The sequence below is a fragment of the Mycobacterium sp. SMC-13 genome, assembly GCF_045311035.1.
Classification (GTDB): domain Bacteria; phylum Actinomycetota; class Actinomycetes; order Mycobacteriales; family Mycobacteriaceae; genus Mycobacterium.
Genome location: NZ_JBJIAI010000001.1, coordinates 112,993 through 568,776, shown reverse-complemented (window position 1 = coordinate 568,776; position 455,784 = coordinate 112,993). Strand labels below are relative to the sequence as shown.

The 455,784-nt window shown below is 67.7% G+C and carries 437 protein-coding genes, 4 tRNA genes and 5 pseudogenes (2 of these 446 cut by a window edge); 181 read left to right on the top strand and 265 right to left on the bottom strand.

What is annotated here, in order from left to right; all coding sequences use genetic code 11:
• On the bottom strand, positions 1-245 hold the 5' end (the start) of the coding sequence (locus ACJH6I_RS02790) for a carboxylesterase/lipase family protein (RefSeq protein WP_406783692.1). The gene continues 1,267 nt to the left of window position 1, outside the view; only the first 245 of its 1,512 coding nucleotides appear in the window; the start codon lies at positions 243-245; the stop codon falls past the left edge of the window.
• Between the two features lie 79 nt (positions 246-324).
• Here ACJH6I_RS02790 and ACJH6I_RS02785 point away from each other — a divergent pair, with 79 nt between their 5' ends.
• Both ACJH6I_RS02785 and ACJH6I_RS02780 read left to right on the top strand, forming a co-directional pair.
• Positions 325-1,023, top strand: a complete 699-nt coding sequence (locus tag ACJH6I_RS02785) for a hypothetical protein (RefSeq protein ID WP_212811475.1) — start codon at positions 325-327, stop codon at positions 1,021-1,023.
• A 199-nt stretch (positions 1,024-1,222) separates the two neighbouring features.
• Positions 1,223-2,056: a class I SAM-dependent methyltransferase gene (locus ACJH6I_RS02780; protein ID WP_406783691.1), complete on the top strand. Its 834-nt coding sequence runs from the start codon at positions 1,223-1,225 to the stop codon at positions 2,054-2,056.
• Positions 2,057-2,063: 7 nt separating this feature from the next.
• Here the strand turns inward: ACJH6I_RS02780 and dnaE are convergent, their stop codons facing one another.
• Both dnaE and ACJH6I_RS02770 read right to left on the bottom strand, forming a co-directional pair.
• Positions 2,064-5,597: a DNA polymerase III subunit alpha gene (gene dnaE, locus ACJH6I_RS02775; RefSeq protein ID WP_212811477.1), complete on the bottom strand. Its 3,534-nt coding sequence runs from the start codon at positions 5,595-5,597 to the stop codon at positions 2,064-2,066.
• 58 nt (positions 5,598-5,655) lie between these two features.
• The gene (locus ACJH6I_RS02770; protein WP_406783690.1) at positions 5,656-6,363 is read right to left on the bottom strand and encodes a TetR/AcrR family transcriptional regulator; all 708 of its coding nucleotides are present in this window, start codon (positions 6,361-6,363) and stop codon (positions 5,656-5,658) included.
• Positions 6,364-6,730: 367 nt separating this feature from the next.
• Here ACJH6I_RS02770 and ACJH6I_RS02765 point away from each other — a divergent pair, with 367 nt between their 5' ends.
• The 3 genes from ACJH6I_RS02765 to ACJH6I_RS02755 are packed head-to-tail and all read left to right on the top strand — an operon-like array spanning position 6,731 to position 9,188.
• Positions 6,731-7,663 (top strand): daunorubicin resistance protein DrrA family ABC transporter ATP-binding protein, encoded by a 933-nt coding sequence (locus ACJH6I_RS02765; RefSeq protein ID WP_029120693.1) that lies wholly within the window; start codon positions 6,731-6,733, stop codon positions 7,661-7,663.
• Positions 7,660-8,397, top strand: coding sequence for an ABC transporter permease (locus ACJH6I_RS02760; protein WP_212811479.1), 738 nt, complete (start codon positions 7,660-7,662; stop codon positions 8,395-8,397). The genes ACJH6I_RS02765 and ACJH6I_RS02760 overlap by 4 nt, the downstream gene beginning before the upstream one ends.
• Positions 8,394-9,188 (top strand): ABC transporter permease, encoded by a 795-nt coding sequence (locus tag ACJH6I_RS02755; RefSeq protein WP_212811480.1) that lies wholly within the window; start codon positions 8,394-8,396, stop codon positions 9,186-9,188. Before ACJH6I_RS02760 ends, ACJH6I_RS02755 begins: the two co-directional genes overlap by 4 nt.
• Before the next feature lie 23 nt (positions 9,189-9,211).
• On the opposite strand, the gene ACJH6I_RS02750 is transcribed toward ACJH6I_RS02755, so the two are convergent.
• Together ACJH6I_RS02750 and ACJH6I_RS02745 are read right to left on the bottom strand one after the other, a co-directional pair.
• Positions 9,212-10,138 carry a glycosyltransferase gene (locus ACJH6I_RS02750; protein WP_406783689.1) on the bottom strand — a complete coding sequence of 309 codons (927 nt, stop codon included), beginning with the start codon at positions 10,136-10,138 and terminating at the stop codon, positions 9,212-9,214.
• 50 nt (positions 10,139-10,188) lie between these two features.
• Positions 10,189-11,505 carry a UDP-glucose/GDP-mannose dehydrogenase family protein gene (locus ACJH6I_RS02745; RefSeq protein WP_212811482.1) on the bottom strand — a complete coding sequence of 439 codons (1,317 nt, stop codon included), beginning with the start codon at positions 11,503-11,505 and terminating at the stop codon, positions 10,189-10,191.
• Between the two features lie 882 nt (positions 11,506-12,387).
• Here ACJH6I_RS02745 and ACJH6I_RS02740 point away from each other — a divergent pair.
• Together ACJH6I_RS02740 and ACJH6I_RS02735 are read left to right on the top strand one after the other, a co-directional pair.
• Positions 12,388-13,242 (top strand): glycosyltransferase, encoded by an 855-nt coding sequence (locus tag ACJH6I_RS02740; protein WP_406783688.1) that lies wholly within the window; start codon positions 12,388-12,390, stop codon positions 13,240-13,242.
• 43 nt (positions 13,243-13,285) lie between these two features.
• On the top strand, positions 13,286-14,056 hold the full coding sequence (locus ACJH6I_RS02735; RefSeq protein WP_406783687.1) for an FkbM family methyltransferase: 771 nt from the start codon (positions 13,286-13,288) through the stop codon (positions 14,054-14,056).
• A gap of 179 nt (positions 14,057-14,235) precedes the next feature.
• Here the strand turns inward: ACJH6I_RS02735 and ACJH6I_RS02730 are convergent, their stop codons facing one another.
• Complete coding sequence (locus tag ACJH6I_RS02730) at positions 14,236-15,819, bottom strand: hypothetical protein (protein ID WP_406783686.1); 1,584 nt, start codon at positions 15,817-15,819, stop codon at positions 14,236-14,238.
• A gap of 256 nt (positions 15,820-16,075) precedes the next feature.
• Here ACJH6I_RS02730 and ACJH6I_RS02725 point away from each other — a divergent pair, with 256 nt between their 5' ends.
• Positions 16,076-17,224 (top strand): hypothetical protein, encoded by a 1,149-nt coding sequence (locus ACJH6I_RS02725; protein ID WP_406783685.1) that lies wholly within the window; start codon positions 16,076-16,078, stop codon positions 17,222-17,224.
• A gap of 6 nt (positions 17,225-17,230) precedes the next feature.
• Here the strand turns inward: ACJH6I_RS02725 and rarD are convergent, their stop codons facing one another.
• Genes rarD through lspA form a run of 3 tightly spaced genes read right to left on the bottom strand, consistent with a single transcriptional unit; the run spans position 17,231 to position 19,691 of the window.
• The gene (gene rarD / locus ACJH6I_RS02720) at positions 17,231-18,163 is read right to left on the bottom strand and encodes an EamA family transporter RarD (protein ID WP_406783684.1); all 933 of its coding nucleotides are present in this window, start codon (positions 18,161-18,163) and stop codon (positions 17,231-17,233) included.
• Positions 18,160-19,083, bottom strand: coding sequence for an RluA family pseudouridine synthase (locus tag ACJH6I_RS02715; RefSeq protein ID WP_406783683.1), 924 nt, complete (start codon positions 19,081-19,083; stop codon positions 18,160-18,162). The genes rarD and ACJH6I_RS02715 overlap by 4 nt, the downstream gene beginning before the upstream one ends.
• Positions 19,080-19,691: a signal peptidase II gene (gene lspA, locus ACJH6I_RS02710; RefSeq protein ID WP_244872941.1), complete on the bottom strand. Its 612-nt coding sequence runs from the start codon at positions 19,689-19,691 to the stop codon at positions 19,080-19,082. The genes ACJH6I_RS02715 and lspA overlap by 4 nt, the downstream gene beginning before the upstream one ends.
• A 141-nt stretch (positions 19,692-19,832) precedes the next feature.
• Between lspA and ACJH6I_RS02705 the strand changes: the two genes are divergently transcribed.
• Together ACJH6I_RS02705 and ACJH6I_RS02700 are read left to right on the top strand one after the other, a co-directional pair.
• Entirely contained in the window at positions 19,833-20,756 is a 924-nt protein-coding gene (locus ACJH6I_RS02705; RefSeq protein WP_406783682.1) for an asparaginase, read from the top strand.
• A gap of 159 nt (positions 20,757-20,915) precedes the next feature.
• Positions 20,916-22,961: an acyltransferase family protein gene (locus ACJH6I_RS02700; protein WP_406783681.1), complete on the top strand. Its 2,046-nt coding sequence runs from the start codon at positions 20,916-20,918 to the stop codon at positions 22,959-22,961.
• A gap of 3 nt (positions 22,962-22,964) precedes the next feature.
• Here ACJH6I_RS02700 and ACJH6I_RS02695 read toward each other — a convergent pair whose 3' ends face one another.
• The gene (locus ACJH6I_RS02695) at positions 22,965-24,302 is read right to left on the bottom strand and encodes a DNA polymerase IV (protein ID WP_406783711.1); all 1,338 of its coding nucleotides are present in this window, start codon (positions 24,300-24,302) and stop codon (positions 22,965-22,967) included.
• A 60-nt stretch (positions 24,303-24,362) separates the two neighbouring features.
• Between ACJH6I_RS02695 and ACJH6I_RS02690 the strand changes: the two genes are divergently transcribed.
• The gene (locus ACJH6I_RS02690; RefSeq protein WP_406783680.1) at positions 24,363-24,572 is read left to right on the top strand and encodes an RNA-binding S4 domain-containing protein; all 210 of its coding nucleotides are present in this window, start codon (positions 24,363-24,365) and stop codon (positions 24,570-24,572) included.
• A 16-nt stretch (positions 24,573-24,588) separates the two neighbouring features.
• On the opposite strand, the gene ileS is transcribed toward ACJH6I_RS02690, so the two are convergent.
• Both ileS and ACJH6I_RS02680 read right to left on the bottom strand, forming a co-directional pair.
• Positions 24,589-27,735, bottom strand: coding sequence for an isoleucine--tRNA ligase (gene ileS, locus ACJH6I_RS02685; RefSeq protein ID WP_406783679.1), 3,147 nt, complete (start codon positions 27,733-27,735; stop codon positions 24,589-24,591).
• A 277-nt stretch (positions 27,736-28,012) separates the two neighbouring features.
• On the bottom strand, positions 28,013-28,657 hold the full coding sequence (locus tag ACJH6I_RS02680; protein WP_406783678.1) for a hypothetical protein: 645 nt from the start codon (positions 28,655-28,657) through the stop codon (positions 28,013-28,015).
• 134 nt (positions 28,658-28,791) lie between these two features.
• On the opposite strand from ACJH6I_RS02680, the gene ACJH6I_RS02675 reads away from it, so the two are divergent.
• The 3 genes from ACJH6I_RS02675 (at position 28,792) to ACJH6I_RS02665 (ending at position 31,843) form a co-directional block, all read left to right on the top strand.
• Positions 28,792-29,145: a hypothetical protein gene (locus tag ACJH6I_RS02675; RefSeq protein ID WP_020100525.1), complete on the top strand. Its 354-nt coding sequence runs from the start codon at positions 28,792-28,794 to the stop codon at positions 29,143-29,145.
• Positions 29,146-29,202: 57 nt separating this feature from the next.
• Positions 29,203-29,937 carry a hypothetical protein gene (locus ACJH6I_RS02670; RefSeq protein WP_212811495.1) on the top strand — a complete coding sequence of 245 codons (735 nt, stop codon included), beginning with the start codon at positions 29,203-29,205 and terminating at the stop codon, positions 29,935-29,937.
• A gap of 166 nt (positions 29,938-30,103) precedes the next feature.
• Positions 30,104-31,843 (top strand): AMP-binding protein, encoded by a 1,740-nt coding sequence (locus tag ACJH6I_RS02665; RefSeq protein ID WP_305798685.1) that lies wholly within the window; start codon positions 30,104-30,106, stop codon positions 31,841-31,843.
• A 57-nt stretch (positions 31,844-31,900) separates the two neighbouring features.
• Here the strand turns inward: ACJH6I_RS02665 and ACJH6I_RS02660 are convergent, their stop codons facing one another.
• Positions 31,901-32,740, bottom strand: a complete 840-nt coding sequence (locus tag ACJH6I_RS02660) for an FkbM family methyltransferase (protein WP_406783677.1) — start codon at positions 32,738-32,740, stop codon at positions 31,901-31,903.
• A gap of 150 nt (positions 32,741-32,890) precedes the next feature.
• Complete coding sequence (locus ACJH6I_RS02655) at positions 32,891-36,088, bottom strand: RND family transporter (RefSeq protein ID WP_406783676.1); 3,198 nt, start codon at positions 36,086-36,088, stop codon at positions 32,891-32,893.
• Between the two features lie 219 nt (positions 36,089-36,307).
• Between ACJH6I_RS02655 and ACJH6I_RS02650 the strand changes: the two genes are divergently transcribed.
• Positions 36,308-37,549 (top strand): glycosyltransferase, encoded by a 1,242-nt coding sequence (locus ACJH6I_RS02650; RefSeq protein ID WP_406783675.1) that lies wholly within the window; start codon positions 36,308-36,310, stop codon positions 37,547-37,549.
• A gap of 21 nt (positions 37,550-37,570) precedes the next feature.
• Here ACJH6I_RS02650 and ACJH6I_RS02645 read toward each other — a convergent pair whose 3' ends face one another.
• The 8 genes from ACJH6I_RS02645 to mutA form a co-directional block, all read right to left on the bottom strand.
• Entirely contained in the window at positions 37,571-38,983 is a 1,413-nt protein-coding gene (locus tag ACJH6I_RS02645; RefSeq protein ID WP_318984605.1) for a hypothetical protein, read from the bottom strand.
• Positions 38,984-39,039: 56 nt separating this feature from the next.
• Positions 39,040-40,452, bottom strand: a complete 1,413-nt coding sequence (locus ACJH6I_RS02640; RefSeq protein ID WP_318984604.1) for a hypothetical protein — start codon at positions 40,450-40,452, stop codon at positions 39,040-39,042.
• Positions 40,453-40,455: 3 nt separating this feature from the next.
• On the bottom strand, positions 40,456-41,925 hold the full coding sequence (locus ACJH6I_RS02635) for a condensation domain-containing protein (protein ID WP_318984603.1): 1,470 nt from the start codon (positions 41,923-41,925) through the stop codon (positions 40,456-40,458).
• A 63-nt stretch (positions 41,926-41,988) separates the two neighbouring features.
• Positions 41,989-48,264 (bottom strand): sulfolipid-1 biosynthesis phthioceranic/hydroxyphthioceranic acid synthase, encoded by a 6,276-nt coding sequence (gene pks2 / locus ACJH6I_RS02630; protein WP_406783674.1) that lies wholly within the window; start codon positions 48,262-48,264, stop codon positions 41,989-41,991.
• Positions 48,265-48,887: 623 nt separating this feature from the next.
• Positions 48,888-50,180: a serine hydrolase domain-containing protein gene (locus ACJH6I_RS02625; protein WP_406783673.1), complete on the bottom strand. Its 1,293-nt coding sequence runs from the start codon at positions 50,178-50,180 to the stop codon at positions 48,888-48,890.
• A gap of 356 nt (positions 50,181-50,536) precedes the next feature.
• Positions 50,537-51,511 carry a methylmalonyl Co-A mutase-associated GTPase MeaB gene (gene meaB / locus ACJH6I_RS02620; protein ID WP_135355964.1) on the bottom strand — a complete coding sequence of 325 codons (975 nt, stop codon included), beginning with the start codon at positions 51,509-51,511 and terminating at the stop codon, positions 50,537-50,539.
• A 10-nt stretch (positions 51,512-51,521) separates the two neighbouring features.
• On the bottom strand, positions 51,522-53,771 hold the full coding sequence (gene scpA, locus ACJH6I_RS02615; protein WP_318984600.1) for a methylmalonyl-CoA mutase: 2,250 nt from the start codon (positions 53,769-53,771) through the stop codon (positions 51,522-51,524).
• Between the two features lie 2 nt (positions 53,772-53,773).
• Positions 53,774-55,612 carry a methylmalonyl-CoA mutase small subunit gene (mutA, locus tag ACJH6I_RS02610; RefSeq protein ID WP_318984599.1) on the bottom strand — a complete coding sequence of 613 codons (1,839 nt, stop codon included), beginning with the start codon at positions 55,610-55,612 and terminating at the stop codon, positions 53,774-53,776.
• A 223-nt stretch (positions 55,613-55,835) separates the two neighbouring features.
• Here mutA and ACJH6I_RS02605 point away from each other — a divergent pair, with 223 nt between their 5' ends.
• Positions 55,836-56,558 (top strand): TVP38/TMEM64 family protein, encoded by a 723-nt coding sequence (locus ACJH6I_RS02605; protein ID WP_212811505.1) that lies wholly within the window; start codon positions 55,836-55,838, stop codon positions 56,556-56,558.
• On the opposite strand, the gene ACJH6I_RS02600 is transcribed toward ACJH6I_RS02605, so the two are convergent.
• The 3 genes from ACJH6I_RS02600 to ACJH6I_RS02590 are packed head-to-tail and all read right to left on the bottom strand — an operon-like array spanning position 56,559 to position 58,579.
• Positions 56,559-56,921, bottom strand: coding sequence for a DoxX family protein (locus ACJH6I_RS02600; protein ID WP_318984597.1), 363 nt, complete (start codon positions 56,919-56,921; stop codon positions 56,559-56,561). It abuts the gene before it with no gap.
• 2 nt (positions 56,922-56,923) lie between these two features.
• A complete protein-coding gene (locus tag ACJH6I_RS02595) occupies positions 56,924-58,129 on the bottom strand; it encodes an SPFH domain-containing protein (protein WP_244872557.1) in 1,206 nt (401 codons plus the stop codon).
• A gap of 18 nt (positions 58,130-58,147) precedes the next feature.
• Positions 58,148-58,579, bottom strand: a complete 432-nt coding sequence (locus tag ACJH6I_RS02590) for an NfeD family protein (protein ID WP_020100542.1) — start codon at positions 58,577-58,579, stop codon at positions 58,148-58,150.
• Positions 58,580-58,638: 59 nt separating this feature from the next.
• On the opposite strand from ACJH6I_RS02590, the gene ACJH6I_RS02585 reads away from it, so the two are divergent.
• The gene (locus tag ACJH6I_RS02585; RefSeq protein ID WP_135355961.1) at positions 58,639-59,475 is read left to right on the top strand and encodes a hypothetical protein; all 837 of its coding nucleotides are present in this window, start codon (positions 58,639-58,641) and stop codon (positions 59,473-59,475) included.
• A 6-nt stretch (positions 59,476-59,481) separates the two neighbouring features.
• Here the strand turns inward: ACJH6I_RS02585 and ACJH6I_RS02580 are convergent, their stop codons facing one another.
• The 8 genes from ACJH6I_RS02580 to ACJH6I_RS02545 all read right to left on the bottom strand — a co-directional run bounded on the left by ACJH6I_RS02580 (position 59,482) and on the right by ACJH6I_RS02545 (position 67,586).
• A complete protein-coding gene (locus ACJH6I_RS02580) occupies positions 59,482-60,483 on the bottom strand; it encodes a ferrochelatase (protein WP_406783672.1) in 1,002 nt (333 codons plus the stop codon).
• 84 nt (positions 60,484-60,567) lie between these two features.
• A complete protein-coding gene (gene inhA, locus ACJH6I_RS02575; RefSeq protein WP_061000853.1) occupies positions 60,568-61,377 on the bottom strand; it encodes an NADH-dependent enoyl-ACP reductase InhA in 810 nt (269 codons plus the stop codon).
• Positions 61,378-61,425: 48 nt separating this feature from the next.
• Positions 61,426-62,190 (bottom strand): 3-oxoacyl-ACP reductase FabG1, encoded by a 765-nt coding sequence (gene fabG1 / locus ACJH6I_RS02570; RefSeq protein ID WP_135355959.1) that lies wholly within the window; start codon positions 62,188-62,190, stop codon positions 61,426-61,428.
• A gap of 87 nt (positions 62,191-62,277) precedes the next feature.
• On the bottom strand, positions 62,278-63,195 hold the full coding sequence (locus ACJH6I_RS02565; protein WP_346414904.1) for a DUF58 domain-containing protein: 918 nt from the start codon (positions 63,193-63,195) through the stop codon (positions 62,278-62,280).
• A gap of 53 nt (positions 63,196-63,248) precedes the next feature.
• Positions 63,249-64,397, bottom strand: a complete 1,149-nt coding sequence (locus tag ACJH6I_RS02560; protein ID WP_020100548.1) for a MoxR family ATPase — start codon at positions 64,395-64,397, stop codon at positions 63,249-63,251.
• 149 nt (positions 64,398-64,546) lie between these two features.
• Entirely contained in the window at positions 64,547-65,269 is a 723-nt protein-coding gene (ripB, locus tag ACJH6I_RS02555) for an NlpC/P60 family peptidoglycan endopeptidase RipB (RefSeq protein WP_135355957.1), read from the bottom strand.
• Between the two features lie 16 nt (positions 65,270-65,285).
• Positions 65,286-66,719 (bottom strand): NlpC/P60 family peptidoglycan endopeptidase RipA, encoded by a 1,434-nt coding sequence (ripA, locus tag ACJH6I_RS02550; RefSeq protein WP_406783671.1) that lies wholly within the window; start codon positions 66,717-66,719, stop codon positions 65,286-65,288.
• A 237-nt stretch (positions 66,720-66,956) separates the two neighbouring features.
• The gene (locus ACJH6I_RS02545; RefSeq protein WP_135355955.1) at positions 66,957-67,586 is read right to left on the bottom strand and encodes a DUF6676 family protein; all 630 of its coding nucleotides are present in this window, start codon (positions 67,584-67,586) and stop codon (positions 66,957-66,959) included.
• A gap of 161 nt (positions 67,587-67,747) precedes the next feature.
• Between ACJH6I_RS02545 and acnA the strand changes: the two genes are divergently transcribed.
• Both acnA and ACJH6I_RS02535 read left to right on the top strand, forming a co-directional pair.
• The gene (acnA, locus tag ACJH6I_RS02540) at positions 67,748-70,570 is read left to right on the top strand and encodes an aconitate hydratase AcnA (RefSeq protein ID WP_061000864.1); all 2,823 of its coding nucleotides are present in this window, start codon (positions 67,748-67,750) and stop codon (positions 70,568-70,570) included.
• A 62-nt stretch (positions 70,571-70,632) separates the two neighbouring features.
• Complete coding sequence (locus tag ACJH6I_RS02535; RefSeq protein WP_061000866.1) at positions 70,633-71,199, top strand: TetR/AcrR family transcriptional regulator; 567 nt, start codon at positions 70,633-70,635, stop codon at positions 71,197-71,199.
• Positions 71,200-71,212: 13 nt separating this feature from the next.
• Here ACJH6I_RS02535 and speB read toward each other — a convergent pair whose 3' ends face one another.
• A complete protein-coding gene (gene speB / locus ACJH6I_RS02530) occupies positions 71,213-72,193 on the bottom strand; it encodes an agmatinase (protein ID WP_064858074.1) in 981 nt (326 codons plus the stop codon).
• An 88-nt stretch (positions 72,194-72,281) separates the two neighbouring features.
• On the opposite strand from speB, the gene ACJH6I_RS02525 reads away from it, so the two are divergent.
• Positions 72,282-72,881 (top strand): helix-turn-helix domain-containing protein, encoded by a 600-nt coding sequence (locus ACJH6I_RS02525; RefSeq protein ID WP_133427683.1) that lies wholly within the window; start codon positions 72,282-72,284, stop codon positions 72,879-72,881.
• Here ACJH6I_RS02525 and ACJH6I_RS02520 read toward each other — a convergent pair whose 3' ends face one another.
• The gene (locus tag ACJH6I_RS02520; protein WP_133427682.1) at positions 72,882-74,285 is read right to left on the bottom strand and encodes a cytosine permease; all 1,404 of its coding nucleotides are present in this window, start codon (positions 74,283-74,285) and stop codon (positions 72,882-72,884) included.
• Positions 74,286-74,502: 217 nt separating this feature from the next.
• On the opposite strand from ACJH6I_RS02520, the gene ACJH6I_RS02515 reads away from it, so the two are divergent.
• The 3 genes from ACJH6I_RS02515 to ACJH6I_RS02505 are packed head-to-tail and all read left to right on the top strand — an operon-like array spanning position 74,503 to position 78,413.
• Positions 74,503-75,900 carry an amino acid permease gene (locus tag ACJH6I_RS02515; RefSeq protein WP_371824571.1) on the top strand — a complete coding sequence of 466 codons (1,398 nt, stop codon included), beginning with the start codon at positions 74,503-74,505 and terminating at the stop codon, positions 75,898-75,900.
• Complete coding sequence (locus ACJH6I_RS02510) at positions 75,901-76,695, top strand: carbon-nitrogen hydrolase family protein (protein ID WP_406783670.1); 795 nt, start codon at positions 75,901-75,903, stop codon at positions 76,693-76,695. It abuts the gene before it with no gap.
• Positions 76,692-78,413 (top strand): flavin monoamine oxidase family protein, encoded by a 1,722-nt coding sequence (locus tag ACJH6I_RS02505; protein WP_406783669.1) that lies wholly within the window; start codon positions 76,692-76,694, stop codon positions 78,411-78,413. Before ACJH6I_RS02510 ends, ACJH6I_RS02505 begins: the two co-directional genes overlap by 4 nt.
• Before the next feature lie 65 nt (positions 78,414-78,478).
• On the opposite strand, the gene ACJH6I_RS02500 is transcribed toward ACJH6I_RS02505, so the two are convergent.
• From ACJH6I_RS02500 to ACJH6I_RS02475, 6 genes are all read right to left on the bottom strand, one after another.
• Entirely contained in the window at positions 78,479-78,673 is a 195-nt protein-coding gene (locus tag ACJH6I_RS02500; RefSeq protein WP_029105025.1) for a helix-turn-helix domain-containing protein, read from the bottom strand.
• A 97-nt stretch (positions 78,674-78,770) separates the two neighbouring features.
• On the bottom strand, positions 78,771-80,396 hold the full coding sequence (locus ACJH6I_RS02495) for an ABC-F family ATP-binding cassette domain-containing protein (RefSeq protein WP_406783668.1): 1,626 nt from the start codon (positions 80,394-80,396) through the stop codon (positions 78,771-78,773).
• Positions 80,397-80,412: 16 nt separating this feature from the next.
• Positions 80,413-81,243 (bottom strand): enoyl-CoA hydratase, encoded by an 831-nt coding sequence (locus ACJH6I_RS02490; protein WP_061000878.1) that lies wholly within the window; start codon positions 81,241-81,243, stop codon positions 80,413-80,415.
• A 47-nt stretch (positions 81,244-81,290) separates the two neighbouring features.
• Positions 81,291-81,656, bottom strand: a complete 366-nt coding sequence (trxA, locus tag ACJH6I_RS02485; protein ID WP_061000880.1) for a thioredoxin — start codon at positions 81,654-81,656, stop codon at positions 81,291-81,293.
• Between the two features lie 45 nt (positions 81,657-81,701).
• Positions 81,702-82,802 carry an NADH:flavin oxidoreductase gene (locus tag ACJH6I_RS02480; protein ID WP_135355951.1) on the bottom strand — a complete coding sequence of 367 codons (1,101 nt, stop codon included), beginning with the start codon at positions 82,800-82,802 and terminating at the stop codon, positions 81,702-81,704.
• 69 nt (positions 82,803-82,871) lie between these two features.
• On the bottom strand, positions 82,872-83,558 hold the full coding sequence (locus tag ACJH6I_RS02475) for a hypothetical protein (RefSeq protein WP_064858080.1): 687 nt from the start codon (positions 83,556-83,558) through the stop codon (positions 82,872-82,874).
• A 206-nt stretch (positions 83,559-83,764) separates the two neighbouring features.
• On the opposite strand from ACJH6I_RS02475, the gene ACJH6I_RS02470 reads away from it, so the two are divergent.
• The gene (locus ACJH6I_RS02470; RefSeq protein WP_064858081.1) at positions 83,765-84,220 is read left to right on the top strand and encodes a hypothetical protein; all 456 of its coding nucleotides are present in this window, start codon (positions 83,765-83,767) and stop codon (positions 84,218-84,220) included.
• 6 nt (positions 84,221-84,226) lie between these two features.
• On the opposite strand, the gene ACJH6I_RS02465 is transcribed toward ACJH6I_RS02470, so the two are convergent.
• Genes ACJH6I_RS02465 through ACJH6I_RS02435 form a run of 7 tightly spaced genes read right to left on the bottom strand, consistent with a single transcriptional unit; the run spans position 84,227 to position 90,471 of the window.
• The gene (locus ACJH6I_RS02465) at positions 84,227-84,601 is read right to left on the bottom strand and encodes a metal-sulfur cluster assembly factor (RefSeq protein WP_061000889.1); all 375 of its coding nucleotides are present in this window, start codon (positions 84,599-84,601) and stop codon (positions 84,227-84,229) included.
• On the bottom strand, positions 84,598-85,116 hold the full coding sequence (gene sufU / locus ACJH6I_RS02460) for a Fe-S cluster assembly sulfur transfer protein SufU (RefSeq protein WP_082934583.1): 519 nt from the start codon (positions 85,114-85,116) through the stop codon (positions 84,598-84,600). The genes ACJH6I_RS02465 and sufU overlap by 4 nt, the downstream gene beginning before the upstream one ends.
• Positions 85,113-86,357 carry a cysteine desulfurase gene (locus ACJH6I_RS02455; protein ID WP_061000893.1) on the bottom strand — a complete coding sequence of 415 codons (1,245 nt, stop codon included), beginning with the start codon at positions 86,355-86,357 and terminating at the stop codon, positions 85,113-85,115. Before ACJH6I_RS02455 ends, sufU begins: the two co-directional genes overlap by 4 nt.
• Position 86,358: 1 nt before the next feature.
• Positions 86,359-87,129 (bottom strand): Fe-S cluster assembly ATPase SufC, encoded by a 771-nt coding sequence (gene sufC, locus ACJH6I_RS02450; protein WP_061000896.1) that lies wholly within the window; start codon positions 87,127-87,129, stop codon positions 86,359-86,361.
• Complete coding sequence (gene sufD, locus ACJH6I_RS02445) at positions 87,126-88,304, bottom strand: Fe-S cluster assembly protein SufD (RefSeq protein WP_061000898.1); 1,179 nt, start codon at positions 88,302-88,304, stop codon at positions 87,126-87,128. Before sufD ends, sufC begins: the two co-directional genes overlap by 4 nt.
• On the bottom strand, positions 88,304-89,731 hold the full coding sequence (sufB, locus tag ACJH6I_RS02440) for a Fe-S cluster assembly protein SufB (RefSeq protein WP_061000900.1): 1,428 nt from the start codon (positions 89,729-89,731) through the stop codon (positions 88,304-88,306). The genes sufD and sufB overlap by 1 nt, the downstream gene beginning before the upstream one ends.
• On the bottom strand, positions 89,728-90,471 hold the full coding sequence (locus ACJH6I_RS02435) for a metalloregulator ArsR/SmtB family transcription factor (protein ID WP_110767058.1): 744 nt from the start codon (positions 90,469-90,471) through the stop codon (positions 89,728-89,730). The genes sufB and ACJH6I_RS02435 overlap by 4 nt, the downstream gene beginning before the upstream one ends.
• Positions 90,472-90,574: 103 nt before the next feature.
• Here ACJH6I_RS02435 and mptB point away from each other — a divergent pair, with 103 nt between their 5' ends.
• Genes mptB through ACJH6I_RS02420 form a run of 3 tightly spaced genes read left to right on the top strand, consistent with a single transcriptional unit; the run spans position 90,575 to position 93,959 of the window.
• A complete protein-coding gene (gene mptB, locus ACJH6I_RS02430) occupies positions 90,575-92,254 on the top strand; it encodes a polyprenol phosphomannose-dependent alpha 1,6 mannosyltransferase MptB (RefSeq protein ID WP_267325414.1) in 1,680 nt (559 codons plus the stop codon).
• The gene (locus ACJH6I_RS02425; RefSeq protein ID WP_267325415.1) at positions 92,251-93,180 is read left to right on the top strand and encodes an ABC transporter ATP-binding protein; all 930 of its coding nucleotides are present in this window, start codon (positions 92,251-92,253) and stop codon (positions 93,178-93,180) included. Before mptB ends, ACJH6I_RS02425 begins: the two co-directional genes overlap by 4 nt.
• Complete coding sequence (locus ACJH6I_RS02420) at positions 93,177-93,959, top strand: ABC transporter permease (protein WP_406783667.1); 783 nt, start codon at positions 93,177-93,179, stop codon at positions 93,957-93,959. The genes ACJH6I_RS02425 and ACJH6I_RS02420 overlap by 4 nt, the downstream gene beginning before the upstream one ends.
• 7 nt (positions 93,960-93,966) lie before the next feature.
• On the opposite strand, the gene ACJH6I_RS02415 is transcribed toward ACJH6I_RS02420, so the two are convergent.
• Positions 93,967-94,575, bottom strand: a complete 609-nt coding sequence (locus ACJH6I_RS02415; protein ID WP_064858086.1) for a hypothetical protein — start codon at positions 94,573-94,575, stop codon at positions 93,967-93,969.
• A gap of 83 nt (positions 94,576-94,658) precedes the next feature.
• Between ACJH6I_RS02415 and ACJH6I_RS02410 the strand changes: the two genes are divergently transcribed.
• Both ACJH6I_RS02410 and ACJH6I_RS02405 read left to right on the top strand, forming a co-directional pair.
• On the top strand, positions 94,659-95,240 hold the full coding sequence (locus ACJH6I_RS02410) for a TetR/AcrR family transcriptional regulator (RefSeq protein WP_064858087.1): 582 nt from the start codon (positions 94,659-94,661) through the stop codon (positions 95,238-95,240).
• Positions 95,241-95,260: 20 nt separating this feature from the next.
• Positions 95,261-96,190 (top strand): heme A synthase, encoded by a 930-nt coding sequence (locus tag ACJH6I_RS02405; RefSeq protein ID WP_209840990.1) that lies wholly within the window; start codon positions 95,261-95,263, stop codon positions 96,188-96,190.
• Here the strand turns inward: ACJH6I_RS02405 and ACJH6I_RS02400 are convergent.
• The 4 genes from ACJH6I_RS02400 to ACJH6I_RS02385 all read right to left on the bottom strand — a co-directional run bounded on the left by ACJH6I_RS02400 (position 96,180) and on the right by ACJH6I_RS02385 (position 98,863).
• A complete protein-coding gene (locus tag ACJH6I_RS02400; RefSeq protein ID WP_064858089.1) occupies positions 96,180-96,722 on the bottom strand; it encodes a Uma2 family endonuclease in 543 nt (180 codons plus the stop codon). The two genes, ACJH6I_RS02405 and ACJH6I_RS02400, sit on opposite strands and share 11 nt — an antisense overlap.
• Before the next feature lie 142 nt (positions 96,723-96,864).
• Positions 96,865-97,500 carry a hypothetical protein gene (locus ACJH6I_RS02395; RefSeq protein WP_234789582.1) on the bottom strand — a complete coding sequence of 212 codons (636 nt, stop codon included), beginning with the start codon at positions 97,498-97,500 and terminating at the stop codon, positions 96,865-96,867.
• A gap of 161 nt (positions 97,501-97,661) precedes the next feature.
• Positions 97,662-98,375, bottom strand: a complete 714-nt coding sequence (locus ACJH6I_RS02390) for a hypothetical protein (protein WP_064858090.1) — start codon at positions 98,373-98,375, stop codon at positions 97,662-97,664.
• Positions 98,372-98,863: a hypothetical protein gene (locus ACJH6I_RS02385; RefSeq protein ID WP_064858091.1), complete on the bottom strand. Its 492-nt coding sequence runs from the start codon at positions 98,861-98,863 to the stop codon at positions 98,372-98,374. The genes ACJH6I_RS02390 and ACJH6I_RS02385 overlap by 4 nt, the downstream gene beginning before the upstream one ends.
• A gap of 79 nt (positions 98,864-98,942) precedes the next feature.
• Here ACJH6I_RS02385 and ACJH6I_RS02380 point away from each other — a divergent pair, with 79 nt between their 5' ends.
• Together ACJH6I_RS02380 and ACJH6I_RS02375 are read left to right on the top strand one after the other, a co-directional pair.
• Positions 98,943-99,194 carry a type II toxin-antitoxin system Phd/YefM family antitoxin gene (locus tag ACJH6I_RS02380; protein ID WP_064858092.1) on the top strand — a complete coding sequence of 84 codons (252 nt, stop codon included), beginning with the start codon at positions 98,943-98,945 and terminating at the stop codon, positions 99,192-99,194.
• A complete protein-coding gene (locus ACJH6I_RS02375) occupies positions 99,191-99,583 on the top strand; it encodes a type II toxin-antitoxin system VapC family toxin (protein WP_064858093.1) in 393 nt (130 codons plus the stop codon). The genes ACJH6I_RS02380 and ACJH6I_RS02375 overlap by 4 nt, the downstream gene beginning before the upstream one ends.
• Here ACJH6I_RS02375 and ACJH6I_RS02370 read toward each other — a convergent pair whose 3' ends face one another.
• Positions 99,584-100,513 carry a RimK family alpha-L-glutamate ligase gene (locus ACJH6I_RS02370; RefSeq protein WP_135355946.1) on the bottom strand — a complete coding sequence of 310 codons (930 nt, stop codon included), beginning with the start codon at positions 100,511-100,513 and terminating at the stop codon, positions 99,584-99,586.
• An 18-nt stretch (positions 100,514-100,531) separates the two neighbouring features.
• Between ACJH6I_RS02370 and ACJH6I_RS02365 the strand changes: the two genes are divergently transcribed.
• Entirely contained in the window at positions 100,532-101,506 is a 975-nt protein-coding gene (locus ACJH6I_RS02365) for a quinone oxidoreductase family protein (protein ID WP_406783666.1), read from the top strand.
• On the opposite strand, the pseudogene ACJH6I_RS02360 reads toward ACJH6I_RS02365, so the two are convergent.
• Positions 101,503-102,431: pseudogene (locus ACJH6I_RS02360) on the bottom strand (DUF1214 domain-containing protein). The gene ACJH6I_RS02365 and the pseudogene ACJH6I_RS02360 sit on opposite strands and share 4 nt — an antisense overlap.
• Before the next feature lie 38 nt (positions 102,432-102,469).
• Positions 102,470-103,474 carry a heme o synthase gene (locus ACJH6I_RS02355; protein ID WP_406783665.1) on the bottom strand — a complete coding sequence of 335 codons (1,005 nt, stop codon included), beginning with the start codon at positions 103,472-103,474 and terminating at the stop codon, positions 102,470-102,472.
• 238 nt (positions 103,475-103,712) lie between these two features.
• On the opposite strand from ACJH6I_RS02355, the gene tkt reads away from it, so the two are divergent.
• The 6 genes from tkt to ACJH6I_RS02325 are packed head-to-tail and all read left to right on the top strand — an operon-like array spanning position 103,713 to position 110,504.
• The gene (tkt, locus tag ACJH6I_RS02350; RefSeq protein ID WP_064858096.1) at positions 103,713-105,806 is read left to right on the top strand and encodes a transketolase; all 2,094 of its coding nucleotides are present in this window, start codon (positions 103,713-103,715) and stop codon (positions 105,804-105,806) included.
• 26 nt (positions 105,807-105,832) lie between these two features.
• Positions 105,833-106,942 carry a transaldolase gene (gene tal, locus ACJH6I_RS02345; protein ID WP_406783664.1) on the top strand — a complete coding sequence of 370 codons (1,110 nt, stop codon included), beginning with the start codon at positions 105,833-105,835 and terminating at the stop codon, positions 106,940-106,942.
• Positions 106,939-108,498, top strand: coding sequence for a glucose-6-phosphate dehydrogenase (gene zwf, locus ACJH6I_RS02340; protein ID WP_061000917.1), 1,560 nt, complete (start codon positions 106,939-106,941; stop codon positions 108,496-108,498). The genes tal and zwf (ACJH6I_RS02340) overlap by 4 nt, the downstream gene beginning before the upstream one ends.
• Positions 108,495-109,406 carry a glucose-6-phosphate dehydrogenase assembly protein OpcA gene (opcA, locus tag ACJH6I_RS02335; protein WP_064858113.1) on the top strand — a complete coding sequence of 304 codons (912 nt, stop codon included), beginning with the start codon at positions 108,495-108,497 and terminating at the stop codon, positions 109,404-109,406. Before zwf (ACJH6I_RS02340) ends, opcA begins: the two co-directional genes overlap by 4 nt.
• On the top strand, positions 109,399-110,133 hold the full coding sequence (pgl, locus tag ACJH6I_RS02330; RefSeq protein ID WP_064858097.1) for a 6-phosphogluconolactonase: 735 nt from the start codon (positions 109,399-109,401) through the stop codon (positions 110,131-110,133). The genes opcA and pgl overlap by 8 nt, the downstream gene beginning before the upstream one ends.
• Positions 110,134-110,135: 2 nt before the next feature.
• On the top strand, positions 110,136-110,504 hold the full coding sequence (locus ACJH6I_RS02325) for a hypothetical protein (protein WP_064858098.1): 369 nt from the start codon (positions 110,136-110,138) through the stop codon (positions 110,502-110,504).
• 3 nt (positions 110,505-110,507) lie between these two features.
• Here the strand turns inward: ACJH6I_RS02325 and ACJH6I_RS02320 are convergent, their stop codons facing one another.
• Complete coding sequence (locus tag ACJH6I_RS02320; RefSeq protein ID WP_406783663.1) at positions 110,508-110,921, bottom strand: MarR family winged helix-turn-helix transcriptional regulator; 414 nt, start codon at positions 110,919-110,921, stop codon at positions 110,508-110,510.
• A 103-nt stretch (positions 110,922-111,024) separates the two neighbouring features.
• Here ACJH6I_RS02320 and ACJH6I_RS02315 point away from each other — a divergent pair, with 103 nt between their 5' ends.
• The 3 genes and pseudogenes from ACJH6I_RS02315 (at position 111,025) to ACJH6I_RS02305 (ending at position 114,156) form a co-directional block, all read left to right on the top strand.
• The gene (locus ACJH6I_RS02315; RefSeq protein ID WP_406783662.1) at positions 111,025-112,098 is read left to right on the top strand and encodes a substrate-binding domain-containing protein; all 1,074 of its coding nucleotides are present in this window, start codon (positions 111,025-111,027) and stop codon (positions 112,096-112,098) included.
• Between the two features lie 185 nt (positions 112,099-112,283).
• Complete coding sequence (locus ACJH6I_RS02310; protein WP_064858099.1) at positions 112,284-113,321, top strand: aliphatic amidase; 1,038 nt, start codon at positions 112,284-112,286, stop codon at positions 113,319-113,321.
• Between the two features lie 9 nt (positions 113,322-113,330).
• A pseudogene (locus ACJH6I_RS02305) lies at positions 113,331-114,156 on the top strand (AAA family ATPase).
• Between the two features lie 5 nt (positions 114,157-114,161).
• On the opposite strand, the gene ppc reads toward ACJH6I_RS02305, so the two are convergent.
• The 4 genes from ppc to secG form a co-directional block, all read right to left on the bottom strand.
• Entirely contained in the window at positions 114,162-116,969 is a 2,808-nt protein-coding gene (gene ppc / locus ACJH6I_RS02300; protein WP_061000929.1) for a phosphoenolpyruvate carboxylase, read from the bottom strand.
• Positions 116,970-117,023: 54 nt separating this feature from the next.
• Entirely contained in the window at positions 117,024-117,365 is a 342-nt protein-coding gene (locus ACJH6I_RS02295; protein ID WP_082761709.1) for a hypothetical protein, read from the bottom strand.
• Positions 117,362-117,931 (bottom strand): MspA family porin, encoded by a 570-nt coding sequence (locus ACJH6I_RS02290; protein ID WP_406783710.1) that lies wholly within the window; start codon positions 117,929-117,931, stop codon positions 117,362-117,364. Before ACJH6I_RS02290 ends, ACJH6I_RS02295 begins: the two co-directional genes overlap by 4 nt.
• A gap of 209 nt (positions 117,932-118,140) precedes the next feature.
• Positions 118,141-118,377 (bottom strand): preprotein translocase subunit SecG, encoded by a 237-nt coding sequence (secG, locus tag ACJH6I_RS02285; protein WP_029105032.1) that lies wholly within the window; start codon positions 118,375-118,377, stop codon positions 118,141-118,143.
• 169 nt (positions 118,378-118,546) lie between these two features.
• On the opposite strand from secG, the gene ACJH6I_RS02280 reads away from it, so the two are divergent.
• Positions 118,547-118,855, top strand: coding sequence for a hypothetical protein (locus ACJH6I_RS02280; protein ID WP_138249162.1), 309 nt, complete (start codon positions 118,547-118,549; stop codon positions 118,853-118,855).
• A gap of 4 nt (positions 118,856-118,859) precedes the next feature.
• Here the strand turns inward: ACJH6I_RS02280 and tpiA are convergent, their stop codons facing one another.
• From tpiA to ACJH6I_RS02260, 4 genes are all read right to left on the bottom strand, one after another.
• Complete coding sequence (gene tpiA, locus ACJH6I_RS02275; protein WP_406783661.1) at positions 118,860-119,645, bottom strand: triose-phosphate isomerase; 786 nt, start codon at positions 119,643-119,645, stop codon at positions 118,860-118,862.
• Positions 119,646-119,648: 3 nt separating this feature from the next.
• Positions 119,649-120,875 (bottom strand): phosphoglycerate kinase, encoded by a 1,227-nt coding sequence (locus ACJH6I_RS02270; RefSeq protein WP_406783660.1) that lies wholly within the window; start codon positions 120,873-120,875, stop codon positions 119,649-119,651.
• Positions 120,876-120,899: 24 nt separating this feature from the next.
• Positions 120,900-121,919 carry a type I glyceraldehyde-3-phosphate dehydrogenase gene (gene gap, locus ACJH6I_RS02265; RefSeq protein ID WP_406783659.1) on the bottom strand — a complete coding sequence of 340 codons (1,020 nt, stop codon included), beginning with the start codon at positions 121,917-121,919 and terminating at the stop codon, positions 120,900-120,902.
• Positions 121,920-122,051: 132 nt separating this feature from the next.
• Complete coding sequence (locus ACJH6I_RS02260) at positions 122,052-123,014, bottom strand: NAD-dependent epimerase/dehydratase family protein (protein ID WP_406783658.1); 963 nt, start codon at positions 123,012-123,014, stop codon at positions 122,052-122,054.
• 59 nt (positions 123,015-123,073) lie between these two features.
• Here ACJH6I_RS02260 and ACJH6I_RS02255 point away from each other — a divergent pair, with 59 nt between their 5' ends.
• Positions 123,074-123,640 carry a TetR/AcrR family transcriptional regulator gene (locus ACJH6I_RS02255; protein WP_406783657.1) on the top strand — a complete coding sequence of 189 codons (567 nt, stop codon included), beginning with the start codon at positions 123,074-123,076 and terminating at the stop codon, positions 123,638-123,640.
• Positions 123,641-123,643: 3 nt separating this feature from the next.
• Here ACJH6I_RS02255 and whiA read toward each other — a convergent pair whose 3' ends face one another.
• The 7 genes from whiA to ACJH6I_RS02220 are packed head-to-tail and all read right to left on the bottom strand — an operon-like array spanning position 123,644 to position 132,019.
• A complete protein-coding gene (gene whiA / locus ACJH6I_RS02250) occupies positions 123,644-124,621 on the bottom strand; it encodes a DNA-binding protein WhiA (RefSeq protein ID WP_029105256.1) in 978 nt (325 codons plus the stop codon).
• Positions 124,618-125,688: a uridine diphosphate-N-acetylglucosamine-binding protein YvcK gene (gene yvcK, locus ACJH6I_RS02245; protein ID WP_406783656.1), complete on the bottom strand. Its 1,071-nt coding sequence runs from the start codon at positions 125,686-125,688 to the stop codon at positions 124,618-124,620. The genes whiA and yvcK overlap by 4 nt, the downstream gene beginning before the upstream one ends.
• A complete protein-coding gene (gene rapZ / locus ACJH6I_RS02240) occupies positions 125,685-126,590 on the bottom strand; it encodes an RNase adapter RapZ (RefSeq protein WP_064985626.1) in 906 nt (301 codons plus the stop codon). Before rapZ ends, yvcK begins: the two co-directional genes overlap by 4 nt.
• Positions 126,591-126,621: 31 nt before the next feature.
• Positions 126,622-128,628 carry an excinuclease ABC subunit UvrC gene (gene uvrC, locus ACJH6I_RS02235; RefSeq protein ID WP_267325430.1) on the bottom strand — a complete coding sequence of 669 codons (2,007 nt, stop codon included), beginning with the start codon at positions 128,626-128,628 and terminating at the stop codon, positions 126,622-126,624.
• A 9-nt stretch (positions 128,629-128,637) separates the two neighbouring features.
• A complete protein-coding gene (murD, locus tag ACJH6I_RS02230; protein ID WP_406783655.1) occupies positions 128,638-129,951 on the bottom strand; it encodes a UDP-N-acetylmuramoyl-L-alanine--D-glutamate ligase in 1,314 nt (437 codons plus the stop codon).
• A complete protein-coding gene (locus tag ACJH6I_RS02225; protein ID WP_406783654.1) occupies positions 129,948-131,279 on the bottom strand; it encodes a hypothetical protein in 1,332 nt (443 codons plus the stop codon). Before ACJH6I_RS02225 ends, murD begins: the two co-directional genes overlap by 4 nt.
• Positions 131,276-132,019 carry a hypothetical protein gene (locus tag ACJH6I_RS02220; RefSeq protein ID WP_406783653.1) on the bottom strand — a complete coding sequence of 248 codons (744 nt, stop codon included), beginning with the start codon at positions 132,017-132,019 and terminating at the stop codon, positions 131,276-131,278. Before ACJH6I_RS02220 ends, ACJH6I_RS02225 begins: the two co-directional genes overlap by 4 nt.
• A 19-nt stretch (positions 132,020-132,038) precedes the next feature.
• Between ACJH6I_RS02220 and ACJH6I_RS02215 the strand changes: the two genes are divergently transcribed.
• Entirely contained in the window at positions 132,039-132,533 is a 495-nt protein-coding gene (locus tag ACJH6I_RS02215; RefSeq protein WP_406783652.1) for an N-acetyltransferase family protein, read from the top strand.
• On the opposite strand, the gene ACJH6I_RS02210 is transcribed toward ACJH6I_RS02215, so the two are convergent.
• The 5 genes from ACJH6I_RS02210 to ACJH6I_RS02190 form a co-directional block, all read right to left on the bottom strand.
• Entirely contained in the window at positions 132,508-132,996 is a 489-nt protein-coding gene (locus ACJH6I_RS02210) for a PH domain-containing protein (protein WP_406783651.1), read from the bottom strand. The two genes, ACJH6I_RS02215 and ACJH6I_RS02210, sit on opposite strands and share 26 nt — an antisense overlap.
• Entirely contained in the window at positions 132,993-133,466 is a 474-nt protein-coding gene (gene ribH / locus ACJH6I_RS02205; RefSeq protein WP_061000957.1) for a 6,7-dimethyl-8-ribityllumazine synthase, read from the bottom strand. Before ribH ends, ACJH6I_RS02210 begins: the two co-directional genes overlap by 4 nt.
• Entirely contained in the window at positions 133,463-134,722 is a 1,260-nt protein-coding gene (locus tag ACJH6I_RS02200) for a bifunctional 3,4-dihydroxy-2-butanone-4-phosphate synthase/GTP cyclohydrolase II (protein WP_029105258.1), read from the bottom strand. The genes ribH and ACJH6I_RS02200 overlap by 4 nt, the downstream gene beginning before the upstream one ends.
• 117 nt (positions 134,723-134,839) lie before the next feature.
• Positions 134,840-135,448: a riboflavin synthase gene (locus tag ACJH6I_RS02195; RefSeq protein WP_061000959.1), complete on the bottom strand. Its 609-nt coding sequence runs from the start codon at positions 135,446-135,448 to the stop codon at positions 134,840-134,842.
• A 10-nt stretch (positions 135,449-135,458) separates the two neighbouring features.
• On the bottom strand, positions 135,459-135,941 hold the full coding sequence (locus ACJH6I_RS02190; protein ID WP_406783650.1) for a GNAT family N-acetyltransferase: 483 nt from the start codon (positions 135,939-135,941) through the stop codon (positions 135,459-135,461).
• Positions 135,942-136,006: 65 nt separating this feature from the next.
• Between ACJH6I_RS02190 and ACJH6I_RS02185 the strand changes: the two genes are divergently transcribed.
• Both ACJH6I_RS02185 and ACJH6I_RS02180 read left to right on the top strand, forming a co-directional pair.
• Positions 136,007-136,723 carry an LppX_LprAFG lipoprotein gene (locus tag ACJH6I_RS02185; protein WP_061010808.1) on the top strand — a complete coding sequence of 239 codons (717 nt, stop codon included), beginning with the start codon at positions 136,007-136,009 and terminating at the stop codon, positions 136,721-136,723.
• Positions 136,723-138,300, top strand: coding sequence for an MFS transporter (locus ACJH6I_RS02180; RefSeq protein ID WP_406783649.1), 1,578 nt, complete (start codon positions 136,723-136,725; stop codon positions 138,298-138,300). Before ACJH6I_RS02185 ends, ACJH6I_RS02180 begins: the two co-directional genes overlap by 1 nt.
• 76 nt (positions 138,301-138,376) lie before the next feature.
• Here the strand turns inward: ACJH6I_RS02180 and ACJH6I_RS02175 are convergent, their stop codons facing one another.
• From ACJH6I_RS02175 to ACJH6I_RS02145, 7 genes are all read right to left on the bottom strand, one after another.
• Positions 138,377-138,622 (bottom strand): hypothetical protein, encoded by a 246-nt coding sequence (locus ACJH6I_RS02175; protein ID WP_061000964.1) that lies wholly within the window; start codon positions 138,620-138,622, stop codon positions 138,377-138,379.
• Positions 138,623-138,949: 327 nt separating this feature from the next.
• On the bottom strand, positions 138,950-139,960 hold the full coding sequence (gene ribD / locus ACJH6I_RS02170; protein WP_406783648.1) for a bifunctional diaminohydroxyphosphoribosylaminopyrimidine deaminase/5-amino-6-(5-phosphoribosylamino)uracil reductase RibD: 1,011 nt from the start codon (positions 139,958-139,960) through the stop codon (positions 138,950-138,952).
• Positions 139,957-140,634, bottom strand: a complete 678-nt coding sequence (gene rpe, locus ACJH6I_RS02165) for a ribulose-phosphate 3-epimerase (RefSeq protein WP_061006056.1) — start codon at positions 140,632-140,634, stop codon at positions 139,957-139,959. Before rpe ends, ribD begins: the two co-directional genes overlap by 4 nt.
• Before the next feature lie 5 nt (positions 140,635-140,639).
• Positions 140,640-142,109 (bottom strand): RsmB/NOP family class I SAM-dependent RNA methyltransferase, encoded by a 1,470-nt coding sequence (locus tag ACJH6I_RS02160; protein ID WP_061006057.1) that lies wholly within the window; start codon positions 142,107-142,109, stop codon positions 140,640-140,642.
• The gene (gene fmt / locus ACJH6I_RS02155) at positions 142,106-143,032 is read right to left on the bottom strand and encodes a methionyl-tRNA formyltransferase (protein WP_061006058.1); all 927 of its coding nucleotides are present in this window, start codon (positions 143,030-143,032) and stop codon (positions 142,106-142,108) included. Before fmt ends, ACJH6I_RS02160 begins: the two co-directional genes overlap by 4 nt.
• Before the next feature lie 36 nt (positions 143,033-143,068).
• Positions 143,069-145,069: a primosomal protein N' gene (locus tag ACJH6I_RS02150; protein ID WP_064858810.1), complete on the bottom strand. Its 2,001-nt coding sequence runs from the start codon at positions 145,067-145,069 to the stop codon at positions 143,069-143,071.
• Complete coding sequence (locus ACJH6I_RS02145) at positions 145,066-145,794, bottom strand: lysoplasmalogenase (protein WP_207546807.1); 729 nt, start codon at positions 145,792-145,794, stop codon at positions 145,066-145,068. Before ACJH6I_RS02145 ends, ACJH6I_RS02150 begins: the two co-directional genes overlap by 4 nt.
• On the opposite strand from ACJH6I_RS02145, the gene ACJH6I_RS02140 reads away from it, so the two are divergent.
• The 6 genes from ACJH6I_RS02140 to ACJH6I_RS02115 all read left to right on the top strand — a co-directional run bounded on the left by ACJH6I_RS02140 (position 145,793) and on the right by ACJH6I_RS02115 (position 152,148).
• Positions 145,793-146,716, top strand: a complete 924-nt coding sequence (locus ACJH6I_RS02140) for an alpha/beta hydrolase (protein ID WP_064858809.1) — start codon at positions 145,793-145,795, stop codon at positions 146,714-146,716. The two genes, ACJH6I_RS02145 and ACJH6I_RS02140, sit on opposite strands and share 2 nt — an antisense overlap.
• Positions 146,717-146,719: 3 nt before the next feature.
• Positions 146,720-147,694 (top strand): alpha/beta hydrolase, encoded by a 975-nt coding sequence (locus ACJH6I_RS02135; RefSeq protein WP_064858808.1) that lies wholly within the window; start codon positions 146,720-146,722, stop codon positions 147,692-147,694.
• 20 nt (positions 147,695-147,714) lie between these two features.
• Complete coding sequence (locus tag ACJH6I_RS02130; RefSeq protein ID WP_135356407.1) at positions 147,715-149,193, top strand: NAD(P)/FAD-dependent oxidoreductase; 1,479 nt, start codon at positions 147,715-147,717, stop codon at positions 149,191-149,193.
• A gap of 106 nt (positions 149,194-149,299) precedes the next feature.
• Entirely contained in the window at positions 149,300-149,701 is a 402-nt protein-coding gene (locus ACJH6I_RS02125; RefSeq protein ID WP_406783647.1) for a hypothetical protein, read from the top strand.
• A gap of 189 nt (positions 149,702-149,890) precedes the next feature.
• Positions 149,891-150,916, top strand: coding sequence for a PLP-dependent cysteine synthase family protein (locus tag ACJH6I_RS02120; protein ID WP_406783709.1), 1,026 nt, complete (start codon positions 149,891-149,893; stop codon positions 150,914-150,916).
• The gene (locus ACJH6I_RS02115; RefSeq protein ID WP_406783708.1) at positions 150,916-152,148 is read left to right on the top strand and encodes an MFS transporter; all 1,233 of its coding nucleotides are present in this window, start codon (positions 150,916-150,918) and stop codon (positions 152,146-152,148) included. Before ACJH6I_RS02120 ends, ACJH6I_RS02115 begins: the two co-directional genes overlap by 1 nt.
• Positions 152,149-152,206: 58 nt before the next feature.
• Here the strand turns inward: ACJH6I_RS02115 and metK are convergent, their stop codons facing one another.
• The 5 genes from metK to mihF all read right to left on the bottom strand — a co-directional run bounded on the left by metK (position 152,207) and on the right by mihF (position 156,087).
• Positions 152,207-153,415 (bottom strand): methionine adenosyltransferase, encoded by a 1,209-nt coding sequence (metK, locus tag ACJH6I_RS02110; protein ID WP_061006655.1) that lies wholly within the window; start codon positions 153,413-153,415, stop codon positions 152,207-152,209.
• Positions 153,416-153,527: 112 nt separating this feature from the next.
• Positions 153,528-154,787 (bottom strand): bifunctional phosphopantothenoylcysteine decarboxylase/phosphopantothenate--cysteine ligase CoaBC, encoded by a 1,260-nt coding sequence (gene coaBC, locus ACJH6I_RS02105; protein ID WP_061006656.1) that lies wholly within the window; start codon positions 154,785-154,787, stop codon positions 153,528-153,530.
• 19 nt (positions 154,788-154,806) lie between these two features.
• The gene (gene rpoZ, locus ACJH6I_RS02100; protein ID WP_020101623.1) at positions 154,807-155,100 is read right to left on the bottom strand and encodes a DNA-directed RNA polymerase subunit omega; all 294 of its coding nucleotides are present in this window, start codon (positions 155,098-155,100) and stop codon (positions 154,807-154,809) included.
• A 75-nt stretch (positions 155,101-155,175) separates the two neighbouring features.
• Entirely contained in the window at positions 155,176-155,730 is a 555-nt protein-coding gene (gene gmk, locus ACJH6I_RS02095; protein ID WP_110767687.1) for a guanylate kinase, read from the bottom strand.
• A gap of 39 nt (positions 155,731-155,769) precedes the next feature.
• Positions 155,770-156,087 carry an integration host factor, actinobacterial type gene (mihF, locus tag ACJH6I_RS02090; RefSeq protein ID WP_011894593.1) on the bottom strand — a complete coding sequence of 106 codons (318 nt, stop codon included), beginning with the start codon at positions 156,085-156,087 and terminating at the stop codon, positions 155,770-155,772.
• A 757-nt stretch (positions 156,088-156,844) separates the two neighbouring features.
• On the opposite strand from mihF, the gene ACJH6I_RS02085 reads away from it, so the two are divergent.
• The 3 genes from ACJH6I_RS02085 to ACJH6I_RS02075 all read left to right on the top strand — a co-directional run bounded on the left by ACJH6I_RS02085 (position 156,845) and on the right by ACJH6I_RS02075 (position 158,342).
• Positions 156,845-157,222 carry a hypothetical protein gene (locus tag ACJH6I_RS02085; RefSeq protein ID WP_061006658.1) on the top strand — a complete coding sequence of 126 codons (378 nt, stop codon included), beginning with the start codon at positions 156,845-156,847 and terminating at the stop codon, positions 157,220-157,222.
• Positions 157,223-157,407: 185 nt separating this feature from the next.
• The gene (locus ACJH6I_RS02080) at positions 157,408-157,770 is read left to right on the top strand and encodes a hypothetical protein (protein ID WP_064860661.1); all 363 of its coding nucleotides are present in this window, start codon (positions 157,408-157,410) and stop codon (positions 157,768-157,770) included.
• Between the two features lie 116 nt (positions 157,771-157,886).
• Positions 157,887-158,342, top strand: a complete 456-nt coding sequence (locus ACJH6I_RS02075; RefSeq protein WP_064860662.1) for a hypothetical protein — start codon at positions 157,887-157,889, stop codon at positions 158,340-158,342.
• Positions 158,343-158,348: 6 nt separating this feature from the next.
• Here the strand turns inward: ACJH6I_RS02075 and pyrF are convergent, their stop codons facing one another.
• From pyrF to ACJH6I_RS02035, 8 genes are all read right to left on the bottom strand, one after another.
• Complete coding sequence (gene pyrF, locus ACJH6I_RS02070) at positions 158,349-159,158, bottom strand: orotidine-5'-phosphate decarboxylase (protein WP_406783646.1); 810 nt, start codon at positions 159,156-159,158, stop codon at positions 158,349-158,351.
• Positions 159,155-162,496, bottom strand: coding sequence for a carbamoyl-phosphate synthase large subunit (gene carB, locus ACJH6I_RS02065; protein ID WP_061006661.1), 3,342 nt, complete (start codon positions 162,494-162,496; stop codon positions 159,155-159,157). Before carB ends, pyrF begins: the two co-directional genes overlap by 4 nt.
• Entirely contained in the window at positions 162,496-163,626 is a 1,131-nt protein-coding gene (carA, locus tag ACJH6I_RS02060; protein ID WP_061006662.1) for a glutamine-hydrolyzing carbamoyl-phosphate synthase small subunit, read from the bottom strand. The genes carB and carA overlap by 1 nt, the downstream gene beginning before the upstream one ends.
• Entirely contained in the window at positions 163,623-164,126 is a 504-nt protein-coding gene (locus ACJH6I_RS02055; protein WP_061006663.1) for a hypothetical protein, read from the bottom strand. The genes carA and ACJH6I_RS02055 overlap by 4 nt, the downstream gene beginning before the upstream one ends.
• On the bottom strand, positions 164,123-165,406 hold the full coding sequence (locus ACJH6I_RS02050) for a dihydroorotase (RefSeq protein ID WP_406783645.1): 1,284 nt from the start codon (positions 165,404-165,406) through the stop codon (positions 164,123-164,125). Before ACJH6I_RS02050 ends, ACJH6I_RS02055 begins: the two co-directional genes overlap by 4 nt.
• Positions 165,403-166,347 carry an aspartate carbamoyltransferase catalytic subunit gene (locus tag ACJH6I_RS02045; protein WP_267325448.1) on the bottom strand — a complete coding sequence of 315 codons (945 nt, stop codon included), beginning with the start codon at positions 166,345-166,347 and terminating at the stop codon, positions 165,403-165,405. Before ACJH6I_RS02045 ends, ACJH6I_RS02050 begins: the two co-directional genes overlap by 4 nt.
• A complete protein-coding gene (gene pyrR, locus ACJH6I_RS02040; protein ID WP_406783644.1) occupies positions 166,344-166,916 on the bottom strand; it encodes a bifunctional pyr operon transcriptional regulator/uracil phosphoribosyltransferase PyrR in 573 nt (190 codons plus the stop codon). The genes ACJH6I_RS02045 and pyrR overlap by 4 nt, the downstream gene beginning before the upstream one ends.
• Before the next feature lie 68 nt (positions 166,917-166,984).
• Positions 166,985-168,289: an MFS transporter gene (locus ACJH6I_RS02035; protein ID WP_406783707.1), complete on the bottom strand. Its 1,305-nt coding sequence runs from the start codon at positions 168,287-168,289 to the stop codon at positions 166,985-166,987.
• Positions 168,290-168,346: 57 nt separating this feature from the next.
• On the opposite strand from ACJH6I_RS02035, the gene ACJH6I_RS02030 reads away from it, so the two are divergent.
• A complete protein-coding gene (locus ACJH6I_RS02030; RefSeq protein ID WP_406783706.1) occupies positions 168,347-169,561 on the top strand; it encodes a serine hydrolase domain-containing protein in 1,215 nt (404 codons plus the stop codon).
• Here the strand turns inward: ACJH6I_RS02030 and ACJH6I_RS02025 are convergent, their stop codons facing one another.
• Positions 169,562-171,232 carry a sulfatase-like hydrolase/transferase gene (locus tag ACJH6I_RS02025; protein ID WP_406783643.1) on the bottom strand — a complete coding sequence of 557 codons (1,671 nt, stop codon included), beginning with the start codon at positions 171,230-171,232 and terminating at the stop codon, positions 169,562-169,564.
• Between the two features lie 48 nt (positions 171,233-171,280).
• Between ACJH6I_RS02025 and ACJH6I_RS02020 the strand changes: the two genes are divergently transcribed.
• Positions 171,281-172,492: an FAD-dependent monooxygenase gene (locus ACJH6I_RS02020; protein ID WP_406783642.1), complete on the top strand. Its 1,212-nt coding sequence runs from the start codon at positions 171,281-171,283 to the stop codon at positions 172,490-172,492.
• On the opposite strand, the gene ACJH6I_RS02015 is transcribed toward ACJH6I_RS02020, so the two are convergent.
• Positions 172,489-173,493, bottom strand: coding sequence for an AraC family transcriptional regulator (locus ACJH6I_RS02015; protein ID WP_234789773.1), 1,005 nt, complete (start codon positions 173,491-173,493; stop codon positions 172,489-172,491). The genes ACJH6I_RS02020 and ACJH6I_RS02015 overlap by 4 nt on opposite strands.
• Positions 173,494-173,594: 101 nt before the next feature.
• Here ACJH6I_RS02015 and ACJH6I_RS02010 point away from each other — a divergent pair, with 101 nt between their 5' ends.
• From ACJH6I_RS02010 to ACJH6I_RS02000, 3 genes are read left to right on the top strand one after another with little or no spacing between them, the layout of a single operon-like run.
• Entirely contained in the window at positions 173,595-174,851 is a 1,257-nt protein-coding gene (locus ACJH6I_RS02010) for an amino acid deaminase/aldolase (protein ID WP_406783641.1), read from the top strand.
• Positions 174,848-176,146 (top strand): D-arabinono-1,4-lactone oxidase, encoded by a 1,299-nt coding sequence (locus ACJH6I_RS02005; RefSeq protein ID WP_406783640.1) that lies wholly within the window; start codon positions 174,848-174,850, stop codon positions 176,144-176,146. The genes ACJH6I_RS02010 and ACJH6I_RS02005 overlap by 4 nt, the downstream gene beginning before the upstream one ends.
• 7 nt (positions 176,147-176,153) lie before the next feature.
• A complete protein-coding gene (locus tag ACJH6I_RS02000; protein WP_406783639.1) occupies positions 176,154-177,566 on the top strand; it encodes an amidase in 1,413 nt (470 codons plus the stop codon).
• Here the strand turns inward: ACJH6I_RS02000 and ACJH6I_RS01995 are convergent.
• The 11 genes from ACJH6I_RS01995 to ACJH6I_RS01945 all read right to left on the bottom strand — a co-directional run bounded on the left by ACJH6I_RS01995 (position 177,536) and on the right by ACJH6I_RS01945 (position 189,658).
• On the bottom strand, positions 177,536-180,223 hold the full coding sequence (locus tag ACJH6I_RS01995; protein ID WP_406783638.1) for a fumarate reductase/succinate dehydrogenase flavoprotein subunit: 2,688 nt from the start codon (positions 180,221-180,223) through the stop codon (positions 177,536-177,538). The genes ACJH6I_RS02000 and ACJH6I_RS01995 overlap by 31 nt on opposite strands.
• Positions 180,220-180,963 (bottom strand): ABC transporter ATP-binding protein, encoded by a 744-nt coding sequence (locus tag ACJH6I_RS01990; protein WP_406783637.1) that lies wholly within the window; start codon positions 180,961-180,963, stop codon positions 180,220-180,222. The genes ACJH6I_RS01995 and ACJH6I_RS01990 overlap by 4 nt, the downstream gene beginning before the upstream one ends.
• Positions 180,960-181,814: an ABC transporter permease gene (locus tag ACJH6I_RS01985; RefSeq protein ID WP_061006673.1), complete on the bottom strand. Its 855-nt coding sequence runs from the start codon at positions 181,812-181,814 to the stop codon at positions 180,960-180,962. The genes ACJH6I_RS01990 and ACJH6I_RS01985 overlap by 4 nt, the downstream gene beginning before the upstream one ends.
• A complete protein-coding gene (locus tag ACJH6I_RS01980) occupies positions 181,811-183,223 on the bottom strand; it encodes an ABC transporter substrate-binding protein (RefSeq protein ID WP_406783636.1) in 1,413 nt (470 codons plus the stop codon). The genes ACJH6I_RS01985 and ACJH6I_RS01980 overlap by 4 nt, the downstream gene beginning before the upstream one ends.
• An 8-nt stretch (positions 183,224-183,231) precedes the next feature.
• Complete coding sequence (locus tag ACJH6I_RS01975) at positions 183,232-183,462, bottom strand: ferredoxin family protein (RefSeq protein ID WP_061006677.1); 231 nt, start codon at positions 183,460-183,462, stop codon at positions 183,232-183,234.
• Entirely contained in the window at positions 183,459-184,199 is a 741-nt protein-coding gene (locus ACJH6I_RS01970) for a GntR family transcriptional regulator (protein WP_061006679.1), read from the bottom strand. The genes ACJH6I_RS01975 and ACJH6I_RS01970 overlap by 4 nt, the downstream gene beginning before the upstream one ends.
• 449 nt (positions 184,200-184,648) lie before the next feature.
• Positions 184,649-186,895 (bottom strand): molybdopterin-dependent oxidoreductase, encoded by a 2,247-nt coding sequence (locus ACJH6I_RS01965; RefSeq protein WP_406783635.1) that lies wholly within the window; start codon positions 186,893-186,895, stop codon positions 184,649-184,651.
• A 65-nt stretch (positions 186,896-186,960) separates the two neighbouring features.
• On the bottom strand, positions 186,961-187,500 hold the full coding sequence (locus ACJH6I_RS01960; protein ID WP_064860678.1) for a hypothetical protein: 540 nt from the start codon (positions 187,498-187,500) through the stop codon (positions 186,961-186,963).
• A gap of 2 nt (positions 187,501-187,502) precedes the next feature.
• Positions 187,503-187,970: a transcription antitermination factor NusB gene (nusB, locus tag ACJH6I_RS01955; RefSeq protein ID WP_064860679.1), complete on the bottom strand. Its 468-nt coding sequence runs from the start codon at positions 187,968-187,970 to the stop codon at positions 187,503-187,505.
• On the bottom strand, positions 187,963-188,526 hold the full coding sequence (gene efp / locus ACJH6I_RS01950; RefSeq protein WP_064860680.1) for an elongation factor P: 564 nt from the start codon (positions 188,524-188,526) through the stop codon (positions 187,963-187,965). Before efp ends, nusB begins: the two co-directional genes overlap by 8 nt.
• A gap of 28 nt (positions 188,527-188,554) precedes the next feature.
• On the bottom strand, positions 188,555-189,658 hold the full coding sequence (locus tag ACJH6I_RS01945) for a Xaa-Pro peptidase family protein (protein ID WP_061006684.1): 1,104 nt from the start codon (positions 189,656-189,658) through the stop codon (positions 188,555-188,557).
• A 33-nt stretch (positions 189,659-189,691) separates the two neighbouring features.
• Here ACJH6I_RS01945 and ACJH6I_RS01940 point away from each other — a divergent pair, with 33 nt between their 5' ends.
• Both ACJH6I_RS01940 and ACJH6I_RS01935 read left to right on the top strand, forming a co-directional pair.
• A complete protein-coding gene (locus tag ACJH6I_RS01940) occupies positions 189,692-190,261 on the top strand; it encodes a B-4DMT family transporter (RefSeq protein ID WP_406783634.1) in 570 nt (189 codons plus the stop codon).
• 144 nt (positions 190,262-190,405) lie between these two features.
• Entirely contained in the window at positions 190,406-190,771 is a 366-nt protein-coding gene (locus tag ACJH6I_RS01935) for a hypothetical protein (RefSeq protein WP_406783633.1), read from the top strand.
• 7 nt (positions 190,772-190,778) lie between these two features.
• Here ACJH6I_RS01935 and aroB read toward each other — a convergent pair whose 3' ends face one another.
• The 9 genes from aroB to alaS all read right to left on the bottom strand — a co-directional run bounded on the left by aroB (position 190,779) and on the right by alaS (position 200,204).
• Positions 190,779-191,870 (bottom strand): 3-dehydroquinate synthase, encoded by a 1,092-nt coding sequence (aroB, locus tag ACJH6I_RS01930; RefSeq protein WP_406783632.1) that lies wholly within the window; start codon positions 191,868-191,870, stop codon positions 190,779-190,781.
• On the bottom strand, positions 191,863-192,504 hold the full coding sequence (locus ACJH6I_RS01925) for a shikimate kinase (RefSeq protein WP_061006688.1): 642 nt from the start codon (positions 192,502-192,504) through the stop codon (positions 191,863-191,865). The genes aroB and ACJH6I_RS01925 overlap by 8 nt, the downstream gene beginning before the upstream one ends.
• Before the next feature lie 4 nt (positions 192,505-192,508).
• Positions 192,509-193,705, bottom strand: a complete 1,197-nt coding sequence (gene aroC, locus ACJH6I_RS01920; protein ID WP_406783631.1) for a chorismate synthase — start codon at positions 193,703-193,705, stop codon at positions 192,509-192,511.
• Between the two features lie 42 nt (positions 193,706-193,747).
• Complete coding sequence (locus ACJH6I_RS01915) at positions 193,748-194,242, bottom strand: N-acetyltransferase family protein (protein ID WP_406783630.1); 495 nt, start codon at positions 194,240-194,242, stop codon at positions 193,748-193,750.
• Positions 194,239-194,670: an A24 family peptidase gene (locus ACJH6I_RS01910; protein ID WP_133426687.1), complete on the bottom strand. Its 432-nt coding sequence runs from the start codon at positions 194,668-194,670 to the stop codon at positions 194,239-194,241. The genes ACJH6I_RS01915 and ACJH6I_RS01910 overlap by 4 nt, the downstream gene beginning before the upstream one ends.
• Before the next feature lie 278 nt (positions 194,671-194,948).
• Positions 194,949-195,725, bottom strand: coding sequence for a shikimate dehydrogenase (locus ACJH6I_RS01905; protein WP_406783629.1), 777 nt, complete (start codon positions 195,723-195,725; stop codon positions 194,949-194,951).
• Positions 195,722-196,996 carry an endolytic transglycosylase MltG gene (gene mltG / locus ACJH6I_RS01900; protein ID WP_061006705.1) on the bottom strand — a complete coding sequence of 425 codons (1,275 nt, stop codon included), beginning with the start codon at positions 196,994-196,996 and terminating at the stop codon, positions 195,722-195,724. Before mltG ends, ACJH6I_RS01905 begins: the two co-directional genes overlap by 4 nt.
• A 14-nt stretch (positions 196,997-197,010) precedes the next feature.
• Positions 197,011-197,514, bottom strand: coding sequence for a Holliday junction resolvase RuvX (ruvX, locus tag ACJH6I_RS01895; RefSeq protein ID WP_061006692.1), 504 nt, complete (start codon positions 197,512-197,514; stop codon positions 197,011-197,013).
• A gap of 2 nt (positions 197,515-197,516) precedes the next feature.
• Positions 197,517-200,204, bottom strand: coding sequence for an alanine--tRNA ligase (gene alaS, locus ACJH6I_RS01890; protein ID WP_406783628.1), 2,688 nt, complete (start codon positions 200,202-200,204; stop codon positions 197,517-197,519).
• A 163-nt stretch (positions 200,205-200,367) separates the two neighbouring features.
• Between alaS and ACJH6I_RS01885 the strand changes: the two genes are divergently transcribed.
• Entirely contained in the window at positions 200,368-200,985 is a 618-nt protein-coding gene (locus ACJH6I_RS01885) for an antibiotic biosynthesis monooxygenase (RefSeq protein WP_064859527.1), read from the top strand.
• On the opposite strand, the gene ACJH6I_RS01880 is transcribed toward ACJH6I_RS01885, so the two are convergent.
• The 9 genes from ACJH6I_RS01880 to ACJH6I_RS01840 form a co-directional block, all read right to left on the bottom strand.
• Complete coding sequence (locus ACJH6I_RS01880; RefSeq protein ID WP_406783627.1) at positions 200,982-202,304, bottom strand: replication-associated recombination protein A; 1,323 nt, start codon at positions 202,302-202,304, stop codon at positions 200,982-200,984. The two genes, ACJH6I_RS01885 and ACJH6I_RS01880, sit on opposite strands and share 4 nt — an antisense overlap.
• A gap of 34 nt (positions 202,305-202,338) precedes the next feature.
• A complete protein-coding gene (locus ACJH6I_RS01875; RefSeq protein ID WP_406783626.1) occupies positions 202,339-203,175 on the bottom strand; it encodes a DUF3097 domain-containing protein in 837 nt (278 codons plus the stop codon).
• Positions 203,176-203,243: 68 nt separating this feature from the next.
• Positions 203,244-203,552 (bottom strand): DUF4333 domain-containing protein, encoded by a 309-nt coding sequence (locus ACJH6I_RS01870; RefSeq protein WP_234785318.1) that lies wholly within the window; start codon positions 203,550-203,552, stop codon positions 203,244-203,246.
• Between the two features lie 33 nt (positions 203,553-203,585).
• Complete coding sequence (locus tag ACJH6I_RS01865) at positions 203,586-204,611, bottom strand: putative zinc-binding metallopeptidase (protein ID WP_406783625.1); 1,026 nt, start codon at positions 204,609-204,611, stop codon at positions 203,586-203,588.
• A complete protein-coding gene (locus tag ACJH6I_RS01860) occupies positions 204,604-205,500 on the bottom strand; it encodes a transglutaminase N-terminal domain-containing protein (RefSeq protein WP_406783624.1) in 897 nt (298 codons plus the stop codon). The genes ACJH6I_RS01865 and ACJH6I_RS01860 overlap by 8 nt, the downstream gene beginning before the upstream one ends.
• Positions 205,497-208,181, bottom strand: coding sequence for a circularly permuted type 2 ATP-grasp protein (locus ACJH6I_RS01855; protein WP_318984522.1), 2,685 nt, complete (start codon positions 208,179-208,181; stop codon positions 205,497-205,499). Before ACJH6I_RS01855 ends, ACJH6I_RS01860 begins: the two co-directional genes overlap by 4 nt.
• On the bottom strand, positions 208,181-211,447 hold the full coding sequence (locus ACJH6I_RS01850) for a transglutaminase family protein (protein ID WP_318984521.1): 3,267 nt from the start codon (positions 211,445-211,447) through the stop codon (positions 208,181-208,183). The genes ACJH6I_RS01855 and ACJH6I_RS01850 overlap by 1 nt, the downstream gene beginning before the upstream one ends.
• A 48-nt stretch (positions 211,448-211,495) precedes the next feature.
• On the bottom strand, positions 211,496-212,407 hold the full coding sequence (locus tag ACJH6I_RS01845) for a DUF389 domain-containing protein (RefSeq protein WP_318984520.1): 912 nt from the start codon (positions 212,405-212,407) through the stop codon (positions 211,496-211,498).
• 9 nt (positions 212,408-212,416) lie between these two features.
• Positions 212,417-212,893, bottom strand: coding sequence for a helix-turn-helix domain-containing protein (locus ACJH6I_RS01840; RefSeq protein ID WP_212811586.1), 477 nt, complete (start codon positions 212,891-212,893; stop codon positions 212,417-212,419).
• Between the two features lie 96 nt (positions 212,894-212,989).
• Between ACJH6I_RS01840 and ACJH6I_RS01835 the strand changes: the two genes are divergently transcribed.
• Complete coding sequence (locus ACJH6I_RS01835) at positions 212,990-214,174, top strand: acetyl-CoA C-acyltransferase (RefSeq protein WP_318984519.1); 1,185 nt, start codon at positions 212,990-212,992, stop codon at positions 214,172-214,174.
• A gap of 3 nt (positions 214,175-214,177) precedes the next feature.
• Here ACJH6I_RS01835 and ACJH6I_RS01830 read toward each other — a convergent pair whose 3' ends face one another.
• Entirely contained in the window at positions 214,178-214,621 is a 444-nt protein-coding gene (locus ACJH6I_RS01830; protein WP_318984518.1) for a nitroreductase family deazaflavin-dependent oxidoreductase, read from the bottom strand.
• Positions 214,622-214,698: 77 nt separating this feature from the next.
• On the opposite strand from ACJH6I_RS01830, the gene ACJH6I_RS01825 reads away from it, so the two are divergent.
• A complete protein-coding gene (locus ACJH6I_RS01825) occupies positions 214,699-217,239 on the top strand; it encodes an alpha/beta hydrolase fold domain-containing protein (protein WP_318984517.1) in 2,541 nt (846 codons plus the stop codon).
• On the opposite strand, the gene aspS is transcribed toward ACJH6I_RS01825, so the two are convergent.
• The gene (gene aspS, locus ACJH6I_RS01820) at positions 217,204-218,979 is read right to left on the bottom strand and encodes an aspartate--tRNA ligase (RefSeq protein WP_346415695.1); all 1,776 of its coding nucleotides are present in this window, start codon (positions 218,977-218,979) and stop codon (positions 217,204-217,206) included. The genes ACJH6I_RS01825 and aspS overlap by 36 nt on opposite strands.
• Positions 218,980-219,042: 63 nt before the next feature.
• Here aspS and ACJH6I_RS01815 point away from each other — a divergent pair, with 63 nt between their 5' ends.
• On the top strand, positions 219,043-219,924 hold the full coding sequence (locus tag ACJH6I_RS01815) for an oxidoreductase (protein ID WP_318984515.1): 882 nt from the start codon (positions 219,043-219,045) through the stop codon (positions 219,922-219,924).
• Here the strand turns inward: ACJH6I_RS01815 and ACJH6I_RS01810 are convergent.
• Positions 219,921-222,545: a LuxR C-terminal-related transcriptional regulator gene (locus ACJH6I_RS01810; protein ID WP_318984514.1), complete on the bottom strand. Its 2,625-nt coding sequence runs from the start codon at positions 222,543-222,545 to the stop codon at positions 219,921-219,923. The two genes, ACJH6I_RS01815 and ACJH6I_RS01810, sit on opposite strands and share 4 nt — an antisense overlap.
• A 199-nt stretch (positions 222,546-222,744) precedes the next feature.
• On the opposite strand from ACJH6I_RS01810, the gene ACJH6I_RS01805 reads away from it, so the two are divergent.
• Entirely contained in the window at positions 222,745-223,968 is a 1,224-nt protein-coding gene (locus tag ACJH6I_RS01805; RefSeq protein ID WP_406783623.1) for a DUF3060 domain-containing protein, read from the top strand.
• On the opposite strand, the pseudogene ACJH6I_RS01800 reads toward ACJH6I_RS01805, so the two are convergent.
• Positions 223,968-224,621, bottom strand: a pseudogene (locus tag ACJH6I_RS01800) (phosphoribosyltransferase); the annotation flags it as partial. The gene ACJH6I_RS01805 and the pseudogene ACJH6I_RS01800 overlap by 1 nt on opposite strands.
• Before the next feature lie 76 nt (positions 224,622-224,697).
• On the opposite strand from ACJH6I_RS01800, the gene ACJH6I_RS01795 reads away from it, so the two are divergent.
• Together ACJH6I_RS01795 and ACJH6I_RS01790 are read left to right on the top strand one after the other, a co-directional pair.
• Positions 224,698-225,162, top strand: a complete 465-nt coding sequence (locus ACJH6I_RS01795) for an MPT63 family protein (RefSeq protein ID WP_406783622.1) — start codon at positions 224,698-224,700, stop codon at positions 225,160-225,162.
• A 33-nt stretch (positions 225,163-225,195) separates the two neighbouring features.
• On the top strand, positions 225,196-225,702 hold the full coding sequence (locus ACJH6I_RS01790; RefSeq protein ID WP_406783621.1) for an SRPBCC family protein: 507 nt from the start codon (positions 225,196-225,198) through the stop codon (positions 225,700-225,702).
• Here the strand turns inward: ACJH6I_RS01790 and ACJH6I_RS01785 are convergent.
• A complete protein-coding gene (locus tag ACJH6I_RS01785) occupies positions 225,699-227,219 on the bottom strand; it encodes a carboxylesterase/lipase family protein (RefSeq protein ID WP_406783620.1) in 1,521 nt (506 codons plus the stop codon). The genes ACJH6I_RS01790 and ACJH6I_RS01785 overlap by 4 nt on opposite strands.
• A gap of 32 nt (positions 227,220-227,251) precedes the next feature.
• Here ACJH6I_RS01785 and ACJH6I_RS01780 point away from each other — a divergent pair, with 32 nt between their 5' ends.
• Positions 227,252-228,142, top strand: coding sequence for a neutral zinc metallopeptidase (locus ACJH6I_RS01780; protein ID WP_406783619.1), 891 nt, complete (start codon positions 227,252-227,254; stop codon positions 228,140-228,142).
• Here the strand turns inward: ACJH6I_RS01780 and ACJH6I_RS01775 are convergent.
• A complete protein-coding gene (locus ACJH6I_RS01775) occupies positions 228,139-229,425 on the bottom strand; it encodes an HNH endonuclease (protein ID WP_406783618.1) in 1,287 nt (428 codons plus the stop codon). The two genes, ACJH6I_RS01780 and ACJH6I_RS01775, sit on opposite strands and share 4 nt — an antisense overlap.
• Before the next feature lie 97 nt (positions 229,426-229,522).
• On the opposite strand from ACJH6I_RS01775, the gene ACJH6I_RS01770 reads away from it, so the two are divergent.
• From ACJH6I_RS01770 to ACJH6I_RS01745, 6 genes are read left to right on the top strand one after another with little or no spacing between them, the layout of a single operon-like run.
• Positions 229,523-230,122 carry a TetR/AcrR family transcriptional regulator gene (locus ACJH6I_RS01770; protein ID WP_346415607.1) on the top strand — a complete coding sequence of 200 codons (600 nt, stop codon included), beginning with the start codon at positions 229,523-229,525 and terminating at the stop codon, positions 230,120-230,122.
• Entirely contained in the window at positions 230,119-231,681 is a 1,563-nt protein-coding gene (locus ACJH6I_RS01765; protein ID WP_406783617.1) for a flavin-containing monooxygenase, read from the top strand. The genes ACJH6I_RS01770 and ACJH6I_RS01765 overlap by 4 nt, the downstream gene beginning before the upstream one ends.
• The gene (locus ACJH6I_RS01760) at positions 231,678-232,499 is read left to right on the top strand and encodes a mycofactocin-coupled SDR family oxidoreductase (RefSeq protein ID WP_406783616.1); all 822 of its coding nucleotides are present in this window, start codon (positions 231,678-231,680) and stop codon (positions 232,497-232,499) included. Before ACJH6I_RS01765 ends, ACJH6I_RS01760 begins: the two co-directional genes overlap by 4 nt.
• 19 nt (positions 232,500-232,518) lie before the next feature.
• Complete coding sequence (locus ACJH6I_RS01755) at positions 232,519-233,136, top strand: TetR/AcrR family transcriptional regulator (protein ID WP_406783615.1); 618 nt, start codon at positions 232,519-232,521, stop codon at positions 233,134-233,136.
• 48 nt (positions 233,137-233,184) lie between these two features.
• Entirely contained in the window at positions 233,185-234,165 is a 981-nt protein-coding gene (locus ACJH6I_RS01750) for an Acg family FMN-binding oxidoreductase (RefSeq protein ID WP_406783614.1), read from the top strand.
• A 20-nt stretch (positions 234,166-234,185) separates the two neighbouring features.
• Complete coding sequence (locus ACJH6I_RS01745; protein WP_406783613.1) at positions 234,186-235,190, top strand: zinc-binding alcohol dehydrogenase family protein; 1,005 nt, start codon at positions 234,186-234,188, stop codon at positions 235,188-235,190.
• Position 235,191: 1 nt separating this feature from the next.
• On the opposite strand, the gene ACJH6I_RS01740 is transcribed toward ACJH6I_RS01745, so the two are convergent.
• Positions 235,192-236,217 (bottom strand): Rv2578c family radical SAM protein, encoded by a 1,026-nt coding sequence (locus ACJH6I_RS01740; protein WP_406783612.1) that lies wholly within the window; start codon positions 236,215-236,217, stop codon positions 235,192-235,194.
• 30 nt (positions 236,218-236,247) lie between these two features.
• Entirely contained in the window at positions 236,248-236,910 is a 663-nt protein-coding gene (locus ACJH6I_RS01735) for a PAS and ANTAR domain-containing protein (protein ID WP_406783611.1), read from the bottom strand.
• An 82-nt stretch (positions 236,911-236,992) separates the two neighbouring features.
• Between ACJH6I_RS01735 and ACJH6I_RS01730 the strand changes: the two genes are divergently transcribed.
• Positions 236,993-237,961: a TIGR03557 family F420-dependent LLM class oxidoreductase gene (locus ACJH6I_RS01730; protein ID WP_406783610.1), complete on the top strand. Its 969-nt coding sequence runs from the start codon at positions 236,993-236,995 to the stop codon at positions 237,959-237,961.
• Here ACJH6I_RS01730 and ACJH6I_RS01725 read toward each other — a convergent pair.
• Positions 237,952-238,488, bottom strand: coding sequence for a Dps family protein (locus tag ACJH6I_RS01725; protein ID WP_406783609.1), 537 nt, complete (start codon positions 238,486-238,488; stop codon positions 237,952-237,954). The genes ACJH6I_RS01730 and ACJH6I_RS01725 overlap by 10 nt on opposite strands.
• A gap of 73 nt (positions 238,489-238,561) precedes the next feature.
• On the opposite strand from ACJH6I_RS01725, the gene ctaD reads away from it, so the two are divergent.
• Positions 238,562-240,241, top strand: a complete 1,680-nt coding sequence (gene ctaD, locus ACJH6I_RS01720; protein ID WP_406783608.1) for a cytochrome c oxidase subunit I — start codon at positions 238,562-238,564, stop codon at positions 240,239-240,241.
• Between the two features lie 3 nt (positions 240,242-240,244).
• Here ctaD and ACJH6I_RS01715 read toward each other — a convergent pair whose 3' ends face one another.
• From ACJH6I_RS01715 to ACJH6I_RS01695, 5 genes are all read right to left on the bottom strand, one after another.
• Positions 240,245-240,592, bottom strand: coding sequence for a low affinity iron permease family protein (locus ACJH6I_RS01715; RefSeq protein WP_346415596.1), 348 nt, complete (start codon positions 240,590-240,592; stop codon positions 240,245-240,247).
• A gap of 2 nt (positions 240,593-240,594) precedes the next feature.
• Entirely contained in the window at positions 240,595-241,008 is a 414-nt protein-coding gene (locus tag ACJH6I_RS01710) for a low affinity iron permease family protein (RefSeq protein WP_406783607.1), read from the bottom strand.
• Positions 241,005-242,117, bottom strand: coding sequence for a M42 family metallopeptidase (locus ACJH6I_RS01705; protein WP_406783606.1), 1,113 nt, complete (start codon positions 242,115-242,117; stop codon positions 241,005-241,007). The genes ACJH6I_RS01710 and ACJH6I_RS01705 overlap by 4 nt, the downstream gene beginning before the upstream one ends.
• A gap of 5 nt (positions 242,118-242,122) precedes the next feature.
• Positions 242,123-242,683 carry a hemerythrin domain-containing protein gene (locus tag ACJH6I_RS01700; RefSeq protein ID WP_406783605.1) on the bottom strand — a complete coding sequence of 187 codons (561 nt, stop codon included), beginning with the start codon at positions 242,681-242,683 and terminating at the stop codon, positions 242,123-242,125.
• A gap of 75 nt (positions 242,684-242,758) precedes the next feature.
• Positions 242,759-243,778: an iron-containing redox enzyme family protein gene (locus tag ACJH6I_RS01695; protein ID WP_406783604.1), complete on the bottom strand. Its 1,020-nt coding sequence runs from the start codon at positions 243,776-243,778 to the stop codon at positions 242,759-242,761.
• 79 nt (positions 243,779-243,857) lie between these two features.
• On the opposite strand from ACJH6I_RS01695, the gene ACJH6I_RS01690 reads away from it, so the two are divergent.
• Both ACJH6I_RS01690 and ACJH6I_RS01685 read left to right on the top strand, forming a co-directional pair.
• Entirely contained in the window at positions 243,858-245,324 is a 1,467-nt protein-coding gene (locus ACJH6I_RS01690) for an ornithine decarboxylase (protein ID WP_318984501.1), read from the top strand.
• Between the two features lie 55 nt (positions 245,325-245,379).
• A complete protein-coding gene (locus tag ACJH6I_RS01685) occupies positions 245,380-245,679 on the top strand; it encodes a hypothetical protein (RefSeq protein WP_318984500.1) in 300 nt (99 codons plus the stop codon).
• Position 245,680: 1 nt separating this feature from the next.
• Here ACJH6I_RS01685 and ACJH6I_RS01680 read toward each other — a convergent pair whose 3' ends face one another.
• From ACJH6I_RS01680 to ACJH6I_RS01640, 9 genes are read right to left on the bottom strand one after another with little or no spacing between them, the layout of a single operon-like run.
• The gene (locus ACJH6I_RS01680; RefSeq protein ID WP_406783603.1) at positions 245,681-246,973 is read right to left on the bottom strand and encodes a UDP-glucose dehydrogenase family protein; all 1,293 of its coding nucleotides are present in this window, start codon (positions 246,971-246,973) and stop codon (positions 245,681-245,683) included.
• Positions 246,970-247,932, bottom strand: coding sequence for a glycosyltransferase family 9 protein (locus tag ACJH6I_RS01675; protein WP_406783602.1), 963 nt, complete (start codon positions 247,930-247,932; stop codon positions 246,970-246,972). Before ACJH6I_RS01675 ends, ACJH6I_RS01680 begins: the two co-directional genes overlap by 4 nt.
• Positions 247,923-248,606, bottom strand: coding sequence for an SDR family oxidoreductase (locus tag ACJH6I_RS01670; protein WP_406774726.1), 684 nt, complete (start codon positions 248,604-248,606; stop codon positions 247,923-247,925). The genes ACJH6I_RS01675 and ACJH6I_RS01670 overlap by 10 nt, the downstream gene beginning before the upstream one ends.
• A 16-nt stretch (positions 248,607-248,622) precedes the next feature.
• Positions 248,623-249,972 carry a PfkB family carbohydrate kinase gene (locus tag ACJH6I_RS01665; RefSeq protein ID WP_406783601.1) on the bottom strand — a complete coding sequence of 450 codons (1,350 nt, stop codon included), beginning with the start codon at positions 249,970-249,972 and terminating at the stop codon, positions 248,623-248,625.
• Positions 249,965-250,534 carry an SIS domain-containing protein gene (locus ACJH6I_RS01660; protein WP_318984495.1) on the bottom strand — a complete coding sequence of 190 codons (570 nt, stop codon included), beginning with the start codon at positions 250,532-250,534 and terminating at the stop codon, positions 249,965-249,967. The genes ACJH6I_RS01665 and ACJH6I_RS01660 overlap by 8 nt, the downstream gene beginning before the upstream one ends.
• Positions 250,494-251,543, bottom strand: coding sequence for a glycosyltransferase family 9 protein (locus ACJH6I_RS01655; RefSeq protein ID WP_406783600.1), 1,050 nt, complete (start codon positions 251,541-251,543; stop codon positions 250,494-250,496). Before ACJH6I_RS01655 ends, ACJH6I_RS01660 begins: the two co-directional genes overlap by 41 nt.
• Entirely contained in the window at positions 251,540-253,042 is a 1,503-nt protein-coding gene (locus tag ACJH6I_RS01650) for an HAD-IIIA family hydrolase (protein WP_406783599.1), read from the bottom strand. Before ACJH6I_RS01650 ends, ACJH6I_RS01655 begins: the two co-directional genes overlap by 4 nt.
• Positions 253,039-254,664 (bottom strand): carbamoyltransferase, encoded by a 1,626-nt coding sequence (locus tag ACJH6I_RS01645; protein WP_406783598.1) that lies wholly within the window; start codon positions 254,662-254,664, stop codon positions 253,039-253,041. Before ACJH6I_RS01645 ends, ACJH6I_RS01650 begins: the two co-directional genes overlap by 4 nt.
• Before the next feature lie 2 nt (positions 254,665-254,666).
• Positions 254,667-255,620: an NAD-dependent epimerase/dehydratase family protein gene (locus ACJH6I_RS01640; RefSeq protein WP_318984491.1), complete on the bottom strand. Its 954-nt coding sequence runs from the start codon at positions 255,618-255,620 to the stop codon at positions 254,667-254,669.
• A gap of 40 nt (positions 255,621-255,660) precedes the next feature.
• Here ACJH6I_RS01640 and ACJH6I_RS01635 point away from each other — a divergent pair, with 40 nt between their 5' ends.
• Positions 255,661-256,611 carry a glycosyltransferase family 2 protein gene (locus tag ACJH6I_RS01635; protein ID WP_406783597.1) on the top strand — a complete coding sequence of 317 codons (951 nt, stop codon included), beginning with the start codon at positions 255,661-255,663 and terminating at the stop codon, positions 256,609-256,611.
• Here the strand turns inward: ACJH6I_RS01635 and ACJH6I_RS01630 are convergent.
• Entirely contained in the window at positions 256,539-257,771 is a 1,233-nt protein-coding gene (locus ACJH6I_RS01630) for a glycosyltransferase (protein ID WP_318984489.1), read from the bottom strand. The genes ACJH6I_RS01635 and ACJH6I_RS01630 overlap by 73 nt on opposite strands.
• Positions 257,772-257,786: 15 nt before the next feature.
• The gene (locus tag ACJH6I_RS01625) at positions 257,787-258,767 is read right to left on the bottom strand and encodes a glycosyltransferase (protein WP_318984488.1); all 981 of its coding nucleotides are present in this window, start codon (positions 258,765-258,767) and stop codon (positions 257,787-257,789) included.
• A gap of 79 nt (positions 258,768-258,846) precedes the next feature.
• Between ACJH6I_RS01625 and ACJH6I_RS01620 the strand changes: the two genes are divergently transcribed.
• From ACJH6I_RS01620 to ACJH6I_RS01610, 3 genes are read left to right on the top strand one after another with little or no spacing between them, the layout of a single operon-like run.
• Positions 258,847-259,053, top strand: coding sequence for a hypothetical protein (locus ACJH6I_RS01620; RefSeq protein WP_318984487.1), 207 nt, complete (start codon positions 258,847-258,849; stop codon positions 259,051-259,053).
• Positions 259,053-259,889, top strand: a complete 837-nt coding sequence (locus ACJH6I_RS01615) for an SDR family oxidoreductase (RefSeq protein ID WP_318984486.1) — start codon at positions 259,053-259,055, stop codon at positions 259,887-259,889. Before ACJH6I_RS01620 ends, ACJH6I_RS01615 begins: the two co-directional genes overlap by 1 nt.
• Positions 259,890-259,925: 36 nt before the next feature.
• Positions 259,926-260,729 carry a DoxX family protein gene (locus ACJH6I_RS01610; protein WP_318984485.1) on the top strand — a complete coding sequence of 268 codons (804 nt, stop codon included), beginning with the start codon at positions 259,926-259,928 and terminating at the stop codon, positions 260,727-260,729.
• Between the two features lie 28 nt (positions 260,730-260,757).
• Here ACJH6I_RS01610 and ACJH6I_RS01605 read toward each other — a convergent pair whose 3' ends face one another.
• From ACJH6I_RS01605 to ACJH6I_RS01595, 3 genes are all read right to left on the bottom strand, one after another.
• A complete protein-coding gene (locus ACJH6I_RS01605) occupies positions 260,758-260,913 on the bottom strand; it encodes a DUF6131 family protein (RefSeq protein WP_165605920.1) in 156 nt (51 codons plus the stop codon).
• A 29-nt stretch (positions 260,914-260,942) separates the two neighbouring features.
• Entirely contained in the window at positions 260,943-261,155 is a 213-nt protein-coding gene (locus tag ACJH6I_RS01600) for a hypothetical protein (RefSeq protein WP_090562272.1), read from the bottom strand.
• A gap of 99 nt (positions 261,156-261,254) precedes the next feature.
• Complete coding sequence (locus tag ACJH6I_RS01595) at positions 261,255-261,803, bottom strand: hypothetical protein (RefSeq protein WP_318984484.1); 549 nt, start codon at positions 261,801-261,803, stop codon at positions 261,255-261,257.
• A gap of 55 nt (positions 261,804-261,858) precedes the next feature.
• Between ACJH6I_RS01595 and ACJH6I_RS01590 the strand changes: the two genes are divergently transcribed.
• The 3 genes from ACJH6I_RS01590 to ACJH6I_RS01580 all read left to right on the top strand — a co-directional run bounded on the left by ACJH6I_RS01590 (position 261,859) and on the right by ACJH6I_RS01580 (position 263,655).
• Positions 261,859-262,623, top strand: a complete 765-nt coding sequence (locus ACJH6I_RS01590) for an endonuclease/exonuclease/phosphatase family protein (RefSeq protein ID WP_318984623.1) — start codon at positions 261,859-261,861, stop codon at positions 262,621-262,623.
• A gap of 73 nt (positions 262,624-262,696) precedes the next feature.
• Positions 262,697-263,422, top strand: a complete 726-nt coding sequence (locus ACJH6I_RS01585) for a methyltransferase (RefSeq protein ID WP_406783596.1) — start codon at positions 262,697-262,699, stop codon at positions 263,420-263,422.
• The gene (locus tag ACJH6I_RS01580; RefSeq protein WP_318984482.1) at positions 263,419-263,655 is read left to right on the top strand and encodes a CDGSH iron-sulfur domain-containing protein; all 237 of its coding nucleotides are present in this window, start codon (positions 263,419-263,421) and stop codon (positions 263,653-263,655) included. The genes ACJH6I_RS01585 and ACJH6I_RS01580 overlap by 4 nt, the downstream gene beginning before the upstream one ends.
• On the opposite strand, the gene ACJH6I_RS01575 is transcribed toward ACJH6I_RS01580, so the two are convergent.
• Both ACJH6I_RS01575 and ACJH6I_RS01570 read right to left on the bottom strand, forming a co-directional pair.
• Entirely contained in the window at positions 263,637-264,368 is a 732-nt protein-coding gene (locus ACJH6I_RS01575) for a SigB/SigF/SigG family RNA polymerase sigma factor (RefSeq protein ID WP_318984622.1), read from the bottom strand. The two genes, ACJH6I_RS01580 and ACJH6I_RS01575, sit on opposite strands and share 19 nt — an antisense overlap.
• A 368-nt stretch (positions 264,369-264,736) precedes the next feature.
• Complete coding sequence (locus ACJH6I_RS01570) at positions 264,737-266,539, bottom strand: thiamine pyrophosphate-requiring protein (protein WP_318984481.1); 1,803 nt, start codon at positions 266,537-266,539, stop codon at positions 264,737-264,739.
• Between the two features lie 85 nt (positions 266,540-266,624).
• Between ACJH6I_RS01570 and ACJH6I_RS01565 the strand changes: the two genes are divergently transcribed.
• Genes ACJH6I_RS01565 through ACJH6I_RS01555 form a run of 3 tightly spaced genes read left to right on the top strand, consistent with a single transcriptional unit; the run spans position 266,625 to position 267,790 of the window.
• A complete protein-coding gene (locus ACJH6I_RS01565; RefSeq protein ID WP_318984480.1) occupies positions 266,625-267,026 on the top strand; it encodes a hypothetical protein in 402 nt (133 codons plus the stop codon).
• A 16-nt stretch (positions 267,027-267,042) separates the two neighbouring features.
• The gene (locus ACJH6I_RS01560; RefSeq protein WP_318984479.1) at positions 267,043-267,279 is read left to right on the top strand and encodes a hypothetical protein; all 237 of its coding nucleotides are present in this window, start codon (positions 267,043-267,045) and stop codon (positions 267,277-267,279) included.
• Positions 267,260-267,790 carry a DUF6328 family protein gene (locus ACJH6I_RS01555; RefSeq protein ID WP_318984478.1) on the top strand — a complete coding sequence of 177 codons (531 nt, stop codon included), beginning with the start codon at positions 267,260-267,262 and terminating at the stop codon, positions 267,788-267,790. The genes ACJH6I_RS01560 and ACJH6I_RS01555 overlap by 20 nt, the downstream gene beginning before the upstream one ends.
• 59 nt (positions 267,791-267,849) lie before the next feature.
• Here ACJH6I_RS01555 and ACJH6I_RS01550 read toward each other — a convergent pair whose 3' ends face one another.
• Both ACJH6I_RS01550 and ACJH6I_RS01545 read right to left on the bottom strand, forming a co-directional pair.
• On the bottom strand, positions 267,850-268,086 hold the full coding sequence (locus ACJH6I_RS01550) for a CsbD family protein (protein WP_318984477.1): 237 nt from the start codon (positions 268,084-268,086) through the stop codon (positions 267,850-267,852).
• Positions 268,087-268,134: 48 nt separating this feature from the next.
• Complete coding sequence (locus ACJH6I_RS01545; RefSeq protein ID WP_318984476.1) at positions 268,135-268,377, bottom strand: hypothetical protein; 243 nt, start codon at positions 268,375-268,377, stop codon at positions 268,135-268,137.
• Positions 268,378-268,608: 231 nt separating this feature from the next.
• Between ACJH6I_RS01545 and ACJH6I_RS01540 the strand changes: the two genes are divergently transcribed.
• From ACJH6I_RS01540 to ACJH6I_RS01525, 4 genes are read left to right on the top strand one after another with little or no spacing between them, the layout of a single operon-like run.
• Entirely contained in the window at positions 268,609-269,505 is an 897-nt protein-coding gene (locus ACJH6I_RS01540; RefSeq protein WP_318984475.1) for an alpha/beta hydrolase, read from the top strand.
• A gap of 25 nt (positions 269,506-269,530) precedes the next feature.
• On the top strand, positions 269,531-271,639 hold the full coding sequence (locus tag ACJH6I_RS01535) for a catalase (RefSeq protein WP_318984474.1): 2,109 nt from the start codon (positions 269,531-269,533) through the stop codon (positions 271,637-271,639).
• The gene (locus ACJH6I_RS01530) at positions 271,639-271,917 is read left to right on the top strand and encodes a hypothetical protein (RefSeq protein WP_318984473.1); all 279 of its coding nucleotides are present in this window, start codon (positions 271,639-271,641) and stop codon (positions 271,915-271,917) included. The genes ACJH6I_RS01535 and ACJH6I_RS01530 overlap by 1 nt, the downstream gene beginning before the upstream one ends.
• Before the next feature lie 11 nt (positions 271,918-271,928).
• Positions 271,929-272,342 carry a ChaB family protein gene (locus ACJH6I_RS01525; RefSeq protein WP_318984472.1) on the top strand — a complete coding sequence of 138 codons (414 nt, stop codon included), beginning with the start codon at positions 271,929-271,931 and terminating at the stop codon, positions 272,340-272,342.
• A 4-nt stretch (positions 272,343-272,346) separates the two neighbouring features.
• Here ACJH6I_RS01525 and ACJH6I_RS01520 read toward each other — a convergent pair whose 3' ends face one another.
• Together ACJH6I_RS01520 and dtd are read right to left on the bottom strand one after the other, a co-directional pair.
• The gene (locus ACJH6I_RS01520) at positions 272,347-272,778 is read right to left on the bottom strand and encodes a hypothetical protein (RefSeq protein WP_020101738.1); all 432 of its coding nucleotides are present in this window, start codon (positions 272,776-272,778) and stop codon (positions 272,347-272,349) included.
• 43 nt (positions 272,779-272,821) lie between these two features.
• Positions 272,822-273,262, bottom strand: a complete 441-nt coding sequence (gene dtd, locus ACJH6I_RS01515) for a D-aminoacyl-tRNA deacylase (protein ID WP_318984621.1) — start codon at positions 273,260-273,262, stop codon at positions 272,822-272,824.
• Positions 273,263-273,306: 44 nt separating this feature from the next.
• On the opposite strand from dtd, the gene ACJH6I_RS01510 reads away from it, so the two are divergent.
• Together ACJH6I_RS01510 and ACJH6I_RS01505 are read left to right on the top strand one after the other, a co-directional pair.
• Complete coding sequence (locus ACJH6I_RS01510; RefSeq protein ID WP_318984471.1) at positions 273,307-274,359, top strand: catalase family peroxidase; 1,053 nt, start codon at positions 273,307-273,309, stop codon at positions 274,357-274,359.
• A complete protein-coding gene (locus ACJH6I_RS01505; RefSeq protein ID WP_318984470.1) occupies positions 274,356-274,871 on the top strand; it encodes a cytochrome b/b6 domain-containing protein in 516 nt (171 codons plus the stop codon). Before ACJH6I_RS01510 ends, ACJH6I_RS01505 begins: the two co-directional genes overlap by 4 nt.
• Before the next feature lie 99 nt (positions 274,872-274,970).
• On the opposite strand, the gene hisS is transcribed toward ACJH6I_RS01505, so the two are convergent.
• Together hisS and ACJH6I_RS01495 are read right to left on the bottom strand one after the other, a co-directional pair.
• Positions 274,971-276,230 (bottom strand): histidine--tRNA ligase, encoded by a 1,260-nt coding sequence (gene hisS / locus ACJH6I_RS01500; RefSeq protein ID WP_064859004.1) that lies wholly within the window; start codon positions 276,228-276,230, stop codon positions 274,971-274,973.
• The gene (locus tag ACJH6I_RS01495; protein ID WP_318984469.1) at positions 276,227-276,892 is read right to left on the bottom strand and encodes an MBL fold metallo-hydrolase; all 666 of its coding nucleotides are present in this window, start codon (positions 276,890-276,892) and stop codon (positions 276,227-276,229) included. The genes hisS and ACJH6I_RS01495 overlap by 4 nt, the downstream gene beginning before the upstream one ends.
• A 32-nt stretch (positions 276,893-276,924) precedes the next feature.
• Between ACJH6I_RS01495 and ACJH6I_RS01490 the strand changes: the two genes are divergently transcribed.
• The 3 genes from ACJH6I_RS01490 (at position 276,925) to zwf (ACJH6I_RS01480) (ending at position 280,284) form a co-directional block, all read left to right on the top strand.
• The gene (locus ACJH6I_RS01490; RefSeq protein ID WP_318984468.1) at positions 276,925-277,731 is read left to right on the top strand and encodes a thioredoxin domain-containing protein; all 807 of its coding nucleotides are present in this window, start codon (positions 276,925-276,927) and stop codon (positions 277,729-277,731) included.
• A 72-nt stretch (positions 277,732-277,803) separates the two neighbouring features.
• Positions 277,804-278,685 (top strand): peptidylprolyl isomerase, encoded by an 882-nt coding sequence (locus ACJH6I_RS01485; RefSeq protein ID WP_318984467.1) that lies wholly within the window; start codon positions 277,804-277,806, stop codon positions 278,683-278,685.
• Positions 278,686-278,781: 96 nt separating this feature from the next.
• Positions 278,782-280,284, top strand: coding sequence for a glucose-6-phosphate dehydrogenase (zwf, locus tag ACJH6I_RS01480; RefSeq protein WP_318984620.1), 1,503 nt, complete (start codon positions 278,782-278,784; stop codon positions 280,282-280,284).
• A 3-nt stretch (positions 280,285-280,287) separates the two neighbouring features.
• On the opposite strand, the gene ACJH6I_RS01475 is transcribed toward zwf (ACJH6I_RS01480), so the two are convergent.
• Positions 280,288-280,914: a TetR/AcrR family transcriptional regulator gene (locus ACJH6I_RS01475; protein ID WP_318984466.1), complete on the bottom strand. Its 627-nt coding sequence runs from the start codon at positions 280,912-280,914 to the stop codon at positions 280,288-280,290.
• 93 nt (positions 280,915-281,007) lie between these two features.
• Between ACJH6I_RS01475 and ACJH6I_RS01470 the strand changes: the two genes are divergently transcribed.
• The 3 genes from ACJH6I_RS01470 to ACJH6I_RS01460 are packed head-to-tail and all read left to right on the top strand — an operon-like array spanning position 281,008 to position 285,109.
• Positions 281,008-281,439, top strand: coding sequence for an MmpS family transport accessory protein (locus ACJH6I_RS01470; RefSeq protein WP_318984465.1), 432 nt, complete (start codon positions 281,008-281,010; stop codon positions 281,437-281,439).
• Positions 281,436-284,285, top strand: coding sequence for an MMPL family transporter (locus ACJH6I_RS01465; RefSeq protein WP_318984464.1), 2,850 nt, complete (start codon positions 281,436-281,438; stop codon positions 284,283-284,285). The genes ACJH6I_RS01470 and ACJH6I_RS01465 overlap by 4 nt, the downstream gene beginning before the upstream one ends.
• On the top strand, positions 284,282-285,109 hold the full coding sequence (locus ACJH6I_RS01460) for a thioesterase family protein (RefSeq protein ID WP_318984463.1): 828 nt from the start codon (positions 284,282-284,284) through the stop codon (positions 285,107-285,109). The genes ACJH6I_RS01465 and ACJH6I_RS01460 overlap by 4 nt, the downstream gene beginning before the upstream one ends.
• Before the next feature lie 3 nt (positions 285,110-285,112).
• Here the strand turns inward: ACJH6I_RS01460 and ACJH6I_RS01455 are convergent, their stop codons facing one another.
• Both ACJH6I_RS01455 and ACJH6I_RS01450 read right to left on the bottom strand, forming a co-directional pair.
• Positions 285,113-285,538, bottom strand: coding sequence for a tautomerase family protein (locus ACJH6I_RS01455; protein ID WP_064858998.1), 426 nt, complete (start codon positions 285,536-285,538; stop codon positions 285,113-285,115).
• 4 nt (positions 285,539-285,542) lie between these two features.
• Entirely contained in the window at positions 285,543-286,244 is a 702-nt protein-coding gene (locus ACJH6I_RS01450; RefSeq protein ID WP_318984462.1) for an SDR family oxidoreductase, read from the bottom strand.
• Between the two features lie 90 nt (positions 286,245-286,334).
• Between ACJH6I_RS01450 and ACJH6I_RS01445 the strand changes: the two genes are divergently transcribed.
• Entirely contained in the window at positions 286,335-286,808 is a 474-nt protein-coding gene (locus tag ACJH6I_RS01445) for a helix-turn-helix domain-containing protein (RefSeq protein ID WP_064858996.1), read from the top strand.
• 50 nt (positions 286,809-286,858) lie between these two features.
• Positions 286,859-287,683 carry a thioesterase family protein gene (locus tag ACJH6I_RS01440; RefSeq protein ID WP_318984461.1) on the top strand — a complete coding sequence of 275 codons (825 nt, stop codon included), beginning with the start codon at positions 286,859-286,861 and terminating at the stop codon, positions 287,681-287,683.
• Here ACJH6I_RS01440 and ACJH6I_RS01435 read toward each other — a convergent pair.
• The 10 genes from ACJH6I_RS01435 to yajC form a co-directional block, all read right to left on the bottom strand.
• Positions 287,680-288,723, bottom strand: coding sequence for a secretion protein EccK (locus ACJH6I_RS01435; RefSeq protein WP_318984460.1), 1,044 nt, complete (start codon positions 288,721-288,723; stop codon positions 287,680-287,682). The two genes, ACJH6I_RS01440 and ACJH6I_RS01435, sit on opposite strands and share 4 nt — an antisense overlap.
• Positions 288,724-289,049: 326 nt before the next feature.
• Positions 289,050-289,271, bottom strand: a complete 222-nt coding sequence (locus tag ACJH6I_RS01430) for a hypothetical protein (RefSeq protein ID WP_318984459.1) — start codon at positions 289,269-289,271, stop codon at positions 289,050-289,052.
• Positions 289,272-290,205: 934 nt separating this feature from the next.
• Positions 290,206-291,324 carry a Vmc-like lipoprotein signal peptide domain-containing protein gene (locus tag ACJH6I_RS01425; RefSeq protein WP_318984458.1) on the bottom strand — a complete coding sequence of 373 codons (1,119 nt, stop codon included), beginning with the start codon at positions 291,322-291,324 and terminating at the stop codon, positions 290,206-290,208.
• 49 nt (positions 291,325-291,373) lie between these two features.
• Positions 291,374-292,120: a hypothetical protein gene (locus ACJH6I_RS01420; protein WP_318984457.1), complete on the bottom strand. Its 747-nt coding sequence runs from the start codon at positions 292,118-292,120 to the stop codon at positions 291,374-291,376.
• Between the two features lie 130 nt (positions 292,121-292,250).
• Positions 292,251-294,593, bottom strand: a complete 2,343-nt coding sequence (locus ACJH6I_RS01415) for a bifunctional (p)ppGpp synthetase/guanosine-3',5'-bis(diphosphate) 3'-pyrophosphohydrolase (protein ID WP_212811621.1) — start codon at positions 294,591-294,593, stop codon at positions 292,251-292,253.
• Positions 294,594-294,634: 41 nt separating this feature from the next.
• Positions 294,635-295,159: an adenine phosphoribosyltransferase gene (locus tag ACJH6I_RS01410; RefSeq protein WP_318984456.1), complete on the bottom strand. Its 525-nt coding sequence runs from the start codon at positions 295,157-295,159 to the stop codon at positions 294,635-294,637.
• Positions 295,156-296,802, bottom strand: coding sequence for an ABC transporter substrate-binding protein (locus ACJH6I_RS01405; protein WP_318984455.1), 1,647 nt, complete (start codon positions 296,800-296,802; stop codon positions 295,156-295,158). Before ACJH6I_RS01405 ends, ACJH6I_RS01410 begins: the two co-directional genes overlap by 4 nt.
• Before the next feature lie 6 nt (positions 296,803-296,808).
• On the bottom strand, positions 296,809-298,059 hold the full coding sequence (gene secF / locus ACJH6I_RS01400) for a protein translocase subunit SecF (protein ID WP_212811624.1): 1,251 nt from the start codon (positions 298,057-298,059) through the stop codon (positions 296,809-296,811).
• A gap of 7 nt (positions 298,060-298,066) precedes the next feature.
• Positions 298,067-299,944, bottom strand: a complete 1,878-nt coding sequence (gene secD, locus ACJH6I_RS01395) for a protein translocase subunit SecD (protein ID WP_212811625.1) — start codon at positions 299,942-299,944, stop codon at positions 298,067-298,069.
• 65 nt (positions 299,945-300,009) lie between these two features.
• A complete protein-coding gene (yajC, locus tag ACJH6I_RS01390) occupies positions 300,010-300,336 on the bottom strand; it encodes a preprotein translocase subunit YajC (protein ID WP_212811626.1) in 327 nt (108 codons plus the stop codon).
• Positions 300,337-300,609: 273 nt separating this feature from the next.
• Here yajC and ACJH6I_RS01385 point away from each other — a divergent pair, with 273 nt between their 5' ends.
• The gene (locus ACJH6I_RS01385) at positions 300,610-301,674 is read left to right on the top strand and encodes a GGDEF domain-containing protein (RefSeq protein ID WP_318984454.1); all 1,065 of its coding nucleotides are present in this window, start codon (positions 300,610-300,612) and stop codon (positions 301,672-301,674) included.
• A gap of 4 nt (positions 301,675-301,678) precedes the next feature.
• Here the strand turns inward: ACJH6I_RS01385 and ACJH6I_RS01380 are convergent, their stop codons facing one another.
• From ACJH6I_RS01380 to ACJH6I_RS01335, 10 genes are all read right to left on the bottom strand, one after another.
• The gene (locus tag ACJH6I_RS01380) at positions 301,679-302,428 is read right to left on the bottom strand and encodes a transglycosylase SLT domain-containing protein (protein WP_318984619.1); all 750 of its coding nucleotides are present in this window, start codon (positions 302,426-302,428) and stop codon (positions 301,679-301,681) included.
• A 32-nt stretch (positions 302,429-302,460) separates the two neighbouring features.
• Positions 302,461-302,847, bottom strand: coding sequence for a DUF1304 domain-containing protein (locus ACJH6I_RS01375; RefSeq protein WP_318984453.1), 387 nt, complete (start codon positions 302,845-302,847; stop codon positions 302,461-302,463).
• A 5-nt stretch (positions 302,848-302,852) separates the two neighbouring features.
• Complete coding sequence (gene ruvB, locus ACJH6I_RS01370; protein ID WP_212811629.1) at positions 302,853-303,911, bottom strand: Holliday junction branch migration DNA helicase RuvB; 1,059 nt, start codon at positions 303,909-303,911, stop codon at positions 302,853-302,855.
• A complete protein-coding gene (gene ruvA, locus ACJH6I_RS01365; protein ID WP_318984452.1) occupies positions 303,908-304,495 on the bottom strand; it encodes a Holliday junction branch migration protein RuvA in 588 nt (195 codons plus the stop codon). The genes ruvB and ruvA overlap by 4 nt, the downstream gene beginning before the upstream one ends.
• Positions 304,492-305,049 (bottom strand): crossover junction endodeoxyribonuclease RuvC, encoded by a 558-nt coding sequence (ruvC, locus tag ACJH6I_RS01360; protein ID WP_212811631.1) that lies wholly within the window; start codon positions 305,047-305,049, stop codon positions 304,492-304,494. The genes ruvA and ruvC overlap by 4 nt, the downstream gene beginning before the upstream one ends.
• Positions 305,050-305,126: 77 nt before the next feature.
• A complete protein-coding gene (locus ACJH6I_RS01355; RefSeq protein WP_318984451.1) occupies positions 305,127-305,444 on the bottom strand; it encodes a hypothetical protein in 318 nt (105 codons plus the stop codon).
• Between the two features lie 69 nt (positions 305,445-305,513).
• Positions 305,514-305,960, bottom strand: a complete 447-nt coding sequence (locus ACJH6I_RS01350; protein WP_318984450.1) for a hypothetical protein — start codon at positions 305,958-305,960, stop codon at positions 305,514-305,516.
• Positions 305,961-305,981: 21 nt separating this feature from the next.
• Positions 305,982-306,401 carry a MarR family winged helix-turn-helix transcriptional regulator gene (locus ACJH6I_RS01345; protein WP_318984449.1) on the bottom strand — a complete coding sequence of 140 codons (420 nt, stop codon included), beginning with the start codon at positions 306,399-306,401 and terminating at the stop codon, positions 305,982-305,984.
• A 25-nt stretch (positions 306,402-306,426) separates the two neighbouring features.
• Positions 306,427-307,182 carry a YebC/PmpR family DNA-binding transcriptional regulator gene (locus tag ACJH6I_RS01340; protein WP_212811635.1) on the bottom strand — a complete coding sequence of 252 codons (756 nt, stop codon included), beginning with the start codon at positions 307,180-307,182 and terminating at the stop codon, positions 306,427-306,429.
• An 83-nt stretch (positions 307,183-307,265) separates the two neighbouring features.
• On the bottom strand, positions 307,266-309,203 hold the full coding sequence (locus tag ACJH6I_RS01335; protein WP_406775779.1) for an ArnT family glycosyltransferase: 1,938 nt from the start codon (positions 309,201-309,203) through the stop codon (positions 307,266-307,268).
• Positions 309,204-309,341: 138 nt separating this feature from the next.
• On the opposite strand from ACJH6I_RS01335, the gene ACJH6I_RS01330 reads away from it, so the two are divergent.
• The gene (locus ACJH6I_RS01330) at positions 309,342-310,550 is read left to right on the top strand and encodes an alpha/beta hydrolase (protein WP_318984448.1); all 1,209 of its coding nucleotides are present in this window, start codon (positions 309,342-309,344) and stop codon (positions 310,548-310,550) included.
• A gap of 222 nt (positions 310,551-310,772) precedes the next feature.
• Positions 310,773-311,492 carry a hypothetical protein gene (locus ACJH6I_RS01325; RefSeq protein WP_318984447.1) on the top strand — a complete coding sequence of 240 codons (720 nt, stop codon included), beginning with the start codon at positions 310,773-310,775 and terminating at the stop codon, positions 311,490-311,492.
• Positions 311,493-311,507: 15 nt separating this feature from the next.
• On the opposite strand, the gene pdxT is transcribed toward ACJH6I_RS01325, so the two are convergent.
• The 10 genes from pdxT to ACJH6I_RS01275 all read right to left on the bottom strand — a co-directional run bounded on the left by pdxT (position 311,508) and on the right by ACJH6I_RS01275 (position 321,071).
• Complete coding sequence (gene pdxT, locus ACJH6I_RS01320; RefSeq protein WP_318984446.1) at positions 311,508-312,095, bottom strand: pyridoxal 5'-phosphate synthase glutaminase subunit PdxT; 588 nt, start codon at positions 312,093-312,095, stop codon at positions 311,508-311,510.
• Entirely contained in the window at positions 312,092-312,937 is an 846-nt protein-coding gene (tesB, locus tag ACJH6I_RS01315; protein WP_135356934.1) for an acyl-CoA thioesterase II, read from the bottom strand. The genes pdxT and tesB overlap by 4 nt, the downstream gene beginning before the upstream one ends.
• Before the next feature lie 9 nt (positions 312,938-312,946).
• Positions 312,947-313,852 carry a pyridoxal 5'-phosphate synthase lyase subunit PdxS gene (gene pdxS / locus ACJH6I_RS01310; protein WP_020101778.1) on the bottom strand — a complete coding sequence of 302 codons (906 nt, stop codon included), beginning with the start codon at positions 313,850-313,852 and terminating at the stop codon, positions 312,947-312,949.
• 69 nt (positions 313,853-313,921) lie between these two features.
• Entirely contained in the window at positions 313,922-314,956 is a 1,035-nt protein-coding gene (locus ACJH6I_RS01305; RefSeq protein ID WP_318984445.1) for an NUDIX domain-containing protein, read from the bottom strand.
• Entirely contained in the window at positions 314,956-316,086 is a 1,131-nt protein-coding gene (locus ACJH6I_RS01300; RefSeq protein ID WP_318984444.1) for a glycosyltransferase family 4 protein, read from the bottom strand. Before ACJH6I_RS01300 ends, ACJH6I_RS01305 begins: the two co-directional genes overlap by 1 nt.
• Positions 316,086-317,039: a phosphatidylinositol mannoside acyltransferase gene (locus ACJH6I_RS01295; RefSeq protein ID WP_135356931.1), complete on the bottom strand. Its 954-nt coding sequence runs from the start codon at positions 317,037-317,039 to the stop codon at positions 316,086-316,088. The genes ACJH6I_RS01300 and ACJH6I_RS01295 overlap by 1 nt, the downstream gene beginning before the upstream one ends.
• A complete protein-coding gene (gene pgsA / locus ACJH6I_RS01290) occupies positions 317,036-317,695 on the bottom strand; it encodes a phosphatidylinositol phosphate synthase (RefSeq protein WP_212811639.1) in 660 nt (219 codons plus the stop codon). The genes ACJH6I_RS01295 and pgsA (ACJH6I_RS01290) overlap by 4 nt, the downstream gene beginning before the upstream one ends.
• The gene (locus ACJH6I_RS01285; protein WP_244602313.1) at positions 317,692-318,324 is read right to left on the bottom strand and encodes an HIT domain-containing protein; all 633 of its coding nucleotides are present in this window, start codon (positions 318,322-318,324) and stop codon (positions 317,692-317,694) included. The genes pgsA (ACJH6I_RS01290) and ACJH6I_RS01285 overlap by 4 nt, the downstream gene beginning before the upstream one ends.
• Positions 318,321-320,381 carry a threonine--tRNA ligase gene (gene thrS / locus ACJH6I_RS01280; RefSeq protein WP_318984443.1) on the bottom strand — a complete coding sequence of 687 codons (2,061 nt, stop codon included), beginning with the start codon at positions 320,379-320,381 and terminating at the stop codon, positions 318,321-318,323. Before thrS ends, ACJH6I_RS01285 begins: the two co-directional genes overlap by 4 nt.
• A gap of 78 nt (positions 320,382-320,459) precedes the next feature.
• Complete coding sequence (locus ACJH6I_RS01275; RefSeq protein WP_318984442.1) at positions 320,460-321,071, bottom strand: PaaI family thioesterase; 612 nt, start codon at positions 321,069-321,071, stop codon at positions 320,460-320,462.
• A gap of 33 nt (positions 321,072-321,104) precedes the next feature.
• Here ACJH6I_RS01275 and ACJH6I_RS01270 point away from each other — a divergent pair, with 33 nt between their 5' ends.
• Positions 321,105-321,602 (top strand): DUF1990 domain-containing protein, encoded by a 498-nt coding sequence (locus ACJH6I_RS01270; RefSeq protein ID WP_318984441.1) that lies wholly within the window; start codon positions 321,105-321,107, stop codon positions 321,600-321,602.
• 109 nt (positions 321,603-321,711) lie between these two features.
• Here the strand turns inward: ACJH6I_RS01270 and ACJH6I_RS01265 are convergent, their stop codons facing one another.
• Positions 321,712-322,950, bottom strand: coding sequence for a DUF222 domain-containing protein (locus tag ACJH6I_RS01265; protein ID WP_318984440.1), 1,239 nt, complete (start codon positions 322,948-322,950; stop codon positions 321,712-321,714).
• Positions 322,951-323,188: 238 nt separating this feature from the next.
• On the opposite strand from ACJH6I_RS01265, the gene ACJH6I_RS01260 reads away from it, so the two are divergent.
• The gene (locus tag ACJH6I_RS01260; protein WP_318984439.1) at positions 323,189-324,958 is read left to right on the top strand and encodes a bifunctional serine/threonine-protein kinase/transporter substrate-binding domain-containing protein; all 1,770 of its coding nucleotides are present in this window, start codon (positions 323,189-323,191) and stop codon (positions 324,956-324,958) included.
• A 5-nt stretch (positions 324,959-324,963) separates the two neighbouring features.
• On the opposite strand, the gene ACJH6I_RS01255 is transcribed toward ACJH6I_RS01260, so the two are convergent.
• Positions 324,964-325,740: a transporter substrate-binding domain-containing protein gene (locus tag ACJH6I_RS01255; protein WP_318984438.1), complete on the bottom strand. Its 777-nt coding sequence runs from the start codon at positions 325,738-325,740 to the stop codon at positions 324,964-324,966.
• 45 nt (positions 325,741-325,785) lie between these two features.
• Between ACJH6I_RS01255 and ACJH6I_RS01250 the strand changes: the two genes are divergently transcribed.
• On the top strand, positions 325,786-326,229 hold the full coding sequence (locus ACJH6I_RS01250) for a hypothetical protein (protein ID WP_318984437.1): 444 nt from the start codon (positions 325,786-325,788) through the stop codon (positions 326,227-326,229).
• On the opposite strand, the gene ACJH6I_RS01245 is transcribed toward ACJH6I_RS01250, so the two are convergent.
• Positions 326,226-327,053 carry a methyltransferase domain-containing protein gene (locus ACJH6I_RS01245; RefSeq protein ID WP_318984436.1) on the bottom strand — a complete coding sequence of 276 codons (828 nt, stop codon included), beginning with the start codon at positions 327,051-327,053 and terminating at the stop codon, positions 326,226-326,228. The genes ACJH6I_RS01250 and ACJH6I_RS01245 overlap by 4 nt on opposite strands.
• A 148-nt stretch (positions 327,054-327,201) precedes the next feature.
• Between ACJH6I_RS01245 and ACJH6I_RS01240 the strand changes: the two genes are divergently transcribed.
• Positions 327,202-328,599 (top strand): NAD(P)/FAD-dependent oxidoreductase, encoded by a 1,398-nt coding sequence (locus ACJH6I_RS01240; RefSeq protein ID WP_135356921.1) that lies wholly within the window; start codon positions 327,202-327,204, stop codon positions 328,597-328,599.
• 6 nt (positions 328,600-328,605) lie between these two features.
• Positions 328,606-329,178 carry a hypothetical protein gene (locus ACJH6I_RS01235; RefSeq protein ID WP_318984435.1) on the top strand — a complete coding sequence of 191 codons (573 nt, stop codon included), beginning with the start codon at positions 328,606-328,608 and terminating at the stop codon, positions 329,176-329,178.
• 3 nt (positions 329,179-329,181) lie between these two features.
• On the opposite strand, the gene ACJH6I_RS01230 is transcribed toward ACJH6I_RS01235, so the two are convergent.
• Positions 329,182-330,636: a PPE family protein gene (locus ACJH6I_RS01230; protein ID WP_318984434.1), complete on the bottom strand. Its 1,455-nt coding sequence runs from the start codon at positions 330,634-330,636 to the stop codon at positions 329,182-329,184.
• Between the two features lie 154 nt (positions 330,637-330,790).
• On the opposite strand from ACJH6I_RS01230, the gene ACJH6I_RS01225 reads away from it, so the two are divergent.
• Positions 330,791-331,528, top strand: a complete 738-nt coding sequence (locus tag ACJH6I_RS01225; protein WP_318984433.1) for a GNAT family N-acetyltransferase — start codon at positions 330,791-330,793, stop codon at positions 331,526-331,528.
• A gap of 13 nt (positions 331,529-331,541) precedes the next feature.
• Here the strand turns inward: ACJH6I_RS01225 and ACJH6I_RS01220 are convergent.
• Positions 331,542-331,616: transfer RNA gene (locus tag ACJH6I_RS01220), tRNA-Val, on the bottom strand.
• A gap of 290 nt (positions 331,617-331,906) precedes the next feature.
• On the opposite strand from ACJH6I_RS01220, the gene ACJH6I_RS01215 reads away from it, so the two are divergent.
• The 4 genes from ACJH6I_RS01215 (at position 331,907) to ACJH6I_RS01200 (ending at position 332,548) form a co-directional block, all read left to right on the top strand.
• A tRNA-Gly gene (locus ACJH6I_RS01215) sits at positions 331,907-331,979 on the top strand.
• Positions 331,980-332,007: 28 nt separating this feature from the next.
• Positions 332,008-332,081: transfer RNA gene (locus tag ACJH6I_RS01210), tRNA-Cys, on the top strand.
• A 14-nt stretch (positions 332,082-332,095) separates the two neighbouring features.
• Positions 332,096-332,170 (top strand) — tRNA-Val (locus ACJH6I_RS01205).
• Positions 332,171-332,356: 186 nt separating this feature from the next.
• Positions 332,357-332,548, top strand: a complete 192-nt coding sequence (locus ACJH6I_RS01200) for an excalibur calcium-binding domain-containing protein (protein ID WP_318984432.1) — start codon at positions 332,357-332,359, stop codon at positions 332,546-332,548.
• A gap of 20 nt (positions 332,549-332,568) precedes the next feature.
• On the opposite strand, the gene ACJH6I_RS01195 is transcribed toward ACJH6I_RS01200, so the two are convergent.
• From ACJH6I_RS01195 to ACJH6I_RS01180, 4 genes are all read right to left on the bottom strand, one after another.
• On the bottom strand, positions 332,569-332,781 hold the full coding sequence (locus ACJH6I_RS01195; RefSeq protein WP_318984431.1) for a three-helix bundle dimerization domain-containing protein: 213 nt from the start codon (positions 332,779-332,781) through the stop codon (positions 332,569-332,571).
• Positions 332,782-332,840: 59 nt separating this feature from the next.
• A complete protein-coding gene (locus ACJH6I_RS01190; RefSeq protein WP_318984430.1) occupies positions 332,841-333,320 on the bottom strand; it encodes a DUF6653 family protein in 480 nt (159 codons plus the stop codon).
• Entirely contained in the window at positions 333,317-333,913 is a 597-nt protein-coding gene (locus ACJH6I_RS01185) for a TetR/AcrR family transcriptional regulator (protein WP_061001722.1), read from the bottom strand. Before ACJH6I_RS01185 ends, ACJH6I_RS01190 begins: the two co-directional genes overlap by 4 nt.
• A 294-nt stretch (positions 333,914-334,207) precedes the next feature.
• Positions 334,208-334,369: a hypothetical protein gene (locus ACJH6I_RS01180; protein ID WP_162563405.1), complete on the bottom strand. Its 162-nt coding sequence runs from the start codon at positions 334,367-334,369 to the stop codon at positions 334,208-334,210.
• Between the two features lie 75 nt (positions 334,370-334,444).
• On the opposite strand from ACJH6I_RS01180, the gene ACJH6I_RS01175 reads away from it, so the two are divergent.
• The 6 genes from ACJH6I_RS01175 to ACJH6I_RS01150 all read left to right on the top strand — a co-directional run bounded on the left by ACJH6I_RS01175 (position 334,445) and on the right by ACJH6I_RS01150 (position 338,176).
• Positions 334,445-334,777, top strand: a complete 333-nt coding sequence (locus ACJH6I_RS01175; protein ID WP_061001721.1) for a hypothetical protein — start codon at positions 334,445-334,447, stop codon at positions 334,775-334,777.
• Between the two features lie 111 nt (positions 334,778-334,888).
• Positions 334,889-335,413, top strand: coding sequence for a hypothetical protein (locus ACJH6I_RS01170; RefSeq protein WP_061001720.1), 525 nt, complete (start codon positions 334,889-334,891; stop codon positions 335,411-335,413).
• An 18-nt stretch (positions 335,414-335,431) separates the two neighbouring features.
• Positions 335,432-336,085, top strand: a complete 654-nt coding sequence (locus ACJH6I_RS01165; protein WP_061001719.1) for a DedA family protein — start codon at positions 335,432-335,434, stop codon at positions 336,083-336,085.
• Between the two features lie 51 nt (positions 336,086-336,136).
• Positions 336,137-336,916: a Clp protease N-terminal domain-containing protein gene (locus ACJH6I_RS01160; protein ID WP_064859581.1), complete on the top strand. Its 780-nt coding sequence runs from the start codon at positions 336,137-336,139 to the stop codon at positions 336,914-336,916.
• A gap of 102 nt (positions 336,917-337,018) precedes the next feature.
• Positions 337,019-337,567: a hypothetical protein gene (locus ACJH6I_RS01155; protein WP_061001717.1), complete on the top strand. Its 549-nt coding sequence runs from the start codon at positions 337,019-337,021 to the stop codon at positions 337,565-337,567.
• A gap of 78 nt (positions 337,568-337,645) precedes the next feature.
• Entirely contained in the window at positions 337,646-338,176 is a 531-nt protein-coding gene (locus ACJH6I_RS01150; RefSeq protein WP_064859613.1) for a GNAT family N-acetyltransferase, read from the top strand.
• A gap of 3 nt (positions 338,177-338,179) precedes the next feature.
• Here the strand turns inward: ACJH6I_RS01150 and zapE are convergent, their stop codons facing one another.
• Positions 338,180-339,223, bottom strand: coding sequence for a cell division protein ZapE (gene zapE / locus ACJH6I_RS01145; RefSeq protein ID WP_061001716.1), 1,044 nt, complete (start codon positions 339,221-339,223; stop codon positions 338,180-338,182).
• Between the two features lie 25 nt (positions 339,224-339,248).
• Here zapE and ACJH6I_RS01140 point away from each other — a divergent pair, with 25 nt between their 5' ends.
• From ACJH6I_RS01140 to ACJH6I_RS01120, 5 genes are read left to right on the top strand one after another with little or no spacing between them, the layout of a single operon-like run.
• A complete protein-coding gene (locus ACJH6I_RS01140) occupies positions 339,249-340,049 on the top strand; it encodes a pyrimidine reductase family protein (protein WP_406783595.1) in 801 nt (266 codons plus the stop codon).
• 36 nt (positions 340,050-340,085) lie between these two features.
• Entirely contained in the window at positions 340,086-341,657 is a 1,572-nt protein-coding gene (locus tag ACJH6I_RS01135) for an alpha/beta fold hydrolase (RefSeq protein ID WP_406783594.1), read from the top strand.
• A 35-nt stretch (positions 341,658-341,692) separates the two neighbouring features.
• On the top strand, positions 341,693-342,976 hold the full coding sequence (gene aftC, locus ACJH6I_RS01130) for an arabinofuranan 3-O-arabinosyltransferase (RefSeq protein ID WP_061001713.1): 1,284 nt from the start codon (positions 341,693-341,695) through the stop codon (positions 342,974-342,976).
• A gap of 2 nt (positions 342,977-342,978) precedes the next feature.
• Positions 342,979-343,389 carry a peptide-methionine (R)-S-oxide reductase MsrB gene (gene msrB, locus ACJH6I_RS01125; RefSeq protein WP_406783705.1) on the top strand — a complete coding sequence of 137 codons (411 nt, stop codon included), beginning with the start codon at positions 342,979-342,981 and terminating at the stop codon, positions 343,387-343,389.
• A 3-nt stretch (positions 343,390-343,392) separates the two neighbouring features.
• The gene (locus tag ACJH6I_RS01120; RefSeq protein ID WP_406783593.1) at positions 343,393-344,472 is read left to right on the top strand and encodes a VIT1/CCC1 family protein; all 1,080 of its coding nucleotides are present in this window, start codon (positions 343,393-343,395) and stop codon (positions 344,470-344,472) included.
• A 3-nt stretch (positions 344,473-344,475) separates the two neighbouring features.
• Here the strand turns inward: ACJH6I_RS01120 and hemQ are convergent, their stop codons facing one another.
• The 3 genes from hemQ to hemE are packed head-to-tail and all read right to left on the bottom strand — an operon-like array spanning position 344,476 to position 347,601.
• Positions 344,476-345,177, bottom strand: a complete 702-nt coding sequence (gene hemQ, locus ACJH6I_RS01115; protein ID WP_226521783.1) for a hydrogen peroxide-dependent heme synthase — start codon at positions 345,175-345,177, stop codon at positions 344,476-344,478.
• A 4-nt stretch (positions 345,178-345,181) separates the two neighbouring features.
• Positions 345,182-346,543 carry a protoporphyrinogen oxidase gene (locus ACJH6I_RS01110; protein WP_406783592.1) on the bottom strand — a complete coding sequence of 454 codons (1,362 nt, stop codon included), beginning with the start codon at positions 346,541-346,543 and terminating at the stop codon, positions 345,182-345,184.
• A gap of 8 nt (positions 346,544-346,551) precedes the next feature.
• The gene (hemE, locus tag ACJH6I_RS01105; RefSeq protein ID WP_267325530.1) at positions 346,552-347,601 is read right to left on the bottom strand and encodes a uroporphyrinogen decarboxylase; all 1,050 of its coding nucleotides are present in this window, start codon (positions 347,599-347,601) and stop codon (positions 346,552-346,554) included.
• Between the two features lie 161 nt (positions 347,602-347,762).
• On the opposite strand from hemE, the gene ACJH6I_RS01100 reads away from it, so the two are divergent.
• Positions 347,763-348,299, top strand: a complete 537-nt coding sequence (locus ACJH6I_RS01100) for a DUF3000 domain-containing protein (RefSeq protein ID WP_234785605.1) — start codon at positions 347,763-347,765, stop codon at positions 348,297-348,299.
• 4 nt (positions 348,300-348,303) lie between these two features.
• Positions 348,304-349,542 (top strand): HRDC domain-containing protein, encoded by a 1,239-nt coding sequence (locus ACJH6I_RS01095; RefSeq protein ID WP_406783591.1) that lies wholly within the window; start codon positions 348,304-348,306, stop codon positions 349,540-349,542.
• A gap of 83 nt (positions 349,543-349,625) precedes the next feature.
• Here the strand turns inward: ACJH6I_RS01095 and ACJH6I_RS01090 are convergent, their stop codons facing one another.
• Together ACJH6I_RS01090 and ACJH6I_RS01085 are read right to left on the bottom strand one after the other, a co-directional pair.
• Entirely contained in the window at positions 349,626-350,078 is a 453-nt protein-coding gene (locus ACJH6I_RS01090; RefSeq protein ID WP_318984424.1) for a lipoprotein LpqH, read from the bottom strand.
• Positions 350,079-350,129: 51 nt separating this feature from the next.
• Entirely contained in the window at positions 350,130-351,059 is a 930-nt protein-coding gene (locus ACJH6I_RS01085) for an alpha/beta hydrolase (protein ID WP_318984423.1), read from the bottom strand.
• A 108-nt stretch (positions 351,060-351,167) separates the two neighbouring features.
• Between ACJH6I_RS01085 and ACJH6I_RS01080 the strand changes: the two genes are divergently transcribed.
• A complete protein-coding gene (locus ACJH6I_RS01080; RefSeq protein WP_318984422.1) occupies positions 351,168-351,995 on the top strand; it encodes a hypothetical protein in 828 nt (275 codons plus the stop codon).
• A 242-nt stretch (positions 351,996-352,237) separates the two neighbouring features.
• Here the strand turns inward: ACJH6I_RS01080 and ACJH6I_RS01075 are convergent.
• Positions 352,238-352,582: pseudogene (locus ACJH6I_RS01075) on the bottom strand (TA system antitoxin ParD family protein); the annotation flags it as partial.
• Between the two features lie 179 nt (positions 352,583-352,761).
• Between ACJH6I_RS01075 and ACJH6I_RS01070 the strand changes: the two are divergent.
• The 5 genes from ACJH6I_RS01070 (at position 352,762) to ACJH6I_RS01050 (ending at position 357,864) form a co-directional block, all read left to right on the top strand.
• On the top strand, positions 352,762-354,219 hold the full coding sequence (locus tag ACJH6I_RS01070; protein WP_318984421.1) for a class I SAM-dependent DNA methyltransferase: 1,458 nt from the start codon (positions 352,762-352,764) through the stop codon (positions 354,217-354,219).
• Complete coding sequence (locus ACJH6I_RS01065; RefSeq protein ID WP_318984420.1) at positions 354,216-355,373, top strand: restriction endonuclease subunit S; 1,158 nt, start codon at positions 354,216-354,218, stop codon at positions 355,371-355,373. Before ACJH6I_RS01070 ends, ACJH6I_RS01065 begins: the two co-directional genes overlap by 4 nt.
• Positions 355,346-355,690, top strand: a complete 345-nt coding sequence (locus ACJH6I_RS01060; RefSeq protein WP_318984617.1) for a 3'-5' exonuclease — start codon at positions 355,346-355,348, stop codon at positions 355,688-355,690. Before ACJH6I_RS01065 ends, ACJH6I_RS01060 begins: the two co-directional genes overlap by 28 nt.
• A 544-nt stretch (positions 355,691-356,234) precedes the next feature.
• On the top strand, positions 356,235-356,924 hold the full coding sequence (locus ACJH6I_RS01055; protein WP_318984419.1) for a hypothetical protein: 690 nt from the start codon (positions 356,235-356,237) through the stop codon (positions 356,922-356,924).
• A 10-nt stretch (positions 356,925-356,934) separates the two neighbouring features.
• Complete coding sequence (locus ACJH6I_RS01050; RefSeq protein ID WP_318984418.1) at positions 356,935-357,864, top strand: hypothetical protein; 930 nt, start codon at positions 356,935-356,937, stop codon at positions 357,862-357,864.
• Between the two features lie 123 nt (positions 357,865-357,987).
• Here the strand turns inward: ACJH6I_RS01050 and ACJH6I_RS01045 are convergent, their stop codons facing one another.
• Together ACJH6I_RS01045 and ACJH6I_RS01040 are read right to left on the bottom strand one after the other, a co-directional pair.
• Positions 357,988-358,542, bottom strand: a complete 555-nt coding sequence (locus tag ACJH6I_RS01045; RefSeq protein ID WP_318984417.1) for an XRE family transcriptional regulator — start codon at positions 358,540-358,542, stop codon at positions 357,988-357,990.
• Between the two features lie 74 nt (positions 358,543-358,616).
• The gene (locus ACJH6I_RS01040) at positions 358,617-359,243 is read right to left on the bottom strand and encodes a hypothetical protein (protein WP_318984416.1); all 627 of its coding nucleotides are present in this window, start codon (positions 359,241-359,243) and stop codon (positions 358,617-358,619) included.
• Between the two features lie 145 nt (positions 359,244-359,388).
• Between ACJH6I_RS01040 and ACJH6I_RS01035 the strand changes: the two genes are divergently transcribed.
• The 8 genes from ACJH6I_RS01035 to ACJH6I_RS01000 all read left to right on the top strand — a co-directional run bounded on the left by ACJH6I_RS01035 (position 359,389) and on the right by ACJH6I_RS01000 (position 368,855).
• Positions 359,389-361,161: an ATP-binding protein gene (locus ACJH6I_RS01035; RefSeq protein WP_406783590.1), complete on the top strand. Its 1,773-nt coding sequence runs from the start codon at positions 359,389-359,391 to the stop codon at positions 361,159-361,161.
• Positions 361,158-362,015 carry a hypothetical protein gene (locus tag ACJH6I_RS01030; RefSeq protein ID WP_061001341.1) on the top strand — a complete coding sequence of 286 codons (858 nt, stop codon included), beginning with the start codon at positions 361,158-361,160 and terminating at the stop codon, positions 362,013-362,015. The genes ACJH6I_RS01035 and ACJH6I_RS01030 overlap by 4 nt, the downstream gene beginning before the upstream one ends.
• A complete protein-coding gene (locus tag ACJH6I_RS01025) occupies positions 361,997-362,386 on the top strand; it encodes a WXG100 family type VII secretion target (protein ID WP_234785293.1) in 390 nt (129 codons plus the stop codon). Before ACJH6I_RS01030 ends, ACJH6I_RS01025 begins: the two co-directional genes overlap by 19 nt.
• A gap of 6 nt (positions 362,387-362,392) precedes the next feature.
• On the top strand, positions 362,393-362,683 hold the full coding sequence (locus ACJH6I_RS01020; RefSeq protein ID WP_133426801.1) for a WXG100 family type VII secretion target: 291 nt from the start codon (positions 362,393-362,395) through the stop codon (positions 362,681-362,683).
• Positions 362,684-362,692: 9 nt separating this feature from the next.
• Positions 362,693-364,111 (top strand): hypothetical protein, encoded by a 1,419-nt coding sequence (locus ACJH6I_RS01015; protein ID WP_061002863.1) that lies wholly within the window; start codon positions 362,693-362,695, stop codon positions 364,109-364,111.
• A gap of 18 nt (positions 364,112-364,129) precedes the next feature.
• On the top strand, positions 364,130-364,675 hold the full coding sequence (locus tag ACJH6I_RS01010) for a hypothetical protein (RefSeq protein ID WP_061002862.1): 546 nt from the start codon (positions 364,130-364,132) through the stop codon (positions 364,673-364,675).
• A 23-nt stretch (positions 364,676-364,698) separates the two neighbouring features.
• On the top strand, positions 364,699-365,229 hold the full coding sequence (locus ACJH6I_RS01005; protein ID WP_267325541.1) for a hypothetical protein: 531 nt from the start codon (positions 364,699-364,701) through the stop codon (positions 365,227-365,229).
• A gap of 227 nt (positions 365,230-365,456) precedes the next feature.
• Positions 365,457-368,855, top strand: a complete 3,399-nt coding sequence (locus ACJH6I_RS01000) for a DEAD/DEAH box helicase family protein (protein ID WP_406783589.1) — start codon at positions 365,457-365,459, stop codon at positions 368,853-368,855.
• A gap of 170 nt (positions 368,856-369,025) precedes the next feature.
• On the opposite strand, the gene dxs is transcribed toward ACJH6I_RS01000, so the two are convergent.
• The 5 genes from dxs to ACJH6I_RS00975 form a co-directional block, all read right to left on the bottom strand.
• Positions 369,026-370,924 (bottom strand): 1-deoxy-D-xylulose-5-phosphate synthase, encoded by a 1,899-nt coding sequence (gene dxs, locus ACJH6I_RS00995; RefSeq protein ID WP_318984409.1) that lies wholly within the window; start codon positions 370,922-370,924, stop codon positions 369,026-369,028.
• A 36-nt stretch (positions 370,925-370,960) separates the two neighbouring features.
• Positions 370,961-372,238, bottom strand: coding sequence for a Na+/H+ antiporter NhaA (nhaA, locus tag ACJH6I_RS00990; protein WP_318984408.1), 1,278 nt, complete (start codon positions 372,236-372,238; stop codon positions 370,961-370,963).
• 108 nt (positions 372,239-372,346) lie between these two features.
• Positions 372,347-372,796, bottom strand: coding sequence for an SRPBCC family protein (locus ACJH6I_RS00985; RefSeq protein WP_318984407.1), 450 nt, complete (start codon positions 372,794-372,796; stop codon positions 372,347-372,349).
• A gap of 27 nt (positions 372,797-372,823) precedes the next feature.
• Complete coding sequence (locus ACJH6I_RS00980) at positions 372,824-374,023, bottom strand: TRAM domain-containing protein (RefSeq protein WP_318984406.1); 1,200 nt, start codon at positions 374,021-374,023, stop codon at positions 372,824-372,826.
• Positions 374,020-376,014: an APC family permease gene (locus ACJH6I_RS00975; protein ID WP_318984405.1), complete on the bottom strand. Its 1,995-nt coding sequence runs from the start codon at positions 376,012-376,014 to the stop codon at positions 374,020-374,022. The genes ACJH6I_RS00980 and ACJH6I_RS00975 overlap by 4 nt, the downstream gene beginning before the upstream one ends.
• A 104-nt stretch (positions 376,015-376,118) precedes the next feature.
• Between ACJH6I_RS00975 and ACJH6I_RS00970 the strand changes: the two genes are divergently transcribed.
• Positions 376,119-376,793, top strand: coding sequence for a TrkA family potassium uptake protein (locus tag ACJH6I_RS00970; RefSeq protein WP_081633431.1), 675 nt, complete (start codon positions 376,119-376,121; stop codon positions 376,791-376,793).
• A gap of 8 nt (positions 376,794-376,801) precedes the next feature.
• Positions 376,802-377,461, top strand: coding sequence for a TrkA family potassium uptake protein (locus ACJH6I_RS00965; RefSeq protein ID WP_020101827.1), 660 nt, complete (start codon positions 376,802-376,804; stop codon positions 377,459-377,461).
• Here ACJH6I_RS00965 and ACJH6I_RS00960 read toward each other — a convergent pair.
• Positions 377,458-378,051, bottom strand: a complete 594-nt coding sequence (locus ACJH6I_RS00960) for a DUF3159 domain-containing protein (protein WP_406775696.1) — start codon at positions 378,049-378,051, stop codon at positions 377,458-377,460. The genes ACJH6I_RS00965 and ACJH6I_RS00960 overlap by 4 nt on opposite strands.
• Positions 378,052-378,158: 107 nt before the next feature.
• Positions 378,159-378,530 carry an OB-fold nucleic acid binding domain-containing protein gene (locus ACJH6I_RS00955; RefSeq protein ID WP_020101829.1) on the bottom strand — a complete coding sequence of 124 codons (372 nt, stop codon included), beginning with the start codon at positions 378,528-378,530 and terminating at the stop codon, positions 378,159-378,161.
• A gap of 185 nt (positions 378,531-378,715) precedes the next feature.
• On the opposite strand from ACJH6I_RS00955, the gene ACJH6I_RS00950 reads away from it, so the two are divergent.
• Positions 378,716-379,426: an alpha/beta hydrolase gene (locus tag ACJH6I_RS00950; RefSeq protein WP_318984404.1), complete on the top strand. Its 711-nt coding sequence runs from the start codon at positions 378,716-378,718 to the stop codon at positions 379,424-379,426.
• On the opposite strand, the gene ACJH6I_RS00945 is transcribed toward ACJH6I_RS00950, so the two are convergent.
• Together ACJH6I_RS00945 and dut are read right to left on the bottom strand one after the other, a co-directional pair.
• Positions 379,413-380,159, bottom strand: a complete 747-nt coding sequence (locus tag ACJH6I_RS00945; RefSeq protein WP_318984403.1) for a DUF3710 domain-containing protein — start codon at positions 380,157-380,159, stop codon at positions 379,413-379,415. The genes ACJH6I_RS00950 and ACJH6I_RS00945 overlap by 14 nt on opposite strands.
• Positions 380,159-380,623, bottom strand: coding sequence for a dUTP diphosphatase (dut, locus tag ACJH6I_RS00940; RefSeq protein ID WP_061006033.1), 465 nt, complete (start codon positions 380,621-380,623; stop codon positions 380,159-380,161). The genes ACJH6I_RS00945 and dut overlap by 1 nt, the downstream gene beginning before the upstream one ends.
• A gap of 25 nt (positions 380,624-380,648) precedes the next feature.
• Between dut and ACJH6I_RS00935 the strand changes: the two genes are divergently transcribed.
• Positions 380,649-381,140, top strand: coding sequence for a DUF3093 domain-containing protein (locus tag ACJH6I_RS00935; protein WP_029105317.1), 492 nt, complete (start codon positions 380,649-380,651; stop codon positions 381,138-381,140).
• 76 nt (positions 381,141-381,216) lie between these two features.
• Here ACJH6I_RS00935 and ACJH6I_RS00930 read toward each other — a convergent pair whose 3' ends face one another.
• Positions 381,217-381,519: a DUF4193 domain-containing protein gene (locus ACJH6I_RS00930; RefSeq protein ID WP_029105318.1), complete on the bottom strand. Its 303-nt coding sequence runs from the start codon at positions 381,517-381,519 to the stop codon at positions 381,217-381,219.
• A 162-nt stretch (positions 381,520-381,681) separates the two neighbouring features.
• Between ACJH6I_RS00930 and cei the strand changes: the two genes are divergently transcribed.
• Positions 381,682-382,332, top strand: coding sequence for an envelope integrity protein Cei (gene cei / locus ACJH6I_RS00925; RefSeq protein ID WP_318984402.1), 651 nt, complete (start codon positions 381,682-381,684; stop codon positions 382,330-382,332).
• Here cei and ACJH6I_RS00920 read toward each other — a convergent pair.
• Positions 382,329-383,180 carry an inositol monophosphatase family protein gene (locus tag ACJH6I_RS00920; RefSeq protein WP_318984401.1) on the bottom strand — a complete coding sequence of 284 codons (852 nt, stop codon included), beginning with the start codon at positions 383,178-383,180 and terminating at the stop codon, positions 382,329-382,331. The two genes, cei and ACJH6I_RS00920, sit on opposite strands and share 4 nt — an antisense overlap.
• Before the next feature lie 71 nt (positions 383,181-383,251).
• Between ACJH6I_RS00920 and ppgK the strand changes: the two genes are divergently transcribed.
• From ppgK to ACJH6I_RS00905, 3 genes are all read left to right on the top strand, one after another.
• Positions 383,252-384,040 (top strand): polyphosphate--glucose phosphotransferase, encoded by a 789-nt coding sequence (gene ppgK, locus ACJH6I_RS00915; protein WP_064984481.1) that lies wholly within the window; start codon positions 383,252-383,254, stop codon positions 384,038-384,040.
• A gap of 201 nt (positions 384,041-384,241) precedes the next feature.
• Complete coding sequence (locus ACJH6I_RS00910) at positions 384,242-385,666, top strand: RNA polymerase sigma factor (protein WP_406783704.1); 1,425 nt, start codon at positions 384,242-384,244, stop codon at positions 385,664-385,666.
• A 138-nt stretch (positions 385,667-385,804) separates the two neighbouring features.
• The gene (locus ACJH6I_RS00905; RefSeq protein ID WP_318984399.1) at positions 385,805-386,308 is read left to right on the top strand and encodes a DUF664 domain-containing protein; all 504 of its coding nucleotides are present in this window, start codon (positions 385,805-385,807) and stop codon (positions 386,306-386,308) included.
• 55 nt (positions 386,309-386,363) lie between these two features.
• Here the strand turns inward: ACJH6I_RS00905 and ACJH6I_RS00900 are convergent, their stop codons facing one another.
• The 3 genes from ACJH6I_RS00900 to ACJH6I_RS00890 form a co-directional block, all read right to left on the bottom strand.
• Positions 386,364-387,809 (bottom strand): histidine phosphatase family protein, encoded by a 1,446-nt coding sequence (locus ACJH6I_RS00900; protein WP_318984398.1) that lies wholly within the window; start codon positions 387,807-387,809, stop codon positions 386,364-386,366.
• A gap of 276 nt (positions 387,810-388,085) precedes the next feature.
• Positions 388,086-389,672, bottom strand: a complete 1,587-nt coding sequence (locus tag ACJH6I_RS00895; protein ID WP_318984397.1) for a histidine phosphatase family protein — start codon at positions 389,670-389,672, stop codon at positions 388,086-388,088.
• A 113-nt stretch (positions 389,673-389,785) separates the two neighbouring features.
• Complete coding sequence (locus ACJH6I_RS00890) at positions 389,786-390,169, bottom strand: DUF952 domain-containing protein (protein ID WP_318984396.1); 384 nt, start codon at positions 390,167-390,169, stop codon at positions 389,786-389,788.
• A gap of 154 nt (positions 390,170-390,323) precedes the next feature.
• On the opposite strand from ACJH6I_RS00890, the gene ACJH6I_RS00885 reads away from it, so the two are divergent.
• Together ACJH6I_RS00885 and ACJH6I_RS00880 are read left to right on the top strand one after the other, a co-directional pair.
• The gene (locus tag ACJH6I_RS00885) at positions 390,324-390,515 is read left to right on the top strand and encodes a hypothetical protein (RefSeq protein ID WP_212811709.1); all 192 of its coding nucleotides are present in this window, start codon (positions 390,324-390,326) and stop codon (positions 390,513-390,515) included.
• A 59-nt stretch (positions 390,516-390,574) separates the two neighbouring features.
• On the top strand, positions 390,575-391,552 hold the full coding sequence (locus ACJH6I_RS00880; protein WP_212811710.1) for a YihY/virulence factor BrkB family protein: 978 nt from the start codon (positions 390,575-390,577) through the stop codon (positions 391,550-391,552).
• Between the two features lie 10 nt (positions 391,553-391,562).
• Here ACJH6I_RS00880 and ACJH6I_RS00875 read toward each other — a convergent pair whose 3' ends face one another.
• Positions 391,563-391,799: a DUF3039 domain-containing protein gene (locus tag ACJH6I_RS00875; RefSeq protein WP_029105322.1), complete on the bottom strand. Its 237-nt coding sequence runs from the start codon at positions 391,797-391,799 to the stop codon at positions 391,563-391,565.
• 50 nt (positions 391,800-391,849) lie between these two features.
• Between ACJH6I_RS00875 and ACJH6I_RS00870 the strand changes: the two genes are divergently transcribed.
• From ACJH6I_RS00870 to ACJH6I_RS00860, 3 genes are all read left to right on the top strand, one after another.
• Positions 391,850-392,245, top strand: coding sequence for a DUF3099 domain-containing protein (locus ACJH6I_RS00870; RefSeq protein WP_406783588.1), 396 nt, complete (start codon positions 391,850-391,852; stop codon positions 392,243-392,245).
• Positions 392,246-392,411: 166 nt separating this feature from the next.
• Positions 392,412-393,371 carry a sigma-70 family RNA polymerase sigma factor gene (locus ACJH6I_RS00865; protein ID WP_212811712.1) on the top strand — a complete coding sequence of 320 codons (960 nt, stop codon included), beginning with the start codon at positions 392,412-392,414 and terminating at the stop codon, positions 393,369-393,371.
• Positions 393,372-393,557: 186 nt separating this feature from the next.
• Positions 393,558-394,247, top strand: coding sequence for a metal-dependent transcriptional regulator (locus ACJH6I_RS00860; RefSeq protein ID WP_212811713.1), 690 nt, complete (start codon positions 393,558-393,560; stop codon positions 394,245-394,247).
• A gap of 15 nt (positions 394,248-394,262) precedes the next feature.
• On the opposite strand, the gene ACJH6I_RS00855 is transcribed toward ACJH6I_RS00860, so the two are convergent.
• Positions 394,263-395,327: a DUF4192 domain-containing protein gene (locus tag ACJH6I_RS00855; protein WP_318984395.1), complete on the bottom strand. Its 1,065-nt coding sequence runs from the start codon at positions 395,325-395,327 to the stop codon at positions 394,263-394,265.
• Between the two features lie 170 nt (positions 395,328-395,497).
• Between ACJH6I_RS00855 and sthA the strand changes: the two genes are divergently transcribed.
• Positions 395,498-396,913 carry a Si-specific NAD(P)(+) transhydrogenase gene (gene sthA, locus ACJH6I_RS00850; RefSeq protein ID WP_212811715.1) on the top strand — a complete coding sequence of 472 codons (1,416 nt, stop codon included), beginning with the start codon at positions 395,498-395,500 and terminating at the stop codon, positions 396,911-396,913.
• Here the strand turns inward: sthA and ACJH6I_RS00845 are convergent.
• Complete coding sequence (locus tag ACJH6I_RS00845) at positions 396,910-397,761, bottom strand: serine protease (protein WP_318984394.1); 852 nt, start codon at positions 397,759-397,761, stop codon at positions 396,910-396,912. The genes sthA and ACJH6I_RS00845 overlap by 4 nt on opposite strands.
• A 181-nt stretch (positions 397,762-397,942) precedes the next feature.
• Here ACJH6I_RS00845 and ACJH6I_RS00840 point away from each other — a divergent pair, with 181 nt between their 5' ends.
• Both ACJH6I_RS00840 and ACJH6I_RS00835 read left to right on the top strand, forming a co-directional pair.
• Positions 397,943-398,884, top strand: a complete 942-nt coding sequence (locus tag ACJH6I_RS00840) for a PAC2 family protein (RefSeq protein ID WP_318984616.1) — start codon at positions 397,943-397,945, stop codon at positions 398,882-398,884.
• Between the two features lie 44 nt (positions 398,885-398,928).
• A complete protein-coding gene (locus ACJH6I_RS00835) occupies positions 398,929-399,951 on the top strand; it encodes an alpha/beta hydrolase (protein WP_318984393.1) in 1,023 nt (340 codons plus the stop codon).
• A gap of 6 nt (positions 399,952-399,957) precedes the next feature.
• Here the strand turns inward: ACJH6I_RS00835 and nrdR are convergent, their stop codons facing one another.
• Together nrdR and ACJH6I_RS00825 are read right to left on the bottom strand one after the other, a co-directional pair.
• The gene (gene nrdR / locus ACJH6I_RS00830) at positions 399,958-400,422 is read right to left on the bottom strand and encodes a transcriptional regulator NrdR (RefSeq protein ID WP_138248984.1); all 465 of its coding nucleotides are present in this window, start codon (positions 400,420-400,422) and stop codon (positions 399,958-399,960) included.
• A gap of 111 nt (positions 400,423-400,533) precedes the next feature.
• Complete coding sequence (locus ACJH6I_RS00825) at positions 400,534-401,007, bottom strand: LysM peptidoglycan-binding domain-containing protein (protein ID WP_318984392.1); 474 nt, start codon at positions 401,005-401,007, stop codon at positions 400,534-400,536.
• Between the two features lie 251 nt (positions 401,008-401,258).
• Here ACJH6I_RS00825 and lexA point away from each other — a divergent pair, with 251 nt between their 5' ends.
• Positions 401,259-401,948: a transcriptional repressor LexA gene (lexA, locus tag ACJH6I_RS00820; RefSeq protein ID WP_212811719.1), complete on the top strand. Its 690-nt coding sequence runs from the start codon at positions 401,259-401,261 to the stop codon at positions 401,946-401,948.
• A 66-nt stretch (positions 401,949-402,014) separates the two neighbouring features.
• Here the strand turns inward: lexA and ACJH6I_RS00815 are convergent, their stop codons facing one another.
• The 3 genes from ACJH6I_RS00815 to ACJH6I_RS00805 form a co-directional block, all read right to left on the bottom strand.
• Positions 402,015-404,276, bottom strand: a complete 2,262-nt coding sequence (locus tag ACJH6I_RS00815) for a hypothetical protein (protein ID WP_318984391.1) — start codon at positions 404,274-404,276, stop codon at positions 402,015-402,017.
• Positions 404,277-404,450: 174 nt separating this feature from the next.
• Entirely contained in the window at positions 404,451-405,608 is a 1,158-nt protein-coding gene (locus ACJH6I_RS00810; protein WP_212811721.1) for an acyl-CoA dehydrogenase family protein, read from the bottom strand.
• A gap of 96 nt (positions 405,609-405,704) precedes the next feature.
• The gene (locus tag ACJH6I_RS00805; RefSeq protein WP_212811722.1) at positions 405,705-407,087 is read right to left on the bottom strand and encodes a DEAD/DEAH box helicase; all 1,383 of its coding nucleotides are present in this window, start codon (positions 407,085-407,087) and stop codon (positions 405,705-405,707) included.
• A gap of 409 nt (positions 407,088-407,496) precedes the next feature.
• Between ACJH6I_RS00805 and ACJH6I_RS00800 the strand changes: the two genes are divergently transcribed.
• Positions 407,497-409,047, top strand: coding sequence for a PE-PPE domain-containing protein (locus ACJH6I_RS00800; protein ID WP_406783587.1), 1,551 nt, complete (start codon positions 407,497-407,499; stop codon positions 409,045-409,047).
• On the opposite strand, the gene hflX is transcribed toward ACJH6I_RS00800, so the two are convergent.
• Genes hflX through ACJH6I_RS00780 form a run of 4 tightly spaced genes read right to left on the bottom strand, consistent with a single transcriptional unit; the run spans position 409,048 to position 412,989 of the window.
• Positions 409,048-410,460 carry a GTPase HflX gene (gene hflX, locus ACJH6I_RS00795; protein WP_061006451.1) on the bottom strand — a complete coding sequence of 471 codons (1,413 nt, stop codon included), beginning with the start codon at positions 410,458-410,460 and terminating at the stop codon, positions 409,048-409,050.
• Between the two features lie 27 nt (positions 410,461-410,487).
• Entirely contained in the window at positions 410,488-411,378 is an 891-nt protein-coding gene (dapF, locus tag ACJH6I_RS00790; RefSeq protein WP_406783586.1) for a diaminopimelate epimerase, read from the bottom strand.
• Between the two features lie 4 nt (positions 411,379-411,382).
• Entirely contained in the window at positions 411,383-412,297 is a 915-nt protein-coding gene (gene miaA, locus ACJH6I_RS00785; protein ID WP_406783585.1) for a tRNA (adenosine(37)-N6)-dimethylallyltransferase MiaA, read from the bottom strand.
• Positions 412,294-412,989 (bottom strand): hypothetical protein, encoded by a 696-nt coding sequence (locus tag ACJH6I_RS00780; protein WP_406783584.1) that lies wholly within the window; start codon positions 412,987-412,989, stop codon positions 412,294-412,296. The genes miaA and ACJH6I_RS00780 overlap by 4 nt, the downstream gene beginning before the upstream one ends.
• A gap of 141 nt (positions 412,990-413,130) precedes the next feature.
• Here ACJH6I_RS00780 and ACJH6I_RS00775 point away from each other — a divergent pair, with 141 nt between their 5' ends.
• Positions 413,131-414,459 carry a DUF349 domain-containing protein gene (locus ACJH6I_RS00775; RefSeq protein ID WP_406783583.1) on the top strand — a complete coding sequence of 443 codons (1,329 nt, stop codon included), beginning with the start codon at positions 413,131-413,133 and terminating at the stop codon, positions 414,457-414,459.
• Positions 414,460-414,474: 15 nt separating this feature from the next.
• Here ACJH6I_RS00775 and ACJH6I_RS00770 read toward each other — a convergent pair whose 3' ends face one another.
• Positions 414,475-415,083 carry a hypothetical protein gene (locus tag ACJH6I_RS00770; RefSeq protein ID WP_406783582.1) on the bottom strand — a complete coding sequence of 203 codons (609 nt, stop codon included), beginning with the start codon at positions 415,081-415,083 and terminating at the stop codon, positions 414,475-414,477.
• Positions 415,071-416,621, bottom strand: a complete 1,551-nt coding sequence (gene miaB / locus ACJH6I_RS00765) for a tRNA (N6-isopentenyl adenosine(37)-C2)-methylthiotransferase MiaB (protein ID WP_406783703.1) — start codon at positions 416,619-416,621, stop codon at positions 415,071-415,073. Before miaB ends, ACJH6I_RS00770 begins: the two co-directional genes overlap by 13 nt.
• A gap of 163 nt (positions 416,622-416,784) precedes the next feature.
• Here miaB and ACJH6I_RS00760 point away from each other — a divergent pair, with 163 nt between their 5' ends.
• The 4 genes and pseudogenes from ACJH6I_RS00760 to ACJH6I_RS00745 all read left to right on the top strand — a co-directional run bounded on the left by ACJH6I_RS00760 (position 416,785) and on the right by ACJH6I_RS00745 (position 419,994).
• On the top strand, positions 416,785-417,513 hold the full coding sequence (locus tag ACJH6I_RS00760) for an amino acid ABC transporter ATP-binding protein (protein WP_165605466.1): 729 nt from the start codon (positions 416,785-416,787) through the stop codon (positions 417,511-417,513).
• 65 nt (positions 417,514-417,578) lie between these two features.
• Positions 417,579-418,337: pseudogene (locus ACJH6I_RS00755) on the top strand (glutamate ABC transporter substrate-binding protein); the annotation flags it as partial.
• A 39-nt stretch (positions 418,338-418,376) separates the two neighbouring features.
• On the top strand, positions 418,377-419,051 hold the full coding sequence (locus tag ACJH6I_RS00750) for an amino acid ABC transporter permease (protein ID WP_237162797.1): 675 nt from the start codon (positions 418,377-418,379) through the stop codon (positions 419,049-419,051).
• A 61-nt stretch (positions 419,052-419,112) separates the two neighbouring features.
• Complete coding sequence (locus ACJH6I_RS00745) at positions 419,113-419,994, top strand: amino acid ABC transporter permease (protein ID WP_064857493.1); 882 nt, start codon at positions 419,113-419,115, stop codon at positions 419,992-419,994.
• Here the strand turns inward: ACJH6I_RS00745 and ACJH6I_RS00740 are convergent.
• Positions 419,961-420,581: a TetR/AcrR family transcriptional regulator gene (locus ACJH6I_RS00740; protein ID WP_133426066.1), complete on the bottom strand. Its 621-nt coding sequence runs from the start codon at positions 420,579-420,581 to the stop codon at positions 419,961-419,963. The genes ACJH6I_RS00745 and ACJH6I_RS00740 overlap by 34 nt on opposite strands.
• A 119-nt stretch (positions 420,582-420,700) precedes the next feature.
• Here ACJH6I_RS00740 and ACJH6I_RS00735 point away from each other — a divergent pair, with 119 nt between their 5' ends.
• Together ACJH6I_RS00735 and ACJH6I_RS00730 are read left to right on the top strand one after the other, a co-directional pair.
• Positions 420,701-421,456, top strand: a complete 756-nt coding sequence (locus tag ACJH6I_RS00735; RefSeq protein ID WP_061006857.1) for a 3-oxoacyl-ACP reductase family protein — start codon at positions 420,701-420,703, stop codon at positions 421,454-421,456.
• A 102-nt stretch (positions 421,457-421,558) separates the two neighbouring features.
• Positions 421,559-422,488, top strand: a complete 930-nt coding sequence (locus ACJH6I_RS00730; protein WP_406783581.1) for a hypothetical protein — start codon at positions 421,559-421,561, stop codon at positions 422,486-422,488.
• Here the strand turns inward: ACJH6I_RS00730 and recX are convergent.
• The 5 genes from recX to ACJH6I_RS00705 all read right to left on the bottom strand — a co-directional run bounded on the left by recX (position 422,485) and on the right by ACJH6I_RS00705 (position 426,525).
• A complete protein-coding gene (gene recX / locus ACJH6I_RS00725) occupies positions 422,485-423,018 on the bottom strand; it encodes a recombination regulator RecX (RefSeq protein ID WP_406783580.1) in 534 nt (177 codons plus the stop codon). The two genes, ACJH6I_RS00730 and recX, sit on opposite strands and share 4 nt — an antisense overlap.
• Positions 422,987-424,039 (bottom strand): recombinase RecA, encoded by a 1,053-nt coding sequence (gene recA / locus ACJH6I_RS00720; protein ID WP_020101876.1) that lies wholly within the window; start codon positions 424,037-424,039, stop codon positions 422,987-422,989. The genes recX and recA overlap by 32 nt, the downstream gene beginning before the upstream one ends.
• Positions 424,040-424,224: 185 nt before the next feature.
• Positions 424,225-425,019 carry an SDR family oxidoreductase gene (locus ACJH6I_RS00715; protein ID WP_133426063.1) on the bottom strand — a complete coding sequence of 265 codons (795 nt, stop codon included), beginning with the start codon at positions 425,017-425,019 and terminating at the stop codon, positions 424,225-424,227.
• 126 nt (positions 425,020-425,145) lie between these two features.
• On the bottom strand, positions 425,146-425,340 hold the full coding sequence (locus ACJH6I_RS00710; RefSeq protein WP_061006854.1) for a DUF3046 domain-containing protein: 195 nt from the start codon (positions 425,338-425,340) through the stop codon (positions 425,146-425,148).
• 9 nt (positions 425,341-425,349) lie between these two features.
• Positions 425,350-426,525 (bottom strand): glycosyltransferase, encoded by a 1,176-nt coding sequence (locus tag ACJH6I_RS00705; RefSeq protein WP_293021360.1) that lies wholly within the window; start codon positions 426,523-426,525, stop codon positions 425,350-425,352.
• A 60-nt stretch (positions 426,526-426,585) separates the two neighbouring features.
• Between ACJH6I_RS00705 and ACJH6I_RS00700 the strand changes: the two genes are divergently transcribed.
• Together ACJH6I_RS00700 and ACJH6I_RS00695 are read left to right on the top strand one after the other, a co-directional pair.
• Positions 426,586-427,023 (top strand): limonene-1,2-epoxide hydrolase family protein, encoded by a 438-nt coding sequence (locus ACJH6I_RS00700; protein WP_061006862.1) that lies wholly within the window; start codon positions 426,586-426,588, stop codon positions 427,021-427,023.
• A 21-nt stretch (positions 427,024-427,044) separates the two neighbouring features.
• Positions 427,045-427,485, top strand: coding sequence for a DUF5313 domain-containing protein (locus tag ACJH6I_RS00695; RefSeq protein WP_061006852.1), 441 nt, complete (start codon positions 427,045-427,047; stop codon positions 427,483-427,485).
• Positions 427,486-427,491: 6 nt separating this feature from the next.
• Here the strand turns inward: ACJH6I_RS00695 and pspM are convergent, their stop codons facing one another.
• The 4 genes from pspM to pgsA (ACJH6I_RS00675) form a co-directional block, all read right to left on the bottom strand.
• Positions 427,492-428,316 carry a phage shock envelope stress response protein PspM gene (gene pspM / locus ACJH6I_RS00690; RefSeq protein ID WP_293021358.1) on the bottom strand — a complete coding sequence of 275 codons (825 nt, stop codon included), beginning with the start codon at positions 428,314-428,316 and terminating at the stop codon, positions 427,492-427,494.
• Positions 428,317-428,340: 24 nt separating this feature from the next.
• Positions 428,341-429,150 (bottom strand): phage shock protein PspA, encoded by an 810-nt coding sequence (gene pspA / locus ACJH6I_RS00685; RefSeq protein WP_061006850.1) that lies wholly within the window; start codon positions 429,148-429,150, stop codon positions 428,341-428,343.
• A 181-nt stretch (positions 429,151-429,331) separates the two neighbouring features.
• Positions 429,332-429,655, bottom strand: a complete 324-nt coding sequence (clgR, locus tag ACJH6I_RS00680; RefSeq protein ID WP_406783579.1) for a transcriptional regulator ClgR — start codon at positions 429,653-429,655, stop codon at positions 429,332-429,334.
• A 131-nt stretch (positions 429,656-429,786) separates the two neighbouring features.
• Positions 429,787-430,371, bottom strand: a complete 585-nt coding sequence (gene pgsA / locus ACJH6I_RS00675; protein ID WP_406783578.1) for a CDP-diacylglycerol--glycerol-3-phosphate 3-phosphatidyltransferase — start codon at positions 430,369-430,371, stop codon at positions 429,787-429,789.
• 55 nt (positions 430,372-430,426) lie between these two features.
• On the opposite strand from pgsA (ACJH6I_RS00675), the gene ACJH6I_RS00670 reads away from it, so the two are divergent.
• Positions 430,427-430,948 carry an amino-acid N-acetyltransferase gene (locus ACJH6I_RS00670; protein WP_064859451.1) on the top strand — a complete coding sequence of 174 codons (522 nt, stop codon included), beginning with the start codon at positions 430,427-430,429 and terminating at the stop codon, positions 430,946-430,948.
• Here the strand turns inward: ACJH6I_RS00670 and ACJH6I_RS00665 are convergent, their stop codons facing one another.
• Both ACJH6I_RS00665 and ACJH6I_RS00660 read right to left on the bottom strand, forming a co-directional pair.
• On the bottom strand, positions 430,949-431,467 hold the full coding sequence (locus ACJH6I_RS00665; protein ID WP_064859450.1) for a DUF4282 domain-containing protein: 519 nt from the start codon (positions 431,465-431,467) through the stop codon (positions 430,949-430,951).
• Between the two features lie 109 nt (positions 431,468-431,576).
• Complete coding sequence (locus ACJH6I_RS00660) at positions 431,577-434,213, bottom strand: DNA translocase FtsK (protein WP_133426058.1); 2,637 nt, start codon at positions 434,211-434,213, stop codon at positions 431,577-431,579.
• A 180-nt stretch (positions 434,214-434,393) separates the two neighbouring features.
• Between ACJH6I_RS00660 and ACJH6I_RS00655 the strand changes: the two genes are divergently transcribed.
• The 3 genes from ACJH6I_RS00655 to ACJH6I_RS00645 are packed head-to-tail and all read left to right on the top strand — an operon-like array spanning position 434,394 to position 436,418.
• Complete coding sequence (locus tag ACJH6I_RS00655) at positions 434,394-434,714, top strand: putative quinol monooxygenase (RefSeq protein ID WP_406783577.1); 321 nt, start codon at positions 434,394-434,396, stop codon at positions 434,712-434,714.
• Positions 434,715-434,716: 2 nt separating this feature from the next.
• A complete protein-coding gene (locus tag ACJH6I_RS00650) occupies positions 434,717-435,544 on the top strand; it encodes a mycofactocin-coupled SDR family oxidoreductase (protein WP_060999744.1) in 828 nt (275 codons plus the stop codon).
• Between the two features lies 1 nt (position 435,545).
• Positions 435,546-436,418 carry an SAM-dependent methyltransferase gene (locus tag ACJH6I_RS00645; RefSeq protein ID WP_406783576.1) on the top strand — a complete coding sequence of 291 codons (873 nt, stop codon included), beginning with the start codon at positions 435,546-435,548 and terminating at the stop codon, positions 436,416-436,418.
• On the opposite strand, the gene ACJH6I_RS00640 is transcribed toward ACJH6I_RS00645, so the two are convergent.
• From ACJH6I_RS00640 to ACJH6I_RS00630, 3 genes are all read right to left on the bottom strand, one after another.
• Positions 436,415-438,094, bottom strand: coding sequence for a ribonuclease J (locus ACJH6I_RS00640; RefSeq protein WP_060999738.1), 1,680 nt, complete (start codon positions 438,092-438,094; stop codon positions 436,415-436,417). The genes ACJH6I_RS00645 and ACJH6I_RS00640 overlap by 4 nt on opposite strands.
• On the bottom strand, positions 438,091-438,993 hold the full coding sequence (gene dapA, locus ACJH6I_RS00635; protein ID WP_406783575.1) for a 4-hydroxy-tetrahydrodipicolinate synthase: 903 nt from the start codon (positions 438,991-438,993) through the stop codon (positions 438,091-438,093). Before dapA ends, ACJH6I_RS00640 begins: the two co-directional genes overlap by 4 nt.
• A gap of 81 nt (positions 438,994-439,074) precedes the next feature.
• A complete protein-coding gene (locus ACJH6I_RS00630) occupies positions 439,075-439,842 on the bottom strand; it encodes a FadR/GntR family transcriptional regulator (protein WP_406783574.1) in 768 nt (255 codons plus the stop codon).
• A gap of 88 nt (positions 439,843-439,930) precedes the next feature.
• Here ACJH6I_RS00630 and ACJH6I_RS00625 point away from each other — a divergent pair, with 88 nt between their 5' ends.
• From ACJH6I_RS00625 to ACJH6I_RS00610, 4 genes are all read left to right on the top strand, one after another.
• Complete coding sequence (locus ACJH6I_RS00625; protein WP_406783573.1) at positions 439,931-440,860, top strand: proline iminopeptidase-family hydrolase; 930 nt, start codon at positions 439,931-439,933, stop codon at positions 440,858-440,860.
• A gap of 29 nt (positions 440,861-440,889) precedes the next feature.
• Positions 440,890-442,296, top strand: coding sequence for an APC family permease (locus tag ACJH6I_RS00620; protein WP_406783572.1), 1,407 nt, complete (start codon positions 440,890-440,892; stop codon positions 442,294-442,296).
• 22 nt (positions 442,297-442,318) lie between these two features.
• Positions 442,319-442,717 carry a VOC family protein gene (locus ACJH6I_RS00615; protein ID WP_406783571.1) on the top strand — a complete coding sequence of 133 codons (399 nt, stop codon included), beginning with the start codon at positions 442,319-442,321 and terminating at the stop codon, positions 442,715-442,717.
• Positions 442,718-442,920: 203 nt separating this feature from the next.
• Positions 442,921-443,313: an Lsr2 family protein gene (locus tag ACJH6I_RS00610; RefSeq protein WP_406783570.1), complete on the top strand. Its 393-nt coding sequence runs from the start codon at positions 442,921-442,923 to the stop codon at positions 443,311-443,313.
• A 114-nt stretch (positions 443,314-443,427) separates the two neighbouring features.
• Here ACJH6I_RS00610 and ACJH6I_RS00605 read toward each other — a convergent pair whose 3' ends face one another.
• Genes ACJH6I_RS00605 through ACJH6I_RS00575 form a run of 7 tightly spaced genes read right to left on the bottom strand, consistent with a single transcriptional unit; the run spans position 443,428 to position 454,124 of the window.
• Positions 443,428-444,162, bottom strand: coding sequence for a hypothetical protein (locus tag ACJH6I_RS00605; RefSeq protein WP_406783569.1), 735 nt, complete (start codon positions 444,160-444,162; stop codon positions 443,428-443,430).
• A 17-nt stretch (positions 444,163-444,179) separates the two neighbouring features.
• The gene (locus tag ACJH6I_RS00600; protein WP_406783568.1) at positions 444,180-447,389 is read right to left on the bottom strand and encodes a type I restriction endonuclease subunit R; all 3,210 of its coding nucleotides are present in this window, start codon (positions 447,387-447,389) and stop codon (positions 444,180-444,182) included.
• Positions 447,386-448,438, bottom strand: coding sequence for a YhcG family protein (locus ACJH6I_RS00595; RefSeq protein ID WP_406783567.1), 1,053 nt, complete (start codon positions 448,436-448,438; stop codon positions 447,386-447,388). The genes ACJH6I_RS00600 and ACJH6I_RS00595 overlap by 4 nt, the downstream gene beginning before the upstream one ends.
• Entirely contained in the window at positions 448,425-449,432 is a 1,008-nt protein-coding gene (locus ACJH6I_RS00590) for a 5'-nucleotidase (protein WP_406783566.1), read from the bottom strand. The genes ACJH6I_RS00595 and ACJH6I_RS00590 overlap by 14 nt, the downstream gene beginning before the upstream one ends.
• Positions 449,433-450,644: a restriction endonuclease subunit S gene (locus tag ACJH6I_RS00585; protein ID WP_406783565.1), complete on the bottom strand. Its 1,212-nt coding sequence runs from the start codon at positions 450,642-450,644 to the stop codon at positions 449,433-449,435.
• Positions 450,637-452,247: a type I restriction-modification system subunit M gene (locus ACJH6I_RS00580; RefSeq protein WP_406783564.1), complete on the bottom strand. Its 1,611-nt coding sequence runs from the start codon at positions 452,245-452,247 to the stop codon at positions 450,637-450,639. The genes ACJH6I_RS00585 and ACJH6I_RS00580 overlap by 8 nt, the downstream gene beginning before the upstream one ends.
• Positions 452,247-454,124: a hypothetical protein gene (locus ACJH6I_RS00575; RefSeq protein ID WP_406783563.1), complete on the bottom strand. Its 1,878-nt coding sequence runs from the start codon at positions 454,122-454,124 to the stop codon at positions 452,247-452,249. The genes ACJH6I_RS00580 and ACJH6I_RS00575 overlap by 1 nt, the downstream gene beginning before the upstream one ends.
• A gap of 175 nt (positions 454,125-454,299) precedes the next feature.
• Here ACJH6I_RS00575 and ACJH6I_RS00570 point away from each other — a divergent pair, with 175 nt between their 5' ends.
• The gene (locus tag ACJH6I_RS00570; RefSeq protein WP_406783562.1) at positions 454,300-455,718 is read left to right on the top strand and encodes a Fis family transcriptional regulator; all 1,419 of its coding nucleotides are present in this window, start codon (positions 454,300-454,302) and stop codon (positions 455,716-455,718) included.
• A gap of 32 nt (positions 455,719-455,750) precedes the next feature.
• Positions 455,751-455,784 carry the 5' portion of a hypothetical protein gene (locus ACJH6I_RS00565; RefSeq protein WP_406783561.1) on the top strand. 407 nt of this gene lie beyond the right edge of the window, so the window shows 34 of its 441 coding nt (coding positions 1-34); its start codon is at positions 455,751-455,753; the stop codon falls past the right edge of the window.

Here is a 455,784-nt window from a genome sequence, read left to right as displayed (position 1 = left end):
TCACCCATCGGCTGGTACTTGCCCACGCCGAGCATGGTGAATTTGCGGTCCTGCGGCGCGCAGTACGTGAAGCCATGGCAGTACCGCACGCCGCGCCACGGCTGCACCGGTTGCGGGGCCCGGTAGCGCCACGGGCCCACCGGCGGCCGCGCGTAGGGCACGGAACGCCAACGGTGCACGCCGTCACGGGTGAAACCCTCGATCGTTCCGCTGTCGATGGTCACGCGGACGGTACGTTCGTGCATAAATGGACACTATCGAAAATCTGTAATCACCGGGGTGCCTGAGCCGCGTGTTGCGGTAGTGCCGGTTACCCTGGCGGGCATGCGACTTCCGGTGGTCCTCGCGGCATGTGCCCTGGTTGCGGGTTGTGCCGCCACGTCAGACCAGCACGGACGACCCGGCGTGGCGATCTCGGAGCCGTCGCTGTCGGCCACCGCACCATCGAGTCGGCCGCCGGCTCCGACGCCGAAAGCCGCACCCACGACGCCGCCGCCCGCGGGCGCCCCCGTCGCCGACGTGATCGCCTGGGTCGAGGCCGGTACCCCGGCCGACCCGGCGGGATTCCACACCGCGACACGCGACGGTACGCCCACCGATCTGGGTACCGACATCGCGTTCACCACCGCCTCCGGGGCGAACTGCATGACCGACAAGAGTTTCAACGGCACGCTGGCCTGCCTGACACACCTGAAGTCCCCGCCACCACAACCGGCCGATACCTATGGCCACTGGGTGGGCGGCTGGGTCGACTTCGAGGGGCCGACAGCGGAAGTCGGTTCCGTGCACGGAGATCCGGGACGATTCAACAAGGGCACCGGCCCCAAGCTCAAAGACGGCCAGAGCCTGCGGTTCGGCGACTATCAATGCCGCGCCGACGCCACCGGGCCGGTCTGCGTGAACTACGCGCGCCGCACCGCAGTCCGGTTCAGTGATGCCGGCATCCAGACCTTCGGCTGCCTGACGCCGGTGCTCCCGGCACCCGAGGGCGTTGGGCTGAAGTTCGCCTGCACCACGGCCTGAGGGTCAATTCGCCGCGGCGACAGTCGCTTTCGGTTCGTGGACCGTCGGACCCGGATCGGCTGCGTAGAGCGCCTCGATCCCGGCTGCGTACTTCTCGACGACAGGCCGCCAACTCAGGTACAGCGAGACGCGAAATCCACAGGGCGCTAAACGTTTTGGCCGAAACGTTCAGCTCGAATGATGGCGTATGGTCGGAACGATGGGAATAGCTGTCACGTCACTGACGCCTGTGGAACGGACCGCCCTGCTCACCGTGTACGCGAGGGCCCTCGACAGCCGGCGGCCCCACCCGATTCTCGGGGACACCTGGGCAGATGCCGCAGTAGCGGCCATCGACTACGACTTCGCCGCACTCGGCGTCCAGACCAGCGTGGTCTGCCAGACCGCGCTGCGCGCCAAGATGCTCGACGACCGCGTAGCTGCGTTCCTCGCATCCCATCCCGATGCGGTCGTGGTCGATCTGGGCGGGGGCCTCGACAGCGGCTTCTATCGGGTCGCACCGCCGCCGACGGTCGACTGGTACACCGTCGACCTGGCCGGCATCTCCGGGGTTCGCGACGAGCTGTTGCCGGCGAATCCGCACTGTCACACGGTGGTGGCATTGGTGACCGAAACAGACTGGGCCGCAGGGATTCCCGCAGACCGGCCCACCATGCTCGTGGCGGACGGGCTGTTCGCGTTCCTCACCGAGCCCGTCATAGCCGGTGCGTTCCGCAGCGTCACCGAACATTTCCACCACGGCGAGCTGGCGTTCAACGATTACGGACAGTTCGGGCCGATCAGCCTCGCGGCGTTCAAGTACCTGCCGCAGAAGATGTTCAAAGACGTCGGCAGCCAACTGGGTTACGCGGGTTTCAAAGACGCCCGGCACCCTTTGACCTGGAATCCCCGAATGCACCTCATCGAAGAAGCCAGCCTGGCCCATCAGCCCGAGGTCGACCTGTTTCCTTGGCTGCTGCGGATCGCCACCCGCCTGACGGGGCGCACCCGCGCCGGTGCCCGGAAAGCCCGGATCCTGCGTTACGGCTTCTGAGCAGCGACTACCCGCCCAGGCAGCCCGGACCCAGCAGCGCCTTAAGGTCGCCCATCAACGCCGACGACGGTGTCACGCGCAGCGTCTGGTCCAGTTCCAGGGTGGTGATCCGGTCGCCACTGATGAGCCGCAGATGCACCTGAGAGGTGCCCGGATGGTGGGCCAGCACCTGTTTGAGCGCGCTGACCTTCTCCGGGGTGCACTGCCGGGTCGGCAGGCTCACTGCGAGCGGGCGGTCGGCCTGTGCATTCGAAAAGTCCGGCACCACAAGGTCACTGGCGAAGATCGACACCCGCTCGTCCTCCACCCGGGCCTTGCCGCTCACCAGCACGATGGCGTCGTCCATGATGTCGGCGCCGAACACCGCGTAGGTCTTCGGGAAGAAGTTCACGGTGACCGAACCGTTGAGATCTTCCAATTGCGCTGAGGCCCAGGGCAATCCCTGCTTGTTGACCCGCCGCACCACGCCCGCCAGGATGCCGCCGATGCGGACCTGGGAGTCGTTGGCGACAGCGCCTTCAAGGATGGCCGGAATCTGGGTGTCCACCTGCGCATTGAGCAGGTGCGCGACACCGTTGAGCGGGTGGCCCGAAACGTACAGACCCAGCATCTCGCGTTCCAGGGCGAGCTTGTGCTTGTCGTCCCACTCGTCGTCGGGCACCTTGATGGTGAAGGCGGCATCGCCGGCATCCCCGGCGTCTCCGCCACCGAACAGATCGAACTGGCCCATGGCCTCGGCCTTCTTGGTGCCGAGCACCGAGTCGACCGCGTCGGCGTGCACCAGGAACAGGCCCTTGCGGGCATGGCCCAGCGAGTCGAAAGCGCCTGCCTTGACCAGAGATTCGGTGACCCGCTTGTTGCAGGCCGTGATGTCGATCTTGCTGAGGTAGTCGGAGAAGTCGGTGTATTTCCCCTTCTCGGTGCGGGCCGCGATGATCGACTGCACCACGTTGGCGCCGACGTTGCGCACACCGCCCAGCCCGTAGCGGATGTCCTTGCCGACCGAGGCGAAGTTGTGCACCGACTCGTTGACATCCGGCGGCAGCACCGTGATGCCCAGGCGGCGGCAATCCGCCAGGTATATCGCGGCCTTGTCCTTGTCGTCACCGACCGAGGTCAGCAGACCCGCCATGTACTCGGCCGGATAGTTGGCCTTGAGATACGCCGTCCAGAACGACACCAGGCCGTAGCCGGCCGCGTGCGACTTGTTGAACGCGTAGCCGGCGAACGGCAGGACCGTGTCCCACAGCGCGGTGATCGCGGCCTGCGAGAAGCCGTTCTGCTTCATGCCGTCGGCGAACCCGCCGTAGGCCTCGTCGAGGATTTCCTTCTTCTTCTTACCCATCGCGCGACGCAGCAGGTCTGCTTGGCCGAGCGAGTAGCCCGCGACCTTCTGCGCGATGTGCATGATCTGCTCTTGGTAGACGATCAAACCGTAAGTCTCGGAAAGGATGTCGCGCAGCGGCTCTTCGAGCTCCGGGTGGATGGGCTTGATCTCCTGCAGCCCGTTCTTACGCTTGGCGTAGTCGGTGTGCGCATCCACACCCATCGGACCCGGCCGGTACAGCGCCAGGACGGCCACGATGTCCTCGAAGCCGGTCGGCCGCATCAGTTTCAGCAGATCGCGCATCGCCGAACCGTCGAGCTGGAACACCCCGAGCGTGTCGCCGCGCGCCAGCAGCTCGTAGGTTTTCGGGTCATCCAGGCTCAGGTGGTCGAGATCCAGATCGATGCCACGGTTGGCCTTGATGTTCTCCAGCGCGTCACCGATGACGGTGAGGTTGCGCAGGCCCAGGAAGTCCATTTTCAGCAGGCCGATGGCCTCACACGACGGGTAGTCCCAGCCGGTGATGATGGCGCCGTCCTGGGCGCGCTTCCACATCGGGATGGCGTCGATGAGCGGCTCGGAGCTCATGATCACCGCGCAGGCGTGCACACCCGCGTTGCGGACCAGGCCCTCCAGGCCGCGCGCGGTCTCGTAGATGGTGCGGACGTCGGGGTCGGTGTCGATCAGCGCGCGGACCTCGGCGGCTTCCTTGTACCGCTCGTGGTTGGGGTCGGTGATGCCCGCCACCGAGATGTCCTTGGCCATGATCGGCGGTGGCAGGGCTTTGGTGATGCGGTCGGCGATCGCGAAGCCCGGCTGCCCGTAGTGGACTCGGGCCGAATCCTTCAGTGCGGCTTTGGTTTTGATGGTACCGAAGGTGATGACCTGGGCGACGCGGTCACTGCCCCACTTCTCGCTGGCGTAACGCACCATCTCGCCGCGGCGGCGGTCGTCGAAGTCGATGTCGATATCGGGCATCGACACGCGCTCGGGGTTGAGGAACCGCTCGAACAGCAGACCGTGCGGGATGGGGTCGATGTTGGTGATGCCCATCGCCCAGGCCACCAGCGAACCGGCGGCCGAACCGCGGCCCGGGCCGACCCAGATGCCGACCTCGCGCGCGTGGCTGATGAGGTCACCGACGACGAGGAAGTACGCCGGGAAGCCCATCTGCACGATGACGCTGATCTCGTACTCGGCGCGGTCGAGGTACTCCTGCGGCGGACCGCCCGGGAAGCGCCGGTCCAGGCCACGCAGCACCTCTTTGCGCAGCCAGGTGGCCTGTGTCTCGCCCTCGGGCACCGGGAAGATCGGCATCCGGTCGTGGAACTTCCAGACATCGGCGTAGGACTCGACGCGCTCGGCGATCAGCAACGTCGAATCGCAGGCACCGGGTACCTGGTGATCCCACATGGCCCGCATGTCCTCGGCCGACTTGAGGTAGTAGCCGTCACCGTCGAACTTGAACCGCGTCGGGTCCGACAGTGTCTTACCGGTCTGGATACACAGCAGCGCTTCGTGGTTGTGCGAGGCCTCGCGCGTGACGTAGTGGCAGTCGTTGGTGGCCAGCGGCGGGATGCCCAGCTTCTTGCCGATGTCCAGCAGGCCCTCGCGAACCCGGCGCTCGATCTCGATGCCGTGGTCCATGAGCTCGAGGAAGAAGTTCTCCTTGCCGAAGATCTCCTGCCACTTCGCGGCGGCCTCGATGGCCTCTTTCTCGTGGCCCAGCCGCAGCCGGGTCTGCACCTCACCCGACGGGCAGCCCGTGGTGGCGATGATGCCGGTGGAATGCTCGGCGATGATCTCCGCGTCCATCCGGGACCACTTGCCGAGCTGCCCTTCGAACGACGCCAGCGACGACAGCTTGAACAGGTTCCGCAGACCGGTCGCGTTCTCCGCGACCATCGTCATGTGGGTGTACGAACCGCTACCCGAGACGTCGTCGCTCTTCTGGCTCGGATCACCCCACGTGATGCGCTTGGTGTTGAAGCGCGACGCCGGCGCGATGTACGCCTCGATGCCGATGATCGGCTTGATGCCCTCTTTGGTGGCGACGTTGTAGAACTCGCTGGCGCCGAACATGTTTCCGTGGTCGGTCATGCCGATGGCAGGCATTCCCAACCGCAGCGCCTCGGCGATCATGGGCTTGACCTTCGCCGCACCGTCCAGCATCGAGTACTCGGTGTGATTGTGGAGGTGCACGAACTGGCTCATAGGGCTGCCAGTCTAAAACGGGCCACCGACACGTCTCGGCGTGTCGCGGGCTGTGTCGTCAGGCCGACTGCGACGAGCCCGTGGCGGCCGCGGGTGCAGCGCCGCCCGCCGCGCCGTCTGCTGTTGCGCCGGGACCCACCAGCAACCCCTTGTGCAACACCTGTTGCAGTTGCTTAGTTACCGCCTCGACGCGGTCTCGATCAGCCACCAGGCCGGCGTAGAACCCGAGCCCCCACACCATGGTGTACAGCAGATCGGCAACAGGGGCCACAGCCGTCCCGGCAGGCAACTCGCCGCGCGCCACGGCGTCGCGCACGGCCTGGTCCATGAATTTGCGGACGGCGGCCTTTGCGTCCCTGCGCGGTGCGGGCAGCCGGTCGGCCTCCAGATAGGAACTCACCAGCAGTGCCACACTGCCCGGTTCATGGACGCCGGCATTGCGGAATTCGGTGACGAGCACCGAAATCTGTGATGGAAGAGTGGATTCCGCGCCCGCGCGGGCGATGCAGAGGTCGATCGTCGTGGCGATCTCGTTCAGCAGGCAGTGGTAGATGTCCTCGCGCGTCTGGAAGTGGTAGTGCAGCGTGGGACGGCTCAACTCGGCGATCTCGGCGATGGCCTGGATGGTGGTGGCGTGGTAGCCACGGACCGCGATCACCTCGCGCGCGGCGCCCAGAATGCGCGCCCGTGTCTGTGCCGAATCGGTGCCTGCCGGCCGACCCCGGCGCCGTGTTGCCTTCACTGGGAGAACATCGAGATGCACCATGCCACGTCCTCGCACAGAAGGGGATATTTACGAATTCAGCAAACTCTAAGACATAGCTGATACGTGGTCAACCGCAACCGTGCCAATGGCCGGCCGACTTGCCCCCCGCGGCCCGGCCGTGCGGTCGATTCCGTCCGGTGACCGGCACAGACGGCGTCGTGTCCCGCGGTCGACGGGCGGTCCATTCGGTGACGGCGACGAGTCCCGCTACCTATTTGCCTGAAAATTTGTCGCCGACGTAGAGATCCGGCAACCGAATCGGGCGCCGGATGCGGCCCTCACCCGGCGCCGCATAGTGATGATGTCCACATCGCGGCGGGCGCTGTGCGAATTGAATGCACGGTCGCTCTCTGTATCGTATGAGTCCGTGATCGAGCTCATTAACGTCGCCAAGACTTTTGGCGGGTCCGTTCCCGCACTCCGCGACGTGAGCTTTTCCGTCCCCACGGGCTCTGTGTGTGCGTTGCTGGGACACAACGGCGCCGGCAAGACGACGACGGTCAAGATCCTGTCCACCTTGCTCAAGCCGAGCTCGGGCCAGGCGATCGTCGCCGGCTACGACGTGGCAAAGGAACCCGCGAAGGTCCGCCAGTCCATCGGCGTCACCGGACAGGACGCCGCCCTCGACCTCCGGCTGACCGGACGGGAGAACCTCGTCCTGTTCGGGCGCCTGCGCGGGCTGCGCCGCGGCGAAGCCCGCAGCCGGGCCGACGAACTGATCACCCAATTCGACATGGGGCACGCCGCGGACCGCCAGGTGAGCGGGTACTCCGGTGGCATGCGCCGGCGGATCGACATCGCGGTGTCCCTCGTCGTCCCGCCGAAGGTGCTGTTCCTCGACGAGCCGACCACCGGCCTGGACCCGCGCAGCCGCCGCGACGTGTGGAATCTGGTGTCCTCGATGAAGGCTCAGGGCATCACCGTCCTCCTGACGACGCAGTATCTGGAGGAAGCCGACATCCTCAGCGACTCCATCGTCATCCTCAACGGCGGTCAGATCGTCGCCCGCGGGACGGCCGATGAGCTCAAGCGCCAGACCGGCTCGAGCTACTGCGAGATGACGCCCCTCAACCCGGACGACCTGCCGCGCATCGCCACGGCCCTGGCGGATTTCGACGAGATCGAGGTCGACACCGACGCGACGACGGTGTCCGTCCCGGCGCCGGGCGGCGTCGCGACCCTGACCGAGGTCTTCCGCCGGATGGACGAGATCGGCGTCGAACTCATCGACATCTCGCTGCGCCGCCCCTCACTCGACGAGGTGTTCCTCCACCTCACCACCCCGGTCAAGTCGAAGTGACGGCGTTCGGACTCCTGACGGCCCGCATCCTCCGCAAGGGCTGGCTGGACCTCGTCTTCGCCGTACTCGTGCCGGTTTCCACGCTGATCGGCCTCACCTTCATGCTCGGTGACGTCATCGCCACCGGCGACATGAGCTACGTGCAGTACATCCTGCCCGCGGTCGTCGTCCAGGCGATGTTGTTCGGCGCCCTCACCACGACCGACCGGGCCGCCGGGGAGAAGGCCAGCGGGCTCGGCGCCCGCATGCGCACGCTCCCCATCTCTCCCTATGCGCCGTTCATGGCCCGCATGGCCTACTGCCTGATCCGCGGACTACTGGCATTGGTCGCGTCGGTGCTGGCCGCGTACCTGTTCGGATTCCGGCTGACCACAGGTTTCGGCTATGCGGCCGCCTTCGTCGTCCTGGCGCTGACCCTGACGCTGGCGGTGTCGTTCGGCGCCGACGCCACCGGCTCCAAGGCCGGACGTGCCGAGGTGGCCAGCCAGCTGCTGCTGATCCCCCAGCTGTTCCTGGTGATGCTGTCGACCGGGCTCGCGCCCGTCGAGGCGTTCCCCACGTGGCTGCATTCTTTCGTGCGCTACCAACCGGTTTCGCTGATCACCGACGCGCTGCGCGGATTCACCAGCGGTCACATCGACACGGGCATCCTCGGCGCCGGCATCGCGTGGACCGTCGGACTGTTGGTCGTCTTCGGCGCTGTCGCGGTTCGACTTCAGGAGCGCTCATCGTGAATCCGACCAAGCAGCACCAACATTCGCGCCTCACCGAGAGCTGGATCTTCGCGAGCCGGCTGTTCATCCAGTGGCGCCGGTACCCGATGGTGCCCGTGCAGGCCCTGGTGTTCCCGACCCTGCTGCTGCTCATCTACGGCATCCTGGTCGGCAAGTCGATGGTCCGCCTCACCGGCAACAGCGGACTGGACGTCCTGATCCCGGTGTGCACGCTGGCCGGTGCCATGTCGGGCGCCATCGGCGCCGGTCTGGCCGTCCCCCACGACCGCGACAGCGGTCTGCTGACGCGGCTGTGGATCATGCCGGTCCGGCGGACGTCTCCCCTGACCGGCGCGCTGCTCGCCGAGGCGCTGCGCACCTTTGCGGCCTCGGCGTTCGTGGTGGCGGCCGGTTACCTGATGGGCTTCCGGTTCTCCGGCGGCTGGATCGCGCTGCTGGTCTATCTGTTGATCCCCGTCGCCATCGTGGTGGTGTTCGCGACCATCGTGATCACCCTGGCCCTGCGACCCCAGGGCCGGATGATCCTCACCTGGACCAACACCGCGTGCATGGGCCTGGCGTTCGCGACGCTGATCCCGCCGGCGAAGATTCCGGCCGCGCTACGGCCGATCGCCGACTACCAGCCGATCGCACCCGCGGCCGCCGCCATGCGGGGCCTGTCCAACGGCGGTGCGTTCTGGCAGCCTCTCGCCGTGGCGGCGCTGTGGCTCGTGGTGATCGCGGCGGTCGTCGTGCCGCTGGCGGTGCGTTCGTACCGCGCGGCAGTCGAGGGCGGCAAGGTCGACGGCTGAGCCCGCCGAGACTCGGCCTAGGCCTAGTCGGAATCCCGGGACACGTCGAAGTGCACCGGCATCTCGAACTCCTTGCGCTTCAGCTGCGCCGCGAAATAGCCGTACTGGAAAGCGATTCCGAGGATGGCGGTCGCCGCCAGCTCTGACAGTGGACGGCGCAGCTCGGCACGCATCGTCGTCCACGCTTCCGCGGGTGAGACCCGCGCCGGCGCATGGGTGCCCTTGCTGACCGAGTCATTGCGGTGCGCCCAGCGGATGTACGCGTTGCTGTTGCCGTAGCGCTTCCACTGGCTGGCCAGATCGCGGATCGCGGTCCGCGGCTCCCACTCCATCAGCACCCGGGTGTCGGTGGCGATGGTGCCGAGCGACTGATCCTGGATCCGCCAGCAGATGTCGAGGTCGCCGCCGCCACGCATCGCCCGGAACCCGTCCACCTTCTCGAAGGCGATCCGGTCGATACCGAGATTGCAGGTCGGGTAGTAGTCGGGCCGCGGCGGCACCATCCCGACGACGGCCTTCATCGCCCCGCCGCCACGGGGCAGCATGAACGGCTGCATCTTGGCGGCCATGCGGGCCGCCACGGTCGGGCCCGACAAAGTGCGAACGTTGGTGCACGACAACGCAACTCCCGGTTGCGCCTGCAGGGCCCGGTGCGCGTCGAGCAGGCCGGGCAGCGGCCGGCAGCGCCCGTCGATGAAGAGCAGAATGTCGGCGTCCGACCGGCTCGCGGCGACCTGCCGCGCGTAGTACGGACCCCGGCTGTTCGTCAGCGTCACGACGCGGGCACCCAGTGCGCGCGCCACCGCCGCGGTGTCGTCGACCGATGCGTCGTCGACGACCGTGACCCGGTCACCGTCGGACAGCTGATCGAGCAAGGGCCGCAGCAGCCCCGGAAGGTGATCAGCCATGTCGCGGACCGGAATGATGACGTCGATCGTCTGACCCGCCATGGATCAATCTCCTCTATCGCAAGTTCGTCGAGCAGCGGCGCGGCCGCGGATCAGACGTGCAGTCCGCCGCGACCGAGCGAGTACACCTGCCACCCGGCACGCGACCAGCTCTCGCGGTCGATGACGTTCCGGGTGTCCAGCAGTCGTGGCTCCTTCACCACCGAGCGGAACGCCTCGGGGTCGATGTTGGTGTACTCGTCCCACTCCGTCGCCAGCACGATCAGATCCGCGTTGCGGCAGGCCGCCTCGGCGCTGTCGAAGTAGCCGAGCGTCGGGAACCGCGCCTTGGCGTTGTCGATCGCCTTCGGATCGTGGACGCGGACGTCGGCGCCCTTCAAGTGCATCGCGGCAGCCACGTTCAGTGCCGGCGAGTCACGGACGTCGTCGCTGTTGGGCTTGAACGCGGCACCCAGGACGGCGATGCTCTGGCCGAGGAACTCCCCGCCGACGACCGCACGCGCGACCGACACGGCCTTCTCCCGGCGGCGCAGGTTGATCTTGTCGACCTCGTGCAGGAACCGCAGCGCGTCCGAGGCGCCCAGCTCACCGGCCCTGGCGCTGAACGCCCGGATGTCCTTGGGCAGGCAGCCGCCGCCGAAACCCAGGCCGGCGTTGAGGAAGCGCTTGCCGATGCGATCGTCGTACCCGAGCGCGCGGCTGAGCACCGTCACGTCGGCGTCGACGATCTCGCACACCTCGGCCATGGCGTTGATGAACGAAATCTTGGTCGCCAGAAAGGCATTGGCGGCGACCTTCACCAATTCGGACGTCGGAAGGTCCGCCGTCAGATAGGGCGTGCCGCCGTCGAGCAGGGAGCCGTACACCTCCTGCAGCGTCTTCTCGGCGTACTCGGAGGTGACCCCGAACACCAGGCGGTCGGGCTGCAACGTGTCCTCGATGGCCTTGCCCTCGCGGAGGAACTCCGGGTTCCACGCGACCTCGAGATCCGTGGAGGTCTTCGCGACCTCGTCGGCGAGGCGCTGGGCGGTGCCGACCGGAACGGTCGACTTACCGACGACCAGCCCCGCACAGTCGGCGTTGGCGGCCACCGCACGGAAGGCGCTGTCGACGTACTCGATGTTCGCGGCGTCGGAGCCGGCCATCTGCGGGGTGCCGACACAGACGAAGTGCACCGCCGCACCGGACACCGCTTCCTGCACCGACTGCGTGAAGCGCAGCCGGCCGGTGGCCAGCACCGTGGCGAGCAGTTCGTCGAACCCGGGCTCGTAGAACGGCGAGGTGCCGGCCGACAAGGCGGCGATCTTCGACGCGTCGGTGTCGTACGCGACGACCTCGTGCCCGATATGCGCCATGCAAGCGGCGTGAACGGCACCCAGATAGCCCGTTCCAATCACGCTCAATCTCATATAGCCGAACTCCACGTCGTCGCAGTTACTTTCCGACCACCGAGGGGTCGCCGGTCGATCATCTCAGCGCGCTCAACGCTCGGTCGGGACGCACGGACCCGGGATTTATTCGAGAGCAGCAGCCGTCGCAGCTAAGTACACCACACTGCGCCGCCGGGGCTTCGGTGAGACGCCGCGAACTGAGGTTCGGCCATCCCGATGGCGGCACACACGGCTGCCGGCGTTGCGGCCGGCGCCGGGGCCCGGAATCCGGGCATGCGACAGCACGGTTTGCTCGATCGGCGCCGCGGGGCGTGTATCCGGTCGCCCCGACGTTGCTGTGACGGTGCCGCGAATGCGATTGCACCGATTGGCGCACCGAAATACACGATATTCAGCGGTACTGGATTGCCGGCCGGCGACATATCTGTCAATTGACTGAACGTGACGTTATTTGCCAGAGATATACGCGGCAACGCAATTGTTGCCCACGTCAGAATTGCGCGCAGAAAGGCCCTCTGACCACGCAATCCGCGGAAACCCCGGCGCCGTCGACAAGTCCGTTTGGTTTGTTAATCAAAGGAAATTGGCGCACATCCCGGTAATTCACAGATATGTGGCAGATTCGGGGCGGATAACTGTAGAGTCCGCCGCATGGCTCGTTCGCTCACCCGGCCTGCACAGCCAACTCTGGATGCACCAGCCGCCAAGGAAACAAAACCGATTCGGGTGGCGGTATGGCCACACTGGTTGGACAACCCCTATTTGCCCAACATGATCGATGGGTTACGCGCCGAAGGCCTGGAAGTTTCCGCGCCGCATATTCTGAGTATCGAATCGGCTCGGCTACACAGTGGCGATTGGCTGCATCTGCATTGGTCCACCGAAGCGCATACCAGCCACGTGCGGTGGATATACGAAGCCCGCGCCGCGGCATTCAACCGCCAATTGCAAGCACTGAAGCGGCGCGGCGTGCGCATCGCCTGGACGGCACACAATCTGGTGCCACACGATGATCCACATCCGGACCTGGGTCGTAGCATCCGCAAGGAACTGCTCGCGCTCGTCGACCACGTCTTCATCCACTTCCCCAGCGCCCAGGAAACGCTCGCAGCGGAGTTCGGATACACGGGGCCGTGCACCGTGGTTCGCCACCCGCACTACATCGACTCCCATCCGGCGCCGCCGTCGCAGCTCGAAGCGCGCGCCAAACTCGGCCTGCCCGCAGACGGCTTCGTCGCGCTGTCCTTCGGATTGCTGCGCCCCTACAAGGGCATCAGCGACATCATCCACGCCTTCCAGAAGGTCGCCAGAGACCAGGATCGCCTGATCCTGGCCGGCCATCCCCAGGGCGACGTGTCGGCCGATCTCGCGCTGGCCCGGGAAGACCCGCGAATCCTCGTGTGCGCCAAACGCATTCCGAAGTCGGAGGTCCCGCTGTACTTCGCCGCGGCAGACGGCGCCGTCATCGCCCACCGCGGCTTCTTCACCTCGGGCAGTGCGCTGCTGGCACTGAGCATGGGCTGCCCCGTGATCGGGCCCGAGGTCAACCACCTCGTCGACCTGGCCGGCGGGCAGCGCCTGTATCCGGTGGAACTCGGCGTCGACGGACTGGCCGCGGGCCTCGCCGAAGCACGTGACAAGGCCCGCAGCGTCGACCGCGAGTCGATGCGCAATTGGGCAGGCAACTACAGCAACTGGCGCGAGGCCGCCGCTCGCACCGCGGCAGTCTTCCGCGACCGCACCGGCAGCCACTGAAACACGTTCCGAATCCCGTCAAGGAATGCACCGAATAGCAAATATGTTCTCCGCATCAGCACTCCGCGCCCGCCAACTCGTCAACTGGGAGTTGCGCAAAGGTGAGCCCGAGCTCAGACTCCTTGCGGTACTAAAGGATTCAAGCCAGGATTTTCTCGATGTCGGCGCGAATGCGGGCGTCTATTCGTACTACGCACTGAACCGTTTCCGCAAAGTAATTGCGGTCGAAGCACATCCGGTCATGGCGTCCAGCTTGCGGCGGATCATCAAGCCGGAGAATCGGGTTCTGCCCGTGGCATTGTCCGACCGAATCGGTGAGACCACATTTCATATCCCCACCCGCCGTGGTCGCGATGTGCTCACCAGAAGTTCACTACAACAAGACGCCAATCCGGGTTTCGAGCTGCGCACCATCACCGTGCCGACGACGACCATCGACGAACTCGAGCTCAATCGACTCGGCGTGTTGAAGATCGATGTGGAAGGTCACGAGTCTGCCGTTCTCCGCGGTGGCGTACGAACTCTGGAAACCGCAAAACCGACGTGCATCGTCGAATGCGAGGAGCGGCATAACGCCGGGGGTGTCGCACAGACCTTCGCCTTTTTCGACACGATGGGATACCAGGGCTATTTCTTGCACCGGGGCGCGCTCCGGCACGTGGCCGAATTCGACATCCGGGCATTGCAGCGGCCCGAGGACGCCAAGTCGGTCGGCGGAAAGCGCTCACCCGACTATGTGAACAACTTCATCTTCGTTCACCCGGACAACGCGGCGCAGCTGGCGAGCATCCGTCAGGTGTTCAGCGGCCGCTGACCGGAGTTCGGCGGACTCTCACGCCCCGGCGTGGCAACGCTCCAGCCTCGGCCAAAATCGACGCTTTCGTCAATAGCGCCGATCTCGCGGGCGGAGATCCGGCTGCAACCAGCTAACCTCGACCGAACTTCCCGTCCCGGCGCTGAAGTGGCCGGCCAGCGACACCCCGAATCTCAGGTCTATCCGCGCACCAGTCGGTAGACCTCGGCGCCACCGAATTCCGGGTTGATCACGAAGTCCTGGGGAAGGTAACCCCGCTCAGCGAACTCCTTCAGGATTCGTTTGCGTTTGGCGATCGAATTTCCGTACGGGTCGGCGGGCAATACCCTGCTCACATAAAATACCGGTCGACCGGTGATGTCAGACAAATCTGGAAAGTGTTTCAGTAATTCGTCCTGACCGGCCACGTACGTCACCGCCCCAGGTGGAATCGACCATAATGCGGCCGGCACCACGCCACGCCGATCGGAATCGATGACGATCGCTGCGTCGGACCCGGGTATCAACGCCGATCTCTGCGCGTGGCGATAGCCGGAGAACACCGTCGCGGCCAGCACCCCACAGAGCTGGAAAACAAGAAGCACGGCCAACACCGCGACAACTGCGCGCGACTTCCGAGCCGCCACGGCAAGACCGACAAAGAGGAATGGGGTGATGAAATACAGATGCAGCGGACTCATCGAGTGCACGGGCATGATGAAAAAGAGGTACAGCACGACAATGCTCAGCCAACAGGTGAAGAACATCAACAATGGCACTGCCGGTGCGGTCGGAATGAATCGATGCCACCCGCCGCGGACACGTGCCAACCACTTGGCGGCCATCCACAGAATCGGTGTGACCACCGCCAACGTCAGCACACCACCGGCGATGGCGATGGCACTAACGCCGTACGACTGATAGTCGGGGCCGATCGGCAGAAACGTCTCGTACGCCGGGCGCAGCAGTGCCACCATTCGCAGCGCCAGCGTGGACCACGAAAACTGCTGCGCCTGCTCACCACCGCGGTGGAAAGACTCCCAAAATCCCGGGTTCCCCAGGCCGAACGCGCAGACGGCGACAATGCCGACGGCGACCAGGAGGGCAAACTCCCCATGCCGCCGGCGGGCCACGATCGCGACACCGAGGAACAACATCGTCGCCCCGGCGGGGATGACGAACAAGTACTGAGTGAGCAGTCCCAACGCGATGACAGGCGCGAGCGCTACCAGATATCCGCACCGGTGCCGCGTGAATGTGCTGGCTCGGGCTGCCATCGTGAGCGCCCATGTCAGCATGACCATGGCCCGTAAGTACGTCGGCACATCGAGCACTCCACACACCGCATAGAGCAGGTGCGCCGTCAGCAAGACAATCAGAATGTTCAACGCCACTGCAGCGGGTATCGAAACACCGAAAACCGATAACCACACATGCAAGAGCCAGAAATACAGGGGCGGATGGATGTCAGAATGCGCCAGATCGGTGCGAATCGTTTCGAAGCAACCCGGATTTCGCAGGCGCCAATAGTCCTGCCAGTCCTGAACCGGTACCCATTGCCCAGTGGGAATGGAATGCGCGTAGCGTCCCTGATTGCAGGTCGCAGACAATATGGTGATCCCGTCGTCATGCGATAGCGAAGTCGCCATCATCGCGGGTACCACGAAAAGAATGACCAATAATCCAATGAGTAGGCCCGTCACGGCGGGCGTCAGCCGATACCCCGCAAATTTGACGAACACCCGCTCATACCGTTGGTGTCCATGCTCGGCGACCGTGCTCAAATCGGCATCCCCCGATGGCCGTGGATTGGCGTGACCCGACTCCCAGGGTTGGAACGGTACCCCCGCTGACCTGGCACGGAAGCTGTTTTCGCAATGCGTGCGGCGAAGATTTCAGGCGGACGCACCGGGGCGCCGGGTGTGAAAGTTCGCAAGCCCCGGTCAATCCTGGTAGCTAACTGTTAGTGTGCTGAGCATCCACACAGCGAGGACAGCTTCTGGTGGTAGGCATGCCGAAGGGGGAAGTGGCTTGGCGCGCGTGTTTCTCTCCACCTGGGGACAGAGCGACAACATCGGCGACTCGATCCTCCGACGCGGCCTGCTCCGGACTTTTCACGGCATCGACGACGCTCGCGTGCACGTCCACGTCGGCCGGAAGTTGATGCCGGACGCGAACGACGAGCGGTATCTGACGGCCCTGAAGCTGCGCGGCGACGAAGTGGTGCACGACACGGCGATCGGCTGGATCAGCCGCTACGCCACGAGCGCCCTGACCGGCCGAACCCTCATGGTGATGCCGGCCGGTGAATTGGTCCTGCCCGAACGCGCCGGACGCTTCTGGGGCTGGTGGACGGCCATCTGTGCGCTGTTGTCGCGCCCCCGCGGCGGCACCACCGTCCAGGTCGGCGCCGGCGTCCGGATGTCGCCGGACACCACCATCGCCGCGCCGCACATGGAGCGCTACGCGCGGCGCAAGATGTCGCTCGTCGCCTGGCGGGATCCCCGGACCGCCGCCGCGTTCGGAGTCGGCGACGTCGCACCCGACTGGGCGTTCGGCGAAGGCCCCGATCCCCTGGTCGACGGCCTGGGGACCCCGGCCGGCGAACGCAAGATTCTCGCCGTCACCACGCGCGGGAACCGGGATCTGCTCGATGAGAACAAGATTCGTCTCCTGCGGGACATCGCCAAGTCGCGGGGCCTGCGGATACAGGTGTACAGCCAGGTGCGCCGCGATCGCGAGGCCATGGAGAAACTCGCCTGGGTGCTGCATCCGGGCACCGAGCCACTGCTGTTCGGCGAAGAGTCACACGCCGAGTGGGAGAAGAAGGTGCGCGCGCTGCACCGGGAATCGGCGATCGTCGCCAGCGACCGGATTCACGCGTTGATCGTTGGCGCGACCGAAGGCGCCGTCCCGCTGGCGGTTTCGAGCGGGTCGACCGAGAAGGCGCTCCGCACCCTCAAGCCCGGAGGCTTCGACCTGCCGGCGGACCAGCCCGCCGCCATCAACGAATATCTCGACGCCATGCTCGGCGACTCGACGTCCGTCAGTCGCCGCATCGTCACGGCGCGCGCCCACCTGGACGGGCTCCGCAACACGCTGCGCAGTTTCGTCGACGGCGGCCCGGTCGGCGACACCGGCACCGTCGAACCCCTGCCCTACGAATTCCGCCACGCAGCAGCGTCCTAGCGCCGCCTACGTCGCGACCGGATCCTTCTCCAGAGCAGCCGGCACCGCGGCACGACGGGCGCGCAACACCGCGTCACCGGTGAACACCGCCAGCGCCAGCCAGATCAGCACGAAGCCGGCCCACCGGCCCACCGGCATCGGCTCATGCCCGACGACGACACCCCACGCCATCTGCAGCGCCGGCGTCAGGTACTGCAGCAGGCCCATGGTGACCAGCGGAAGCCGTTGCGCCGCACCGGCGAACATCAGCAGCGGCAGCGCCGTCACCGGGCCGCACAACATCATCAGCAGTGTGTGGCCGGCGCCCAGCGTGGGAACCGTCGCCTGCCCGGCAACGGGGAGGACGACGAGATAGGCCACCGCGAACGGCGCGGCCACCCCGGCCTCCACTCCGACACTGACCCGCGGGTCGGCGCGCACCACCTTCTTGACCGCGCCGTACACACCGAACGACACCGCCACGCCGAGGCCGATCGCCGGGATTTCACCGGCCTGCACCGCCAGGACGACCACCGCGACCATGGCGATGGCCAGCGCCGCCGCCTGCGCGCGATTCAGCCGCTCACCGAAGAGCGCGACGCCCAGCGCCACACTCACCAGCGGATTGATGAAGTAACCCAGTGCCGCGTCGACCACATGGCCGTTGTTGACGGCATAGATGTAGATGCCCCAGTTCAGCGAGATCAGCGCCGATGCGCACACCAACAGGCCCCACGTGCGGCCCGACAGCCGGCGCAGGTCACCCAGGCGGCGGCCGACGGCCAGCACCACGAACATCAGCAGCACCGTCCACACGATGCGATGGGCCAGCACCTCGAAGGCACTCGCCGGCTTCAGCAGCGGGAAGAACGCGGGAAACAGACCCCACGACCCGTAGGCGCCGAGTCCGAGCAGCAATCCCCGGTTCTGGTTAGTAGTGGCCGTCGCGGTAGTGGTCACTGCCGATGCAACACATCCAGAGCGTGCTGCAATTCCGGCGGGTACTCACTCGTGATCTCGATCCACCTGCCGTCGGCCGGATGGGCGAACCCGAGTGAGCGCGCGTGCAGCCACTGCCGATCGAGTCCCAGCTTCTTCGCCAGCGTCGGATCGGCACCATAGGTCAGGTCACCGCAGCACGGGTGATGCAGCGCGGAGAAGTGCACCCGGATCTGGTGGGTGCGGCCGGTCTCCAAGTGCACGTCCAGCAGGCTGGCTGCCACGAACGCCTCGATGGTGTCGTAGTGCGTGATGCTGTGCCGGCCGCCTTCGGTGACGGCGAACTTCCAGTCGTTGCCCCGGGCCCTGCCGATCGGCGCGTCGATGGTGCCGCTCGACGGATCCGGGTGGCCCTGCACCAGCGCGTGGTAGCGCTTGTCGACAGTGCGGTGCTTGAACGCCCGCTTGAGCACGGTGTACGCCCGCTCTGACAACGCCACCACCATGACGCCGGACGTGCCGGCATCCAGCCGGTGCACGATGCCCTGTCGCTCGTGGATGCCCGACGTGCTGATCCGGAAGCCGGCCGCGGCCAGCCCGCCGAGGACCGTCGGGCCCGTCCAGCCCAACGACGCATGTGCCGCCACCCCGGCCGGCTTGTCGACGGCCACGATGTCATCGTCGGAGTAGAGGATCGCCATGCCCTCGATGTCCTGCGGCGTGTTCTCTAGCGGCGCCGGCGCCTCGGGCAGGCGGACCTCCAGCCAGGAGCCCGCCACCAGCTTGTCCGACTTCGCCGCCGGCGCGCCGTCGATATCGACGCCGCCGTCTTCGGCGATCGTGGCGACCGCGGTGCGCGACAACCCCAGCAGGCGTGCCAGACCCGCGTCCACCCGCATCCCGGCCAGTCCTTCGGGGACCGGCATCGAACGGCTGCTCATCGGTTGGTTTCAGCCTCGTCGGCGGCCGCAGCGGCCGGTTCCGGCTGTGCCGGCGAATCCTGTTGTGTATCAGTGGGTTCCGTGGAATCGGCGGCCGGTGCCTGCTTGCTCTCGGTATCGAAATCGATGCCGAACATCGACAGCCCGACCAGCAGCACCGCCCCGCACACCACCGCGGAGTCGGCGACGTTGAAGACCGGCCACCAGCCGACCGAGAGGAAGTCGACCACGTGCCCGCGCAGCGGCCCCGGCGACCGGAAGAACCGGTCCATCAGGTTGCCCACCGCGCCGCCGAGGATCATCCCCAGGCCCAGCGCCCACCACAGCGAGACCAGCCGCCGGCCCATCCAGATGATGCCCAGGACCACTCCGGTGGCGATCAACGTCAGCACCCAGGTGTAACCGGTCGCCATCGAGAAGGCCGCCCCGGAATTGCGGACCAGGGTCCAGGTGATGGTGTCACCGATGATCTCGACCGGCTGACCGGGCACCAACAGCTTCACCGCCAGCACCTTGGTCAGGACATCCAGCCCCAGCACCAGCGCCGCGACCATCAGCAACAGCCGCAACCGTCGCGCGACGGGCTGGGCCTGCGCCGGCTCGGTCACCGGCGATTCGGCGCTCTCACCCGTCTCCGGCCCGGCCTTGTCAGCCGTCTCCGGCCCGGTGCCCGAGGTCGCCTCCGGCTCCGTGGATTCATCAGTCACTCCCCCATCATCCCAAAGACCCCGTGAGGAACAATTTCGCCCATGACTCGCGTCGTCGTGATCGCCACCGGAGGCACCATCGCCACCAGCACCGACCAACACGGAATAGCCCGCCCGACACGTAGCGCCGGCGACCTGGTGCACGATCTGGGCGCCGGAGTCCAGGTCGACACCGTCGACCTCATGTCGGTCGACAGCTCCGAACTGACGCCGGCCGACTGGGACCGCATCGGGGCGGCCGTGCGGGCCGCCGGTGACGCCGACGGGATCGTCATCACGCACGGCACCGACACCATGGAAGAAACCTCGTTGTGGCTCGACATGACGTACGACGGCGCCGCACCGGTGGTCCTGACCGGCGCCATGCGCAGCAGCGACGCACCTGATGCCGACGGCCCGGCCAACCTGCGGGACGCGATCACTGTCGCCGCCAGTGGGTCGGCCCGCGACCTCGGCGTGCTGGTCAGCATGGCCGGGCAGGTGTGGCAGCCCCTTGGCCTGACCAAGACCGGGCACGGTTTGCTCGGTACGGCGGTCGGGTCGCTCGATGACGGCTCGTTCGTCGCCGGCGCGGTCAAAAAGCGGCCACGACTCGGCGCGTTGTCGGCGGCGTCCGCGCCGCGGGTGGACATCGTCGCCGCGTATGCCGGCTGTGACGCACTGGCGATGGACGCCTTTGCCGCGGCCGGCGCCGGCGGAATCGTCCTCGAATCGCTCGGCTCGGGCAATGCCGGGTCCAAGGTGCTCGCCGGGGTGCAGCGGCTGTGCGCCGCAGGCGTCGCGGTGGCGATTGCGACACGAGTGCCCGGTGCGCGCGTCACATCGGGCTACGGTCCCGGAAGGGCATTGCTGGACGCCGGGGCGGTGTCCGCGGGCGGGTTGCGCGCCGCTCAGGCCCGGGTGTTGCTGATGGCGGCACTCGCCGCCGAAATACCGGTCACAGACCTGTTCGCTGAGTGGGTTTAGCGAAACTGTCCCACTGGGTGGACGACTTGTCCGTCAACGTGCACTGAATTGACGACCCAATGATAATTTCCCCCACGCCCAACTCCCGGGGGGAAGACAGTGGAATCGACGGCGCTCGGTAGCCGACACCAACAGCAGAAACGTCTCGACATTCAGGGCATGCGCGCGATCGCGGTGGTCCTCGTCGTGCTGTTCCACGCGGAAATCCCCGGATTCGGCGGCGGTTACGTCGGCGTCGACGTCTTCTTCGTGATCTCCGGATTCCTGATCAGCACGCACCTGTTGAGCGAGCTGCACCAGCGCGGGCACATCCGGTACGGCGCGTTCTACGCCCGGCGGGTGCGCCGGCTGCTGCCGGCCGCCTTGACCGTCATCGTCGCCACGGTGGCCGCGGCGGCCTACTGGGTGTCTCCCCTGCAGTTCGGGTACGTGGTCAAGGACGCCATCGCCGCGACGTTCTACGTGCCGAACGTCCTGTTCGCCTACCGCGCGACCGACTACCTCGCCGACAAGACGCCGTCGCTGTTCATGCACTACTGGTCGCTCGGCGTGGAGGAACAGTTCTACCTGCTGTGGCCGGCGTTGCTCGTCGGGCTGTTCGGTCTGGTCAAGTTGCGCACCCGCCGGGTGGCGGCCATCGGCGCCGTCGTCGCGGCATCGTTCGCACTGTGCGTGTGGTTGACCGGTTTCTCACAGCCGAACGCCTTCTTCATCCTGTTCCCGCGGATCTGGGAGTTCGGCGTCGGCGGCCTCGTCGCGCTCGTCGTGCTGACCCGTGGCCGCGTCTTCGGCCCCCGGATCGGCGCCGTCGCCGGCTGGGCCGGGCTGGCCGCCATCGTGGGCAGCGGTGTCCTGTTCTCCACCGCCACCGAATACCCCGGCGACGCCGTGGCGCTGCCGGTGCTCGGCACCGCGCTGCTGATCGCCGCCGGCCCCGTGCGCTGGGGGCCCGCGGCGCTCCTGAGCCTGCGCCCGCTCACCTGGATCGGCGATGTCTCGTACTCGCTGTACCTCGTGCACTGGCCCCTGCTCGTCTTGCCCGTCGCCGCCACCGGATACATGCACACCTTGCCCATGTGGCTGCGCGTCGCGATCGTCGCGGCCTGTGTCCCGCTGGCGTGGCTGCTCTACCGCTACGTCGAACAACCGGGCCAGCACATGACATGGCTGAACGCGGCCCGCCCCCGCCGCACACTCGCCGCGACGGCAGGCGTGATGGCCGCCGTCTGTGCCGTGGTTCTCACGGTCGCCGTCGTGCAGTCCCCCCGGCGCGACGCCGGCCGCCCCGCGGTGCACGCGGCGCTGAGCGTGAAACCCGCCGGGACCCCGTATGTGCCGAGCAACCTCACCCCGGAGCTCTCCGACGGTGCCGGCGGTGAGCCGGTCATCTACGCGAACGGCTGCCACCGCGGCCAGTGGGCCACCGACCCGGCCGGCTGCACCGTCGGGGCCAACCCGCAGGCGCCGCTCGTCGTCCTGTTCGGCGATTCCCATGCGGCGCACTGGTATCCGGCACTTTCCGCCCTCGCCGACCAGGGCCTGATCCGGCTCGACAACCGCACCAAGAGTCACTGCCCGTCGGCCCATATTCATATCGCCACCTACCCGCGGTGTGCCGAATGGCGCGAAAACGTGCTCGACAGCCTCGCCGCAGCCAAACCGGCACTGATCCTTCTCGGCGCCTGGGGATCCAGCTATGTGCTGAACGATGCCGACCCGGCGGCGCACTGGCGAAAGGCGCTGACAGACACCAGCAGTGAGCTCCCGGCGCAATCGCGCGTCGCGGTGCTCGCCGATACCCCGTCGATCGGGGTGGCGCCCACCTTCTGCCTGGGGCTCTACCCCGACGACGCCCAGCGTTGCGCACTGCCTCGGGACCGGGCGCTGAACCAGGCCGTCCGCCGGGCCGAGACGGAGCTGGCCGCCGGCAGCACATTCGACTACCTGGATTACAGCGACTACCTGTGCAACGACGCCGTCTGCCCCAGCATCATCGGGGACACGCTGGTCTATCGCGACGGCCACCACCTCACGGTGAACATGAGCACCGCGCTCGCCCCGATCATCGGCGCCGACGTGCTGTCCCTTCTCGCACCGGAAGGGCAGCCCGCCACTGCGGACACGCCACAGGTCCGGGAAGCGTTGGTCGCCCGCAGCAGCGGAACGCCGAATCTCGCCCGCGGCCTTCATCCCCACCGGGACTAGGCGTCAGGCGGCGCCGTCGTCGGTCGTCAACTGCGCCAGGTAGTCCTGCCAGTCCAGGCTGTCGACGGGGTCGGCGCGGGTGATCTGCGGATCGTCGGCCGCGACGGTGCGGGCCACCCCGGGACCGCTGGCCCGGGTCTCGAACCGCACCGTCATGACACCGTGTCCGGCGCCCTGCACCCAGCCGTGGCCGTGGTCCGGATGCTGGACGTCGTCACCGACGCGCCACGGAGATTCGGCCGGGGCGGCACTCAGCGCGGCGGCCTGACCCGCCGAGGTCGCGACCTCGGCGTCGTCCGTCATCTCCAGCTCCGGGAACAACGACTCCTGCCGGGCGTCCGTCAGGCCCGAAAACCCTACGCCCACAAGGCGAATCGGGCCGATCTCGACCGGGTCGAGCAGCAGCCGGCGGGCCGTCGCGGCCAGGGTCGACGGGTCGGTGGTCGCGTACGGCAACGTCGCCGAACGCGTCAGCGTACTCATGTCGGACTTCTTCAGCTTCACCGTGACGGTGCGGGCACCGCGCCCGTCGCGCTGCAGCCGCCGGTGCGCGTGGTCGGTGATGGGCCCGATGCTGTCGCGCAGCTGATCCAGCGTCGTCAGGTCCACCTGGAATGTGGACTCGGCGCTGATCTGTTTGGCCTCGGCACGTTCGGCCACCGGTCGATCGTCGATGCCGCGGGCCAGCCGGTGCAGCGCCGGCCCGACCGTGCCGCCGAGCACGTCGGCGACCTCGGCATCGCTGAGCGCCGCCAGCGCCCCGATGGTCTCGATGCCCAGCCGGTGCAGCTTCTCCTCGGCGACCGGCCCGATCCCCCACAGCCGGCGCACCGGCAAGGCCTCCAGGAGCGACCCCTGCTCCTCGCCACTCACGATGCGCACCCCGTCGGGCTTGGCCAGCCCTGACGCGATCTTCGCGACCTGCTTGCCCGAACCCGCACCGACCGAGGCCACCAGCCCCGTCTCGGCACGCACCGCGGCCCGCAGGTCCTCGCAGAACTGCCGGACCTCGTCCGGCGCGGCGCCCACCAGCTCGGCAGGTTCACCGAAGGCCTCGTCGAACGACAGCTGCTCCAGGACCGGCACCACGGCACGTACCGCGTCGAGTGCCCGACGGCTGGCCACCGAATACACCGCGCCCCGCGGCGGCAGCACCACGGCGGACGCACCGACGAGCCGCCTGGCCTGATGCATGGGCATCGCCGAGCGGGCACCGAACCTGCGGGCCTGATAACTGGCGCCGGCCACCACGCCACGACCGCCGAGCCCGCCGACCAGCACCGGGCGGTCCCGCAAGGTAGGCCGGGTCAACTGTTCGACGGACGCAAAGAAGGCGTCCATGTCCAGGTGCAGGACCCAGCGATCCACAGTGGCCAATGCTAGGTGGATACCCTTCTCGACATGAACGACGTGCCGATCCGTGACGAATCGATCCGGCTGGGCCAGTTTCTCAAGCTGGCCGGACTGATCGACAGCGGAGCGGACGCCAAGGCGGTGATCGGCGACGGCATGGTGCGCGTCAACGGCGAGGTCGAGACGCGGCGCGGACGCCAGCTGCGTCCCGGTGACACCGTGACGTTCGAGGGACGGTCGGCGCGGGTCAGCGGCTGACCCGCGCCGAGACCGGTCAGGCCTTGGCGATCGCGGCCCGCACGCCGTCGCCGACGTCCGCACCGTCGGCTAGCTCGCCCGCGTCCACGACGGTGAACTCGGTGGCCAGGATCTCGCCGGCGATCAGGCCGGCGTGGGTGGCCGCCCACGCCTGCTTGTCGGCCGGCACGGCGAATGTGACGGTGATGCGGTCGGACACGTCCAGCCCCGTCGCCTTGCGCAGGTCCTGCAGTTCGCGGATGCGGTCCTTGACCCAACCTTCGGCTTCGAGTTCCTCGGTCACGGTGCCGTCCAGCACCACCAGCCCGGCGCCGTCCGGCAGGGCTGCGGTCCATTCCGCATCAGCGGCAACGAGTTTCGAGCTGTACTCCGCCGGCAGCAGCACGGCGGGCCCGGCGGTCAGCGTGCCGTCGGGGTTGACGACACCCTCCCCGGCCTTGACCGCCTTGATCGCGGCCTGCACGTCCTTGCCGATACGAGGGCCGGCAACGCGGGCGTTGACGGCCAACTCGAACTTGCCATAGGCGTCGATGTCGTCGGTCAGCTCGACCGCCTTGACGTTGAGCTCGTCGGCGATGAGATCCTTGAAAGGGGCGAGGGCGGACGGGTTATCCACCGCCACAATGAGTTTCGGCAGCGGCAGGCGCACGCGCAGCTTCTTGGCCTTGCGCAAGGAGGATCCGGTCGAGGCCACTTGCCGCACGCGGTCCATGGCCGCGACCAACTCCGGGTCGGCCGGGACCACGCCCGCCTCCGGCCAGTCGGTCAGGTGTACGGAGCGCTCGTCGGTCAGCCCCCGCCAGATCACCTCGGTGGCCAGTGGCAGCAGCGGCGCCGCCAGCCGGCACGTCACCTCCAACACGGTGTGCAGCGTGTCGATGGCGTCGGCGTCCTCTTCCCAGAACCGCGAACGCGACCGTCGCACATACCAATTGGTGAGCGCCTCGGCGAACTGGCGCAGCTGCTCGCAGGCACCGGAGATATCGCACGAATCGAGCGAATCGGTCAGGGTGTCGCGCAGGTCGGCGAGCTTGGCCAGGATGTAGCGGTCCAGCACGTTGGTCGAGTCGGTGCGCCAGGTGCCCTTCTTGGGCGCGTACAGCGCCAGGAACGAGTACGCGTTCCACACCGGCAGCAGCACCTGCCGGACGCCATCACGGATGCCCTGCTCGGTGACGATCAGATTGCCGCCGCGCAGGATCGGCGAGGCCATCAGGAACCAGCGCATGGCGTCCGAGCCGTCGCGGTCGAACACCTCCGACACGTCCGGGTAGTTGCGCAGCGACTTGCTCATCTTCTGGCCGTCATTGCCCAGCACGATGCCGTGTGCCACACAGGTTTTGAACGCCGGGCGGTCGAACAGCGCCGTCGCCAGCACATGCATGGTGTAGAACCAGCCGCGCGTCTGGCCGATGTACTCGACGATGAAATCGCCTGGGAAATGGGCCTCTTCGCTGGCCGAGCCGTCGAACCAGTCCTGATTCTCGAACGGGTAATGCACCTGCGCGTAGGGCATCGAGCCCGAGTCGAACCAGACGTCGAACACGTCCTCGATGCGGCGCATGGTCGACTTGCCGGTCGGGTCGTCGGGGTTGGGCCGCGTCAACTCGTCGATATACGGGCGGTGCAGATTGTCCGGACGGACGCCGAAGTCACGCTCGAGCTCGTCGAGGCTGCCGTAGACGTCGATGCGCGGATAGGCCGGATCATCCGACTTCCACACCGGAATCGGGCTGCCCCAGTAGCGGTTTCGCGAGATCGACCAGTCGCGGGCATTGGACAGCCACTTGCCGAACTGGCCGTCCTTGACGTGCTCGGGGTACCAGGTGATCTGCTGGTTGAGCTCGACCATCCGGTCCCGGAACTCGGTGACCTTGACGAACCACGACGACACCGCGCGGTAGATCAGCGGATTGCGGCACCGCCAGCAGTGCGGGTACGAGTGCTCGTAGGTCTCGTGGCGCAGCAGCACCGGGGCGTTCACCGCCGCCGGGCCGGTGCCGTTCTTCAGATCCTTGATGATCTGCGGGTTGGCCTCGAAGACCTGCTGCCCCTGGTAGTCGGGCACGGTCGAGTCGAACCGGCCGGTCGAATCCACCGGCGTGACCGCCACGATCCCGGCGGCGTCACACGTGGCCTTGTCGTCCTCGCCGTAGGCCGGCGCCATGTGCACGATGCCGGTGCCGTCCTCGGTGGTGACGAAATCGCCCTGCAGCACCTGAAAAGCGTTGTGCGCCTTGTCACTGTCGACGAAGAACGCGAACGGCGGCAGGTAGTGCGTGCCCAGCAGTTCGGCGCCGAGGTAGCTGCCGACGATCACCGGCTCCTCGCCGAACTCACGGGCGTAGGCGGCCAGCCGCGGCTCGGCCAGAACGTAGTTCTGCTCGTCGGGACCCACCACCTGTACGTAGGTCACGTCGGGGTTGACGGCGACGGCCTGGTTGGACGGCAGCGTCCAGGGCGTGGTGGTCCAGACCAGCAGGCGGGCGCCGGCGACCGGGCCGTCGGTCGCGACGAAGCCGACGGTCAGCGCCGGGTCCTGCCGGCTCTGGTAGACGTCGTCGTCCATGCGCAGCTCGTGGTTGGACAGCGGCGTCTCGTCGTTCCAGCAGTACGGCAGCACCCGGTTGCCCTCATAGGCCAGGCCCTTGTCCCACAGCTGCTTGAACGCCCAGATCACCGACTCCATGAAGGTCAGGTCCAGGGTCTTGTAGTCGTTGTCGAAGTCGACCCAGCGGGCCTGGCGGGTGACGTACGACTGCCACTCGTCCGCGTACTTCATGACCGAGGCGCGGCAGGCGTCGTTGAACGCGCCGATGCCCATGGCCTCGATCTGGGCCTTGTCGGAGATGCCGAGCTGGCGCTGCACCTCGAGCTCGGCGGGCAGGCCGTGGGTGTCCCAGCCGAACCGGCGCTCCACCTTGTAGCCGCGCATGGTGCGGTAGCGGGGAACGATGTCCTTGACGTAGCCGGTCAGCAGGTGGCCGTAGTGCGGCAGGCCGTTGGCGAACGGCGGTCCGTCATAGAAGACGTACTCGGGGGCGCCGTCGCGGCGCGCGATGCTGGCGCGGAAGGTGTCGTCGCGGGCCCAGAACTCCAGGACCTCGGTTTCGAGGTCGGGAAAATTCGGTGTGCCGCTTGCGGTCTTGGGGTACGCGCTCACGTCGGGTCTCCAGTGCCGTCAGCACCGATCAGGTGCTCAGTCCAGGCACGGGGACGACGATCTCGCGTCTGGACGCGAGTGCCGCGGTACCACCCCGCTTGCGCACAGCCGACCCCGGAAGGTCGCGCACGTGCGCCGCTCAACTACAGGCGATGACGGGCCCACCCGTTCGGTTCTACTGAGCCGCAGCCGTTCTTCCGAATGCTCCCCGGTGATGGCCGGATCGATGCGAATGCAGCGATTCTAACGGGCGCCGACCGCTCCGGATAACGCCGGACTACTCCGCGACCGGCATGGCCTCCGACGCGAGCTCGATGACGGCGTAGGAGAACTGCTCGGCGAGTTCTTCCACGGTGTAGGGCTCGAACTGATGCCGGGCATACCACCAGTCGACGTGCAGCGCGGCGTCGGCGTGGAAGGCGCGGACCTCGAGCGTGTGCGCCGGGCCCGGGTGCTCGCCGTCGATCGCGGCCATGCCGTAACTGAACAACACGTCGGCAACGTCCTTCGGGTCGGCGGTGGCGGCCGCCAGCGCGCCGCGCACCGTCTGCACCATCGCGGTGGCGTCCACGTCGGATGCCGAGACGGCGTCGACCTCGAGCCGGCGGATGACGGCCAGTCCGCCGCCGGCGCGTTCTTTTGCTGCGGCCACGTCGACCGCGGCTCGGCCGGGCCCGATCACCCGCTCGATCGCGCGGCCGAGTGCCGCGATCAGCAGCACCTCGGCATCGACACCCAGGTATTCGACCGCACCCTCGAGCTCGGCCGTGATCACCGGCGACAGCGGGGCCTCGAGGCGCCGCATGTCGACCGCAGTACCGGCGGTGTCATAACCGCCGAACTCGTAGTCGGCGACGTGCATCGTCGCCGCAGCAGCAGAAGGGAGAACGGCACCGATCTCACCGGCGTACGCAACAGTCATGTGATGCACACTACAACACGATTCCCAAATTTGGGACATAGCTCCCGAAACTGTGACGCCCATGTCAATTACGGCTTAGGTGTCGCAAAAACAGTTGCTAGCAACCAACGGGGGGAAGGGTCTATCGTGGCAGAGTGCCCCGAACAGACCAGAACGGCAGACAGCTCAAGGCGCTGCTCGACTACATCTTCGACGGCGACGTCGAAGCGAGGGAGATCTACGGTGCGCTCGGAACGTCGAGCAGTACGTACTACCGGCGGATCAAAGAGGCCGACTATCCCAACGCGGAAGAGCTCCGCCTGGTGGCCGATCACTTCCGGCTGAGCTATCCCGACCTGCAAGTTCGGTTCGGCCTGATGAGCCACGACGAGGTCATCAACTACATCCAGTCGGCACCCCTCGCGGTTGCCACGGCGGCGCCGGCGGTCCCCAAACGCGCCACGAAATTGTCGGAAATGACGCGACGTGCTGATGCACCGCCGCTCTGACAAGTAAAATCTGAGCAGTCACAAAGCGCTGACACGGGCTTCTAAAAGGCTTCCACCATGGCTCTCACATTTCTCATCACCATCACTCTCGCCTGCATGGCGTGGAGTCTCTGGATCCGTCGCGTCACCTGGTCCTGCCGCTGGGAAGTCGCGGCGACCCTCAACATCGCGCTGCAGGCCGCGGCCGTCGTCCTGATGTCCCCGATGGCCGCCGACACGCTCGGCCGCGCCATCCACTCGATGACCGGCGTCTGGAACCTGCCCGCCTACCTCGGCCACGACTGCTACATCGTGGCCGCCTCGGCCATCGTCTACAACGCCATCGGCCGCCTGGCCGACGATTCGGCCATGCAGAAGATGTTCACGCAGTACATCGAGCGGCCCGCCACCCTGTGCATCCCGATCCTGCTGGCCCTGTTCTCGATGAGCGTGGCCGGACGCGAGTACTCCCCCGACCTGTTCACCATGCCCACCGACGGCTGGCTGGCCGCCTACTGGCTCGTGCTGTGCGGGACGCTGACCTACCTGCTGGTCTTCGGTGCGCGCGCCCTGCTGGTGTTGCGCAAGAACGAGGACTCTCGGCGCATCGCCAACATCTACCTGTTCGCCACCGGCAGCGGCATCCTGGCGTGCGCCACCCGCATCCTGACATCGCTCGTACCGGAGCTGCAGCCGCTCGAGGACGGCAAGTTCGTGTGGGTCTTCGCCTGCATGTGCGGCGGCGTCTTCGCACTGGCGTCCGCGCACTCGTGGCTGATCAAGACCAAGTGGTTCTCGAAGGCCGCCCGCTGAGCCTCCGCCACCGACCGCCGGAGACTCGTCAGCAAAAAGCCTGATACGTCAAAATCTGCGCGTATGCCTTACTCTGCTATCCGGCACCCGGTGTCAGTTTGACTGTGTTTCACCGCCTTCGACGGCACCCGGCCCTCACCCCTGCCCGTATACCCCCGAGGAGGAAGTGTCCGTGATCGAGTCGTCTCTGCCGGCCGTCCTGCGCGAGCGCGCCAGCCTGCAACCCAACGACCTGGCTTTCACGTTCATGGACTACGACACCGACCCCGACGGTGTGGCGAAGACGCTCACCTGGGCTCAGCTGTACCAGCAGAGCGTCGCGGTGGCCCACGAACTGCGCCAGCACGGTGAGATCGGCGACCGTGTGGTCATCGTCGCCCCGCAGTGCCTCGAATACGTCGTCGGATTCCTCGGCGCCCTCGAGGCCGGCATGATCGCCGTCCCGCTGACCCAGCCGATCATGGGTCACCACGACGAGCGCGTCATCTCGGTCATGAAGGACGCACAACCGGTCGTCGCCCTGACCACCGCGGCCAGCAAGGACGCCGTCGCGCAGTACGCGACGCCCAACGACGACGGCCGCAGCCCCGTCGTCCTGGCCGTCGACGAACTGGACCTGGAGACCCGTCGTAAGCCGTTCTCCCGCCGCGAAGTTCGGCCCGAGACCGCGTACCTGCAGTACACCTCCGGCTCGACCCGCACGGCCGCCGGTGTGATGGTGTCGCACCGCAACGTCTCGGCCAACTACGAGCAGATGATCGCGGTCTTCTTCTCCGAGTGGGGCAAGGTCGCTCCTCCGGGAAGCACCGTCGTGACGTGGCTGCCGCTGTACCACGACATGGGCCTGCTGCTCGGCGTGTGCACGCCGATCCTCGGCGGCTGGCACACCGTGATGACCAGCCCCATCTCGTTCCTGGTCAAGCCCGCCCGCTGGATGCAGCTGATGGGCAGCCACAAGAACGTCATCACCGCCGCGCCGAACTTCGCCTTCGACCTGGCCGCCGCGCGGACCACCGACGAGGACATGGCCGGCAAGGACCTGAGCACCGTGCTGACGGTCTTCAGCGGCGCCGAGCGCGTGCAGCCGACCACCGTCAAGCGCTACATCCAGCGCTTCGCCAAGTTCGGCCTTCCGGGCAAGGCCGTCCGGCCGAGCTACGGCCTGGCCGAGGCCACCCTCTACGTGGCATCGCGGGAATCGGGCGAGCCGCCGACCGTCGTGGAATTCGACACCGAGAAGCTGGCCGACGGCATCGTCGAGCGCGTCGAGTCCGGCAGCCCGCTGGTGAGCTACGGCTTCTCGCCGTCGCCCCTGGTTCGCATCGTCGACCCGGAGACCCGCCGCGAAGCCCCCGAGGGCACCGTCGGCGAAATCTGGACGCACGGCGAGAACGTGTGTGCCGGGTACTGGAACAAGCCCGAAGAGACCGAGAAGACCTTCCGCGGCGTGCTCGAGGACGCCCCCGAGGGCACCCCGTCGGAGTACTGGCTGCGCACCGGCGACCTCGGCTTCATCTCCGAAGGCTCGCTGTTCATCATCGGCCGGATCAAGGACCTGCTGATCATCCGTGGCCGCAACCTGTACCCCGACGACATCGAGGCCACCGTCAGCGCCGTCTCGGGCGGCCGCACCGCCGCCGTCGGCTTCGAGGAGGACGGTGTCGAGCAGTTCGCCGTCGTCATCGAGATGAAGAAGCGCGGCGAGACCGAGGACGAGGTCCGCGAGAACCTGGCTCAGGTGAAGCACGACATCACCTCTGCCATCTCGCAGGTGCACGGCGTGAACGCCGCCGACCTCGTGCTGGTGGGCCGGGGTTCGATCCCGATCACCACGAGCGGCAAGATCCGCCGCCAGGCCTGCACCGAGCTGTACCGCAAGGGTGCCCTGGCGCGCCTGGACGCCTGATCCCCCGGGACCAGGCTGCGCACCGCGCGGCCTGGTCCGAGGTGGCGGCCGCCGGCGCTATGCGCGGGTCAGGAGAATATCGGTACGCCGCGTCGGTGCGGTGTGCAATTCATTGAGCGGACCGGCTTTCCATTTGAGATACCAGGCATTGCTGTAGCCGTTCTCCACTTCGTAGGCGGCGAAGTTTTGCTGAATGCGTTTGAACAGCACATCGAAAGCGGCCTGGTCGTCTTCGGGATTGGCTTCGAAGATGATGCTCATATTGTCGGGAAACGCGTCGATGTGATCGAAAATATCGCTGAGTATTGTTGTTTCAGCACCTTCGATATCCATCTTGATCAGGCGCACACGTGCCAATTCCTCCGGCGCGAGAATATCCAGCAACGGCGCGGCGGCGACCGTCGCGCATTTCTTTCCCTTCCGGGACGGCAACGTCGTGGTGGCCCCGATGTTGCGGGGACCGAAGTCGTACAGGTCCAGTTCGCCCGCATGGTCGGAAACCGCAACATTCACGGGCCGGACGTGGTCGGCGAGATCGGGGTTACTTTCCAGATTGCGCAACATCTTTCGGTAGATGTGGGGTGCCGCCTCGATGGCGACGACGTCGGCCCGCGTCGCCGCGAGCAGGGAGTCGTAGCCGATGTTCGCGCCGATGTCGACGAACAGATCTCCCGGCGTGAGGCTGCTTTCGATGATGCGCGAAATGGCGGGTTCCCACACGCCGTAGTAGATGATGCTCCGCTGAATTGAATCGACGGGGTCGCAATGAATGGTCGCCCCGTAATAGGTGGTCGCGTCGCGTGGTTTTCTGAGCCCGAGCTGGTACCAGTCGAGAATGCCACCCCCGATCCATCCCGGGAGTGGCCGCAATGAGTCAACGAATTTCCGGAGCTCCATGGCGATCGAATGTCCTGTTCTTCAGAGTCGCGGTGCGGGCGAATCTGGTCGCCGCACAGAACATCGACCCCGAACTCCCCCGCCGGACGTCAGGAATTCAATCAGGTTTATTGACGAGAAAGTTCAATTTCTCGGAAATTCGACAGCGGCTCAGCCGAAGAAGCCGCGGTGCTGTACCGCTCCGGCGGCCTCGAAGGCCGTCGTCATCTGGCAGGCGTCACAGGTGGCCGCGTAACCGCACTCCGGGCACGGTTCGACCTCGTCGGACTCCCGGCGGGCCTTGCGCTCGGCCAGCAGCCGTTCGGTGGCAGCCGCGGCCTCCGCTTCCTCGGCCTCTTCCCGCTTGCGCCGCGGCGACTTGGACGGCCACCAGTTGGCGTCACCGAGCAGCGCCGCGGTCGCCGGCACGGTCACCGTACGGACGATGAACGTGTCCAGCAGCAGGCCGACACCGATGATGAAGCCGAGCTGTACGGCGCCCAGGATGCTACTGACGGTCATCGCGAGCATCGACGCCGCGAAGATCAGGCCGGCAGAGGTGATGACGCCGCCGGTCGCGGCGACCGTTTTCACGATCGCCGAGCGCACGCCCCATTTCGCTTCGTCACGTATTCGGGATATCAGCAGCAGGTTGTAGTCGGCGCCGACCGCCACCAGCACCAGGAACGCGATACCCGGCACACTCCACGAGATGTCGTATCCCAATATGAACTGGAAGAACACCACCCCGATGCCCAGCGCCGAACCGTACGACAGCACCACCGACAGCACCAGGTAGAGCGGTGCCACGACGGACCGCAGCAGCTGCACCAGGATCAGGAACACCACGATCAGCGTCACGATGACGATGTACTGGATGTCGCTGTTGTAGTAGTCGCGGATGTCGCGGTTCACCGCGGACAGACCGACCATCGACACCTTGGCGTCGGACAGCGTCGTGTTGGGCAGTGCCGTCTGGGCCGCCTTCACGATCGCGTTGGTCTGGTCCATGGCTTCCGTGCCGAACGGGTTCAGCGCCGTCTGCACCAGGTAGCGCACCGTGTGGCCGTCCGGGGACACGAACAGCGTCGCGGCCTTCTCGAACTCGTTGCGGCTCAGGATCTCCGGTGGCACGTAGAAACCGGCCATCTGCGGGGTGTTGGCGTCGCGGCGCATACCGAGCAGGAACGACGAGGCCTGGTTCAGGCCACCGCCCATGCCACGGACCTGGTCGACCAGCAGCTTCACACCGTCGGCGAGCTGCTTGCTCGAGTCGGCCAGCAGGTTGACGCCGTCGACCGCCTGCTGCAGGCGCCGCTCCAGATCCGCGGTGTCGTACAGCCGCAGCTGCTTGAGCAGGCTGGTGATGCTCTCGATGTTGGTGCCCATCCCGCGCACCTTGTCGTCCATCCCGGGGTCACTCTTGTACTGCTGCAGCATGTGGCCGAGGTTGATGACCTTCTGCACGGTCTCGGGGTCGTTGCCCTCGTTGACGTTCTGCAGGCCGATCTTCAGGTCGTTGCACGCCGGGTAGTAGTTGCAGAACGGCGTCGCATTCAGCGTCTCGAGCGCTTTCCCGGACCACTTGTAGACGTCCCCGACGCGGACCAGCTGCCCACCGACAGCGTCGCCCAGCGACGTCATCTGGGACACCATCTTGGCCGACTTGTCGAGATCGTCCAGCGTCTTCGACCCGCCGTACTGCTTCTGCAGCGCCGACATCTGGGTCAGCATCTGCCGCACCGGGCCGATGCCACCGAGCACCTGCGTGCGGATCTGGTTGAGCGCGTCGGCGAGCTGGTACTCGCCGTCGACCAGCTTCTGCAGCAGCGCGTCATTGCCGTTGATGAGGTTCGAGGCGTCCTTGAGCTTGCTGCCGACCTCACCGGCCTGGTAGGTCGCCTTGGCCTGCTCCAGGACGTCACCGGTGGGACGCGTGATACCGCGGACGGCGTCGATGTGCGGCAGCTGCGCGACGCGCTGCGCCATCTGCTCCATGTCGGCGAGCGACTTCGGGGCACGCAGGTCACGCGGCGACTGGATCAGGATGAACTGCTGCATCGTCGTACTGATCGGGAAGTGCTTGTTCAGCGCCGTGTAGGCGACGTTGCTCGCCGCGTCCGGGTCGAGGTCTTTGCGGTTGTCGTAGTTGTAGCGGACCATCGTCGCGCAGCCGGCGAGCGCCAGCAGCACCGCGAGGCTGCCGGCCAGGTGGGTCACCGGGCGGCGCACGATGTTCACGCCGGACCGACGCCAGAACTTGCCCGTCATGTCCTTGCGCGGCTTGATCCAGCCGCGGCGCCCGACCAGGACGATCAGCGCCGGCAGCATCGTCACGGAGGCGAGGAAGCCGATCAGCACGGTCACGGCCAGCGCCGGCCCGATGGTGGCGAAGACCCCGAGCGTGGCGAACGAGAGCGCCAGGAACGTGATCGCGACGGTGCCGGCCGAGCCGGCGATGACTTCACCGATCGACGTGAGCGCCGATACCAGCGCCTGATCGGTGGCGACGCCTTGTCTGATGAACTCCTGATATCGACTGAACAGGAATATGGCGTAGTCGGTCCCGGCACCCATCATCATGCCGGTCATCAGCACCAGGGTCTGCGGTCCCACCGCGAGACCCAATAGTCCCAGTCCCGCCACCAATTGTTGCGCCACGATGAGCGAGACACCGATGGTGACGAGCGGCAGCAACATCGCGACCACGCTGCGGTACACGATGATCAGGATCGAGAAGACGAGGATGCCGGTGGCCGTCTCGATCATGTGCTGATCGCGGGCACCGATGTCGTTGATGTCCTGGAAGGTGGCCGACGCACCCACGATGTTCAGCGTCAGGTCGCTGCCCTTGACCACCTCTTCGATGGTCTTCTTGGCATTGCGGTACGCCAGCTGGCCGGGACCGGTGCCCATGCTGCCGACGAGGCTGACGGGCAGCTGCACCGCTTTGCCGTCCTTGCTGGCCATCACCTGGCGCAGCTCGGGGATGTGGATGAAGTCCTGCGTGGACCGGACGTTGGTCTTGTCGGCGTTGAGCTTGTCGACCAGGCGCCGGTAGACCTCTTCGTCTTCCTTGCTGAAGCCCTTGTCGTTCGTCAGCAGGACCACCGCGATGTTGCCGGCGTCCGCCTCGCGGAACGCGTTCTTCATCGCGTTGCTGGCGATCAGCGTCGACGAATCGGGCGGCAGGAACGGCGGCGGGCGGCGGCTGGCCACGTCGACCAACGTCGGAAGAGCGAGAAATAGAACGATCGCGATGCCGACCCAGGACGCCAAAACCACGACGGGACGCCGCACCACGAACTTGCCGAGTGCGGCGAAACCCGCATGTGCCAAAGCACCGCTTGGCCTGGCACGTTTCAGCATCCCCGACAGGCTACACGCCGCAAACGGATCTGATGCACCGACCGGCACCCCAATATCGACGCCGCCAAAGAGCCGCATTGCTGTCGCCATGCTGTAATCGGGTGTGCCACTGATGAAGTCACCCACCCCCCGCCGTGCCTACGGGCATCCGGCGCCCTCGTTGCCATTCATGCCCCAGCAATGCGGAGATCAGCGGCAGACCGATATGTGTGGCATTCTGTGAAGTTTGCTATCGCCATTCATGGCACGCGTGGAGACATCGAGCCCAGCGGCGCCGTGGCCAGAGAATTGCTGCGCCGCGGCCACGAAGTTCGCATGGCGGTGCCGCCGAATCTGGTTTCGTTCGTCGCGTCGGCGGGCCTTCCCGAGCCTGCCAGCTACGGCGTGGATTCTCAGCAGCAACTGGATGCCGACATCTTTCGTGACCACTTGAGCATCAAGAACCCCGTGAGTGTCGTCCGCGAACTCCGGGACTACATGACGCAGGGCTGGCAGGACATGAGTGCCACCCTCACGGAGGTCGCCGCGGACGCGGATCTGCTGCTCGCGGGGACCACCTATCAGGAGGTCGCCGCCAACGTCGCCGAGCATTTCGACATCCCGCTGGCCGCGCTGCACTACTTCCCGTTCCGCCCCAACAGCCAGGTGCTGCCGGTACCGCTGCCACTGCCGCTGATCCGCCGCGGCTTCGCCGTCGGCGAGTGGTTCCACTGGCGCATGCTCAAGGAGGCCGAGGACATCCAGCGGCGCACCCTGGGCCTGCCGCCGGCCACCGTGCGGGCGGTCCGGCGCATCGAGGACCGTGGGGCCCTGGAAATCCAGGCCTACGACGAGGTGCTGTTCCCCGGCCTGGCGGCCGAATACGGCGACGCCAAGCCCCTCGTCGGATCCATGTCGATGGAGCTGCAGACCGACACCGACGCCGACGTGATGGCGTGGATCGCAAATGGCAAGCCGCCCATCTATTTCGGCTTCGGCAGCATGCCGGTGGAATCCCCCGCCGAGGCCGTCGCGATGATCGACGCGGTGTGTGCCGAACTCGGCGAGCGGGCGCTGATCAGCTCGGGCGTCTGGGATCTGCCGGACACCACCACGCTGGGCGACCACGTGAAGCTGGTCGGTGCCGTCAACCACGCCGCGGTGTTCCCGCTGTGCCGGGCCCTGGTGCACCACGGCGGCGCCGGCACCACCGCGGCCGGGTTGCGTGCCGGGGTACCGACGGTGGTGCTGTGGGTCAGTGCCGATCAGCCGGTGTGGGCCGGGCAGGTCAAGAAGCTGCGGCTGGGCGCATCGCGCCGGTTCTCGAAGACCACGCCGGCGTCGCTGAAATCCGCGCTGCGCACCGCGCTGCAGCCGGAGTGCGCCGAGCGAGTGCGGGCTGCTGCCGCGCGCATGACGAAGCCCGCGGACAGCGTCGCACGCACCGCGGATCTGTTGGAAAAGGCCGCCCAGGCCCGTTAGGGGCCTGGGCGGGACCGCCCGTCAGTAGATGGTCAGCGGCGTGAGGTCGAATTCCTCGAGCGTCTCGCGGACGAGCTCGCGCAGCATGGCCCGGCTGTTCTCGGCCCCCACCTGGTAGCCGACGATGCCGAGGTTCACCCGGCCGTTGTAGCGGCCGGACGCGACCACCAGCAGGCCGCCGGGCCGCTCGATGTCGGCCCGCTTGACCTTCTGCTCGACGCCCCAGCAGTTCAGGAACGTCGCCTGGTTGACGCCGTCCGGGCGGCACATCAGGTCCGGCAGCTCGGCGAAGTTGGAGCACGTCACCGGCATGTCGCCGAGCACCAGGTCGGCCGTCTTGTTCACCGCGCGCAGCGGGATGAACGGCGTCAGCGGCAGCAGGATGAACGACTCGTCCGGCTGCTCCTTGGCCGTCGACAGGGACGTACGCAGCGCGCCCCGCAGATCCGTCAGGTCCTTGGCGACGTGCGTCGGGTCGACGGTGAGGTTGGCGAACGCCATGGCGTTGGCCCGGGTGTCCTCCATCGAGGTCCGGTCGTTGACGGCCACCATGAGCGCAATGTTGTTGTCGTGCTTGCGATGCCGTTCCATCCGCACACCGAGCCGGGCGGCGAACGCCGCCGCCAGGGAGTAGGTGTTGCCGCCGAGCGTGGCGCACTTGGCGTCCCACTGCTCGACGTCGATGTGGGTGCCGGCGAACGGCAGCAGCACGTACTCGTCGGGGTTGCCTGCCGTCACCGCGGGCCGGGTGTCACCGGACTTGGAGATTTCGTGACGCCGGCGGTGCAACATCTTGGCGGCGGCCACCACCGTGCGCCGGACCTCGGGCCAGTCCCGCCGCGCCTGACGCAGGTCGGCGCGCAGACCCTGCCAGCGGGTGCGGGAGCCCGGCTGGGCGTAACCCAGATCGCGGCCCTGCCCGAGCACCGACTCCATGATCGCGGCCACCGCACCGGTGCCGTCGATCAGGCAGTGCGACAGCGCCAGCGCGACACCCGTCGAACCGTCGCTGAACTTCTGGACGCCCAGGTGCCAGCCGGGACCGTGCTCCGGATCGATCGGGATCTGCGACCGCTCCTCCAGCCAGTCGGTCAGTTCCGAACGCGGGCGGGCGGTTTCGACGATGTCCAGCGGGCGCTCGACAGCCGGCGCGGCCACCCAGCGGGCCCGGCCGAACGGCAGCGGCGAGCGCTCGATGCGCCGGGCCGCCAGGCTCCGGCCGAAGTTCTCGTGGAAGCGGCGCAGGCCGTCGAGGTCGACGGGTCCTTCGTAGAACCACAGCGCCAGCATGACCTGGACCCGACCGCTGGCCCGGTACGACAGGAAGGTCGCCTCGTCCATGTAGTCCAGCCGGTCCTGCGGACGGTCCAGTTCCGGGGGCAGCTTGGCGAACCGGCCGCGGCCGGTTCCGTTCGACCGGGTATCAGTGGACAAAATAGACCTGGCCCTTCACTTCGGTTATTCGGTTGTCGAACTTGGGATTACGCGGATTATTCGTAGACCGCGGTGAGGCCGAACTCGGCCAGCGTCGCTTCCACGTGCGCACGCAACGTCGCCTTGGTGTTCTCGGCGCCCGGCTGGTAGCCGATGACCGCCATCGACACCCGGCCGATCAGCTGCATCGAGATGACGGTGAGGATGCCCTTGCGGTGCTCCATGACCGCACGCGGCACCTGACCGTCGACCCCGCGGGCCATGACGTACTCGGCGGGCGTCCCGTCGACACGCGCCAGATCGTCCGGCAGCACACCGAGGTTCGAGCAGAACACCGGGAGCTCACCGAACCCGACCGCGATGTCCGCGGCCTGGATGACGGCCCGCTTCGGGATGAACGGCGTCAGCGGCAGCAGCTCCAACTTCTCGTCGGGCTCCTCGCGCATCTTGCGCAGGGCTTCCTTGATGACCGCCCGCGTCTCCGTCAGATCGTCGGCGACGCCCTTCGGATTGACGCGGGCATCACCGATCAGCACCGCGTTGGCACGGGTGTCCTCGAGCGTGCGGTCGTTGATGGGCACCACCAGCGGCACCACGCCCTCGGCCTCGCTGAACCGGCCCATCCGCTCGGACAACCGCGCCGCGAACCCGGCGATCAGCGCGTAGCTGTTGCCGCCGAGCGCCTTGGCGCGCGCGTCGAACTCCGCGGCGTCGATGAACGCCCAGATCGCCGGCACCAGCAGGTTTTCCTTGGCGCTGGCCTCATCCAGGTGGGCTGCCGCCGACTTTCCGGAACGGCGCAGCTCGCTGCGCTTCTGGTAAGCCTGCTTGGCCGCCGATTTGATCGAGCGCCCGAGTTCGGGCAGGTCGCGGAAGGTCTGGCGGAAGTCGGCACGCAACGCCTGCCATGACGACCTGGTCCGCGGCTGCGGCAGACCGAGGTCGCGCAGCTGGCCCGTCACCGACTCGAACACCGTCAGCATGGCACCGCCGCCGTCGCCGATGCAGTGTGAACCGACGAGGCTGACGACCGTGGCGCCGTCGTCGAGCGGCTGCACACCCATGTGCCAGGCCGGGCCGAACTCCGGGTCGACGGGGATCTGCGCATGCTCGTCGAGGAAGTCGCCGAGCTCGGCCCGCGGACGCACGGTCTCGTACACCCGCAGCGGCGCCGGCGGCCCCAGCGATGACACCCACCGGTGCCGGCCGAACGGCAGGATCGACGGCTCGATGCGCCGACCGGCCAGGCCGTGACCGAAGTTGTAGTGGAACCGGCGCAGGCCCTCCATGTCGACGGGATGCTCGTAGACCCAGACGCACTGCATGACAGCGGCCTGGCCGGTGGCCCGCAGGCCGAGGAACATCGCCTGGTCGACGTAGTCGAGCACGCGGCTCTCATCACCGTCGTTGTTGTCTGCCAACCAGCGGCGCAACAAAGGCACGCGCGGCGGGCGCGTGGAGGTCGTCACAACTCAGCCCTTCACAGCTCGAATCAGTTCGCTGCGGCAACCGTTGTGGCGCAAGGCTTCCGAACGTCCCGCACCAGAACCGCCGTCGGCGACCCGCAGGTACACCGCGCGCATCGCGTGCAGGTACTTGTCCACCGATTCACGGGCGATGGGGTTGTCCGGGTAGGCGATGGTGACCGAGGTTTCCTTCTCGGAACGGTTCACCCAGATGCCGATCTGGTACGCCGAGCGCGCGTCGCTGTAGACGCGGCCGTTGAGCCGTTCCCACTCGTTCATGATCGCCGGCGACAGCGGCGGCAGGTTGGTGTCGAGGTACGACACCATCGGCACGCCCGGGTCGGCCTTGCGGATGCCCGGCACCTTGCCCTCGGCCAGTTCGAGCACGCGCTCGAACGGGACGTGTGCCAGGTCCATGCCGGCGTCGAACGCCTTCTGCATGGCGCGGGCGGTGTCGCCGAACGACTCCGGCACCACCGGGACGCTGATCGGCACGACGCCGGTGAACCAGCCCGTCGTCATGAACTCGGCCGGGGTGCGGCGCGTCGTGGTCGGGGTGATGACGTTGTAGATCGGCCGGCCGGTCAGCTCGTGCTCGGCGAGCGCCGCGCACGCGATGACGCCACCGATGACGCGGGCACCCGCGGACAGGCAGGCCGACTCGAACCGCTCCGACTGGTGCTTGTCCATCAGCCGAACCGTCAGCATCTCACCGCCGCAGGGCACCGACGGGTCGCCGAGGGGCAGCGGGAAGCACGGCAGGGTGCCGTCGTTGGCCTCGGCGAACTTGATCCAGTCCTTGACCTCCGGCGACTCGAGCGTCAGCGCCGACGTGAACTCCGCCTGCTTGATGCAGTAGTCGTCGTAGCTGCCGGCATCGGCCAGCGGGATCGGCGGGGCGCCACTGACGAGAGCCGCGTACATCAGGTGGATTTCGACGAGCACCAGTCCCATCAGCAGTGCATCGGTGTGCACGTGGTCGATGCTGAAGTAGAAGGTGAAGTGGTCGTCGCGCTGGATGATCCCGAAGTGGAAGCAGTCCCACTGCAGCGGATCGGGCGTCGCGAGGACGTGGTCGCGCCACTGCTGCGCGTTCATCTCGCCGTGCTCGGTGGCCACCAGCTTGATGTCGCGCGGGCTCTTCGCCGTCCGGCGGACGACGACGTCGTCTTCCGTCAACTCGAACCAGCTGTGGAACGTGTCATGCCGCCGCACGTAGGCGTTGATGACGTGCGTCATGGCCCGGACGTCGCACTTGCCCGGCATGTCCCATGCGGCGATGTTCAGCCGGGCCATGTCCGTGCCGTTGCGCTCGTGCGAACGGAACGCGCGGATGTGCTGGCTCTGCTGGTAGCTGACCGGCACCGGGCTGACCGGTGCGTTGCGCAGCTTGGCAAGCGATGCAGACGAAGGGTTCCAGGAAGTCAGAACACCCGAGGAACCCATCCAGTCATGGATGGTCCTAATCGCAACCATGTTCACTCTCCTGTGCTTCGGTGAATTCAGCGCGCGGCTTCTGTGACGCCCTACTCTGACCCGTCATGTCGAAATCGCCGTCGAAATCGCCTCCCCCAGGCGTTCTGCCAGTGCTCGGACATTCGTGATGTCCGACGAACCGATCCGGACTCCCGTCTCAGCTTCGATACGGGTCCGCAGTTCCAGCGCCCCGAGCGAATCGAGGCCGTACTCGGCCAACGGACGGTCGGGATCGACAGATCGCCTAAGTATCATAGACATAGCGTCGGTGATCAGGCGCCTCAGACGAGCCGGCCGCTCCTCCTCCGACAGGGCGTGGAACTCCGCGAGGAATTCGCTGGTGCCCGCCCCGCCCCGCCCGATGTTGGCGAATGACTCCGCAAACTTGCTGGCCTGAGCGAAAGCCACCAGCCAGTCGGCCCCGGCCACCGGCGCGTAGCCGGCGTAGGCGCGGTCGTGGCGGATGATCGCGTCGAACGCGTAGGCGCCGTCCTCCGGATCGATCGCCATGGCCTCGTCGGCCGCCATGCCCTGCCCGGCGCCGATCTTGGCCCAGGCACCCCAGGCGATGACCGTCGCCGCCAGCCCCTGCGCGCGGCGCCACTGGGTGAACGCGTCCAGCCAGCTGTTCGCCGCCGCGTACGCACCCTGTCCGGGCGAGCCCACCATGGCGGCAGCCGACGAGAACGAGCAGAACCAGTCCAGCTCGGACCCGGCCGTCGCCTCGTGCAGGTGCCACGCGCCGTACACCTTCGGCGCCCAGTCGCGTTCGATCAGCTCGTCGGTGATGTTCGGCAACGTCGCGTCCTCGACCACCGCGGCGCCGTGCAGCACGCCGCGCAGCGGCTTGCCGGTCGACTCGGCCGCGGCGACCAGACGCGCGGCGGTGTCGGCGGCTGCGATGTCACCCAGCACCACCTCGACCTCGGCGCCCTTGCTCCGGACGGCCTCGATGGCCTTCGCGGTCGCCGCACTCGGCTCCGAACGCGCGTTCAGCACGATGCGTCCGCAACCACCCGCGGCCAGTTTGTCGGCCAGGAACAGGCCCAGGCCACTCAGACCGCCGGTGACGATGTAGGAGCCGTCGGCCCGGTACACGGGAGCGTGCTCGGGCGACAGCACGGCCTCGAACTCCCCGGTGTGCGGGATGTCGAGCACGAGCTTGCCGGTGTGGCCCGCCGCGCCCATCACGCGGATGGCGGTGGCGGCCTCGGCCAGCGGGTAGTGCGTGGTGTCCGGCACCGGCAGCACACCGTCGGCGATCTGCCCGAAGATCGTCTCGAGCATGCCGCGCGTGATGTCGGGGTTGGTCAGCGTCAGCAGCGCCAGGTCGAGCGCGTAGAACGACAGGTTCCGGCGGAACGGGAACAGGCCCATCCGGGTGTCGCCGTAGATGTCGCGCTTACCGATCTCGACGAACCGGCCACCGAAGGTCAGCAGCTCGACACCGGCCTTCTGCGCCGCACCGGGCAGCGAGTTCAGCACGACGTCGACGCCGTAGCCGTCGGTGTCGCGACGAATCTCCTCGGCGAAGGCGGTGCTGCGCGAGTCGTAGACATGCTGGATTCCCCAGCTGCGCAACAGGTTTCGACGGTCTTCGCTACCGGCGGTGGCGTAGATGTCGGCGCCCGCGGCCCGCGCGATGGCGATGGCGGCCTGGCCCACACCACCGGTGGCGGAGTGGATCAGCACCTTGTCGCCGGCCTGGATACGGGCCAGGTTGTGCAGGCCGTACCACGCGGTGGCGTGCGCACTGGGCACCGCCGCCGCGCTGCCCTCGGGCAGGTCGTCCGGAATCTTCACGGCCAGGTTGGCGTCGCAGGTCACGAACGTCTTCCAGGCACCGGTCAGCGAGATGCCCGCGACCCGGTCGCCGATCTGATGATCGGTGACACCCGGGCCGACCGCGGTGACCACACCGGCGAAGTCCGCGCCCGGCTGCGGCAGCCGGCCCTCGAAGCTCGGGTACCGGCCGTAGGCGACCAGCACGTCGGCGAAGTTGAGGTTGGACGCCGCGACCGACACCTCGATCTGGCCCGGTCCCGGAGCGACGCGCTCGTACGCCGCCAGCTCCGCCGACGACAGGTCACCCGGGGTCCGGATCTGCAGCTGCACGCCGTCGGTCTCGGGCCGCACGACGGTGGTGCGACGTTCCTCGGGCTGCAGCTGGCTCAGGTTCAGGCGGCCGGTGTACCACTCGCCCGACCGCCAGGCCGTCTCGTCCTCTTCGGAGCCGGACAGCAGTTCGGCGGCGACGTGCGCCACGTCGGCCTGCACGTCGAGGTCGATCTGCGTCGGCCGCATCGCCGGGTACTCCATGCCGATGGCCCGGATGAAGCCGCGGATGCCGCCCTGCTCCAGGTTGGCCACGTCGCCCGGCGCCACGGTGCGGGCACCGCGGGTGAGCACGTACAGCCGCGCCGGCTGGCCCGGCACGTCCGGCAGACCCCGCACGATGTGCACGAGCTGCTCGACCTGCGCCACGCCACGCTGTGCGGTGGACAGGGACGCCGAGGCCGCCGGGCCGTCGGGGGCACCGGTGACGACGACGACGCCCTTGAACGGCTTGGCCGTCAGCGTCTCCTGCAGCGACTCCAGGTTGGACGCGTGGTCGGCGTCGGCCGGCCACGCCATGGTGGAGACGTCGGCCTCGTCGGACTGCAGCACCTCGGAGAGCTTCTCGGTCAGGCTGTCGGCGTCGGCGGCGGCCGAGATCAGCAGCCAGCGACCCGGATCGACCACGTTGGCGACGGGCGCGTCCTGGCTGCGCCACTCGATGTTCAGCAGTCGCTCGTTGAGCAGCCGCTCGCGCTGGCCCTCCTCGGACACGCCGGTGCCGAGCCGCAGGCCGCTCACGGCCAGCAGCACCGCGCCGTTCTCGTCGAGCACGTCGATGTCGGCTTCGACCGCGGTCGGCGAGAGGCTGACGAGCTTGACGTAGCAGTAGTGCGCGTTGCGGGTCGACTCGTAGGCCCGCAGCTTGCCGACGCCCAGCGGCAGCATCAGCGCGCCGGTGGTGTCGCCGTGCAGATCGGGATGCGCGGCCACCGCCTGGAAGCAGGCGTCGAGCAGTGCGGGGTGCACGGTGTAGGCGCTCTGCTGCGACCGGATGGCACCGGGCAGCGCGACGGCGGCGAGCACCGTGGTGCCCGCGGTCGTGTGCGCCGCGGTCAGACCGGAGAACGCCGGGCCGTACTGGATGCCCCGCTCGGCGAACCAGGCACGCAGGTCACCACCGTCGACGTCTTCGGTGTGGGCGGCGACCAGCTTGGCCAGGTTGTAGCTCGGCCGGGAGGCGTCGTCTTCGATGGCGTGCAGCGTCGCGGCCGCACGGCGCACCTGCTCGCCGTCCTGGTAGGTCTCGACCAGGAAGTCGATGTCGCCCGACGGGACGGCGGTGGCAACCGCCGACACGGCGGTCTCCTCCTCGAGCAGCAGCATGGCCTCGAACGACACGTTGCGGACCTCGGAGGCCTCGCCCAGCACCTCGCGGGCCGCGCCGAGCGCCATCTCGCAGTACGCCGCACCCGGGAGCGCCGCGACGTTGTGCACCTGGTGGTCACCCAGCCAGGGCTGCACGCCGGTACCCACGTCGGACTGCCAGACGTGCCGCTCGGGCTCCTCCGGCAGCCGCACGTGTGCGCCGAGCAGCGGGTGCACCGCCAGTGACGCACCGCCGGGGGCCTGCTCGTGCGGATCACGCGTGAGGATCAGGTGGTTGCGGGTCCAGGTCGGCAGCGGTACGTCGACCAGCACGCCGTCCGGGTAGATCACCGAGAAGTCGATGGCGGCACCGGCGGTGTGCAGATCGGCGACGACGTCGCGCAGACCGTTCGGCACGTCCTGTTCGCGACGCATCGCGGCGAGGGCGGCGATGCCGATGTCCTGGTGCGCGGCGTTCTGGTTGACCGCGTGCACCAGCAGCGGGTGCGGGGCCAGCTCGATGAACACCCGGAAGCCGTCGTCGAGCGCGGCCTGCACGGCCGCACCGAAGCGCACGGTGTGGCGCAGGTTGTCGACCCAGTAGTCCGCGTCGTAGTCCGCGGGGTCGCGCGGGTCGTACTGCGTGGCCGAGTAGTACGGCACCGCCGGCTCGTCGGGCTCGAGGTCCTCGAGGGCTTCGGCGAGCTCGTCGAGGATCGGGTCGACCTGCGGGGTGTGCGACGCGACGTCGACGGCGACCTCGCGGGCCATCACGCCACGCTCGTCCCATTCCTTGACCAAGGCGCGGATGGCGTCCTTGTCACCACCGACGACGGTCGACTGCGGCGAGGCGACGACGGCGAGCACGACGTCGCTGACGCCGCGGGCGCCCAGCTCGGAGAGCACCTGCTGGGCGGGCAGCTCCACCGAGGCCATGGCGCCGGAGCCCGACACCTTGAGCATCAGGTTCGACCGGCGGCAGATCACCTTCACGCCGTCTTCGAGCGACAGGGCGCCGGAGACGACGGCGGCTGCGGACTCACCCATCGAGTGGCCGATGACCGCGCCGGGCTGCACACCGTAGGACCGCAGCGTGGCGGCCAGCGCCACCTGGATCGCGAACACGGCGGGCTGGATACGGTCGATGCCGGTCACCGTCTCACCGGCGGTGATGGCCTCGGTGATCGAGAAGCCCGACTCCGCCTCGATGAGCGGTTCGATCTCGGCGATGGCGGCCGCGAATGCGGGCTCGGCCGCCAGCAGGCCGGCGCCCATGGCCGCCCACTGCGAACCCTGACCCGAGAACACCCACACCGGGCCGCGGTCACCCTTACCGGCCGCGGCCTGGTACGGGGTCTCGCTGTCGGCGACGTCGCGGAGCGCCTGGATCAGGCCGGCGGCGTCCTCGGCGAGGACGGCAGCGCGCACCGGCCGGTGGGCGCGGCGACGCGCGAGTGTGTAGGCGGTGTCGGCCAGGTCGAGGGCCTCGCCCTGGGCGGCGGCCCACTCGGCCAGTTTGCCGGCGGTGCGGCGCAGCTCCTCGGCCGAGGTGGACGACACGGGGAACAGCAGTTTGCCGCCGAGCCCCTGTCCTTCGGACCCGACGACGCGCGGCGACGACTCGGCCGGCGCCTGCTCGACGACGGCGTGCACGTTGGTGCCGGACAGGCCGTAGGCGGACACGGCGGCGCGGCGCGGGTGGTCGGCGGTAGCCGGCCACGGCACGAGGTCCGTCGGCACGAACAGCCCGGTGTCGATGGCCGCCATCTCGGCGGGCATCTCGTTGAAGTAGAGGTTCTTCGGCACCACGCCGTGCTGCAGGGCCAGGACGGTCTTCAACAGACCGACCGCACCCGACGCCGACTGCGCATGCCCGACGTTGGTCTTGACCGAGCCCAGCACGACGGGCCCCTGCTTGCCGTAAACCGTTGCCAGACTTGAGTATTCGATCGGGTCACCGACGGGAGTTCCGGTGCCGTGCGCCTCGATGTAGCCGACGGTGGCGGGATCGATGGCGGCGAGGTCCAGCGCGCGCCGGTAGACGGCGACCTGGGCGTCCGCGCCCGGGGTCGCGATGTTGACCGTGTGGCCGTCCTGGTTGCTCGCCGTGCCGCGGATGACCGCGAGGACGCGGTCGCCGTCGCGCTGGGCGTCGTCCAGGCGCTTCAGCATGAACATGACCGACGCCTCGGCGGAGACGAAGCCGTCGGCGGCGACGTCGAAGGCGTGGCAGTGGCCGGTCGGCGACAGCATGCCCTGGGCCGAACCCGAGGACATCTTGCGCGGCTCCAGCATGATCGACACACCGCCGGCGAGGGCGGCGTCGCTCTCGCCGTCGTGCAGGCTGCGGCACGCGTTGTGGATGGCGAGCAGGCTGGACGAACAGGCCGAGTCGACCGTGTACGACGGGCCGTGCGCGCCGAGGTGGTACGAGACGCGCCCCGAGGCCAGGCTGAAGTTGTTGCCGGTGAAGCCGTACGGGCCCTCGATGGCGTGGGCGTCGGCGGCCAGCAGCTGGTAGTCGCCGTGGGTCATGCCCACGAAGACGCCGGTGAGCGAGCCGGCCAGGGTGGCCGGATCGATGCCCGCGTGTTCCACGGCCTCCCAGGAGGTTTCGAGGATCAGGCGGTGCTGCGGGTCGATCGCGGTGGCTTCGCGGTCGCTGATGTTGAAGAAGTCGGCGTCGAAGCCGGCAACGTCGTCGAGGAAACCGCCCCACTTGGAGACCGACCGGCCGGGCACGCCGGGCTCCGGGTCGTAGTACTCCTCGGCGTCCCACCGTTCCAGCGGAACTTTGGTAACCAGGTCGTCACCGCGCAGCAGGGCTTCCCACAGCTCGTCCGGCGAGCTGATGCCGCCGGGAAGCCGGCATGCCATGCCGATGATCGCGACGGGTGTCGTCGGTGACCCACCCACTTAGCTACCGCCTCTCCGTGCAGTCCGGCCGGACTCCGACACACCGTGCCGGGTGGCTTTGCAGACCGCGCTCAAAATCTCTGCGAAATCGTCTTTGCCGCGTTAAACAAACTGGCTCGAAATCCTACCGGGTCAAATTAACTGATCCGCCGATTCGGGGCTACCCGTTTCGGTCGAATCGCTACCAGGCGACCGTCAGCAGCGGATATCCGCAGCACACTCGCTGCGGAAGGCCCAACCCGCCCGGCGCGCCGTTGCGCAGGGGTTTGGTTCGGAGCCATTTCGAACCAGCCACGGGGCGGAAGCATAGCGGTCCGTAGCGAACATCGTTCACCCCAGCACCGCGCCCGCACAGGACCTGCGGCAGCACAAATGTTTGCGCGGATATGGTTATTGAAATTCGAGCAACGCAGCGAAAATCGTAGAACTACAGGCTGCGGCCATAAAATCGTATTGTCGGCAATGGTCGATACGCATGGTACGAAATATCTACTGTGACGAACTCCGCTCGATACGGGCAAAAAATCAACATGCCGGACATCTGCGCGTATTCGAAAGTCCGGTGCACAGGGCGGTCCGCATCGCTTCCGATGCGGACGCATATCTCGCGCGCGCAAACTCCGTCAGCCCGCAACCGGAGCTGGATCGGCGTATGGCGCACCGAACTCCGTGACCCGGCAGAAGCCGTTGCTGCGCGCCTGCGCCGCGCCGTACCGCACCATTGCCGCGAGCGCCACGAAACCCGCCTGATCGGCCAGCATCAGCGGCGTCAGCAGGCGGTTGTGCACGAAGCCGAAAGCCAGACCGCGGTCCGGATCCGCCCATCCGAGCGACCCGCCGAGGCCGACGTGCCCGAACCCCGGCATGACACCCGGGAACGGCACGCCGTGATACCCGAGGTTGAAATCCATGGGCAGGCCGAGGCCCAGGTCGGGGAAAACGCTGCCGGTCCCCCGCAGCTGCGCCACCGTGCCCGCGGACAGGAACCGCAGCCCGTCGATCTGGCCGCCGTTGGCCATCGCGCCGTACACGCGTCCCAGTGATCGAGCCGTGGCCACGCCGTTGGCGCCCGGCATCTCGGCATCCAGCAAGGGTGTGTCGCCCTGCGCCATGGACCGCATGCCGGTGAAGTACATCGAGCCGAAGCCGCCCGAGAACGGCAACCTCGCCACGTGCGGCGCCACCGCGTCGAACAGCGGATTGCGGATGCGGAACTGCGGGCCGATGATCTGCGCGGGCTGCGTGGGCGCATCCGCGGCCGGGCGGCCGAGATGCAGACCGTCGGTGCCGAGCGGCTCCGCGAGCTCGGTGCGGAACAGCTCCCGCATGCTCTGACCGGTGACCGCGCGGGCCAGGCCGGACAACAGCCAGCCGTAGGTGATGGCGTGGTACGCCGGACGCCCCTTCATCCAGCTCATCGGAGCCGCGGCCAGCCGCGGCTCCATGAGGCGGTGGTCCATGAGCTCGTCGCGCGTGGCGCCGTTCAGCTGCGACAGCCCGGCGCGGTGCCGCATCAGCTCCCGCACCGTCACGCCGGCCTTGCCCTTGGCCCCGAAGGCCGGCCAGTACTCGGCGACGGGCGCGTCGTATTCGATCAGGCCCCGGTCGGCCAGTCGGTGGATGACGGTCGAGGCCAACCCCTTGGTCGCCGAGAACACCATGGCGCCGGTGTCGGCGTCCCACGGCCGGTGGCCCCACCGGTCGGCCCACCCCGTCCACACGTCGACGACGGGAACACCGTCGAGGTAGACCGAGAGGGCGCCGCCACCCAGATATCGGCTGGGGAACAGGGCGGAAAACGCCCGCACCACAGCTGCGAAGTTGGGGTCAGCGGCACCGTGGACGCCCTGCGGAAGAGGTCCGCCGGCGGACCGGAGAGGCGCGACGTTGCGCTCCCGGCGAATAGCGTTGGTCATTACCAAATGATGACGTGCGCCTGCCGCAGATCATCTCCGACGTTATCAATCTGTTAGCTAAATAGTCTGGATACACAGGTTCGGCGTGTCCGGTATACCCACTTCAAGATCGCACTTACGCCGGCGTAACCGCTTGCCGAGCAAGCGTTCTGATGGCGAACTCAGTGGTCAAAGTGCCTGCCTGGAGAAAAGTCAGGTAGCCGGAAACACCGGATCGCATTTTTGTCCGCATGTCGGGCCGGCCACGGCACCGCGCCGAAATTGGTTTCGCCAGCGGTCGGCCGGAATACCCGTGGGGCCGATTCCCCTATTACGCCGGCAAACCCTTCGGCAATCCCGGGCGGGCGCGGCCGGAGTCAATTCGCGAGGTCGATGATGCGCTGTGCCGCCAGCGCCGGCGTCAACTCACCCTCGCGCACCTGGCGTTCCACCTCGTCGCGATTGGCCTTGACGGCGGGATTCGACAGCACCCGGTCCAGCACCGTGTCACGCACCATGGTCCACGTCCAGTCGACCTGCTGGGCCCGACGCCGGGCCTCGAATTCGCCTGCCGCACTCAATGTTTCACGATGCTTGAGCACGGTGTCCCACATCGCCGCCAGACCGTCGCCGGTCAGTGCGCTCATGGTCAGCACCGGCGGCCGCCACAACGTGTCGCGCGGATAGATCAACCGGATCGCCCCGGACAGTTCCCGCGCCGCGGCCTTGGCCTCGACGGCGTGCTCGCCGTCGGCCTTGTTGACCACGATGACGTCGGCGAGCTCCAACACGCCCTTCTTGATGCCCTGCAACTGGTCACCGGTGCGGGCCAGCGTCAGGAAGACGAAGGTGTCGACCATGTTGGCCACCGTCACCTCCGACTGGCCGACGCCGACGGTCTCGACCAGGACCACGTCGTAGCCGGCCGCCTCCAGCAGCACGATGGTCTCGCGGGTGGCCTTGGCCACCCCGCCGAGCGTGCCCGACGTCGGCGACGGGCGGATGTAGGCCTCCGGCTGCACGGCCAGCTGCGCCATCCGGGTCTTGTCGCCGAGGATCGAACCGCCGGTGCGGGTCGACGACGGGTCGACGGCCAGCACCGCGACGCGGTGGCCCCGCTCGATGAGGTGCATGCCGAGCGCTTCGATCGTCGTCGACTTGCCGACGCCGGGGACGCCGGTGATGCCGACGTGCAGCGCACTGCCGGCCTCCGGGGTCAGTTCGAGCAGCAACTGCTGCGCGGCATCACGGTGGTCGGCCCGGGTGGACTCGACCAGCGTGATGGCACGCGACAGCGCCGCCCGGTCGCCGGCCCGGATCCTGGCAGCGAGTTCGGGCACCGGGGTCGTCATGCCCGCCACCTCAGAGCTTGTAACCCAGCCGCTCGGCGAGCTTGCCCAACAGGCCGATCGCGGCGTCGGCGATCACCGTCCCGGGCGGGAAGATCGCCGCGGCGCCCGCCTCGTACAGCTCGTCGAAGTCGCCCGGCGGGATCACGCCGCCGACCACGACCATGATGTCCGGACGCCCCACCTCGGCCAGTGCGTCGCGCAGCGCGGGCACCAGCGTGAGGTGACCCGCCGCCAGCGACGACACCCCGACCACGTGCACGTCGTTGTCCGCCGCCTGCCGCGCCACCTCGTCGGGCGTGGAGAACAGCGAGCCGACGTCCACGTCGAAGCCGATGTCGGCGAACGCGGTGGCGATGACCTTCTGGCCGCGGTCGTGGCCGTCCTGGCCCATCTTGGCCACCAGGATGCGGGGGCGGCGGCCGTCGGCCTCGGCGAACTTCTCGACCAATTCGGTTGCGGTGCTCACGTTTCCGGTCTTCCCCACCTCGTCGCGGTAGACGCCGGCGATGGTGCGGATCTCGGCCTGGTGCCGGCCGTACACCTTCTCCAGCGCGTCGGAGATCTCACCGACGGTGGCCTTGGCGCGGGCCGCGTTGATGGCCAGCGCCATCAGGTTGTTGCCCAGTCCGTCCTCGCCTGCCGAACCGGATTCGCCTGCGGCGCGGGTCAATTCGGCCAGTGCCGCCTGCGTCGCGGCCTCGTCGCGGTCGGCCCGCAGCTGCTCGAGCTTGGCCAGCTGTTCGGCCCGCACCCGGCTGTTCTCGACCTTGAGGACCTCGATCTCCTGGTCCTCGTCCACCTGGTACTTGTTGACGCCGATCACCGTCTGGGCGCCGGAGTCGATGCGGGCCTGGGTACGTGCGGCGGCCTCTTCGATGCGCAGCTTCGGGATGCCCTCGCCGATGGCCTGCGCCATGCCGCCGTGCTCGGCGACCTCCTTGATGTGCGCACGGGCCTTCTCGGCGAGCTGGTGGGTGAGCCACTCGACGTAGTACGAGCCGCCCCACGGGTCGATGGGCCGCGTGGTGCCCGACTCCTGCTGCAGCAGCAGCTGGGTGTTGCGCGCGATGCGGGCCGAGAAGTCGGTGGGCAGCGCCAGCGCCTCGTCGAGGGCGTTGGTGTGCAGCGACTGCGTGTGGCCCTGCGTGGCGGCCATGGCCTCGATACAGGTGCGCGCGACGTTGTTGAACGGGTCCTGCGCCGTCAGCGACCAGCCCGAGGTCTGCGAGTGCGTGCGCAGCGACAGCGACTTCTCGCTCTTGGGGCTGAACTCGGCGACCAACTCGCTCCACAGCAGACGGCCGGCGCGCAGCTTGGCCACCTCCATGAAGAAGTTCATGCCGATGCCCCAGAAGAAGGACAGCCGCGGCGCGAACTTGTCGATGTCCAGGCCCGCGTCGAGGCCGGCCTTGATGTACTCGACACCGTCGGCCAGCGTGTACGCCAGCTCCAAATCCGCTGTGGCCCCGGCCTCTTGGATGTGGTAGCCCGAGATGGAGATCGAGTTGAACTTCGGCATCTTGGTACTGGTGTAGCCGAAGATGTCCGAGATGATCCGCATCGACGCCTTCGGCGGATAGATGTAGGTGTTGCGGACCATGAACTCTTTGAGGATGTCGTTCTGGATGGTCCCGGCCAGCTTCTCCGGCGGCACACCCTGTTCCTCGGCGGCCACGACGTAGAGCGCGAGGATCGGCAGCACGGCACCGTTCATCGTCATCGAGACGCTGACGCTGCCCAGGTCGATACCGTCGAACAGCTGGCGCATGTCGAGGATCGAATCGATTGCCACACCGGCCATTCCGACGTCACCCTGGACGCGCGGGTGGTCCGAGTCGTAGCCACGGTGGGTGGCGAGGTCGAACGCGACCGACAGGCCCTTCTGGCCGGCGGCCAGGTTGCGGCGGTAGAACGCGTTCGACTCGGCGGCGGTGGAGAACCCGGCGTACTGACGGATGGTCCACGGCTGGTTCACGTACATGGTCGGGTACGGCCCGCGGATGAACGGCGGGGTGCCCGGGAAGCTGTCCAGCGGATAACCGGCCGCGGCGACGGCGTCACGGTCTTCGGCGATGTACATCGGCTTGACGTCGATGCCCTCGGGCGTCGACCAGGTGAGCTGCTCCGCGGTGTAGCCGTGCGCCTGCGCGGCGTCGGCGACGTGGGCGTCAACGGCGCTGGAGGACGGCGCTACCGGGCTTTCTCCGTGCAGCGGGACGTCGGCGAAACTACCGATGGTGGTCACGTCAGAAGCGGTCATTGTCATGCCCCCAATCGGGTGAGCAGGGTCGAAAGCGCTTCGACGGCATCGATTTTCATGGTCAGGTATTCGTCGGGCTTGTCGGTCGCGTCCGCGACGGCCTTCTCCGGCCCGGCCAGGTACACGTGCGCGACGCCGGCCGCGCGGGCGGCCTTGACGACATCGCTCGCCTCGTCGGCGTACCGGGCGTCGGTGCCGCAGACCACCGCGGCCACCTGGCCCGCGGCCGCCGCCGCGACACCCGCGGCGTCGACGGTGCCGGGGTTGACGGCCTCGATGCCGCCGGAAGCCAGCAGGTTCGCGGCGAACGTGGTGCGGATGTTGTGCTCGGCGAGCGGGCCGACCGGCAGCAGCACGGCCTGCGGTCGCTTGCCGGTCTTGGCCAGGTACGCATCGGAACGGTTGCGCAGCGCTTCGAAAGCCGCGGCGTAGCGCACCACGCCGGGGAACGAATCCGTCTGTGCGAGCGGGCTTTCCGCGAGGTTCGGGAATTCGTTGACGCCGGTGAGCGCCGTGCGCCGGTGTGCGATGTCGTCGGCGCGACGGGCCGCGACCTCGGCGATCTGGGCGCTCAACTGATCACGGGCCGCGACGAAACCGCCCAGCGACTCCAGCTCCTGGAACTTCGCCCAGGCCCGCTGCGCCAGCTGGTCGGTGAGGTCCTCGACGAACCACGAGCCGCCCGACGGGTCGACGACGCGACCCAGGTGCGACTCCTCGAGCAGCAGCAACTGGGTGTTGCGCGCCATGCGGCGGCTGAAAGTGACTGCCGTGCCGGGCAATCCACCGTCGATGGCGGCGTCGAACGTCTCGACCAGCACGGTGTCGGCGCCACCGACGCCGGCGGCGAACGCGGCGAGGGTGGTGCGCAGCATGTTCACCCACGGGTCACGCTGCGACATCATGGCCTTCGAGGTGACGGCGTGGATGGTCGCGGCGCCGGCGTCCGGTGCGCCGACGACCTCCGCCACGCGGGCCCAAAGCCGGCGCGCCGCACGGAGTTTGGCGATGGTGGCGAACTGGTCGTCGTCGGCGGCGAAGCGGAAGCTGAGCTGCCGCAGCGCGTCGGCGGCCGACAGTCCGCTCTCGGTGAGCAGACGCAGGTACGCCACACCGGCGGCGATGGCGCCCGCCAGCTCCAGCGAGGCACTCGCGCCGAGGTTGTGCAGCGCGGCGGCGTCGACCGTGACGGCGCGCACTCCCCCGTCGTACTCGGTCAGTTTCGCGGCGGTGGCGACGACGTCGGCGTCGGTCGCGGCAGCGCGGCCGGACAGCGGCGCGGTCAGCGGGTCGGCACCCAGGTCGATCGACAGCCGGGCACGCTGGTCGGCGTCGAACGGCTTGACCAGCGTGAGCAGCTGGTCAGCGGCGGCCGCCAGGTCGGCACCGGCATCCAGGAGCACCGGAACCAGATCCAGGAAGACGCCCTCGAATACGCGGTCGAGCTGGTCGACGGGCACGCCGCCCGAACCGACCCGGACCTCGAGGGCGCTCGTGCCGTCGGTCAGGGCGAGCAGGATGGCACCGTTGACCGTGGCGACGTCGGCATCGCTGGCGATCGGGAAGGATTCGGCCACCTTCCAGCCGGCGAGCACGTCGCGGTGGGCGTCACCGCCGCGGGTGAACGGCCAGTGTCCGGGCAGCGCGGGCTCGGCCAAGCCGTCCAGGCTGGTGTAGAGCGGACGGACCGGGAAACCGTCGTACGTGGGTGAATCGAGCAAACGCTCGGGTTCGGCAGGCAGATCCTCGACAGCCTTGCGCGTGCTCTTGGCGAGCACACCGGCGACGTTCTCTTGCCACCGCGCGTAGCGGTCCCGAACGGTGGACGCGTCGACAGTCACCGGCGACTCCCAATCTTTCGGCCATCAGACATCTGGCACTGCATGCAGAAATGCCTATCACACTTGATTTTCAGGCTAAATCACGCAGGTCGCTACTACCCAGTAGCTCCACCGCACACCGGTTGCGCATACCCCGGACAGCGACGGGTCAGGGCGCTCGAACGTCGCATGGGCCCGCTCCTGACAGCGATGATCGGGCGGTCAACCCGTACCCTTGGAACACGTGAACTCCGTTGTCAGCGCGCTGCGCACGGTCCTGTCCGCCGTGCAGGCCACTGCGGCACAGATGCCGCTGCGACGGGCCGTGGGCATCGGGGCGGCAATTGTGATTCTTGTCGCAATCGCCATCTGGGTGCCGTTGCCCAACGCGGTGCAGATGCGCGACTGGGCGGCCGCCGCCGGGCCGTGGTTCCCGCTGGCGTTCCTGCTCGCGCACACCGTCGTCACGGTGCTGCCGTTCCCGCGCACCGCGTTCACCCTCGCCGCAGGCCTGCTGTTCGGCTCCGCCCTCGGCGTCACACTGGCCGTCATTGCCAGCACGCTGAGCGCGTTGATCGCGCTCTGGCTGGTGCGCGTGCTCGGCTGGCAGTTGAGCAAGCTGTCGCACAAGCACATCGACAGCCTCGACGCGCGACTCAAGGAACGCGGCTGGGCGGCGATCCTGTCGATGCGCATGATCCCGGCGGTGCCGTTCTCGGTGCTCAACTACGCCGCCGGGGCCTCATCGGTCCGGGTGGTGCCGTACGCATTCGCGACGTTCTTCGGGCTGCTGCCCGGTACCGCGGCCGTCGTCATCCTGGGCGACGCCCTCACCGGACAGATCCGGCCGTCGCTGCTGGTCGTGTCGGCCTGCACCGCGACCATCGGGATCTGCGGGCTGATCTACGAGATCCGGCTGCACCGCCGCGCCCACGCCGCGCAGCACCCGGTCGACGCGCACAGCTGACTACGACTCGCGCTCGGGCAGACCCTTCGCCGTCATCGCGGTGAACAGCGCCAGGAACAGCACGGCCGGCGCCGCGTTCACCGGCTTGTCGTGGGCCCTGATGTGTGCGCCGACGGCCAGCGTGAAGTACAGCGCCAGCATCGCGGTGGTCAGCCGGGCCAGGGCCGAATTACGTTGTCCGGCAAGCAGGCCCACGGCAGCCGCCGCCTTGGAGCCGACGAGGATCCACCGGTACTCCAGCGGGAAGTGCACGCCGTTCAGGGCCTTCTCGATGGGTGCGACGGGCACGGCACACGCCGCCGCGTCGCCGGCCATCAGAAGCGCCAGCGCGGTGTAGGTGCGGCGGGACGTCAACAGGCTCATGGTCACCTCGAGTGCTGCCCGGCGGGCGGGTCGATTTCGGGGAACGGACGCGCCTCGAGCGGCTGCGTCGGCGGGGCCGGGGGCACCGGCACCGACGGGACGCCGTAGCCGGGCTGCTGCACCGGCGTGCGGGCCTCGGCTTCCGCCTTTGCCACCGCCTGCGCGATCGCCGGATCGGTCTGGGTGGAGAACCAGTCGGCGACCTCGTCGTCGTCATCCTTGGCGGGGGCCTCGTCGACCGGCGACGGCGTGTAGCGGAACACGCCGTCCTCCCCCGGGGCGCCGAGCAGCTTGGTGAAACCCTGTAGCGCCGAACCGAAGTCGCTGGGCACCACCCACACCTTGTTGGCCTCGCCCTTGGCCATCTGCGGCAGCGTCTGCAGGTACTGGTAGGCCAGCAGCTCGGGCGTCGGCCGGCCGGCCTTGATGGCCGCGAACGTCTTCTCGATGGCCTTGGCCTGGCCCTGCGCGTTCAGGTACTGGGCGGCCCGCTCACCCTGCGCGCGCAGGATGCGCGACTGCCGGTCTGCCTCGGCGGCCAGGATCGCCGCCTGCTTCGCACCCTCGGCCGCCAGAATCTGTGACTGCTTCTGCCCCTCCGCCTGCTTGATGGACGCCTCCCGGGCGCCCTCGGCGGTCAGGATCATGGCGCGCTTCTCGCGGTCGGCGCGCATCTGCTTCTCCATCGAGTCCTGGATCGACGGCGGCGGGTCGATGCTGCGCAGCTCGACGCGCGCGACGCGCAGACCCCACCGGCCGGTGGCCTCGTCGAGCACGCCGCGCAGCTGGGCGTTGATCTGGTCACGCGAGGTCAGCGTCTGCTCCAGCGTCATGCCGCCGACGACGTTGCGCAGCGTCGTGGTGGTCAGCTGCTCGACGCCGACGATGTAGTTGCTGATCTGGTACACCGCGGCCTGCGGGCTGGTCACCTGGAAGTAGACGACGGTGTCGATGTTGACCGTCAGGTTGTCCTCGGTGATCACCGGCTGCGGCGGGAACGACACGACGCGCTCACGCAGATCCACCCGGGCCCGGATCTTGTCGATGAACGGCAGCAACAGCGTCAGCTGGCCCGAGACGGTCTTGCTGTAGCGGCCCAGCCGCTCGATGACCGCTGCCTCGGCCTGCGGGATGAGCGCCACCGATTTGACCACCACCACGATGGCAAACGCCACCAGGATCAGCAGAAGGACAAGTGCACCAGTCAATTTCAGCTCCCCTTGCGTTCAGATGGCCCGGAAGACCACCGCGGTCGCGCCGTCGATCCGCATCACGGTGACGTGATCGCCGGGTTCGAAGACATCGTCGTCGGCCATCGGGCGCGCCGTCCAGATTTCGCCGTCGAGTTTTACCTGCCCTTCATGGCGGGTCACCCGTTCCAGCACCAGCGCCGACTTGCCTTCCAAGGCCTTCACCGGTTCGGGCAGGCCCGCGGCACCCAGCCGCTTGCGCAGCGCCGGCCGCACCAGGACCAGCAACAGCACCGACACGATGAGGAAGGAGAGACCGTCGGCCCAGATGGGCCAGTCGGTGGCCCAGCTCAGACCTGCCGTCGCGAGGGCACCGCCAGACAGCATGAGCAGGAACATGTCACCGGTCAGCGCTTCGGCACCGGCGAGCCCGATCGCCACGATGAGCCACAGCAACGGCACCGGCATGCGACCAGAGTAGCGCCTTGCAGGCTTAATCGGCCGGAGCGTTTTACACTGCGTGCATCATGTGGTGTCCAAGTGTTTCGCTGACGGTGTGGGCCAATGCCTGGCATGCCGGCCTGGCCGCACCCGACGATGTCCTCGATGCGCTATCGCCGTGGGCACCAAGGCATTCCATTGCCGCTTACGACGCCGTGGCGGCCAGCCGGACGGGGCTGCCGTGGCCCGACCTGACCAACTACGGCGGCGTCACGTTGCTGCAGACGCTGCGGCACGCGGCCGGCGCCGCGCGCTCGGAGCCGGCCCTGAACCTGGTACTGCCCGTACCCGGGGATGTCCGTGGACTGACCCCCGGCACCCAGTTCCAGCAGGACGCCGTCGACATGGGCGAAGCCGTCGTCGTCACCTCCAACTACGGCGAGGCCGTCGGGCTGGTCCCCGATTTCGAATACGAGGACGACACCGACGACGCCGAGGTCAAGGCCCTGTCCTGGACGGTGTACTCGCTGCCCAGCGCTCCCGTGGCCGGCCACTTCGACCTCGGCGAAGAGGAGTACCGCCTGCGCGACGCGGTCCGGTCGGCGGCCGACGCCCTCGGCCGCCTGCGGGCCGAACCCGGTTCGGACATCGAGGATCCGCGCGAGATGGTCGAGCAGCTGCTCGAGGCCGGACACCTGCACAAGCTGCCGGACCACGCCCCCACCCGCGCGGTGCGGGTGCTGGAGACCGCGGCCCACATCGACGCGATCATCACCGTCAGCGCCGGGCTGGCGCCCATCGGCCTGCAGAGCGCATCGGAGATGCAGATCGCCACCGAGGCCATGCGGCCTTTGACCGACATCGTGCGCTCGGCCCGGCTGGCCGCCGTGACGGCCATCCTGCACTCGGCCTGGGAGCGGTAGAACCGGTCAGTCGCCGCAGCACCCCGGCAGGCACGACGCGCCGTTGATGCTGCAGCCGTGCCCGGGCACCGGCTCCGGGCCCTCGACCCGCGCCGGCGCCGCACCCGTGCGCAGTTCGTCGACCAGCGCCGCGGCCAGCCGCGCGTACCGCGGGTCGGCATTGGGAGTTGTGGTGCGCACCAACGTGATTCCCGCCTCGGCCGCCTGCTCGGCGAGCTCGTTGTCGAGGTCCCACACCACCTCGATGTGGTCGGCGACGAATCCGATGGGACACACCACGACAGCTGTGGTGCCCGCGTCCCCGAGCGCGGCGAGATGGTCGGCGACGTCAGGTTCCAACCACGGCACCTGCGGCGGGCCGGACCGTGACTGCCACACCAGGTCGTAGTCGCCCACCCCGACGGCCTGAGCGACCAGACGCGCCGCGTACGCCACCTGCCGGCTGTACAGCCGCGGTCCGTACCGTTCGTCGGCGGCCACCGGTATGGAGTGCGCCGTGAACACCAGGCGCGCGCCCGCAGGCGCGGAATGCAATGCCTGCGAGACGAATTCGGAGTACATCTCGACGAAAAGCGGATGGTCGAAGTACTGCCTCAGCTTCACCAGCTCCGGCGCCTGCGGCCCCGCCGCAGCCCTGCCGCGCGCGATGTCCTCGACATACTGCCGGCAGCTCGAGTAGCCGCCCCACGCCGACGTGGTGAACACCGCTGCCCGGCGAACTCCGTTGTCCCGCATGGCGATGACGGTGTCCTCGACGTACGGCTCCCAGTTACGGTTGCCGAAATACACCGGCAGATCCGGCATCGCCGCCTCGAGCTCCGAGATCAAGGCGCGGTTGATGCCGTTGATCGGCGACACGCCACCGAAATGCAGGTAGTGCTCGGCCACTTCGTCGAGCCGCGCCGGCGGGATGTTGCGTCCGCGGGTGACGTTCTCCAGGAACGGGCGGACGTCGTCGGGACCCTCGGGTCCGCCGAACGACAACAGCAGCAGTGCGTCGAAATCCACGGGTTTGTCCCCTCCTCAGACGCGAAACGGCGTCCCGGCAGTCGAAACCTGCTGGAACGCCGTTTCGGCGGAAAACAAATCGAATCAGAGCAGCTGGGTGCTGGCGCCACCGTCGGCGTAGATGATCGAGCCGGTGGTCGCGGGCAGCCATTCGGACAGCAACGCACAGACGGTCTTGGCGACCGGCGTCGGGTCCTTCATGTTCCAGCCGATCGGCGCGCGCTGGTCCCAGCCCTCTTCGAGCAGCTGCATCTGCTGGCCGGCCTCGTCGCCGAGGGCACCGCCGACGATGGCGCTCATGGCCAGGGTCCGGATGGGGCCTGCCGCAACGAGATTGGAGCGCACGCCGTACTTGCCGGCCTCGCGCGCGACGAACCGGTTGACCGACTCGAGGGCGCTCTTGGCGACCGTCATCCAGTTGTAGGCGGGCATGGCGCGGGTCGGGTCGAAGTCCATGCCGACGATGCCGCCGCCTTCGTTCATGATCGGCAGCAGGGCCTTGGCCAGCGAGGCGTACGAGTAGGCCGAGATGTGGATGCCCTTGGCGACGTCCTCGTAGGGTGCGTCGAAGAACGGGTTGATGCCCATGCCGCTCTGCGGCATGAAGCCGATGGAGTGCACGACGCCGTCGAGCTTGTTGCCCGCGCCGATCACCTCGGTGACGCGCTCACCGAGCGAGGCCAGGTGCTCCTCGTTCTGCACGTCGAGCTCCAGCAGCGGCGCCGGGTTCGGCAGCCGGTCGGCGATGCGCTGGATGAGCTTCATCCGGTCGAAGCCGGTGAGCACCAGCTCGGCGCCCTGTTCCTGGGCGACCTTCGCGATGTGGAACGCGATGGACGAGTCGGTGATGATCCCGGTGACGAGGATCCGCTTGCCTTCGAGCAAACCTGCCATTGTGCTGACTCCTTTAAACGAAAGTTCTGCTAAGCCAAAGAATTCGGGTCAGTGACCCATGCCCATGCCGCCGTCGACCGGGATGACCGCACCGGCGATGTAGCCGGCGTCCTCGGACGCCAGGAAGCTGACGGCACCGGCGACCTCTTCGGCCGTGCCGACGCGCTTGGCCGGGATGAACTCCAGCGCACCTTCCTGGATGCGCTCATCGAGGGCACGCGTCATCTCGGTGTCGATGTAGCCGGGGGCGACGACGTTGGCGGTGACGCCGGCCTTGGAGAGCTCGCGCGAGATGGAGCGCGCCATACCGATCAGGCCGGCCTTGGCGGCGGCGTAGTTGGCCTGGTTGCCGATGCCCCACATGCCCGAGACCGAGCCGATGTAGATGATGCGGCCGAAACGCTTGCGCTGCATGCTGCGCGACGCGCGCTGGGTGACGCGGAACGCGCCGGTGAGGTTGGCGTCGATGACCTCGGTGAACCGCTCCTCGGTCATGCGCATCAGGAACGCGTCCTTGGAGATACCGGCGTTGGACACCAGCACCTCGACCGGGCCCTGGTGCTCTTCGACCTCTTTGAACGCCCGGTCGACGGCCTCGGCGTCGGTCACGTCACACACGACGCCGAACAGGCCCTCGGGCGCACCGGAACCGCGGTGGGTCACCGCGACCTTGTGGCCGTCGGCGGCCAGACGCTGCGCGATGGCCAGGCCGATACCCCGGTTACCACCGGTGACCAGCACGGAACGGGAAACGAAGGCCGGACGGCCGGCTGCGGGCGTGGCGGCACCCTCGGTGGCAACAGTGTCACTCATGCTGGTCAACTTATCGTCTCGGCCGGTGCACGCCTAAATCGGCACGCTGCGGCGAGCCGCACAACGGTCTGTGCACGCGTTGTCCGCTCAGCGCGCCGCCATGGCGCCGCGGCGACGGTTCGCCACGAACCGGACGACGTCGGCGATCCAGTCCCGGTCGGTGCGCAGCGTCAGCAGCGGGGCATCGCATCGGCGCAGTGTGCGAGCCACTTCGTCGCGGTGCGCCTGGGCGGCGCGGGCGAAGTCGTCCCGAAGTTGCTCATCGATGGTGAATTCCTTGGTGATGCCGGACTCGGCGTCCTGCAGCACCACGTCCCCGACGGCCGGCAGCTCCACGTCGCGCGGGTCGATGATCTCGATGCCCAGCACCTCGTGGCGCCCGGAGATGGCCCGCAGTGGGCGCATCCAGTTGATCGGGCCGAGGAAGTCACTGATGATCACGGCCATGCCGCGGCGGCGCTCCGGCCGGCGCAGCGCGTCGATGGCGGCGGCCAGGTCACCACGGACCCCGGCCGGGGCCTTGGGTGTGGTGGCGATGGCGCGCAGCAGCTCCTGCTCGTGCAACCGGCCGGACAGTGCGGGCACCCGGCGGACGGTGTCGCCGTTGGAGATGATCGCGCCGAGCCGGTTGCCACCACCGCTGTTGAGGAACGCGATGGAGGCCGCCGCGGCGACCGCCAGATCACGCTTCTCGCAGCCGGCGGTGCCGAAGTCCAGGCTCGCCGACATGTCGACGACCAGCCAGGTCTCCAGCTCCCGGTCGGCGATCATCTGCCGCACGTGCGGATGCGTCGTACGGGCCGTGACGGACCAGTCCATCCGGCGGACGTCGTCGCCGGGCTGGTAGAGCCGGGACTCCCCCGGCTCGGAACCCGGCCCGGGGATCAGACCCTGGTGGTCGCCGTGGAGGACACCGTCCAGCTTGCGCCGGACGGTGAGCTCCAGCTTGCGCAGGGCGGCCGACAGTTCGGGATCGCGAATCTGGCCGCGCTGCAGTGACGGCAGATCGACGGACCGGCCGGTCTGCGGCGAAGCCGAACGATCAGACCCGGGGGCGGTCACCGACCAGAGGCCCCAGCTGCGCCGGCCATCACGGGCGGAACCGAATGTCCTTGCTGCGGAATGGCATTCACCTGCGGCAGCGCGACCGTCTGCAGGATGCGGTTGACGACGGTCTCGGCGGAGATCTCGTCGGCGAGCGCGTCGTAGGTGAGCACGAGGCGGTGCCGCAGCACGTCCGGGATGACCTCGACGACGTCCTGCGGGATGACGTAGTCACGGCCACGCACCAGCGCCAGCGCACGGGAGGCACTGATGATGCCCAGCGAGGCGCGCGGCGAGGCGCCGTAGGCGATCCACGCCTTGGCGTCGGGCATACCGAACTTCTCCGGCTCGCGGGTGGCGGTCACGATGCGCACCACGTAGTCGACGAGCGCGTGGTGCACGAAGGTGTTGGCGGCCACGTCCTGCAGGCGCAGCAGGTCCTCGGTGGTGAGGATCTGCTTGGGCTCCGGCGGCTTGACGCCCATCCGGTAGATGATCTCGCGCTCTTCCTCGGGCGACGGGTAGCCGACGTTGAGCTTGAACAGGAAGCGGTCGCGCTGCGCCTCGGGCAGCTGGTAGACGCCCTCCTGCTCGATGGGGTTCTGGGTCGCCATGACCAGGAACGGGCTGGGCAGCGGGAACGTCTTGCCGCCGATGGAGATCTTGCGCTCGGCCATGACCTCCAGCAGCGCCGACTGCACCTTGGCGGGTGCGCGGTTGATCTCGTCGGCGAGCAGGAAGTTGACCATCACGGGGCCGAGCTCGATGTCGAACTCTTCCTTGCCGACGCGGTAGATGCGGGTACCGACGATGTCGGTGGGCACCAGGTCGGGGGTGAACTGGATGCGGGCGAACGAGCCGCCGACCACCTTGGCGAAGGTCTCCACGGCGAGGGTCTTGGCGACACCCGGGACACCTTCGAGGAGGACGTGGCCCTTGGCCAGCAGGCCGACCAGCATGCGCTCGACCAGCTGGTCCTGGCCGACGATGATGCGCTTGACCTCGAAGATGGCGCGCTCGAGGGTGTGCACCTCGGACTGCAACGAGCCGCTGACGGGCTGCTGCGCGGCGGGGGCGGCGTGCGCCCCGGGCGGGTAACCCTGTGTGGGTGCCGGGCCTGGGTAGCCTCCGGCGCCGTCGGGCGGCCCACTCGGTGACGTCATCTAGCTTCCTCCCACAATTGTTTCGGCCGGGTGTCCGGCGCAAAATCGCTGGTCTAGCGGGTAGCCGCCAATATAGCGGCGCGCCCGGAGTCAACTATTCCAGGCGGCTGCGTATCCGTCGACGTTGCCACGACGGACTTAGGTGATTATCAGGTCTCGATGATGCGGGACAGGTGCGGCGACATGCCGGCCGTCCGGACCGGACTGACCGTCACCTTGCCCGCGCTGCCGGACGCCTCCAGCATCTTCCCGTTGCCGAGGTAGATCGTGACGTGCTGGCTGCCGCCGGGGCCGTAGAAGATCAGGTCGCCGCGCTTGGCCTGCGACGGCGGGATGGCGCGCCCGGTGTTGTACTGGTCGCCCGAGTACTTGGGGATCTGCACGCCGACACCGGCGTAGGCGTAGCGGGTGAAACCCGAACAGTCGTAGCCGATCTTGCCGGCGTCGTAGTCCACGCCGGGGCCGGGACCGGTCAGGGTGCCGCCGCCCCACGAGTACGGGACGCCCATCTGGGAGCCGCCGCGCCGGATGACGTATTCGATGGCCTGCTTACCGCCGACGCGGCCGCCCGGCATCATCGTGGCGCTGCCGCCGCCACCGCCGCTGGGCTTGCCGCCCAGGCCCAGGCTCGACAGGAAGCTCTGGCCGAGGTTCTGGGTGGTCTGCAGGGCCAGCTGGCTGGCCTGGAACGTCGCGTTGGCGATGGCCACCGGGTCACCGGGCGCGCCGGAGCTGGGTTTCGCAGGCAAGGTCGGATCCCAGCCGCCGTCGGGGTCGGCAACCGCACTCGGCGCAGGCCCGAACGCGAGCGCCAGCGCCAGCGCGCCCACGCCCGCGAGGAGGTCTCTCCGGTGAAATTCCTTGCCCTGCAATGCAATAACCCCTGTATCAGTATTCGATGTAACGGATCACGTACGGCGTCATGCCGCTGGTTCGTACGGGCGACACCTTGACGTTGGAACCGGTGTAGGGCGCTTCGAGCATCTGCCCGTTGCCGAGGTACAGGGTCACGTGCTGGCTGCCACCCGGGCCGTAGAAGATGACGTCCCCGCGGCGGGCCTGCGATGTCGGGATCTTGCGGCCCGCCTCATATTGGTTGCCGGAGTAGTGCGGCAGTTTGATGCCGACGCCGGCGAAGGCGTAGAGGATCAGACCCGAGCAGTCGAAGCCGACGGTGCCGGCACCCGAGTCGATGCCCGTGCTGGGACCGGCGGCGGTGCCGCCGCCCCATGAGTACGGCACGCCGATCTGCGACATTGCGCGCTTGATGACGTATTCCGAGGCCTGTTTTCCGTACACGCGCGGGATGGCGCCGTTGGTGTATCCCGACTTGGTGACGGTGGCGGGCACCAGGCCGAGTTTCTGCAGGAAGCTGTGGCCCATCTGCTGGGTGACCTGAGCCGACGTCGCGGTCATGCCGAGCACGTTGTTGATGACGGCGATCGGGTCACCGGGGATGTTGGCGCTCGGAATCTTGGGCAGGGTCGGATCCCAGCCGCCGTCGTCCCACTTGCGGGGGCCGGCCGCGGCGGGCGCGCCGTCCCAGTTGTCGGCATACCGGCCGGGGTTGGCCGCCGGAGTTCCGGACGCCGGGGCACTCGCGGCCCACTGCGTACGCGCCGCGTTGAGCTTGGCCTGCGCCGCGTCGCGCTGGCTGACCAACTGGTCCAACTGGGTCTGCTGGTCGGCGAACGTGGTCCGGGCGTCGGTCAGGGCCTTGACCGCGTCGTCCTGTCTGGCCTGGGCATCTTTGACGGCCTGGTCGGCCTTCTGCTTGGCCAGTCGGGCGGCGGATTCGCGGTTGGCCAGTTCGGTCCGGCTGCGCTGCAGATCGGCGATGGCCTCCTGCGAGCTGATGGTCAGCGCCTGGCCGGTGGCGGCGGTGTTGATCATCTCGCCGGGATCGGTCGCGGTCAGGTAGGACGCGGACGGCCCGTTGATGTACGCCGCCTCGGCGTACTTGTCGAAGTGCGCCTGGGCGGCGGCGATGGCCGCGTTGGCGTCCTTCAGACCGGTCTGGCTGGTGTCGATGTCCTGCTGGGCGGTCGCGGCGTCGTCCCGGGCGGTCTGCACGTCGGCGATGGCCTTGTTGACCGATTCCTGCCGGGTCTGGATGGCGGCGCCGAGGTCCTGCAGTTTCTGGTTGGCATTGGCGAGTTCGGTGACCAGGGCGGCGATCTCGCTGCTGCCGGGTTGGGCCGACGCGATACCGGAGGCGAAGACGGACGCGGTCATCACACCGAATACGAGCGACCCGGTGCCGACGCGACTGCCCAACCGGGTGGCCAGCCCACCGGTGAAGGGCCGAATGCTGCGTCCCATTGACTCAGGTCTCCTAAGGCTCCAGCGCGCTGGTGCCCGCCTAAGGCAAAAGCGGGCTCGATCCGTTGGTCCCGTAAGTCGCAGAAATCACAAATCATCACAACTGCAACAAGCGGTACCAACTGCACCGTACGTCACAGGTTGCACAAATGAAACGTTAGTAACAAACCACACCGTTGTAATTGAAAAAGGTGTGACCGAATAGTGATATTCGAATTCGCGGCGCCCCGCGCGCAGCTACCGAGATGCGGGCGCGGCGGCGTCCTGCGGCGCCGCAGCCGCTGCCGCTTTCCGGGCCCGGACCTGCAGAAACCGGGTGCCCACGGCAGCCGCCACCACGCCGAGGATGACCACCACAGTGAACGACGTCCAGGGAAATATCGGGGTTTCCAGCTGGCTCACAAAATTCTTCGAGTTCTGCACAACGCTCGGCGTCTTCGCGAGATCCTGACCGGCCTCCAACAGCGACCTGTCATAGGTCGGGCTGACCGAGCCGGCGAAGCCGGGACTGAGGGTCAGCACCGTCGACTCGGGGTACACCCGGCCGACGTCCGCGGCGATGTCGCGCAGTGGGGTGTCGATGCCCGGACTCGTCGGCAGCACCACGATCTTGAGGTCGATGCCCTTGGCGTGGGCGTCGGCGACGACCTGACGCAGGGCGGCGGCCTCCTGCGCGGCCTCGGCCGCCTGCTTCGCCTCCTGCGGCGTGGCCGGCGTCTTGGCGGGCGCGATGCCCGGCGCACTGACCCCACCGTCACGCACCTGCGTGATCACCGTCGCCATACACACGTCGACAGGGGTCTTGGCCGGGTCCTGCCCGACCGTGGCACAGACGTCCGGCGGAATGAATGCCGCGAAAGTTGTCACGCGGCAAACGGTACTGGAATTTCCTCGAACTCCCTGACGGCGCACCCGGAACCCGACAAGACTGTAGCCACCCCCTGGGCGCTCATAGGACAAGCGTACTGTTAGGGTAGCAACGCGCCGCTGACACAGCCCGTCGCGGCGAGATCTAGCCGGGAGTTGATGTGAGCAGCAATTCATTTGGAGCCCGTGACACGCTCGTTGTCGGGGAAAACAGCTACGAGATTTTCCGCCTCGACGCGGTTCCGGGTACCGAGAAGCTTCCCTACAGCCTCAAGGTGCTTGCGGAGAACCTGCTGCGCACCGAAGACGGCGCCAACATCACCAAGGATCACATCCTGGCCCTGGCCAACTGGGATCCGTCGGCCGAGCCGAGCATCGAAATCCAGTTCACCCCGGCCCGCGTGATCATGCAGGACTTCACCGGCGTGCCTTGCGTCGTCGACCTGGCCACCATGCGTGAGGCCGTCACCGCCCTCGGCGGCGACCCCAACAAGGTCAATCCGCTCTCTCCCGCCGAGATGGTCATCGACCACTCCGTCATCCTCGATGTGTTCGGCACCGCCGACGCCTACGAGAAGAACGTCGCCCTCGAGTACGAGCGCAACGCCGAGCGCTACCAGTTCCTGCGCTGGGGCCAGGGCGCCTTCGACGACTTCAAGGTCGTCCCGCCGGGCACCGGCATCGTCCACCAGGTCAACATCGAGTACCTGGCCCGCACCGTGATGGTCCGTAACGGCCAGGCCTACCCCGACACCTGTGTGGGTACCGACAGCCACACCACCATGGAGAACGGCCTGGGCGTGCTGGGCTGGGGCGTCGGCGGTATCGAGGCCGAGGCCGCCATGCTGGGCCAGCCCGTCTCGATGCTGATCCCCCGCGTCGTCGGCTTCAAGCTGACCGGTGAAATCCAGCCGGGCGTGACCGCCACCGACGTGGTGCTGACCGTCACCGACATGCTGCGCAAGCACGGCGTCGTCGGCAAGTTCGTCGAGTTCTACGGCAAGGGCGTCGCCGAGGTGCCGCTGGCCAACCGCGCCACCCTGGGCAACATGAGCCCCGAGTTCGGCTCGACCTGTGCGATCTTCCCGATCGACGAAGAGACCATCAACTACCTGCGCCTGACCGGCCGCACCGACGAGCAGCTGGCGCTGGTCGAGGCCTACGCCAAGACCCAGGGCATGTGGCACGACGCCGACCGCGAGCCGGCCTTCTCGGAGTACCTCGAGCTGGACCTGTCGACGGTCGTGCCGTCGATCGCCGGCCCGAAGCGCCCGCAGGACCGAATCCTGTTGTCGGAGAGCAAGATCGCCTTCCGCAAGGACATCCACAACTACGTGGAGGAGCAGCACCCGGCCGACCACACCAAGCTCGACGAGGCCGTCGAGGAGTCGTTCCCGGCTTCCGACCCTGCCGCCCTGTCCTTCGCGGACGACGGCGCCGTCGACGTCCAGTCCGCCGCCAACGGCTCCGAGGGCCGCCCGAGCAAGCCCATCCGCGTCAAGGGCGAGCGCGGCGAGTTCATCCTCGACCACGGCGCCGTCGCGGTCGCGGGTATCACCTCCTGCACCAACACCTCCAACCCGTCGGTCATGATCGGTGCCGCCCTGCTGGCCCGCAACGCCGTCGAGAAGGGCCTGTCCAGCAAGCCGTGGGTCAAGACCAACATGGCCCCGGGCTCGCAGGTCGTCACCGACTACTACGAGAAGGCCGGCCTGTGGCCCTACCTGGAGAAGCTGGGCTTCTACCTGGGCGGCTACGGCTGCACCACGTGCATCGGTAACACCGGCCCGCTGCCGGAGGAGATCTCCAAGGCCGTCAACGAAGAGGACCTGACCGTCACCGCGGTGCTGTCGGGTAACCGCAACTTCGAGGGCCGCATCTCCCCCGACGTCAAGATGAACTACCTGGCCTCGCCGCCGCTGGTCATCGCCTACGCCCTCGCCGGCACCATGGACTTCGACTTCGAGACGGACTCCCTGGGCAAGGACACCGACGGCAACGACGTCTTCCTGCGCGACATCTGGCCGTCGGCCCAGGAGATCGACGACACCATCAAGAGCGCGATCAGCCAGGACATGTTCCGCAAGTCCTACGCCGACGTGTTCAAGGGCGACGACAACTGGCGCAACCTGCCGACCCCGGACGGCGACACCTTCGCCTGGGACGACGCCTCGACCTACGTCCGCAAGGCGCCGTACTTCGACGGCATGGAGATGGAGCCCGCGCCCGTCACGGACATCAAGGGCGCCCGCGTCATGGCGCTGCTGGGTGACTCGGTGACCACCGACCACATCAGCCCGGCCGGCCCGATCAAGCCGGGTACCCCGGCCGCGGACTACCTGGACGCGCACGGTGTGGCCCGCAAGGACTACAACTCGCTGGGCAGCCGTCGTGGCAACCACGAGGTCATGGTCCGCGGCACCTTCGCCAACATCCGCCTGCAGAACCGCATCCTGGACACCATCGGCCTCGAGGGCACGCAGGGTGGCTACACCCGCGACTTCACCCAGGAGGGTGGCCCGCAGGAGTTCATCTACAACGCGTGCATGAACTACCAGAAGGCCGGCATCCCGCTGGTCGTGCTGGGCGGCAAGGAATACGGTTCGGGCTCCTCGCGTGACTGGGCCGCCAAGGGCACCACACTGCTGGGCGTCAAGGCCGTCATCACCGAGTCGTTCGAGCGCATCCACCGGTCGAACCTGATCGGCATGGGCGTCATCCCGCTGCAGTTCCCGGCCGGCGAGAGCGCCAAGTCGCTGGGCCTGGACGGCACCGAGACCTTCGACATCACCGGCATCGAGGAGCTCAACGCCGGCAAGACGCCGAAGACCGTGCACGTCTCCGCCACCAAGGAGGACGGCACCAAGGTCGAGTTCGAGGCCGTGGTCCGGATCGACACCCCCGGTGAGGCCGACTACTACCGCAACGGCGGCATCCTGCAGTACGTGCTGCGCAACATGCTGCGGTCGGGTAGCGAGGCCTGACAGCTGGCTGATTCGGTTGGGCAGCCCCCGGGCTGCCCAACCGAACGCCGGTAGGAGTCCTGGTGCCCAAAGTCAGCGACGATCATCTCGCCGCCCGTCGAGCGCAGATCCTCGACGGCGCCCGACGCTGTTTTTCCGAGTTCGGGTACGAAGGTGCGACGGTGCGGCTTCTCGAAGAAGCCACCGCGATGTCGCGCGGCGCGATCTTCCACCATTTCCGCGACAAGGACGCGCTGTTCTTCGCGCTCGCCGAGGAAGACGGCGAGCGGATGGCCGAGACCGTCGAGAAGGACGGCCTCGTGCAGGTCATGCGGAACATGCTGGCCAAGCCGGAGAACTACCAGTGGCTGGGCACCCGGCTGGAGATCGCCCGCCGGCTGCGCACCGACGCCGAGTTCCGCGCCGAGTGGCAGCAGCGCTACGAGGAACTCAACCAGGCCACCATCGCGCGCCTGGAGCGCAAGAAGGCCGCCGGCACGCTGCGTGACGACGTGCCCACCGAAGTGCTGCACATCTATCTCGACCTGGTGCTCGACGGCCTCATCGCACGGCTGGCCTCAGGGCAGACCGGCGAGGATCTGGCGGCCGTCCTCGACATCGTCGAGGCATCGGTCCGCCGAAAGCCCTAGCGGCTCAACCCTTTCAGCGGTTCGCGCTCATCACCGACAGCAGCTCGTAGCCGACGTGTGCGGCGGCGATGCCCGTCAGCTCGGCGTGGTCGTACGCCGGGGACACCTCGACGATGTCGGCGCCCACCACGTTCAGACCGGTCAGCGAACGCAGCGAATGCAGCAGTTCGCGCGACGTCAGTCCCCCGGCCTCCGGCGTCCCGGTGCCGGGCGCGTGCGCCGGGTCCAGCACGTCGATGTCCACCGAGACGTAGACCGGACCGCCCGCCAGCCGCTTGACCATGCGCTCCCGCACGCTCGCGAGGCCGTCGACCTGGTAGTCGTCGGAGCGGATCACCTGGAAGCCCAGGATCGCGTCGTCCTCGAGGTCCTTCTTGCTGTACAGCGGGCCGCGGATACCCATGTGCAGCGAACGCTCCATGTCGATGAGGCCCTCTTCGCTGGCCCGGCGGAACGGCGTGCCGTGCGTGTAGGCGGCGCCGAAGTAGGTGTCCCAGGTGTCGAGGTGGGCGTCGAAATGCAGCACGGCGATGGGGCCGTGGTCGCGGTGCAGTGACCGCAGGATCGGCAGCGCGATGGTGTGGTCACCGCCGAGTGTGAGCACGGCGCTGCCGTCCTTGCGCAGCGCGGTCACCTCGGTGTCGATGGTCTCGATGGCCTCGTTGATGTTGAACGGGTTGACGCCGATGTCGCCGGCGTCGGCGACCTGCTGATTGGCGAACGGTGACACGTCGAGCGCCTGGTTGTAGGGCCGCAGCAGCTTGGACGCGGCACGGATGTGGCCCGGGCCGAAGCGCGCGCCCGGGCGGTAGGACACGCCGGTGTCGAACGGGACGCCGAGGATCGTGACGTCGGGTGCGGACACCTGGTCCAGGCGCGGCACCCGGGCGAACGTGGCCGGCTCGGCGTAGCGCGGGAACCGGCTCGCATCGACCTGGCCGATGATCTCGCGGCCGTCGGGCGCGGTGGTCGTGATGTACCGGTCGAAGCTCATCAGTTCTCCAAAGTCGTGGCGTGTGGCTTGGGTCTCATTGTTTCCGGCAGTAGAATTATTGTCAACCTTTGTTTCCTAGGAGGAAATCGTGGGCGGTTCGCCGGCAACGCAACTAACGATCGCCGCACGGTTGAAGGCCGCCCGCAGCGCCAAGCGCATGACCCTCGACGAGCTCGCCGCCGCCAGCGGCGTGACCAAGGGCTACCTGTCGAAGGTCGAACGCGGCCAGTCCAACGCGTCGGTCGCCGCCCTCATCCGCATCTGCGACGCACTCGAACTCCAGGTCGGTTCCCTGTTCGACGAGACCCCCGTCGGCGAGGTGGTCCGCGCCGGCGAATACCCGCCCATCGAGTTCGGCGGCACCCGGATGACCGAATTCCAGCTGACACCGACGGGCGAGCGCAGATTCCAGGTCCTGCTGAGCGACATCGCGCCCGGCGGCGGCAGCGGGAGCGACACCTACTCGCTGCCGGCCGAGGTGGAGTTCGCCATGGTCACCGAAGGCCGGCTGCACATCGACTTCGTCGAGGGCAACGGCAGCCGCATCACCCTCGAGGCGGGCGACACGCTGACCTTCGAGGCCGACCGCCCGCACGCCTTCCACGCCGACGCGCAGTCCGGCGCCAAGGTGTTGTGGGTGCTTACCCCGGCGCTGACGCAGCGGCGGCTGGCCGAGGCTGCCGAGTAGTCAGGCGGCCGTCAACTCCTGGCGGCTGCGTTCGACGGCGGCGTGCTCGTCACTCAGATCGACATCACGGGTCAGGACGTAGTACGCCACCCCGGACACCGCGAGGCCGACGAGGAAGGAGATGTCCACTCCCCCAAGCAACTTGGCGATAGGCCCCACGTAGAAGTGCAGTGAGATGAACGGCACCATCGCCGCCATGCCGAGGAAGTACGCCGCCAGCCCGCGCCAGGACCACCGGCCGTAAATGCCGTCGGGCCGGAAGATGTCGACTATCGAATAGTGGCCGCGCCGAACGAAATAGAAGTCGACCAGATTGACCGCCGTCCACGGGATGAGGAAGTACAGCATCAACAGCACGAACGTGTTGAACGACTCGAGGTAACCCTCCGGCAGCGACAGGGCGACGACGAACGCGACCAACGACGTCAGCGCGATGCCGAGCACCCGCAGGCGCACGGTGGGCGTGATCGGCCGGAAGGCGTCCAGTGCGCTCATGCTCGTCAGGCTCGCGCCGTAGGCGTTGACGGACATGATGGTCACCAGCGCGATCGACGCCACCACGACGGTGAAAGTGCCGAAGCCGGGCAGCAATTGATTGCCGACGGTCTGGATCGAGACGATCGCGTCCGGCGTCGGCAGCGCCGACGCCAGCACCGCACCCAGAGACATCAGCCATACCGACGAACCCGCGGCACCCAGATACGTCCACCAGATGACGTGCTTGGCCGAGGTGTTCTCCGGCAGGTAGCGCGAGTAGTCGGACACGTACACCGCATACGAGATCTGGTATCCGGCCGCCGCCGCGAACTGCATCAGGAACACCGTCAGCGAGAACTTGCCGCCGTCGGGGACCGCCGCATTCAGGTGCAGGGTCGACAACGCGTAGACGGTGAGCACGCCGAACACGACGATCAGCAGGTATGTCAGCCACCGCTGCACGACCATCATCAGGTCGAAGCCGACGACGGCGATGACGATGGCCGCCACCATCAGCCCGAGGTACCAGAGCCAGTTCGGGCCCGCGAAAACCGTCTTGAAGCCCGACGTGGCGAGGATGGTGTTGAAGACGTTGAAGCCGATGTACACGAAGATCACGGCGACGAACGGGACGAGCGCACCACGCGAGCCGAACTGCGCACGCGACTGGATCATCTGCGGCAGACCCATCGTGGGGCCCTGGTTGGCGTGGAAGCACATGAAGAGCGTCCCGAAGCAGGCGCCGGCGACCGCGGCCAGCACCGACCATCCCGCGGACAGGCCGTTGGCCGGCCCGAGGAAGCCCGTGACCATCGTGGTCAGCACGAAGTTCCCGGTGAACCAGAACGGCGCCTGGTGGTGCACCTTGCCCCTGCGTTCCCCGGTCGGGATCCAGTCGATGGACCGGGTCTCGATTGCACCTGCCATGGCATCCCCTTTGATGTGGCTCAGATCACTGGCCTCAGAGTAGGCATTCACTGTCGCCAAAGGCAACAATTGTTTCCTAGCTCACTCCACATGTTGACAGATGGGAGTGACGTACCGCACTCTGTTACGCGAGTCACAAATCTCGTGGCGCGCCCTCCTCTCCACGGAGCTCCCCTTGGCCATCACCGAGGCCCCACGGCCGGGCATCCTGCGCGCCATGAGCGCACAAAAATCCGTCGACGACATCGTCGCCGCCAACGAAACCCCGGACGGCCCCCACCTCAAGCGCTCGATGGGCTTCATCCATCTGACCGCCCTGTCCATCGGCGCGACGCTCGGCACCGGAATCTTCGTCATCCTCGGCGCCGCCGTGCCGAAAGCCGGTCCGGCAGTCCTGCTGTCGTTCATCCTCGCCGCCGTCACCGCGCTGTTCTCGGCGCTGTCCTACGCCGAACTGGCGGGCACCATCCCCGTCTCCGGCAGCTCCTACTCCTACGCGTACGCCACCCTGGGCGAGTTCTGGGCCTGGGTGTGCGGCTGGTGCCTCATGCTCGAATACGGAGTCTCGGTCGCCGCCGTCGCCGTCGGCTGGGGCGGCTACATCAACACGCTGCTCCACCAGCTGTTCGGCATCGAGCTGCCCGCCGCCGTCACCGGCGCACCCGGCGAAGGCGGCGTCATCAACCTGCCGGCCATCACGATCGTGGTCCTCGCCTCGATACTGCTGCTGCGGGGCGCCTCCGAGTCGGCCGTCGTCAATACCGCGATGGTCATCCTCAAATGCGTCGTGCTGGTGTTCTTCTGCGCCGTCGCGTTCACGGCGTTCAAGGCCGGCAACCTCACGCCGTTCATGCCGCTGGGCTTCCTCGGCGTCTCCGCCGCCGCCTCGCAGGTCTTCTTCTCGTACATCGGGTTCGACGCTGCATCCACCGCGGGCAACGAGGCCAAGGACCCGAAGCGGGACCTGCCGCGCGCCATCATGGCCTCGCTGCTGATCGTCACGGTGCTGTACCTCGCCGTGGCGCTGGCCGCCCTCGGCGCGATGAGCTGGACCAAGTTCAGCGCCGACGAAGGCGCCACCCTGGCCGTCGCCCTCAGCGGCATCACCAGCAGCAATGTGCCGGCCATCATCCTGTCGATCGGCGCCGTCATCGCCATCGCAAGCGTCGTCCTCGCCGTCCAGTACGGTCAGACCCGCATCCTGTACACCATGGCCGTCGACGGCCTGGTGCCCGCGCTGTTCGCCAAGATCAACCCGCGGACCTTCGTGCCGACCTGGAACATCGTCATCTGCGGCGTCGTCGTGTCACTGCTCGCCGGTTTCGTGTCGCTGGGTGAGCTGGCCAACGCCACCTCGATCGGCTGCCTCTTCGCCTTCGCGCTGGTCAATGTCGCCGTCATCATCCTGCGGCGCACGCGCCCCGACCTGCATCGCACGTTCCGCCTGCGGCTGTTCCCCGTCGCACCGGTGCTGGGTTTCCTGTTCTGCTGTTACCTGATGTGGGCCCTGCCCGTCGCGACGTGGATCGCGTTCGGCATCTGGGGTGCCCTCGGCCTGGCGGTGTACTTCGGCTACAGCATCCGCAAGTCCAAGCTGCGCGTGGACGTCGCGTAGATGATCACCGTCGGCATGTTCCAAGGCCCGCAGGAATCGGGGACCGTCGCCGAGAACCTCAAGGCCATCGCCGCGGCGGCGCGGCGGGCCGCCGATGCGGGCTGCCGGATTCTCGTCACGCCCGAGATGTCGGCGACCGGTTACAACATCAGCACCGAGATCGCCGCCCGCGCCGAGTCCGCAGACGGCCCGATCTTCCAGGCTGTCCGGAACATCGCGCGCGACAACGGGATCGCCGTCGTCTACGGGTATCCCGAGGTCGCAGAAGGCAAGCCGTACAACAGCGTCCAGGTCGTCGACCGGGACGGTGCAGCCCTGGCCAACTACCGCAAGACCCACCTGTATGGCTTCGACCGCGAGTTCTTCACCCCGGGCGCCGACTGGGTCGCGCAGTTCGAACTCGACGGCGTCACCTGCGGACTGCTGATCTGCTATGACATCGAATTCCCGGAGAACGCCCGCGCGCACGCCGACGCCGGCACCCAGTGGCTCGTCGTCCCCACCGGGCTCATGGAGCCGTGGAGTTTCGTTGCGACGCACATCGTTCCGGTGCGCGCCTACGAGAGCCAGCTGTTCCTGTCGTACGTCAACCGCACGGGCTTCGAGAACGGCCTCGAGTACTGCGGACTGAGCTGCACCATCGCGCCCGACACGACCGAACTGTGTCGCGCCGGCCGGACCGAGGACCTCCTCGTCACCCACATCGATCCCGACGCGGTGGCCATGTCCCGCGCCGTCAACACCCATCTCGGCGATCGCCGCCGAGATCTCTACCAGGAGAACCAGACCCGATGACCGTCCCCCAGCCCATCGAAGAGACGCAGCTGTCGGAGACCGGACCGCGGTCGTCCGACAAGCCGATAACGATGTTCGGTCCGGACTTCCCGTTCGCCTACGACGACTACGTGTCCTCCGCCGACGGCCTCGGCGAGATCCCCGCCGACCGCCACGGCACCGAGGTCGCGATCGTCGGCGCCGGCTGCGCGGGCCTCACCGCCGCCTACGAACTCATGAAGTTGGGCCTGAAACCCGTTGTGTACGAGGCGGATCAGATCGGCGGCCGGATGCGGTCCATCCCATTCGAGCACGCCCCGGACGCGGTCGCCGAAATGGGCGCCATGCGCTTCCCACCGACCTCCACGACGCTGTACCAGTACTTCGACAAGGTCGGCATCGAGACCATCGAATTCCCGAACCCGCTGGGCCCCGCGACGCCCAGCACCGTCGTCGACCTCAAAGGCCAGACGTACTACGCCGAGAAACTCGCCGATCTGCCGCAGGCCTTCACCGACGTCGCCGACGCCTGGCGCCAGACGCTCGAGGACGGCGCCGACCTGCACGCGATCCAGAACGCCATCCGCGAACGCGACAGCCAGGCCCTGAAGTCCGCGTGGGGCAAGCTCGTTCGCGAACTCGACGACGAGACGTTCTGGGGCTTTTTGACCAAGTCGCACCACTTCAAGTCGTTCGAGCTGCGCGAGATCTTCGGCAAGGTCGGCTTCGGCACGGGCGGCTGGGACACCGATTACCCGAGCTCGATGCTCGAAATCCTGCGGGTGGTACTCACCGAGGCCGACGACAACCACCGCGGCGTGGTCGGCGGTTCACAGCAACTGCCGCTGCGGTTGTGGAAGCGCTCCCCGCAGCGCCTCGCCCACTGGCCCGCCGGTACCTCGCTCGAATCGCTGCACGGCGGCCGGACCCGCGGCGCCGTCACCGACATCCGGCGCACGCACCCCAACCGCTACACCATCACCGACGCCGACGGCGAGACGCGCACCTACGACGCCGTCATCGTCACCGCCCAATCGTGGATGCTGCTCAACAACATTCGCTGCGACGACGACCTGTTCCCGTCCAACGTGTGGTCGGCCATCGAGCAGACGCACTACATGGGTTCGTCGAAGGTTTTCGTGTTGGTCGACCGGCCGTTCTGGAAGGACAAGGACGCCCAGGGCCGCGACGTCATGTCGATGACGCTGACCGACCGGATGAGCCGCGGCACCTATCTGCTCGACCAGGGGCTCGACGCCGACGGCAACGAGAAGCCCGGCGTCATCTGCCTGTCGTACACCTGGGAGGACGACTCCCGGAAGATCGTGCCGCTGGGCGCCACCGAGCGCATGGATCTGATGCTCAAGTCACTGCAGGCGATCTACCCGAACGTGGACATCCGCAGCCACATCATCGAGACGCCCAAGACGGTCTCATGGGAGACCGAGCGCAACTTCATGGGCGCGTTCAAGGCGAACCTTCCGGGCCACTACCGCTACCAGGAGCTGTTGTACACGCACTTCATGCAGCGTGACCTCGACGCGCGGCATCGTGGCATCTACCTGGCGGGCGACGACATCTCGTGGACGGCGGGCTGGGCGGAGGGTGCGATCACCACCGCACTCAACGCGGTGTGGGCCGTGATGGACCAGTTCGGCGGGTCGACCTCGCCCACCAACCCCGGCCCGGGCGACCTCTTCGACATGATCGCCCCGGTCCGGCTGACCGACGAGATCTAAGGCGCACCAACGGGTTACGCCGCGACTATCCGTTCACGGCGAAAGCGGCTGGGCCGCAGGGTCGTTCAGGCGATCTTGCGGCTGCGGTGATTCGGACCGCCGCGGCTGCGCATCACCGCGCCGGACTGCACCAGCATGCTGTGCACCGACCCATAGGATTTTCCGGACGTGGCCACCAATGACCTGATACTGGCGCCGCTCTCGTAGGCGTTACGCAGCTGGGTCATCATCTGGTCGCGAGATGCCTTGGATTGCCTCATCGCCGGTCCCCTGACTCTCCCCCCGGCGGTATGCCGGGCTGACGGAAATCAGCGTAAGAACAGCGCTCGCTCGGCGCGGGCGATTCGGTGAATCAGGTCACGCCAATTCGATGAGATCGCGGTAGGTGTCCGACCAGAAGTCCTCGGTGGCGTCCGGCAGCAACAGCACCCGCTGCGGATTGAGCGCCTCGGCCGCGCCCGGATCGTGCGTCACGAGCACCACCGAACCCGCGTAACTGCGCAGCGCGTCGAGCACCTGCTCGCGCGACGCCGGGTCCAGGTTGTTGGTCGGCTCGTCGAGCAGCAGCACATTGGCGGTCGAGGCGACCAGGCCGGCCAGCGCCAACCGGGTCTTCTCACCGCCGGACAGCGTGCCGGCGGGCTGATCCAGCTGCGGGCCCGTGAACATGAACGCACCCAGCAGGCCACGCAGATCCTGTTCCCCGGTGTCGGGGGCGGCGTGCCGGATGTTCTCCCACACGGTCGCGGCGTTGTCGAGGGTGTCGTGCTCCTGCGCGAAGTAACCGATCTTGAGGCCGTAGCCCGGTTCGATGCCGCCGGCGTCGGCGGTCTCCACGCCCGCCAGCAGGCGCAACAGCGTCGTCTTACCGGCGCCGTTGAGGCCAAGGACGACGACCCGCGAACCCCGGTCGATCGCGAGGTCCACGCCGGTGAAGATCTCCAGCGAGCCGTACGTCTTGGTCAGGCCCTTGACGATCAGCGGGGTCTTGCCGCACGGCGCCGGCGTCGGGAACTTGATCTTGGCGACCTTGTCGGCCACCCGCTCAGCATCGAGTTCGGCGATCATGCGCTCGGCACGGCGCAGCATGTTCTGCGCGGCAACAGCTTTGGTGGCCTTGGCGCCCATCTTCGCGGCCTGCGCCCGCAGCGCACCCGCCTTCTTCTCAGCGTTCGCGCGCTCACGGCGGCGGCGCTGCTCGTCGGTGGCGCGGGCGTCGAGGTACTTCTGCCAGCCCATGTTGTAGACGTCGGCCTCGCCGCGCACGGCGTCGAGGAACCACACCCGGTTCACCACATCGGCGAGCAGTTCGACGTCGTGACTGATCACCACGAGACCGCCGGTATGGCTCTGCAGGAACGTGCGCAGCCAACCGATGGAGTCGGCGTCGAGGTGGTTGGTCGGCTCGTCCAGCAGCAGCGTGGTGTTGGAGCCGGAGCCCTCCGAGGCCGCGAACAGGATGCGGGCCAGTTCGATACGACGACGCTGACCACCCGACAGGGTCCGCAGCGGCTGCGTAAGCACCCGGTCCGGCAGGCCGAGGCTGGCGCAGATGCGGCCGGCGTCGCTCTCGGCGGCGTATCCACCGAGGGCCGAAAACCGTTCCTCCAGAACGCCGTACCGGCGCACCGCCTTGTCGCGGGCGGCCTCGTCGACCACCTCGGCCATGATGGCCTGCTGCTTCTCCAGGTCGGCCAGCAGCGTGTCCAGGCCGCGGGCCGAGAGCACTCGGTCGCGGGCCAGGACGTCCAGATCGCCTTCCTTCGGATCCTGCGGCAGGTAACCGGCCTCGCCGATGCGCTCGACCGTCCCGGCATACGGCTGGCCTTCACCGGCCAGGATGCGCAGCGTCGTGGTCTTGCCGGCACCGTTGCGGCCGACCAGACCGATCCGGTCGCCCGGCTGGATCCGCAGCGCGGAACCCTCGAAGGCCAGCAGCGTGCGCGCTCCGGCGCGGACCTCCAGGTCCGTTGCGGTGATCACGCAGCTGCCTCCTAGCTCATTTGTCGTCTGTGAAGACCGCGGGTCGTTTCTCGGCGCGCGCGGCAACCGCCTCTTCGAAGTTGGCGGTGAGCAGTCGGATGAAGAGCTGACCCAGGCCTTCGGCCTGCATATGGCTCTCCAGACTACCGGCGTCCAGTCCACTCCAGAGAGTCCGCTTGGTCAATTCAATTCCCGGGCGGGAGAACGAGCCGATGCGCTCGGCCATGTCGAAGCAGGTTTGCAGGAGCTGATCGTCGGCGACGGTCCGCGACACCAGACCGATCCGCTCGGCCTCGGCCGAGTCGATGTCCCGGCCGGTGAGCATCACCTCGAACGCCCGTGACGTGCCGATGGCCCGCGGCAGGAGATAGGACAGGCCCAATTCGCTGGCCGTCAGACCGTTGTTGATGCCGGCGGCCCGGAAGTAGGCGCCCTCGCCGGCGACGCGAATGTCGCACGCCAGGGCGAGGCACAGACCACCGCCGATCGCGGCCCCGTTGACCGCCGCGATCACCGGTTGATGCAGCTTGCGCAGGGCGAGGATGACGTCGTCGAGCACTTCCATGGAGCGCAGCGCGAACGTCGGCCGGGTCAGCCCCGCGACGTGTGGCACCGAGCCGGCCGACTTGTGGTCGGCACCCGAGGAGAACCCGCGCCCCGCGCCGGTCAGGACGACCGCGCGGACATCGTTGTCGTTGGTGATGTCATCGAGCGCCGCCTTGAGCGGAACCATGACGTCGAACGCCATCGAGTTCATCCGCTCGGGGCGGTTCAGGGTGACCAGGGCCACGCCAGGGCGCGGGCGGTCGACGAGTACCAGTGGGTTCTGTTCGGTCACGCCCTGCACGCTAGCGGGTGCGCAATGTCACACCCGCCGGCAGTGCTCGGCCGCGCTCAGACGTCGGTGCCGTCGCCCTTTTCGGCCATCGCGGCGTCGATGTCGAATTCCTTGATCTGGCTGATGACCTCGTCGAGCTGATTGGCCGCCAGCATGCCCGAGTGCCGGAACACCAGCTGGCCCTTCTTGAACGCCATCAGGGTCGGGATGGCCTGGATCTCGGCCGCGGAGGCCAGCGCCTGCTCGGCCTCGGTGTCGACCTTGGCGTGGAAGACGTCGGGGTGCTTCTCGGACGATGCGGTGAACGTCGGAGCGAACGCCCGGCACGGCCCGCACCATGACGCCCAGAAGTCCACCAGCACGATGTCGTTGTCGCTGATGATGCCGTTGAATTCGGCGGCGGTGATGTCCTTGGTGCTCACGCTTCTCCCAACATTGCGGTGTACCTGCTTGTTCCCAGTATCTGGTCAGCTCAATCGTGCCAGCGCACTGGCCGCGTCGTAGCCATTGAACCCGTCCAGGGTGCCGCTGCGCAGGCGGTTCACCCAACCGGGATCGGCCAGCAGCGCCCGCCCGATCGCGACCATGTCGAACTCGCCGGCGTCGAACTGCTCCACCAACTGGTCCACCGGTCCCGGCTCGATGACCTGGCCGGGCTTCTCGGACCGGAACGCGGTCTGCAGGCCCACCGAACCGACGGCGATGACGGGCGTCCCGGTGACCTTCTTGGTCCAGCCGGCCAGCGTCAGGGCCGGGTCGGCGTCGGGGAACGCCGGCACATAGTGGCGACGGGTCGAGGGATGCAGCGCATCGACACCGGCGTCGACCAACGGCGCCAGCAGTTCCTGCAGCTGCATCGGGTCGTCGACCAGCGTGGCGTTGTAGTCGGTGCCCTTCCACTGCGAGAAGCGGTAGATGATCGGGTAGTCCGGGCCGACCGCCGCACGCACCGCCGCGACGACCTCGGCCGGGAAGCGGGTGCGATTCTGCACCGAACCCCCGTATTCGTCGGTACGCAGATTCGTTCTCGTCCACAGGAATTGGTCGAGCAGGTAGCCGTGGGCGCCGTGCAGTTCGACGGCGTCGAAGCCGACCTCCTTGGCGTTGCGTGCCGCCTCGGCGTACCACTGCGCGACGGCGGGCAGCTCGTCGGCCGCCAGGGCACGGCCGATCTGCTCGCCCAGTCCGTTCACTCCCGACGGACTGACCGGCGCCACCCCGTCGCGGTCACCACGCTCGGCGCCCTGGTGCCACAATTGGGCGGCGATGGTCGCACCGTGGCGGTGCACCGCGCTGGTGACGTTGCGCCAGCCGTCGAGCGCCGCCGCGCCCACGAGCGTCGGGATGTCCGGCGAGCCGGCGGCCGACGGGTCACCCACCCGCACGCCTTCGGTGATGATCAGGCCGACGCCGCCGGCAGCCCGACGCGCGTAGTACTCCGCCACGTCGGGCCCCGGCACGCCTCCGGGCGACGCCTGCCTGGTCATGGGCGCCATCGCGAACCGGTTGGGTACGGTCAGGTTCCGCAGGGCCAGTGGGGCGAAGAGTCCAGATGCATCGACGGTCATGAGCCTATGCAACACCGTGGCGGCTCAACCGATTCCGCCGGTGCCCGGCTGCCGGTCAGTTGTCTGCTGTCATGCCGATGACGGCAGCTCGTGTGCGCGGCGTGCTTCGAACCGCCAGATCGCCTGGTGCAGCGCATCGGCGTGCCAGCCGGCCGCATCCGCGACGGCGGCGAGCAGGCCCGCGGTGTCGATCGGGCCGTCGCGACCGATTTCGCGCGCGACGTATCCCGCGACGCTCGGATCCGTGCCGGGCAGTTCCGCCAGCATCAGCAGGAAGCGCCAGGTGAAGCCCGAGCGCTGACCGGGTATCGCGCACCACGCCCGTTTGGCCTCCTTCGCCAGCTCGGGGTCCGCGGCGATCACCCGCAGGTCTTCGGTGGTGCTGATCCCCAGTGCGACAAAGGCTTGCGCGACCTCCGTCAGCGCCACCGAGCGCAGTGGTGCGTCTTTCCTGGTGGATGTCGGCCGCCGATTACCGATCTGGGCGGCCCACTGCTCCGAACCACCCAGTGCCTCGACGTTCGCGAGCAGTTCGGGTGCGCCGTCGGTGTCGGCGTCACCGCCTTGCCCGGCCCGGTAGCTGCGGTACCGCTCGACGATCTTGTCGACGGTGAGGTGCCGGGCGCCTGTGGCGTAGATGGCATCAATGATGCAGAGCGCCAGGGAATTCGGATAGCCGACGGGCGCCGGCCAGCCGGCCGGATCGTCGAGGTCACGTTCGCACGCGGCCCGCAGCCGTTCGATGTCAGCGTTCATGGTGTTTGCCTTCCGGTCGCAGCGGACCTGATTGGTCCTGTTGCGCTGGAAGCTAGAGAAGGCATCCGACAAGAAACGCCTGGCGCGGGTCCGGAACCCGGAGTTATCCACAGCCGCCGGTTTCCGAAATGTAGGGAATTCCCTTATATGCCCGGCGGTCTCGCCGCCTTAGCGTCGAGTTCATCAGCCGGCAGAGAGGGACCGACATGTTCGTATCCACCCGGCGCTGCGGCGGCGTCGCCATGGCGTTGATCGGCAGCATCGGCACCGCGGGCATCGCGCTGGCACCAGCTGCGGCGGCCGACGTGGTCGAGGAATACGTCCGGGGCTACTGTTCGCCGCCGAACGGTCAGGACTGCAACGCCAGGCCGTCGATCCACTTCGATGCCCACATCGCCGAGAAGGTGCTGGCATCGTTCACCAATGACGCCAACGGGTGCTCGGACATCGTCGTGCGCTTCTACCTCGATGGCCGCCAGATCGCCGCACCCGCGATCGCGCGACCCGGCAGCACAGTCACCGCCCCGCCGGCCTACACCAAGACAGCGGGCGGCCACGACTTGAGCGTCGGAGCCACCGGGGTGAAGGGCGGCTGCAACGTCGGCACGCTCGAAGCGTTCGGCGGCACCTTGTCTGCCAACGTGATCGAACTACGTCAGTAGCGGGAATCAGACGGTGAAGCCGAGCGCCCGCAGCTGCTCGCGGCCGTCGTCGGTGATCTTGTCCGGGCCCCACGGCGGGTTCCACACCCAGTTCAGCTTGAGGTCGCTGACGAGGCCGGCACCGACCAGGGCGGTCCGGGACTGGTCCTCGATCACGTCGGTCAGCGGACAGGCCGCCGATGTCAGCGTCATGTCCAGCTTCACCACGGTGCCTTCGTCGCCCTCTTCGAGCGTCATGCCGTAGACGAGCCCCAGGTCGACGACGTTGATGCCGAGCTCGGGGTCGACGACGTCGCGCATGGCCTCCTCGACGGCGTCGAGCAGTTCGGGATCGTCGACCACGTTTGCCGCGGTGGTGGCCTCGGGGGTGCCTTCAGTCATCGCTTGTCCTCCGCAGTTGTGCCGGCCGTTGCCAGCGCCGTGTCCGATGCACTCGCCAACGCGAGCGCCGTGTCTTTGGCGCTCGCCTCGGCGAGCGCGGCCTTGAATGCAGTCCAGCCCAGCAGCGCGCATTTCACCCGTGCCGGGTACTTGGCGACACCGGCGAACGCGATGCCGTCACCCACCACATCTTCGTCCCCCTCGACGTTGCCGCGGGAGGAAATCATCTCGGTGAACGCGCCGACGGTCTTGAGCGCCTCGTCGACGCTCTGGCCGATCACCTGGTCGGTGAGCACCGACGTCGACGCCTGGCTGATCGAGCAGCCCTGCCCGTCGTACGAGATGTCGGCGATGGTCTCGCCGTCGTCGGACAGCGTCACCCGCAACGTCACCTCGTCACCGCACGTCGGGTTGACGTGGTGCACCTGCGCGCCGAACGGTTCACGCAGCCCGCGGTGATGCGGGTGCTTGTAGTGGTCCAGGATCACTTCCTGGTACATCTGTTCCATTCTCATGAGAAGAACTCCACAGCGCGTTTGACGCCCGCGACCAATCGGTCCACTTCGTCGAGCGTGTTGTAGACCGCGAACGACGCGCGCGCCGTCGCGGCGATGCCGAACCGCCGGTGCAACGGCGCCGCGCAGTGATGCCCGACCCGGACCGCGATGCCTTCGTCGTCGAGGATCTGGCCGACATCGTGCGCATGCACGCCGTCCAACACGAAGCTCACGGGCGAGCCGCGGTGCTCGGTCGTGGTCGGCCCGATGATCCGCACCTGCGGAATCTGGGTCAGCCCGGCCAGCGTCGCGGCCACCAACTCGGCCTCGTGCGCCTCGACGGCAGCCATCCCGATGGCGTCGAGATACCGTGCGGCAGCGGCCAATCCGACAACCTGGGAGGTCATCGGGGTGCCGGCCTCGAAGCGCTGCGGCGCGGCCGCGTAGGTCGCCGACTCCATGGTGACGGTCTCGATCATGGACCCGCCGGTGAGGAACGGCGGCAGCGCGTTGAGCAGTGCCCGGCGTCCGTACAACACACCGATGCCGGTGGGGCCCAGCATCTTGTGGCCCGAGAACGCCGCGAAATCGACGTCGAGAGCGTGGAAGTCGATGGGCTGGTGCGGCACCGACTGGCAGGCGTCCAGCACGGTCAGCGCGCCGACAGCCTTGGCCCGACGCACGATCTCCGCGACCGGCGCGATGGCACCCGTGACGTTCGAATGATGGGTGAAAGCAACCACTTGCACCCGGTCGTCGAGCTGCAGCGAATCCAGGTCGATGCGGCCGTCGTCGGTCACGGAGTACCAGCGCAGTTCGGCACCGGTGCGGCGGGCCAGTTCCTGCCACGGGATCAGGTTTGCGTGATGCTCCAGCTCCGTGGTGACGATGACGTCGCCGGGACCGATGGCGCGGTCGAACCGGTTGTCCCCCACCGCATACGACACCAGGTTCAGCGCCTCGGTGGCGTTCTTGGTGAACACCAGCTCGTCGTCGTCGGCACCGACGAACGCCGCGATGTCGGCACGGCCCTGCTCGTAGGCGTCGGTCGACTCCTCCATCAGCTGGTGCGCACCACGGTGCACGGCGCCGTTGGACGTCGTCAGGAACTCCCGCTCGGCATCGAGAACCTGCAGCGGCTTCTGCGACGTGGCCCCGGAATCCAGGTACGCCAACTGATTCCCGCCGCGCATGACGCGGCCGAGAATCGGGAAGTCGGCCCTGATTCGCGTCAGGTCGAGATCAACTGACGCCGTCATCTCACGCCTCGGCAGCAGCCGCGGTGGTGTAGCGCTCGTAGCCGTTCTCTTCGAGCTCGTCGGCCAGCTCCGGACCACCGGAGGTGATGATGCGGCCGTCGAAGAAGACGTGCACGAACTGCGGACGGATGTAGCGCAGGATGCGGGTGTAGTGCGTGATCAGCAGGACGCCGCCGTGCTCGGCCTCGGCGTACCGGTTGACGCCCTCGGACACGACGCGCAGCGCGTCGACGTCGAGGCCCGAGTCGGTCTCGTCGAGGATGGCGATCTTCGGCTTCAGCAGACCCAGCTGCAGGATTTCGTGGCGCTTCTTCTCACCACCGGAGAAACCTTCGTTGACGCTGCGCTCGCCGAACGCCGGGTCGATGTCCAGCTCCGACATCGCGGTCTTGACCTCTTTGACCCAGTGGCGCAGCTTCGGTGCCTCGCCGCGGACCGCGGTCGCCGCGGTACGCAGGAAGTTCGACATCGAGACGCCGGGCACCTCGACGGGGTATTGCATGGCCAGGAAGAGGCCCGCGCGGGCGCGCTCGTCGACGCTCATCTCCAGCACGTCCTCGCCGTCCAGGGTGATGGAGCCGGAGGTGACGGTGTACTTGGGGTGGCCGGCGATGGCGTACGACAGCGTCGACTTGCCAGAACCGTTGGGGCCCATGACCGCGTGGGTCTCGCCCGACTTCACGGTCAGGTTGACGCCCTTGAGGATCGGGACGTCGGCGCCGTCGGGCGCGGTGACCGAGACGTGCAGGTCCTTGATTTCCAGTGTGGTCATGAGTTGTTGCGTCCTTCAGTCAGTTCAAGTTCGTGTTCGATGGCGGCGGTGAGGCGTTCGCGGACTTCCGGCACGGCGATCTTCTGGATGATCTCGCCGAAGAAGCCGCGGACAACCAGGCGGCGGGCCTGGTCCTCGGGGATGCCGCGGGCCTGCAGGTAGAACAGCTGCTCGTCGTCGAAACGTCCGGTGGCACTGGCGTGTCCGGCGCCGACGATCTCGCCGGTCTCGATCTCCAGGTTGGGCACCGAGTCGGCGCGGGCGCCGTCGGTGAGCACCAGGTTGCGGTTCACCTCGAAGGTGTCGGTACCGGTGGCGGCGGCGCGGATCAGCACGTCGCCGATCCACACGGTGTGGGCGTCGGCCTTCTTCGAATCCGGATCCCCTTGCAGCGCACCCTTGTACAGCACGTTGGAGCGGCAGTTGGGCACCGCGTGGTCGACCAGCAGGCGCGACTCGAAGTGCTGCCCCTCGTCGGCGAAGTACAGACCCAGCATCTCGGCGTCGCCGCCGGGACCCAGGTAGCGGGTCCGCGAGGTCAGCCGCACGACGTCGCCGCCGAGAGTGACCGCGACGTGCCGCAGCACGGCGTCCTTGCCCAGCGTGGCGTGGTGGGTGCTGATGTTCACCGCGTCGTCGGCCCAGTCGGCGATCGACACGACGGTCAACCGGGCCGCGTCACCGACGACGAATTCGATGTTGTCGGCGTAGGTTCCGCTGCCGCTCTGGTCGATGACCACGACGGCCTCGCCCAGCTCGGCGACCCGCAGCTGCAGATGGCCGTACGCGGTCTTGCCCTCACCCGGTCCGGCGATGGCGATCTCGATGGGCTCGGCGACCTGGACGTCGCGACCGACCGACACGATCGTGGCTTCGTCGAACGACGAATACGCCTGTGCGGCAACGCGGTCCGCGGGCACGCCGCCCTGACCGAGCCGCTCGTCGTCGCGGCCGACGGTCTCGACCGTGACGCCGTCACGCTCGGAAACCTCGACGCGCGCGGCGCCGGTGGCCTCGGCCGACCCGTCGTGCAGCCCGTGCAGACGCTTCAGCGGGGTGAACCGCCACAGCTCGTCACGGCCGCCGGGAACCTCGAAAGCGTTGACGTCGTAGGACGTGAACAGCTCACCCTTGTTGGCGACGATGCCTTCCGTCGCCTCAGTCAAATTACTCACTAACCGACAGCGCCTTCCATCTGCAGCTCGATCAGCCGGTTCAGCTCGAGCGCGTATTCCATTGGCAGTTCCTTGGCGATGGGCTCGACGAAGCCGCGCACCACCATCGCCATGGCCTCGTCCTCGGTCAGGCCGCGGCTCATCAGATAGAACATCTGATCCTCGCTGACCTTCGAGACCGTGGCCTCGTGACCCATCGTGACGTCGTCCTCACGAATGTCGACGTACGGGTAGGTGTCGGAGCGGCTCACGTTGTCGACAAGCAGCGCATCGCATTTCACGCTCGACTTGGAGCCGTGCGCGCCCTTGTTGACCTGGATCAGACCGCGGTACGACGACCGGCCACCACCGCGCGCCACCGACTTCGAGACGATGTTGCTCGACGTGTTCGGCGCCAGGTGCACCATCTTGGCACCGGTGTCCTGGTGCTGGCCTTCGCCCGCGAACGCCACCGAGAGCACCTCACCCTTGGCGTGCTCGCCGGTCATCCAGACCGCCGGGTACTTCATGGTGACCTTGGAACCGATGTTGCCGTCGATCCACTCCATGGTCGCGCCGGCCTCGGCGCGGGCCCGCTTGGTGACCAGGTTGTAGACGTTGTTCGACCAGTTCTGGATGGTCGTGTACCGAACGCGCGCACCGGGTTTCACCACGATCTCGACGACGGCCGAGTGCAGTGAGTCCGACTTGTAGATCGGCGCGGTACAACCCTCCACGTAGTGCACGTAGGAGCCCTCGTCGGCGATGATCAGCGTCCGCTCGAACTGGCCCATGTTCTCGGTGTTGATCCGGAAGTAGGCCTGCAGCGGGATGTCGACGTGCACGCCCGGCGGCACGTAGATGAACGAGCCGCCCGACCACACCGCGGAGTTCAGCGCGGAAAACTTGTTGTCACCGGACGGGATCACGGTGCCGAAGTACTGCTTGAACAGCTCCGGGTGCTCGCGCAGGCCCGAGTCGGTGTCCAGGAAGATGACGCCCAGCGCCTCGAGGTCCTCGCGGATCTGGTGGTACACGACCTCGGACTCGTACTGCGCGGCGACACCGGCGACCAGGCGCTGCTTCTCGGCCTCCGGGATACCCAGGCGGTCGTAGGTGTTCTTGATGTCCTCGGGCAGTTCCTCCCAGGACGTGGCCTGCTTCTCGGTGGACCGCACGAAGTACTTGATGTTGTCGAAGTCGATGCCCTCGAGGTCGCTGCCCCACCGCGGCATGGGCTTCTTGTCGAAGATGCGCAGCGCCTTGAGCCGGAAGTCGAGCATCCACTCGGGTTCGTTCTTCTTCGACGAGATGTCGCGCACGACAGCCTCGTTCAACCCACGGGTCGCCGCGGCTCCTGCGACATCGCTGTCAGCCCAGCCGTAGCCGTACGTGCCCAGGGAGGCAATGGTCTCCTCCTGGGTCAACTGTTCCGGGGTGGTCGTCATTGCGACACTCCTTCTTCTTGGGTCGCGGGGTGGATCGAGTGGACTGCGTGCTCGGGGATGACGGGAACGTGCGTCGTACAGGCGCAATCCCCGTTGACGATGGTGGCCAGGCGCTGCACGTGCGTACCGAGCACCTCGGCGAACGCTTCGCGCTCGGCGTCGCACAGCTCGGGGAACTCTTCGGCGACGTGCGAGACCGGACAGTGGTGCTGGCAGATCTGCACCCCGCCGATGGGGCCCGTCACCGGCGTCGTCGTGGTGGCGTAGCCGGCCTTCGTCAGCGCCGTTGCCACCTGATCCGCGGTATCGGTGATGTCGTCGGTGGCGGTGACGCCGGACAGGATCGAGTCGATGCGACGACGCGCGAACGTCCGGATGGCGTCGTCACCGCCGATCTCGCGCAGCTGACGCATGGCGGCCGCGGCGAGGTCGTCGTAGGTGTGGCCGAGCTTGGCGCGCCCGGCGGCGGTGAGGCGGTAGCGCTTGGCGGGGCGGCCACGGCCGTTGTGCTGCCACGCGGCGGCGGCACTGGATTCGGCGTCGCCGGCCTCGATGAGCGCGTCGAGATGACGCCGCACGCCGGCCGCGGAGATGCCGAGCTGCTCGCCGATCTGGCTCGCGGTCACGGCGCCTTCCAGCAGCAACTGCACGATCGCCGAGCGGGTGTGACCATCAGAAACAGCCGTTGCCGACGCCACCGCGGTCGCGGTGCCGACAGCTTCGGGAGCTCCGGACGGCAATTTCACAACACCATTGTGACGGAATTCAGAAACCGAATCTAGGAAGGTAACCCTTATCACCGAGTTGGCGGGGGCCAAACAGGCCTACGGCTAATCTGCTCTGATGCCCGACCGCCTTCAGCACCTGAGCACGGCCGTCGCGCACTGGCATGCCGACGAGCCGTCCGTCGGCTCCCCGCTCAACGCGTCCGAGATCGCCTCCCTGCGCCGGACCCGCCGGTTCGGGGCAACCGGAACGGTACTGATGGCCATCGGCGCGCTCGGCGCCGGCGCCCGGCCCGTCGTGCAGGACCCGACGTTCGGGGTGCGCCTGCTGAACCTGCCGTCCCGCATCCAGACCGTCTCGCTGACCATGACCACGACCGGCGCCGTCATGATGGCGCTGGCCTGGCTGATGCTGGGCCGCTACACGCTGGGCAAACGCCGCATGTCGCGCAGTCAGCTGGACCAGACGCTGCTGCTCTGGGCGCTGCCGCTGCTGATCGCGCCGCCGATGTACAGCAAGGACGTCTACTCATATCTGGCGCAGAGCCAGATCGCGAGCATCGGGCTGGACCCCTACCGCGTCGGCCCGGCGACCGGTCTCGGGCTCGGCCACGTCTTCACCCTGACGGTGCCCAGCCTGTGGCGGGAAACGCCGGCGCCCTACGGACCGCTGTTCCTGTGGATCGGGCGCGGTATCTCGGAGCTCACCGGCGACAACATCGTCGCCGGCGTGCTCTCGCACCGGCTGGTCGTGCTGCTCGGGGTCGCGGCCACGGTGTGGGCAACGCCACGGCTGGCGCGCCGCTGCGGTGTCGCCGAAGTCAGCGCACTCTGGCTGGGACCGTGTAATCCCCTGCTCTTCATGCACCTCATCGCGGGCATCCACAACGAAGCGCCGATGCTCGGACTGATGCTCGCCGGCACCGAATTCGCCATGCGCGGCATCGATTCCGCCCACCCCTTCCTCCCGCGGCCCTTGGGCTGGCCACGGCACCGTGCCGACTGGGCCGCGTGGTATCCGCTGGCGATGCTGCTCACCGGCACGGTGCTCATCGCCATGTCGTCGCAGATCAAGCTGCCGTCGCTGCTCGCTCTGGGTTTCGTGGCGATGGCCCTCGCGCGCCGGCTGGGCGGGACGGTCAAGGCCTTCTTCCAGGCCTGTGTGCCGCTGGGCACCGTCGCACTCGCAGTCATGGCGCTCATCGGCTGGGCCAGCGGCCTGGGCTTCGGCTGGCTGTTCACGCTCGGCACCGCCAACGTGGTGCGGTCGTGGATGTCGCCGCCGACACTGGTCGCGCTCGGTACCGGACAGGTCGGCATCCTGCTGGGCCTGGGCGATCACACGACCGCGGTCCTCGGGCTGACCCGTGGGATCGGCGTCTTCGTCATCGGCGTGCTGGTGAGCTGGCTGTTGCTGTCGGTGCTGCGGGGGCGGCTCCACCCACTGGGCGGCCTCGGCGTCGCCATGGGCGCGACGGTGCTGCTGTTCCCCGTCGTGCAGCCCTGGTACCTGCTGTGGGCGATCATCCCGCTGGCCTGCTGGGCCACCCGGCCGGGCTTCCGCGGCACGACCATCGTGGTGACGTTCGTCGTCGGCGTCTTCGGCCCGACGGCCAACGGCGACCGGTTCGCGCTCTTCCAGATCCTCGACGCCACCCTGGCCAGTACCGTCATCGTGCTGCTGCTGATCGCCGCGACGCGGGGTCGCCTACCCTGGCGCGGATTGCCGGAATCCGACAACGGTGACGCCCCTGGTAGCGCCGCTGCCAGGTCCGACGCTTACGCTGAATCCCCGTGAGTTCCGGTGAGACGCCCGTATTGCTGCGCGGCGTCAGCAAGCGCTACGGCGATATCCAGGCCGTGAACAATCTGGATCTGGAGGTGCAGCGCGCCGAGGTGCTGGCCCTGCTCGGACCCAACGGGGCCGGTAAGACCACCACCGTCGAGATGTGCGAGGGCTTCAACAAACCCGACTCGGGCAGCATCTCGATCCTGGGCCTGGACCCGACGGCCGACAACGCCAAGCTGCGCGCCCGCATCGGTGTGATGCTGCAGGGCGGCGGCGGCTACCCGGCCGCGAAGGCCGGCGAGATGCTGAACCTCGTCGCGGCATATTCGGCCAATCCGCTCGACCCGCAGTGGCTGATGGACACCCTCGGCCTGACCGAAGCCGCGCGCACCACCTACCGCCGGCTGTCCGGCGGGCAGCAGCAGCGCCTGGCGCTGGCGTGCGCCATCGTCGGACGCCCTGAGCTGGTATTCCTCGACGAGCCCACCGCCGGTATGGACGCCCACGCCCGAATCGTGGTGTGGGAGTTGATCGAAGGCCTGCGCCGCGACGGCGTCACCGTCGTGCTCACCACACATCAGCTCACCGAGGCCGAGGAACTGGCCGACCGCATCGTGATCATCGACCACGGCGCCGCGGTCGCCGCCGGTACACCCGCCGACCTGATGCGGGGCGGCGCCGAGAACCAGTTGCGTTTCTCGGCCCCGCCCAAACTGGACCTGTCGCTGTTGATCTCCGCGCTGCCGGAGGACTACCGCGCCACCGAAGCCGCCGCCGGCGAGTACCTGGTGGAAGGCCACATCGACCCGCAGGTGCTGGCCACCGTCACCGCGTGGGCCGCGCGCCTGAACGTACTGGCCACCGACATGCGCGTCGAGCAGCGCAGCCTCGAGGACGTCTTCCTCGATCTGACCGGACGGGAGCTGCGGTCGTGAGCACCGAGACGAATCGGTTCGCCCCGGGGACGTTCACCCCCGACCCACGGCCGGCGGGCGTCCCGGCGATGCTGGCGGCGCAGTACGGCCTGGAGCTCAAGCTGCTGCTGCGCAACGGCGAGCAACTGCTGCTGACGATGTTCATCCCGATCACGCTGCTGGTCGGCCTCACGCTGCTGCCCATCGGCTCGCTGGGCGACCACCGGCCGGGGACATTCACCCCGCCGATCATGGCGCTGGCGGTGATCTCGACGGCGTTCACCGGGCAGGCCATCGCCGTCGCCTTCGACCGGCGCTACGGCGCGCTCAAGCGCCTCGGCGCCACCGCGCTGCCGGTGTGGGGCATCATCGCCGGCAAATCGCTGGCGGTCGTCACCACGGTGTTCCTGCAGTCAATCCTGTTGGGCGGCATCGGTATTGCGCTGGGCTGGCGGCCGAGCCCGCTGAGCCTGCTGCTCGGCGCGCTGGTCATCGCGCTCGGCACCGCGTCGTTCGCGGCACTTGGTCTGCTGCTCGGCGGGACACTGAAGGCCGAGATCGTGCTGGCCCTGGCGAACCTGCTGTGGTTCATCCTGGCCGGCCTCGGCGCCCTGACCATCGAGCACCGCGTCGTGCCCGAGGCGCTGCGCTGGGTGGCCCGGCTGACGCCGTCGGGTGCGCTCACCGAATCACTGACCCAGGCGATGACGCTGTCGGTCGACTGGTTCGGCATTGCGGTGCTGGCCGCGTGGGGCGTGCTCGCCGGACTGGCCGCGCTGCGCTGGTTCCGGTTCAGCTGACCGCTGTTCAGACCACCGCGGCCAACTCCGGCAGCAGGAATTCCAGCTGACCGACCTCTTCGATGTTGTGCTTCACCCAGGCACGCACCATGTCGTCGGGGAACCGCCGGAGCAGCAGCCGGTTGACCGGCGCCATGAGCGCCGACCGCGCACCGACGTCGAGAACGCTGACATAGTGCGCCCCTTCGGTGCCCGCTGACCAGGTGTGTTCAAGGCTGAACACGATGACGCCGGCCACCCGCTGTACCAACCGGATGCCGGTCTCGTCGAGCTTTTCCACCGTGTCCACCACGTCGACGCGGTACTCCGGCCGGCCGCCGAACGCCTCGACGATGCGAAACCGGGCACCTTCGGCCGCGCCACCAGTTCTGGCCGGGCGGGCCAGTTCCCACCGGATGTGGTCGACGGGATGCCACGCCAGGTACCGGTCGATGATCTGGTCGCCGTAGCGCATGGTGCCGCCGAGGTGCGTGAACCAATCGAGGAGCATCGGCGGCGTCACCCCAGGTAGCGGCCGATGTTCGATGGTCACCCGCCGCCGGCCGTGGGGTGCGCCGAAGTAGCGGACGGTCGCGGTGTCGACGGACCGCAGCGGATACAGGATCGGTCGGCTCATAGCTCCTCCAAGATACGGTTCCGTTTCTTGATCACTACGCTAAACTGGCCAGTTAAGATACGCAAGCGTTTCTTCGAGGAGGTCTGATGCGACGACGCGGCGACGAGCTCGATGCGGCGATCCGCGCCGCGGTCATGACACTGCTCACCGAGCAGGGACCGGCCGGCGTGACGATGGAGGCTGTCGCCACCGCGGCCCGGACCAGCAAGCCCGTGCTGTACCGGCGCTGGCCCGACGGCGCCGCACTGCTGCGAGACACCTTGCTGCGCAACGCAAAAGCTGCGATACCGCACACCGACACCGGCAGCTACCGCGGTGACATGCTGGCGGTACTGCGCGGCTGGGCCGCGGTGTTCACCGGACCTCAGGCCGCCACCATGCGCGCGGTGGTCGCGGCCATGACACGGGACGACGAACTCGCCGCCGCGTTCCGGGCCGACGTGATTGGCTGGCGCAAGGAAGAGATGGCCGATCTCCTGGCGCGCGGAGTCGCCCGCGGCGACGTCCGGGCCGACGTACCCGTGGAGATCGCCCGCGAACTCGGCCAGAGCGTCCTGTGGCACCGACTCCTGATCACCGGCGACCCCATCACCGACGACCTCGTCGTCGACCTCGTCGATCAGGTGCTGGTGCCGTTCGTCGCCCCTACTACGCCACGTAGTTAACGCTGATCTACCATCAGCCTGTGCTCGACAAGCTGCCCATCCCCTCGCTTCGGGTCCAGCGGCTCATCGCGTTCCTGGTCATCCTGACCCAGGGCGGCATCGCCGTCACCGGGGCCATCGTCCGCGTGACGGCATCCGGACTGGGCTGCCCGACCTGGCCACAGTGCTTCCCCGGCAGCTTCGTGCCGGTGCCCCACGCCGAGGTACCCGTCGTGCACCAGGCGGTCGAGTTCACCAATCGGATGTTCACGTTCGGTGTGGTGTTGACCGCCGCGCTGGCGGTGCTGGCCGTCATCCGCGCCGGCCGCCGCCGCGAGGTCAAGTTCTACGCCTGGCTGATGCCCGCATCGACGGTGGTGCAGGCAATCATCGGCGGCATCACGGTCCGTACCGGGCTGCTGTGGTGGACCGTCGCCGTCCACCTCCTGGTGTCCATGGTGATGGTCTGGCTGGCGGTGCTGCTCTACGTCAAGATCGGCGAACCCGATTCGGGCACCGACCAACTCGTCGTACCGCGGCCGCTGCGCTGGTTCACGGCCCTGACCGCCGTCACGTTGTCCGCGGTGTTGGTGACCGGCACGCTGGTGACCGGCGCCGGACCCCATGCCGGCGACAAGAGCGCCCTTCAACCGGTCAAGCGCCTGCAGGTCGAGATCACCGATCTGGCGCACCTTCACTCGTCGCTGCTGGTGGCCTACCTGAGCTTCGTCATCGGGCTGGGCTTCGCCCTGCTGGCGGTGCGCGCCCCCAAACCCGTCCTGCTGCGGCTGGCGGTCCTGGCCGGGCTGGTGCTCGCGCAGGGCGCGGTCGGCGCGGTCCAGTTCTACACCGGCGTACCCGCGGTTCTCGTCGCCATCCACGTCGCGGGCGCCGGCGCCTGCACCGCGGCTACTGCGGCGCTATGGGCGTCGATGCGGTCGCGTTGCGCCCCAAGCTCCGCTAATCAGTGAGATTCGCGGGGTCGAATTCCACACTGAAGGGCTCGGCAAGGTGTGCCGGTTCCCCGGGCGCAATCGTGCCCTTCATGACGTACTGACCGTCGGTGAGCGCGCGAACTTCGACCGTTCCGTCGCCCTCAATCCGCCAGTAGTTTGGGATTCCCGCTTCGGCGTACTTGATGACCTTCAGACTCCGGTCGACGAGTTCAGTTGAGCGCGAAGCAATCTCGACCACCAGTGCAACGTCGGACGACTCGCGCCATTCGACTCCGCGGGCGGCATCAGGCTTGAGGACAACCAGATCTGGGATGAAATTTCCACCCGGGACGCGGACACCGACTTCGTACAGCACCCGCCAGCCGACCGGAGCCGCACTCCGCAGGATGAAGTACAAATTGCCACCTATCCCCTGGTGACTGTCCAACGGCGGCGGCGTCACGAGCAGGCTCCCATCGACGATCTCGTAGCGGTGCCCGTCCGCAGGTAGATCGTTGAGATCGGATTCGGACCAGTAGTCGGGGAACTTCAGAATCGGCTGCGCCATGGCACCCCCTTTCGATCGCGACGGTAAACCTGACCACTGACAACTTTAGGCGTAGCCCCGACTTGCAGGCGCTAGCACTGGCAACTCCGGACAGTAGGCAACGACAGTGCATCACCGGTGTGCCCCGATTCAGAACAGTGGGCTAGGCCGATACAGCTTCCAGCGCCTGTCGGTACTTGCGTTCAAGGCGTTCACGAGTCGCCGAATCCAAGCCAGCTAGACGGACAGGGTCAGAGTTGTCGGCGATGTCGGCGAGCTTTACACGGCGTGCCAGGTCATTACCGCGGACCCGTCGGTAGTAGTCGGCTGGGGCTTCGCCTACGCGGCGGGTGATCGCATCGACAGCTGCGACGATGTGCGGCGCGAATTCGTCGCCTAGATCGGACAGTTCGATGCTGGTGTCCTCGACGACGTCGTGCAGCCATGCCACTGTCTCAGCGTCGTGGTCGTCGGACACTTGTGCGGCGACACGGGACACGTGCCCGATGTACGGCTGCCCGGCCTTGTCAGATTGGTGGGAGTGTTCGCGGTGAGCGATCGCTTTCGCCGCTTCGAGTGCGGTCATGCGGATGCGGTTCGCAGCTACGCGTCGCCTCAGCGCGTCGCACACCTGCATTGCCTCAGCCTCGGAAACAGGCTGTGCATCACCGGCCTGCCGAGGAAGGTCCGCGGCGATCCAGCCTCTGATCGGGTTGAACGTCTCGATCCACGGGGCGACAGGGCCATCACCCAATCGCCACACCGCGTAATCACCGTCAGCCAAGTACTTGTAGGCCATCGTGCCTCCGTTCTCCAAGGGGTGGGGAGGAACATCGCAGGCAGTCCTCGTGGGTGCAGTCCGGTCGGATGCTGCGGCCCTCCAGTCTCGCTCGCTTCACACAGTCGCGGGTGTACCGGGCATACCCATCAAACCACGCTGCGAGTTCTTCGGACGCGTAGTTACGGACCTGCAGCTCCGTCATTCGCAGAACTCTTCCGAGGATTCGAATGCCCGGGGGTGACAGTTCCGTCCGCGGGTTCGGCGTCGCAGATCGCGGCGGTGCCGGCGGCGGTCGTCGTCGCAGTGTAGGTGTCGAACCCGGGACGGGCGGGTCGACGTTCTGGCAATGAGTGCTCGCGGTTGGCCAAAGCCTTCTCACGAATGACATCCCCCAGCGTGTCCCACGCGCACTGTTGTGCACCGAGGGCGATGAGCGGTCCGAGCCGAATCGTCTTCTGTGTCACTGCTTTTTGATTGAGGATGCTCGTCGCCAGGACATGGAACGCCCATTGTGTGACATCGAGCGGATTGATGTCGTCGCGCTTCGTGCCGTTGAGCAAGCAGAAGACATACACGTCGGCGCTTCGCTCCGCGTTAGCGGCATAGGTGTTGGTACGGGCGTCCCACCACTTCGCGGGGCCGATGTTGAACGAGATCATCGAAGACAGGTCTTGATCTTGATGCCACGATTGGACGTAGGCAGCCGATTTCACCTCCACGCCAATACCGTCGACTTCGAGGTCGTGCTTATCCCATTCGACACGCGTGATTTTCTTGGTGTCGATGCCGAGCGCTCTCGCAACGATGTACTCGGCCAGGACGCCGCGGGTCGTGTTTGCCAGCAGGTCGTGGTAAGCCCACGCGTAAAATTCCTGTTTGTCCAGGTGCGTCATCGTCGCCCTTTCAGTGCATGATCCGTTCCCTTGCCCAGCACCGTCGTCACCTTGTGCCGGTCGATGTCATCCAGGGTCAGCACTGCCTCGGGTCGAGTGATTCGCTTCAAATCGTCGGCTGACGGCTCCGGCACCAACAGCGCTGTTTCGCGCGCCTCATAAATGTCGATGTTCGTGTGTACCCACCGAACCTCGGTGAGCTGGTGGTCGACGCTGACGAACCAGTTGGCGATGAAAACCTGCAGACGCGGGATCAATGTCCACACCTTGCGCCGGGCCAACGCCGAGCCATTCGGCCGAGTGAACGCCAGCCACGCGAGCGCACCACTGTCGGCGTCGGTGAGCTTCCAGAACGCGCGGCCGTTGGGAGCGATGATGTTCGGCCCGTTGGCGGCAAGTCTGTGCCCAATGTGGGAGGCCAGGCCTCGGTAGTCCGGAATGCCGCGGTCATGGTCGTCACGCGGCTCGTCATACGGCACAGACCACATCTAAATGAATACCGCATGGTGCTACAGCGATGACACGCTAACCTAGATGATTGTAGATATGATATCTACAATCATCGTCATGAAGTCGATCACCGTCGCCGAGCTGCGGCAGAACCCGACCGCGGCGCTCGAAGACGTTGCCGCCGGCGAAACCTACGTGGTCACTCGGCACCGGCACCCCGTCGCCCGCCTGGTTCCGGTGGATTCGGAGTCGTCGGGAATCATTCCGCCGCGCAATCCGGCCGCTCCGCGTCTCGCCGAGCGACATCTGCCCCGAAAGTCCGCCAAGCAGATCGACGCGCTCCTTGCCGAAATGGCATCGGATCGTTGACGCGCTACTACCTCGACACGTCCGTCGCCGTCTACGCGATCGAAGGTCACCGACGTGCGGTGGCTTGGTTCGACGCGGCCACCGAACAGCACGAGGTGGTGTCGTCGCGCATCCTGCAAACCGAGCTCACGCGAGTCCTGCGTCGGCAGCAGCGCCCAGTGCTCGAGCGTGACTACCTGTTGGACAAGATCGCCACCGCGCCGCTGAGTGAGTCCGTCCTCACGACAGCCGAATCGATCACTGAGCACGTCAAGACCCTCGATGCGATTCACCTGGCCACCGCCCTGAGCCTGGGCAGTGGCACGGTCATGGTCAGTCATGACGCCGGCGTGCTGCGGGTGGCTGCTGCCCTGGGACTGCGCACAGTCGATCCCGTCGCCGAGACGTAACTACGGCGACAGCGGACCGAGCCCCAGCCGCTCCAGAGCCGACTCGACACCGAGAGCGAATTGCCGTTGCGCCAGAGCACGTTCGGGCTCGGCCAGCTGTCGCCAACCCAGCCCCGGTTCGACGAGTTCGAGTTCCAGTAGCTGCGAATCCCGGCGGTCCCCGATGACGTCCACCCGGGCGTACAGGAACTCCGTCGGCTCGATGCCGAGATGCGCTGCCGCCGCAGCCAGCGTGGCGTAACCGACATCCCACAGTTCGAAGTCCGGGTCGGCCGGCTGCAGCTGCTCCTCGGCGTACGTGCCGGATTCGTGCATCTCCAGACTGCCGCCGGCGGGCGGCAACATCGGCCCCTTGACGAAGGCGTGCGACTGCTTGCCGGCCAGGAACACCAGCGCGGTCTCCCCCGCCTCGATGCGCTCGTCGTAGGGCTGGATGAGCGCCGTGCGGCCATCGGCCTGCAACGCAGCAGCGTGCGCAGCGGCCGCATGCGCATCCGTGAAACGTTGCGCGCCAACCGAACCCGCACCCACCGCGGGCTTGACCACGACCTCACCGCGGGGCACCGACACCGACTCCCCCGGCGCGAAGAAACCACTGGGGACGGTCGGCACCCCGGCCGCAGCCAGATCGGCCAGATACCGCTTGTCGGAGTTCCACGCCACCACGGCAGGCGCGTTCAGCAGATTGCGCACCTGCTTGGTCCACGCCAGAAACTCGTCGTGCCGCTCGGTGTAGTCCCACGTGGCCCGCAGGATCACCAGATCGGCCCGCAGCGTGGCCGGGTCGTCCCACGCCAGCCAGTGGGCGTGCAGACCGCGGTCTCGCAGCGCGCCGACCAGACCGTCGTCGTCCCCGTCGCCTTCGACGAGGGCCTCACACCCTGCCAAGACGACACGGGGATGCCGGATGTCGGGCCTCGCGAGCTTCACGTTGGAATGATAGGTGCCATGCACGCCATCGAAGTCGCCGAACTCGGCGGTCCGGAAGTCCTGTCCCTCGTCGAACGTCCCGAGCCCACCCCGGGGCCGGGTGAGGTCCTGATCAAGGCCGAGGCCATCGGCGTCAACTTCATCGACACGTATTTCCGCTCCGGGCTGTACCAGCGTGAGGTCCCCTACATCCCGGGCGACGAGGTCTGCGGCACCATCACCGCGGTCGGTGACGACGTGGCAGCGCTGGCTGTCGGCGACCGGGTCGTCACGGCCGCCGCGCACGGGACCTACTCCGAATACTGCGTCGCACCAGCCGATTACGTGGCGTACGTGCCCGAGGGCGTGGAGCCCGACGTCGCCGCCGCGTCTCTGCTCAAGGGTATGACGGCGCACTACCTCATCAAGTCGACCTATCCGGTGCAGCAGGGCGACACCGTGCTGCTGCACGCCGGCGCCGGCGGCGTCGGACTGATCCTGACGCAGTGGGCCACCAGCATGGCGGTGCGCGTCATCACCACCGTCTCCAACAACGACAAGGCCGAGTTGTCCCGGCAGGCGGGCGCCGTCGAGGTGCTGGACTATCCCGACGATCCCGCCGAGTTCGGTGCCAAGATCCGCGAGCTCACCGGAGGCGAGGGCGTCGCCGCCGTGTACGACGGGGTCGGCGCCGCCACGTTCGACGCCAGCCTGGCCAGCCTCGCGGTGCGCGGCACCCTGGCCTTGTTCGGCGCCTCCAGCGGGCCGGTGCCGCCGTTCGATCTGCAACAACTCAACCGCGGGGGCTCGCTTTTCGTCACCCGGCCGAGCCTGACGCACTACACCCGCACCGCCGACGAGTTCTCTTGGCGGGCAGGTGAACTGCTACAGGCCATCGCCGACGGCACCATCAACGTGACGGTGAGTCAGCGCTACCCCCTGGCTGACGCCGCCCGCGCACACGCCGACCTGCAGTCCCGCCTGACCGTCGGCTCGGTGGTGCTGGTGCCTTAAACCGGCTCCGCCGCCGGGAACGTCCAACTGCCGTCGAGAATCTCGGGGCGGGGCCGGTACAGCCGCACGGTGTAGTTCCAGCCCGGGGTGATCGGCAGCAGATTGTCGGCTCCCGTGCCACCGAACTGGATAGTCGTCGAACCGTCGGGGTCTTTGGTCGCGGTGATGTTGTTCAGCGAGTAGGCGTTCTGCTCATTGGCGGTGAAGTAGCCGTCCTTGTTGTAGACCGTCACCGACCAGAAGCCGTCCACCGGAACGTCTTTGACGGTGAGCCGGTGCACAGTGGTGCCGTCGTTCTGCGACGGCACCACGGTCAGGTAGAACGCGTCGCGCTCCGGATTGCCGCCCCAGGCGTTCGCCGACCCGATCAGGTGCCGCACGGGATCCGTCTCAGCGGCGGTGCCGAACATGTTCTTGGTGTCGGGCAGCGTGGTGGCAAGGGTGACCAGCGCGTCGCGCACGGTCTTCTGGCTGACAGCATCCCAGTCCGGCGCCGAGAAGTATCCTGGCGCATACTGCGTCACCGTGACGGCGTCCTGCAGCACGTGCACGGCCGCCAGGTCCGCGGCGTCGTTGGGATCGACCAGCGTCCGGATCGCGGCCATGACGTAGCGCGTCCCCACCTGGTCGCGGCTCAGGGTCACCGTCGCCGGCGCGTAGGCGACCTCGGTGGTGTAGTGGTCCTCGCTGATGACCTGGAGCGACATGAACCGGCCCGCGCTGTCCGGCAGAGTGACAGTGACGGCCCGGCGTCGAGGTCGAACACCGCGGCCGAGTAGAGGGTGTCGCGGTTCTGCCGGATGACGATCTGGCGGTCGATCGCGCTCAGTTCGCGGTTGTGGAAGAAGGCGCCGAAGCCGTTGTCGCGGACGATGCCGCCGAAGTACAGATCCGATTCGGCGCGGGCGAAGTTGTCAGGGCTCACCAGTTGGGGCATGACCCCAAGCTAGCGGCCGGCGCGGCTCAGTGGCCGAAGACCATCGGCAGCGCGAGGGCCGAGTCGACCGCCAGTGCGCAGAACACCACAGCCAGGTAATTGTTCGACTGCAGGAACAAGCGCAGCGGCTTCACCGGCTCGCCGCGCTTCACGCCGGAGTACAGCTGGTGCGCCATCACCAGGAACCACACGCCGGCGACGAGCGCCACGGCCGCGTACAGCCAGCCGGTGGCCAGCGCCAGCGCCAGCGTCGTCACAACGGTCGCCCAGGTGTAGATGAGGATCTGCTTGGTGACCTCGCGCTCGGTGGCAACCACAGGCAGCATCGGAACCCCGGCCGCCTCGTAGTCCTCCTTGTAGCGCATGGCCAGCGCCCAGGTGTGCGGCGGCGTCCAGAAGAAGATGATCAGGAACATCACCAGCGCCGGCCACTGAATGGTGCCGGTCACCGCCGACCAGCCGATCATCACCGGCATGCAGCCGGCAGCGCCGCCCCACACCACGTTCTGGGAGGTGCGGCGCTTCAGCAGCAGCGTGTAGACGAAGACGTAGAAGGCGATGGTCGCCAGCGCCAGAAGGCCGGAGAGCAGGTTCGAGGAACGCCACAGCCACAGGAACGACGTGACGGTCAGCACCAGGCCGAAGATCAGCGCGTTCCGGGTGGGGACCGTCGCCCGGGCCAGCGGCCGGCGGGCGGTGCGCTTCATCACCTTGTCGATATCGGCGTCGGCGACACAGTTCAGGGTGTTGGCACCGGCCGCGGCGAGCAAGCCGCCGACCAGGGTGTTCAGGATCAGCAGCGGTTTGATCGGGCCCTGGCTGGCCACCACGTCGAAGCGGTGGGCAAGCAGCATCGCCGGAATGGTGGTCACCAGCAGCAGCTCGATGACGCGCGGCTTGGTGAGGGCGATGTAGGCCAGCAACGTGTCCCGAACCCGGTTCGGGGACTTGGTGACGGACTCGTCAGACGCCGCAGCTCCGGGACCGAAACCGTGCGCCCCGTGGACAGAACGGCGCTCGCGAATGCTCACGCAGATATCTCCTCGGAAGTCACGGCCGCGCAGCCTCTACTACAGACGATGGTAGACCGCGCACCTGAGTGCTCGACACCGCAGGGTGGTTTCAGGTGAACAGAAACCCAATCGCGGACAGGCCAAAGGTGAAGCGGTCTGCACCGCGCGAGCGGCGCGCATTAGGGTAGTCATGCAGCTCGCTTGCAATTTGCCGCGACCCAGTCTTTCCCGAAGTACCCGAAGCAGGAGTGCGCCCGTGACCACAGTCGAAGAGATTTCCGAACTCACCCGCCCGCACCACCCGGACGACTGGACCGAGCTGGACTCGGCCGCCGTCGACACCGTACGAGTGCTGGCCGCGGATGCGGTTCAGAAGGTCGGTAACGGCCATCCCGGAACCGCCATGAGTCTCGCCCCGCTGGCCTACACCCTGTTCCAGCGCCAGATGCGTCATGACCCGTCCGACACCCACTGGATCGGCCGTGACCGCTTCGTGCTGTCGTGTGGGCACTCCAGCCTGACGCTGTACCTGCAGCTGTACATGGGCGGCTTCGGCCTCGAGCTGGCCGACATCGAGGCACTGCGCACCTGGGGCTCGCTGACCCCGGGCCACCCCGAGTACGGCCACACCAAGGGCGTCGAGATCACCACCGGCCCCCTGGGCCAGGGCCTGGCCTCATCGGTCGGCATGGCGATGGCGGCGCGCTACGAGCGCGGACTCTTCGATCCCGACGCCGCGCCCGGTGAGAGCCCGTTCGACCACTTCATCTACGTCATCGCATCGGACGGTGACATCGAAGAGGGCGTGACCAGCGAGGCGTCGTCGCTCGCCGGTACCCAGCAGCTCGGCAACCTGATCGTGCTGTGGGACAACAACAAGATCTCCATCGAGCACGACACCAACATCGCGCTGTCCGAGGACACCTGCGCGCGCTACCGCGCCTACGGCTGGCACGTCCAGGAGGTCGACGGCGGTGAGAACGTGGTCGCGATCGAGGAGGCTCTGGCCGCCGCACGCGCGGTGACCGACCGGCCGTCGTTCATCTCGGTGCGCACCATCATCGGCTACCCGGCGCCCACCAAGATGAACACCGGTGGGGTGCACGGTTCGGCACTGGGCGCCGACGAGGTCGCCGCCACCAAGAAGGTGCTGGGATTCGACCCGGACAAGAGCTTCGAGGTGAAGCCCGAGGTCATCGACCACACCCGTGAGCTGGTCGCCCGCGGCAAGAAGGCGCACGACGAGTGGCAGGTCGCGTTCGACGCCTGGGCTGCCAAGGAGCCCGAGCGCAAGAAGCTGCTGGACCGCCTGGAGGCCGGCGAACTGCCCGAGGGCTGGGACGCCGACCTGACGTACTGGGAGCCGGGCAGCAAGGCCGTCGCGACGCGTGCCGCGTTCGGCAAGGTGCTCAACGACGTGGCCGGCAAGCTGCCCGAATTGTGGGGTGGCTCAGCCGATCTCGCGGGCAGCAACAACACCACCATCAACGGGGTGAAGTCGTTCGGCCCGCCGTCGATCTCCACCGAGGACTACACCGCCGACTGGTACGGCCGCGTGCTGCACTTCGGCATCCGCGAACACGCCATGGGCTCGATCCTCAACGGCATCGTGCTGCACGGCCCGACGCGTCCGTTCGCGGGCACCTTCCTGCAGTTCGCCGACTACATGCGTCCGGCGGTGCGGTTGGCCGCGCTGATGAACATCGACCCGATCTACATCTGGACCCACGACTCCATCGGTCTTGGTGAGGACGGTCCGACGCACCAGCCGATCGAGCACCTGGCCGCGCTGCGCGCGATCCCGAACCTGTCGGTGGTTCGTCCCGCCGACCCGAACGAGACCGCGTACACCTGGCGCACCATCCTGCAGCGCACCCACGGCAACAACCCGACCGGTTTCATCCTGACGCGCCAGGGGGTACCTGTCCTCGAGGGCACCGACGCCGAGGGCGCTGCCCGTGGTGGCTACGTGCTCGGCGGCGGTAACCCGGCCGACGACGCCGACGTCATCATCATCGCGACCGGCTCCGAGGTGCAGCTGGCCGTCGAGGCACAGAAGCTGTTGGCGGACAAGGACATCGTCGCCTACGTGGTGTCGATGCCGTGTCTGGAATGGTTCGAGGCGCAGCCCAAGGAGTACCGCGACGCGGTGCTGCCGCCCGACGTCTCGGCACGTGTTGCGGTCGAGGCCGGCATCGCGCAGCCTTGGCACAAGCTGGTCGGTGACACCGGCGAGATCATCTCGATCGAGCACTACGGCGCATCGGCCGACGACAAGACCCTGTTCCGGGAGTTCGGCTTCACCGCTGAGGCCGTCGTCGCCGCCGCAGAACGCTCGTTGGACAACTGACAACCAATTTCAGAAAGAGCACCCTCATGACTCAGAACCCGAACCTCGCGGCGCTGAGCGCCGCCGGTGTCTCCGTGTGGCTCGACGACCTGTCGCGTGAGCGGCTGCAGTCGGGGAACCTCACCGAGCTGATCAACACCCGCAGCGTCGTGGGCGTCACCACCAACCCGTCGATCTTCCAGGCCGCGCTGTCGAAGGGCACGGCCTACGACGAGCAGGTGCACGAGCTGGCGTCGCGTGGCGCCGACGTGGACGCCACCATCCGCACCGTCACCACCGACGACGTCCGCAACGCGTGCGACGTGCTGGCCAAGGTGTACGAGGCCTCCGGCGGCGTCGACGGCCGGGTCTCGATCGAGGTCGACCCGCGGCTGGCGCACGACACCGACAAGACGATCCTGCAGGCCATCGAGCTGTGGAAGATCGTCGACCGGCCGAACCTGCTGATCAAGATTCCGGCGACGCTGGCGGGCCTGCCGGCGATCACCGCGGTGATCGCCGAGGGCATCTCGGTCAACGTCACCCTGATCTTCTCGGTGGAGCGGCACCGCGCCGTGATGGACGCCTACCTGACCGGGCTCGAGAAGGCCCGTGAAGCCGGCCACGACCTGTCCAAGATCCATTCTGTCGCTTCGTTCTTCGTCTCCCGCGTGGACACCGAGATTGACGCGCGACTGGAGAAGATCGGTGGCTCGGCGCTCGGTCTGCGCGGCAAGGCCGGCGTCGCCAACGCGCGGCTGGCGTACGCGGCCTACGAGCAGGTCTTCGGCGGCCCGCAGTTCGCGAACCTCAAGGCCGAGGGTGCCCGCGTGCAGCGCCCGCTGTGGGCATCGACCGGCGTGAAGAACCCGGACTACCCGGACACGCTGTACGTCACCGAGCTGGTGGCCGCCAACACGGTCAACACCATGCCGGAGAAGACCCTGGAAGCCGTCGCCGACCACGGCCAGATCACCGGGGACACCATCTCCGGGACGGCTGCCGCGGCGCAGGCCGTGTTCGACGAGCTGTCGGCCGTCGGGATCGACTTGGACGACGTCTTCAACCTCCTCGAGGTCGAGGGCGTGGAGAAGTTCGGGAAGTCCTGGGGCGAGCTGCTCGAGGCCACGCAGGGTCAACTCGACGCGCTGAAATGAGTGACTGCAGCGGGCGGCCGGCGGATTGGGTGAACCCCCTGCGGGACAAGCGCGACAAGCGCATGCCCCGCATCGCCGGCCCGTGCGCGGTGGTGATCTTCGGCGTCACGGGCGATCTGGCCCGAAAGAAGCTGATGCCGGCGATCTACGACCTCGCCAACCGGGGGCTCCTGCCGCCGTCGTTCGCGTTGGTCGGCTTCGCACGTCGCGACTGGGCCGACGAGGATTTCGGCCAGGTTGTCCACGACGCCGTCAAGCAGCATGCGCGGACCCCGTTCCGGCAGGAAGTCTGGGACCGCCTGGCCGAGGGCTTCCGTTTCGTGCAGGGCACGTTCGACGACGACGCTGCCTTCGAGCGGCTGCGTGAGACGTTGCACAAGCTCGACGAGGAACGCGGCACGGGCGGCAATCACGCGTTCTACCTGTCGATTCCGCCGAACGCGTTCCCGCAGGTATGCGAGCAGTTGTCGCGGTCCGGGCTGGCCGACAAGCCCGACGGCTGCTGGTCGCGGGTGGTCATCGAGAAGCCGTTCGGGCACGACCTGGCCAGCGCCGAGGCGCTCAACGGCGTCGTCAACAGTGTGTTCCCGGAGTCGTCGGTGTTCCGCATCGACCACTACCTGGGCAAGGAAACCGTCCAGAACATCCTGGCGCTGCGGTTCGCCAACGAGTTGTTCGAACCGGTGTGGAACGCCCATTACGTCGACAGCGTGCAGATCACGATGGCCGAGGACATCGGACTCGGTGGACGCGGCGGTTATTACGACGGCGTGGGCGCCGCCCGCGACGTCATTCAGAACCACCTCCTGCAGCTGCTCGCGCTGACGGCGCTGGAGGAGCCGGTCAACTTCTCGCCGCACGAACTGCAGGCCGAGAAGATCAAGGTGCTGTCGGCGACGCACCTGGCCGAGCCTCTGGACGAGACCACGGCACGCGGTCAGTACGCCGCCGGCTGGCAGGGCGGCGAGAAGGTTGTCGGCCTGCTCGACGAGGAAGGCTTCTCGTCGACGTCGACCACCGAGACCTTCGCGGCCATCACGGTCGAGGTCGACACCCGGCGCTGGGCCGGCGTGCCGTTCTACCTGCGCACCGGAAAACGGTTGGGGCGCAGGGTCACCGAGATCGCGTTGCTGTTCAAGCGGGCGCCGCATCTGCCGTTCGATGCCACGATGACCGACGAACTCGGACAGAACGCCCTGGTGATCCGGGTGCAACCCGACGAAGGCATCACCCTGCGGTTCGGCTCCAAGGTGCCGGGACACCTCATGGAGGTCCGCGACGTCAGCATGGACTTCTCGTACGGTTCCGCGTTCGCCGAGGACTCCCCCGAAGCCTACGAACGACTGATCCTCGACGTCCTGCTCGGCGAGCCGTCACTGTTCCCGGTCAACGCCGAAGTCGAATTGTCCTGGAAGATACTGGATCCCGCGCTCGAACACTGGGCAGAGCAGGACAAGTCCGGCGGCCGGCCCGAGCCCTACGAGTCGGGTACCTGGGGTCCGGAGTCGGCATTCGAAATGCTGCGGCGCAGCGGCCGCGATTGGAGGCGACCGTGATTCTCGATCTGCCCGACACCAATACCGGTGCGATCAACAAGAAGATCGTCTCCCTCCGCGAAGAGGGCGGTGCCATCACCCTCGGGCGGGTACTGACCCTGGTGGTGGCGCCCGACACCGAGGCCATCCTCGAAGAGGCCATCGACGCCGCCAATACCGCCAGCCGCGAACATCCGTGCCGCGTCATCGTGGTGATCCCGGGTGACCGGTTGGCCACCGAGGCCCGCCTGGACGCCCAGCTCCGGGTGGGCCGCGACGCCGGCGCCAATGAGGTTGTGGTGCTTCGCCTCTCGGGTCCACTGGCCGGCCATGCCAGCAGTGTGGTGACGCCCTTCCTGCTGCCGGATACCCCGGTGGTCACGTGGTGGCCCGACGTGGCGCCCGCGGTGCCGGCGGCCGATCCGCTGGGCAAGCTGGCGATCCGCCGGATCACCGACGCCACCAACGGCGAAGACCCCTTGACGTGCATCAAGAGCCGGCTGGCCGGATATACGTCCGGGGACACCGATCTGGCCTGGAGCCGGGTGACGTACTGGCGGGCGTTGCTCGCCGCGGCGCTGGACCAGGCCCCGTACGAACCGATCACCGAAGCGCTGGTGTCGGGACTGAAAGACGAACCGGCCCTGGACATCCTGGCCGGCTGGCTGGCGGCCTGCATCGACGGACCGGTGACGCGCGCGGTCGGCGACCTCAAAGTCGTGCTGACCCGGCCGACCGAGACCATCACGCTGAGCCGCCCGCAGACCGGCGTCACCGCATCGCTCACCCGCACCGACCGACCGGAGGCCCGCATTCCGTTGGCGCGCAGGGAAGCCCGCGACTGCCTCGCCGAAGAGATGCGCCGGCTCGATGCCGACGAGATTTACCATCGCGCCCTGGTGGGCCTGGACAAGGTTGTGTATGTCTGAGCAGATCATCGAGAAGTATTCCGACGCAGATGCTTTGGTGAGCGCGGTGGGCGACCGCCTCGTGGCGGCCATCAACGGCGCCATCGAGGCCCGCGGCATCGCGTACATCGTGCTGACCGGCGGCGGTACCGGCATCAAGCTGCTCAAGCACGTCGGCGGGCATCCGATCGACTGGGCCAAGGTGCACCTGTTCTGGGGTGACGACCGCTACGTCCCGGCCGACGACGCCGACCGGAACATCAAGCAGGCACGCGAGGCGCTGCTGGATTCCGTTGCCATTCCGGCCGACAACGTGCACGCGATGGCCGCGAGCGACGGCGAGTTCGGTGACGACATCGACGCCGGCGCGGCCACCTACGCGCGCGAACTGGCTGAGGTGGCCGGAAATGGTTCGCCGACACCGGAATTCGACGTGCATCTGCTGGGCATGGGCGGCGAGGGGCACGTCAACTCGCTGTTCCCGCACACCGACGCCGTCCGCGAGACCGAGCGGTACGTCGTCGCCGTCACCGACTCCCCCAAGCCTCCACCTCGGCGGATCACCCTGACGTTGCCCGCAGTCCGCCGCGCGCGTCAGGTGTGGCTGGTCGTGGCCGGCGCCGAGAAGGCCGACGCCGTCGCGGCCGCGATCGGTGGCGCTGCGGCAGAAGACATTCCAGCGGCCGGCGCGATCGGCACCGAGGCGACGGTGTGGTTGCTCGACGCGGCCGCGGCGGCGAAACTGTAGTCATGGTCGACAAAGGCGATGGCCGCACGCGCCCGGTCGGCGGCCGGATCCGGACGCTGACGCAGGCTGCACTCAACGCCGACGTCACGGTGTCCCAGGTCGATGCGCTACTGGTCGACATGGAGGGCACCCTCGCGACCCTCAGCACGCTGACCGACAACCTCGACACCACGATGTCGCGGTTCAACGAGACCATCACCCAGATCGACGAACTCGCGCCGCGCATTTTCGGCGTCGTCGACCGGATGGAGGCGATCGTGACGCGTGTCGAGGCCATCGTCGGGGTCGCCGAGACGGTGCTGTCGCCCATCACGGTCACGGAGAGTGCGTTGCGGGGTGTGCTGAAGTCAGTTCGCAGCTGGGCCCCGTAGCGATTACGGCGACGCGAGTCGGTCAGACAGCTGCCGGCGATTGGACGCCGCCCATTGCGCCTCGACGGGCTCGATCCGGCTACGCAAACTGTCGTGAAGCAGGGTGCCGCGTTCGCTGAGGAAGACGCGAACCTTACGGCGGTCGAATTGATCGACCTCCCGGTACGCGAGTGCCTGGACGACCAGCCGGTGGACCACCCGGGTCAGCGTGGGTCCAGGGGTCGGCGTCAGCGCCTGCAGTTCTGCCATCGTGAGTCCGGCGGCGGCGGCCAGGGCGTCGAGCGCCAGCCAGTGCTCGACGCCGAGCCCCGTGTCCTGAAGTTCGGCATCCAGGCAGGCGGTCAAATTGCGGGCTGCGCGCAGCAGCGTGGCGGTGATCGAGGTCGTCATGTCGTGTTGGGACACCGTGCTCGCCATGACGAACTCCTACGTGTTGCCCGCTGGGCCGGGTAGCGCAATACTTTCAATTGAAAATGATGATAGCCGGTCCGCGGACGGTGCGGCAAAGGACGTAATGGTCATGAGCTCGCAGGCCACCAGCACTGTCGGCGAGGCATGGCGGGTGGCCATGGTGGTACCCCTGCAGGGTCCGGGCGGCGTTTTCGGGCCGGCATGTGAAGCCGTCAGCGAGCTGGCGGCCCACGACCTCAACGTCGATGGCGGAGTCCTCGGACGCGAAGTGCAGATCGAAGTGGTCGACGGCGGGGCCGACCCGCAGCTGGTTGCCCGGCGCATCGATCAACTCATCACAACGGGCACGATCCACGCAGTCAGCGGATGGCACATCTCCTCCGTACGCAATGCGCTCGCTCCGGTGATCGCGGGCCGGGTGCCCTACGTGTACCCCGCCCTCTACGAAGGCGGCGAGCGTCGCCGCGACATCTATTGCTGCGGCGAGACTCCGGACCGCCAGATCGCGCCGGCGTTGCGCTGGTTGCGGGAGAACGCCGGGGTGCGGCGCTGGTTCATCGTCGGCGACGACTATGTGTGGCCGCGATCGTCGGTGGCCGCGGTCCGGGAGTATGCGCGCGATCTCGGTCTCGACCTCGTCGGGCACCGGTTCGTGGACCTGGGCCGCGCCGACATGTCGGAGGCCGTCAGAGCGGCCATGGCGTCGGAATGCGATGCGGTGTTGATGCTGCTTGTGGGGCAGGACGCGGTCGAATTCAACCGCGCCTGCGCCGCACACGGTGCCGCCGACGCGTTCCTTCGGTTCAGCCCGTTGATGGACGAGAGCATGTTGCTGGGCAGCGGGGCGGACGGCACCCGAGGATTGTTCGTCGCCGCCTCCTTCTTTTCCTCGCTGGTGGGCGCCAACGCAATGGAGTTGACGGGCCGCTACCACGACCTGCACGGCCCCACCGCTCCACCGCTGAGCGGTATCGCCGAATCCTGTTACGAGGGACTGCAACTGCTGTCCCGGCTCATTCATCGATCCGGGCAGTTGACCGACATAGCGACCAGCGATCGCGTCTCGTACGACGGCCCGAGGGGCACCGTGCACTATCGGGCGGACGCGACCGTGCAGCCGGTGCACCTGGCCGTGGCCGACGGATACGACTTCGATGTGCTCACCACCCTGACCGCATTTTGACGGCCGACGGCGTGGCCGGCTCGGGTTGACACCGTGCCAACGGGCATTTAATTTCAATTGAAGATATTTCATCTGAATCTTTTTGAGGTGACAACCGTGCCCGATATCGAACGTGGTCCCGGCATCGCCACAGTTGTGTTCCGTCCGTATTCCGTTCGAGCCCTTACCTTTTGAGGAGAACCGCCATGCGCCATGGTGACATTTCGTCGAGCCCGGACACCGTCGGCGTAGCCGTCGTCAACTACAAGATGCCCCGGCTGCACACCAGGGCAGAAGTCCTCGACAACGCCCGCAAGATCGCGGACATGGTGGTGGGAATGAAGTCCGGACTGCCGGGCATGGATCTCGTGGTGTTCCCCGAGTACTCCACGCAGGGCATCATGTACGACCCCGAGGAGATGTACGCCACCGCGGCCTCCATCCCCGGCGACGAAACCGACATCTTCGCCGCGGCGTGCCGGAAGGCCAAGACGTGGGGCGTCTTCTCCATCACCGGTGAGCGCCACGAAGACCATCCGAACAAGCCGCCGTACAACACCCTCGTCCTCATCGATGACACCGGTGAGATCGTGCAGAAGTACCGAAAGATCCTGCCCTGGTGTCCCATCGAGGGCTGGTACCCCGGAGACACCACCTATGTCTCCCGGGGGCCGAAGGGGATGAAGGTCTCGCTGATCATCTGCGACGACGGCAACTACCCCGAAATCTGGCGGGACTGCGCCATGAAGGGTGCGGAGCTCATCGTGCGCTGCCAGGGGTACATGTATCCCGCCAAGGAGCAGCAGGTGCTCATGGCCAAGGCGATGGCGTGGGCGAACAACACCTACGTCGCCGTGGCCAATGCGGCCGGCTTCGATGGGGTGTACTCCTACTTCGGGCACTCGGCCATCGTCGGGTTCGACGGCCGCACCCTGGGCGAAACCGGCGAGGAAGAGTACGGAATCCAGTTCGCGCAGCTGTCGCTGTCGGCGATTCGAGACGCCCGTCAGAACGACCAGTCGCAGAACCACCTGTTCAAACTGCTGCACCGCGGCTACTCCGGCGTCCACGCGGCCGGTGACGGCGACAAGGGTGTCGCCGATTGCCCGTTCGAGTTCTACAAGCTGTGGGTGACCGACGCGCAGAAGGCTCAGGAAGTCGTCGAATCGATCACCCGGGACACCGTCGGTGTGGCGGACTGCCGCGTGGGAGACCTGCCCGTCGAGCGGACCGTCGAGGCGTAAGAGAGCGACGTGCCCTACCTCACCGACATGTTTCACGATCAGAACGCGACGCGGCAGCGCGCCAACGACGTCGCCGTGAAATCGGTCGCCGGGTTCGATCCCGACGCCTTCGCCGACCGACTCGGGCAGCGGATACTGGGGCAACCGGAGGCCGTCGGCGCCGTCGCCCGGGCATTGTCGATCGCACATGCCGGTATCGCAGATCCCGGCCGCCCGCTGGCCAGCGTGCTGCTGGTCGGGCCGACCGGGATCGGCAAGACCGAACTGGTCCGCCAGGTCGCCGCCGAGATCCGCACCGGGCCCGACGACCTCTGCCGAATCGACATGGCCGCCCTGGCCCAGGAGCACTACGCCGCGTCGTTCTCCGGGGCACCACCGGGATACGCCGGAAGCAAGGAATCCTTCACCCTGTTCGACAAGAACAAGATCGAAGGCGATCCGTACACACCCGGCATAGTGCTCTTCGACGAGGTCGAGAAAGCGGACCCCACGGTGATCCGTGCACTGCTGCACGTACTCGACAGCGGCCAGCTGAGGCAGCACCTCGACGGCCCGGCAGGTCACCCGGCGCGAAGTGGAGTTGTTCACCGCGCGGCTGGCCCGCGAATCTGTCGAACTCCATGTCGACGAAACCGTGGTGCAGTTCTTGCAAGACTGTGGGTTCGACCCGATCTACGGTGCCCGTGGGTTGCGCAGAACCATCCGATCCCACCTCATCGCACCGGCAGCCGAGTGTGTACTCCGCGGCCGCACGACGCCGACCGCGCGCATCGTGATCAAGGCGAGAATGGTCGGCGGATCCGTCGCGGTGACACTGGCCGACCGCGCAGCCTGAGTCGGCTACCCGCTGTTTCGCAGCGCGGTGGCCAAGCCACTCATGGTCAGGAGGATGCCGCGCTGCACGAGTTCATCCTCGTCGCCCGAGCGGTGGCGGCGCAGCAGTTCGACCTGGAGGTGGTTCAGCGGCTCGAGGTACGGGAACCGGTTGAACACCGACCGCGCGAGGGCGGGGTTGTCGGCGAGCAGGTCGTCGTGTCCGGTGATCAGGGCATGCATCCGGATGGTGCGCTCATGTTCGGCGGCGATCTTGTCGAACACCCGGTGGCGCAGGGCCTCGTCGTCCACGAGCTCCGAATACCGTGCTGCCAGGCCGAGATCCGACTTCGCGAGCACCTGCGCCATGTTGGACAGCACGGTCCGGAAGAACGGCCATCTCGCATACAGATCCTGCAGCACCTCGAGGCCACCGTCGGTGTTTTCGATGAACTCCTCGAACGCCGTTCCCGTGCCGTACCAGCCGGGCAGCATGACACGCGACTGGCTCCAGGCCAGCACCCACGGGATGGCCCGCAGATCGGCGATCGAAGTGGTCGGCTTGCGGGACGTCGGGCGGCTGCCGATGTTGAGCGCACCGATCTCGCTGACGGGTGTCGACGCCTTGAAGTACTCGACGAATCCCGGTGTCTCGTGCACCAATTCGCTGTAGGCCCGTTGCGCGCGGGCGGCGAGGTCGTCGAGCACGTCGTAGGCGGGTGCCGCGGCGTCGCCGAGCCCTTCGACGTCGAGCAGCGTCGACTCCAGGGTCGCCGCGAGCAGGGTCTCCAGATTGCGATGTGCGGCATGCGGTTCGGCGTACTTGGCGGCGATCACCTCACCCTGCTCGGTGATGCGCAGCGAGCCCCGGACCGCACCGGGCGGCTGGGCGAGGATCGCGTCGTAGCTCGGGCCGCCGCCGCGGCCGACGGTGCCACCCCGGCCATGGAACAGCCGCAGCCGGATTCCGGTCTTGCGGGCCGATTCCACGAGATCGAGCTCGGCCCGGTACAGCGCCCAGTTGGCTGCCAGGTAGCCGCCGTCCTTGTTGGAGTCGGAGTAGCCGAGCATGACCTCCTGGTGGTCGCCGCGGGCGGTGACGATCGATCGGTACAACGGAATCGCAAGGGCCGCTTCCAGAATGGCCGATCCGCGTTGCAGGTCGTCGATGGTCTCGAACAGCGGCACGATGCCGACCGGGCTGTACGGCTCGGACCCCGCGGCATCGAGCAGGCCGGCCTCTTTGAGCAGTATCCCGGCCTCGAGGAGATCCGACACCGACTGACACATCGAGATGATGTAGTTGGGGACGGCCTCGGGCCCGAAGACCTCGACGGCCCGCGCAGCCGCCGCGACGATGTCCAGTTCCTTGCGAGCCAGTTCCGACAGCCGGGCGTCGCGCCCCACCAACGGCCGGCGCGTGGACAGCTCCGACACCAGGACGGCGACCCGCTCATCTTCCGGCAATGATGCGTAGTCGGGGTGTACCCCGGCCCACGCCAGCAGCTCGGCCACCACCTGCTCGTGCACTTCGGAGTTCTGCCGAAGGTCCAGCCCACAGAGGTGGAAACCGAAGACCCGCACCGACTCTCGCAACCGGGCCAGCCGGTCGTCGGCCAGCACGCTGGTGCCACCGGCGCGCAACGACGCGTCGATGACGTCCAGGTCGGCGAGCAACTCGGCCGGCGCGGTGTACTCCGGCAGGCCGAGGTCCAGCTCGTGCTCGGGTTGCCGGTCGAGGATCTCGGCGGCGGTGGCCGTCAGGCGCGCGCGGATCACGTGCAGCGCCTGGCGGTACGGTTCGTCGGCGTGCGTCGGCTCGGGATGCTGGTCGGCCAGCGCCTGCAGCGCATCGCTGACCCGCACCAGCCGCGCCGACATCGACAATTCGTGTTCCAGCGCAAGGAGTTCGGCGAAGTACCGGTCGAACGCGGTGTAGGCCGCGCTGCCGGTCGCCAGGCGCACCACGTCGGCGGTGACGTTGGGGTTGCCGTCGCGGTCACCGCCGATCCACGAGCCGGGCCGCAGGATCGGCGTCTCCAGCAGTGGCTCACCCGGCCAGCGGGCCTGCAGCGCGCCGCGCACCTCCGCGTTGACGCGCGGGATGACGTCGAAGAACGCGGCCGGGTAATAGCGCAGCCCGGTGGCGATCTCGTCTTGAATCTTCAACCGCGACAGGCGGATCAGCGCGGTCTGCCACAGGGTGAGGATGTGCCGGCGCAGTTCGGTCTCGAGGTCGCGGCCCTCACGCGTCAGGTTGTGCCCGTGCAACCGCAGTCGCATCAGTTCGGTGATCCGGTTCTGGGTGTCGAAGATGGTGCGCCGCCGGGTTTCGGTGGGATGGGCGGTGATCACCGGCGAGACCAGCGCACCGCGCAGCGCGTCGGCGACCGCCGCCCCGTCCAATCCCCCGGCTTCGTCCAGCTTGCGGTACGTCGCGGCCAGGCTGCTGTCCTGCGGCGGCTCGCCCGCCGCGACGTGGACGGCACGCCGCCGTTCCCGGTGGATGTCCTCGGCGACGTTGGCCAGCAGTGCGAAATGCGTGAACGCCCGGATCACCGGGATGGCCTGATGAATGTCGATGCCGGAGAACAACGCCGCCAGCTCTGCCCGGTCGATCTCGGAGCGTCGCACCCGGAACGATTCCACCCGCGCCCGTTCCACCAGATCGAAGACCGCGTCACCGTTCTGCTCGCGCACCGTGTCGCCGAGAATGGCGCCGAGCAACCGGATGTCTTCGCGCATCGGTTCGGTGGCCTCACGGCCCAGTTCGGTGCGCTGAACCGATCCGATCGGCAGCAGCGTGGTGTCAGGAGCGTTCGGAACGTCTGCCATCACCCAAGTATCGACGGCCGACGCCGCTCGCGCAGGGCAGGCGGTTCGGCACGATCACGGCGGGCCGACCGGGACGATCGGCGGCGACGACGTGGTGGGCGTGGCAGGCGCGCTCGCACGCGGCGTCGTGGTCGATGGTTTCTGTCCGTCGGGCAACACAATTGGCTTCGAATCGCCGGCGTCGCCGCTACCGCCGGGGCTGTCGGCATCCACGTTCGGCGGCCAATCCACCGACGTCGGCGGCCACGCCTTCGCCGACGAGCTGCCGCCACCCGGGGGCGCGCATCCCGACCCGGCGCCGAAGTCCCCCGCGCCGGTGCAGTCGGCCCGGGCAGCCGGCGCACAAACCAAGAACCAGGCCGATGCCGCGACGCCGACCATTCGTACGGCACTCATAGCTGCAGGATGTCCCCGTAGGCATTCACGCTGTCGTCGTTCTGATCGGTGTCGATGGTCACCGTCGAGAAGAACCGGATGGCCACCGCCCCGCCGCAGGCGTCGACCTTGACGTGGGCGTCGTGCACGGTGATGCCGCCGGTGCGGCCTTTCAGCGCTTTCTTGCCCAGCACCACGTTGGTGATCGTGCCCGGCAGCAGGTTCACCGAGACGTTGCCTCCCAGATCGGCATACGGGCCGATGGCATTCAGCACGTTTCCGCTGAAACCCGGGTTGATGCCGATGTCGGCGTCCCCGCCGACACTGGCGCCCTCGCTGAGGTCGACCTCGCAACCGAGCTGCAGACCGACGATCAGCGTCCCGTTGTTGACCGCCGACGAGCCGCTGCCGTCGATGGACGCCTCGGCCCGGCCGGTGACGAAACCTTCTCGCGTGAAAGCCGTCGCAGCCATGTTCGGGACCGAGTTGACGGTCATCTGGGTGAGCGAAACCCCAAGGCGCCAACCGTCTTCGGTGTTGACGGCCTGCCGGACGTCGGCGACCGGGAGTGGATCGGCCGCCGCCATACCCGGGGCCACGCCACCGGCCGCGCAGAGCAGCACCACCGCGCCTGCGCCGATACGAAGAAGATGCACCACGCGGCGAGCGTAGGTGCCGGCGCTAAGTGCGCCCTGTCATCGACATAAGCGCCGGCCCAGCGAACGCTGGGTACTTGCTGTCAGACAAACAGAACCGGCCACGCCTGACAGGCGTGGCCGGTTCGTGAAGTCCGAGGCTAGGCGCCGTACTTGATCTGCAGCGCGATGCCGATGATCGACACCAGCCAGATGCCGGTGATGAAGTAGGTCAGCCGGTCGAGGTTCTTCTCGACCACGGTGGAGCCCGACAGGCTGGACTGCACACCGCCGCCGAACAGCGTCGACAGACCGCCACCCTTGGCCCGGTGGAGCAACACCAGCAACACAACCAACACACTGGTGATGATCAACGTGATCTGCAGGGCCAAAATCATGAGCCACAGCTTACCGGGTGGAGCGCCGTCACCCGGCCGCGGTCCGCCGTCGCGTCGTCGCCGTCACCACAATTGCGTTGCTGATTCGGCCGCAGCGGGCGCGGCGACGGCGCACCATGGACAGATCAACATCCACTACTCGGCCTGTTTGGAGGCCAACATGTCCGTCGTGAAACTTGCTTCAGCCACTTTGCTGGCTGCCGCATTGGCCGTCACCACGGCCCCGGTGTCGATCGCCGCGCCCAGCGACGACACCTGGGACATCGAGGCGTACGACAACTGCATGAAGAAGACCGTCCGGAATGCCGATCTGTGCTGCATCGAGTCCGGCGGCATCCCTGGCATGGATCCGGAGACAGGCTGCCACGCACCGCCCGCCAAGGCGGCGGACGCCCCGTTGACCACCACGAGCCGACCACTGCCCGGAGGAATCAACAGGGGCAACCTGCCCACCATGGTGCTGGAGCCGGCGAACTAGCCCGTCAGGGCAGCGGACCGCCTGCGGCGATCGCCGACAGCGTCGCGAACTGCTCGCCGTCGAGTGACGCACCCCCGACGAGTGCGCCGTCGATGTCGGGCTTCGCCACCAGCTCGCCGACGTTCTTGGCGTTGACGGAGCCGCCGTAGAGCACACGCACGGTCGCGGCGATCTCGGGCGAGGCCAGCTCGGCCAGCGTCGAGCGGACCGCGGCGCACACCTCCTGCGCGTCGGCGGCGCTGGCGACCCGGCCGGTGCCGATGGCCCAGACGGGTTCGTAGGCGATCACGACCTGGCTGATCTGCTCGGACGACAGCCCGGCCAGCGAGCCCTGCAGCTGAGCGGTGCAGTGCTCGACGTGATTACCGGCCTCGCGGATGTCGAGCCCCTCACCGATACACACGATCGGGCTCAGGCCGTGCTTGAGCGCGGCCTTGGCCTTGGCGGCCACCAGGGCATCGTCCTCGTGGTGGTAGATCCGGCGCTCGGAGTGCCCGACGACGACGAACGTGCAGCCCAGCTTGGCCAGGAACGCGCCACTGATCTCACCGGTGTAGGCACCGGAGTCGTGTTGGGACACGTCCTGCGCACCGTAGGTGAGCAGGAGCTTGTCGCCGTCGACCAGCGTCTGCACACTGCGCAGATCGGTGAACGGCGGCAGGACGGTGACGTCGACCTTGGCGAAGTACTTGTCCGGCAAGGCGAATGCGATCTTCTGCACCAGCGCGATGGCCTCGAAGTGGTTGAGGTTCATCTTCCAGTTGCCGGCGATGAGCGGCTTGCGTGCCATGTTCTACGACCCCAGCACTTCGATGCCCGGGAGGGTCTTGCCCTCGAGGTACTCCAGCGACGCGCCGCCACCGGTCGAGATGTGCGAGAAGCCGTCCTCGGCCAGTTCGAGCTGGCGCACCGCGGCAGCCGAATCGCCGCCGCCGACGACGCTGAACGCGCCCTTGGACGTTGCGGTGATGATGGCCTCGGCGACGCCCCGGGTGCCGTCGGCGAAGGCCGGGAACTCGAAGACGCCCATCGGGCCGTTCCAGAACACGGTCTTGGCGTTGGACAGCAGCGCGGTGAAGCGCTTGACCGACTCCGGGCCGATGTCCAGGCCCATCTTGCCGTCCGGGATGCGGTCCGAAGCCACGGTCTCCGGTTCGGCGTCGGCGGCGAACTTGTCGGCCACCACGATGTCGACGGGGAGGTGGATGACGTCGGCGTAGGTGTCCAGCAGCCGCTTACAGGTGTCGATCATCTCCTCCTGCAGCAGCGAGGTACCGACCGAAAGCCCTTGGGCTGCAAGGAAGGTGAAGCACATGCCGCCGCCGATGACGATGCTGTCGGCCTTGGTGGCGAGGTTCTCGATGACGGCGAGCTTGTCGGACACCTTGGAGCCGCCGAGCACGACGGCATAGGGCCGTTCGGTCGAGCTGGTCAGCTGCTCGAGCACCTTGACCTCGGTGGCCACCAGCGTGCCGGCGTAGTGCGGCAGGATGTTCGCGACGTCGTACACCGAGGCCTGCTTGCGGTGCACGACGCCGAAGCCGTCGGAGACGAATGCGCCGGGCGAGCCGTCGGGACCCTCGACCAGAGCCGCCAGCTCGCGGGCCAGGGCCGCGCGCTCGGCATCGTCCTTGCTGGTCTCGCGCGGGTCGAACCGGATGTTCTCCAGTAGCAGCACGTCGCCGTCGGTCAGACCCTCGGCGCGGGCGAGCGCATCGGTGCCGACAACGTCACCGGCGAGCTGGACGTGCCGGCCCAGCTTCTCCCCCAGCGCGGCGGCGACCGGCGCGAGCGAGAACTTGGCGTCCGGTCCGCCCTTGGGCCGGCCCAGGTGCGCGGTGATGACGACCTTGGCGCCGGCATCGGCCAGCGCGGCCAGCGTCGGGACCGACGCGATGATCCGGCCCGGGTCGGTGATGTTGCCGTTCTCGTCGAGCGGGACGTTCAGGTCGGAGCGGACCAGGACGCCCCGCCCCTCTACGCCTTCGGCCAACAGCTCATCGAGGGTCTTGATGCTCATACCTGTCTTTCTCTTACGTGCCGTCTACAGCGACTTGCCGACCAGCGCGGCCAGATCGGCGATGCGGTTGGAGTAGCCCCATTCGTTGTCATACCAGGACACGACCTTGGCTTGGTTGTCGATGACCTTGGTCAGTCCCGCATCGAACAGCGAACTGTGCGGGTCGGTGACGATATCGGACGACACGATCGGCGCGTCGTAGTACTTCAAAATCCCCTTGAGCGGCCCCTCGGCCGCGGCCGCCATCGCGGCGTTGATCTCCGCCGCCGACGCGGACTTGCCGAGCTCGGCGGTCAGGTCGGTGACCGAGCCGGTGGGCACCGGCACCCGCAGCGCATACCCGTCGAGCTTGCCCTTGAGTTCGGGCAGCACCAGGCCGATGGCCTTGGCCGCGCCGGTGGAGGTCGGCACGATGTTGATCGCCGCCGCGCGGGCCCGGCGCAGATCCTTGTGCGGCCCGTCCTGCAGGTTCTGATCCTGGGTGTAGGCGTGGATCGTGGTCATCAGGCCGCGCACGATCCCGAACTCGTCGTTCAAGACCTTGGCGATCGGGCCCAGACAGTTCGTGGTGCACGAGGCATTCGAGATGATGTCCTGACTGCCGTCGTACTTGTCGTCGTTGACCCCCATCACGATGGTGATGTCCTCACCGGTCGCCGGCGCGGAGATGATGACCTTCTTGGCCCCCGCCTCCAGGTGGCCGCGGGCCTTGGCGGCGTCGGTGAAGATACCGGTGGACTCGACCACGATGTCCACACCCAGATCGCCCCACGGCAACGCCGCCGGGCCGTCCTTGACCGCCAGGGCCTTGATCTTGGTCTCACCCACGATCAGCGTGTCGCCATCAGCGCGGACGTCATAGGGCAACCGGCCCAGGATCGAATCGAACTTCAACAGATGCGCCAACGCATCGGTCGAGGTCAGGTCATTGACCGCCACGATCTCCAGATCGGCGTTCTTACCCCCCGCTTTTTGCGCATCCAGGGCCCGGAAAAAGTTACGCCCGATACGCCCGAAACCATTGACGCCGATCCGAATAGTCACTGCTGTGCTCCCTCGCCGGTACTCCTGGACAGGTCATGCGGTGAATCCTCAGCCAGCCTAGTGCGGTGAGGAACCTCACGTGCGGTACCGGACCCGCGCCCAGCGAGTCGGAGATGTCCTACCGTCCCGAGCTCAGTTGAGCCTTCGCGGAAGCAGCCGGTACCGGGTCCGTTCCGGATCGGCCTGGAACCAGTCGAGTGTCCCGCGGATGCCGTCGTCCCAGCCTGTGGCCGTCAGGCCGGTGAGTTCACGAAACTTGCTGTCGTCCAAGACAAATGGCCGTTCGAATTGGTAGAGCAACTCGCCGCCTTCGCGGACCAGCGGAACGAAGGGACTCAGTAGTCGAACCGTTCTCGCCGTCATGCGCCCGACACCGGGCGTGGTACCGGCCTGCCGCCCGGCGATGGCAATCAAGGCGCGTCCGGTGGTCGGCGCGGCGACCGGAACGTGGAACACCTCGCCCCCGACACCGGCTCGCTGCCCGAGATCGGCCAGCGCCCTGCCGAAATCGCCGATGTAGGTCGGGGTTATCGGCATGTCCGGGTCCCCCGGCCACACGGCACGCCGCCCTGTGAGTGCGGCGGCGAAGACGTTGGACGCAACGAGCGACACCACCCGCGGACCGTAGAGCTCACCGGCGCGACCGATGACCGTCTCGGTCTGCCCCCGCATGTGCGCCGCGGAAATCATTTCGGCGACCAGCGCGCGCAGGGCCCCCTTGTAGGCCACCGGGCGGATCGGCGAGTCTTCCCGCATCGGGCCGTCGACCTTGCCGTACATCCAGGTGTCGTCCGCGTACACCAACCGGGCCCCGACGTAACCGGCCGCACTGATGAGCGACGTCGCCATGTCCACATATGTGGGCAGCCACGCGTCCATGGGCGGCAGCGCGCAGTGGTAAATGGCGTCGGCGCCACCGCAGACCTCGATCATCTGCCCGGTGTCCGTCGCGTCGGCCGCGATCGCTTGGACTCCCGGCGGCGCGCCGCGCCCACTCCGGCTGACGGCCCGCACGGTGTGGCCCGCCGCCGATAGTTCGGTGCACACCACCGAGCCGGCGGCTCCATTTGCTCCTACGACAACGTGAATACCCATGTCCTCATCCTCTACTTTTGTAGAGGATAGTACTCTACAAAAGTAGAGAGGAGACGCGCGTGATTGAAGATCGTCGTACGGTCGTGGCTGAGGCCGCCATCGCCGCGCTCGCGACCAGGGGTGCGCGCGGCCTGACGCATCGGGCGGTTGATCAGCTGGCCGGCCTGCCCGAAGGCTCGACGTCGTACTACTTCCGCACCCGCTCCGCCCTGCTCCAGGCGTGCGCGGAGCACCTCGTCGCCCGGACGCAGCGCGAGCTGGGACCGGCGCTCGAAGAACGTGCCCAGCTCACCCTTCAGGAACTCGCCGCGCTCGCCGCGCAAGCCGTCTGCGCCTGGACGGCGGAGGGTGGGCTGCTTGTGCTCGCCCGTCACGAGTTGCTCCTGGAATCCGCCAGGCAGCCCGAAATACACCAGACGTTGACTGCAGCCAGCGGCTATCTACAGAAGTGGCTGGAGGACCGGATCGCCGAACTCGGCCTACCGGCGGCGCCCGCGCGTGCCGCCGAACTCATCGCCTGCCTCGACGGCATAGCCCTGGCGGCCGCGGTGGCGGGGCAACCAGACGGGGACGCTGTGGGCCGCAGCGTCACTCGAGTGGTGAACGGGCTACTGACCGAACCGTAGCGGCTAGGCGTCGTCGAGCAGGTCCGGGGTGACGGCCGACTCGGTGTCCGGAATACCTTCCAGCTTGGCCTTCCGGTCGGCCATCGACAGCAGGCGCCGAATCCGGCCTGCGACAGCATCTTTCGTCATCGGCGGGTCGGCCAGCCGGCCCAGCTCCTCGAGCGACGCCTGCCGGTGCTCGACACGCAACCGACCCGCGGCCGAAAGGTGGTCGGGCACCGTATCGCCGAGGATGTCGAGCGCCCGCTCGACGCGTGCCGCGGCCGCGACGGCCGCCCGCGCCGACCGACGCAGGTTCGCGTCGTCGAAGTTGGCCAGCCGGTTGGCGGTGGCGCGCACCTCGCGGCGCATCCGCCGCTCTTCCCAATTGAGCCGGGTGTCCTGGGCGCCCATCCGGGTCAGCAACGCACCGATGGCCTCGCCGTCGCGCACCACCACGCGGTCGCTGCCGCGGACCTCGCGTGCCTTGGCGCTGACCCCGAGCCGGCGGGCCGCACCGACCAACGCCAGCGCCGCCTCCGGTCCGGGGCAACTGACCTCCAGCGCCGACGACCGTCCGGGCTCGGTCAGCGAACCGTGCGCGAGGAACGCGCCGCGCCACGCCGCCTCGGCGTCGCCGACGCTGCCGCCGACCACCTGGGCCGGCAGGCCACGCACGGGCCGGCCGCGCAGATCGAGCAGGCCGGTCTGACGCGCCAGTGCCTCACCGTCCTGCGCGACGCGCACCACGTACCGCGTGCTCTTGCGGATGCCGCTGGCCGACAGCACGTGCACGACGGCGTTGTATCCGTACAGGTCGTAGATGTCCTTGCGCAGGCGCCGGGCGATGCTGCCCAGGTCGACCTCGGCCTCGACGACGACGCGTCCGGCCACGATGTGCAGGCCGCCGGCGAAGCGCAGCAGCGACGCCACCTCGGCCCGGCGTGCGGTCACCGAGTTGACGACCAGCCGGCTCAGCTCGTCCTTCACTTCCGACGTCATCGCCACGAATCGTCACCTCTTGGTCCTTCAGGGGCCGGCTGCTGACGGAATCCGTCGGCCGACCGAGCGGCGGGAGTGGGTGGCTCGTATGCGGGCCGGGCCGGTGCGCTGCCATTGAGACGCACCCGCTCGAGCGCTGCCGCAAGCCGTGCCGGGTCATGCAAAGGTGTACCAGGTCGGGATACGTCAGCAAACTCGACCTGAGCCTCGAGAAACGAGGCCGCCCGGCGCAGTTGGTCGCGTTCCCGTTCACTGGGGACACTCGCCGCGTCGACGATGATGTCGTGCACCGTCAGGCCCGGGGCGTGCTGCGACAGCACGTGCACGTGCCGTTCGGCGGAGAACCCGGCGGTCTCCCCCGGTTCGGCGGCGAGGTTGAGCACCAGGGCCCGGCGCGCCGACGTCGCCTGCAGGGCAGCCAGCAGCTGGGGCACCAGCACATGCGGGATCACACTGCTGAACCACGAGCCCGGACCGAGCACCACCAGGTCGGCCGACATGATGGCGTCGACGGCCTGCCGGGTGGCCGGCGGATCGCCGGGCAGCAGCCGGACCCGCCGCACCTTGCCCGGTGTGGTGGCGACCGCGACCTGACCGCGGATCACGCGGCTCATCCGCGGATCGGCCTCGAGCCCGGACACGTCGGCCTCGATCTGCAACGCGACGGGACACATCGGCAGCACGCGGCCCTTGACCCCCAGGATCCGGCCCAGCTCGTCGAGCGCCGCGACCGGGTCGGCGAGCACCTCGTTGAGGCCGGCGAGCAGGAGGTTGCCGATCGGGTGACCGGCCAGCGCGCCGCTGCCGTTGAAGCGGTGCTGGATGATGGTGGCCCACAACTGCCCGTGCGGACTGTCAGATGCCAAGGCCGCCAACGCCATTCGCAGGTCACCCGGGGGCACGATGTCCAGTTCGGAACGCAGCCGGCCCGACGACCCGCCGTCATCGGCGACGGTGACGACGGCGGTGACGTGCGGCGTCAGCCGACGGGCCGCGGACAGCGTCGCGTACAGGCCGTGCCCGCCGCCGAGCGCGACGATGCGCGCGGGAGCCCGATCCTCCGTCATTCGCGCCCCAGATCCCGGTGCAGCACGCGCACGGTCAGGTGGTCACCGCCACGTAGCCGGTTGGCCAGCGCCTCGGCGATCGCCACACTGCGATGCTTGCCGCCGGTGCAGCCGATGGCCACGGTCATGTAGCGCTTCCCCTCCCTGCGATAGCCGTCGATCACAACCCCCAGCAGCCGATGGTAGGTGTCCAGGAACTCGGCGGCGCCCTCTTGTCCCAGCACGTAGTCCCGAACCGCCGGATGCTGCCCGGTATGGGGCCGCAACTCGTCGACCCAATGCGGATTCGGCAGGAACCGGACATCCATCACGGTGTCGGCGTCCATCGGCAGACCATATTTATAGCCGAAACTCTCGACGGTCACGCTCGTCCCGGCGACGGCCTCCCCGCTGAAGGCGCGTTCGATGCTGGCCCGCAGCGCCGGCACCGGCAGTGTCGAGGTGTCGATGATCAGATCGGCGGTGGCGCGCACCGACTCCAGCAATCTCCGTTCGGCGGCAATGCCTTCCGCGAGGGTCTGGTTGCCCTGCAGGGGGTGACTGCGCCGGTTCTGCTCGTAGCGGCGCACCAGGATGTCGTCCGACGCCTCCAGGAACAGCACCCGCGGGAAGACGCTGCGAGTCGCCAATTCACGGCGCACAAAATCGAGGTCGCCCGTGAAGCCGCGGGACCGGACGTCCATCACCACGGCCAGCTTGGTGATGCGCGATCCGGCAGCCAGACCCAGCTCGACCATCCGGGTGATCAGCTCCGGGGGCAGGTTGTCGGCGACGTACCAGCCGAGGTCCTCGAGCACCTTGGCGGCGGTGCCGCGCCCGGCGCCGGACAGACCCGTGACCAGAACCACGTCGATCTCACCGGCAGCACCGTCCATCTGATCGTCCGTCACGACTTCGTCCATCCCCCGCTGCTCATCGACTGGTGCTGCGCGCTCACTGCTCTGTCCGATCATTGCCGATAACCGTCGGCGCCGCCCCAGAATCCGGCTGGGAATCGGACCGCAGCGCATCCACCACCGCCTGCGCCGTCGCCGCCCCGATGCCCGGCACCGCGGTCAGTTCGTCGACGCCGGCCTCCTTCAACCGTGCCACCGAACCGAAGTGGGTGACCAATGCCTTGCGCCGATGTTCACCCAGGCCGGGGATCGCGTCGAGCACCGACGCCGTCATCCGCTTCGACCGTTTGCTGCGGTGATAGCTGATGGCGAACCGGTGGGCTTCGTCACGCACGCGCTGCAGCAGATACAGGCCCTCGCTGTTGCGCGGCATGATCAGCGGGTCCGGCTGCTCGGGAACCCACACCTCTTCCAGGCGTTTGGCCAGCCCGATGACCGCCACATCGGTGACGCCCAATTCGTCGAGCACCGCGGCCGCCGCGTTCACCTGCGGCGCACCGCCGTCGACCACGAACAGGTTGGGTGGATACGCGAATCGCTTTGGCCGTACCGGGGTTTCGGTGGCGTCGGTCACGTCTGCGTTCTCCAGCACCTGGGTGTCGGCGACGTGGCGCGCGAAGCGCCGGCGAGTGACCTCGGCGATGGACGCGACGTCGTCGGACCGGCCGCCACCCGCGGCCTCACGAATCGCGTAGTGCCGGTAGTCGGACTTGCGCGGCAGGCCATCCTCGAACACCACCAGCGAGGCCACCACATCGGTGCCCTGCACGTGACTGATGTCGACGCACTCGATGCGCAGTGGCGCATCGTCGAGCTCCAGCGAATCCTGGATGCTCTGCAGCGCTTCGGATCTGGCGTTGAAGTCGCCGGCCCGCTTGAGCTTGTGCTGCGCCAGCGCGTCCTTCGCGTTGCGCTGCACCGTGTCCGCCAGCGCACGCTTGTCGCCGCGCTGCGCCACCCGCAGCTGCACGCGCGAACCCCGCAGCCCGGACAACCAGACGGCGAGTTCGTCGGCGTTGTCCGGAAGTACCGGCACCAGAACCTCTTTGGGCACCGGATTGGTGGTCTCATCGGCCGGCCCGGCGCCGCGCAGTTCGGCCTGATCGCCGTAGAACTGCGTGAGGAACTGGCTCACCAGATAGTCCTCGCCGGACTCCCCCGGTTCGCCGGACTTCTCGATGACCCAGCCACGCTGACCCCGGACCCGGCCACCGCGGACGTGGAACACCTGCACGGCGGCTTCCAGGTCGTCATCGGCGAAGGCCACCACGTCGGCGTCGGTGCCGTCACCGAGCACCACGGCCTGCTTCTCCAGCGCCCGCTTGAGTGCCGAGATGTTGTCCCGCAGCCGCGCCGCCCGCTCGAACTCCAGTTCCTCGGCGGCCTCGGCCATCTGCTGTTCCATGTCCCGCGCCAGTCGGTCGGTCTTACCGGCCAGGAAGTCGCAGAAGTCGTCGACGATCTTGCGGTGCTCGGCGGCGGTCACCCGCCCGACGCACGGCGCCGAGCACTTGTCGATGTAGCCCAGCAGACAGGGCCGACCGATCTGGTTGTGCCGCTTGAACACTCCGTTCGAGCAGGTGCGCGCCGGGAACACCCGGGTGAGCAGATCCAGCGTCTCGCGGATGGCCCAGGCGTGCGAGTACGGGCCGAAGTACCGCACGCCCTTGCGCCGCGGGCCGCGGTAGACGAACAGCCGCGGATACTCCTCGTTGAGGGTCACCGCCAGCACGGGGTACGACTTGTCGTCGCGGTAGCGGATGTTGAATCGCGGATCGAATTCCTTGATCCAGTTGTACTCCAGTTGCAGCGCTTCGACTTCGGTCGTGACGACCGTCCACTCGACGCTGCCGGCCGTGGTGACCATCTGCCGGGTTCGCGGCGCGAGTGCCGACAGGTCGGCGAAATACGAGTTCAGCCGGCTGCGCAGGCTCTTGGCCTTGCCGACATAGATGACCCGACCGTGCGGATCCCGGAACCGGTACACCCCCGGTTCCAACGGGATGGTTCCCGGCGCAGGCCGGTACGTCGATGGATCAGGCACTGTTACAGGTTAGTTCGACGGGCTGACAGCATCGATGAGCTCGCAGAACGCCGCGGCCTTGGCCACGTAGTTCGCGTACAGGTCGTAGCTCGCCGCGCCCGGCGACAGCAGCACGGCCGTCACCCCCGGCACGGCGGCCGCGACCTGCACCGCCGCCTGCAGACTGTCCACCGGGTGCACCGACGCGGGCTGCGCCGCGGCGAAGCGGCGACCGATCGCGGTGCCGTTGGTCGGTCCCTGGATGAGGTGAACGTCACGTGCGCCCGAGAGCAGATAGTCGTCGATCTGGTCGTAGTCGAGCTGACGGTCCATGCCGCCGACGATGAGCGCCACCCGGTCGTCGGGCCGCATCGAGCGCAGCGCGGCGACGACGCTCTCCCCGGTGGTGGCCAGGGTGTCGTCGATCCAGCGCACTCCCCCGGTGCGGCGCACGACCTGCAGCCGGTGCGGCAGCGCCTCGAATGTCGTTACCGCGCCGAGGAATTCGTCCTCGGTGACCGGCCGGCCGAGCACCTCGGCGGCCGCGACGGCCGCCAGTGCGCCGTTGACGACGTTGTGTTCGTAGGCCATGACGTAATCCCCCTCGGGACGCGTCACGTCCGCCGCGTCGACGGTGCGCACCACCGGTGGCGGCGCGATACCCAGTCGCTCGAGAGCCGCCAGCACCTGCGGCGTGGTGATCAGCACCTCGCCGCCGTGGCTGAAGATGTTGGCCTTCGCGCCGTGGTAGGCGTCGATGTCGCCGTGCCAGTCCAGGTGGTCCTCGAAGAGGTTGGTGATCACCGAGATCCGCGGTGACGCAGTCACCAGCGCGCACTGCTGGCTGGACAGCTCGGCGACGACGACGGCGTCCGGCGCCGGCGCCAGGTCCGACAGCGGGGTGCCGATGTTTCCCGCCACCACGGCATCGGCGCCGAGCCGCCGCAGCAGGTGCGACAGGAACGACGCCGTCGTGCTCTTGCCCTTGGTCCCGGTGACGCCGACGGTCTGTGCCGCGTAGCGGTGCAGGTACCAGTCGGCGGCGCTCGACAAGGTGGCGCCTGCGGCGCGCAGCTCGGCGAAAAACGGCTGATGCCAGGGTATCCCGGGGCTGAGGAACACCACGTCACAGTCCGCCAGTCGGGTCAGGTGTTCGGCGCCGCGCCACAGGCTCAGGTTGGCGATGTCGGTCGGCGCGTCCAGGGTGCCGCGGCCGGCGTCGTCGACGGCGTCGATCCGCGCCGCGCCCTCGGCCGCCGCGGTCCGGGCCAGCGACTGGCCCTCCTTGCCGAAGCCCCAGATGCCGACGGCGACACCGGCGAGCTGCGGACGTTGTGACGTCACGGCCGGTCGTCCAGGGCGGCGCGGTAGCGCTCGGGTACGTACTGCACTGCCGGGCTGTCGTCGTGGTCGGCGGCGACGCGCTCCAGATCGGCTCGCGCACTGCGGAACTGCTCGACCAGCGGCAGGCCGGCCCAGGCCTCGTCGTCGAGGATGGTCAGCATCGACTCGGCGGCCTCGTAGTACTCACCGACGCACTCGAACGGCTTGTGCGCGCCGACCCCGAGGATGTCCTCGAACTCGGCCCGGCTGTCGGTGTCCTCGAACAGGTTTCGCCCGAAGATCGCCTCGACCTCGTCGCGGCCCAGCCGCGGCGCCATCAGCACGAAGACGAACTGACACTTCGGGCAATGCCCGCACCAGGTGGCGCCGCGGCGGCCGGCATCGAGCGCGAACGGCCGGTTACAGCTGATGAACGCGCGGAAGTACTGCGGACTGGCCGCGAACCGGTCGGCGATCTGCGACTCCGAGAGGCCACGCAACAGCGAGAAATACCGGTCGGGGTTCAGCCCGTACGCGGCGAGGGTGTCGCGCAACAGCGTCTCGTAGGTGACGCTCTTGGACCACTGGTGGTTGATGTCCTGGCCCATCCACTCGACGTTGCCGACGTTGGACGAGCGCTCGTTGGACAGCACCACCGGACCGAGGCCCCTGGCGTCGGCCACGATCAAGCCGATGATGCTGTTGATCGCGGTGACCGGGATGTGCCCGTTGTAGGCGCCGGCCGCGTTGACGTCGATGAGGGTGCGGTCGATGGTCCGCATCACGCGCACGTGCGGCAGCCCGCTGATCTCGACGCACCGGTCGATCGGGTCGAACCTGTTGACGTTGAACAACACCGGCTGCAGCGGGGCGAGGGCCTCGATGGTCACCACCGAGTCCTTGCCGCCGCCGACCGGCACCAGCGGCGGCGCGTCGGCGTTCCAGGTGTCCGGCTGCTGTTCAGCGATCTCGGCGCGGTCGCCGGTGAGTTCCGGGCTCAACGCACCCGGCAGGTTGTTGCGGTAGGCGTACTCGCCGAGCCCGCCGGCGAGTACCTGACGCAGATACTCCCGCTCGAAATCGTAAGTCGGGAAAGCGATTTCGATCTGCGGTGGCGCGGCCGCCTTGTAGTAGCTCAGCGCGCAGGTCAGCGTCAGCAGCCGCAGCAGCCGATCGTCGGGCCGGCCACCGCCCAGGGTGTCGCCGAAGTCGACGGTCTCGGCGAAGCTGACGTCATCGGCGGAGTCGGCCCCGCACATGGTGTAGCGCCCGTGGAACACGCCGTCCTCGATGTCGTAGCCGTCGATGCGGAACGACTTGTAGGACTGTGGGACAAAGGGTTTGGTCACAGCTGCTCCAGGAACGGCGGGTAGGAGGAATCAATTCCGGCGGCATGGTCGCCGAGTTGTGCGACGGGGTGCGTGCGGTACTGCGGTGAGATCCACCAGGCGCGCAGCACCTGGTCGGCGGGCACGGCGGCGCGCCGCACGACGGGTCGCACCACACCGCAGGCCTGCAATTGCTCGAGGATCGAGACGGGTTCGGTGTTCTCGACGCCCACCAGTTCGGCGCCGATGTCGAGGACCAGCGCGCCGGCCACGGCGGGCGTGACGTCGGGGCCGGGCCCGATGCCGTCCACGCAGCCCTGGTCGGCCAACCGGCGCAGCAACAGGTCCACGGTGCCCAGACTGGTGGTCCGGGCCGCCATCTGCAGCCACTGCGCGTCGGTCGCCGCCGGTGGGGTCCAGTCGCTGTCGCGCCGGCCGATCCGGACCGGCTCGGGTTCGTACAGCTGCGAGGGTGTGCCGGTCACCGCGCACCGGCCACCGTCGGTGATCGTGACGGTCACGGCCACCAGCTGCCCCTCGAACCGGGCCACCGCGGCACCCAGATCGGCCTCGGACGGCATGGTCAGCCCGAAATAGTCCGCGGGCTCGGCGAGGTGGTGCCACAGCCACGCGGTGTCGACGGTCCGGCCCTGGTAGATCGGCACGGTCACCGTCGGGTACGCACCAAGGCGGCCGACCAGTTCGGCGGGTGCGATCGCCACGACGTCAGGCGGCGGCGAAGGCATGCGAAAATCGGTCACTATCAGCAAATTCTATCCCATGGGAGGGAGCACCCAGGTGGGGGTGATCCGGCTCACCGAAGCCGACTGGCGGGTGTTCGCGGCGCTGCGGCTGCGCGCGCTGGCCGATTCCGCGGGAACCGACGATGCCGAATACCGCACCGAGATGAGCTTCACCGGGACACAGTGGCGGCGCCGGCTGCGCGCGCATGCCCAGTTCGCCGTGGCGCACGAGGACCGGCTGGTAGGCCTGATCGCGGCGCATCGATCCAGCCCGAGCTCGGTGTACCTCTACTCGCTGTGGACCGATCCGGTCGCGCGCGGCCACGGGGTGGCGCGCACGCTGCTGACCGCGGCCATCGACTGGGGCCGCGGCCTGGGCGCCCACACCGTGACACTGCGGGTACACCGCGACAACACCGCCGCGCTCGGCGTCTACCGCGCCTTCGGCTTCGTCGCCACGGCCGACCCGGCCGAGGGATCCGAAAACCCCGGCCCGGCAGACGAACTCACGATGTCTTTGACGCTGAGCTGAGATCGGGCCGGTATTTCGCGACCAGCTCCCGAAGGCGGTCCATCGCGTCGACGGCCCGGGCCTTGTCGACGGTCTGGATGGCCATGATCGGGACGTACTCATCGTCGGGCAGATCAACCCGGGCCCAGCGGGCGCCCAGCGGGAACGACACCCCGACGATGTCGGACCAGGCAATGGTCTTGTCGCTCAGGACGTTACGGACGACGATGCCGGCCGGTCCGACCCGCAGCCGGGACCGCGTGGGCAGCAGCACCGCACCGGCCAGGATGATGCCGAGCAGCGCCATCGACACCTGGTCGGCGGTCTGGAAGATCACCCCGGTGGCACCGATTTTCAGCAGCGCACCGACCGTGACGTGCACGGCGATGATGACGGCCGCCGCGGCGTAGGCAACGTACTTCACGCGATGCGGCCGGACCTCGAGGTCCCAGCTGCCGGTTTCCCTGGTCATCGGCACGGTCATCGACGCAGATCGCGCAGGGTGATCGCGGTGGCGAGCGCGGCCGAGGCGGCCTGCTCGCCCTTGTCCTCCGCCGAACCCGGCAGACCGGCACGGTCGATGGCCTGCTCCTCGGTGTTGACCGTCAGCACGCCGTTGGCGACCGGTGTCGACTCGTCTAGCGACACCCGGGTCAGACCCTGCGTGACAGCGTCACACACGTAGTCGAAATGCGGTGTGCCGCCCCGGATCACCACGCCCAGCGCGATGACGGCGTCGTGGTTCTTGGCCAATTCCTGTGCCACGACCGGGATTTCGATGGCACCGAGCACCCGGACCACGGTCGGTTCGGCGATCCCCGATGCGGTGGCCACCCGGCGGGCGCCGTCGAGCAACGCGTCACAGATGGTGGTGTGCCAGGTGCTGGCGACGATGGCGAGTTTGATCCCGGACGCGTCGAGCTCCGGCATGTCCGGAACACCGACACCACTCATTTACCTTCTCCGTCTGTTGCGTCACCGGCGAAATCGTCGAGGCCGATGAGGTCGTGGCCCATCCGGTCCCGCTTGGTCATCAGGTACCGGATGTTGTCGGCGTTGGGGCCGATGGGCAGCGGGACGCGCTCGATGATGTGCAGTCCGTAGCCGTCGAGGCCGACGCGCTTGGCCGGGTTGTTGGTCAGCAGCCGCATGGAGCGGATACCGAGGTCGACCAGGATCTGTGCCCCGATGCCGTAGTCGCGGGCATCGGCGGGCAGGCCGAGCTCGAGGTTGGCGTCGACGGTGTCGGCGCCGGCGTCCTGCAGCTGGTAGGCCTGCAGCTTGTGCAACAGCCCGATACCGCGGCCCTCATGTCCGCGCATGTACAGCACCACGCCTCGGCCCTCGTTGGCCACCATCTCCATGGCAGCGTCGAGCTGGGGCCCGCAATCGCAGCGCCGCGAGCCGAACACGTCACCGGTGAGGCACTCGGAGTGCACCCGCACCAGTACGTCGTCACCGTTTTCCGGGGACACGTCGCCGCGCACCAGCGCCACGTGCTCGACATCTTCGTACATGCTGGTGTAGCCGACGGCCCGGAACTCACCGTGCCGGGTCGGAATCCGGGCCTCGGCGACGCGCTCGATGTGCTTCTCGTGCTTACGGCGCCACTCGATCAGATCGGCGATCGAGATCAGCGCCAGATCGTGGTCATCGGCGAAGACGCGCAGCTCGTCGGTCTGGGCCATGGAGCCCTCGTCCTTCTGGCTGACGATCTCGCAGATCGCGCCGGCGGGCTGCAATCCGGCCAGCCGGGCCAGATCGACGGCGGCCTCGGTGTGACCGGGACGGCGGAGCACGCCGCCGTCCTTGGCGCGCAACGGAACTACGTGCCCGGGTTTGGTGAAATCATCGGCGACGGCATCCGGATCAGCCAGGGCCTGCATGGTCTTGGCCCGGTCGGAAGCCGAAATGCCGGTTCCCACACCCTTTTTCGCGTCCACCGTGACGGTGTAGGCGGTGCCGTGCTTGTCCTGGTTCACCGCGTACATCGGCAGCAGGCCCAGCTTGTCGCAGATCGCGCCGTCGAGCGGCACACACAGGTAGCCGGAGGTGTAGCGGACCATGAAGGCCACCAGTTCCGGCGTCGCCTTCTCCGCGGCGAAGATCAGATCGCCCTCGTTCTCGCGATCTTCGTCGTCAATGACGACGACAGCCTTGCCCGCCGCGATATCGGCAATCGCCCGCTCGACGGAATCAAGCCTCGTCATCTCCACCACCCTTGCCGTGGCCACATCAGGGCCATGTTGATCACCTACCAGTATGAACCACTGGTACAGGCCGACTTACTCCCGCTCGTCCGCTCAGCGGACGCAGCGTGACCGGGACTACTGCGCCGGGGTGAGCAGCCGCTCGACGTATTTGGCGATGACGTCGACTTCCAGGTTCACCGTGGTGCCGACCGGGGCGCGGCCCAGCGTCGTCAGCTGCAACGTCGTTGGAATCAGAGAGATCTCGAACCAGTCGCCCTGCTCGTCACGGCCCAGGCCGGACACCGTCAGCGATACCCCGTCGACGGTGATCGAGCCCTTCTCGACCACGTACCGGGCCAGCTGCGGCGGCAGCGCGATGCGCACGACCTCCCAGTGTTCGGACGGTGTGCGCGACAACACAGTGCCGGTGCCGTCCACATGGCCCTGCACGATGTGCCCGCCCAGCCGGCTGTTGAGCGCCGCGGCGCGCTCCAGATTGACCCGGCCGCCGACCTCGACGCCGGCGAGGCTGGACCGGTTGAGGGTCTCGGCCATCACGTCGGCGGAGAACGCGCCGTCGGGCAGCACGTCGACGACCGTCAGGCAGACTCCGTTCACCGCGATCGAGTCACCGTGCCCGGCATCGGTGGTGACCAACGGGCCGCGGATGACGAACCGCGCCGCGTCGGCCAGTTGGTCCTTGCTGACGATCTCGCCGAGCTCTTCGACAATGCCGGTGAACATGGGGCCAAGCTTAAAGCTGCTTCTCGCCGAAGTAATGAGCCACCGGGTTGCCGTTGAAATTGGCGATCGGCCGGTATCCGTCGGACTCGTACAACCGCTGGGCATACGGCTGCCGGGCCCCGGTGTCGAGCCTGGCAACCGCGTATCCGAGCCCGCGGGCGGCGTCCTCCAAGGCCCGCAACAGGATTCGGGCCAGGCCGTGCCCGCGCGCCTCGGGCGCGACGTACATCCGCTTGATCTCGCAGGCACCTTCGGGCAGCCGCTTGAGACCGCCGCCGCAGACGGGCCGGCCGTCGCGGTATCCGGCCAGGTAGACGCCGTGCGGCGGGCCGAGTTCGGCCGGGCCGGCCTTCGGCATGTCGGGTGCGTTCAGATCGAGTCCGCCGCGCACGTCGGCATACAGCTCGGCCATCTCGGCCTCCATCGCGCTGACCAGTGCCGCACCGTCCCCGACATCGATCGGAACCGCCCGAAATTCGAGTTCAGCAACCATGGTTGTGGTTCTACCGGCCGATCGAGGCAACTTGTTAGTCGGGCGCACCTATTACGATGCAGGACATGCAGACGCGCAAACGCTCCGCCATGCTTGTTTCCCTACTCTCCACCGTGATGGCCGGGGTGCTCCTGGTCTCCGGATGCTCGAAGTCCGAGGCCCCCTCGGCGCCGCTGCCGGACGCCGCGGCGCTGCTCAAGCAGTCCGCCGACACCACCCGCGGCCAGCAGAGCGTGCACCTGGTCCTGACCGTCAACGGCAAGATCGCCAAGCTGACGGTCACCAAGCTGACCGGCGACATGACGCTGACCCCGGCCGTCGCCGGCCAGGGCAAGGCCAACCTGTCGGTGGGCGGCATGGGCGTCCAGGACGCGCCGTTCGTCGTCTACGACAACCACCTGTACGCATCGCTGTCGTCCGGTGGCCCGCTGTCCGACTTCGGCCCCGCCGACGCCATCTACGACATCTCGGCGATCTTGCGCCCGGAGACCGGCCTGGCCAACATCCTGGACAACTTCACCGATGCCAAGGCCGTGGGCCGCGAGGACATCAACGGTGTGAAGACCGTCAAGGTCACCGGTACCGTCAGCGCCGAGGCCGTCAACAAGATCGCCCCGCAGCTGAAGGTCACGTCCGCGCTGCCGGGCACCGCCTGGATCGAAGAGGGCGGCAACCACCAGCTGGCACAGGCGCAGCTGGAGACCAGCCCGGGCAACAACCTGCAGATGACGCTGACCGACTGGGGTAAGCCGGTCACCGTCAACAAGCCCGACGTTCAGTAATGGCCGGGGGTAGCAACCGCCACGTCGCCATAGCCGCAGGCAGTCTCGCGGTCCTGCTCGGCGCGCTCGACACTTATGTCGTCGTGACGATCATGACCGACATGATGAAGGACCCGCCGGACGGGATCGGCATCCCGATCAACAAGATCCAGCAGGTCACGCCCGTGGTCACGTGGTACCTGCTGGGCTACATCGCGGCGATGCCACTGCTGGGCCGGGCCTCCGACCGCTTCGGCCGCAAGCTGGTGCTCCAGGCGAGCCTGGCGCTGTTCGCCGTCGGCTCGATCGTCACCGCGATGGCCGGCATGTTCGCCCCGGCGAACGAGATGGTCGAGCCGCTGATCCAGCTGATCGTCGGCCGGACCATTCAGGGCGTCGCCAGTGGCGCGCTGCTGCCGGTGACGCTCGCCCTGGCCGCCGATCTGTGGGCCGCACGCAACCGCGCCGGCGTGCTGGGCGGTATCGGCGCCGCGCAGGAGCTGGGCAGCGTGCTCGGCCCGCTGTACGGCGTGGCCGTGGTCTGGGTGCTGCACGACTGGCGCGACGTCTTCTGGATCAACGTGCCACTGACGCTCGCGGCCATGGTGATGATCCACCTCAGCCTGCCGTCGCGCGCCGAGACCGAGACGCCGGAGAAGATCGACGTCCTCGGCGGCGTCCTGCTGGCCGTCGCGCTGGGACTGGCGACGTGGGGTCTGTACAACCCCAACCCGGACGGCAAGCAGGTGCTCCCGGAAAACGGCCCGCCGTTGCTGATCGCTGCCGCGGTCGTCGCGGTCGCGTTCTTCGCGTGGGAGAAGTTCGCCCGCACCAAGCTGATCGATCCGGTGGGCGTGCACTTCCGGCCGTTCCTGGCGGGCCTGGCGTCGTCGCTGTGCGCTGGCGCGGCGCTGATGGTCACGCTGGTGAACGTCGAGCTGTTCAGCCGCGGTGTGCTCGGCATCGACCAGGCCCACGCGATCTTCAAGCTGGCATGGTTCCTGGGCGCGCTGCCCGTGGGCGCCCTGATCGGCGGCTGGGTCGCGACGCGCGTCGGCGACCGGATCGTCGCCTTCGTCGGTCTGCTCATCGCGGCGGGCGCGTACCTGCTGGTGTCGCACTGGGACATGGATGTGCTCTCGGCCAGCCACGACCTCGTGGTGGTCTCGCTGCCGACGCTGCCGACCGACCTGATCATCGCGGGCCTGGGCCTCGGTCTGGTCATCGGACCGCTGACGTCGGCCACGCTGCGGGTGGTCCCGACGGCCCAGCACGGCATCGCCTCGGCCGCGGTCGTCGTGTCCCGCATGATCGGCATGCTCATCGGTATGGCGGCACTGACCGCGTACGGCCTGTACAAGGTGCAGCAGGCGCTGGCCTCGATGCCGCCGGTGAAGGGCGGCAGCCTTGCCGAGGCCGCAGAGCAGATCACGCGGAATACCAGGACCGCTTACACCATGCAGTACAGCTCGATCTTCCTGATCACCGCCATCGTGTGTGTGGTGGGCGCGCTGGCCGGTCTGCTGATCGCCGGCCGCCACGAGCAGGCCGAGGAGCCCGAAAACGCTCCCGAGGTTGATCCCGCGCCGGTGGCATAGGCCGTAACGACAACGGAGCCGCAAAGTCGATCGACTCTGCGGCTCCGTTGTTTCTGGCCTCGTCAGCGGTAGCGGTTCAGCACCGCTCGATGCCCGGGCGCATCAGCACCACATTGGCCGGGATGTACGCCGGGGTCGGCGCGGGCGCGGGCTCCGGGTGGGACCCGTTCGCGTGGGCCGCGAGGCGCACCAGCGCCACGTCCACGGCCTCGTCGAACTCTTCGACGACACTCAGCACCGCCCGTAGGGGCCGGCGGAACATCATGTCCTTGATGCCATCGTCACCCGGACGGAAGCTGAGCCAGTCCTGCAGTGCAGTCATGCTCGTATCCTTTGCTCGTGATCACCTTCGCTCTAACAACATCGGTGAGCGCGATATTTCAGCCGGATCCAGGTGATCCGGTGTCTGTCCTCAATTTTACGGATGCGCAATCGGGGCTTCCTGCACGAATGCGGCGGCGTTGATCTCGAACTGATAACGATTAGCAAAACTAAAGATGGGCCGCGGTGAGCCCAATCACATTGGGCGCCACGCTGAATCGCACATCTCAGCCGCTCGCGGGAATCAGATCGGGTGTATCGGCCGGCCACTTTCGCAGCCGAACCGCCTCGGGCCGCTGCAAAAAGTTCGCTGGAAGCTCCCGAGCAATCAGTTCGGCACCAGACTGAGCCGGACATCGGCACCGACGGTCACGACGCCGTCGAACCGCCAGCGCCGGGCCTGCGAGATGGTCGCCACCCCGGCGTCGTCGATCGCCGTGATCGGTCCGCCCAGTAGCGTCGGCGCCAGATAAGCCAGAATCCGGTCGACGAGTCCCGCCCGGACGAACGCCCCGGCCAGGGTCGGACCGCCTTCGAGGATCACATCGGTGCGGTCCGCCAGCGCCTGGAGCACCTCGAGCGGATCGTGGGTCCGGATCACCATGGTGCGGGAATCGTCGTTCAGGACGTTGGCCTCCGACGAGATTTCGCGCTCCCCGACCACCACGCGCAGCGGCTGACGGGCCGCCGGGCTGCCGTCCGACAGGCGCGCGGTCAGCGTCGGATCGTCGGCCAGCACCGTGCCCGTGCCGACGACGATGGCGTCGGCCACCGCACGGTGCCGGTGCACGTCGGCCCGGGCCGCCGGGCCCGTGATCCACTGGCTGGTGCCGTCGGCGGCGGCGCTGCGCCCGTCGACGCTCGCCGCGAATTTCCACGTCACATGGGGTCGGCCGGTGCGCTGGCGGTGCAGCCATTCACGCAGCGGCCCACCGCCGACCTCATCGGCCAGGACGCCCGACGACACCGTCACGCCGGCATCGGTCAGCCGCTGGGCACCGCCCGCCGCCACCGGATTGGGGTCGGCCACGGCGAACACCACGGCCGCGACCCCGGCGTCCAACAGTGCGTCCACGCACGGGCCCGTGCGGCCCTGGTGGTTGCACGGTTCGAGCGTCACCACCGCGGTGCCGCCCGCAGCGCGGGTACCGGCGCGCCGCAGCGCCATCACCTCGGCGTGCGCCTCCCCCGGCGGCTGGGTCCCGCCGACGCCGGCCACTTCGCCGTCGCGGTCCAGGATCACCGCGCCGACCGGCGGGTTCGGGTACGTCGTGCCTTTGACCGCATCGGCCTGGTCGATGGCCATCCGCATGGCCGACTCGATGGCCTCCGGCGTCACAGCACCAGGTGCGGTGACGCGGCCGCGGCCTGACGCCGCAGCGATTCCACCGCGGCACCCGGATCCGCCGCGTTGTACACCGCGGAGCCCGCGACGAAGCAGTCCACACCGGCCGCGGCCGCGGCTTCGATGGTGTCGTCGTTGATGCCGCCGTCGATCTCGACGACCAGGGTCAGCTCACCGGAGTCGACCAGCCGGCGTACCGCGGTGACCTTGGGCAGTACCTCGGCGATGAACTTCTGGCCGCCGAAGCCCGGCTCGACCGACATCACCAGCAGGGTGTCGAAGTCGCGCAGGATGTCGAGGTAGGGCTCGATCGGGGTACCGGGTTTGACGGACAGGCCGGCCTTGGCGCCGGCCGCGCGGATGTCGCGGGCGACCGAGATCGGGTCGTCGGTGGCCTCGGCGTGGAACGTCACGTTGTAGGCGCCGGCCTCGGCGTAGGCGGGGGCCCAGCGCTTGGGGTCCTCGATCATCAGATGGCAGTCCATCGGGATGTCGGTGACCTTCAGCAGGCTCTCGACGACCGGCAGCCCCAGCGTCAGGTTGGGGACGAAGTGGTTGTCCATGACGTCGACATGCAGCCAGTCGGCGCCCTCGACCGCCGCGGTCTCGTCGGCGAGCCGGGCGAAGTCGGCGGAGAGGATGGACGGGGCGATCATTGGTCCTGCCATGGCGGTCAGACTACTTTGAGCGCGGCCGCGAACATCGCATCGGTGCCATGCCGATGTGGCCATAACTGCACGTGTGGTCCGGGACCCAGCCGATCGGCCGGGGCGAACAGCGGGCGGGTGTCGATCTGTTCGACCGGTTGACGGCGCACGGCGTCGGCGATCACTCCGACGGTCTCGGCCAGGTGCGGCGAACACGTCGCGTACAGGACCACCCCACCGGGCCGGGTGAGTTTGATTGCCGCAGCGAGCAATTCGCGCTGCAGCCGGGCCAGGCCGGGCACATCGGACGGCTGCCGGCGCCACCGCGCCTCGGGCCGGCGACGCAGCGCGCCCAGGCCCGTGCAGGGGGCGTCGACCAGGACCCGGTCGAAGGATCCGGGCTCGAGACCGGACTCACGGCCGTCGACCCGCAGGACCTCGACACCCATGCCGGCGGTGTTGCGCTCGACCAGGTCGGCGCGGTGCTCCGTCGGTTCGACCGCGGTCACCGTGGCGCCGCTCTGCGCGGCGATGGCCGCCAGCATCGCGGTCTTGCCGCCGGGACCCGAGCACAGATCCAGCCAGCGGGTGTCGTTGCCCTCCAGCGGCACCTCGGTCAGGGCGCGGGCCACCAGCTGGCTGCCCTCGTCCTGCACCTGCGCCAGACCGTCCCGGATCGGGTCCAGCTGGCCGGGGTCGCCGCCGGGCAGGTATACCGCGTACGGCGAGAACCGGCCGACGTCGCCGCCGATCGCCGCGGCGAGCTCCTCGGCACTGATCTCCCCGGGGCGGGCCGCGAGGTGCACGACGGGGCGTTCGTCGTCGCTGGTGAGCATCGCGTCGAGCTCCCCCGCGTCGGCGCCGAGTGCGTCGGCGAAGGACTGCGCCACCCACCGCGGGTGCGCGTGCGTGAACGCGGTGTGGCCGATCGGGTCGGCGGCGGCCGACGGCGCGAGCTCGGCCACCCAGGCGGCCTCATCCTTGCCGGCGATGGTGCGCAGCACGCCGTTGACGAAACCCGCACGCACCGAATCGAATTCGATGCCGGCCTGCTCGACGGTCGTGTCCACGGCGGCGTGGGCATCGACGCGGGTACGGAGCAACTGGTAGGCGCCGAGCCGCAGCAGATCGAGCAGGACGGCGTCGATCCGGTCGGTGGGCCGCCCGGCGGCACTCTCGATCACCGCGTCGAGCAGCCCGATGCAGCGGCAGGTGCCGTAGGTCAGTTCGGTGGCGAAGGCCGCATCGCGGCCGGTGATGTCGCGCTCGCGCAGGATGGCCGGCAGCGCGAGGTTGGCGTAGGCATCGCGCTGCGACACCGCGCGCAGCACGTCGAACGCGGCCTGGCGGGCCGGATCGAGCGGCTTGCGGCGTGGGCCGCGTGGCCCCTGCGACCGGCCCGGCTGGCGGTCCTGACGGTCCCGGCCACCCGCGCGCCCCTGGTTGTGGGGACGGCCCTGCCGGCCCCCGCGCCCACTGTTACCGCGTTCAGTCACCGGGCCACCACACCTTCGTCCAGCCGGGCGCCGCGCGCCCAGTCCGCCGCATTCATCAGCTTCTTCCCCGGCGGTTGCACCATGCCCAGGCGCACCGGTGTGCTCCCGGTGCCGACCAGCACGCCGGATTTCTGCACGCGAATTGCACCGGGCGCCAACGCTTCTCCCTCGATCGGTACCACCGGACCGAGCTTGACCCGCAGGTCGCCGATCTCGGTCCAGGCGCCCGGGTTCGGCGTGACCGCGCGAACGCGGCGATCGACGACGTGCGCCGGCAGGTCCCAGCGCACGCGCGCGTCTTCGACGGTGACCTTGGGCGCGATCGTCACACCGTCTGTGGGTTGCGGCACCGCGGTCAGCGCGCCGTCCTCGACACCGTCGAGCGTCGTCTCCAGCAGCCCGGCACCGGCGTCGGCCAGTCGGGCCAGCAGGTCACCCGCGGTGTCGATGGGCCGCACCGTCTCGGTCAGCACGCCGTACACCGGACCGGAGTCGAGAGCCCGTTCGATCTGGAACGTGGTGGCGCCCGTCACCTCGTCGCCCGCGGCGATCGCGGCCTGCACCGGGGCGGCACCGCGCCACGCCGGCAGCACCGAGAAGTGCAGGTTGATCCAGCCCAGGCGGGGCACCGCCAGCAACTCGTCACGCAGCAGCGCACCGTAGGCGACGACGGCGCAGCAGTCGGGGGCCAGCGCGGCGAGTTCGGCAACGAACTCGGGTTCATTGGGCTTGGCCGGCCGCAGCACCGGAATGCCTTCGGCCAGAGCGAGTTCCGCTACCGGGGACGGCGCCGGCTTGCCGCGGCGACCGGAGGCCGCGTCCGGACGGGTCAGCACCGCCACCACCTCGTGGCGGGGCGACGCGATGAGCCGACGCAATGACGGCAGCGCGGGTTCCGGGGTTCCGGCGAAGACGATACGCACGATCCACCAGGCTACTTGTGCAGCGGCCGAACCTACTCATCCGATATGCAGCGGATCGATCTGCACCCGCACCGGCGTCTGATCGTGGCGGGCGCTGAGCACTCCGGTCGCCCGGCGCAGGGCCGCCGCGAGCACCAGCCCGCGATCGCGCGAGACCCGCACCAGCATGCGGTGCACGGGAACGCCCGGGTCCACACCGGGCGGACGGCGGGCACCGAACGGCAGATCGACCGGGCCCAGCACCTCGGCATCGGGCGGCAGGGCGGCGGCCTCCAGCAGCGCGTCTGCCGCCTCGGGGACGCCGTCGACGGCCGCGAGATGCACGGCGGGCGGCAGCCCGACCTCGGCACGGCCGTCGAGCTCGGCCTCGGCATGCCCGACCGGATCCCAGCGCACCAGCGCCTGCACCGTCGGGATCGACGATTCGGCCACCACTGCGACCGTGCCGCCGGCCGCGCGATCGACCACCATGGCCGCTGCCGACATCCAGCGGCGCAACGTGTCCTCGGCCGCGCGCAGATCCTGGCGGCCCAGCAACGCCCAGCCGTCGAGCAACAGCGCCGCGCCGTAACCGCCGTCGGCACGCGGTTCGGCGCCCGGCGTCGCCACCACCACCGCGGGGCGGGCGGGTACCTCGGTCACCACGGCGTCACCACCGGAGGTGACGACGGGCACGCCCGGGAAGGCCCGGCCCAGCTCCTCGGCGGTGCGCCGGGCCCCGACCACGACAGCACGTACCGCGTCCGAGCCGCACCGGCCGCAACGCAGCGCGATGTCCTGGCGGCCGCACCACCGGCACACCGCGCCGACGGTGTCGCGGTCGGGCAGCGACAGCGGCCCCGTGCAGTGCCGGCACCGGGCGATGGTCCGGCATTTGCCGCAGGCCAGCGCGGGAACGTAGCCGCGGCGTGGCACCTGGACCAGCACCGGCCGCCCGGCGCTCAGCGCGGCCCGGGCCGCGCCCAGGGCCATCGACGGCAGCCGCGCGGTGCGGGCGGCGGCGTCGCGCTCGTGGGTGTGGGCGTCGTCGTCGAGCGCGACGACGCGCGGGGCCCTCGCTCGCACCACGCTGCGGCCGGCCACCAGATCGTGCGCCCACTTGCTGCGCACCAGCGCCTGCGCTTCGGCGGTGCGCGCGAAGCCCCCGATGACTGCGCCGCAACGCAATTGGTGCGCCCGCAGCATCGCGACCTCACGGGCGTGCGGATACGGCGCGCGTGGCTCGGCCAGCGAGTCGTCCCCGTCGTCCCACACGACGATGAGGCCGAGGTCGGCGACGGGTGCGAAAACCGCGCTGCGGGTACCGATCACGAGGCGCGCCTGGCCGCGCAGTACCGACAGCCAGCGCCGGTAGCGCTGGGACGGGCCGAGACCCGCCGACAGCGCCACCACCCGGGACTCGTCGACGAGCCCCAGCGCGGCGGCGTGGACGGCATCGACGTCGCGCTGGTCCGGCACGATCAGCAGTGCCCCACGGCCGGCGTTGACGACGACGGCCGCCGCCTCGGAGAGCCGCCGCGCCCAGTCCTCCCCCGGCAGCGCCTGCCACACCGCGCGCGCGGCCCGGCCTTCGGCGAGCGCCTCGAGGAACTGCTCGCCACGGCCGTACTGCTGCCAGGCACCGGCGTCGACGTCCCGCGGGACGAACGGCGGGAGTTCCGGCGGCGCCTGTTTCTCCACGGTCGCGTGCCGGGGCGGAATCGCCAGCCGCAACACGTCGGGCCGGCTGCCGGCGTACCGGGCGGCCACCGCCTCGGCGAGCCGCTGCACGTCGGGGGTCAGGACCCGCTCGGCCGACACCACGCGGTCCAACCAGCCGAGCTTGCCGGAATGGTCGGTGTCCGAACGTCTTTCGAGGATGAACGCGTCGACCAGCCGGCCGTTGAACCGTACCTTGGCGCGGACGCCCGGCTGGGCGTCGTCGGACAGCTCGGCCGGCACCAGGTAGTCGAACTCACGGTCCAGGTGCGGCACCGACAGCATGGGCAGCACCCGAGCCACGGGCTCGTGCTCGGCCTGCTGTCTGGTGACGGTCACGCAGTCGGTGTAGCAGACACGGCCGACACCGTCGACACCGTCCGGCCCGCGAAGAAGCCGGCGGTGATCAGGAGCAACGAGGCGGCGTAGGCCCACCAGATCGGGACCGCCAGCCTCTCGTCACCGAGCACGAACTTGCTGATGCCGATCATGCCGTCGCTCACCGCGAAACACAGCGCACCGAGGGCCGTCGCGCGGGTCGGCAGCTCGGCGAACAGTGCGGTGCACACCATCGCGACCAGGACGGCCATGTACACCGTGACGGGGATGGTCATCTGCTGCGCCACCAGGCTCGGCCAGAACCAGACGATAAGCCCGATGCAGACGACCACCAGGACCGCGGCGCCGGCGGTGGCGGCCGGGGTGCGCCGGGCCAGCGGCAGCAGGGCGGCCAGGAAGCACAGGTGCGCGATCAGGAACGAGCCGAGCCCGAACACGAATCCGATGGGCCAGCCCGGCACGGCCAGCAGGAAGTCGCCGCCCGCCGAGAACACCAGTGCGGCGACCAGCCAGTTGCGTTCGCGGATGATGGGATGGCCGGCGGCCATGGCCGCCAGCAGCAGCGCGGGTAGTGCCTTGACCTCCGGCTGCAGGGCGAACTGGCCGGTCAGATCGGCGCCCGAGGGCAACCGCAGCGCCGTCACGATGAGGAAGACGCCGTAGGCCGCGGCCACCACCGCGGCCGCCAGCCACAGCCGCCGGCGCAGTGCGTACGGTGAACTCATGTCGGACACTGCGCGTCCCCCGCTCGATCCCATTCTGCAAAAGGTACTGGAAGCCGTTCCGTTCCAATTGACCATGGACGGCGGCGTCGAAGCCGCCCGGGCCCGGTTCCGGGAGCTGCCCCGCAAGCCGGTGTTCCCCGAGGTCCGCGCCGAGGACCGCGTGATCGACGGCGTGCCGGTCCGCATCTACTGGCCCGCCGATGTCGAACCGTCGGCGCCGGTCGTGTTGTTCTTCCACGGCGGCGGCTGGGTGGTCGGCGATCTGGACACCTATGACGGCACCGCCCGCCTGCATGCCGCCGGGACCGGCGCCGTGGTGGTGTCGGTGGATTACCGGCTCGCCCCTGAGCACCCGTTCCCCGCCGCGGTCGACGACGTGTGGGCCGTCACGCAGTGGCTGGCCGCACACGCCGACGAGATCGGCGGCGACCCGAATCGCCTTGCGGTGGCCGGCGATTCGGCCGGCGGCAATCTGGCCGCGGTGGTCGCCCAACTGGCCCGCGACGCCGGCATCACGCTGCGCGCCCAGCTGCTGTGGTACCCCGCGACCACGTGGGACACGTCGTTGCCGTCGTTCACGGAGAACGCCGACGCCCCGGTTCTGGGCCGCGACGCCGTCGGCGGTTTCTCGTTGCTGTACGCCACGGGCGTCGACCTGCGGAACCCGCCGGCCGCGCTGGTCCCGGCGCGCGCCGAGTCCCTCGCCGGGCTGGCACCGGCCTACATCGCCGTCGCCGGATACGACCCGCTGCGCGATGATGGCATCCGTTACGGCGAGATGCTCACCGCGGCAGGGGTTTCCGTCGAGGTGCACAACGCCGAGACCCTGGTGCACGGTTACCTCGGTTACTACGGCGTGGTGCCGGCGACGACCGAAGCAGCCGACAAGGCGCTGGCCGCGCTTCGAGCCGCGTTAGCCTGAGGCATGACTTCAGATGTGACGCCGGACACCCGGCCTGCCATCGACCCGATCCTCAAAGCCCTCCTGGACGCCGTGCCGCTGGAGTTCACGATCGACGACGGTGTCGAGGTGGCGCGGGCCAAGCTCGCCGCGGTGCGACCGCCGGCCGCGATGCTGCCGGATCTGCGGATCGAGAACCGCGTGCTCGATTGCGGTGCGGCAGGCCAGATTCCGGCCCGCATCTACTGGCCGCCCATCGACGGCGAGACCCGTCCGCTGCCGGTCGTGGTCTTCTACCACGGCGGCGGCTGGGCCATCGGTGACCTGGATTCGCACGACCATGTGGCCCGCGCCCACGCCGTCGGCGCCCGCGCCATCGTGGTGTCGGTCGAGTACCGGCTGGCGCCCGAGCACCCGTTCCCGGCCGCCATCGAGGATTCCTGGGCCGCGCTGCAGTGGGTCGGTGCGCACGCCACCGAGCTCGGCGGCGACCCGACGCGCCTCGCGGTCGCGGGTGACTCCGCCGGCGGCAACATCTCCGCCGTGATGGCGCTGCGGGCGCGCGACGCCGGTGGCCCCGCACTGAAGTTCCAGCTGCTCTGGTACCCCGTCGCCACCGGTGACATCACGCTGCCGTCGTTCACCGAGAACGCCGACGCGCCCATGCTCAACAGCAACGTGACCGCGGCCTTCCTGTCCTGGTACCTGCCCGGCATGGATCTCAGCGACGCCTCGACGCTGCCGACCGACCTGGCCCCGGCGAATGCCGAGTCCCTGGAAGGTCTGCCGCCGGCGTACATCGGGACCGCCGAGCACGACCCGCTACGCGACGACGGCGCGCACTACGCCAAACTGCTTGCCGCGGCCGGTGTTCCGGTCGAACTGAGCAACGAGCCGACCATGGTGCACGGCTTCGTCAGCCTGGCCCTGGCGTCGCCGGTGGCGACCGAGGCCACCAATCGCGGACTCGCGGCCCTGAAAGCCGCCCTCTACGCCTGAGTTTCCGCGAGTATGGACCCATGACAACGCCTGATGTCCAAACGGTGATCGTCGGCGCCGGCTTCTCCGGGATCGGGGCCGGCATCCTGCTGGACCGGGCCGGGCTCGGTGACTACCAAATTCTCGAGGCCGGCTCGGGTCCCGGCGGTACCTGGTTCTGGAACACCTATCCCGGTGTCGCCGTGGATATCCCGTCGTTCTCGTACCAGTTCTCGTTCGAGCAGAGCGCCGATTGGTCGCGCACCTACGCCAAGGGCCACGAGCTCAAGGCCTACGCCGAGCACTGCGTCGACAAGTACGGGCTGCGGGACCGGATCCGGTTCGGCACCGAGGTCACCGGTGCCGAGTACGACGATGCCGCCGACCTGTGGCGCGTGCACACCAGCGGCGGCACCATCACCGCGCGGTTCCTGATCAACGGCAGCGGTGTCCTGACGGTGCCCAAGCCGCCGGACATCGACGGTGTCAACGACTTCGCGGGCATCACGCTGCACACCGCGCGCTGGGACAGCAGCATCGACCTGCGCGGCAAGCGGGTCGCGATCATCGGCACCGGGGCCTCGGCCGTCCAGGTGATCCCCGAGATCGCACCGGTCGTGGAGCACCTCACGGTATTTCAGCGGACGCCGATCTGGTGTTTCCCCAAGCTGGACCTACCGCTGCCCGCGGCCGCCCGGTGGGCGATGCGCGTCCCCGGCGGCAAGACCCTGCAGCGGCTGGCCAGCCAGGCCTACGTCGAGCTCACCTTCCCGCTGTCGGCGCAGTACTACAGCGTGTTCCCGTTGGCCGACGGTGCGGCCCGGATGGGCCGGTCGTTCCTGCGCCGCGAGGTGCACGACCCCGTGGTGCGCGACAAGCTCACGCCGCGCTACGCCGTCGGCTGTAAACGACCGGGGTTCCACAACACCTACCTCGCGACCTACAACCGCGAAAACGTAAGCCTGGTAACCGAATCCATCGAACGCATCACGCCCACGGGAGTACGCACCGCCGACGGGCCGGAGCACGAGGTGGACGTGCTGATCCTGGCCACCGGATTCAAGGTGATGGACGTCGACAGCGTGCCGACGTTCCCCGTCACCGGCGCCGGCGGTCATACCCTCGGCGAGTTCTGGGAGACGCAGCGGCTGCAGGCCTACGAGGGCGTCAGCATCCCCGGCTTCCCGAACTTCTTCACGGTGATGGGCCCGTACGGCTACGTGGGTTCGTCGTATTTCGCGCTGATCGAAGCCCAGACCCACCACATCGTGCGGTGTCTGCAGCGGGCGGAAAAGCTCGGCGCCCACCGCGTGGAGGTCTCGCAGGAAGCCAATGACCGGTACTTCGACGAGATGATGCGCAAGCGTCACCGCCAGGTGTTCTGGCAGGACAGCTGCCAGACGGCCAACAGCTACTACTTCGACAAGAACGGTGACGTGCCGCTGCGGCCCGCCACCACGGTGGAGGCCTACGTCCGCAGCCGCCGCTTCGACCTCGACGACTACGAGTTCAGCGCCTGAGGTCCGCGCCGGCACTCATATGAAAGTTCTTTGAACCCGGTAACTTTTCCGCATGCGTTCGCAGCGGCACGGCTATAGGCGCTGAATCGTCGGTACAGTCGCGGAGGTGACGACCCGGCCGATGCGATGGCGGACAGCGGCAGTGCTGCTCGTCGCGCTGCTCGGTCTCGGCCTGGGAATCCAGCTGGGTGCCAAGCCCGTTGCCACAGCGCACGCGCACGCCGCCCCCATGCTCGTCGCCCCCGGACACACGCTGCCGTCGGTGACCGCCGAACACCCGCACGCGCGGGACGGCTCGATCCTGCCGGCTCCGGAACTGTTCGCCACCGCGGGTCTCCCCCGGTCCGCCACCACCCTCCTGGCTCTCGGCCTGGTGGTGGCGCTGTGTGTCGCCACGGTGTGCTGGTGCGCGTCGAGGACGCTCACGAGCCGGGGCCCGCCCCGGCAGGTGGCTGTGCTCCACACCGGCCGGGCGGTCCTGACCCGGCTCTGCATCTCCCGACGCTGATCGGTCAGCGCAGGTCGGCCACTGTTCGTGGCTGATCGGTGTTCGCTGCCCGATCCCGCTACCGCACCGCGGCCTCAAGCGAAAAGTGATGCACCCATGAACAATTCGTCCAACCTCACCCTGCCCAGAAAACCCTCTCGACCGGCGTCGGGACCGTGCCGACTGGCCCGCTACGACCGGCCGGGCACCATGGTCGGCGGCACCCCGGTGCTGCGGATCGCCGCGCCCTTCACCACCGACGACCGCGGCTTCTGGGCCAAGCTCGAAGGCGTGAACCCCGGCGGTATGAAAGACCGGCCCGCCATGTACATGGTCGAACGCGGCCGGGCCCGCGGCGACCTGTTGCCCGGCGCCCGGATCGTCGAATCCACCAGCGGCACACTCGGACTCGGTCTGGCCCTGGCCGGCACCGTGTACGGGCACCCGGTCACGCTGGTGACCGATCCCGGCATGGAACCGATGATGCTGCGCATGCTGGCCGCGTACGGCGCCGACATCGACCTGGTCACCGAGCCCCACCCGACCGGCGGCTGGCAGCAGGCCCGCCGCGACCGGGTCGCGGAGATCCTGGCCGGTGACCCCACCGCGTGGTACCCCGACCAGTACAACAACCCCGACAACGTCGACGCGTACCGCGACCTCGCGCTCGAACTGCAGTCGCAGCTGGGCATCGTCGACATCCTGGTGTGCTCGGTGGGCACCGGCGGGCATTCGGCCGGGGTGGCAAAAGTGTTGCGGGAGTTCAATCCCGACCTGAAACTGATCGGCGTCGACACCATCGGGTCGACGATCTTCGGCCAGCCCGCGCAGAGCCGGCTGATGCGTGGCCTGGGGTCGAGCATCTACCCCGACAACGTCGACTACGCCGCGTTCTCGGAAGTGCACTGGGTGGCACCCGCCGAGGCGGTGTGGGCGTGCCGGGCCCTGGCCTCGACCAGCTACGCCAGCAGCGGCTGGAGCGGCGGCGCAGTCGCTCTGGTCGCCGGTTGGGCGGCGCGTCACCACGACGCGGACACCACCATCGCCGCGATCTTTCCCGATGGGCCGCAACGGTATTTCGACACCGTCTACAACGACGACTACTGCCGACAGCACAATCTGCTCGGCATCGAGCCGCCCGCCGAGCCCGCGGTGATCGCGGACCACGCTGAGCGCGTGGTGGATTCGTGGACCCGCTGCACGACGGTGCGCAGGCCCGAGGCTGCGACGCTCTGATGGAGGTGCTCACGCAGTTCCGCAGCTTCGGCTGGCCCAGCCGGGTGCTGATGCTCAACCAGTTCGGCATCAACCTCGGCTTCTACATGCTGATGCCGTACCTGGCCGGATATCTGGCCGGACCGCTCGGCCTGGCCGGCTGGGCCGTCGGCCTGGTGCTCGGGGTCCGGAACTTCTCGCAGCAGGGCATGTTCATCGTCGGTGGGACGTTGGCCGACCGGCTGGGCTACAAGCCGCTGATCGTGGCGGGCTGTCTGCTGCGCACGGCCGCGTTCGGCCTGCTCGCGGTCGCACAGTCGCTCCCGGCGTTGCTGATCGCCTCGGCGGCAACCGGTTTCGCGGGGGCACTTTTCAACCCGGCGGTGCGGGCCTACCTGGCCGCGGACTCCGGCGAGCGCCGGGTGGCGGCGTTCACGGTGTTCAACGTCTTCTATCAGGGCGGCATCCTCGCCGGTCCGCTGGTGGGACTGGCCCTGATGGGACTGGACTTCCGGGTGACGGCGGGCATGGCGGCGGTGGTGTTCGCGGTGCTGACCATCGCGCAGCTGTTCGCACTACCGAAGGACCACGCCGATCATGCTGTCGCCGAGCGCGTCTCGGTCCTGCACGACTGGCGCACCGTGCTGGCCAACCGTCCGTTCCTGTTGTTCGCGGCGTCCATGGTCGGCACCTATGTGGTGACGTTCCAGGTGTACCTCGCGTTGCCACTGCACGCCGGAGTGCTGTCGCCGCGCCACGAATCAGCCATCGTGGCGGCGGTTTTCGCCGTGTCGGGACTGGTCGCCATCGGCGGCCAGATCCGCATCACGGCCTGGTTCACGGCGCGCTACGGCCGCGCCCAGTCGCTGACCATCGGCGTGCTGGTGCTCGCAGCGGCGTTCGTCCCGCTCATCGTGGTGCCCGACGACCGCTGGGGGCAACCGGCCGCGGTTGCCGCGCTGTTGCTGACGGCCGCGCTGCTGGCCGTCGGCTCGGCCGCGATCTATCCGTTCGAGATGGACACCGTGGTGTCACTGGCCGGCGACCGGCTGGTCGCGACGTATTACGGCTTCTACAACACCATCGTCGGCGTCGGCATCCTGGTGGGAAATCTCGCCACGGGCGCGCTGATGGAGACGGCGCGTCACGCCGGCCGGCCGGCACTGGTCTGGGTGTCGCTCACGGCGATCAGCCTGCTGGTCGCGCTCGCCCTGTACCGAAGCCGCCGGCTGGAGCCGCAGCCGGTCGGCTGACCGAACGCAAAACTGCCCCTCGTCCAGCGACGAGGGGCAGTTTTGTGTGGTGCAGGTGCTAGACGGAAGCCTTCAGGTCGTCGACCTTGTCCAGCTGCTCCCAGGGGAGCTCGATGTCGGTGCGGCCGAAGTGGCCGTACGCGGCGGTCGGCGCGTAGATCGGGCGCAGCAGATCCAGGTCGCGGATGATGGCGCCGGGACGCAGGTCGAAGACCGAGGTGATGGCCTTCTCGATGCGGGCAGGGTCGAAGTGCTCGGTGCCGAAGGTCTCGACGAACAGACCCACCGGGGCGGCCTTGCCGATGGCGTAGGCGACCTGGACCTCGACGCGGTCGGCGAGGCCGGCGGCGACGACGTTCTTGGCCACCCAGCGCATCGCGTACGCGGCAGAGCGGTCCACCTTTGACGGGTCCTTGCCGGAGAAGGCGCCGCCGCCGTGGCGGGCCCAGCCACCGTAGGTGTCGACGATGATCTTGCGGCCGGTCAGGCCGGCGTCACCCATCGGGCCACCGACGACGAAGTTGCCGGTCGGGTTGACCAGCAGCCGGAAGTCGGAGGTGTCCATGGTGTCGTGGCCCAGGTCGGCCAGCACGGTCTCGACGACGTGGCGGCGGATGTCCGGGGCCAGAGTCTTGTCGAGGTCGACGCCCTCGGCATGCTGGGTGGACAGGACCACGGTGTCCAGCCGGACCGGAACGTTGTCGCGGTACTCGATGGTGACCTGGGTCTTGCCGTCGGGCCGCAGGTAGTCGACGGTGTTGTTCTTGCGGACCTCGGTGAGGCGCCGCGACAGCCGGTGCGCCAGCGCGATCGGCAGCGGCATCAGCTCCGGGGTGTCGTTGATGGCGTAACCGAACATCAGGCCCTGGTCGCCGGCGCCCTGGGCGTCCAGCGGGTCGCCCGCGCCCTCGACACGCGCCTCGTGCGCGGTGTCGACGCCCGCGGCGATGTCCGGGGACTGCGCGCCGATGCCGATGTTGACGCCGCAGGTGGCGTAGTCGAAGCCCTTGTCGGAGTGGTCGTAACCGATCTGGCGGATCCGGTCACGGACGATCAGCGGGATGTCGGCAAACGCTTCCTTGGCGCTGGTGGTCACCTCGCCCACGACATGGACCTGACCCGTCGTCACGAGCGTCTCCACCGCGACCCGCGACTTGGGATCCTGCGCGAGGAGCGCGTCCAGCACCGAATCGCTGATGGCGTCGCAGATCTTGTCCGGATGTCCTTCGGTCACTGACTCGCTGGTAAACAGCCGACCTTCACTCACGTCGCAAATCCCTTCCAAAACTTTAGTCCGGCGCATAATATCCGCGCCCGGCTACCGACTGTCGTGTACCCCTGCGCAGCAAACCCGTTCCGCGGCGCGGTTCAGGCTATGTTCATTCGTCCTTGCCACGCAGGAAGGCCGCGGTCGCATCGGCGATGCGACTGGCCATCAAGGTCTTGGACCCGTGCTCCAGCGCTGACTCGGTGCCGTCGGCGGCCAGCAGCCAGCCGTCGTTGACGTCGACCTCGAAGGCCCTGCCGTTGCCCACCGCGTTGACAACCAGCAGGTCACAGCCCTTGCGCTGCAGCTTGGCCCGGGCGTGGAACAGCACGTCGCCGTTCGCATCGCCGGTCTCGGCGGCGAATCCGACGATGGCACGAAGGTTCGGCAGCTGGCCGTCGGTGCGCGCCCGCACCGCGCCGGCGAGGATGTCGTCGGTCCGCGTCAGTTCGATGACGGGCGCTCCGTCGGCGTCGCCGGGGCCGTGCGTCTTTTTGATCTTGGTGGTCGCTACCTCGGTGGGACGGAAATCGGCGACCGCGGCGGCCATCACGAGGACGTGCGCGTCGGACACGTACTTGAACACCGCATCGCGCAGCTGCGCCGCCGAACCGATGTGCACGACGTCCACACCCGCCGGGTCGGCCAGGCCCACGGTGTTGCCGGCGATCAGGGTGACCTCGGCGCCGCGCTGGGCCATCACGCGCGCCACGGCGTAGCCCTGCTTGCCGGAACTGCGGTTGCCGATGAAGCGGACCGGATCGATGGCCTCGCGGGTTCCGCCGGCGGTGACGACGACCTTGACCCCGGCCAGATCGCGGGGCAGCGCGTCGCCGCGCTCCAGGAGCAGCTGGGCGAACGTGGTGATCTCTTCGGCCTCAGGCAGCCGTCCGGCACCGCTGTCGGCGCCGGTGAGGCGCCCGGAGGCCGGGTCCAGCACGACGACACCCCGACGCCGCAATGTCGCGACGTTGTCGACGGTGGCCGGGTGCATCCACATCTCGGTGTGCATCGCCGGGGCGAACAGCACCGGACAGCGCGCGGTGAGCAGCGTGGCGGTCAGTAGATCGTCGCCGCGCCCCGCCACCGCCCGGGCCATCAGGTCGGCGGTGGCCGGTGCGACCACGACCAGGTCGGCCTGCTGACCGAACCGGACGTGGGGCACCTCGGAGACGTCCTCGAACACGCCCGTGTGGACGGGATTGCCGGACAGTGCTTCAAAAGTGGCGGCGCCGACGAACTTGAGCGCCGACTCGGTCGGCACCACGCGGACCGAATGCCCGGCCTCGCTCAGCTGACGAACCAGGGTGCACGCCTTGTAGGCGGCGATACCTCCGGCGACTCCGACGACGATGCGTTTGCGGTCGGCCATGTTCGGCGCCTACGCGGCCTTACTCGCCCTCGGTGTGCTCGAGCAGGTCGCCGTGGATCTCGCGCATGGCGATCGACAGCGGCTTCTCCTGCAGGCCCGGCTCCACCAGGGGGCCGACGTACTCGAGGATGCCGTCACCGAGCTGGTTGTAGTAGTCGTTGATCTGGCGCGCCCGCTTCGCGGCGTAGATGACCAGCGCGTACTTGCTCGACACGCGATCGAGCAGCTCGTCGATCGGCGGGTTGGTGATACCCAGCGGCGTGTCGTAGGCGATGGCGGCGTCGGAGTCGATGCTCTCGACAGTGGTGCTCACGAAGGATTCTCCCGGCGTTTGGTGTGAAGATTGGCGTCGCTATCAGCGATATCTGTGCGGTTCTGCGCAGACCGCTCAGCGGCCCACCAGCAAGGATACCAATTCTGCACAGGCGGATTCCAACTGACTGTTGACAACAGTCACATCGAAACTGTCTTGAGCGGCCAGTTCGGCCCGCGCGGTAGCCAGGCGGCGGGCCTGCACCTCGGCGCTCTCGGTGCCGCGGCCGATGAGACGGCTCTCGAGCGCCTCCCAGCTGGGCGGCGCGAGGAAGACCGTCAGCACCTCGGGCATGGCCTCTTTGACGGCCCGGGCGCCGGCCAGATCGACTTCGATGAGGACGGGCCGACCAGCGGCGATGGCTTCCCGGACCGGGCGCGCGGGGGTGCCGGAGCGCTGCAGTCCCCCGTGGATTTCGGCCCATTCGAGCAGCTCGCCGTCATCGATGAGGCGCTGGAACTCGTCGGCCGAGACGAATGTGTAGTCGACACCGTCGACCTCGCCGGGACGCGGCGCGCGCGTCGTGGCGGAGACACTGAAATGCAGGTCGGGCACCCGCTCACGCAGGCAGCGCACGACCGTGGATTTGCCCACGGCAGAGGGGCCGGACAGCACAACAACACGGTTCATTGCCGTCCGGCCCCTACTGCTCGTCAGTCTTGCGTCAGATCAGGAAAAGTCGAACTTTTCCAGCAGGGCCTTGCGCTGACGGTCGCCCAGGCCGCGCAGACGGCGGGTCGGAGCGATCTCCAGCTCGGTCATGATCTCCTGCGCCTTGACCTTGCCGACCTTGGGCAGGGCTTCCAGCAGAGCGGAAACCTTCATCTTGCCGAGGACCTCGTCGGTCTCGGCGTCCGTCAGGACCTGCTTGAGGTTGGTGCCGCCGCGCTTGAGCCGGTCTTTCAACTCGGCACGTGCTCGACGTGCGGCAGCAGCCTTCTCCAACGCTGCCGCGCGCTGTTCGTCGGTCAACTGGGGAAGGGCCACGGGGTTCCTCCGTATCTCCGTCAAATAATTTCTGTCACGGCTGGGGTGAACCAGCCAGCGACGACGACCGTACCCACGCTTCCCGACAAGCGCTAACCCCACCCCCCGGGTAACGAAGCTAAAAGCCCAGCGTGTAGTGCGAACGGCGGCTCCGGGTGGCCGCGAAGTGCAAGCTCACCAAGGCCCCTTTCGAGGCGCTGCAGCCACAGATCTGCCTGCGTATCAAGGGTTTTGAGCACTCAGTGGGAGGACGGCCGATCCGCCGCGGCGCGGCCGGGCGCATTTTCGGGCCGCCGGCCGGGGTTCGTCAGGAAAATTTTCGCAGGTCACGGCGTGTCGGGCGTGTCGGTGCGGGGCCGAACGGGTCGGTGCACTGCCGGCGCGTCTGTCGGCCGATTTGGGCGGTCGGACCACCTAAATCGACGGGTTTTTGCCGGTTCGGAGACCGGTTCAGCACCCCACGACGCGGCCGACGCGCCGTCGCTGCGCGCCGTCACGCAGACTCCGCAAACACCGGCCTGCGTCCATGCGCCGACCTGGCCGAGCCTCCGCGCATCGCCCCGACGACCGCTTCGTCATGAAACCGTCTCCCGGCCAATGCCTTCCATCCGGGCCAGGTTTCCCACAGGCAACAGTCAGCGCCCGGTGACCGAACCGTTGCGACACGCACAGCACACACCTAACGACACCAAAGTGCGCGCACATTAGGCGGTCCTAACTTCAATGTCGTACCCATCACGAGGAGGACTGTGCAGCGATGAACTTCAAGCGAGCGTTGACCGCATCCACCCTGGCAGCCGGCATCGGCGTCGCCGGGCTGTTCGGCGTCGGCCTGGCCGGCGCCAATGCCGACCCGGGCTGCCCGCCGAACGCGCAGTGCGGCCAGCACGACGACCATGGCCGCGGCCCGGGTGACAACCGCGGTCCAGGTGACAACCGCGGCCCGGCGGCCCCCGTCGGCCGCGACGACAACTGGCACGACAACCAGGGCCGCGACTGGCAGCACCGCGGCATCGATGATGCCCGCTTCGATCACCAGCCGTTCGACTACAACGGCCAGTGGGTGAACCCGGTCTGGGACAACGGCCACAACGCCTGGGGCTTCTGGCTCGGCCCGATCTGGATTCCGCTGTGATCGACGCCCGCTGATCGGTCCCGCAACGAGACGGCCCGCCACGATGTGGCGGGCCGTCTCGTCATCTGCGGGACTGTGTTCCAAACAGGCTGCCGCACAACATGTTCCTGGCTGCACCGCCACGCACAGCAAACACCTAAGTACAGCTAAGTGCACGCCCATCGAACCGCAATAGCGTCAGCGGCATGAAGATCAAGCAGGCATTGACCGCATCCACCCTGGCGGCCGGTATCGGCGCCGCCGGACTGTTCGGCATCGGGCTGGCGACGGCTGGTGCCGACCCGTGGTGCGGGCCGGGCGCCCCGTGCTGGGGGCCGCACAACGATCACCGCGACGACCGCGGCGGCTGGCAGCGCGGCGTCGACTGGCATCAGGACCGCGACGGCTGGCGCGATGACCGTGGTCGCGATTGGTACCACCGCGGTATCGATGACGGCCGCTTCGACCACCAGCCGTTCGACTACAACGGTCAGTGGGTGAACCCGGTGTTCGAGCCCCGCTTCAGCGCGTGGGGCTTCTGGCTGGGCCCCATCTGGATTCCGCTGTGATGACCGCCGGCGCACCACGTCGGCAGTGCGAAAACTAGGGAAATGCCTGATTCGCGGGGCCCGGCGGCCCCGTAGCGTCCACCTCCATCGGCAGGATCGATTCGGAGGTGGGACACATGCGGTACAAGACCGAGCACCGATGTCTGCTGTCGCTGCCCGTGGTGTGGGCAGCGACGGTGGGCGTGGCCGGAGTGGTGCCGGCGCAGGCGGACCCCTTGCCCTACGGACCCGACACGTGTGTGTCGGGCTACGTGTGGCGGGAGGCGGGGCCCGGCGACCATGTCTGCGTGAAACCGGGTGTCCGCGACAGCACGGCACAGGAGAACGCCAACCCGGATCTGCACCGTCAGCCCGGCGGCGGCGCATACGGCCCGGATACATGCGCCAGCGGCTACGTGTGGCGGGAAGCGTTCGGCGGCGACCATGTCTGCGTATCGCCCGCCGTCCGTCAGCAGGCCTCGAACGACAACGCCAAGGCCGAGAGCCGCTACCAGCGCAACGTGGTCGACCCGTTCGGCCCGGGCGGCCCGTTCGCGGGCTCCCAGGACCGCGTCGAGGCCCACCAGAACTAGTCGGCGCTATTCCGCGAGGTACGCCACGGTGTCGCGGAGCTTCTCCCCCGCGGCGCGCACGGCCGCGACGTCCGGCCCGGCCCGCAGCACCTCCCGCGACACCGCGGGCAGCAGGGTGCCCGGCCGTGCGCCGCCGAGCCCGGCAAGTGCGTCCGGGCGGCCGCCTTGCGCGCCGACACCGGGCAGCAGCACCGGCCCGCCGAGCTGCGACAGATCGGGCACCTCGGACAGCGTGGCGCCGACGACGACACCCACCGAGCCGTCGCCCGCGGCGTTCACCGCGGCGACCTCGTCGACGATCGTCTGCGCCACGGTCCGCTCGCCGGCCAGCGCGCGCTGCACCGACGCGCCCTCCGGATTGGACGTGGCGGCCAGGACGAACACGCCGCGGCCATGGGCGGCCGCGACGTCGAGCAGTGGCTGTAGCGAGCCGAAGCCGAGGTACGGCGACGCCGTCACCGCATCGGCGGCCAGCGGTGAATCCCCCGCCCAGGCCTGCGCGTAGGCGGCCATGGTCGAGCCGATGTCACCGCGCTTGGCATCGGCCAGCACGAGCACGCCGGCCTCCTGCAACCCGACGATGGTCCGCTCCAGCACGGCGAAGCCCGCCGACCCGTAGGCCTCGAAGAACGCCACCTGCGGCTTGACGATCGCGAAGCCCGCGAACGCCTCGACGCAGATGTCGCTGAACTTCGCCACGCCGTCGGCCGACACGGGCAGGCCCCAGGCGCTCAGCAGCTCCGGGTGCGGGTCGATGCCCAGGCACAGCGGACCCCGCTGTGCCATGGCAGCCCGCAGTTTGGGCCCGAAGGTCACTTGGCGCCCAACTGGCTGTGCAGCTCCTGCAGCGACCGCACCCCGATGTCTCCGCGGATACCGGCCTCGATGCCCTGCACCGCGGCCGAGGCGCCCTGCACCGTCGTCACGCACGGGATGCTGGCCGACACCGCGGCCGAACGAATCTCGTAGCCGTCGATGCGCGGACCCGAGTTGCCGTACGGCGTGTTGATCACCATGTCGACCTCGCCGGCCTTGATGGCGTCGACCGCGGACATCGCCGGGCGGTCCGGGCTGGGCTCCTCGAAGTTCTTGCGGACGACCTCGCACGGAATGCCGTTGCGGCGCAACATCTCCGCGGTGCCCTCGGTGGCCAGCACCCGGAAGCCGAGATCGGCCAGACGCTTGACCGGGAACACCAGCGAACGCTTGTCGCGGTTCGCCACCGACACGAACACCGTGCCGCCCGAGGGCAGCGAGCCGTAGGCCGCGGTCTGGCTCTTGGCGAAGGCGGTACCGAAATCGCTGTCGATGCCCATGACCTCACCGGTCGACTTCATCTCCGGCCCGAGCAGCGAATCCACCTGCGAGCCATCGGCTTTGCGGAACCGGTGGAACGGCAGGACGGCTTCCTTCACCGCGATCGGCGCGTTGGACGCGACGCTCGCGCCGTCGCCCTCGGCGGCCAGGATGCCCTCGGCCCGCAGCTCGGCGATGGTGGCGCCCAGCATGACCCGGGCGCACGCCTTGGCCAGCGGTACCGCGGTGGCCTTCGAGACGAAGGGCACCGTGCGGCTGGCGCGCGGGTTGGCCTCCAGCACGTAGAGCACGTCGTCCTTGAGCGCGTACTGCACGTTGAGCAGACCGACCACGCCGATGCCGTGGGCGATGGCCTCGGTGGCCTTGCGCACGGCGGCGATGTCGGTGCGGCCCAACGTGACCGGCGGCAGCGCACAGGCCGAGTCGCCGGAGTGGATGCCGGCCTCCTCGATGTGCTCCATCACGCCGCCGATGTACACCTCGGTACCGTCGCACAGCGCGTCGACGTCGATCTCGATGGCGTCTTCCAGGAACCGGTCGACCAGCACGGGGTGTTCGGGCGAGAGCTCGGTGGCCCGCTCGATGTAGCCCTGCAGGGTCTGCTCGTCGTAGACGATCTCCATGCCGCGGCCGCCCAGGACGTACGACGGGCGCACCAGCACCGGGTAGCCGATGTCGGAGGCGATCCGGCGGGCCTGCTCGAAACTCGTTGCGGTGCCGAAGCGCGGCGCCGGCAGGCCGGCGGCGCGCAGCACCTCACCGAATTCGCCACGGTCCTCGGCGAGGTCGATGGCCTTGGGGCTGGTGCCGACGACGGGCACCCCGGCCTTCTCGAGCCGGTCCGCCAGACCCAGCGGGGTCTGGCCACCGAGCTGCACGATCACGCCGACCACGCCCGGACCACCGGCCCCGGACGCCTGCTCGGCGTGGTACACCTCGAGCACGTCCTCGAAGGTGAGCGGCTCGAAGTACAGCCGGTCGGCGGTGTCGTAGTCGGTCGAGACCGTCTCTGGGTTGCAGTTGACCATGACGGTCTCGAAACCGGCCTGGCTCAACGTGGTTGCCGCGTGCACACAGCTGTAGTCGAACTCGATGCCCTGCCCGATGCGGTTCGGGCCCGAGCCCAGGATCAGCACCTTGGGCTTCTCGGTCTGCGGCGCCACCTCGGTCTCGGCCGCTGGGTCCAGCTCGTAGCTGCTGTAGTGGTACGGCGTCTTGGCGTCGAACTCGGCCGCGCAGGTGTCGACGGTCTTGTACACCGGACGGATGCCGAGCCGCTCGCGCAGTGCGCGCACCCCGACCTCGCCCGCCAGTTCCGGCCGCAGCGCGGCGATCTGCCGGTCGGACAGACCGCTGTGCTTGGCCCGGCGCAGCAGGCGCTCGTCGAGCACGGGGGCGTCGACGAGTTCGCCGCGCAGGGCCACCAGGGTGGCGATCTGGTCGACGAACCACGGGTCCACACCGGACGCCTCGGCCACGGCCTCGACCGAACCACCAAGGCGCAGTGCCTGTTCGATGTCGTAGAGCCGGCCGTCGGTCGCGGTACGCAGCCCGGTCAGCAGCTCATCGAGCGTCTTGTCGGGATCGTCTCCGGTCCAGAATCCGGTGCGCTTGGTCTCGAGCGACCGCATCACCTTGCCGAGCGCCTCGATGAAGTTGCGGCCCAACGACATCGCCTCGCCCACCGACTTCATGGTGGTGGTCAGCGTCTGGTCGGCGCCGGGGAACTTCTCGAACGCGAACCGCGGCGCCTTGACGACGACGTAGTCCAGGGTCGGCTCGAAACAGGCCGGGGTCTCCTTGGTGATGTCGTTGACGATCTCGTCGAGCGTGTAGCCGATGGCCAGCTTGGCGGCGATCTTGGCGATCGGGAAACCCGTTGCCTTGGAAGCCAATGCGCTCGAGCGGGACACGCGCGGGTTCATCTCGATGACGATGAGGCGACCGTCGGCCGGGTTGATGGCGAACTGGATGTTGCAACCACCGGTGTCGACGCCGACCTCGCGCAGAATCGCGATGCCCAGGTCACGCAGCTTCTGGTATTCGCGGTCGGTCAGGGTCATCGCGGGCGCGACGGTCACCGAGTCGCCGGTGTGCACACCCATCGGGTCGAAGTTCTCGATCGAGCAGACCACCACGACGTTGTCGCGGTGGTCGCGCATCAGCTCGAGCTCATATTCCTTCCAGCCGTAGATCGATTCCTCGATCAGCACGTTGGCCGTCGGCGATGCGGACAGGCCGTCGCCGGCCATCCGCTCGACGTCTTCCTTCGTGTACGCCATGCCCGAGCCCAGGCCGCCCATCGTGAAAGAGGGGCGGACGACGACAGGCAGTCCCAGCTCTGCGACGGTGTCGCGCACCTCGTCCATGGTGTGGCAGACGCGGGACCGCGCCGACTCACCACCGACCTTGGCGACGATGTCCTTGAACTTCTGCCGGTCCTCGCCGCGCTGGATGGCGTCGAAATCGGCGCCGATCATCTCGACGTCGTACTTCTCGAGGACGCCGTTCTCGTGCAGCGCAACGGCGGTGTTCAGCGCCGTCTGCCCGCCCAGGGTGGCCAGCACGGCGTCGATCTTGTTGCCGCGCTCGGCTTGTTGCGCGATCACCTTCTCGACGAACGCCGGGGTGATCGGCTCGACATAGGTGTTGTCGGCGTACTCCGGGTCGGTCATGATCGTGGCCGGGTTCGAGTTGACCAGGCTGACCTGCAGGCCCTCGGCGCGCAGCACGCGGCAGGCCTGGGTACCCGAGTAGTCGAATTCGCAGGCCTGGCCGATGACGATCGGGCCGGAGCCGATCACCAGGACGTGATTGAGGTCTGTGCGGCGTGGCATTACTTGCCCTCCCCTGCCATCAGGTTGGCGAACTTGTCGAACAGGTACTCGGCGTCGTGCGGACCGGCCGCGGCCTCCGGGTGGTACTGCACCGAGAAGGCGCGCCCGTCGAGCAGCGAAACACCTTCCACCACACCGTCGTTGGCGCAGGTGTGGCTGACCACGGCGCGGCCGAACGGGGTGTCGAACTCTTCCCCGGCTTCGCCTTCCAGCGCGAAACCGTGGTTCTGTGCGGTGATCGCGATGCGGCCGGTTGCCTGCTCAACGACCGGGATGTTGATGCCGCGGTGCCCGAAGGTCATCTTGTAGGTCGAGCGACCGAGCGCGCGGCCCAGAATCTGGTTGCCGAAGCAGATGCCGAACAACGGGATTCCGGCCGCGAGCACCTGCTGGGTGACCTCGACCATGTGGTCGGCGGTGGCCGGGTCGCCCGGGCCGTTTGACAGGAACACCCCGTCGACCTTGAGGGCGGCGATCTCGTCGAAGGTCACCGCCGACGGCAGCACGTGGCTGCGGATGCCGCGTGCGGCGAAGTTGCGCGGGGTGTTGGTCTTGATCCCGAGGTCGATGGCCGCGATGGAGAAGCGCTCGGCACCAACGGGTTCGACGACGTACCGGTCGCCGGTGCTGACCTCACCGGCCAGGTCGGCGCCCAGCATCGACGGCTGGTTGCGGACGCGGTCCACGAGGGTGTCGGTGTCGGCCAGAGCCGGACCGGAGAAGACGCCGGCCTTCATCGACCCGAAGTTGCGCAGGTGCCGCACGATGGCACGGGTGTCGACACCCGCGACACCGACGATGCCCTGGCGCACCAGTTCGTCGTCGAGGGTGCCGGTGGCGCGCCAGTTGGAAGCGCGCGGCGACGGGTCGCGGACGACGTAGCCGGCGACCCAGATTTTGTCGTCGCGGCTCTCGTTGTCCTCGCCGTTCCAGCCGGTGTTGCCGATCTGCGGGGCGGTGGCCACCACGATCTGCCGGTGGTAGCTCGGGTCGGTCAGCGTCTCCTGGTAACCGGACATGCCGGTGGAGAACACTGCCTCACCCAGCGTCTCGCCCACGGCGCCGAACGGCGTGCCGGTGAACACCCGGCCGTCCTCCAGCACCAGCACGGCGGTCTGATCGCTCGTCACTTACTGTCCTCCTCAACCCATTTGGCCAGTTCGCGACGGTCGTCGCTGCGGAATCCGGTATCGATCTCGGTGCCCGACGGCAGCCGCCACCGGATGGCGAGAATCCCGTCGTACGTGAGCACCTTGCCGGCGATGGCCCGCTCGGTGCGGATCGCGGTGATGGATTCGTCGGGAATCCAGATCGGGCTGCCGCCCGTGAGCTGCAGCATGATGCCCTCGGGATACCGCGTCATCACGGCCTTGCTGCGAAATCCGAGGGAGCCCACCGCAATTCGGTCCTGCCAGCTCGGCGCCAGGGTGCTGCCGACGTACAAGCCCTTTGTGGCCGAGACGATCGCCGGCCCCACGGTGTCGGGCAGCGCCGGGAGCAGTCCGACGGCGCCGGCCTGCCGCTGCACCCGGTGCATCCAGCCCTTGAGCATCTGCCGGATCGCGAACCCGGCCAGCACCACCACGACCGCGGCCAGTACCAGGTAGGTGATCAGCGTCCCGGTGTTCATGCGGGGCTGACTCCGTCCCGCGCGGTGACCTTGCCGCGCAGCATCGTCAGGGTGACGGTGGCGGGCAGCGTCATCGACTCGTACGGCGTGTTGTCCGAGCGGCTGGCCAGGCCGGTGCCCTGCACCGTCCAGGTGGCGTCGGGGTCGACCACGGTCAGGTTAGCGGGTTCGCCGACCGCGAGCGGACGGCCCTGGTCGGGCAGGCCGACGATGGCGGCCGGCGCCTCGCTCATCACGCGGGCGACGTCGCGCCAGCTGAGCAGGCCGGGCGCCACCATCGTCTCGACCACCACCGACAGCGCGGTCTGCAGGCCCAGCATGCCGGGCCGGGCGTGGGCGAATTCGCACATCTTCTCGTGCTCGGCGTGCGGGGCGTGATCGGTGGCGACGCAGTCGATCACCCCGTCGGCGAGGGCCTGCCGCAGCGCCTCGGCGTCGCTGGCTTCGCGCAGCGGCGGGTTGACGCGGTTGCGGCCGTCGTAGTCCGCGAGCCGGCTGTCGTCGAGCAGCAGGTGGTGCGGCGTGACCTCGGCGGTGATCGAGATGCCCTGGGCCTTGGCCCATTTGATCAATTCGACGGTGCCCGCCGTGGAGGCGTGGCAGATGTGCACGCGGGCACCGGCGTCGCGGGCCAGGATCGCATCGCGGGCGACGATCGACTCTTCCGCCGAGCGCGGCCAGCCGGCCAGTCCCAGCCGGGCGGCGTTCGGGCCCTCATGCGCGACGGCACCCACGGTCAGGCGCGGTTCCTCGGCATGCTGGGCGATCAGAACACCAAGTCCCGCAGCGTATTCCAGCGCCCGGCGCATCACCAGCGGATCGTCGACGCAGATGCCGTCGTCGGAGAACATCCGGACCTGACCGGCACCGGCGGCCATCAGGCCCATCTCGGTGAGCTGCTTGCCGTCGAGCCCGACGGTGACGGCGCCGACCGGGTGCACGTCGACCAGGCCGACCTGCTGTCCGCGGTGCCAGACGTGGTCGGTGACCACCACGGTGTCGGCGACCGGATCGGTGTTGGCCATCGCGAACACCGCGGTGTAACCACCGAGTGCGGCTGCTGCCGAACCCGTTTCGATGTCCTCGGCGTACTCGCGGCCCGGCTCGCGCAGGTGCGTGTGCAGGTCGACGAAACCGGGCAGCATGATCTGGCCGGCGGCGTCGATGACCTCGTCGGCCGTCAGACCGCTACCGATTTCGGCGATCTGCCCGTCGGCGATCAACACATCGACCGGATCACCCTCGCCGTACAGCCGGACGCCGCGAATGAGCGTGCTCACGCGATCACCTCCCGGCCCGCGCCGACGAGAAGCTGGAACAGCACTGCCATACGAACATGCACCCCATTCGAAACCTGTTGCAGTACAGCTGATTGCGACGAATCGGCGACCGACGAGGCGATCTCCATGCCGCGCAGCATCGGACCGGGGTGCAGCACCACCGTGTCCTCGCTCAAGCCGGCCAGGCGCTTCTCGGACAGTCCGTAGCGCACCGAGTACTCGCGCGCCGACGGGAAGAAGGCGCCGTTCATCCGCTCGGCCTGCACCCGCAGCATCAGTACCGCGTCGGCGGCCGGCAGTTCGGCGTCCAGGTCGTGCGAGACGGTCACCGGCCAGTCCCCGACCCCGACCGGCAGCAGTGTCGGCGGCGCCACCAGCACGACCTCGGCGCCCAGCGTCGACAGCAGCGAGACGTTGGAGCGCGCCACCCGGCTGTGCAGGATGTCGCCGACGATCACCACGCGCCGGCCCTCGAGACCGCCCAGGCGCTGGCGGATGGTCAACGCGTCGAGCAGCGCCTGCGTCGGGTGCTCGTGGGTGCCGTCACCCGCGTTGATCACCGACGGCCCGCCGTGTTCGTCGCGGGTCCATGCCGCAAGTTGTTGTGCCGCACCGGAAGCCGGGTGCCGGATGATCAGCGCATCGGCACCCGCGGCGCGCAGGGTCAGCGCGGTGTCCCGCAGCGACTCGCCCTTGGCCACCGACGAACCGGAGGCGCTGACGTTGATGACGTCGGCGCTCATCCACTTGCCGGCCACCTCGAACGACACCCGCGTGCGGGTGGAGTTCTCGTAGAACATCGTGATGACGGTGCGGCCACGCAGCGTCGGGAGCTTCTTGACGTCGCGGCCCAGCAGCGCTTCGCGGAACTTGTCGGCGTCATCGAGAATGGCCGTCGCCGCGTCGCGGCTCAGGTCCGAGGCGGACAACAGGTGTTTCACCGGGTGGGTCCTCCATAGGGCGCAATGGAGACGTGATCGTCTCCGCCGTCGGTCTCTGACAGCCGCACCTTGACGTTCTCGGTGCGCGACGTCGGAACGTTCTTGCCGACGTAGTCGGCGCGGATGGGCAGTTCGCGGTGACCGCGGTCGACGAGGACGGCCAGCTGCACCATGCGGGGGCGGCCGATGTCGCGCAGCGCGTCGAGGGCCGAGCGCACGGAGCGGCCCGAGTACAGGACGTCGTCGACGAGGATCACCGTCGCGTTGTCGATGCCGCCCTCCGGAATCGAGGTCGAGGCGAGCGCCCGCGGCGGTTTGAAGTTCAGGTCGTCGCGGTAGAGCGTGATGTCGAGGGCGCCGGCCGGCAGCTCGACGCCGGAGAATTCCTTGACCTTTTCGGCGATCCGGGTGGCCAGGGTGACGCCGCGGGTCGGGATGCCGAGCAGCACCACGCGCGGGGCGTCGGCCGCGTCGAGCGCGGTCTTCTCGATGATCTGATGCGCGATGCGCGAGATGGTCCGGCCCACGTCGGCAGCGGACAGCAATTCCCGGTCGGTGGAGTCACCCACGAGACACCGGACCTCCTTCTCCGCCTCTCTGGACGGGTCGTTAAAGGACGTCTAACTAGCCGCGTAGCTTAGCAGGCCGCCAGGGCGTCCTCGTCGGGCATGTCGCCGGCCGTATCGTCGAGCTCCGTCCCCCGGGTTTCGGGCAACACCAGGGTGCACACGATGCTGACCAGCACGAAGACGGCGATCATCAGCCCAACGGCCCAGCTCCCGAGGGCGGCGACGAGCGGGCCGGCGACCAGCGGCGGCAACGCGCCGCCGACGATTCCGGCGAGATTGAAGGCCATGCCGGCCCCGGTGTAGCGGTACCGCGTGGCGAACGTCTCAGGCAGGAACGCGCCGATGGGTCCGTAGGCGAGCCCGAAGATGCAGAAGATGCCGGCGATCGCCACCGCGAACCCGACCGGCGAGCCGGAGTCGATGAGCGGCATGACAAGGAATGCCCACGGCAGCGCCAACCCGAACCCGACCAGGATGACGCGCCGTCGCCCGTACCGGTCGCACAGCACCGCCGAGATCGCCGAGAACACCATGAGCGACACCCCGGCCAGGACGCCGACCGACAGGATCAGCGTCCGCGGATGGTGGATGCGGGTGCTGGCGTAACTCATCAGATAGGTGCCGCCGAGGAAGCTCATGGTGAAGATGCCGACCATGCAGCCGGCCCCGAGCAACACCTGCTTGCCCTGCCGTCGCACCAGCTCCGAGAACGGCGCGCGGGGCACCGTGCCCCGCTTCTGCTCGGCGACGAAGACGGGAGTCTCGTCGATGGTCAGCCGCACGTACAGCGCCACGGCCAGCAGCACCGCGCTGAACAGGAACGGCAGCCGCCAGCCCCAGTCCAGGAACACCGGGCTCTTCTCCCCGATCGTCACGTTGGCGATCAGCACCACCAGGTTGCTGACGGCCAGACCGGCCCCGGCGCCCAACTGGGTGAACATGCCGTACATGCCGCGTTTTCCGGCCGGGGCGTACTCGGCGCTCAGCAGTGCCGAACCCGCCCATTCCCCGCCGACGGCGAAGCCCTGGAACACCCGCAGGATCAACAGGATGATCGGCGCCGCCAGGCCGATCGTGGCCGAGCTGGGCACCAGGCCGACGCCGACGGTGGACAGCCCCATGATCAGCAGCGTCGCGACCAGAGTCTTCTTGCGGCCCAGCCGATCTCCGAAATGCCCGAAGACCGCCGCGCCGATCGGTCGGGCCAGGAACGCGACCGCGAACGTGGCCAGCGACGAGATGGTCGCCATGGCGGGCGGCAGGTTCGGGAAGAACACCTGCGGGAAGATCAGCGCCGCGGCCGTCCCGTAGATGTAGAAGTCGTAGAACTCGATCGCGGTGCCGATGAAACTGGCGAACGCCACCTTGTTCATCGGTGTGCTCGGGGTCGACGGGTCTGCAGCCACGTTAGGCAGGCTAACGTGACCGGGGTGAATCTCGACGCGAACACCGAATCGGTCAGCGCGGCGATCGACACCGGCCTGCTGGCCGGCGCGGTCACGCTGGTGTGGCAGGACGGCGCGGTGCGGCAGGTCAACACGCTCGGCCACCGCGACGTGGAAGCGAAGCTGCCGATGGAGCGCGACACCGTCTTCCGCATCGCGTCGATGTCCAAGCCGATCACGGTCGCGGCAGCCATGACACTGATCGACGAAGGCCGGCTGGCCTTGAGCGATCCCATCGCGAACTGGATTCCCGAGCTGGCCAACCCGCGCGTGATGACGAGCCTCGAGGGGCCGTTGGACCGGTCCGTGCCCGCGCGGCGGCCCATCACCGTCGAGGACCTGATGACGCATCGCGGCGGCCTTGCCTACGGGTTCACGGTGCCGCCGCCACTGGGCAAGGCCTACAACAAGCTGCAGTCGCTGCAGGATCCGGATCGCTGGCTGGCCGAGCTGGGACAGCTCCCGCTGGCGCACCAGCCCGGTGACGCGCTGACCTACAGCCAGTCGACCGACGTGCTGGGCTTCCTGCTGGCCCGCGTCGAGGGCAAGCCGCTGCCAGATGTATTGGCGGAACGCATCTTCAAACCGCTGAACATGGTGGACACCGGATTCGCGGTGACGCACTCCGGCCGGCGCCGCGCGGCGACCATGTACCAGCTGGCCGCCGACGGCGATGCCCTGCGCCTGCAGCCCGGGAAGATGGGCCCGCCGCAGGTGATGCCGCCGACCTTCTGCGCCGGCGGCGGCGGACTCTGGTCGACCGTCGACGACTATCTGACGTTCGCGCGGATGCTGCTGGCCGGCGGCGAGGTCGACGGCGTACGGGTGCTGTCGGAGGAATCGGCACGGGCCATGCGCACCGACCGGTTGACAGCCGAGCAGAAGTCACAGAACTTCCTGGGCGCGCCGTTCTGGATCGGCCGCGGCTTCGGGCTGAACCTGTCGCTCGTCACCGACGAGGCGAAGGCCACGCCGTTCTTCGGCCCGGGCGGCCCCGGCACGTTCAGTTGGCCGGGGGCCTTCGGCACGTGGTGGCAGGCCGACCCGAACGCGAACCTGATCCTGATCTACCTGATCCAGAATCAGCCGGAGCTCAGCGTGGATGCCGCGGCGGCCGTCGCAGGCAACGCCTCGCAGGCCAAACTCCGTTCGGCGCGACCGAAATTCGCGAAGCGGACGTACCAGGCGCTGGGCTTGTAGCTAACCGGCCCGGGCGGCGGTGAGCCGCTGCATGTCGGCCATCCCCTGTTCCTGGGCATCGTGCATCCAGGCCGGCAGTGGTGCCCGCAACTCGGGCAGCACCTCACCCTCGAGCAATCCCTGTAGCGTGGCCTGCTTGCCGCTGCGGCCCGCCTGGTTGTCGAGTTCGTGTGCGCCCGCGGGCGATTCGTAGTCGTAGAGCTCGTAGTCGATCCGGCGGGTGCGGTCGGCCGCCATGCCGCCGGGCTGCCAGTACGAGTAGCGGCCGAGCTTCGCGTCGGGTGTCCGCACGGCGACGATGTGGCTGGGCGCCGACGTCGGGATTTCGGTGGGCACCGCGCCACCGCCGAACATCTTCTGCACCGCAGGCGATTTCATCAGCGTCGCCATCTCTTCGACGGACATGTCGTCGGTCGCGTGGGCCACCCACGGGCGGCCCACCGCACCGGGGTCGGCCGCGATGGCGGCGATGTCGCCGCGCGCCTGTAGGTAGTTGTAGCGGCTGTCCGATCGCCAGCCGTTGCCGCCCGCGGCGATGGTGAGCAGCAGCGGTGCGATGTCGACGCTGGAGGTGAGCTGACGCCGGCGCTCGCCGGGTTTGGGGGTCAGGTGACCGGCCGGGTCGTGGATGTACAGCGGCACCCGGATGGACTCTTCATAGATCGCCGCACCCTTGCCGCGCAGGCCGTGCGATCCGGCGTACTCGCCGTGGTCGGAGGTGAACACGACGATGGTGTCGCGCTCGATGTCGGGACGGGAGGCCAGGGTGTCGAGGACGCGGCCGATCTGGACGTCCACCTGCTGGTGCAGCCACAGGTAGTTGTCGAGGCACCGGGCCCATTGCGCTGCCATGTCGGGACCCGAATACGGCACCGGGCCGGTCATCAGCGGCGACATGAAGTTCATGTAGTCGATCTGCAGTTGCGGCTTGCCGCGCCGTCGGAGGTCGTCGGCGTTCTCGAAGTTGACGGGCGTCCCGGAGAATACGTGCGGAACGTCGTCCGGCAGTGGGTTTCTCGGCCACCAGCAGATGTCGTGCGGGTTCACCAGGGACACCGTGGTGCACCACGGGCCGCTGCCGGCGTGGTCGGCGAACCAGCCGTCGAACTGGTCGGCGATGCTGTGGTCGACCTTGAGCCCCTGGTTGGGGCCACCGTTGGGTGACGGGTACGTACCGCCGGAAAAGCCATGGGCGTCAAGGCCGTCCGGGTTGGTGTCGGCGATGTGACCCAGGTGCCACTTCCCCCACCACCAGGTCCGGTAGCCCTGGTCGCGCAGCATGGTGCCCCACGTCGGAAACCGGGGCGCCAGTGTGGATTCGGTGGGTCCTTCCCCGGTGTACAGGCACCCCGTCTGGTGCGAGTACAGCCCGGTGGTGAGGACGCCGCGCGACGGCGTGCACATGTTGGATGCCGAGTAGTGCGAGTCGAAAGACACGCTGCGCTGCCGCAGCCGGTCCAGGTTGGGCAGCAGTTCGCCGAGCTGTTTGGCATCGGGAAACCATTGGGGCGACCGCATCTGGTCGACGATGATCACCAGGATGTTGGGTCTGCCTGCCGACTGGCCCCGGCCCGCCCGCGACAGGAACTGGTAACCACCGATCCCCGCCGCCGCCACCCCTGCTGCCGCCGCCGTGCCTTTGAGGACTGTGCGCCGGTCGATGTCCGCCATGGGGCCAGCCTAGGAGCCAATGCTGTCAGTGCGCATAGGCTTTCGCACATGGGGCAACCAACGGTGTTGATCAGCGGCGCCGGAGTAGCCGGACCGGCCCTGGCCCACTGGCTGGCCGGCAACGGCTACCGGGTGGTCATCGTCGAAGCGGCGCCGGGTATCCGCCCCGGCGGGCAGACCGTCGACCTGCGGGGCGCGGGCCGTGAGGTGGTCACCCGGATGGGCCTGTTGCCGGCGATGACCGAGCGTTGTCTGTTTCAGCGCGGCATCGCCTGGGTGCGCGCCGATGGCACCCGGCGTGCGGAGATGCCGGTCGAGGCGTTCGACGGCAATGGGATCGTCTCGGCACTCGAGATCCTGCGCGGCGACCTGACCGAGGTGCTCTACCAGGCGACCCGCGACGTGGCCGAGTACCGCTTCGGCACGCGGATTTCCGCGCTCGAGGAGGACGAGTCCGGCGTGCGGGCCACGCTGACCGACGGCTGTGTGGTGGAGGCCGACCTGGTCGTCGGCGCCGACGGCCCGCATTCGGCGGTACGGCAGTTGGCATTCGGCGCCGAGGAACAGTTCATCCACCGTCTCGGCGGCTACAACGCCTGGTTCACCGCACCCGACATGATCGGGCTCGATGGCTGGTTCCTGATGTTCCAGGCCGCCGGCGGGCTCAACGCCTCACTGCGGCCGTCCCATGACGCCGCGACGGCCAAGGCGGGACTGGCTTTCCGGTCCGAGCCGCTCGAGTACGACCGCCGGGACCCGGACGCGCAGCGTGCGCTCCTGGCCGAACGCTTCCACGGCGCGGGCTGGTACTGCAACAAATTACTCAGTGCCGCAGCGCAATCCGATGATTTCTATTTCGATGATTTCGTCCAGGTACACATGGACACCTGGTCGGCGGGCCGCGTCACGCTGTGCGGTGATGCCGGGTACTGCGCATCGCCGCTGTCCGGGATGGGCACCAGCCTGGCCCTGGTCGGGGCATATGTGCTGGCCGGAGAACTCGGGCCCGCCGCGGCGCTCGACGCGGCCGGCATCGCACCCGCGTTACGGCGCTACGAGACGGTCATGCGGCCGTACGTCGACCGCTGCCAGGACCTGCCCGGCGGCCTCGACGGGTATGCGCCGATGTCCGAACGCCAGATCGCGGGCGCAGCGTCCGCCATGAAGTGGGTGCAGCGCTGGCCGCTGCGGCGGTACGCCGGCCGTAAGTGGTTCTCCACGGCCGAGTCGATCGACCTGCCGGACTACCAGCCGGCCTAACGGTCGTGCGTGGGCGGATGACCGGTCCATTTGATGTACGCCCGGCGGAATTCCCGCGGATCGGTGAATCCGACCTCAGCGGCGATGGCGTGGATCGGCATCGCGGTCTCGCGGACCAGGTACCGCGCGCGTTCGCTGCGCACCTTGTCGCGCAATGCGATGAACTGCTGGCCACCAGCACTGAGGCGCCGCCGCAACGTGCGTTCGGTGATGTTGAGCCGCTTGGCGACCTGGGCCATGGTCAGCGGATCGCGCACGCTCTCCCGCAGCATCGTCTCGACCGTCTGCACCACGTCGGTCGGCTGCTCACCCTGCGTCACCATGTCGCGGCAGGCGGCGACGGCGACGGCGTGCGTCGCCGGATCGGCGCGCGGTAGCGGCAGTGACCACAGCTGGCCCGGGAACGTCAAGCGGTTGGCGTCGGCGTTGAACAGGACCGGGCAGCCGAAGAATTCGTGATACCGCTGCGCGTAGACCGGCGGCGGGTAACTGACCTGGACGTACTCGGGTGTCTGCTGCGGCAGCTCCAGTACGGTCCGGACGGTGACCAGGACACTGCAGAACAGCTCCTCGCACAGGAACGGCAGCAGTTCCGGTTCCGGGCGGCGCTCGTAGGCACGCAGCGCGACCGTGCCACCGATCAGCTCGCCGCCGACGTCCATCAGGCTGCCGGCGCTCTGGTGCAGTTCCAGACCGACTGCCATTGCCGCGCCCAGGTTTTCGGCGGAACGGATGGCCAGGCCGAGCACGCCGAACGACACGAACATGTCACGGGCCCCGACGTCGATGCCCAGGCCGCGGTCGGGCATGGCACGCACGGCGCGCCGCAGCACGATCGCCGCCTGCCGGAACGACACCCGCGTCTCGGGCGAATTGAGTGTCGCGGCCGTCAGGCCCGCCGCCGCCAGCCACCGTTCCGTGGGCAGGCCGGCACGGTCGGCGACGTCGATGACGTTGACGAGCACCGACGTCGGGATGAGCGCCGCGCTTTCCCTGTCCACCCCACCTCCAACACGTGTCCGGTTTTCCCCCCATTGTGGTCACCGATGCCCTCGTGCGCACCCACCGACATGCGGTTAGCTCCCGAACCATGGTGTCGTCAATGCCGGTCGATCTGTCGGAATCGCTTTCCGCTGAGGGGTCGTGGGCGCTTCCGGAGACGTATTGGCCGGCATTGACCGACGCGACCGCGCATCTGGAAACGCCGCTGGCCGCGATCGACCTCGGCGCATTGCGCCGCAATGCGCACGATATGCGCCGCCGCGCGGCCGGGACACCGATCCGGGTGGCAGCCAAATCCGTCCGGTCGCGGACCATCCTGGACGCCGTCACGGCTCTCGACGGTTACGCGGGCGTACTGGCGTTCACGTTGCCCGAAGCACTGTGGCTGGCCACCGGCGACGAGGCGCACCCGCCGCAGCACGACGTCGTCGTCGGCTACCCGACGGCCGACCGCACCGCGATCGCCGAGCTGGCGTCGTCCCCGGCGTTGGCGGCCCGCGTGACGCTCATGGTCGACGACGTGGCGCAGCTCGATCTGGTGGACAGCGTCGCCGCGCCGTCGACGCGACCGCCGCTGCGGGTCTGCCTCGACCTCGACGCGTCCTGGCAGGCGCCGGTACTGGGACACCTCGGGGTGCGCCGCTCCCCCGTCCACACCGCGGCGCAGGCCGGTGCCCTGGCCAGGACCGTCGCCGCCCGCAGTGGTTTCACGCTGGTGGGCCTCATGTCCTACGAGGCCCAGATCGCCGGCGTCGGTGACGATGTCCGGGGTCAGGCCGCACGGTCGCAACTGATCCGGTGGATGCAACGACGATCCAAGGACGAGCTGCTCGAACGCCGCGGTCTCGCGGTGTCCGCGGTACGGCAGGTGGCCGACCTCGAATTCGTCAACGGGGGCGGCACCGGATCGCTCGAATACACCGCCTCGGACCCGGCGGTCACCGAGATCGCCGCCGGCAGTGGACTTTTCGGTCCGCACCTGTTCGACACTTATCGCGGCTTCACGCCGGCGCCGGCCGCCGCGTTCGCGCTGTCGGTCGTGCGCAAGCCGGCCCCGCAGATCGCGACGGTACTGGGCGGCGGCTGGATCGCCTCCGGACCGCCCGCCCGGGACCGCGTGCCACTGCCGGTCTGGCCGCCGGGGCTGAGTCTGCTGCCCGCCGAGATGGCAGGCGAGGTGCAGACCCCGGTCACCGGAAAAGCCGCTGGGGCACTGAAAGTCGGCGACCGCGTGTGGTTCCGGCATTGCAAGGCCGGTGAGCTCAGCGAGCACGTCGACGCGTTCGCCATGGTCGACGACGGCACGACCGTCGGCACGGCGCCCACCTACCGAGGCGAGGGGAAGACGTTCCTGTGACCTGGACCAACTGGGGGCGCTGCGAGACCGCGCACCCGACGGAAGTGTTGCGGCCCAAGACCGTTCAGGCAGTGTGTGACGCCGTCATCCGCGCGACGGCGACCGGCAGGCTGATCAAGGTCGTCGGGTCCGGGCACAGCTTCACCGGCATCGCCGTCGCGCCCGACATCCAGTTGGACCTGGGTGCCCTGGCCGGGGTGCTCGACGTCGACCGCGAGCGCAAGCGGGTCACCGTCGGCGGCGGAACGCCGCTGTGGCAACTGACGCGGCTACTGGCACGGCACGGACTCGCGCTCGAGAACATGGGCGACATCGACCGCCAGACCATCTCCGGCGCCATCTCGACCGGCACCCACGGCACGGGGCTGGCCTTCGAGGGTCTGGCGACCCAGGTCGTCGGGCTGACCCTGGTCTCGGGCACCGGCGAGCTGGTCCGCATCGACGAGGAGCAGAGCAGCGAGTGGCTGCCCGCGGCGCGCGTCGGCCTGGGCGCGCTGGGGATCATCGTCGAGGTGACGCTGCAGTGCGTGCCCGGTTTCGCGATCCACGCTATCGAACGCGTCGAGCCGGTCGACGACGTCGTCGCGACGTTCGACGAACGCTGCACGCACACAGACCATTTCGAATTCTACTGGTTCCCGCACACCGACACCGCGTTCACCAAGGCCAACATCCGGCTGCCCGCCTACACCCCGCTCGAGTCCACCAACCGGGTGTCGCAGTGGATCGAGGAGGAACTGCTCGAGAACGGTGTGCTGGGCGCGATCTGTGCTGCCGGAAGCGCGCTGCCGGCTGCGGTGCCCACCCTGAACCGCACCGTCACCCGGTTCCTGTCCGACCGTGAACACACCCAGCGCTCCGACCGGGTGTTCACCTCGCCCCGCCGCGTGCGGTTCCGCGAGATGGAGTACGCCGTTCCCTACGAGTCGATGGGCGCCGCCTTCGACGAGGTCCGCAGCCTCATCGCCGAACGCGGTTGGCGTATCAGCTTTCCCATCGAGGTCCGCGCCGCCGCCGACGACGAGAACTGGTTGTCCACCGCGTACGGGCGCCGCAGCGCGTACATCGCGGTGCACCGCTACGTGCGTGACGATCCGACCGAGTACTTCGCCGCGGTCGAGCAGATCATGCGCCGCCACGACGGGCGTCCGCACTGGGGCAAGATGCACAACCGCACGGCGGCCGATCTGCGGGACAGCTATCCGCGATTCGACGACTTCCTCGCCGTCCGCGAAAAGCTTGACCCCAGAAGAACATTCGCCAACGACTACCTACACCGAGTACTCGGAGAATGAGGCGCCCATGACCACGATCCACGCCTTCGGTGACGACGCGCTCGGTGACCACGACGCCGTCGGGCTGGCCCGCCTGGTGCGCGACATGAAGGTCAGCCCGGATGAACTGGCCGCCGCCGCGATCGCCCGCGCACAACTCGTCGACCCCGAACTGCGGGCGGTGGCATGCGATCTGCCACCGCGGCACGGCACCGACCCGAACGCCGAGTTCTTCGGCGTCCCGACCTTCATCAAGGACAACACCGACGTCGCCGGCCTGCCGACCACGCACGGTTCGGAGGCGTTCACGGCCCGGCCCGCGAAGCAGGACGGCACCTATGCGACGCAGCTGCTCAGCACGGGCCTGACGCTGCTCGGCAAGAGCCGGATGCCTGAATTCGGTTTCAACGCCACCACGGAGTACATGACCGAGCCTCCGGTCCGGAACCCTTGGCACACAGAGTTTTCCGTCGGTGCCTCGTCGGGCGGATCGGCCGCCCTGGTCGCCGCGGGCGTCGTGCCGATCGCGCACGCCAACGACGGCGGCGGCTCCATCCGCATCCCCGCCGCCTGCGCGGGCCTGGTCGGGCTGAAGCCGAGCCGGGGCCGGCACCGCGACGGCGAGCAGGCCGGTCATCTGCCGATCAACATGATCTCCGAGGGCGTCCTGACCCGCAGTGTCCGCGACACGGCCGCGTTCATCGCCGCGTGCGAGAACCAGTGGCGCAATCCGAAACTCGCGCCCATCGGCCGGGTGAGCGGGCCGGCCCAACGGATCCTCCGCGTCGGCGTGCTGTTCGACAGCGTCACGGGCGAACCGGTCGACGACGCCACCCGCGCCGCCGTCGAAGACACCGCGGCGGTGCTCGAGGCCGCGGGCCACCTCGTCGAGCCGATCACGCTGCCGGTCACCGCCCAGTTCGCCGACGACTTCGTCCAATACTGGGCGCTGCTGGCCGATCTCGCGGTCGGCACCGGCCGGTTGATCCTGGACCGGTCGTTCGACGCCGCCAAGGCCGATGGCCTGAGCCTCGGACTGCGGGCACACCACCGGCGAAACCTGCACCGCACGCCCGGTGCGCTGCTACGTCTGCGGCGCATCGCCGATCAGTACGCGCAGATGTTCGCCCGGCACGAAGTCGTGCTGTCACCGGTGCTGTCGCACACCACTCCGCGTCTCGGCTACCTGGCGCCGACGGTCGACTTCGCCGATCTCATCGACCGCCTGCGCCGGTATGTCGCCTACACCCCGCTCAACAACATCGCGGGCACCCCGGCGATCTCGCTGCCGCTGCACCGGTCACCCGACGGCCTACCGGTCGGCATCCAGCTGTCGGCCGCCTACGGGGACGAGCGCACGCTGCTCGAGCTGGCCTTCCTGTTGGAGGCCGAGCGGCCTTTCGCCCGGATTCAGGAGGTCGTCAGCGCGTGCCGCGCGTAGGCCCGCACGTCGGCGTCACCGTCTTCCAGCGCGATACCTAGCGCCGACCGCGCGGCTTCCTCGGAATCGGCCCACCGGGTCAGGCTGAGCACCGCGGCCTTGCGCACATCCAGATGCGGGTCGTGCAGCGCCTGCGACAACGGTTCGACGGCGACCGCCGGGGCCGCGCCGGACAAGGCCCGCACCGCCCCCTGGCGGATCTGCCACGCTGATTCCCGAAGCGCGCGTTGCACTTCCGGCACGTCCTGCTCGGCGCAGCCCACAGCGGCGAGTGCAGCGAGGGCGGCCGCACGCACCAGCGGGTCACGGTCGGCCAGCAACTGCCGCACGGTGTCGGCACCCGACCGGAGGGTGGCCAGTCCGTTGCCCGCGGCGATCCGCACCTCGCGGTTGTCGTCGGTCGCGGCCGCGGCCACCCCGTCGACGTCATCGACGGAGACCAGTGCGCGTACCGCCTCGATCCGCACGCGGTGATCGGAATCGGTCACCGCGGCACGGTAATCGAGGCCCGCACCGACCCGGCGCGAGCTCAGGACGTACAGCGTCACGGCCCGCACGACCGGGTCGACTGACGTCAGGTACGGAGCGACCGCCGCCGGATCGGGCAGCACCTCGACCAGCTCCCGCAAGGCGTCGGCACTCTCCGCACGCACCGCGCCGTCCGCGTCACCGAGCGCGGCGACCAGGTCCGGCTGGTAGCCGTCCGGCAGGTTCTCGACCAGCACGGCGACAGCGGCGCGCCGAACTCCCGCGTCGGTGTCCCGAAGGTATTCGGTCAGATCGGCGAGCGTCGGCTCCTCCAGCGCCACCACGGCAGCGATGCGGGGCGACGGCGGCGTCGCCGCCTCGGTCGGGCGCAGCCGCGAGGCCGCGGTCGCCGGCGCCTTGCCGCCGACCAGGTCCGGCTGGTGCACATGCTGCACAGCGTGGTCCGACGGCAGGTGGTCCAGGTCGGGCACCGGCACGAAATACGGTGCCACCGGGCGCTTGAGGAACTCCATCTCACCGTCAGAGCCCTTGCGCAGGTTCAGGTGATAACGCCACTCCTCGTCGTCGCGCTCGGGGATGTCGGCGCGATCGTGGTACAGCCCCCACCGTGATTCGGTCCGCGTGAGCGACGACCGGGCCGCCATCTCGGCACAGTCGCGGATGAACGACACCTCGACGGTGCGCATCAGCTCGTGCGGCGTGCGGGCGCCCATCTGCTCGATCTCCTCGGCCATCCGCTCGAACGTGCGGACCGCGATCGACAACTTGGTCGCCGTCTTGGGCGGGGCCACATAGTCGTTCACGAAGCGGCGCAGCTTGTACTCGACCTGCGGCTGCGGTGGGCCGTCCGGATGCCGCAGCGGGCGGTAGATCAGCTCGTGCGCCTCGGCCAACTGATCCTCCGGAAGGTTCACGGGCGCTTCGACATCCGCCAGGGTCGACGCGGCGTGTTCACCGGCCAGGTCACCGTAAACGAACGCCCCGATCATGTAGTTGTGCGGGACGCACGCCATGTCGCCGGCCGCGTACAGGCCGGGCACGGTGGTGCGGGCGTGCTCGTCGACCCACACCCCGGATGCGGAATGCCCACTGCACAAACCGATCTCGGAGATGTGCATCTCGATGTCGTGGGTGCGGTAGTCGTGGCCGCGGTTGGCGTGGAAGGTACCGCGGGTCGGCCGCTCGGTGGTGTGCAGGATGTTCTCCATCGCGGTGATGGTCTCGTCCGGCAGGTGGGTGACCTTGAGATAGATCGGGCCGCGCGCCGATTCGATCTCGCTCTTGACCTCGGCCATCATCTGGCCCGACCAGTAGTCCGAGTCGACGAACCGCTCCCCCAGCGCGTTCACCTGGTAGCCGCCGAAAGGATTGGCGACGTAGGCGCACGCGGGCCCGTTGTAGTCCTTGATCAACGGATTCACCTGGAAGCACTCGATGCCCGAGAGCTCGGCCCCCGCGTGGTACGCCATCGAGTAGCCGTCACCGGCGTTGGTCGGGTTCTCGTACGTGCCGTACAGGTACCCCGAGGCCGGCAGCCCGAGCCGGCCGCTGGCCCCGGTCGCCAGGATGACGGCCTTGGCCCCCACCGTGACGAATTCGCCTGTGCGCGTGTTGAATGCGGCCGCGCCCACGGCGCGCCCGTTCTCGGTGAGAACGCGAACCGGCATCAGCCGGTTCTCGATGCGCAGCTTCTCCCGGATGGCCTTCTGCCGCATGACGCGGTACAGCGCCTTCTTGACGTCCTTGCCCTCGGGCATCGGCAGCACGTACGAGCCGGAGCGGTGCACGCGGCGCACCGCGTATTCGCCGTGTTCGTCCTTCTCGAACTTCACGCCGTAGCGCTCGAGCCGCTGCACCATGGCGAAACCGCGCGTCGCGGTCTGATAGATGGTGCGCTGGTTGACGATTCCGTCGTTGGCGCGGGTGATCTCGGCGACGTAGTCCTCCGGGGTGGCCTTACCGGGGACGACGGCGTTGTTGACGCCGTCCATGCCCATGGCCAGGGCTCCGGAGTGCCGCACGTGCGCCTTCTCCAGCAGCAGCACCTGGGCGCCGTTCTCGGCGGCGGTCAGGGCCGCCATGGTGCCGGCGGTGCCGCCGCCGATCACCAGGACGTCACAGTCGAGACGGACGGGATTGTCGAGGTCTGGAATGTCCAGAGTGCTCATTGGTGCAGTGCTCCAAGGATTTCGGCCCGCAGCTCGGTGCGGGGAACATCGGCATCGCGAGGACTCGGGACGTCCAGCAGCGCGCGCAGCGGCTGGCCGGCGCGGCCGAGGACCGCCACCCGGTCGCCCAGGGCGAGGGCCTCGTCGACGTCGTGCGTGACGAACACGATGGTGGTGGGATGGGCCTGCCAGGTGTCGATCAGCAGGTGCTGCATGGCATTCCGGGTTTTGGCGTCCAAGGCGCCGAACGGCTCGTCCATCAGGACGGCCCGCGGCGCCCCGGCCAGGCCGCGTGCCAGCTGGACGCGCTGGCGCATGCCGCCGGACAGGCTCTTCGGCAGGAAGTCGGCGAACCCGGTGAGCCCGACCTCGTCGATCCAGCGGTCGGCGCGCTCGCGCCGGCCGGCCCGCGGCACGCCGCGCAGCTGCAGTGCCAGTTCGATGTTGGATCGCACTGTGCGCCAGGGCAACAGCGCGCTGTCCTGGAACACCATGCCGCGGTCACGCGACGTGGTGATCACCGGTTCGCCGTCCGCCAGGACCCGCCCGGCGTCGGGCTTCAGCAGCCCGGCCAGCGCCCGCAGCACCGTCGACTTGCCGCAACCCGACGGGCCGGTCAGCACCAGGATTTCCCCCGGCTGCACCGTCAGGCTCAGCCCGTCCACGACCGGCTCGCCGGTGTAGGACAACCGGATGCGGTCGAGTTCGAGGCGCAGGCCAGTCGTCAGCAGGCTCGTCATCGCCCGTTCTCCTCACCGCGCGGCAGCCAGCGGGTCAGCCGCCGGCCGATCAGTTCCACCGCGGCCGAGGTGCCGAACCCCAGCGCGCCGATGGTGATGATGCCGACGAAGACGCTCGGGTAGTCGAGCACCGTGTAGGCCTGCCAGGTGCGGTAGCCGACGCCGAGCCGGCCGGAGATCATCTCCGCCGACACCACGCAGATCCACGCCACACCCATACCGACAGACAGGCCGCCGAACAGCCCGGGCAGGACACCCGGAAACACGACCTGCCGCAACACATCCCAGCGGCTGCCGCCGAGGGTCCGCACCGAGTCCTCCCACAGCGTCGGCAGGGCCCGCACGGCGTGCCGGGTGCTGACCATGATCGGGAAGAACGCCGCCAGGAACGTGATGAACACGATGCCGGCCTCGTCGGTCGGGAACAGCAGGATGGCGACGGGCACCAGGGCGATGGCCGGGATCGGCCGCGCCAACTCTGTCAGGGGGCCGACGATGTCGGCGAACAGCCGCGACCGGCCCAGCGCAATACCGACGGCAGCGCCGATCGCCGCCGCCAGCCCGAAGCCACTGACGATCCGGATCACCGACTGCGTCAGGTCGAGCCAGTACTGCGTGGCGCCCAGTCGCTCGATGAACTTCGCGGCGATCTGGGTCACCGTCGGCAGGTTGTCGAACCGCAACCAGAACCGGACGTGGCCCGCCGTCAGCAGCTGCCAGATGCCCACGGCCGCAATGACCGACAGTGTCTTGACGGCGTAGCCGCGCCATTTCGCCGGTCCCTGCCGCCGCGACACCTCGGTCTCGGCGGGCCGCGCCGGTGCTGCGGTCACCGCGGCGATGGCTGTCATGCGACGCCCACCAGTGCCTGTTGGTAGGTCACCACCGACGATCCGGGATGGGCCGCCTGGTAGCGGCGGGCGCCGGCGTCGGTGTCGAAGGGCACGAAGTCCGCACCCTGCTGCACCCACACGGATTTGTCTGCAAGCCAACGGGTTCCGAGCTCGGCGTCCGGCACGTAGGCGGCGCGGACCTTGGCGCCCTTGGCCTCGGCGGCCCGGATCGCCTTCAGCAGGCAGGTCGGGTTGGCCGCCGGCTGCGTGGTGTCCGAACCGTCCAGCCACAGCTCACCGGCCAGCGCGGGGTTGTCTGCCGGGATGTTGCACACCGGGTCGGTACCGTGCACGACGGACGGGTTCGCGGTGCGGGCGACCTCGGCGTTGTAGTCGCGGCCGCGCTCCGACAACGCCTTGCGCAGCGGTCCGTCCTCGACGAACTTGGCGACGTCCAGGTCGGCGAAGTCACCGATCGACTTCAGGTAGGGCACATCACCTTTCAGCGCGTCCACGAGCGACGGCTTCAGCGTGGTGTCGAACCGGGTGCCGCCGGGGCCGTTGTACAGGTAGACGACTTCCGGCGGCAGACCGCTGCCCTGCGCGACGATCTTTGCCGCCTCCAGCGGTTTGGTGTTGAGGAAGTCGGTGGCATCGAGCTGTGCCTGCAGGAACGCGTCGAGCACCTCGGGATGCGCCGCGGCGTAGGCCCGCCGCGCGACCACGCCGTGCCAGGTCGGGTAATTCAGCTCGGCGCCGTCGTACAGCAGCCGGGCCTTGTTCTGGAAGACCAGCAGCCCGGGCCAGGCGACGAACTGCGAAAGCGCCTTGACCTGACCCGATTCGAGCGCCGACGCGCCGATCTGCGGCTGCTGGTTGAGCACCTCGACGCCGGAGATCCCCTCCTTGCCCAGCGCCCGAACGAGCGTCCCGTGACCGGCCGACCCGACGCTGGCCGACACCTTCTGTCCGGCCAGCTCGCTGAGCGACTGCACCGGTGAATCCGGGCTCACCACAACCATGTTCAGCGACCCGGTCGGGCTGGAGCCCGTGGCCGCCACCAGTTCGGTCTTGGCGCGCTCGTTGCTCTGGGTCTTCGATCCGTTGATCAGCATCGGGTAGTCGCCCATCGAACCGATGTCGATCTTCTCGGCGACCATCTGCGCGGTGATCGGTGCACCGGTGTCGTAGTCCTGCCATTCGACGTGGTACTTCCTGCCGGTCTTGGCGCCGATGTCGTCGAGGCGATGCTCCAGGTAGCCCTGGGCGCGCAACAACGTTCCGGCGGTGACGGTGTTGATGGTCTTGGACTGGTAGCCGATGACCACGTTGACGGCATTGTCGTCCTTGCCGGCCGAATCGACCGAGCAACCGGTGGCGGCAAGGACGACGGTCGCGGCCAGGGCAGCGAGGCGAGTGGGGTTCATTGGGGTCCTTAGCGGATGAGGTAGGGCATGTTGACGGAGACGGCACCGGTTGGGCAGCGCGCGGCGCACGGCCCGCAGTACCAACATTCGTCGACGTGCATGTAGGCCTTGCCGTTGTCGGGGTTGATGGCCAGCGAGTCCAGCGGGCAGACATCGACGCACAGCGTGCAGCCCTCGATACACAGCGACTCGTCGATGGTGACCGGGACATCGGCTCGTTGGTTGTTGACCAGCGTCATGATTCACTCCGTAACAGGTTGCCGCGCATGGTGATTCGGTCACCACGCAGTCGGATGTATTCGAGGTCGACGGGACGCCCATCGTCGAGAGTCGTGAGCCGTTCGAGCATCAGGATCGCGCCGCCGGCCGGGATGTCCAGCGTGGCCGCGGTGTGCGGATCGGCCGAAACCGCTTCCAGCGCAATGTCCGCCGAGCCCAGCCGGTGCCCGGTGACCTGCTCGATCAACGCGAACACGTCGTTGCTCTCCAGCGAGTGTTCGAGCACCGCGGCACCGATGTCGGGCGCCAGGTACGTCAGATCCAGGCTCAGTGGCAGGTCGCCCAGGTAGCGCAGCCGCTCGATGAAGACGACGGGCTCGCCGGGGGTCAGCTGCAGCCGGCGCGCCACGGCCGCGGGAGCCGGCAGCTGGGTGACCGCGCGCACTTCGTTGCGGACGTCACCGTAATCCTTGAAGGTCTCCTTGAGCCCGACAAGCGCGTGCAGGCCGTGATCGTATTTGCGCTGCGCAACGTGGGTGCCGACGCGCGGTCCCCGGTCGATCAGCCCCTCGGCCTTGAGGATCGCCAGGGCCTCGCGCACGGTGTTGCGGGATACCGAGAACTCGGCGACCAGCTCGGCCTCACCGGGCAGGCCCGCCGCGTAGACCCCGTCGCGCACCTGGTGGCGCAGCACGTCGGCCACCTGGCGGGCGCGGTCGGCGCGCCGGCGCAGCGGCGTCGGGGAGGACTCGGGCATGCGGTTGAACCTAGGGACCTGCGCCCCTCAGGTCTGCACCCCCAAATCGGGTGGTTCGAAAGTACCCGCATTACGCCGCCTCGACATGGCCGTGAACAGGGGAAATGCCGAAATCAACCACCATTACGCCACCTCGGGAACGCGTGGCAGTTCGAATCTCGATGAATCCAAAAGGGGCGGGCCCGACTCTGCGCGGCGCTACGCCGAGCGTGGCGGATACCGGTGGCGACACGCCGCAATCATCACGCCAGGCCACACGCTCGCCGTAGGGCCGGAGAATTACGTAGCTTCAACTACGAGGCACAGGCAGCCACTGTGATTGAAGACAGGTACTTTTTCGGGCCGTTGGCGTTCCCTGAGTTCAATCATCAGGGCAGATCACGGTCGCGATTGAACTCCTGCACTTCGTCGTCTGCATTGCTCCCGCGTGGATTCGAGAGAAACCGCGACTAGCTCCCCGCCGCAGACACCGTCACCGGAATCCCGTTGAGCGCACCGTTACCGGACGGCTCGTCGAGGAAATCCGGTAGCGACAGGATGTTGGTGTTCACCCCGGGCGCGGAGTTGGCGACGCCCAGGCGGGTGCCGGGTTGGCCGTGCCCCCAGCCGTGCGGCATGGACACCACGCCCGGCTTGATGGCGTCGGTCACCTCGACGGGGACGACGATCTTCCCGGCACCCGAGGCGACTTCGGCGTCGTCACCGTCCGCGATGCCCCGCGCGGCGGCGTCGCGGCTGTGCATCAGCAGCGTGCAGCGGTCGCGGCCCTTCATCAGCGCGCCGACGTTGTGCAGCCAGGAGTTGTTGGACCGCAGATGCCGACGGCTGACCAGCACGAGCTCGTCGGCCGGACGCTCGAGCCGCGCAGCCAGGCGCGGCAGGTCGTCGAGCAGGTACTGCGGGGCCACGCGGATCTTCTTGTCGGCGGTACCGAGAATCTCGGGCACGCGCGGCACCATCGGGCCGTAGTTGATGCCGTCCGGATGGGCCTTGAGCTTCGCGAGTGTCAGCCCGTCGGGCTTCTCGCCGTACCGGTCGCCGAATGCCGCGGTCCGGAGCGTCAGGTCGAGCATGCGCTCGGGGCCGCCGTGGTCGTACTTCGCCCGGATTTCGGCACCGTCGAGCCCCTGCGTGAAGCACAGGTAGTCGAACCAGCCGTCATCGAGCGCGGCGACGTCGACGTCCTCGGCCGGGGTGCCGGTACACAGCCCGGTGAGCCGGATCAGGATCTCCCACTCCTCCGGCGCGTCGGGGTCCTCGCGGCGGAACACGGCTGGCGAGTACCGCGCGAAGCTGTTGATCGCCGCACCCAGCAGCAGGTCCGCGGAGTGCGCCTGCTCGAGAGGCGAGGCGCCGGGCAGGATGACGTCGGCATGCCGGGTGGTCTCGTTGAGCCACAGGTCCACCGCGATCATCGCGTCCAGCTGCGGCAACGCCTCGTCGAGTTTGTCGCCGCCCGGCGTCGACAGCACGGGGTTGCCCGCGACGGTGATGAGGGCTCTGAGCTGGCCCTCGCCCGGGGTGGTGATCTCCTCGAGCATGCACGAGATCGGGGCCTGGCCGAGCACTTCCTTGGCCCCGCGGACCCGGGTCTGGTAGCGGCCGAAGTTGGGCGCCCCGTCTTCCAGTCCCGGGATGGTCTGGCTGGTGACGGTCCATGCGGTCGGGGTGGCGAACATCGTGCCGCCGGGGACGTCGAAGTGTCCGGTGACGATGTTGACGACATCGATGAGCCAACTCGCGAGGCTGCCGAATTCCTGGTTGCAGGTACCGATCCGGCCGTAGACGACGGCGCGGGGCGTGCCGGCCAGCTCACGCGCCAGCGCCCTGATCCGTTCCGCATCGATACCCGTTGCGGCGCAGACTCTTTCGGGCGACCAGTCGGCGACGGCCCGGCACAGCTCGCCCACCCCGTCGAGGTGCTGCTCCAGTTGGCCGAGGTTGACCAGCCCTTCGTCGAACACCGCGTGGATGACGCCGAGCAGCAGCGCCGCATCGGTGCCGGGCGTGATCGGCAGCCACTCGTCGGCCTTGGCGGCGGTCTGGGTGCGCACCGGGTCGATGACGATCACCTTGCCGCGCTTACGGATTCCGCCGATGATGCCCATGATGTCGGGGGCAGCCAGCAACGAGCCCTGCGACGCCGCGGGGTTGGCGCCCATCACCACCAGCAGGTCGGTGCGCTGCACGTCCGGTGTCGGGAACGCCCACCAGCTGCCGTACATCAGGTGCGACGACAGGTTTTTCGGCCACTGATCGATGGTGCCCGGCGAATAGGTGATCGGCATACCAGACAGACCCAGCAGGATCGCGGCATACCGCGACAGCGAAAACGAATGCGCCAGTGGGTTTCCCGTGTACGCCGCGACCGCGCCGATGCCGTGCTCTGCGATGATCGGAGCGAGCAGCTCGGTGCAGCGGCGGAATGCGGTGTCCCAGTCGACCTCGTGCCATTGCCCGTCGATCTTGATCATCGGCCGGCGGATGCGGTCGGGGTCTTCGTGCAGCGCGCCGAGGGACGCGCCCTTCGGACAGATGTGGCCCGCGCTCCAGGCGTCGGCCCTGTTGGGCCGGATGCCGGCGACCTTGCCGCCGGACACCTGAATCTCCAAGCCGCACATGGCTTCCCACAGGCTACAGGCGTGCAGGTGCAGGCCGTCTTCGCCGACCTCGGCGATCACTCGCTCGGTTCCCATCATCCGACTGTAACGGCGTTACTGAGACGTGGGTCACGATTGCTCCCGATGTCCGGGACGACGGGCTACAAGGCGTGCGAAAGTTCGCGGCCGAATTGCAGCAGCCGCTGCATCTGGGCCAGGCCACCGTCGTCGACGGATTTGGTGTACCGGAACGACTCGCAGAAGAAATCGGTATCGATGGCCGACTTCTGCCGGCTACGGGTGATCAGCTGGGTGTACATCCGCAGCCGCACCTCGGCCAGGCGCCGGGTGCCGTCGGCCAGTACCTCGAACTGGGTCGTCAGGATGTGGTCGGTGATGGTGGACAACAGGATGGTCCGCACCGAGGTGTCCAACGTCCGGCGCGGGTGCTCGTCGTCACCGTTGGCGTCGTCGTCGGCCCGCCACATGATGAGCCGCTCGCCGTCGGTGAGGACGACCTCCTGCCACACGGCGTCGCCCCAGGACTCCTCGGACGCGCCGCGCGACATGATGAAGGACTTGATGGACCGGAAGTCGACAACCGACCGCAACTGCTCGAGCGCCAGCTCCGGATCGCGCAGGTAGACCTTCGCCGCATCCTCGACACTCGAGTACGGCGCCCAGTCCTGCGGCTCGTCCACGGCTATTCGCCCCGGACCGCCGCCGCAGCCGCCCGGATCTGCGGCGTCACCAGCATCACCTGGCCGAGGACGCCGTTGACGAAGCCGGGCGATTCATCGGTGGACAGGCTCTTCGCCAGCTCGACCGCCTCGTCGACGGCCACCGGTTCCGGCACGTCCGTCGCGTGCAGCAGCTCCCACACCGCGACGCGCAGGATCGCCCGGTCCACCGCGGGCAGGCGATCGAGCGTCCACCCCTGCAGGTGCGCCGAGATCAGGTCGTCGATGTGCGCCGCGTGCTCGGTGACGCCGTTGGCGACCGTCACCGTGTACGGGTTCAGGACCGAGACCTCGGGGTCGCTGTCGGCGATCGCGTTGCGCAGCTTCGCGCCCTCGGCAGCGGTGATCCCGCGGGCCTCGGCCTCGAACAGCAGGTCGACGGCGCGCTTGCGCGCCTGGTGCCGACCCTTGTCGGAGCGACGGTCAGGCATTGACCCGACTGATGTAGCTGCTGTCGCGGGTGTCCACCTTGAGCTTGTCGCCGATGTTGATGAACAGCGGGACCTGGATCTCGGCGCCGGTCTCGAGGGTGGCGGGCTTGGTGCCGGCGTTCGAGCGGTCGCCCTGCAGGCCCGGCTCGGTGTGCGCGACGACGATGTCGATGCTGACGGGCAGTTCCAGGTACAGCGGTGCGCCGTTGTGGAACGCGATCTGCACCTGCAGGTTCTCCAGCAGGAAGCCGGCGGCGTTGCCGACGAGGGATTCGGGCAGCGGGTGCTGCTCGAAGTCCTCGGCGTCCATGAATACGAAGTCACTGCCGTCGCGGTACAGGTAGGTGGCGTCCCGACGGTCGACGGTCGCGGTCTCCACCTTCACACCGGCGTTGAAGGTCTTGTCGACGACCTTGCCCGACAGCACGTTCTTGAGCTTGGTGCGCACGAAGGCCGGGCCCTTGCCGGGCTTGACGTGCTGGAACTCGGTGATCTGCCACAGCTGGCCCTCGATGTTGAGGACGAGACCATTCTTGAAGTCGGCGGTAGATGCCACGGTCGGTACTGCTCCTAGCTCTCTGTCATCAGAGGATGGCCAGTTCCTTGGGGAACCGGGTAAGTAACTCAGGTGTGGGTGTCTTGTCGCTGCCCACGACCAGCGTGTCCTCGATTCGGACGCCGCCCCGGCCGGGCAGGTAGACACCGGGCTCCACGGTGACCACAGAGCCAGCAAGCAGTGTACCGGCGGCGGCGGAGTTGATTCCCGGCGCTTCGTGAATCTGCAACCCGACGCCGTGCCCGAGCCCGTGAGAGAACTGTTCGCCATAGCCCGCATCGGCGATGACCTGGCGCGATGCCCGGTCCACCGCCGACAGCGTCGTGCCCGGCACCAGGGCTTCCCGGCCCGCCCGCTGCGACGTCGCGACCAGGTCGTAGATGTCGCGCTGCCACTGCGCCACGGGCGACAGCACGAACGTCCGGGTCATATCGGAGTGGTAGCCCGCGACCAGTGCGCCGAAGTCGATCTTGACGAAGTCACCGGCCGCCAGCACCGCGTCCGTCGGCCGGTGGTGCGGTATCGCCGAGTTGGCGCCCGTCGCGACGATGGTCTCGAACGACGGGCCGTCGGCACCGTGGTCCAGCATCCGCGCCTCCAGTTCGCGGCCGACCTCCTTCTCGGTGCGGCCGGCCCGCAGCCCGCCCGATTCGATCAGGTCTTTGAGCGCGGCATCGGCGGCCTCGCAGGCCAGCCGCAGGATCGCGATCTCGCCCGCGTCCTTGACCTCACGCAGCACCTCGACCATGCCTGGCGCCCGGACCAGTTCGACGTCGCCGCCGACCCGCTGCAGCGCCGCATGGGCGTCGACGGTCATGACGTGACTTTCGAAGCCCAGCCGCTTGACCCCGGCGGATTCTGCCGCGCGCACCAGCTGCGGCGCGCACGCCCGCTCGATGACGATCTGCGCGTCAGGGGCCTGCTGTGCCGCCTGCGTCCGATACCGCCCGTCGGTGGCGAGAAGAAACGTCTCCCCGTCCCCGTCCTGCTCACTGGGAATCAGCAATGCCGCGTTGGATCCGGTGAAGCCGGACAGATAACGGACGTTGACCAGGTCGGTTACCAGGATCGCATCCAGCTCGGCGGCCGCCAGATGGCGACGCAGAATGTGGCGCCGGTGGGAAATTGTCACGATATGTGACGCTACTCGCTACGCTGTCTGCTCATGAGTATGTGGTTGCTGCGCGGAATCGTCTTTGCGGCGTTGATGGTGATCGTCCGACTGCTGCAGGGCGCGATGATCGGGGCCTGGGAAAAACAGTCACTGATCATCAGCGTCACGCTCGTCGTGCTGTACATCGTCGCGGCCTTCGTCTGGGGCGTTCTCGACGGCCAGAGCGACGCGAAGGCGCAGCCCGACCCCGACCGCCGCGAGGACCTGGCCATGGCGTGGCTGGTCGGCGGTCTGTTCGCCGGCGTCGTCAGCGGCTTCTTCGCGTGGCTGATCGGCCAGTTCTACGACAACATCTACGTCGACGCACTGGCCGCCGAGCTCACCACGTTCGCCGCGTTCACCGCCCTGATCGTCTTCGTGGGCGGCGTCTGCGGTGTCTCTCTCGGCCGTTGGCTGATCGACCGTAAGGCCCCGCCGGCCCCGAAGCACGACCACGCCGGTGAGGGCGCGCGCGCCGACACCGATGTGTTCGCTGCCGTCGCCGTTGCGGTCCCCACCGAAGGTGCCGAAGGCGAAACCGAGATCATCGAGACCCGCCCCAAGACCAACCCCGAGTCCTGAGACTCGGACACAAGAATCGCGGCCAGTCCTCGGACCGGCCGCGATTTTTTTCTGTCGAAAAAGTTGTAAGACTCGCGCGTCCTCACTGCTCCTACCTGTGAGAGCGGCTCAACCGGAGCCGCAAACCCGACAGAGGAGCACCCCATGAACCGCAAGAAGTCCGTCACCGCCGCCCTCGGCACGGCAGCCGCCGCCCTGGCCACCCCGGCAGTCCTGTTCCTCGGAACCGGAACCGCGCAGGCCGCGTCATCGCTCGATACGGCAAGCGACGCGGCGGGCGTCACGGTCCACATCACCTCCACCGGAAGCGAAGGCCTGTGCTTCTACTCCGCCGAGCCGTGGTTCGGCTGGCAGACCGTCAAGCCCCTGCCGGTGTACAAGGTGCCGTTCCAGCTGCAGGCGAACCAGAGCCACAACCTGTGGTTCCCGGGCATTCAGACCGGGACGACGTGGAAAGCCAAGGTCGAATGCCCCGTCGGCGGCACCGACTTTTTCAATCCCGTCTACTGAGCGCGGCTCAGTCCTTCGCCACCACCGAGTAGGCGGCCGCCAGCAGCGAGGGGTCCGGGCCTTCGAGTCGGCCCGGCTTGGCGAGCCCGTCGAGCACCACGAAGCGCAGCACGCCCGAACGGGTCTTCTTGTCCCCCGCCATCGACTCCAGCAGTTGCGGGAAGGCATCTGCGTCGTAGCTGACCGGCAGACCCAGGGCGGTGAGCACGCGACGGTGGCGGTCAGCGGTGTCGTCGTCGAGACGTCCGGCAAGCCGGCCGAGCTCGGCGGCGAACACCAGGCCCACCGAGACGGCGGCGCCGTGCCGCCACTGGTAGCGCTCGCGCCGCTCGATGGCGTGCGCCAAAGTGTGTCCGTAGTTGAGGATTTCGCGCAGCGCCGACTCCTTCTCGTCGGCGGCGACCACCTCGGCCTTGACTGCGATGGCGCGGCGGATGAGTTCGGGCAACACGGTGCCGGCGGGGTCCAGCGCGGCCTCCGGGTCGGCCTCGATCAGGTCCAGGATCACCGGGTCGGCGATGAAGCCGGCCTTCACGATCTCGGCCATGCCGGCGATGATCTCGTTGCGCGGCAACGAGTCCAGCGTAGCGAGGTCGACCAGCACGGCCAGCGGCTGGTGGAAGGCGCCGACGAGGTTCTTGCCGGCGTCGGTGTTGATGCCGGTCTTGCCGCCGACGGCGGCGTCGACCATGCCGAGCAGCGTCGTGGGCACGTGCACGATGTCCACACCGCGCAGCCAGGTGGCGGCGGCGAACCCGGCGACGTCGGTCGCCGCACCGCCGCCGAGGCTGACGATGGCGTCCTTGCGGTCGATCCCGATGCGCCCCAACACTTTCCAGATGAACCCGACGACGGGCAGTTCCTTGCCCGCCTCGGCGTCCGGGATTTCGATGCGGTGCGCGTCGATTCCGTTGTCCGCCAGGTAACTACGGATCGCTTCGGCCGTCTGCGTCAGTACCGGCTGGTGCAGGATCGCCACGCGGTGCCGACCCTGCAGGACACGGCCGAGGTCGCCGAGCAGCCCCGTCCCGATGATCACCGGGTAGGGCCGGTCGACGTTCACATTCACAACTACGGGGTCGACGACAGCGTCAGTCACACTGCGAGCCTTTCAATCGTTTTGCCAGTGCCGCAGGGCTCGGCGGGGCCTCGGTGGTCGGTCCGGGGTTCAGGACCGTGGGCAGCCGGCGCCATGCCGAGCGGCGGCGGCGCCGGGAGTGCTCGTCACAGCGCGGCTGCTCGAGCCGGTGCACGATGTGGCGGACCACGGCGCCGGGATTGCGTCGGTTGGTGTTGACGCGCAGCGTGGCGACCTGCCGGAACAGCGGCACGCGCTGCGCCATCAGCTCGCGGTACTTGGCGCCCGGGTCGTCGCCGGCCAGTAGCGGACGCCCGCCGCCCGCGGTGCGCCGAACACCTTCTGCCGCACTGATTTCCAGGTAGACGACGGTGTGGCCGACGAGCGCTTCGCGCACCTCCGGAGTGGTCACCGCACCGCCGCCGAGCGACACGACGCCGTCGTGTTCGGCCAGCGCGTCACGGATCACGTCGGCCTCTATCTTGCGGAACACCGGTTCACCTTCGGCGAAGATGTCGGCGATGCTGCGACCGGTGGTCTCGACGATCTTGGCGTCGGTGTCGAGCATCGGCACCTGCAGCGCCTTCGCCAACCGTCGACCGATCGTCGACTTGCCCGAACCGGGCATGCCGACCAGTACAGCCTTGGGCGCCATCGAGCTATCCGGACATCTGCGGTTCGCGCTCATGCACCGCACGCAGGTAGTTCTCGACGTTGGCGCGGGTCTCGGCCAGCGAGTCGCCGCCGAACTTGTCCAGCGCGGCCCGGGCCAGCACCAGCGCCACCATGGCCTCGACGACCACGCCGGCCGCGGGCACAGCGCACACGTCGGAGCGCTGGTGGATGGCGACGGCCTCTTCGCCGGTGGCCATGTCGACGGTCGCCAGCGCGCGCGGCACCGTCGAGATCGGCTTCATCGCGGCGCGGACGCGCAGCGGCTGGCCGTTGGTCATGCCGCCTTCCAGACCGCCGGCCCGGTTGGTGGAGCGGGTGATGCCGTCGGCGCCCGGGTAGATCTCGTCGTGCGCGACGCTGCCGCGGCGCCGTGCGGTCTCGAAGCCGTCACCGATCTCGACGCCCTTGATGGCCTGGATGCCCATGACGGCGGCGGCCAGTTGGCTGTCCAGCCGGTTGTCGCCACTGATGAACGAGCCGAGGCCGACGGGCAGTCCACTGACCACCACTTCGACGACACCGCCCAGGGTGTCGCCGTCCTTCTTGGCAGCCTCGATCTCGGTGATCATCGATTCTTCGGCGGCCTTGTCGAAGGCACGCACCGGGCTGTCGTCGATGGCCGCCAGATCCCCGGGCTGCGGGACGGGGCCGTCGTAAGGCTTCGATGCGCCGATGGAGATGACGTGCGAGACGACCTCGACGCCGAGGGCCTGCTTCAGGAACGCGCGGGCGACGGTGCCGGCCGCGACGCGGGCCGCGGTCTCGCGGGCGCTGGCGCGCTCGAGCACCGGGCGGGCGTCGTCGAAGCCGTACTTGAGCATGCCGGCGTAGTCGGCGTGCCCGGGCCGGGGCCGGGTCAGCGGTTCGTTGCGCGCGGTGTTGGCCAGCGCCTCCGGGTCGACCGGGTCGGAGGCCATGACGGTCTCCCACTTGGGCCATTCGGTGTTGCCGATCTGGATGGCGATCGGGCCACCCAGCGTCTGACCGTGCCGAACGCCGCCGAGCAGCGTGACTTCGTCCTTTTCGAACTTCATCCGGGCACCGCGGCCGTAGCCGAGACGACGCCGCTGCAACTGCGTGGCGATGTCGTCCGAGGTCACCGAGAGACCGGCCACCATGCCTTCGAGCATGGCCACCAGGGCGCGGCCGTGGGATTCACCTGCTGTGGTCCATCGCAACACGTGTCCCATTGTCCCATGAGGGCCTTTACCGGCTGAAATCCGTCAGCCCAGGCTGCATTGCAGCAGCACGGTGTCGATGTCGCGGCCGTGTTTGTGACCGACCTGCCGCAGTCGTCCGGCCTCGTCGAAACCCAGCTTCTTGTGCAGCGCGATGGACGAGGGGTCGCCACTGTCGGCGATCACCGCGATCACCTGACGCACGCCCGAGGCGCGGGCGCCATCCAGCAGCGCGCCCAGCAGTTCTCGGCCCGCGCCCTGTCCGGTGGCCCACGGCGCCAGGTAGATCGAGTCCTCCACCGTGCCCTGATAGGCCGGCCGGGATTTCCAGGGCAGGCAGTACGCGTACCCCGCGACCTTGCCCTCGCGCTCGACGACCAGGAACGGCAGGCCCGCGGCGGTGACCTTGGCGAACCGCGCCTGCCATTCGTCGGCCGCGGGCGGCTCGAGCTCGAAAGACGCCACGCTGTTCAGGACGTAGTGCGCGTAGATGTCGGCGATCGCGGGCAGGTCAGCGGTGGTGGCGGCGCGGGTGGTCATGGTGAGGCAAAGGTACCGAGCGCGACGGCCGCGGCGCTCGCCAGGCACATCGACGGGCCGTGCGGGACGGTCCGGTCATGCCGCCGCAGTAGGACGACCACCGCGCAGACCGCGGTCAGCAGCGGCGCCCCGATCGCCGCGAGCACCCAGACATCGGCGCCGCACATCCCGGTCAGCGCACCGAGACCGAGCGCGAGTTTGACGTCGCCGCCGCCCATGGACTTGGGGCTCAGTAGATGGATCAGAAGGTAGAGCGCGCACAGCGCTGCGGCGCCGGCCAACGCGGCGAGGCCCCGGCCGAGGACGACAGCCGCCAGCAGAATCACCGCCGCGCCGGGCAAGGTTAGCGAGTTCGGCAGCCGGCGTTCTCGGAGGTCGTAAACGCACAGCGCGGTCATCCACGTCCCAATGACCAACGCCGCCCCCATGTTTCGAGGCTAAATGCGTCGCGTGGGGCAGCCCGACACGAATGTTCCACGTGCTGCCGCGATTATTGAAGCGAGGTACCTTTCCAGGCTCGCTGACGTCCCTGAGTTCAATCACGACTGACGGAGCACCACGTCGACTGCACTCACGTACTTCTTGGCCCAAATTTTCGGCCCTTCCAGCAGCCGGCGGCTCGCGACTGTGCAGTCAGAGCGCCGCGCACGCGGATCTGACGATCTGTACGCACGCTCGACGCGAACCAATGGCCGCGCCCCTACGCTCAGCTCGCAGCCAGCGCCGCCGCCATCGCCGCGCGCGGCGCAGGCATCCCGGTGAACTGCTCCACCTGGGCGTAGGCCTGGTTCAGCAGCATCTGCAGGCCACTGACCACCCGGCCGCCGGCCGCGGCAACCGCGGCGGCAAGCGGCGTCGGCCACGGGTCGTAGATGGCGTCGAGCAGCACCGCCGTGTCGGCCACGGTCCCGGCGAACTCGTCGGCCACCGCGGCGGGAAGCGTATTGACCACCACGCCAAGGGAATTCAGCGGTTCACCCAGCGTCACCCACCGGGCCTCGACGCCGACCTTCTCCCCCAGCGCCACCAACGACGCCGCCTTGTCGGCATTGCGCGCGACCACCGCGATGTCCGTGATCCCCAAAGAAGCCAAGGCCACGACGGCCGCGGGCGCGGTGCCACCGGAGCCCAGTACCGCCGCCGCACCGGACACCTCACCCAGCGCGCCGACGACCCCGTCGACGTCGGTGTTGTCGGCGCGCCAGCCACCTTCGACGCGCACCAGGGTGTTGGCCGAGCCGACGAGCTCAGCGCGCTGCGTGCGTTCGGCGGCGAACCGCAGCGCCGCGAACTTGCCGGGCATCGTGACCGAGACGCCGACCCATTCCGGGCCGAACCCGCCCACCAGGCCCGGCAACTGCTCCCCGGTGCACTCGATGCGGTCGTAGGTCCAGTCGGTGAGCCCGAGCTCCCGGTAGGCCGCCAGATGCAGCTGCGGGGACCGCGAATGGGCGATGGGCGAGCCCAGGACCGCGGCCCTCATCGGGCACTGTCGAGCACGCCGTTGCGTTTGGCGAGCTCGATGCTGGCGAGGTGCTGCTGGTAGTCGCGGGTGAAGACCGTCGTGCCCTGCAGGTCGATGGTCACGAAGTACAGCCAGTCCCCCGGCGCCGGATCCTGCGCCGCGACGACGGCGGGCGCCCCGGGCGAACAGATCGGCGTGACCGGAAGTCCTTCGCGCGCATAGGTGTTCCACGGCGTCGGCTGCTCGCGGTCGGCGTCGGTGGTGGCCACTTCCTGCCGGTCCAGCGGGTAGTTCACCGTCGAGTCGAACTGCAGCCTGCGATGGTCCGGCGTCGCCAGCCGGTTGTAGATGACGCGGGCCACCTTGGCGAAGTCCTGCGGGTTGGACTCGCGCTGCACCAGCGATGCCACGATCAGAATCTGGTACGGCGTCATGCCCGCGGTCGCCCCGGCGTCGAGCAGGCCACCCTGCTCGTACTGGCGACTGCTCGAGCTGATCAGGCCCGACAGGATCGACGTCGGTGTGCCGGCCGGATCGACGTTCCACGTGCCGGGTGCGATGAGGCCCTCGAGCCTGCGGTGGTCGGCGCCCAGCGACTTCACCGGCCCCGCCGCCCAGCTCGGTACCAGCAACGCCGAGACGTCGGCGGCACCGGCGGCCTTCTTCAGCTCCTCGGCGGACACGCACTTGCGCTTGCCGTCCAGGTCGACGCAGGAGGCCGCCGAGATCAGGCTGAAGATGCCCTGGTTGATCTTGTTGGTCTTGACGTCGGTGGTGTCGTCGAGCTGGCGGCCCTCCGGGATCACCAGGCGGCCCACCCGGTTGTTCTTCTCGGTGAGCCGGGAAACCGCGTTGGCGGCCGAGATCTCGGTCCGCAGCTTGTAGAAGCCCGGCTGAATCTCGGTCATCGCCTTGTTGCCCTCGGCGGCCTGGACGAACGTCTTCACGTTCGCGACGACGCCGTGGTCGAACAGGGTCTGCCCGATCGCGGTGGTCGAGTCGCCGTTGTGCACCTCGACGACGAGGTCGCTGACACCGTCGCCCGAGTAGTCGTTGCCCGACCCGAAGATGCCGTGCCACAGCCGCGAACCGAGAAACACCGCGGCGACCACGACGACGATGAACACCGTCAGTGCCACGACGCTGCGGCGCCGGCGACGCTTGCGGTTGCGCTCGGCGCGGACCCGCTCGGCCCGGCTCATGCCACGGCGAGGGCGGCCCACCGATTCGGGCTTGATGCGGGTGCTGCTGCCCCACTCGTCGTCATCGCCCGGCGCGTCGGGGCGCATGTCCTCGGCCGGGGTCACTCGCCGACCTCGCGCTCCGCGGCGGCCAGCACCGACCGGCGCATGTCCAGCCAGTTCTGGAGGATGCCGACGGCTGCCACCTGATCGATCATCTGCCGCTGGCCTTTCGCACGTACTCCGGCTTCCCGCAACGAACGCTGCGCGGTGACCGTCGTCAACCGTTCGTCTGCCATCCGCACCGGGATCGGGGCCACCCGAACCGCCAGCGCGTCGGCCACCTCGATCGCATCCCGCGCCGAGGCGCTCGACTTGTCCTTCAGTGTGCGCGGCAATCCGACGACGATCTCGACCGCCTCCTGCTCACCGGCCAGCTTCACCAGCCGGCCCAGGTGCTTGTCCGTCTTGTCGCGACGCACGGTCTCCAACGGAGTCGCCAGGATGCCGTCGGGGTCGCACACCGCGACACCGATCCGCACCGTGCCGACGTCGATGCCGAGCCGTCTTCCGCGACCGGGGTCACCGGTCCCGGGACGGTCGGGCATGCGGTCGGTATCGGCCAAAGCTAGCTCCGGCCCAGTTCAGCGCGTAGCGCGGCCAGACCCGCGTCGATACCCGCTGCCCCCTTACCGGAACCCTGTGCCAGATCGGCCTTTCCACCACCACGACCACCGACGGCGGTGCCCAGCTGCTGCACCAGTTCGTTGGCCTTCAATCCGAGGTCCTGCGCGGCGGGGTTGACGGCCACCACGTACGGCACCGAGTCGCCCGCGTCGGCGATGAGTGCGATCACCGCCGGCTCCGAGCCGAGCTTGCCCTTGATGTCGCCGACCAGCGTGCGCAGGTCGCCACCGGAGAAGCCGCCGGCCATCCGCTGCGCGACGACGCGCACCTTGCCGATCAGCTCGGCACCCGCCGCGGCGTTCGCGGCGGCGGCCTTGGCACCGGCCAGGCGAACCTTGTCGAGTTCCTTCTCGGCGGCCTTGAGCTTCTCGACCAGCGTGGCCACGCGGGCGGGCACCTCTTCCGAGGGCACCTTCAGCGACGAGGCCAGCCCGGCCATCAGCGCGCGCTCCTTGGCCAGGTGGCGGAACGAGTCCAGACCGACGTAGGCCTCGACGCGACGCACACCCGAACCCACCGAGGACTCGCCGAGGATGGTGACGGGGCCGATCTGCGCAGAGCGCTGCACGTGGGTACCACCGCACAGCTCCATGGAGAACGGTCCGCCGATCTCGACGACGCGGACCTCGTCCGGGTAGGACTCGCCGAACATGGCCATGGCGCCCATCGCCTTGGCCTTCTCCAGCTTCTCGTTGAAGGTGTGCACCTCGAAGTCGGCCTGCACCGCTTCGTTGGTGACCTCCTCGACCGCGGTGCGCTGCTCGTCGCTGAGCGCGCCCTGGTAGTTGAAGTCGAACCGCAGGTAGCCCGGACGGTTCAGCGAACCGGCCTGAACGGCGTTGGGGCCCAACACCTGTCGCAGCGCCGCGTGCACCATGTGCGTGCCGGAGTGGCCCTGCGTGGCGCCGCGGCGCCACGTCGGGTCGACGGCAGCGGTCACGGTGTCGCCTTCGACGAACTCACCGGACTCGACGTTGATGGTGTGCACCCACAGCGACTTGGCGATCTTCTGCACATCGGTGACGGCGGCCTTGGCGGTGGCCGACGAGCCGGTGCCGGTGATGGAGCCGGTGTCGGCGATCTGGCCACCCGACTCGGCGTACAGCGGCGTCCGATCGAGGACGAGCTCGACACGGTCGGAGCCCTCGGTGCCGTGCGTCACCACGGGAACCCGTTTGCCGTCGACGAAGATGCCGAGAATCCTTGCCTCGGAAGTCAATTCGTCGAAGCCGGTGAACTCGGTGGGGCCGGCGTCGACGAGGTCTCGGAAGGCGGACAGATCGGCGTGCGCGTGCTTGCGGGCGGCGGCGTCGGCCTTGGCCCGGGCGCGCTGCTCGGCCATCAGGCCGCGGAAGCCCTCTTCGTCGACCGACAGGCCGGCTTCGGCCGCCATCTCGAGCGTCAGCTCGACGGGGAAGCCGTAGGTGTCGTGCAGCGTGAAGGCGTCGCTACCGGAGACGACGGTCTTGCCTGCGGCTTTGGTGGCTGCCGCGGCGTCCTCGAACAGCCGCGAGCCCGCCGCGAGCGTGCGGTTGAAGGCAGCCTCCTCGGCGACGGCGATGCGGTTGATGCGCTCGAAGTCGGTGACCAGTTCCGGGTACGACGGACCCATCGTGTCGCGCACGGTGGCCATCAGGTCGGACATGATCGGCTGCTCGACGCCGAGCAGCTTGGCGGCCCGGATGATGCGGCGCAGCAGGCGGCGCAGCACGTAGCCGCGGCCCTCGTTACCCGGGGTGACGCCGTCGCCGATGATGATCGCGGCGGTGCGGCTGTGGTCGGCGATGACGCGGTAGCGCACGTCGTCCGCGTGGTTGCCGGCGCCGTAGTGCCGGGGCGCCACCGAGGCGACCTTGTCGATGACGGGACGGACCAGGTCGGTCTCGTAGACGTTGTCGACGCCCTGCAGCAGGCACGCGATGCGCTCGACACCCATGCCGGTGTCGATGTTCTGGCGCGGCAGCGGGCCGAGGATTTCGAAGTCGGTCTTGCTGGTGCCCTCGCCCCGCTCGTTCTCCATGAACACGAGGTTCCAGATTTCGATGTAGCGGTCCTCGTTGGCCTCGGGGCCACCGTCGATGCCGTATTCGGGGCCGCGGTCGTAGTAGATTTCCGAACACGGGCCGCAGGGGCCGGGAATGCCCATGGACCAGTAGTTGTCGGCCTTGCCGCGGCGCTGGATGCGCTCGGGCGGCAGCCCGGCGATCTCCTCCCAGAGCCCGATGGCCTCGTCGTCATCGAGATAGACGGTGGCCCAGAGCTTTTCGGGGTCGAAGCCGTAGCCGCCCTCGGAGACCGGGTTGGTCAGCAGATCCCAGGCGAGCGCGATGGCGCCGCGCTTGAAGTAGTCGCCGAACGAGAAGTTGCCGGCCATCTGGAAGAAGGTGTTGTGCCGGGTGGTGATTCCGACCTCGTCGATGTCCGGCGTCCGGATGCACTTCTGGACGCTGGTCGCCTTGTCGTGCGGCGGGGTGCGGTCGCCCAGGAAGTAAGGCACGAACTGCACCATGCCGGCGTTGACGAACAACAGGTTCGGATCGTCCAGGATCACCGATGCGCTCGGCACCTCGGTGTGGCCCGCTTTCACGAAATGATCGAGGAATCGTTTCCTGATCTCGTGTGTCTGCACGTGCTGCTGTCCTTCATCGACCGGGTAGTTGCCCGCATAACAGTACCGGGTGCGGTTTTCGCCCCGGCCCAAGAACCATTGTGCGTCGCGGCGCCGCGGAGGACAGTTGTCTCTATCCGGTGGCGCCACCGGAGCGCCGCCCTGAATAACGAGGGGGTGGACCGTGTTCGCACGTTCTACCACGATGATGGCGCGCCCTGATCAGATCGATGCCGGCACTGCCTACATCCGCGACGAGGTCATGCCTACGCTGCAGGAACTTCCCGGGTCGATCGGCCTGTCTCTGATGGTCGACCGGGAATCCGGCCGGTGTATCGCCACCAGCGCGTGGGAGTCCGAGGACGCCCTGCATTACAGCGCCGGCGAGGGCCGCCGGCTCCGCAATCTGGCCGCCGAACGCTTCGGTGGCGGCGCCCCGCTGGTCGAGGAGTGGGAGATCGCCGTGCTGCACCGCGAACGCGGCAACGGCGCGTGTGTGCGCGCGACGTGGCTCACTGTGCCGCCGGATCTCATGGAGGCCGGCATCGACTACTACCGCGACACGGTGCTGCGCCAGATCGAGCATCTGCCCGGGTTCTGCAGCGCCAGCCTGCTGGTCGACCGCGGCTCGGGCCGTGCGGTGTCGTCGGCATCGTTCCGCACCCGCGAGTTGATGGAGGACTACTGGCCGCAGGCCACCGCACTGAAGGTCGAATCGGTGCGGACCGCCGGCGCGACGGAGATCGACGACTGCGCCTTCGATCTGGTCATCGCGCACTTGCGGGTGCCGGAGCTGGTCTAGCGCTTGCGCCGGATGATGGCGCGCAGCTTCTCCAGGCGGCCCGCGATCTCGCGTTCCGCTCCGTACGGGGTGGGCCGGTAGTAGTCGATCCCGACCAGCTCATCGGGTGGATACTGTTGCGCCGCAACACCACCCGGGTGGTCGTGCGCGTACTTGTAGCCCTGGGCGTGCCCGAGGGCGGCGGCACCCGCGTAGTGCCCGTCCCGCAGATGCGCGGGCACCATGCCGGCCTTGCCGGCCCTGATGTCGGCCATCGCCGCGCCGAGGGCGACGGTCACGGCGTTGGATTTCGGCGCCGTCGCCAGGTGCACCGTCGCGTGGGCCAGCGTCAGCTGGGCTTCCGGTAGCCCGATGAGCTGCACGGTCTGCGCGGCGGCCACCGCCGTCGGCAGTGCGGTCGGGTCGGCGATGCCGATGTCCTCGCTGGCGAGGATCATCAGCCGGCGGGCGATGAACCGCGGGTCCTCCCCCGCGGTCAGCATCCGGGCCAGGTAGTGCAGCGCGGCGTCGACGTCCGAGCCGCGCACCGATTTGATGAAGGCGCTGACGACGTCGTAGTGCTGGTCGCCGTCACGGTCGTAGCGCACGGCAGCCTTGTCGAGGGACTGCTCGATGACGTCGACGGTGACGCGTTCGCCCGCTTCGGCCGCGACCTCCAGTGCCGTCAGCGCCCGCCGGGCGTCGCCCGCCGACAGTGTCACCAGCAGCGCGACGGCGTCGTCGTCGACCTCGACGGCACCGCCCAGGCCGCGCGGATCGGCGATCGCCCGCTGCACGACGGTCCGCACGGCGTCGGCGTTCAGGGGTTGCAGCTGCAGGATCAGCGACCGCGACAGCAGCGGCGCCACCACCGAGAACGACGGATTCTCCGTGGTCGCCGCCACCAGCAGCACCACGCGGTTCTCGACCGCGGCGAGCAGGGCGTCCTGCTGGGTCTTGGAGAAGCGGTGCACCTCGTCGATGAACAGCACGGTCTGACGGCCGTGAATGGCGCTGCGGCGGGCCTCGTCGATCACCGCGCGCACGTCCTTGACGCCGGCCGACAGCGCCGACAGCGCCTCGAAGCGGCGGCCGGTGGCCCCGGAGATCAGCGACGCCAGGGTGGTCTTGCCGGTGCCGGGCGGCCCGTACAGGATGACGCTCGCCGCACCCGAGCCCTCGACCAGGCGGCGCAGCGGCGACCCGGATTTGAGCAGGTGATCCTGGCCGACGACCTCGTCGAGGCCGGCCGGCCGCATCCGTACCGCCAACGGCGCCTGCACGACGGAGCCGGATGCCGGCTCGGCATCGCCTCCTACGTCGAACAGGCCATCAGACACGGTTCAGGCTTACCACGCCGCACCGACCGGCGGTTCATTCGGCAGGTGCGGTCACGAAGTCGATCAGTTCCTCGACGCGTCCGATCAGCGCGGGTTCGAGGTCGTTCCAGTCCCGCACGCGGCCGCGGATGCGCTGCCACGCCTGGGCGATGTCGGCCTGGTCGGCGTGCGGCCAGCCGAGCGCCTCACAGACGCCGTGCTTCCACTCGATGCCGCGCGGAATGACCGGCCACGCCTCGCGCCCGATCCGGGCGGGTTTGACGGCCTCCCAGATGTCGATGAACGGGTGACCCACGACCAGCGTGTGCTCACCACCCGCGCCGCGCCGCACCTGCTCGGCGATGCGCGCCTCCTTCGAGCCCGACACCAGGTGGTCGACGAGGACGCCGAGCCGGCGCCCGGGCCCCGGCTGGAACTCGCGCACGATGGCGGCCAGATCGTCGACACCGCCGAGGTACTCGACGACGACGCCCTCGACCCGCAGATCGTGTCCCCACACCTGCTCGACCAGTTCGGCGTCGTGGCGGCCTTCCACGTAGATGCGGCTCGCCAGTGCGGTGCGGGCCCGATGTCCTTGCACGGCAACAGAACCCGACGCCGTGCGGGTGGGCGCGGCCGGCACGGTGCGCTTGGGTGCGGTGAGGATGACGGGCTTGCCGTCGACCAGATAGCCCGGGCCGATGGGGAACGGTTTGCGGCAACCGTCGAAGTCTTCGAGGACCATCCGGCCGTACTCGACGGAGATCACGGCGCCCACGAAGCCGGTCGTGGCGCACTCGACCACGAGCCCCTTCTCGGCGGGCTGCTCGGTCGAACGCTTCCTGGCGTTCGGGTTGCGGGACAGCACATCGGATCCGTATCGGTCACTCACGGCACCGATCCTAGGAACGATCGCGGGCCAGATCCGGTTGCGCCACCCGTGTTTTCGTCACAGACCGGTTACGGGGCCTTCTCGACCTTGATGTCACAGGTGATGCGCTCACCGTCGACTTTCACGATCTTCATGTGCGCGACGTACTGGACCTTGCGCGGACCGGTGAAGTGACAGTCGAACTGGGCGCCCTTGGTGGCCTCCACGTCGGACGGACACTTCACATCGGTGGGGGTGAACTTGTTCTGATCCGACACCAGCTTGACGACCTGCTTGGCGGCGTCGTCCGACTTGACCGTGGTCTTTGAGCTACACGCAGCCGGCGACAGGGCCACCAGACCCATTAGCACCGCTGCCCCCACCCGTACGCGCATCATGGGCGCGATCGTGTCCTATCGCCGTGGGCCGAGTCAACGCGCCGCGCGGGAGGCACCGGCCTCGTCGACCGCCGTGTGGATGAACCGCATCTTCTCGAGCACCGCGGCCGGCAGCACGAACGGGTACAGGTCGTCCTTGCCCATCGACCGGTTGACCATGTTCAACGCCCAGGCCAGCGGTAGCCAGAGCTCGATGAGGGTGTCAAATCCGCTGGGACCCAGCACCCGCCGTTCGAAGGTGGCACCGGCGGGCGCGAAGCCGAAGGCCGCCGCGGTGTCGAGTGCGTCCCGGATGTGCAGATAGTGCGCGAACGTCTCGGCCCAGTCCTCGGCCGGGTGCATCGTCGCGTAGGAGGACACGTACTGCTCCTCCCACCCGGCGGGCGCACCGTCGCGGTAGTGCCGGTCCAGCGCCGCCTGGTAGTCGGCGTCGGGGTCCCCGAACAGTTCCGTGAACCGCGCGACGGCATCGGGCGACGGCTGCACCAGCCGGTAGAAGTAGTAGTGCCCGATCTCGTGGCGGAAATGGCCCAGCAGGGTTCGGTACGGCTCGGCCATGGCGATGCGCAGTTGTTCGCGGTGCACGTCGTCGCCCTCGGCGAGGTCCAGGGTGATGACCCCGTCCTGGTGGCCGGTGAACACCTGGTGCTGCTCGCTGGACAGCAGGTCGAAGGACAGTCCCTCCGTCGGCAGGCCCAGTTCCGACAGTTCGGCGATCAGCCGGCGCTTGGCCTGCTCGGCGACCGCGAAGGCCGCCATGGCCTTGGTGTCATCGTCGGCGGGCCGGGTCCGGGTCAACGCGCACGATGGGCACAGTTGCCGCACCGGCTCGATCGGGACCAGCCAATTGCATTGCGCCAGATGCAGATTCGCGCACAGCTGGTAGTCGGTCGAGGCCACCGCACCGGCATGGTCATTGTCTCCGGTGCCGTCCGGCGGCGCGATCACCAGCAGCGCCATGTCCCCCAGCGAGAAGCCGAGCGCGCTGCCGCAACCCAGGCACAGCGAGTTCTCGAAGGCCAGTCGCTGGCCGCAGTTGGGGCAGTTGAAGTCACGCACGCAGTTGTCCTCCCACAATTGGTGCGACGTCGACGGAGACGTCGATGATGCTGCTCTCGGAGTCGGTGTAGATGATGCCGCGCAGCGGCGGCACATCGGCGTAGTCCCGGCCGAACCCGACCACGATGTAGCGCTCGTCGACCATCTGGTCGTTGGTCGGGTCCAGCCCCAGCCACTGGTTCTGCGGCGTCCACACCGACGCCCAGGCATGGGTGGCGTCGATACCCACCATCCGTTCCTTCCCCGGCGGCGGGTCGGTCGCCAGATATCCCGAGACATAGCTCGCCGCAAGACCGTTCGACCGCAGGCACGCGATGGCCAGGCGGGCGAAGTCCTGACATACCCCTTCGCGGGCGGCCAAAACCTCCGCGACCCGGGTGGACACCGTCGTCGACCCGGACCGGTAGGTGAAGTCGGCGAAGATGCGCGAGTTCAGCTCGCGCAGCACCTCGATCAGCGGCCGGCCGGGCGCGAAACTCGGTGCGGCGTAATCCCGTACCTCGTCGGTGATCTCCGCGGGCTGCAGATCCAGCACGAATTCGGTGGCCAGCGCACCGTCCGGCCCGGATGGCCGGGAGTCCTCCCACGGCGCCACGGCGGCTCCCGCCGCATACCACTCGGCGGGCGGCGGGTCGACCTCGACGATGCTGCGCCCGGTCACGACGAGTTCCTGATGTGGTTGTGTCACATGGAAATACGAGCTGATGTTGCCGTAGGCGTCCCGGCTAATGGAACGGTCGGCCGGTTCGGGATCGATGTTGAGCCGATACGACTGGCAGCGCTGCTGACCGCTGTCGCGCGGCGTGAGGAATCCGCGGCCGTACGAGCTGGTGACGACGTCCGAGTAGCGATAGCGCGTGCGGTGGGTGATCTGGTATTCGCGGCTCATGGCATCTGCCGCCGTTCGTCGGGACCCCACAGCGGTTGCATGCCACTCGGCAGGGCCAGGTGGGCGGCGCGGATCAGCTCGGACAGCTCCCGCAGATCGGTGTGCATACCGTCGAGCAGCTCGGCGAGTTCAGCGCGCCGCCCGTCGTCGGTGACGTGCTCGAGATCGGCCGGATCCTGGCGTCGCAGGCGGGCGGCGATCTCGTCGATCATCCGTTCCGGGCGGGTCGATCCTGTGGAGGACGGCAGTGCCCGCAGGTCGGCGCGCAGGCGCTCGAACTGGAAGGCCAGCGACCGCGGGTTCTCCTCGTCGAACAGCACCAGGTCGGCGATGGCTGCCACGCTCACCTGTCCCAGCATGCGCCTGCGGTACATCACCGCCGATTCACACACCACGAGCACGGACTCGCTGACGGTCCGTTCGGTCTCGGCGCCGTGGGTGGTGGTGAGGGTGGCCCGCAGCAGCGCGGTCAGGCCGAGACCGCGCTCGATGCGCTTGCCGATGTCCATCATCGTCCAGCCCACGTCACGCACCATGGATTCGGCCGCCACGCCGGACAGCGCCAGCATCCCCGCCAGGGTCTGGCTGGGCGCGGTCGAAAGGTACGCCTCCCCCTTGGTCTTCGAATCCGGCGGCGGCAGTGCTGCGCCCTGGCGCTGCCGAGCGCGGTCGGACGGCTGCAGCACCGCGCGTTCGACGGCGGCGAGCACCATCCAGGTGTCGTTCGACATCTGGTCGCGGACGGCGCGCGCGGCCAGGCCCAGCCGTTCGACGGATTGCGCCAGCGAGCCCGGACGGTGCCGGTCGGCGGTGAGTGCCCACAGCGTGGTCGGCGTGATGGCCAGTTGTTCGGCGTAGTCGCCGTCGGCGCCGGTGTCGGTGCCGGTGATCTGGCCCAGTGCGGTCAGTAGTACCGGCACGCAGTCGCTGCCGCCGAGGTCCCGCCGGTAGCGGAATTCGTGGTAGCGCTCACGGGTGACGGTGAGCAGCCGGGCGGTGAACTCGGCACGTTCGGCGTACCGGCCCAGCCAGAACAGGTCGGAGAGCACACGCGGCGAGCTCACCGCGCGGGTCGGGCTCGCCGTCATGGCCGGCAGCTCGACGGCCTGCGTCTGCACCACCGCGGCCCGGTCGGGCGATCGCACCCAGACATCCTTGGCCGCAACGGTTTCCATGCCGTAGGCGGCGTGCCCGCGGGCCAGCACGTAACCCAGCCCACCGATCATCGGCGCGTATCCCCCGCGCTGGGCGACGGTGAACAGCCGCATCCCGACGCTGTCGGCGGACAGTCCGCTGGGCAGCAGATCCACGGGGGCCGTAGAGAACTCGGGCAGTTCCTGGCCCATCCATTGCCACGGGGCGGCGGAGATCCGGGCCGCCAGCGCGGCCCGCTTGGCGCTGGACAGGGCGGGGCCGACGATCGCCGGTCCGCCGGTCACCGGCCTGATCAACAGGGTGGACAGTTTGCTCAACAGGTGCGAATGTTCGGCGTCGATGCCGCCCCAGAAACATCGGGCGCTCGGCAGTTCCGGGGTCTCCCCGGTGAGCAGTTCGGCCAGCTCCGGCAGGAAGCGGGCGATACCCGGGCTTTCCAGGATGCCGCTGCCGAGGGTGTTCACCACCGTCACCGCCCCGCGGCGCAGCACCTCGACGAGACCGACGACGCCGAGCCGGGAATCCGGACGCAGGTCCAAGGGATCGACGTACTCGGCGTCCACCCGGCGCAGTACGACGTCGACCCGCTTGAGGGTGCCGAGCGAGCGCATCCAGAGATTGCCGTCACGCACCACGAGGTCGGCGCTCTCGACCAACGGGAAGCCCAACACGCCGGCCAGGTAGGCCTGGTCGAAGGCGGTCTCGGAGTGGCTGCCGGGGCTGAGGACGACGACCACCGGCTCCCGCGCGGCTTCTGGTGCCGCATCGATCAGTGCCAGCCGCAAGGCCTGTGCCCAGGGCGACGCCGGGCGCGGCGCCATCTTCTCGTACAGCTCGGGCACCGCGTGCGCGACGACCCGCCGGTCGGCGAGCGCATACCCGGCGCCCGACGGCGCCTGCGTCCAGTCCGCGTTCACCGCGAAGCCACCGTCGCGGTGGCGGCTGACGTCGCAGCCGTGCAGGAACAGCTGGTGGCGTCCCGGCACCGTGATGCCGCGGGCCGCCCGCACGTAACCGGGATGGGCGTACAACAACTCCGGCGGCAGCACGCCGGAGGTGATGGCGCGGCGCGCGCCGTACAGGTCGGTGAGCACCGCGTCGAGCAGCCGGGAACGTTGCACCAATCCGGATTCGAGGGTGCGCCAGTCCGCCGCGGACAACACCAGGGGCAGGGCGTCGAGCTGCCAGGTGTCCACCACCGGCGTGCCGTCGATGTCGGTGACGGTCTCGCCGTCCCGGTCGACCTGCACATAGCTGATGCCATCGTTGTCGACGAGTTCCCGGACGACGCCACGCAGCTGGTCCAGGCCGGCCCGACCGCGGTCGCGGACGCAGTCGGTCAGCTCCTGCCAGGCCGGCCGGATCGCGCCCGACTCATCGACCAGCTCGTCGTAACCGACACCGGCCACGTCGCGGACGTCGAACAACGGCTCCTGGGCCCGGTCGGCCCGATATCCGGCCAGTGGGTCGCCGACGGGCGCCGCCTCCTCGGCCAGCTCTGCGGATGTGTGTGTACGGAGAACCATTACCGCAGAACGGTACGCACCCGGCGCAGATCGAGGATGCCCGACGCTCCGCCATCGGTGGATTGACGGGCCCGCTTCTCCCGGAGATCGGCCAGATCGACGGCGCCCGGGGTGAATCCGATGGCCTCGAAACGGCGGCCCCGTCGTGACTCGGCCTCGACGGCGTTGACCGGCGGGGTGTCGTAAGCGCGGCCTCCCGGATGCGAGACGTGGTAGGTACAGCCGCCTTTGGAGAATCCGGTGAACCCATCCACGAGTTCGAACCGCAGCGGTCCGTCGACGGTGATGGTTGGGTGCAGCGCGCTCGGTGGTTGCCAGGCCCGGTACCGGACGCCGCCGACCTGCACGTCGGGCGAGTCGGTGGCCAGCAGCGGGATCGGGTGACCGTTCACCGTGACGAGGCACCGGTTCCGGTCGGCGCCGATGAGCCGGACCTGCAGCCGCTCCACCGAGGAGTCGACGTAGCGGGCGGTGCCGGTGCCGGTGGATTCCTCGCCGAGGGTGTTCCACGGCTCGATGGCGCCGCGCAGCTCCAATTCGGCACCGTCCAGAATGACGCTGCCGATCCGGGGGAAGCGGAACTCGGTGAACGGATCCAGCCAGCTGGTGTCGAACGGGATGCCGTGCGCCCGCAGGTCGGCGGCGACCTCGGCGATGTCTTGTATGACGAAGTGCGGCAACAGGTACCGGCCGTGCAGGTTCTCACCGTGCCGGATCAGCGGGGCTCGCAGCGGTTCATCCCAGAACCACGCGACCAGCGACCGCACCAGTAGCGACTGCACCATGGCCATCTGGAAATGCGGCGGCATCTCGAAGCCGCGCAGTTCCAGCAGGCCGAGCCGGCCGCGGGCACTGTCGGGGCTGTAGAGCTTGTCGATGCAGAACTCGGCGCGGTGCGTATTGCCGGTGATGTCGGTGAGGAGGTGCCGCAGGGCGCGGTCGACGGCCCACGGAGCGCCCTCGGCCACGCGCTCGATCTCGGCGAACGCGATCTCCAGCTCGTACAGCGCCTCGAGGCGGCCTTCGTCGACGCGTGGGGCCTGCGACGTGGTGCCGACGAACCGGCCGGAGAACAGGTACGACAGCGCCGGATGCCGTTGCCAGTACGTCAGCATCGACACCAGCAGGTCGGGCCGGCGCAGCAGCGGTGAGTCGGCAGGGGTGACGCCGCCGAGGGTGATGTGGTTGCCACCGCCCGTGCCGCCGTGGGTGCCGTCGACGTCGAAGGACTCCGTGCCGAGCCGGGCCTGCCGGGCGGCTTCGTACAGGGTCTCCAGTTGTGCGGCCTGCTCGGCGAAGCCGGCGGTGGGCGCCACGTTGACCTCGATGACGCCCGGGTCGGGAGTGACGGTCATCTGCTGGAGCCTGGGGTCCGGCGGCGGCCCGTAGCCCTCGATCACGACGGCGACGCCGAGATTGGCAGTGGCTTTCTCGATCCGGCCGACCAGATCGGCGAAATCGTCGAATGCCGTTGTGGGCGGCAAGAATACGTACAGCAGACCGTCGCGGACCTCGGCGACCAGGGCGGTGGGAGGTGCGCCGTCGGCGCTGACGACGGTCGCGGGCCTGGCGGAGGTGTCGACGCGCGCGGGCGCCAGCGGGTCGGCGTCGGGCACCGATCGCGGCGGCTGCCAGCTGATCGAGTCGAGCGGCAATCGCAGGCCCGCAGGTGAATCGCCGCCGATGAGCACCAATCGCCCGCGGCGCAGTTTCCAGTCGGCGGAGACCCATCCGGTGTCGTCATCACGGCGATGCAGGGGCAACACGTGGGCCGCGGGTTCGGTCACCGCGGCATCGAGCTTGTCCGCCAAGGCTTTCCGCTGGGCGGCTCCGTCGTCCGTCAGGTCGTCGGTGACCGGATCCCCATCCGGCCGCCGGACGGCAGCGGCCAGCCGGGCGAGGGCGTCCTCGTACGCCGGACGCACCTGACTGTCCGGCAGCCCGAGCCCGTCGGCGATCTCGGTGAGCAACCGCCGTGCCGCGTCCGGTGCGACCGCAGGCGATTCCCCGGACCACGGATCGGCCAGCAGCGCCGCATCGGTCCACAGCGGCGTCCCGTCGGTGCGCCACATCAACCCGATCTGCCAGCGCGGCAACGGCTCCCCCGGATACCACTTGCCCTGGCTGCGCTGTACCAGCCCGTCCGGGGCCCAGGCGGCTTTCAACTGGGCGGTGAGTGCCGAGGCGAGCACGCGCTTGTGCGGGCCGTCGGCGGCCGTGGTCCATTCCTCGTCGGTCTGGTTGTCGATCGAGACGAAGGTGGGTTCGCCGCCGACGGTCAGCCGCACGTCGCGCTCGGCCATCCGTTCATCGATGACGGCGCCGAGGGCCCGGATCGACTCCCATGCCTGTTCGGTGTACGGCAGGGTGACGCGCGGGTCTTCGTGCACCCGCGTCACCACGTTGACGAAGTCGAGCGTGGATTCGCAGGGCTCGACGGCGCCGGTGATCGGGGCGGCCGATTCCGGGTGCGGCGTCGCCGACAGCGGGATGTGGCCCTCCCCGGCCAGCAGACCCGAGGTCGCGTCGAGGCCGACCCAGCCGGCGCCCGGGATGTACACCTCGGCCCAGGCGTGCAGGTCGGTGAAGTCGGCGGCGGGGCCCGACGGTCCGTCGAGCGCCTCGATGTCGGCGGCCAGCTGCACCAGGTAGCCGGACACGAAGCGGGCGGCGAAGCCCATCTTCCGCAGGATCGCGACCAGCAGCCAGGCGGAGTCCCGGCACGAGCCGATGCCGGTGCGCAGGGTGTGATCCGGTGTCTGGACACCGGGTTCGAGGCGGACGCTGTAGCCGACGTCGGCATTGACCGCCCGGTTCAGCGACACCAGGAAGTCGATGGTGCCGGTGCCGGGCACCACGTCGAAGTTCCGGACCCAGGCCGCCGTCACATCGTCGGCGTCGTCGACGGGGCGCAGGTAGGGCTTGAGGTCGTCGAGCAGGTTGTCCGGGTAGGCGAACGGGACGGTTTCGGCCCATTCCTCGATGAAGAAGTCGAACGGGTTGATGACCTTGAGGTCGGCGATCAGTCCGACGGTGATGCTCAACTTGGTGGCGCGGTTCGGAAAGACCAAGCGCCCCACGAAGTTACCGAAGGCGTCCTGTTGCCAGTTGATGAAGTGGTCGGCGGGCTCGACCTGCAGCGAATAGGCCTCGATCGGCGTCCGCGAGTGCGGTGCGGGGCGCAACCGAACCACGTGCGGGTACACCTTGACCAGCCGGTCGAACGTGTAGCTGGTGCGGTGCTCCAGCGCCACCTTGATTGCCATAGCGATCGATCCCACCACAAGAACGGGCAGGTCGCAGGGCGGAGAAAACTAGCGGCGGCGGGCCCGGTTGTACCCGGCCAGGACCAGCACCCCCGCCGCCACGATGCCGACCATGTTGACGGCCAGCTGCCCCGCCGACGCCAGGGCCACGTCCCAGTCGCGCGTGGTGGCCGCAACCACCGACATCCCGGCCGCGGGGACCGTCGTCACCGAGATGAAGACCCCAACCAGCGCAGCCGATTTCGACGTCACCAGCGACAGCATCCCGGCCGCACCGGCCAGCAGCGCCACCACGAACGAGAACGGCCCGACCTGGAAGATGAAGTCGACGTTCTGCAGCTCGTGGATACTGCGCAACGTCACCCAGCCCAGCGCCTCGAAGCCGAGCGTGGCCACCGCTGTGACGAGCATCGCCGCCGGGAATCCGAAGAGCAGGGCCAGCGCCGCGCGCTTCGCGAGATAGCCCTTGCGTCGCACCACCGCCACCGCCAGGGCGGCCAGCGGCCCGAATTCGGGGCCCACGACCATCGCGCCGACGACGGTGATCGCCGAATCGGTCAGCACGCCGACCGCGGCCAGCAGACACGCGATGCACAGGAACGCCATGTAGGAGATGCCGAGGCTGCTCTGCTCGCGGGTGCGCAGCACCAGCTCGTCCCAGACCACCGCGTCTTCGCCGTCGCCGTCGATCTCGTCCTCGGCGCGGTAGGCGGCCGTCGACAGCACGGTGTCGAGCACCTCCATCGTGATGGCGCCGTCCTGATCGATGCCGAGCGCCCGCAGCCCGCTGATCAGCCCGTCGGCGGCGTCACGGGCGATGTCGGCGGTGATGACGTCACCGCGCGGATCGATCGCCGCGCCCGGGTGGGCCACCACGTTGGCGATGCCGCCGTGGTGCCGGTAGAGCTCGAGCACCGAATCGGCGAGTTCCGGCGGGGTGATCACGCGTAGATGCAGCACGGCCGAAGATTACCGACCGCGGCGGCGCGCCAGCTTCATCCCGAGTTCCTCGGGCGGGACCTCGTGTCCGTCCGCACACCGGATCTCGACAGTGGCATCGGCGCCGCAGCCCAGGTGGGTCAACCGCAGGCCGGTGTCGCCCAGGTGTTTGCGGCCCCACTCGAACATGGCCCACACCACCGGCATGAAGTCGGTGCCGGCCTGTGTCAGCACGTATTCGTCGCGGCTGCGCTGACCCGGCTCCTGGTACGGCCGTTTGGTCAGCAGGCCGGCCGCCACCAGTTCGGCGAGCCGCGCCGAGGTGGCCGCCTTGGTGATGCCGACCCGCTTGGCGAAGTCGTCGAAACGCGTTGTGCCGTAGTAGGCCTCACGCATGAGCAGCATGGCGGATTTGGTGCCGACCAGCGACATGGTCTTCTCGATGGCGCACTGGCCGACCGCCGACCACTTGTCGCGTTCGGCGAGCACACCCTGTAGCGCTGTCATGCGAATCACTCTACCGCTGGGTTGTTCTTGCCATACTCAGGTGTTAGATCTGGGTATAGGAAGCAGTACTCAGCGTGGAGTTACAGGAGGATTCTCATGTCGGGATACACAGACCGCGATGCCGTGATCGTCGCGGCGGTACGCACGCCGGTCGGCAAGGGCAAGGCGAACGGCGCGCTGCACGACGTACTTCCCGCCGACCTGCTCGTCCACAGCCTGCGGTCCGTGGTGGAACGCACGGGCGTCGACCCGGTTCTGGTGGACGACGTCATCGCCGGCGCCGTCACGCAAGCCGGTGACCAGGCCGCCAACATCGCCCGGAATGCCTTGCTGGGCGCCGGTTTTCCCGAGAGCGTGCCCGGCACCACCGTCGACCGCCAGTGCGGCAGTTCGCAGCAGGCCATCTCGTTCGCCGCGCAGGGTGTGCTGGCCGGGTCGTACGACGCCGTGATCGCCGCGGGCGTCGAGTCCATGTCCCGCGTGCCGATGGGTGCCGCGGTCCTGCCGGGCAGCAATCCGTTCGGCGTGGGCCTGGCCGAGCGGTATCCCGACGGCCTTGTCCCCCAGGGCATCAGCGCCGAACTGATCGCGGCGCGGTGGAACTTCTCCCGCACCCAACTCGACGAGTTCTCCGCCGCCAGCCACGAGAAGGCCGCCCGCGCCGCCAAGGACGGACTGTTCGACAACGAACTCGTGCCGGTGGCGGGCCTGACCGCCGACGAGATCATCCGGCCGGGCACCTCCGTGGAGACCCTGGCCGGGCTGAAGCCCGCGTTCTACAGCGACGCCTACGCCGCGCGCTTTCCCCAGATCCGTTGGGAGATCACGCCCGGCAACTCGTCACCGTTGTCCGACGGCAGCGCGGCGGTCATGATCACCAGCGGCGCCTTCGCCCGTAGCCATGGGCTCACGCCGCTGGCCCGCATCCACACCATGACCGCGGTCGGCTCGGATCCGCTGTACATGCTGACCGGTGTCATCCCCGCGACCGAGAAGGTGCTGGCCCGCTCCGGTCTGTCACTGTCGGACATCGACCTGTTCGAGGTGAACGAGGCCTTCGCACCCGTCGTGCTGGCCTGGGCGGCCGACACCGGAGCCGACCTGGCGAAGACCAACGTCAACGGCGGCGCCATCGCCATCGGCCACCCGCTCGGCGCCAGCGGTGCCCGCATCATGAGCACGCTGGTCAATGCCCTCGACCAGCGCGGCGGCCGCTACGGCCTGCAGGTGATGTGCGAAGGCGGCGGCATGGCGAACGCCACCATCATCGAGCGGCTGTAGCGCTCAGGCGCGCACGAGCTCGAACAGCGGGATGACGCGCGACGTCTTCGCCTGGTAGTCGGCGAAGACGGGGGCCACGGCCGTGATCAGCGGATACGTGGCCTCGCGCTCGTCATCGGGCAGTTCGCGGGCGACGACGTCGTACTCCTCCAGGCCGGCGTCGGTCCCGATCTCGATATGCGCATTCGGGTTGGCACGCAGGTTGTGCACCCAGTCCGGATGGGTCGGAGCGCCGGCCTTCGAGCCGACGATGAGGATCTTGCCGTCGACCGGCAGGTACGCCAGCGGCGACATGCGCGGCTGACCCGACTTGGCGCCCGTGGTGTGCAACAGCAGCAGATTGCCGCCCTCGAACTGGCCGCCCACCTTGCCGCCGTTGGCGCGGAACTCGTCGACGATGGCGGCATTGAAGGCATGGAAGGACGCGGCGTCCGTGAATTCGGTCATGCCTGACCCAACCTCGCGAACCGGCCCAAATGTTCCCGTCACGGCGCGATACTTGCCTGATATTGACGGAGGTGCCGATGACGCCAGACGCGGACGCAGTTGTGGTGGGAGCCGGGTTCGCCGGCCTGTATCTGGTGCACCGGCTGCGGCAGCAGGGTTTCTCGGTCCGCGTCTTCGAAGCCGCCGACGACGTCGGCGGCACCTGGTACTGGAACCGGTATCCCGGCGCGCGCGTCGACATACCCAGCCTCGACTACATGTTCAGCTTCGACCCGGACTGGCATCGCGACTGGCAATGGTCGGAGAAGTACGCCACCCAGCCGGAAATCCTGCGGTACCTGAACCACGTCGCCGACAAGTTCGATCTGCGCCGCGACATCACCTTCGACACCCGGGTCACCAGCGCGCACTGGGCCGACGACGCGTGGCGCGTGCGCACCGACAACGGTGACGTCGTCACCTGCCGTCATCTGGTGATGGCCACCGGCTGTCTGTCGATCCCCAAAGAACCCGACATCAAGGGCATCGAAACCTTCACGGGTGAAACGTTTTACACCAACCGCTGGCCGCACGAACCGGTCGACTTCACCGGCAAGCGCGTCGGGGTGATCGGCACCGGGTCGTCGGGCATCCAGTCGATTCCACTGATCGCCGCGCAGGCCGCGCAGCTGACCGTCTTCCAGCGCACACCGTGCTTCTCCATCCCGGCACACAACGGGCCGGTGTCACCGGAGAAGCAGGCGGCGCTGGCAGACGAACGCGCATACCGGGCCGCGGCGCGGGCGTCGTTCGGCGGGGTGCCGCAGGAGCGCACGCTGATCCCGACGTTCGCGGTGCCCGAGGCATACCGCCAACAGCGGTACGAACGCGCCTGGCAGATCGGCGAACTCCTCGAAACCCTCAACATGTTCTCCGACCTGATGAGCAACCCGGCCGCCAACGCGTCGTTTGCCGACTTCGTCCGCGACAAGATCCGCGCGGCGGTCCATGACCCGCAGACCGCGGAACTGTTGTGTCCCAATGATTATCCCGTCGGCGCGAAACGACTGTGCCTCGACACCGACTACTACGCCACGTTCAACCAGCCCCACGTGCGCCTCGTCGACCTCCGCACCCAGCCGCTGGTCGGCCTCACCGAAAACGGCGTGCAGACCGTGGGCGAATCCTTCGACCTCGACGCGCTGGTGTTCGCGACGGGGTTCGACGCCATCACCGGTGCGGTGACGGCCGTCGACATCGTCGGGCGCGACGGCCTCGCACTGAAAGACAAATGGGCACAAGGGCCGTCGACCTATCTGGGCCTCACCACCACCGGATTTCCGAACCTGTTCCTCATCACCGGACCGGGCAGTCCGTCGGTGCTGTCCAACATGGCGGTATCCATCGAACAACACGTCGAACTCGTCGCCGACACCCTGGCATATCTGCGCGCACACGGCTTCGACACCATCGAACCGACGCCGACCGCCGAGGCCGGCTGGATGCAGCACGTCGCCGACGCCGGCGCCATCACCATGTTCCCGCAAGCCAATTCGTGGTACGTCGGCGCCAACATCCCCGGTAAGCCCCGGGTGTTCATGCCGTACGCGGCAGGCGTCGACTTCTATGCCGCCGCCTGCGCCGACGTGGTGAGCCAGGACTATCTCGGATTCGAGCTGACGGGGCCGAACGGTGCGCAGTGCCACGACGGCGTGGTCAGGCGCCTGCAACCGGACGTGCAGATGGTGCTGGAGATGGTGGCGGCCATGAATCCGCCTCCGCTGGAATCACTTCCCGTCGAGGTGGCCCGCGCCGCCATGGTCGAGGCCAATGCCGCCCGACCCCCGGGTCCGGACGTCGGCGAGATCGTCGACGGTGTATTCGCGGGCGAACTCGAGTACCGGCTGTACCGGCCGGCGACGCCGCGGCCACACCCGGTGATCGTCTACTTCCACGGCGGCGGCTGGGTGCTGGGCGACGCGACGTCGGACGATCCGCTGTGTCGCGATCTGTGCGTGCGGGCCGACGCGTTGGTCTTCTCGATGAATTACCGGCACGCGCCGGAACATCCGTTCCCCGCGGCCATCGACGACGGCGTCGCCGCGCTGCGGTGGGTGGCCGACAACGCCGCGGCACTGGGCGGGCTCCCCGACCGGCTGGCGGTCGCCGGTTGGAGCGCGGGCGGCAACATCGCCGCGGCCGTGTGCCAGTGGGCCCGCGACCACGGCGGCCCGCACATCCGCGGGCAACTCCTGCTGACCCCGGTGACCGACGCGCAGCCGTACCCGTCGTATCAGGAGAACGCCGACGGCTACGGACTGACCACGCCGCTCATGCAGTGGTTCACCGAGTTGTACGACGGCCCCGCCGACGACCCGCGGCGGTCACCGTTGCGTGGCAACCTCGCGGGTCTACCCCCAGCAATGGTGGTGACCTGCGAGTTCGACCCACTGCGCGACGAAGGCAACGCCTACGCCGCCGCACTGGCCGCGGCCGGCGTGCCCACCGAGCACGTTCAGGCCCGCGGCCACACGCACCTGTCGATCACGATGGTCGACCTCGTCGTGTCCGGGGCGCCGATCCGGGCGCAGATGGCCGAAGTCTTACGCGCTTTTCTCAGGCTTGAAGTCGATCCCTGACTCCTTGCGCTGCTGCGCGGTGATCGGTGCCGGGGCGTCGGTCAGCGGGTCGACGCCGCCGCCGGACTTCGGGAACGCGATGACGTCGCGGATGGAGTCCACCCCGGCCAGCAGCGCGGTGATGCGGTCCCAGCCGAAGGCCAGGCCGCCGTGGGGCGGCGCGCCAAAGGTGAAGGCGTCCAACAGGAATCCGAACTTGTCCTGTGCCTCGGCCTCGTCGATGCCCATCATCGCGAACACCCGCTCCTGGACATCGCGGCGGTGGATACGGATCGAGCCGCCGCCGATCTCGTTGCCGTTGCAGACGATGTCGTAGGCATCGGCCATCGCGGCACCCGGGTCGGTGTCGAACGTCGCGATGGAGTCGGGCTGCGGCGCGGTGAACGCGTGATGCACCGCGGTCCATGCGCCGGACCCGACGGCGACGTCGCCCGATGCGGTGGCCGCGTCCGCGGATTCGAACAGCGGCCAGTCGACCACCCAGGTGAACGCCCAGGCGTTCGGATCGATCAGGTCGAGGCGCTTGGCGATCTCGATGCGCGTCGCACCCAGCAGGGCACGGGCGCCCTTGGCCGGACCGGCCGCGAAGAAGATGCAGTCCCCCACCTTCGCGCCGACGTGCGCGGCCAGACCGGCCCGTTCGTCGTCGGTGAGGTTCTTGGCCACCGGGCCGCCCAGCTCGCCGTCCTCGCCGACGAGCACGTAGGCCAGCCCCTTGTGACCGCGCTGCTTGGCGAACTCCTGCCAGCCGTCCAGCGTGCGGCGCGGCTGTGAGGCCCCGCCCGGCATGACGACCGCGCCCACGTACGGCGCCTGGAACACCCGGAACGGGGTGTTCTTGAAGTAGTCGGTGCACTCGACGAGCTCGACGGCGAAGCGCAGGTCCGGTTTGTCCGAACCGAAGCGGCGCATGGCCTCCTCGTAGCTGATGCGCGGCAGCGGCAGCGTCAGCTCGACGCCGATGAGCTGCCACAGCGCGGCCAGCACCTCTTCGGCGACGCCCATGACGTCGTCGGCGTTGACGAAGCTCATCTCCAGGTCCAGCTGGGTGAACTCGGGCTGGCGGTCGGCGCGGAAATCCTCGTCGCGGTAGCAGCGCGCGATCTGGTAGTAGCGCTCCATGCCCGCCACCATGAGCAGCTGCTTGAACAGCTGCGGGCTCTGCGGCAGCGCGTAGAACGAGCCCGGCTGCAGGCGCGCGGGAATCACGAAGTCGCGGGCACCTTCGGGGGTCGACCGGGTCATGGTCGGCGTCTCGACCTCGACGAAGTCGTGCTTCTCGAGCACGGCGCGCGCGGCGGCGTTGACCTTGGAGCGCAACCGGAGCGCGTTGCCCGGGCCTTCCCGGCGCAGGTCCAGGTAGCGGTACTTCAGGCGCGCTTCCTCGCCCGGGGTCTCGTCGAGCTGGAACGGCAGCGGCGCGCTCTCGGACAGCACCTCGAGCGTCGTCGCGTTGACCTCGATATCGCCGGTGGCGATGTCCTTGTTGGCGTTGCCCTCCGGCCGCACCTCGACGGTGCCGGTGACCAGGACGCAGAATTCGGCGCGCAGCCGGTGGGCCTGCTCCAGCACGGCGGCGTCCCGGAACACCACCTGGGAGACTCCGGAGGCGTCACGCAGATCGATGAAGATGACGCCGCCGTGGTCGCGCCGACGCGCCACCCATCCGGCGAGGGTCACCGTCTGACCGGCATCGGTGGACCGCAACGAACCGGCGGCGTGGCTGCGCAACACGAATATCTCCTCTGACGTCTGAATCGACCGCTAAGTCTAAGGGGCGCCTCGACCGGTATTTTGGCGACAGTGAGCTTTGCCCTCGTGGGACCCGGTGCCATCGGATCAACGATCGCTGCGCTGCTGTACGCCGCGGGTCATGAAGTCCTGCTGTGTGGACGGACGCCGCGCGAGGCGATCGAGGTGCGGATGGACGGCAGCGCGCCCATCGTCGTACCCGGCCCGGTGCACACCGATCCCGACGCTGTCGCCGGTCCGGTCGACGTGGTGCTGCTGGCGGTCAAGGACACCCAGTACGCCGCCTCCGCGCCGTGGCTGGCCCGGTTGTGCGGACCGGACACCGTGGTCTGCGCACTGCAGAACGGTGTCGAACAGGCCGACCGGCTACGGCCCTACTGCCCCGACTCCGCCGTCGTACCTGCGGCGATCTGGATTGCCGCGGAGACCCGGCCAGAGGGCTGGGTGCAGGTGCTGAGCGCCCCGCGGCTGGTGCTGCCCGACGACGCGGCCGCGGGCCGCCTGGCGGCGGACCTGGCGGACAGCGGGATCGCAGTCGAGCTCGACCCGGATTTCCTCAGCGCGGCGTGGCGCAAACTGTTGGTCAACGCCGTGGTCGGGTTCATGGTGCTGTCCGGCCGGCGCTCCGGGATGTTCCGGCGCGACGACGTCGCGGCGGTGGCCCGCAGGTACCTGAGCGAGTGCCTCGCGGTCGCCCGGGCCGAGGGCGCGACGCTGCCCGACGGTGTCGTCGACGAGATCGCCGACATGCTCGCGCAGGCACCGACGGACATGGCGACCTCGATGCTGATCGACCGGGAAGCGCACCGTCCGTTGGAGTGGGACATCCGCAACGGCGTCATCCAGCGCAAGGGCGCCGCCCACGGCATCCCCACGCCGATCAGTGACGTGCTGGTGCCGCTGCTCGCCGCGGCCAGTGACGGACCGGGTTAGCGGCGGCCGAAGACGAGCTCGACCAACTGGTCGCGGCTGTTGACGCCGACGCGCTGGCACGCCCGGAAGATGTGGCCCTCCACGGAGCGACGGGACATCCCGAGCCGCTCCGCGATGGCGGTGTTGCTCAGCCCCTTGGCCGCCAACCCGACGATCTCGCGTTGCCGGGCGGTGATGGCCAACGGAGTCGCCGCGGCCCGCAGCGCCGGGGTGTCGGCGCCGCCGCATTCGGCCGCCAGCCGCGCCGCGGTGCTGGCCGCGCCGAGGCCCGATCCGCGCAGCCCCGCCTGTTGGTAGACGGCCGCGGCCTGCGCGGCCGCATCGGCGGCCGCCACCCGGTCGCCGAAGTATTCGTACTGCTTGGCCGCCGCCACCAGGCCGTCGCCGTCGGCCGCGGCCAGCGCGACGGCGTGCGCGGCGGCGGCCGCCGCGCGCGGCCCGCGTACCGTCAGCGCGAGCTCGGCGAGCCTGGCCGCGGTGGTGCGGTCGCCGAACTGCGTCGCGGTCTGCAGCAGCATGACCTCCCAGCCCAGCCGGCCGAGCTGACGCTCCCGCGCCGCAGCCGCCCGGGCTATCGAAATCGCTTCGGACACAGCGCCTTCGGCCGCACAGACCCAGGCATGGGCCAGCGTGCGGTCAGGATCGCGGGCGCAGGCGTCCGGGTCGGCCTGCCACCACGGCGTCGCGGCGAACTCGCGGCGCGCATCCTCGGCGCGGCCCGCCATGGCGTCGGCAGTGACGAGCCACAAGCGAGCCAGCATCTTGCGCATGCTGCCGCTGTCCCGGGCACTGAAATCGGCGAGCGATTCCGGGCACAACCGGTGTGCGTCGACCAAGGCGCCCCGGCTGACGGCCGACAGGCCCGCAACGAAGGCGTGCCACGATTCGGCGACCTGCCAAGAGCCCTCGATCGGGACGTCGACGGTGTCGCGGCGGATGCGTGCGATGGTGACATCGGCCTGGTCGAGGGTCCCGGCCAGCCGATGCATGTGCAGGTGCAGAAACGCCAGCGGCAGGCGCAGGTGCGACACCTCGGCACTGGTGTCGGCCAGCCGGTAGCCGGCCTCCGCGACCGTCTCGACCTCGTCGATGCGGCCCAGCTCCCCCAGGCTGCTCACCAGCGCCCACGTCGAGAGCATCTGCGCGACGGGTTCGGCAGCCGGGTCGTCGACAACCCGCCGCGCCTGCTCGATGGCGGCCGTGGACCGGCCGCGCGCCACGTCGATCGACGCGCGCAACGCCAGGGCCGTCGCCGCGACCGTGGCGTCGCCTGCCGGTATCTCGCTGTCCAGTTCGGCCTCGGCGCGGGCCGTGTGACCGAGGATCACGGCGAAGTTCAGGGCGCGCAGGAGGGCGACCTGCACCCGCAGCGGGCCGGAGGTGTCGGCGGCGAGGCGGGCGAAGATGACCTCGGCCTCCTCGCCACGCTCCTGCCAGATCAAGGCCAGCGACAGGGCGATGTCGGCTTCCAGGCCGCCACCCGCCGCCACCGCCCGCTCGGCCAGTGACTCCGCGAGCCGCATGTCGGTCAGTTGGATCGCCGCCGACGTCGCCGCGTTCAGGATCGCCGGGTCGGGGGCCAGGTCGGAGTTCAGTGTCAGCACCGCGCGGCGGACCAGATCACGCGGATCGGTGGCGGGGCGAGCGATCAGCGCGGCGGCGATCTGACCGTGCAGGCGGCGCATCCGCAGTGAGTCGGTGCGGCGCACCTCGCCGAGCATCGGATGGGCCAGCCGCACCGACGCGGGCGTCGCGCTGCCGTCGATGCGGATCAGTCCGAGCGCTTCCGTCTCGGCGATGGCATCGGAATCCGTCACCGCCGCAAGGGTTTCGATGTCGAGTGGTTCCGTGACGGCGAGGGCGTCCAGCACATTGCGTGCGGCCGCCGGAATCTGGCCGATCCGGGTGGTGAGCAGTTCGGCGAGCGTGGGTGTCAGTCGTGGCTGCCCCTGCCACATCCACACCCCGGATTGCTGCGTCAGCCGGCCGGCGCTGACCTCGGTGTCCAACAGGTGGCGCAGATACAGGACGTTGCCCTGCGTGTACTGCCACAGCTGTTGCACACACCGTGAATGCACCGGCCCACCCAGGATGCGCTCGACCAGCTTCGCGATGGCTGCCGAGGAAAGTGGTTGCAGTTCAATGCGTTCCAGTATGTCGTCTTTCCAGATCGCGGTGATGGCGTCCGGAGCCGGTTCGCCCGATCGCAGAGTCAGCACGACGGTGGCCAGCTTCCGTGCGACGAGTTGATGCACGGCAAAGGCCGACAGATCGTCGAGCAGGTGCGCGTCATCGACACCGACGACCACCGCGCCCGTCGGCGCGGCGCCGATCACGCCGTCGATCACCTCCCGCACGCGGCGCAACGGATCGGGGCCGAAGTCGCTGGCGATGTCGGCGAACGCGCCCAACGGGATGCTGCGGGCCGACGCCGTGCCGGCGATCCATCGCGAGCGCCCCGGCGGCCGGCAGGCGGTGACGACTTCACGCGCGAGGCGCGTCTTGCCGACACCGGCAGCGCCCGACAAGACGATGCCGCGAGCCCGGTCCGGGCGACGGATAGCCGTCTCGATCGCCCGCAGTTCCTCGGCTCGTCCATGCAGGGGCCACTCGTGGATCACTATGGATCACCTCCGGCGCGTCCCAGCCCCAGCAAACTCACACCATTTGCACCAGATGCTGCCAGGTTCGCCGGGGGCAAACAATAGCTGCGCTACATGATTGGGGTAGGGCCTTACCTCAGTCCCGGGCGGTCGGCCGCCTTACCGTCCAATCACCGGCGCGATCGCCGGCGCTGGGCGGAGGCGGAAGGGGCGAATCATGGGTCATGCCAATCACATCGGGCGCATCGGGGCGCTAGCGGTGGCATTGGGCGTAGGACTGGTCGTCGCACCCGGCGTGGCCTCGGCCAAGCCGGCTCCGTCTTCGCCGACATCGGATTCGCCGACGTCAGATTCCCCTGCTCACACCCCACCCGGCCAGAACATGGCCGTCGCCACCAACGGCGTCACGCGGGTGCAGAAGGGCGACGCGGTCGCGATCTCCGACGGCAAGGGATCGAAAGCCATCGCCCGCGGTGTGGACGCGACAGCGGTCGCATCGAACGGCTCCACCGCGATCGCACGCGGCGACGGCGCCACCGCCATCATCAACACGCGCGCATGCGAAACCTGCCTGGCCGGCTCGGGCAACAAGGTCACTGCCAGCGGCACCGGAGCCACGGCCACCGCAAGCGGATCGGGGAACCGAGTCCTTGCCTCCGGCGCCGGCAGTACGGCCACCGTCACCGGAGTCGACAACACGGTCACGGCCTCCGGTTCCGGCAGCGAGGCCACCGTCAGCGGGTCCGACAACACCGTGCGCGCCTCCGGTATCGACAGCGAGGCGACCGTCACCGGCTCCCGCAACACCGTCGATGCCACGGGCCTGGACAGCACCGTCTCGTTGATCGGATCCGACAACACCGTGGCCGCGACCGGGGCCCGCAATGTCGTCGTCGTGCGGGGCTCGGACAACGACGTCACCAGCAGCGGCAGTACGAACACCGACACCGTCACCGTGCGAGTCACCGGCGACCACAACGACGTATCCACCGACGGCGTCGACAGTGGCGCCTCGGTCAGCGGCAACAGCAACGATGTGGCGACGGTTGGCCCCCACAGCTCTGCCTACGTGGTCGGCGACAGCAACACGGCAAGCGCCATCGGCGACCACACCACCGCCTGGATCGAGGGAGATCACAGCACGGCCGACGCCCTCGGCGACTTCAGCAGCGCGCAGGTCTACGGCGACGGCAGCTCCGCCAAGGCCGGCTTGGCATCGACAGATTCCGGAAACAGCGTGCAGGTGAACGGGAACAACAGCGCGGCAGAGGCCGGAAACGGTTCGTACAACGATGTCGAAGTGAACGGGAACGACAGCACCGCCGCGGCGTTCGGCACGTCCAACACGGTGAGTGCCGAAGGTCCGGACAGCCACGCCGTCGCCATCGGCTTTGGCAAAACCGTCGAGTCCGGGCCTGGCGAAACCGTCGTCAATCCTTAGCTCAGCAGTCGGCGCACCTCGTCGTCGCCGACCTGGCCGAAATCGCGGTACGACTCCCCCACCGCCGCAAAGGGCGTCGGCATATCGGCACACACCACGTCGTCCGCGATTCCCATGAGCTGACGGCACGCCGCTTCCGTACCGACGGGCACCGCGACCACCAGGGTCCGCGGCCCGCTCTCCCGCACCACTTCGGCGGCGACGCGCATGCTGGCGCCGGTGGCCATGCCGTCGTCGGCGAGGATCACGGTGCGCCCCTTGACGTTCGGCGGTGGCCGCCCCTGGCGGTAATCGGTTTCCCGCCGCTGCAGCTCGCGCCCCTCGGCTTCCGCGACCTCGGACAGCGTCTGCTGTGAAATCTGCAGCGGCCCAACCACATCCTCATTGACGACGACGTGACCGCCGACGCCGATCGCGCCCATCGCATACTCCTCATGACCGGGGACGCCCAGCTTGCGGATGATGAGCGCGTCGAGCGGCGCGTCGAGAGCACGGGCGATTTCCCGAGCGACAGGAACACCGCCGCGGGCCAGACCGAGCACGACGACATCGCGCCTGCCGCGGTACGCCGTCAGCAGACCGGCCAATGCGCGCCCCGCTTCTGAACGATCACGAAAGACGCGCCTCGATGCCTGGTTTCGCGTAGCTCCCATCCTATTCCCATCAGCACTTTTCAGTGGTAATCCGTAATTGACAGGGCCAGATAAAAACCGTTTCGAGGAGGCAGAAGTGAAGGTCACCGGAACAGCTGTTGCGGTTCTCTCGGTCATCGGTATCGCCACCGCGCCGATCGCGTCGGCCGGTTACCCGCTGGTCGGCAAGCTGGGTAGCGCCATGACGATGACGGACAGCGTCGGTCAGGTCCAGCTGAGTTGGCAGGTCTCGGACCTCAAGCCGAGCTCCGATGTCATGCCGGGCTACCGGGTCGCCGGAAAGCTGTGGGAGGCCACGGCCACCGTCCGCGCCCTGAGCGGCCCGGTGACCCCGGCCATCTCGCAGTTCAACGCCGTTGCACCGAACCAGGCGGCGTACCGGGTGCTGTGGATGGTGGCCAGCCCGGTCAACATCAGCGGCGCCACCATTCCGCAGGGCGGGCAGTCGACCGGAAAGATCCACTTCGACGTCACCGGCCCGGCCCCCACGACGGTGACGATGAACAACGGCATGGAAGACCTGATGGTCTGGACTCCGTGAACCAGTAGACACCCTGTTCTATGGTGTCTACTCATGAAGACCTACCAGTGCGAGCGCGTCGGCGTCGACTTCATCGACAGCGCACCGTTCCGCTTCGTCAGCAAGGTCGATCTGGCGGTCAAGCCGGAGCAGTTGTTCGAGGTCTTCTCGGATGAGACGTCCTGGCCGCGCTGGGCGACGCTGATCACCAACGTCGAGTGGACCAGCCCGAAACCGTACGGCGTGGGCACCACGCGCACGGTGACCATGCGCGGCCACATCGTCGGCGACGAGGAGTTCATCGCCTGGGAACCGTTCTCCTACATGGCGTTCCGGTTCAACACCAGCACCTCGAACATGCTGTCGGCGTTCGCCGAGGGTTACACCGTCGAGGAAACCGCCGATGGCTGTCACCTGACGTGGGTCATGGCGATGAAGCCCAAGGGCCTCGCCGGCGAGCTGGGCATGCGGGCCGGCGGCCCCATGATGGGCTGGCTGTTCCAGCGGTTCCTGCACAACCTGCGCCGCTACACCGACGAGCGCTACGGGGACGCGAGCTAGGGCGCGTAGAGCCCTTCCCACACTTCGCGGCGCGCCTGGTCCGGGTCATCGATGGTCTCGTCGCGCATCGAGCCGATGACCCGCGTGGCCCGACGGTCGGTGTCGTAGGTCGGCCAATTGGCCAGCGCCGCCGTCGCGAAATCCAGCCAGGTGCGCTGCATGCGCCGGCCGACCGACGGCTGCACCTGACGCCCGAGCGGATGCAGCATCCGGCCGAGGTACGAGCCGTAGCTGTGCTGGATGTGCACGATCTCGCTGCCGTGCGTCGCGCCGAGCCCCAGCACCTTCAGCGTCCAGGTGGTGTGGTCGAACCGGTAGACGTGCGTCGGCGCGTGCCCGCTGTAGGCGTCCGCGAAGGCCCATGTCGGGGCGCCGAACATGACGTCGGAGCCGATCGCGATGAGCGCCCGGCGCCGCGGATAGCTCGGATAGGCCTGCAGCACAGCATCTTTGGCGTCCGGGGCGACACGTGCGAAATAGTCGTCGACCATCGGCACGGTGGTGGGCAGCATGGGTGGCCGGCCCCAGGCGAACATCGATGCCTCGCGGCTGTTGGTGCCGACGATCAGCGGAATCTTGGTGACAGCCCCGGCCCGGGCGGCAAGCACCGGATGCTCGGGCAGCAGGTCGACGCCGTAGGTCAGTCCGTAGGCCAGCTTGGGGCTGTTGGCCGCACTCTCCCCCTGCAGCTGGCCGGCGGCGCGGCGCAGCTGGCGCTGCGGCAGCGCGACGATCTCGTCGACGGGGACGTCCAACCGGCGGACGAACTCGTGCGCCTGGCGGGCCCGGGTCTCACGGTCGGCGATGAGCGGTAGCGCCGGGCTCTGCGCGATGGCCCGGCCGAACAGACCGTCGGCCGCGGGGCTGGCCAGCAGCGCCAGCACCGACGTCGCCCCCGCGGATTCGCCGAAGACGGTGACCTGGTCGGGGTCGCCGCCGAACGCGGCGATGTTGTCGCGCACCCATTGCAGTGCCGCGATCTGGTCCCGCAGACACAGGTTGTCGTCGAACCCGGGACCCAGATCGCCGAGTTCGAAGCCGCCGAACACGCCGAGCCGATACGTGACGTTGACGACCACCACATTGCCGTTGGCCGCCAACCGGGACCCGTTGTACAGCTGCAACTGGCCGGCCCCGAACACGAACGCACCGCCGGGAATCCACACCATCACCGGCAGCGCAGCCGTCACGTCGGGTGACCAGACAGTGACGGTCAGGCAGGCCTCGTCACGCATCTTGGGGTCGTCGCGGCCGCCGCCGACGAACGACTTGCCCTGCGGCGGGATGGGTCCGTGATCGATGGCGTCGCGAACGCCGGACCACGGGATCAGCGGTTGCGGAGCGCGGAAACGCAACGGCCCGACGGGCTGCTCGGCGTAGCCGACGCCCCGCCAGACGTAGACACCGCCTTCCGTGGTGCCCCTGAGGGCGCCCGCGACGGTGTGAACGATGGTCGAACGGTCGATGGTTTCGGGCTGGACGGCCACGTCATGAATCCTAGTGTGGAAAGCTGACATCCAGTCGTATTCGAGGCCCGGACGGAGCGGTGATGTCCTTCAACGAAGGTATGCAGATCGACACGAGCAACACGTCGACCAGCGGGGGCGGTGGCTTCGGCGGCCGGGGTCTGGCGATCGGCGGCGGCATGGGCGGCTTGGTTATCGTGGTCGTCGCCATGTTCCTCGGCGTGGATCCCAGTTCGATTCTCGGCCACCAGAGCCAGGCGCCGCAGTCCAGCCAGGGATCGCGCGCCTACGACCTGAGCAAGTGCAAGACCGGCGCGGACGCCAACAAGTACCTGGAGTGCCGCATCGTGGCCACCGGCAACTCGGTGGACGGCGTGTGGTCGCAGCTACTGAAGGGCTACACACCGCCGAAGATCCGGCTGTTCCGGGGACAGGTCAACACCGCGTGCGGCCCGGCCGATACCTCTGTGGGCCCCTTCTACTGCCCCGGCGACAAGGTCGCCTACTTCGACACCAGCTTCTTCCAGACCCTGGTCGACGAATTCGGTTCCAGCGGTGGACCTTTGGCACAGGAATACGTGGTGGCGCACGAGTTCGGCCACCATGTGCAGAACCTGCTCGGCGACATCGGCAAGGCCCAGCGCGGGCCGAAGGGCGCCGAGGGCAACAGCGTGCGCACCGAGCTGCAGGCCGACTGCTACGCCGGCGTGTGGGCGCACTACGCGTCGACGGTCAAGCAGAAGAGCACGGGTGTGCCGTTCCTGCAGCCGTTGAGCGACAAGGACATTGCCGACGCGCTGTCGGCGGCCTCGTCGGTCGGTGACGATCACATCCAGAAGCAGGCCACCGGACGCGTCAACCCGGAGTCCTGGACGCACGGGTCGTCCGCCGAACGGCAGAAGTGGTTCACCACCGGTTACCAGACCGGTGACCCCAAGCAGTGCGACACGTACAACGCGCAGGATCTGGGCTAGTCACGCAGCACGCGGGGCCGCGATCCCTTGTCGATGATCGCGAGATGGACCCTGCGGGTGAGGACCTGTAGTCCGGTCGGCATTGGCGGTGCGGTGGAGGTGTAGACCGCTCCCGATGGGGTGGTCAGCGCGATGGTGTGCCGCCCGAACCGGTCATAGGTCGCCGCGGCCTGCCAGCCAGGTTCCTCTTTGACGTAATTGCAGTGCTCACACAGACCATCCCCGTTATGCGCGCTGGTGGGCCCGTGGTGCACGTGCGGCCGGACGTGGTCGGTGTGCCGAATCCGGGCGTTGCAATACGGCGTCCGGCACAGCTGATCGCGCAACCCGATGAACGTCGCCAGGCCCTTCGGGAATGTTCGGGAGGTGGATTCCATCGCCACCAGCTTGTTCGTGCCCGGCTGGGCATACAGGCGCCGCAACGCCGCCGTGCCCTCGGCCGCCGCGGCCAGCACCATGTCGCGAGCCAGGGCCGCCGGAATGGGCCCGTACCCGTCCAACTGCGCGGGCTGCTCACCCCCGGTCAGCAGCGTCTCATCCGAAAGCACCAGATTCACCGCCACCGGCACCGGCGACCGCACCGGATCGCGCCCCGCGACCCGCTCCACCACGACATCAGCCATCACCTGCCCACGGCCACGCTCCGAGCCCGCCGCCACCACCGACGCCGCCTCCCGGACGAGCGTCTGGCGCACCAACTGCCCCTGAGCCGCGGGCAGCAGCACCGTCATCGTCATCATCCCGTCACCGGCCACCCGGAACCGCACATGCCGCGACGCCCGCGCCTGCCGCATCTTGTCCAGCACGCTCTGCTGATCCAACTCATAGGCGATCCGCGCGGCCTCCGCCGACACCTCGGCGTTCCCCAAACCAACCAACGGCGCCGGGTCCCCACACAACTCGACATCGAGCAGCTGACGATCCAACGCCGACAGGCACGCCGCTTCCTTGGTGATCAACTCGGCCCGATGCTCCGACAGCACCCCGCATTCCAACGCGGCCAGCGTGCACGGCATATCCGCGGTCAGAATGCGGGCCATCACCATCAACCGCTCACCCCGATGCGGCGACTCCCGCCGCGCCAGCCCCACCTCCGAACCCAACGCCGCCCGCGACACCCGCGGCCCACCCGCCCGCGCCGCCGCGATCCGGCGGGCCTCCAACGCCGCCGCCAGCCGCGCCTGCTCCGCCGCCGCGGCCGACTTCACCCGCTCGAGCTCAGTCATACGACGCGACAACGCCGCCTCATCGGCGTCAGGGTCCACCACCAGCCTTTCGCTCATACGTTCGAATCTACACTCCGCCCCCGACAAGTCCCACCGCCAAGATCGGTTTCCCGAATCGTTGACCACTTTGAACAAATTTCGTTAATGTGTGCAAATGCCCGCCAAGCCGCCGACGCCGCGCACCATCTCGCCGGCACTACTCGAAGCCACCGCGGAGACCCTCCACCGTTTGGGCCCAAGGCAATTCAGCCTCACGGCCGTCGCCGAAACCGCCGGCGTCTCGCGAGGCACGCTGTACAACGCGCTCGGCGGCCGCGACCACGCCATCAGCGTCGCGTTGGATCACCTGGCCTCCAAGTTCGTCGACGGCATGGCCGCCGAGATCGACAAGCAGTCCACGCTGGCCGACCAGGTCGCCGCTGCCGCGGTCCTGATCTGCGCGCACCGGCAGAGCTCGCCCTCTGCGCCGCAGAAGGGCATCAACGAGGGCATCGTCGTCCTGCTGTTGCGCAACATCGGCGAGGACCTCATGAAGCGCGCCGTCGAGCTCTGGAAGCCACGCGTCAAAGCCGCGCAACGCGATGGCGAGATCGGCGCGGGCGTCGACCCGGCCCGCGCCGGCGAATGGATCGTCCGGGTGCTGCTGAGCTTCGAACTGCTCCCACCCATCGGGGTCAACCTCGACAACCCCCGCGCCATCCGGCGCTTCGTCACCGACCACATCATCAATGGACTCAACGGAGAGGCACCATGACCACACCCGACCACGAAGTGGTCATCATCGGCGCTGGGCCCGGCGGTATCGCCTCCGCGCACCTGTTGCAGCAGAAAGGGATTCACGACTTCGTCATCGTCGACCGGGGCGACGACTTCGGTGGCACCTGGCGCGACAATCACTATCCGGGGCTCGCCGTCGACATCCCGTCACCGTGGTACCAGCTGTCCTTCGCGCCGAACCCCGACTGGAGCCGGTTCTTCGCGCCGGGTCCCGAAATCTACGCCTACCTGCGTGACACCGCCGACAAGCTCGGCCTGCGACCACACCTGCGGGCGAACTCGGAGGTGCTGCGCCAGCAGTGGGACGACGACGCCGGGATGTGGCGGCTGTCCATCCGCAACCAGCCGGAGTTGACGGCGCGGTTCCTGATCAGCTCGGTCGGCGGTTACGTCAACGCCAAGAACGTCGTCGACATCGACGGCATCGAGGATTTCGAGGGCACCATCCTGCGCCCGAACGCCTGGGACGACGACTATGACGTGCGCGGCAAACGCGTCGCGGTGATCGGCACCGGCTCCAGCGGCGTGCAGATCACCGCAGCGTTGTCCGGCGTCGCCGCGAATCTCGATGTCTACCAACGCACTCCGGCGTGGGTACTGCCCAAGATCGACTTCGACATCCCGCCGTGGCTGCGGCGCCTGTTCAGAGTGCCTGGCTTCGTCAGCGCGATCAACACCTTCGGCCGGCTGTTGATGGACGTCACGATGGTGGTGCCGATCGTCCACGTTTTCTCCCGGCTGCCCCGCACGGTGCTGACCAAGCTCATGCCCCTGTACGACGGCAACAGCCGCAATCTGTACCGGTTGCTGCTGCGGTCGACCGTGCAGGACCCGGCAACCCGCAAGGCACTGCTCCCCCGGTACGGCATCATGGCCAAACGCCCGGTGATCTCCAGCTCGTTCCTGCCGGCGCTCAACCATCCGGATACCCACCTGATCACCACGCCCATCGAGCGGATCACCCGCGACGGTGTCCGCACGGTGGACGGCGTGGTCCACCCGGCCGACCTTCTGGTCACCGCCACGGGCTACGAACTGTGGACCGACCCGGAGACGTACCGCCCCGGAACCATCCTGGGCGCAGGCGGTTTCGACCTCGCCGAGTACTACCGCGCCCACGGACTGCACGCCTATGCCGGCACTGCGCACCCGCGGCTGCCCAACCGCTGGGAGATCGTCGGCCCGCTCGGCTTCGTCGGGTTCGCCTGGATGGACTGGGTAGAAACCGTTGCCGCCCACGCGGTTCGGATGATCGACGCGGCCCGCGGCCGGGCCGAGGCACCTGTCGTCGCGGTGAGCAATGACGCGTTCCACAGGTGGAACGCCCTGATGGACCGGCGTGGGCGCACCGCGCACACGTACTACACCCGTGCGACCGAACTGAACACCTACTTCGTCAACTCGCAGCACGAAACCCCCTACTACCGACCGCAAACCATCACCGGCTCAAGGATTTTCGCGCGGCGGTCACCGCTGACGGACTACGAGTTCAGCGACGTCCGGACCGCCGCGAGGAGTGAGGAGCTCAGCGCATGACCGATCAACCGTTGGCCGGCAAGGTCGCTTTCGTCACCGGAGCGGCGCGCGGACAGGGCCGTTCGCACTGTGTGCGGCTGGCGCGCGCCGGTGCCGACATCGTCGCCATCGACGCCTGCGCGCCCGTGGCGGAGGCCAACGGCTACGAGCCCGCGACTCCCGCGGACCTGGCCGAGACGGTGAACCTCGTCGAAGGTGAAGGCCGCAAGATCTACGCCAAGCAGGTCGACGTCCGGGACGCCGAAGGACAGCAGCGCGTGGTCGCCGAGACCCTCGAGCAGTTCGGCCGGCTGGACATCGTGGTGGCCAATGCGGGCGTGCTGAACTGGGGGCGGCTCTGGGAGATTTCCCCGCAGCAGTGGCAGGACACCCTGGACATCAACCTGACCGGCGTGTGGAACACCATCCGGGCGGTGGTGCCGGCGATGATCGCGGCCGGCAACGGTGGGTCGATCATCGCCACCAGTTCCGCGGCCGGCATCAAGGCGGTGCCGGGTTGCGGGCACTACTGCGCCAGCAAGTTCGGCGTCGTGGGCATGATCAACGCGCTGGCCGTCGAACTGGGTGAGTACGGCATCCGCGTGAATTCGGTACACCCGTACGGCACCGACACCCCGATGGGCAACGACGTGTCGATGTACCAGGTCCTGCAGGACCATCCGCAGTACATCCACAGCTTCTCCCCCGGCGCGCTGCCGACGGATTCACTCATCAAGCCGGACCAGATCTCCGACATCGTGGTGTGGCTGGCGAGCGACGCGTCGTCGTTGGTGACGGCGGCGCAAATCCCGGCAGACAAGGGTTATCTCAAGATCTGACCGGGTAACCTCAGTCGCCATGGCGAAGTCGAACGCCGAGGTGGCAAACAACAGTCTCGACGCGCAGGCGCGCGCGACACAGTTCATGCGCTCGGCCCTCGACATCCTCGGCGAGACCGGCCGCACGGAGTTCACGGTGCTGCAGGTCGTGGAGCGTTCTAAGACGTCGTTGCGCGCCTTCTATCAGCACTTCGCCACCAAGGACGAGCTGGTGCTGGCGCTGATCGACGCGATGTTGACCGAGTTCACTACCACATGGCACGCCGAGGCGGCCGAGCTGAGCCCCGCGGACGCGCTGCGTGAGCTGGTCGACCGCATCTGCGTGCCGCCCGCGTCGAGCACCCAGGACCGCATCAATCGCGGGCTCACCTTCTACCACGATCGCCTGGCCGAAACGATGCCGGACGACTACGGCCGGGTGCTGACACCGTTGCACGCGCTCATCGTCGACATCGTCGAACGCGGAATGGCCGACGGCACCTTTGCCCCCGGCCTCGACGTCGAGGCCACGGCGGCTCTGGTCATGCAGACCATCTTCGGCGCCCTGCGACTGCGCGCACTGGGACCGGGCCTCGAGCTCACCCCGATCGGTAGCGAGCGCATCTATGCGTTCTGTCTGCGCGCGTTGGAGAATTGATGACTTCTGGCCCTGTCTGAGCCCTTCCGCGGTGGGCAATGTGGACTCATGATGAAAACCGCCGTCGCACTCGGGGAAATCGAGGACGCAGTTCATTCGGCCTGCCGCGCACCGTCGTTCCACAACAGCCAGCCGTGGGCCTGGGTGCTGGAATCGACCACTTTGCGGCTGTTTGTCGATCCCGACCAGCTGGTGGACACCGACAGCTCGGGCCGGCAGGCAATACTGAGCTGCGGCGCGGCCCTGGACCATCTGCGCGTGGTCATGGCGGCCCGCGGGTGGGAGACCCTGGTCGACCGCTTTCCCAATCCGAACAACCGGCACCACCTGGCCGACATCGAGTTCCGGCCGGCGGCCGGCATCACGACTGCCCAGCGCAGGGACGCCGACGCCGTCGCGCGCCGGCGCACCGACCGGCTGCCCTATGGCCCCGTCGAGAATTTGGCGGCGTTCGAGATGCTGCTGCGGCCGGCAGTCCAGGACCGCCCCACCCACGTCGACCTCATCACGCCGCAGCAGCGCGACAAAGTCGCCGAAGCCTCCCATCTCGCCGAGTCGCTGCGCATGTACGACACCTCGTATCACGCTGAATTGGCCTGGTGGACAGCTCCTTTCGGGGCCACCACCGGAATTCCGCACAGCGCACTGGTGTCGGCCGCGGAATCCGACCGCGTCGAGGTCGGACGCACCTTCCCGGTGACGCATATCAGGGAACGGCGGCAGGACATCGGAGACGACCAGGCCACCATCGTGGTGATCTCGGCGCTCGACGACACCCCGCGCGGCATCCTGGCATGCGGCGAGACGTTGTCGGCGGTGCTCGTCGAGGCCACCGGCGCCGGGCTGGCGAGTTGCACCCTCACGCACGTGACCGAACACCCCGCCACCCGCGACATCATCAGTGGACTCACGGGCCACGCGCTACCGCAGGTTCTGGTGCGGATCGGTGTCGCACCCGAATTCGACGACGTGCCGCCGCCGACACCGCGCCGTCCGTTGTCGGATGTCTTTCAGGTCCGGGCCGGTTGACCTCGACGTAGCCTGGCCCCATGCGTGCATGGCGAGTGCGTGAGCCCGGGCCGATCGAACGCGGTCCGCTCGAATTCGGCTCCGTCGATGTCCCGGCGCCCGGTGACGGTGAAGTGCTCATCGCCGTGCGGGCGTGCGGCGTGTGCCGCACGGACCTGCACGTCGCCGAGGGCGACCTGCCGGTGCACCGACCGTTCGTCATCCCGGGCCACGAAGTGGTCGGTGAAGTGGTGGCCGTCGGCGAACACACCGACGCGCAGCTCGCCGTCGGCGATCGCGTCGGTGTGGCCTGGCTCCGGCACACCTGCGGCAGCTGCCGATTCTGCCTCCGCGGCGCGGAGAACCTGTGCCCGCATTCCCGCTACACCGGCTGGGACGCCGACGGCGGCTACGCCGAATTCGTCACGGCACCAGCCGATTACGTGCACCCGCTGCCCGCGGGATACACCGATGCCGAACTCGCCCCGCTGCTGTGCGCCGGCATCATCGGCTATCGGTCGTTGCTGCGGGCCGACCCACCCGCCGGTGGCCGGCTCGGAATCTACGGCTTCGGCGGCAGTGCCCACATCACCGCGCAGGTGGCACTCGCCCGGGGCGCCGAGGTGCATGTCATGACCCGCGGCGAGGCTGCCCGGCGACTCGCACTCGACCTCGGTGCCGCCTCGGCTCAGGACGCCGCGGCCCGGCCACCGGTCGCCTTGGACGCCGCGATCCTGTTCGCGCCCGTGGGTGATCTGGTGCTCCCGGCGCTCGAAGCCCTCGACCGTGGCGGCACCCTGGCGATCGCCGGCATTCATCTCAGTGACATCCCCGAACTGAACTATCAGCGCCACCTGTTCCAGGAACGCCAGGTGCGGTCGGTGGCATCGAATACCCGCACCGATGCCCGGGAGTTCCTCGCCTTCGCCGACACCCACCACATCGATGTCACGGCCCCGATCTATCCCCTCGACCACGCGGACCGGGCCCTCGGGGATCTGGCCGCCGGACGAATCTCGGGCGCCGCGGTCCTGCAGATTGCCTGAGTCAGAACAACGCAGGCTGCACCGCCCCGGCGGACACTGCCGCCGGGGCGGTACGCATGGTGTCAAGTCTGTTCGACCCGTTGCCGAGGCCGTATCGGGCAACCAGCGGCGCGACCCGGTTGCGCAGCTGTTCGCGGTACTGCGGACCGAGATACGCACCGCGCCCGTACAATTCGCGGTACCTGGGCAGCAGTTCGGGATACGTCGAGCCCAGCCACGCCAGGAACCAGCCACGCGTCGCGCCGCGCAGGTGCAGTCCGAAGACCGTCACACCCGTGGCGCCGGCCGCCGCGATCCGCGACAGCAGCGCCTCCAGATGCGCCTGCGAGTCGGTCAGGTACGGCAGCACCGGCGCCACCATCACATGGCAATCGAGCCCGGCCGCCGCGATCGCCGAGATGAGCTCCAACCGCGCGGCCGGCGTGGGGGTCCCCGGTTCGACCGACCGATGCAGATCGGGGTCCAGCATCGCCAACGACACCGCGACGCTGACCCCGACCCGGGTGCCCGCGTCGACGATCATTGGCAGGTCACGGCGCAGCAGCGTGCCCTTTGTCAGGATCGAGAACGGCGTCCCGGAATCGGCCAGCGCCGCGATGATTCCCGGCATCAGCGCGTACCGGCCCTCGGCCCGTTGATAGGGATCGGTATTGGTGCCCAGCGCGACCGCATCGCGCGTCCAGGAACGCCGAAAGAGCTCCCGCCGCAACACTTCCGCGACATTCGTCTTCACCACGAGTTCACGGTCGAAATCATTTCCGGAGTCGAAGTCCAGATACTCGTGCGTGGGCCGGGCGAAACAGTATCGGCACGCGTGCGAGCAGCCGCGGTAGGCGTTGACGGTGTACCGGAACGGCAGATTCGAAGCTCCCGGCACCTTGTTCAGCGCCGACTTGCAGAGCACCTCATGAAACGTGATGCCGTCGAACTTGGGGACCCGGATGCTGCGTACCAACCCGAGCCGTTCCAGGCCCGGTAGAGCGCCGTCCGCTTCGGCCCGCGCCACCGCCTGCCCGTCCCACCGCACACTTCATTCGAACAATTGTTCGACGTTTTGTCAAGCCTCGCCGGGTTCGTCGACGAGCAACAGGTGGTCGATCGCGGTGACGGTCTCGGGGGCCAGCCCCTCGCGAATCACGGCATCCAGCAAGCGTGCTGCGACGGTCCTGAGCTTCATCTGGGTGGCTTGCGACCGCCACTTCAGAATCTCGAAGGCCCGGTCGGCGTCGATGCCGTAGGCGGCCATGAGGATGCCCTTGGCCTGGTCGATCACGGCGCGCGATTCCACCACCGAGGCCATGGCCACGGTGAGATCGGACTGGATGCCGGCGGTGACGTCGATGTAGTAGCCGTGGGTGCCGGTGAGCTCGCCGTCTTCGTCGGTCATCCGGTCGCTGACCACCACGACCCAGTGGACCTTGCCGTCGGCATCGACGATGCGGTGCCGGCTGCTGAACAACCCACCCGTCTGCACCCGCTCGAGAATCTCGGCGACCTTGGCCCGGTCGTCAGGATGCTTGTGACTCAGCAGCAATTCGGTGGTGGGCTCCACTTCCCCCAGCGCGTAGCCGTGCATGCGGGCCACCTCTTCAGACCACACCCACCGTTGTTCGGCGAGGTGGAACTGGAAGCTGCCGACATGTTGCGCAGCGCCGCCGCTGAACACGGCAGCGACGTCCCAGGATTCGGAGTCGGCGATTTCGCCGTCAGTTTCGCTCATGTCGTTGTTGGTGGCAGGGAGCCGCAGTCATCGTAACTCGCTACCGGGATTGTCCGCCCGGCTTGCCGGGTACGTGGCCCACATGACGCATATCGGTTACTTCCTCAGCTGTGAACAGTTCGATCCGCACAACCTGATCGCTCAGGCCAGACGAGCCGAGGAAGCCGGTTTTCACGCACTGTGGGTGTCCGATCATTTCCACCCGTGGACCGACGCACAGGGCCAAAGCCCGTTCGTCTGGGGCGTTCTGGGCGCGCTGTCCGAGGTGACGGCGCTGCCTGTCACCACCGCCGTCACCTGCCCGACGTTCCGGATGCATCCCGCGATCATCGCGCAGGCCGCCGCCACCGCCGCCGTTCAGCTGCGCGGCGGCTTCCGGCTGGGCATCGGCAGCGGCGAGGCGCTGAACGAGCACATCCTCGGGGACCCCTGGCCCTCTGCCGGCGAACGACTGGACCGGCTCGCGGAGGCGGTGTCGCTCATCAGGACGCTGCACCGCGGCGAAGTGGTGAACCATGACGGGCGCTACTACCGCGTCCAGGACGCGCGCATCTACACCCTCCCGGAGCACCGGATACCGATCTACATATCGGGGTTCGGCCCGCAGGCAACCCGGCTGGCCGGGCGGATCGGCGACGGGTACTGCATCACCATGCCCGACGCCGACCTGGTGGCGCTCTTCCGCGAGGCCGGCGGTGGGCGCCGGCCCGTGCAGGCCGGGATGAAGGTCTGTTGGGACCTGGACCCGGAATTCGCGGCCGAGACCGCGCACCGCCTGTGGGCCACCGACCAGCTACCCGGGCAGCTCAATCAGATCCTGCCGCTGCCAACGGATTTCGCGTCCGCCGCGAGCCTGGTGACGCGCGAGGCCGTGACGGACGCGATCGTGTGCGGACCCGACATCGACGCCCACGTCGCACAGGTGCGCAAGTACGTCGATGCCGGTGTCGACGAGATCTACGTCCAGCAGATCGGCCCGGACATGGACGGCTTCTTCGACGCCTGGGAGCGGGACGTCCTACCGGAATTCCAGGAGTCGGCCTACGCCTGAGCCGCGGCCTGACGCTCGGTGTGCGCGCCGCCGGAGGCCAGCTTGCCGCCGGCGGACTCCAGGTGAGCACGCACGAACCACTGGAACTTCTCCAGTTCGGCGACCTGGCCGATCAGCATGTCCTGGGTGACCAGATCGAGTTCGTCGAGTTCGCCGATGGCCTTGCGCGCGTCCTTGATGACGCCGTCGTAGACCAGGTCGAGTGCGGCGAGGTGCGCCTGCGCGGTGTCGCGGCCGATCGAGTAGTCGTCCCAGGTGCGGTGCTTGAGAATCGCCCCCGGCGTACCGTCGGGTGACGCGCCGAGCGCCGCGATGCGCTCGGCCGTTTGATCCGCATAACCCCGCACCAGCTCGACCTGTGGATCGATCATCTCGTGCACGCCGATGAAGTTGGGGCCCACGACATTCCAATGCACGTGCTTGAGCGTCAGATGCAGGTCGTTGTACGTGCTCAGCTGGATTTGCAGCAGGTCCCGGATCCGGCTGCTCTGCTCTTCGGACAGGCCTGGAATGGTGAATTCGCTCATGGCCTGCCTCTACCCGTACGGGGTCCGGGGCAAACACCGTTTAGTACCGGTGCGCCCCGGGTACCGCCCCGGGGTGACCGCTGTCGAAGTGCCGTTGACGCCTGGGCGGCCGTTCCCGACGCGCCGAAAGCGTCTGGGCGCTGTCCTGTACGGACTCGTCAGCACGACCGACCACAAGCTGATCGGCCAGATGTACCTGGCCGCGTCGTTCGCGTTCTTCTTCAGTGGCGGGATCATGGCCCTGCTGATGCGCACCGAACTCGCCATGCCCGGTCTGCAGTTCTTGTCCAACGAGCAGTACAACCAGCTGTTCACGGTGCACGGCACCTTGATGCTGCTGTTGTACGCGACCCCTGTGGTGTTCGGTTTCGCGAATCTGGTGCTGCCCTTGCAGATCGGCGCACCCGACGTCGCCTTCCCCCGGCTCAACGCGCTGTCGTTCTGGCTGTTCCTGTTCGGCGGACTGCTCGTGCTGGCCGGATTCGTCGTGCCCGGCGGTGCGGCGGATTTCGGGTGGACGGGCTACACGCCGTTGTCCGACGTCGTCCGCTCACCCGGGTCCGGCGGCGACCTGTGGGCCGTGGGCCTGATCGTCTCGGGCCTCGGCACGATCCTCGGTGCGGTCAACATGATCACCACCGTGGTCTGCATGCGCTGCCCCGGAATGACCATGTTTCGCATGCCCATCTTCACCTGGAACATCGTCGCCACCGGCGTGCTGATCCTCCTCGCCTTCCCGATCCTGACCGCGGCTTTGTTCGGCCTGCTCGCGCAGCGTCACCTCGGGGCGCACATCTACGACCCCGCAAACGGCGGCGCGATCCTGTGGCAACACCTCTTCTGGTTCTTCGGGCACCCCGAGGTCTATATCGTGGCGCTGCCGTTCTTCGGCATCGTCACCGAGATCATCCCGGTGTTCTCCCGCAAGCCGATATTCGGTTACACCACACTGGTTTACGCCACGTGGGCCATCACCGTGCTGTCGGTCGCGGTATGGGCCCACCACATGTTCGCCACGGGTGCGGTGCTGCTGCCGTTCTTCTCGTTCATGACCTTCCTGATCGCGGTGCCCACCGGCATCAAATTCTGGAACTGGATCGGCACCATGTGGAAGGGACAACTGACCTTCGAGACGCCGATGCTGTTCTCGGTGGGCTTCCTCGTCACCTTCCTGTTGGGCGGGCTCTCCGGCGTCCTGCTGGCCAGCCCGCCCCTCGACTTCCACGTCACGGACTCGTATTTCGTTGTGGCGCATTTCCATTACGTGCTGTTCGGCACCATCGTGTTCGCCACCTACGCCGGCATCTACTTCTGGTTCCCGAAGATGTGCGGACGGCTGCTCGACGAGCGCCTCGGCAAGCTGCACTTCTGGCTGACCTTCATCGGCTTCCACACCACGTTCCTCGTGCAGCACTGGCTGGGCGATGAGGGCATGCCCCGCCGCTACGCGGACTACCTGCCCGGCGACGGCTTCGACACGCTCAATCTGGTCTCCACCATCGGGTCCTTCATCCTCGGCGTTTCGGTGCTCCCGTTCGTCTGGAACGTATTCAAGAGCTGGCGTTACGGCGAACCCGTCGTCGTCGACGACCCGTGGGGTTACGGCAACTCGCTCGAGTGGGCGACGACCTGCCCGCCGCCGCGGCACAACTTCACCGAGCTGCCCCGAATCCGTTCGGAGCGGCCGGCTTTCGAGCTGCACTACCCGCACATGACCGAACGGATGCGCACCGAGTCGCATGTTGGCCGATGACGATCAGTGGTGCAGGCGGTCGTGCAGTTTCTCCTGCTCGGCGGTGTCCCGGCGTTCGGCGTCGATGACGTCGTCCCGGGCTGTCGATGACGTGAGAATCAGTTCATCGAGTTTGAGCAGTATCGCGCCGGTCTGCCGGTTGGTGGTGTGCTGAATGACGAAGAGCATCACCAGTGCCACCAGCGCATTGGTGGCGTACACGGCGGTCTGCCACCACGACGGGAAGCCGGCGATGATGCCGGTCAGCAATGCCGCGGCGACCACGGCGAACACAGCGACGCCGGTACGCAGGGAACCGGCCCAATCGGTGACGGTGTCCAGAGCGCGGGCACCGGACTTGACCGCAGTCATCGTCAGCCGGTGCTTTCGCGTTCTTCGAGACCGACGGCCTCCCGCAGTTCCTTCTCGTCGTCGCGGAGGCCCTCGTTCTCGTTGCCCATGTGGTGCATCACATCCGCCAGCGCGTCGGCGATGGCATTGAGCTTGTGCTGAAGCGCGTCACCGGCGCGTCGTTCGGTGTTCTGCAGCAGGGCCACCAGCAGGAACGTGATGATCGTCGTGATCGTGTTGATGACCAATTGCCACGTGTCGACGGTCATGAAGGCGAATGTCGGCGCCCAGAGGACCACGAGCAGAACGCACGCCAGGAAGAACCAAGCGCGCGAAACGATTTCGGCCGTGTTGGTGGCGAATCGGTCGAACATGGACACTTTGCCGGTGACGCCCGACGGCATCACGTCGGCGTCGGCATTGTCGGAGGCAGTCATGACGCGTCCTTTCCCGAGGTAGCCCTGATTACCCGCGACGAGTCCGCGCCAAACGGGACCGGATTCGCCAGAAACTCCACCAACACGGCGGAGAGCGTGTCGATGCCGGCGCGCGGCACCACCTCGTAGCCGTGGGTGCTCAGTGTGGGCAGGCACAGCAGCCCGGCTGCGGCCGCGTGCCCGTTCGACTTGGCGTGCGAAGCATCGGATTCGAACGCACCCAGCACCGCCGGTTGCGGATCGGCGCCCAACGCGGTCGCCACGTCCACCAGCCGGTCGGCGACCGCCTTGTCGTAGACGCACTGCGCGTCGCTGTAACCGACGATGGGTCCGCGCGTGACGGTGGTGCCGTATTCGCCTTCGGTCGGGCCGACCTCCAGCGCCAGGGTCAATTCACCGGGCAGGGCCCGGCTGGCGTACGAGCCGCCGAGGCCACCGACCTCCTCACTGACCGTGCACACGAAATACACGTCCTGGGGCGGTCGTTCCGCCCGCTGCCGCAACTCGCGAGCCGCCGACAGCAGAACCACCAGCAGCGCTCTGTCGTCCATGAAATAGGAGCCGAGATAGTCGTCGATCTCGACGAGTTCCCGTTTGCTTCGGTGGACGCACACGCGGGTGCCGGGGCGGATGCCGGCCTCGGTCAGCTGCTCCGGCGTGCGGCCCGTGAACACGTACACGTCCGACCAGTTCAGAGCCCGGTCACCACCGTCGGGTTTGGTCTGCCAGATCTGCGGGCTTTCCTGCGTGGTGTGTTCGGAACCCACTGTGAGAACACCGCATACGTGCTCACGGTCACCGAGCATCAGCACCGGCCCGAGGCCGAAGTTCGCCGGGTACATCGTGCCCAGCGGCGTCAATCGCACTCTGCCGTCGGGCTGCACCCGCTTCACGAGCATGGACAGTTCGTCCATGTGCGCCATCACGCGGATGGGCGGGTGCTCCTCATCACTCTGCGACGAGGACACCCGCCCCACCACGTTGCCCGCCCGGTCGATCCAGGCGCTGTCGACCAGGGGTGCCAGCTCCCGCAGGCAGATATCGCGGACGGCGTCTTCCTGGCCACAGGGCCCGTACGCCAGTAACAGTTCCTGCAGCAGCTGGATCATCGGTCTCAGCGGGCGCTCGAGATCACGTCCCGGACCCGGTCGAGCATGGCGGCGAACGGCCCGACGATGAAGTTCGCGGCCGGGGACTCCACGCCGGGGTGCGGCCGGGTCGGCGCAACTGCTTCGGCGAGCTTGGCGATCTCGCCCATGCGCTCGAGCTCCTTCTGCGAAAGCTCCGTTCCGAGCTTGGCGAACTCTTCCGCCTCCTCATGCTCGGCGTGCGCGATCACCGCGTCGCGGAGTTTCGTCAGCTTGGCGGTGAATTCCTTGCTGTCCACATCGAGCGACTCCAGTTCGGAGAGCAGCTTTTTCGCCTCGTGCTCCTCTTCCAGTCGGGCATCGACGACCTTCTCGCCGCCGGGCAGCTTCTGCTTCGCCCGCGGATGGACGATCTCTTCCTCTGCGGTTTCGTGCACCGCGAGGAGTCTGCGCAGATCCTGGAACGACCTCGCTCTCTCGTCGCCGGCCAGCACCAGGGTTTCGGTGAACAGTGACTTGATCTGCTCGTGCTGATCAGTGAGGAGATCGATCACGTCTGACGGGGATTTGAGGGCATGAGAAGCCATATTTCCTCCTGTGAGAACGTCTGACGCGCCCGGGCTGTGAGCGCGTCCCCCACCGATTACCCGGTGCGCCGACGGTCAAACGGGCCAGTGCTGCAGCGAGGTGCACCCGGCCGCCCAGCTGGACAACATGTGATCGGCCAGCCGCCCCTCGACCGCGTCGAAGGCCCGAATGCCGAACACGACGTCCAGTTCCAGGCCCGGCTCGCGCGACAACAGGTCCGCCACGACGTCCTTGCGGACCACCTGTTCATGAACGGCGTCGGCCTCGACGTGCTCGCGGTAGAAGTCGACACACGGTCGCGGAGCACCAAGCCTCTTGAGGCCCTTGACAATTCGCTGCGACGCCGGCGACGAGGTCAGTTCGGTCGCGGCGAAGTGGCCGACGGCCGCGCCGCGCAGGTGGCGGTGCAGACCGAACATCGACATGAGGTTCACCGCAGCCAGCGTGCTGCCCGTTGCATTGCCGAGGTAGTGCAGGTAGTCGTTGCGCAGCCCCGCGGCGTCGAGCAGATCGGCGAACAGCCGCTGGTGCATGGTCGCGTAGCCGCCACGACCGCCGTATTCGTCGTATTCCACTGCCACGAACGCGGCTTTCGCACGACCGGTCAACCGCGGAATGACCCACGACTGCGGATCGGCTTCCTTCAGGTGGTACAGCGAGCGGTGGACGAAGTACTCCTGCATCTGCGGCCACGTCGCCCGATCCTGGATATAGACGGACAGACTCGAGTCATCAACAGGGTCGGCGTCGCAGCGGGCGAGCTCGGCGTGCGCCGTACTGTCCGGGCTGATCTCGCCGACGAGTTCCCGGACCGCTGCCAGGAACCGCTCCTCGATGCGATGGCGAACATCGAGCAGGGCGGGATTCCATTCCCACTTTTCGTCGGTGTCCGTAAAACCCCGGTAATGCAGTTCATAGCAGACATACAGCGCCAGCTGCAGGTCGAGTCCGAAGGGATCCGCGTTCCCGAGCGGTAGCTGTATCCGCGTCAGGTACTGCGTGGGCAACCGCTCACCGAGCAGTCCTATCACCACATCGGACACGGGACCACGGGGGTCCGGTAGCAAAGGCTGAACCAGTTCTTCTGTGCACATGAGACCTCCCCGATACCCGCAGGTGTGGGAAGCTAAACCCGGGTGTAGACGCCGGCACTACGGGTATCCCCGAGACATCATGAATCAGTCTGAGACACCCCTGCTCGATGCGCTTGTCCGCTATCGCTCGATCGGCGAGTACGGCTTCACCCCTCCCGGCCATCGGCAGGGGCGTGGCACCGATGCCCGCGTACTGGATGCCCTGGGCGCGCAGCCGTTTTGGAATGACGTGCTGGCCAGCGGCGGCTTGGACGATCACCGCAACTCGAATGGGTATCTGCGGCACGCCGAGGACCTGATGGCGGCCGCCGTGGGCGCCGACATGGCGTGGTTCTCGACATGCGGCAGCTCGTTGTCCGTGAAGGCCGCCATGATGGCGGTGGCCGGCGGCGACGGCAGCCTGCTGGTGGGCCGCGACAGCCACAAATCGATCGTTGCGGGCCTGGTGTTCTCCGGGGTGCTCCCCCGCTGGATCAGCCCGCGCTGGGATGCCGAACGGCACCTGTCCCACCCGCCGTCGCCGCAGGACGTCGCCGACGGCTGGAAGCGGTACCCCGACGCCGCCGGCGCACTGATCGTCAGCCCGTCCCCGTACGGCACCTGTGCCGACCTCGCGGGCATCGCAGAGGTCTGTCACGCGGAGGGCAAACCGCTGATCGTCGACGAAGCCTGGGGCGCGCACCTGCCGTTCCACGAGGACCTGCCCACATGGGCAATGGATGCCGGCGCCGACATCTGTGTGGTCAGCGTGCACAAGATGGGTGCCGGATTCGAGCAGGGCTCGGTGTTTCACGTGCAGGGCGACCTGATCGACGACCGCAGGCTTGCCGCCTGCGCCGACCTGCTGACGACCACCAGTCCCAGCGTGCCCATGTACGCGGCGATGGACGGCTGGCGGCGACAGATGGTCGAGGACGGGCATCGACTGCTCAGTGCCGCGCTCCGGCTGTCCGACGAGCTACGCCGCGATCTCGAACACATCGACGGCCTGCATGTTCTCGAGGACGAACTGCTCGGCGTCGAGGCGTCCCATGACCTGGACCGGCTCCAGGTTCTGGTCGACGTATCGGCCACCGGCATGTCGGGTTACCAGGCCCAGCAGTGGTTGCGGAAACAACACCACATCGACGTCGGCTTGGCGGATCACCGCCGAATCCTGATCACGCTGTCGATGGCCGACGACCGTGAGACGATCCGGCCACTGGTCGTGGCGCTGCGCCAGTTGCCCACGGCCGCTGCGGATTTCGAACCACCGCCGCACGTCAACCTGCCGGCGCCCGAAGACCTGCAGCTGGAGACGATCCAGTCACCGAGGGACGCGTTCTTCGGCCCGGTGGAGACGGTGCCCGTCGAGATGGCGGCCGGACGCGTCTCGGCCGAACAGATCACGCCCTATCCGCCCGGTATACCGGCCGTCGTCCCCGGCGAACTGATCAACGCCGAGGTCCTGGACTACCTGCGGACCGGCATCGCCGCGGGCATGTACCTGCCGGACCCCGCCGATCCCGAGCTCAAATCGGTGCGGGTCACCGCACCGCGGGTGTAGAACCGCCCGGCACCGGGCATTAGAACGTCGAGGACTGATCCCCAGGAGGCATCCCATGAAAGACCCCGTCGACCATGCTCGCACCACCCGGCCGCATGCCGGCGAAACCTTCAAGGACGGCACGAACGCCCCGGGCCTGGTGGCGGTCGGCCTGGCGGTGGCGACCTTGGTCGTGAGCTTGTACTTCTTCGCCGACGGCCGAGCGGACACCGGTGGAGTGGCCCTGGCGATCGCGGCAGTGCTGGCCGTGGGGGGCGGCGCCTGGCTCTACGCGCGGCACCGCCGCATCCGGCGCCGTGAACTCGACTACCTCGAAACGCACCCCGGTGCGCCGCGGACGCCGCCGACGAGCTGACTCAGAAACCCGGGCTCCTCCCGTTGCCCAGGTAGCGCAGACCGGCGGCGGTCACCGTCCGCGAGTCGAGCACGTTCCGGGTGTCGATCACGACAGCGTCAGGTGCATGTTGCGCGATGCGCGGCCAGTCCAGGTCCCCGAACACCGGCCATTCCGTCAGTACGACGAGCGCGTCGGCCCCCTTGGCCGCGGTGTAGACATCGTCGACCGCGGTGACCCCGTTGTCGCGCAATACTTTCGGGTCGATCACCGCCAGCTGCGGATCGTATCCCCGGACCTCCGCGCCCTGCCGGGCCAGCGCTGCCGCGATGGTCAGCGCCGGCGAATCCCGGACGTCGGGGGTACCGGCCTTGAAGGTCAGGCCCAGCGCCGTGATGCGCGCCGATGCGACGGGTTCGGCCATGGCCGCCGACAACGCCCGCACTACCCGCGGGGCCTGCGCCGCGTTGGTGTCGCGCGAGGCGGCCACCTCGCGCAGCGCCACGCCGTGCAGCCGCGACGTATACAACAGCGCCGCACTGTCTTTGGGCAGGCAGGAACCGCCCCAGCCGGGTCCGGGCTGCAGGAACTGCCCACCGATGCGGGCATCGGCGCCCATGCAGCGGGTGACGTCGGCGATGTCCGCGCCGACCTCGGCGCACAGCGCAGCCAGCGAGTTGACGTACGAGAGCTTCACCGCCAGAAAGGCATTGCTGGCGTACTTGGCCAGCTCTGCGCTTTCCGGCGCCATCCGGAGCACCGAATCGGCAGTCGCCCCGTACAGGGCACCGACCCGGTCGGCGGCGGTGTCATCCATGGCGCCGATGAGGACCCGGTCCGGCTCGCGGGCATCGGCCACGGCATGGCTCTCACGCAGGAACTCCGGGTTGGATACCACGTGGATCCCCTTGTCGCGCACCGCGGTGGCGATGTCTCGGGTGGTACCGACCGGCACCGTGGATTTGACCGCGATCACGCTGCCCGGCGACAGGACCTGCCGCAGTTCGGTGACGGCCGACCACACCGCGCTCAGATCGGCGGCGCCGTCGGCACCGCTCGGTGTCGGCACGCACACGAACACCACGTCGCAATCCGACAATGCGCCGAAATCGGCACTGAAGCACAGGGTTCGGTCAGAAAGACCTGAGGTCAGGAGCTCGGCCAGGCCGGGTTCGTCGAGCGTGGCGATACCCTGGCGCAGCTGCGCCACCCGGGCGGTGTCGGTGTCGACGCACACAGTCCGATGTCCCCGCTCGGCCAGGCACACCGCAGTGGTGAGGCCGACGTAGCCCGCACCGACCGTGCCCGCCGTCATACGCGTTCCTTCAGTACGCCTTCTGTCGCCGCGATCACCCGTTCGACGGTGATGAGCAGCAATCCCCGATCTGGCCGGTCGGCGTGCGGGTCGCCCTGATCACCGGCCCACAACACGATGTGGGGGCCGGTGCCGGGCGGTCCCCACCGAGCCGGCGGCGTCGGGCCGAACAGCAGCACCGACGGCGTCCCCGTCGCCGTGGCGATGTGGCCGATGCCGGTGTCCCCACAGATGACCAATCGGCTGTCACTGATCAATGCCACCGTGCCCATGAGCCCGAGGCGGCCGGCCAGCACCGCGCTGTCGGGCAATCCGGCGCCCGCGGCGACCGCTCGGGCCAGGTCGAGTTCAGCGCTCGACCCGGTGATGACGACGCGCTCGCCGGCCCGGTGCAGCGCCGCGGCGACGGCTGCGAAGCGCTCGGCCGGCCATCGCCGGGCCGGCGCCGAGGCCCCGGGATGGATCACCACCGAGCCGGAGCGGTCCGGATATCCACGCGGTCGGCTGATGGCGAGATCGCCTGGGTCACAGGCGATGCCGGCCCATTCCAGCAACCCGCACCAGCGCGCCACGTCGTGCACGTCCTCACGCCACGGTGGTCCCGCGTATTGGGGAAAGGCATCATGCCGGTGAGTCAGCAGCGCTCCCGGGCGTATTGCGGCCAGATCAGCGATGCTCTCCGGGCCGCTGCCGTGCAGATTGACGGCCAGATCGGGCGGGCGGCGCCGCGGGTGCAGCCGCCCGAGCTCCGGTGTCGCGTCGACTTCGTCGACCGCACCGGACAGCAACGCCAGGCAGACATAGGGTTCGGGCGTGGCCAGCACGATCCGTGCATCCGGGTAGGCCCGGCGCAGTCCGCGCAGGGCCGGAAAGCTGGTCAGCAGGTCACCGAGACCGAGCGCACGCAACACCAGGATGTCGCGCGGTGCACCGATGGTGTCGGCCCACCTCACGGCCACGAGGGCTCCGTCGATTGGCACACGACCAACTCCCGAATCTCGCATCCGGCCGGCTGCGACAACGCGAATATCACGGTGTCGGCGACGTGTTCGGGGTCGTTCAGTTTGGCGTCGGGCGGCGGCTTGTACTGCTCGTCGCGGTCGTCGAAGAACGCGGTCCGCATACCGCCGGGGATCAGCGTCGTGACGCCGACCTCTCCGGCCAGCTCGGCGGCGAGCGCACGGCTGAAGCCGATGACGCCGAATTTCGACGCGCAGTACGCCGTGGCGTCGCTGACCGCCTTGAGGCCCAGCGTCGACGCGCAGGTGACGATGCGTCCATGTGCCGCTTTGAGATACGGCAATGCCGACCGCACCGCCGCCGCGGTTCCCAGCAGGTTGACGTGCACGACCCGCTCCCAGTCCTTGACCGGTACGTCCGCCAGCTTGCCGCACGAATCGATGCCGGCCGCGGTGAACAGTCCGTCCACCTGCCCGCCGCACTCGTCCGCCAGCAGGGCCACCGCGGCCTCGACCGCATCGGCGTCGGCAAGGTCCGCGCACTGGAACGGCACCGGCACCGACGGGATGTCGCGATCGATCACCATGGGCCGACCACCCTGCGCGGCAATCCTTTTCACGGTCGCGGCGCCGAGCCCCGAGGACCCGCCGGTGATGATGACGTTACCGATCATGGCTTGTTCCCTTCGTTCACGATCGCGCTGCGGCGATCAGATTGGATGACGAGTAACCGGCGACGGTCGGCAGCAGGACCACCTCACCGCCGTACCGGCGGACGACCTCGGCCTCGGGCAGTGGCGCGTCGGCGTAGTCGCCGCCTTTCACCCACACATCGGGGCGCAGCCGGGCCAGTGCCTGCGCGGGCGAGTCTTCGTCGAACACCAGCACCGCGTCGACGCAGGCCAATGCCGACAGCACGCGGGCGCGGTCGGCCGCTGCCATCACCGGCCGGCCCGCGCCTTTGAGGGCACGCACCGAACGGTCCGAGTTGATCAGGACCACGAGCGCGTCGCCCAACAGCCGGGCCTGGCGCAGCAACCGGACATGGCCGGTGTGCAGCAGGTCGAAGCAACCGCCCGCGGCCACCACCGTCGTCGCACGTGCCCGCAGCCGCTGCCGCACGGTTTCGATGTCACCGGTCAGCGCTTCGAACTCACCGCCGTCATCCGGCACATCGGTCACCGGCGTCGACACCGCGCCGGCGCCACCGGCCGCGACGAACTGCCCGGCCACACCGACCGCGGTGGTGACGGCCGAGCGCACGTCCTGCCCGTTACCCAGTTCAGTTGCCACCGACACCGCGAACCGGTCGCCGGCACCACAGGAATCACCTCCGGACACCCGGCCGACGAGCGATGGAATCTGCACGGTGCCAAGTGGTTCCGTATCGAGTACCGCACCTTGTGCGCCACACGTGACGCAGACCGCGGCGGCCTGCCAGTCCTTGCGCAGGGACGCCGCCGAGCGGCCGACCGCTTCGGCCTGGTTGGGCGTGACCAGTCGGCACCCGCGAACCGGGTCGCTTCCCCGGGGATGCGGATCCCACACGACCGGCACCCGCTGTGCCGCCGCCGACAACAGCGCCCGCAGCCCGGGATGCGCGGTGACGCCGCGCCCGTAATCGGCCACGCAGATCACCGCGGCATGCGCGATCGCATCCGCTGCCTCGGCGGGAACCTCGTCAGGAGCGGCGGTACCCGAACCCCGGTCGATCCGCAGCACGCACTGGCCGCGGGCCCGCACCCGGGTCTTGCATACGGTGCCGCCGAGCATCGGCAGCGGCACCACCCGGACACCCGCGCTGGACAACAGCCCGGTCAGCTGACGACCGTCGCGGTCGTCGGCGACAGCGGTCACCAACGTCACGTCGTCGGCCGACCGGGCGGCCAGCAGCGCCGCGAGACCGGCGCCACCGGGACGATGCCAGACCCGCTCGGTGTCGATCACGGGCACCGGGGCGTCCGGACTCAGCCGCTCGGCCGCCCCGTCGATATCGACGTCCAGCAGTGAATCGCCGACGATCACAATCGAATCAGCCACGCGGCACCACCTGGAGCCGCTCGTCGACCTCGATGCACAGCGCGTGAACCAGGAACAGATGCAGTTCCTGGACGGTGGCCGTCGAGGGCGCCTCCACGCAGATGGCGTCTTCGCAGATGGCGGCCAACGGATTCGGCGCCGGGCCGGTCAGGGCCCAGGTGGTCATCCCGATCTCGTGGGCTGCCTTCACCGCCGCCAGGACGTTGGGACTCGAACCGCTGGTGGACAAGGCGACCAGCACATCTCCCGGTCGGCCGTGCGCACGTACCCCGCGGGCGAACATCTCCTCGACCCCGTAGTCGTTGACGATCGCGGTGAGTGCGGACGTATCCGCGTGTAAGGCGATGGCCGACAACGGGTTCCGCTCGTCACGGAAGCGGCCCACCAACTCGGCGGTGAGATGCTGGGCCTCGGCCGCGCTACCACCGTTGCCGCAGGCGAGCAGCCGCCCTCCGCCGTCGAGCAGGTCCGCGAGTCGGCAGCCCCATCGGCTCAACCGTGGCGCCTCGATGCCGATCCGGTCAACGGCCTGCGCCAACGCCGAGATGTGCGCTGTGATCATGGCATTCTCCCAACTGAGTGACTGCCGCCAGCACCTCCGCGTCGGAGATGCCGTCCAGGCAGGGATGGCCGCGCACCGGGCACGTGCGGGCCCGGGTGCCCCGGCACGGTGCGGACTGATCACCGAGCCGAATGACGTTGCGCGTGTATGGACTCCATTGACTGGCGGGGACCACGGGGGCGAACAGCGACACCACTGGCGCACCGACCGCCGCGGCCAGGTGCGCGGGTCCGGTATTGGGTACGACGACCGCGTTGGCGTGCCGGAACACCGCGGACAATTCGCCGAGAGTGGTCCGGCCGCCCAAATCCAGTGCCGCCGTTCCCGCGACCTGCGCGGTGAGCCGACGTTCGCCCGGACTCCCGGTGACCAGTACGCGATGCCCCGCGCCCACCAGGGCCCGCACCATCGCCGCGCTGCGCGCCGCGCTGGGCCGGCGGGCCGGAACCGCCGCACCCGGGTGGAACACCACGTATCCCCCGCCACCGAGTTCACCCTCCAGCTGCTCCGGCAGCTCCCGGTGTCGCACCCGCAGCGCGCCGTCGTCGCTGTCGGGTAGCTGACAGCCACCGGCACATACCAGCGAAAGGGCCCGCAACGGCTCGGGAACGTCGGGCGTCACATGGTGACGGAGATCGAGCAGGGTCCCGGGATAGTCGTCGCAGATGGCGCCGATCCAGGGCACCTCCGCCATCCGGCACAGCAGTGCCAGCGGCAGCGGCGACTGGTGGAACGAGGTGGAGATGTACACCCGCTGCGGCGCGATGGCCCGCAGCGCCGCGATCAGCCGGAAGGCGTGCTCGCTCGTGAGATCCGGTGAGTCGAAGTCGACCCACGGTGCCTGCCACTCGACGATGTCGTCAACTCCGGGGAGCAGCTCGGCGGCGGCGCGGCCGCGGGGACCCACCAGCATGGTCACATTGCTGTGGGCGGCGACGGCGCGGACGGCCGGCCCGGTGATCAACACATCGCCCGCGCTGTCCAGCCTGGCGAACACCGTCGTGCTCATCGGCACTCCCGCAGTACGAGATTGACCGCGTCGGTGAGCGTCGACGCCACTCGCGCTCGGCGGCAAGCAGATTCGATCTCCTGCGGCAACGTGCGGGCCGTGGGGACCAAGATGGCCTCGGCGTCCGCGGCCAGCGCTGCGTCGACATCGCTGCCGGTGTCCCCGATCAGGACGCAGCGCGACGCGGGTACACCGAGCGCTTCGGCGGCTGCGTGCACCATGCCGGGCGACGGTTTGCGGCAGAAGCAGCCGTCGTCGGAGGCGTGCGGGCACACCTGCCAGGAATCGAACGGCCCCAACAGCGAATTGACCATCGCGTTGACGCTCTCCAGCTGATCCGGACTGATCAGTCCGCTGGCGACACCGGACTGATTGGTCACGACGCCGAGCAGCAGTCCCTGTTCGCGCAGCCGATTCAGCGCCATCGCGGCGCCGGGCACCGGCACCACCCCGGCCGGGTCGTTGAGGTAAGGGCCGTCCTCGATGATGGTGTCGTCGCGGTCGAACAGCACTGCCAGCGGCGGCTCCTTGCGGGCACGGCAGAACATCCACGTGCCGCGGAGCCGGTGGCGCACCGCCACCGGCGGAATGACGACGCTGGTGATCAGCAGGCGGGCCGCCCAGAACAGCCCGCGCGGCCCGGAAAGGTAACGGCGCAGCCAGAATTCGGTGGTCAGCGCGGCCCAGACCGCAGCACCCACCCGCACCGGCTGGCGGCGCCGGGCCAGGACGCCCAGCACGGTGGTCAGGGCAGCCGCCGTGGTGACGGTGTGCGCTGCGATACGGCCACGGCCCTCCCCGATCGCGGTTCTCCAGCCGCGACCATGTTTGCGGCGCATCAACGCGTCGTCGGTGTTGCCGACCTGTGCGCGGACCGCACTCAGCATGGTCGACTGAGCCACCGGGTGGATGGATCGTCTTGTGCCCCAGTCGATCCTGCCGCCGGCCCGGGTGATGCGCAGCGCCAGGTCGGAGTCTTCGCGGTAGGCCCGCGGAAACCGCTCGTCGAATCCGCCGACCTGGACCAGAGCCGAGCGGCGATAGGCCAGGTCCGCGGTGATCCACTGGGCGCCCGCCAATCTCTCGGTGCGGCGCTCGTCGTCGGTGAGCCGGCGCTGCGTCGGCACCGGAACCGCGATCCGCCCCTGAGAGCCGACGGCACCATCGGCGTCGGCGGCCGGCAGGTCACCCTTCAACGCGGCCAGCCACCCGTCGGCGGGCACCACATCGTCATCGAGAAAACAGATCCACCGCGCCGTCGCACTGCGCCAACCGACGTTGCGCGCGGCCGCTGGACCGCGTCCGCCGCTGCGCAGCACCGTGAGCGGCACCCTCGACACCGGCAGCAGCAGTGCCGGCACGGAACTGGGGCGATCGTCGACGATGATCACCTCCGCCGGGCTGATGCCTGGCGAATCATCCAGTGCGGCAATGAGGTCATGCAGGGATGCTCGGCCAATGGTCGGGATCACGATGGCGGCGTCCAGGTGTGGGTTCATCGCAGCCCCTGTGCGCGGCGCACCACGTAGGGACCGATGACGAGCATGTCGATCGGTGCGCTGCCGAAGCATTCGAGGGCGTCGCGTGGACTGTCGACCATGGGCCGGCCGGCGGTGTTGAAGCTGGTGTTCACCACCACCGGGACTCCGGACAGCTCGGCGAATTGCGCGATGGTCGCGTGCAGCAACGGCTGCGCGGTGGCGTCGACGGTCTGGATTCGCGCGGTACCGTCCACGTGGGTGACGGCGGGGATGCGCGGGCGCCAGTCCGGCGCGACGTCGTGCACGAACAGCATGTAGGGGCTCGGTATCGGGCCACCGCTGAAGATCTCGTCGGCCCGCTCGGCGAGCACCATGGGCGCGACGGGCCGGAACTGCTCGCGGCCCTTCACATCGTTCAGGCGCTCCAGGTTCTCCGAGCGTCGCGGATCGGCGAGCAGGGACCGGCAGCCGAGGGCCCGCGGGCCGTACTCCGACCGTCCCTGGAACCAGCCGATGAGATTGTTGTCGGCAAGCGCTCGGGCGACGGTGCCGGCCAGATCGGCCGGGCGCTCGAACGGAACCGCTGCGGTGGTGAGGGTTTCGGCGATCTGCTCGTCGGACCAGTCCCGGCCGAGGGCCGCCGACGCCATCGGGACGATCGGTTCGCCGGCTTCGGCGGCCAGCGCCAGCGCCGCACCGAGGGCCGTCCCGGCATCACCGGCGGCGGGCTGCACCCACACGCGACGGAACCCGCCGCGGCGGTGGATCTCGGTGTTGGCGACACAATTGAGTGCGACACCGCCGGCCAGGCAGAGGTTCTCGTGATCGGTCGCGTCGCGCAGCCAGTGCACCAGTTCGAGCAGCACGTCTTCGACGACCCGCTGCACGCTGCACGCGAGATCGACCCTGTCGTCCCAATCGGTGCCGAACGACGCCCAGTCGACCGGCCAGGTGCAGAAGCCGCCATCGCCGGTGGCGTATACGGATTCCCGCAGCTGATCGGCGAATCGCGGTTTGCCGTAGGACGACATCGCCATCACCTTGTACTCGTCGGACGACCGCTTGAACCCGAGGTGTTCGGTGAGCTCCTCGTACAGCAGTCCCAATGAATGCGGAAGGTCCTGGGCGGCAAGGATGTCGAGCTTGTGGTCGGTGCAGCTGCCCGCGAGCATCGACGTGCTTTCGCCGCGACCGTCGACGACCAGGACAGCACAATCCGGGTCGGGCGCCGCCAGGGCGCTGGACGCCGCGTGCGCGACATGGTGCCGCACAAACCGCACCTTGGCCGGATCCAGCCTGGGCAGTGCGGTTTTGAGGAAATGTGGGGCACGTTCGGCATACAGCGTGCGGAGGTATTCCCAGTCCCGGTCGAGGCCGCCGCGGTCGGCAGGGATGTCGCGCATCAACCGGGGGTCGTACGAGTATCCGACCGCGTCCAGGTCGGACGGCGCCAGCCCCGCGCGCTCCAGGCACCATCGGGCCGCCTGTACCGGGACCTCCCACGTCGCGAAGGGCACCGCGGACTTGCCGTGCTTGCGACGGCTGAACCGTTCTTCCTCCGCCGCGGCGATGATCTGGCCGTCCACCACGACGGCAGCGGCCGGATCGTGGAAGACCGCATTGATTCCGAGTATTCGCACTGCTAAACCCCCTGCCCGGCAAACCATTTGATGGTCTCCGACAACCCGTCGCGATAGCTGACCCGAGGCCTCCAGCCCAGCAGCGCCATCGCGGTGCTGATGTCCGGACAGCGCCGGTGCGGGTCGTCGGCGTCGGCCGGTTCGAACTCGATGGGCGAGGAACTGCCGGCGAGCTCCCGGATCAGCTCGGCGATCTGCAGGACCGTGAGCTCGTCGGGGTTGCCGATGTTCACCGGTCCGGCACAATCGGATTCGCCGAGCGCGACCAGCGCGTCGACCGTGTCGTCCACATGGCACAGCGACCGCGTCTGCTGACCCGTGCCGTGCACCGTCAAGGGTGTACCCGCCAAGGCTTGCCGGCAAAACGTCGGGACGACACGTCCGTCGTCACCGCGCATGCCGGGTCCATAGGTGTTGAAGATGCGCGCCACACCCACGTCCGCCGAGTACGTCCGCCGATGTGTGAACACCAGCGCCTCCGCGAACCGCTTCGCCTCGTCATACATGCTGCGAGGGCCGATGGGATTGACGTTGCCCCAATAGGATTCGCGTTGTGGATGCTCGAGCGGGTCACCGTAGACCTCGCTCGTCGAGGCCAGCACCAGCCGCGCGCCGGTTTGGGCTGCCAGGCCCAGCGCGTTGGACGTCCCGGCCGAACCGACACGTAGCGTCTGCTCGGGCATCCGTTGGTAGTCGATGGGTGACGCCGGGGACGCAAGGTGGAACACCACGTCCAGTGGCCCGCCCGCGACGCTCGGATCCAGCTTGTCGGCGATGTCGAGCTGGACGAACCGGTAGCCCGGATACTGTGCGGCCAGGCCGATTCCGGCATCACCTGCGGTGCTGAGGTCGTCCACGCACGTCACCTCGTAGCCGTCGCTGAGCAGTCGCCGGCAGAGATGCGTGCCGAGGAAGCCGGCGCCTCCGGTCACGAGTGCGCGTCGTCGATCAGCCATGAGCGTTTGCCGTTCTGCTGGGCGGGTAGTGGGAGCCGTTGTGAACCAGGGCACCGAAGAAAAACTCACGTTCGTGATCGCGACACGTGATCGCGAGAGCGAACTGGCTGCCGTCGTCGAGCGACTGCTGCAGACGACGGGCTGTCCGATCATCGTGGTCGACAACCATTCTCGTGACGGTTCGGTTGCCCGAATGCGTCAGCTCGAGCAGACCACCGACCGGCTCCGTGTGCTTCCGCTCGGCTCGAACCTCGGTGCCGTGGCCCGAAATATCGGCGTCGCCGCCTGCCGAACTCCGTATGTCGCGCTCTGCGATGATGATTCGTGGTGGGCCGCTGACGCGGTACCGCGGGCCACCGAAATCTTCGATACGCAACCGAACATCGGCCTGATCGCCGCCCGGACCGTGGTCTGGCCCGGTGATCGCGAGGACCCGGTGTCGAGCATGCTGGCCGCCAGCCCGCTGCCGCGCCGTTCCGGTCTGCCCGGGCCGCCGGTGCTCGGATTCCTGTCGTGTTCGGCGATGGTGCGCAAATGCGCCTTCCAGGCCGCGGGTGGCTTCAGCCCGATCCTGCACTTCCGAGGTGAAGAACAGCTGCTGGCAATGGATCTCGCCGCCCTGGGCTGGGAGTTGTGCTACTGCGCCGAGCTGACCGCGATACACCGCCCGTCCACGGTCCGGCCGCCGACGGCCGCGCAGGATGCCCGTGCGCTGCGTAACGCCACACTGACCACCTGGTTGCGCCGCCCGGCCAAGCAGTGTGCCGAGGCCACGGCCACGCTGCTCCGGGCGGCCATGAACGACCGGGAGTACGCGCGGGCCGCCCTGGAGGCGCTGTTGCGGGTGCCGGCCGTGCTGAGCGGGCGCCGGCTGCTGCCCGCGGAGGTCGAGGCGGCCGTCCGTCTGCTGGAGGCCCCTCATCCCGACAACGCCCGCGGCCGAGAGGGACGAGCATCGAACCAGAAGCCCGACGCCGCCAACCGGTCATAGATTCTCAGCGTCTCCGCCGCCACGCGGTCCCAGGAGTACCGGGCCTGCGCGCGATGACAGCCGGCCTCCCCCATGGCCCGGCGGCGCGAGTCGTCCGCCAGGAGTTCGTTGAGGACATCGGCGAGCAGATCAGGACGCCGCGGCGGCACCAGGCGGCCGGTGACACCATCCACGACGGTGTCGAGCATGCCACCGACCGCGGACGCCACCACCGGCACGCCACAGGCCATCGCCTCCAGCGGGACGATCCCGAACGGCTCGTACCACGGGGTGCACGCGACAACATCCGCCGAACGCAGCACCGCGGGCATATCAGCACGCTCCACCGACCCGTACAGCCGCACCCGCTTCGCGACGCCGAGCTCGCGGGCCAGCGCCAGTAGCCGCTGTGCCTCGCTGTCGGCACGCAACGCGGCCTTGTCGGGACCACCGACGATGACGAGTTCGGCGTCAGGTATCCACTGCAGCGCACGGATCATGACATCGAATCCCTTGCGCTGCACGAATCTGCCGACGCTGACGATGCGTGGGCGCGCCTTACGGGCGGCGGCCCGCCCGTCGGGACGGAACAACTTGAGGTCGACGCCGCACGGCACGACCGAGATCCGGGACCGCTCGCGGCCCAGACGCATCAGCTCGAAAACTTCATCGGTGCATGTCGCCGCCACCCAGGTGGCTTCCCTTGCCACCAGCTTCTCCAAGGTGAGCCGCTCCCGCGGACTGGTGTCCTGGTCCTTCTGGTACCTCCGCTTGACCACACCCAGCGCGTGGAACGTCTGCAGGGCAGGCAAATTCAGTTTCTTCGCCGCCAACTGCGTGGCAACGCCGGACATCCAGAAGTGGGCGTGCGTGACGTCGGGACGGGTCTGTGCCCACTCATCGTGGAGAAACCCGCCGAACTGCCCCATGTACGGCAACAGGTCGTCCTTGGGAACCGGGCGCGGCGGGCCGGCGGGCACATGCACCACCGTGTACCCCTCCGGCGCGATGACGCGCTCCGGCACGTCGGGATCGTCCCGACGGGTGTACACGTCGACCCGGTGCCCATGTCGACTGAGCGCCGCCGACAACGCCGCCACGTGGACGTTCTGCCCGCCCGCGTCGGCCCCGCCAAGTGCCGCAAGCGGATTGGCGTGCTCGGAGACCATGGCAATTCTCATCGTTCCCTCTTCCGGTCAGTGGCAGACGTCATCGATCACGCGGTTCCAGTCGGCCAGGAACCGGTCAAGTGCGAAGTGCTCGGCAGCGAACTCGCGGGCCGCCTTGCCCGCCAGCGCTGCCGCGGCGGGATCGTTCACGAAGTCCAGCAGGCCTCGCGACAGGACCTTCACGTCGGCGCCGACGACACCCGCGCGGGACGGCACCACCAGCGGCGCCATCGTCGAGGCGACCGCCACGATCGGCATGCCGAGGTACATCGCCTCGACCAACGACAGTCCCAGGGATGTCCATCGCGCGGTATGCAGATACACGCGGCGGCGTGCGACTCGACGCCACAGCTCGGGCGCGGGGATATCGCCCTTGCCCCGCAATCGATCTCGCGGGTCGGCCTGACGGCGGTTGAGTTCCTTGGTGTCGATCCCCCACACCTCGATCGGGACAGCTCGCGACAGCTCGCCGAGCAGGTCGGCGCCCACCGTGCGCCATCTGCGTAGCGGCTCGTTGATCATGGCCGCGGCCCCGGCGATGTCACCGGTGTAGAGCGGGCCGGGATCGGCGATGCCGTGATCGATGACCTTGGTCGGTGCAATTCCGTTGTCCCACATCAGCCTGTTGAATTCGGTGACATGGATCAGCGGGATGTCCCGCCGGTCGGCGAGCGGATGCACACTGTCCACCGCGTTCGGGCGCGGCGCGTTGTGCTCGACGTAGACGGCCGGCACGTCGACTCCGGGACGCCGCCGCAGCCACCGTTGTGCTTCGTCCAGTTCCCCGGGCCGCTGCAACACCACCAGGTCGACATCGGCAGCAGCCAGTTCCGAGAGCGGAATCTCTTGTGCTCGTGGCCAACTCCGGCCACACAAGCCACGCGCGTCACGATCGGGTGCCGCAGCCCCAACAGGCACGAGGTAGCGGTGCGGGCCGGCCACGAACGACTCCATCCAGGCGCCGTGCACATGCCACACCAGCACCGATTGCTCGCGGTCTGCTGTCATGCGGGCCGAGGTACCCGAGGGTTCGGCACTTAAACACCCGAAGTGTTTTCCGGCGCGTGGGACGGGTATCCGCTCTGACATGACACCAGAACAGTTCCCGGACGCAGTCCCCGACGCAGACGCCGTCGAGCAGTCGCGTGACGTCCAAGAACCGGTCCTCGATGACGAGGCCGCGGTCACCGGCCGCGACAACCCGCCGCCGGAGGCCGCCGCACACGATTGGTTGGAGCAGACCGCGGATGTCGAAATTGATGCCGACGAGGACGATTTCGGACGCGATGCCTGATGGAAACACCGATCCCCTATCCCGGGCACACCGCCGACATGGCAGAACAGCCGCATGATGAGATGCGCCAGTACGTCGGCCGCGGGCTGCTGAAAGGTCGCCGGGCCCTCATCACCGGCGGCGACTCCGGCATCGGGCGCGCGGTGGCGGCGGCGTTCGCCAAGGAAGGTGCGGACATCGCCATCGCCTACCTCGAAGAGCACGACGACGCGACGCACACCGCGAGCATCGTGGGCGCGGCCGGACGGACGTGCGCCCTGTTCCCCGGTGATCTCGGCGAGGCCGCCCATTGCCGAGAGGTGGTGGCGCGCACCCTCGCCGAGCTCGGCGGGCTGGACATCGTCGTCAACAATGCCGCATATCAGGCGCCTACAGACGATCTCACCGACATCACCGATGAGCAGTGGCGGCGGACGTTCGCCGTGAACATCGACAGTTACTTCCAGGTGACCAAGTCCGCCCTGGCGCATCTCCCGGACGGCGCCGCGATCATCAACACCGCGTCGGTGAACGGGCTACGCGGCAATGCGTCGCTGATCGACTACTCGGCCACCAAGGGAGCCGTCATCGCGTTCACCTACGCGCTGGCCCAATCACTGGCCAAACGCCGCATCCGCGTGAACTGTGTCGCCCCCGGGCCGGTCTGGACGCCGCTCATCCCGGCCACCATGCCGCAGGAGAAGGTCGAGTCATTCGGCGCCCACGCACCGTTGGGGCGGCCGGCCCAGCCGGACGAGATCGCGCCGTCGTACGTCTTCTTCGCCGCCGACCAACTGTCGTCGTACTACAGCGGTGAAGTGCTGGCGCCCCTCGGCGGCGAGACGATGCCGGGATGATGTTTGGGCCGGTCCCGCACGGGAAATCCCTGCCCCATGATCATTCGTAGGATCGCCCGTCCACTTCTGGCCACCGCGTTCATCGGACAGGGCGTCGAAACCCTGTTGAACACCGACTCCGGCGCCCAGGCCGTACAGCCGGCGCTCGACGGACTGAAGGACATGCCGGAACCCGTCGCACGCAATGTGCCCTCCAACGCCGTCGCCGTGGCGCAGGCGACCGCGGCCGCTCAGGTCGCCGGCGGGCTGTTGCTGGCCACCGGACGCATTCCGCGCGTGGCCTCGGCAGTTCTCGCGGCCACGGTGATTCCCGCAAACCTCGGTAACCACATGTTCTGGGCCGAGGACGATCCCGAGGCGAAAGCCGCCAAACGCCGGGGCTTCCTGGCCGACCTGAGCCTGCTCGGCGGTCTGATCCTCGCCTCCGCGGATACCGCCGGAAAGCCGTCGCTGGGATGGCGGGGTCGGCGCGCCGCGAAACGGGCGGCCGAGGCCCTCTCATCGACGGTGCCGTCCAGGACGGAAGTTGCGCTCGCCCGCATGCCGGAAGTGGGCGAAAAGCTGGGCCACGGAGTCCAAACCGGCTTCGAGCACGGCCGTGAGCTCGCCGGCGTCGCGCTCGAGAAGCTGGAAGGCGGGCTCGAGAAGGCTGCCCCGTATGCGGAATCTGCCTACCGGAAAGCCAGCGCCCGCGCCTCGGAGTTGGCCGACACCGTGGGAGACGGCTTGGAAAAGGCCGCTCCCTACGCGGAATCCGCGTACCGGAAAACCAGTGCGCGTGCGTCTGAATTGGCCGACACCGCAGTCACTACCGCAAAGAAGGCGAAAGCCCGGGCCTGAGGCCCGGGCTTTCGCCCCTCTTGTCACGTCAATACCAGTACCGGCGTCCGGCGACGGCATGACCGGCTGCCCCGAGGAGCCAGAAGATCGCGCCCACCACGACGAGCACGATGCCCAGGACCCACAGCAGATACACGTTGAAGACGAAGCCCAGGATGAGCAGGACTACTCCCAAAGCAATCATGATGATCGATTCCTTTTCTCAGATGCGGTTCACCGCATGGCACTCGGTTGCGGCAGTCGGCAATCGACCACCTTCGGATTGACCCCGGCGTAGTTCAACGGCCCGGCGACCACGGTCAGCGCGATACGCCCTGCCGAGCCGCAGCTCGTGTCGCCGCCGCGGAAATAGTCGCGTTGCCAGGCCGCCAGCACCCCGATCAACAGCCAGACCACCACGATGACGCCCACGCTTCCTCGCAACATGGCTCCTCCTAGACAGACCTCTCTGGTCTCATGGAAAGAAGTACCCATGGGTGCGTGACGGCAAACTAACGCGCAAGAAAAAGAACCCGCGACCGGTGCTTACCCGTCCAGCCCAAGTCGGGCCGCCAGCTCGAGAAAGGCCATGGCGAAGTCGTTTCCGGCCGCCAGTTCCCGGATTCGCGGCCAGTCGAGTTGCTCACGGACCGCGCGCACCGCCGGCAGCAGCGGAGCGAAGTCACAGTGATGTTCGTTGAGCGTCAGCAGCTTCTGGGTGATCACCGCATCGGGGGTCAAGACCGGCATCGAGATGGCCAGTACCTCGCGATCCACGGCCCCGGCGAGAAGAGCGGAGTCCACAGGCACGCCGTTGAGTCGGTGCAGAACATCGACGAGCACGCCCTCGAAGTACGCTTTGAACAGCCAGTCTTCTGGTGGTCGCTCGATGTCGAATCCGTTCTGGCCCAATATCTTCACCGCCGCCTCGGTGTCCGGCTCGGGCACGACGAAGTCGACATCGTGGTCGGGTTCCGGCGCGCCGTGGACCCACAGCGCGTAGCTGCCGGCAAGGGCGAAACTCTGGCCGTTCGCCTTGAAGGCACTTGCCGCGGCGCGCAGTGCGTTTCTCAGCTGGGTGCGCTCAGGACACATGACGCACCGCGCAATCAAAGTCGGCGTTCGGGGGTACCGAGTCATCATGACTTCGATGCGCCTCGCGACCTTCAACATCCTGCACGGCCGCACCGTCGGCGACGGAGTCCATCTCGACCGGCTTCGTCGCAGCATCAGCATCCTCGACCCGGACATCCTGGCGCTGCAGGAGGTGGATTTCGACCAAACACGTTCCGGCCGGGCGGATCTGACCGCCATCGCAGCTGAGGTCATGAATGCCGTCTCCCACCGGTTCGTCGCCGCCATCACGGGAACGCCGGGCGCCACCTGGATCGCCGCCACCGGTGAGGAACAACCCGAATCGGCGGCGTACGGCATCTCTCTGCTCTCGCGGTATCCGGCGACCAGCTGGCAGGTGCTGCGGCTGCCCCGGATACCGACCCGCTTTCCGATGTACCTTCCGGTGCCCGGCAGGGTCATGATCGTGCACGAGGAGCCCCGCGCCGCCGTGCTCGCCCGGCTCGAGACGCCGTTGGGCGCCATGACGATCGCCGGGACCCACTTGTCGTTCGTACCCGGCTGGAATCGGCATCAACTGCGGCAGCTGGCCCGCACAGTCCGCGCGCTGCCCGGACCACACATCATCGCCGGCGACCTGAACATGGCGGCGGAACCAGCCGAGCGCTGGTCGGGCATGCGTTCGCTGGCCTGTGCCAACACGTTTCCGGCTGAGGCACCGGCCCAGCAGCTCGACCACCTTCTCACCGACGACCGGCAGCTGGCCGTGCTCCGACATGCCACCCCGGAGGTGGAACTCTCGGATCACCGCCCGCTGGCTGTCACCGTGACCCGGCATTGACGGGTGTTACCCGTTTCCGCCCGCATCAAAACCGCCCAGGTCATGCGGCGTTACCGAATTGACGCGTTTGCCCATGCCGCATCCCGGTTATATCGGAGAGGTTGGATCCAGAGAGGAAGCCCGAATGCTGAGCTCCGAAATCTCGCCTGAGTGCGCAAACGTCTATCTGCCGCAACACGATTCGCGATTGTTGATCGAAACCATGCACCGCTGCTGCCACCCGGCGGGCATGCGCGTCGCGGACCTGTGTACCGGCAGCGGGGTGGCAGCGATTGCTGCCTCCGGCGCCGGAGCGGACAGCGTCGTTGCCCTCGATACGTCGCAAGCCGCCATCGCGGCAGCCCGCGCCAACGCACGGCTCGCCGGTTGCCGCATCGATGCGCGGCTCGGTTCCTGGTCGGCGGCACTGGGGCTCGAGCCATTCGACCTGGTGCTGTGCAACCCGCCATATGTGCCCGAGCCTGCGAGCGAACCGGTGATCGTCGGCGCCGGTGGTCCGCCCACGTCTTTCAATGCCGGCCCCGACGGCCGGCTCATCCTCGATCCGCTCTGCGCCGCGGCGCCCGCGCTGCTCAGGCGCGGCGGCGCAGCGCTCATCGTCCACTCCGAGTTCGCCGATGTCGCGAGCAGCGTCGCCGCCTTGCGAGGCGGCGGCCTTCAGGTTGACGTGGTGGCGCGCCGGACCATCCCATTCGGGCCGGTGATGACCGCTCGCGCACGGTGGTTGGAGGACTGCGGTCGACTGACACCCGGGCGGCGTACCGAGGAACTGGTTGTGATCAAGGCGGTGAAGCCATGAGTCCCGCGCGCAGAACCGTGCGCATCGTGCCCCGCGGCCCGATGCTGATCCAGGGGCCGGTCCAGGTCGAACTCGAAGACGGGACCCGCGTCTGCTCTGACAGATTCATGGTCGCGATCTGTTGCTGTCAACGCAGCAAGACCTATCCGTGGTGCGACACCAGCCATCGGCGGCAGAACCGGTCTGCCGCCGATGGCCGAAAGGCCGGCGTCGATCAGGCGCAACCCACTTGAGCGCGCAGATCGCGCAGGGTGCGGTCCAGTATCCGTGACACATGCATCTGGGAAACGCCGATCGAGTCGGCGATCTGCCGCTGCGTCATGGCACCGAAGTACCGGAGATACAGCACTTTCTGCTCGCGTCGAGGCAGCGCCGCCAGCAGGGACCGTACCGATTCACGATCCGTCACTCGGTCGAATCCGGCATCCATCTCACCAAGGGAGTCACCGAGCGCCTGCGCCCGCGAGTCGTCGTCGACGACGTTGACGTCCAGCGACTGGGGTTGATACGCCTTGGCTGCCACGATGCTCTCGACGACCTGGTCACGGTCGATCTCCAGCTCCTCGGCGAGCTCCTCGATGCTCGGCGCTCGCCTCAGATCGTTGGTCAAATACGCAGTGACACAGGCAATATCGTGCTGCCGATCTCGAATTCTCCTGGGTACGTGGACTTTCCAGCCATAGTCCCGGAAATACCGGCGCAGCTCTCCCATCATCGTGGGCAGGGCAAACGCCACGAATCGTGATCCGCGCGCGGGATCGAACCGGTTGACGGCCTGCAGCAGCCCCACCCGCGCCACCTGCATCAGGTCTTCGAGGTTCTCGCCGCGGCGGTCGAAGTGGCGTGCCACCCGGTCGGCCAGCGGGCAGCACCGCAGCACGATGCGTTCGAGTTGACGGGCATAGGCGGCCGAGTCGGGCGGTAATTGACGGAGCATCACGACCATCGCGACGACATCCGCGTATTCGTCAGGACTTTGATCGGGCTCTGCGCCGGCTTCTACCGGCTCACTCACTTCACGAAAGTCATTTTCCAACACAGAAACTGACATGCAGCACCCCTTCCAGGGTGTGACAGCACGCACGACACCACCGATTGACGGCATAGATAATTGGTCCGCGACGTGCTGGCTTCCGCCTTGACGGCGGAACGGCAATCTGCCGAAGTCGAGCCCGCCCGCAGTCGGCGAATCCTGAGAATGGAGGCCCCGCTCTGGACCGGATTCACGCGCCGAGCTGCAGTACCCTCGACCATCGCCGCTTTTGGCTAAGCGGCCACGCTGTAACAGCGTCGTGCTTCTCACAGTACACGGGGCTACCCGGCGCCACCACCGGAACGGGCGATGTACTCCTGCGCTTTGGTCTTCATCCCCTGATACACCAGGTGCCAGCCGTTGGGGTCACCCTTGAGCACCGCGGCGGTCAGGTCTTTGATCTGTTCGTAAGTCGCGTGCGGAGGGATCGGCGGCACTTCCGGGTCGCACCTGACGTCCAGCACGACGGGGCGATCGGCACCCAGCGCCCGATCCCAGGCCTCGCCCAGCCGGTCGGGGTCGTCGACCGCGATGCCATCCAGCCCCATGGCACAGGCGATCTCGGCATACGAAACGTCCGGTAGCGATTGTGACGGCACGAACTTGGGCGCTCCGCCCATTGCCCGCAGCTCCCAGGTGACCTGATTGAGGTCGCCATTGTGGAAGACACACACCACCAGGCGCGGGTCGGACCATTGCTCCGCGTAGCGCTTGATGGTCAACAGCTCGGCCATGCCGTTCATCTGCATCGCGCCGTCGCCGACGAGCGCGACGGCGGGACGGTCCGGATGCGCGAACTTCGCACCGATCGCGTACGGCACCCCGCATCCCATGGTGGCGAGCGTGCCCGACAGCGAACCTCGCATCTCCCCGCGCAGCTTCAGGCACCGCGCATACCAGTTGGTGGACGAACCGGAGTCTGCCGTCACGATGGCGTCGTCCGGTATCCGCTGCGAAAGCTCCCACGCGATCCGCATCGGATTCACCGGGCGGGCCGACAACATGCACTGGCGCTCCACGGTGTCCCACCAGCGAGACACGTTGTGCTCGATGGTGTCTCGCCATTTCCGGTCGGTCTTCGGCTCCACCAGCGGCAGGAGCGCACCGAGCGCGGCACTCGCGTCGGCGACGATGTTCACCTCCGTCGGGTAGCGCATGCCGATGGCGGTTCCGTCGATGTCGATCTGAATCGCCCGGGCCTGACCGAATTTCGGCAGGAACTGGCTGTAGGGAAAATTCGATCCGACGATCAGCAGGGTGTCGCAGTCGCGCATCATCTCGTAGCTCGGTCGCGACCCGAGCAACCCGATGGACCCGGTGACATACGGCAGATCGTCGGACAGCACATCCTTTCCCAACAGCGCCTTGGCGACCCCGGCGCCCGTCTTGTCCGCAAGTTCGCGCACCTCGTCGGCGGCGCGACGGGCACCCTGGCCGACCAGAATCGCCACGCGCTCACCGGCATTGAGCACATCGGCAGCCTTGCGGACCTGTTCGTTCTGTGGATACTCCGCCGGCGGCACATACTCCGGGTCACTCGACGGCACCTGTTTGAACTCGTGTTGCGGAGGCTCGTACGGCTGCTCCTGTAAATCCGACGGGATCACCAGGGCCGTCGGCGCCCGCCGGGCCAGCGCGATGCGGATCGCCCGGTCGAGCGCGTTGGGCAGTTGGTTGGCGACATTCACCTCGACCAGGTAGTCACTGGCGACATCCTTGAAGAGACTGTGCAGGTCGACTTCCTGCTGATAACTACCACCCATCGCGCTGCGCGCCGTCTGGCCCACGATCGCCACCACCGGAACGCGGTCGAGCTTGGCGTCGTACAGCCCGTTCAACAGGTGGATGGCGCCCGGTCCCGATGTCGCCATACAGACACCGAGCCCACCACCGAATTTGGCGTATCCGGTGGCACAGAACGCCGCCATCTCTTCGTGGCGGGTCTGAATGAATTGCGGCGCATCGTCACTGCGGCCGAATGCGGTGACGATGCCGTTGATGCCGTCGCCCGGATAGGCGAATACATGACGGACATGCCACTGCCGCAACCGCTCGAGCAGGTAGTCCCCAACCGTTGTCGTCATCCAGCCGAGGTACCCCCACGACACCGGACGAAACCGGCGTTTGGCAGTTCGGCCGCCCGGGTACGTCCACCACAGGACAGTCCGAATGGAACCCGCAACCACCCGGGAGGTGTCGATGTCCGAGGTCCAGACCGGGGCGATCGCGCAACACGATGTAGACGCACAGGACGCCGGGCACCGGCGACGCACCATCATCAACTGGGTACTGGCCGGCCTCACCGTGCCAGGTGCCCTCGCCATCATCCTGTATCAATACGCCCAGGTCCTGGCGACCGCGGGTTGTTCCGAACGCACCTGCGCCAAGCTGGGCCCGAGCCCGTTCGTGTTCGGACTGATCGAGTACGGCGCACCGGTGGTCGCCGTACTGGCCATCGCGATCTCATTCGTGACAGCACGTACCCGGCGCGGCATCGTCGTACCGCTCATCGCGTGGGCCCTGTTGATCGCCGGGTTCGCCGTGCTCACGTTGACCTTCGAAACTCCTTGACAGGAAAGGGGTTCCGATGGCCACTGAAACGAAGGTCGAGGCCGTCCGGCCCGCGGACGTGACGAAGGGGGACGTCATCGAGGATCCCGCCGGTGGCCGCTGGCTCACCGTCCGTGAGATCCAGGTGGACTCCTCGCCCGGCAAAGACATCTTCAGCTTCTACGGTTCAGGGCCTGACGACCGCATCATCGTCGTCGACAAGGAAACAGTTCGGCGCAAGAGCGATGTGTCTGATGACGGGCGAGCACGGTGACGAGGGACCATCCGACCAGCGCTGGGACCGGATGGCCCGTCACGAGACGGAAATCGAACGGCTGGACCGCAATTGGTCGAGTTTGTTGCAGGAACTCCGCGTCACGCAGACCGGAGTACAGCTGCTCACCGGTTTTCTGCTGACCCTACCGTTCCAACAGCGGTTCTCCACGCTGGATGACCAGAGCCAGGCGGTCTACCTGGCGACCGTCGGCTTCTCGGTCGCGTCGACGATTCTGTTGATCGCCCCGGTCGGCATGCACCGCATACTGTTTCGGCAACGACGCATGTCGTTGATCGTCGCCGCGGCACACCGCTGCGCCTTCTACGGTCTGCTGCTGCTCGGGATCGCCCTGACCGGCGTGACCGAGTTGATCTTCGGCACCGTCGCGGGCCAGGTGGCCGGCTGGGTCGCCGGCGGCATCGGCCTGGCCGGCTTCTGCACGTTCTGGGTGCTGGTGCCATTGGCGATGCAGAACAGCGGACGCAACGATACCGCTCGCGCACAATAGTTTTCACGCAAGAAGCGGCCCGGCCTCCCCACGGTTGAAGGAAGCCGGGCCGTTCTGGCTCACTGGTTCTGCTGCTGGCGCTTCTCAGCGGCCGCCGCGCCGGAGCGGGCCGACTCGGCTTCCGCCTCATGCTTGGCCGCATCGCGTTCGGCGTCGGCCTTGTCCTGCTGGGCCTGTCCCTCACGGACCAGATCGTCCCGGCCCACGACGCTGCCTGCGGCTTCCTTCAGCTTGCCCTTGACACCCTCGACGGTGCCCTTGATGCCCTCTTCGGGGCCACTCTTGTTCTCTCCCACGGTATTTCCTCCTTGTGTTGCGGTGTTGTCAGGTGTGATCGAAGTCCGTCACACCAGGCGATTCGCGAGCAGCGCCTTGCCTTGTTCGGCGCCCTTGCGGCTTTCCTTCTGCGCCCGCTTGAACAGGTCGATGAGTTCGGTATCGCCCTGGCGCTCCGCGTCGGCACAGTAGCGTTCCATGCGCAGCGCGTTGCTCAGGCAGCTCTCCACGAACCAGATGAGGTTGTAGTCCTTGTCAGCGGTTCCGGTGAAGACGCCGGTGTCGGAGCCGGTATCGATGTGCGTGGTCATACGCCATTCCTCCAAACATGGTTGATTCCGTTGAACAATCCGGCACTACCGACATACCTGGTCTGCGCGCATCGGAAACCTTCTCTGGCGCAACGTTTCACCAAAATCTGGCATGGGTACCCGAGTGCTCAGGAGTTGATCACAATGCGAAATACCCGGCATGACCAGGGAGTACGGCACCATCACCGCCGCCGCAGCCCACAATCCCAGGCAATCGGCGCCGTCTGCCGGGTGTTCGTCAAGAACATCGTGCGGATGTGGGCTCTGCAACCAAACCTGCGCTGGCCCTTCAGCTCCATCGATCAGGTCGCCGCACTGGCACCGCTGCCGAGCTCGGCGACCGTGCAGCCCGTCCGCCTGCCCTCCTGTCCGGCCGAACTGATCGGCACCGCCGGCGCGTCGGCCCGACGCGCCATCCTCTACCTGCACGGCGGCGCGTTCCTCACCTGCGGTCTCAACACACACCGCGCCCTTGCCGCCCGGCTTGCCCGCAGCGCCGAGGCCGAGGTACTCAACGTCGGGTACCGCATGTTGCCCAACCACGGACTGTCGGCGGCATTGGCCGACGCAGCCGACGGGCTCCGCTGGCTGCTGCGCCGCGGCTACCGCTGGTCCGACATCGTGGTGGCAGGAGATTCGGCGGGCGGATATCTGGCCCTGCAGACGGCCGCCGATCTGCTTCGGGACGGTAACCCGCCCACTGCCGGCGTGGCCGCCATCTCCCCTCTGACGACGCTGAACCCGCGCGACAAATCCCCCAGCGGCAAGGACCGGTGCGCCATGTTCACGGCACGCGCCATGACGTCGTTCATGCGCTACGTCGCCGCGCACGGTGAGAAGAATCCGTCCGGGCAGCCGATCGCCTCGCCCGTCGACGCCGACCTGCGCCGGATGCCGCCGGTGTTGATCCACGTCAGCAGCGACGAGTTTCTCCGGCCTGACGCGGAACTGATGTACGAGCGGTTGACCGCCGCGGGGGCACAGTGCGAACTTCACATGTGGGACGGGCAGATTCACGACTTTCCGCTTGCCGCTCCCGTCCTGCCCGAAGGGCGGCGGGCGATCCATTACATCGGCGAATTCGTCAAGCAGGTCACGCCCGCGGCGAACCACCGCCGCGTTTGTTGACCATCGCGCTGGGTAACCAGACACGGTGGACGAAACATCGAATGCAAAGCAAGAGCAACTCGAGGCCACGCGGGTCGACAACAACGCGGGGTACCTGACCACCCAACAGGGAGTGCGGGTTCCGCACACCGACGACGCCCTCACCGCAGGTGAGCGCGGCCCGACCCTGATGGAGGATTTCCACGCGCGGGAGAAGATCACCCACTTCGACCACGAACGCATTCCCGAGCGGGTCGTGCACGCGCGCGGCGCGGGGGCCTACGGGTACTTCGAACCGTACGACGATTCGCTGGCCGACTTCACCACGGCGAAATTCCTGACCACGCCGGGCCTGCGCACTCCGGTGTTCGTGCGCTTCTCCACCGTCGCGGGGTCCCGCGGCTCCGCCGACACCGTACGCGACGTCCGCGGCTTCGCCACCAAGTTCTACACCGAGCAGGGCAACTACGACCTCGTCGGCAACAACTTCCCCGTCTTCTTCATCCAGGACGGCATCAAGTTCCCCGACTTCGTCCATGCGGTGAAGCCGGAGCCGCACAACGAGATTCCGCAAGCCGCGTCTGCCCACAACACGCTGTGGGACTTCGTGTCGCTGCAGCCGGAAACGCTTCACACCATCATGTGGCTGATGTCCGACCGCGCCCTGCCGCGCAGCTACCGAATGATGCAGGGCTTCGGCGTGCACACCTTCCGCTTGGTGAACGCGGCCGGCGAGGGCGTCTTCGTGAAATTCCACTGGACGCCGAAACTCGGTGTGCACTCACTGCTCTGGGAGGAATGCCAGCAGATCGCCGGTAAGGATCCGGACTTCAATCGCCGCGACCTGTGGGACGCCATCGAGGCCGGCCAATACCCCGAGTGGGAGCTGGGCGTTCAGCTGATCCCCGAGTCCGACGAGTTCGCCTTCCCGTTCGATCTGCTCGACGCGACCAAACTTGTTCCAGAGGAACGGGTCCCGGTGATACCCGTCGGCCGGATGGTACTCGACCGCAACCCGGACAACTTCTTCGCCGAGACCGAACAGGTCGCGTTTCACACCGCCAATCTGGTGCCGGGTATCGACTTCACCAACGATCCCCTGCTGCAGCTCCGCAATTTCTCATACCTGGACACGCAGCTGATCCGCTTGGGCGGGCCGAATTTCGCGCAGTTGCCGGTCAACCGGCCCATCGCAGCGGTGACCAACAATCAGCGTGACGGCTACGGCCAGCACACCATCCCCAAGGGGACCACGAGTTACCTCAAGAACAACCTCGGCGGTGGCTGTCCTGCGCTGGCCGACGAAGACGCCTACCGGCATTACACCGAACGCGTCGACGGTCGCAAGATCCGCAGCCGCGCAGAGAGTTTCAAGGACCACTACAGCCAGGCCCGGATGTTCTGGCTGAGCATGTCGACCGTCGAGAAGGACCACATCGTCGCCGCATTCTCGTTCGAACTGGGCAAGGTCGGCCCCGAGACCGGCATCCGTGAACGAGTCATCGCACAGCTCAACATGATCGACCACGAGCTGGCCGAGCGGGTCGCCGCCAAGCTCGGACTGCTGGCACCGGACGAGGTCGCCGTCCCCGATCATGTGACGCCGTCGCCGGCGCTGTCGCAGATGAACACCGCGACCGATTCCATCGTCAGCCGCCGGATCGCCGTCCTGGCCGCCGACGGCGTGGACCTGCGCGGCACCGAGCGGACCGCCGCCGCGCTCAGGGAGTTGGGCGCCACCGTCGACATCATCGGCCTCATCGGTGGCGGCACCATCGCGACCGACACCGGCCAGGAACTCGGCGTGGATCTCGGGCTCAACACCACGTCGTCGACGCTCTACGACGCGGTGCTGGTTCCCGGACCGCAGAACTCCGTGGAGCTGCTCGCACAGGACGGTTCGGCGATCCATTTCGTCGCCGAGGCCTACAAGCACCTGAAGCCCATCGCCGCGTTCGGTGCTGGTGTCGGCTTGCTGCGCGCCGCAGGAATCAATCCCGAATCCGCCGGACTGACCGAAACCCACACGGACAGAGGCGTTGTCACGACGACATCGCACGGCGGCTCGCTCGACGAACTGTTCATCGAGGCGTTCGTCGACACGATCCGGCGGCACCGGACCTGGAACCGGGCGACGGAAGCGGTGCCTGCCTGATGTCTGACGACAACATGCTCACCCCGAGCGAGTCCACCGACTCCGACGAATTGCACAACCGCGATGGCGACCAAACCGTCGAGCCACCTGAAGGCTGGCATGGAGCCGATCAATTCGGTCTGCTCGAAGACGAAGCCGAGCAGGGCGAATCACTCGACGACAAGCTCGCCGCCGAGGAGCCCGATGTGCTCGACGGTCCGGTCCGGCCGGAAACCGAGGAGGACGCCTCGTTCTTCCCCGTCGTGGACGACGATTCGGACACCAATCAAACACCGTGAGGAGGAGTGTCATGCCGAAAACCACGAAGACAGGGCAAGCCAAGAAGAGTGAGCTGCCCAGCACACTGCAGAAGTCGAGTCCCAAGGCGCAACGCACGTTTGCGAAAGCACACGACTCGGCGGCCGAGGAATACGGCGAAGGTGAACGCGCCCACCGCGTCGCGTACTCAGCTCTGAAGCACAGCTACGAGAAGGTCGGCGACCACTGGGAGAAGAAGGACCACAAGGGCCCGTCGGACGAGCGGGCGCGCAGCGGCGGGCCCAACGCCCGCGGCAAGACCGCCGAGGGCGTTGACACCCAGGCCACCAAGAAACATCTCATGGACGTCGCGCGCCGGCTCGACATCCGGGGCCGGTCGACGATGAACAAGGACGAATTGGTCGACGCGATCGAGAAGGCCAACCGGCGGGCCAGCCGCCGCTAGCGAACTACCACTGACCGAGCTGGCACTGCACGTTGTACGGCGCGGTCTGGTGCGCTGCCGACTGCCCGTCGACCGCGATGTCGCACGTCGAGTCCGGGGCGGCCTGGCCACCGTGCGTGGTGCTGCTGACGGTGAAGATGGCCCACTGCGGGTCGGCGAGCGTCGTGGTGAACACCCACGGGGCGTCCGGACCGACGGTCACCGTCTCACGCTTGAGGTAGGCGTAGGCGTCGGCGTTGTACGCGGCCTTGTTCGCCGGCTGATTGACCAGATAGAGCAGGTCGAAGGTGGCCGGGCCGCCCACCGACAGCGTGTACCGGACCTCGTGGCCGGCCGGGGCGGCAGACGCCACCGGCGCCATCAGCCCAGCGGCCGCCACTGCTGCCGCGCCACACACCACTGACAACTTGACTGTCGCTTTACGCATGCCGGTCATATCGACTGACCGTACCGGACTGTTACACCCTGCATCAGACGTATCACCCCGCCTGCAGCTCCAGCAGCACCGTCACCGGGCCGTCGTTGACGAGCTCGACGTGCATGTGGGCGCCGAACCGCCCGGTCGCGACCTCGGCGCCCAGCGCCCGCAGCGCCGCCGCGAACTCGTCGACGAGCGGCTCGGCGACCGGCCCGGGAGCCGCCGCGTTCCAGGACGGGCGGCGTCCCTTGGCGGTGTCGGCATACAGGGTGAACTGACTGACCACGAGGATCGGGGCGCCGGCGTCAGCGGCGCTGAGCTCGCCGTCGAGGATGCGCAGCCGCCACAGTTTGTCGGCCATCTTGCGCACCACCGCGAAGTCGTCGGTGTGCGTCAGACCGACGAGCGCCACCAGGCCCTGAGGGTTCGGGGTGATCTCACCGACGGTCTGCCCGTCGACAGTCACCCGCGCCGACGTCACCCGCTGCACCAGTACCCGCACGTTCGCAGATGTTGCCACAGCAGTTTGTGGTACCTGTGGTGGTCATGGACGGCCCATCCTGGCGCGGTACTCCCCTGACCCGGCGTTCGGTCCTGGTCGGCCTCGGCGCCGTCGGGGCGTTCCTCGCCGTCGACCTCGGACTCGTCGCCTACACCAGCCGCGCCGGCACGTTGACCCGCCAGACGTTCCTGGACGGTTTCCGGAGCGCCTTCGGCGCTCACCCCGGCTTCCGGAAGAACCACGCCAAGGGCGTCTCGGTGGTCGGCCATTTCATGAGCAACGGCAACGCCGCCGCCCTGTCCCGCGCCGCGGTCTTCGGTCCGGGTGAGATGCCCGTCGCCGGTCGGTTCTCGCTGGCCGGCGGCAACCCGACCGTCGCCGATACTCCCGGCGCGGCACGGGGGCTCGGCCTGGCCATCGGCTTCCCCGGGCCCGGCCAGTGGCGGACCGCGATGCTCAACATCCCGGTGTTCCTCGACAATTCACCGCAGGGCTTCTACGACCGGCTGCTGGCCTCCAAACCGGTCGCCGACGGCAAGCCCGACCCGAAGGTCATGGCCGACTTCCTCGGCCGGCACCCCGAGACCGCGGCCGCGATGGCATTGGTCAAGAAGAGCGCGCCCACACCGGGTTTCGCCGACAGCACATTCGCGGGTCTGCACAAGTTCTATCTGGTGAGCCAGGCCGGCGTCCGCACGCCGGTCCGCTGGTCGTTCGTACCGCAGCAGACGGCGCTGCCACCGAAGTCCGACGATCCCAACGCGTTGTTCGACGCGCTGATCCTGCAGTTGAAAAAGGCTCCGCTGCAGTGGAATCTGCGACTGACGGTCGGACGGGACGGCGATCCGACCGACCCGACGCTGCCGTGGCCGGCCGACCGGCAGGTCATCGACGCGGGCGTCCTGACGCTCACCGAAGCCCAGACCGATGCCGCCGGCAACGCCCGCGACATCAACTTCGATCCGCTGGTCCTGCCCGACGGCATCGAACCGTCCGACGACCCGCTGCTCAGCGCGCGGTCGGCGGTGTACGCCGGGTCGTACCGGGCGCGGACCATCGAGCCGAAAACCGCTCCGGCCGTTCAGGTTGTGCCATGACCGGCCGCTTCCCCGTCCGCACCCGCGTGTTGCACTGGCTGACCGCGGTCGCCGTGTTCGCCGCTTTGTTGATCGGCTTCACCATGACCAACCGGATCGGTTCCCACGGGGCCCTGGTCGCCGTCCACATGACGCTGGGCATCAGCATCCTGGTCATCGTGATCGTCCGGGCGGCAAACAGATTCACCCACAAGCCGCCGAAGTGGCCCGACACGGTGGGACCGCTGGAAGGCAAGTTGATCGCCGGGTCCGAGCTGGCGATGTACGCCATGCTGCTGGCGCAGCCACTGGTCGGCTGGGCCATGGTGTCGGCTTCGGGCACCCCGGTGCGGGCCTTCGGGCTGACGCTACCCGGCCTCGTCCCCTTCGACGGCGACCTGTACGGCGTTCTGCGGCAGGCACATTCAGTGGTGGCCTACCTGCTGGTGGCCGCCATCGCGGCACACGTCGGCGCCATCCTGCTCCACACCCTGACATTGCGCGACGGCATGCTCCGCCGTATGACCCACTGAGCCTTCTCCCGCGAGCGGCCGTGTTTGTACACCGACACGCCGTGTCGGGCGTGCATTTTGGGGACGCTCAGCGCTGACGAGCGGCCCCAAAATACGCAGCTAAGGAAGCAGTGCGGCCACTCGGGCGGCGACGTCGGCGATGGGCACATCGACCTGCTCGCCGTTCGACAGATTCTTGACGCCCACGGTGCCGGCCTCGATGTCGCGGTCACCGGCGACAAGGGCCACCTTGGCGCCGGAGCGGTCGGCGGCCTTCATCGCACCCTTGAGGCCGCGGTCGCCGTAGCACATGTCGGTGCGGATACCCGAACCACGCAGGGCCGCAACGATCTTCGCCAATTCCAGCTTGGCCGGGGCACCCAGCGGCACGGCGTACACATCGACAGCCGCCGGTGACGCCACCGTCTTGCCCTCGGCCTTGAGCGCCAGCACCGTGCGGTCCACACCGAGTCCGAAGCCGATGCCGGACAGGTCCTGCCCGCCCAGCTGCTTCATGAGGCCGTCGTAGCGGCCACCGCCACCGATGCCGGACTGCGCGCCGAGGCCGTCGTGCACGAACTCGAACGTGGTCTTGGTGTAGTAGTCCAGGCCGCGGACCATGCGCGGGTTGATGACGTACGGCACGCCGAGAGCGTCCAGGTGCGCCAGCACGGTGTCGAAGTGCTCCTTGGCCGCCTCCGACAGGTGATCGAGCATCACCGGGGCGTCGGCCGTCATCTCCTTGACGTGCGGGCGCTTGTCGTCGAGCACCCGCAGCGGGTTGATCTCCGCGCGGCGCCGCGTGTCCTCGTCGAGGTCGAGCTTGAACAGGAAGTCCTGCAACAGCTTCCGGTACTGCGGCCGGCAGGTGTCGTCACCCAGCGACGTGATCTCCAAACGGAAGCCGTCGAGACCCAGCGAGCGGAAGCCGGCGTCGGCGACGGCGATCACCTCGGCGTCGAGCGCCGGGTCGTCGATGCCGATGGCCTCGACACCCACCTGCTGCAGCTGGCGGTACCGGCCGGCCTGCGGCCGCTCGTACCGGAAGAACGGTCCGGAGTACCGCAGCTTGGCCGGCAGCGCGCCGCGGTCCAGCCCGTGTTCGATGACGGCGCGCATGACGCCGGCGGTGCCTTCGGGCCGCAGCGTGACGGAGCGGTCGCCGCGGTCGGCGAAGGTGTACATCTCCTTCGACACCACGTCGGTGGACTCACCCACACCGCGGGCGAACAGCGCGGTGTCCTCGAAGACCGGCAGCTCGATGTGGCCGTACCCGGCCAACCGCGCGACGTTCAGCAGTCCGTCACGTACCGCGACGAATTCCGCCGAGTCCGGGGGCAGGTAATCCGGGACGCCCTTGGGCGCCTGAAAATCGCTCAACTTGATAAGCCTTCGAGGAATGGGTTGGTACGGCGTTCGGCGCCGATCGTGGTCTGTGGGCCGTGCCCAGGTAGTACCACGGTGTCGTCGTCGAGCACCAACAGTTTTGTCACGATCGAGTTCAGCAGGTCCCGGCCGCTGCCGCCCGGGAGATCGGTGCGGCCCACCGACTGCTTGAACAAGGTGTCGCCGGTGAATGCCAGTTCGGCGGGACCGTCGGTCACGCGGAACACCACCGAGCCCCGGGTGTGCCCCGGCGTGTGGTCCACCGTCACGGTGATGCCGCCCAGGTAGAGCTTGTCACCGTCGCGGTCGAGTTCGACGACCTGCTTGGGCTCGGAGAACAGCACCCCGAACGCCAGCTGCGCCAGCCGCGGACCGAACCCCTTGATGGGATCGGTCAGCATGAACCGGTCCTCGGGGTGGATGTACACCGGGCAGCAGTAGGTGTCCGCCACCTTCTGCGCCGACCAGATGTGGTCGACGTGGCCGTGGGTGAGCAGCACCGCCGACGGGGTGAGCCGGTTCTCATCCAGGATTTCGCGGATGCGGCCCATGGCCCGCTGGCCCGGGTCGACGATGATGGCGTCCGACCCGGCGCGCGCCGCGAGGATGTAGCAGTTGCACTGCAACATCCCGGCCGGAAACCCCGTCAACAACACGCAGCCATTTTCCCACGTGGGAAACTGCCTCCATGACGCAGCCAGGACCGTGGGGACCCCCGCCGCCCGACCAGCCCCAGTACTACGGTGCGCCGCAATACGTTCCGGGCTTTCCGCCACCGAAGAAGTCCCGTGCCGGCTGGGTGATGTTCGCCGTGATCGCCGTCATCGCGCTGGTCGCGGCCGGCGTCGCCGCCGTCATCGTGCTTCGGCACAAGAACGCGCCCGTCGGGGGTGCTGCCGAGACATCGTCCGCTGATTCCGGTCCGACGCCGCTGCGCTCGATCCGCCTCGCGGCGCCCAACGTCGCCACCAAGCCGGGCACCTCCGAGCCGAAGGCCACGCTCACGGTCTACGAGGACTTCCTGTGCCCGTTCTGCGGCCGGTTCGAGCAGGTCTACGGCCCGACCATCGGCAAGCTGATCACCGACGGCCGCGTCGCCGTGGACTACACCATGGTGTCGATCCTGGGCCGCGGCGACCTGACGTCGTACTCGGTGCGGGCCGGCGCGGCGGCGTACTGCGTGGCCGACGCCGACACCGCGGCGTTCCAGCGATTCCATGCCGCGCTGTTCGCGCATCAACCCGACGAGTCGGCGCAGACGTTCCCGGCCGACGACGAGCTGGTCGAACAGGCGAGGAAGGCCGGCGCCCCGGATTCGGTCGCCGATTGCATCACCGGCGGCAAGTACCGCGACATGGTCAACAGCGCGGTGAAGAGCTCGGGCATCAACTCGACGCCGACGGTTCTGCTCAACGGCACCGATATCGGGGACGCCGTGCTGCTGCATCCCGATCCGCAGGCGCTGCTGGACCAGCTCAAGAACGTCTCAGGGTGACCTGGCACACTCGGTGCCGACCAGCTGTACGTCGGGGCAATTCCCCCGACCGTGACGAGGAGGGCTTCGGCGGTGCCGACGAATGAACAACGGCGGGAGACCGCCAAGCGCAAGCTGGAACGGCAGTTGGAGCGCCGGGCCGAGAAGGCCCGCAAGCAGCGCATCATCACCATCGCCGCGTCGGTGGTCGCGGTGCTCGCGGTGATCGGCGGCGCCGTCTTTGGTGTCATCTATCTCAACAAGGACTCCGACTCCTCGTCGGCGACGGCCTCGGCATCGACCGGGAGCTCGACCGCCCCGGCGCAGAACCCGCCCGCCGACGGCAAGCTGCCGCCGTTCGTGGCGCCCGCCGGACTCGGTGAGAACTGCCAGTACCCGGCGTCGTCGGAGCAGGCCAGCAAGAAGGTCAACCCGCCGCGCACCGGCAAGATCCCGACCACCCCGCCGACGGTGACGGCCAGCATGAGCACCAATCAGGGCAACCTGGGCCTGACGCTGGACAACGCCAAGGCGCCGTGCACCGTCAACAGCTTCGCCAGCCTGGCGCAGCAGGGCTACTTCAACGACACCCCCTGCCACCGGCTCACCAAGGGCGGCCTGGCCGTCCTGCAGTGCGGTGACCCGACGGGCTCCGGTATGGGCGGCCCCGGCTACCAGTTCGCCAACGAGTACCCGACCAACCAGTACCAGCCCGACAGCCCCGCGCTGAGCCAGCCGGTCGTCTACCCGCGCGGCACGCTCGCGATGGCCAACGCCGGCCCGAACACCAACGGCAGCCAGTTCTTCTTGGTCTACCAGGACTCGCAGCTGCCTCCGGGCTACACCGCGTTCGGCACCGTCGACGCCACCGGCCTGGCCACCCTGGACAAGATCGCCCAGAACGGCATCGAGGGCGGCGGCGGCGACGGCAAGCCCGCGCAGCCGGTCACGGTGAAGTACATCCAGCTGGACTGACAGTTCGCGAAGAAGGCCCGGTCACCGCTCACGGTGACCGGGCCTTCTTCGTGTTAGGCCCTGCGCGGACCCGGCAGCGGTGGAATCATGCGGATCGTGGCGAACACCAAACCGCAGACCATCTCGTACCCGGCGCCCGGCTCGCGGCCGAACCGCCACGACGATGTCGCCGTCGATCCACACGTGATCGTGCTGTTCGGCGCGACCGGCGACCTCGCCAAACGCAAACTGCTGCCAGGTCTGGCCTATCTGGACCAGTCCGAACTGGCACCCGACATCCAGATCGTCGGCACCTCGTTGGAGGACCTGACGATCGACGAGTTCCGCGAGCTGGCCAAGGCCGCGATCGACGAATTCGGCAGCCACCATCTGACCGACGAACAGTGGGAACGGTTCGCCGCGACGCTCACCTACGTCCCGCAGAGCGCCGGGCCGTCGGGTCTGGCGGCGGCGGTGGCCGCGGCGGAGAAGAAGCTGGGCCCGAATGTGCGCCGCCTGCACTATCTTTCGGTGCCGCCCAAAGCTGCGCGCGCCGTCATCGCGACGCTGGACGAGGCCGGCTTGGTCGAGCGCTCCCGCGTCGTCATGGAGAAGCCGTTCGGGACCGACCTGGCCAGCGCTGTCGAACTCAACAACTTCGTCCACGAAACGTTCGACGAGGCACAGATTTTCCGGATCGACCACTTTCTGGGCAAGGAAGCCGCGCAGAACATCCTGGCGTTCCGGTTCGCCAACGGCCTGTTCGAGCCGATCTGGAATCGCAACTTCATCGACCACATCCAGATCGACATTCCCGAGATGCTCGGCCTGGACGCCCGCGCCAACTTCTACGAGAGCACCGGCGCTTACAAGGACATGGTGGTCACCCACCTGTTCCAGGTGATGGCCTTCGTGGTGATGGAGCCGCCGACGGCGCTGGAACCGCGCGCCATCAGCGAGGAGAAGAACAAGGTCTTCCGGTCGATGCTGCCGGTGAAGGTGTCCGACGTCGTCCGTGGGCAGTTCACCGGCTACCGCGAACTCGAAGGCGTGGCAAGGGATTCCGATACGGAGACGTTCATCGCCTTGAAGGTCGGCATCGACAACTGGCGCTGGGCCGGCGTACCGATCTACCTGCGCACCGGCAAGAAGATGGCCGAGGGCATGCGCATCATCTCGATCGCCTTCAAGGAGGCGCCGCGCACCATGTTCCCGTCGGGCTCGGGCGTCGGGTCACAGGGACCCGACCACCTGACCTTCGACCTGGCCGACAACTCGAAGGTGTCACTGTCGTTCTACGGCAAGCGGCCCGGGCCGGGCATGAAGCTCGAGAAGCTCTCGATGCAGTTCTCGGCCACCGAGGCCGACGGCGCCGACCAGGTACTGGAGGCCTACGAGCGATTGATCCTCGACGCCATGCGCGGCGACCACACGCTGTTCACCACTGCCGAGGGCATCGAGTCCCTGTGGGCGAATTCGGCTGCGCTGCTGGCGGATCCGCCGCCGGTCAAGAACTACCAGCCCGGCACCTGGGGCCCCAACGCCATTCACCAACTGATTGCGCCCAACGCCTGGCGGCTGCCGTTCGAACGGGGTTGGCGCGAAGCCAAGAAGAAGTAGCTGCTACGGCCGCGGCGCCGCGGCCGCCTGCTCGAGCTGCAGGATGGCCGCGTCGACCATGGTCTGGATGATTTCGCAGGTGCTGAAATCGCTCATCCACAGATGCGGCGTGTCGGTGCGGTGCAGCATCGCGACGCCGTGCAGCGCGACCGACAGCGCCGCGGCCACCCGCTTCGCGTCGGGCCCCGGCTCGGAGTCGGGGTCCATGCCGCCGGCGGCCAGCAACCCGCGCGTCACCACCTCGAGCGCCTGGCGCGCCGACGGGGTGATCTCGTCGACTTTGACCATCAGGACGTATCGCAACGGAAAGCGTTGGGCGAACGCGACATACGCACGGCAGCCGAGCAGTAGGCGCTCTCGCCGCGTCTTGCCGCTCTGCACCTGATCGGCGATGTCCTGGTTCACCTGATCCCAGCTCAGCTCCGCCACGGCGGCCAGCACGTCCTCGCGACTGTCGAAATGGGCGTACACCGACATGTTCGAGATGCCGGCTTCACGCGCGATGCTGCGTAACGACACCTCGTTCGTGGACTCCGACGAGTCGACGACCCGGATCGCGGCGGCCAGGATTTCGTCACGCAGCAGCGCGCCCTGCCCTCGCACATTCCGCTGCCGTGTCGAGCCCGCCATGCCTTCACCCTAATCGTCGTCGTGACGAGGTGTGATGGTCGCCACCGCTCCGTAACTATACATGCGTATATATACAGTCGTATGGTGCTGGTCATGAACTGGTTGCTCAAGACCGCGCGACGCGGCTGGGTGCTGCTGACGGTTGTCGGGGTCGTCACGGTCGGCGGTTTCGTCATCGACCGCTTCCACGGCGTGTTCGGCAGCCAGCATTCCGCCGAAACCCGCACGGACAACATCGTTTCGACCATCCCGAAGTACGTGACGTACGAAGTGGACGGACCCTCCGACACCACCGGGATGATCAGCTACGTCGACGAGCGGGCCCAGCCGCAACGCGAGCGCTTCACCTCACTGCCCTGGTCGAAAACCCTGACCACCACGGTGCCGAGCGTGTTCGCCAACCTCGTCGCCCAGGGCGACAGCAGCCGGCTGACCTGCCGCATCACGGTCAATGGCGAGCTGCGCGACCACCAGTCGTCCGACGGCGCTGCGGCGACCACGTTCTGCCTGGTGAAGGCAGCATGAGCGGCCAGCACAGCAGCCGGGGCCGCTATCCCCGGCTGATCCGCATCCTGTCGGTGCCGATCATCCTGATCTGGCTGGCAGCCACTGCGGCCACCAACCTGCTGGTGCCCAAACTCGAGGTCGTCGGCGCGAACAACGCCGTGTCGCTCTCCCCGCAGGACGCGCCATCGGTCATCGCGACCAAACACATCGGCACGACGTTCGGCGAATTCGATTCCGACAGTGTGCTGATGATCATCATCGAGTCGGACCAGGCACTCGGCGACACCGCACGGCAGTACTACGGCGACCTGGTGCACCAACTCGAGCAGGACACCGCACACATCGAGCACGTGCAGGACTTCTGGGGCGACCGCATCACCTCGGCCGGCTCCGAGAGCGAGGACCACAAGGCGGCCTACGTCCAGGTGAACCTGCGCGGTGACCAAGGGTCCACCGAGGGTGTCGAATCCGTGGATGCGGTGCGGCACATCGTCGACCGCAGCCATCCGCCGGCCGGGGTCAAGGCGTTCGTCACCGGCCAGGCCGCCCTGGTCGCCGACACCAACGAGGCCGGCGACAAGAGCATGGTCAAGATGACGGTCGTGACGCTCGTCGTCATCGCGTTGATGCTGCTGGTCGTATACCGCTCCATCGCAACGACATTCATCGCGCTCCTGGTCGTACTGACCGAGATGAGCATGGCCCGCGGGCTGGTCGCCGTCCTCGGTAATGCCCAGTTGATCAGTCTGTCGACCTTCGCCGTCAGCGTGCTGACCGCGCTCGCGATCGCCGCCGGCACCGACTACTGGATATTCCTGGTCGGCCGCTATCACGAGGCCCGCAATGCCGGCGAGGACCGGGAAACCGCCTACTACTCAACGTTTTCCAGCGTCTACCACGTGATCCTCGGCTCCGGCCTGACCATCGCCGGCGCCATGATGTGCCTGCTGTTCACCCGGCTGAACTACTTCAACACCCTCGCGCTGCCGTGTGCGACGGCGATGACCGTCATCCTGGTCATGGCCCTGACCTTCGCACCCGCGGTGATGGTCGTCAGCACCCACTTCGGGCTGCTGGACCCCAAGCGTGCCAACAAGACCCGCGGCTGGCGCCGGGTCGGCACCGCCGTGGTCCGGTGGCCCGGGCCCATCCTGGTCGCGGCCACCGCCGCCGCGCTGGTCGGCGTGCTGGCGCTGCCCGGATACCGCACCAACTACGACAATCGCTTCTACGTACCGAAAGACGTGCCGTCCAACATCGGTTATGCCACGGCCGAAGAGCATTTCACCTCCGCGCGGATGAACCCCGACATGTTGATGGTCGAGGCCGATCACGACCTGCGGAACTCCCGGGACATGCTGGTGCTGGACCGGATCGCCAAGAACATCTTCCGGGTGCCGGGTATCGCCCGGGTGCAGAGCATCACGCGGCCGCTCGGCCCGCCGATGGAACACGGCTCGGTGCCGTTCCAGATCAGCGCGCAGGCCGTCTCGATGAACGAGAACCTGCAGTTCCTGAAGGCCCGCCTCGGCGACGTGCAGACCATGACCGACCACCTCACCTCGATGATCGGCATCATGCGGCACATGCACGACCTCAGCGTGCAGCTGGCCGATGCCACGCACGCCGGAGATGTTGCCGCGCAGGACATGTCGGCGACCACCGCCGAGTTGCGGGACCAGATCGCCGATTTCGACGACTTCTTCCGGCCGCTGCGGAACTACTTCTACTGGGAGCCGCACTGCTTCGACATTCCGGTCTGTCACGCCATGCGCTCGGTGTTCGACGCCACCGACGGCTTCGACCGGCTGGCCGACAACACCAAGGCGCTGTCCGACGCCATGGGCAAGCTCGACGTGGTGACGCCGCAGATCGCCGCCCAACTGCCACCGCTGATCAGCCTGTCCACGGACGTCCGCAACCTGATGCAGACCATGCGCAGCACTTTCGACGGCATGGTCACCCAGATGGAACGCATGACCGACACCGCCGCGGCCATGGGTCAGACGTTCGACGACGCAAAGAACGACGACATGTTCTACCTGCCGCCAGAAGCGTTCAGCAGCCCCGACTTTCAGCGCGGCATGGAACTGATGCTCTCCCCCGACGGCAAGGCGGCCCGCTTCATCGTCACTCATGACGTTGATCCCGCCACCCTGGAAGGCATTTCGCACGTCGACGCCGAACTGCAGGCCGCCAAGGAGGCCGTCAAGGGCACGCCGCTGGCCGGCGCGAAGTTCTATCTGGGCGGTACCGCCGCGACCTACAAGGACATCCAGCAGGGCGCGCACTACGACCTGCTGATCGCCGCCCTCGCCGCCATCATCCTGATCTTCGTGGTGATGCTGCTGATCACCAGGGCCCTGGTCGCATCGATCGTCATCGTCGGCACCGTGGTGCTGTCCCTTGCCGCGTCGTTCGGCCTGTCGGTGCTGATCTGGCAGTACTTCCTGGGCATCGAGTTGCAGTGGCTGGTGATCGCCATGTCGGTCATCGTCCTGCTGGCCGTCGGCTCCGACTACAACCTGCTGGTGGTGTCCCGCTTCAAGGAGGAAATCGGCGCCGGCCTGCGCACCGGACTGATCCGTGCCACCGGCGCCACCGGCGGCGTGGTCACCGCCGCCGGCCTGGTGTTCGCGTTCACCATGATCTCGATGATCGCGAGCGATCTCCGGTCGGTCGGCCAGATCGGCACCACGATCGGACTCGGCCTGCTGTTCGACACCTTCGTGGTGCGCTCCCTGATCACCCCGTCGATCGCGGCACTGCTCGGACGCTGGTTCTGGTGGCCGCTGAAGGTCCGGAGCCGTCCCGCCCGTGCCGCTGAAACCACAAGCACAACACCGGAATTGGAGATGGCATGACGCTGCGTCCCTTCACCGATCTGACCACTGTCACCGCGATCGACTCCGGTGTGTTCACCGCCAACATCGACGGCAGGTGGACCATCGGCCCCAAGGTGCACGGGGGCTGCATGATGGCGCTGTGCGCCGCCGCCGCTCGCCAGAGTGTTCCCGACGCCGCCGACCTGGCCCCGATTGCGTTGAGCGCCAACTACCTCAACGCGCCCGATTCGGGCGAGGTCCGGCTCAGCACCACGATCCGCAAACGCGGCCGACAGGTGAACCTGGTCGAGGTCGAGCTGTCACAACGCGGCCGGGTCGCCGTCACGTGCTCGGTCACCCTGGGACAACTGGATGCGAAGCCGCCGCGCCATCAGGTGCCGCTGGAAGTCTGCTCCATGACCGTCGAGCCGCCGGCTGGTGCGGTACCGGTGACCGCTGACCATCCGCTGGGTCACGTCGTCCACGTCGCGCAGGGCTGCGACATGCGCCTGGACGCGGCAACGCCGTTCCTGACCGGCGCCGAAGGCGAGCCCGTCACCCGGATATGGTTGCGCCCCTTTGCCTCCGACGAAGCCGATCCGGACGCTGCCTTGCTCTTCGCGCTGATGGCCGGTGACATCACACCGCCGGTCACGATGAACCGCGGACACTTCGGATGGACGCCGACGGTCCAGCTGACCACCTACCTGCGGCGCCGGCCCGCACCCGGGTGGCTGCGAGTCATGGCCAGCTCCACCGTCATCGGCGACACCTGGTTCGAAGAGGACCACCTCATCGTCGATGCCAACGGCCAGGTGGTCGTACAGAGTCGCCAAATGGCGATGCTGCCGCTGGGGTCCTGACGGTCAGTACGCGGACACCGCGTTGTCTGCGACCCAACGCTTTTCGGCGTCAGAGCCCATGGGCGGCGGGATCAAGCCGTTGATCATCCAGAGGTCCTCACTGGTCTCATCGACGTGAAACTCCCAGTGCGGGTTGTCCTGCGCTTCCAAATACGGATTGAGGATCGACTTGATCCAGTGGGCAATACGGTGCCGATGGTCCTTGTCCGCGGCGCGGCGGGCGATGTGGTCGATGACCACCCGCAGCCCGACGTCGGTCTGCTCACCACCGACATACAGGTCACCCGAACGGGTTTCGTTGAAGATGACCACGACGTAGAACCGCGGCAGCCCCGCCTTCTCGTAATGATCGGTGATGCTGCGCGCCAGCGCACGCTTGTCCTCGGCGGTGAAGAAGTCCGGCGTGTGGTGAATGGTCCACAGCGGCATGCCGTCAGACCGCCATCGCGAAGGTCAGGTTCTCCACCGGACCCGACAACGCCGACTTGACACCCACCGACACCTCATCGGCCAGGACCTCGACCGCACCCGCTTCCAGTCCGTCGATGATGCGGGTCGCGATGTCCACCGCCGTCGTCTTCGGACCCGGGATATCGGCGACCATGTCGGTCTCGATCAGCCCGGCGTGCACCCCGACCACCTGCGTGCCTTGTGCCGCCAGCTCGCCGCGCAGCGAGTTGGTGACCGACCAGATCGCGGCCTTCGAGGCGCCGTACGCCGCGCTGCCGGCGACCCAGGACAGCACCGAGTGCATGTTGACCAGGGCGCCGCCGCCGTTGGCCGCCAGAATCGGGGCGAAGGCCCGAGCCACTCGCAGCGGCCCGAAGACGTTGATGTCGAAGGTCGCCTCGATATCGTCGAAACCGCCGGTCAGCAGCGAACCGGGCAGCAGGATGCCCGCGTTGTTGAAGATGATCTCGGCATCCGGTGCGAGCTCGGCGAACGCGGAAACCGATGCCTCCGAACGTACTTCGAGTTCGACCGGGATCACTTCGGGGCGCTCATCGGTGAACGACGACCGGCCCGTCGAATAGACCTTGCGCGCTCCCCGGGCCAGAAGTTCGTCGACGAGTGCGGCGCCCAGACCCCGCCGTCCGCCGGTCACCACGACCACCTTGCCTGCCACTGCGACCATCTGAAGCTCCCTTGCTGAATAACGATGACGTTACTAAGATGGAAGCACGGATATCTGAGTAACGCAAGCGTTATCCAAAAAGAGGGTGTGATGGAGTTCGAGGAAAGACTGCGCGACCGCCAGTGGTCGATCAAGGACGGCTGCTCGGTGGCCAAGCTGCTGGACCTGCTCAGCACCAAGACCGTTTTTCTCGCTGTCCGCGAAAGCCTTTTCGGTACAACGCGATTCGAAGACTTCGTCGAGCGGATCGGAACGTCCGCACCCGCGGTGTCACGCGCGCTCAAACAACTCGAGGCCGCACAACTGATGGTGCGGGTGCCCTATCAGGAGCCCGGCAAGCGGGCGCGGGACGAATACCGGCTGACCGAGGCCGGCGAAGACCTCCTGCCGGTGTACCTGGCGATGAGTCAGTGGGGCGACAAGCATCTACAGAAGGGCGGACGCGGTCCACTGTGCTTCGTCGACCGGGAGTCGGGCAACCGGGTTGGCGTGATCGTCACTGATGATCCAAATGCTGCCACCGTTTCCGCAGGTGACATCGAGATCCGGCTGAACCGGTCATGAGCTTTGCCCATTCCGGAATCAGCAACCATCGCGCCACCGTTGGAGATGAAATGACAGCGCACCCCTTCACGGACCTCACCACCGTCACCGCGGTCGGTGACGGCACCTTCACCGCCACCATCGACCCGGTGTGGACGATCGGCCCGAAGGTACACGGGGGCTGCATGATGGCAGTGTGTGCCGCGGCCGCGCAGCAGGCCATCGGTGCAGAATCCGACCTGGCACCTGTCGCCGTGAGCGCCAACTACCTGAATGCGCCGGACCCCGGCGAGGTGCAGCTGACGACAACGATCCGCAAGCATGGGCGCCAGGTCGCCCTGGTCGATGTCCAGCTGTCGCAGAACGGTCGCGCGGCAGTCAGTTGCGCGGTGACGCTCGGGCCGCTGGACGCCAAGCCGCCGCGCCACCAGGAATCGCTCGAGGTGTCCTACCTGCCGGTGGAACCACCCGCGGATGCCGTACCGGTGACCGGTGGCCACGCGGTCGGCGCGATCGTCCACGTGGCACAGGGGTGCGAGTTCCTGCTCGACGCAGCGACACCGTTCCTGTCCGGCGAGGAGGGCGACCCCGTCAACCGGATGTGGTTGCGGCCCTTCGCCGATGACGAGGCCAACCCCGACACCGCCCTGCTGTTCGCACTGATGGCAGGCGACATCACTCCCCCGGTCACCATGAATCAGGGACACTTCGGCTGGACACCCACCGTGCAGCTCACCACGTACGTGCGACGGCGGCCGGCGCCGGGATGGCTGCGGGTGCAGGCCAGCTCGACGGTGGTCGGCGAGACGTGGTTCGAGGAGGACCACGTCATCCTGGACTCCACCGGCCAGGTGGTCGTCCAGAGCCGGCAGCTCGCGATGCTGCCGCGCGGTTAGGCGCCCAGCTCCACCAGCTGGGCGTCACCCTGGATCGTCGAGAACTGTTGCCACCACACCCAATCGGTGATCGCTGCCCGCAGGTCGGCCGCGTACGGCGCGGTGTAGGCGCGGTACAGCGCCGCCGACTCCTGCAGGCGTCCGTAGACAGCCAGCTTCTCGAGGTGTGCCGTCCGATACGTCTCGCCCGTCGTCTGCATCAGCGGGCGGATCGATTCCATCCATGCCTTGCCGATGGCCGCGGGGTCGGGCGGGACCAGCTGAACCGGCTGCGGCGGCAACGCTTCATGCAACTGCGCATCCGGCCACTCGGCGAGCTTCGCGGCGGCTTCCGGAGCGATGACCTCCAAGCGGGTGCGACCCTTCATCAGGCCGTCCGTCGGAATGTCCTCGGGCGGAATGATTCTCGTCTGCAGGCTGCCGGCGAACGGCTGCACTTCCTGTTCGGTGCCGATGATCACCTTGAGCGTCTTCTCGTGGAAGGTGCACCACGCCTGCAGGGCGACGAACGGCTCGCGGACCCACCGGCCGCGCTGGCCGGCCGGGATTCGCTCGTCAGCGCTGACGAAGATCACCTGCGAGGGTAGGCACATGCCGTCCGGAATGAACGACACCCCATAGGAATTCGCGGCGATGATCTCGCCATCGGTCGTCACGCCGACCGCCCACACGAAGTTCCACGCCATCGCCGGGATCGACGGCGGCGCGTGCAACGCCGCCGCGATTCGCTCGGCAAACTGCACATCGGCGTCACCCGCGGACTTGCGCACCAGACCGGCCCGCGCCGCGGCAGCCATCGCGTCGCGTTCGGCGCGCGCCGCCGTCACCGGGATCGGCGCCGCAGCAGCGGCGTTCTGCTGCTGGTTGGTCGACATCGGCGCGACGCCCGGACCACCCGGACCACCGGCACCTGCGCCGGGTTGCGCGACCGGCGCGGCCGGCGACGGCGTCGGTGCCGGCCCCAGCGGCGCGGCCGGTGCGGCGCCGGCGGGTGTGCCGGTTGGGGCAGCGGCACTTGCCGCGCCCGCTGCCTGGGTCACCGGCGCTGCACCCGCGCCGCCGGCGCCTGTCGCCGCCCCACTTGCAGCAGCCGGAGTGCCCGACCCTGCGCCCGTCTGGGTGGCGGGTTCGGGCGTCGTGAGTGGAACCGCATTCGCCGCCGCGGACAACGGCTGCGTCGGCAGTTGTCCGAATGGGTTCTTTGGAGTCTGCGGGCCTTGGGCTTGCTGACCGGTTGGCTGGCCTGTGCCTTGGCCAGCGCCTTGTCCAGTTCCTTGGCCTGTGCCCTGGCCGGTCGGGGCGCTTGACGACGGGCTGCCAGACGTCGACGTACCAACCGACGAAGTTGATGGCGCGCCGGTCGGAGTTACACCGGGCGGCGTCGGACGCGATCCTGGTGACCCCATTGCCGCATTGATGCCACCAGCAGGTGTAGACGCAGCGGCCGGGGCACCACCGGGAGCCGCAGGTGCAGCGGCATGCGGATCGCCGGCAGGAGGTGCTCCACCAGACCCAACCTTGGTCTCCGACACACCGCCGCGCGATCCAGGCCCACCTGCCACCGGATCTCCAGCAGACGGTGCTCCACCAGACCCAACCTTGGTCTCCGACACACCGCCGCGCGGCCCAGGCCCACCTGCCACCGGATCCCCAGTAGACGGTGCTCCACCAGACCCAACCTTGGTCTCCGACACACCGCCCCGACCCCCGCCGGGCGCGGGCACGCCCCCTGGCACGCCAGGTGTCGGTTGAATACCCGTCCCATCGGGAGTCTGTATTGGTGGCGGCGCTGTGAGCAATTTGCCGTCTGCACCCGGTGTGCCCGGCGGAACACCGAGATCCTGAGCCAGGGCAGTCGCGCACGCCGATACGGCCCGTGTGTTCTCCGCCAAACCGGTCGACACGGTCATCTCGATCAGCTTTTGAAACAATCTGGCGGAATTGAAAAAAGCATTGGCAGCATCCATCTCGCCAGATTGCGCCGCTGCGTAGCCGGCCGCCATCATTGTTTGGGCCGCTTGTTCGTACCCCAGGCACGTCTGCTCAACAATCTCGGCGGTCTTGTTCACCGCATTCTTCGTCTGCACTACCGCAGATTCGGCGCGGAACACCTTTCTCGCCGCGTCATACACAGCCTTACACGCCTGCCCGTACGAACCAAGAACGCCTGTGGCAGTAGCTGCAGCAAGCCGACCTGCCTCCCCTTCCCAGTCGGACAGCTGCATCCGCTGGTGAGCGTGGTGCGGAATCACGTCGCCATCAATTCGATCACCCAACGCCATCAGCCCATTACCGAGATCGTTGAGTCGATCCTCGTCGACATCGGGAAAGGCAGCACCGACGACCGTCCGCTTCCCGTATCTGCCTTTCTTTGGGTCGCGTTCACCCTCACCGTAGCGCGGAATGGTCGCCATGACGCATCACCTTTCGGTTGGAGCTGGCGCAGGTCGCCGGATTATGTAGCGCCCAGCTACGAAAGCCGTGAACCACGGGATCGATGTCGAACATGCCAAAGCTATCTCTCAACGAGCAACGTAGCCGCAAGCCCCCGATACGACGCCAGGCGCGTATTGACCAGCCAAGTAGATGTATTGGTCGTTCGCCTGATATGTCGGTAGCGCCTGAACAAAGGTGCGTCGGTATTGGACACCCAGAAGCATAAAGTCCTGAACCAGCGGATTGGAGCTTTTGAGCGCCAATTTACTTAGCCCATCGGCCGTCGAAAACATCACCGGGACTACAGCATCGGTGAGCGACTGTAATTCCGGAGACCACTTACTCGCGGGAATTTGAGGATCAGTCGCCGCCCAGCTCTTGAATGTCGGGTCCAACAACAATTGATTCAGGGTCGGACCCAATTCCGCGCATACGGCATCGGGAGCATCAAACATCCGCTGTGGATTGGACAGATTTCCAATGGGCGCGATCGACGCGGGTGGTTCGGCAGGTGGAATCAACGACGCACGGGCCGCAGCTGAGCCGAAGGAAATAGCAGCGCAGATGTTCGTGATTACATCTCCAGCGGTCGAACCCGCACGCGCTAGATTGTCGTCGATAGGTCTGTAATTAGGAATACTGTCCGCGTATGCGCGCAGATACACGGTGAATTGACCGTACAATTCGCGCATCACCCGGTGTGTGGTCATTCTCGCTAGCGGCACAGCTTGATCGGCGGCCTTTCGCATCGCCTTCCCCACCGATTCATACAGCGCCCGAAGCTCGGGAGTCCAAGCGCTAGGTGAGATCGACGGGTCGTGCGTTGTCCAGGCTTGGCCCTCCACATCAGACAGGGTGTTAATGACGGGCGTCCACGGCGCGCACGACGGATCCTCGGTGATGACTCCAACCGGCCCAGTGTCGTTAGCACTTGCGACATCCGACGGCGCAGCCGAAGTCTCGGTGCCACTGCCTTTGCTGTCACCGCTGTTCTTCGTGCACGACACTGCAACGACGGCCGTCACCGCGATCACCGCAACCAACGAAACCGCCCCAATGGCCCACTTGGCAGCGCCACTCTTCTTCGGCGGAACCGGAGCAGGCCACGGCTGCTGCGGGCCCCACTGCCCACCCGGTCCCGGCTGGCCCGGCCAGCCACCCGGCTGCTGCGGCGGGGGCGCACCCCACGTCGGCGGTTGCGTCACAGATCGCCCTCCCTCAGAAACTCACAACGCAAACAGTCAAGACCGAAAATTACACATCGACCGCAGGATTTGCGGCGTGGCGCCCCGACCGCGGCGCAGGCGCGGAAGGCGGTACCGGTGCGGACGGGCCGCTGCTGGGCCCGGCAGCCGCGTGCTTCTTGTCGGCCTCAGGGTCCTTCTTTTCCTCGGGCTTCTCGTCCCGCTTCTCCTCGCGGGCCTTCTCGTCGCCCGGCTTGCGCTCCTCCGGCTTGAGCTGTTGACCGGCAGCACCACCGACTCCCCCGGTACCTGCGTCTGCCGGCTTGGCCCCGTCTTTACCGGCCTGTCCGGCGAGCTGCTGGACCTGCTGTCCGATCTGCTGGGCCGCCTGCATCGCGGTCTGCGGAACCGAGCCGAGTGCCTGCATGGCCTGCGCGGGCGCCTGGAAGGCCTGCATCGCCATGCCCATCATCTGGCCGAACTGGCCCATTCCACCGTCGGCACCGCCGCCAACTTTGCCCGCGGCGGACGCGGGATTGAGGCTGTCGCCGGCGGCCTTCTGGATCGTCTGCCCGCCGGCATCGTCAGCGTTCTGATAAGCGCTCTTGGCCGACGAGACCTTGCCCGCAAAGGCCTGATCTTCCGCCTGCGCAGCGGCGACCTTCTCGTTGGCGCCGTCGACCAATCCTGGGATATACGACGAGAGCATCAAGCTGACCGGATCACCGTGCGCAGGAAGATGCACCCAACCCAGGGGCGGCACCGAAGCCGCCGACCACGACAAGGTCTCCAGGTCGATCTTCAACTCACCGCTCAACGCGTCCACCCCCACATCTGGACAGTCCCGCATCTGAGATTACCCGCACCACCAACCCCAGTCCTGCACCAATCTTGCGCAGCGCTGGGTACGAGTTTGCTCAAGTCACGAGCGACAGCGGAAAAGCGCGCTAGGCGGCCGAAGTCACGCGGTAGACGTCGTACACGCCTTCGACGTTGCGCACCACGTTCAGCACGTGGCCCAGGTGCTTCGGGTCGCCCATTTCAAAAGTGAAGCGGCTGATCGCAACTCGATCGTTGGACGTGGTGACCGACGCCGACAGGATGTTGACCTTCTCGTCGGCCAGCACCCGGGTGACGTCGGACAGCAGACGGTGCCGGTCCAGCGCCTCGACCTGAATGGCCACCAGGAACACCGACGACGGCGACGGCGCCCACTTCACGTCGATGATGCGCTCGGCCTGCTGCTGCAGCGACGCGGCATTGGTGCAGTCGGTCCGGTGCACGCTGACGCCACCGCCGCGGGTCACGAACCCCATAATGTTGTCGCCGGGCACCGGCGTGCAGCACTTGGCGAGCTTGCAGAGCACCCCGGGTGCACCCGGAACCGCTACGCCCACATCGTCATTCGTGCGGCGCCGCACCGGCATGGTGGCCGGCGTCGACCGTTCGGCGATCTCGTCGGCCGCGTCGTCGTCACCACCGAGCGTGGCCACCAACCGCTGCACGACGTGCCGGGCCGAGACATGTCCCTCACCGACGGCGGTGTACAACGCCGAGACGTCCGCGTAGCGAAGTTCGCGCGCGAGCGCGGCCATCAGTTCGGCGTTCATCAACCGCTGCAACGGCATTCCGCCGCGGCGCACCTCGCGGGCGATGGCGTCCTTGCCGGTCTCCAGCGCCTCTTCACGCCGCTCTTTGGCGAACCACTGCCGAATCTTGGCCTTGGCCCGCGGCGACACCACGAACGTCTGCCAGTCACGCGACGGGCCGGCGTTCTGGGCCTTGGAGGTGAAAACCTCGACCACTTCACCGTTTTCGAGCTTGCGCTCCAGCGCCACCAGGCGGCCGTTGACGCGGGCGCCGATACAGCGGTGCCCGACCTCGGTGTGCACCGCGTACGCGAAGTCGACGGGTGTGGAACCGGCCGGCAGCGTGATCACGTCACCCTTGGGCGTGAACACGAAGATCTCCTGCACGGCAAGGTCGTAACGCAGCGACTCGAGGAACTCGCCCGGGTCGGCCGCCTCACGCTGCCAGTCGAGCAGCTGGCGCATCCATGCCATGTCGTCGATCTCGGTGGCGTGTCCGCCCGCGGGTAACCCGTTGCGGCCCTTGGCTTCCTTGTACCGCCAGTGTGCGGCGATGCCGTACTCGGCGGTGCGGTGCATGTCGATGGTGCGGATCTGCACCTCCAGTGGCTTGCCCTCCGGGCCGACGACCGTCGTGTGCAACGACTGGTAGACACCGAAGCGCGGCTGCGCGATGTAGTCCTTGAACCGCCCGGCCATCGGCTGCCACAGCGAGTGCACGACGCCGACCGCGGCGTAACAGTCGCGGATCTCGTCGCAGAGAATGCGGACACCGACCAGGTCGTGGATGTCGTCGAAGTCGCGGCCCTTGACGATCATCTTCTGGTAGATGGACCAGTAGTGCTTCGGCCGGCCTTCAACGGTCGCGTTGATCTTCATGGCCTGCAGCGAATTGGCGATCTCGGCACGCACCTTGGCCAGGTAGGTGTCACGCGACGGCGCCCGGTCGGCGACCAGCCGCACGATCTCCTCGTACCGCTTGGGGTGCAGGATCGCGAAGGACAGGTCCTCAAGCTCCCACTTGACGGTCGCCATACCGAGCCGATGGGCAAGCGGCGCAATCACTTCGAGCGTCTCGCGCGCCTTGCGGGCCTGCTTCTCCGGCGGCAGGAACCGCATGGTGCGCATGTTGTGCAGCCGGTCGGCGACCTTGATCACCAGCACGCGGGGATCGCGCGCCATGGCGATGATCATCTTGCGGATGGTCTCGGCCTCTGCCGCCGAGCCCAGCACCACTTTGTCCAGCTTGGTGACGCCGTCGACCAGATGACCGACCTCGGTGCCGAACTCGGCGGTGAGCGCCTCGAGCGTGTAGCCGGTGTCCTCGACGGTGTCGTGCAGCAGCGCGGCGACGAGCGTCGTGGTGTCCATGCCGAGCTCGGCCAGGATGTTGGCGACAGCCAGCGGATGGGTGATGTACGGATCACCGGACTTGCGCAACTGCGGCGCGTGCCGCTCCTCGGCAATCTCGTAAGCGCGCTGCAGGATCGCCAGATCGGCCTTGGGGTAGTACTCGCGGTGCACCGCGACGAGCGGCTCGAGGACGGGATTGACCAGGCTGCGCTGGGCGGTCATACGGCGGGCGAGCCGGGCACGGACACGGCGGGACGCGCTGACGGTGCCCTTGGCCGCTTCCAGTGACGCCGCCTGCGGCGGCTCGGGCGGCGCCGACTGGACCTGCGTCACCTTGTCGTCAGCCAACGCCGCACACCTCCTACACCTGGTTTGTCGAGGATAGCCCCTCAGACGACGTACAGGCTCGTGACCGGCAGCGGTTCCAGCACAGCGCGTCCACCGAGGCCGTTCAGTTCGAGTACGACCGCGGCCGCGGTCACCGTCGCACCTGCCGCCTGCAGCAGCCGGACCGTCGCAGCAACCGTTCCGCCGGTGGCGAGCACGTCGTCTATCACGACAACGCGCCGGCCGGTCAGATCGATCCCATCGGCGGGAATCTCCAGCGTGGCGGTGCCGTACTCCAGCGCGTAGGACTGGCTGTGCACCGGCGGCGGCAACTTCCCGCCCTTGCGGACCGCGAGAACTCCGGTACCCAACCGGGTCGCGACGGCGGCACCCAGCAGGAACCCGCGTGCATCGATACCGGCAACCAGATCCACACCGTCGGCGGCCTCAGCCAGTGCGGCCGTCACCGCGGCAAGCCCGCGGCCGTCGGCGAGCAACGGCGTCAGATCCTTGAACTGGATGCCCGGCTCCGGAAAGTCCGGCACCTCACGGACCAGCTCGGTGAAGAGTGCGTTGAGATCGGTCACTTGCTCCCCCAGCGGTCCATGTTCCAGCCGGCGCCCCACCGCGTGGGGTTGGCGCGCACGAGCGTCAGGTCTTTCGCCACCAGCAGGGTCCGCTGCTGGCGGTACAGCGGCAGCGTCGGCAGGTCGCCCCACAGCACCCCGGCTCCCTCACCGAGCAGGCGCGCCTGTTCCTTGGGGTCGGTGGTCACGGCCAGGGCGGCGATGACGCCGTCGACGCGTTCGTTGGCGTAACCCGACAGGTCGTTGCCGTTGCCGCTGTGCAGGGCGTACGAATCCACCACCGACGAACCGCTGGAACCACTGCCCGCGGCTCCCCCGCCACCGGACAGGAGCACGTCGATGTCGTTGGCGCGCAAGCTTTGTGCACCGACCGCCGGCGACGCGACCTCCTGCACGGTGATGCCCGCGGCGGCGCACGACTTGGTGATCGCGGCGACCACCGAGGCCAGCCGGGCATCCGGCCCGCGATACCCCATCCGCACGGTCAGGGGCTGGCCGCCCGCCGCGGCGCGCGCCCCATCCACGTCGGCGGCGGCGAACTGCCCACTGGCGTCGACGTTTTCGGCCACCGCGAGGGAATCATCCGACGCCGTATTCAGCCGGGCATTGCTGACGTAGACGCCGACCGCGGCGGCGATCGCGTCCCGCGGCGTACACAGCGCGACGGCGCGGCGCGCGGCCGGATCGGCCAGCACACCCTGGGCCGCGAAGATCAGCTGCTGAATGTCATCGGACGCGCTGTCCCTGCGCACGTAGCTCGACGGCACATCGTCCTTGCCGACCACGCCGGCGGCGATGTCGACGACCTCGGCCTTGCCGGACTTGATCCGGCTCGCGATGTCGGCGCCCCGCGGCGCCACCGTGATCTTGCCGATCACCGGCTTGGCGCCCCACCATTTGTCGTTGGCCGCCAACGTGATCGAGCCGTCCTTGGCCACCGACGCGAGCTTGTAGGGGCCGGCCGAGGGGAACTTCTTGAGGTCCGTGTCGGGCTTCAGATCCCAGGTGGTGTTCCAGGCGTCGGCGATCTTGTCGATGGTCGGCGCGTCACCGCTCTGCAGCGCCTTCGTCACGCCGCCGTCGCCGAGACCGAGCGCGTCGTCCAGGACGTGCGCCGGCAGCATCGACGTCGCCGCGAACAGCTGGCCGTAGTCGGTGATGTCGCGGTCGCGGACGAACGTCACCCTGGCGCGCTTCTGCCCCGGGGTGCAGTCGACGACCGCGATGTCGCTGTAGCCGGCGCGGCTGGCCGCGTCGAACGCCGGGAACTGCCCCGACTGCGCCGCCCAGGCCAGCACCATGTCGTCACACGTGACCGGCTTGCCGTCGGAGTAGACGGCGCTGTCGTTGATCTTGTAGTCGAGCGTCAGTGGCGCCCGGCCCATCACCGAAACGGTGCCGAAGTCACGATCGGCGACCACCTGCCCGTCGGGCCCGCGATAGTTGAACCCCGTCTGTACCCGCGAAAATGCTTGCGGCGCACCGGAAGCCGCGCCGACGACCGACGCGGTGTTGTAGGTGGGCAGCGCGCCGTCGACGATGTAGTCGACGGCGTCAGCCGAACTGTCACAACCGGACAGGCCGAAACCGGCCACCAACATCACCGCACCGGCCAAGGCGGTTCGGCGGAACCGGGCGGGCATCGAGGGCTAGCCCCGGGTGCGCTTACCCGACGGCTTACCGGTGGGCCGCAACGGCTTGGCCCCCGGCGCCGGCTTTTCCGGTGCGTTCACCGCACCGACGGTGACCTCGTCGCCACCGGTGACGCCGCGCTCGATCGACGACTTGCGGCGGTTGAGCACCCGGCGGGTGTGGTTCTTCACCAGGTCGGTGCGCTCGCGCATCGACACCAGCAGCGGGGTGGCGAAGAAGATCGACGAGTAGGTACCGACGATGACACCGACCAGCTGGACCAGCGCCAGGTCCTTGAGCGTGCCCACGCCCAGCAGCCACACCGCGACCACCATCAGCGAGATGATCGGCAGCGCCGAGATGAGGCTGGTGTTGATGGACCGCATGAAGGTCTGGTTGACCGCCAGGTTGGCCTGCTCGGCGAACGTCCGGCGGGTGGTGTGCTCGAAGCCGTGGGTGTTCTCCTCGACCTTGTCGAACACGATCACGGTGTCGTAGAGCGAGAAGCCGAGGATGGTCAACAGACCGATCACGGTGGCCGGCGTGACCTCGAACCCGACGAGCGAGTACACACCCGCCGTGCTGAGCAGGTCGAAGGCCAGCGAGGCCAGCGCTGCCAGCGCCATGTAGCGCTCGTAGCGGATGGTGATGTAGATCGAGACGATGACGATGAACACCACCAGCGCGATCAGCGCCTTCTTGGTGATCTGATCACCCCAGGTCGACGACACCGCCGAATCGCTGATGACGGCCTTGGACGCCTTGCCGTCCTCGCCCTTCGGCTGGAATGCGTCGAAGAGGGCGTTGCGCACCTTCTCGGTGTCCGCCGTCGACAGGGTCTCCGTGCGGATTTGCAGGGTGGCCGAGTCGCCGTTGCCGACGCGCACCACCGACTCGGGGGCATGGCCGAGCGTCTTGTTGAAGACGTCCTCGACAGCCTGCGGAGTGGCAGTGGTGGACACACCCGCCACCGGCATCGCGATCTTGGTTCCGCCCTCGAAATCGATACCGAAGTTGAAACCGCGGATCAGGATGCTGGCGATCATGACCAGCATGATCACGCCGCTGATCGCGTACCACATACGACGCTTGCCGATGACCTCGAATGCACCGGTACCGGTGTAGAGGCGGACGAAGAATCCGTGCTGCGGCAGGCTGCCGCCCGGCTCGGTGGCGGTGGTTTCCTCGATCTCGGTGGCCGAATCCTCTTCGGCCGCAGCCGATTCGGTCAGCTCCAGGTCGGTGTCGTCAGTTGAGTGCTTCGACATGTCGGTGTTACCCCTGTCCCGTCAGGCTGGCCGCTCGCCGCTCGCGCGCAATCTGCTGCACGGCGCCGAGACCGTTGTACGCAGGCTTGGCCATCCGCGCCGACTTCGACGCCAGGAAGACCAGCGGCCACGTCACCAGGAACACCACCACGATGTCGAGGATCGTGGTCAGGCCCAGGGTGAACGCGAAGCCCTTCACCTGTCCGACAGCCAGGATGTACAGCACCAGGGCAGCCAGGAAGGTGACCGCGTTACCCGAGACGATGGTCTTGCGGGCGCGTGCCCAACCACGTGGCACGGCCGAGCGGAAACTGCGTCCCTCTCGGATCTCGTCCTTGATGCGTTCGAAGAACACCACGAACGAGTCGGCGGTCGTACCGATACCGATGATCAGACCCGCGATACCCGCCAGGTCCAGCGTGTAGTTGATGTACCGGCCCAGGAGCACCAGGATCGCGAACACCATGGCGCCCGACGCGACCAGCGACAGCGCGGTGAGCAGGCCGAGGACCCGGTAGTAGGCCAGCGAGTAGAGCAGCACCAGACCGAGACCGATCAGACCGGCCCACAAGCCGGCGCGCAGCGACGTCAGGCCCAGCGTGGCCGACACCGTCTCCGCCTCCGACGACTCGAACGACAGCGGCAGCGAGCCGTACTTCAGCACGTTGGCCAGGTCTTTCGCCGTCGAGGCGTTGAAGTGGCCGGTGATCTGCGTGCGGCCGCCCGGGATCGCCTCCTGGATGGCCGGCGCGCTGACGACCTGGGAGTCGAGCACGAACGCGGTCTGGGTGCCGATGTTCTTGGCAGTGAAGTCGGCCCACACCTCGGCGGCCTTCTCCTTGAACGTGACGTCGACGACGTACTCGCCCTGCTGCTGGTTCAGACCGGACGACGCGTCCTTGATCTCGTCACCGCTGATGATCGACTTGTCCAGCAGGTAGACCTCTTTGTGGTCCTTGGAGCAGGTCACCAGCGGCAGGTTCGGGTCGTCGTTGCCGGCCAGCACGTCCTGCTGGTCGCAGCGGGTGGCCTGGAACTGCAGAGCCAGCAGCTGGATCTGCGGCTGCGTGCTCTGACGCAGGGCCTTCTCGTCGGCGATGCGCTGGGCCAGTTCGGCCTTGGGGCCGTGCGCTCCCGGCGCGGGCGCGGGGGCACCCGGTGCGGGGACGCCCGGTGCGCCCGGGGCCGGAGCGGCGGGGGCACCCGGTTCAGGTGCACCCGGAGCGGCAGGTGCCGGCGGGGCAGGCGTGGCCGAGGTGTCCGACGGCGCCGGGGTCGGCTCCTCCGGGAAGGGCCGCGGCTGCGGGGCCGGGGCGGGTGCCGGCTCGGTCGAGGCCGGGTGCGCGGGCATGCCCGGCGTCGGCGGGACGACCGGGGCCTCCGGCTCGGCGGGCGCGATCAGCGGCGGCATACCGGGCATGCCGGGCAGACCACCGGGCCCGCCGGGGATGCCACCGGGAGCCGGAGCAGCCGGCGCGGCGGGCTTCGCGGGCTGCGCGCCCTGCGCCGGGATGACGTGCACGACGGGCCGGATGTACAGCCGCGCGGTCTGGCCCAGGTTGCGGGCCTCGCTGCCGTCCTGGCCGGGCACCGTGATGATCAGGTTCGAACCGTCGATCACAACCTCGGAACCCGAGACACCGAGGCCGTTCACACGGGCGCCGATGATCTCCTGGGCCTGGATCAGCGCCTCGCGGGTCGGCGTCGAGCCGTCAGGGGTACGTGCAGTCAGGGTGACCCGGGTACCGCCCTGCAGGTCGATGCCCAGCTTGGGCTTGGCCTGCTTGTCGCCGGTGAGAAACACCAGAAGGTAGGCGCCGATCAGCAGCGCCAGGAACAACGACAAATAGCGGTATGGGTGCACCGGCGCCGAAGACGATGCCACGGTTCTAGGGTCTCCTTGAGATCGGTACGTCAGCCCCGCAAAGGGTACGTGTTGGAGCGGGAATGTCAGCCTTCGGTCTTCGGCGCGCCCTCTTCGACGGCAGCCGAGGTCACGTCCTCAGCGGCGGCCTCGGTCTCGGGCTCGATGCGGTCGCGCACGGCGAGCTTCATCCAGGTGGTGACGACGCCGGGAGCGATCTCCAGATCCACGTTGTCGTCGTCGATCCGGGCGATGGTGCCTTGCAGACCGGACGTGGTGTGCACGCGGTCGCCCACCTTCAGCGAGTTGTGCAGGTCGATCGTGGCCTGCATCTGCTTCCGCTGCCGCCGCGACGCGAAGAACATGAAGGCACCCATGACCAGGAGCAGCGGCAGGAAGACGACCAAATCCATGACAGCGAAAATCTTTCGTTCTGTTGAGTCTGTGAACAGGCAAGCGGGCCGGACCAGCCGTACGCCGTGCCGCGGTAGAGACCAGTGTGCCATCAAGGGCGTCAACGCCGACCACCACACCGCGTGCGATTCCACGACCCATCAAGCGGGACATCGCACTAGCAATTATTTTCGCGAAAGTAAGATGGGAATTTCGTGCGGATAAGCCTCTACGCCGTGCAATCCAGTTAACAATGCGCTAGCTTTTCCCGGGTGTGAGGGAGGTTCGGGACGTTGGCCTGGCAGCGAATTCGGCAATGGTGGCACCGGCCCGACCACTATGAATGGCTGTCCGCGTACATCGAGAACCGTGGCCTGCAGCCCTACACCCGCATCATCGTCGGACTGATCGTCCTCAGTGGCGGCGCGGTCGGCCTCGCGACGATCTGGAGTCCGTCCGGCCCGGCGACCGTCTTCTCCGTCGCGGTGCCGGTCGTCGCCGGTGTCGTCGCCATCGGGTGCTCGATCGTGTGGCTGACGCGCTGGCCGCGCCGGCGCCAGTCCACCGTGATCGTGATCCTGCTGCAGTTCTGTATCGCCGGCGTGTGTCTGGTGCAGCGCGACCCCAAGGCGGCGGCTCTGGGCGGCTTTGTGTTCGCGCTGCTCGCCGCGTACGTGGCGTCCTTCCACACGTCCAAATACCTGGCGTCGGTGGCCGTGACCGCCATCCTGACCGCCGCGACCTGCGGGGTCCGACTGGCGGAGCAAGGCGATCCGCAGCTGGCTGCCGCAGTGTTCGTCGGGCTCGTCGCCAACACGCTGCTGCTCCCGCTCGCCGTGCATGTGCTGGTGATGCTGCTGGGCGACGACTCCGCCGTGGCCCACCTGGACCCACTGACGCAATTGCCCAATCGCCGCGGTTTCGAACAGGCCATCCGCCCGCTGCTCGCCGGTCCCCACGCCGAATCCGAGATCAGCGTCATCCTCCTGGACCTGGACGACTTCAAACGCATCAACGACACGCTCGGGCACGCCGTCGGCGACCGGGTTCTGATGGACGTCGCCGGGGCCATCATGAACGCCCTGCCCAAAGGTGCGGTCGCGGCTCGGATCGGCGGCGAGGAGTTCGTCATCGCCATCCGTGGCAATCAGGCCACTGCCCTGCGCTTCACCGAGCGGCTACGCCGGAGCATCGCCACGAAGCCGTGGTACATGACGGCGAGCTTCGGGATCGCCCACGCGCCGGCCGGCAGCCGGCCGGTCATGGACCAGCTCCTGGCGTCGGCCGACCACGCCATGTATGTCGCCAAACGCGCCGGCGGCGATCAGGTGAGCACGCACCTGCTGTCACATCACTGACGGCTCAGGCCGAATAGCCGACCGGCAGCAACACGTCGCCCGATGTGGTCCGGAAGTAGACCTGCCATTGGTAGTAGCCCGCGAACGCGGCGGGATCGGCAGCCAGCACTGCCGCATAGTCGTTGACGGCACGGACATACGCGCCGGAATGGTTGTAGTGGTGCAGGGCGCCGTCATGGTCGGTGGCGAAACCGTTGGCCGCCAGATAGCGGCCCGCCGCGAGAATCGAATCGCGCGGCGAACGGATGTCACCGGAGCCGTACGCGGCGAACGTCGACGGCAGGAACTGCATGGGCCCCTGTGCCCCGGCCGTGCTGTCGCCGTTGATCCGGCCGAACCGCGACTCGATCAGGTTGATCGCCGCCAGGTACGTCCAGTCGACCCCGGATGCCGCCTGCGCCTCGCGGTAGTAGCCGAGCAGTTCGTCGGCGGGCGCCGGCGGCTGGATGGTCCACGGCGGGAGGTTGTCGCGCGGAGGTGTCATCCCGGCCAGCTGCCGGCCGGCGTCGACGTTGCGGCCGTACGCCGCGGCCAGTGCCGGCGGGATGCGCGGCGCGATGACCGCATCCCACTCCGGATGCCTGGCGATCTCGCGATAGGCGACCTGCTGCCGGTGCGCAGCGTCGATCAACGCGGGCTCCGGCGTCGCCGGATCCCGCACGGCCTGCTCGTCGGCGACGAGCGTGTCGGCCAGCTGCACCGGGTCGGGAGGCGGATCCGCGGCGGACGTGCCGCCACCGGTGAAGGCCAACACGACGGCGGCAGCGACGGTCGCGCAGCGACGAATCACCCCAGCGATCCGATCAACAACGCGACGATGCCGAGCACCGGGAAGATGCCCTGCGTGATGGCGGCCCGCGCTTTCTCCGGGGACGACAGCAACAGCACCAGCGCTGCGGCGGCCATCGACCCGATGCCGGCGAAGATCAGCGCCAGCCCGACCGCGTTACATCCCAAGATGATCGCCGCGATACCGACGGCGGTGACGATCGCCAGGAACAGGTTGTAGAACCCCTGGTTGAACGCCAGCTCCTTGGTGTCCACCGCCTGTTGCTCGGTGAGCCCGAAGGTGGCTCGGGTCCGCGGCGAAGTCCAGGTGAGCGACTCCATCACGAAGATGTACACGTGCAGCAGCGCGGCGAGGCCGGCAACGATCAACCCTGCGGTCAGCATGGGTCCTATTCAAACAGCCCGGCCTGTCCAAGTCCGTTTATCGGCGGTTGCAGGCCCAGGTGCGTCCACGCCTGCGGCGTCGCCACGCGCCCCCGCGGCGTCCGGGCGATCATCCCGGCCCGCACCAGGAACGGCTCGCACACCTCCTCGACGGTGGTGGCCTCCTCCCCGACCGCGACCGCCAGCGTCGAGACCCCGACCGGGCCGCCCCCGAAACTCTTTGTCAGCGCGGTCAATACGGCCCGGTCCAGCCGGTCCAGGCCGAGCTCGTCGACGTCATAGACGGCGAGTGCGGCCTTGGCCACGTCGCGGGTGATGACGCCGTCGGCACGGACCTCGGCATAGTCCCGGACCCGGCGCAGCAGCCGGTTCGCGATACGGGGCGTGCCGCGGGACCGCCGAGCCACTTCGGCACCGGCTTCGGCACCGAGTTCGATGCCGAGGATGCCGGCCGACCGGGCGAGCACCCGCTCCAGCTCGGGCGGTTCGTAGAAGTCCATGTGTGCCGTGAACCCGAACCGGTCACGCAACGGGCCGGTCAGTGCGCCCGACCTTGTCGTCGCCCCGACCAGGGTGAACGGCGCGACCTCCAGCGGAATCGACGTCGCGCCGGGTCCCTTACCGACCACCACGTCGACCCGGAAGTCCTCCATGGCGAGGTACAGCATCTCTTCGGCGGGCCGGGCGATGCGATGGATTTCGTCGATGAACAAAACGTCGCCCTCGACCAGGTTGCTGAGCATGGCGGCCAGGTCGCCGGCGCGCTCCAGCGCAGGCCCGGAGGTGACACGCAGCGACGACCCCAGCTCGGCGGCGATGATCATGGCCAGCGACGTCTTGCCCAGACCGGGCGGGCCGGACAGCAGGATGTGGTCGGGGGTACCGCCGCGGTTCTTGGCGCCTTCGAGCACCAGCTGCAGCTGCTCGCGGACCCGGGGCTGGCCGATGAACTCGCGTAGCGATTTGGGCCGCAGGCTGGCGTCGACGTCGCCCTCGCCGACAGTGAGTGCGGGCGAGACGTCCCGCTCGTCGGGCTCGGTGCCCTCGTCCTCGAACCGGCTCACTTCTTACCCAGCATCGACAGGGCCGACCGCAGCGCGGTGGCGGTGTTGGCGTCCGGATCGTTGGCCAGCACCTTGTCGGTGGCCTCTTCGGCCTGCTTGGCCGGAAAGCCAAGTCCGACAAGGGCTTCCACGACGGGACCGCGAATGGAGTGGCCACCGGCGACGCCCGCTCCGGCACCCGTCGTCGCACCGATCTTGTCGCGCAGTTCCAGGACCATGCGTTCGGCGCCGCGCTTGCCGATGCCCGGCACCCGGGTGAGAGCGGTGACGTCGCCGTCGGCCAGCGCCTGCCGCAGGGTCGGGGCGTCGTAGACCGCGAGGGTCGCCAGCGCGATCTTGGGGCCGACGCCCGAGACGCCGAGCAGCGTGTTGAACAGGTCGCGGGCGTCGGAGTCGGCGAAGCCGTACAGGGTCTGCGAATCCTCGCGCACGATCATGGCGGTGATCAGCCGTGACTCGGTGCCGCGGCGCAGCGTGGACAGCGTCGCGGGGGTGGCCATGATCTTGTAGCCGACACCGGCGGCCTCGATCACCGCGTGATCGAGCGCGATGTCGATGACCTCGCCACGGACCGATGCGATCATGCGCGCGCCGCCTTCACCTTCGCTGCGTACTGCTTCTTGAACTCCGCGGCCTTGGCCTCCGCCGCGGCCATCCGGGCGATCATGGGCGCCCGCCAGCAGTGGCAGATGGCCAGCGCGAGCGCGTCAGCCGCGTCGGCCGGAGTCGGTTTCTGTTGCAGCCCAAGAATTTTGGTGACCATGGTGGTGACCTGAGCCTTGTCCGCACGACCGTTTCCGGTGACCGCGGCCTTCACCTCACTGGGCGTGTGGAAGTACACGTCGATGCCCCGGCGCGCCGCCGCCAGCGCGATGACGCCGCCGGCCTGTGCAGTGCCCATGGCGGTGTTGGCGTTCTGGTTGGCGAAGACCCGCTCGATGGCGATGACGTCGGGACGATGCGTGTCCATCCAGTGCTCGACGGTGTCGCTGATGGTCAGCAGCCGCCGCTGCAGTTCGACGTCGGACGGGGTGCGCACCACGTCGACATCGAGCGCGGTCACCTTGCGCCCCGTGCCTCCCTCGATCATCGAGAGACCACAGCGCGTCAGACCAGGGTCGACGCCCATCACCCGCACGCCCACTCCTCACTAGGTCCCGAACAGCTGTTCGATAGCTTAGCGGGCGGTGGCGACAGGTTGCGCCAGGGACACGCTCAGATCTGGAAGTACCCCGACCGCGCGCCCTGCCGAATCTCCTGGGTCAGTTCGGCGATGCGCGCTTCCGACGCTCCCCACCAGCGGACGAGTTCACGGTGCGTCTCGGCGCCACCGTGTTCCACGATGATCTTCCAGCGCACCCCGAACAGCTTGGCCAGCAGCCAGAACGGCCACAGGATCAACAGCGGAAGAGCCAGCACCACGCCCACCCAATCCAGGAACGCGATGTCGACGATGTCGAACACATCCCAGAACGGCCACCAGCGCCGGCGCACGCGCCACTCCACCCCGTCCGGATCCGTCACCGCTGCCATCGGGACATCTTGCAGTGCGGCTGCGGGTTTCCGCTGCGCGACACCGATGTGACACGCCGGGTCGGATGCTCACACGTACCTGGAGCCCGGGTGCACGACCATCAGCACCACGACGATCACCCACAGCAGGTTGAACATGCCGGTCACCATGCCGAGGGTGCGCAACTGCCGCCCATCGTCGGGCGCGGCGAGCGCCGCCCGCTGACGCGGGGCGATCTGGAACGCGAGCAGTCCGCCGGCGATGGCCGTGAGCACCATGGCCACGATGATCCAGACCTCGGTCGAGCGCCCCTGGACACCGGCGAGGGCGAGGCCGACGACGGGCACAACGAGCGCCAGCACCCCGTAGACGCGTGTGATGCGGTGCAGCGCACGGGCGACGCCGTCGTTGCGTTCCGCGTTCGCCGACGGTCCGCCGGCCGGCGCGTAGCGGGGAAACAGGCTGGTGGCCACGGCGATCGGCCCGACGAAGAGGATGCCCGCGACGACGTGGACGGACAGCAACAACGCTTGCATAACCTTCAGTCTAACTGAAGGTTATGGCGAAGCGGACATGACTCGTCTCATGTACTCGCGTAATGCGTCGGTCAGTTCAGGGTTTTGTGCCGCGAACTCGGTGTCCAGACGGGCCACGACGTCAGCCGCGCGGTTCAGCAACGACTCCCCCGCGGCCGTCACGCGCAACGTAGAAGCAGCACCGGCGTGCGCCGTGCTGTCGTCGACGAGTCCCGCCTCGACGAACGCCGCGACCGCCGCGTGCGCACTCTGCACGGTGATGCGCGAACGCCGGGCGAGTTCACTGAACGAGATGCCGGCGCTGCCCCGGATGTGCCCGAGCAGTCCGTACTTGCGCGTCGTCAGCCCGAGGGGCTTGAGAGCGTCGGCGAATGCGGCGTCCCACACCCGACTGACGGTCAGCAGCGTGACAGTCGGGCTGAACGGAGGCGGCTCGGACATGCTCGGCAGGCTACCGCCGGAGCGGCTACTCCTCGTCGAGCTGCGCGGCGACGTCGTCCGGGATCTCGACGTTGGTGTAGACGTTCTGGACGTCGTCGCTGTCCTCGAGGGCGTCGACGAGCTTGAACACCTTGCGGGCGCCCTCGAGGTCGACCTCGACGGACACCGACGACTGGAAGCCGGACTCGGCCGAGTCGTAGTCGATGCCGGCGTCCTGCAGCGCGGTACGCACCGCGACCAGGTCGGTGGGCTCGCAGATGACCTCGAACGAGTCACCGAGGTCGTTGACCTCTTCGGCACCGGCATCGAGGACGGCCATCAGCACGTCGTCCTCGGTCTGGCCGTTCTTCTCGAGCGTGATGATGCCCTTGCGGGAGAACAGGTAGGCGACCGAACCCGGGTCGGCCATGTTGCCGCCGTTGCGGGTCATCGCGACGCGGACCTCACCGGCGGCGCGGTTGCGGTTGTCGGTCAGACACTCGATGAGCACCGCGACACCGTTGGGGCCGTAGCCCTCGTACATGATGGTCTGCCAGTCGGCGCCGCCGGCTTCCTCGCCGCCGCCGCGCTTGCGGGCCCGCTCGATGTTGTCGTTCGGTACCGAGCTCTTCTTGGCCTTCTGGATGGCGTCGTACAGGGTCGGGTTACCGGCCGGGTCGCCGCCGCCGACGCGGGCCGCGACCTCGATGTTCTTGATCAGCTTGGCGAACATCTTGCCGCGCTTGGCGTCGATGACGGCCTTCTTGTGCTTGGTTGTCGCCCACTTGGAATGGCCGCTCATGCGTGTACGCCCTCTTTCTGATCAAACGTCAGCTGATCAGTTTACGTGGACGAATCGGAGGCCCCGACAGGCCTGGTCAATCACTACTTCCGGACCGGCTGCAGCAGGTTGTAGACGGTGTCCGACCCGACCTTCATCGGCGCGAAGTTGACGCCCACCCAGTCGGCGATGTCGCTGTGCGCATCGGCGCCCCAGTGCCCCTTGTTGTCGGAGACGATGTAGTACGCCACCTCGTGGGCCGCCACGTAGGACTGGAACTGCTGCAGCGTCGGCGCCGGATCGGACCCGCCGAAGCCACCGATCGCGATGACGGGCGTGCGGGTGTCGAGCTCCAGACCGGCGGCCGGCGACGACCGGTCGATCGCCGCGGACCACTTGGTGCTCGTGGCCTTGAGCAGCGCGTTCAGTTGGGGGTTCTCGTCACGCTGACCCCAGCCGCCGTGTTTGTCGTCCTTGTCCGCGGGGCCGACGGAAGGCCCGCCGCCGAGGTGCGGCTGGCCGAAGGTCGCGAGCGAGTAGGCCACCGAACCCCCGACAGCGCCGAACATCGCCAACGCCACCGCGGCTGCCGCCACCCGCTGACGCCCGGGCCACACGAATGCGACCGTGCCGACGACGGCGGCAGCCAGGATCACCCAGCGCAGTGCGGGCAGCCAGTCGGCGTTGCGGCCGAGAATCACGAAGCCCCACATCCCGCTGGCCAAAAGCACTGCGGCCAAGCCGATCCGGTGGAACCGGGAGTCCCGGCGGCGCCAGAACTCGATGACGAAGACGGCGAACATCGCCGCCATGGCCGGAGCCAGCGCGAGGCAGTAGTACGGGTGCACGTTGGTCTTCATGAAGCTCAGCACCAGGCCGACACTGACGAGCCAGCCGCCGAACAGGATGGCGCCGGCCCGGACCCGATCGGTGCGCGGTGCGCGACCGCGCGAGATCAGTACGAGCACGGTGGCCAGCAGCGCGGCCGGCACCAGCCAGCCGATCTCGAAACCGAATTCACCGGTGAACAGCCGCGGCAGGCCCTGAGTCTGATCACCCATGCCGAAGCCATGGTGCCCGGCGGTCTTGATCGTCTCACCGGCGGCGTGTCCGGCGTGTTCCCCGGTGAGGGTGTGCACCGTCGACGGCTTGTCGGGGTCGCTCTTACCCATGTGGTTCTTGCCGAGCACGCGACCAAAGCCGTTGTAGCCCAACACCAGATTCATGAAACTGTTGTCGGTCGAGCCGGCCATGTAGGGCCGGGACGACGCCGGCCACAGGATCGTCAACACCACGAACCAGCCGGCGGAGACCAGCATGGCCGCGAGTGCACCGAGCAGGTGCCACAGCCGGGCGCGTAGCGCGACGGGCGCGGCGACGAGGTACGTCAGACCGAGCGCCGGCATGACCATCAGACCCTCGAGCATCTTGGCCAGGAACGCGAAACCCAGTGCGACACCGGCAAGGGCCATCCACTTGGCGCCGCCGCGGCGAGCCGCGCCATGTGCACCGTTGTCGAGCGCACGGACCGTGAAGTACGCGGCCAGTGTCATCAGCAGCACCATGGCCGCGTCGGGGTTGTTGAAGCGGAACATCATGGCGGACACCGGGGTCAGCGCGAGCACCGCACCGGCGAGCAGCCCGGCCGCCGGACCACTGGCCCGTCGTACCGCGGCGCAGAGCAGCCACACCGAGCCGACGGCCATCAACGCCTCGGGGATCAACATGCTCGCGCTGCTGAAGCCGAAAATCTGCCCGGACAGCGCCATCACCCACTGCGACAGCGGCGGCTTGTCGACGGTGATGACGTTGTTCGGGTCGATGGAGCCGAACAACAGCGCCTCCCAGTTCCGGGAGCCGGCCCACACGGCGGCGGCATAGAACTGGTTGCCCATGCCGTTGACCGTGATGTTCCACAGGTAGCCGACGGCCGTCACGATCAGCAGCACGGCCAGCGCCGCGCGCTCGCGGGTCTTGGTGGGTGCCGTGATCTCCGGCTCGGCCATCGGGGCGTCCAGGACGGCGGCGGATGTCGTAGTCACCCGACCATTAAGGCAGCCCCAGCTATGGCCCAGCTGTGAAGCGGGCGAGCCGCCGCTATGACGTGCGGACGTGATGAAACTGCTCACAATCAGCGGATTCACAGAAGGCCCTCCAGTGAACAGTCGTACACTCAACCTATGGACGACCCTCTCGCCAGCGAAGCCGCCGCCCTCACCGAGCTCGGACTCAACGAGCTGGGCACCGCCGTCGACGGCATCCACAAGGTCCAGCGCGCCATCTCCGAGCGGGTCTTCCGACTGGTGGGCCTTGGCGTCGGCCCGGCCGCCAAGCCCGTGAAGGTCGTCTACGACGCCATCACCGACGGCGTCTACTCCACCATCAGCCATGTGGCCACCACGGCCGCGCCCATCGCCGGCAAAGCCGTGCACGACCAGACCGCAGGCAAGCTGTCCGATCAGGCCGGTGGCGCACGCGTCCTCGCGGTGCTGCAGGGTTTGATCGGCGACAAGCTCCACGAGCAGGGTTCCGTGCTGGCGACGACGATGTCGGTGCGGGTCGACGGCCGGCCGGTCACCCTCGACACCGACAGCCTGCGCGCCGCTTATCCGGCCGCGACGGGTGACGTCGTGGTGTTCCTCCACGGCCTGATCGAGACCGAGGCCTTCTGGGCCCTGGGAAAGCGGCCGACGTACGCCCAGCGGCTCGGGGCCGACATCGGCATCACCGGCGTCGAGATTCGCTACAACACCGGCCTGCACATCTCCGACAACGGCGTGCTGCTGTCCGAACTGCTGGACCAGCTGGTGGCCGCCTGGCCGGTGCCGGTCACGTCGATATCCCTGGTCGGCCATTCGATGGGCGGGTTGGTCGTCCGATCGGCGTGCGCGGTGCCCGGCGCGTCATGGGTGAATCGGGTGCGCACCGTCGTCACGCTGGGCACCCCGCACACCGGCGCACCGTTGGAGAAGGTCGTGCACTACGGGTCGGCGGCGCTCAGCGCACTGCCCGAGACCCGCCCGTTCGGCAACCTGCTGCGCCGGCGCAGCACCGGGATCAGAGACTTGCGGTTCGGCTCACTCGACGAACGCGACTGGCGCGACTGCGAACCGGACGCCCTGCGGGCGCAGCAGCCGCCGATCGACGTGCCACTGCTCGAGGGGGTCTCGTACTACTGCGTGACCGCGACCATCGCCCGCACGCCGGCCAACCCGATCGGCTGGGTACTCGGCGACGGACTCGTGCAGGTGCGCAGCGCGCAAGGCCGAAGCCGCAAGCGCGACATGGGGTTTGACCGCGAAAATCGCCTGCATCTACCGGAGGCGCACCACTTCACGCTGCTGAACGACGAGCGGATCTACGAGCGCCTGCGCGTCTGGTTGGCATAGTTAGCTACCGTTGTTGCGATCGCGCTCGGCAAATGTCGGCCGAACGGATGAATTTCACGGGATGCCCGCCCACTGGCAAATCAATCTGCATCACATAAAGCTCTATTACGTGCTATCACTATCCCGTTCAGTTAACTGTGCGCGAGCACTGAGGGGTAAGCGAGCCATCACATGCGTCATCGGCTTATCGAAATTGCCAGGCTGACAGTGGCAGCGGGACTGATGTTGCCCGTACTGATGCAGACCGCCGTGGCCCACGCCGACCCGGTCGCCACCGTGAAAGCGCGGACCCAGCGGATGAGCGACGCCAATCTCAGTTCGCACCAAGAAGGTTGGTACAACGTCGGCGACAAGTTGACTCTTGTCTGCTCGAAGCGCGGACAGAACGTCAAGGGCTTCTTCAGTTTCAACATCCCCGGCGGATGGGACAACCTCTGGTACCAGACCTCGGACGGCCATTTCGTGGCCGACGTGGACATCGAAACCGGAACACTCAACGACGTGACGGGCGTCTGCGGCGACAGCCGCCAAGCGGCCCCCGCGGCTGCCCAACCCACCGGCGGGATTGCCGCCTTCGTCGCGAACACCAACGGGCAGCAGATCGGCGACGGCCAGTGCGTGACGCTGATCAAGCGGTACCTCAGCGATGTCTACGGCATCGCCGCAGGCTCGTGGGGCAACGCGATCGACTACCGCAGCGGCGGCAGGGGCGGCAACGAACTCCAGTCCCGCGGGTTCACCTGGAGCAACGGCAGAGACTTCAGCGATGGCGACATCCTTGTGTGGCAACAGGATCCGCGGTTTGCCTATCTGCCGCAAGGGCACATTGCCACCTGGTACAACGGCAGGATCTACGACCAAAACTATGCCGGACGGCTGACTGCCGGTTCTGACCCGTTCTCCGGATACGGGTACCTCGGACGGTGGCGCAAGACGTCGTAGTCGCGCGCGACCGCGCTACCGGCCGAGGGACTCGACGAAGAGCTTGTGGATGCGCCGGTCGCCGGTGACCTCGGGGTGGAACGACGTCGCGAGCATGCGGCCCTGACGGACGGCGACGGGGTGTCCGGCCGCGCGGGCCAGCACCTCGACGTCGGGCCCGACGCGCTCGACCCAGGGCGCCCGGATGAACACCGCGTGCACGGGATCGTCGAGGCCGACGAAGTCGAGGTCGTCTTCGAACGAGTCGACCTGCCGGCCGAACGCGTTGCGCCGCACCGTCATATCGATCCCGCGTAGCGGCAGGGCCTCACGGCCCGGCACACCGGCGTCGTTGATCTCGGTGGCGAGCAGGATCATGCCGGCGCACGATCCGTAGCACGGCATGCCCGCGGCCAGGCGGTCGCGCAGCGGTTCGAGGAGTTCCAACTCGCGCAGCAGGTGGCTCATCGCGGTGGACTCGCCGCCCGGGATCACCAGGGCGTCAACGGCATTCAGCTCCGTGAGGCGCCGGACCGTGGACACCTCGGCGCCCGCTTCGCGCAGGGCAGCCAGATGCTCTCGGGTGTCCCCCTGCAAGGCCAGGACACCGACGTGCGGGCTCACTCGGCCGGTGGGACGAAGCCGCGGTTGTAGCGGGTCAGCCCCTCCTGCATCACGGCGGCCACCATCTCGCCGTACTGGTTGAAAATCTTGCCCTGCGTCAGCGCGCGGCCGCCGCACGCCGACGGCGACGACTGGTCGTACAGCAGCCATTCGTCGGCCCGGAACGGCCGCATGAACCACATGGCATGGTCCAGCGAGGCGATGTTCATATGTTTGCGTACCTCAAGGTGATTCACCTGCGCCGAACCCAGCAGGGTCAGGTCGCTCATGTAGGCCAGGGCGCAGATGTGCAGGACGTGGTCGTCGGGCAGCGGGTCACGGTGCCGGAACCAGACCTGCTGCTGCGACGCCTTGCCGGGCACCCGGACCACCTGGTCGCGCGGCACGATGCGCACGTCCCACTCGGCGAACTGGGCGAACCCGGCGTCGTCGAACGCCCCGGCGGACCGGAAGCCCTTCGACAGGTCGGGCGGCGGCGGCACCGGCATGGCGTCCTGGTGCTCGATGCCGGACTGGTCGGTCTGGAACGACGCCGACATCGAGAAGATGTTCTCGCCGTGCTGGATGGCACTCACGCGGCGGGTGCAGAACGACCCACCGTCGCGAATGCGCTCCACCATGTACACCGTCGGTGCGCGGGCGTCACCGGGACGCAGGAAGTACCCGTGCAGCGAGTGCACCTGGTACTTCGGCTCCACGGTGCGCACCGCCGACACCAACGACTGACCGGCTACGTGGCCACCGAAAGTGCGCTGCAGGAAACCCGATTCCGGGCTGAAGACACTGCCGCGGTAGATGTTGACCTCGAGTTGTTCGAGGTCGAGTATCTGCTCGATTGCCACCTGTTGGTTTTACCAGCCGCGCTCTGCGAGCCGATGAGGCTCCGGCACGTCCTCCACGTTGATGCCGACCATGGCCTCACCCAGACCGCGCGACACCTTGGCCAGCGTGTCCGGGTCGTCGTAGAACGTCGTGGCCTTGACGATGGCCGCGGCACGAGCGGCCGGGTCACCCGACTTGAAGATGCCCGAACCGACGAACACGCCTTCGGCGCCCAGCTGCATCATCATCGCGGCGTCGGCCGGGGTGGCGATGCCACCGGCGGTGAACAGCGTCACGGGCAGCTTGCCGGCCCGCGCGACCTCGACCACCAGCTCGTACGGCGCCTGCAATTCCTTTGCGGCAACGTACAGTTCGTCCTCCGACAGCGACGTCAGCCGACGGATCTCGCCGCCGATCTTGCGCATGTGCGTGGTGGCGTTGGAGACGTCACCGGTGCCGGCCTCACCCTTCGAGCGGATCATGGCCGCGCCCTCGTTGATGCGACGCAGGGCCTCACCCAGGTTGGTGGCGCCGCACACGAACGGCACGGTGAACTTCCACTTGTCGATGTGGTGGGTGTAGTCGGCCGGGGTCAGCACCTCGGACTCGTCGATGTAGTCCACGCCGAGGCTCTGCAGAATCTGCGCCTCGACGAAGTGGCCGATGCGGGCCTTGGCCATCACCGGGATGGTGACGGCGTCGATGATGCCCTCGATCATGTCCGGGTCGCTCATCCGCGAGACGCCACCCTGCGCGCGGATATCGGCGGGTACGCGCTCGAGCGCCATGACGGCTACGGCGCCTGAGCCTTCGGCGATGCGCGCCTGCTCGGGTGTTACGACGTCCATGATGACGCCGCCCTTCAGCATCTCGGCCATGCCGCGCTTGACCCGGGCGGTGCCCGTCTGACCGCTGTTGTCCGCTGCGGTATCCACTGCAATCTCCCTCAAGAATTTGGTACCCGCCAAGTCTAGTGGCCGTACCAAATCGGTTATCCGTGCAGGTCAGCGGATGGTCTGCGGCGCCGGGCCGGCCATCGTCGCCGGAGCCTTCCCGTCCGCCAATTCGCCTGCGAGGGAAAGGTATTCGCCGAGCTGCAATGGGTAGACAGTCTCACCATCGGCGGCCAGCCGGGCGATGACCGCCGCGTCGCACCAGCGGTGGGCGTGGATCGACTGCCGTTCGACCGTGGTGTGGCCGGTGGTCACCGGCTCGAATCGTGAGGTGCGGTACACGAAGAAGAATTCCTCGCTGCGGATCACAGACCCGTTGAACTCGAACACCGCCTCACGCCGCCACACCGGGCCGATCAGATCGGCCGGGTCGACCTTCAGCCCGGTCTCCTCGGCCACCTCACGGGCTGCCGCGTCGGGCAGCGATTCGTCCGGTTCGACCGCTCCCCCGACGGTGAACCACCACCGCGGCGCCATCAGCGGGTCGGCGGCCGGGTCGCTGCCGCAGAACAGCAGCACCTGCCCGTCCTCATCCAGCAGCACCACACGGGCCGACGTTCGTCGTCCCACCGCGCCGGGCTCGTGCCGCGACGCCCGCTCGACGATCTCGAAATACGTTGGCATGGCCGCGGTTCCACCCAGGTGCAGCCAGCGCACCAGGGTGCGCTCGCGCAGGGCGAGGGTGTCGCGCACGGCGTCGTTGTGGAAGCGACGGGCCAGCAGTACCCGGGCCTCGGCGTCGGCGAGCTCGGCGACCAGGGTCACCGGGATGGACGCCGGATCGACCTGTGCCAGGGCTCCCGACAGTTCGTTCTCGGCGGCCTCGCGGGCCGCGCGCGGTGCCCGCTCGGCTTCGTCCGCCAGCGCCGCCAGACGGCGGCCCGCCGGCCGGGAACCGTACGCGTCGGCGGCGACGGCCCGGGCCACCACCGCGCGCCGGGCCAGCGCCCCGTCCAGGGCCTGCCACGACAGGTCGTAGCGGACGTGCAGCCGGTCGAGCCGATGCGCGGTCTGATAGGCCCACACGACGGTGAAGAGGACCGTGAGCACCAGCAAGACCAGCGCGACGATCAGCAGCCAGCTCATCAGGCCTCCACCCGGACCTTGATCCCCGATCCGGCCACCGTCTCGTAGACCAGCATGATCTGCTGCGCGACCACCGACCAGTCGTATCGCCGCACCGCCTGGGCGGCCGCCTCGGCGTACCGGCGGCGGGCGGCGTCGTTCGACAGCAGCTCGACCAGCGCTTCGCCGAGGGCTTCGGCGTCGTCGACCGGCACCAGCCGGCCCGCCGCACCCTGGTCCAGCACACGCCGGAAGGCGTCCAGGTCGCTGGCCACCACGGGTGTACCCGCGGCCATGGCCTCGACCAGCACGATGCCGAAGCTCTCGCCGCCGGTGTTCGGGGCGCAGTAGACGTCGGCGCTGCGCATCGCCGACGCCTTCTCGGCGTCATCGACCAGACCGAGGAAGCGCAGGTGCCCCGCATGCTCGCCGACGGTCTCCTTGAGTGCCTCCTCGTCGCCGCGGCCGACGACCAGCACCTCGACGTCCGGGCAGGCCGCCACGAGCTTGGGCAGCGCGCCGACGAGCACCTGCATGCCTTTGCGCGGCTCGTCGAACCGGCCGAGGAACAGCACGGTGCGGCCGGGCCGCGGATAGCCGGGCAGCAGCGGCGCGTTGTCGAACGCCGACACGTCGACGCCGTTGGGAATCTCGACGGCATCCGAGCCCAGGGCTTCCATCTGCCAGCGCCGTGCCAGATCGGACACCGCGATGCGGCCCATGATCTTCTCGTTCCAGGGCCGCAGAATTCCCTGAAAGACGTTGAGTGTCAACGACTTCGTGGTCGACGTATGGAACGTCGCGACGATCGGGCCGTTGGCCACCATGAGCGCCAGCAGCGACAGGCTCGGGGCATTGGGCTCGTGCAGGTGCAGCACGTCGAAGTCGCCCTCGACGATCCAGCGCTTGACCATCCGCCGAGTGGCCGGACCGAATCGCAACCGCGCCACGGAGCCGTTGTACGGGATGGGCACGGCCTTGCCGCCGGAGACGACGTAGTCGGGCAGGTCGGCGTGCGTCTCGGCCGACGAGGGTGCCAGCACGCTGACCGTGTGGCCGTAGCCGCGCATCACCTCGGCCAGTTGCAGCACGTGTGCCTGAACGCCGCCCGGTACGTCGAACGAGTACGGGCACACCATGCCGATGCGCATCAGTCGTTCCCGGCCAACCGGGCCCGACGTTCCTCGGACAGGTCGGCCAGCCACTGCGGTTGCAGCATGTGCCAGTCCGTGGGGTGCGCGGCGATGCCCGCCTCGAAGCGGGTGGCCAGAGCCTGCGTGATGGTCGCGACGTCGCCGCTCGAGGTGTCGACCGGCCCGGAGATGTCGAACTGCCAGTCGTTGGGCTTGTTCCAGCAGTGCACGGTCAGCAGCGTCGCACCGGTCTTCAGCGCGAGCTTGGCAGCGCCGGCAGGCATGCGGGTCGGCTCGCCGAAGAGGTTGACCTGCACGCCATTTCGGGACAGGTCCCGGTCGGCCATCAAGCAGACGATGCGGTTGGCCTCCAACCGCTCGGTCAGCACGTCGAACGGCGGCCGCACTCCCCCCGTCAGCGGCAGAATCTCGAATCCCAGCGACTCGCGGTACTCGACGAACCGGTTGTACAGCGACTCGGGTTTGAGGCGCTCGGCCACCGTCGTGAACTTGCCGTACTGGTGCACCACCGAGACACCGGCCATGTCCCAGTTGCCGCTGTGCGGCAGCGCCAGGATGACGCCGTTACCGTTCTCGAGCCCGCGGGCGATGTGGTCGGTACCCACCAGGCAGTGCCGGAGCCTCTCCCCGAGCGTGCGCTGGTTCATCGACGGCAGCCGGAAGGCCTCCCGCCAGTAACGGCCGTACGACGCCAGCGAGGCGCGGATGACGCGGCCCGGCACCTTGGCCGGCCGCACACCCAGCACCCGGGCCAGATTCTTGCGCAACTGCTCGGGACCACCGCCGCGGGCCGCATACAGCGCACCGGCGTCGAACATGTTGCGGGCGGCGAACTCCGGCATGGTCCGGATCAGCCCCCAGCCCGCGGCATAGCCGAGGTCCTTGAGCTGCTCGCCCATCGGGACGTCGAAACCCCCGAAGGACGGCACACCGCCGGTGGGGACGCTCATTGCTGCTCCTTCGACGGTGCACTCGACGGCAGCGGCTGGTCGGCGCCCGGCGAACGGCGCACCGAGGCGACCCGCTGGCCCAGCGTGATGATGCTGGCCACCGCCAGCAGCCACATCGCGATGGGCAGCGCCAGCGGCAGCGGATGGATCGGCAGATCCGAGAAACCGGCGCCCACCAGCACGATGATCAGCCGCTCGGGGCGTTCGATGAAGCCGCCGTCGGCGTTCAGTCCGCTGGCTTCGGCGCGGGCCTTGATGTACGAGATGACCTGCGAGGTGACCAGGCAGATCAACGTGGCGACGGCCAGCGGCTTGTCGTGCATCTCGAACGCGATCCACCACAGCAGGCCGCAGAACACGGCGCCGTCACCGATGCGGTCGCAGGTCGCGTCGAGCACCGCACCGAGTCGCGTGCCGTAGCCGCGTTCGCGGGCCATGGCGCCGTCGAGCATGTCGGCGAGCACGAAGAACCAGACCACCAGGGCGCCGTACCAGAGGTGCCCCGTCGGGAACAGCGTCAGCGCGCCGACGACCGACGCGGTGGTGCCCAGGACGGTGACGCTGTCCGGCGTCAGGCCGATGCGCAGCGCTCCCCGGGCCAGCGGGCGGCTCAACTTGGTGTAGGCCGCGCGGGTCAGGAGGTAGAAGTCGCTCACGGGGCGTCCTCAGTCCTTCCCGTCGCTCCGCTCGCCCCGGCCCCGTCCTGCGCCGCCCACTCGTCGGCCAGCAGCTTGCGGGTGTCGCGCAGCAGCTGCGGGATCACCTTGGTACCGCCTATGACGGTGATGAAATTGGCGTCGCCGCCCCAGCGCGGCACCACGTGCATGTGCAGGTGGTCGGCCAGCGAGCCGCCGGCCGAGGTGCCCAGGTTGAGCCCGACGTTGAAGGCGTGCGGGTTCGAGATGGCCTTCATCACGCGAATTGCCTTCTGGGTGAACGCCATCAGCTCGCTGCTCTCGGCCTCGGTCAGGTCCTCGAGCTCCGACACCTTGCGGTAGGGCACGACCATGAGGTGCCCCGGGTTGTACGGGTACAGGTTGAGCACCGCGTACACCTGTTCGCCGCGGGCGACGATCAGGCCTTCCTCGTCGGACATCGTGGGAATGTCGATGAAGGGCTGCTTCGAGCCCGCGGACGTACCCTCGCCGCCCTTCATCGGAGCGTCGACGATGTAGCTCATCCGGTGCGGCGTCCACAGCCGCTGCAGGTAGTCGACGTCACCGACACCCCGGTCCACAATGGCGTCTCCGACGCCGGGGTCCACGATGCTCCGATCCTCGGTCACGCCTGTGAGCCCCGCGCCTCGTTCACCAAATCTGCCGTCGGGAAAGCGTTTTCGCGACGCGTGATCCACCCGGCGATGAGATCGACGGCCTCGGCGACCGGGACGCCGTTGACCTGGGTGCGGTCACCGAACCGGAAGGAGACGGCACCCGATTCGATGTCCTTGTCGCCCGCGAGCAACATGAACGGCACCTTCTGATTGGTGTGGTTCACGATCTTCTTCGCCATCCGGTCGTCGCTGCCGTCGACCTCGACGCGAATGCCGCGCGACTTCAGTTGCGCCGCAACGTCGTACAGGTAGTCCAGGTGCGCGTCGGCGACCGGGATGCCGACGACCTGCACCGGTGCCAGCCAGGCCGGGAACGCGCCGGCGTAGTGCTCGGTGAGCACGCCGAAGAACCGCTCGATGGACCCGAACAGCGCGCGGTGGATCAGCACCGGACGCTGACGGCTGCCGTCGGCCGCCGTGTACTCCAGCTCGAACCGGTCGGGCATGTTGAAGTCCAGCTGGATGGTCGACATCTGCCAGCTGCGGCCCAGCGCGTCCTTGACCTGCACCGAGATCTTGGGGCCGTAGAACGCCGCGCCGCCCGGGTCGGGCACCAGGTCCAGACCGGAGGCCTCGGCGACCTCGCGCAGGGTCTCGGTGGCCTCGTCCCACAGCTCGTCGGAGCCGACGTACTTGTCCGGGTCCTTGGTGGACAGCTCCAGGTAGTAGTCGTCCAGGCCGTAGTCGCTCAGCAGATCCAGCACGAACTGCAGCAGCGTGGTCAGCTCGTCGCGCATCTGGTCACGGGTGACGTAGATGTGCGCGTCGTCCTGCGTCATGCCGCGCACGCGGGTCAGGCCGTGGACGACGCCCGACTTCTCGTACCGGTACACGCTGCCGAACTCGAACAGCCGCAGTGGCAGCTCGCGGTACGACCGCCCCCGCGACCGGAAGATCAGGTGGTGCATGGGGCAGTTCATGGGCTTGAGGTAGTAGTTCTGCCCCGGCTTGCGCAGCGTGCCGTCCTCGTTGAACTCCGCGTCGATGTGCATCGGCGGGTACATGCCGTCGGCGTACCACTCCAGGTGACCCGAGGTGATGTACAGCTGCTCTTTGGTGATGTGCGGGGTGTTGACGAACTCGTAGCCGGCTTCCTGGTGCTTGCGGCGCGAGTAGTCCTCCAGCTCGCGGCGCACGATGCCGCCCTTCGGATGGAACACCGGCAGGCCCGAGCCCAGCTCGTCGGGGAAGCTGAACAGGTCCAGCTCCACGCCCAGCTTGCGGTGGTCGCGGCGCAGCGCCTCCTCGATCAGCTCGAGGTGCTTGTCGAGGGCCTCCTGCGACTCCCAGGCGGTGCCGTAGACGCGCTGCAGGCTGGCGTTCTTCTGGTCGCCGCGCCAGTACGCGGCGCTGCTGCGGGTGAGCTTGAACGCCGGGATGTGCTTGGTGGTCGGGATGTGCGGGCCACGGCACAAGTCGCCCCAAACCCGTTCGCGGGTGCGGGGATTGAGGTTGTCGTAGGCCGTCAGCTCGTCGCCGCCGACCTCCATGATGTCGGCATCACCGGACTTGTCGTCGACCAGTTCGAGCTTGTACGGCTCCTTGGCCAGCTCTCCGCGGGCCTGCTCCTTGGACTCGTACACGCGACGGTCGAACAGCTGACCATCTTTGATGATCTTCTGCATGCGCTTCTCGAGCTTGGCCAGATCCTCCGGCGTGAACGGCTCGGCGACGTCGAAGTCGTAGTAGAAGCCGTCGGTGATCGGCGGGCCGATACCGAGCTTGGCCTCCGGGAACAGGTCCTGCACGGCCTGGGCCAGCACGTGGGCGCACGAGTGGCGGATGACGCTGCGGCCGTCCTCGGTGTTCGCGGCGACCGGGATGACCTCCACGTCGACGTCCGGGGTCCAGGACAGGTCGCGCAGGCGGCCGTCGGCGTCCTTGACCACGACGATGGCGTCGACCTCGCCGCGCTGCGGCAGCCCGGCCTCACGGACCGCGGCGCCGGCGGTAGTCCCGGCAGCGACCCGGATCGGGGCTGCTGGTGCGGGGCTGGCGACGGCGGTCATCGAGACACTCCTACTGGTTAGGTGACGATCGCGACCATGCTATCGGCACCGGTCATCGCTTCGCGGGCCAGCGCCGCCTCAAGGCTGACCCGGCTTGAGCCTGACGAAGAGGGCCTCGGCATCGGCGAGCACCGTGTCGCCGTCCAGCAGCGCGCCGGTGATGAAGATCTTGCGGCCCTCGACGCGCTCCAGCGTCGCGGTGGCGCGCAGGTCTTTTTCGACCGGGACGATCTGCCGATAGTTGATGTGCAGGTAGGCGGTGCGCTGGAACGGGCTGTCGGTCAGGCGGTAGGCGGCATGCCCCAGCACCGAGTCGAACAGCAGCCCGATGGACCCGCCGTGCGCGGCACCGTTGCGGCCGAGGTGGAAGCGCCGGAAGCGGACGGGACCGGCGATCCGGCCGTCATCGGTGACCTTGAGATCCGACGGCACGTTCAGGACGTTGCCGCGGTTGGGCAGATCGAGCCGACGGCCCGAAGGTGAGTGCCACTCGTCGGCGCGGTACGGCGCCAGCAGAGCGTTGGCCTGTTCGATGAGGTTCGCGGCCTGGGTGATGACGTCGTCCGGTGCATCAGCGCCGCGCGCGTGGTCGCCGGCCATGCGGACGGATTCGACGAACCTGCCGTAGTCCGGGCCGCCCTGGGTGGTCGGTTTGGGCGGGTTGAATCCTCCACCGGCATGCTTATCCACCTGTTTCTCTTATCACGGTGGCAAGGTGGCCCTATGCGACTGAGCGACCTGGCCGGGCTGGCATTCACCTACCCCGACGTCGGGGCAACCGCCGGCGAGCTGCCGGAGGGCTACCACCACGTGCACGCGGAGGCCCGGATCGGTTCGGGTCGAGCACGATTCGACGAGGCGGCCGGCGCGGTCCTGCGGTGGGGTATGCAGCGGGGTGTCGGCATGCGGGTGGAGGCGACCACCGTCACCGCCGCGGCGGGCACCGACATGCTGGGCCGTCTCGGACCCGTGCAGGTCCCGTGCCGCGTGGTGTACGTCGTCGACGAACCCGACCGGCGCGGATTCGCGTACGGGACACTGCCAGGTCACCCGGAATCCGGCGAGGAACTGTTCAGCGTGCGCTACGACCCGGCCACCGGCGCGGTCTTCGCCGAAGCGACAGCGTTCTCGCGGCCGGCGCTCTGGTGGAGCCGGCTTGGAGCTCCGGTCTCACGGGTCGCCCAGCGGGTGATCGCGCAGCGCTACCTGCGCGCCGTTTGAGCGATCGGGCGGCTCGGCCGGTGCGCGGGCCTGCCGCTCCGCCGCTGAAGCGGCAGGCCCGCGATGTGTTGTCACTGTTGAGTTGTCAAGGTGCGCAATGCTTTAGGTGTTATGCGGCCGCGTCGAGGCGCATGGTGCGGCGGTTGTAGGCGGGTATCGGTTTTCGTTGCGGGTCGACGGTCGCCGGTGGGATGAGCCAGGGGTGTTTGTCCAGGCCCATGACCACATCCCAGCCGTCGTGGTGGACGTTGGCGTGGCAGGCCGGGCACAGCAGGCACCCGTTGGCTAGTGATGTCTCACCGTGGTGGGTCCAGTGGATGATGTGGTGGGCGTGGGTGCGTCCGGGTGGGGCGCCGCATTTGATGCAGCACTGATCCCGCAGATACAGCGCTTTGCGCAGGTGCGGCGGGAACAGCCGCTTCTCCCAACCCATGTCCAGCGGTACCTGTTCGCCGTCGACGATGATCGTGGTGACGGTGGTGTCGCAGCAGATTCGTTCCAGGGTCATGGTGCTGATCGACCCGATGAATTCCAACGCCGCCAAATCCGGGGCATCCGCCGGGACGGTCACCAGTAGCTGCGTGCGCGGCGCGGAAGCGCCGTCGCCTCCGCGGGCCGCGATGTCCAGCACCGCTTCCAGCGCATCCGCCCGGCGCCGGGACGCGGACCGCATGTCGGGGCTGCCGTCGGGTTCGGGCCGCGGTGCCGAGTGTTCCTCGATCGCTGCGACCAGCTTGGCGCCCACCTCCACGTCCAAGTCCGCGCGCACCTGCACCCGACCATCGGAGGTGACGCGGTGCTCGACGGTGTTGACCGACCGGTCCTCCGCGGCCGGCAACCCACCTTCAGCGGCGGCGACCCGGTTGCCCAACCGACGGGCGCGTTTGTCGATGTCGGCGGGCGTGGCGCCGGAGAAGAACTGCCCCAGCAGATCGGTCACCTGCTGGTACCGCGTCTCCTCGTCCAGCTCACCGGGTGCGCGGGCGCGGATGTGGTTGATGCCTTTGACGATCGCATCGACATGCTCCCCGGAGATCGCACCGTCGGCGGCATGGGCCGCGAGCGTGGGCAACGCCGGCAAGGCTCCCGATACCCGGATAAAGCGCTCGGCCACCGATGGCGCACACCCCAGCGCCATCAGCAGCTCCCTCGGTGTCCGCCCCTGCGCGGCGGCCGCTCCACAGCGGTCCAGCACTCCGGTCAGCATCGCCGCCACATGATCGGCCACATTGCGCAGCTTCATCACGCACGTCATCGCCGCCACCGCGTCGTCCCTGGACATGTCGTCGGAGACCTGCACGCCACGCAGGTGGCCGAGAAGAGCGTTGAGATCCGGTGCGATTCCCATGCCCAATTGTATCGAACACATGTTCGAATCACAAGGCTTCTACTGCTTCAAACTTCTGGCAGGCAGCGGAGGAACTGTTGCAATGGCGCCGTGTCGGCGGGACCGAAGAGGGGCCAACGCGACACCTCCGGCCGATCAGCCCGCACACCCTGCCAGACGACCTGACTGTGATTCACCCAGCCACTGCTGACCAGGTGTTGTAGCTTTCACACGAAACTGACACGCCGAGGAGTACTGGGTGGAGCCGACACGATTCGGGCAGTACGAGCTGCGCGAACTGATAGGCCGCGGCGGTATGGGCGAGGTCTACGTCGCCTATGACACCAACACCCAGCGCACCGTCGCGCTCAAGGTACTGCCACCGCACCTCGCCAAGGACCCCGTGTTCCAGGAGCGGTTCAAGCGCGAGTCCCAGGCGGCCGCGGGCCTCAACGAGCCGCACGTCGTCCCCATTCATGGTTACGGCGAGATCGACAGCCAGCTCTACCTGGACATGCGGCTCATCGAAGGGCGCACCCTCGCCGAAATCCTGGCCGACACCGAGCATCGCCCGAGCCCCGACTTCTCCGTCCGAATCATCGAGCAGATCGCCGCGGCCTTGGACGCGGCCCACGGAACCGGGTTGATCCACCGGGACATCAAGCCCTCCAACATCCTGGTGACCGATCACGACTTCGCCTACCTGATCGACTTCGGCCTCGCCCGCACCGCCGGTGAGCACGGATTGACCACGGCCGGAAGCACTCTCGGCACCTTGGCGTACATGGCGCCCGAGCGATTCGAGGGCGGCCAGGCCGACCCCCGCTCGGACATCTACGCACTGACCTGCGTGCTGTACGAATGCCTCACCGGCCGGCGGCCGTATCCGGCCGACAGTCTCGAGCACCAGATCGCCGGGCACGTCAGCGCGCCCGCGCCGAAGCCCTCTGACGTCGACCGGCGGCTCGCGGCATTCGACGACGTCATCGCCAAAGGCATGGCCAAGAAACCCGGCAAGCGCTACCAGCACGCGGGTGAACTCGCCGCGGACGCCCGCGCCGCACTGAGCGCGCAGGTCCGCGTCTCGGGCCGCACCGGCACGCGCACGGGCTCGGGACGCCATGCGGTGCCGACCGACGAACCGAAGCGCCGCACCCGGCAGATCGTCGTCGCCGTCGGCGCGGTGATCGTGCTGGCCGCCGGTGCGGGAACGGCATGGCTCTACTGGTCCCGGCAACACCAGGTCGGGCCGTCGGGTTCGGTGCCGTCGATCGCCGCCAAGCTACCTGCCGATCTCAAGGATTCGGGACGACTGGTCGTCGGCGTCAACATTCCTTATGCGCCAAATGAATTCAAGGCGCCCGACGGCAAGTTCACGGGTTTCGACGTCGACCTGATGACGGCGGTGAGCCGGGTCCTCGGACTTGAGCCGGAGTTCCGGGAAATCGGAATCTCCAAGATCGTCGCTTCGGTGCATGACGGCCTCATCTCGGTCGGGGCGTCCTCGACCACCGACACCAAACAGCGGGAGAAGTCAGCCGACTTCGTCACCTACTTCAAGGCCGGCGTGCTGTGGGCCAGGCGGGCCGGATCGAGTGTGGATCCCAACGCGGCGTGCGGATTACGGGTGGGCGTGCACCTCGGCTCGGTCGAGGAGACCGACCACCTGCCGGCCCGCAGCGCGGCATGCGTGGCGGCCGGCGTGACACCCATCGAGATCGTCCCCATCGCCGGCCAGGACGGCGTCACCGCCGCACTGCTCGCCGGCACCGTCGACGCCATGGCAGCCGACTCGCCCGTCACCGGCTACGCCATCAAACTGAGCGGCGGCAAGCTGGAAGCGGCCGGCGGCATCGTCGATGCGCAGCCCTACGGGTGGCCGGTGGCCAAGGGCTCGGCGCTCGCTGCCGCGTTGCAGGCGGCGCTCAAACATCTGATGCAGACCGGTGAATACCGGGAGATCGCCACCAAATGGGGTGTGGAGATGGGCATCATCGACAAGCCGGTCATCAACGGCGCACTGCGCTAGGCCGGCTACTTCGGCCCGATGTCCGCACCCAGCCACCTGCGGCTGACCGCCGCGTAGCTGCCATCACCTTGAATAGTGCTGAGCCACTCGTTGATTCGCTGTTGCAGCGCCACGGCATCCTTGGGCATCAGGTAGGCCTTCTGCGCGACGGTGAACGGCTGGTCGGTCGACACTCCGCACAATTGCGGATGTTGCGTGACCTGCCAACGGATTTCGCTGCCGTCGGTGATCATGACGTCGGCCTTGCCCTCTATGACCTGATCGAAAATGGTGTTGTTGTCCGGATATTCGATGATGGTGGCGTGGTGCAGATTGGCGCGGTCGAATTGTTCATTGGTACCGCCGGGATTGGCGACCACTCGCACTCCCCCACGGTCGATGTCGGATAGCGAGCGGTACTTCGCGGCATCGGCGCACCGCACTATCGCAGCTTTACCGTCGCGCAGATACGGGTCGGAGAACAGCGCCTTGGCGGCCCGGTCCGCGGTGACGCTGATGCCGCCGACCGCCAGTTCACATTTCTGCCCCAGGTCGGCCATGAGCGTGGGCCAGGTGGTGGGCACCAGATGCAGCTCCACACCGGATTCTCGGGCGAAATCCCGGACCAGATCGATGTCCATGCCGCTCCACTCGCCGGCGGCGTCACGGTAGGTGAACGGGCGATAATCGCCGGTGCTGCACACCGTCAGCGCCTGCGGCGTGGATTTCTCCTGCGGCGAGCTGCATGCTGCCACCGCCGCCACGACCAGCACCGACGCCGCCGCGAACACTGTGCGTCTCATGCAGCCAGACTCTCATGCGACCACCAACTCGCCTACGCTGGCTATATGCGTCGAATCGCGGCACTCGCAGTGGCAGGCGTACTGCTCAGTGCCTGCACGCAGACCGTGCCGGGACAGGCGGGCGCGCCAGATGACCTCAAGTGGCAACGCCCCATCACCGATTCGGTTTCCAGCCTGGGAGGCACGCTCGGCACGGTCGGGGAAGCCATGACCGCGCACGACTTCGTCGCCATGTCGCGGGATTGCACGAAACTGCAAGGCACGTTGGACGATCTCGGCAAGAATCTGCCGACTCCCGACGCGGACGTCAACTCGTCGTTGCAGGACAGCATCGACAACTTCCGGTCGTTCGCCCGCGTCTGCACGATGATGACGCCGGGCACGGCGGACGCGTCGCTCGATCAGCTGAGCGGCTACCTGGACCGCGGCGACAGCTCCATGCGAAAAGCCTTGCAGCAGATGGGCATCGAGCTGCCGACCGCCCGCTAGCCGGCCGGTTTGTAGGCAACCAGCCCAACGGCCGCCAGATGCGCGCGATGTCGTGAATAGGACGCCCGCAACTGCCTGACCCGGCGACGGGCTTCCGGATGCCCCGCGAGCTTCGCAACGAAACGGATTGCGCCCCAGACACCTTCGTCGGCGATCTGGCGTCGCAGCGCCAGCGGTGACGCTCGCGCGATCCGCACCCGCTCGACCGTCAGCCCCGCATCCGCCAGCAGTTGCTCCCACCCTGCCACCGTCAGCGGCCGGATTTTGGTCAGCGCGGCGCCGGCCAACTGACCCGCGATGTCGGCAGCCTCGGCCTGGGTGTCGGGCGCCATCGCCAATTCGTGCACCGCATAGCGACCACCCGGGCGCAGCAACCGCGCGGCTTCTGCAACGATCGCCTCCTTGGCGTCCCCGTCGTGCAGGGTGAGCAGCCACTCGCCGATCACCACATCCGCGCTGCCGTCGGGCAGGCCCGTATGTGCGGCATCGCCGACGCGCACGTTGTCTTGTCCCGCCACCAGAGCGGCGGTGTCGGCGGCATCACGGTCCTGTTCGACGCCCAGGTACGAACGCGGGGCGCGGGCCAGAATCTCGGCCGCGGTACGCCCCATACCGGGCGCGAATTCGACGACATCGGCATTGCTGACGTCCACATCGTCCAGCAACGCGCGCGTCAAATGCATGCCGCCGGGCCGCAATACCCGTTTCCCGAGTCTGGCAAGGAGCCAATGTCCGGCCACCGTGTAGTCGCCCCGGTCCGCTCTCGGCAGCGCCGGCGGGATCGGGTGCGGTGGGGCGTAATTGCCGTAATGCCAATGGTTCATCGCTATTGCGATTCCCGCTCAGCCCGCCCGCAAACGTGCTCCGGCCAATGGCGTTCCACCGCAGGTCAACCCGTTGCCGCCCATAGTTCGTCAACTCCCAGTATGTTGGCCCTGTCGTTCGGTCCTACGTTGTGCCCGAAGGAGCCACATGACCATCGCGTCCCAGCGTCATCGCGTCGTCGTCATCGGATCGGGATTCGGTGGCCTGCAGGCCGCCAAGGCCCTCAAACGTGCCGACGTCGACATCACCTTGATCTCACGCACGACGACCCACCTCTTCCAACCATTGCTGTACCAGGTCGCCACCGGCATCCTCTCCGAAGGCGAGATCGCGCCCACGACGCGACTGGTCCTGCGCAAGCAGAAGAACGTCACGGTCCGCCTCGGCGAGGTCGAGCACATCGACCTGAAGGCACAGACCGTCACCTCCAAGCTCATGTCGCAAGTGACGGTCACGCCGTACGACAGCCTGATCGTCGCGGCCGGCGCCCAGCAGTCCTACTTCGGCAACGACCACTTCGCGACGTTCGCGCCCGGTATGAAGACCATCGACGACGCCCTCGAACTGCGCGGCCGCATCCTGGGTGCGTTCGAGGCCGCCGAGGTGGTCACCGACCCGGCGGAACGCGACCGCCGGCTGACGTTCGTCGTCGTGGGCGCCGGACCGACCGGCGTCGAACTGGCCGGGCAGATCGCCGAGTTGGCGGAGCGCACCCTGGCCGGCGCGTTCCGCAGCATCAAGCCACAGGACTGCCGCGTGATCCTGCTGGACGCCGCGCCCGCGGTGCTGCCGCCGATGGGTCCCAAGCTCGGCGCCAAGGCGCAGAAGCGCCTGGAGAAACTCGGCGTCGAGATCCAGCTCAACGCGATGGTCAGCGACGTCGACTACAAGGGCATCACCGTCAAGGACAAGGACGGCACCGAGCGCCGCATCGACTGCGCCTGCAAGGTCTGGTCGGCCGGTGTGCAGGCGAGCCCGCTGGGCAAGCTCATCGCCGAGCAGTCCGACGGCACCGAGACCGACCGGGCCGGGCGCGTCGTGGTCGAACCCGACCTCACGGTCAAGGGGCACCCGAACGTCTTCGTCATCGGTGATCTCATGGCCGTCCCAGGCGTGCCGGGCATGGCGCAGGGTGCGATCCAGGGCGCCACCTACGCCGCCGACATCATCAAGCGGTCCCTGGCCGGCCAGGACGACCCGGCCAACCGCGAGCCCTTCAAGTACTGGGACAAGGGCAGCATGGCGACCGTGTCGCGGTTCGACGCGGTCGCCCAAGTGCCGGTGCCGTTGACCAAGAAGAAGCTGGAATTCGCCGGACCGTTCGCGTGGCTGTCGTGGCTGGTGCTGCACCTGGTCTATCTGGTGGGCTACAAGAACCGCGTGACGACACTGTTCACCTGGTTCGTCACCTTCCTGGGCCGCGGGCGCGCGCAGATGGCGATCACCAGCCAGATGATCTACGCGCGCACCTCGATGCAGCTGCTGCAGAACCAGCTGAACGCATTGGCCGCAGCCGACAAGGTCGAGAAGAACGAATCCGCCTAGACGCGCATGGAGATCCGTTGGAACACAGACCATACGGAACGGCTTCGCCGCGTTGTGGTCGGCTGGGACGGCACCGAGGCCGGTGCGCCGTGCTACCCGCCGGGCTGGGAACCTGAGCCCGACGATCTGCACCTGCTGCGGATTGCGGCAGCCCACGGCGCATGCGCGACGGGCACGTATCGATATCGGCGACCCCCGGCGGATCACGGATATTCGCCGTTTGTCGCGCGGCTGACCGACGAAGCGGACTTCGACTTCACCGGCCGGCACCGCGCCCTACTCGCGCGAATGAGCTGGGAGCTGTCGGATCCCTACGACGACGAGGACATCCCCGGCGCCGACCCCAAACGGCCGTACGGCGACTTCACCTTCTACCAGATCGAAATGGCGCTGACGCTGGGCCTGATCCCGGCGCAGAAGCCGCCCGACCACGATCCGATGACGCCCGAGATCGCGCAAGCCATGACGGACCTGCATTTCCAGATGCAGCCGGCCCTGCAAATCTTCCTGCGGCACTTCGACATTGACGACGGCCGGGTGTTCCGCGGTGAGGAGTGGGGCGGCTGGGTGCCAGCCTGACCGTCAGTCGGCGTGATCGGGACTCCAGGTACTCGGCAGCATCGGCGCACGCGCGCCGTCGCCGAACTGGTCGCCGGTTACCGCGGTCAATCCGGCCGGGGTCGTTCCCGCCCTCGATACCGCCCCGGTGAACCCCATGGGCCCGGCGCCGCTGTCCGATACGCCGGATGCCCATTCCGGGGCGACATCGAGGTCCATGTATTCGACAGCGTCACCTTCTTGTTGGCGCCGACTTCGGCGTCGGCGTGCCTGCCGGGCCGCCGCCGCAGCGGCCGAGGCTTCTCGGGCCGTCGCGGACTCCCGCGCCGACGCGGCGGCGTCGACACGCGTCTGACGCTGAAGCCACGCGCTCGCGCCGATTCCCGAACCGTCACCGACCGCATACGGAAAGCCGGGGTCGCCGACTGGCGGCGGTGCACTGGGTGCCGGTGTGGCGGGCGACGACACCGTGCCGGTCGGCGCCGGCGCAGAGGCACTTGCCGGGCCGGACGCGGGGGCGGCCGTTGACACCGGACTCGGCGTCGGGGCCGTGGCGATGGCGGGCATGGGCGTTTCCTGCGCCGCGGGCAGCGGCTCCGCACCGATCGCCGTCGGAGGCACCTGGATGCCCGCCAGCCCCGCGAAACCGGCCACCCAACCGAGGTTGGCGATCGCCAGGCCAAGTGCCGGCTGGATCAACGCCGGCGCGAACTGGCCCAGCACCGAAGCCAGTTGGGAGGCATGGAAAGTCACGTCCGCCAACACCATCGGCAGATTGGTCAGCAGTGCGGCGGGATCGGTCAGCAAGTTGTTCCACAACAGTTCGAGGTGTTCGCCCATCTCGGCGCCGACGTCGAACCACCACTCCAGATCCGTCGGATCCAGATCGCCGTGGCCGTGGTCATGATCGTGGTCGTGGTCATGATCGTGGTCGTCGTGCGCCACGATCTGCGGCGCGGGCGTGGCGTGCGGCGCGGATGTCGTTGTCATCTCAGAAACGGCTTCATACGTCGCCATCGCAGTCGCGGCCTGTACCCACATGCGGACGTAGTCGGCCTCGGTGACCGCGATGGGAATCGTGTTGATACCAAAGAAGTTTGTGGCCACCAGTGCGGCCTGTGTCGCGTGGTTGGCGGCCAGTTCGGCGAGTGTGGGCATCGTGGCCAACGCGGCGCTGTAGGCGCCGGCGACAGCCTCATGCCGGGCTGCGCGGGCGTGGCTTTCCAGGCCGCTCTGGGTCAGCCACTCCAGATACGGAACGTGTGCGGCCACATATCTCTCGACGGTCGGCCCCTGCCACGCGCCCGCGTGCGTAGCCGCGAGGACGGCCCGAAGCTCCTCGGCGACTGCCGTGTAGGTCGCGCCGAGCGAGGACCATTCGGCGGCGGCCGCGAGCAATGGACCCGGGCCCGGACCGCTGCTGAGCAGTGCCGAATGCACCTCCGGCGGCAACGCCATCCACACCGGCATTGCCATCACGCATCCCCCCGCCAGTTAACGATAATGAAAACTATATTCATTAAGGCTAGCAGGTGGGTGCCGCAGTCCGAGAAAATGCGTTGCCCATCGGGCGAAGGCTCTGAAAGATGCGACCTGTCCAGGTCAACCCGCCAGCGCCCCCAGGAGTTCAGCCGTGTCCGACTTCTCGCCGGTCGTCACCGACTACTGGGCCGCCGCGTTCAGCGGAAAGACGTTGCACACCAACGAACATCTGACGATCACCGTCAACCCCGACCGCGCCCACGACGACAGCGCCGCGATCCTGCGGACGGCCCACGACGACCGGGTGTTGATCGCCGTGAGCCCCGCTCTCGCCGACGTGCTGACCAATGACATTGCCGCACTCGACAATCCGACCGAGGCCGACATCAGAGCCGCACTGGCCACCCGGGGCGTCGTGCTGAACGGCGCCGACAATGTGTTTTATCTCTCAGAATCGGCGGCCGACGACATTCTCCGCGACACCGGATCAGTCAACGTCCGCCCACTGACCGATCGCGACGCCGACATCTTCGCGTCGTTCAAAGCGGCTGTCTCCGAAGAAGACTGGGACGGCGCGTATGTGGAGCTCGACCATTGGGCAGTATTCGGCACGTTCGACGAACACGGGCACCTCGCCAGCATCGGCAGCATGTACCCGTGGGACGACGTGTTTCCGCTGGCCGACATCGGAGTCCTGACTCTGGACTCCGCGCGACGCCGAGGGCACGCAAACACGTTGGTACGTGAGATGTTTCGCTACGCGCTCACGCAGGGATTCGAGCCGCAATACCGATGCCAGCTGGACAATGCCGCCTCGATCAAGCTGGCCGCCAGTGTGAATCTGCAGCAGTTCGGGCAATGGGAAACTGTCATGCCCGACGATGCGTGACAGTGGGATTGTGTGGTGGTCCCGACTGGGATCGAACCAGTGACCTTCCGCGTGTGAGGCGGACGCTCTCCCCCTGAGCTACGAGACCGGGGAATCTCACCGACCGGATCGGTGCGACGACAGACACTAACACGTCCCGCGACCCGAACGGGAATCGCGTCCCGCCGACGCTGGACCACGCCCACCGGGACAGACCGAACCCATCACCGCGTCGCCTCAGGAGTCACGGGACACAACGCCCGAAACACCGGCCAAGACGCCGTCACCTCTGCGAACCAGGCCGTTTACCAGCGGTTTTCACGCGATTTGTATCTGCTCGCATTCGTGCACTAATGTCTTGCATCGCAACGGACGAACAAAGTTCAACCGGAGCGAAACGCGGATGTAGCGCAGTTGGTAGCGCATCACCTTGCCAAGGTGAGGGTCGCGGGTTCGAATCCCGTCATCCGCTCGAAGGTGCGAATGGCATCAGCCCCAGTGGTGGAGTGGCCGAGTGGTGAGGCAACGGCCTGCAAAGCCGTGCACACGGGTTCGATTCCCGTCTCCACCTCCAAGAGTTTCAACCCGGCGCGATTAGCTCAGCGGGAGAGCGCTTCCCTGACACGGAAGAGGTCACTGGTTCAATCCCAGTATCGCGCACCAGAGTTTCACGATAAGGCCCGGTTTTCGAACCGGGCCTTCTTTTTACCCGCACCCAGCAACCCGCAATATATTCGTACCATCGCGCTGTTTTTTCTCGAATCCACGTACAGGCCAGTGATGATGGCTGTAACGTCCAGCTCGCAATATCGGCATATTGCCGAACCGAGCTAACTCTCCGAGGTCGAAATGTTGCGTACGTTGATCGTTGCTGCCCTGATCACCTCTGCCGGCGTGGCCATCGCCCCCGTCGCGCAGGCATCCGGATACAAGAACTGTTCGGCAGCTCATGCCGACGGTCGGTACAACATTCCGCAGGGCGATCCCGACTACAAGGCGTCCCAAGATCGCGACAACGACGGCATCGCCTGCGAGGGCTGAGCAGAGCCCGCCGAGCGGGCTCAGACCGCGGCGGCCCGCCGGCCTTCATCCAGTTCTTCACGGACGTGTCGCTCGACAAGAAGTGGCACGAAATCCCGCACCGTGCAGGACGCGAAGGCTTCATGCGCGCGCCGAACCGCAATGGCAATCTGCGCGGGATCAAGGGCCGGATAGCGCTCCGCCAGGCGTGCCACGACGTCGTCGATCGCTAGCTCTTCGCTGAACTCGCGCATCGACATATTCTCGCGCAGCGCTCCCCCACACGAGGCCGAAACGAGATAACAGAGTCCGGTCACCGACCGGCGGCCACCTCGTCGTAGAAGATGCCCAGCCGGTCGATCCGCCAGAGCTGCCCGTACACCACCAGGACGGCGCCGAACACGGTCGGCCAGATGAGCAGCGCGCCGAGCCCCCACGTCAGCAACACGGCACCGGTCACCGCGCCGGCGACCCAAATTCTTTGGACGACAGCGAATCCCGCCGGCATCTGCGACCGGTCCTGCATCCACAGCCGCTCGCCGTAGATGCCGCGGGAGGACCAGGCGACCGGCCTGTCGACGGGCGCGAACGCGTGCGGGTTCCACCACAACCACGCGATGACCACGCCGACGGGCACCAGGGCCCACCAGCCGATCCAGACGCGACTCCAGATCGCGAGCATCATCAGCGGGATGGCGGCGAATCGCGTCCACACGCTCCATGGGTTGGCGTGGCGCCGCCAGGCCTCGTCGCTCATGCCCGCGGCGCGGGCGTACTTGTCCAAGAGCTTCATCGCAGCATTCCCCTCGCGAGAGTTCGGATGGTGGCCTCGAGGACTTCGTCGTACTCGGCGCCGAACCGGTCGCGGTTCATCACGAGCAGCCCGGCGGACCGCATGACACCCAGCAGGGCGGCCGGCGTGATGTCGTCGACCAGGACGCCGGCACGCTGGCCGGCCGCGAGGTAGTCGAGCACCGGACGGACGATCTGCGGCATGACGCGCGCGAGTTGCTCGGACCCGACCCGGCGGGTGACCGCCGCCAGTTCGTCGGCATGGGTCAGCAGCCTCCGGTAGAACGGATCGTCGACCAGGACGTCGGTGATCGCCCGCATGAGGCCGACGAGGTTCTCCTCATCGACGGGCCGGGCCAGCGCCTCGGCGAGCCGAGCACCCACCTGGGGCGCACGCCGCAGCATCACCTCGAGATAGAGCGACTCCTTCGAGTCGAAGAACGCATAGAAGCTGCCTTTGGCGATCCCCGCCGGCTGGACGAGTTCATCCAGCGACGTCTTCTTCAGCCCCTGGGTGGCGAACAACCGCTCGGCAGTTTCCACCAGCACGCGCACGATGCGGTCCTTCTCATCGGGCGTGAACGCCACTGCCATAGCTATGACTCCTTTGGTCATTTAGTCACAGCCTACGCGTTTGCGACCCCTGCCGCCAGGGCATTCAACAACCGCTGATCACCCCGAAGGGCCACGCACAGTGAACGCCGGCGGATTTACCTCACCCGGCGTGTAACGATTTACTGCCTCGCATCGATGAACCTCTTCACCGCAGCGTTCTCGATAGCCATCGGACGTGCCGACCGTCTGCGTAGCTAATACGCCAACTCATTCTTGGCGGTACTCGAGCTCAGTAGGTGGTCCGCGCACCCAAATGCTCGGACAACAGCACCATCATGCCAGTTCAAGCGGCCCGCTAACCGCTCGCCGGCAGATTGGTCCGCGCAACCGGCTGACCGCCACATCAGTCTCAGCAGTCAACCAGCCGAGGAACTGACCGATGGATGCCAGCAAATCAAATTCCGCGAAATATCCATTTGCGAAAAGTTCGCTCATTTGGTTGCGCCAAGCTCGAAAGTGGTCTACAAATGTTTGCTGTAAGCGAGTTTCGCTCCAGGAGGGACACCAATCATGGCTAACATCACCACTCGCATCGCAGGATCGATTGCTCTCGCTGGCGGCGCCGCGGTCATCGCGCTCGCCGGCGCGGGCGCGGCATCGGCCGACACCAACACCCCGACCAACCCGATCCAGCAGATCGGCCAGTTCGGCACCCAGCTCAACCAGGCCATCGGCACGTTCGGCACCCAGAACGAGCAGGCCCTGGGCCAGGCCGGCACGTGGTACAACCAGGCCGCCGGCACGGCGGGCACCTACTACAACCAGGGCGCCGGTCAGCTCGGCACGTACACCACCCAGCAGCTCGTCGGCCTGGTCGGCGGCGTCTTCGCACCGCAGCACTGATTTCGCGCAACACATCGTCAGGGCGTGGGCCGCAACGGCCCGCGCCCTGCGCTGTTTTCTCGGCCACTATGCGCCCCACGCACATAGCTAGAAGAGCTAAACTTTGACCTCATGAGCTCAAAGACGTCGATCGCCGCTGCCGCGGCACTGGCCGTGGTGAGCTGGGGCGCATCGGCGGCGGTTGCCGTGGCCGACCCCACGCCCGCACCGCCCGGGCCCGCGGCGCCCGCCGGAGGCCTGAAGACCAGCATCGACGGTGACGGACTGTTCATCGTCGGCAAGGACATCGCGCCCGGCACCTATGCCACCGCCGGACCGGTCGGCGACAAGCGCTGCTACTGGCGCCGGATGAACAACGTGGACCCGCACGCAAAGAACAACGTCATCGACAGCGCCATGACCGCCAAGCCCCAGGTCGTGCTCATCGATGAGACCGACAAGGCGTTCAAGACCAGCGGCTGCCGGTCCTGGCACGTCACCGACGCGGCACCGGACTCCGCCGGACCGGGACCCAACATTTCGCCGCAGGCCCGCGCCGCGATCGCGATCCTCGGCACCCTCGGCGGAGGCGGTGGTGCTCCCGCGCCGGCACCCGCGCCCGCACCAGCGGCGCCTGCACCGCCAGCCACGCCGTAGTAGTGCATCCTTAGCGGCATGGACGTCGACGCGCTGCTGCAATCGATCCCGCCGCTGGCGGTGTATCTCGTGGTCGGGCTCGTGATCGGGCTCGAAAGCCTGGGCATTCCCCTGCCGGGCGAGATCATTCTGGTCACGGCCGCCGTCATGTCGTCCCGGCACACGCTGGACATCGACCCGGTGGGCGTCGGACTGTCCGCCGCCGCCGGCGCCATCATCGGCGACTCGATCGGATACAGCATCGGCCGCCGCTTCGGCATGTCGCTGTTCGAACGCCTGGGCCGCCGGTTCCCCAAACACTTCGGCCCCGGCCACGTCGCACTCGCCCGCCGGCTCTTCAGCCGCTGGGGCGTCTGGGCCGTGTTCTTCGGCCGCTTCGTCGCGCTGCTGCGCATCTTCGCCGGCCCGCTGGCCGGCGCGCTCAAGATGCATTACTCGCGCTTCCTGGCCGCCAACGCCGCCGGCGGCATCGTGTGGGCCTGCGGCACCACGGCCGTCGTCTATTACCTCGGTGTGGCCGCCGAGAAGTGGCTGGCCCGGTTCTCCTGGGTTGCGTTGCTGGTGGGCGGCCTGCTGGCCCTGACGGTGACCATCGTGCTCAAAGAGCGCACCGCCAAGGCGATCGAGCAGCTGGAAACCGAGCACGACTGGGACACCCTGCGACACTCGTAACTTCGTCAACTTGTGGTTGACGATTTCTCCTCGTCAACCTACGGTTGACGCATGGCTACATCTGCTGAATCCGCACACACCTCCACTCCCAATCCGATTGCCGGCACCATCCGTCTCGACGACCTCATCGAGGCGATCAAGAAGGTGCACACCGAACCGCTCGACCAACTCACCGACGCGATGCTCGCGGCCGAGCACCTCGGCGACATCGCCGACCATCTCATCGGCCACTTCGTCGACCAGGCGCGCCGTTCGGGGGCGTCGTGGACCGACATCGGCAGCAGCATGGGCGTCACCAAGCAGGCCGCGCAGAAGCGCTTCGTCCCCAAGGAACCCCGGCTCGACACCATGGATCCCAAGGACGGATTCAGCCGGTTCACCCCGCGCGCCCGCACCGCTGTCGTCGAAGCCCAGCAAGCCGCGCACACCTCGCGCAGCACCGAGATCACCCCCGACCATCTGTTGCTGGGACTGCTGACCGACCCCGGGTCACTGGCCATGGTCCTGCTGAGCAATCAGGGCATCACCGCCGACCAGATCCGCACGGCCGCCGCCGTACCCTTCGGCACCGCCGAACCCAAGGCCCTGATCCCATTCGACGGCGCCGCCAAGAAGGTGCTCGAACTGACCTTCCGCGAGGCACTTCGCCTGGGGCACAACTACATCGGGACCGAACACATCCTCCTGGCGCTGCTCGAATCCGAGGACGCCGACGGCCCGTTGCACCGCCTCGGCGTCGACAAGAGCCGCCTCGAAGCCGAGCTCGACAAGATGCTCACCGACTTCGTCGCCGCGCAGCAGTCGGTAGCGGAAGAGTCCGGGCCGGCGTGAGTGTCCACTGACAGGGACGAACCGGCGAGATCTGCTCCATTCCTGCGAGGCCGTGATGGCGGTGTGCCATCATGCGATGCAGTTGTAACGAGAGAGGACGCGATGAGCACGGGCGTGAACGGCAACAGGACCTACCGCTGGCTGGCGGGTTTGCTCGGTGCGTTGACCCTGCTGGCGGCCACGCTGGCGCCCTCGGCGGCAGCCGAGACCAGTATCGGCAACCTCGGCCAGACCCTCCGCGTCGACTACAAGGGCCTCGTCGCGGACGTCACCGTCCACAACGTGTTGCCGTCGGACGAGCCGCCGGGCTGGACCTGGAACGGCTCGCCGCGCTGGCGCAACCAGGGTGGCCCCTGGAAGGCCGACGTCACCGTGCACGTCATCTCGACACCCAACCCGCACTGGATGGCCACCGGGGTCACCTTCAGCGGTGTCACCCCCTACGCCGACGCCTACGCCTCCAAGCACACCGACGATCCCAACGCGCTGGAGCTCAAGCTGCTGAGCGCGCCCGCGGGCGCCACCGTCGACGGCGTCGTCTACTGGGACGTCTACCGCGGTCTGGTGACCAACGTGGTCATGCTCAACCCGGCCACCGGTACGCACCTCGCGCAGTGGAACATCTGGCAGCCGGGTGACCAGCTGCCCTGAGGCTCCGACAATCGGACATAAACTGCCCCTGCCCCTCGAGGACAGGGGCAGTTTCTGTTCGTGGACAAGGAGACCCCGATGACGGTGCAGGTGCGGCAGGCGCAGGCCGACGATCTGGCCGAACTCGCCGAGGTGGCCGCCGCGACGTTCCCGCTGGCCTGCCCGCCCTCGTCGACGCCGGAGAACATCGCAGCCTTCATCGCCGCGCAGCTGTCCGCCGAGAGGTTCGGCGAGTACCTGCGCGATCCCGATCGTGCCGTCTTCGTTGCGCACGACGACGCGCGAATCCTGGGCTACACCATGCTGATTCGCGGTGTGGCCGATGACGCCGACGTGCAACGCGCGGTGCCGGAGCGACCGGCCGTCGAACTGTCCAAGTGCTACGTGCTGCCCGACGTCCACGGCGGAGACGTCGCGGCAACGCTCATGGACGCGTCGGTCGGCTGCGCGCGGGAGCTCGGCGCCCGCTGCGTCTGGCTGGGCGTCAATCAGGAAAACGAACGCGCCCAACGCTTTTACCGCAAGCACGGCTTCGAGGTCACCGGCACCAAGACGTTTCAGCTCGGCGCCCGGACCGAGAGCGACTACGTGCTGGTGCGGCCGCTGTAGACCTCAGGCGTGCAGCTGCGTGCCCTCGTGGGTCAGCGCGAGCAGGCGGGACGTGGCGCGCAGGTACTTCTTGCGGAAGCCGCCGGCCAGCATCTCTTCGCTGAAGACGGTGTTCATCTTCTCCCCCGACGCCACGACGGGAATGCCCGCGTCGTACAGCCGGTCGATCAGCGACACCAGGCGCAGCGCGACGGACTGGTCGTACACCATGTGCACGCCCGTGATGAAGACCTGGTGCACGTCTTCGATCAACGCGTGATAGCGCGACGGGTGCATCGTGGCCAGGTGTGCGCACAGGGCATCGAACTCGTCGAGCGTGGCGCCGTCGACGCCGACCGCCCAGGTCCGCACGTCCTCTTCCGACGGCGGCACCGGGGCCGACGGCAGCGCCCGCTGCCGGTAGTCGGGTCCTTCGACGCGGACGGTGGTGAAAATGCTTGACAGCGTGTTGATCTCGCGCAGGAAGTCCTGCGCGGCGAAGCGCCCCTCACCGAGCTGTTCGGGCAGCGTGTTCGACGTCGCCGCAATCGACACGCCGCGCTCGACGAGCGCCGAGAGCAGCCGGGAGATCAGCGTGGTGTTGCCGGGATCGTCGAGCTCGAACTCATCGATGCAGACCACCACATAGTCGGACAGCAGGTCGATGCACTCGGTGAAGCCGAAGACGCCGGCCAGCTGCGTCAGCTCACCGAACGTGGCGAACGCGGCGGGGCCCGCGTTCGCGCCGGCCAGCGTGTAGTACGTCGAGGCCAGGAGGTGGGTCTTGCCGACACCGAAGCCGCCGTCGAGGTACATGCCGACCCCGGGCAGTGCTTCACGCTTGCCGAACAGCTTCTTCTTGCCGGCCCGCTGGCGGACCGCGTCCTCGCAGAACTTGCGCGCCGAGACCACCGCGGCGGCCTGCGACGGCTCGTTCGGATCGGGCCGGTAGGAGTCGTAGCTGACGTCGGCGAACGTGGGCGGCGGGACCAGTTCGGCGATCAGTCTTTCCGGCGTGACGGTCGGATGACGATCGGTCAGGTGCGCGACTTCGCTGGCCCCAGGCATTAACGCACCATAGCGGCGTGTTGCAATGATTCACGTGTCCGATCCCGACGCTGCGACGCAGCTCACAGAGCTCAGCGCGGTAGGCGCTGCCTTCCCGGCCGACCCGGAGACCGGCGACGACACGCTGCTGGCGCCGTTCTACAGCTACCCCGCGGAGCTGGACCGGCCGTGGGTGCGGGCCAACATGATCTCCAGCCTGGACGGCGGCGCCACCGACGACGGCCGCGCCGGCGGCCTGGCCGGCCCCGGGGACCGGGCACTGTTCGGCTATATGCGCCAGCAGGCCGACGTCATCCTGGTCGGTGCGGCGACCGTGCGCATCGAGAATTACTCCGGCGCTCAGATGTCCGCGCCGCAACGCCAGGCCCGCCAGCTCCGCGGCCAGGCCGAGGTGCCGCCCATCGCGGTCATCACGCACAGCGCCGACATCCCGCACGACGCCAAATTCTTCACCCGCACCGAAGTACCGCCGCTGATCCTCACCAGCCGCGACAGCATCGACGACACCTGCCGCCGGTTCACCGGGCTCGCCGACGTCATCGACGCCTCCGGCACCGCCCCCGACCGCGTCGACCCGCACGTCGTGCTGCGCATCCTCGGCGCGCGCGGGCTCAAGCGGGTGCTGACCGAGGGCGGACCGTCCGTACTGAACATGCTGATCGAGGAAGACCTGATCGACGAGATGTGCGTGACCATCGCGCCGATCCTGGTCGGTGGATTCGCCCGGCGGATCGCCTCGGGCCCCGGCGAGGCACACACCCGGCTACGCCGCAGCCACGTCCTCACCGATACCGCGGGCTACCTGTACACGCGCTACGTCCGCTGACCGGTCTCACCCACCGGCATCGCTACTGTGGTGGCCATGCGTCGCCGCCTGCTGCTCCCGGCCCTGAGCCTGTCGACCGTGGTGCTGTCTACGGTCGTCGCGGGATGCGCTCCGTTGCTGGCCGCCAACCCTCGCTACGTCACCGACTCCGGCGCCCGCCCGCAGGGCGCGGCGACCACCTCCAAGACGCCCGAGGGGCCGCCGCCGATCGCCGTGCCCAAGAAGGACATGACGTGGCATGAATGCACGTCCCGGGTGTTCGGCGACGCGACGGTGCCCGCCGTGCCCGGCGTCATCCTGGACTGCTCCGACTACGACGCCGATCTCGATTCCCTGGGCGGCTCCGCCGGGACCGTCAGCATCGGTGTAGTGCGGGCCCGGCTGGCGACGACCCCGGCCGACGCCGGACCGATCGTCATGACCACCGGATCGGACATCCCGACGTCGCACCAACTGCCGGTGTGGCTGCAGCGCGGCGGCGTCGACCTGTTGAAGACGCGCCCCGTCGTGGCCGTCGACCGCCGCGGCATGGGCATGTCGGGCCCGCTGAGCTGTGTGTCGAGCAATGATCGCCAGGACCTGCTGGACCAGGCCCAGTTCCTGTCGGGCGACGACCAGGTGGCCAACCTGGCGAAGGTCGCGACCTCGGCCACCACCGACTGCACCGACAGCATCGCGCCGGGAGAGTCGGCCTACGACAACGCGCACTCGGCCGAAGACCTCGAGCGGCTGCGCAGCACCTGGGACGTGCCCGCACTGGCCGTTCTCGGCATCGGCAACGGCGCCCAGATCGCCCTGGCCTACGCGGCGTCGCACCCCACCAAGGTCGCCCGGCTGGTGCTGGACTCCCCCTTGCCGCTGGGCATCTCCGCCGAAGCGACGGCCGAGCAGCGGGTCAAGGGCCAGCAGGCGGCGCTCGACGCGTTCGCCGCGCAATGCGTGGCCAACAACTGCCCACTGGGCCCGGATCCCAAGGGCGCCATCGACGGCATGCTGGCCGAGGCCCGCGCCGGGCGCGGTGCCGGCGGCGCGTCGACGGCCGGTCTGGTCGAGTCGATCACCACAGCACTGGGCTACCCGCGCGGCGACGGGCTGGCCAACACCCTGTCTCTCGCCGGCGCGCTGGCCGCCGCCCGCGGCGGCGACGCGACGGCGCTCAACGCGCTGAGCAAGACGGCCGAGGACACGCGTCAGACAGACGGACAGTTCGTCAACCGGTGCGACGACTCCGTCAACCGCCCCACCCCGGACCGCGTCCGCGAACTACTGGTGGCCTGGCCCAAGAAGTACCCGCAGTTCGGCGCCGTCGGTGCGCTCAGCCTGGCGCCGTGCCTGAGCTGGCCCAGCAGCCCCGCACCCGCGGCCCCCAAGGAACTGAAGGTGCCGATCCTGTTGCTGGGCACCCACAACGACGCGATCGTCGGCGGCGACGGCGTCGCCGCGGTGGCGGCCATGGCGATCAACGCGGGCAACAACAGCCGCCGTGTCATGTGGCAGGGCACCGGCCACGGCACCCTCGTCTACACGACGGCGTGTGCCCTGCCCCCGGTGCAGGGCTACCTGACCACCGGCAAGCTGCCGGACACCGACACGTTCTGCCCGGCCTAGCAAGCCGGTCCGGCACCCCGTTATAGGGTTCGGTGGTGACGCGCCCTCTATCGCTCCTGAGCGTCTTCGGTCCCCGCACCGGCCCACAGAGCACCGCGAATATCGTTCGCAATGCGCTGTGGCCCATCGCGATCGTGTCGATCATCCACCGCAGTTACGTGCTGACGACCAACGGTTACATCACCGATGACTTCGGTCCGGTGTACCGCGCGGTGTCGAACTTCCGGCGGCACTGGGCCATCTACAACGAGCACTTCAACTACGTCGACCCGCACTACCTGTACCCGCCCGGCGGCACCCTGCTGCTGTCGCCGTTCGGGTTCCTGCCGGAGTTCGCGTCGCGGTTCTGGTTCGTCGCCATCAACTCGATCGCGATCATCATCGCCGCCTGCCTTCTGGTACGGCTGTTCAAGTTCTCGTTGACGTCGGTGGCGTTGCCGGCCCTCCTGCTGGCCATGTACTGCACCGAATCGGTCACCAACACACTGGTTTTCACCAACGTCAACGGCTGCATCCTGCTGGCCGAGGTGCTGTTCTTCACCTGGCTGCTGGACGGCAAGAAGAACCACGAATGGCTGGCCGGAGCCGCCATCGGCCTGACGCTGGTGCTCAAGCCACTGCTGGGCGTCCTGCTGCTGCTGCCCCTGCTGAACCGGCAGTGGCGGGCCCTGGTCGCCGCGTTCGCGGTACCCCTGGTCTTCAACGCCGTGGCCTGGCCGCTGTCGGCCGACCCGATGGGCTTCGTGCGCAACACCGTGCCGTACATCTTCCAGACCCGCGACTACTTCAACAGCTCGGTGCTCGGCAACGGCATCTACTACGGCCTGCCAATGTGGCTGATCATGCTGCTGCGCATCGCTTTCGTGGTGCTCGCCGCGGCCAGCCTGTGGCTGCTGTACCGCTACTACCGCGAGCGCGACCAGCTGTTCTGGATGCTGACGTCGTCGGGTGTCCTGCTGATCACGTCGTGGCTGGTGCTGTCCCTGGCGCAGGGCTACTACTCGATGATGCTGTTCCCGTTCCTGATGACGGTGGTACTGCCGCGGTCGACGATCCGCAGCTGGCCGGCGTGGCTCGCGGTATACGGCTTCCTCACCATGGACCGCTGGCTCATGTGGCGGTGGCCGACGACCGGCAGGTTCCTCGAGTACATCAAGATCACCTACGGCTGGTCGCTGATGCTCGTCGTGGTGTTCTGCGTGCTGTACTTCCGCTACCTGGACGCCAAGAAGGACGGCCGGCTGGACCAGGGAATCGACCCGTTGTGGTTGTCCGACTCCAAGCCACAAGGGGCAGCCGCGGGTAGCGTGGGCGCATGAACATGCCGCCTCCCAAGGTCGAACTCTCCGACGCTCAGTGGCGCGAGAAACTGAGCCCCGCCGAGTTTCACGTACTGCGTGAAGCCGGGACGGAACGTCCGTTCGTCGGCGAGTACACCGACACCAAGACCGAGGGCGTCTACCAGTGCCGGGCCTGCGGCGCCGAGCTGTTCCGCAGCACCGAGAAGTTCGAATCCCATTGCGGCTGGCCGTCATTCTTCGACCCGGCCGACTCGGATGCGGTGATCCTGCGCGCCGACAACACCCTCGGCATGCGCCGCGTCGAGGTGCTGTGCGCCAACTGCCACAGCCACCTCGGACACGTCTTCGAGGGTGAGGGTTACCCGACGCCGACCGACCAGCGCTACTGCATCAACTCGATTTCGCTTCGCCTGGTTCCGGCCGAGAGCTGAGACGTGGTCGCGCAGCCCACCGACGCGCAGTTGCGGCGGTGGCGACAGCACCTGGCCAATGAACGTGCCGAAGCTGCCGTCTACCGCGATCTGGCGCAGCGCCGTCAGGGCGCCGAGCGCGACATCCTGCTCGAACTCGCCACCGCCGAAGGCCGGCACGAGAAGCACTGGCTGACGCTGCTGGGCGATCAGGTCGGCAGGCCACACCGCCCCGACGTCCGGACTCGGCTGCTCGGCTTCCTTGCCCGTCATCTCGGCTCGGTCTTCACGCTGGCGCTCGCGCAGCGAGCCGAAGCGCGCTCGGAGTACGACACCGACGTCGACGCCACGCCCACCATGGCCGCCGACGAGCGTATCCACGGCGAGGTCGTCCGTGCCCTGGCCAGCCGGGGTCGCGACCAGCTGTCCGGCAGCTTCCGCGCGGCGGTCTTCGGCGCCAACGACGGGCTCGTGAGCAATCTGGCGCTGGTCCTGGGTATCGGCGCCACCGGGGTGTCGAGCGCGACGATCCTGGCCACCGGGCTCGCGGGTTTGATCGCCGGGGCGCTGTCGATGGGCGCCGGCGAATACGTCTCGGTCAACTCCCAACTCGAACTGCTCGAGGCGTCGACACCCAGCGCCACCGCGGGCACCGCGGTGCAGGCGCTCGACGTCGACGCCAACGAACTGGAGCTGGTGTACCGGGCCCGCGGGATGAGCCCCGAGGAGGCGGCCGTCCGCGCCGCTGACGTCTTCGCGAGCCTGCGGGCCGGCGCACTGGCCGACTCACCGCTGGGCGAGGTGTCGACCGAGCATCACGAGGCCGTGGGCACGGGGCTGCGGGCCGCGGTGTCCAGCTTCCTGTTCTTCGCGTCCGGCGCGCTGATCCCGGTGCTGCCCTATCTGTTCGGGCTCACCGGCATCGCCGCCGTCGTCGTCTCAGCGGTCCTGGTCGGGCTGGCACTGCTCTCGACGGGCATGGTCGTCGGCCTGCTCTCCGGTGGGCCGCCGCTACGACGGGCGTTGCGCCAGTTGATGATCGGCTACGGCGCCGCCGCGGTGACCTATCTGCTGGGGCTGTTGTTCGGCACCGCGGTCGGCTGAGCCCTACGGCAGGTTCGCGACCAGCTGCTCGATACCGACGCGCGGGCCGGTGAAGAACGGCGTCTCCTCGCGGACGTGACGGCGCGCGTCGGTGTAGCGCAGCTTCCACATCAGCTCGACGATGCGCGCCAGGTCGGGTCCTTCGAAGGCGAGAATCCACTCGTAGTCGCCCAGCGCGAAGGCCGGCACGGTGTTGGCGCGCACATCGGGGTATTCGCGGCCACCCATGCCGTGTTCGACGAGCATGCGGCGGCGGTCGTCGTCGGGCAGCAGGTACCAGTCCAGCGACCGCACGAACGGGTAGACGCAGATGTAGTCGCCCGGGTCCTCGCCCGCGATGAACGCCGGCAGGTGGCTCTTGTTGAACTCCGCCGGGCGGTGCAGCGCGACGACGCTCCACACCGGCTCGGTGGCGGCGCCGAGCGCGGTGCGACGGAAGCCCGTGTAGGTGGCCTGCAGGTCCTCGACACGCTCGGCGTGGGTCCACATCATGAAGTCGGCGTCGGCCCGGAAGCCCGCGACGTCGTACAGCCCGCGGACCACGACGCCGGCGTCTTCGCGCTTCTTGAGGTAGGCGGCGGTGTCGGCGGCGATGGCGGCCCGCGACTTCTCGTCTGCGGGCAGCTCATCGGGCTGCACGGCGAAGACCGAGATCATCATGTACCGGGTCACCGCGTTGAGGGCGTCGTAATCGAGCTTGGCCATGGCTCTATCGTGCCACGCGGGTACCGGCCAACTCGCCGGCCGCCCGGGTTCCCGACGCCACGCACGCCGGCACCCCGATACCGTCCAGATAACCGCCCGCCACGGCCAGTCCCGTGGGCAGCCCGGCGCGCAGCTCGTCGACCAGTTCGAGGTGCCCCGGACCGTACTGCGGCATGGCATCGATCCAGCGCTGCACCAGGTAATCCACCGGCTCGGCGGTGATGCCGAACAGCGACCGCAGATCCTCCAGCGACCATGCCAGCAGCCGGTCGTCGCCGACGTTGCGGGCCAGATCGTCACCGAACCGGCCGTACGACAACCGCAACAGCTCGACGTTGCCGCCGCGTCCCCACTTGCGTGACGTGAGGGTGATCGCCTTGGAGTGCAACGCTTCTCCCGCGGCCATCAGGACACCGGACTGCTGCGGCAGCGGGGTCCCGCCCGGCAGCGCGAGTGCGACCACCGCGGCCGAGGCGACCGGGATCAACCGTGCCATGGCCGCGCTGCCCGGTGCGACGTTCTCGAGCAGCTTGGCCACGCGCGGCGCCGGAAGCGCCAGCACCACGGCGTCGGCCGACCAGTACTTGCCCTCGTCGTCGCGCAGTTGCCAGGCACGGCCCGCCGGAGCCAGCCCTTCGATCCCGACCTGCGCCCACTGGGCGCCGGTCCGGCGGACCAGTTCGTCGAGCAGCACGGCGTACCCGCCGTCGACCGCGCCGAACACCGATGCGCTCGGCACACCTGTCTGTGGCGCCGCGGCCAGCACCGAGGCGACCGCGGCCGTCAGGCTCGGCGCGCCGCGGTCCAGCGCGGCGGCCAGCGCCGGGACCGCGCTGCGGATGCCGATGGTCTTGGCCGAGCCGGCGTACACGCCGGCCAACAGCGGATCGACCGACCGCGTCACCACCTGGGCGCCGAACCGATCGCCGACCAGTTGCGCAACGGTCGGGTCGGCATCGAGGCGCCAGTGCAAGGGGCGGGTCGGCTCGCTCGCGATCTGCGCCAGTGTCGCGTCGTCCACCAGGCCGCGCAGGTTGGCGCCGGGCCCGGGGATGCCCTGCATGGTGCCCTCGGGCATCGGGTGCAGGCGCCCGCCGCTGTAGATCAGCGGGCGGACACCGGTGGTACCGACCTGCCGCAAACCCAGTTCCTTGAGCAGTGACGTGACCTCGGGCCTACGGGCCACGAACGCCTCGGCGCCGACGTCCAGGGTCTGCGCGGCGAGCCGTTCGGTGCGCAGCACACCACCCAGCCGGTCGGCCGGGTCGAAGACGGTGATGCGCGCGGCAGGGTCGGCCTGGCGCAACCGGTACGCCGCGACCAGACCCGAAATGCCGCCGCCGACAACGCCATACGTCTTGCTCATCTACATACTCACAACGAGTGCGCCAGCGCCACCGCTTCGGTGACCACCCCGGGATCGGTCGACGGCAACACCCCGTGGCCGAGGTTGAAGATGTGCCCGGCGGCACCGGCCTCGACGGCCCGGCGCCCGTCCGCGACAACCTGGCGGACGGCGTCGTCGACCACGCGCCAGCCGGCCAGCAGTACGACCGGATCGAGGTTGCCCTGAAGCGCCTTGCCCGGACCTACCCGTCCCGCGGCGTCGACGAGGTTGGTGCGCCAGTCGACGCCGACCACCGTCGCGCCGGCCTCGCCCATGGCGCCCAGGAGCTCGGCGGTGCCGACGCCGAAGTGCGTCATCGGGACGCCTTCGTCTTTCAGCGCGGCGAAGATGCGGGAGCTGTGCGGCAGCACGTAGTCCCGGTAGTCGGCGAGCGACAGGGTGCCGGCCCAGGAGTCGAACAACTGGATCGCGTCGACGCCCGCGGCCAGCTGCGCGCGCAGGAACTCGATGGTGAGGTCGGTCAGCTTGTCCATCAGGTCGTGCCACGTCGCGGACTCACCCAGCATCATGGCCTTGGTCTTCTCGTGGTTGCGGCTCGGGCCGCCCTCCACCAGATACGAGGCGAGGGTGAACGGCGCGCCGGCAAAACCGATCAGCGGCACGTCACCCAGTTCCTTGGTGAGCAGGCCGATGGCCTCGGCCACCGGCGCCACCTGATGGGGCTCGAGCGGCTTGATGCCCTCGACGTCGTCCGGGGTACGGATCGGGTGGGCGATCACCGGCCCGACGTCCGGCACGATGTCCAGATCGATGCCGGCGGCCTTGAGCGGCACCACGATGTCCGAGAACAAGATGGCGGCGTCGACGCCGTGGCGGCGCACCGGCTGCATGGTGATCTCGCAGACCAGCTCGGGGTTGAAGCACGCCGAGAGCATGGTGTGGGTGGCGCGGATGGCGCGGTATTCGGGCAGGGACCGGCCGGCCTGCCGCATCATCCACACCGGGGTCCGGTCCGGGGTGCGGCCGTTCGCGGCAGCCAGATAGGGCGATTGCGGCAGTTCACGACGGGTGCTCATCACTGCTCATGCTGCCATGTCCGCATCCGCCGCTTATACCCTGTCGCGCAGCCAAATGTCGGGCTATCGGCGCGCCTGCTTACGCGACCGGCCGGATCGGGCTAGCGTCCCAGAATGTGACCTCCGCCGAGCCGGCCCAGTTCCGCACTGCTGTTGCGGCAATGAACGCCGCCGTTGTGCGCCAGGAGATCGAACTCGGCCCGATCCGTCCGCCGCAGCGGCTGGCTCCCTTCAGCTACGCGCTGGGCGCAGAGGTGCGTCATCCCGACGCCTCGGTGGTCCCGGAGAGCTCGGAGGGCGACGCCTTCGGACGTCTGATCCTGCTGCACGATCCCGAAGGCGCTGAAGCCTGGGACGGCACCATGCGTCTCGTCGCGTACATCCAGGCCGATCTGGACTCCACCGAGGCCGTCGACCCGCTGCTGCCCGAAGTGGCGTGGAGTTGGCTGGTCGATGCGCTCGAGTCGCACGCCGACGGCGTCACCGCGCTGGGCGGCACCGTCACCGCGACGACCTCGGTGCGCTACGGCGACATCTCCGGACCGCCGCGCGCCCACCAGCTGGAGCTGCGGGCGTCCTGGACCGCGACGTCACTGGAGCTGGGACCGCATGTGCAGGCGTTCTGCGAGGTGCTCGAGCACGCCGCCGGACTGCCCCCTGCGGGCGTGACCGATCTGGGTTCGCGCACGCGCGCGTGACCGCATGACTGACGCTGATCCGGTCGAGACGTCTGATGACGATCCCGACATCACTCCCCTGCTGGCACCCGCCGACGGCGTGCCTCCCGTTGCCATCTACGCGAGCGACATCGCCCGTGCCGGAGAGCTTCTGGCATCCGGACACGGTGCCTTCGCGATCGACGCCGAGCGGGCGTCGGGCTTCCGCTACTCCAACCGGGCCTACCTGATCCAGATTCGGCGCGCAGGTGCCGGCACGGTGTTGATCGACCCCGTCAGCCACGGCATCGACCCGCTGAAAGCGCTGGCGCCGGTGGCCGAGGTCGTGAACTCCGACGAGTGGATTCTGCATGCGGCCGACCAGGATCTGCCGTGCCTTGCCGAACTGGGTATGAAGCCGCCGTCCCTGTACGACACCGAACTGGGCGGCCGGCTGGCCGGATACGACCGGGTGAACCTGGCGGCCATGGTGCAGCGGCTGCTGGGCCTCGGCCTGAAGAAGGGGCACGGCGCTGCCGACTGGTCCAAGCGCCCGCTGCCCGCGGACTGGCTGAACTACGCGGCGCTCGACGTCGAGGTGCTGCTGGAATTGCGTCTTGCGGTTGCCGCCGAGCTGGAGTCCCAGGGCAAAACCGAATGGGCCGCACAGGAATTCGAGTACATGCGGACCGTCGAGCCCACCCCGACGCGGCGCGACCGGTGGCGGCGGACATCCGGTATCCACAAGGTCCGCAACGGCCAGGCCCTGGCCGCGGTGCGTGAGCTGTGGCAAACGCGCGACCTGATCGCACAGCGGCGGGACATCGCGCCGGGCCGCATCCTGCCCGACGCGGCGATCATCTCGGCTGCCGTCGCCAACCCCGACACCATCGAAAAGCTCACGGCACTACCGATTTTCGGTGGCTCGCGGCAGAAGCGCAGCGCTCAGGTGTGGCTCGATGCGCTGTCCCGGGCCCGCGAGGCCGACCCGCCGGCGTCCGAGCCGAACAACGGACTGCCGCCGCCGGCGCGGTGGTCGCGCCGCAAGCCCGAGGCCTTTGAGCGGCTGGAGGCCTGCCGTAGTGGGCTGTCCCTCCTGTCCGAGCGGGTTTCGGTACCCACCGAGAATCTGTTGACGCCGGAGACCGTTCGGCGACTGTGCTGGGACTGGCAGCCGGCTACTGACGTCGCCGCCGCGGTCGACGAGTTCCTGGCCGCGGCCGGCGCCCGGCCGTGGCAGCGCGAGCTCTGCGGCCCGGTCCTGGTCGCTGCCCTGTCTTCCTAGCCTTTTCCCGCGAGCGGCCGTGTCTGCACATGGTCTCGCGGCGTGTCGCGTGCATTTTGCGCACCCTCACCGCCGACGAGCGGTCACGGACTCCCGATGGCCGGCACCGTGTCGTGCGGATGGGCGTCCTGATAGCCGGGGCACGCGGTCTGGATTTTGAACGTGTGCCACCCCGATTCACCGCGATTCGGCGGCATGCGCCCGCTGACGGTGTAGGTGTCGTCGACCTTGATGCCGGTGATCTCTGCTGGTTCGGCGACGAATCCCGTCGCGTCGCCGTCACGCAGCCCGACCTTCTGGACGACGATGCGGCCCACCTGTGTGAGTTGAATCCGCACCACCTGACCCGTCTTGCCCTGCGCCAGGATGACCAGGCCTCCCCCGGCCGGCTGGCGGGTGCAGACGACCGTGCCGGTGTTGATGGTGTGCGGTTCCCCGTCGAAGACGATCGAGGTGACGGTCGGCGTCCCGGACTCGCACGCACTGATCAACAGCACACCGAGCACCGCCACCAGATCCGGGCGGTGGACGCGCATGTCGCAAGTGAACCAGTTCGCTTCGCGTTGCGCGCGCAAAGCGCGCAGGGGTCAGCGCGCGCCGAACGGCCGCCACAACAGCGGCGTGACGAACTCCAGGAAGTGCTCGAGGACGGCGTCGGGCGCTTCGATCTGCGGCCAGTGCGCGATGTCGTCGGCCAGCATCACGATGTCGGGGTTCGGGATGACCTCCCGGTACCTGGCGGCCATGTGAGCGCCGGAGTTCGGATCCGACGGGCCGTCGATCAGTCGCATGGGGATCGTCGTCTCGCGCATCGCGCGCACCCAGCGGTTCCGGTGGATGTAACGGTCGTTGATGAAGCGGCCGACCTGGTGCATGACCTTCTTGCCGTCGTTGTAATCGAGGATTTCGTGGAACTTGTCCATCAGCTCCTTCGACGGTTTGGTGTTGACGCCGAACATCTCGTTGATGGTCGGGTCGGCCAGGCGCCGTGACAACGGACTGCCCTGCAGCGGGCGCATGAGGTCTCCCAGCGGGGTTTGCGACATCGCCTTCTGCAGCAGGCGCGGGGTGTAGGACTCGACGAACAGCCCGCCGTTGAGCCACGTGACCGATTCGATGTTCAGATTGCCGTATACCTGATCGCCGAAGTGGTTGCGCGCCAGCAGTTCCTGGCCCACCGAGTCACCGAGGTCGTGGGCCAGAATGTGGACGGTCTGTGCGCCCAGGTGGTCCAGCAGTGCCTCGTGCATGTCGGCGTGATCGTGAATCGAGTACTGATACGCGGACGGCTTGGTGGAGAACCCCATGCCGATCATGTCCGGCGCGATGACGGTGAACTTCTCGGTGAGCGTCGGCCAGATCAGGGACCAGTCCCAGGAATTGAACGGGTAGCCGTGGATGAGCAACAGCACTGGGCCGGTGCCGAGTTCCAACCCGTCGCGGCGGTAGAAGATGTCGAATCCGAGGTAGTCGAAATACTGGCCGGCGGACTTCCAGGCTTCGAGTTCGTCGTGCATGGGGTTGAGCGTAGGCCGCGGACAGTCTGACGTCTCCGCACCGCGTCAGCCAGGCAAGTTGGCGCGCGGAATTACCATTGAGAGCACTGGACAGAGAAGGACATCGGGATGATTCGGCTCCTGCTAGTGCTCGGCGTCGTCGCGGTCATTCTGGCTGTCATCATGATTCTCGGCGGCGCCGCGCTCGGGGCGATCTTCACCTCCGATCGCAAGGCGCGCCGCCCCCTACCGGCCATGACGCGGGCGTGGCTGTTGTCCATCGCCGTGGTGGTCCTGGTCGGTGTCGCGACGGAGGGCATTCTGCTGCTGCCCGCCATGGGCATTGCCGCCATCGGATTGTTGATCACGCACATCGTGATCGACAGTCGGGCCGGGTCTGCGCGTGAACCGTCATCTCAAGAGCTGGAACGTGCCCGGCTGGTCGAAGAATTCGGAGTCGACGGTGTCGAGCTGCTCGACGGTGCACAGGCCGCCATCGAGCGGATCGAACGGTCGGAAGCCGCGGTCGACGGTTGGCTCGGTAATGACCTCGACTTCACCGGCGACCTGACGGCGATCCGCGAAAACTGCCGGGCCACACAGGAACTCAATGGCTTGATCACGGAGCTCGGCGGGATCGCCGAGCCCGATTCTGACGATCTGGCGATGCTGGAGGATGCCCGGGCGAAAGTGCTGGAGCTGGGGTCGCGGTCATGGGCGCGGGTGTATGCCCTGCAGGGTTGCGCCGAGAAGGCCGAGGAGATCGACCGGTCGCTGCGCGATGACCGCGCCCGGGCCGCGCTCGCCGAAAAGCGTGACGATGTCCGGAGCCGCATGGCTGCCAAGCTCTATGGGATTGACGCGACGCCTTCGCAGACGCCGTCATCGTCGGTCGACAAGATCACCGCGCTTGCCGCGGCGTTCGCGGAGATCCGGCGCCAGTCCGGACGTGGCTGACGGAATAGCCCGCTACTCCGTCAGGTGCGACGGTCATCCCTTAGCGGCCGCTTAGCTCAACACATCGGCGTCACAGGTGGTCCTCATCGACCGCGTCGACCGCGACGCACTCCCTTTATGAGTTCGTCCGCACGGTCAGGTTCGACCGCCGGCTCGCAGAGCGGCTCCGATCGGGCCGTCTGTAGCAGCTCATCGATGCGATCGGCTTCCTGCCAGACCCTCGATGCGCGGCCAGCCGCAAGCTCGATGATCCGGCCGTCGTCACCCAACGTCACCGTGGTGATCCCACGAGAGGCGAGCACGGCGCCATAGTTAGTGTGGGCGAGTTTCTCCTCGACCGCCGCAGCGGTCTCGGCGTTGAACACCACACCTTCCTCGATATTGAGGGCATCGACGTCGATCTCGCCGGCCAGGGCAGCCTCCACGCGGCGCCGCGATGCGGTGTGCTGGGTCGATACCGCCCTACCGATGCGGGCCCAGTGGTCGAGTTGTTGCTTGGCGGAACGGCGCTGTCGGGCGCCCTCGACGGCTGCCGCCTCGAATAGGTCCGCGGCCACTCGGGTGACCCGATCAGCGGCGTCGGCCATCACACACCTCCGCGTAGCGAGTTGCTATGAGGGTAATACCAGCTACAGATACGGCGTTACAACTGATCAGAGCGCGGCGGGCGACTAACCCGACACTCACAGAGCCGGTAGATCGGCCGTTGTCGGTGGGCTCCTATATACAGTCCTGTTCAGGGTTGTACGGGGAGTTGAGGAGTGCCGTGATCACCGGTGAGTTGAAGAGCAAGGTCGACCGCGTCTGGGACGCGTTCTGGTCTGGGGGCATTTCCAACCCGATCGAAGTGATCGAGCAGATCACCTACCTGCTGTTCATCCGCCGCCTCGACGACCTGGAGACCCTCGCCGAGAACAAGGCCCGGCGCACCGGGTCGTCCGAAGGGCTGCGGTTTGGGCCCGACCAACAGGATCTACGGTGGTCGCGGTTCAAGAATGACGAGCCCGGCGTCATGTACGACTTGATTGCCAACGGCGTGTTTCCGTTCCTGCGCGCGCTCGGCGGTGACGGGTCTACGTATTCCGAGCACATGCGCGATGCCCGTTTCACCATTCCGACGCCGGCGCTGCTGTCGAAGGTCGTCGACATGCTCGACGACATCCCGATGGCCGACCGCGATACCAACGGCGATCTGTACGAGTACCTGCTGTCCAAGATCGCCTCGGCCGGCGTCAACGGACAGTTCCGCACACCGCGCCACATCATCGAGTTGATGGTGAAGATGACCGCGCCGGGCCCGACTGACGAGATTTGCGACCCGGCCTGCGGTACCGCCGGCTTCCTGGTTTCCGCATCGGAGTACGTGCGCGAAACGCACGAGTCAGTTCTGACCGATGCAGCACAGCGGAAGCACTTCCACAACAGCATGTTTCACGGCTACGACTTTGACTCGACCATGCTGCGCATCGGGTCGATGAACATGCTGATGCACGGCATCGAGGCCCCCGATATCCGGTACCGCGACTCGCTATCCGAAGGCGCATCGGAGGACGCTGAGAAGTACACACTGATCCTGGCCAATCCCCCGTTTGCCGGCTCGTTGGATTACGAAGCGACGTCCAAGGACTTGCAGCGGGTGGTCAAGACCAAGAAGACCGAATTGCTCTTCGTGGCCCTGTTTTTGAAGCTTCTCAAGCCCGGTGGTCGGGCGGCGGTGATCGTGCCCGACGGAGTGCTTTTCGGTTCATCGAAGGCACACAAGGAACTTCGCCGGCTGCTGGTCGAAGACCAGAAACTCGACGGCATCGTAAAGCTGCCATCAGGGGTGTTCAAGCCGTATGCCGGGGTATCTACCGCGATCCTGCTGTTCACCAAGACGAATTCCGGTGGCACAGATCATGTCTGGTTCTACGACGTTTCGGCTGACGGGTTCTCGTTGGATGACAAGCGCAATCCAGTGGAGTCTAACGATCTGCCGGATGCGTTGTCTCGGTGGGCCTTACGTTCGTCATCGGAGCTGGAGAGGTCCCGGACCGAGCAGTCGTTCTGTGTACCTGTCGCCGACATCGTGGCACAGGGTTATGACCTGTCGCTGAACCGATACAAAGAGATCGTGCACGGCGAGGTCGAGCACCGGCCTCCGCTGGAGATCATCGCCGAGATCGAGAAGCTGGAGGGCGAAATCGCCTCGGGACTGGCCGAGTTGAAGGCGATCCTGTCATGAAGACGGTGATGCTGGGTGAGCTCATCACGCAAGCCAAAGTCCGGCGTGCTGGTGCTGAGATGTTCCCAGTTCTCTCAATGACAATGCACGACGGACTAGTCGATCAGTCTCAGAAATTCAAGAAGCGGATCGCCAGCGAGGACGTTTCCGACTATAAGGTGATCGAGCGCGGCCAACTCGTCGTGGGTTTTCCAATAGATGAAGGGGTGCTGGACTTTCAGCATCGATACGACGCCGCAATTGTAAGTCCGGCGTACGGAGTTTGGGACGTCAATGGTGCAGCCGTAGAACGCGACTACCTCGGCCGGTTCCTCAGGTCGCCTCGCGCCTTGTCGTACTACAAGGCAAAGCTACGCGGCAGTACCGCCCGGCGCCGGTCATTACCATCCGAGATTTTCCTGGCCCTGCAGATACCGCTGCCTTCGCTCGCCGAGCAGCGCCGCGTCGTCGCTATCCTCGATCACGTTGAGTCACTCCGCGTCAAGCGGAGCCGAAACAACGACAACTGGAACGAACTGGCTTCGTCGACCTTCTACGAGATGTTCGGCGATCCAGTAGTCAATCCCAGGGGTTGGCCGACTGGCAAACTCGCAGATCAGGTATCGGACATGCAATACGGTCCCCGGTTCTACAACGAATCCTATTCGGCCGACGGTATGCGAATCGTCCGCATTACAGACCTGAACCAGAATGGGACACTTGACTTTCAGACGATGCCGCGCATGAGTGTTACTGCTCACGACGAGCACAAATACCGACTGTCGAGCGGTGACATCATCTTTGCACGCACTGGCGCTACGGTCGGCAAACTCGCCGTCATCCGCGAACAAGACCCGCCATGCATCGCGGGCGCTTACTTCATCCGTATCCAATTGAAGGAAGCCGTTGAGCCGGACTATGCGGCCGCAGTCCTGCGATCGCGCTCCATACAATCCATCATCGTTGGTGGGTCTCACCAGTCGGCTCAACAGAACTTCAGTGGTCCTGGCCTGCGCGCACTGCCGTTTCCCGTTCCACCCATCGAATTGCAACGACAATTTGCCGCAGTTCTGGCTGAGCAGGCCAAGGCACAGGCACCGATCTCGCGCTCCACTCAGGACCTCGACAGACTCTTCGCCTCCCTCCAATCCCGCGCCTTCCGAGGCGAACTCTGATAGCCTTCGCCGTAATCGATTCCGAAACAACAGGTCTGGTCCCGGAGCGCACCGACCGCGTGGTGGAGATCGGCGTCGCCCTCACTGATGATTCCGGCCGGATCGAGCACGAATGGACCACCCTGGTCAAGCCGCATCGTGACATCAGGGCTGCCCACGTCCACGGCATCCAGGCCTGTGACGTCGCTGACGCACCTGACTTCGCCGCCATCAGCGATTACCTGCTCGAAATGCTCACTGGCCGTGTGGTTGTCGCGCACAACGCCAGTTTCGATTGCGTTTTCTGCATTGGGAGCTCCAGCGGGCCCAGTATGTGATCCCCGAACGACCAGCCGCGCTCTGCACACGAAAATGGAGCGAGCGCATGACGGGGGCCGCCAAGCTCGCCCACTGCTGCGAAGCACTCGGAATCTCACTGATCAACGCACACTCGGCAATTGGTGATGCTCACGCAACCGCTGAACTCCTGCCACACCTGCTCGCATTCCACGACAGCTCCCCCGAGTGGCGCTCCGACCTGGACCGGTCGGGGACCTTCGGCTGGCCAGCCGCCCGCAGAGATGCGCCACAACCTGTCGTCGCTCATCGTGGGCAGTTTTTTTCATCTGCCGACCCGTACTCGTGGGGGCTGAAGGGCTGGGACCGCGACACATGCTCATGCTCCCGGACGAAACTGAGTCGATGATTCGCGCCGCCAACGTGATCGTACGAGTGTCTGACTCCTCCGCACCCACGAAGCATCTGCGCCAGCGGCTGGAACTGCTTTTCGGCCAAGATGTTCCGGTGTTGTGGAGCTTGGTGCCCTAGCATTGTCTGTCCCGTCCGATATACATGCCGGTTAACTACATCGAAGGAGCCAGCATGTCGAACGACTTTCCTCTGAAACCCGGCGACACCGGAACTGTCGCCCAGTTGAGCCTGTGCGCCGGTGGGCTGGTGCGCACCTGGACCGATTCGTCCCGGTTGTGGTCGGTTCCCGACGACGAGTACCTGCGTTCCGTCATGGGATCCGGAACCATCGCCCGCACGGCGCGTGAAGAGCACCGCTTCCGCGAAGTGGCGATCCTCTCCGAGGACACCGGCACCCTGTGGCTCCAATCGCGATTCCCGTCGCCAACCGACGATGGCACGTTGCAAGTCCAGGGCAGCATTATCGAACTGCAGCCCGCCCATGAACCGTCGGAATCCACCTACGACGATGTACGCGAACTTCTCACCCAAGCGATCGGCCATGCGCTGAACAACAACGAATATCTGCTGGTCGAGCAGGGCGGATGGGACGCGCCGCCGGAGCCATTTTGCCTTTTCATCGTCATTCCCGACGGCGATGGCTTTGTCAGCATCATCGAAACCGCCCCTGCGCCATCAGCTTCAGAAATTTGGGCACCGCACATTGTGGCCGGAAATGAGAGCACCACGCTGTCCGCTCCAGCCAATGCGGAAACCATCGAAGTCGCTCCCCTGATCATGCTGGATGCCATCGCCACGTGGGGTTTCGCGCCGTGGGACCTGGCGTTGACTTTCGGCACCCGGCAATCACCCGCCGTCTGACGTCACTCACATGGGACTCGATGCGCACGTGGCGTGCAACTGTTTTCGCGACGGACTGAGTGCCGAACCGCCAGTTCCTCGAAGCATGCTCACAGTCAACGAATGCGGCGATGTTGAACTGATCGACGAGCAGAACTGCGACTTCGATATGGCGAACGACGTCTACGACTGGACGATTCACGCGTGCACGCACGAGGACATGAAGTTCGTCAGCGAGTGGGTCGGAAATATTTCTGGTGTGGCGTGGCTGCGAAGTGTGGCCGTCGGGTTGCCCGTCGACCGGTTCGGCAATCTGGCGATGATCCTGGCCGGACTCAGTGGACTGATGGACAGTTACACACCAGCGAGCGAGATACGCCGAGCCCTCCCCGAACTGGAATTGCTTCTACAGGAAGGTCATCTGGGGTCGACCCGCACGATCAGCACCCTGAGCGGGTTCGTTGTTGAGAACAAACTGGACTGGGGACCAATCGCGTTGGACGAATTTCACTCGCTCGGTCCGTCGCCATACTACGAGTCCCCGTGGCCCGACCTTGTCGAGTTAGGGGTTATCGGTTACGAATTCGTTGTACGCAGCCGCGAACAGCCCGCCAATGAACTGCTGCGCACCCGAATCTTGGAACAGAAGTGGGACCCCGAATCTGTTGAGTTCGGCCAGGCGCCGGACGGCCGCCCGACGTCACGCATCACATTCACAAATCTGCAAACCATGGAATCGGTGACGGCGCGGTCGTTCGGCGTATCGGCGCGGCTACCTCAACTCGGCAGAGTACTGGCGATCGCCGACAAGGATGAGCCTGAACCTGCTCTGGTATATCCCGAGACTCTGATCGTCGGTGAGCGCAGGGTCATGCTCACGGAAGCATGGTGGACGCTCAAGCGCCTCCATCGCCTCTTCGCGGCATCGGCAGCCACAGGCAATCCCGTCGTATGGCATTGAGAATCAGCTCGACAAGTTCGTGGTGGTAAGTGGGTACTGGTACCGCTCGTCCGCCGTCGATCCGGCGGAGTTGGCGACAGCGATCTGGGACCGATTGCTATCCATCGTGGAGGAAACCACTATTCACCCACCGTCGAGCCTGATTGCGTGAGGAGACGTACCCGGCGCGTAGCTCCAGAGGCGTCGTCCCTCGGGAGTCAGGTTGGTGAACTCGTTCACGCGGATCAGCAGGTCGAGCCCGTCGATCTGCAGGTCGCGTTTGCGGTAGGCGAAGCCTCCTGTTGGTGCTACACGAGGCGTAGGCGGGATGCTCGGGTCGAACTCCAGGACAAAGTCGTTCTCGCGCATCATATTCAGCCAAACCGCGTGCCGCTCCAGCTTGAAGTCAGACATGCCTCGACCATCGGTGGCAATGAACTCACCGTGATCGCGCAGGCGCTGGAACGGTGAGGCCTTCCCGTGTTGCGCCGTTGTATCCCATGGCCATGCTGTGTTGACGATCTGACGGGTCGACTTCACTCCGCCGTACACGGTCTTGTGCCACGAAACAGCCTGCCGTGACACACCGTACATGTCCGCAATTTCGGTCTGGTTGAAACCCTTTCGTCTCAGTTCTTCGATTTCCCCGAAGACCAGCGGTTGACGGTTGGTTGCCGTCTTGTATTTCTTGCCGCTCATATGTACTCCACTACATGGTCCGGTTCCTGCACGGGCCAATCGCCGTAGACGTCCGCTGCTGTCACAATCGACATTCAACTCACCCGAACAGCGCCGATGACTTCCCGCGCCATTGACAACGGATGGGCCGGAAACTGGCCGTCGAAATCGGGCAGCTCGCTCATGTTCATCACGAAGCCTCTACTCAAACCCGTGTAAGGATCACGCGCCCAGCCACCGGTCTGGTCGTCGGCGGTCGGCTCCCGGGGCCATTGGTTCTGCCGGGCAATCTCATACACGGTCGCGTCCCGCACGCCGGTGGTATCGCCTTCCACGAAGAACCCCTGCACCTGCTGAACGTGATCAGCGTGCAGGTGCAGCGTCAGGTTGTACTGCACGCCGCTCGGGTCCTGCTTGATCTTCATGAGGCTGTACACGAACGGCACGCCGTTTGCCGTCCGCTCGACGTTGACCTCGATCAAACCGGCTTGCCCGCCGACCGCAGTCGGCGCGTCGAGAAGACCGTCGATCAACACATTCTCGTCCAACGGCATCGCGTACTCAGCCGGGTAAGCACGCGTCATCACCGATCCTGTTGCGCCACCGTCGAACCGGTAACCCATGACCTGGGTGTCGGGTGGATCGTCCCGCAGCGTGCTTCCCCGTTGCCAATAGCCCGCAAGAGTGAGCGTCGGCCCACCAGACCACAGGTTGAGTTGCATCGTCGCCCCCTTGCGAATAAGTCATCAAGCTCATCCAAGTCATACACGCTGACTCCGACAGCCCCGAACGAAGGCCTTCGAGAATTGTCGGTGGCCTGTGCGACGCTATGCGGCTTTCGATTGAACCGACGCAGGAGAACCCACAATGTCCGCACCCCAGCAGCAGAACTTCCGAGTGGACCTCGGCGGCGTCATCTCGCTGCTCAGCAAGAATCTCTACTCCAGCCCCGGCGTCTACGTCCGGGAACTGATCCAGAACGCAATGGATGCCATCGTCGCCCGCGACGCTCTCGGTACGCCCGCGCCCCGCAGCATCACCATCTCGCCCTACGGAGTCGCGTCTCCCCACTCGCCAGCCAACGAGTTCATGATCACCGACGGCGGGATCGGGGTCAGCGAGCAGCAGGTCGAGCAGTTCCTGGCCACCGTCGGCGCCAGTTCCAAAGGCGCCCAACTTGAGCGCAACCGGAGCACCTACATCGGGCAGTTCGGTATCGGCCTGCTGAGCTGCTTCCTGATCGCCGATCAGATCACCGTCATGTCCCGCAGCGCCACCGGCGCCGACCCGATTCAGTGGATAGGCAAAAGCGACGGCACCTACACCGTGCAGACTCTCACCGTCGACAGTGCCGTGGGAACCACCGTGCGACTCCGCCCGAGGCCGGACATGATCGGCTGGGCCCGCAGCGAGCAGGTCATCCCGCTGGCGCGCAAGTACGCCGAGTTTCTGCCGGCACAGCTAAGTGTGCTGACAAACACCGGTGCACAAGATGTTTCGCGACCCTGGCGAATCGACTTCGGCACCCATCGTGCAGAGATCGTGCGTGGGGTTCCACCGATCTTCGGCGGTCTCGGTGTCGGCAAGCAGTTCGACGCCATCGAGGTCCACGACACCGCTCTCGGGCTCGACGGCGCCGTCTACATCGGCGCGACATACGGTCGCTCGAAAGCCGCCGGGCGGAACCGCATCTACATCAACAACATGCTCGTCGACGACGCCGACAGCTCGCTGCTGCCCCCATGGGCGTTCTTCGCCTGGGCGGTAGCCAACTCGACCACACTGGAGCCGACAGCCAGCCGTGAGGCCATCGTCGACAACGCGGCGCTGGTCGCGACCCGACGCAAGCTCGGGCAGGCAGCGCTGAAGTGGTTGCGCACCTTGGCAGATACCGACCCGCAGCGGTTCTCCGAGTTCGTCGCCGACAACGAACTGGAGCTGCGCTCGGCAGCCACACGTGACGCAGACGGCGAGAATCTGGAGCTTGCCGAAGTCGTCCTACCGATGCTGACGGTCCAAACGACAGCAGGGCAGATGCGCCTGGTCGACGTGGTCGCCCACAGCCCGAACGTTCTCTATGCCGTGTCCGTCAAGGAATTTCACACCATCGCCAGCTTCAACCCCGATGGACGACTCGTCGTCAACGCCGGCCACACCCTGGACCAGGAGGTGCTGCTGATGCTGCCGCAGGTCGTTTCCGGAGTGACGGTCACCCGCGCCTACCCCGCTTCCGAAGTCGCCGCACTCGCCGTACCGCCCACGGACGCGGTCGGCGACATTCTGACTTTCGAACAGCGAGCGACCCAGGCGCTCAAAGCATCTGGTGCTCGCGTTGTGGTGCGCCAGTTTCCCTCCGCCGACCTGCCCGCGGTCTTCATCGGGCACGGGCAGATCGACGCGGCATCGCCTGGGTACGGCAACCTCGTGCATCTGGTGGTGAACTGGAGCAACCGAGTGATCCGTGCCCTGACCCGGACGAACGATGACCTGGTGTTCGACCGGCTCATCCAGTTGCTCTACGTGCAGGCGCGGATGGCCGCCCAATGTGATGGCCCCGAGGACCGAGCGCTGCTCTCGGAGGCCCTCGACGACGTCATCCTGCTCGCGGCGGGCATGGACGGAACGGAGGTCGGGAGATGAGCGAGCAACCGACCGCTGAGGAATGCGAATTCCTCGGCGATGAGGCAGCCGGGGCAGGACAGTTGGAGAAGGCTCTGGATCACTACAGTCAGGCGCGCCGATTGCGTTGCGATGCACTGACGATGGCGTTGGCGGGCAACGATCTCGACTCGCAGTCGATGTCTACTTACGGCACCGATAGCACCCGGTTGAATCAGAAGATCCGCACGATCGTGGACGAGTTGAATCCACCAAAGACGCTGAGCGAGCGGATCGCGGACCTGCGGGTCGAGATGGACGAGCATCTGATATCGGGTCGGCTCAATCTCGCCTCCCACCTCAGCACCCAACTCGGCGCGGCGTATGAGGAGCTCGGCGACCTGGACGAAGCTGAGTCCGCCTATCGATCCGCCGTGGTGCTCGCCCGGCAGGTCGACGCCCACGATCCCGAGCTGTTGCTGCACACCTTTTGGGCGTTGATCGACTTCCTGCCGCCGTCCGAGGAATCGGTGGCGCTGGCCAAGGAAATGGCGTCCAATCTGATCGAACGCCGTGAGATGTACCACCCGATGCGGGCAGCTGATGCGGCGTACCGGCTCGCGCTGGCAGAGCTGGATTTCGCCGAAATCGCGCCACAGCATATGGATTCCGCGATCGACGGCAGCACGCGGGAGGCAATCGAGATGCTCGACGGTGTCTGCTTCCACGACAAAAGCCAGGAGCTCCAGCGATGGGTCGCCGCGGTGTTGCGGGCGGTCGGCCGCGACACCGAGGCCGACCATTGGCGGTCCGCGGCCGACCGATACGAAGACTGGGAATGGTTCACGGACCAACAGATGCCCGGGCATGTGCACCTGTGGGACATCCGGCATTGATCGTCGGCCTCGCTAGACTGGCGCTTGAAGTCGGCGAAGGGGGTCGCATGGCGGACGTGGGGGGCGCACGGCTGCGCATCGAGACCGAGCCGGTCAAAGCAGCTGCGGACGAGTTTCGGACCATCGCCGATGAGTTGCGTGAAGAACTGCGCCAGCTCGTCGCGTCGGTCGATGACGTCGTCGAAGGTTCGTGGCGCGGTGAGGCCGCTCGGATGTTCGGCCGCGACTGGGATGAGTTTCGCGCCGCCGCGACGAACATCGTCGACGACGCCGACGAAATCGCGATCCGGGTCGTCCAAAGCGTGGCGGCCTACGCAGCACAGGATGAGCGCGGTGGATCGATCGTTCGCAGCGCGTGGGATGAGCGGTAGGTCGCAATGACTGGGTACACCGTCGACGTCGACGCGCTCAATGAACTGCGGTCGAAAATGCAGGCCTACCTAGCGCACTGCGAGACATCGTTGAGCCGGGTGGAATCGCTTATCGGTCAGGTGTCACAGTCGTGGGACGGTGCAGCCGCCGAAGCATACGAGGCTCGCCACCGGAACTGGGTGCGGTCAGCGCACGACATGCGCACCGCGCTCGCGGACTTCACCGCGTGGTCCACCCAGGCCGAAGACGCCTACCGGACCGTCATGGCGATGAATCTGCGCATGGCCGGCAAGTAGCGAGCATCCATGGGTACTTGGGTTGTCGATTCAGACTGGTATTTCCTGACCGCGGCGATACTCGGCCGTGCGGGATCGAAGGTGGCTGGTGCTGCCGGCGTGGTCTCAGGCGCATCGCACGGGTCCGGCCACATGGCCGGCAACGACCCGGTCGGCACGAAATGGGGATCGCGGTATGACAGCGCCGCGCGCGATGCTGTCGGTGGCGCCGATTCGCTGGCACAAGCCTGGTCTTCGCTGGCTGGACGCGTCTACCAAGCCGGAGTCAACCATGCGTGGGCTGAATTCCACGCCGGCCGTCGCAAGATTCCCGTCCCGGCCAATCTGCCACCGCGACCGGCGATCTCTGAACCGTCGTCGACGATCTCCAGTTCCGTGGGCGCCAATGGCGTCGGTCTGACCGACATCATTCCCGGCTTGGTCGAGGCGGTCGGCAAGGAAACTCCGAACGCAGACACGAAGGGCCTCGACGCCGCTTCGGACATGTGGCAACGGTTCGCAACGACGGTCGCTGAAGCTGTCAGTGACGTGGTGAATCAGGTCAGACGACCGGACCACGACATGCCCGACGCCACCGCGTTCTACGAGACAATCGCCAATCTGAGCGCTCCCGCGGATGCCGTCGCCGCCGACGGCCGCACACTGAGTGCCCTAACGCACAGCTTCTCTGCAGCCACCAGCGCGATGCGCGCGAACATTGCCAGTGAGGTCAACAGCACCGCGATGTGGATGGGCGGGGCCGCGTCAGTCGTGGTGCTGTCGTCGGAAGTCACTGGCGGCGCGTCATTCCGGGCCGTGCCCGCGGCCATGCGCTGGAGGCTCAACCAGGCCGGCACCAACATCCGGAGCTACATCGCCGCGGTAGAAACCGCTGCGACAGCCATTGACTCACTCACAGTTGCACTCGACCCGGCCAAAAAAGGTCTGCTTGACAACCAAAAGTTCGTTGACATCGAGATCTACGATCCCGACGGCACCAAGACCCATCACCATCGCATTCCTCTGTCCAAGTGGCTGGCCTGGCAGAACTATCTGCACCGCGGCGGCCAGGAGTGGGACTGGAATCGCTGGAGCTCCAACTACGACCAGCTTCAAGAGAACTCTGCAAACGGCTGGTGGTTCGACAAGTACGCGGCCGAAGTGATGGGCTACAGCAAGGACGACGGATGGCATTCGCAATACTCAGACCAGACGATCGTCCCCGGTCGTCGCTGGGACTGGGTGAGTCCCGATCTCAACGAGTTCATCGAGAACAAGAGTGGACGCCTCGACATGGACCAGCTGGCCAAAGACGAACGCGTTCTAGCCCTCGGTCATCAGCTCACCTACAACCTCAACGCAAACTATCCGTACAGCCCAGCGGAGATCGCTGCGCTCCAGAGTCTGCAAGACAGATATCCAGACCAGTTCACGGTGAATCGACTGTGACCAACAGGGAGAATCAGGATGGGTAAGTCGTTCGACTACGTCCCCGTGCAACTCACCAAGGCGTTCCGCGAAGCGCAAACCAACGAACAGTTCTTGGGTTGGCTGAAGATGCAGGAAGCCTCGATGGAAATCGAATTTCCCTATGAAGACCTACCGGACGTGCGCGACATCATGTTCACCAAAGACAGTCTTGCGGTAGTCGAACAGAAGCTGATGGAGCTGTACCCCGACGATCCCAGCGCCTATGCAAATGAGGAAGCTGTTCACCGAACGATGCGCTACGCGTACTACGTTGGCGAAACAGTCCGACGCGCCATTGAAGCAACCTGGGTAGCACTGCCGCCGCCCAGCCAGAAAGGCCAACCGGGAGCGTTGCTCCCGGCCATCGACGTGCTCTTCGACGAGATGTTGGTTCAACCCTTGCTGTTGATCCGATTCGCACTCACCCGCCGAACAGGCCTGGAGATCACGCGCGTGTACAACAACATTCTGCGTCTCTATGACGAATGGGCTGAAAAGGGTCGTCCACCAAGGGAGTTTGGCGGCACCTTGCGCGAGGAATGAGTGGCTGACGTTGAAGAATCGTCATGGGTGAGTCCTTCGACTACGTCCCGACGCAACTCACTCGAGCGTTCCGCGATGCACAGTCCAACGAACAGTTCCTGGGCTGGCTGAAGATGCAGGAAGCCGTCATGGAGATCGAATTCCCGTACTACGACCTCCCCGAGATACGCGAGCAGATGTACACCGAAGCGAGCTTGGCGATAGTCGAACAGAAGCTCCTCGACCTGTACGACAACCATCGAAGCGCTTTCTCGCTCGACAACGTCCACACGACCATGAGGTACGTCTACTACGTTGGCGAAACATTTCGCCGTGCTTGTGAAGGGACATGGGTGGCCCTCCCCGTGGCCGACGCATACCTACCTGCGGTTGACTTTCCGATGCGCGAAACCATGACTAAGCCAACAGACCTCGTAGAGGGAGCAGTCAACCGACGCGACGGGAAACACCTGACGAAGGTCTTCGGACACGCCGTGCGCAGCTATCGCGAGTGGACTGAAGCAGGCAAGCCCGAACGGACCTTCCGCGGCACCCTGCGCGAAGCCGACGAATAGGCGGGCCGTCCTAGTTTTTGAACCGAGCAACCAATCAGTCACAACTTGTCGGCTCGACATGCAACACTGCTCGGTTCGCCCGCCAGCAAAGGAATTCGCATCGTGACAACTCGTGACAACACCTCGACCATTGACCGGCAGAAATTGACGATCATGTTGCTCACTACCAGTACAGTGACCCTGTGAGTCCGACTATGTTCGTGAATGAACATTCCGGCTGAGCGCGGATGAGCAATTTCGCATTCATCGGTGCCGCTGAATGGCCCGACATCCAATCCGACTGTGCCCGCGCCGAGAGCTACCTGGCCTCCGATCCGCGCTCGGCCTGCATCTACGGCCGGCGCGCCATCGAACAACTCGTCGGCCTGCTTTACGACGTGATGGATCTCCCGCTGCCATACAAAGACGACCTGGCCGCCCGGATCAACGAACGTCCGTTCAGTACCCAAGTGCCGCCGGCAATCGTTCACAAGCTCAACCTGATTCGCAAAGCCGGCAACGCGGCGGTGCACGAACGGCGCGCCATCGCGCCGAACATCGCGCTCGCGGTCCTGCGGGAACTTCACCACGTCACGGTGTGGGCCGTCTACCACCACTCGGCCTATCCCAAGGCCGCGCCACTCAAGCTGCCGTTCGATCCCAAGCTGGCGGCGAAGGCCGCGCCCCTGAGCCGTGACGAGGTCGCCCAGCTGGCCACGAAGTTCAAGGCACAGGACGAAGCACACGCCAAAGCCCTGGCAGAAAAAGACGAGCTCGCCGCGTCGAAAGACGCCGAGATCGCCGCGCTGCGTGAGCAAATCAAAGCCGCCCAGGCCGCGAAGCAGCAGCCCGACGATCGCGACTACAACGAAGCGCAGACCCGCACCGAGTACATCGACCTCGATCTCGCCGAGGCCGGTTGGACCCTCGACCAACCACGGGACCGCGAGTTCGAAGTCACGGGAATGCCCAGCGGCGGCATGGGTTACGTCGACTATGTGCTGTGGGGTGCTGACGGTCTGCCACTCGCCGTCGTCGAAGCCAAGCGAACCAGCAAGAGCCCGCACGTCGGCCAGGAACAGGCCAAGCAATACGCCGACTGCCTGGAGCAGATGACCGGCCGACGGCCAATCATCTTCTACACCAACGGCTACGACCACTGGATGTGGGACGACGCCGGCGGGTATCCGCCCCGCCAGGTCCAAGGTTTCTTCACCGCCGACGAACTGGCCCTGGCGATTTCGCGGCGCACAACCCGCAGGTCGTTGGCGGACGCAGAGATCGACTCGGCGATAGTCGAGCGGCACTACCAGATTCACGCAATCCGCCGAGTTGGTGAGGAATTCACCGCGCACAAGCGCGAGGCGCTTCTGGTGATGGCGACGGGATCAGGCAAAACTCGCACCGTCATCGCACTGGTCAAGCAGCTTATGGAAGCCGGCTGGGTCAAGCGAGTGCTGTTCCTGGCCGACCGGACCGCCCTGGTCAATCAGGCCGTCGGCGCATTCAAGCAGCACCTGCCCAACGCCACAACGGTAAACCTGGTGACCGAGAAGATCACCGATGGCCGGGTCTACGTGAGCACCTACCCCACGATGATGAACCTCATCAACTCCGTCGACGACGGGCTACGGCCTTTCGGTCCAGGCTATTTCGACCTCGTCGTGATCGACGAGGCACACCGTTCGGTGTATCACAAGTACCGCACCATCTTCGACTGGTTCGACTCACTGCTCGTAGGGCTCACCGCGACGCCCAAAGACGAGGTTGACCACAACACCTACCGGCTGTTCAACCTCGAAGACGGCATGCCAACCGACGCCTACGGTTTGGACGACGCTGTCAAGGAAGGCTTTCTTGTTCCCGCCGTGGGAATTTCGGTTGGCACCAAGTTCCTGCGCCAAGGTATTCGCTACGACGAGTTGACCGAGGCCCAGAAGGACGAATGGGACTCCCTGGACTGGGGTGATGATGACACCCCCGACGCCATGTCGGCAGAAGAGCTGGGACGCTTCTGGTTCAACGCCGACACCGTCGACAAGATCTTGGCGCAGCTGATGTCGCAGGGGCACAAGGTCGCCGGCGGCGACCGACTCGGCAAGACGATCATCTTCGCCAAGAACCAAGCCCATGCACAGTTCATCGCCGAGCGGTTCAACATCCAATACCCCGAGTACGCCGGTACATTCGCGCGCGTCATCACCCACAGCACCGAGCGCGCTCAGAGCCTCATCGACGACTTCTCCGTCACCGACAAGGCACCGCACATCGCCATTTCCGTCGACATGCTGGACACCGGTGTCGATGTGCCGGATGTAGTGAACCTGGTCTTTTTCAAAGAAGTTCGGTCCAAGAGCAAGTTCTGGCAGATGATCGGCCGCGGAACTCGCTTGCGTCCCAACCTGTTCGGGCCCGGACAGGACAAGGAGAACTTCTACGTCTTCGACTGCTGCAGAAACCTGGAATTCTTCAATCAAGACCTGCCCGGTACGCAGGGCTCGCTACAGAAATCGCTGAACCAGCGACTCTTCGAAATCCGCCTCGGGCTGGTGACTGCGCTGGATTCCGCTGTTCCCGGGACGAATCCGCCTGAGGGCCATGGCACGGAATCTGAACGCGGCCTTCGCGTCGATACCGCATGGAGCCTGCACAAGATCGTCGTCGGCATGAACCTCGACAACGTGTTGGTCCGGCCCCACCGCCGACTCGTCGAACAGTACGCGCAATGGCCGGCGTGGTCGTCGTTGACGCATGAAGCTGCGAGCGACGTCGCCACCCAACTCGCCGGCCTGCCTTCCTCGGAACTGGACAACGACGAGCAGGCCAAGCGGTTCGACCTGCTGATCCTGCGCCGCCAACTGGCGCAACTCGACGGTGATGCTGTTGCCGCTGAACGGATCCGGACAAAAGTTCAGGACATCGCCGAGGAACTGCTGACCAAGACCTCGATCCCGTCGGTGGCCGCGCAACAGGCTCTCCTTGCCGACATCTGCGCCGACGAGTGGTGGGTCGACGTCACCTTGCCCATGCTCGAACTCGTCCGACTGCGGGTGCGGGCGCTGGTCCGCTTCCTGGACCCCGCTCAAAAGACTGTTGTGTACACCGACTTTCAGGACGAACTCGGTGAGACGACATTGATCGATCTGCCCAACGTCACGCCAGGGACCAACTGGGACCGGTTCAAAGCGAAAGCGCGGGCGTACCTCAGGTCCCATCTCGACCACATCACGCTGCAACGCCTGTACCGCAACAAGCCGCTGACGCCCGACGACCTGATCGCTCTGGAGCGCATGCTGCTCGACAGCGGCGTGGGCGATCCGGCCGACATCGACTTGGCGAAAGTAGAGGGCCTCGGACTGTTCGTGAGGTCGCTCGTCGGTCTGGATCGTGCCGCAGCGATAGAAGCGTTCGGGGCGTACCTCGACGGATCGCGCTTCACTGCGGACCAGATTCGGTTCATCAATCTCATCGTCAGCGAGCTGACGGCAACGGGCGTCGTCGCCGTCGCGCGACTCTACGATTCCCCCTACACCGACAAAGCGCCGACCGGCCCTGAAGAGGTGTTTACGGAAGCTGATGTCGACAACATCGTGTCGATACTGAACACCGTGCGAGCCAACGCAGCGCCCGAGGGTGGCGTCGCCTAGGTGCACAGTGAGCGCGAGGCTGACCCTGGTCGCACAAGTCTAGTCCAGAGCAGCCGCGTCAGACGCGGTGAGATGCGGTACCTCGATCGCCGCCGAGCGGCCCCAAAATGCCCGCGACACACCGCGAATCCGTGTACAAACACGGCCGCTCGCGGGAAATAAGGGGGCTACTACTGCGAGGCGATGTCGACCGAGCTGCCGAGGGCGGCGACCCAGCCGGTGACCTGGCGGGCGATGTCCTGGTCGGTCAGGCCGATGGACATCAGCACCTCGCTGCGGCTGGCGTGGTCCTGGAACTGCTGGGGCACGCCGACGTCGCGGCACGGCACGTCGATCTCGGCGCGACGCAGCGACGCCGAGACCGCGGAGCCGATGCCGCCGGCGACACCGTTGTCCTCAAGTGTCACAACGAGTTTGTGGGCCCGGGCCAGGTCGGCGATGGCCGCCGGGACCGGCAGCACCCAGCGGGGGTCGACGACCGTCACACCGATGCCCTGCTTGCGCAACCGGTCGGCGACGACGAGCGCCATCCGGGCGAACGCGCCGACGGCGACCAGCAGCACGTCGTCGGACAGGCCGTCGGCGGGCTCGGTCAGGATGTCGACGCCGTGCTGGCGGCGGACGGCGGGAATATCTTCGCCGACAGCGCCTTTCGGGAACCGCACCGCGGTGGGTCCGTCAGAGACCGCAAGCGCCTCGCCGAGTTCCTCACGCAGCCGGGCGGCATCGCGCGGTGCGGCGACCTGCATGCCGGGCACGATGCCGAGCATCGACATGTCCCACATGCCGTTGTGGCTGGCACCGTCGTTGCCGGTGATGCCGGCCCGGTCGAGAACCATGGTGACCGGCAGCTTGTGCAGCGCCACGTCCATCATGATCTGGTCGAACGCCCGGTTCAGGAATGTCGAGTAGATGGCGACGACGGGGTGCATGCCGCCCATCGCCAGACCCGCGGCCGACGTCATCGCGTGCTGCTCGGCGATACCGACGTCGAAGAACCGGTCCGGGAAACGCTGCCGGAACGCCGACAGGCCCGTCGGGCCCGGCATGGCCGCGGTGATCGCGACGATGTCGCGCCGCTTGGTGGCCTGCTTGATCAGCTCCTCGGAGAACACCGACGTCCAGCCCAGCACCGACTCGGCCGTGGACCGCCCGGTGTGCGGGTCGATGATGCCGGTCGAGTGCATCTGCTCGGCTTCGTCGTTCTCCGCGTGCGAGTAACCCATGCCCTTGCGGGTGACGACGTGCACGATCACCGGCGCGTTGAACCCGCGGGCATGCCGCAGCGCCGCCTCGACGGCGTGCTCGTCGTGCCCGTCGATGGGCCCGACGTACTTGAGCCCCAGATCGGTGAACAGTGCCTGCGGTGCCAGCGCGTCCTTGATGCCGGCCTTGATGCTGTGCACGCACTGGTAGCAGAACTCGCCGACCACGGGCACGCCGCGCAGCGCGTGCTTGCCCCGCTCCAGCGCCTTCTCGTAGCCGGGCTGCAGGCGCAGTGCCGCGAAGTGGTCGGCCAGGCCACCGATGGTCGGCGCGTAGCTGCGGCCGTTGTCGTTGACGACGATGACGATGGGCCGGTTGGCGGCCGCGATGTTGTTGAGCGCCTCCCAGCACATACCGCCGGTGAGCGCGCCGTCACCGACGACGGCGACGACGTGCCGGTTCCGGTAGCCGGAGAGTTCGAAGGCCTTGGCCAGGCCGTCGGCGTAGGACAGCGCGGTGCTGGCGTGGCTCGACTCGACCCAGTCGTGCTCGCTCTCGGCGCGGCACGGGTAGCCGGACAGGCCGCCCTTCATGCGCAGGGTCTCGAAGTCCGGGCACCGTCCGGTCAGCATCTTGTGGACATAGGCCTGGTGACCGGTGTCGAAGATGATCGGGTCGTGCGGCGAATCGAAGACGCGGTGCAGGGCGAGCGTCAGCTCCACGACGCCCAGGTTGGGGCCCAGATGCCCGCCGGTGGCGGCCACCTTGTGCACCAGGAATTCCCTGATCTCGGCGGCAAGTTCCGTCAGCTGAGGCTGCGACAGGTGCGCCAGATCAGCTGGGCCGCGGACCTGTTCAAGCATTCCGACAGTCTACGCACGCACTACGGGTAGAGCCGGTCAAGGCTGATAGATGTCCGGCACACCGTCGCCGTCGTCGTCGGCGGTCTCACGTTCGTGGATCCGGCGGTAGGCGGCGTTGCGCGACAGCAGCACGACCGCGGCCAGCATCCCGGCGATCACCGAACCGGCGAGCACGCCGATCTTGGCATCGGCGCCGGTGGCCGTGCCGGTGCCGAACGCCAGCTCACCGATCAGCAGCGAGACGGTGAAGCCGATCCCGGCCAGCATCGCCACCCCGGCGACGTCCAGCCAGCCCAGGCCCTCGTCGAGTTCGGCGCCGGTGAATCGCGCCAGCAGGAATGTGGTGCTGAACACACCGATGGCTTTGCCGAACACCAGCCCCAGCAGTACGCCGCCCGTCACCGGATGGGTGATCGCGTCCACCAGGCCGGGCCAACCACCGACGCTGACGCCCGCCGCGAAGAACGCGAAGACCGGCACCGCCACCCCGGCGGACAGCGGCCGCAGCGCGTGCTCGAACGCCTCGGCCGAGGCGTGCCTGCCCAGAACGGGTACCCCGAACCCGAGGAGCACGCCGGCCACCGTGGCATGGATGCCGCTCGCGTGCACCAGCGCCCAGGTCGCCACCGCGAGCGGCAACAGCAGCCACCAGTGCCGGATGCCGCGCTGCACGGCCGCGACGAACAACCCACCGGGAATCACCGCGAGCGCCAGCGCCGTGGGATTGAGGTGATCGGTGTAGAAGCACGCGATGACGATGATGGCCAGGAGGTCGTCGACCACGGCGAGCGTCAGCAGGAACGTGCGCAGCGCGGTGGGCAGATGTGTGGAGATGACGGCCAGGACCGCAAGGGCGAAGGCGATGTCCGTCGCGATCGGCACCGCCCAGCCGTCCAGATTCTCGGGGTGCCCGAGCGCCAGGTTCAGGCCCACGAAGATGGCGGCGGGTGCCGCCATGCCACCGACGGCCGCTGCGATGGGCAGCGCGGCGCGCGCCGGATCGCGCAGGTCGCCCGCGACGAATTCGCGCTTGAGCTCGACACCGACGACGAAGAAGAAGACCGCCAGGAGCCCGTCGGCCGCCCAGGCCGAGAGGCTCAGGTGCAGATGCCACGACGCCGGGCCGACCGCGAACTCGGACAGTGCGTGATAGCTGTGCGCGGCAGGCGAATTGGCCCAGATCAGGGCGACACCGGCCGCCAGCAACAGCAGGATGCCGCCGACGGTCTCCTTGCGCAGGATCTCGGTGAACCGCTGGGCTTCGGGCCAGCTGCCCCGGCTCAGCAGGCGCCGGCGCGTGTTGCGGTTGGTCATCGGGACTCTCCTGGGCAGCGTTGAACGGCGCCGACCAGGCTTCCCGGCACACCTGTCCGCTAAGTTAGCAGCCGGGCCGAGCACCGACAGCGTGCCCGCACCGCGCCGCTACGCGCCCTCCGATTCGAGGATGGTCTTCAACCGCTTGAGGTCATTGGTGGTGGCGCGCTTCATCGCCCCCGCCATCAGCGGCGCGACGAGGCGCGAGAAACCGCTCGGCGCACCGCGATTGCGCAGCCGCATCCGCGTGGTCTGCGCGTCGACATCGGTCCACTCGTAGATGGTTTCCATCGGGAATGGTCCTTCGGCGGTGCGCATGACGAGACGGCGGTCGGGAACCAACTCCACGACCTCGTAGGTGTACGTCAGGGTCCGGCGCAGAAACGAGGCGGTGAAGGTGAATTGCGACCCCACCGCCAACGGTCGGGCGGTGACCCAACTCGCAGACCGGATGTTGACGTACCACTGTGGGGCGTTGTCGGGTTCGGCGGCGTAGGCGGCCACGACACCGCGGGGCCGCGCAATGACGCATTCCACAGACACATCCACGGTGGCCATCAGGCAGCCCTTCCACTTGTGAAACCGCTAGCGCGTCAGCAGCGCCACACACTCGACGTGGTGCGTCAGCGGGAACGAGTCGAAAACCCGCAGGTTCGCCACCTCGTAACCGTGTCCACGGTAGAGACCGATGTCGCGCGCGAAAGAGGCTGCCTCACAACCGATGTGGATCACGCGGGGCACCCCTGCAGCGGCCAGCTGATCGATGACCTCGTGCCCGGCGCCGGTCCGGGGCGGGTCCAGCACCGCGACGTCGGCCGCCACCCGCTGGGTGCCCAGCGCCCGGCGCACCGAATCGGTCAGCACCTCGACGCTGCCCAGGTCGCCCAGCGCGGCCCGGGCGGCGCGCGCCGATCCGCGCGACGTGTCGACCGTCAGCACGCGACCCGACTCCCCCACCGCGCCGGCCAGTGCCGCCGCGAAAACGCCTGCGCCGCCGTACAAATCCCATGCCGTCTGGCCCTCGGACAGCTCCGCCCACTCGGCGACCAGGGCACTGTAGGTGGTGGCGGCGTCACGATGGGACTGCCAGAACGCCGTCACGGGCACGCGCCATTCCCGATCGCCGACGCGCTGCACGGCCTCGTACTCGCCCGAGACCACCTCGGTCAGGCCGCGTTTGGCGTTCTTTCCCGCGCCCTTCTTGGCGTGCGGAACGGACCGCACGACGTGCCGGTGTCCGGCGTCGTCGAGTACGACATGCAGGTGCGCGCCGGGCGGTTGCAACGGCAGATCGTCCAACATCCCGGCCGGCACCTGGGCACACGACAGGTCGGTCACCAGTTCGTCGCTGTGATACCGGTGGAACCCGGCGCGGCCGTCCGCGCCGACCTCCAGGCGCACCCGGGTACGCCACCCGGTCGGGCCGACGGTGCCGACCTCTTCGGCGACGAGGTCGCCCGCCTCATAGCCGCCGAGGCGCGCCAGCTGATTGGCCACCACCTCGCCCTTGAGCCGCCGCGCCGCGGCGGGATCGACGAAAGCCAGGTCGCAGCAACCGGATCCCTGTGCACCGGCGATCGCGCACAGTGATGCCACCCGGTCGGGCGAAGGCTCGAGCACCTCGACAGCGTCGGCGTGCCAGTACGACCCGCGCTCGGACGTCACCTCGGCGCGCACCACCTCGCCCGGCAGGGCATGGCGGACGAAGATCACGCGGCCGTCGTGGCGCGCGACGCAGCTGCCACCGTTGGCCGGCGGGCCCACGGTCAGTGTTACTTCACTCACTCGATGATGCCCCGTCGGGTGTCACCGGGCGCCGAGCCCGGCGTCATGGTCACCTTCACGCGCTCGGACGAATTCAGCTGCCACGGAACGGAAGTCACCATCACATTCGGGATGAACAGCAGCCTGCCCTTGAGGCGCAGCGCGCTCTGGTTGTGCAGGATGTGCTCCCACCAGTGGCCCACCACATACTCCGGGATGAACACCGTCACGACGGTGCGCTTCGACTCGGCCGTGATGCGCTTGACGTAATCGAGGATGGGCCTGGTGATCTCGCGGTACGGCGAGGCGATGACCTTGAGCGGTACCGACACGTCGCTGTCTTCCCACTTGTGCACCAGCTCGCGGGTCTCGGCGTCGTCGACGCTGACGGTGATGGCCTCCAGGACATCCGGGCGGGTCGCCTTCGCGTAGGCCAGGGCCCGCAGCGTCGGCAGGTGCAGATTGGACACCAGCACGACGGCGTGGTTTCGGCTGGGCAGCACCACGTCCTCGTCCGGCCCCGATTGGGAGCGCAGCTCCTGGGCGACGGTGTCGTAGTGCTTGTGGATCGCCTTCATGAGGACGAACAGCAGGCTCATCGCCAGGATCGCGATCCACGCGCCGGCCAGGAACTTCGTCACGATGACCACCAGCAGCACGGCGCCCGTGCAGATGAATCCGATGGTGTTGACGACCCGCGCGCGCTGCATGCGGCGACGCTCGGACGCTTCGGTCTCGGTGCGCAGCAACCGGTTCCAGTGCCGCACCATGCCGATCTGGCTCAGTGTGAACGACACGAACACGCCGACGATGTACAGCTGGATCAGCGCCGTGACCTCGGCGTTGAACGCCACCACGAAGGCGATGGCGGCGAACGCGAGGAACAGGATGCCGTTGGAGAACGCGAGCCGGTCACCGCGGGTGTGCAGCTGCCGCGGCAGGTAGCGGTCCTGCGCCAGGATCGAGCCCAGCACCGGGAAACCGTTGAACGCGGTGTTGGCGGCCAGCACCAGGATCAGCGCCGTGACACCGGCGATCAGATAGAGCCCCACCGGGAAGCCCTGGAACACCGCCTCGGCCAGCTGGGTGACGACCGTCTTCTGGTGGTAGTCGGCGGGCGCGCCCTCCAGCTGGTCGACGCTGTCGGCCATCTTCAGGCCGATCTGCTTCGCCAGCACGATGATGCCCATGAACAACGACACCGCGATGGCGCCGAGCAGCAGCAGCGTCGTTGCGGCGTTGCGCGACTTGGGCTTCTGGAACGCCGGCACGCCGTTGCTGATGGCTTCCACACCCGTGAGGGCGGCACAGCCCGACGAGAACGCCCGGGCCACGAGAAAGACCATCGCGAAGCCCAGCACGTCGCCGTGCTCGGACTTGATGGTGAAACCGGCGGACTCGGCCCGCAGCGGGTGGCCCAGCACGAAGATCTGGATGAAGCCCCAGGCCAACATGATGTACATGCCGATCATGAAGGCGTAGGTGGGAACCGCGAAGGCAGTACCCGATTCCCGGATGCCGCGCAGGTTCAGCGACGCCAGGATCAGGATCGCCAGGACCGACAGCAACACCTTGTTCTGGGCGATGAACGGTACGGCCGATCCGATGTTGGACATCGCGGACGCCGTCGACACCGCGACCGTCAGCACATAGTCGACCAGCAGCGCGCTCGCCACCGTCAACCCCGCGGTGTGCCCGAGGTTGGTCGTGACCACCTCGTAGTCGCCGCCGCCGGACGGATAGGCATGCACGTTCTGCCGGTAACTGGCGATCACGATGAGCATGACTGCGGCCACCGCGAGACCGACCCAAGGCGCCATCGAATAGGCGGACAGACCGGCGACCGACAGCACCAGGAAGATTTCCTCCGGCGCGTAGGCCACCGACGACAGCGCATCCGACGCGAACACCGGAAGAGCGATACGTTTGGGCAGCAACGTGTGGGCGAGCTTGTCGCTTCGGAAGGGTCGGCCGAGGACCAACCGGCGCGTCGCGGTCGAAAGCTTGGACACGAGAGCCAAGGGTAAGCCCCAAGGGCCCGGGTTGTAGCGTTCGGACTGAGCTGAGGCAGGAAATTCGCTTCAGGGCCGGCTTCCGGCCCAGAAAGGATCGGCTGGTGCGAGTAGTCGTGATGGGCTGCGGCCGCGTTGGCGCATCGCTGGCGGACGGATTGGCCCGCATCGGCCATGAGGTCGCCGTGATCGACCGGGACAAGACGGCGTTCCACCGGCTGTCCCCGGAATTCCCCGGAGAACGCGTGCTGGGCATGGGTTTTGACCGGGATGTGCTGGAGCGGGCCGGTATCGAAGAGGCCGGTGCCTTCGCCGCGGTGTCCTCCGGTGACAACTCGAACATCATCTCGGCGCGCGTCGCGCGCGAGACGTTCGGTGTGCAGCGCGTCGTGGCGCGTATCTATGACGCCAAGCGCGCGGCGGTGTACGAGCGGCTGGGCATCCCGACCATCGCGACCGTGCCGTGGACCACCGACCGGTTGCTGAATCTGCTGACCCGCGAGACCGAGACCACCAAGTGGCGCGATCCGTCGGGCAACGTCGGCGTCACCGAACTGTCCCTGCACGAGGACTGGGTCGGCTACCGCGTCACCGCGCTGGAAGGCGCGACCGGCGGCCGCGTCGCGTTCCTCATCCGGTTCGGCAGCGGCGTGCTGCCCGACGCCAAGACCGTCATCCAGGCCGGCGATCAGGTGTACATGGCCGCGGTGTCGGGCCGTGTCGCCGAAGCCATCGCCATCGCATCACTGCCGCCCGGCGACGACGTCGAAAGCCACTAGGAGCGCACATGAAGGTCGCAATCGCGGGCGCCGGCGCCGTCGGCCGCTCCATCGCGCGGGAACTGGTCGATCACCACGAGGTGACGCTGCTGGAACGCAATCCGGACCACATCGACGTCGACGCCGTCCCCGCGGCGCAGTGGCGCCTCGGCGACGCCTGCGAGATCTCGCTGCTCGAGTCCGTCAAGCTGCATGAGTTCGACGTCGTCATCGCCGCCACCGGCGACGACAAGGCCAACGTGGTGGTGAGCCTGCTCGCCAAGACCGAGTTCGCGGTCCCCCGCGTCGTGGCCCGCGTCAACGACCCGCGCAACGAGTGGCTGTTCGACGACAGCTGGGGCGTCGACGTCGCCGTGTCGACGCCCCGCATGCTGGCGTCGCTGGTCGAAGAAGCCGTGTCGGTGGGCGACCTGGTCCGGCTGATGAGCTTCCGCAAGGGCCAGGCCAACCTGGTCGAGATCACGCTGCCCGACGACACACCCTGGGGCGGCAAGGCCGTCAAGCGACTCCAACTGCCCCGGGATGCCACGTTGGTGACCATCCTGCGCGGCCCGCGCGTCATCGTGCCCGAATCGGACGAGCCGCTCGAGGGCGGCGACGAACTGCTGTTCGTCGCGGTGGCCGAGGTCGAGCAGGAGCTGCGCAACCAGGTGCTGAATCCGGGCTAATCCTCGGTGACGTGGTGTTCGGCGTCGCGGATGGCCTTCTGGGCCGTCCGGATGGCCAGGTAGGACGCCAGCGCGGCGACCGCGGTGAGCGGCCAGCCCATGGCGATCCGGGCCACCCCGAGCAGACCCGTCTGGTCCAGCCCGTACAGGTGGTTCTGGACCAGGAAGCGTGCCCCGAACACCAGCGCCCACACCGCGGTCGCGATGTCGAACGCCAGCACCGCCCGCCGGACGTCGCGCCAGCTGCGGTCGTGTCCGGTGACCCAGCTCCAGCCGTAGCCGACCAGGGGGCGCCGGATGAGGATCGAGATCGCGAACACCGCGGCATAGATCAGCGATGACCAGATGCCAAGCAGGAAATAGCCTTTCGAGGCGCCGATCACGTAGGCGATCAGCGCGCTGATCCCGACGCCGATGAAGCCCGACACCGCCGGCTGCACCGATTCGCGCCGCGCCAGCCGCCAGATGAGAACCAGGGCGGCGACGCCGAGCGCTGCGTAGATCGCGGCGGTCAGCCCGAAAAAGCTCGAGACGGGGACGAAAACGAGGACCGGCAGGGACGAATAGATGAGGCCGCTCAGGCCGCCCATCTGCTCCAGCAGGACGTGCGCCGTCAGTTTGGCGTCGCCGTCATCCTGCTGGGCCTCGATGTCGGCTTCGGCCTGCGCGTCGTTCGCGGTCCCCTTGTCGGGGAAGGTCACTTCTGAATCTCGTAATGCGGGTTGTAGATCGCTTTGGCCCCGCTGTCCAAGTTGCCGAGTCGTCCGTGCACCCGCAGGGTGCGCCCGGATTCGATGCCTGGGATACGCCGCTGACCCAACCAGACCAGCGTGACCGTGTCGGTGCCGTCGAACAGCTCGGCTCGCACGCCGCCCGAACAGCCCTTGCCGTTGGTCTCGACACACCGCAGCGTGCCGACCATCGTCACTTCCTGTCCGCGCGTGCAGTCCACCGCTCGCATGGCGCCGGTGTTCAGGGCCTCGTCGTTCAGCTCCTGGACATCGCTCTGTTCGAGGTCCTCGGTAAGCCGCCGGGTGAGTCGGCGTAAATAGCCTTCCGCCGTAGCCATGGTCTCTCCTGAGACTTGCTGCGAATCCACCGTGGACCCGCTATCTAACCAACGTCACGCTAGACCTCTTGGTTCCGATTCGCCATTTCGGCACGGGATATATCTTCGTTATCCCGCTCACTGGACGGCACGGCCGCCCGGACCCCCTTGCGTGCGCCGTCCCGGCCGCCGGGCACCATCGAGGGATGACGGCCAACTTGCAGGGGATGACCGCGGTACTGCTGCCCGGGACGGGATCGGACGACGACTACATCCGCCGGGCCTTCGGCGGCGCCCTGCTCGAAGCGGGTGCCGTGGTGATCGCCCCGCGGCCGCTGCCGGGCGACCTGATCGCCGGTTATGTCGAGGCGCTCGACGCCGCCGCGCAACACGGCCCGATCATCGTCGGCGGCGTGTCCCTGGGCGCTGCGGTCGCCACGAACTGGGCGCTCAAGCATCCCGAACAGTGCATCGCCGTCCTGGCCGCCCTGCCCGCCTGGACCGGCGAGTCCGACGGCGCGCCGGCCGCCCAGGCCGCCCGCTACTCGGCGCAGCAACTACGCGAGATCGGGCTCGATGCGGCGGTCGCCGGCATGCGCGCGGGCAGCCCGGCCTGGCTCGCGGATGAACTGACGCGGTCGTGGACGGCACAGTGGCCCGGCCTGCCGGATGCGATGGAAGAAGCGGCCGGTTATGGCGGGCCGACGCGCGAACAGCTCGCCGAGCTGCAGGTGCCGATGGGTGTCGCCGGGGCGGTCGACGACGCCGTGCACCCCGTCGCGGTCGCCGCGGAGTGGGCCGTGGCGGCTCCCCGGGCCGCGCTGCGGACCGTCACCCTCGATGCGATGGGCGAAGAGCCGACAGTGCTCGGTGACGCCTGTGTGGCCGCGTTGCGGGAGGCCGTCAGCCTCCTGTGATGGTGCCCATCTGCTGGGTGCGCAGCTGCTGCATGGCCGAGCCCTGCTCGCTGCGACGGGCGTCGGGCTCCCCTTCGGGCTGCTGTTGCCCGAACTGCTGCTGCAGCTGTTCGAGCGCCTGCTGAGCCTGCTCCATCTGCTGCTGCGCCATCTGCTGGGCCGCGGCGCGCAGCTGCTCCAGCAGCGGCTCGGACAGCTGCACCGGCAGCGGGCTGCGAACCGGCAGCGGGGTGTCGCCACGACGAACCACGGTGTCCGCCAACGAGGTTCGCGCCTCGTCGGCGATGGCGTCGATGGTCTCCTCGGTGCCGACGACGACACAGCGCACCATCCACCGGTAGCCGTCGGTCCCGATGAAACGCATCACGACCTGCGGCTGGCCGGGCTGCGGCACCGGCAGGCCCACGACCTCCCGGCCCCACGGCCCGTCTTCGATGCGCGCCTGCGCGTTGTCGTTGCGCAGCGATTCGGCCAGTTCCGCGGCGATCTCACGCCACAGCCCGCCGGTCTTGGGTGCGGCGTACGCGGCCACGGAGAACCGCCCGTTGGGCGTCATGATCCAGACGGCGTTCGGCACGCCCTGCTCGTTGACCTCGACGTTGAGCTGCGAACCGTCGGGCACCGGGACGAGCACGCCACCCAGGTCCAGGCGGGCCGCCTCGGCGTCGGCCGGGTCGTCGAAGTCCTCGATGTCGAAGGGGCCGTCTTCTTCGGGGTTGAACTCGAATGCCATCACAAACTCGCATGTCCGCCGGAGGAACCGTGGCCGCCCGCGCCACGTGAGGTGTCAGCCAGCCCCGCCTCGTCGAACGACGTGACCTCGACCAGCTCGGGCAACTCGACCCGCTGCACGAGCAGCTGCGCGATCCGGTCACCGCGTTTCACGATGATGGGCTCGCTGGGGTCGAGGTTGATGAGCGCCACCTTGATCTCACCGCGGTACCCGGCGTCGACGGTCCCGGGCGCGTTGACGATCGAAAGGCCAACGCGGATGGCCAATCCCGATCGCGGATGCACCAAGCCGACCATGCCGTGCGGAATCGCGACGGCGATCCCCGTCGGCACCAATTCGCGCTGACCGGGGGCCAGTTCGAGGTCGATCGCGCTGAACAGATCGACGCCGGCATCGCCGTCGTGAGCACGGGCCGGCATCGGCAGATCCCGGTCCAACCGAACTACCGCCAGAGAGGTGGACACGACCGCACAGACTACCCTTGGCGGCGTGTCAGACACGCGAGCAGCCACCCAAACCGTCCGCTATCGGGAGCGGTTGACGGTGCCTTTGTGGTGGTGGTTACCGGGTTTCGGGCTGGCGGCCCTGATCGCGCTGGAAGTGGTGCAAGGCGTGTCGGGCGTGCCGGCCTGGGCGCCGTTCGCCGTGCTGCTGCCGGTCGCTGCAGCGACGCTGGTGTGGATGGGGCGCATCGAGCTGCGGGTGGTGAGCACCGGCACCGGGCCGGACGCCGAGACCGAGCTGTGGGTGGGACCGGCGCACATCCCGACGAGCGTCATCTCCCGGTCGGCCGAGGTGCCGCGCTCGGCGAAGTCGGCGGCGCTGGGACGCCAACTGGATCCGGCCGCGTACGTCGTGCACCGGGCCTGGGTCGGGCCGCTGATCCTCGTGGTGCTCGACGATCCGGATGACCCCACGCCGTACTGGCTGGTGAGCACCCGTCATCCCGATCGGGTGCTGGCGGCACTGCAGGGCCGCTAGCAGCCCCATAAGACGCCCAATGGCCGGTCCCCGCACGCATTCGTGCGAGACCGGCCACTGACGTGAACGTGAATCCTCAGGCGGCGCAGTCGGTGCAGATCATCACGCCGTTCTTCTCGCTGGCGAGACGGCTGCGGTGTTGCACCAGGAAACAGCTCGAGCAGGTGAACTCATCGGCCTGCTTGGGCACCACGCGGACCGAGAGTTCCTCGCCCGACAGGTCAGCGCCGGGCAACTCGAAGTTCTCGGCCGAGTCGGTCTCATCGACGTCGACGACGGCGGACTGTGCTTCGTTGCGCCGTGCTTTCAGCTCCTCCAGAGAGTCCTCGGACACCTCGTCAGTCTCAGAACGCCGCGGGGCGTCGTAATCGGTAGCCATGGTCATCCCCTCCGTTACCTTGCAGCAGAGCTTTGTACCAGCGTCGAACGCTTCCGCCAAACGATTCGTGCCCGAAAAGCGCGCCGACTATATGTGATTTGCATCACATAAGCAAGAGGTGGTCGGCAATCATGCAGGGTGCGGTGCATCTAGAGTGCTCATGTGGTCGCACAAATCACCGAGGGCACGGCCTTCGACAAGCACGGTCGGCCGTTCCGCCGCCGCAATTACGTGCCCGCCGCCGTGCTGTTCGCGGTGCTGGCCGTGGCGACGCTCATCGCGTGGCTCGTCGTCGCGAACCAGCCCGCCGAAATCCACCAGGCGATCACCTGCAATCCCCCACCCGCGCCCACCGAGCCGAACCAGCCGAAGCTCGGCGACGAGGTGTCGCAGTCCTCGATGGTCAACGTGGTGCCGGCCAAGCTCGCCGACACCAAGATCAAGGTGCTCAACGCCAGCGGCCAGGGCGGCCAGGCCAGCGAGGTCGCCGGTGAGCTGCGCGACCTCGGATTCGGCCAGCCGGCGGCGAGCAACGACCCGGTGTACGCCAGCACCCGCATGGAATGCCAGGGCCAGATCCGGTTCGGCCCGGCCGGTAAGTCCGCGGCCGCCGCGCTGTGGCTGGTGGCGCCGTGCACCCAGCTGTTCCAGGACCAGCGCCCCGACGACTCCGTCGACCTCGCGATCGGCACCGAGTTCAACGAACTCGCCCACAGTGACGACATCGAGGCCATGCTGGCCAGCCTGAAGCCGGACGCCACGCAGCCGGCAGACACCTCGCTGCTGCCGAAGATCCACAGCGGGACCTGCTAGCGATAGTCGACCCGCTCCAGATGCCCGGTCAGCGCTGCGGCCACGCCGGGCGCCGCGGCGATGACCAGATCGTCGTCGTCCGCACCCGGTGCGGGCAGCCGCACGACGGCGCCCGCCTCCTCGGCGACCAGGGCCGCGGCCGCCCAATCCCACACGTGCACACCGGATTCGAAATACGCGTCGAGCCGGCCGGCGGCCACCATGCACAGATCCAGGGCGCACGACCCGACCCGGCGGATGTCCCGCACCTCGGCCAGCAGCTCGGCCACCGCGCGGGCCTGCTGCCGCCGCCGCTCCCGCGCGTAGGCGAACCCGGTCGCCACCAGCGCCATCGGGAGCTCGTCGATGACGTTGCAGCGCAAGGTTTCCCGCACCCCGTCCCGCGTCGCCACGGCCCCGTGGCCGCGCGCGGCCGAGAACACCTCTCCGGTCGCGGCGTTGGCCACCGCACCGGCGACGGACACGCCGTCGATCTGCACCCCGACCGACACCGCGTAGGCGCCAAGCCCGTACATGAAGTTCACGGTGCCGTCGATGGGGTCGAGCACCCACACCGGCACGCCGGCGGCCGCCCGCGCCGCGCCACCCTCCTCCTCGCCGAGGATCGCGTCGTCCGGTCGCAGCACTGCCAGGCGCTCACGCAACAGCCGCTCGGTCTCGGTGTCGACGACGGTCACCGGATCGGTCGGGCTGCTCTTGGTGCGCACCGCGCCGTCGTCCTGCTGAACGCCGGCGAAAACCTCGGCGCGCCGCCGGCGGACGAAGGCGGCGGCCTCTGTGGCCAACTGCTCGGCGAGTGCGCGCAGTGCAGCAGGTGCGGTGCCACTTCCGGGTTCGCGTGCTGTCATGACACCTATCGCAGCACACGCGGTTAGGGTGTGGGTCGCGCCCTCTTGCCCACCCCCTCCAAGGAGTGCAGATGACCGAGACGCCCACCGCCGCGACCGACGCCTCACAGCATCGAGCGCTGGGGATCGATGTCGGCGGCAGCGGCGTCAAAGGCGGCATCGTCGACCTCGACACCGGCCAGCTGATCGGCGAGCGCTTCCGCCTCCCCACCCCGCAGCCGGCGACGCCCGAAGCCGTGTCGGAGACCGTGGCCGCCGTCGTGCGTGAGTTCGGCTGGACCGGACCACTGGGCGTCACGTATCCGGGCGTGGTGACCGAGGGCATCGTGCGGACCGCGGCCAACGTCGACAGCAGCTGGATCGGCACCAACGTGCGGGACATGTTCGCCTCGCGGCTGGACGGCCAGGACGTGACGGTGCTCAACGACGCGGACGCGGCCGGACTGGCGGAGGAGAAGTTCGGCGCGGGCCGCGAGGTGAGCGGACTGGTCGTGCTGCTGACGTTCGGCACGGGCATCGGCTCGGCGGTGATCTACGACGGGGTCCTGTTGCCCAACACCGAGTTCGGGCACATCGAGGTCGGCGGCAAGGAGGCCGAGCACCGGGCCGCGTCGTCGGTCAAGGAACGCAAGGACTGGTCGTACGAGCGCTGGACCGAGGAGGTCACCAAGGTGCTGGTGGCGGTGGAGAACGCCATCTGGCCGGACCTGTTCATCGTCGGCGGCGGCATCAGCAAGAAGGCGGACAAGTGGGTGCCGCTGCTGAAGAACCGCACCCCGGTGGTCGCCGCGACGCTGCAGAATTCGGCCGGCATCGTCGGCGCCGCGATGGCCGCCGACGGCGCCTTGCATCGCCATTGACGGGCCGTTGACGGCCGCCAACGCTCCGAGACCGGCGCTGATACGGCTTCTGGCCACTATGTCGTTACAATGGTCAACGGCGGCCGCCTGAACGGATAGCGGTGATCATCCGATCGAAGATCGACGCCAATATTCGACAGCCGACGCTTTTCGGTGGCGCATGCCCACGCCACCGTTGTACGAAAGACCGAAAGGGTGGCCGTGGTAGCGACCAAAGCCAGCGAGACAGCCGACGAGCCGGTGAAGCGCACCACCAAAGCCCCCGCGAAGAAGGCCGCCGCCAAGGCTGCGCCGGCCAAGCGTGCCGCCAAGGCACCCGCGAAGAAGGCCGCCGCGAAGGCGCCCGCCAAGCGCGCGGCGAAGGCCGCCACCAAGCCCGAGGACGGTGGCGTCGCTGACGACGTGACCGATGTCGACGACCTCGCCGTCGAACCCGACGAGATCGACGTCGACGACGCCGACCTGGAACTCGACGACGACCTCGAGGCCGACGACGACGTCAGTGACGATGACGACGAGGACGACGCCGAAGAAGGCGAGTCCGAAGCCGAAGCCAACACCGAAGGCACCAAGGCCGCGCCGAAGGCCGCCGACGGCGACGACGCCGACGAGCCGTCCGAGAAGGACAAGGCCTCCGGCGACTTCGTCTGGGACGAGGAAGAGTCCGAGGCGCTGCGGCAGGCCCGCAAGGATGCCGAGCTCACCGCGTCCGCCGACTCGGTGCGTGCCTACCTCAAGCAGATCGGCAAGGTCGCGCTGCTGAACGCCGAGGAGGAGGTCGAGCTCGCCAAGCGCATCGAAGCCGGCCTCTACGCCACGCAGCTCATGTCCGAGCTGATGGAGAAGGGCGAGAAGCTGCCCGCCGCGCAGCGTCGCGACATGCAGTGGATCTGCCGCGACGGCGACCGCGCCAAGAACCACCTGCTGGAAGCCAACCTGCGTCTGGTGGTGTCGCTGGCCAAGCGCTACACCGGCCGTGGCATGGCGTTCCTGGACCTCATCCAGGAAGGCAACCTGGGCCTGATCCGCGCGGTCGAGAAGTTCGATTACACCAAGGGCTACAAGTTCTCGACGTACGCCACCTGGTGGATCCGTCAGGCCATCACCCGCGCCATGGCCGACCAGGCCCGCACCATCCGTATCCCGGTGCACATGGTCGAGGTCATCAACAAGCTCGGCCGTATCCAGCGTGAGCTGCTGCAGGACCTGGGTCGCGAACCCACGCCCGAAGAGCTCGCCAAGGAAATGGACATCACGCCGGAGAAGGTGCTGGAAATCCAGCAGTACGCGCGTGAGCCCATCTCGCTGGACCAGACCATCGGCGACGAAGGCGACAGCCAGCTCGGTGACTTCATCGAGGACAGCGAGGCCGTCGTGGCCGTGGACGCCGTGTCGTTCACGCTGCTGCAGGACCAGCTGCAGTCGGTGCTGGAGACCCTGTCCGAGCGCGAGGCCGGCGTCGTCCGCCTGCGGTTCGGGCTGACCGACGGCCAGCCGCGCACGCTGGACGAAATCGGCCAGGTCTACGGCGTCACCCGTGAGCGCATCCGCCAGATCGAGTCCAAGACCATGAGCAAGCTGCGGCACCCGTCGCGCTCGCAGGTTCTGCGCGACTACCTGGACTAGTCCCCCGCTTCAACGACGACTGCCCCGAAACTCCGGTGTCGGGGCAGTCGTCGTCTGCGTGGGTTCCAGCGGCCGCGTGCGCGACACCCCCGAAAAACCGGAAGCGGGAAAAGTCCTGTGTGTGAAAGGCTTTCGTGCATGCCGATCTCGCAGCACCCGCTGGGCCAGGCCATGCTGGACGTCTCGTCCGAATGCTTCGCCGCGATGGCCGACATCCTCACCGTGCTCGGTGACGACCTCGCCAACCGCCGGCCCGACCTGCCCGGTGCGAACAGCTGCTACGCCATCGTCAACCACTGCATCGGTGTGGTCGACTACTGGGCCGGCTCTTTCATTGCCGGACAACGCATCCCGCGCGACCGCGACAGCGAGTTCACCGCCACCGGGCCGGTCGACGAGCTGCTGGCACGGCTGACGGCCCTGCAGCAGTGCTTCCCCGGCTGGGTCGAGGTGGCGGTCACCGAGGGCATCCGGGACCGCGAGCTGGCCGACGGGGTGCGCGGCGGCACCACGCGCGCCTCGGTGCTGGCCACGGCGAGCCCGGAGTGGACGCTGCTGCACATCCTGCACGACATCGCGCAGCACGTCGGGCACATGGAGATCACCAGAGACCTGCTGCTGGCCGCCCGCTCGGACAGCTGACACGAATCGGCCCCCTCCTCCGCGGAGCAGGGGGCCGATCGCGCGACGGTGACCGTCAGTCGGTGCCGGCCGCGCCGGCAGTGGCGTGCGCCTTTGCCGCGTCGGCCTTGGCGGCCGCCTTCTCGGCAGCCGCGGCCTTCTTGGCGTCGGCCTTGGCCTTGGCTGCCGCCTTCTTCTCCTCTGCCTTGGCCTTGGCAGCGGCCTTCTTGGCTTCGGCCGCAGCCTTCTTCGCCTCGGCCTTGGCCTTGGCGGCCTCGGCCTTGGTGGGCCCGTCGACCTTGGCCTGGTCGGCCTGTTTGTCGTCGGCCTTGGCGTTCGCGTCGACCTTCACCGCGTCGCCCTTGACCTCCGCAGGCTTGACCTCGGCAGCCTTGGCATCGGAAGCCGGAGCGTCCGCCACCTTGGCCGGCGAGTCGCCCGCCTGCGCCGCGGCCGGGGCCTTGGCCGCAACCGGAGCCGGAGCCGGACCCGAGAACGCGGCCGGCGACACCGCTGCACCCGAGTGCGCAGCCGGAGCCTCGGTGCCGGCCGCAGGCGCCGGCGGGTGCAGCTTCTTCTGCAGGTTGTTGATGGCCGTGGTGACCCCGCCGATGACCTGGGCATTGATGGCGCGCGCGAACTTGGCCGTCGAGAACAGCGCGTCGGCCGCACCATGGTTGATCGCGGTCAGGATCTTGCCGACGTCACCGGTCTTGAACGCCGTGGCGACGTCCTGCACCACACCGCCGAGCTGACGGGTCAGGGTGCGGACCTGCGTCAGCACCTGCTCGATCGGGCCCTTCTGCATGCCGGCGATCTCGACGCCGTTCCAGTTCACCAGGTTCCAGCCGACCTCGGGGTTGCCCTCGACGACGACGTAGTTGGTGTTGGACAACGGATGCTGGGTGAACAGCATGATCTTCTGCTCGACGCTCAGATTCTTGGCGTTCATCATCGTCCAGATCATGATGGTGCCGCCGTGCGAGAACACCGCCGCATTGCGGTCGCCGTTGTCGTAGATCGTCTGCAGCGCACCGTTGACACGGTCCTGGAACTGATGTCCGTTGAGGCCCGTGGTGCTACCCGGTGCGCTCGGGATGAACGCGTCCAGGTTCGGGGTGATCGGGTTGAAGCTGACGTTCGGCGGCGGGGTCACCGACAGACCCGCCCACGCCAGCGGAGCCGTCAGGTAGCCGAACAGCGCTGCCCGTTCGGGCGTGCCCTCGTACATGCCGGCTTCGATCTCCTGGATGCCCGGCAACACCGTGATCGGCAGACCCAGATACTGCGACATGGGCACGGCCGTCTGCTGCGTCCGGACCATCGTCGAGGCGTAGATCGCGTCGTAGTTGTTGTCGCCGAGTTTGGCCGCGATGTCCTTGGCCTGCTGCTGGCCGAGGTCGGTCAGCGTCGGCCCGGGTGTCGAGGTGTCACCGACCCCCGACAGGTTGCCGTACGACTGACCGTGCCGGATGAACGTGATCGTCATGTTCTCGGCTGCCCATGCCGGCAGCGCCGACATGACCAGAAGGGCGCCCGCGGTCAGAGCGACACCGAGTCCCTTCAGCCCACGCGCGCGACGACGATGTCCCGCGCCTGAATTTGTGTGGTTAATGATGTCCTCACTGTCTCGGGGGATATTTACCCGCGCGGCAGTGCCAGCCCGGTAATGGTGATACAGGCCACAATCCCGGCCAGTGGACAGGTTTCGTCACAATTGACGAAACTTCGACGACGCAAATCGGCCCCCTTCCCGAGGGAGAAGGGGGCCGATCTGTGGTTACCCGACAGCGAGCTGTCAGTCGGCGCTTCCAGCGCCTGCGCCGGCAGTGGCCTTCGCAGACTCTGCCTTGGCCTTCGCCTCAGCCTTCTTGGCCTCGGCGGCAGCCTTCTTGGCGTCAGCCTTGGCCTTGGCCTCCGCCTTCTTGGCCTCGGCGGCAGCCTTCTTCTCCTCGGCCTTGGCCTTGGCAGCGGCCTTCTTGGCCTCGGCCGCAGCCTTCTTGGCGTCAGCCTTGGTCTTGGCCTCGTCGGCTTTGGCCTGGCCCTCCGCCTTGGCGGCATCGGCGCCGGCCTTGGCGTCGTCGGCCTTGGCTTGCCCCTCCGCCTTGGCGGCGTCGGCGTCGGCCTTGGCCTCGTCGGCCTTGACCTGACCGTCAACCTTGTTGTCCGACGCCGGAGCGTCGGCAACCTTGGCCGGCGAGTCGCCCGCCTGCGCCGCGGCCGGAGCCTTGGCCGCAACCGGAGCCGGAGCCGAGAACGCGGCCGGCGAGACCGCAGCACCCGAGGTCGGGGCGGTGGTCTGCGTGCCCGCAGCCGGAGCCGGCGGGGCCAGCTTCTTCTGCAGGTTGTCGATGGCCGTGGTGACCCCGCCGATGACCTGGGCGTTGATGGCCCGGACGAACTTGGCCGTCGAGAACAGCGCGTCCGCGGCACCGTGGTTGATCGCGGTCAGGATCTTGCCGACGTTTCCGGTCTGGAACGCCGCGGCGACGTCCTGCACCACCGAGTTGAGCTGACGCGACAGCGTGCGGACCTGCGTCAGCACGTTCTCGATCGGGCCCTTCTGCATGCCGGCGATCTTGACGCCGTTCCACTCGACCAGGTTCCAGCCGTCCTCGGGGTTGCCCTCGACGACGACAACGCCCGTGTTACCCAGCGGATGCTGGGTGAACAGCATGATCTTCTGTTCGGCGCTCAGGTTCTTGGCGTTCATCATCGTCCAGATCATGATGGTGCCGCCGTGCGAGAACACCGCGGCGTTGCGGTCGCCGTTGTCGTAGATCTTCTGCAACGCGCCGTTGACCCGGTCCTCGAACTGGTGACCGTTCAGACCGGTGGTCGGATCGGCCGCGGACGGGATGAACGCGTCCAGGTTCGGGGTGGTCGGGTTGAAGGCGATGTTCGGCGGCGGCGTCACGGTGATGCCTGCCCACGCCAGCGGTGCCGTCAGGTAGCCGAAGATGCCCGCGCGCTCCGGGGTGCCTTCGTACTTGCCGGCTTCGATCTCCTGCAGACCCGGCAACACCTGGATCGGCAGACCGAGGTACTGCGACAACGGCGTCGCCGTCTGCTGCGTCCGAACCATCGTGGACGCGTAGATGGCATCGAAGTTCCGGTCGCCCAGCTTGGCCGCGATGTCCTTGGCCTGCTGCTGACCGTCCGGCGTCAGGACCGGGCCCGGCACCTGGGTGTCGATGTTGCCCGACGTATTGCCGTACGACTGACCGTGCCGGATGAACGTGATCGTCATGTTCTCGGCCGCCCATGCCGGCAGCGCCGACATGACCAGAAGGGCGCTCGCCGTCAGTGCGACACCGAGTCCCTTCAGTCCTCTTGCGCGACGGCGCTTACCCGTCGCGTCTTCAGAATTCGTGTGGTTGATCATGTCCTCACCGTGTCGGGGATATTTACGCGCGCGATCGTGTCAATCCCCGGACGGTGACTCGGGCCACAATCCCGATGAGTGGACAGATTTCTCACACTGTCGTTCATTTTCCGTTAACCAACGGCGCCGGCCCCGAAATTTGCCGGCAGAACTGGGAAAACGCCCTCGGCGTCAGGCCGGTAGGGCACGGTGCGCGTCACCGCGCCGGCGGGCAGGGCACCGTACAGATGCGGGAAGAGCATCGAGGCCGGATCCGTCGGCACCCCGGGCTCCCAGCGAACCGGCGACCCCAGCAGGTCCGGGTCACAGACCAAGAGCAGCAGGTCGGACTGCCCGCGGTAGAGCCGATTGGCCGGCAGGTGGACCTGTTCCGGAGCCGACAGGTGCACGAACCCCACCTCGTCGAGTGAGGGTGGTCTGAGCTCGCCATCGAACTGGGCACGCGCCCAATCCGTTTCACTACACAGATGGACCAGGACTGTGGGCGCGGCGATCATGCGGTCAGCCTGCCGCGCCCGCAACTCCAACGATAGGTGAGACACGACACACCCGTGAACACCTGGGGAACAACGCTGGAATCCAAATCGTCTGAGAGAGTAGAGATGTGTAACCGGCAAAGCGCCCAGGCGGCGACGAGCAGAAGGAGGCGCCATGAACGCAACTCTGACGGGCCCGGCACTGACACGGGCCGACCGCTGTGACCGGTGCGGCGCTGCCGCCCGCGTTCGCGCTACCCTGCCGTCCGGCATGGAGCTCCTGTTCTGCCAGCACCACGCCAACGAGCACGAATCCAAGCTGGTCGAGCTCGCCGCCGTGCTGGTGGTCAGCGCCGAGACCGAGTGACCCGCCGGCCACCTCAAATACGGTCCTGATGGGATCTCTTCGGTAATGCTGGTCTGGTCATGAACGACCAGACGAAGCCGATCAAGCCGACACGTCACCACGTGTTACGGGTCATCCGACGCGCACTGTCGAAAAGCTGGGACGACTCGATCTTTTCCGAGTCGGCTCAGGCTGCGTTCTGGTCGGCACTGTCCCTACCGCCCTTGCTGCTGGGCATGCTGGGCAGCTTGGCGTACGTGGCGCCGTTGTTCGGCCCCGAGACGCTGCCGATGATCCAGGAACAACTGATCGGGACGGCGAAGAACTTCTTCTCGCCGAACGTGATCAACGAGATCATCCAGCCCACGGTCCGCGACATCGCCGTGGGCGCCCGCGGCGAGGTGGTGTCCCTCGGGTTCGTCATCTCGCTGTGGGCGGGCTCGTCCGCGATCTCGGCATTCGTCGACGCGGTCGTCGAGGCCCATGATCAGACGCCGTTGCGCCACCCGGTGCGGCAGCGTTTCTACGCGCTCGGGCTGTATCTCGTGATGCTGCTGTTCGTGATCGCGACGGCCCCGGTGGCCGCCATCGGACCGATGAAGATCGCCCAGCACATTCCCCAGACCTGGTCCAACGCGATGAAGTACGGGTACTGGCCCGCGCTACTGCTGGGCATCGTGCTGGCCGTGACCGTGCTGTATCGCGTTGCGCTGCCCCAACCGCTGCCAACCCATCGGCTGCTGTTCGGCGCAGTGCTGGCGACCGTGGTCTTCGTGGTGGCGACGGTGGGCCTGCGGTTCTATCTGACCTGGATCACCGCGACCGGCTACACCTACGGCGCGCTCGCGACGCCGATCGCGTTCCTGCTGTTCGCCTTCGCGCTGGGTTTCGCCATCATGATCGGCGCCGAACTCAACGCGGCGATCCAGGAGGAATGGCCGGCGCCGGACACCCACGCCCGACGCCTGCGCGAATGGCTCGAAGAAAAGGCCGAGACCCTCACGGGCGATCAGCCCGCCGATCAACCCGCCGAGCGGGTGGCCGAGCCGCCGGCCTGACCGGTTGCGGCTATTTCTTCATCTGTTCGTAGATGCGCTTGCAATCCGGGCACACGGGCGACCCGGGCTTGGGTGACTTGGTCACCGGGAACACCTCGCCGCACAGCGCGACGACATGGGTGCCCATGACGGCACTCTCGGCGATCTTGTCCTTCTTGACGTAGTGGAAATGCTTAGGTCGGTCGTCGTCCGTACCGTCGTCGACCTGTTCATCGGAATCGGTGCGTTCGAGGGTGTCGGTCTGCATGGATTCATTGTGGCACCTCAGGCGAACCGGTCGCGGCGGCACTGAGCCAGATGTGGGACAGTGGAGGTATGAAACACGGCCCTGAGCTGAGTTTCGACGACGACGGTCGGCCGGTCCTCATCACTCGCGCAGCACCCGCCTATGAGGAGCAGCACCGCGCGCGCGTCCGTCGCTACCTCACCATCATGTCGTTCCGCGTGCCGGCGCTGTTGCTGGCCGCACTGGCCTACAGCATCTGGCACAACGGCCTGATCTCGCTGGGCATCCTGATCGCATCCATTCCCCTGCCGTGGATCGCGGTGCTGATCGCCAACGACCGCCCGCCGCGCACCGCGCAGGAACCGCGCCGCTACGACGCGGCCCGCCGGGCGCCGATGTTCCCCACTGCCGAACGGCCCGCGATCGAGGACCGGCACCCAGTCATCGACGGCGATATCGAGTCTTGACCTCTACCTGAGTTTCCTTCTTTCTCCTTTCTAAGGACATTCTCAGGTCGACCTCGAAAAACCGCTGGTCAGAGGCCATGAGCCGAGAGGGCCTCGGGAACTTCTCCTGCCGCTGGGGCGTTGAAGCAAGTGACAGTTCGAGCTGAGCACGAGCAGGAGGCCGCAAATGGCAAACGCCACCACAAGCCGTATCGATTCCGATCTTGACGCCCAGAGTCCCGCCGCGGACCTGGTGCGCGTGTACCTGAACGGCATCGGTAAGACCGCTCTGCTCAACGCCGAGGACGAGGTGGAACTGGCCAAGCGCATCGAGGCCGGCCTGTACGCAGCCCACCTGCTGGAGACCAAGAAGCGACTCGGCGACAACCGCAAGCGTGACCTGGCCGCCATCGTCCGCGACGGCGAAGCCGCACGCCGGCACCTGCTCGAAGCCAACCTCCGCCTCGTGGTGTCGCTGGCCAAGCGTTACACCGGCCGCGGCATGCCGCTGCTGGACCTGATCCAGGAAGGCAACCTCGGCCTCATCCGGGCGATGGAGAAGTTCGACTACGCCAAGGGCTTCAAGTTCTCGACGTACGCCACCTGGTGGATTCGTCAGGCGATCACCCGCGGCATGGCCGACCAGAGCCGGACCATCCGGCTCCCCGTCCACCTGGTGGAGCAGGTCAACAAGCTGGCACGGATCAAGCGCGAGATGCACCAGAGCCTGGGACGTGAGGCCACCGACGAAGAGCTCGCCGAAGAGTCGGGCATCCCGGTCGAGAAGATCAACGACCTGCTCGAGCACAGCCGCGACCCGGTGAGCCTGGACATGCCGGTCGGCACCGACGAGGAGGCTCCGCTCGGGGACTTCATCGAGGACTCCGAGGCGCTCTCCGCAGAGAACGCCGTCATCTCGGAGCTGCTGCACACCGACATCCGGCACGTGCTCGCCACCTTGGACGAGCGCGAGCAGCAGGTGATCCGGCTGCGGTTCGGCCTCGACGACGGCCAGCCCCGCACTCTGGACCAGATCGGCAAGCTGTTCGGCCTGTCCCGCGAGCGGGTCCGCCAGATCGAGCGCGAGGTCATGTCGAAGCTCCGCAACGGCGAGCGCGCCGAGCGCCTGCGGGCCTACGCGAGCTGATCGCCGCCACCCAACAACTGCACACCCTGGTGCCCGCCGGAATATCCGGCGGGCACCGTTTTTTCCGGCCGGTCTGCCCGCCGTTGTCCACCGCAGGAATCACAGCGTCGATCGGCCGTGGTGGATGCCTGTTGACCCGGCCAAACCGGTAAGCTGGGCACCGGCGGAGGCCTGGAGGAATTTGGCATGAACGATCTGATCGATACGACCGAGATGTACCTGCGGACGATCTACGACCTCGAAGAAGAGGGCGTGGTGCCGCTGCGTGCGCGCATTGCCGAACGACTCGAGCAGAGCGGCCCCACCGTCAGCCAGACGGTGTCGCGGATGGAGCGCGACGGGCTGCTGCACGTCGCCGGTGATCGCCACCTGGAACTGACCGACAAGGGCCGCTCGCTGGCCGTGTCGGTGATGCGCAAGCACCGGCTTGCCGAGCGTCTGCTGGTCGATGTCATCGGCCTGCCGTGGGAGGAAGTCCACGCCGAGGCGTGCCGCTGGGAACACGTGATGAGCGAGGACGTCGAACGCCGGCTGGTCCAGGTGCTCGACAATCCGACCACGTCCCCGTTCGGTAACCCGATCCCCGGCCTCGCCGAACTCGGCGTCATCTCGACCGGTGACTCCGACGTCAGCCTCGTCCGGCTCACCGAGCTGCCCACCGGATTCCCGGTCGCGGTCCGCGTGCGTCAGCTGACCGAACACGTCCAGGGCGACACCGAGCTGATCGCCCGGCTCAAGGACGCCGGCGTCGTGCCGAACGCGCGCGTCACCGTGCAGGCCACCGAGCAGGGCAGCGTGCTGATCGTCATCCCCGGCCACGAACAGGTCGAGTTGCCGCATCACATGGCGCACGCGGTTCGCGTCGAGAAGGTCTGACCGGGCCCACGAGGCTCACGCCGACCTGCCGAAGATGCGCCGCGGCGGCATCTGCACGCCGAGGCGCTCGGCCAGCTTGTAGCCCGTCAGCGCCAACTCGCGGATCCGGTCCGGTCGCATGCCGTTTTGCAGGGCAGCGTCGAGCATGCCCGCCATCCGGTGCCCGCTGTCGACGTCCAGCGCGGCCTGCAACGCCACCCCGGCGAGCGGTCCGTCACCCCGGGCGTACGCGCTGAACGCCAGCAACACCAATATCTCCACCCGCCACGGCGCGGGCAGGGTGCGGGTCAGTGCGGCCCACACCGACTCGGCCGCGGCCGCGCACTCCCCGACCGCCAACGCGTACAGCGTGTCCCGCACCCGCCAATCCGTCACCGCGCACGCCAGGCGCACCGCATCGTCGTCGGGTAGTGGCAAGCCGTCCGGGGACCCGGTGGCACACGCCACCGCATGCTCGATATCCGCGCGCACCTCGGCATCGGGACGACCGCGGTAATCGACTGTGGCAGACCGCTTTTCGATCGCCGGCCGCAACGCCTCGGCACGCCGCGCGTCGGTGACGGCGACGACGTCGACGAGGTCCGCGCGCCGGGCGTAGAGGCGCCGGCCGTCGAGCACCGCGGCCATGGTGACGGGTGACGATTCGGGATCCTCGACGACGCCGGCGTTCCCGCAGCCGTCGGCGCACTGCCAGCGGCCGCCGGCCGCCACCCGGTCGACGACGTGCACCGCGAGCAGTTCGATGCCGCGCTCGGCCAGCGCCTCCTCGAGTTCGTCGGTCACGTCGCGATACATGTCCGCGCACATCACGCAGTCGACGCCGTGTTCGTCGACGATCACCCCGACGGCCGCGTCCGCATCTGCCGCGGCGGCCATGTCGGAGAGATGGCCGAGGGCCTCGGGCAGGGCCTCGAAGAATCCTGCCGAGAGGTCTACACGCAGGACCGCGCCCATCTCACCGCCGATGATGGTGACGAGGACCAGCGACTTCTCCGGCGCGAACCCCAGGACCGCGGGCACTGCCGCGATCAGGGCGCCGGGCCGGTTCAGTTGGAAATCGAATGAGCTGAAAGTTGTCATGCCCTGAACGTGGCAGCACGGTCCGTCAGGAATCGTCGGCCGACGCCGCCGGCGGCCCCGGCTGTGGATGAACTCGGATCTGTGGATAACGGGCCGCACCCGTGGTGTTTCCGCAAAGTTCGCCGATGATCCGGCTGCATGATCACGCGTGCCGTGCCAACCTGGCTGTCATGGGTTCCACGCAGGAGTTCGACCTCGTCGTCATCGGATCCGGTCCCGGCGGGCAGAAGGCTGCGATCGCCGCCGCCAAGCTGGGAAAATCCGTCGCAGTCATCGAGCGTGGGCGCATGCTCGGCGGGGTCTGCGTGAACACCGGGACCATCCCGTCCAAGACATTGCGTGAGGCGGTCGTCTACCTCACCGGAATGAGCCAGCGCGAACTGTACGGCTCCAGCTACCGGGTCAAGGAACGGATCACCCCCGCCGATCTGTTGCGCCGCACCACGCACGTCATCGGCCGGGAACAGGACGTGGTCCGCAACCAGCTGCTGCGCAATGGGGTCGAGCTGTTCGAAGGCCACGGCAGGTTCCTCGACCCGCACACCCTGGTCATCGAGGACCCCACCCGCGACGAGAACGTCAACATCAGAGCGCGGTATGTCGTCATCGCGACCGGTACCAAGCCCGTCCGCCCGGCCGGGGTGAAGTTCGACGAGGAACGCGTCCTGGACTCCGACGGGATCCTGGACCTCAAGAGCCTGCCGCAGTCGATGGTGGTGGTCGGCGCGGGAGTCATCGGTATCGAGTACGCGTCGATGTTCGCGGCGCTCGGCACCAAGGTGACCGTGATCGAGAAGCGCCCGACAATGCTGGACTTCTGCGATTCCGAGATCATCGAGTCCCTCAAATTCCATCTGCGCGACCTCGCGGTGACGTTCCGTTTCGGCGAAGAGGTGACCGCGGTGGACGTGGGTCCCGGCGGAACCTTGACCACGCTCGCCAGCGGCAAGCAGATCCCCGCCGAGACGGTGATGTACTCGGCCGGCCGGCAGGGGCAAACCGAGCACCTCGACGTCGGCCAGGCGGGCCTCGAGGTCGACAGTCGCGGAAGGATTTTCGTCGACGACAACTACCAGACCAAGGTCGACCACATCTACGCCGTCGGTGACGTCATCGGCTTCCCGGCGCTGGCCGCGACCTCGATGGACCAGGGCCGGCTGGCGGCGTACCACGCGTTCGGCGAGCCCTGTAAGGGCATGACCGACCTGCAGCCGATCGGCATCTACTCCATTCCCGAGGTGTCGTACGTCGGCGCCACCGAGGTCGACCTCACCGACAGCTCGATTCCCTACGAGGTCGGGGTGTCGCGCTACCGCGAACTGGCGCGCGGGCAGATCGCCGGTGACTCGTACGGCATGCTCAAGCTGCTGGTGTCCACCGAGGACCTGACGCTGCTCGGCGTGCACATCTTCGGCTCCAACGCGACCGAACTGGTCCACATCGGCCAGGCCGTGATGGGGTGCGGCGGGACGGTGGAATACCTGGTCGACGCCGTCTTCAACTACCCGACCTTCTCGGAGGCCTACAAGGTCGCCGCGCTCGACGTGATGAACAAGCTGCGGGCGCTGAACCAGTTCAGACGCTAGGCGCTGCAGCCGTCGTCAGGGGCGCCGGTGGCGCGGTCCGCGGGACCGCCCTCCTGGGCCCGCTGGTACAGGACCTGGATCTGCACATCGAAGGGCGACGAGTACGACAGGTCGTTGCCGCTGCAGCCACCGCCCTGCAGGCCGCCGACCACTCCCCTGACCTCGGTCGCCGACACCCACGGCGAGCCGCTGGTGCCGTCGACCAGTCCCGGGCAGCGCAGCGCCGGGAACCCGCGGTCGGGGCGCGATGTCGGCGCACTACAGCTGACCTGGCCCCCGCCGTCACCGAGCGGGTATCCCGTCACCGTGATCGGAACGTCGGGGCCCGGTGCGGCGCCGAGCACGAAGCCGCCGCCGGCGTGCCGTTCCAGCGTCTCGGTCGTGGCCGCGCCGCCGTGGCTGACCCGGGCGATCGCGAAATCGGCTGCCGGGTCCTGACTGCGAACCCAGCGCGGGTCCAGGTACACCGCATCGATGTGCCAGAAGTCGCCGGGGACGCCGCCGCGGTAACCGGGCGCGAACGTCGCGTCGAACGACGCGTCGAGGCAGTGTGCGGCCGTGATGATCAGATTCCCCGCCAGCGAATCGAGCACCGCGCCACTGCAGGTGTGCACGGAATCGCTGCCCAGGAACACCGCGCCGACGCGTGGATCGGGCCGGGGTCCCGGGACCACGGCCGCGCCGGCGGCGACCGTACCGGGGTCGCCGGCGCGGGGATCGGCCTTGATCGCAGGCGGGCTGCACGCGGTGGCCAGCAGCGCGGCGAATGCGCTCACGGCCAGTCGGGTGCGAAGCATCTGTCCGATCTTGCCCGATACCGACGGCACGAGCAGCACCTGGTGCACCATGCGTACTGCGGGCCGACACTGGGAACAACACAAGAATGCGCGACACTTGTAGGAGACACATCCGGCGAGATGTGAACGCACGACGGCAAGGAGTGTGAAGGTGAGCGAGCACGACGGGAACGCGAGCGGCCAGCGGCCCGACGACAGCCGGGGCCAGCAGTATCAGCCCGAGCAGAGCGGTATGTACGAGCTGGAATTCCCCGCGCCCCAGTTGTCCGCCGCCGACGGCCGCGGACCGGTGATGGTGCACGCCCTCGAAGGCTTCTCCGATGCCGGCCACGCCATCCGGCTGGCCGCCGAGCACCTGAAGAACACGCTCGACACCGAATTGGTCGCGTCGTTCGCCATCGACGAACTGCTGGATTACCGGTCGCGCCGGCCGCTGATGACGTTCACCACCGATCACTTCACCAAGTACGACGATCCCGAGCTGAACCTGTACGCGCTGCACGACACCGCCGGCACGCCGTTCCTGCTGCTGGCCGGGATGGAGCCGGATCTGCGCTGGGAACGTTTCATCACCGCGGTGCGGCTGCTCGCCGAGCGGCTCGGGGTTCGGCAGGTCATCGGGTTGGGCGCCATCCCCATGGCCGTTCCGCACACCCGCCCCGTCACCATGACCGCGCACGCCGGCAACAAGGAGCTCATCGCCGATCACACGCCGTGGGTTGGCGAGGTCCAGGTTCCGGCGAGTGTGTCGAACCTGTTGGAGTACCGGCTCATTCAGCACGGCCACGAAGCTCTGGGCTTCACCGTGCATGTGCCGCACTACCTGGCACAGACCGCGTATCCGCCCGCCGCCGAGGCATTGCTGGGTGAGGTCTCCCGGATCGCGTCGCTGCAGATTCCGCTGAATGAGCTATCGGAGGCGGGCGCCGAGGTGTACGCCAAGATCAGCGAGCAGGTGGAGGCCAGCGCCGAAGTCGCTCAAGTGGTCAGTGCACTGGAACAACAGTACGATTCGTTCGTCGCTGCTCAGGAAAATCGGTCGTTGCTGGCACGTGACGAGGAACTACCCAGCGGCGACGAACTCGGCGCACAGTTCGAGCAGTTCCTCGCCGAACAGTCCGGTGACGGATTCTCCGATCCCCAAGCCGGCGACGACGGCACTGTCGGCGACTGACCACGCGGTCGGCTTGGCCGACACCATGGGAAGGAGCTGGGACGATGCCCGATGGAAAGCCCAACCTGCACTCGGTGCGTGACGTGACGCCGCGGCTGGAGTACCGCACCATCCATGGCTACCGCCGCGCGTACCGGGTGGCGGGCTCGGGGCCGGCGATTCTGCTGATCCACGGCATCGGCGACAACTCCACCACGTGGGAAACCGTTCAGACGCGCCTCGCCCAGCGGTTCACCGTCATCGCCCCGGACCTGCTGGGCCACGGCCAGTCCGACAAACCGCGCGCCGACTACTCGGTGGCGGCGTACGCCAACGGCATGCGGGACCTGCTCAGCGTGCTCGACATCGAACGCGTGACGGTCGTCGGCCATTCACTGGGCGGCGGCGTGGCCATGCAGTTCGCCTATCAGTTCCCGCAATTGGTCGATCGCCTCGTGCTGGTCGGTGCCGGCGGTGTCACCCGCGACGTGAACATCGCACTGCGACTCGCGGCGCTGCCCCTGGGCACTGAAGCGCTGGCACTGTTGCGAATCCCGTTGGTACTGCCCGCCCTTCAGCTCGCCGGGCGTCTCGGCGGAGCGCTGCTCGGGTCGACCGGCCTGGGCCACGACCTGCCGAACATGCTGCGGATCCTCAACGACCTGCCCGAACCCAAGGCCTCATCCGCCTTCGCCCGGACCCTGCGCGCAGTGGTCGACTGGCGCGGCCAGGTGGTCACGATGCTGGACCGATGTTATTTGACCGAAGCCATTCCGGTGCAATTGGTTTGGGGCACCCAGGACGCCGTCATCCCGGCCGCCCACGGAGAACTCGCCCACGCCGCGATGCCGGGCTCCCGGCTCGAGTTCTTCGACAACTCAGGACATTTCCCATTTCACGACGACCCCGACCGGTTCGTGAAACTCATCGAGGAATTCATCGACACGACGGCGCCGTCGGTCTACGACCGTGATGCGCTGCGCGGACTTCTGCAGACCGGCGTCACCGCGAAATCGATCGACGCCCCGCAAGATACGAAGTATGCGGTTCTCGACGCCATGGAGACCGACGAGCGCAGCGCGACCTAGCTGCCGTCAGCCCGACGACGTCACACCGCGGTGCGCCCGCAGCGCCTCGATTTCGCGTTCGAAGTCCTCCGCGGACGAGAAAGAGCGGTACACCGACGCGAACCGCAGATAGGCGACCTCATCGAGGTCACGCAGAGGACCGAGGATCGCCAACCCGACCTCATGGCTCGGCACTTCGGGAGATCCGGTGGCCCGCACCGCATCTTCGACCTTCTGCGCCAACTGGTTCAGGGCATCGTCGTCGACCTGCCGCCCCTGGCAGGCGCGCCGTACGCCCTTGATCACCTTGTCCCGGCTGAACGGTTCGGTGACGCCGCTGCGTTTGACCACCGCGACGACTGCGGTCTCCACCGTGGTGAACCGGCGACCGCACTCGGGGCATGACCGGCGACGCCGAATCGCCTGCCCTTCGTCAGCTTCTCGTGAATCGACCACACGCGAGTTCGGATGCCGGCAGAACGGACAGTGCATCACCGCTCCTTCGCCGCACCGACAATCGACCGTTTCGAACGGTCTCGAGCCTACCCGTGCCGCTCTGACGCGGCCGGGCGCCGTGCCGATCGACGCGCGCACGGACTGTCCTCAGCCGACCGGCGCGATCAGCGTCTGCCCGGCGTTCAGGGCCACCGACGGCAGCTTGTTCAGCTCCTTGATGCGGTCGACGACGGCACTGACCGGCGCGTCGGGCGCCACCCGCCGCGCGACCTGCTGAATCGACTCCCCCGTCTGCACCCGGACCACCGCGAGCTGCGCGGGCACGGAGGCCGTCGAAGAAGTCGGCTGGACCGCTTCACCGAACTGCGCCACCAGACCCAGCCACACCGTGATCCCGGCCGCGACCAGGGCCAGCATCACCGTGGTCAACGGGGTGATCGGACTGCGGCGGTGCGAGGCACGCGACGTCAGCACGCCCGTACCGCGGTGCCGGAAGGCCGCGCCCGAGGGACGCGCGCCGGCCGGCCGCAGCCGGGCCTGGCGGTGCCGGTTGACATCTGAACGCCGAGGCACGGTGCGGACGACGACGTCGGTCGGGTATTCGCGGGTGATGACGGTCATGTCGGTTCCTCTCAGGAGTTCGTACATAGGTTCGATCGCTCTTGTGTTCGACTATATCGCCCAAATGTTCGAACGGTAGAACATGTGATCGAACTGTTGCGAACGATACGACCACCCACCGACAAGTTCCGTTCCCCGACTCCGCCACCCTTTTCACGACGTCACCACCGGATCACGCCCGCGACACGCCGAGCCGTCCGATCTCGAACACATGTTTGATGAATCGGGTGCGCTGGGCTAGATTCGTCTCCATGAGCGACAGCACCGATACCCCGGACACCCAGGCAGGCGGACGGTCCAGCAGCCTCACCGAGCGCCAGCGGACCATCCTCGATGTCATCCGCACCTCGGTCACCACGCGCGGTTATCCGCCCAGCATCCGGGAGATCGGTGACGCCGTCGGTCTCACCTCGACGTCGTCGGTGGCCCACCAGCTGCGCACATTGGAGAAGAAGGGCTACCTGCGCCGTGACCCGAACCGCCCGCGCGCGGTGGACGTGCGCGGCGCAGACGATTCGACCGGAGCCACCATCACCACCGATGTCGCCGGGTCGGACGCGCTGCCCGAGCCGACCTTCGTCCCGGTGCTCGGCCGGATCGCGGCCGGTGGCCCGATCCTGGCCGAAGAGGCCGTCGAAGACGTCTTCCCGCTCCCCCGCGAGCTCGTGGGCGAGGGCTCGTTGTTCCTGCTGAAGGTCGTCGGCGAGTCGATGATCGACGCCGCGATCTGCGACGGCGACTGGGTCGTCGTGCGGCAGCAGAATGTGGCCGACAACGGCGACATCGTCGCGGCGATGATCGACGGCGAAGCCACGGTGAAGACCTTCAAGCGCACGAAGGGCCAGGTGTGGCTGATGCCGCACAACCCGGCGTTCGATCCAATCCCGGGCAACGACGCGGTCGTGCTCGGCAAGGTCGTGACCGTCATCCGCAAGATCTGACGCCGGCCAGACCTACAGATGAGCCCCGCTGCAGTCGCTCGCAGCGGGGCTCAGTCGTGACTCCGGTCAGCCGCGGATGAACCCGTTGGTGACCGCGAATTCCTCACTGGCAAACCAGATTTGGACAGGCGCTTCGGCATATCCGGGCGATCCGGGCACCCAGTACAAACCCGACTCCGTGTTGGCCTTGATGTCATAGCCCTCGGGCGGCTCGGCACCGGTGGCCACACGGAACGACATCTGCGCGGTCTCGGGTTCCTCGGCCCCCAGCGCATGGTGTCTGCCGCTGGCGGGACCGGCCGCCACCGTCTCCTCCGGCGGTGTCGCGACCGCAGGCGGCTCGTGCACAGGAGGCTCGTCCACGGGCGTCTCGGTGGCCGGTTCCGCTGCCTGGGTCTCAGCCGCCTCGACCTCGGGGGCCTGTTCTTGCGGCTCGGGCGCGCGCTCGTCACCGGCCTGGGAGTCGGCGTCCCGGCCGTCGGCCGGCGCTGCCCAGACGCGGTCGCCGGGGTCCCGGGGCCGTAGGCCCGCGAAGCCCGCCAGTCCGGCCGCGGTGAGGCCTGCCGCCGCACCGCCGCGACGCAGGGCGTCGGGCAGTTGCACCGATGTCGTCGGCTCGTCGGCGGATTCGCCGGCGTCCGGCTCCGGCTCCGGCTCGGTGGGCTCGGCCGCGTCCACCGGCTGGGCCTCGGCTTCGGCCTGCGCCTCGGGCACCTCCTCGGACCACTCACCCTCGGCCGTCTCGGCCGGCGTTTCAGTGGGCTGTTCGGCCGCGAAATCCGGGTACACCGTCGGCGCGGTGTCGATGACATCCGGGTTGCTCTGGAACGCGGGGCCGCCGTGCGGGTTGTCGAACTGCTGGTCCTCGGCCGCGTACTCGTCGCCGTACTCGCTGTCGGCGCCGCCATCGGCATACTGCGGGTCGCCGTACTCGCCGTCGCCGAACTCGTGGTCGTCGTAGTCGTACGCGTCCTGGTCGTCGACGGCGTCTTGACCGGCATTCCGCCGGCGCCGCAGCAGTGCCGCGATCACGATGCCGACCACCACCAGCAACAGCGGGATGATCGCCAGCAGCCACCACCAGTGGAACTGGTACCACTTGCCGGACTCATCGGCCTGCGAGGTCACGCCACCCGGCAGATCGACACTGGGCACCTGGAGGCCGCTCAGTTGCGACGCCAGCTCGGCGGGCTCGGTGCTGAACGCCCGGGTGGACTTGTTCCACGAGATCGAACCGCCGGTGAACTTCTGGCTGACGACGTCGCCGTTGACGGTCTGGTCGGCGGTCGGTGCGCCGAGCTTGCCGGTGGCGCCGCCGAGCTTGTCCCACGCCGCGTTCATCGCGCCACGGACGACGAACGCGCCGTGCTCGGGCGTCCAGAAGATCGCCGGGTTGTCGGCGGCGGCGAAGGTGGCGATCCGGCTCGTCGGGGAAATGCCGCCGTCGGTCTCGTTGCTCGCCGGGAAGCCGAGATCGCCCTGCGGTCCGCCGGCCGCGCGGTACTTGGCCAGCACATCGCCGGTGATCGCGTGCGCCCCGGTTGCCGGCGAATAGAAGATGGTGCCGCCGGCGAAGTTCTGTGCCACGCCGTCGCCGACCTTGTACTGGGCCCCCTGCTCGTCCCCGAGCGTGCCTTGCGGCCCGCCGGCCGCGCGGCGTGCCGCGGCGATGGCCGTCGTCGCGTCGCCCGGCACGTCCAGCCCGGTCAGTTGGCCTGCCAGGTCGGCGGGCGTGGTGGTGAACGTCTTGGTCTTGGCGTTCCAGCTCACCTCACCGCCGGTGAAGGGCTGGGTGACGACGTCGCCCTTCCAGGACTCGTCGGCCGTGGGTACGCCGAGGGTGCCCGCCGAACCGCCCAGCTTGTCCCAGGCGGCGTTGATGGCGCCGCGAACCACCCAGGCGCCGTTGTCGGGCGTCCAGAAGATGACCGGCTTGTCGGCCGCGCTGAACGTGCTGTTCCGGCTGTCGGTGGCCTTGCCCGCACCCTCGTCGATGGTCGGGAAGCCGAGATCGCTGTCGGCGGCGCCGCCCAGCGCCTGGTACTTGTCGAGAATCGCGCCGTAGATGAGATGAGCGCCGGTGCTCTCGCTGAAATAGATCTTTCCGCCCGCGAAGTTCTGCGCGAACCCCGCGCCGACCTGGTAGACGTCGCCGTCCTTGGCGCCCAGCTCACCTGTGTCACCGCCCGCGGCATCCCAGGTGTGGGATATCGCCGCGTCGGCGTCGCTTTCCGGTGTCGCAAATGCCGTCGGCGCCATGAGCAATGCCACCGCGACAGAAAGGGCACCGATACCAGCCCATCCGCCGCGGGTTCGCAGCCCGGTCATCGAATTCCTCCCGCGGTCGGCAAAACTCCGGACACAATTCCGTCAGACAAACTCTCTTGATCGAGAGATTCTGTCAACTTTGCTTCAGTTCATGCCCATAGTGCGGGATATCCGGCGGTGACGCACCAGTGTGTCGCGGATCGATATGCGAATAAATTCCGCACGGTCAATTAGTTAAACGCCCAATCCGCGCCCGATGATCTCCTTCATGATCTCGGTGGTGCCGCCGTAGATGGTCTGGATCCGCGAGTCCAGGAATGCCCGCGCAATGGGATATTCGCGCATATAGCCGTAGCCGCCGTGCAACTGCAGGCAGCGGTCGACCAGCCGGACCTGCGCCTCCGTCGAATACCATTTGGCCATCGCCGCCTGGTCGATTGTCAGCTTTCGATCGAGATGCAGGCGAATGAACTCGTCGACCATGATTCGGACGGCCGTCGCCTCGGTCGCCAGTTCCGCCAACACGAATCGACTGTTCTGGAAGCTGCCGATCGGCTTGCCGAACGCCTTACGCTCCTTGGCGTATTGCAATGTCGATTCCAGCACGGCCTCCATCGCCGCAGCAGCCATCACGGCGATGGAAATGCGCTCCTGGGGCAGGTTCTGCATCAGATAGACGAATCCCATGCCCTCGACGCCGAGCAGATTCTCGACCGGGACTTTGACATCGGTGAACGACAATTCCGCGGTGTCCTGCGCGTCGAGGCCGATCTTGTCGAGGTGACGGCCGCGTTCGAAACCCGCCATGCCACGCTCGACCACCAGCAGGCTGAAGCCCTGTGCGCCCTTGTCCGGATCGGTCTGCGCGACGACGATCACCAGGTCGGCGTGAATACCGTTGGTGATGAACGTTTTCGAGCCGTTGAGCACGTAGTGGTCACCGTCCCGGACCGCGCGGGTCTTGATGCCCTGCAGGTCACTGCCGGTGCCCGGTTCGGTCATCGCGATGGCGCAGATCAGTTCGCCGCTGCAGAACCCCGGCAGCCAGCGCTGCTTCTGCTCGTCGTTGGCCAGCTCCAGCAGATACGGCGCGATGACGTCGTTCTGCAGCGTGAAGCCCAGACCGCTGTGGCGTCCCGCCGCGGTCTCCTCGCTGACGATGACGTTGTAGCGGAAGTCCGGGTTCCCGCCGCCGCCGTACTCCTCCGGCACGGCCATGCCGAGAAAGCCCTGCTTACCCGCCTCGCGCCAGACCTCGCGGTCGACGATCTTGGCCTTCTCCCATTCCTCGCGGTAGGGCTCGGCATGCCGGTCGAGGAACGCGCGGTACGACTCCCGGAACAACTCGTGCTCAGGTTCGAACAACGTGCGGTCGTACTTGATGACACCCATGCGAGACCTCCGGTACTGGATAAGTTTGCACCAACTTATCCCAACCGGACGGTTGGTTGTGAGCGGGCCCACACCCGGCGCGTCGCCGGGCACGAACTAGCGCGACTGGCTACGTCCCGACTGGCTACGCCCCGACTGCGAACGGCCCGACTGCGACTGCGCACGGCCCGACTGCGCACGCCCGGGAGCCTGCAGGCCACCCGTGCTGCGGCGGCGGCGACGCTGCGCCTGACCCGCAGTGGCCGTCTTGGCCGGCCGGTTTCCGCCACGCGGCGCGGGCGCCTCCTTGGGTGCGGGCGCGCGGTACGGCGCGATCTCGCCGACGAGCGCCTGCACCGACGCAGAATCGGCGACGACCTCCTGCGGACGGGCGGTGATACCGGCCTTGCGCAGCAGCTGCTGGGCGTCCTTGCGCTGCTCGGGCAGCACGACGGTGACGACGTCGCCGGCGCTCCCGGCTCGGGCCGTACGGCCCGAGCGGTGCAGGTATGCCTTGTGCTCGGCGGGCGGGTCCACATGGACCACGAGTTCGACCTCGTCGACGTGGACACCGCGCGCGGCGATGTCGGTGGCGACGAGGACGCGCGCCTCTCCCGAGCTGAATGCGGCCAGGTTGCGGTCGCGCGCCGGCTGGGACAGGTTGCCGTGCAGGTCGACCGACGGCACGCCGGCCTCGGTGAGCTGCCGGGCCAGCTTGCGGGCCTGGTGCTTGGTGCGCATGAACAGGATGCGGCGGCCGGTGCCCGACGCCAGCCGCTGCACCAGGTCGCGCTTCTCCGCCGCACCGGCGACGTGGAACACGTGGTGGGTCATGGCCGGCGGCGGCGCGTCGATCTCGTCGACCGAGTGGGTGATCGGGTCGGACAGGAAGCGCCGCACCAGCTTGTCGACGCCGTTGTCGAGCGTCGCCGAGAACAGCAGCCGCTGACCGCCGGCGGGGGTGGCCGCCAGAATCCGGGTGACACCCGGCAGGAAGCCGAGGTCGGCCATGTGGTCGGCCTCGTCCAGCACGGTGATCTGCACGGCGTCGAGGCTCACCAGCTTCTGCTTCATGAGGTCTTCGAGACGGCCCGGGCAGGCGATGACGATGTCGACGCCCGCCTGCAGCGCCGCAACCTGACGGTTCTGCGAGACGCCACCGAAGATGGTGGTGACGTTCAGCCCGACTGCGCTGGCCAGCGGTTCGACGGTCGCGGCGATCTGGGTGGCGAGCTCGCGGGTCGGGGCCAGCACCAGACCGGTGGGACGCGACGGGCGTCGCGCGGCGCCGGCCAGCCGGGCCACGAGCGGAATGGAGAAGGCCAGCGTCTTGCCGCTGCCCGTGCGGCCGCGGCCGAGCACGTCCCGGCCCGCGAGGGTGTCGGGCAGGGTGCTGACCTGGATCGGGAAGGGCGCGGCGATACCGCGTCCGGCGAGCGAGGCGACGAGCGCCTCGGGAACGCCGAGCTCGGCGAACGACGATGATTGTTCTGCGGACATGAGGGATTACAGCCTTTCAGGCACGCTGGGTCGACAATGCCGGCGGCAATATCGGTCGCCGCGAGAAATGCTGGTGCAGAGGGAACTGAAGGCTCTCAGCCGTTCCACGACGTGATCGGCGGCCATGACCTGCGAAGGTGCGCAGCCGATGTTGGTCAAAGCCTAGTGCCGAACGAGTCGCCTGCGGACGACCGCCCGTGGCCCCGCCCCGCCCGCGGCGCCAAACACCTTGCCCCGCAAGCGGTATCGCCGCGGTGTGATTTCACCCACGGTCGACCGGTACGGGCGTACCGAAGAATCGACACGCTCGACAAATTTTCGGCAAACACCGGATACCGGCCAGGTCACAGTGCGACGATGCGAAACGGGTGCCGATGACCGGATCGGCGACGTCGAAAGGGGGCGAGGGATGCGCACACTCGGACGCACGATTCCCGCAACGCTGGCCGTGATGCTGACGGTGCTCGGCACGGTCCTGCTCGGCGTGGTGTCGATGGTCACGGCCGCGTTCACCCTCGCCGCGACCGCGCTGATCGTCCCGGGCACCGGCACGCCCAACGCGAACATCGTCCCGGGCTACCGTGAGAACGCGGACAACTACTACATCGCACCGTTCAACCCGGCGTGCACTCAGCCGAGCTGCAACCTGCAGGGCATCAACTACCCCGCACAGTTCTGGCCGATTCCCCTGCCCGGCTGGGGTGGCCTCTCCGGCGCCAAGTGGAACGAATCGACGGGTGAGGGCCTCGCCAACCTCGACACCGCGCTGATGGCCGCGCTGCCGACGGCGACGCTCGTCGATCCGATCATCGTCTTCGGTTACTCGCAGGGCGGCAACATCGTCAGCCGCGAGAAGGCCAGCCTGTCGGGTCTGACCGACGCCCAGAAGGCCAAACTGGCGTTCGTCATGATCGGCAACACCAACCGGCCCAACGGCGGCCTGTTCGAACGGCTGGCGTTCCTCGGCACGGTGCCCATCTGGGACGTCACCTTCGGCCTGCCGGCACCCACCAACACCGGCATCAAGACCACCGACATCGCGTTCGAGTACGACGGCGTCGCCGACTTCCCGCTGTACCCGATCAACCTGCTCGCCGACCTCAATGCCATCGCCGGTTTCTGGTACACCCACGGCACCTATCTGGCACCGAACGCGAACAGCGACGTCGGTGAAATCCCCGATCTCGAGTACACGCCGGCCGAACTGGAGGCGGCCCTCACCGACCCCAAGAACCAGACCACATACGGCGACACCACGTACATCACGATCCCGACCAAGACCCTGCCGATCGTGCGGCCGTTCCTGGAGTTCGGCGGCTTCACCCACACCAGCTTCATCATCAAGCCGCTGGTCGACCTCGTCTCGCCGGTACTGCGCGTGCTCATCGACACCGGCTACGACCGCAGCCTCAGCCCCGGCGTCCCGGCACCGTTCCGGTTGATCCCGCTGCTCAACCCGATCACGCTGACGCAGGACCTGATCAATGCGGCCGGCGCGGGCGTCAAGGCCGCGATCAGCGACATCACCGGCGGCAAGGTGCAGCTTCCGATCGCCGCGACCACCCCCGCCCCGACCCCGGCGACGGTGGCGGCCCGCAACGTGTCGAGCACACCGACGGCGGTGTCCGCCACGCCGACCGGTGACACCAAGGTCGCGCCCGTCACGGCACCGAAGGTGACGACGACGGCCGATACCAAGGACACCGACACCAAGACCCCGGACACCAAGGTGACGGATCCAAAGACCACCGACACCACCGGCCCGAAGCAGGACCCGAAGCCCGGCACCGACCCGGCCAAGGACGGTCAGACCGGCGCCACCGACAAGACCAATGACAAGGCCGGTGACAAGACCACCGACAAGACCAAGAAGCCGAAGAAGGACAAGAAGGTCAAGGCCCCCAAGGCCGTGAAGCCGGCCGCCGACAAGGCCGACAAGCCGGCCAAGGCCGCCGCCTGATCAGGCGGTGACGAACTCGCCGAGGCTGGCGGCCAGCGCCATCGGCACCCAGCCCTTGATCCGGGTGCCGTCGGTGGTGTGCTCGGTGGCCTCGACACGACCTTCGGCGTGCACGCGAGCCACGAGGTCACCGCGGTCGTAGGGAATGGTCACGTCGACGGCGGCGTCGGTCGGCTCGACCAGCTCGCACATGCGCATCCGTAGCCGGTCCAGCCCCTCACCGGTGTGCGCCGACACGAACACGGCGTCCGGCAACGCGCGCCGCAAGTGGGCCAGCGCCAGATCGCCGGCGGCGTCGATCTTGTTGACCACCAACAGCTCTCGCGGGGCGGCGATGTCGTACTCGGCGACGACTTCCCCGACGACCTTGCGGACCGCGTTGATCTGCGCCAGCGGATCGGCGTCGGAGCCGTCGACGACGTGGACGAGCAGGTCGGCGTCGACGACCTCTTCCAGCGTCGACCGGAACGCCTCGACCAGCTGCGTCGGCAGGTGCCGCACGAACCCGACGGTGTCGGTCAGGGTGAACGGCCGGCCGTCGTCGAGCTGGCCCCGGCGCGTGGTGGGTTCGAGGGTGGCGAACAGCGCGTTCTGCACCAGCACGCCGGCGCCGGTGAGGGCGTTGAGCAGGCTGGACTTGCCGGCGTTGGTGTAGCCGACGATCGCGACGGACGGGGTGTCGCTGGCCCGGCGGCTGTGCCGCTGGGTGTCGCGAATCTTCTTCATGTCCTTGATCTCGCGGCGCAGCTTGGCCATCCGCTCGCGGATCCGCCGCCGGTCGGTCTCGATCTTGGTTTCACCGGGGCCACGGGTACCCACGCCGCCGCCGGCGCCACCGGCACGACCACCGGCCTGCCGGGACATCGACTCACCCCAGCCGCGCAGTCGCGGCAGCATGTACTCCATCTGGGCCAGCGACACCTGGGCCTTGCCTTCGCGGCTGGTGGCGTGCTGGGCGAAGATGTCGAGGATCAGCGCGGTGCGGTCGATGACCTTGACCTTCACCACTTTTTCCAGCGAGTTCAGCTGGGCGGGGCTCAGTTCACCGTCGCAGATGACGGTGTCGGCGCCGGTGGCGAGCACGATCTCACGCAGCTCCAGGGCCTTTCCGGAGCCGATGTAGGTCGAGGCGTCCGGCTTGTCACGGCGCTGGATGAGGCCTTCGAGCACCTCGGAGCCCGCGGTCTCGGCGAGCGCGGCCAGTTCGGCGAGGCTGTTGTCGGCGTCGGCCGACGTGCCGTCGGTCCACACGCCGACCAGCACCACGCGTTCGAGGCGCAGCTGGCGGTATTCGACTTCGGAGATGTCGGCCAGTTCGGTCGACAGGCCGGCAACGCGGCGCAGTGCCGCGCGGTCTTCGAGCGCCAGTTCACCGACGCTGGGGGTGTTGTCAGGATCGAAAGGAGAGGTCATAGGTAGTTATCGATGGTGCCCGCAAAGTCAGCGGGGCGCATCTGAATTTCCTTCGTTCTCGTGCCACCATTCGGCGGCGAGTTCACCGTGCGCCAGCAGCACCGACGGCCCGCGCAGGAAACTGGTGTCCTCGGTGATGGTCACGCTGACCTCGCCGCCGGGGATCACCACCCGCAGGCTGCCGGTGTCGGCGCCGATGTGGTTCAGTGCTGCCAACGTGGCAGCGACGGTTCCGGTTCCGCAGGAGCGGGTTTCGCCGACGCCCCGCTCGTGCACCCGCATCGCGACGACCCCGTTGGCGGGCGCGGTCAGCACCTCGACATTGACGCCCTCGGGGAACTGGTCGGCGTCGAAGGACACCGGCGCCGCGATATCCAGCGCGGTGAGCCCGGCCATGTTCAGCGACGGGTCGACACAGGCCAGGTGCGGGTTGCCGACGTCCACCGCCAGGCCCGCGAAGGTGCGCCCGGCGATGACGGCCTTGCCGGGCCCGAACGAACGGGCCTTGCCCATCTCGACCGTCACCTCGGCGTTGACCGCGTCGGCGCCGTGCACGACCACCGGACGCGGCCCGGCCAGGGAACCGACCACGAATTCGTCGCGGTGCTCGAGCCCGGACGCGCGCAGGTAGTGCGCGAAGACCCGGACACCGTTGCCGCACATCTGGGCGATGGAGCCGTCGGCGTTGCGGTAGTCCATGTACCAGTCGTCGGCGGCGACGCCGTCAGGAAGGTCGTCGAACACGCCTGCGTTGTGCGCGGCGCCGGCCTTGGTGACGCGCAGCAGGCCGTCGGCCCCGAGTCCGCGGCGCCGGTCGCACAGCGCAGCGATGACCGCGGGGGTCAGGTTCAGTTCGGCGTCGACATCGGGCAGCACCACGAAGTCGTTCTGGGTGCCGTGCCCTTTCGAAAACCGCACAGCTTCAGGATACGTGGCGCCACCGTCGGATGGTCTCGGCCGCGTTCCCCTCCGCGTCGCCGGCCAGCCACGTGATGCGGTGATCGCGCCGGAACCAGGACCGCTGCCGGCGCACGTAGCGCCGCGTGCCGATGAAGGTGCGCTCCTGCGCCTCGGTGATCGCGGCGTCGTCGCCACCGGCGTCCAGCGCGGTCAGCACCTGTGCGTAGCCCAGGGCACGGGCCGCCGTCACGCCGTCGCGCAGGCCGCGGGCGCGCAGCGCCAGCACCTCGTCGACCAGCCCGGTGGCGAACATCAGGTCGGTACGGCGCTGCAGGCGGTCGTCGAGAATCTCTGTGTCCCAGTCCAATCCGACGATGAGGGTGTCCCAGCGCGGCGCGCCGATCTGTGGCGCCGACGCCGCGAACGGCCGGCCGGTGAGTTCGACGACCTCCAGTGCCCGCACGATGCGCCGGCCATCGGTGTTCAGGATCGACGCGGCGGCCTCGGGATCGACCCGCGCCAGTTCGCCGTGCAGCGCCGTGACCCCGACCTCGGCCAGCCGGTCCTCCCACCGGGCCCGCACCGCGGGATCGGTCGCCGGGAACGACCATTCGTCGAGCAGCGCCTGGATGTACATCATCGACCCGCCGACGATCACCGGCACGGCGCCGCGGGCGGCGATGTCCTCGATGTCGGCCGCGGCGGCCGCCTGGTACTTCGCGACCGTCGCGTTGTCGGTGACCTCGAGGACGTCGAGCTGGTGGTGGACGATGCCGCGCCGCTCCGGCACCGTCAGCTTGGCGGTGCCGATGTCCATGCCGCGGTAGAGCTGCATGGCGTCGGCGTTCACGATCTCGCCGCCGAGCTGTTCGGCGAGGTCCAGTGCCAGGGCCGACTTGCCGGTTCCGGTGGGGCCGACGACCGCGATGGGCCTCACTGGGGGATCCAGGTGCCGACGAAGTAGCCGACGCCGTACGGGGCGCCGCGGTACAGCTCGGTCGCCTTGGGGTCCGGTCCGGCCAGCCCGGCCAGCACCTGGTAGGCGGCACGGCCGAGCGCGCCGGACAGGCCGGCGAGCGCGGACACGTCGCCGGTGGCGAGCGCGTCGTCCCACTGCGCTTGGCGCGCAACGGAATCGGGGTCGAAGCCGCCGGGCGCCGCCGCGGTCAGGGTGTTCGCGCCGTCGGCGACCACGAGCACACCGACGGGCTCGGCGGCCGCGTCCAGCTCGGCGCGCAGCGCGCGGCCCCGCTCGAGTGCCGCCTCCGGCGCCAGGTCGTCGGCGAAGACCCGCACGTCGACCGTCGCCCCCGCGTTCACACTCCCCCGCAGCCAGCCCGCGATCAGCGCGCACAACGGCAGCGGCCGCGCCGCACCCGACGGGCCCGGCGTGAACGCGACCCGGACGTCGGCGCCGTAACCGGCGAAGGTGCCGACCGCGTCGGCGGGCACCCGGTCATCCTGCGCACCGACACCGACCGCCACCCAGCGCGACGGCAGGTCCTGCGCCGCACACCGCACCGCGGCCGTCAGATCGGCCAGTTCGACAGCGGCGCCGGACGCCAGCTCAGGCACCAGAATGGGGGCCGACGGGACGATCGCGATATGTGTCAGGCCGGCGCTACGCACGCGTCCACGCTAACGAGTCCGGCAAACGCCTGCGCAGACGGCGGGTCGACCTGTTTGAATAGCGTGCGAGTAACAGATGACGGCGCCGCGTCGCGCGGCAGAAGCGTGGGTCACCCCACGCGCGGGCATGAGGAGCACGAGATGACCACCACCGAACCCGGCAACACCCCGAAACCGACTCCTCGGCCCGGTCCGCCGCGCCCCGGTCCCAAACCGAGCGCCGTCCCCCACCATCCCCCGGCCCCGCCGGTGGCCGCCCCGCCGACGTGCGATCCGCACCGCTTCGGCCGCGTCGACGACGACGGCACGGTGTGGCTGATCACCGCCGCCGGCGAGCGCAAGATCGCGTCGTGGCAGGCGGGCGACGCCGAGGCCGCATACGCCCACTTCGGCCGCCGGTACGACGATCTGAGCACCGAGGTGGCACTGCTGGAGCACCGGCTCGGCAGCGGCAGTGGCGATGCCCGCAAGATCAAGTCGGCCGCCGCGACGCTGCTGGAATCGCTGCCCGAGGCCTCGGTACTGGGTGACGTCGATGCCCTGACCGCCCGGCTGACCACCATCGTCGAGCAGGCCGGCGCCAGCGCGCAGGAGGAGCGGGCCAAGCGCGACGAGCACCGCGCCGCCCAGACCGCCCGCAAGGAAGCCCTGGCCGCCGGGGCCGAGGAGATCGGCGCCAACTCCACGCAGTGGAAGGCCAGCGGCGACCGGCTGCGCGCGATCCTCGACGAGTGGCGCACCATCACCGGTCTGGACCGCAAGGTCGACGACGCGCTGTGGAAGCGCTACTCGGCGGCCCGCGAGGCGTTCAACCGGCGCCGGGGCTCGCACTTCGCCGAGCTCGATCGCGAGCGGGTCGGCGTGCGGCAGGCCAAGGAGGCGCTGTGTGAGCGCGCCGAGGCGCTGTCGGGCTCCACGGACTGGGGCGCCACCGCCGCGACGTTCCGCGATCTGCTGACGCAGTGGAAGGCCGCGGGCCGCGCCGCCAAGGATGTCGACGACGCGCTGTGGAAGCGGTTCAAGGCTGCCCAGGACACGTTCTTCAGCGCCCGTAACGCGGTCAACGCCGAGAAGGACGCCGAGTTCAACGCGAACGCCGACGCCAAGGCCGAGCTGCTGGCCGAGGCCGAGAAGATCGACATCAGCGATGTCGACGCCGCGCGTGCGGCGTTCCGCGCCATCGGCGACAAGTGGGACGCCATCGGCAAGGCCTCGCGCGACCGCACCGCGGAGCTGGAGCGCCGGCTGCGGGCCGTCGAGAAGAAGATCCGCGACGCCGCGCAGAGCGGGTGGAGCGACCCGGAGGCGCAGGCCCGGGCCGATCAGTTCCGCGAGCGGGCCGAGCAGTTCGAGCGTCAGGCCGAGAAGGCCGAGGCCGCGGGCAAGGCGAAGGATGCCGAGAAGGCGCGGGCCAGTGCGGCGCAGTGGCGTGAGTGGGCCGACGCCGCGTCAGCGGCAATCAAGAAGTAGCGGCGGACGCCGCGATCAAGAAGTAGGGCTGTCCGGTCCGTCGAGCAGCCCGCGCTTCTGCTGCTCGGCGGTCGACTCGCGGCGCTGTGCCTCGGCAGCCAGCTGCACCGCGGTGCGTGACCACACCACGCGGGCCCAGTGGAACGTCAGCAGGATGACGGCGATCCAGGCCAGGTAGAGCCCGAATCCGGGGCCCGGGTACGGCTTGACGACAGTGTTGCGCGACCAGATGGCGAGCATGCCGAGGAAGCACGACACGGCGGAGCCGGCCAGCGCGATCCAGGCCAGGCCCCAGCGGCGGGTCAGCAGCGCCAGCATCGAGAAGCCGACGCTGAACACCAGGATCAGCCACACGAACACCCGCGACGGCAGCAGGATCTTCGCGTCGAGCGCGACCTGGTCGCCGAGCAGCACGTCGAAGCCCTTGACCGCGCCGGTGTGCGGCAGCACGAACGACAGCAGGATCACGAAGACGCAGATCGCCACGACCATGGCGCGGCCGCCCGGGTCGATCTCCCGGGCGATGCGCTGCTCCGCGGCATCGATGTCGCCCTTGAATTCCTCGAATTCGCCGTTCGAGCCGCCGGTCGGCTGTTCGGGCTTGGTGTCGTTCATCGTGAACATCCCTGCTCTACGGGCGTGACGGGCGGCGCGCCGATCTGCGGCATGCCCAGGCCTACGCCGGTGGTGGGTTTACGGCCCGCGGCGTGCGCGTCGCCCGCGCGGGTGCGGCGGTGGCTGATGATCGGCGTGTCGGCGATCAGGTGGTGCGGCGCCGCACCGGTGACGGTCGTGGTGACGATGTCGCCCGGACGGATGTCGGCGTCACCCGGGGCGAAGTGCACCAGGCGGCCGTCACGCGCGCGGCCCGACATCCTCTCGGTGGCCGAATCCTTGCGGCCTTCGCCGGTGGCCACCAGCAGCTCGACCTCGCGGCCGACCTGGGCCAGGTTCTCCTCCCACGAGATGCGCTCCTGCAGCTCGATGAGCCGCATATAGCGTTCGGAGACAACCTCTTTGGGGAGCTGGTCGGGTAGCTCGGCGGCCGGGGTGCCGGGCCGCTTGGAGTACTGGAAGGTGAACGCGCTGGAGAACCGGGCGCGTTCGACGACGTCGAGCGTGGCCTGGAAGTCCTCTTCGGTCTCCCCCGGGAACCCGACGATGATGTCGGTGGTGATGGCCGCGTGCGGGATCGCGGCGCGCACCCGCTCGATGATGCCGAGGTACTTCTCGGCCCGGTAGGAGCGGCGCATCGCCTTGAGGATGCGATCCGATCCCGACTGCAGCGGCATGTGCAGCGTCGGGCAGACGTTCGGGATGGCCGCCATGGCTTCGATGACGTCGTCGGTGAACTCGGCAGGGTGCGGGGAGGTGAACCGGACGCGTTCCAGCCCTTCGATGTCGCCGCAGGCACGCAGCAGTTTGGCGAAGGCACCGCGGTCGCGTTCGATGTCGGTCCAGGCGTCCGGGTTCTCCCGGAGGCGCTCATCCGAGGAGAAAGAGACGCCGTACGCGTTGACGTTCTGGCCCAGCAGCGTGATCTCCAGGACGCCCTGGTCCACCAGCGACTGCACCTCGGCGAGGATGTCGCCGGGACGCCGGTCGACCTCTTTGCCGCGCAGCGACGGCACGATGCAGAACGTGCAGGTGTTGTTGCAGCCGACCGAAATGGAAACCCAAGCAGCGTAAGAAGATTCGCGGGTAGCCGGCAATGCCGAGGGGAATTCCTGGAGGGCCTCGACGATCTCGACCTGGGCTTCGCGGTTGTGGCGGGCGCGTTCGAGCAGCACCGGCAGCGAGCCGATGTTGTGCGTGCCGAACACCACGTCGACCCACGGCGCCTTGCTGAGCACCGTGTCGCGGTCCTTCTGCGCCAGGCAACCGCCGACGGCGATCTGCATGTTGGGGTCGGTCTGCTTGCGCGGCGCCAGGTGGCTGATGTTGCCGTAAAGCTTGTTGTCGGCGTTCTCGCGGACCGCGCAGGTGTTGAAGACCACCACGTCGGCGTCGTCGCCGTCCTCGGCGCGCCGGTATCCGGCGTCTTCGAGCAGGCCGGCGAGCCGCTCGGAATCGTGGACGTTCATTTGACACCCGTAGGTGCGGACCTGGTAGGTGCGCCCCGCGCCGGAACCCGTAGCGGACTCCGCGGCGTCAGCTTCCACGTCCGGAGTCGCTGTCGAAATCACGTGCCAATCGTACGGGCGGCGCGTTTTATACCAAATTTGTCGACGGGCTTCCGGGTTTCTGTGAGTGATCCGCGCGCCGTCGCTTACCTGGGTAGTGTCTGTGCGCATGGTCACCGGCGAGCCGTCACCTGCCACCCCGATGATCTCGGTCAAGGGGGTCAACAAGCACTTCGGCGCACTGCATGTGCTGAAGGACATCAATCTCGAAGTCCCGCGCGGACAGGTGGTCGTGCTGCTCGGGCCGTCAGGGTCGGGCAAGTCGACGTTGTGTCGCACCATCAACCGGCTGGAGACCATCGACTCCGGATCGATCCACATCGACGGTGAGCTCCTGCCCGAGGAGGGCCGCAAGCTGGCCACGCTCCGTTCCGAGGTGGGCATGGTGTTCCAGTCGTTCAACCTGTTCGCGCACAAGACAATTCTCGAGAACGTCACCCTCGCGCCCATGAAGGTGCGGCGCAAGAACAAGGACGAGGCCCGCAAGAAGGGGCTGGAACTGCTGGAGCGGGTCGGGGTCGCCAACCAGGCCGACAAGTACCCGGCACAGCTGTCGGGTGGTCAGCAGCAGCGCGTCGCGATCGCCCGGTCCCTCGCCATGGGCCCGAAGGTCATGCTGTTCGACGAGCCCACCAGCGCGCTGGACCCCGAGATGGTCAACGAGGTGCTGTCGGTGATGACGTCGCTGGCGACCGAGGGCATGACCATGATCGTGGTGACGCACGAGATGGGCTTCGCCCGCCGCGCGTCCAACCGGGTGGTGTTCATGGCCGACGGCACCATCGTCGAGGACGCCGAGCCCGACGAGTTCTTCACCGCGCCGAAGTCGAACCGGGCCCGGGACTTCCTGGGCAAAATCCTGGACCACTGATCGTGGAACGATCGATTGGGCAGAAGTTGGTGAGGCGCACACTCCGCTGCCTGGCCGCGGTCACCGTGCTGATCGTGGCGCTGCTGTCGCTGAGCGCCTGCGGCGCGAACAGCAAGAAGATCACCATCGGCACCAAGTTCGACCAGCCCGGTCTGGCCGCGAAGAAGCCGGACGGCACGCTGGCCGGCTTCGACATCGACGTCGCGAAGTATGTCGCAGGCCAGCTCGGCTACAAACCCGACGACATCGAGTGGAAAGAAGCGCCGTCGGGTCAGCGCGAGAACCTGATCCAGAACCACCAGGTCGACTTCATCGTCGCCACCTACTCGATCACCGACGCCCGCAAGCAGAAGGTGTCGTTCGCCGGGCCGTATCTGGTCACCGGCCAGAGCCTGCTGGTGCGCGCCGACAACAACGAGATCACCAGCGTCGAGTCGCTGCAGAACCACAAGAAGCTGTGCTCGGTGTCGGGTTCCACACCGGCGCAACGCATCAAGGACAAGTACCCGGGTGTGCAGCTGCAGCAGTACGACACCTACTCGGCGTGCCTGGAGGCCGTGAAGACCGGCGCCATCGACGCGCTCAGCACCGACGAGGTGATCCTGGCCGGCTACGCGGCCCAGACCCCGGGCGCGTTCAAACTGATCGGCAAGCCGTTCTCGGTGGAGAAGTACGGCATCGGATTGCTCAAGGGCGACAAGGAATTACGCCAGAAGATCAACGACGCCATCGAGAAGATGCAGAAGTCCGGCGAGTGGCAGGCCGCGTTCGACCGCAATCTGGGTCCGGCCGGGCTGTCGGCGCCGCCGCCTCCCCCGCTGGACACCAACATCAACGCAGCGGGTGGCGCGAAGCGCGTCGACCTGTGGGGCACGTACGGCGGGAAGATCCTCAAAGCGTTCTGGACGACCATCCAGCTGACGCTGCTCGCCGCGGCCGGGGCACTGATCCTGGGCACCGTGCTGGCGGCGATGCGGCTGTCACCGGTGCCAGTGCTGCGCTGGCTGGGCACGGCCTATGTCAACGTGGTCCGCAATACGCCGCTGACACTGATCATCCTGTTCTGCTCGTTCGGTATCGGGAACACCCTGCGGATCACCCTCGTCGACCCGCATTCACCGACGGCCGTGGTGGACAGCAACTTTCGGCTCGCGGCGCTCGGGCTGACGGTCTACACCGCCTCGTTCGTGTGCGAGACGTTGCGGTCGGGCGTCAACACCGTGCCGTTGGGCCAGGCCGAGGCCGCGCGCTCGCTGGGCCTGAGCTTCGGCCAGAACCTGCGGCTGATCCTGCTGCCGCAGGCTTTTCGCGCGGTGATCAACCCGCTCGGCTCGGTGCTGATCGCCCTGGTGAAGAACACCACGATCGCCTCGGCCATCGGCGTGGCCGAGGCGGCGCTGCTGATGAAGGAGATGATCGAGAACACCGCGGCGCTGCTGGCGGTCGGCTCGATCTTCGCCGCCGGCTTCGTGGTCCTGACGTTGCCGTTGGGGTTGTTGTTCGGTTGGTTGGGTAAGCGATACGCGGTGGTGCGGTGATGAGCGCTTGCGCGAAGAACAGAGGACACCGATTGAGCGCTTGCGCGAAGGGCGGGCACTGATGAGTGAAGCTTCCGTCCTCTATGACGCCCCGGGTCCGCGGGCGCAGCGGCGCAACCTGTTGTTCGCCGCCGTCATCGTCGCGGTGATCATCGCGATGGCCGGCTGGGTGTTGTGGCAGTTCGAGTCCAAAGGCCAACTGACCGAAGCCAAGTGGCATCCGTTCCTGACCGCCAACCTGTGGACGACGTACGTGCTGCCGGGCGTGGCGGGGACGTTGACGGCGGCCGCGGTGTCGATCGTGCTGGCGCTGGTGCTGGGTCTGGCGTTGGGCATGGGTCGGTTGTCGGATGCCCGTGCGCTGCGGTGGGTCTGCTCGGTGTTCGTCGAGTTCTTCCGCGCCGTCCCGGTCCTGATCATGATGTTGTTCGCGTACTTCCTGTACGCGCTGTACGACGTCTTCCCGTCGCGGCAGCTGGCACTCGCCGGCGTGATCACGGGCCTGACGCTGTACAACGGCGCGGTGATCGCGGAGATCGTGCGGGCCGGCGTCTACGCGCTGCCCCGGGGACAACGCGAGGCCGCCGTCGCACTGGGCCTGCGGCCCGGCCAGACGCTGCGGCTGATCCTGCTCCCCCAGGCCGTGACATCGATGCTGCCGGTGCTGGTTTCCCAGATGGTGGTGGTGCTCAAGGACACCGCTATCGGCTACCAGATCACTTTTGTCGAGATGGTTCGCCAGGGCACGAACATCGGTTCGGCGTACAGCAATTACATCCCGGCACTCTTGGTGATCGCGGCGCTCATGATCAGCCTCAACTTCGCGCTGTCCGCATTGGCGACCCGCCTCGAAGCCCGGCTACGACAGTCGCGGCGTGCGCCCGAGCCGCTACCGGTGAACACCGGCGTTCAGGAGGACACGCCAGGTACCCCGGCGGCGTGACGCGGTTCCGGCCAGGCGCGCAGCGCCTGATCGGCGACCGCGTGCAGTTCGTCGCGCTCGACACCGCCGTTGGCCTGGACCGCCAGTCCCTGGCACACCGCCCCGATCCAGCGCGCCAGCAGCTGCGGGTCCGCTCCGGGTAGTTCACCGACCAGCTGCGCGGCCCGGAATCGTTCGGCCAGCTCGGCAATTCCGTTCTCCCGCAGCCCGGCCAGCTCGGCGTGCAGCGCGGTGGCCTCGTCGCCGGCGGCAAGGGCGCTCTGTACCAACAGGCAGCCGCGCGGATCCGCTGTCCCGGACGACGCGTCGACAGCGCCGTGCACGGTGGCGTAGGCGCTCTCCCACGCGGTCGGCAGAGCGAGTGCGCGTTCCGCGTAGCCACCGGGTCCCGCCTGGTAGCGCCGCACGGCGGCGCGGAAAAGGTCTGCCTTGGAACCGAATTCGGCATAGAGGCTGCGGCGGTTGATGCCGGTCGCCGTGGTGAGGTCACTGATGGACACCCCGTCGTAGCCGCGTGCCCAGAACAGCCGCATCGCGGTGTCGAGAACCCGCTCGGGGTCGAATTCGCGGGGCCTGCCGATCGCCATCAAACCTCCCGGTGTGATCTGGGCCACAATTCGGAATGAAGCCCTGCTCTGGCAGCTTGTGCTGAGCGTACTTAGTAACCGATTGGTTCGGAAGAATCATCCCACGACTTGGAGAGCTCATGAGCACCACTTCAGACGCCCCACTCGCAGGCCGGCGCGCACTGGTCACCGGCGGCTCCCGCGGCATCGGCGCCGCGACCGTGCGCCGGCTCGCCGCCGACGGCGCAGCGGTCGCGTTCACGTACCAGTCGTCGCCCGACGCCGCGCAGGACCTGGTCGACGAACTCGAAGCGAGCGGCGCGAAAGTGGCCGCCATCAAGGCCGACAGTGCGGACGCGCTGGCTGTCGCCGCAGCGGTGGACGAAGCGGTCGAGCGTCTCGGCGGCCTGGACATCCTGGTCAACAACGCCGGCGTCGCGCAGGGCGCACCGATCGAGTCGTTCCCGCTGGAGGACTTCGACCGGATGCTGGACATCAATGTGAAGGCGGTGTTCGCCGCGATCCAGCGCGCCGTGCCGCACCTGGGCGCCGGCGGCCGGATCATCACCATCGGCAGCGTGAACGCCGACCGGGTGCCCACCGCCGGATTCTCGGTGTACGCACTGACCAAGGCCGCGGTCGCCGGCCTGACCCGCGGCCTGGTACGTGAGCTCGGCCCGCGCGGCATCACCATCAACACCATCCAGCCGGGTCCCGTCGCCACCGACATGAACCCCGACACCGGCGACTTCGCCGACGAGCTCCGCCCCCTCATCGCGACCGGCCAGTACGGGCAGCCGCGCGACATCGCCAGCGCCGTCGCCTACCTGGCTCATCCCGAATCCGGATTCATCACGGGCGTCACCTGGAACATCGACGGCGGCTTCGTGATCTGACACGAATTACCGCGGCAATCCGCGGGGTTCACCTTCCCGGTGAACCCCGCGGGCATGCACGTCGTGTCCCTGATTGAGGTTCACTCGATCCCGGGAGGCGTCATGAGTGTTGCGATTCGTGCGTTCACAGCAGTTCCGGCCCCAACCCAAACCGTCGCAGCGCTGTGCACCGCGTGTTTGGTGCTGACCGCGGCGCCACCGCCAGGGCGGACCACCGCCCCGGCAGTGCCCGTCATCACCGAGCCGAGCATCGCGCTGACGGCGCAGCCGCTGCCGCTGCCACTCGATCTGCTCAATCAGCAGGTGGTGTTCAACGTCGGGCTGTTCGTCGATTGGGTCACCACGGGCGCTGCCCTGGTCCAGCGCCAGACACAGATACCCGGGGATTTCGTGGCGGCCATCGGCAGTGGCACACCACCAGCCACCGCCGCCGCACAGGCCGTGAGCGCGTTCGTCGACATCGAGTTCGAAGCCGGACGCGATCTCATCGGGTTCGCCCAGGACATCGCGGTGTTCCAACTCCAGTTCAGGGCCACCACCCTGTCCGCATTCCCACCGTTCAACTCGGGACCCGGTCAGCAATTCGTCGTCGACACCACCGCATTCGGCCTCAACATCACCCAGCAGATGGCGGACTTCGCACGAGCGGTGATCACGTCCGTGGAGAAGTTCACCCACAACGTGTTGCACACCCCGGTGCCGCTCACCACCGCCGCCAAACCGGCGGCGGCGGTCGACATCCCGACTCCGCCGAAGACTCTGGTCTCGCCGAATACACCCGCGACGCAACAGGATTCGATCGCCTCGACGTTCAGTCCGAAACCGCCCAAACTTCCGGCGCCGCCGAAGAAGCCCCGGCTCGACGCGACAACCAACGGCGTCGATCACCCGCCGGCCGGCCAGTTCACGCCGCCCAAGTTGCCCGCACCCAAGTTCTCGGCGCCGAAGTTCTCCGCACCGAAGTTCTCGGTGCCGAAGCTGTCCCTGCCCAAGGTCAAGCACCCGCAACCCAAGGGCCCGGCCAAGGACTAGACGGCGCGGCGCTGACGTTCCTGCGTGAGCTGGGTGTTGACGACATCGAAGGCCATACCCTGGCTGTAGCCGCGGCGCGCCAGCATCGCGACCAGGCGCCGGGTCACCTTCATCTCGTCGTCGAGGCTCTCCCGCCGCAGCTTGGCGGCGACCAGTTCCTCGGCGCGCACCCGCCACTCACCCGCGTCGACGCTGTCGAGCGTCTCGGCGATCACATCGGCATCGATGCCTTTGGTGCGCAACTCGGAAGCCAAGGCCCGCTTGCCTTTTCCCGCGTTGGTGCGACGTTCACGCACCCATTGCTCGGCGAAGGCCGCATCGTCGACGAGGCCGACCTCGGTGAGCCGGTCCAGCACCCGGGCACTGACATCCTCGGCGAAGCCGCGCTTGGTCAGTTGGGCTTCGAGTTCGGCCCGGCTGCGCGCCCGGGTGGTGAGCAGACGCAGGCACACGTCCCGCGCCTGCTCCTCACGCCACTGCGGCTCAGCCGGCTCAGTCTCAGAAGTCGACCGGGGCGGGAAGGACGTCATCAGCCGCACCATCGGTCAGCACTGCACCGATACCGAGCTTCTCTTTGATCTTCTTCTCGATCTCGTTGGCGGCATCCACGTTCTGCAGCAGGTAGTTGCGGGCGTTCTCCTTGCCCTGCCCCAGCTGCTCACCGTCGTAGGTGAACCACGAACCCGACTTGCGGATGAAGCCGTGCTCGACACCCATGTCGATGAGCGAGCCCTCGCGCGAGATGCCGCGACCGTAGAGGATGTCGAACTCGGCCTGCTTGAACGGCGGCGCCACCTTGTTTTTGACGATCTTGACGCGGGTGCGGTTACCGACCGCGTCGGTGCCGTCCTTGAGCGTCTCGATGCGGCGCACGTCCATACGCACCGAGGCGTAGAACTTCAAAGCCTTACCACCCGTGGTGGTTTCGGGCGAACCGAACATGACGCCGATCTTCTCGCGCAGCTGGTTGATGAAGATGGCGGTGGTGCCGGAGTTGTTCAGCGCACCGGTCATCTTGCGCAGCGCCTGGCTCATCAGGCGGGCCTGCAGACCGACGTGGCTGTCGCCCATCTCGCCCTCGATCTCGGCGCGCGGCACCAGGGCGGCGACCGAGTCGATGACCAGGATGTCGATGGCGCCCGAACGCACCAGCATGTCGGCGATCTCCAGGGCCTGCTCACCGGTGTCGGGCTGGGACACCAGCAGCGCGTCGGTGTCGACACCGAGCTTCTTGGCGTACTCGGGATCCAGCGCGTGCTCGGCGTCGATGAACGCCGCGATGCCGCCGGCGGCCTGGGCGTTGGCCACCGCGTGCAGGGCCACCGTGGTCTTACCCGAGGATTCCGGGCCGTAGATCTCGATGACGCGGCCGCGCGGCAGGCCGCCGATGCCGAGGGCGACATCCAGGGCGATGGATCCGGTCGGGATGACCGAAATCGGTTGGCGGGTCTCTTCTCCCAGCCGCATCACCGAGCCCTTGCCGAAGCTCTTGTCGATCTGTGCCAGCGCGAGCTCGAGTGCCTTCTCGCGATCCGGGGCCTGTGCTGCCATGGTGGTCTCCGTCCTCGTGGGTGTCCGTTGATCGGGTTTCCGATCGGTTGGCCGTGACGCTAGATGAGGCCACCGACAAGTTTTTCGAACTGCCACCACAGTAGCGAACAGATGTTCGACTTCAAGCAGACACGCCGATCGTGCGAATCAATGACCGACGAACCGGGCAGGCCCCGTACACCGACTCACAACGAACGCTGGCGCCGCAGGCCCAACGCCCGCATCAGCGCCAGGGCGCGCAGTCCCGCGGCCGGCGCCACATCGGTGCCACGGGCGATCACGCCGCGCCAGCGCGGCACCACGCGGAAGACCTGATGCGAGTCCATCAGTTCCAGGGCCGCCCGCGCGATGTCTTCCGCGGCCAGCGGCTTGGGTCCCGAGAACAGCAGGGCCGCACCGGGATCGTGGGCCCGGGTGGTCACCATCGCGGTGTTCACCACATCGGGGCACAGCGCCCGGGCCCGGATCGGCAGGCCGGCGGTCTGCAACTCACCTTGCAGCGAGGTCGTGTACGACAGCACCGCAGCCTTGCTCGCGGCGTACACCGCCAGGCCGGGTACCGGTGTCAGCGCCGAGATCGACGCGATGTTGAGGATGACGCCACCGCCCGCACCCATGGCGCCGACCGCGGCCATGCAGCCCGCCATCATGCCGCGGACGTTGACATCGAGGGTCTGCACCACATGCTCGGCGGGCTGCTCCCAGGAGTTACCCGCGTGCAGCACACCGGCATTGTTGACCCACACCGCAAGACGGCCCTGCTCCGAGGCGAGCGCGGCCACCGCCTGGTGGCCCGCGACGTCACGCACGTCCTGGGCCACGCCCCACGCGCCGCGCCCGACGGTCTCGGCCGCACGCTGCGCGGCGTCCCCGTCGACGTCGGTGATGAGCACCCGGTGCCCGGCCACGGCAAGGGCTTTCGCGATGGCGAGGCCGATACCCCGCCCGGCTCCGGTGACTACGGCAACGGTGACGCTCATCGGTCCGACATCGTCCTTCCATCGTGAGGTTCACGAACGACGCTATGGGGCAGGCTCGGCGAACACCATGTCGTCGGCCGACAAACACCGAAGCGCGAACAGTGCGGAAAGACTAAAAGCCGACGGTCACCACTGATCGCGCGGGACGTCGAAGTCCGCGCACAGGGCCCGCCAGACATCGCGGGGTTCGACGCCGGCTTCGATCGCCTGGGCCGGGGTTCGGCCACCGAGAACGGCAAGCACGTGGTCCTTCACCAAGGCGGCACCGCGCGCCGCACCGAACTGCTCTTCGATCAGCAGGGTGAATTCGGTCAGTCGCACCGCACCAACCTACTCAGCGCTGCCGCCGAGCGCCGCGCGGCACACGGCCACCGGGTCGGCGACGCCCGCGCCGCTCAGTCCCGCACGCCGGGCCGCGTCCCGGTACGACGGTGTCGCCAGCACACGGCCGACGGTCGCCGTCAGGGCTTCGGCCGTCAACGGCCGGATCAGCTCACCACTGCCCTGCCGCACAATGCGATTGGCGATCTCCCACTGGTCGCCGCCACCGGGCACCACCACCAGCGGCACCCCGGCCAGCAGCGTCTTGGACACGATCCCGTGGCCACTGCCGCAGACCATGACGTCGGCCTGCTTGAGCAGTTCGTCCTGCCGCCCGAGCCCGACCGCGGCCCACGGCGGCACCGGGGCGTCGGGGCCACGCAGCCGGGAGACGACGACGCGGGCGCCGTCGGGCAGCGTCCGGCCCGGGATCAGCGTCTGCAGTGCCATGTCGTCCAGGCCCTGCATGCCCGTCGTCGCGGTCGACGGCGCGACCACCACGACCGGCCCCGAACCGGACGGCACGTCCAGCACCGCCGTTGTCGGCTCGAAGTGCAACGGCCCCACCACGACGGCTTCGGCCGGCCAGTCCGGCCGCGGCACCTCCAGCCCGGGCAGGGTCGCGATCAGCCGCCGCGCCGGCCCGGGATCGCTTGCGGGCAAGCCGATTCCGACGCGTGCCGCGGACCGCTGCCGGTTCCCCTGACGCACCGAACGCGCCGTGAGGAACCGCAGCGTCGCGTCCCGCAGCCGGCCGCGCACGCCGACACCCGGCGCCAGGCCGCTGCCCAGAGGCGGCAGGCCCTTCGAGGGCAGGTACAGCGGGTGCGGGGTCAGCTCGACCCACGGCAGGCCCATCAGCTCGGCCACCATGCCACCGCAGGCCGTGATGACGTCGGACACGATGAGGTCGGGCGCCAGCTCCCGCAGCACCGACAGGTTGAGCATCGCCATCCGGGCCGCACGCTCATGAATCTTGGCGCCCGAATCGAGGTCGTCGTCACCGTCCTCGGGGTCCAGCCCGAGCAGTTCCCGCGCGTCGATACCCGCGTCCCGCGCCGTGTCGAGCCATTGCCGGCCGGTGAACAGCACCGGATGGTCGCCGGCCGCCCGGAACCGCAGACACAGCGCGATGGCCGGAAAGGCATGGCCGGGATCCGGCCCGGCAACCACGGCGACACGCATCGGGTCACCCTGTCACACCGGCCCCTGTGCGCCGGCGGGCAGGCGCATTACGGTGGCCGTATGACACAGAGCACACCGGCATTGACCCAGACCAACGCCGAGATCGTCGAATCCTTCCTGTACGCGCTGCAGGCCGAGGACATGGACACCGCCGACCGCCTGCTCGACGACAACCTCGTCTACGAGAACGTCGGGCTGCCCACCATCCACGGCCGCAGCCGCGCGATGAAGCTGTTCCGCCCCATGAAGAAGAGCCCCGTCAGTTTCGAGGTGAAGTTCCACCGCATCGTCGGCGAGGGCACCACGGTGCTCAACGAGCGCACCGACGCGCTCGTCATCGGGCCCGTCCGCCTGCAGTTCTGGGTCTGCGGGGTCTTCGAGGTGCACAACGGCAAGATCACGCTGTGGCGCGACTACTTCGACATGTTCGACATGGCCAAGGCCACGGTGCGCGGCCTCATCGGCGCCGTCATCCCGGGCCTGCGTCCGACCATGTAGCCAGCGGTAAAATCGGCCACCATGGCCAATGAGAATCGCCCGAAGCCCAACGCCTGGCAGTACATCAAGTACAGCTACGGCGGCCGGCTGCCCGACTCGATGCGGGCGTGGGTGACCGAGGATCTCATCGGCAAGGGCGCGACACTGCGGATCGTCATCCGGATGTTCGTCCCGGCGTTCCTGATTTTGATCCCGATCTGGTTCCTGCCCGAGCTGCTCGGCATCACGGGCGGCTCGGACATGGTCATCCGCCTCAGCGCGACGGTGCCGATCCTGATTCCGGTGATCTACTTCTCGCACGCCCTGAACAAGATCTGGCGCCGCCACATGCTCGTCAAGCACGGCATCGACCCGAAACTCCTCGAAGATTCGTTGCGGCAGAAGAACGCCCACATCCACGCGGCCTACGAAGAGCGGTACGGTCGCCGGTCCGACGACGGCACTGGCAGCACCACGATCTAGCGGCCGTCAGGCCTGCCGCAACCGTCCGAGTTCGTCGAAGGCCTGCGCCCAGGCACTGAGCCGGTCGGTGGCGGCGACCAGTTCGCTGCGGTAGCGCTGCTCGGACATCGACCGCGCCGAGCCCGCACCGCTGTTCGCCGCTGACACCAATTGCGCTGCCGCCGTGGCGATGTCGCTGTACTGCCGCACGCCGGCGTCTAGCTGGGCGGTGTAGGCCTGGATGGTCGGGGCCAGATGCGCCCGCGACTGCGGCACCGAGCCGGCCGCGCGTTCCATCGCGACGACTTCCCCGGCAGTACCGGCCAGTGCCGCGGCCGACACATTGGCCGCCGCGGTCACCTCGGCGATCTCCGCGGCGGGCAGCAACTGGCCGCGCTGGATGACGCTCAGCAGGGAGTACAGGCCGCGTTCGGCCGCGGCCAGGGTCTCCATGGGTCGCCGCGCCGCCGAGCCTCTCGGCGGCAGCGACCGTGACGTCCGGGCCGGCGGCAGCGGCTCGCCGCGCAGCCAGCGGTACCGCAGGAAGCACAGGGTGGCCAGGAAGGCGGCGCCGCCGGCGATGGGGCCGGTGATGATCAGCACCCAGAACGGGGTGCTCCAGGCCGCCAGCAGCGCCGTCAGCCCGATCCAGAAGGCGGCAGCGCCGGCGAACAGCCAGCCCAGCCGCAGCGCCCAGCGCCGCTTGCGCAGCAGCCGGGCCCGGGGGTCGGCGGCCGCGCCGAGGCGCCGGGCCACCAGGTCGGACAATTCGGCAGCGGTGTCGATGCCGCGTTGCAGGACCGCCTGCCAGCCCCGGGCCTCCCCGGGACGGCCAGCTGACTGGGCGTTCACCGCTGCCCCCTCACATCTCGAAAGTTACTGCGACAGCGGGTTTTCCGGAGCCGGGTTGGCTGCCGGAGCCGCGGGCGTGGCGGGCGCGGCGGCACCGCCGGACGGCAGGGAGTTGCCCTGCATCGAGGCACGGATCTGCTCGAGGCGCGAATGCCCGGCCATCTGCACGCTGGCCTGCTGGACCTCCATCATGCGGCCCTGAACGGAGTTCTGCGCCAGCTCGGCAGAGCCCATGGCGTTGGCGTAGCGACGCTCGATCTTGTCGCGCACCTCGTCGAGGCTGGGCGTGTTGCCCGGCGCGGCGATCTCGGTCATGGACCGCAGCGAAGCGCTGACCTGCTCCTGCATCTTCGCCTGCTCGAGCTGCGACAGCAGCTTGGTGCGCTCGGCGATCTTCTGCTGCAGCACCATGGCGTTCTGCTCGACGGCCTTCTTGGCCTGCGTCGCGGCCTGCAGCGACTGGTCGTGCAGCCCCTTGAGGTCCTCGACGCTCTGCTCGGCGGTCACCAGCTGGGCGGCGAAGGCCTCGGCAGCGTTGTTGTACTCGGTGGCCTTGGCGACGTCACCGGCCGCGGTGGCCTGGTCGGCCAGGGTCAGCGCCTGCCGCACGTTGGCCTGCAGCTTCTCGATGTCGGCGAGCTGACGGCTCAGGCGCATCTCCAGCTGGCGCTGGTTGCCGATGACCGAGGCGGCCTGCTGCGTCAGGGCCTGGTGCTGGCGCTGGGCCTCCTCGATCGCCTGCTGAATCTGCACTTTCGGGTCGGCGTACTCGTCGACCTTGGAGCTGAACAGCGCCATGAGGTACTTCCAGGCTTTGACAAAGGGATTGGCCATGAGATCGGTCCGCCTTCGTGTCGTTCGTTGATTCGGGATCGGTTGTCAGGTTGCCGGCCACACCGGTGGCAGCGCGTCTACAGCCAACCTAGTGGGTATGGACAGCCCGACGCAGCCCGCATGCAGGATTACGGCGCGGCGCGTGCCATCCGTGTCTTGCTGCGGGTCAGGCCCCGGCGACTCAGGCAACCGCCATGGCGAGATGCTGCGGGATGACGACCTTGGTGGCGACGTCGATGTTGGCCACCGTGCGGTCGGCCTCGGCGCGCTCGGTGTGCGGCATCTGCTCGGCGGCGTCGGCCAGCACCCGGGACAGCGGCACGTCCAGGGCGCCGCAGATGGCGCCCAACAGCTCGCTCGAGGGTTCCTTGCGGCCCCGCTCGACCTCGGACAGATAACCCAGGCTCACCCGAGCACCGTCGGACACCTCGCGCAGTGTGCGTCCCTGCCCGGTACGGGCCTGACGCAGCACGTCGCCGATGACCTCACGCAGTAATGTCGTCATCGCGTTTCCCCTTCGCCCTGAAGTAACAGCAGCCGTGCAGCCCGGCCGGACCACCCGTTTCTACACGGTCTTGTAGGCACCAACGCGGCGACGCACCGCTTTGGTTCCCGGGGGCACGAATCAGGGTCGAATCAGGTCCGGCGAAACGCCGAGACGGCGTAGTCGATGCCGGTCAGCACCGTCAGCACGACCGCGGCCCACATGAACACCCAGGCGGTGGTCAGCCACGGGGCGGGCCAGGCATGGAGGGGCAGGACGAACAGGCCGATGGCCACGGCCTGCACCAGCGTCTTGAGCTTGCCGCCGCGGCTGGCGGGGATGACGCCGCGCCGGATCACCGCGAAGCGCAACAGCGTCACCGCGAGCTCGCGGGCGAGGATCACGATGGTGATCCACCACGGCAGGTCGCCGAGCATCGAGAGCCCGATCAGCGCCGCGCCGATCAGGGCCTTGTCGGCGATGGGATCGGCCAGCTTGCCGAATTCGGTGACCATGTCGAAGCTGCGGGCGATCTCGCCGTCGAACCGGTCGGTGATGACGGCGGCCGCGAACACGACGAAAGCGGCGATGCGCCAACGCGTTTCGTGACCGTCGCCGGCAAACAGCGCAGCCAGGAAGACGGGCACCAGCACAATGCGCAGGCCGGTCAGCAGATTGGCGATGTTCGCCACGCCGGCGCGCGAGGCGCGCGGGTCGGTATCTGGCTGGCCTGTCATCGACACAGGATATCCGGTCACCTACCGGGCGATACGCAGCCGATACCCTCCACATGTGAGCGACGCACCGAAACCCGGCACCACAGGGCTGGTGGTTCGCCGCGCCCGGACCTCCGACGTACCGGGAATCAAGGCCCTCGTCGACATCTACGCGGGCAAGATCCTGCTCGAGAAGAACCTGGTCACCCTCTACGAGGCGGTCCAGGAATTCTGGGTGGCCGACCTGGACGGCGAGATCGTCGGCTGCGGCGCGTTGCACGTGCTGTGGGCCGACCTCGGCGAAGTGCGTACCGTCGCGGCCCATCCCAAGGTGCGCGGCATGGGCGTCGGGCACGCGGTGGTCGCCAAACTGCTGGACGTGGCCCGGGAACTACAGCTGCAGCGCGTCTTCGTGTTGACGTTCGAGACCGATTTCTTCAGCCGGCACGGCTTCCAGGAGATCGAGGGCACGCCCGTCACCGCCGAGGTCTACGAGGAGATGTGCCGCTCATACGACACCGGTGTGGCGGAGTTCCTGGACCTGTCCTACGTCAAGCCGAACACCCTGGGCAACACCCGGATGCTGGTCACGCTGTAGCTAATCGGCGCTGTCGGCCGCGGCGTTGCGGCGCGCGACGATCCGGTCCCGCATGTCCATGATCGCGGCCCGCCGACGGGACCGCCCGCCGCGGCCGAACGACGGCAGCGTCGGGATCACCTCGATCTTGTCCGACACCCCGATCATCAGCTCGGCGATCTCCAGCACCAGTTCGTTCAGCTCGTCGACCTGCTGGCCCATCGACATGAACGCGCTCAGCGACTCCAGGACCACGCGCGCCACCAGCACGATCGCGACGCAGGTGACCGGACCGGCGAGCACCAGCCAGAACACGCCGAGCCATGCGGACAACTCGAACGCCACCACGGCGCCGGCGAGATACAGAACCACCGCACCGGCGATGACCAGCCCGTACAACAGCGGAACCACATGCTGCGCCGTCGACTTCCGGAATCCGAAGTCGGTGAACGCCGTCAGCGCGGGCCAGCTGCGGCCACCGGATTCGACCTCGGCGTCGAGCTCCGATTCCGTTGCTGCGCTGCGCGAAATGTCAACCACGGCAAAGCCTCCTTAGGAGTCCAGCCTCCCACAGTCAGCGCCGTCGGCGACCAATCGACGGTGTTATCCGCACCGCCGATCAGCCGGGGTGTGATGTCGGCAACACCGGTCAGAAGCCGGGGTCGTCGCCCATCGAACCGTTGGCGTCCGAGCCGCCCTGGATCAGCATCAGAGTGCCGGCGAGCTCATCGGGCTTGACCAGCACCTCACGGGCCTTGGAGCCCTCGGACGGTCCGACGATGCCGCGGGTCTCCATCAGGTCCATCAGGCGGCCGGCCTTGGCGAACCCGACCCTCAGCTTGCGCTGCAGCATCGAGGTCGACCCGAACTGGCTCGACACGACCAGCTCGACGGCCTGTAGGAAGACGTCCATGTCGTCGCCGATGTCGCTGTCGATCTCGCGCTTCTCGACGGTCTTGACCGTGACGCCGTCGATGAACTCGGGCTGCGCCTGCTGCTTGGTGAAGGCAACGACGGCCTGGATTTCGTCGTCGCTGACGAAGGCGCCCTGCACGCGGATGGGCTTGGGCGCCTCCGACGGCTGGAACAGGCCGTCACCCTTACCGGTGAGCTTCTCGGCGCCGATCTGGTCGAGGATGACGCGCGAGTTGGTCGCGTTGGTGACGCCGAATGCCATGCGGGACGGCACATTTGCCTTGATCAGACCGGTCACGACCGACACCACCGGCTGCTGGGTGGCCAGCACCAGGTGGATGCCCGCGGCGCGGGCCTTCTGGGTGATGCGGACGATGGCGTCTTCGACGTCGCGCGGCGCCTGCATCATCAGGTCGGCCAGCTCGTCGACGACGCACAGGATGTACGGGTAGGTCTTGTAGACCCGCTCGCTGCCCAGCGGCGCGGTGATCTCGCCCGAGCGCACCTTCTTGTTGAAGTCGTCGATGTGCCGGACACCGCTGGCGCTCATGTCCTGGTAGCGCTGCTCCATCTCCTCGACCAGCCACGCCAGCGCGGCGGCGGCCTTCTTCGGGTCGATGATCACGGGCGTGATGAGGTGCGGAATGCCTTGGTACGGCGGGAATTCCACCATCTTCGGGTCGACCAGGATCATCCGGACCTCGTCGGGCGTGGCGCGCTGCAGCAGCGACACCAGCATCGAGTTGATGAAGCTCGACTTACCCGAACCGGTGGAGCCGGCCACCAGGAGGTGCGGCATCTTGGCCAGGTTGTAGCTGATGAAGTGGCCTTCGACGTCCTTGCCGATGCCGAACACCATCGGGTGGTGGTCCTTGCGGGTGCTCGGCGCGTTCAGCACGTCCTTGAGCCGCACCATCTCGCGGTCGCTGTTCGGCACCTCGACACCGACCAGAGACTTACCGGGGATCGGCGCGAGGAGGCGGATGTGCTCGTTGGCCACCGCGTAGGCGAGGTTGCGCTGCAGCTGGGTGAACCGCTCGACGCGGACGCCCGGCCCGAGCTCGATCTCGTACCGGGTGACGGTCGGGCCGCGCTGGAAGCCGACGACCGTGGCGTCGACCTTGAACTGCTCCATGACCTCGGAGATGGCCGACATGATGCGGTCGTTGTCGCGGCCTACACGCTTCGGCGGGTCACCGTCGGACAGCAGGTCCAGCGGCGGCAGCGTGTAGTCGCCCTCGATGACGCGGTCCAGCGACAAGCCGTCGTCCTGCGCCTTTTCCAGGGCCTTGGCCTTGGTGGGCACCGGGTCCGCGACGTTCTGGGCCTTGCGGCGGCGCGCCGGCTTGGCGGCCGGCTCGGGCGCGGTCGGCGCTTCGTCGGCGGCGGGCTCGACGGGGTAGTTGTCCATCGGCGTGCGGCCCAGCGGGCGTGTCATGGCCGCGGTGGTCTGGTCCGAGCCGGGCCAGGCCTCGGGTTCGTCACGCGAGTAGGTCGGGTCGTCGTAGTAGCCGTCCGAGAAATCGTCGGCGAAGTCGTCCACGAAACCGGCCGACGCGTCGTCGTAGTCCGCGTCGTGCTCGCCGCGCAGGCGGCCGGAGACCATATAGCGCAAGGTGTCCGGCAGTTCCCGGATGGTCGTGCCGGTGACGAGCAGCAGGCCGAACAGCACGCCCATGATGAGCAGCGGCGTGGCGATCCAGACGGTCAGCCCGTCCGAGAGCGGCCCGCCGATGACGAAGCCAACGAAGCCGGCGGCGCCGCGGCGCTCCCCCGGCTCGGTGGGCGCGCCGGCCCAGATGTGCCACAGGCCCAGAACGGGCAGACCGATCATGGCGGCGCCGAGGATCAGCCGGGGCCGCGCGTCGGGGTTCGGATGGGTGCGCATCAGCGTGACGGCCAGTGCGAGCAGCAGCACCGGCAGCACCACGACCGCGGCGCCGATGACGGTGCGGACGCCGTAGTCGATCCAGGCGCCGACCGGGCGCGCCGCGCCGAACCAGGAGCTCGCGGCGATGAGGAAGGCGACGCCGAGCAGTGCCAGCGCGATGCCGTCACGGCGGTGTCCGGGCTCGAGTTCGCGGGCCCGGCCGACGCTGCGGGCGGTGGTTCCGGCGCCCTTCGCGAGCATCAGCCAGCCGGCGCGGGCGCCACGACCCACCGCGGCGCCGGCGGTGGCGACCGGAGATGGATGCGGCGCGGGTTTGCGGGCCGGCTTGCGGGCGGGCGATTTCGGGGCCGGCGGACGTGCCGGCCGGCCCGACTTTGCACTGCCTGACTTCGATGAACGCGCCCCCGAACCGGCTGCGCCACGATTCGCCGACCCGGCCTTGGCCCGGTTAGCTGAGCTCGTTGCGGTTTTACTCGCCATGGCTGCCAGCCTAGTCGCAATCACCCCATCTGCACCATCTGCCACACAAGTAACGCTTAGGTCACGACCAGGTCCGCATATCTGCTGGTCACGCAGCAGTGGGAGCCACGTCACACGCGCCGCGCGGGCCGGTCTAACGTGGACACCTGTCTAGGTCAGCTAGCTATCGAGGAGTTCTTCATGCCCGTCGTTGTCGTCGCCACCATGAAAGCCAAGCCGGAGTCCGTCGACCTGGTCCGCGCCGCGTGCGTCGAGGCCGTCGACGCCGTCCACGGCGAGCCGGGCTGTCAGCTCTACTCGCTGCACGAGGCCGACGGCGGCACGTTCGTGTTCGTCGAGCAGTGGGCCGACGCCGATGCCATCAAGACCCACAGCACCGCCCCGGCCATCGGCAAGCTGTTCGGCGCCATCGGCGAGCACCTCGACGGCGCGCCCGACATCAAGATGCTCGCGCCCGTGGTCGCCGGCGATCCGACCAAGGGCCAGCTGCGGGGGCAGTAGCCATGGGTGAGCTGAGCGGCAAGGTCGCCTTCATCACCGGCGCGGCGCGTGGCCAGGGCCGCGCGCACGCGGTGAAGCTGTCTTCGATGGGCGCCGACATCATCGCCGTCGACCTGTGCGACCAGATCGCGTCGGTCCCCTACCCCATGGCCACGCCCGACGATCTGGCCGCGACGGTGAAGCTGGTCCAGGACAACGGCGCACGGATCATCGCCGGCCAGGCCGACGTCCGTGACCGCGATGCCCTCAAGACCGCGCTCAAGGCCGGCGTCGAGGAACTCGGCGGACGGTTGGACATCGTCATCGCCAACGCCGGGATCGCGCCGATGGCCGGTGAAGACGCCTGGCAGGACGTCATCGACGTCAACCTGACGGGCGTCTACAACACGCTGGACGTGGCGATGCGGCCGATGGTCAAGGCCGGCAACGGTGGATCGATCGTGCTGATCAGCTCGGTGGCCGGACTGGTCGGGCTGGCCTCACCGATGGCCGGGTCGGTGGGCTATGCCGCCGCCAAGCACGGCATGGTGGGACTGATGCGGGTTTACGCGAATCTGCTTGCGTCGCAGAACATCCGGGTCAACTCGATCCATCCGGCCGGGGTCGACACCCCGATGATCGACAACGAGTTCACCCGGAAGTGGTTGAGTCAGTTGACCTCCGACTCCGAAGCGGCCAAATCGGCGCCGAACATGACCAACGCGCTGCCCGTGCAGGTGCTCGAGGCCGAGGACATCGCCAACACCGTGGCGTGGCTGGTGTCGGACGCCGGGCGGTACATCACCGGCGTGACCCTGCCGGTGGACGCCGGCTTCGTCAACAAGCGCTGACATGGCCCGCAACGCCGCGGCGCAGACGGCTTTCGGGCCGATGGTGCTCGCCGCGATCGAGCAGCACGAGCCGCCGGGTCGTCGTCTGGTCGACGACGACCTTGCGGCTTCGTTCCTGCCGCCGGGCCTTCGCGCACTGATCGCGGCCACCCGGTGGTCGCCGGTCCGCAACGCCATGATCGCCGCGTCGGACCGGTCGGCGCCCGGCATGTGGGCCGGCATCTTGTGCCGCAAGCGCTACGCCGACGAGAACCTGATGGCGGCGCTCGAGGACATCGACGCCGTGGTGATACTCGGCGCCGGCCTCGACACCCGGGGCTGCCGGCTGGCGCGCCGCAGCGCCATCCCGGTGTTCGAGGTGGACCAACCGCTCAACACCGAGCGCAAACGCGCTGTGCTGAACCGGGTCTTCGGCACTCCCCCGCGGTCCGTCCACCTGGTCGCCGTCGACTTCGAGCGCGACGATCTCATGGCCACCCTCGCCGCTGCCGGGTACCGCCGCGAGGCCCGCACGTTCTTCATCTGGGAGGGCGTCACGCAATACCTGACCGCCGAAGCGGTCGATGCCACGCTCGCGCAACTACGCTCCGCGCCGGCGGGCAGCCGACTCGACTTCACCTACGTGCAGCGCGATTTCATCGACGGCGTCGACATCGCCGCCGCGCCATCGCTGTACCGCCGGTTCCGCGAGCGCAGCGAGGTCTGGAAGTACGGACTCCGACCAGACGAGATCGACCGGTTCCTGGACGGTTACGGCTGGCGACTGCTCGACCAGTTGGGGCCGGACCAGGCGCGTGACCGCTATGTGCGCCCGACCGGCCGGGCACTGCCGACCTCGAGTCTCGAGTGGTCGGCGCAGGCCCGGAAGATTTAGACCTCGAGGACGGTCGGCACGATCATCGGCTGGCGCCGGTAGGTCTCGCCGACCCATTTGCCGACGGCCCGACGGACCGCCTGGGCGATGCGTGCGGGGTCGGTGACCTGCTCGGCGACAAGGGTTTCCAGTGCCGTCTGCGCTTTCTCGGCGGCCGGCTCGAGAGCCTTGGGGTCCTCGGAGAAGCCCCGCGAGTGCAGGTGCACCGGGGCAACGGGCTTGCCGGTCTCGCGGCTGATCACGACGGTGACCGCGATGAAACCCGAAGCCAGCGTGAGCCGTTCGCCCAGCGTGGCGTCCCCGACGTCACCCAGCACCAGACCGTCGACGAACACCTTGCCGACCGGCACGGCGCCGGCGATCCGGGCCTGGCCATTGATCAGGTCGACGCTGACGCCGTTCTCGGCGAGGACGACGTTCTCCTCCGGCACGCCGGTGCGGATCGCGAGTTTGGCGTTGGCGCGCAGGTGCCGCCAGGTGCCGTGCACCGGCATGACGTTGCGCGGCCGCACCCCGCGGTACAGGAACAGCAGCTCGCCGGCGTAGGCGTGGCCCGAAACATGCACGCGCACTTGCTGATTGGTCACGACGCGGGCGCCGATCTTGGCCAGCGAGTCGATCACGCCGTAGACGGCTTCCTCGTTGCCGGGGATCAGCGAGCTGGACAGGATGATCAGGTCGCCGGCCGTCAGCGTGATGCTGCGGTGCTCACCGCGCGACATCCGGGACAACGCCGCCATGGGCTCACCCTGCGTGCCCGTGGTGATGAGCACGACCCGGTCGGCCGGCAGCAATTCGGCCGCGCCGATGTCGACGACGTCATCGTCGTGGACGTTGAGGAAGCCGAGTTCCTTGGCGATCCCCATGTTGCGGACCATCGAGCGGCCGACAAAGGACACCTTGCGACCCAGCGCCACGGCGGCGTCGATGATCTGCTGAACCCGGTCGACGTTCGAGGCGAAGCACGCCACGATGACGCGGCCGTCCGCGCCGCGGATCAGCCGGTGCAGGTTCGGTCCGACCTCGCTCTCGGACGGGCTGACCCCCGGAATCTCGGCGTTGGTCGAGTCGCACAGGAACAGGTCGACGCCCTGTTCGCCGAGCCGGGACATGCCGGGCAGGTCGGTGGGCCGGCCGTCCGGCGGCAGCTGATCGAGCTTGATGTCACCGGTGTGCAGCACGGTGCCGGCACCGGTGTGCACGGCGATGGCGAGGGCGTCGGGAATCGAGTGGTTGACCGCGAAGTACTCGCATTCGAACACCCCGTGGGTGCTGCGCTGCCCCTCGGCGACGATCTGCATGTTCGGCTTGAGCCGGTGCTCACGGCACTTGGCGGCCACCAGGGCCAGCGTGAACCGCGAGCCCACCACGGGGATGTCCGGCCGCATCTTGAGCAGATACGGAATGGCGCCGATGTGGTCCTCGTGCGCGTGGGTGATCACCAGCGCCTCGATGTCGGCCAGCCGGTCCTCGATGTGCCGGATGTCCGGCAGGATCAGGTCGACGGCGGGCTCGTCGTGCGTCGGGAACAACACGCCGCAGTCGATGATGAGCAGCCGGCCGAGATGCTCGAAAACCGTCATGTTGCGGCCGATTTCGCTAATGCCGCCCAGGGCCGTCACACGCAGACCGCCCGGCTCCAACGGGCCGGGCGGTGCGAAGTCGGGTCTGGTCACGCAAGCACCGATGCCGCACGGAGGTCCGCTTCGAGCGCCGTGAGCTGTTCGGCACTGGCGGGCACCTGGGGCAATCGCGGGTCACCGACCTCGATACCCAATAACCGCAGCCCTTCCTTGCTCATGGTGACGCCGCCGAGCCGGTTCTGCGCGTTGCTCAACGAGCTGAGCCCCAGGTGAATCTTGCGGGCGGTGGCGATGTCACCGGAGTTGAACGCCGACAGCAGGGCGCGCAGCTCCGCAGCGGCCACGTGGCCCCAGACGCTGATGAATCCGGTGGCACCCATCGCCAGCCACGGCAGGTTGAGCGCGTCGTCACCCGAGTAGTAGGCCAATCCGGTCTCGGCCATCATCTGCGCGCCACCGTTGAGATCGCCCTTGGCGTCCTTGACGGCGACGATGTTCGGGTGCCGCGCCAAGGTGCGAATGGTGTCCCACTCGATCGGGATCGACGACCGCGGCGGGATGTCGTAGAGGATCACCGGCAGCTCGGTGGCATCGGCGACGGCCGTGAAGTGCGCGAGCAGACCGGCCTGCGGCGGCCGCGAGTAATACGGCGTGACGACGAGCAGACCGTGCGCGCCGGCGGCGGCGCAGGCCTTCGCCAGGTGGACGCTGTGTGCGGTGTCGTAGCTGCCGGCGCCGGCGATGATGCGGGCGCGGTCGCCGACGGCCTCGAGGACCGCGCCGATCAGCGCGACCTTCTCGTCGTCGGTGGTGGTCGGCGACTCACCGGTGGTGCCGGACAGGACCAGGCCGTCACACCCGGAGTCGACGAGATGTACGGCGAGCTTCTTGGCGGTGGCCAGGTCTATCGAGCCGTCCGGGCCGAACGGCGTCACCATGGCAGTCAGCACGGTGCCCACACGTGCGCTGACATCAATTCCGCTGGTGCTCACGGGCGACAAGGTTACCCGCTGGTTCCACCCACTTTTGCACCGCCGCCCACTCCCGGCCGCGTGCGGTGCCGGGCGGAGCGTTCAGTCGATGAGCATGCCGGCACGCCGCATCGCCGCCGTGATGTTCTCGAAGTCGATGGCCACATGGGCCCGCGCCAACGCCTCGGCGGCATCCCCGTCGCCTTCGGCGATGGCTTCGACGAGTGTTGTGTGCTCGCCGAGTGCCCGCTGTTCCATTGCCCGCATCGTCACCGGCTCGCCCCAGACGTGCGCGGGTGCGCCGATACTGACCGACGCTTCCATTTCCAGCAGCACCTGCTTGAGGACGGAGTTGTGGGCGGACTCCATGATCGCCAGGTGCAGAGCGCTGTCCGCCTGCTGCGCGGCCAGTCCACTATCGGCCAGGCGGTAGTCCTCCAGCCGCTGCCGCAGGGCGCTGATATCGGCGTCGGTGCGAGATTCGGCGGCGGCGCGGCTGATCGCACCGTGCATACGGCAGATCGCGTCGCACCGGTCCCGAATCTCGTCGACGCGCATCCGCAGCGTGCGGACCACCGCGTCGGTGGACGAGTCCGGCCACTGCTGCAACACGTACGACCCACCACCGCGGCCCCGGCGCGTCTCCACCAGCCCGCGGTCCACCAGCCGCGCGAGCGCCGCGCGCACCGTCATCCGGCCGACACGTAACGACGCGGCCAATTCGCGTTCGGCGGGAAGCCGGGCCTGGGGCAGGTATTCGCCGATGGCGATGGCAGTCACCAGCCGGTCGGTGATCTCGTCGACGCGGGAGGACGATTCGAGCTCCCGATCCAGTAGGCCGGGAGCGTCCACACCATGCAGATGTGTCATCGCCGGCTCCCTTCCTTCGCCACACAGAGTATCGGCACCGATTGTTAAATCTCGATTAATGGTCTTGTAGCGAGACCATTATTGGCACATGCTGACCGTCATGCCGACGACCAGCCACCGGGTGCCGTTCCGCGAATACGAGACCTGGGTCCAGATCACCACCCCCGAAGCACCGAATCCGGCGGCGCTCCCGCTGTTCGTCCTGCACGGCGGGCCGGGCATGGCGCACAACTACGTGCGCAACATCGGCGAGCTGGCCGACGAAACCGGCCGCACCGTCATCCACTACGACCAACTCGGCTGCGGCAACAGCACCCATCTTCCCGACGCGCCCGCCGGATTCTGGACGCCCGCGCTGTTCGTCGAGGAGTTCCACACCGTTCGCGCCGCGCTGGGCATCGACGAATATCACCTGCTGGGTCAGTCCTGGGGCGGCATGCTGGGCGCGGAGATCGCGGTGCGCCGCCCCGCCGGACTGAAGTCGCTCGCCATCTGCAACTCCCCCGCGTCGATGGAACTCTGGATGGCCGGCTGCGCCGAGCTGCGCACCCAGCTACCGCCCGACATCGGCGCCGCGCTGACCCGGCACGAGGAAGCGGGGACGGTCGACGATCCCGAGTACCTCGCCGCCACCGACGAGTTCTACGCGCGCCACCTGTGCCGCGTCGTCCCCATGCCGCAGGACCTGGTCGACACCATCGCGCAGATGGAGGCGGAGCCGACGGTCTATCACACGATGAACGGGCCCAACGAGTTTCACGTCATGGGCACGTTGCGCGACTGGAGCATCATCGACCGGCTGCCCGAGATCACCGCGCCGACACTGGTGATCGCCGGCGAATTCGACGAGGCCACACCGACGGCCTGGCAGCCGTACGTCGACAACATCGCCGGTGCGGTCAGCCAGGTGTTTCCCGGCACCAGTCACTGCTCACACCTCGAGAAGCCCGCAGAATTCCGCGCCGTCGTCGCCGCGTTCCTCGCCAACCACGATCCGGCCACCGACGCCCTGGTCTGAATCCATCCGCTCTATCCGATAGGACTGCCATGGCAACCACCACCCGCCCCACCACCGGCGAAGGCCAACGCGACCTCGAATCATTCGGCTACACACAGGAACTCAATCGTTCCGTGTCCACGGTCGACCTCATCGTCTACGGCCTGGTGTTCATGGTGCCGATCGCGCCGTGGACCATCTTCGGCGTCGTGTACAACAGCGCCGGCGGCATGGTGCCCCTGGTATATCTCATCGGCCTGATCGCGATGGTGTTCACCGCGACGGCGTACGCGCAGATGGCCAAGTCGTTTCCCCTTGCGGGATCGGTGTTCTCGTATGTCGGCCGCGGAATCCATTCCAGCGCGGGCTTTTTCGCCGGATGGGCGATTCTTCTGGACTACCTGCTGATCCCGACGCTGCTGTACGTTCTGGCTGCCGAGTCGATGATCGGATTGTTCCCCGGAACGCCGCGATGGCTGTGGGCACTGGTGTTCGTCGTGGTCAACACCGTGATCAACCTGCTCGGCGTCGACTCACTGAAGATGGCCAACCGGTTGTTCCTGGTTCTCGAACTGGTCTTCCTCGCGATCTTCGTGGTCATCGCGGTGCGGGCCATCAACGGCGATTCGCTACCGAATGTGCACTGGAGCACCACGCCGCTGTGGAACCCCGAGACCGTCAGCGCTCCGCTGATCGCCGCCGCCCTCTCGATCGCTGTCCTGAGTTTCCTTGGTTTCGATGGCATTTCGACACTCGCCGAGGAATCCACCGGCACCCGTAATCCGGCCGGCAGGGCGATGGTCGGCGCGTTGTTCATCGTCGCGTTCCTGTTCATCGGCCAGACCTGGTTGGCCAGCCTGTTGGCCGGCGGCCGGGCATCGTTCAGCGACGACGAAGCAGGCAACGCGTTCTTCAAACTCGTCGAGGCGGCGTCGAGCACGGGGTGGATGAACGCGTTCTTCGTCGTCAACGTGCTCGCCGTGGGATTCGCCAACGCCATGGCCGCGCAGGCGGCGACCAGCCGACTGCTGTTCTCGATGAGCCGCGACCGCCAACTGCCGGCTTTCCTGTCCCGCGTCAGTTCGCGCAAGGTGCCGTACGCCGCGATCCTGTTGGTGAGCGCGATCAGCGTGGTGCTCGTGCTGTTCTTCGTCGGCCAGATCGCGCTCATCTCGTCACTGGTGAACTTCGGCGCCCTGTTTGCCTTCTGCCTGCTGCACGTATCGGTGGTCTGGTACTACCTGGGCCGAATGAAGTCGCGGAACTACCTGCTGCATCTGGTGGTGCCGACACTGGGCTTCCTCATCATCGGCTACGTGCTGTTCAACGCCGACGCCCTGGCCAAGATCGGCGGCATCGTGTGGCTGGCTATCGGCACGGTGGTGTTCATCGTCAACAAGCTGCGCGGCCGCGGTGTGCCTGAGCTCGGCGAGCCGTCGCACGAGGTGACCGGTTAGCGTTCGGCGTTAAAGTCGGATCATGTTGGGCCACCTCGGGGTGAACGTTCCCGATCTCGCGGTTGCGAAGAATTACTACGACGAATTCATGCCGTTGGTAGGTTTTGAACCATTCATCGCCTCCGCCGACGAGTTCGCCTTTCGTCCGGCCGGCGGCAAACCTGGCACCTTCGTGTTTTTCTATCCGTCCGCCGAGGCCGGCGATCACTCGCGACACCGTACCGGGCTGCAACACCTCGCTTTTATGGTCAAGACGCGGTCCGCCGTCGAGCGGGTCCATCAGTTCGTGCAGCGAACCGGCGGCGAGGTGCTGCACACACCACAGTCGTTCCCGCAATATCCGCCACCCTACTTCGCCACGTTCTGGCTGGACCCGTTCGGCATCATGCTGGAAGCGGTCTGCCACCACGATGCGGAGTGATTGGGTCCGCCTATGGACGCGCACCGAATCAGCTTGGGGCCGTGGCAATTACCACTTATCGGACAATTTGATCTTCAGCCGGATTGGCGCACAGAAAAGAACTCGAACGGCGCCGGACTACCGGTGATCAAGACACCGGGATGCCGTCCTTATTTTTAGTCGATACACTCTCGGCCGAACACCCCCGATAAAGGAGATCATTCGTGGCCGAACGCATTGTCGTCCAGCTTGTTGACGATATTAACGGCACTGAACTCACCGATGACACCGGTGAGCGCATTAACTTCTCGGTACGTGGGGTTGATTACCAGATCGATCTTTCTGCTGCGAACGTGGCGAAGTTCGAGAAGGCGCTTGCACCGTATCTGGACGCCGCGACCCGCGTCGGCGGCCGTCGCACCCGGACCCAGAAGGTCGCCGAGCCGACCACCCGGGCCGCCAAGGCCGGCACGTCGCGCCGCCGCGGCAAGAAGGCCGCGTCCTCGAAGGAGCAGCTCGCTGCCATCCGAGAGTGGGCGCAGGAGAACGGCTACGACGTCGCCGCCCGCGGTCGCATCAAGGCGGACATCGTCGAGGCGTACCACGCCGCGAACTAGCCGCGCGGTTCCCGGCTGACGTCAACTGCGCACGGCAGCGCTGGCGCTGTCGCCCGCCTGCCGGCGTCAGCCCCCACTCGGGATTGTCAGCGCTACAGCGGTGAAACTGCCGCATTACCAGTGCCAGTCACGGCCCGGTGGACCAATCAAAACTTCCCGCGGATCTTGGGCGGTTGTCGCGATCTCGTACCCTTGCTCAACGTGTACTTCGGTACTGTGCTCACGGCCATCGTCGTCGAATGCGATTGCGTTGATCCGCAGCGTCGTGGTCCACTTCCATTGCGCCATCTGGTCGATGACTGTTCGCACTGAATCCTGGCATTGCGAGCAATCTTCGTCGCCGTCCACTTCGACATGCTCGTCACAGGGCTCGAATTCGGTCTGATACACGATGCCCGGATCCCACAGGTTTGCAGTCGGCGGCCACTCCAGCTCGTACCACTGCCCCGGCTCGACACCCAGAACGCGGATCGCCTCTTCAAGCGCCGCTTTCTTGTCGGCAGCTGACCAGTTCAGCTCAGGTGCGAGGGCCACATCTTCGATTGGGCCGGATCCTCGACAGTCCGCATGATTGATCACCGGTTCAGGCGAGTCCACGGTCGCACTTTCAGCCCTGTCGTACCAATGGATGGTGCTCAGCTCGCGGTGTTGAACCGATGCCGGATCGATCGGCTCGGTTACCTCCGCTTCCAGGTACGCCCACTTGTTCCAGCTTTCATGCACCAGCCGCCGCGGTAGTTTGCCGATCACCTCTTCGGCGAGGATACGATCCTCAGCGGCAGCAACTTTCGCCCTAAGGGCATCCAGATCGATGTCGACCCCATACCGTTCTCGTACAGTTGCAGCCACTCGTGACAGCCTGTCCGTCATGCCTCTGCCCCCTCGTCCACGCCCCGCGCCCGCTCCGCATATGTCGGCGCAAGCACCTCCATCTGCTCCATCACCAGCTTGATCGCCGCCGGTTGCTTGTCTGGCGGGTACTTGTACTTCACGAGCAGGCGCTTGATGGACGATCGGAGTTTGGCCCGAACGTCGTCACGGACCGTCCAGTCTGTCTTGGTGTCGCGCTGCATCACCGCCACCAATTCGCGCGCGATCTCCGCCAGGACATCTTCGCCCTGGAACTCGACGGCGGATTCGTTCTGAGCAACGGCGTCGTAGAACGCCAGCTCGTCGTGCGACAGCGGCGGCGAGAACCGCTGTCCACGATTACCTTCGGCTGCGACTTCACGTGCCATTGCGATCAGCTCGGCGATGACTTCGGCCGACGTCAGTTGCTGATTCGTATACCTGCGCATCAGTTCGGCGATGCGATCAGAGAACGCGCGCTGGCGCACCACGTTGCCCTTGGTGGATCGCGTCGCTTCCTCGGTGAGCACTGCACGCAGCGCCTCGATCGCCAGATGCGGATTGGTCGCCGACTTGGCTCGGGTCTCAAAGTCAGCATCCAACTCGTCGAGCGACGGCTTCGGGAGACCGGCCGCCTGGTAGATATCGACGATCTCCCCAGACGCGGTCGAACCCGCAACAAGCGTCGACAGCATGCGTTTGATGTCCTCGGGAATCGGCTTGCCCTCGGACTGCCGAAGCTGGGCATCGAACTTCGCGAGGTAGATCCGCACCTCTTCGTAGAACCGGACCGTCTGGCGCAGCTTGTCCAGAGTCTCATTGCCCGCACAGAGTGCCCACGCCCGTGCCAGCTGGTTGGCCAGCATCCGGTACCGATCACGCAAACTTGGGTCGCCTTCAGACACCTGGTTACCCGGCGTCGCCGGGTCGCTCAGGTAGTTGGTGAGGGCGGTCGCGGCCTTCATCCAGCCGGTTGTCGAAGACGCGGCGGTGATCCGCCGCCAGTCGAATCCGGCGCATAGCTCGTCGATCTGTCCGATGAGCTGCTCGGTGAGAACCACCGCTTCGTCGACGTTCTTGCCGACAGGTTTTTCCTTCTGGTCGTCTACGGTGTACTCGGCCAGAGCTGCGTTGAGGTTCTCGACGAGTGGTGCGTAGGCGACCAGCATGCCGTCCCGTTTTCCGCGGAACGTGCGATTGACGCGGGCGAGCGTCTGCATCAGCAACGCGCCTTTGAGCGGCCGATCCAGGTAGAGCGTATGCAGCGGTGGTGCATCGAATCCGGTGAGCATCATGTCTTTGACGATGACCAGATGCAGTTCATCGTCAGGGTCCCGGAGCCGCCGCTGGATGGTCTTATTCTGGGCTTCGCGTCGCACATGCTTGGCCACCAGACCTTGGTCCTGCGCGGTACCCGAGTAGACGACCTTGATGACCCCCTTGTCGATCGCATCGTCTGCCCACGTTGGTCGCAGCGCCACGATCTCCTCGTACAGGCGCGCGCAGATCTCCCGGGTGGCACCGACGATGAGCGCTTTACCGGGGCTCGAGATGAACTTCTGCATCTCGGTAGACCGAACGTCCCAGTGCGCCACGATGTCCGACGCGAGCGCAGCGAGCCGTTGGGGGGCGCCGTAGACCGCGTTGATGACTGCCACCGATTTCTCAATCTGCGCCCGTTCGACGTCGTCGAGCCCAAGTGTCGCCTCGTCGGCCGCCCGGTCGAGATCGTCCTCGGTCACATCGTCGGCGAAACCGACCTTGATCAGTCGCGGCTCGAAGTAAACGGGAACTGTCGCACCGTCTTTCACCGCGCGGGTCAGGTCGTAGACGTCTATGCACTCACCGAAGACATCCGTAGTGTTGCGATCGGAGAACGAGATTGGAGTGCCGGTGAACGCGATGTAGACGGCGTTCGGCAGTGCATCACGGATGTGACGGGCATACCCGTCGAGTTGGTCGTAGTGGCTGCGGTGCGCCTCGTCGACCATGACGACGATGTTGCGACGATCAGACAGCAGCGGGTGTTCGCTACCGGCGGTCCGCTCGGCCTTCGTCAGGTCGAACTTCTGCAAGGTGGTGAAGTAGATGCCGCCGGTGGTGCGGTTGCCCAGTTCGTCACGTAGTTCAGAACGCGACGTGATCTTGACCGGTGATTCACGCAGCAGCTGAGAACGGTTGAAGGTTTCGAACAGCTGGCTGTCGAGTTCTTTGCGGTCGGTGACGACGATGACGGTCGGGTTCTTCAGCTTCGGTTGCAGCGCGACGAGGTGTGCGTACAGCTCCATCTCCATGGACTTTCCGGAGCCCTGGGTATGCCAGACGACGCCGGCCTTGCCGTTGCTCTCGAACGCCTGGACGGTGGTGCCGATGGCCTTGGTGACGGCGAAATACTGGTGCGGCTTGGCAATTCGCTTGGTCAGCCCGTCCGCCGTGGCGTCGAACGCGGTGAAGTTCCGCAACAACTGCAGGAAACGTTCGGGGTTGAACAACCCCTCGATCAGGTACTCGAGTTCGGTGCCGCCGTGTTCGTCGTCGAGGGCGACGCCGGACTTGACCGGCTTGCCATCGTCGTCGACGTTCCACGGGGCGAAGTGCTCGAGGGCGGTGAACGGAGTCCCGTACCGTGCGGTGATGCCGTCACTGATGACGTTGAACGCCGCGAAGCGGAAGGCCATCGGGAATTCACGCAGGTAGGTCTGGAACTGGCTGTGCGCGGCGGCCAGATCAGCATGCTTGGACCCGGCCTGCTTGAGTTCGAAGAACACCAGCGGTAGCCCGTTGACGAAAAGGACGACGTCGAAGCGACGCTCGTGTTCCGCGGTGCGCACCGTCACCTGTTGTACTGCAAGCAGTTCGTTGTCTTCAGGACGGTGTCCGACCAGGCGGATGGTCGGATTCTGCTCCAAGCCATCGGCGTCGATATAGCTGACGCCGCGGTAGCCATCCACGATGTAGTCGTGAAGGCGGTGATTCTCCTGCATCGGGTCTTGCGACGCCGGCTGCGTGATGGCCGCTAGCGCCTGCTCCAGATACTCGAACGGAACCCCCGGATTCAGTGTCCGCATGCGCGACAGCGTTCGGCCTTTGAGCACGAGGTCATCCCAGACATCACGACCGTCGTCGGTTCCCGGAGCGACCTGATTGCCCTTGAGCGGCAACCACTCTTGCCGACCGAGGGCCTCCAGTGCGAGCTGCTCCCAATCGGCTTCGCTGAACATGCTCATGGTTCTCCGTCCTCGGCCAGCTCGGCTTCGAGTTGTTCGATGCTCGGCAAGCCCGCTTCGAGTTCGGTGGGCAGGCTTTCGGCGATCGCGGTCTTCCACTCGGCGACGCCGATCGGCAATGTATAGCCGCGCAGGGCATATTCGGCCACCACATTGTTCTTGCTCTTGCAGAGCAGCAGGCCGATGGTGGGCTTGTCGTCGCCATTCCTGAACGTATCGTCGATGGCTGCCATATAGGTGCCGAGCTGCCCGATGTAGCCGGGCTCGAAGTCTCCGACCTTCAATTCGATGACGACGTAGCACCGCAGCCGCAGATGGTAGAAGAGCAGGTCCAGGTAGAAGTCCGCGTCACCGACTTCGAGGTGCACTTGGCGCCCAACGAACGCGAACCCCTGACCGAGTTCGAGCAGGAACTTCTCAACGTGAGCAGTCAGCGCATGTTCGAGGTCTCGCTCCCGGCGGATGTCTGCGTTGCCGACGAAGTCAAAGAGGTACGGATCCCGCGTCGACTGCTGAGCCAGATCCGAGTCGGCCGGCGGCAAGGTATTCGCGAAGTTGGTGACGGCCTTGCCTGCACGCCGGTGCAATTGTCCTTCGATCTGGTGCACCAGGACATCGCGGCTCCAGCCCTGGTCGATGGCACGCTCGCCGTACCATATGCGCTGGTCCGGGGCATCGAGCTTGTCCAGCAGTGCGACGTGGTGATACCACGGCAATTGTGCAAGCGTGCCTTGCACAATTGCAGGGTCGGGCCAGGCTGCGGCGAAGGCACGCATGTACTTGAGATTCCGGGCAGAGAAACCCTTCGTGTCGGGGAAGCGCTCGCGGAGATCGGCAGAGAGACGATCGATGACGCGGGCTCCCCAGCCTTCGGCGCTCTGCCGCGCCAGAATTTCGCGGCCGACAGACCAATACGTGGCGATAACTTCGGTGTTCGCCACGGCGACGGCCCGGCGGCGGCCGGTGCTGACGCGGTCCGAGACCGCGGTCAGGAACTCCGGGTACCAATCCGGAATCAGGGCCGACCGTCGACCGTCACCCGCTGGCATCGGCCATCTCCGGTACTAGTGCATCGCCCGATGGCGGAAACGCGATATCGGTGTTCGCCGCCGAATTCACGGCGTTGGCGACGCCGTAAGGAATGTGGACGCCGGCGATGTACTCGTTCGCCCCATCGATGTGCACTTGCTGATCGTCGAAGAAGATATGTGGCCGAAGCACACTGAGTACCTTCGACTTTGCGATGCCACCGAGGAAGAACGCGTCGTTGACGTTGACACCCCATTCGTTCATGGAGTGAACCGGGCGTTCGTGAGCGGGTGCGTTTCGCGCAGTGATCAACGAGATCCGCAATCTGGGAATGTAGGACGGATCGTCCGCGCTGCGAACCTCTTCGAGCGTTTGGATGCGGTTCAGATCCGACAGAAGTGGCTTCAGTAGACCTGGATCCAGCGCCACATGGCTGTTCTGATCCTCGTGCTCGAAATACTCATCGATCACTTCGGCTTCCCGGTACACCAGCTCCGAATGATCATCTGCCAGAACACCATCGAAATCGAACGCCACGCGAAGCGAGGGGTCGCTCTCGTCATAGGTCGCGGACGAAGGCAACACATGGCCCGCTGGAAATCCCGCCTTGATCGCCGCATCGACGTCGTCCCGGTTCCCACTGAGGAACAACGACATCTCGAACGCCTCGATGTAGCCGTGGGGAGATTGACCTTGCGTGAAGACCGACCGGGTGATGTCCAGCCCATGAGCCCTAACCGACCGCATCACCCGCAGCCCGGTCATCGGATCGTTGTGCGACAGGATGATCACTTCGACCAGTGGGTTGCCCGGGCGAAGGTCGTTGAGATTAAGCAGTCGCTGGATGAACGGGAACGCAACGCCTGGCGCGAGAGTGTCGTCGATCCGCTCATCTTGGTAGATCCGGTACTTGGCTTCGCCGTGCTCTTTGAAGTACGCACCGGACTCTGAGAGATCGAAGAGTGCACTGGAGGCGACGCCCACTACGAGGCGATCGTGGAGGTCGTAAGGCATCTAAACCACCTCCTCAACAAGCGATTCCGCGCCTTTGACCGAGAGCTTGCCTGCCATCAAGAGTGGCAGAAGTTGGTCGCGAGCCGAAGCAAGGCTCGCCGATTCCCTCTCGGCCTGAAGCGTCAAGTCATGCAAAGATTTCAGCTGCCCGGCGATCGAGCGTTGATCCTCAATCGACGGCAAAGCAACCTCCCAATCACCCATCTTCGCGAGTCCGATTCTGGGAACAGTGGCGCCGTGGATAGTGTGCATTGAGATCGTGCGCTGGAAGCCAGGACTCAGGTAGAAGTGCAGCAAGAAATGTGGGTCGACCCGGTCCAGATTTGGCCTCAAGAGTGCCATCCGACGGCCCAGGCACGCCCGAATATCGCCTGGCATTAGAGCCGCTTCGCCTAGCCTGGTCTCGTATGAGAAGAGCAGATCATTCTCTAGGGGCGTAACTCTTCTTGTCCACTTCGTGAAATCCTCTTCGGAAAGACGATCCGATTCAGCCAGGTCAAGCCTGCCTGATTTCAGGCTCGAGATATTCAGAAAGTATGGCCCGTTGCCGTCGCCACGTGTTGGAGTCGCGTGCGGTCCGTCATAAATTTGGCCCAAGTCGCGCACTACCGTCGGTGTCCCGGTCGCTGAACGACGCATGAGACCCAGCGCTATTTGTGCCGCTAGGCCGAATGCTGCAGTGCTGATACGGCCATTCGCCGCGATCGTGTCGTCTAGGCTGCCCAAAACTGCAGATATGGCTTGCTGTTCTGGGTAATCTGGAGCATGAATGACCAATCCTCGGAGCGCCGACTGCCGGATTCCGCTAACCGTTGAGCCTGTCGATAATCCTTGCATCGCAGCCTGCAATTGCGATGTTTGTAGTGCGTAGAACAGGAATCCTGAATCTAGAATTCCGTCTTTGCCCCGCAACCCGAATATCCGCTGGCCGAGCACAAGAGGCCGATCACTCGTGACGCGAGCTACCCGCCCAAGTGGCGCCTCGGAGGTCAATAACACGTCACCGTGCCTCACGGAAACCGGCATCCATTTCCGTGCAATGGATTCGCTGACGTACCGCGCGTCATCGAGATTCAGACACCCGTCTTTAACCATGATTGCCGAAACAACAGGAACCCCGTCTTCGGTGAATGTCGATCCAAGCTTGAGCGGCGTCTTTCCACGGTGATCGATCAGTTCTTCCAGCGCGTCGCCGAGTGACAGTTCAACCATGGATCCGCTCCAACTGCTGCCGAACCACCTTCTCCAACCGCGCCGACTCATCAAAGGCCGCAAGCAGTTCCGACTTCAGCCGGGCGATCTTTTCCTCAATCGGCTCGCCGTCGTCGTCAACTTCGGCAGCACCGACGTACCGACCAGGCGTCAGCGCATAATCAGCATCCTTGATCTCCGCCAACGACGCCGATCTACAGAATCCCGGAACATCCTCGTAGACAACACCTTTGGCGGCTGCCGAAGCAGAACCGCGCCACGCATGGAAGGTGTCGCCGATCGTCACGATGTCGTCATTCGATAGCGAACGCTCGGCACGGTCGACCATGTCTCCCATCTCACGGGCGTCGATAAACAGCACCTGCCCGGTGCGGTCGACCGATCCCTGCTTTCCGACTGCCTTGTCCTTAGCGAAGAACCAGACACACACTGGGATTCCAGTACTTCGGAACAGTTGCGTCGGTAGTGCAATCATGCAGGACACGAGGTCAGCTTCGACGATCTGCGCCCGGATCTGACCTTCACCATTGGAATTCGATGCCATCGACCCGTTGGCCATGACAACGCCGGCTTTACCACCGGGCGCCAACTTGTAGAGAATGTGTTGAATCCAGGCGTAGTTGGCGTTGTTGGTCGGCGGTACACCGTAGCGCCAGCGGGGATCCTCCTCGTTGCGCGACCAGTCCTTGATGTTGAACGGCGGGTTGGCCAGGACGTAGTCCATCTGCGTTTCTGCGTGCTGATCGCGGGCGAAGGTGTCGCCCCAGCGCGCGCCGAGGCCCTTATTGTCGATGCCGTGGATCGCCAGGTTCATCTTGGCCATGCGCCAGGTCTCCTCGATGGACTCCTGGCCATACACCGCAATATCTTTCGGGTCGCCATCGTGTTCGTAGATGAAGCGGTCCGTCTGCACGAACATGCCACCCGAACCACAGCACGGGTCGTACACGCGGCCTTTCGACGGCTCCAACACTTCGACCAATACCCGCACCACACTGGGTGGTGTGAAGAACTCTCCACCTCGCTTGCCTTCCGCGCGGGCGAAGTTCCCGAGGAAGTACTCGTACACCTCCCCCATGAGATCACGTGCGCGACCGTCACCCTGACGAGTGAAGCGCGCGCTGTTGAACAGATCGATCAGCTCACCGAGCCGGCGCTGATCGATGTTGTCCTTGTTGTAAATACGCGGCAGCGTCCCGCCCAGCGTCGGGTTGGCCTTCATCACCGCATCCATGGCCTCGTCGATCAGCTGACCAATGGTCTTGGTGTCACCGCCCTTCGCGTTCTCGGCCAGAAACGTCCACTGCGCGGTCGGCGGCACCACGAACACGCCGTAGCCCTGATATTCCTCAGGGTCATCGATCAGGTCGTCGATCTGATCTGCTTCCATGCCGTCGGCCACAAGCTCAGCCCGAATCGCTTCGCGCCGTTCGTCATACGCGTCCGAGACGTACTTCAGGAACACCAAGCCCAGGATCACGTCCTTGTACTGACTCGCGGACAGCGACCCACGGAGCTTGTCCGCGGCCTTCCACAGCGTGTCCTTCAGTTCCTTCATGGTCGACGGCGCCTTGGGCTCGTCCGCCTTCTTGCGGGGTGGCATCAGCTTCCTCTCTGCGGCGCAACTGCACCGACGGTTATGGGTGCGGCGTCAAGGGTCAACGCTCCCGCTGCGACGCCGTCAATCAAGGCTGTGGTCAAATCTTTTGCAGCGGAGACCCTCCGACGAAGTTCGCCCTCGAAAGCATCCACCTCGGCCAATGCCGCTTCGAGCCGTTGCGCTTCTACCGCGGCCATCACCGGGACCGCCCAGCTCTGCCACTCCGATGGCACCGCGGGCAGTCGGTTGATCGCGGCGGCCAACAACCGAGGTCCGATCTCCGCGGTCGCCTCAAGTCGCAAGATCCGGGCCGGGGACGCCACCATCGATCCACCGCGCACGTCCACCCAGGCCTGCGGCCGTGGGTGCTCCACGAAGACAACATCGCCCGGATTGGTGCGGAGCGAACGCGGATATCGCCGCTCGGCGTCGACCGGATCAAAGCGGGCAGCCCCCGACACCGGCTCCGGCAACACGGCGACCGTGCCATCTGGATCGGCGAACGCGAGATCGATCCTGTTGCCCCGCTTGAGAATCAGCTTTCCGTCGGCCTTCAGCTGACCGAGTGATCTCTGCGCGACCTGAAGACGTCCCGGGGACGGCTGCACGAGAACATCCAACGGGTCCAGCGGCGCGCTGGTCATCAGCGTCGCGGCGTGAACCGCCTCCACATGATTCCCGGTGTTGAGCAGCCTGATCCGCGGTGGTTGCACACCGCGTGGAACGAGAGCGCCACCGGCCAAAATCGTCGACACGTCGCCGAGACGGCCGTAACGGAATGCCCTACCTGATTCACCCGACAACGCCGCCGCAACGTCGGCAGCCACATCGTCGTTCGCAATAGTGTCGGCAGCGCACAGATCTCCCACCACAGGGCGCTGCCGACGAGCGTCGCCCAGACAAACCCAGAGTGCCAAGCTCTGTCGATGCGCCTCACGCCAGTAGCCGCGCGGAAGCCGAAGTGCGGCAACCACATTCTCGATACGAAGCACACTTGCCCGCCTGCCCTGCAGCGGCCCGGTCAAGTCGTCGGCGAGGATTGACGCCGGCCCGACGACGATCGCGATATGACCTGCATCCAGATCGAGCACCACATCATCCACCGCATCGAGGACATCGGCTGGCTCTCGGCCAATGACTGACGTGAACGAGAACATCGTCGGCTGTGACGGTTCACCCAATTGCACACCGCGAATGAGAGCACGACGTGCAATTCCCCGCTCGGTCGTCATGATGGCGGTAGCAGCTTCGCCGGCGACATCGAGGGACAACTCGGTGCCGTCCACACTCAGCGCCACACTGTCCCCGCCGAGATACACGACACACGCGCTGACCACACTGGCGATCAAATCCGTTGCAGCGGAAGTCAAATTCCGCGCGGCCTCCCTGCGGCCGAGCCGCCCCACCTCTGCCCGCTGCAGGGCGTCGGCAGCGCCGAAAGATGCCGCCAGCAGTTGGTCGGTGTAGTCGAGGACCGCATCGGTGGCATGCAGGTGACTAAGTTCGCGCAGCAAGATGTGATCGTCGGGGTCACATTCGGCGCCGCGGCGCACCCGGTAGGCGTGCGAGGTGCCGGCCAGATCTTCACCGGTAAGGACATGCCACGCCAACAACGTCACGACGTCTTCGAGCCCAGCCTCGCTGGGCGCCGCGATTGTCGGAGCGTCATCCGCAACGTCCGGATTGTTACCCCGGCCGGTCCGCTTGAGGTACTCAACGACGTCGGTGGCGTCGAACCGCTCTTGCCCATCAACCCGCTCGACGGCTGTCGGAAAGGGGTGCGACACGCCGCGGACAAGCGGCCGGTTTCGCCATGTGCTGACAACCGCACGGCGTACCTTGGCGAGATCGGCCATGTCTTGCAACGTCATGGTGGGCATGTCCACCTCCTTAAGGCCGCTTAGCTTCAGCTCAACGTAAGCCTAGCTCAACCTGTGGTCAACGATAATCACTGATAAGCCCACTTATCACTCTTAATGGTTGAGTAGACACCTCGTTAGCGGCACTCTTGCGTCATCCGCCGGAACCACCGGCACCCACCGCAAGGGAGCAGCCATGAGCAACCCCCACGCCGCGCACGTGGACATCGCCACCAGTGCCGTCGTCATCAACCAGCTGACCGTCCAGGACAAAGACCTCTCCCGTGAGGCGCAACGCTGGACTACCGGAGAACGCGGGCCCGTCATCGACGACGCCGACGTCCTCGCTGAAGCGGACATGTCCGTCTTCGTGACCGAGGCGCTCAAGATCGGTGCCCACGCACTTTCGGCCACCGGCCAGTCCCAAGACTCTCGTGCCCTCGAACGAATGATCAAGGAGGTCGGCGACAAGACCGCGGCGACATCGGCTCAGGCAGCCGAGCTCACCGATCGCACGGTCAAGGACGCCGCCAAGACCATGACGAAGGCCGCCGAGGACGCGAAGAAGGCGATCGTCGAGGCCGACAAGACCAGCCGCAAAGAATTCACCGATTCGGTGGCCGCGGCGAAGACCGAACTGAGCACGGAAGTCCGCCGGATCTTCGCCGGCGACAGCCCCGAACTGCTCGAGAAGCTCCAACCGCTGCTCGACAAGTTCAGTGCCGACCTCGACGCCAAGAGCTCGGCCAGTATCACCGAGGTCCTCACCAAGGCGGTCAAGCAGTTCGATCCGACCGACCCGACGTCGCCGATGGCCAAACACACCGCCGGCCTGGAGACACGCCAACTTCAGCTGACCGAACTGATCGGCAAGAACCACCAGACCATCGCCCAGAAGCTGGACGAAATCAGCGTGGCGCTCAAGGTCCAAGCCGCGCAGGACAAGGTCAGCAAGGTAACGCCGATCAAGGGCGACACCTACGAGAACCAGGTCAACATCGTGCTGGCCGAGGTTGCCGCTGGCCTTGGCGACGAGTACACCGACACCCGCTCGGTCGTTGGGCACCTGCCCCGCTCCAAGAAGGGCGACGGCCTGCTCACCGTCGACGGCGGCCTCGCACGTGTGGTGATCGAAATGACGGACTCGGCCCGTGCGGGGTGGACCGAGTACCTGGACGAGGCCGAGCGCAATCGCCAAGCGGCATCATCGCTCGGCCTCGTCCGAACCCCCGAGCAGAACGGGGGCCGCTCGATCCGGGTGCTTGGGTCGCGGCGAATCGTGCTCGCGTTCAATCCGATTTCCGACGACCCCGATCTGGTACGCACCGTTGTGTTGTTGCTGCGCGCCGCAGCCCTGGCCGCCTCCACGCGTCGCGGCGCCGAGCAGTTGTCCACCGCCGAGGAGAAGATCACGGCGGCCGTCGCCCAGTTGGACCGCATCGACGACATCAAGAAGGCGGCAAGCTCCATCCACAAGAACGCCGACAAGATCGAGACCGGCTGCACCGCAGTCACTTCTGGAATCCAGCGGTTGCTATCGGAGGCACTCGCGGCGTTGGCCGATGTCGAATCGGTTTCGGAGATCACCGATACGCCCGGTGACGCCGTCGCCTGACCGCAGCACCCCAACCCCGAGAAGGAACGACCATGAACCGCATCGCACTCAACACCATCGTCATCG

Coding starts and splice junctions, on each gene's coding strand:
- ACJH6I_RS02785 (WP_212811475.1), top strand. CDS start 325: ATGCGACTTCCGGTGGTCCTCGCGGCATGTGCCCTGGTTGCGGGTTGT.
- ACJH6I_RS02780 (WP_406783691.1), top strand. CDS start 1,223: ATGGGAATAGCTGTCACGTCACTGACGCCTGTGGAACGGACCGCCCTG.
- dnaE (WP_212811477.1), bottom strand. CDS start 5,597: ATGAGCCAGTTCGTGCACCTCCACAATCACACCGAGTACTCGATGCTG.
- ACJH6I_RS02770 (WP_406783690.1), bottom strand. CDS start 6,363: ATGGTGCATCTCGATGTTCTCCCAGTGAAGGCAACACGGCGCCGGGGT.
- ACJH6I_RS02750 (WP_406783689.1), bottom strand. CDS start 10,138: ATGGCGGGTCAGACGATCGACGTCATCATTCCGGTCCGCGACATGGCT.
- ACJH6I_RS02745 (WP_212811482.1), bottom strand. CDS start 11,505: ATGAGATTGAGCGTGATTGGAACGGGCTATCTGGGTGCCGTTCACGCC.
- ACJH6I_RS02735 (WP_406783687.1), top strand. CDS start 13,286: ATGTTCTCCGCATCAGCACTCCGCGCCCGCCAACTCGTCAACTGGGAG.
- ACJH6I_RS02715 (WP_406783683.1), bottom strand. CDS start 19,083: ATGAGCAGCCGTTCGATGCCGGTCCCCGAAGGACTGGCCGGGATGCGG.
- ACJH6I_RS02705 (WP_406783682.1), top strand. CDS start 19,833: ATGACTCGCGTCGTCGTGATCGCCACCGGAGGCACCATCGCCACCAGC.
- ACJH6I_RS02700 (WP_406783681.1), top strand. CDS start 20,916: ATGCGCGCGATCGCGGTGGTCCTCGTCGTGCTGTTCCACGCGGAAATC.
- ACJH6I_RS02695 (WP_406783711.1), bottom strand. CDS start 24,302: ATGGACGCCTTCTTTGCGTCCGTCGAACAGTTGACCCGGCCTACCTTG.
- ACJH6I_RS02690 (WP_406783680.1), top strand. CDS start 24,363: ATGAACGACGTGCCGATCCGTGACGAATCGATCCGGCTGGGCCAGTTT.
- ACJH6I_RS02680 (WP_406783678.1), bottom strand. CDS start 28,657: ATGACTGTTGCGTACGCCGGTGAGATCGGTGCCGTTCTCCCTTCTGCT.
- ACJH6I_RS02670 (WP_212811495.1), top strand. CDS start 29,203: ATGGCTCTCACATTTCTCATCACCATCACTCTCGCCTGCATGGCGTGG.
- ACJH6I_RS02660 (WP_406783677.1), bottom strand. CDS start 32,740: ATGGAGCTCCGGAAATTCGTTGACTCATTGCGGCCACTCCCGGGATGG.
- ACJH6I_RS02655 (WP_406783676.1), bottom strand. CDS start 36,088: ATGCTGAAACGTGCCAGGCCAAGCGGTGCTTTGGCACATGCGGGTTTC.
- ACJH6I_RS02635 (WP_318984603.1), bottom strand. CDS start 41,925: ATGGTTGCGATTAGGACCATCCATGACTGGATGGGTTCCTCGGGTGTT.
- ACJH6I_RS02625 (WP_406783673.1), bottom strand. CDS start 50,180: ATGACCAACGCTATTCGCCGGGAGCGCAACGTCGCGCCTCTCCGGTCC.
- meaB (WP_135355964.1), bottom strand. CDS start 51,511: ATGACGACCCCGGTGCCCGAACTCGCTGCCAGGATCCGGGCCGGCGAC.
- scpA (WP_318984600.1), bottom strand. CDS start 53,771: ATGACCGCTTCTGACGTGACCACCATCGGTAGTTTCGCCGACGTCCCG.
- ACJH6I_RS02600 (WP_318984597.1), bottom strand. CDS start 56,921: ATGAGCCTGTTGACGTCCCGCCGCACCTACACCGCGCTGGCGCTTCTG.
- ACJH6I_RS02590 (WP_020100542.1), bottom strand. CDS start 58,579: ATGCCGGTGCCGTTGCTGTGGCTCATCGTGGCGATCGGGCTCGCCGGT.
- ACJH6I_RS02585 (WP_135355961.1), top strand. CDS start 58,639: ATGTGGTGTCCAAGTGTTTCGCTGACGGTGTGGGCCAATGCCTGGCAT.
- inhA (WP_061000853.1), bottom strand. CDS start 61,377: ATGGCAGGTTTGCTCGAAGGCAAGCGGATCCTCGTCACCGGGATCATC.
- fabG1 (WP_135355959.1), bottom strand. CDS start 62,190: ATGAGTGACACTGTTGCCACCGAGGGTGCCGCCACGCCCGCAGCCGGC.
- ACJH6I_RS02560 (WP_020100548.1), bottom strand. CDS start 64,397: ATGACGTCACCGAGTGGGCCGCCCGACGGCGCCGGAGGCTACCCAGGC.
- ripA (WP_406783671.1), bottom strand. CDS start 66,719: ATGGGACGCAGCATTCGGCCCTTCACCGGTGGGCTGGCCACCCGGTTG.
- speB (WP_064858074.1), bottom strand. CDS start 72,193: ATGAGCTTCGACCGGTACATCACGACCACCGCGCCCGACGGCCGCGAG.
- ACJH6I_RS02520 (WP_133427682.1), bottom strand. CDS start 74,285: ATGGCAGGTGCAATCGAGACCCGGTCCATCGACTGGATCCCGACCGGG.
- ACJH6I_RS02515 (WP_371824571.1), top strand. CDS start 74,503: ATGAGCGCACAAAAATCCGTCGACGACATCGTCGCCGCCAACGAAACC.
- ACJH6I_RS02510 (WP_406783670.1), top strand. CDS start 75,901: ATGATCACCGTCGGCATGTTCCAAGGCCCGCAGGAATCGGGGACCGTC.
- ACJH6I_RS02505 (WP_406783669.1), top strand. CDS start 76,692: ATGACCGTCCCCCAGCCCATCGAAGAGACGCAGCTGTCGGAGACCGGA.
- ACJH6I_RS02500 (WP_029105025.1), bottom strand. CDS start 78,673: ATGAGGCAATCCAAGGCATCTCGCGACCAGATGATGACCCAGCTGCGT.
- ACJH6I_RS02480 (WP_135355951.1), bottom strand. CDS start 82,802: ATGACCGTCGATGCATCTGGACTCTTCGCCCCACTGGCCCTGCGGAAC.
- ACJH6I_RS02475 (WP_064858080.1), bottom strand. CDS start 83,558: ATGAACGCTGACATCGAACGGCTGCGGGCCGCGTGCGAACGTGACCTC.
- ACJH6I_RS02470 (WP_064858081.1), top strand. CDS start 83,765: ATGTTCGTATCCACCCGGCGCTGCGGCGGCGTCGCCATGGCGTTGATC.
- ACJH6I_RS02465 (WP_061000889.1), bottom strand. CDS start 84,601: ATGACTGAAGGCACCCCCGAGGCCACCACCGCGGCAAACGTGGTCGAC.
- sufU (WP_082934583.1), bottom strand. CDS start 85,116: ATGAGAATGGAACAGATGTACCAGGAAGTGATCCTGGACCACTACAAG.
- ACJH6I_RS02455 (WP_061000893.1), bottom strand. CDS start 86,357: ATGACGGCGTCAGTTGATCTCGACCTGACGCGAATCAGGGCCGACTTC.
- sufC (WP_061000896.1), bottom strand. CDS start 87,129: ATGACCACACTGGAAATCAAGGACCTGCACGTCTCGGTCACCGCGCCC.
- sufB (WP_061000900.1), bottom strand. CDS start 89,731: ATGACGACCACCCCGGAACAGTTGACCCAGGAGGAGACCATTGCCTCC.
- mptB (WP_267325414.1), top strand. CDS start 90,575: ATGCCCGACCGCCTTCAGCACCTGAGCACGGCCGTCGCGCACTGGCAT.
- ACJH6I_RS02415 (WP_064858086.1), bottom strand. CDS start 94,575: ATGAGCCGACCGATCCTGTATCCGCTGCGGTCCGTCGACACCGCGACC.
- ACJH6I_RS02400 (WP_064858089.1), bottom strand. CDS start 96,722: ATGGCGCAGCCGATTCTGAAGTTCCCCGACTACTGGTCCGAATCCGAT.
- ACJH6I_RS02395 (WP_234789582.1), bottom strand. CDS start 97,500: ATGGCCTACAAGTACTTGGCTGACGGTGATTACGCGGTGTGGCGATTG.
- ACJH6I_RS02390 (WP_064858090.1), bottom strand. CDS start 98,375: ATGACGCACCTGGACAAACAGGAATTTTACGCGTGGGCTTACCACGAC.
- ACJH6I_RS02385 (WP_064858091.1), bottom strand. CDS start 98,863: ATGTGGTCTGTGCCGTATGACGAGCCGCGTGACGACCATGACCGCGGC.
- ACJH6I_RS02380 (WP_064858092.1), top strand. CDS start 98,943: ATGAAGTCGATCACCGTCGCCGAGCTGCGGCAGAACCCGACCGCGGCG.
- ACJH6I_RS02365 (WP_406783666.1), top strand. CDS start 100,532: ATGCACGCCATCGAAGTCGCCGAACTCGGCGGTCCGGAAGTCCTGTCC.
- tal (WP_406783664.1), top strand. CDS start 105,833: ATGACTCAGAACCCGAACCTCGCGGCGCTGAGCGCCGCCGGTGTCTCC.
- zwf (WP_061000917.1), top strand. CDS start 106,939: ATGAGTGACTGCAGCGGGCGGCCGGCGGATTGGGTGAACCCCCTGCGG.
- pgl (WP_064858097.1), top strand. CDS start 109,399: ATGTCTGAGCAGATCATCGAGAAGTATTCCGACGCAGATGCTTTGGTG.
- ACJH6I_RS02325 (WP_064858098.1), top strand. CDS start 110,136: ATGGTCGACAAAGGCGATGGCCGCACGCGCCCGGTCGGCGGCCGGATC.
- ACJH6I_RS02320 (WP_406783663.1), bottom strand. CDS start 110,921: ATGGCGAGCACGGTGTCCCAACACGACATGACGACCTCGATCACCGCC.
- ACJH6I_RS02315 (WP_406783662.1), top strand. CDS start 111,025: ATGAGCTCGCAGGCCACCAGCACTGTCGGCGAGGCATGGCGGGTGGCC.
- ACJH6I_RS02310 (WP_064858099.1), top strand. CDS start 112,284: ATGCGCCATGGTGACATTTCGTCGAGCCCGGACACCGTCGGCGTAGCC.
- ppc (WP_061000929.1), bottom strand. CDS start 116,969: ATGGCAGACGTTCCGAACGCTCCTGACACCACGCTGCTGCCGATCGGA.
- ACJH6I_RS02295 (WP_082761709.1), bottom strand. CDS start 117,365: ATGAGTGCCGTACGAATGGTCGGCGTCGCGGCATCGGCCTGGTTCTTG.
- ACJH6I_RS02290 (WP_406783710.1), bottom strand. CDS start 117,931: ATGGCGGCGGCCGATCCACTCCCGGTCGCCGACGTCCGGCAGGCCGTC.
- secG (WP_029105032.1), bottom strand. CDS start 118,377: ATGATTTTGGCCCTGCAGATCACGTTGATCATCACCAGTGTGTTGGTT.
- tpiA (WP_406783661.1), bottom strand. CDS start 119,645: ATGGCACGCAAGCCGCTCATCGCCGGCAACTGGAAGATGAACCTCAAC.
- ACJH6I_RS02270 (WP_406783660.1), bottom strand. CDS start 120,875: ATGAGCATCAAGACCCTCGATGAGCTGTTGGCCGAAGGCGTAGAGGGG.
- ACJH6I_RS02260 (WP_406783658.1), bottom strand. CDS start 123,014: ATGGGTATTCACGTTGTCGTAGGAGCAAATGGAGCCGCCGGCTCGGTG.
- whiA (WP_029105256.1), bottom strand. CDS start 124,621: ATGACGTCGGAAGTGAAGGACGAGCTGAGCCGGCTGGTCGTCAACTCG.
- yvcK (WP_406783656.1), bottom strand. CDS start 125,688: ATGACGGAGGATCGGGCTCCCGCGCGCATCGTCGCGCTCGGCGGCGGG.
- rapZ (WP_064985626.1), bottom strand. CDS start 126,590: ATGGACGAAGTCGTGACGGACGATCAGATGGACGGTGCTGCCGGTGAG.
- ACJH6I_RS02215 (WP_406783652.1), top strand. CDS start 132,039: ATGGGAGGGAGCACCCAGGTGGGGGTGATCCGGCTCACCGAAGCCGAC.
- ACJH6I_RS02210 (WP_406783651.1), bottom strand. CDS start 132,996: ATGACCGTGCCGATGACCAGGGAAACCGGCAGCTGGGACCTCGAGGTC.
- ribH (WP_061000957.1), bottom strand. CDS start 133,466: ATGAGTGGTGTCGGTGTTCCGGACATGCCGGAGCTCGACGCGTCCGGG.
- ACJH6I_RS02200 (WP_029105258.1), bottom strand. CDS start 134,722: ATGACGAGGCTTGATTCCGTCGAGCGGGCGATTGCCGATATCGCGGCG.
- ACJH6I_RS02195 (WP_061000959.1), bottom strand. CDS start 135,448: ATGTTCACCGGCATTGTCGAAGAGCTCGGCGAGATCGTCAGCAAGGAC.
- ACJH6I_RS02190 (WP_406783650.1), bottom strand. CDS start 135,941: ATGGTTGCTGAACTCGAATTTCGGGCGGTTCCGATCGATGTCGGGGAC.
- ACJH6I_RS02185 (WP_061010808.1), top strand. CDS start 136,007: ATGCAGACGCGCAAACGCTCCGCCATGCTTGTTTCCCTACTCTCCACC.
- ACJH6I_RS02180 (WP_406783649.1), top strand. CDS start 136,723: ATGGCCGGGGGTAGCAACCGCCACGTCGCCATAGCCGCAGGCAGTCTC.
- ACJH6I_RS02175 (WP_061000964.1), bottom strand. CDS start 138,622: ATGACTGCACTGCAGGACTGGCTCAGCTTCCGTCCGGGTGACGATGGC.
- rpe (WP_061006056.1), bottom strand. CDS start 140,634: ATGGCAGGACCAATGATCGCCCCGTCCATCCTCTCCGCCGACTTCGCC.
- ACJH6I_RS02140 (WP_064858809.1), top strand. CDS start 145,793: ATGTCGGACACTGCGCGTCCCCCGCTCGATCCCATTCTGCAAAAGGTA.
- ACJH6I_RS02145 (WP_207546807.1), bottom strand. CDS start 145,794: ATGAGTTCACCGTACGCACTGCGCCGGCGGCTGTGGCTGGCGGCCGCG.
- ACJH6I_RS02135 (WP_064858808.1), top strand. CDS start 146,720: ATGACTTCAGATGTGACGCCGGACACCCGGCCTGCCATCGACCCGATC.
- ACJH6I_RS02130 (WP_135356407.1), top strand. CDS start 147,715: ATGACAACGCCTGATGTCCAAACGGTGATCGTCGGCGCCGGCTTCTCC.
- ACJH6I_RS02120 (WP_406783709.1), top strand. CDS start 149,891: ATGGTCGGCGGCACCCCGGTGCTGCGGATCGCCGCGCCCTTCACCACC.
- ACJH6I_RS02115 (WP_406783708.1), top strand. CDS start 150,916: ATGGAGGTGCTCACGCAGTTCCGCAGCTTCGGCTGGCCCAGCCGGGTG.
- coaBC (WP_061006656.1), bottom strand. CDS start 154,787: ATGGCCGACCGCAAACGCATCGTCGTCGGAGTCGCCGGAGGTATCGCC.
- gmk (WP_110767687.1), bottom strand. CDS start 155,730: ATGAACCGTGTTGTTGTGCTGTCCGGCCCCTCTGCCGTGGGCAAATCC.
- ACJH6I_RS02085 (WP_061006658.1), top strand. CDS start 156,845: ATGAACTTCAAGCGAGCGTTGACCGCATCCACCCTGGCAGCCGGCATC.
- ACJH6I_RS02080 (WP_064860661.1), top strand. CDS start 157,408: ATGAAGATCAAGCAGGCATTGACCGCATCCACCCTGGCGGCCGGTATC.
- ACJH6I_RS02075 (WP_064860662.1), top strand. CDS start 157,887: ATGCGGTACAAGACCGAGCACCGATGTCTGCTGTCGCTGCCCGTGGTG.
- carB (WP_061006661.1), bottom strand. CDS start 162,496: ATGCCACGCCGCACAGACCTCAATCACGTCCTGGTGATCGGCTCCGGC.
- ACJH6I_RS02055 (WP_061006663.1), bottom strand. CDS start 164,126: ATGAACACCGGGACGCTGATCACCTACCTGGTACTGGCCGCGGTCGTG.
- ACJH6I_RS02035 (WP_406783707.1), bottom strand. CDS start 168,289: ATGAACAAGGTGGCGTTCGCCAGTTTCATCGGCACCGCGATCGAGTTC.
- ACJH6I_RS02025 (WP_406783643.1), bottom strand. CDS start 171,232: ATGGCGGACATCGACCGGCGCACAGTCCTCAAAGGCACGGCGGCGGCA.
- ACJH6I_RS02020 (WP_406783642.1), top strand. CDS start 171,281: ATGGGGCAACCAACGGTGTTGATCAGCGGCGCCGGAGTAGCCGGACCG.
- ACJH6I_RS02010 (WP_406783641.1), top strand. CDS start 173,595: ATGCCGGTCGATCTGTCGGAATCGCTTTCCGCTGAGGGGTCGTGGGCG.
- ACJH6I_RS02000 (WP_406783639.1), top strand. CDS start 176,154: ATGACCACGATCCACGCCTTCGGTGACGACGCGCTCGGTGACCACGAC.
- ACJH6I_RS01995 (WP_406783638.1), bottom strand. CDS start 180,223: ATGAGCACTCTGGACATTCCAGACCTCGACAATCCCGTCCGTCTCGAC.
- ACJH6I_RS01990 (WP_406783637.1), bottom strand. CDS start 180,963: ATGACGAGCCTGCTGACGACTGGCCTGCGCCTCGAACTCGACCGCATC.
- ACJH6I_RS01985 (WP_061006673.1), bottom strand. CDS start 181,814: ATGACAGCCATCGCCGCGGTGACCGCAGCACCGGCGCGGCCCGCCGAG.
- ACJH6I_RS01980 (WP_406783636.1), bottom strand. CDS start 183,223: ATGAACCCCACTCGCCTCGCTGCCCTGGCCGCGACCGTCGTCCTTGCC.
- ACJH6I_RS01975 (WP_061006677.1), bottom strand. CDS start 183,462: ATGACGCTGGTCAACAACCAACGAGCCGATGTCCCGGTCACCATCGAC.
- ACJH6I_RS01970 (WP_061006679.1), bottom strand. CDS start 184,199: ATGCCCGAGTCCTCCCCGACGCCGCTGCGCCGGCGCGCCGACCGCGCC.
- ACJH6I_RS01965 (WP_406783635.1), bottom strand. CDS start 186,895: ATGGGAACCGAGCGAGTGATCGCCGAGGTCGGCGAAGACGGCCTGCAC.
- nusB (WP_064860679.1), bottom strand. CDS start 187,970: ATGCCTGACCGTCGCTCCGACAAGGGTCGGCACCAGGCGCGCAAGCGC.
- ACJH6I_RS01940 (WP_406783634.1), top strand. CDS start 189,692: ATGAGTATGTGGTTGCTGCGCGGAATCGTCTTTGCGGCGTTGATGGTG.
- ACJH6I_RS01935 (WP_406783633.1), top strand. CDS start 190,406: ATGAACCGCAAGAAGTCCGTCACCGCCGCCCTCGGCACGGCAGCCGCC.
- ACJH6I_RS01925 (WP_061006688.1), bottom strand. CDS start 192,504: ATGGCGCCCAAGGCTGTACTGGTCGGCATGCCCGGTTCGGGCAAGTCG.
- ACJH6I_RS01915 (WP_406783630.1), bottom strand. CDS start 194,242: ATGACCACCCGCGCCGCCACCACCGCTGACCTGCCCGCGATCGCCGAC.
- ACJH6I_RS01910 (WP_133426687.1), bottom strand. CDS start 194,670: ATGGGGGCGGCGTTGGTCATTGGGACGTGGATGACCGCGCTGTGCGTT.
- ACJH6I_RS01905 (WP_406783629.1), bottom strand. CDS start 195,725: ATGAGGGCCGCGGTCCTGGGCTCGCCCATCGCCCATTCGCGGTCCCCG.
- mltG (WP_061006705.1), bottom strand. CDS start 196,996: ATGCGCCCCGACGCGCCGGGCGATGACGACGAGTGGGGCAGCAGCACC.
- ACJH6I_RS01870 (WP_234785318.1), bottom strand. CDS start 203,552: ATGATGCGCGTACGGGTGGGGGCAGCGGTGCTAATGGGTCTGGTGGCC.
- ACJH6I_RS01860 (WP_406783624.1), bottom strand. CDS start 205,500: ATGAGCCGCGAATACCAGATCACCCACCGCACGCGCTATCGCTACTCG.
- ACJH6I_RS01855 (WP_318984522.1), bottom strand. CDS start 208,181: ATGGTTCTCCGTACACACACATCCGCAGAGCTGGCCGAGGAGGCGGCG.
- ACJH6I_RS01850 (WP_318984521.1), bottom strand. CDS start 211,447: ATGGCAATCAAGGTGGCGCTGGAGCACCGCACCAGCTACACGTTCGAC.
- ACJH6I_RS01840 (WP_212811586.1), bottom strand. CDS start 212,893: ATGACAGCGCTACAGGGTGTGCTCGCCGAACGCGACAAGTGGTCGGCG.
- ACJH6I_RS01835 (WP_318984519.1), top strand. CDS start 212,990: ATGTCGGGATACACAGACCGCGATGCCGTGATCGTCGCGGCGGTACGC.
- ACJH6I_RS01830 (WP_318984518.1), bottom strand. CDS start 214,621: ATGACCGAATTCACGGACGCCGCGTCCTTCCATGCCTTCAATGCCGCC.
- ACJH6I_RS01825 (WP_318984517.1), top strand. CDS start 214,699: ATGACGCCAGACGCGGACGCAGTTGTGGTGGGAGCCGGGTTCGCCGGC.
- ACJH6I_RS01805 (WP_406783623.1), top strand. CDS start 222,745: ATGGGTCATGCCAATCACATCGGGCGCATCGGGGCGCTAGCGGTGGCA.
- ACJH6I_RS01790 (WP_406783621.1), top strand. CDS start 225,196: ATGAAGACCTACCAGTGCGAGCGCGTCGGCGTCGACTTCATCGACAGC.
- ACJH6I_RS01785 (WP_406783620.1), bottom strand. CDS start 227,219: ATGTCAGCTTTCCACACTAGGATTCATGACGTGGCCGTCCAGCCCGAA.
- ACJH6I_RS01780 (WP_406783619.1), top strand. CDS start 227,252: ATGTCCTTCAACGAAGGTATGCAGATCGACACGAGCAACACGTCGACC.
- ACJH6I_RS01775 (WP_406783618.1), bottom strand. CDS start 229,425: ATGAGCGAAAGGCTGGTGGTGGACCCTGACGCCGATGAGGCGGCGTTG.
- ACJH6I_RS01770 (WP_346415607.1), top strand. CDS start 229,523: ATGCCCGCCAAGCCGCCGACGCCGCGCACCATCTCGCCGGCACTACTC.
- ACJH6I_RS01765 (WP_406783617.1), top strand. CDS start 230,119: ATGACCACACCCGACCACGAAGTGGTCATCATCGGCGCTGGGCCCGGC.
- ACJH6I_RS01760 (WP_406783616.1), top strand. CDS start 231,678: ATGACCGATCAACCGTTGGCCGGCAAGGTCGCTTTCGTCACCGGAGCG.
- ACJH6I_RS01755 (WP_406783615.1), top strand. CDS start 232,519: ATGGCGAAGTCGAACGCCGAGGTGGCAAACAACAGTCTCGACGCGCAG.
- ACJH6I_RS01750 (WP_406783614.1), top strand. CDS start 233,185: ATGATGAAAACCGCCGTCGCACTCGGGGAAATCGAGGACGCAGTTCAT.
- ACJH6I_RS01745 (WP_406783613.1), top strand. CDS start 234,186: ATGCGTGCATGGCGAGTGCGTGAGCCCGGGCCGATCGAACGCGGTCCG.
- ACJH6I_RS01735 (WP_406783611.1), bottom strand. CDS start 236,910: ATGAGCGAAACTGACGGCGAAATCGCCGACTCCGAATCCTGGGACGTC.
- ACJH6I_RS01730 (WP_406783610.1), top strand. CDS start 236,993: ATGACGCATATCGGTTACTTCCTCAGCTGTGAACAGTTCGATCCGCAC.
- ACJH6I_RS01725 (WP_406783609.1), bottom strand. CDS start 238,488: ATGAGCGAATTCACCATTCCAGGCCTGTCCGAAGAGCAGAGCAGCCGG.
- ACJH6I_RS01715 (WP_346415596.1), bottom strand. CDS start 240,592: ATGACTGCGGTCAAGTCCGGTGCCCGCGCTCTGGACACCGTCACCGAT.
- ACJH6I_RS01710 (WP_406783607.1), bottom strand. CDS start 241,008: ATGACTGCCTCCGACAATGCCGACGCCGACGTGATGCCGTCGGGCGTC.
- ACJH6I_RS01705 (WP_406783606.1), bottom strand. CDS start 242,117: ATGATCCAGCTGCTGCAGGAACTGTTACTGGCGTACGGGCCCTGTGGC.
- ACJH6I_RS01700 (WP_406783605.1), bottom strand. CDS start 242,683: ATGGCTTCTCATGCCCTCAAATCCCCGTCAGACGTGATCGATCTCCTC.
- ACJH6I_RS01695 (WP_406783604.1), bottom strand. CDS start 243,778: ATGTGCACAGAAGAACTGGTTCAGCCTTTGCTACCGGACCCCCGTGGT.
- ACJH6I_RS01690 (WP_318984501.1), top strand. CDS start 243,858: ATGAATCAGTCTGAGACACCCCTGCTCGATGCGCTTGTCCGCTATCGC.
- ACJH6I_RS01685 (WP_318984500.1), top strand. CDS start 245,380: ATGAAAGACCCCGTCGACCATGCTCGCACCACCCGGCCGCATGCCGGC.
- ACJH6I_RS01680 (WP_406783603.1), bottom strand. CDS start 246,973: ATGACGGCGGGCACGGTCGGTGCGGGCTACGTCGGCCTCACCACTGCG.
- ACJH6I_RS01670 (WP_406774726.1), bottom strand. CDS start 248,606: ATGATCGGTAACGTCATCATCACCGGCGGGTCCTCGGGGCTCGGCGCC.
- ACJH6I_RS01660 (WP_318984495.1), bottom strand. CDS start 250,534: ATGATCACAGCGCACATCTCGGCGTTGGCGCAGGCCGTTGACCGGATC.
- ACJH6I_RS01655 (WP_406783600.1), bottom strand. CDS start 251,543: ATGAGCACGACGGTGTTCGCCAGGCTGGACAGCGCGGGCGATGTGTTG.
- ACJH6I_RS01650 (WP_406783599.1), bottom strand. CDS start 253,042: ATGAACCCACACCTGGACGCCGCCATCGTGATCCCGACCATTGGCCGA.
- ACJH6I_RS01640 (WP_318984491.1), bottom strand. CDS start 255,620: ATGGCTGATCGACGACGCGCACTCGTGACCGGAGGCGCCGGCTTCCTC.
- ACJH6I_RS01630 (WP_318984489.1), bottom strand. CDS start 257,771: ATGAGAATTGCCATGGTCTCCGAGCACGCCAATCCGCTTGCGGCACTT.
- ACJH6I_RS01625 (WP_318984488.1), bottom strand. CDS start 258,767: ATGACAGCAGACCGCGAGCAATCGGTGCTGGTGTGGCATGTGCACGGC.
- ACJH6I_RS01620 (WP_318984487.1), top strand. CDS start 258,847: ATGACACCAGAACAGTTCCCGGACGCAGTCCCCGACGCAGACGCCGTC.
- ACJH6I_RS01615 (WP_318984486.1), top strand. CDS start 259,053: ATGGAAACACCGATCCCCTATCCCGGGCACACCGCCGACATGGCAGAA.
- ACJH6I_RS01610 (WP_318984485.1), top strand. CDS start 259,926: ATGATCATTCGTAGGATCGCCCGTCCACTTCTGGCCACCGCGTTCATC.
- ACJH6I_RS01605 (WP_165605920.1), bottom strand. CDS start 260,913: ATGATTGCTTTGGGAGTAGTCCTGCTCATCCTGGGCTTCGTCTTCAAC.
- ACJH6I_RS01600 (WP_090562272.1), bottom strand. CDS start 261,155: ATGTTGCGAGGAAGCGTGGGCGTCATCGTGGTGGTCTGGCTGTTGATC.
- ACJH6I_RS01595 (WP_318984484.1), bottom strand. CDS start 261,803: ATGTGTCCTGAGCGCACCCAGCTGAGAAACGCACTGCGCGCCGCGGCA.
- ACJH6I_RS01590 (WP_318984623.1), top strand. CDS start 261,859: ATGCGCCTCGCGACCTTCAACATCCTGCACGGCCGCACCGTCGGCGAC.
- ACJH6I_RS01585 (WP_406783596.1), top strand. CDS start 262,697: ATGCCGCATCCCGGTTATATCGGAGAGGTTGGATCCAGAGAGGAAGCC.
- ACJH6I_RS01580 (WP_318984482.1), top strand. CDS start 263,419: ATGAGTCCCGCGCGCAGAACCGTGCGCATCGTGCCCCGCGGCCCGATG.
- ACJH6I_RS01575 (WP_318984622.1), bottom strand. CDS start 264,368: ATGGTCGTGATGCTCCGTCAATTACCGCCCGACTCGGCCGCCTATGCC.
- ACJH6I_RS01570 (WP_318984481.1), bottom strand. CDS start 266,539: ATGACGACAACGGTTGGGGACTACCTGCTCGAGCGGTTGCGGCAGTGG.
- ACJH6I_RS01565 (WP_318984480.1), top strand. CDS start 266,625: ATGGAACCCGCAACCACCCGGGAGGTGTCGATGTCCGAGGTCCAGACC.
- ACJH6I_RS01560 (WP_318984479.1), top strand. CDS start 267,043: ATGGCCACTGAAACGAAGGTCGAGGCCGTCCGGCCCGCGGACGTGACG.
- ACJH6I_RS01555 (WP_318984478.1), top strand. CDS start 267,260: ATGACGGGCGAGCACGGTGACGAGGGACCATCCGACCAGCGCTGGGAC.
- ACJH6I_RS01545 (WP_318984476.1), bottom strand. CDS start 268,377: ATGACCACGCACATCGATACCGGCTCCGACACCGGCGTCTTCACCGGA.
- ACJH6I_RS01530 (WP_318984473.1), top strand. CDS start 271,639: ATGTCTGACGACAACATGCTCACCCCGAGCGAGTCCACCGACTCCGAC.
- ACJH6I_RS01525 (WP_318984472.1), top strand. CDS start 271,929: ATGCCGAAAACCACGAAGACAGGGCAAGCCAAGAAGAGTGAGCTGCCC.
- ACJH6I_RS01520 (WP_020101738.1), bottom strand. CDS start 272,778: ATGACCGGCATGCGTAAAGCGACAGTCAAGTTGTCAGTGGTGTGTGGC.
- ACJH6I_RS01510 (WP_318984471.1), top strand. CDS start 273,307: ATGGACGGCCCATCCTGGCGCGGTACTCCCCTGACCCGGCGTTCGGTC.
- ACJH6I_RS01505 (WP_318984470.1), top strand. CDS start 274,356: ATGACCGGCCGCTTCCCCGTCCGCACCCGCGTGTTGCACTGGCTGACC.
- ACJH6I_RS01490 (WP_318984468.1), top strand. CDS start 276,925: ATGACGCAGCCAGGACCGTGGGGACCCCCGCCGCCCGACCAGCCCCAG.
- ACJH6I_RS01475 (WP_318984466.1), bottom strand. CDS start 280,914: ATGGCGGGCTCGACACGGCAGCGGAATGTGCGAGGGCAGGGCGCGCTG.
- ACJH6I_RS01470 (WP_318984465.1), top strand. CDS start 281,008: ATGAACTGGTTGCTCAAGACCGCGCGACGCGGCTGGGTGCTGCTGACG.
- ACJH6I_RS01465 (WP_318984464.1), top strand. CDS start 281,436: ATGAGCGGCCAGCACAGCAGCCGGGGCCGCTATCCCCGGCTGATCCGC.
- ACJH6I_RS01460 (WP_318984463.1), top strand. CDS start 284,282: ATGACGCTGCGTCCCTTCACCGATCTGACCACTGTCACCGCGATCGAC.
- ACJH6I_RS01455 (WP_064858998.1), bottom strand. CDS start 285,538: ATGCCGCTGTGGACCATTCACCACACGCCGGACTTCTTCACCGCCGAG.
- ACJH6I_RS01450 (WP_318984462.1), bottom strand. CDS start 286,244: ATGGTCGCAGTGGCAGGCAAGGTGGTCGTGGTGACCGGCGGACGGCGG.
- ACJH6I_RS01445 (WP_064858996.1), top strand. CDS start 286,335: ATGGAGTTCGAGGAAAGACTGCGCGACCGCCAGTGGTCGATCAAGGAC.
- ACJH6I_RS01440 (WP_318984461.1), top strand. CDS start 286,859: ATGACAGCGCACCCCTTCACGGACCTCACCACCGTCACCGCGGTCGGT.
- ACJH6I_RS01405 (WP_318984455.1), bottom strand. CDS start 296,802: ATGCCCGCCCGGTTCCGCCGAACCGCCTTGGCCGGTGCGGTGATGTTG.
- secF (WP_212811624.1), bottom strand. CDS start 298,059: ATGTCGAAGCACTCAACTGACGACACCGACCTGGAGCTGACCGAATCG.
- yajC (WP_212811626.1), bottom strand. CDS start 300,336: ATGGATTTGGTCGTCTTCCTGCCGCTGCTCCTGGTCATGGGTGCCTTC.
- ACJH6I_RS01375 (WP_318984453.1), bottom strand. CDS start 302,847: ATGCTGACCGCAGGGTTGATCGTTGCCGGCCTCGCCGCGCTGCTGCAC.
- ruvA (WP_318984452.1), bottom strand. CDS start 304,495: ATGATCGCATCGGTCCGTGGCGAGGTCATCGACATCGCGCTCGATCAC.
- ACJH6I_RS01355 (WP_318984451.1), bottom strand. CDS start 305,444: ATGGCAGCGGTGACGGATCCGGACGGGGTGGAGTGGCGCGTGCGCCGG.
- ACJH6I_RS01350 (WP_318984450.1), bottom strand. CDS start 305,960: ATGCAAGCGTTGTTGCTGTCCGTCCACGTCGTCGCGGGCATCCTCTTC.
- ACJH6I_RS01345 (WP_318984449.1), bottom strand. CDS start 306,401: ATGTCCGAGCCGCCTCCGTTCAGCCCGACTGTCACGCTGCTGACCGTC.
- ACJH6I_RS01340 (WP_212811635.1), bottom strand. CDS start 307,182: ATGAGCGGCCATTCCAAGTGGGCGACAACCAAGCACAAGAAGGCCGTC.
- ACJH6I_RS01330 (WP_318984448.1), top strand. CDS start 309,342: ATGGACGACCCTCTCGCCAGCGAAGCCGCCGCCCTCACCGAGCTCGGA.
- ACJH6I_RS01325 (WP_318984447.1), top strand. CDS start 310,773: ATGTTGCCCGTACTGATGCAGACCGCCGTGGCCCACGCCGACCCGGTC.
- ACJH6I_RS01305 (WP_318984445.1), bottom strand. CDS start 314,956: ATGAGCTGGCTGCTGATCGTCGCGCTGGTCTTGCTGGTGCTCACGGTC.
- ACJH6I_RS01300 (WP_318984444.1), bottom strand. CDS start 316,086: ATGCGCATCGGCATGGTGTGCCCGTACTCGTTCGACGTACCGGGCGGC.
- ACJH6I_RS01295 (WP_135356931.1), bottom strand. CDS start 317,039: ATGAGCGTCCCCACCGGCGGTGTGCCGTCCTTCGGGGGTTTCGACGTC.
- thrS (WP_318984443.1), bottom strand. CDS start 320,381: ATGACCGCCGTCGCCAGCCCCGCACCAGCAGCCCCGATCCGGGTCGCT.
- ACJH6I_RS01270 (WP_318984441.1), top strand. CDS start 321,105: ATGCGACTGAGCGACCTGGCCGGGCTGGCATTCACCTACCCCGACGTC.
- ACJH6I_RS01265 (WP_318984440.1), bottom strand. CDS start 322,950: ATGGGAATCGCACCGGATCTCAACGCTCTTCTCGGCCACCTGCGTGGC.
- ACJH6I_RS01255 (WP_318984438.1), bottom strand. CDS start 325,740: ATGAGACGCACAGTGTTCGCGGCGGCGTCGGTGCTGGTCGTGGCGGCG.
- ACJH6I_RS01250 (WP_318984437.1), top strand. CDS start 325,786: ATGCGTCGAATCGCGGCACTCGCAGTGGCAGGCGTACTGCTCAGTGCC.
- ACJH6I_RS01245 (WP_318984436.1), bottom strand. CDS start 327,053: ATGAACCATTGGCATTACGGCAATTACGCCCCACCGCACCCGATCCCG.
- ACJH6I_RS01240 (WP_135356921.1), top strand. CDS start 327,202: ATGACCATCGCGTCCCAGCGTCATCGCGTCGTCGTCATCGGATCGGGA.
- ACJH6I_RS01235 (WP_318984435.1), top strand. CDS start 328,606: ATGGAGATCCGTTGGAACACAGACCATACGGAACGGCTTCGCCGCGTT.
- ACJH6I_RS01200 (WP_318984432.1), top strand. CDS start 332,357: ATGTTGCGTACGTTGATCGTTGCTGCCCTGATCACCTCTGCCGGCGTG.
- ACJH6I_RS01195 (WP_318984431.1), bottom strand. CDS start 332,781: ATGCGCGAGTTCAGCGAAGAGCTAGCGATCGACGACGTCGTGGCACGC.
- ACJH6I_RS01190 (WP_318984430.1), bottom strand. CDS start 333,320: ATGAAGCTCTTGGACAAGTACGCCCGCGCCGCGGGCATGAGCGACGAG.
- ACJH6I_RS01185 (WP_061001722.1), bottom strand. CDS start 333,913: ATGGCAGTGGCGTTCACGCCCGATGAGAAGGACCGCATCGTGCGCGTG.
- ACJH6I_RS01180 (WP_162563405.1), bottom strand. CDS start 334,369: ATGAGCGAACTTTTCGCAAATGGATATTTCGCGGAATTTGATTTGCTG.
- ACJH6I_RS01175 (WP_061001721.1), top strand. CDS start 334,445: ATGGCTAACATCACCACTCGCATCGCAGGATCGATTGCTCTCGCTGGC.
- ACJH6I_RS01170 (WP_061001720.1), top strand. CDS start 334,889: ATGAGCTCAAAGACGTCGATCGCCGCTGCCGCGGCACTGGCCGTGGTG.
- ACJH6I_RS01165 (WP_061001719.1), top strand. CDS start 335,432: ATGGACGTCGACGCGCTGCTGCAATCGATCCCGCCGCTGGCGGTGTAT.
- ACJH6I_RS01160 (WP_064859581.1), top strand. CDS start 336,137: ATGGCTACATCTGCTGAATCCGCACACACCTCCACTCCCAATCCGATT.
- ACJH6I_RS01155 (WP_061001717.1), top strand. CDS start 337,019: ATGAGCACGGGCGTGAACGGCAACAGGACCTACCGCTGGCTGGCGGGT.
- ACJH6I_RS01150 (WP_064859613.1), top strand. CDS start 337,646: ATGACGGTGCAGGTGCGGCAGGCGCAGGCCGACGATCTGGCCGAACTC.
- zapE (WP_061001716.1), bottom strand. CDS start 339,223: ATGCCTGGGGCCAGCGAAGTCGCGCACCTGACCGATCGTCATCCGACC.
- ACJH6I_RS01140 (WP_406783595.1), top strand. CDS start 339,249: ATGATTCACGTGTCCGATCCCGACGCTGCGACGCAGCTCACAGAGCTC.
- ACJH6I_RS01135 (WP_406783594.1), top strand. CDS start 340,086: ATGCGTCGCCGCCTGCTGCTCCCGGCCCTGAGCCTGTCGACCGTGGTG.
- msrB (WP_406783705.1), top strand. CDS start 342,979: ATGCCGCCTCCCAAGGTCGAACTCTCCGACGCTCAGTGGCGCGAGAAA.
- hemQ (WP_226521783.1), bottom strand. CDS start 345,177: ATGGCCAAGCTCGATTACGACGCCCTCAACGCGGTGACCCGGTACATG.
- ACJH6I_RS01110 (WP_406783592.1), bottom strand. CDS start 346,543: ATGAGCAAGACGTATGGCGTTGTCGGCGGCGGCATTTCGGGTCTGGTC.
- hemE (WP_267325530.1), bottom strand. CDS start 347,601: ATGAGCACCCGTCGTGAACTGCCGCAATCGCCCTATCTGGCTGCCGCG.
- ACJH6I_RS01100 (WP_234785605.1), top strand. CDS start 347,763: ATGAACGCCGCCGTTGTGCGCCAGGAGATCGAACTCGGCCCGATCCGT.
- ACJH6I_RS01095 (WP_406783591.1), top strand. CDS start 348,304: ATGACTGACGCTGATCCGGTCGAGACGTCTGATGACGATCCCGACATC.
- ACJH6I_RS01090 (WP_318984424.1), bottom strand. CDS start 350,078: ATGCGCGTCCACCGCCCGGATCTGGTGGCGGTGCTCGGTGTGCTGTTG.
- ACJH6I_RS01085 (WP_318984423.1), bottom strand. CDS start 351,059: ATGCACGACGAACTCGAAGCCTGGAAGTCCGCCGGCCAGTATTTCGAC.
- ACJH6I_RS01080 (WP_318984422.1), top strand. CDS start 351,168: ATGATTCGGCTCCTGCTAGTGCTCGGCGTCGTCGCGGTCATTCTGGCT.
- ACJH6I_RS01065 (WP_318984420.1), top strand. CDS start 354,216: ATGAAGACGGTGATGCTGGGTGAGCTCATCACGCAAGCCAAAGTCCGG.
- ACJH6I_RS01055 (WP_318984419.1), top strand. CDS start 356,235: ATGTCGAACGACTTTCCTCTGAAACCCGGCGACACCGGAACTGTCGCC.
- ACJH6I_RS01050 (WP_318984418.1), top strand. CDS start 356,935: ATGGGACTCGATGCGCACGTGGCGTGCAACTGTTTTCGCGACGGACTG.
- ACJH6I_RS01045 (WP_318984417.1), bottom strand. CDS start 358,542: ATGAGCGGCAAGAAATACAAGACGGCAACCAACCGTCAACCGCTGGTC.
- ACJH6I_RS01040 (WP_318984416.1), bottom strand. CDS start 359,243: ATGCAACTCAACCTGTGGTCTGGTGGGCCGACGCTCACTCTTGCGGGC.
- ACJH6I_RS01035 (WP_406783590.1), top strand. CDS start 359,389: ATGTCCGCACCCCAGCAGCAGAACTTCCGAGTGGACCTCGGCGGCGTC.
- ACJH6I_RS01030 (WP_061001341.1), top strand. CDS start 361,158: ATGAGCGAGCAACCGACCGCTGAGGAATGCGAATTCCTCGGCGATGAG.
- ACJH6I_RS01020 (WP_133426801.1), top strand. CDS start 362,393: ATGACTGGGTACACCGTCGACGTCGACGCGCTCAATGAACTGCGGTCG.
- ACJH6I_RS01015 (WP_061002863.1), top strand. CDS start 362,693: ATGGGTACTTGGGTTGTCGATTCAGACTGGTATTTCCTGACCGCGGCG.
- ACJH6I_RS01010 (WP_061002862.1), top strand. CDS start 364,130: ATGGGTAAGTCGTTCGACTACGTCCCCGTGCAACTCACCAAGGCGTTC.
- ACJH6I_RS01005 (WP_267325541.1), top strand. CDS start 364,699: ATGGGTGAGTCCTTCGACTACGTCCCGACGCAACTCACTCGAGCGTTC.
- ACJH6I_RS01000 (WP_406783589.1), top strand. CDS start 365,457: ATGAGCAATTTCGCATTCATCGGTGCCGCTGAATGGCCCGACATCCAA.
- dxs (WP_318984409.1), bottom strand. CDS start 370,924: ATGCTTGAACAGGTCCGCGGCCCAGCTGATCTGGCGCACCTGTCGCAG.
- nhaA (WP_318984408.1), bottom strand. CDS start 372,238: ATGACCAACCGCAACACGCGCCGGCGCCTGCTGAGCCGGGGCAGCTGG.
- ACJH6I_RS00985 (WP_318984407.1), bottom strand. CDS start 372,796: ATGGCCACCGTGGATGTGTCTGTGGAATGCGTCATTGCGCGGCCCCGC.
- ACJH6I_RS00965 (WP_020101827.1), top strand. CDS start 376,802: ATGAAGGTCGCAATCGCGGGCGCCGGCGCCGTCGGCCGCTCCATCGCG.
- ACJH6I_RS00960 (WP_406775696.1), bottom strand. CDS start 378,051: ATGGGCGGCCTGAGCGGCCTCATCTATTCGTCCCTGCCGGTCCTCGTT.
- ACJH6I_RS00955 (WP_020101829.1), bottom strand. CDS start 378,530: ATGGCTACGGCGGAAGGCTATTTACGCCGACTCACCCGGCGGCTTACC.
- ACJH6I_RS00950 (WP_318984404.1), top strand. CDS start 378,716: ATGACGGCCAACTTGCAGGGGATGACCGCGGTACTGCTGCCCGGGACG.
- ACJH6I_RS00945 (WP_318984403.1), bottom strand. CDS start 380,159: ATGGCATTCGAGTTCAACCCCGAAGAAGACGGCCCCTTCGACATCGAG.
- ACJH6I_RS00930 (WP_029105318.1), bottom strand. CDS start 381,519: ATGGCTACCGATTACGACGCCCCGCGGCGTTCTGAGACTGACGAGGTG.
- ACJH6I_RS00920 (WP_318984401.1), bottom strand. CDS start 383,180: ATGACAGCACGCGAACCCGGAAGTGGCACCGCACCTGCTGCACTGCGC.
- ppgK (WP_064984481.1), top strand. CDS start 383,252: ATGACCGAGACGCCCACCGCCGCGACCGACGCCTCACAGCATCGAGCG.
- ACJH6I_RS00905 (WP_318984399.1), top strand. CDS start 385,805: ATGCCGATCTCGCAGCACCCGCTGGGCCAGGCCATGCTGGACGTCTCG.
- ACJH6I_RS00900 (WP_318984398.1), bottom strand. CDS start 387,809: ATGTCGGCGCTGCCGGCATGGGCAGCCGAGAACATGACGATCACGTTC.
- ACJH6I_RS00895 (WP_318984397.1), bottom strand. CDS start 389,672: ATGATCAACCACACGAATTCTGAAGACGCGACGGGTAAGCGCCGTCGC.
- ACJH6I_RS00890 (WP_318984396.1), bottom strand. CDS start 390,169: ATGATCGCCGCGCCCACAGTCCTGGTCCATCTGTGTAGTGAAACGGAT.
- ACJH6I_RS00885 (WP_212811709.1), top strand. CDS start 390,324: ATGAACGCAACTCTGACGGGCCCGGCACTGACACGGGCCGACCGCTGT.
- ACJH6I_RS00880 (WP_212811710.1), top strand. CDS start 390,575: ATGAACGACCAGACGAAGCCGATCAAGCCGACACGTCACCACGTGTTA.
- ACJH6I_RS00875 (WP_029105322.1), bottom strand. CDS start 391,799: ATGCAGACCGACACCCTCGAACGCACCGATTCCGATGAACAGGTCGAC.
- ACJH6I_RS00870 (WP_406783588.1), top strand. CDS start 391,850: ATGTGGGACAGTGGAGGTATGAAACACGGCCCTGAGCTGAGTTTCGAC.
- ACJH6I_RS00865 (WP_212811712.1), top strand. CDS start 392,412: ATGGCAAACGCCACCACAAGCCGTATCGATTCCGATCTTGACGCCCAG.
- ACJH6I_RS00860 (WP_212811713.1), top strand. CDS start 393,558: ATGAACGATCTGATCGATACGACCGAGATGTACCTGCGGACGATCTAC.
- ACJH6I_RS00855 (WP_318984395.1), bottom strand. CDS start 395,327: ATGACAACTTTCAGCTCATTCGATTTCCAACTGAACCGGCCCGGCGCC.
- sthA (WP_212811715.1), top strand. CDS start 395,498: ATGGGTTCCACGCAGGAGTTCGACCTCGTCGTCATCGGATCCGGTCCC.
- ACJH6I_RS00845 (WP_318984394.1), bottom strand. CDS start 397,761: ATGGTGCACCAGGTGCTGCTCGTGCCGTCGGTATCGGGCAAGATCGGA.
- ACJH6I_RS00840 (WP_318984616.1), top strand. CDS start 397,943: ATGTACGAGCTGGAATTCCCCGCGCCCCAGTTGTCCGCCGCCGACGGC.
- ACJH6I_RS00835 (WP_318984393.1), top strand. CDS start 398,929: ATGCCCGATGGAAAGCCCAACCTGCACTCGGTGCGTGACGTGACGCCG.
- nrdR (WP_138248984.1), bottom strand. CDS start 400,422: ATGCACTGTCCGTTCTGCCGGCATCCGAACTCGCGTGTGGTCGATTCA.
- ACJH6I_RS00825 (WP_318984392.1), bottom strand. CDS start 401,007: ATGACCGTCATCACCCGCGAATACCCGACCGACGTCGTCGTCCGCACC.
- lexA (WP_212811719.1), top strand. CDS start 401,259: ATGAGCGACAGCACCGATACCCCGGACACCCAGGCAGGCGGACGGTCC.
- ACJH6I_RS00815 (WP_318984391.1), bottom strand. CDS start 404,276: ATGACCGGGCTGCGAACCCGCGGCGGATGGGCTGGTATCGGTGCCCTT.
- ACJH6I_RS00810 (WP_212811721.1), bottom strand. CDS start 405,608: ATGGGTGTCATCAAGTACGACCGCACGTTGTTCGAACCTGAGCACGAG.
- ACJH6I_RS00805 (WP_212811722.1), bottom strand. CDS start 407,087: ATGTCCGCAGAACAATCATCGTCGTTCGCCGAGCTCGGCGTTCCCGAG.
- ACJH6I_RS00800 (WP_406783587.1), top strand. CDS start 407,497: ATGCGCACACTCGGACGCACGATTCCCGCAACGCTGGCCGTGATGCTG.
- hflX (WP_061006451.1), bottom strand. CDS start 410,460: ATGACCTCTCCTTTCGATCCTGACAACACCCCCAGCGTCGGTGAACTG.
- ACJH6I_RS00775 (WP_406783583.1), top strand. CDS start 413,131: ATGACCACCACCGAACCCGGCAACACCCCGAAACCGACTCCTCGGCCC.
- ACJH6I_RS00770 (WP_406783582.1), bottom strand. CDS start 415,083: ATGTTCACGATGAACGACACCAAGCCCGAACAGCCGACCGGCGGCTCG.
- ACJH6I_RS00760 (WP_165605466.1), top strand. CDS start 416,785: ATGATCTCGGTCAAGGGGGTCAACAAGCACTTCGGCGCACTGCATGTG.
- ACJH6I_RS00745 (WP_064857493.1), top strand. CDS start 419,113: ATGAGTGAAGCTTCCGTCCTCTATGACGCCCCGGGTCCGCGGGCGCAG.
- ACJH6I_RS00740 (WP_133426066.1), bottom strand. CDS start 420,581: ATGGCGATCGGCAGGCCCCGCGAATTCGACCCCGAGCGGGTTCTCGAC.
- ACJH6I_RS00735 (WP_061006857.1), top strand. CDS start 420,701: ATGAGCACCACTTCAGACGCCCCACTCGCAGGCCGGCGCGCACTGGTC.
- ACJH6I_RS00730 (WP_406783581.1), top strand. CDS start 421,559: ATGAGTGTTGCGATTCGTGCGTTCACAGCAGTTCCGGCCCCAACCCAA.
- recX (WP_406783580.1), bottom strand. CDS start 423,018: ATGACGTCCTTCCCGCCCCGGTCGACTTCTGAGACTGAGCCGGCTGAG.
- recA (WP_020101876.1), bottom strand. CDS start 424,039: ATGGCAGCACAGGCCCCGGATCGCGAGAAGGCACTCGAGCTCGCGCTG.
- ACJH6I_RS00715 (WP_133426063.1), bottom strand. CDS start 425,019: ATGAGCGTCACCGTTGCCGTAGTCACCGGAGCCGGGCGGGGTATCGGC.
- ACJH6I_RS00705 (WP_293021360.1), bottom strand. CDS start 426,525: ATGCGTGTCGCCGTGGTTGCCGGGCCGGATCCCGGCCATGCCTTTCCG.
- ACJH6I_RS00700 (WP_061006862.1), top strand. CDS start 426,586: ATGACACAGAGCACACCGGCATTGACCCAGACCAACGCCGAGATCGTC.
- ACJH6I_RS00695 (WP_061006852.1), top strand. CDS start 427,045: ATGGCCAATGAGAATCGCCCGAAGCCCAACGCCTGGCAGTACATCAAG.
- pspA (WP_061006850.1), bottom strand. CDS start 429,150: ATGGCCAATCCCTTTGTCAAAGCCTGGAAGTACCTCATGGCGCTGTTC.
- clgR (WP_406783579.1), bottom strand. CDS start 429,655: ATGACGACATTACTGCGTGAGGTCATCGGCGACGTGCTGCGTCAGGCC.
- pgsA (WP_406783578.1), bottom strand. CDS start 430,371: ATGACAGGCCAGCCAGATACCGACCCGCGCGCCTCGCGCGCCGGCGTG.
- ACJH6I_RS00660 (WP_133426058.1), bottom strand. CDS start 434,213: ATGGCGAGTAAAACCGCAACGAGCTCAGCTAACCGGGCCAAGGCCGGG.
- ACJH6I_RS00655 (WP_406783577.1), top strand. CDS start 434,394: ATGCCCGTCGTTGTCGTCGCCACCATGAAAGCCAAGCCGGAGTCCGTC.
- ACJH6I_RS00650 (WP_060999744.1), top strand. CDS start 434,717: ATGGGTGAGCTGAGCGGCAAGGTCGCCTTCATCACCGGCGCGGCGCGT.
- ACJH6I_RS00645 (WP_406783576.1), top strand. CDS start 435,546: ATGGCCCGCAACGCCGCGGCGCAGACGGCTTTCGGGCCGATGGTGCTC.
- ACJH6I_RS00630 (WP_406783574.1), bottom strand. CDS start 439,842: ATGACACATCTGCATGGTGTGGACGCTCCCGGCCTACTGGATCGGGAG.
- ACJH6I_RS00625 (WP_406783573.1), top strand. CDS start 439,931: ATGCTGACCGTCATGCCGACGACCAGCCACCGGGTGCCGTTCCGCGAA.
- ACJH6I_RS00620 (WP_406783572.1), top strand. CDS start 440,890: ATGGCAACCACCACCCGCCCCACCACCGGCGAAGGCCAACGCGACCTC.
- ACJH6I_RS00615 (WP_406783571.1), top strand. CDS start 442,319: ATGTTGGGCCACCTCGGGGTGAACGTTCCCGATCTCGCGGTTGCGAAG.
- ACJH6I_RS00600 (WP_406783568.1), bottom strand. CDS start 447,389: ATGAGCATGTTCAGCGAAGCCGATTGGGAGCAGCTCGCACTGGAGGCC.
- ACJH6I_RS00595 (WP_406783567.1), bottom strand. CDS start 448,438: ATGCCAGCGGGTGACGGTCGACGGTCGGCCCTGATTCCGGATTGGTAC.
- ACJH6I_RS00590 (WP_406783566.1), bottom strand. CDS start 449,432: ATGCCTTACGACCTCCACGATCGCCTCGTAGTGGGCGTCGCCTCCAGT.
- ACJH6I_RS00585 (WP_406783565.1), bottom strand. CDS start 450,644: ATGGTTGAACTGTCACTCGGCGACGCGCTGGAAGAACTGATCGATCAC.
- ACJH6I_RS00580 (WP_406783564.1), bottom strand. CDS start 452,247: ATGCCACCCCGCAAGAAGGCGGACGAGCCCAAGGCGCCGTCGACCATG.
- ACJH6I_RS00575 (WP_406783563.1), bottom strand. CDS start 454,124: ATGCCCACCATGACGTTGCAAGACATGGCCGATCTCGCCAAGGTACGC.
- ACJH6I_RS00570 (WP_406783562.1), top strand. CDS start 454,300: ATGAGCAACCCCCACGCCGCGCACGTGGACATCGCCACCAGTGCCGTC.